This window comes from Rathayibacter sp. VKM Ac-2835 (genome assembly GCF_013266705.1).
GTDB lineage: Bacteria > Actinomycetota > Actinomycetes > Actinomycetales > Microbacteriaceae > Rathayibacter.
This window is the reverse complement of the sequence record NZ_JABSNQ010000003.1, coordinates 1-453,869: the sequence shown is the minus strand read 5'-3', so window position 1 is coordinate 453,869 and position 453,869 is coordinate 1. Positions and strand designations below refer to the sequence as shown.

Sequence of the window (453,869 nt, the reverse complement as noted above, 5' to 3'; positions counted from 1 at the left end):
GTGGTGTTCGTCCCACAGTACTTCCGGGTGGTCCGGGCCGAGGTGCTCCGGGTGGTCTCGGAGTCGTTCGTGGAGTCGGCCCGGGTGATGGGCGCGCGCGACCGGCGGATCCTGCTGCGGCACGTGCTCCGCAACTCCACCCGCACGCTGCCCGTCATCATCACGCTGAACGCCTCCGAGGCGATCATGACCCTCGCCGGGCTCGGCTTCCTCGGCTTCGGCATCGAGCCGACCTCGGCCGCCGAGTGGGGCTACGACCTCAACCGCTCGGTGCAGGACGTCACGAGCGGGGTCTGGTGGACCTGCGTCGCTCCCGGCGTCGCGATCATGATCGTCGTGCTCGGGATCACCCTCGTCGGCGAGAGCCTCAACGACCTGTCCGACCCCCGCCTGCGCGTCCGCCGCCGCAGCCAGAGAAAGGCCCGGCGATGACCGCCGTACTGAGCATCCGCGACCTCCGCGTCGTCTTCGACACCGATCACGGCCCCGTCGCGGCGCTCGAGGGCGTCGATCTCGACGTCGCGCCCGGGGAGATCGTCGCGCTCGTGGGCGAGTCGGGCTCGGGCAAGACCGTGACCGGCAAGGCGGTCCTCGGGCTGCTGCCGGAGTCGGCGATCGTCTCGGGCAGCATCCGGCTGCGGGACGGCGACGGCGACGTCGAGATCGTCGGCGCCCCCGAGAGGACGATGCGGCGGCTGCGAGGCGCGGCGGCCGCGATGGTGTTCCAGGAGCCGTCGACCGCCCTGAACCCCGTCTTCACCGTGGGCTGGCAGATCGTCGAGGGGATCCGCGCGCACACCTCGCTCGGCCGGCGGGCGGCGCGGGCCGAGGCGGTCCGCGTGCTCCGGACGGTCGGCATCCCCGACCCCGAGAAGCGGATCGACGACTACCCGCACCAGTTCTCCGGCGGCCAGAAGCAGCGCATCGTGATCGCGATGGCGCTGATCCAGGGCGCGCCGCTGATCGTCGCCGACGAGCCGACGACCGCGCTCGACGTGACCGTGCAGGCCGAGATCCTCCAGCTGCTGCGCACGCTGCGGCACGACCTCGGCGGCTCGATGCTGCTGATCACGCACAACATGGGCGTGGTGGCCGATCTCGCCGACCGGGTGATCGTCATGAACGGCGGCCGGATCGTCGAGAGCGCCGACGTGCAGTCGCTGTTCGCGGATCCGCAGCACGAGTACACCCGCTCGCTCCTGGCCGCGGTGCCGCGCATCGGGGCGGGCGACGCCGGGGAGCCGGCGGCCGTGCCGGAGCCCTCGGCCGAGGCGCCGCTCGTCGCCGCGGAGCACCTCGAGATCGTCTACCCCGGGCGGATGGGCCGCCCCTCCTTCACCGCGATCGCGGACCTGTCGCTGTCCCTCGCGTCCGGCGAGGTCCTGGGCCTGGTCGGCGAGTCCGGCTCGGGCAAGACGACGCTCGCCCGGGCCATCGCCGGGCTGGTCCCCGCCACCGGAGGATCGCTGTCGGTCCTCGGCGCGGAGCTCGTCGGCCGCCGCGCGGGTCTGGGCGCCGCGGCGCGCGCGGACCTCGGCTTCGTCTTCCAGGACCCGGCGACCAGCTTCAACCCGTTCCTGACCATCGGCGAGTGCATCGCCGAGCCGTTCGTCATCCACGGGCGCGCCGAGTCGACCGCCGCCGTGCGAGCCGAGGTGCACGAGCTGCTCGACGCCGTGCGCCTGCCCCGCGGCTTCGCCGATCGCTTCCCGCACGAGCTCTCGGGCGGTCAGCGGCAGCGCGCCTCGCTCGCCCGGGCGATCGCCCTCCGCCCGCGACTGCTCATCGCCGACGAGCCCACCAGCGCGCTCGACGTCTCGGTGCAGGCGACCGTGCTCGATCTGTTCGCCGAGCTGCAGAGCGCCCTCGGCTTCGGCTGCCTCTTCGTCAGCCACGACCTCGCCGTCGTCGATCGGATCGCCGGCCGGGTCGTCGTGCTGCGGCAGGGCGCGATCGTCGAGCAGGGCCCGACCCGCGAGGTGCTGCGCGCGCCCCGCGAGGCGTACACGCGGAAGCTGCTCGCGTCGCTCCCCGTGCCGGACCCGGTGCTGCAGCGGGCCGCCCGCGAGGCGCTGGCGGCCGCGGGCTGAGTCCGCGCGCGGCGGGCCAACTCCGCCGGCCGACTCCGCGCGCTGCGGCGCCGGGCCGCGCCCGCGGGCGGTGCGGCTCGGCGCGGCGCGGCGCGGCGCGGCGCGGCGCGGCGCGGCTCGGCTCAGGCCGCCGCGAACCGCCGCGGGGCCGCGATGCCCGCCGTCAGATCCGCGAGCACCCGGCCGATCGCCGGGGTGAACTTGAAGCCGTGGCCGGAGAAGCCGGCTCCCACGACGACCGGTCCGCTGCGGTCCAGGACGAAGTCCTCGTTCTCGGTCATCGTGTAGGTGCAGCTGATGACGTCGCAGACCTCGGCGTCCGCGCCGGGGATCCACTCCGCGACGTAGCGGCGCAGGGCGGCGAGCTGCTCGGGCACCGGCCGCCGGGTGCGGCGGTCCGGGTCGACGCTCGCGCCCACGCCGTGCCAGCCGACCTTGAGGCCCTCGCCGGGCGTGAGCATGCCGTAGACGGGGCTGAGGAAGAAGGAGTGGTCGGAGCGGTCCGGGTCCGGCGTGTGGTTGAAGCTCGGCCAGACCGCATCGGGGGTCCGCAGGCGGAAGTGCGCGGGGTGCTCCTCGGAGACCCGGAGCGGGCGCAGCGGCACGGTGCCGGCGAGCAGGGGCCGCGTCCAGGCGCCGGCCGTGACGACGACGCGGCGCGCGTGGTACTCGGTGTCGTCGGTGGTGACGACCACGGAGTCCGGGCCGACGACGTCCAGCCCGCGCACCGGCGAGTCGTAGCGGAACCGCGCACCGCGGCGCTCGGCGCCGGAGCGCAGCGCGGTCAGCGCATCGGCCGCGCGGATGCGCCCGCTGCTGGGGACGTGCAGCACCTCGCTCTCGAAGCGGAGCGCGGGCCAGCGGTCGCGGGCCTCGGCGGCGGAGAGGAAGTCGCTCGCGACGCCGTGGGCCTCGTGCGCACGGCGGACCGCGCGGAGCGGCTCGACGGCCCCGTGGTTCACGAGGCCCACCCGGTCCAGCAGCGTCACGCCCTCCTCCGCGCTCAGGCGCTCCCAGAGCTCGGACGCCTCGTCGAGCAGCGCGAGGTAGTCGTCGGAGGCGTAGGCCTGATTGAAGTTGCGGGTGCGACCGTGCGACGCCCCGTGGGAGTGCCCGGGGGCGAACTGCTCGAGCAGGACCACGTCCGTGCCGCGCTGAGCCAGCTGCCAGGCGGTGGCCGAGCCCATCGCGCCTCCTCCGATGACGACCGTGTCGACGTTCTCGCGCACCGTGACCTCTCTCTCCCGGACCGACCCGCGCGGAACGAGGAGACCTCCACTCTGGCGGCCGGCGCCGACCGCGGCCATGGACAGCTGGCGAGCCCGGGGGCCCCGCGACTCAGCAGACGTCGAACCCGGCCGGACGCGAGCGGGCGCCGGACGCGAGCGCGGTCCGACAGATGTCGCAACTCGGCCCCGCAGTCCCCGACGACTACTCGACGCCGGACGCACGCTCCCTCGCCACCATGGAGCCAGCGCCCCGACGCGCTCCTCCCTCCCCCGCCTCCCCGGCCGACCCGCAAGGAGTTCCCATGAGACCTCGACCACTGGCTCCCCTCGTCGTCGCCGGCGCGGCGGTGGCCCTCGCCCTCACCGCCTGCTCCCCCGGCACGAGCAGCCCGCAGGCCGCCCCCGGGATCCTGCTCGGCACCACCGACAAGGTGACCGCCCTGGACCCGGCCGCCTCCTGGGACCTCGGCTCGGCGACGCTGCAGAACCAGGTCTTCTCCTGGCTGCTGACCTCCGCCCCCGGCTCCACGGACCCCGTGCCGGACCTCGCGGCCTCCGCCGAGTTCACCGACTCCACCCACTACCGCGTGGTGCTGCGCCCGGACGCGACCTTCGCGAACGGCAACGCGATCACCGCCTCCGACGTCGTCTTCTCCTTCCAGCGCCAGCAGGCGATCGCCGCTCCGAACGGGCCCTCCTCGCTGCTCTCGGACCTGGTCTCGGTCGAGGCGGAGGACGACTCCACCGTCGTGTTCACGCTGGCCACGCCGGACAACGCGCTCTGGCCGCAGATCCTCACCAGCCCGGCCGGAGCGATCGTCGACGAGGACGTCTTCTCCGCCGACGCGGTCACCACCGACGACGACATCGTCGCCGGCGACGCCTTCAGCGGGCCCTACTCGATCACCAGCTACTCGCTGAACTCGCTCGTGCAGCTCACCCGCAACGACTCCTACGACGGCCTCCTCGGCGCCCCCGCCAACGAGTCCGTGATCGTCCGCTACTACGCCGACGAGAGCAACCTCAAGCTCGACATCCAGCGCGGCGAGATCGCGGTCGCCTACCGCACGCTCAACGCGACCGACATCGAGGACCTCCGCGGCGAGGACTCCCTGACGGTGCACTCCGGCCCCGGTGCCGAGATGCGCTTCCTGGTCTTCAACCCCGAGACCATGCCCTACGGCGCCGCGACCCCCGAGGCCGACGCCGACAAGGCGCTCGCCGTCCGCACCGCCGTCGCCGATCTGATCGACCGCGACGAGCTGTCCGAGCAGGTCTACCGCGGCACCTACGCGCCGGTCTACTCGATCGTCCCGAGCGCGCTGACCGGCTCGACCCCCGCCTACGAGCAGGCCTTCGGCGACGGGAGCGGCGGTCCCAGCCCCGACGAGGCGGCGTCCGTGCTGCAGGCGGCCGGCATCACCGGGCCCGTCGACCTCAAGCTGCAGTACAACACCGACCACTACGGCTCCAGCACCTCGGACGAGTACGCGCTGATCAAGAACCAGCTCGAGCGCACCGGGCTGTTCACGGTCGACCTGCAGTCGACGGAGTGGACGCAGTACGTGAAGGAGAAGGCGACGTCGTACCCGCTGTACCAGCAGGGCTGGTTCGCCGACTACCCGGACTCGGACAACTACCTCAACCTGCTCTACGGGACGGACGAGGCGCCCTCGATCCTCGGCGCGGCCGTCCAGGACGACGCGTACAACGAGGTCGTCCTGCGCGAGCGCAGCCTCGCCGCCGGCGACGAGCGCACCGCTGCCATCGAGGAGGCGCAGCGCCTGGCCGCCGAGAAGGCGATCACCGTGCCGCTGCTCGAGGGCACGGAGACGGTCATCGCCTCGAAGGAGATCTCGGGGATCGACGAGACGCTCGACGGCTCCGGGCGCTTCCGCTTCGGACTGCTGAAGAGCGAGTAGGCGCGCCGGTCCGCGGATCCTCGTCGAGCCGGCCGCCCTCGCCCGTGACCACCGTCACCGGGCGAGGGCGGCCAGCTCGGCCCGGTTGCGCGCGCCGGCCTTGCGCAGCAGGTTCGACACGTGGAACTTCGCGGTGTTGCCGCTGATGCCGAGGTCGTCCGCGATCCGCTGGTTCGATGCGCCGAGCGTGATCAGGTTCAGCACCTCGCGCTCGCGGGCGCTCAATTCGGCGAGGTCCAGTCCGTCCGGCTGAGCCGGCGGGTCCAGCGGCAGGCGGATCGACAGGGTCGAGCCCCAGCCCGCGGTCGACGCGATCGAGAGCTCGCCGTCGAGACCGCGGACGCGCTCGGCGATCGGGCGCAGCGCCTCGTCGCGGGTGGTCAGCTCGCCGCGGCCGTCGTCGCGGATCTCGACGAGCAGGTTCAGTCCGTCGCAGTCCCACTGGATCCGCACGCGACGCGTCTGCTCCGACTCCACGAACGCCAGCACGGCGCTGCGGACGATCGCACGGGCCGCGTGCGCGACCTCGCCGGGCAGGGCGCGGCCGGTGGCCGGCGGCTCGACGAACTGAACGTCGAGGTCGCCGAACCGCACGAGCGGGCGCAGATCGCGCCGCAGCCGGGCGAAGGCGCCGACGACCGGCTCGAGCATCGCGCTTCGCTGCTCGTCGGAGGCGGTGCGCAGCTCGACCAGCGCGTTCGCGGCGATGTCGATCGCGACGGTCCGGGCCGCCCGGTCGTCCAGGCGCTCGGCGCGCAGGGCGGCGAGCACCGACTCCAGCGCCACCGCGTGCCGGTCGGCCTGCTCGGCGACGGTGCGGGCGTGCTGCTGCAGCAGCGAGCGGGAGGCGGGGGTCTCGGCGGGCTCCATGCTCCGAACCTACCCGTCCTACCCGCGCGAGGCGCGACCCACCCGATCGGGTAGGCCGACCCGTCCCATCGGGTGGTGGGAGCCGCTCTCCCGTGAGCGCAGGCTGGCCGCATGCCCGCCACCACCGACGTCACCACCGACCCCGCCCAGGCCCTCGCCGCGATCGTCGCCGAGGTGTCGACAGCGACCGCCGCGCTCACGACCGACCGCCTCGAGCCGGTCGCCGAGCTGCTCGCGGGCGCCGAGCGCGTCTTCGTGCACGGCGCCGGCCGCTCCGGGCTCGCGCTGCGGATGACCGCCATGCGCCTGATGCACCTCGGTCTCGTCGTGCACGTGGTCGGCGACGTCACCACACCCGCGATCCGCGAGGGCGACGTGCTGCTCACCGCGAGCGGCTCCGGCACCACCGGCGGCATCGTCCGCGCGGCGCAGTCCGCCGTCGACGCCGGCGCGCGGGTCGCCGCGATCACCACCGCCGCCGGGTCCCCGCTGGCCGAGCTGGCCGCCGCCGTCGTGATCGTGCCGGCCGCCGACAAGCTCGACCGCTCGGGCGCCGCCTCGGCGCAGTACTCCGGCGGGCTCTTCGAGCAGGTCGTCGTGCTCACCGGCGACGCCCTGTTCCACGCCCTCTGGAAGCGCGGCGGCGCGAGCGCCGACGAGCTCTGGCCGCGCCACGCGAACCTCGAATGACGACCGGCCCCACCCTCCTCACCATCCCCACCTCGACAGGAAGAAGCACCCCGTGAAGCTCCAGTTCGCCATGGACACCCTCAGCACCGACGCCGCCCTCGAGCTCGCCGCCGCGGCCGCCCCGCACGTCGACATCCTCGAGCTCGGCACCCCGCTGATCAAGAGCGCCGGCCTCTCGGCCATCACCGCCGTCAAGGAGGCGCACCCCGACAAGACGGTCTTCGCCGACCTCAAGACGATGGACGCCGGCGAGCTCGAGGCCGACATGGCCTTCAAGGCCGGCGCCGACCTGGTGACCGTCCTCGGCGTCGCCGGCGACAGCACCATCGCCGGCGCGATCGCCGCCGGCAAGAAGCACGGCAAGGGCGTGGTCGTCGACCTCATCGGCGTCCCCGACAAGGCCGCCCGCGCCCGCGAGGTCGTCGCACTCGGCGCCGAGTTCGTCGAGATGCACGCCGGTCTCGACGAGCAGGCCGAGGAGGGCTTCACCTTCGAGACGCTCCTGCGCGACGGCGAGGCCTCGGGCGTCCCGTTCTCGGTCGCGGGCGGCGTGAGCACCGCCACCATCGAGTCCGTGCAGCGCGCGGGCGCCGTGGTCGCCGTCGCGGGCGGCGCGATCTACGGGGCGCCCGACGTGGGTGCGGCCGCCGCCGCGCTGCGCGCCGCGATCGTCTGATCGCCGCCATCGCCTGATCCCCCCGGGGCGGCGCCGCGCTCACGCGCAGCGCCGCCCTTCCTTCTGCCACCACTCCGACGCGATCCCGCCACCAGGGAGGCGGCCGGCCTCAGGTCGCAGATCCGGGACAATTGCGGGATGACTGGACGCGACGTCGAGCTGCCGACCGGCTACGAGCCGTTCTTGCGTTCGCTGGCGTCGCGCGTTCAGGATGCGCAGCTGCGCGCTCAGCGCACCGTGAACGCGCAGCTCGTCAGCCTGTACTGGGAGCTCGGCCGCGCGATCCTCGACCAGCAGGCCAAGGAGCCGTGGGGCACCCGGGTCCTCGACCGGCTCGCGGAAGACCTGCGCCGAGAGTTCCCGGCGATGACGGGTCTGTCTCGCAGCAACCTCTTCTACATGCGCGCCTTCGCCGCCGCCTGGCCCGATCGGGAGAAAGTCCCACAGGCTGTGGGACATCTGCCCTGGGGCCACGTCCGCCTGCTCCTCGACAAGCTCTCCACCCCTGACGTGCGCGCGGCGTACGCCGCCGCCGCGGCCGAGAACTCGTGGACGCGGTCGATGCTGCTCACCCACGTGAAGAACCAGACCCTGGAGCGGTCCGGTCGGGCACCGTCGAACTACGTCGACCGGCTCGCGCCCGCCGACTCGGCTCTCGCTCGGGAGATCGCCAAGGACCCCTACGTCTTCGACTTCCTGAACCTCAGCGCGGACGCTGCCGAGCGCACCATGGAGAACGCCCTCCTCGACCGCATCGCAGAGACGCTGCAGGAGCTCGGCACCGGGTTCACCTTCGCCGGCCGCCAGGTGCATTTCGAGGTCAGCGGCCGGGACTTCTCCCTCGACCTGCTCTTCTTCCACACCGAGCAGCTCCGGTACGTCGTCGTCGAACTCAAGAAGGGCGACTTCGAGCCCGCGTTCACCGGCCAGCTCGGGTTCTCCATCGCCCTCGTCGACGAACGACTCCGACGGCCGAGCCACGCTCCGACCATCGGCATCCTCATCTGCGGCGACAAGGACGAGCACATCGTCCGCTACGCCCTCAGCCAGGCAGCATCGCCCATCGCCGTCGCGACCTACACCTACGACGCGCTACCCGACGCCGAGCGTCTCGCGCTTCCCGACGAGCAGCGCATCATCGCCGCCATCGACGCCAGCGGGGTCGTCGACGAATAGTCCCACAGACCGTGGGAATATTGATGATTCCTCACTACATCGCCCTGGGTGCGGCCGACTCACTGGGACACCGTGCTTCTCCGCGGCGCCGAGACGAGCGGACTTCTTCGGCGCCTTCTCGCGAATCCTGGGCGCGAGGTCGCCGCCACCGCCGCGCTGCGAGCCGCCATCCTCTGATTCCGGCGCGGCGCCGGGCGCCTTTCTCCAGGGCCACTGCTCGCCATCGCGCCACGCCTCCGACTTGACCCCTCCCGCCTCAGCCCTCCATACTCGTCAAAACGAACTTTGAGTTCACCTAGTGAACTCCGCATCCCTCAACGACGAGCGGAAGGAACACCCCATGGGGTTGGCTGTCTGGGCCCTCATCGCGTACATCGCGGTCATCGTGATCTGGAGCGTCGCGCTCAAGCGCGGCATCGGCGAGGCCATGGTGGTCGGCTTCCTGGTCGTCTGCGCCTTCGGCGGCGGCGACTTCCTCCGCCTGGTCCTGGTCGGCATGCAGTCCGCCTTCGACCAGGAGATCGTGTTCGCCGCGCTGGCCTTCACCTTCATCGGCTTCCTGCTCGCCTCCACCGGGGTCATCGACCGGCAGGTCGACCTGCTGAACTCGCTGCTCGGCCGCCTCCGTGGCGGGGCGGGCTACGTCGCCACCGTCGGCTCGGCGCTGTTCGGCGCGGTCGCGCACTCCGGATCCGCCAACGCGGCGACCATGGGCTCGGTCGCGATCCCGTGGATGAAGCGCTCGAACTGGCCGCCGCACGTGGCCGCGACGCTGATCGCCGGGAACGCGGGCAACGGCACCGTCATCCCGCCGAGCGCCTCGTTCTTCATCCTGATCGGCACCGCCACCGTCGCGCCGTACATCTCGATCGACCAGCTGCTGCTCGCGATGTTCGCCGCCGCCGCCTGGTGCATCCTCTGGCGCCTCATCGTCGTCTTCTACTTCGTCCGCAAGTACAAGATCGGCCGCGTCGCCGCCGCCGACATCCTGCCGTTCGCGAAGTCGTTCCACCGCGGCTGGACCTCGCTGCTCGTCTTCCTCGGCATCGTCATCCCCGTGGTCGTCACTCTCGGCCCCACCGGCGAGGCACTGATCGGCGTGCTCGGCGCGGACGTCATGGACACGGTCAGCATCATCGTCTGGATCCCCGTGCTGCTCGGCCTCTTCGCCGCCGCGCTGGGCTGGCGCGGCCTGCCGAAGTCGGGCCGGGAGTGGTACGGCTTCGTCGCGAAGACGGCGCCCCGCTACCGCGACATCGGCGCCACCCTGGTCTTCGCCTTCGCCGGCGGTGCCGTGCTCACCGAGCTCGGCCTGGCCGAGCAGCTCTCCAGCGTGCTCAACGGGCTGAACGCCTCGCCCGTCGTGATGTCGGTGATCGTCGCCGTGATGGTCGTCCTGGTCGCCGGGCCGCTGAGCTCGACGGCGACCATCGCCACGATCGGCGGGATCGGCTTCAGCGTCCTCGTCGCCTCGGGCGTCGATCCGGTGCTCGCCGCGTGCGTCGTCCTCGTCGCCGCCTCGACCGAGGGCGCCTCCCCGCCCGGTGCCTCCGCGATCTACATCGCGACCGGCATCGCGCAGGTGAACCCGGTGAAGACGTTCGTCCCGCTGATCGTGCTCTACGTCCTCCCGATCCTGCTCATCGCCGCCCTCATCGGGCCGGGCTGGCTGCCGGTGCCGCACTGATGCGCGCCCGCCTCCGCTCCCGCGTCCGTCCCGCCGCCGTCCCGCCCTCGTCCTGGAGACACTGATGTCCGAAGAAACCGCCCCCCGCGACTCCCCGCACGGCCCCGGCCGTCAGCGCGTCATCTCCGTGATGACCACCGTCTTCGTGGTCCTCCTCGTCACGATGCTCGTGCTCGGCACGATCCTCGTCCTGCTGCAGATCGCCGGCCTGATCGTCGTGAACGGCGGGCTGATCTCCGGCGCCTCCGCCGCGCTCAGCCCGTGGACGTTCGGCGTCGCCGGCGTGCTCGGCATCTGGACGCTCCTCCTCTCCTACGCCCACGGCTGGAAGCCCGCCGACTAGGCGGCGCCCCCTCGACACGGAACGAGAACGACATGACCGACAGATCCCTCCTCGAGCGCTTCGCCGCCCTCCCCGTCGCCAACGTCGGCGACTCGATGGACCGCCTCGGCGTCGTCGACGCCGCGATCCGACCCGTCTGGCGCGGCGCCCGCCTCGCCGGCCCCGCCTTCACGGTGGAGGTCGCCGGCGGCGACAACGCCGGCATCCACGAGGCGATCGGCCGGCTCAGCCCCGGCGACGTCCTCGTCGTCAACGGCCACGGCGTGCAGGACCGCGCGCTCGTCGGCGAGCTGATCGGCGAGCGGCTGCGCAAGGTCGGCTGCATCGGCATCGTGATCGACGGGGCCCTGCGCGACGTCGACGACCTGGAGGAGATGGGCTTCCCCGCCTTCGCCCGCGCGGTCAGCCCGGCCGGCCCCTACAAGAACGGGCCGTTCCGGATAGGCGTGCCCGTCGCGATCGGCTCGGTCGTGGTCTCCCCCGGCGACCTCGTGCTCGGCGACTCCGACGGCCTCGCGGTCGTCCCGGCCGGCGAGGCCGAGGCCGTGCTGGAGCGGGCGGAGGCCAAGCACGCCACCGAGACCGCGACCCGGAAGAGCATCCTGGCGGGGCCGTGACCGGGGACAGCAGCGCCGCCCGTGACGGCGCCGCCCGGGACAATGGTGGCCATGGCCCAGACTCCCGCGGACGCGTCCGCCTCGACCGTGCGCAGCGTCGACCGCGCGCTCGACCTGCTCGAGCTCCTCGAGCGCAGCCACGCCCCGCTGCGGCTGGTGGAGCTCAGCCGCGGCTCCGGCCTGCAGAACGCGACCGTGCTGCGGATCCTCGGCTCGCTCCAGCACCGCGGCCTCGTCGCCACCGAGAACGGGCTCTACCGGCTGGGGCCGGCGGCGCTCGGGATGGGGCACAGCTACCTCGCCACCGACCCTCTGATCGCCCGGGCTCGACCGGTGCTGCAGCAGCTGGCCGGCAGCACCGGTCTGACCGCCTCGCTCTACGCGCGGATCGGCGACTCCCGGATCCTCACGGTCCGCGTCGACGGGCAGGACCCGCTGCGCTACCAGCTCCCGCTCGGCCGGCGACTCCCGCTGCACGTGGGCGCCGGGAAGAACATCCTGGCCGCCCTGCCGGAGGACGAGCGCGACCGGATCCTCGAGGGGCTCGGCGACACCGACACCGCGGCCGGCGAGCGGATCACGGCCCGGGAGCTGCGCGAGCAGCTCGAGCAGGTCCGCCGCGACGGCTTCCACATCTCCATCAACGAACGCGAGACCGGCGTCGCCGCCGTGAGCGTGCCCCTGCCGGGCGCCTCCGGTGACGTGATCGCCGCGATCTCGGCCTCGGGCCCCCTCGAGACCACCTCCCGCGCCCACCTCGAGGCGCAGGTGCCAGAACTGCGCCGAGCGGCGAACGCCCTCCAGCGCTGATCAGCCGGAGCGCACGAGCGTCCGGCGAAGGAAGGACGCGCGATGCGCATCGGATTCATCGGACTCGGCGAGGCCGGAGCCCTCTACGCGGCGGCCGCCGCGGCCCACGGCGACACGGTCTCGGGCTACGACCCGGCCGCCCCGACCACGCCCGAGGGGGTGGAGCGGACCGCGGACCTGGCGGGCGCCGTCTCCTCCGCCGACCTCGTCGTCGTGCTGACGGCGGCGTCGCTGAGCGAGCGGATCGCGGCCGACGCCGCCCCGCACCTGCGCACCGGCGCCGTCTACGCCGACTTCACCACCGCCTCCCCCGCCACGATGGAGGCGGTCGAGCGGGTGATCGACGCCGCGGGCGCCCGCTTCGCCGACGTCGCGATCCTCGGCCCGGTGCCCGCGAAGGGCGCGCGGACCGAGACCATCGTCAGCGGCGCCGCGGCGGCCGACGTCGAGGCCTGGCTGTCGGCGCTCGGCGCCGAGGTCGAGCGGATCGACGGCCCGGCCGGCGTCGCGACCTCGCGCAAGCTCCTGCGCAGCGTCCTGATGAAGAGCCTCGCGGCGGTCGTCGTCGAGGCCGTCACCGCCGGCCGCGCCGCCGGCTGCGAGCCGTGGGTGCGCGAGCAGATCGCCGCGCAGCTGTCGGGTGACGTCGAGGCGAAGATCGAGCGCTACGAGACCGGCAGCCGCAAGCACGCCGTCCGCCGCAGCCACGAGATGGCGTCCGTCGTCGAGTACCTCACCGCGCTCGACGTCCCGGCCGAGATGTCGTCGGCGTCGGAGCGCTTCCTGCAGCGGCTCGCGGACGAGGAGGCGGGCGGGCGCTGAGGCACGCGGGCGGGCCGACGGATTCCGGCGGTCAGACCCCGAGCCAGTCGAGCGCCCGCCTGAGCAGCCGCAGGTGTCCCGCCGAGGAGTAGGACGCCGCGTCGTGCCCGAGCGCGTCGTACACGGTGCGGCCGCCGCCCTCGCGCGCGAGGGCCCAGGCGATCGGGTGCCGCTCCCCCTCGTGCTCGTGCGTCGCGAGGATCCGCGCGGCCGGCGCGACCTCGAGCCAGGAGTAGCGCTCGTCGTCCACCTCGAAGTCGTCCAGACCCTCGGTGATCTCGTGCGCGTCCTCGGCGATCGCGATGCGCGCGGGCCCGTAGTCCGGATGCAGGGTCGTCCCGCGCACGCAGCGCCCGCCGAGGAGCGCCGCCCACTCCGACGAGTCGCCGAAGCTCGTCGCGCTGACGTGCACCCCGAGCACCGGCACCGCCGCCCGGTCGAGCAGCGCGAGCGCCGCCGCGCCCTCGGCGAGCGGGCTCGCCCCGCCGTCCCGCGGCTGCCCGACGTCGACGACGAGCAGCCCCGGCAGCGGGACCCGCCCGGCCCCGAGCTCGGCGAGCGCCCGGTCGACGTCGCCGCGCACCGCCACCTCGCACCCGCGCGCCGCGAGCAGCCCGGCGAGCGCCGCCGCCGTCTCCTCGAACGGATGCCACGGATCGGCGTACCGCCCGTCCCCCCGCAGCAGCAGGGCGGTCCCGGGCGCACCCCCGGTGCGCGTCGACTCCGTCACGGCTCCCCCTTCCTGCGATCCGCGCAGCGCGCGGGATCGTGCCTCCTCCGAGTCGACCACATCCCGCGCAGCGCATCGCGTCAGTCCGCTCCGTCCCCCTCCCGACATCCGGCGCCGACGCTCCCGCCTCGGGGCCGCCGAAGCCATGGGGCTGCCTAGGGTTGCGTGATGCCTGGGCGTCTCGATCGGATGATGTACGTGGACGACTCGGGCCATCCCGCCTCGGGGCTCGTCGTCTACGGCTGGATCGAGTTCGCTCCCGACCACTGGGCCGGAGTCCTCCGCACCTGGCTCGACCTGCGCAAGCGGCTGTGGCGGGAGTTCGGGATCCCCCACGTGCAGGAGCTGCACACGACCGAGTACGTCAACGGGCGGGGCCGCATCTCGAAGCGGATCCCGGAGAGGCACGTCCACTCGGGCGCGGAGTACTGGAAGGACTTCGGCCGCGAGGTCGCCGTCGAGTGCCTGCAGACCCTCCGATCGATCGAAGGACTCCGGGTCGGAGCCGTCTGGCGGAGAGGCCGGGCGCAGGACATCGCCCGCACGCGGCAGGACACCTACGCGGCACTCGTCACCCGGGTGGAACGAGAGCTCGCCGCCGAGCAGTCCCTCGGCATCATCGTGATGGACGGGAACGGCAGTGACCCGAGCTATCGGTCGACCCATCGGAGCCTGAAGCTCTCGGAACGCCGAGTCATCGAGGATGCGATCCATCTGGACTCCCGCGCGTCCCAGCTCGTTCAGATGGCGGACCTCGTCGCCTGGTCCGCGTACGCCCACATCGAGCGGCACCCCCGCAACCGGTTCGCGTGGAGCTGGTACAGCGATCACCTGAGCGAGCGTGATCCGTCGAGGGCGCCGTGCGAGGTGTAGCAGGTGCCGCGGGAGGCGGACTTAAACAGCGAGACCCCCTTATCCACGTGTGCGGGGGGGTCTGCACCGACGATCATAGATCGCCCGCCGACCACTGTCGAGCCGATGGCCAGGACGACGCCGCCCCTGGCGCGCCGTGCGCCCGGGGTCCCGGTTCGTTCCGGCGCCGGTGATCTCGATGCGCCCGCCGCGCGGGCTACTCGATCGGCACGGGCTGTCAACGCCCTGATGCCGGCGGGGCGGGGCGGCCTACCGTCGTCGGATCCGGGTGAGCGCCCGGGTGCGGACGAGCAGGAGGCGGCATGAGCGCGTACACGGGCGGACGGCGGCGCGGGGGCCCGAGCCTCCACCGGCACGAGGTGGAGGGGGTGCACCGGCTCGAGCACGCGTTCACCAACCTGTTCCTGCTGGAGGAGGGCGGGCGGCTGACCGTCGTCGACGCAGGGCTGCCCGGGACCTGGCCGCACCTCCTCCGGACGCTGCACGTCCTCGGCCGCGGGCTCGCCGACATCGACGCTCTGGTGCTCACGCACGCGCACTTCGACCACCTCGGCTTCGCGCGGCGGCTGCGCGAGCGCGGCGTGCCGGTGTGGCTGCACCCCGCCGACGCCCGGCTCGCCGCGCACCCCTACTCCTATCGCCGGCAGCGCACGCCGCTGCTGTACCCGCTGCGCCACCCGTCGGCCGTCCCGGTGCTGGGCGCGATGGCGCGGGCGGGCGCGCTGCGGGTCCCTCCGCTCACCGGCACGACCGCCCTCGAACCGGGTGCCGTCCTCGATGTGCCCGGCTCGCCGGTCGTGCTCGCGACGCCCGGGCACACCGACGGGCACGTCTCGCTGCACCTGCCCGAGCGCGGCGCGGTGATCGGCGGCGACGCCCTGGTGACGCTCGACCCGTACTCCGCCCGGACCGGTCCGCACCTCGTCGCCCGGGCGGCGACCGCGGACACGGCGGTCTCGCTCGCATCGCTCGACGTGCTGGCGGCGACCGGGGCGGCCGTGCTGCTGCCGGGGCACGGGGTGCCGTGGCGGTCCGGAGTCGCGCAGGCCGCGGACGTCGCCGCGCGCCGGCCGATCGCCTGAGCTCAGTCCTGCGCCCAGCTGGCGAGGTAGGGCAGCCGCCGCTCGAGCGCGAAGACCCGCGACGGCGTCCTGCTCAACGGCGGCGCGATGAGCATGGACCCGCGCGCGGTCACCGAGGACGGGCTGCCGCTGCTGCTCGGCACGCACGTCGCCGCCAGTGCGCGACTGGTCGCGCGGCTGCTGCCCGCACTCGCGGCCACCGCGGCCGAGCACGGCGGCCGGAGCCGGATCGTGCACACGTCGACGGGATTCGTCCAGCAGTTCCCGATGCGCGTCGACGACCTGCGCCGCGTGCCCCGGCTCGGCATCAGCGCCTACACGAAGGCCAAGACGGCGACGGAGATCTGGGCCTTCGAGCTCGACCGCCGGCTGCGGGCCGCGGGGATCCCCGTCGCGTCGATCGTCACCCGGCCGGGAGTGGGCGTCGACGCGAGGACGCCGGAGCGCCCGGGGATCCGCGACGCGACCACCCCCTCTCAGCGCAATCCGTACACGCCGTGGGCGCAGGGCAAGGACACCGCCGCGTGGTCCGCCGTCCGGGCGCTCACCGATCCGCAGCTGCAGGGCGGCGAGTACGTCTCCCCGCGGGGTCGGCTGCGGGGCGCGCCCGTCCTCGTCGCGCCGCCGACCCGGACCGCCGCTCCCCCGGCGGACGCGGCAGACCGCCTCTGGCGCCAGGTCGAGCAGCTCGCGGGGGTCGCGGTCGGCCTCTGAGGCGGCGCGACCCGCACGACCTCGGCTGAGCGTGACGAGCCGCTGCCCGAGCCGGGCCGGCGATCAGGCGGAGAGGCGCGGGTCGATCCCGTACTGGGGCGGGACGCCGAGGTTCTCCCGCAGCGTGGCTCCCGGGTACTCGGTCGGGTAGAGGCCGCGCTGCTGCAGCAGGGGCACCACCTCGTCGACGAAGGCGTCGACGCCGTCCTCGTAGACGTCGGGCGAGATCCAGAAGCCGTCGACCGCGCCGGCCTCCAGCCACTCCTGGATGTGGTCCGCGTGCAGGGCGCCCGGGCCGACGACGGTCGGGTGGTAGTCGATCACGCCGTGCGCGAGGACGTCGCGGGGGGACCAGCCCCGGCGGGCGACGTCGAGGGCGATGCCGGAGCGCGGATCGGCCGGCGACGGCCGGGCCGCCGCGAGCTCGCGCTCGGAGAGCGGCTCGTCGATCCGGTCGGGCGAGAGCGGCACGCCGATCATCGCGCCGAGGTGCGAGAGGCGCGCCTCGATCACGTCGCCGGCCAGCGCGATCCGCCGATCGAGTCCCTCGCGCACGGTCGGCGCGACGGTCGTCATGAGGCCCGCGAAGTACTTGATCTCGTCCGGGTCTCGGCCGGCGTCCTGCGCGGCCCGACGCACGAGCTCCCGCTGCGCGCGGGCCTCCTCGATCGTCCAGACCTCGGCGATGAAGCCGCTGGCGTAGCGGCCGGCGATCGACAGCAGGTGCGGGCTCGGGCCGCCCGAGGTGAACACCACGGGCTGGCCCTGCTCGGACGGCGGGATCGCGAGCGGCCCGCGGGAGGCGACGTGCCGCCCCTGCAGGTCGATCGGCCGCAGCTTGGCCGGGTCGAGGAAGCGGTTCCCGGGCTGGTCCTTCAGCCAGGCGTCCTGCTCCCAGCTGCCCCAGAGCGCCTGGGTGATCTGGATCGCCTCGTGCGCGCGCTCGTACCGCTCGTTGCGCTCCGCGACCGGACGGCCGTAGTTCGCCGCGACCGCCGGATCGCTCGTCGTCACCGCGTTCCAGCCGGCGCGGCCGTGGCTGATCACGTCGAGCGCCTTGAACTGCCGGGCCAGGTTGAACGGCTCCTGGAACGTGGTCGACCCCGTCGCGACGAAGCCGATGCGCTCGGTCGCCCGGGCGATCGCCGTGAGCGAGACGATCGGGTCGAGGACGTTGCTGATCGTCGAGTGCTCGAGGTCGCCGCGCACGGCCGGGAAGTCGGGCGTGAAGAGGAACGCGAAGAGGCCTCGCTCCGCGGACCGCGCGTACCGGATGCTCACGTCGATGTCGGCGTAGGCGCCCGGGTCGACCCCGGGCGCCCGCCACGCGCCGTGGAGGTTGCCGTAGCCGTCGGTCAGGGTCATCCCGAGGAGGACGTCGCGCCCCGTCAGGCGAGTGCTCGCGGAGAGGTCGGGGGTGGTCACTCCGACTCCGTTCCGGAGGGAAGAGAGGTCGCGGTGCGGGTGTGCCGCGGGAGGAGGAGCGCGAGCACGAGGGCGACGACCGCGAGAGCGGCGCCGACCGTGAACGCCGCTCGGGCGCCGGCGGCGATCGCGGCGGGATCGGCGCCACCGGCGGTCGCGCTGAGGACCCCGATGAGCACGGCGAGACCGGCCGCGCCACCGAGCTGCTGGATCGTGTTGAGCGCCGCGCTGCCGTGCCCGGCGAGGGAGCCGGGCAGCGCGCCGAGCGACATCGTGAAGATCGCGACCCAGGCGAACGCCTGCCCGGCGCAGATGATCACGAACGTGGCGAGGACCACCCAGACGGACGTGTCCTCGGTGAAGGTCGTCAGGAAGCACCATCCGGCGGCGACGACGAGCGCCCCGGGGATCGCGAGCCCGCGGGCTCCGAGCCGGTCGTAGCAGCGGCCGACCAGCACCGACACGATCCCGATCGTCGCGCCGCCCGGCACCATCAGCAGTCCCGTCTCCAGCGAGCCGAGGCCGAGGGACTCCTGCAGCACGAGCGGGAGCACGGTGGCGAGGCTGAACGCGCCCATCACCAGGAACACGAAGACGATCACGGGTCGGGTGAACGCGGCGTAGCGGAAGATGCGCAGGTCGAGGACCGCGGCGTCGCGGCGCTGCAGCCGCAGCTGCCGCCAGACGAACGCGGCGATGCCTGCCACGCCCAGGGGGAGGGCGATCCAGGTGGCCGCGGAGACGCCCTCGCCGGCGGACTCGCCCGCGCTCGCGAGTCCGTAGACGAGTGCGCCGAAGCCGATCGCGGAGAGCAGCAGCGACAGGGAGTCGAACCGGGTGCGCCGCGGCGTGGTGAGGTTCGGCATCGTGATCGCGCCGAGGACCAGGCCGAGGATCGACAGCGGCAGGATGAGGAGGAACAGCCACCGCCAGCCCAGCTGCGCCATCACCAGACCGGAGAACGCCGGGCCGAGGGCGGGCGCGACGGCGGTCACGGCGGTGACCAGCGCCATCATCCGCCCCCGCCGGGACGGCGCGACGAGGCCGATGGACGTCGTCATCAGCAGCGGGACCAGCACGGCCGTCCCGAGCGCCTGCACGATCCGCCCCGTGAGCAGCAGCTCGAAGCCGGGTGCGACGGCCGCGATCGCGGTGCCGAGGGTGAACAGGCCGACACTGACGAGGAAGATCGTCCGCAGGTGGAAGCGCTGCATGACCCAGCCGGAGGTCGGGATGAGCACCGCGAGGGTGAGCGCGTAGCCGGTGGTGAGCCACTGCCCCGTCGTCGCCGTGATCCCCAGGTCGACCATGATCTGCGGCAGCGCGACCCCGATGACCATCTCGGACAGGAACGCCACGAACGCGGAGAACACCAGGACGGAGATCGTCAGGATCTCGCCGCGGGACAGCCGCGTCGCCGGCTCCGCCCCGGTGCGGTCCGGAGGGACGGCGATCGAGTCCGTGTCGGGGGTGAAGTGGACGTCAGTGGTCATGAGGGGTCGGCTCCGGAGCAGTCGCGCGGACGTTCGGCGGGACGCCCTCCTGAGGACCTCCCGGATCGAGCACCGCTCCGTCGGAGCGCTCGTCAGCGACCAGTCTGAACCTTCACACTAGTGAGAAGGTCAAGCCGGGCGGCGGATCCGATTCAGCTCGCCTCGCGCTGCGACGACAGGACTCCGGCCGCCGTGAGGGCCTCGAGATAGCTCGTCAGGGCGTCGCGGTTGTGGGTGAGGAAGTCGATCTTCTCGCTCATCCGGTCGCGCTCGGTCTCGAGCAGCTCGACCAGGCCGGGCTCGGCGTTCTCCACGACGATCGTCTGCGGCTGCCCCAGGCAGGGGAGGATGCTCGTCACGATCCGGGTGGGGATGCCCGCGTCGATCAGGCCCCTGATCTTGCCGACGCGATCGATCAGGTAGTCGTCGTACTCCCGGTAGCCGTTGTCGAGTCGCCGCGGGGTGATCAGGCCCTGCTCCTCGTAGTAGCGGAGCATCCGGGACGGCACGCCCGTCCGCTTCGAGAGCTCTCCGATGCGCATGCACCCTCCTCCGTCGCCTTGACCTTCACACTAGTGCGAAGGTTCATCATGGAGAGCATGTCCATCGAACGAGAAGAAGAACGTCTGAAGATCGGGATCATCGGCGCCGGCTCCATCGGCTCCACCATCGCCCGCCGGCTCGCCCGGCGCGGGCACGACGTCGCCATCGCGAATTCGCGCGGCCCGGAGACCATCGGCGACGCGGCCCTCCGGACGGGAGCGCGAGCCGTCACCGCCGCCGAGGCCGCCAGGGGGGTCGACGTCCTGATCGTCTCGGTCCCGATGAACCGCAACGCCGACATCGCGGAGCACGTCCGCTCGGCACCGGAGCGTGCGGTGGTGATCGACACGTCGAACCACTACCCGGTGCGCGACGGCTCGGTGCGGGAGTTCGAGGAGGGCGTCCCCGAGAGCGTGTGGCTGTCGGAGCTGTTCGGCCGCCCGGTCACGAAGGCGTGGAACGCGATCACCTCGCAGTCCTTCGACGCGAAGGCGACCGAGGCCGGCGACCCTCGTCGTGTCGCGATCCCCGTGGCGGCCGACCGCGACGACGACCGCCGGCTCGCGATGCGGCTCGTGGAGGAGACCGGCTTCGACGCCGTCGACGCCGGGGTGCTCGCCGAGTCCTGGCGCCAGCAGCCCGGCTCCCCCGTCTACTGCACCGACCGCACGCGCGCCGAGATGCCGGACTGGCTGGCGGCGGCCGTGCAGGAGCGGGTCCCCCAGCGCCGCGACCTCGCGATGGCCGTCATCGGCGACTACATCGAGGCGGGCGGCGACGCCACGGACGGCAGGTTCCTGGTGGCCGTCAACCGCGCCAGCTACAGCTGAGGCTCCGGTAGCGGCTCTCGGAGGGGCCGCGGCTCTCGGAGGGCCCGCCTCAGAACGACGGCGTGCGGGCGATCCACCCCGTCGCCTCCTCCAGGGCGCGGGTCACCGCCAGCAGCTGAGCCTCGCGGCCGTGGCGGCCGACGACCTGGACGCCGACGGGGAGGCCGTCGGGGGTGAAGCCGGCCGAGGTGACGACGACCGGGTGGGCGGTCAGCGTCAGGCGGTTCGCGAGCATCTGCCAGGTGAAGTAGCGGTCGAAGGCGCGGCCGTCGACCGACGGCACCCACTCGAGCTCCGCGGGCGGCGCGACGACGGGGGTCGCCGGCAGGACCAGCACGTCGTGCGTCTCGAGGACGCGGGCGGTGTCGCGGAAGAGGCGGGTGCGGCGCTCGTAGGCGTCGGCGAGCTGGGTCGCGGTCGTCGCGCGGCCCTGCTCGACGTTGCGGACGTAGTCGGGGCGGAAGCCGGTGGCCCCCGCGTCGACGGCGTGCCGGCCGCCGAGGAAGAACTCGAAGGTCTCGATGGTCTCCCAGGCCTCGTCGGCGCCCGCGAAGTCGGGCTCGTCGGCCTCGAGCACGGCGCCGAGCCCGGCCAGCTGCGCGGCGAACGCGGCGTGCACGGCGCGCACCGCGGGGTCGATCGGCAGCCCGCCGGCGTCCTCGCTCCAGGCGATCCGCAGGCCGTCGACCGCGACCGGGCGCGCGGCGTGCACGGGCAGCGACGACAGCGGCCAGACGCCCTTCTCGACCGAGAGCGCATCGAGGAAGAGGGCGGCGTCGGCGGAGTCGCGGGCCATCGGCCCGGTCACGCCGTGCGGGGTCCAGGCGTTGCCGGTGCGCCCGCTCGCCACCCGGCCGGGGCTCGGCCGCACGCCGACGACGTTGCAGAACGCGGCCGGGTAGCGCAGGCTCCCGCCGCTGTCGGAGCCGTCGGCGATCGGCAGCATCCGCGCGGCGAGGGCGGCGGCCGCGCCTCCGCTCGACCCGCCGGCGTGGCGCGAGAGGTCCCACGGGTTCACGGTGGTGCCGAAGACCGGGTTGAAGGTCAGCACCCCCTGGCCCATCTCGGGGGTGTTGGTCTTGCCGATGATCAGGGCGCCGGACTCGCGGAGGAGCGTCGCCAGGACGCTGTCGTGCGCGGCGGGTGCGGCGTCGGCGAAGGCGGCCGAGCCGTTCGTCGTCGGGAAGCCGGCGACGTCCATCAGGTCCTTCACCGCGGTCGGCAGGCCGTGCAGCGGGGGCAGCGGCTCGCCGGCGGCGAGCGCCTCGGCGGTGCGCCGGTCGGCGGCCTCCGCGGCGGCGAGCGAGACCGAGTCGGGCTGCTGAGAGACGACGGCGCGGATCGACGGGTTGCGCTCCTCGATCCGCTCCAGGTGCGCGCGCATCACCTCGACGGCCGAGACCTCGCGGGAGGCGACGGCCGCCGCGAGCGCGACGGCGCTGCTGTCGGCCAGGTGCTCAGCCAGGCCCGCCATCAGCGCCCGCCCTCGTGCCCGTGCTGCTGCTCCGCGTGGTCGTGCCCGCCGTGGGCGTCGGAGGCGGCGTCCGTGTGGCACGCATGCGCCTCGCCGGAGCCCCCCGGCGCGCAGTGCGCCGACTCCGACGCCGGCACGTCCAGCGACGGGTTCCGGTCGAAGAAGCCGTCCGGCTCGAGCCGCAGGCTGATGCGGTCGACGGGCATGATCGGCCACTGCTCCGGCCGCGGGAAGTGGTGCACGCCGAGGACCGGCCAGAGCACGAGGCGCTCGTTCTCGAGCGAGCGGTCGGCCTGCTGCCAGATGTGCACGCCGTCGTCGCCGAGCTCGCCCTGGTTGGGGTACTCGCCGGCGATGAAGCGCTGCTCCGGATCGAACGCGCTCGCCCAGAGGTGCTGCCCGACGAAGGGCGCCTTCCGCTCGACGACGCTGCCCGGGCGGGCGTAGAGCTGCGCGGTGTTCTGCAGCGCCAGGCGGTAGGCGGTCGCCTCGCCGTAGCGGTTCTGCGCCGACTCGCTCTCGATCCGCCAGTGCAGCGCGCGCGACGGGTCGGCGCGGCGGGCGGCCACCGACTCCGAGGCCAGCGGCGTCTCGACGGCGAGGCAGGCGTTGCCGTACGGGTTGGTCGTCTCGTCGGGGTCGGCCTCGGCGTGCACCTCGACCAGGCGGTTGAGCGGGCCGTCGATCGCGGTGTCGAGGCGGACCGCGAAGTAGTGCTGGTGGATCGGCGCCTGCACGTTCGGCGCGACCATCCGGCCCGAGCGCGGCGACTCGCCGTCGGCGATGCCGCTCACCGACATCAGCCCGGTCAGCTTCACCTCGAGCTCCACCGAGCCGTCCTGGTAGAGGGACCAGTAGAAGCCGTAGTCGTAGTTCGCGACGGTCGCGAAGCTCGAGATCACCAGGCGGCGGCTGCGGCGCACCTCGGCGCTGCCGGTGCGGGTGTTGACGTGCTTCCAGAGGATCGAGTCGTCCTCCTCGTGCAGGCAGATGCCGTTGACGATGGTCTGCGGCTCGCCGTGGCCGTCGAGGTAGTCGACGTCGAAGTAGCGGATCTCGCCGAGGCAGTCGCAGCCCAGCTCGAGGCTCGCGGTGAGCGGGCCGGCGCCGTACTCGCCCCAGTCGAAGAAGTTCTTGCGGTAGGCGGTCGGGTCGCTGTCGAGATACGGCACGTACATCTCGTTGACGGCGGCGCGCGCCAGCACCGGGCGCTCGACGTCGCCGTCGCGGTAGGTCAGCTCGTGCAGCACGAGGCCCTCGCGGTGGCTGAAGCCGACGCGGAACGACCAGTTCTGCCACTCGACGCGGTGCCCCTCGATCGCGAAGCCGGGGCCGTCGGCCTGCACGATGTCGAGCTTCGACACCTCGCGGTCGGGGCCCCAGGTGCCCGCGGTGTAGACGCCGGTCTCGCTCGCCATCGGGATCACGCCGTGGTCCTCGATCCGGATCACCTCGAGCGTGTCGAGGTCGAGGATCGGCACGAGGCCGGCGACCGGGCGGGCGTAGCCGTTGTCCTCGGGGAACTCGCGGTACCAGACCGTGCCCCAGCTGAGCCGGCGGTCGGCGAGGTCGTCGGGGACGAAGCCGGTGATCGACTCCGGGTCGACCCAGACCAGCGAGGTGTCGGTGATGCCGCGGAGCGCGAGCGCCTCCTTCAGCAGGGGCGAGTTCCGGGCGGCCTGGGCGATCAGGCGCGCCTCGTCGCTGGAGACGCCGGGGCGGCGGTGGTCGACGTCGGTCCAGACCTCGACGATCGCCGGACTGTCGGGGCCGGCGGTCCAGCCGCGCACCTCCCAGGCCGCGCGGGCGTCGGGGTCGAGCACGACCAGTCGCACGGGTCGGGCGCCGCCGGGCGCGATGCCGCGGGCCTTCTCCTCGTCGAGGCTGATGCCCCAGAACCGCGGCCGGGCGCCGATGCGGTCGCTCGCGCGGACGGCGGCGACGAACGAAGCGATCTCGGCGGCGGCGAGGGGGTCGAGCACGTGGGAGTGGGTGGTGAGGGTGGCGGTGGTGCTCATGGCGGCGGCGGTCCTTCGGTTCGGGGCGTCAGGCGTGCGGAAGAAGAGGGGAGTTCAGAGGGAGGGGAAGACGAGGAAGAGCGGTCAGCCCGCCCCCGCGACGAGCGCGCGGCCGTCCGCCCGCGGATCGCTGGCGGAGTCGAGGCGCCCGTCGCGATGCAGCCGCACGAGCTGCACGTGCCCGGCCTCGTCGATCGGCCCGGAGGCTTCGGCGACCGGAAGCCCGAGCTCCCGTGCCGCCGCGACCGCAGCGGGCACCCCCGGCTCCGCGACCAGCGTCAGCTCCTCGTGCCCGAGGTCCCGCGCCCCGATGACGAAGCGCGGCCGCTCGAGCACGGCACCCGGATCCGCGACGGGATCGAGCAGCTCGCGCACGAGCTGGGCGAGGATCCACGGCTGGGCGCTGCCGCCCTGGCAGCCGAGACCGAGCAGGAGGTCGGCGCTCTCGGCGATCACCGGCAGCAGGGTGTGCGGCGGGCGCAGGCCCGGGCCGACCCGGCCGGGGTGTGCGGGGTCGGTGCTGAAGGCGGAGCCGCGGTTGTGCAGGACGATGCCGGTGCCGGGGTCGAGGATCCCGGAGCCGAAGAGCTGGTAGACGCTCTGGATCAGGGTGACGACGGTGCCGTCGGTGTCGGCCGCGGTGACCGCGACCGTGTCGCCGAGCGCCCGCCCGGCCCGCGGCAGGGAGCCGCGCGAGAGGGAGCGGGGGTCGAGCATCGCGGCGACGTCGATCGCTCCGCCGCGCGGGTCGCCGAGCGCGGACTGCCGCACGAGCGCCGCGTCGCGGACGGCCTCGACGAGCTGCGCGGTGTCTCCGGAGAGCGCCTCGGGCAGGACGCCGAGCAGCACCACGCCCTGGCTCGGCGGCGGGGCGACCCACCAGCGCACGCCGCCCTCGCGGGAAGCGACCGGCTCGACCAGCTCGGCCTCGTGCGCGGCGAAGTCGGCGGGGGTGTGCGCCCCGCCGAGCGCGGCCAGCCGCGCGGCGAGGGAGTCGGCGATCCGGCCGCGGTAGAGCGCTCCGGGGTCCTCGGCCAGCTCGGCCAGCGAGGCGGCGAGCGCGGGCTGCACCAGCGGGTCGCCCTCGCCGAGGAGCCCGCCGTCGCCGTCGCCGAAGACCCCGCGCATGCCCTCGTCGGCGAGCAGCTCGTCGCGGCGCAGGGCGATCGCGCGCCCGAGCCCCGCGGAGATCGGGAAGCCGTCGGCGGCGAGCGTCGCGGCCCGGCGGAGCGGCGTGTCGAGGCCGAGCCGCCCGCCGAGACCGGCGATCGCGCGCCAGCCGGCGACCGCTCCGGGGATCGTGACGGTCTGCGCGCCCTGGCGCGGCATCCGCTCCTCGCGGGAGAGCGCCGCGACGTCGATGCCGGCGGGCGCGGCTCCGGCCGAGAGCACCGCGACGACGTCCTCGCCGGGGCGGCGGACCAGCGCGATCAGGTCGCCGCCGAGTCCGCACTGGTGCGGGTAGACGACGGTGAGCGCGGTGGCCGCGGCGAGCGCGGCGTCGATCGCGTCGCCGCCGTCGGCGATGGCGCGGGCGGCCGCGTCGAGCGCGGCGGGATGCGGCGCCGCGACGGCGACGCGGGCGGGCGGAGGGAAGGAGGTCATGCGGTCACCGTCCGGTCCGGGCTGAGGAATGCGAGGTCGGGGCGGGCGACGCCGTCGACGAGGTCGGCGAGCGCCTCGCCGATCGCGGGGCCGAACTTGAAGCCGTGGCCGGAGCAGGCCGCGGCGACCAGCACCTCGGGCCGCCCGGGCAGCGCGCCGACGACGAAGCGCTTGTCGGGGGTCATCGTGTAGAGGCAGGCGACGGCCTCGCCGCCGGCGGTCTCGATCCCGGGGACGAAGCGCTCGAGGAGCGAGGCGAGGTGCGCGATCTCCGCCTCGGTCGGCGGGGCGACCGGCACGGCCGGGTCCCAGACGGGTCCCGCGTCGACGCCGATCTTGGCGCCGGAGCCGGCCGCCTCGGGCAGGCCGAAGACGAGCCCGTCCGGCAGATCGACGGAGAAGCAGCCGAGCGCCGGCGGCTGCGCGACGCTCTGGCCGGCCGGGACGGTGAGGGTGAGGATCCGCTGCACCTCGAAGAAGCCCGCGGTCTCGGGCAGCAGCCGCGCGACCCAGGCGCCACCGGAGACGACGAGCCGCCGGGCGCGCAGCTCGCCGGCGGAGGTGCGGACGGTGACAACGCCGGGGCTGTCGCCGGTGCCGACGCTCCAGTCGAGCACCTCCTCCTCGAAGCGCAGCTCGGCCCCGGCGGCCGTCGCGGCGGACTGCGCGAAGGCGAGCGCGCGGGCCGCCTCGACGACGCCGGCGTCCGGATCGTGGACGACGCCGTAGTCGGCGGGCGGAGCGAAGGCGGTGTCGGGCACCGGCACCGGCCGGCTGCGCCCGCCCTGCAGCGCCGCCTCGCCGCGGTGCGCGTAGAGGCCGCCGGTCGGGTGCACGAACGGCGCGCCGGCCGCGGCGGACCAGCGGTCCCAGCTGCGGAAGGCGCGGTCGACGAGGTCGTTCCAGACCGGGCTCGGGTAGGCGCGGCGGATCATCCGGGTCGCGCCGTGCGAGGAGCCGCGCACGTGACCGGGGCCGAACTGCTCGATCCCGACGACATCGCGCCCGCGCAGGGCGAGCTCGTAGGCGGTGGCGGAGCCGTGGATCCCGAGGCCGACGACGATCGCGTCGTGCACGGTGTCGTCGGAGACCGTCATGAGCTCACTCCCGCGACCGCCGTCAGCAGCGCCTCGACGTCCGACTCGTCCGTGTACACGTGCGGCGACACCCGGACGACGCTCGCGAGCCCGCGCGCACCGAGGTCCCACTGCGCGTGGGAGGCCGGGACGGCGAGCGAGTCGACGGCCGCCTCGCGCAGCCGCGCCGAGACGGTCCTTCCGGGGACGCCGTCGACGGTGAACGTGACGATCCCGGAGGGCGACACGGGCGGATCCGCCACCGTGACGCCGCCGATCGCGGACAGCTCGGTGCGCAGCCGGGCGCCGAGCGCGACCAGGTGCGCCTCGGTCGCCGCCGTGCCGCGCTCGTGCGCCTCGCGCAGCGCCTCGCCGAGTCCGAGCCGGAGGGCCACCGACGACTCCCAGGTCTCGAGGGCTCGCGCCGTCCCGTCCATCGTCCACTCCTGCTCGCTCGTCCACTGCGAGCCTCGCACGTCGGGCGCCCAGGCCCCGATGCCGTCGAGCAGACCGCGGCGGAGGAAGACCAGCCCGGTCCCGCGCGGCCCGCGGAGGAACTTGCGCCCGGTGGTGACCAGGGCGTCGCAGCCGATCGCGCGGACGTCGATGTCGAGCTGGCCGACCGACTGGGTCGCGTCGAGCACGGTGATCGCGCCGTAGCGGCGGGCCAGCGCGCCGATCGCGGCGACGGGCTCCACGAGTCCGGAGGAGGTGGGGACGTGCACGGCGCTGATCACGGTGCGGCCGCTGGAGGTGGCGAGGGCGCTCTCGAGCGCCTCGACGTCGAGGCCGCCGCTGGAGTCGTTGGGGAGGAGCGTCAGCCGGACGCCGTCGTAGCGCTCGAGCGCGAGCAGCCGCAGCGCCTGGCTGACGTAGCTCGAGCGCGGGGCCAGCACGGTGTCGCCGGGGCCGAGGCGCAGGGCGTCGAAGACGGCGCGGAGCCCGGTGGTCGCGCTGTCGAAGAAGGCGATCTCGTCGGCGTCCGCGCCGAGGAGGGCGGCGGCCGCCGTGTACGCGGCGTCGACCCGGTCCGCGACGTGGTTCGCGGCCTCGTAGCCGCCGATCCGCTGCTCGAGGCGGAGGTGCGCGATGACGGTCTCGAGGACGGAGTCGGTCATCAGGCCCGCGCCGGCCGCATTGAAGTAGTGCCGGCCGGTCGTCCCGGCGGTGCGCGCGCGCTCGGCGGCCACATCGATGGACGTCCGGGCGGGGGCGCCACCGGTGAGGCCGATCGTCATCTGCAGGTCCCTTCTCGCGGTCGCCGTACCGCCGACCCCTGAATGGATCCCATCGTACGCAGGTTGTATCCATTCTGGCTACCGCCGGATACGCTGGCTGTATGAGCCACTCCGCCGATGAGCACTCCCCCGAACGGCGGGCCCGCGAGCTCGGCCTCGCGATCCCCGACTACCTCGACCCTCCCTACGGCGGCCGCTACGGCGGGAGCACCTTGCGGGCGTTCCACCGCACCGGCGACCTGCTCGAGCTCAGCGGCATCACCCCGGAGTCGCGCGACGGCGCCCTGCTGCACCCCGGCGCGGTCGGCGTCGACATCACCCTCGAGCAGGCACGGGAGGCGGCCCGCTACACCGCGGTCAACGCGCTCGGCATGATCCGCGCAGCCCTCGGCTCGCTCGACGAGGTCGTCGCCCTCTCCCGCGGCCTCTGCTTCGTGCTCTGCCCGCCCGGCTTCGAGCGCCTCAACGAGGTCTCGAACGCCGCGAGCGACCTCCTCCTCGACGTCTTCGGCCCCGACGCCGGCCGCATGGGCCGCGCCTCGATCGGCGCCACCGCCCTCTCCCGCAGCGCCTGCTTCGAGCTCTGGCTCAGCCTGGAGTGCCGGCCCCGCTGACGCGGCGGGGTCTCTGCTTGCTGATCGAGTAGCCCGCGGAGCGGGCGTATCGAGATCCACCCGCTGCAGAACTCCGGCAGCCGCACCCCCCGATGGCGGCGGGTCTCGATACGCCCTGCGGGCTACTCGACCAGCATGGGCGGGCCCGCGCCGACACACCCCGCACTCCCTGCACGCCGGAACGCCCCGCACGCCGGCGGGCACACCGACGCACCCAGCGCGCCTCCCATGCTGATCGAGTAGCCCGCGGAGCGCGGCGTATCGAGATCCACCACCGTCAGAACGGCGGCGGCATGTCGACGAAGTGCGGTCGCCGGGGCGGATCCGGCGGCCGCCCCGGCAGCGGGGGCGGCCGGTTGCTGACACGGCGCCCGGTCGGCGTCGTCCACACGATCGTCCCGTCGTCGTCCTTCGTGTACGTCCACCGGTCGCCGTGACGGAGGTGGTGGTGGCTGGTGCAGAGCGAAACGAGGTTCTCGAGGGAGGTCTCGCCGCCGTTGCGCCACTCGAGCGTGTGATCCGCCTCGCTGCGGGCCGCGGTGCGCAGGCAGCCGGCGAAGCGGCAGGTCTGGTCCCGCAGCTGCACGTGCAGGCGCATCCGGGACGGCGGGAGGCGCTGGGTCCGACCGACGGACACGACGGCTCCCGTGTCCCGGTCGGTCAGCACGCGCGTGAAGGAGGCCGCCGTCCGGATCAGCTCCCGCGCGACAGCGGCAGGCACAGGACCGTAGCCGTCGAGCTCCGCGGGCTCGTCGCCGAGATCCACGGCCGTGGACGCCGCGAGCGTGAGCCGCACCTCCGCGCGGACACCGGGAACGAACGTCGGGTCGGGGCGGTCCTCGGCGTCGGGAGTGGTGCCGAAGATGTCGCCATCGCAGAGGAGATCCACGGCGACGTCCGCGCGTAACTGAGAGAGCGTGCGCACATCCCCGGCATCGCGCAGGGTGCGTGCCATCCGGTCGGCGCGGTCGTAGGCACCCATCACGGCAGGCGCGGGGCCGTAGACGCAGAGCGTCGCCATGCCGTCCACGTCAGGCGTCACCCAGACGGCCCGGTCCGCTCGGGCGCGGGCGTGCCGCGCCGCGAGGGACTCCTGATGCAGCTCCTCCCGCCAGCGGCGCAGGGAGCGGCGCAGCTGCGTGAGCGTCATCGACGGCGCCGCCTCCGCGGCGCGCTCGTCGAGGGCGGCACGGGAGGACTCGGGCAGGCTGCCTGCGGTGGCGCAGATCGCCTCCCCTTCCTCCCAGTGCAGGCGCGCCTGCGCGAGCAGGGCGCGGGTGAGAGGCAGGTGCTCGAAGAGGAGCTGCGCGTTCTCGAGACGGCGGGCGATCACCTGCTCCGACAAGCCCTCCGCGACCGCGAGCTCCGCGCGGATGGAGCGCTCAACGAGGTCGCGGGTCTCACCGGGGGTCGCGCCGCGGGCGAACGCGTCCGGGTGGGCGAGGGCGGTGCGGTGGAAGTCGTAGAGGTATCGGGCCTCGGCGAGACGCGGATGGGCGGCGGCGCGGGCGCTCGCGGCGGCGCGATCGCTGAGTGCGCGCAGGTGCGCGAGCACCTCTTCCGTCGATCCGAACTCTGTCATACGAGTATTGAAGCAGGGACCACCGACATCGGGGCGCGGTTCGGAGCGACTAAGGGACAGTGCGGTCGGATCGGAGGTTGTGGAGGAGGCTCGCTCCCGGACGTCCGGTGATGGTGGGTCTCGATACGCCGCCGGAGGCGGCTACTCGACCAGCATGAACGCGCCGCGGAAGGCGGAGATTCGACCTGCATGACGGGCCGCCGAAGGCGGTAGCTCGACCAGCATGCAGGGCCGCCGAAGGCGGTTGCTCGACCAGCATGGAGGGCCTGCGCTGATGCGTCGTGCGGGCGCCGGGCATGCTGATCGAGTAGCCCGCGGAGCGGGCGTATCGAGATCCACCCGAAGCAGAACCTCGGCAGCCGCACGCACGATCGTGGTGGGTCTCGATACGCCCTCCGGGCTACTCGACCAGCATGTGGCGACGCTGCGGGCTGCGCGACAAGCATGCGGCGACGCTGCGAGCCGCTCGGCCGGCATGCGGTGACGCTGCGAGCCGCTCGACCGGCATCTGGCGGCCGCTCGACCAGCAGGCCGCCCGTCCGCGGCGCCGCCCTAAGCTCGAGGGCGTCGGTGGTCGGTGCAGCCCAGCAGGAGGACGAGTCGTGGACGTGGTTCTCGGAGTCGACGTCGGCACGTCTAGCACCAAGGCGATCCTCGTCGGCCTCGACGGCCGGGTGGTCGCCGAGGCGGCCCGCGCGCACGTCGTCGACCGGCCGCGGCAGGGCTGGGTGGAGATGGACTCGGGCGTCTGGTGGTCCGAGTTCCGCAGCCTCGTCGCCGAGCTGACCGCCGCCGCGCCGCACGGGGTCGTCGTCGCGGTCAGCGTCAGCGGCATGGGCCCATGCGTGCTCCTCACCGACGCGGCCGGCGACGAGCTCCGCCCCGCGATCCTCTACGGCGTCGACACCCGCAGCGTCGGGATGCTCGACGAAGTGACCGCGCTGCTCGGCGGCGAGGAGGCGATGCGCGCCCGCACCGGCTCCGGGCTCTCGGCGCAGGCCGCGGGCGTCAAGCTCGCCTGGGTCGCCCGCCACGAGCCGGAGCTCTGGCGCCGCGCCGTCCGCTTCACCATGCCCTCCTCGCGGATCGTCGAGCTGCTCACCGGCGAGTACGTGCTCGACCACCACTCCGCCAGCCAGTGCACGCCGCTCTACGACGTCGCCCGCGAGGAGTGGATCGACGAGTGGGCCGCCCTGCTCGCCCCCGGCCTCGCGCTCCCCCGCCTCGGCTGGCCCGGCGAGACCGCCGGCCGCATCACTCCCGAGGCGGCCGCCGCGACCGGGCTGCCGGCCGGCGTTCCGGTGGTCTTCGGCACCATCGACGCCTGGGCCGAGAGCCTCAGCGCCGGGCGCCGCCGACCGGGCCGGGTGTTCCTCCAGTACGGCACGACCATGTTCCTGGTCGCGCCGATGGCCGCCCCGACCCCGCTCGGCGGGATGTGGACGACGGTCGGCGCCGCCCCGGGCGAGCCGACCGCGGCCGGCGGCATGGCCACCTCGGGCGCCGTGACCGACTGGCTGCGCCGGCTGACCGGCGCCTCCTGGGCCGAGCTGCTCGACGAGGCCGCGCGGTCCGGACCGGGCGCCGGCGGGCTGCTCGTGCTGCCCTACTTCGCGGGCGAGCGCTCGCCGTTCGCCGACTCCGACGCGCGCGGCGTGATCGCCGGGCTCGGCGTCGGCTCCAGCCGCGGCGACCTCTACCGCGCGGTCCTCGAGGCCACGGCCTTCGCCGTCCGGCACCACCTCGAGGTGCTCCGCGAGCACGGCGTCCGGGTCGAGGCGCTGGTCGGCGCGGGCGGCGGGGTCGCCGCCGAGCTCTGGCCGCAGATCGTCAGCGACGTCTGCGGCCTGGAGCAGGTGATCCCCACGGTCTCGGTCGGCGCGGCGTACGGCTCGGCCGTGCTCGCGGCGGGCCTCGTCACCGACGTCGACATCGAGGAGTGGAACCCCGCGGCGACGACCCTCGTGCCCGATCCGGCCGTCGCCGCGCTCTACGACGGGCTGTACGCGGACTTCCGCCGGCTCTACCCCGAGACCCGCGCCACCGTGCACCGCCTGGCGCAGCGGAGCCGGGATCTCGGGGCAGGCGGCTGATCTCTAGGCGTCCACGCCCGCCGGCGCGCTGCCGTCGTACCCGCAGATCGCCGCGACCTTGCCCGCCGACGCGCTCGACGGGTCGAACTCGTAGCCGAGCCACTCCCGCGCCATCCACCGCGCCACCTCGAGCCCGATCACGCGCTGGCCCAGGCAGAGCACCTGCGCGTTGTTCGACAGCACCGACCGCTCCACCGAGTAGGAGTCGTGCGCCGTCACGGCGCGCACCCCCGGCACCTTGTTCGCCGCGATCGCGACGCCCAGGCCCGTGCCGCAGACCAGGATCGCGCGGTCCGCGGACCCGTCGGCGATCATCCGCGCGGCCGTGACCGCGATGTCCGGGTAGTCGATGTGGCTGTCGGCGTCGACGCCGACGTCGGTGACCAGCGAGACGCGGTCGTCCTTCATCAGGTCGGCCTTCAGCGCCTCCTTGTAGTCGTGGCCCGCGTCGTCCGATCCGACGACGACCCGATAGGTGGTGGTCATTCCGCTCCTCCTTCTGTGGTGGCGTGCGCTTCTGTGGCTGCCTCCGCACCGGCGCGCTCCGCGAGGACGTCGCCAACCGCGGTCAGGATCATCCCCATCGACGTCGCGCCCGCGTCCGGTGTGCCCAGGCTCTTCTCGGCCAGGGGTCGCGCGCGGCCGACCTTCGGCCGCAGATCCGCCGTCGCCGCGGCGCGCTCGACGGCGACGCCCGCCGCCTCCCGCCACGCCTCGACCAGCGACGAGCCGCCCGCCACCCGCTCCCGCAGCACGCGGGCGAACGGCAGCAGCGCGTCGAGCATCGTCTTGTCGCCCTCGCTCGCGCGCCCGAGATCCACGATCGACTCCGCGAAGGCGTCGACCCCGGCCACGACGTCCGCCGCCGTGTACTCCTCGCGCCCGTCGGTGAGCGAGGCGCCGATCGCCTCGAGCGCCGCGCCCCAGAGCACCCCGGAGGTGCCGCCGGCCTGCTCCGCCCAGGACTGCCCCGCGCGCGACAGCAGCCAGGCGCCGCCCGCGCGCTCCTCGATCCGGTCGAGGCGCCGCGTCGCCGCGCCGATGCCCTTGAGCATCCCGCGGCCGTGGTCGCCGTCGCCGGCGACCGCGTCGATCCGCCCGAGGGTCTCCTCCTCGCGCTGCAGCAGCTCGTGCATCCGGGCGAGGGCCGCGCGCACGGTCTCGCCGAGCGCGACGGCCGCGTCCGTGGCGGTAGGAGCGGACTCCTCCTCACCCGCCGCCGCGTCCTCGCCCGAGGGCGCCAGCAGCGCCGCGACCGGCGCCGCGACCCGGCGGTAGGCCGGCGTATAGGCGTCGGCGCGCCAGAAGCGCTCGAGCTCGTCGTCGAGCCACTGCAGCGTCAGCGAGACGCCGCCCATGTCGAGGCTGGTGACCAGCTCGCCGACCTCGGGCTCGACCGTCTGAAGCCCGGCCTCCTCGAGCCGGCGCGCGACGTGGCGCCAGAGCAGGAAGAGCTCCTCGTACTTCGTGGTGCCGAGCCCGTTGAGGATCGGGGCGACGCGCGTCGTGCCGCCCTCCGCCCCGGCGCCCTCGGGGAGGTCCGCCAGCAGCCGGTCGACGAGCAGGTCCGCCAGCTCCGCCGCGCGCAGCAGCTCGACGTCCTGGATGCCGGGCTCGCCGTGGATCCCGAGCCCGAGACCCAGGTGACCCTCGGGCACGCTGAACAGCGGCTCCTCGGCACCGGGCATCGTGCAGCCCGAGAACGCGACGCCGAGCGTGCGGGTCGCCGCGTTGCTCGCGTTCCCGACCCGCTCGACCTCGTCGAGCGACAGCCCCTCGGCGGCAGCCGCTCCCATCGCCTTGAACACCGGGAAGTCGCCCGCGATCCCGCGGCGCTTCCCGATCTCCTCCGCCGAGGCGATGTCGTCCGTGACGACGACGATCCGGGTGTCGATCCCCTCCTTGCGCAGCCGCTCGGCCGCGATGCCGAAGTTCATCGTGTCGCCGGCGTAGTTGCCGAAGCTGAACACCACTCCGCGACCCTGATCGGCCGCCTTCGCGACCGAGTAGGCCTGCGCCGCCGAGGGCGAGGTGAAGATGTTGCCCACCACGGCCCCGGTCGCGAGGCCCGGGCCGACCGTGCCGCTGAACGCAGGATAGTGCCCGGAGCCGCCGCCGATGACGACCGCCACCTGCGGCTCCGCGCCGGCGGTGCGGTGCGACACCACTCCGCCCGGCACGCCGCGCAGGCGGTCCGCGTAGAGGGAGAGGAAGCCGGCGAGCTGGTCCTCGGCGAACTCGTCGGGGTCGTCGTAGATCGTCGTCATGCCGGTCAGCTCCGGGCGTCGGCCGCGACGACCGCCTCGGTCAGAGACGGCACGATCGAGACCTTGACCGACCCGCCCTGGCTGTCGGCGACGAGGTCGAGCGCCTCCTGGAACTGCTCGAGCGGGAACTGGTGCGTGCAGATCTCGTCCATCGGCAGGACGCCGCTCTCGAGCAGCTTGATCGCGGCCGGCCAGCAGTTCGGGCCGAGGTGGGCGCCGAGGACGTTGAGCTCCTTGTCGTCGCTGATGATCGACCAGTCGACCGACGCGTTCGAGCCGAAGACGGAGTACTCGACGTAGGTGCCGAGCTTGCGCAGGATGTTGAGGCCCTGCGAGACCGCGGACGGGTGGCCGGTGGCCTCGATGTAGACGTCGGCGCCGTAGCCGCCGGTGAGCTCCTTGACGACGGCGACCGCGTCCTGCTTCGTGATGTTGATGACGAGGTCGGCGCCGGCCTTGGTGGCGAGCGCGAGCTTCTCGTCGCTCATGTCGAGCGCGATGACCATCTTGGGGTTCTTCTGGCGGGTGCCCGCGATCGCGCCGAGGCCGATCGGGCCGGCGCCCGCGATGACCACGACGTCGTCGAACTGGATGCTCCCGCGCTCGACCGCGTGCATGGCGCAGGACAGCGGCTCGCTGAACGCGGCGACCTGCGGGGCGAGGTCGCGGCTGACGGGGTGGGTGAGCGCGCGGGTCGGGACCAGCACGTACTCGGCCATCGCACCGTCGAAGCCCTTGAAGCCGAACATGTCGTGCGGTCCGCACATCCAGTAGGCGCCCATCAGGCAGTAGCGGCACTCCCAGCACGGCACGATCTGCTCGCAGGCGATGCGGTCGCCCAGCGCGACGCCGCGCTTGGCGAGCGCCGCGTCGTCGCCGGCCACGACGGTGCCGACGAACTCGTGGCCCGCGATGCGGTCGCGCTCGGCCCAGGCGGGGCGGTTCTCGTCGCCCCAGAACTTGGCGGCGCCGTGGTAGCACTTCAGGTCGCTCGCGCAGACGCCGACCGCGTCGACGCGCAGCAGCAGCTCGCCGGCGGCGGGGACCGGCACGGGCACGGTCTCGAGGCGGTAGTCCTCCGGGCCGTGCACGACGACGGCGCGCATGGACTCGGGCACGTCGGAGCCGCCGGAGTGCCGCGACTGCGGGGCCGTCTGCGGGGAAGGAGTGGTGATGGTCATGGGGAGCCTCCGAGGGGTTCGCGGGGCCGCTTCGTCGCGGCCTTCCCGAACCTACCCCGTCCAGAACACTTGTCAAGAACGGAATTTCTGTTCTCCGCGGGGCGTGGCCGATCCGCCGCCAATTCCGTCGCAACCCTTGCGGAAATTCTGTGTTGAACATAATTTCTTCTCCGGAGGCGGTTCGCCCACCTCCCGCAGCGACGGTGCCGCCCCCGGGGGACGCCGTCACGAGCACCACCACGACCAGCACTCCCGACCAGCGAACGGACACCGCGATGACGCGTGCACTCCCTCCCACCACGAGCAGGCCCCCGATCGGCGCCTCCCGGAAGCGCCTGATCCTCGCCGCGGTCGTCGTGGTCGTCCTCGCCGCGATGGCGTTCAGCACCAAGGTCGTCGGCGCCGACTCCGACCTGGGCGCCGGACCCGCCGAGTTCTCGGCCGAGTCCTGGGCCGCCGAGAACTTCCCCGTGATCCAGGAGGGCATCGCCGACCGCGCGGTCGACGCCGCCACCCTCGCCACCGCGATCGCCGCCGACAGCGCGGGAGCCGCGACCGAGTACGGCGTCCCCGGCGGCACCGGCCCCGAGTTCGCCACCACCTTCACCGGCACGGTCGGCGCCGGCCAGAACGGCATCTACCCCGTGACCGTCGAGGGCGTCCCCGGCGACGTCCTGATCCGCGTGCAGACCGGCCCCGCGATCAACGGCACCGACCTCCGCGACGCCACCGGCACCGTCGAGTTCGGCCAGTTCACCAACCAGATCGACTACCAGGACGCGGCGAGCGCCCTCAACGAGCAGCTGAAGACCACCGTGCTCGGCGCGGTCGACACCACGGCGCTCGAGGGGAAGACGATCCAGGTCACCGGCGCGTTCCAGCTGATCAACCCGGCCGGCTGGCTCGTCACGCCGTCCGAGCTGGTGGTCCAGTGAGCACCGCCGAGGCCCCGGTCGCCGGCATCGGCGAGGTCGTCCTCGAGGCCGTCGACGTGGTCAAGACCTACGGCGCCACTCGCGCGCTCAAGGGTGTCGGCTTCTCGGTGCACCGCGGCCAGGTCACCACGCTCTTCGGCGAGAACGGCGCCGGCAAGTCGACGCTGATGAAGATCCTGTCCGGGGTCGAGCAGCCCACCTCGGGCGAGATCGTGCTGAACGGCACCGCGGTCGCCTTCGAGGACACCGTCGACGCCCGCGAGCACGGGATCTCGATCATCCACCAGGAGCTGAGCCTCGCCCCGAACCTCTCGGTGCGCGACAACATCTTCCTCGGCCGCGAGATCACCGGCCCGTCCGGCGTCGACTACGCCGAGGAGGCGCGCCAGGCCCGCGCGGTGCTCGAGGAGCTCGGCGAGGACATCGACCCGCTGACCCTCGTCGCCGACCTGCGGCTCGGCCAGCAGCAGCTGATCGAGATCGCCCGCGCCCTCTCCGTCGACGCGCGGATCCTGATCATGGACGAGCCGACCAGCGCGCTCAGCGCCGCCGAGGTCGAGGTGCTCTTCACCGTCATCCACGACCTCACCGCCCGCGGCGTCTCCATCGTCTACATCTCGCACCACCTGGAGGAGGCGCTGGAGATCACCGATCACGCCGTCGTCCTCCGCGACGGCTCGGTCACCGCGACCGCCGTCGCCGCCGACATCGACCTCGCCTGGGTCGTCCGCGCCATGGTCGGCGAGGGCTTCGACCTCGGCTCCCCGCCCACCGGCTACCCGTTCGGCGACGTCGCCCTCTCGGTGCGCGGCGTGAGCGTCGCGGATCCGTCGATCCCCGGCCGCGACGTGGTCGACCGCATCGACCTCGACGTCCGCGAGGGCGAGATCGTCTGCCTCTACGGGCTGATGGGCGCCGGCCGCACCGAGCTGCTCGAGGCGATCGCCGGCCGCACCGCCGTCACCGCCGGCACGATCTCGAAGAGCGGCCGCGACCTGGCCGGGATGTCGATCGCCGAGCGGATCGGCGCGGGCCTCGGCCTCGTCCCCGAGGACCGCCAGCGCGACGGCCTGGTGCAGACCATGACCGTCGGCCGGAACCTCTCGCTCGCGAGCATCGGCTCCTTCGTGAGGGGGCTGTTCCTCTCCCCCCGCCGCGAGGTCGACCTCGTCACCGACTCGATCCGCACGGTGCACGTGAAGACCGCCGGCGGCGAGGCGATGATCGGCTCGCTCTCCGGCGGCAATCAGCAGAAGGTCGTCATCGGCAAGATGCTGGCCACGCAGCCCGACGTGATCCTGCTCGACGAGCCGAGCCGCGGCATCGACATCGGCGCCAAGGCCGAGGTCTTCCGGCTGCTCTCCGAGCGCGCCCGCGACGGCCTGGCCGTCGTCTACACGACCTCCGAGGTCGGCGAGTGCCTCAGCATCGCCCACCGCATCATCGTGCTGAGCCGAGGCCGGATCGCGGCCGAGTTCGGCTCGGACGTCTCCAAAGAAGACATCATGGCCGCCTCCGGTGAGGCCGTGATCTCGTGACCACTACGGAACGGAAGCCCTCAATGACCTCCACCGCGACCGGGCAGCGACGCCCCGCGCTCTTCAAGGACGGTTTCGACCTCGGCCGCCTGCTGCTGCAGGGGCGCGCGTTCTTCGCGCTGATCGCGATCATCGTCGTGTTCTCGATCCTCTCGCCCAACTACTTCACCGTCGGCAACATCCTCACGATGTCCTCGCACGTGGCGGTCTACGCGATCCTCGCGATCGGCATGCTGCTGGTCATCCTCAACGGCGGCATCGACCTCTCGGTCGGCTCGACGCTGGGCTTCTCGGGAGTGATCGCCGGCTTCCTGATGCAGGGCGTGCAGATCGGCGGGAGCACCCTCTACCCCGCGCTCTGGGTCGTCGTCGTGCTCTCCTGCGGGGCCGGCGCGCTGATCGGCCTGATCAACGGGATCCTGGTCGCCCGGTTCAAGGTCGCCCCGTTCGTCGCGACCCTCGGGATGCTCTACGTCGTCCGCGGCGTCGGGCTGCTGATGACCGACGGCCTCACCTACAACGACCTCGCGGGGCAGCCCGAGCTCGGCAACACCGGCTTCGACTGGCTCGGCTTCAACCGGCTGCTCGGCCTGCCGATCGGCGTCGTGATCATGATCGTCGTCGCGATCGTGGTCAGCCTCCTGCTCAACCGCACGGTGTTCGGCCGCTGGCTCTACGCCTCGGGCGGCAACGAGCGCGCCTCGGAGCTCTCCGGCGTGCCGGTGAAGCGGGTCAAGGTCCGCGTCTACGTGCTCTCGGGCCTGTTCGCCTCGATCGCCGGGCTCATCCTCTCCTCCGAGCTCACCAGCGCCAGCCCCACCGCCGGCAGCTCCTACGAGCTCACCGCGATCGCCGCCGTCGTCATCGGCGGCGCGGCCCTCACCGGCGGAGTCGGCACCGTCCGCGGCACGCTGCTCGGTGCGTTCGTCATCGGCTTCCTCTCCGACGGCCTCGTCATCATCGGCGTCTCGTCGTACTGGCAGACCGTCTTCACCGGCGCGGTGATCGTCTTCGCGGTCCTGCTGAACGCGGTGCAGTACCGCGGGAAGCCGCGCAAGGGCGGCGGCTCCGGCCCGCGGCCCGCCTCCGAGGCGGGCGCTCCGGCGCCCGTCCCCCAGACATCGGGCGCCCCGGCCGCCTAGGCCGGCCTCCCGAGAGAAGACCTCGGTCGGCCACCGCCGATCGGACCACAGTGAAAGGAACAGACCAATGAACCGCAAGCTGGCAACGGTGCTCGCCGCGGGCGCGGGGCTCACCCTCGTCCTGTCCGGATGCTCCTCCGACGCGGGGACCGCGGGAGAGGCCGCCGGCACCCCGGGCGCCTCCGAGGGCGGCCTCATCTCGATCATCGTCAACGACCCGGCCAACCCCTACTGGCAGACCGAGGGCGACGTCGCGTCGGCCGAGGCCGAGGCGCTCGGCTACACCGCCAACGTGGGCGCCTCGAAGGGCGACACAAACACCGAGAGCACCCTGATCGACACCGCGATCACCAACAAGTCGGTCGCGATCATCCTCGACCCGGCCAACGCCTCCGGCTCGGTCGGCGCCGTGAAGAAGGCCGACGCGGCGGGCATCCCCGTGATCCTGGTGAACGCCGAGATCAACGAGACCGGCCTCGCGAAGGCGCAGCTCGTCTCCAACAACGCCCAGGGCGCGGCGCTCGGTGCGCAGCAGTGGGTCGCCGACGTCGGCGACACCGCGAACTACGCGGAGCTGTTCGGATCCCCCTCCGACAACAACGCGCAGACCCGCTCCAACGGCTACGCGACCGTCATCTCGCAGTACCCCGGCCTCGTCGAGGTCGCGAACCAGGTCGGCAACTGGGACCGCACGCAGGGCCACGACAAGATGCAGTCGATCCTGCAGGCCAACCCCGACGTCACCGGCGTCATCTCCGGCAACGACGAGATGGCGCTCGGCGCGATCGCGGCGCTGAAGGAGGCCGGCAAGCTCGACCAGGTCAAGGTCGGCGGCTTCGACGGCTCGCCCGACGCGGTCGACGCCATCAAGGCCGGCGAGCTGCAGTACACCGTGCTTCAGCCCGTCGCGACCTTCGCCAAGGAGGCCGTCCAGCAGGCCGACTCCTTCCTCCGCACCGGCGAGACCGGCGCGTCGGAGGAGAAGCAGGCCTTCGACTGCATCCTCATCACGAAGGACAACGTCGACAAGATGACGGCGCCCTTCACCCTCTCCGAGTAGCCCGCCCCGCCCCTCTCCCCTCTCCGCGAGATGCCACTTGTGAGCGCCTTCCACGGCGTGTCGCGCTCACAAGTGGCATCTCGCGGAGGGGGAGGGGACCTGCACGACGCCGAGGAAGAGGGCACAATGACGCACGTGACTCCGCCGCCCAGCGCCCCCCGGCGCGCCGAGACCGTCAGGTTCCCCCTCGACGTCGTCTACCAGGCGGCGCGGATGTACTACCTCGAGGACGCGACGCAGGTCGAGATCGCCGCGCGGCTCGACGTCTCCCGCCCCACGGTCAGCCGCCTCATCGCCGAGGCCCGGCGCCTGGGCCTCGTGCAGATCAGCGTGATCGACCCCTTCGTCGACGAGAACACCGGCCTCGCCGACGCCCTCCGCGAGGCACTGGGCCTGAACGCCGTGCACCTCGCCCCGGTGACGCACGCCTCCACCCTCGGCCGCGACCTCGCCGTCCCGGTCGCCGCCGCCCTCGCGGACATGCAGCTCGGCGTCGGCGACGCCCTGCTGATGTCCCTCGGCCGCACCGTGCACGACCTGGTGAGCTCGCGCCTGCTGCCCCCGCTGCCCGGCGTGACGATCGTCCCCGCCGTCGGCGGCCAGGCCGAGCCGCAGTCCTGGTTCCAGACCAACGAGATCACCCGGATGGCCGCCGCGGCCACCGGCGCCCGCTCCAGCTTCCTCTTCGCGCAGGCCCTGCCCAGCCCCGCGATGCGCTCCGGCCTCGAGGCCGACCCCGAGTTCCTCCAGGTGATGGACCTGTGGAGCAGCGCCAAGGGCGCCCTGCTCGGCATCGGCGCCCCGACCGCCACTCGCCACGAGCTCTCCGCCGGCCTCCCCAGCGATCGGCACCTCTTCGACGAGGCCGCCGGCGACGTCTGCCTCAACTTCTTCCGCGCCGACGGCTCGGCCGTCGAGTTCCCCGGCAGCGAGCGCATGGTCCGCGTCTCCCGCGCCGACCTCGCCGCCCTCCCCCACGCCGTGGGCGTCGCCGTCGGCGTCGACAAGGCCCCGAGCATCCTCGGCGCCGTCCGCGGCTCCCTGATCAACGCCCTCGTGACGGACGCGGTGACGGCCCGCGCGGTCCTCGCGGCGGTCTGACGCCCGGGATCGCACCCGACCCTCCGCCGCACTGACGACGGCGGGTCTCGAGACGCCGCTCCGCCGCTCCTCGACCAGCATGCGGAGTTCGGATCCACTCGCGGAAACCTGCTGACCGAGCAGAGCGCGCGTTCACGTCGCGCGCAGCCCACTGGTCCCGTCGCGGAATCATGCTGAACGAGTAGCGCGCACGACGCGCGTATCGAGATCCACCACCGCACGAACGCGTCGGGCTCGAGACGCCCCTCCGCCGCTACTCGAATGGCAACAGCCTGTCGCGGCGCTCGCACCGGCATCGACCCGCGCCCCTCCGCCCGAGGAGCCGGCCGCTGAATATGCGACCGCCGGCCGCATCGGTCGCCGGCCCAGTGAGTCTTTGTGAGAGACCTTGCCCTCTCTCTGCGGGGCAAGGGCCGAATACCCGCAGTGTTAACGTCAGCCGAACCGTCCCGCTCGTCGCAGTGCGAGGCCCGAAGCCAGGACAGCACCGGGGGCACCATGAGTTCTCCACGATCGTCTCACCGAGTCGGAACAGCAGGAGGGTTTCTGGCTTGCGTCCTGCTCCTGTTCCTTTCGGCTTGCGCCGGCGGAGAAGGCCCATCGGCTCCGAGCGGCGATACTCGATCAATGACGATGGGCGACGCGGACTTCCCGGCTCGCGCAGCCTCGTTCGTCGGGCGTGGGTCCGTGAACCCGGCCTCCCTGACGACGACCGCCGCTGAGGCCGATCACCCGGTGAGCATCGAGCTCCTGCAGCCCATCGCGGGCGACGCATCCTCCTATGCAGCTGCCGGAATCGACCTCGTCACCCTCGAGCTGGGGTGGGACGCCTACCAGCCCATCGCGACCTCGACCAATCGGGACTACGTCGCACGCCGTCTGGCCGAGGCCCGCGGCTACCGGAGTGCAGGCATCGAGGTCGTCCTGGACCTGGGCCTGCAGTACCCACCGGCCTGGGCGTGGAAGCTGCCCGGCAGCACCCGGTTCACGAATCAGTACGGAGAGCAGTGGCGCGGAGACATCGGCAGCGACGCACTCGACGCGGTCTGGAACCCGGCGGTCCGGAAAGCGCAGAGCAGCTACGTCTCGGCGGTCGCCAGGGACTTCGCCGGCGTCGTCGATCGAGTCCGCGTGGGCGGCCTGCTCTCGGGCGAGCTGCGACTTCCGCCGGCACACTCGGCCGCACGCGTCGACAGCCTGTGGGCGTTCAGCCCTGGGGCTCTCGCGGCGGCTCCGGACCCGAGATGGCGACCGGGGTCGGGGACGGCTACTCAGTCGCGCCAGTGGCTCGAGTTCTATCTCTCGTCGGTGAGCGGATACGGCACGTGGCTCACCCGGACAGTCGGCACCGCCTTCCCGCGTGCCCCGATCGACGTCCTGCTCCCGGGATGGGGCGTGCGTCCCGGCGACATCGATCGAGTGGCGAACGCGCGGGTCTCCAGCTCCGCGGTCGCGAGCACCGGCGATGATCTCGCCGGTGGGATCGACTGGCCCCGACAGCTCCGTGCGATCGACAAGCTCGGGCTGAACGTCACTGCCGTCACCACCTGGCTGGATGCGCCGTCCTACGGCACGGCCCCGCGGGACCTCGCGCCGGCCGACTACCTGGCGCCGCTCGTCCGCGAGCTCGGGATGCCGCTGAGCGGGGAGAACACGGGGGGCGGGGGCGACGCTGCAGTCGACCGAGTCGTCTCGCAGGTGAATCGTCTCGATCTCGACCGTGTCACCTGGATGCCGGACAGGGCGGGCGCCCTGCCGCCGCAGACTCTGTTCGCGGCGTTCCCGGACTAGAGCGCATCGGAACAGCGCCGCCCGGTTCCCGTCTCGGTCACCCGGCGATTCTTCCGGTCGACGCCGATCGCCCGAGCAGGACCCAGGCGCACAGCACGACGCCTCCCGTCGCCGCGACCCACCAGAGCCACCCGATCTCCCGGCCGACGGTGGCGAAGACGAGGACGAGGAGCACGGCCCCGACATCGACCCTGCGCACGAGCGACCACGGCTGCCACGAGCGCAGGTCGACAGCGAGAACGGCGACTGCGAGGACTCCGAACACTGCAGCGGTGGCTGCGAAGCCGACCGCCCCGGCGCCGTCTCCCACTGCGAAGAGCGCGAACGGCTGCACGGCCACCAGCGGAACGAGAAGCGCGAAGAGCCGTCCGTATCTCCTTCGAGCTTGGCGAGCGCAGGCCAGTACCGTCGCCACAGCGACGGAGAACCCCGTGATCGCCGTCAGCGGGAGCAGTCGGCCGACCTCGACGGACCGCTCCGGAGAGATGATCTCGAGCGCCCACGCCGGGGTGGTGGCGATCAGGATCGACACCGGAGCGGCGACGACGACGATCAGACGGACGACCCGGCGGAGATGACTCCTCGCCTCTTCTGCAGAGACCGCGCCGGCGATGATCGGGAAGTAGGTCATGGCGAGGGCAGTGCCGAGGTACAGCGGCACGCGTCCCAGCAGCGCGGCCACCTGGTAGTCGCGGGCGTCGATCGCCGACATGCCGGTCATCGCGATCACGACCGTGTCGGCCGTGCCGAGGGCCGCCAGAGCGAGCTGGGCGACTCCGAGCAGGACGCTGTGCCGGAGCAGTCCGCTGTAGGTCGTGAGCGCCGCACGGCGCAGAGGAAAAGCGACCCGGCATGCGATGAGTGCGGCGACGAAGAGGACGGCGTTGCCGGCGATGAAACCGACGACGGGAGACAGCGGATCCGCTGCCACGAGAAGGAGCAGCAGCAGGGAGAGCCCGATCCGCACCACCATCTCGACCAGACGGAGAGCGGAGATGGAGAGGAAGCGGCTCTGTCCCTGCAGGAGTCCGAGCGGCGCGGCGATGACGGACAGCGCGAAGGCGGCGGCTGCCGTCGCCGCTCCGAGTTCGACGCCCGAGGTCGGCGTGACGAGCGCGAAGGCCAGCCCCGCGAAGACGACGCCCTGCAGCACTGAGGCGACGAGGCCGAATCCCAGTGCTTCGCTCACCGCTCGGGTCGTCCGAGCAACAGCGACATGCCGGGCGACAGCCCAGGGGATCGCGGCCATGCCTCCCGAGCCGAGCACCAGGAGCAGGCTCTGCGCGGAGGCGTAGGCGACGTAGTCGGGCGCCGTCAGCAGGTGGATGAGGACGAGCGAGAAGGCGTAGTTCGCGATCGAGACGACCAGAGTCGTCGCGGACACCACCGCGGACTGCCGCCGGACCCTGTCGGCGTCGGCATCGACGGTCGTCGGCTCGTCAGCGCGCAGCTCCCGGTCGTGGGCGCCGTTCATCGTCTCTCTCACCGAGAGGCCTCCGCGGAGACTCGGTCGCGCACAGCAGCGCGGTAGAGGTCGCCCTGCTGCTCCGCCGCGTTGTCCCAAGTCAGGGATGCGACGTCCGCCGCACCGCCTCGACCGAGCGACGACCGCAGTTCAGGATCCGCGCCCAGCTCGAGGAGAGCGCGAGCGTAAGCCTCGACGTCGTACGCCGCCACCCGCCGTCCGGTGCCGTCGTGCACCAGGTTGCGCAGGCAGTCGATGTCGAAGGCGACGACCGGAGAGTGCACCGCCATCGACTCGGCGGCGACCATCCCGAACGTCTCGTAGCGGCTGGGCATCGCGACGATCTCGGCCGCGGCGAGCCACGCGAAGCGGTCCTGGTGTGCCACCGGCCCGACGAACTCGATCCGATCAGCGATCCCGAGGTCGGCGGCGAGCGCCTCGAGCGCGATGCGATCGGGTCCCTCGCCTGCGAGGAGGAGGTCCTGCTGGAGGCCGGCTCGCGCTGCGCTAGCGAAGGCGCGGAGCAGCAGGCTGATCCCCTTCTGCGCGTCCTCGAGCCGACCGAGGTACCGGATTCCGCGACGTCGACCGAGGGTCGGGGTGGCGAACGCCTGCGGCGGCAGGGCGTTCGGCACGACATGCACCGCAGCTCTGCTGTTGCGCTCGCGCAATCGCGCGCCGAGGTCGTCCGAGACGGCGATCAGGGTGCGGTGCGCCGCGAGACCGTACTGCTCGAGGCGATCGAACGGCAGGTGGTACTGCCGAGCCTTCTCCGCAGCGAACAACCACTGAACGACGCCGATGACGGGGACCGACGTCGTGCGCGGAAGTCCCCAGGTCGAGATGGGGGCGCCGAAGTCCTCGACGACGAGATCCGGCGCGTAGCGGCTCACCGCGCGGCGCTGCGAGGCGAAGTAGGTCGCAGCGGCGACGTCGCGGCCCGTTCCCGCACCGAGGTGCACGTAGCGGACTCCGTCCTCCTCGTACGGTTCGCAGCCGGCGAAACGCGCGCACGCGACGACGATCTCGAAGTCGTCGGCGAGACGCTTGTTCATCTCGAGGGTGCGCACCGATCCACCACCGGCGCCGGGCTTGCGAGGATCCTCGTAGCCGAGGTGCAGGATCCGCGGTCGAACGGTCGTCATGATTCATCTCCTGACGGTGCGGTCGAGTCGACGGCCGAACCGGTCCATTCGCGGACGTCGTAGAGCTGGAGGTCGTTCTCCCGACCCTGGATGGAGAGGACGCGCGTGCCGTTGGCGCGGACCTCGGCGGCGAAGTCACCGTCAGCGAGTCCGTACCCGTACTCGACGAGGCGGTCGGAGAGCAGCACGTAGTCGACCGCGTTCGCTTGGAGGTCAGGCACTGTCACCCACTGACCGAGGTCGTATCCGGTGAGGACGAATTGAGCGGTCTCCTCGGTCACCGCGATCGTGCTGTCGGGCGCCACGACTCGAGGGAGCTGCTCGAGCATCTGGGAGTACACGTCATCTCGTGCGGTGTGCACCGAGAACCAGGCGAACGCCTGCGCGAGGAGAATGAGGGCGATGCCGAAGGCCGCGATGCGGCGCACAGAGCGGCGAGCGATCGCGGATCGGATCATCAGCGCGGCGCCGCACGGCACGGCAGCGATGTAGAACATCTGCTCTTCGAGCGAGCCGAACACGACGGCGTAGCCGACGTAACCGCATGCGCAGACCGCCCAGATCGCGACGATCCGCGCGGCGGATCGGCCGGTGGGCGGGAGCGTCGTCACCGTCTCGTGCCGACGGAGGACTCTCCAGAGCAGGGAGAGGGCGCTCAGTCCTCCGAGGACGAGCACCGCGTAGGTGCCGCCGAGTTCAGCCCCGTTCGGGAGCACTCGCTCCCAGAACGAGTGCTCGACTCCCTCCGCCTTGAATCCCGTCGACTGCTGCAGACCGAGCAGCCGCATGAGGCCGTCGGTCCGCATGTGCCACCACAGCCCTAGTCCGGCCCAGTCGATCATGGCCACGTTGACGAGCCCGTACCCGAGCAGCGTTCCGCCGACGGCGGCCAGAGGCCATCGACGCTGTCCTCGCGTTGCGGTGAGAGCGACGAGGACGAGAGTGACGAGGACGACGATCCCGAAGGTCTCCTTCGTCGCGATCGTCGCCGCGCCTGCGACGGCGGTCAGGAGGGACCATCGTCCGCGTGAGGCCGGCGGAGCCGTGACCGCCCGGACGGCCGCGGCGATCGCGAGTACCGCGAACAGCTGCGCGAAAGCCTCCAGCATCACCCGGCTGTCGAAGCTGACGATCAGCGGGTCGAGTGCGACGACGGCCGCGCCGACCAGGGCGTACCGCCGGAATCCCGACTGACGCAGCACCAGATACACCAGTGCCGCGATCAGCGCCCCGGTGACCGCCACGAACGGCCGCAGTCCGTCCACCAGTGCGGCGGTGTCCTGCGTGGCGAGAAGTCGTGCCGGGCCCGCCAGCAGCAGGAGCGCCAGCGGAGGATGCAGAACGAACGGCATCCCGTGCAGCAGCGGGCCGGCACCTAGGGTCGTGTCCCTCGCGATCGCCGTGTAGGTCGTCTCGTCGATGAACAGGTCGTAGGAGGACGCGAGATGGAACAACCGGAGGAACAGCGCAACGGCGAGGACTCCGAAGGCGGTCGCGACGGTCGTGACCGGTCGTCGACGGGGACGCTCCTCCCGATGCCTCGCGACGTGCGCTGCAGCGGACACGGGGAGGCGGATGCCGGCGGCATCCGGGGCGATCGTCGTGCTCACTGGTCCGCCAGCGCGTTCCGGACATCCGCCCGCTTCAGGCTGAGGTAGTCGCGGGTGCGCGCGACCTCGATCGTCACTCGAGCTCGCTGAGGCGAACCGATCGCCAGACCGAGCGACTGGACGAGCTGCTCCGCTGCGACGACGTCCGTGTCGAGGCAGAGGATCCGGACGTCGTCGCCGTCCCGGATCCACAGATCGGAGCGGCGCAGACGCTGAGTCCACCCCGCCGGCAGCACCTCCGTCGGCAGCGTGAGCACCGTCGCCGCATCGGACAGCGTTCGCGCTCCCTCACCGGACGCGTTCAGCCGGTCCTCCTCGACGTCGAGCGCGAGCAGGATCCGGTCGGCCATCGCCTCCCAGGTGAAGGTCGCGGCCCAGTCGCGGGCCCGGCGAGCGTACTGCGCTGCCGTGCGAGCGTCGTCGAGTTCGTCGAGCCGGTCCGCCAGGGCGGCGGCGAGATCGCCGCCCTCGTCGATGAGCCAGCCGGTCTCACCGTCGACGATGGAGTCGCGCAGGCCCCGCCGACGGAACGCGAGCACCGGGACTCCCTGTGCGTTCGCCTCGACGACCGACAGGCCCCATCCCTCACCCTCCGAAGCATTGACCGACATCCAGGCGCCGGCGAGGGCACGGTCGCGGGCTTCGTCGTCCAGGTCTCCGCGGATGTCCACCGCATGTGCGACTCCGAGATCCTCCGCCAGGCGCAGGAGCCCCTCACGCTCCGATCCGCGCCCGATGAAGGTCACGGTGAGAGCGGGGTGCCGTTCGAGCACCGCCGGCAGCGCGGAGATGACCTGATTGACCTGCTTGTGCGGCACCAGGCGTCCGACGGAGACGACGGACGGATGCTCCGAGCGCGCGACACCTCGGGCACTGTCCACCGCCAAGCCGGGCGGCGCGACCCACAGGCTCCCGCGCAGGCCGAGCCTCCGGCGGGCATCCGTCCGCGTGGAGGGCGATACAGCGACCACCGCGCGCCGACCGTAGACACGTCGACTCGCGCTGCTCTCGAGCCAGCGGCCGAGTGCCGCCACGGGTGCAGAGAAGTACGCACCGAACTGGTCCTGGTGCACGTGATGCAGGAGCATGACGATGGGAGTGCGCGACGCGACCGCCAGCGGGGTGAAGAACGGGATGCCGTTCTGCGAATCGATGACCGCGCCCACCTCGCCGTGGTGCCGCAGCAACCACGCCAGGGCATGCGCGTAGACGGTGAACCGTCCCCCGCCGCGAACGATCCGGTAGCCGTCGCGTCGCTCGTGGCGCGGACGACCCGCCACCGAAGCGGCGAGGACGACGACGTTCTCGCCGCGCTCGGCGAACCGTGCGGCGAGCTCCTGACAGACGAGTTCGGCCCCACCCGCCTCCGGGTGGTCCAGGTCACGCCAGTTGGCAATGACGAGGAGACCCGTTCTGCGGTCGCGCCGGCCGTCACGCGACACGAGCGAGCTTCCTGGTCAGGCGGTGGACGCGAGCGATCTCGCGGAAGGACGCCGTCCCGTGCCTCATCAGGGAGAACGACGAGCCCGGGCTGTCCGTCCACGTCACCGGCAGCTCCATGAGCTTCATCCCCGCGGCACGAGCACGAGCGAGGATCTCCACATCGAACGCGAACCCGTCGACCCAGGCCTCGGCGAAAAGGTGCTCAGCCACCTCGCGTCGGAACATCTTCATTCCGCACTGGGTATCGCTGAGCGGCCCGACCACTGTGCGAGCTGCGACATTGAAAGCACGGCTCCCGAGCCTCCGGACCAGCGGCTGAGCGACGGCGTACTTGCCGCCGAACGCACGCCGCGACCCGATCACGCCGTCCCACCCGTGCTCGAGCAGGGACAGACCGGTCGCGAGGGCATGGGGCGGCACCGAGGTGTCCGCGTCGACGTAGGCGATGGAGCCCGCGGTCGCGTGCGCCACTCCGGCTCGGACCGCTGCGCCCTTCCCCGGCGTCCGGCAGTTGACGATGTCGATCCGCACGCCTGAGCGCCGCACGCTGTCGACGGCCTCGACCGTCGCATCGACGCTGCCGTTGTCGACGACCAGCACACGGATGCGCCCGGGCTGCGAGGAGAACTCTCGAGAGAGCGCCTCGAGTGCCTCGCCGATCCGGGACTCCTCGTTGAAAGCCGGAATGATCACGTCGAGGTCTGCGGGATCCTCGGGTGCCGCCGCGACCGGCTGCGGAGCCGCCACCCGTCTGAGGAGAGCGTCTCGGGGCGCTCGCGGAATCGGGACGGACCGTTCCTGCAAGGAGGCTTCGGTCAGTTTTCGGCGTCGATGAATCAGCGCTTCGGGCATAGCACTCTCCAGAAATTGATGGCGCGCTTTCGGGTCGCACCGTCATCAAAATGATCGAGCACGTCATCGGGCTCACTGCGCTCCCGCGCAGCTGCCAGCGGCGCCTCTCGGCCTCGCTGGATCGATGGAGCAGAGGAAGTTCCGGAATCCGGGTACTGATTCCGGGCTTCGCGTCGACCGGGTACGTCGCCGCCCTGCTCCGATGAGTCGCGCTCACGACGTTCCACGAGCGAGACGTCCCCGAGGAGCGCAATGGAACCGATCAGGGAATCGGGCGTTGCGCGCACACCTCATCGGCAGGGTGACCGGAGGGGGGAGTGCCCCACATCGGGTGAGGAGCACGCTCGGAACAGTATCCGACATATGTGTTTGTATCCACAGGGTCGCAAGAACGAAGCGGATCTGGAGACATTGCGTCTCATTCACAGGCGCTGCCGGCCGGTCCTCTCGGGTCGATGCCGTTGTCCTCCGCCGTCGCTTCACCAGCACGCAGGCCCGAGCACTGTCAGCTCGGCGGCCCCGTGAGCAGCGTGACGGCGCGCTCGAGCGGCGGCGGCTCCAGCACGCGCACCCCGGCCTGGGCGCAGGCGGCAGGGCCGTCCAGCTCGCGCGCCGCGTCGACGGCGAAGTCGTCGTTCCCGCCCTTCGGCGCGAACAGGGCCCAGGAGTTCGGCCCGGCGGCGCTCGTATACCGGGAGGAGTACCGGATCCCGTCGAAACCGGCGGTGTGCAGGGCCGTCGCCCACGCCTGAGTGACGTCGTAGTCGGTCATCGTCGTGAGCTCGCGCGTGACGCCGTGCTGGTCCGCGTCCCGGGACGTGACAGCGGCGTACGTGCACCCCGCCGGAGGAAGGACGGCCGACACGCGGAAGGCAGCGGCGGCGGCCGGCGTGATCACCTGGTCGGGGACGACCCGGTCTCCGAGGCTCTCCCGCACGGCGGTCCGGACGTCGTCCGCGACGTAGCAGGTGCCGTCCGCACCGCTGTCGGGCAGGTCGAACCGGCCGCGGCCGCTCGTGCTGAACCACCACGCCGAGAGCTCCGCCGAGTGCGCCCGCCACCGCCACTCGGGCTCCGGCTCCACCGCCGGGAACGCCGTGAGGTCCTGATCGGCCCCCGGGCGCCGCTGAGCGACCTCCGCGCGACTCATGACGTCCAGAGCGCGCCGGCGCTCCTCGCGTGCACGAGAACCTCCTCGATGCGACCCTGGCGCAGCGCCTGAGCGGGAGTCGCCCCGTCGAGGTACGGCATCGGGCTGTTCAACCAGAGCGCGTCACCCCACTCGTCGATCGATCGGGGGTCCAGTGCGGCGAGAACGGTGCGGAGCTGCGGCAGCAGCGCTCCGCCGGGACCCTCGAACTGGAACGCCGGGTACAGCCGATGACCGTCCGCCGTGCGGACGCAGAGGAGATCGCGTCGCTCGATCTGGCCGTCGATCGACTGCCGGGTCACCTTCCGCCACGCCCGCAGACCGGCCGTGTCGTAGAACGGCCCGATCTTGGCGTCGTAGTGGTTCGCGCCGGGAACGCTCGCGAACATCCTCGAGACGACGCCCTCCATCCCCCCGCTCCGACCGGCGACCAGATCGAGGTCCAGGCCGGTCGCGTGGCGACGCACCGCCTCCAGGAGAGCGCGCAGCTCCGGTTCCGCTTCGTCGATCGATTCGCCGGTCCGGTTCTGCCTGACGGTTCGATCACTCGAGGCATCGTCGGGCACGACGGACGCGGTCGGCACGGCTCGGTCCGAAGGGCCTCCGCCTCGCGCTCGCAGGACTCGCCCCGCTCGCGCGACACCGAAGACCCCGCCGACGCCTGCGGCCGCCCGGAGGCGATCCGCCCCGCTGAGCTTCCGCCCGCGCGCCCGACGGAACGCCGCACCGCCACCTCGAACCCGCCCGCCCATTTCTCGACCCTTCGTCAATCGCGTCAGGTCAGAATTCTACCGGCGTCAGTCACGTCAGGTCAGTGAGGAGGATCAGTGGCGCGGGACGTCGGGCAGGACACTCCGCATCAGCAGCCCGCCCACCGCACCGGCGGGCGGGTGCCCTGCTGGGGAACCCCTGGCGGCGCGGCCCCGACCTAGCGTGGTGGGCATGGAGCACCCCCGGCCCGCCGTTCCGGAGCAGCGTGTCCCCGAACAGCGCGTCCCGGGACAGCCCGCGTCCCCGCGGCGCACCCTGTTCCTCGCGTCGCTGGGGTTCTTCCTGATCACGCTCGACATCCTCATCGTCAACGTCGCCCTCACCCGCATCAGCGACGACCTCGGCGGCGGCACCACCGGGCAGCAGTGGATCATCGACGGCTACACGCTCCTGTTCGCCTCGCTGCTGCTCTTCGCCGGGAACCTCGCCGACCGGATCGGCGCCAAGCGCGCCCTCGGCACCGGGATCGCCCTGTTCCTGCTGTCGTCCATCGCCTGCGCCCTCGCGCCCACGGTCGGGGCCCTCATCGCCGCCCGGTTCGTGCAGGGCGCCGCGGCCGCCGCGATGCTGCCCTCCTCGATGGCGCTGATCCGCGAGGCGTTCCCCGACGCCCGCGAGCGCGCCCGCGCCCTCGGGATCTGGGCCGTCGGCGGCGCGGTCGCCGGCGCCGTCGGCCCGCTCCTCGGCGGCCTGCTGACCACGATCGACTGGCGGCTCGTCTTCCTCATCAACATCCCGGTCTGCGCGGTCATGCTCGCCCTGCTGCGCCGGGTCGCCCCCTCCCCCACCACCTCGCCGCCGTTCGACCGGGCCGGCCAGGCCCTCTCCCTCACCGGACTCGGCGCGCTGATGTACGGGCTGATCGAGGGCGGCGCGATCGGCTTCGACGACCCGCTCGTCCTCGGCTGCCTCGCCCTCGCCGTCGCCGCGCTGTCCGGCTTCCTGGTCGTGCAGCAGCGCGCCCGCCATCCGATGATGCCGCCCGACCTCTTCCGCGGCCGGAACATGCGCCTCGCCCTCCTCGTCGGCTTCGCGTTCATGGTCGGCAACTTCGGCTCGGTCTTCGTCGTCAGCCTCCACCTCCAGCAGCACCTCGGCCTCACCCCGCTGCTCGCCGGGCTCGCCTTCCTGCCCTCCGCCGTCTTCGCGGTCGTCGGGAACCTCGTCAGCGGCCGCCTCGCCAACCGCTTCGGACCGCGCCTGCCGATCGTCGGCGGACTCGCCACGATGGCCGCCGGTCTCGCGGGCCTGCTCGCCGCCGCACCGCTCGGCTCCCCGCTCCTCGTCAGCGGCCTGCTGGTGCTCACCGGCGTCGGCGGCTCGGTCGCCATGCCCCCGGCGACCGCCGTGGTCCTCGCGAGCGTCCCTCCGCACCGGGCGAGCACCGCCAGCGCCGTCTTCAACACCTTCCGCCAGGTCGGCGGCGCCGTCGCCATCGCCGTCTTCGGCGCGCTCCTCGCCGGCAGCGGCGACTTCGTCACCGGGATGCAGACCGGCATGCTGATCGCCGCCGCCGTCCTGCTCGCAGCAGCGACGGCGGCGGCCTTCCTCAGCACCCGCGAGGGGAGCGCCTAGCTCCCCTGCCGAGACCGCCCCTGCTCGCCCGCCTCGGCCTCGCGCGCCGCCCGCCCGCCGACCACGGCCCCGTGCACCACGAACCCGAGGATCGCGAGACACCCGACGAGCACCGAGACCAGCACCGCTCCGATCGGCACGGGCAGCACCGCGGGCACCGCGGAGACGATCGCGCACACGCCGGCCGCGAGGGTCGACCGCTCCGCGCGCCGATGCGCGGCGAGCCAGGCGGCGTCGCTCGCGAGCGTCGACGCCGTGCGGATGCCCGCGACCTGGTTGCGCCCCAGCCGCCCGCTCGCCGCTGCCCGCGCCGCCCACAGCACCAGCACCCCCGAGCCCAGCATGACCAGGCCCAGCACGATCCGACCGATCACGTCCTCGTTCATCCTCCGAGCCTAGGAAGGCCCGTCCGCCACCGCGTCGACCCGATGGCGCAAAACGACAGATGGCGGATATCGCCGCGGAAACCTACTGTGGAGGGGCGGCCGAGGAGTGGGGGCTCCGCCGACGCCGCGAGGCGGACCGACGAGGACGTCGGTGCCGAGGTGCTCTCGGCCGCATCGGGGGACTGCGGCCGAGAGCACCGGCCCCGATCAGTGCGCCGCGTCGTACGCGGCCTGCACGTCCGAGGGCACTCGGCCGGAGCGCGGGACCTCGTAGCCGTGCCGCCGCGCCCAGTGCCGGATCGCGGCGAGCATCTCGGGGCTCTTGCGCCCGGCGCTCGCGGCGATCGGCGTCACCCGGGACCGGGCCGGCGCCTCGGACAGCGGCCGGGCCGCGTCCACGAACGGCGCGAGCGCCCGGTGCAGGTGCCCGATGTTCGCCGCGGACAGGTCGATCTCGTACGCGTCGTCCCCGACCGAGAAGGACACCGTCCCGCCGCGTCCGGCGGCGATGGGCGCCCCGGTGAGATCGTCCACGAGTACGAGCTGGGAGACCACGGGTTCCGACGACCTTTCCTCGAGCGGCAGCGCGCCGCCGATCGGAGGCACGCGCACGTCCATCGAACCAGATGCGGCCGCGCAGGGCGCGCGGTCGTCCTCTCCGGATCAGGTCGAGGTGCCGCCGATCCGGGTCCACGTCGCGGTGCGGCCGGCCCCGTCGGACCGCACGACGCCGGCGACGCGGAGCTGGTCGAGGGCGAGGCGGATGGTCTGATCGCTGACGCCGGGCAGGGCGGCGCGGACGTCGGCGATGCGGAACGTCGGGGCGGCGTGATTCGTGACGTAGTCGCGGACGCGGTCCTGCTTGCTCCCGGAGGAGCGGTTCGCGGCAGTGACCGCGGCGAACCGCTCGTAGGAGTCCTTCAGGACGGCGACGAAGTAGCGCAGCCACGGCCAGGGGTCGTGCCGACCGTGAGGGCGGAGGAGCGGCACCCTCGACGCTCAGGGTCGGAAGACCGCGCGCACGCACCCGTCGGTCTTCTCCTTGAACATGGCGTAGCCGGCGGGGCCGTCCTCGAGCGGCAGGACGTGCGTGGCGAGGTGCTCGGTGACGATCTCGTCTCGCGCCATCCTCTCGAGGAGCATCGGGATGTACCGGTGCCCGTGCTGCTGAGCCGACCGGAGCGTGAGGCCCTTGTTCATCACCGCCCCCAGGGGGAACTTGTCGACGAAGCCGCCGAAGACGCCCAGCACGAAGACGCTGCCGCCCTTGCGCGCGGCGAAGATCGCCTCACGAACGGCGGTGGGTCTGTCCGTCTGCAGCCGCAGCTGCTGCTTCAGCTGGTCGTAGGCGAAGTCGGGACCGTCGCGGTGCGCCTCCATGCCGACCGCCTCGATGCACACGTCGGGGCCGCGTCCGCCCGTCAGCTCGCGGAGCTCTGCCGTCACCTCGCTGGTCTCGTAGTTCATGGTCTCCGCGCCGATGACCTGCTCGACCTGGGTCAGCCGCTCCTGGAAGCGGTCGATCACGATGACGCGCTCGGCGCCGAGCAGCAGCGACGCGCGCGCCGCCATCTGCCCGACACCGCCGGCGCCCCAGACCGCGACGGTGTCTCCGGGCCGGACGCCGCCGAGGTCCGCTCCCATCCATCCGGTCGGAGCGGCGTCGGAGGCGAAGAGCGCCCGCTGGTCGCTGATCCCGTCGGGAACGGGGAAGGCGCCCTGGTCGGCGTACGGCACGCGGATGTACTCGGCGTGGCTGCCGGCCCATCCGCCCAGCGCGTGGGAGTAGCCGTAGCAGCCGCCGGGCGCCTGGCCCCAGAGCATCTCGGGGATCCCCGCGTTCGGGTTGCCGTTGTCGCACAGGGAGTAGAGCTCGTTGCGGCAGTACCAGCACCTCCCGCAGCTGATGAACGAGCAGACCACGACACGGTCGCCGACCCGGTGCTTCGTGACGGCCGATCCGACCTCGACGATCTCGCCGATGAACTCGTGCCCGAGCACGTCGCCCGCTCGCATGGTCGGGACGTACCCGCCGAGGAGGTGGAGATCCGAGCCGCAGCTCGTGCTCAGGGTCACCTTGACGATCGCGTCCTGAGCATTGAGGATCCCGGGATCCTCGACGGTCTCGACCGAGAGCTCGTTCACTCCGGTCCAGCACAGAGCCTTCACAGCACACCTCCGCCTTTCGCCTCGTCCTCTGCTTCGTCGACCGCGCCACCGAGCAGGGTGCGCGGTCGTTCTCCGTGCGGTCTCGGGGTCGCCCGCAGGACCTCGCCCGTCTCGAAGATCTGCTTGGCGTCGCGCAGAGCCGCGCGCAGCGCCTTGCCCGGGTCGTCGTCCACCCCGGGATCGGCACCCTCGCGGACTCGGGCGTGCACCTCGAAGCCCTTGTCCCCGGGGGCCGGATCGATCCGGATCTCGAGCGACTCCGCCAGACGCGCCAGCGGCTCGGGATACCCGCCGCTCTCGAAGTCCCGGGCCTCGCCCAGGACGGTGACCGCCTTCCACCCTTCCGGGTGCGGCCCGTCCCCGTCGGACTCCCGTTCCTTCTTCACGAGGGAACGGGCGACGAGGCCCACCGCGACTCCTGCGATGCCGACTCCGACTGCCGCAGCCGCTCTGCCCGCCATGATCACGCCGCCTTTCCCGGCTTGAGGACGACCTTGGTCCAGCCGTCGTCCCGATTGTCGAAGTGCTCGTAGGCGTCCGGTGCCTGCTCGAGCGGCAGCTGGTGACTCACGATGAAGGACGGCGTCGCCTTGCCGGCGGCGATCAGATCGCGGAGCCGGCGGTTGTACTTCTTGACGGGCGCCTGCCCGGTTCCCATGGTCTGGCCCTTGAACCAGTGCAGTCCCGCATCGAACGCGATGCGCCCCTGCTTCGCGAGCTCGTCGGGGCCACCGGGGTCCTGCGGCACGAAGACGCCGACGGTGCCGATCCGCCCGGTGAAGCGCACCGACTGGACCAGGCGGTTCAGCGTGAGGTTCGGCTGCTCGTCGCCGCCGGGGTCGTGCGCCTGGTAGCCGACGCACTCGCAGCCGTTGTCGGCGCCGAGCCCCATGGTGTACTCCAGGACGGCCTCCACAGGATCGACCTTCGAGTCGTCGATGGCGATCGCGCCGAGGGACTCCGCCAGTCGAAGACGGTCCGGATGCCGATCCACGACCATGACCTTGCTCGCACCCTTGATGGTGGCGGACAGCGCGGCCATCAGTCCGACGGGGCCGGCACCGTAGATCACGGTCTGGTCCCCGGGCTTCACTCCCGCCATCTCCGTCGCGTGGTACCCGGTCGGGAAGATGTCGGCGAGCATCACGTAGTCGGCGGCCTTCTCCTCCGCGTCCTCTCCCAGCCGGAGGCAGTTGAAGTCGCCCCACGGCACCCGCAGCAGCTCGGCCTGGCCTCCGGCCCACGGTCCCATGTCGGCGAAGCCGTAGGCCGCGCCGGCCCATTCGGGGACGGGCTGAGCGGTGAGGCAGTAGTTGGTCAGCCCGCGCTCGCAGTTCTTGCAGTGCCCGCACGCCACGTTGAACGGCAGGACGACGTGATCCCCCACCGCGACCTTGTCGACGCCGTCGCCGACCTCGATCACCTCGCCCATGTTCTCGTGACCGAACCACCGCCCGGTCTCGAAGCTGGTGCGCCCCTCGTACATGTGCAGGTCGGACCCGCAGATGTTCGTGGTCGTGATGCGCACCAGCACGTCGGTGGAGCGCTCGATCCGCGCATCCGGGACGTCTCTCACCGCGACTGTGCGCGGCCCCTCGTACACCACTGCTCTCATGCTCGTTTCCCTCCCGTGCGTGACGTGCTCTCGAACGTTCCGCGGCCCGGGTCGACCGCGCGACACGCCCATGTCACGCCCTGCGGAGAGGGGAGCGCCATCGGCAGACCTGCCGATGCGATCTGCCGTCGAGGGGGTCCCCGTGAAGGGGCTCCTGGTGGTACCCCAGTAGCACCGGTCTTCGGACAATCCCTCCGTTTCCCCTGCCCCTGGTCCTGAGGTGGTCGAGTCCCGTGTCACGAACTGCTGCGCTCCAACTCGCCGAGACGGCCGCGCGCCCCGGCCCGGTCCGCGAGCGGGCTCAGGCGATGCTGGACGAGCTGCACCAGCACATCCCCTTCGACGGCGCGTGGCTGGCACTGGCCGAGCCGAACGGCACGGGGTACCGCTCGGTCGCGAGCACCGACCTCGACGAGTCCTGCGTCCGCTACCTGAGCGGTCCGCAGATGGCGCTCGACATCGAGAGGACCGGTGCGGATCGCGATCGGCCCCCCACCAGCCTGTCGGACGTGCCCTACTCCCCGAGGGACCTGCAGACCTGGGCGGAGTGCCTGCTCCCCGCGGGATTCCACGAGACCCTGTCCGTCGCTCTGTTCGAGGACGGGGGCCGGCACGTGGGCTTCATGACGGTGCTGTTCCGGAGCGCGGAACCGCCGTCGCCGGCGGTCCGCCGACGCCTCGCTCGACTCGTGCCGACGCTCACGTCGGGCATCGACCCCGTCCGCTCGCTCGCCGCGTCGGCCTCGGTCGTCAACGGAGCCGGAGCAGGCGTGGTCCTCCTGCCCGACCACGGCGTCGCCTCCCTTCCGGGCCTCTCCGCGGACGAGCTGCTCGCCGCCGATTCGGCTCTGATCGACGCTGCGAGGGACGCCCTCGCCGAGGGGCGGAACTACGCCTCGTTCCTGTGGCCCCGCGGACTCCGGCAGTCGCCGGACGGCTACGTGCGGGTGACGGTGCTGGCCTGCGAGAGAGACCTCGCCGCAGTGAGCCGCGGAGTCGTCGTGCTCTCCCCCGCGACACGCCTGCGCGGCCTGACAACGCGGGAGCTCGAGGTGCTGGGCCACGTGATCGAGGGGTGCTCCAATCTCGAGATCGCCCGGGCGCTGAGAGTCGCTCCCCGCACGGTCGCGGCCCACCTCGAGCACATCCTGGTCAAGCTGGACGCCACATCGCGCACGCTCGCCGCCGTCCGCGCCGAGCGCGCCGGCCTCTACGTCCCCCTCTCGCGAGCCCGGGCCCGATGAATCCGCCCCGGATGAGACCGCCCCGGATCAGCTCGGCGCGGAGCATCACGGCACTCCGCGACCGGACGACGAACCACCGATCGGAAAGGAACCGTCATGTCCCACCTGTCCGTCAAGGCCGGTGTCGCCGCACTCGTCGGCGCAGCCGTCGCGGCGATCGCCGCGCTCCTCGGTGTCCCCGATCTGTCGCCTCTGCTCGGCTGGGCGATCGCCGCGGCGGTCTTCCTCGTCTGGGCCTGGTCGACGGCGTGGCCGGCCGACCCGGAACGCACCCGCGACCTCGCCCGCCACGAGGACCGGTCCCGGAAGCTGGTCGACTCGCTCATCATCGCCGCCACCTTCCTCAGCCTCGTGCTCGTGGTCATCGCGCTCCTCCGCAGCCAACAGAAGGACCCGGTCGGATCCGCGGCCGCGATCCTCGCGGTCGTCGGGGTCGTCGCGGCCTGGGCGCTCATCAACACCGTCTACGCCTTCAAGTACGCGCGCATGTACTACCTCGACGACCACCACCGCTTCGACTTCGACCAGGACGAGGAGCCGTCCTACAGCGACTTCGCCTACACCGCGTTCTCGATCGGGATGGCGTACAGCGCGAGCAACATCACCCAGTCCTCCACCCCTTCACGCCGCATCGCCCTGGCCCACGCTCTGCTGTCCTACTTCTTCGGCACCTTCGTCGTCGCCGTCGCCATCAACCTGATCACCAGCCTCACCCAGGGAGGGTGAGGAGCGCGGCACATCGTCCGTCTCGGGCCGCGTCCGCGAACCTCGTCGGAAGCGAGCACCGGATCTCCACACTGCGGGAAGCATGCTGGGCGGTGCATCGCATCGGGCGGCGACCCTCAGCCCGCGGTGGCGCCCGGAGGGGTGGTGACGAGCAGGTAGCGGGCCGGACCGTCGGCGTCCGCCGGCACCGACCAGCGGTGCGGGCGCGTCGTCTCGATGGTGATCGATCCGCCGGCCGACACCGCGTGCGAGGCGCCGTCGGCGTAGGTCAGCACGGCGGTGCCCTCGGTGACGAAGACGAACTCCTCGCCCTGGTGCGCGAAGTCGACGTCGTCGGACTGGCCCGGCTGCGCGGTGAAGAGGTACGCCTCCGTCCGCCGGCCAGGTCCCCCCGCGACCAGCCGGGCGCGCGGGGCGTGCGGCGCGTCGCTCGCGCGCAGGTGCGCCTCCGGCGTCGTGTCGTCGGAGGAGGCGATCGCCGGCACCAGCTCGGCCGGCGGCACGTCGAACGCGGCGGCCAGCGCGTAGAGGGTGGAGAGGCTCGGCAGCAGGCGGCCGTTCTCGAGCTTGGAGAGGAACGGCTGCGAGACCCCGGCCTCCGCCGCGAGGGCGCGCATCGAGAGTCCGCGCGCGGTGCGCAGGGCGCGCACGAGCAGGCCGATCTCGGAGGCGAGGGCGGGGGCCTCCGCGGCGTCGTCGCTCATCGGTCCTCCCGGCGGTGCTCTTGCGGCAGGTGATTACTCCTGGTTATCATCGGCCACGGTGATAACGCCAGGTTATCAGCCCTCCGATCGGGAGCATCCGATCGCCGTCGAAGGGCAGCACCGTGACCAAGCAGATCTTCCTCGGCGCGTTCGAGGAGTTCACGCCGAACTTCATCAGCAACGCCTGGCACCACCCGCGCGGCGACACCCGCGACTTCGCCACCCTCGAGTACTGGCAGGACCTCTCCCGGAAGCTCGAGGACGCCGGCTTCGACTTCCTCTTCCTCGCCGAGGCGCTGGGCTACCCGATGAGCGGAGACGACGTCCCGGAGGTGGTGATCCGCGAGGCCGTGCAGGTCCCCGTCCACGATCCGCTCGCCCTCGTCGGCGCTCTCGCGGCGACCGTCGACCGCCTCGGCTTCGTCGTCACCGCCTCCACCACCGCGCAGCAGCCCTACCTCAACGCCCGCACCTTCACCACGCTCGACCACCTGACGAAGGGCCGCATCGCCTGGAACATCGTCACCTCCGACAACCAGGTCGCGCTCACCAAGCTCCTCGGGCACGACGGAGTCACGCCCCACGACGAGCGCTACCGCCGCGCGACCGAGTTCGTCGAGCTGTGCCTGAAGCTCTGGGAGGGCGCCTGGGAGGACGACGCGGTGATCTACGACAAGGCCACCCGCACCTACGCCGACCCCGCCAAGGTGCACCGCATCACCCACGAGGGCGAGTACTTCCGCTACGACGGCTACTTCCCGGCGATCCCGTCGGTGCAGCGCACCCCGCTGCTGCTGCAGGCGGGCACCTCCTCCGCCGGCCGCGCCTTCGCCGGCCGGTACGGCGAGTGCGTCTTCATCCAGGACCGCGACCTCGGCAAGGCCGCCGCCACCGTGGCCGACCTGCGGGCGAGGGCCGAGGCGAACGGCCGCGACCCGCGGCACATCACGGTCCTCCCCTCCGTCTCGATCATCGTCGGCGACACGGAGGAGGAGGCGGCCCGCCTGCGCGCCGAGCTCGACGCGACGCCCTCGCGCGAGGCCGCCGCCGCGCTGTTCATGGGGTGGAGCGGCGTCGACCTGATGTCGTTCCCGCTCGACGCGACCCTCGCCGAGGTGACGACCGAGGTCGGGCAGACCATGCTGGCGATGTTCCAGCAGCCCGAGTACAGCCCGACCGTCGCCGAGATCCTCGACGTGATCACGTCCTCGATCGGCGGCATGCGGGTCACCGGCACCGCGGAGTCCGTCGCCGATCAGCTGCAGGAGATCGTCGACCGGACCGACGTCGACGGCTTCCTGATCGAGTACACCTACGGCTCGTGGGAGACCTACCGGGACTTCGCCGAGCAGGTGATGCCGCTGCTGCGCGAGCGCGGAATGCTGCCCGGGACGCCCCGCTCCGGATCGATGCGCGAGCGGATCCTCGGCCGCGGCGTGCCCACGCTGCCGGCCGGGCACCCCGGCTCCGCGTTCCGCGCGGGCGAGGCGCGGTGACCCGCCTCGTCCGCCGCTGAGCCGGGTCCCGGCCGGCGGCCGGCGGACGCGCGCTCGGCTGGACCGTCACCGACGAGCGAGCCGCTCCCCTCCGGCGCGGGCCGGCGGCCGGACGGTCACGGTGCGGGTCCGAGCCCGGCCTGGAGGCGCAGCCCGTCGAGCAGCAGGTCGAGTCCGGAGCGGAACACGTCGAGGTCGTCGTGCGTCGCCATCTCGTCCGCGACCTGGTGGGTGAAGGGGAACTCCTCGGGGTCGAGGGCCCGCCAGCGGACGGCGAACAGGGCCAGGAACTCCAGCCGGTCCAGCCCGCTCTCGAGGAACTCCTTGGGCGGCGGCTGTGCGAGGTCGATCGCGACGCCGACGACGTAGCTCACGATCGACGACGCCGCGTGGAAGCGCTGCCGCGGCGTGAGGTCCAGCCTCATCAGCTGCTGGCCGATCCGCTCGTGCATCGCCATCGAGTTGGGCTGCAGGCCGTTGTTGCGGAGCATGAACTGGCCGAACCACGGCCGGCGGACGAACTCGTCGAACAGCGCGAGGGCCAGGGCGCGCAGGTTCGCCACGGGGTCGGCACCGTGCGTGAGCGGCTCGCTGTCCTCGAGGACCCGGCCCATCACCTCCTCGGTCGCCCGGTCGAGCAGCTCGTCGCGGCTCGAGACGTACCAGTAGATGCTCGCCACCCCGCCGCCGAGCCGTGCCGCCAGAGCCCGGAAGGTCAGCGCCGGCTCCCCCGCTTCGTCGAGGATCGCGATCGCCTCGGCGAGCACCGTGTCGAGCGAGTGCGACGCCCGCCGCCGACCCCGCGCACGGTCGGGCGGCGCACTGCCGCGCTCGGTCTCCTTCGATCGATCCGCAGGCATGTCTTGCATCTTATCGAACGTGGTTCTATGTTATCGAACGTCGTCCGATTCTCGTACGGCGTTCGATTGAAAGGTCCGCCATGAGCTCCCTCGTCGCCGTCTCCACCAAGCCCCCCGCCTACACCTCGCTGCGCGCCGCGGCGCTCCCCCTGGCCGCGCTCTGCCTGGCCTTCTTCGTCGAGATGGTCGACAACACGCTGCTCTCGATCGCGCTGCCTACGATCGGGCGATCGCTCGACAGCGGGACGGCCGGACTGCAGTGGGTGACGGGCGCCTACTCCCTCACCTTCGGCGGTCTGCTGCTGGTCGCCGGCTCGGCCGCCGACCGGTTCGGCCGGCGGCGCGTGCTGCTGACCGGCCTCGCGGCCTTCGGCCTGATCAGCCTGGCCGTCGTGTTCGTCACCGACATCGGCCACCTCATCGCGCTGCGGGCGCTGCTCGGAGCCGCCGCTGCGGCCATGGCGCCCGTCACGATGTCACTGATCTTCCGCCTCTTCGACGACGAGAAGCTGCGCATGCGCTCGATCACGATCGTGATGATCGTCGGCATGTCCGGATTCGTCCTCGGCCCGATCCTGGGCGGCACGGTCCTCAGCCACTTCAGCTGGCAGTGGCTCCTGGTCGTCAACGCGCCGATCGCGCTGATCGCCTGGATCGGCGTCCGCGCCGGCGTGCAGGCCGACCGGCGCGCCGATCTCACCTCCGAGCGGCTCGACCTCCCCGGCGCCGCCCTCGCCGTCACGGCGATCGGGCTCGGCTGCTACACCCTCACCAGCGGCGTGCAGGACGGCTGGCTCTCGCTCGTCACGATCGCCTGCGCCCTCGGCACGGTCGCCGCGATCGTCGGCTTCGTCCTCCGCGAGCGGCGCGCGGCCTCGCCGATGCTCGACCTCGCGCTCCTGCGCACCGGACCCGTCCGAGGCGCGGCGCTCACGCAGCTCGCCGCCTCGATCGCGTTCGCCAGCGTCCTGTTCGGTCTGATCCTGCACTTCCAGTACGCGTACGGCTGGAGCCCGATGCAGGCCGGCCTGGCGAACCTGCCGATCATCGTCACGATGATCGCCGCGACGCCGATCGCGGAACGGCTCGCCGCCCGCCTCGGCCACCGCCTCGCCTGCCTCGTCGGCACGGCACTGCTGGTGGGCTCGCTGCTCGGCCTGGCCTGGGCGGTGGACCACGGCTACCTCGCGATCGCCGCGATGATGGTCCTGCTGACGATCGGCCTGCGGACGATCATGACCATCTGCGCGGTCGCCCTGATCGAGGCGATGGACGAGAACCGCACCTCCCTCGGCGCCGCCCTCAACGACACCTCCCAGGAGCTCGGCACCAGCCTCGGCACCGCCGTCGTCGGCACCCTGGTCGCCGCTCTGGTCACCGAGGCCCTCCCGTCCGGCGCCTGGAGCTCCGACCTCGTCCAGTCCTTCTTCGCCGGCGAGCGGATCATCTACGCGGCCGTGGCCGTCCTCGTCGGCGTGATCGCGACGATCGGCTCGCTCTCCCTGACCGACTCGCGGGCCACGGAGGAGCCGGCGCCGTCCGAGACCGCCCGCACCGCGGACTGATCCCGGACCGCGGCGGCTCCCGACCGCTCGGACCGTCAGCCGCGCTGAGCCAGCGCCGCGGCCAGGGCGGAGCTCGAGGCCGCCGAGCTGCCGATGCGCCAGTCGACCTCCTTGTCGTGATCGAACCAGACCACGCCGGTGACGTCGGGCTGAGCGCCGAGGTAGGCCACGAGCGCCGAGTTCCAGGCGGCCTTCGAGCCGCCCGACTCCGCGGACGCCGTCTCCGCGATCAGGATCGGCACCCCGGGCGCCAGTGCTCGGAGCTGAGCGAGACCGTCGCCGAAGAGCGCGGACGGCTCGGTCCAGCTGCTCCAGGAGGCCGCGGTGCCCCAGTTGTACCCGTCGAGCGCCACCACGTCCACGTACGACGCCCCGGGGTAGAGACCCGGGAGCGCGGTCGAGCCGGCGTACGGGATGTTCGGGCTCCACACCCACGACACGTTCGAGGCGCCCTGCGCGGAGACCACGTCGTGCACGTGCCTCCAGGCGGCCGCGAAGGAGCCGGGCGCATTGCCGTTCACCCCCTCCGACCACGGGTACCAGTCGCCGTTCATCTCGTGCGCGTACCGCAGGAGCACCGGCTTCCCCCACGAGGCGAGCGCCGCACCCCACTCCCGGAGGAAGGGGTCGAAGTCGCCCGCCAGGATGCGGGCGTTGGAGTACGCGGGCTGCGCGACCCCGCCGCCCCAGCGCCAGGGCTCCCAGGTGACCAGGCTCGTGGCGCCCCGGCTGGCGACGCTGTCGAGCCCGGCGATCGGAGGCGCCTGGCCGAAGTCCTGATAGGAGAGGACGATCGACGGGCTCTCGCCCACGAGCCGGGCGACGGCGTCGAGCTCGCTGTTCGCCGCGGCACCTCCGGGGGTCGAGACGCCGAAGCGCAGGCGCGAGGTCCGCTGCGGAGGGACCGCCGTCGGCGTGCTCGTCGTCGCTCCCGGACCGGCCGTCGTCGAGGCCCCGCTCTCGGTCACTGTGAAGGGTGCCGAGGCGACGCGCCCCGCGACCGACGCGGACACGGTCAGCACTCCCGCGGTCGTCGCCGGGACGACGACGATCGCGGAGAACGAACCGGCGGCGGTCGTGCTGAAGACCGTCCTCGCGGATCCCGCGGACACCGCTCCCTGCGTCTTCTTCGCGAACCCGGTGCCGGAGACCGTCACCGAGGTGCCGACCGGTCCGCTCGAGGGCGACAGCGAGAGCGTCGCGGTCGCCGCCGAGGCGGGAGGGGCGGGGACCGTCAGCGCGCCGAGCAGCACGAGCAGGCCGAGGAGGAGAGCGGGAAGAGCGCGCGGAACGGCCATGACGTCTGGCTCCTTCGGGCAGCCGATGGTGGTCCTTCGAACCCTAGGGACGCAGCGCTCGCCCCCTCGGCGGCGAGCACCCCGCGTGCGGGGACCGGCGACCGGGAGCATTGCTCCGCCGCCGTCTGCGGCGCGGCGCCGCCGTCACAGGGCGGGCAGGGCGATCCGGGCGTCGTCCCTCCTCCCGGCGTGCAGGCGCTGCACGAGGGTGCGGAGGATCGTGGCCGTCACCAGCCGGTCGGCGACGCCGCGAGCGGCCAGTCCGAGGCGCGTGCGGGGGTAGGCGAAGCGGACGAGAGCCCGGGGCGTGCGTCCGACCCGGTCGGCGAGGGGCCGCATCCACTGCTCGTAGGCGGCGAACGCGGCCGCCGGGTCGGCTGCCGCGGTGGGCGCCGCGAGCGCGGCGGCGAGGGCGTAGCCGCCGATCAGCGCGAGGGAGGCGCCGCCGCCGCCCATCAGGGTCACGCACCAGGCCGCGTCGCCGACGAGGGCGACCCGGCCGCGGTGCCACCGGTCGACGCGGATCTGAGTGAGCTGGTCGAAGTAGAGGTCGTCGGCGTTCTCGAAGGCGTCGAGGACCCGGGGCGCCTGCCAGCCGACCCCCGCGTAGCGCGCCCGCACGCGGGCGAGGGCCTCCGCGCGGTCGACGCCGAGGAGGTCCTCCCCCGGCGCGTAGGCGAGGATCGCGCGGGTGGTGCCGTGGTTGTCGGGACGCAGGTGCACCGATCGGCCGCCGATCGCGTTGAACCAGCGCCACGTCCGATCGTCCGACGCGGTCCGGGGGATGGTCCCCACCGCCATCGTGATGCCGAGGTCGCGGCGGTGGATCGAGGCGGCGGGGAAGAGCCGGTCGCGCGTCGTCGACCGCGCGCCCTCCGCCACGACGAGGACGTCCGCCTCCAGGCGCCGCCCCGCCGTCGTGGCGATGCTCACCCCGGTGGCGTGCTCCTGGACGTCCGCGACCGTGTCCGCGTAGACCACCTCGACGTCCTGGACGGCGTCGAGGACGATCCTCGCGAGATCGCCGCGCAGCACCTCGAGCTCCGCCGTCGCGCCCTCCGGACCGTCGGAGGGGAGGGTCGCGCGCACAGCTCCGTCGGCGTCGACGACGACCGTGCCCGTCTCGGTCGTGGTGGCCGCTCGCACGGCGTCGAGGAGCCCCATCCGCTCCAGGACGTCCTTCGCGAGTCCGCGGACGTCGACGTTCTGCCCGCCGTCGCGGAACCGCGGCGCGCGCTCGAGGACGATGACGTCCCAGCCCGCCCGCCGGAGCCAGAACGCCGTGGACAGTCCGGCGATGCTCGCTCCGGACACGACCGCGCGGGGGCGGGTCTGCTGGTCCGTCATGGGGATCCTCTCGCTCGAGCCCGGCTACTCAAAGCGAACACCGGTGCTGTTTGCGACACTAACAGACCGGATACGCTGTTTGCATGCCTCGGCTCAAGGACAGCACCCGCCTGGAGCGGCGCCGCCGGATCGCGGCGGCCGCCCTGGACTGCTTCGCGGAGAACGGCATCGCCGGCACGACGATGGCGGACATCATCCGGGCGTCCGGCCTGTCCTCCGGAGCGATCTACTCCCACTTCGACAGCAAGGCCGATCTGCTGCGGTACGTGATGTCGACGATGCTCGAGGAGCGCTTCACCGCGATCGGCGACGCCCCGGAGGCCGCGCCCGCGCCCACGCCGGAGGCGCTCGTCGCGCGCCTGCTCGACGGGGCGGCCGCCGACCGCTCGCGGACGTCCGTGCTCGTGCAGGTCTGGGGCGAGATCGCGCGGGACGGCGACCTCGCCGCCGTGGCCGAGGAGAACCTGGCGCACCTGCGGACGCTCCTCGTCGGCGGCCTCCGGCCCTGGGCGGAGCAGCGCGACGGCGCGGAGCTCGGGCTCGCGACGGCGACGCGGACCGCCGACCTGGTGATCGCCGTCTCGTTCGGCTACGCGACGCTGCTCGCCCTGCGGCCCTCCGTCGACCCCGAGGAGCTGCGCGGCCACCTCCTCGGCGCCCTCCGCCTGTCCGGCTGATCCCCCGCCGGCGCGGCGTCCTGCCCGGCCGGCTCCCCGGCGGGCCAGGAGCGGCGGGCGAGGACGGCCCCGAGCAGGGCGAGGACCAGGAGCGCGGCGGCGGCGCCGGGGAGGCTGACGGCGCCGATCCAGCCGGCGAGGGGGTAGGTGATGAGGAAGCAGGCGTGGGAGAGGGAGAACTGCGCGGTGTAGATCGCGCTGCGGTTCTCCTCCGTCGCCGCCCGCATCAGCAGTCGCGAGGAGGGCGTGCCGATGAGGGAGTTCCCGGCGCCGAGGACCGCCCAGGTCGCCAGGAGCAGCCACCAGGCGCCCGGCCACGTTGCGGAGAGGAGGGTCATCGCGATCGCGAGGGCGAGGCCGGTGATCGCGAGGACGCTGCCGGCGAGCATGACCCGCCGGTCGCCGTACCGGTCGATCAGCCGCGGGACGTTCAGGGCGACGAGGAGGGAGCCGCCGCCGTAGCAGGCGAGCGCGAGGGCGAGGCTGGAGTCGCCGAGCGCGAACACGTCGCGGGCGTAGACGACGGTGTTGACGAGCACGAGCGCGGTCGCGGCGCCGACGGTGAGGTTCAGGCCCATCAGGAACCGCAGCGACGGGGTGCGGGCGAACACGCGGACGCCGGCGGTGGTCCGCTGCCAGAGGTTCCCGGGGGCGGCGACCTCGGGCCGGCCCGGCAGCCGTGTCGTCACGACGAGGATCGCGGAGCAGAGGAAGCCGATGACGGTGCCGAGGAAGAGGTTGCTGGAGCTGATCACCGTCAGCAGGACCGCCGCGAGGATCGGGCTGACCAGCGCCTCGAGGTCGTAGGCGAGTCGGGAGAGGGAGAGCGCCTTCGTGTACTCGCGCTCGTCCGGAAGCACCACCGGGATGAGGGACTGGAACGCGGGCGTGAACGTCGCGGACGCGGCCTGGAGGACGAACACCAGGACGTAGATCTGCCAGACGTCCGTCAGGAACGGCAGCGACAGCGCGACGGCGGCGCGGATCAGGTCGGCGCCGACGAGGACGACCTTCTTCGGCAGGCGGTGCACGAGCGCCGCGATGACGGGGGCGACGCCGACGTAGGCGACCATCTTGATCGTCAGCGCCGTTCCGAGGACGGCGCCCGCCTGCGCGCCGGCGAGGTCGTAGGCGAGCAGGCCGAGCGCGACGGTGAGCAGACCCGTCCCGATCAGCGCGATCACCTGAGCGGCGAACAGCGAGCGGTAGGCGCGGGAGCGCAGAACGGACAGCACGCGAGGACTCCTGACGTCGGGACGCCCCAGCCTATACCTGCACGATCGTGAAGGTATGCAGGTTCGCAGCATCATCCGCAGGCACCTCGGGAGAGGGCAGGATCCCCACCGGCACCCGTGACAGGATCGGCACATGAAGGACGACCGCGCCCCGGACGAGCAGGACAGCCAGTACGTCGAGCTCGCCGTCGAGGTCTTCGCGATGCTCGCGGACGCCACCCGCGTCCGCATCGTCCTCGCGCTGAGCGACGGCGAGCGCTCCGTCACCGAGCTCGCGACCCTCGTCGACAAGAGCCCCACCGCCGTCTCGCAGCACCTCGCGAAGCTCCGCCTCGCCCGCATGGTCACCACCCGCCACGACGGGACCCGCGTCTTCTACCGCCTCGTCGACGAGCACGCCCGCCGCCTCGTCACCGACGCGATCCACCAGGCGGAGCACTCCGTCGAGACCCTCCCCCGCCACCACCGCGCCGGCCCCGGTGCGAGCGCCGACGCCGACCGGCGCGCCGGGATCGCTCGACCCGTCTGAAGCCCCGCCGCTCGTCGACTCGCGGCGTCAGTCTCCGCGCACCAGTGCGTGCAGCGACCGCGTCATGCTCTCGACGAAGGCGTCTCGGGTGGCGTCGTCCACGAGGGCGAGCGAGAGGTACGGGTTGAGGTCCTCCAGTTCGACGAGCAGCAGCTCGCCCTCCCGGGTGCGGCAGGCGTCCACCCGCTGGACGCCGTGCTCGACGTCGTTCCAGTCGACGAAGCGCTGCGCGAAGTCCCAGTCGGCTCGGGTCGCGTCGTACGGCTCGAGTCGCCAGCGCGCGGCCGGATCCGGAGCGAAGAGCGCGTACTGCGGTGTCCGGTCCACGAAGCAGAACGAGATCTCGTGCGCGAAGTCGATGCGGGGCTGCAGGAGGCGGCCCTCGAGGTCGAGCCCCGGAAGGTCGTCGCGCGTCACGAACGCGAGGCCCAGGGAGTCGGCGCCGAACCGCGGCTTGACCACGAACTCCTGCACCGCCGGCAGCCGGTCCAGCTCGCTCAGGTCGTCGACCGTGGGGATGACCGGGTAGCCGGCGGTGAACAGGTCGAGCAGGTACTGCTTGCCGATCTGGTCGGCCTTGCCGCGGAGGTCGGTGAACACCGGGACTCCGCTCGCTCGGATCGCGGCCCGGAGCGCCTCGTACCCGGCCAGGTCGTGGATCACCGGACCGCTGTTGCGGACCACGACGAGGTCGAAGCGGTCCAGGAGGCGGCGGGCGGCCGAGGGGTGGCAGATCGCGACGTCGAAGTCCCCGCCGAGGCGCGCGGACAGGTCGATGTCCTCGTCGCAGTACCGGCGCCCCTCGGCCTGGTAGCCCAGGTCGCTGACGTAGAGGAGGCGGGGACGGGTCGCGTCGGTCACGAGCAGCAGCTTCCTCCGGCGGATCCGATGTCGGTGGAGCACACGCCGGTCTCGGGGAGCACGAGCTGCACCCGCCGAGCCGCGGCGTGGTCGCCCGCGAGCTCGTCCGCGATCGAGCGGACCTGCTCGTAGCCGGTGACGAGCAGGAACGTCGGCGCTCTGCCGTACGACTTCATCCCGGCGATGGAGAAGTTCGGCTCGGGGTGCGCGAGCTCGGCGACGCCGTGCGGGTCGACCGTGCCGCAGGAGTGCAGGTTCGGGTCGATCAGCGTCGCGAGCGCGCGCGGCGCCTCCACGATCTCGTCCAGGGAGACGCGGATCTCGCGCAGCATGCCGAGGTCGGGCCGGAACCCGGTGGCCTGCACGACGACGTCGGCCTCGATGCTCTCGCGCTCCTTCCGGCGCCGCCCCATCACGGTGACACCGCCGGAGGGCGCCTTCTCGAGGCGGTCGATCTCGAAGCGGTCCAGGAGGCTGATCGCACCGTCGCGGACGAGCCGGTGGAGCGGGTGCGGTCCATGCCCTCGCGGGTCACGGCGGTCACCCGGGAGCGGTAGCGGATGACCGGGGCGAGCTGCGGCGCTCGTCGGCGCGGGGTGGGACGGTCAGGAGCATCGCCATGGCGGGATCCTCGGCTCGTCGGGTCAGCGGCCGGCGGGCAGCAGCTCGGCCAGCAGCGCCTCGACGCGGGCCTTGATGTCGTCGCGGATCGGACGGACCTCGTCGAGCGACTTGCCCTTGGGGTCCGTGAGCGACCAGTCCTCGTAGCGCTTGCCGGGGAAGATCGGGCAGACGTCGCCGCAGCCCATGGTGATCACGGCGTCCGACTCGCGCACCTGCTCGGTGGTCATCAGCGTGGGCACGGCCTGCGAGATGTCGATGCCCTCCTCCGCCATCGCCGCGATCGCCATCGGGTTGATCTGGTCGCCGGGCTCGGACCCGCCGGAGAGCACCTCGACAGCGCCGTTCGAGAGGGCGCGCATGTAGCCGGCGGCCATCTGCGAGCGTCCCGCGTTGTGGATGCAGACGAAGAGGACGGTGGGGGCGGTCATCGGAACTCCTGGGCGTCGACGGAACGGGGCGGCCGCATCGATCTCCGTCGATGCAGGCACGGCCGACTATATCGACACGCGTCGATCCATGGGAAGATGGGGCATGGCCGTTCTCGAGATGCTCCCCCTGACGGACGTCGCCGCCTGCTGCGCACCGCTGACCCGCGAGGCGATGAGCACGGAGAACGCCGAGAAGCTCGCCCGCTCGCTGCGCGCGATCGCGGACCCCGCGCGGCTGCGACTGATCTCGATGATCGCCGCCCACGACGGCCAGGAAGCGTGCGTGTGCGACCTCACCGAGCCGCTCGGACTCGGCCAGTCCACCGTCTCGCACCACCTGAAGGTCCTCGTCGACGCCGGGATCCTGACCCGCGACAAGCGGGGGACCTGGGCCTACTACCGCCTCGTCCCCGGCGCCCTCGACTCCCTCGCGGCGCTCATCGCCGCCGCCTGACGTCGCGGCGATGCGACCCGGAGCGGCGTGAGAACGCCGCCCCCGCGCACCTCGATCCAAGGCGACCTCGTCGGGCTGGTGACGCTCGTCCCGCCTCCCCTGGTCGGGCTCCTGCCGCAGTGATCGCAGCGGCAGTGGTCCCGGCCGTCCGATTCCGGACATGACCGCTAGAGGGCATTGCCCCCGCGACCGGCACCTGTCACGGTCGCAGAGCGACCGACGACGGTCCACCGACGCGAACGACCGGAGTTCTGATGAGCGATCCCCTCCTGACCGACGACAGCACGAGCGAGATGACGCCCGAGGTGCTGGCCGCGTTCAGCGACGCCTGGAGCCGCCACGACCTCGAGGCGCTGATGAGCCACGTCACCGACGACTGCGTCTACGGCGCGTCCGTCGGTCCCGAGCCCGGCCGGACCTGGTCCGGCAAGGAGCAGGTCCGCGAGGGCTTCGCGCTCATGCTCGCCTTCGACACCGGGCAGGAGCGGCACGAGGAGGGCGAGCCCCTCATCTCCGGAACCCGCGGGGCCGCCACCTGGTCCTTCACCGGGACCGGACCGGACGGCGCACCCCAGGTCACGCGCGGCTGCGACATCTACGAGTTCCGCGGCGGGAAGATCGCCCGGAAGGACGCGTTCCGGAAGGTCTACCAGGCCGACGCGCCCTCCGACTGACGCAGGACGCGCCGTCCGGCTGACGCGTGCAGGGCGGAGGATGGCCGGGTGAACCGCACCGATCGTCTCTACGGCCTCGTCGAGGAGCTGCGGGCGGTCTCGCCCCGGCCGCGGAGCGCGCGTCGCCTCGCCGAGCGGTTCGAGGTGTCGGTGCGGACCATCGAGCGGGACCTCTCCGCGCTGCAGCAGTCGGGTCTGCCGATCTGGGCGGAGCCCGGCCGGACGGGCGGGTACGTCATCGACGCGTCCGCGACACTCGGCCCGGCGGGATTCACGCTGGACGAGGCCCTCGCGGTGCTGATCGGCCTCGGTGCGCTGCAGCGCAGTCCCTTCCGTCACGCCGCCCGGAGCGCCGCCCGCAAGGTGCTCGCGGTCATGCCGGAGGGGGACGCCGCACGCGCGGGTGCGGTCGCGTCGCGGGTGTACTTCCTCGAGGGCGGAGAGGACGCGGCCGTTCCCGCGGAGTTCGCGGCGGCTCTCCGAGCGGACCGGGTCGTGCGGCTGCGCTACCGGGACGGCAGCGGCGCGGAGTCCGTCCGCGACGTCGAACCGCTCGGCTCGATCGGGAAGGACGGCCAGTGGTACCTGATCGCGTGGTGCCGGCTGCGGGACGGGGTGCGGGCGTTCCGGGGTGACCGGATGCTGTCGGTCGAGGTGACCGGGGAGCGGCCTCCGCAGCGCGCCCTCCGCGTCGAGGACCTCGCGATCCAGGACGGGCGGCTGCGGTCCGTCCTCGGCGACTGACGCTGCGCCGGCGAGCTCCCGGAAACACCGACAGGACGGTGTCGCGACGACCGGCGAGGCTGGGGCCCTCCCGTCATCCGCTCCCGTCACCGGGCTCACCGAAGGAATCCCATGTCGTTCGCCTCCGTCCGCATCATCACCGACGACCTCGACGGCCTCGTCGCCTTCTACGAGCGGGTCACCGGCCGGCCCGCCGAGCGCCCGGCACCCGTCTTCGCGCAGTTCAGCGGACCGGGTGGAACCCTCGCGATCGCCGCCGCGGGGACCGTCGCGATGCTCGACGGAGCCCTCACCCCCGCGACGAACCGCTCCGTCCTCCTCGAGTTCGAGGTGGCCGACGTCGACGGCGCCTTCGCCGCGCTCGGACTCTCCGGCGAGGACGTGGTGCTCGAGCCGACCACCATGCCGTGGGGCAACCGCTCCGCCCTCGTCCGCGATCCGGACGGCACGGTCGTGAACCTGTTCAGCAGGCCCGCCCGGTCTTGACTCCGACGCTGCGTCAACCCGCGGCGCCTGATCGATCCTCCGCGCAGGAGGACCGGCGACCCGCGACGGGGATGATCGCCCGAAGCAGCCAGCGGAGTCGCGGGCGACCAGCGTGTCATCGCGCTCCAGACAGAGCCTGCCTCCGGCCGCTCCGATGGCGACGACGAGTTGCTCCAGGCAGCGTCGGCGACGGACGACCTCCCCGCCGAGACCGCGCGGAGCTCGGAAGATCGTCACCGTGAGCTCGAGCGTGCAGAACGTGTCGAGGAGGAGCCGCTTGCGCGACTCGTTCTCCTGCTTCATGTGGAGGCGATGCTGTCCAGGAAGGAGCAGGGAGCGGACCGCGCGTCGAGCTTCCACAGCACCTCGGGGGACGATCGCCGCCGCTCTGAGGAGGTAGTCCTTCGCCTTCGATCCGTCGACGAAGAAGGAGGCGGCGCTCACGCCCCGTCCTCGGCGGGAGACGGCCCGCCGCAGCACCTCAGCGAACGGCGATCACAGCCCCCGAACCTCGTCCCCGACACGAACGCACTCTCTCGCCCGCCCGAGCAGATCGGAGATCGCAGACACAGAAGCGACGAAACGGCACAGCAGAAACATCGACGTCACGCCCCGGACCACCGCAACCCGAGAAGAAACTCGCCGCCCCGATGAACGCCGACCCCGATGCGCCGGTACACCTCTGCGAGTCGCCGATCGCCGGCGACCGAGAGTCTCAAGGAGTACCCGATGAACAGGACGTTCAAGGTCGGCATCACCGCTGTCGCCGTCGCGAGTGTGATGGCCGTGGCCCCCGTGCTGGCCGGTGCGAGCAGTGTCGCTCCCGCCGTCGCGACCAGCGATTCCAGCAGCGCGCTGGTCAGCGCCGCCCGCTCGGTGGCCGCCAAGCTGCGCGTCGTCGGTCTCGCCGACGGCGGCACGACGCTCGTGCAGTTCAACCCCACCAAGCCCGGAACGGTCACCGGCAGGGTCGCCGTCACCGGTCTCACCGGCGGCGACACCTCGCTCGTCGGCATCGACTACCGCGTCCAGGACGGCAAGCTCTACGGCGTCGGGAACACCGCGGCGAGCGCCGGCGTCTACTCCATCGACACGTCCACGGGCGTGGCCACCCCGGTCACCCGGCTCACCGTCACGCTGAGCGGCTCGACCTTCGGCGTCGACTTCAACCCCGCCGCCAACGCGCTCCGCGTGATCAGCGACACCGGCCAGAACCTCCGCCAGCCGTTCGCCACCCCCGGTGCCGCGACGGTCGCCGACGGCGCGCTGAGCTACGCCGCGCCCGCCGTCGCCACCGGCGTCAACGGGGCCGCGTACACGAACAACGATCTCGACCCGAACACCGCGACGACCCTCTTCGTCCTCGACACGGCGCTCGACCAGATCGCGATCCAGTCCCCCGCCAACGCCGGCACGCTGGCGCCGACCGGGAAGCTCGGCGTCGATGCCGCGGGTGTCACCGGCTTCGACATCTACTCCGTCCTCCGCAACGGCGGCTCCATCGCCTCGATCGGCCTCGCCGCCGTCAACGGGTCGCTCTACGAGGTCGGCGTGCTCAACGGCACGGCCACCCGACTCGGCACCATCGGCGCGGACGTCACCGACATCGCGATCCCGCTCGTCCAGCGCTGACCCGGACCCGGCGGCGTCCTGATGATCGGCCTCGGCGGCACCCTCGCGCTCACGGGGTCCACGAGCTGACGGGGTCCACGAGCCGATCGCCGCGATCCTGCTCCCGCCCGGTCCGGGCAGCACGAAGGCCCGCTCCCGAGTCCGGGGGCGGGCCTTCGTGGTCGGGAGCGTCCCGGGGCGGTGGCTACACGCCGCGGCTGGCCCAGACGGCACGGCCGAGTGCGTCGTACTCGACGAGGTTGCCGTCGTTCTGCATGACGAGGCGGAAGGGGCCCCCGCCGAAGAACGCGGGCTCGGTGCCCCAGTGACCCTTCCCCTCGCCGGACTCGGGCGCGTAGATGGTCAGGTAGCCGTCGAGGTCGAGGCCGAGGACGCTGTCGGGAATCGAGGTGCCGGAGGACCAGTCGGCGCCGCGGGGTCCGTAGACGACGAAGTTGCCGTCGCGCTGCATGACGGCCCGCCAGGCGCCGCTCGTCGAGGTCAGCTGCTCATCGATGAGAAGGAAGCCCTCCGGCAGGGTGTCGCGCCGGAGCTGACCGTCACTGCTCCAGATCATCTGGCGGGGCGACGCGATGACGAGGTTCCCGCCCGGGTTCAGGTTGAGCGTGGCGCCGGGGTTGCCGGCGGTTCCGGAGGACCACTTCACCGAGCTGTCGCCGCCGTAGATCACGGCATTGCCGTCGGTCTGCATGACGAGGGTGTTGCCGACCCCGCTCGTTCCGGTCGACCACAGCACGGAGCCGCCGCTGTAGACGACGAAGTTGCCGTCGGCCTGCAGGATCGCGCGGCTCGGTCCGGCGGTGAGCTGCTCGTCGGCGAACAGGGTCTGACCGGATCCGAGGGTCGGCGCGTCGGGAGCGGCGATGCGGCCGTTCACGCTGCTCGCCCAAGCGGGGGAGCCGCTGTAGCGGTAGACGACGAGGTTGCCGTCGTCCTGGATCCACAGCGAAGAACTGAAGTCGTTCGTGCCGGTGAACCAGACGGGGCGGCCGGCGGCGTCGTAGATGACGAGGTTGCCGTCGGTCTGCATGACCAGGCGCTCACCGCGGCCCTGGGTGCCGGAGCTCCAGGTCGCGCGGCCGGCGCTGTAGACGACCGCGTTGCCGTCGTCCTGGAGGACGAAGCGGACGGCGCCGTTCGCGGAGAGGAGTCCCTGTCCCTTGACGAGCTCCGACCCGGGGCTGAGGCTGGCGGGCTCGTAGACGGCCGCCGAGACGGCGGCCTCCGTCGACAGCGGCGCGGTCGCCGCGAAGGCCGGGGCCGCGCCGGCGAACAGGCTGCCGGTCAGCGCCAGCGCGGCGAGTCCGGAGACGAGGGGACGGGAGAGGGAAGGCGTCATCGCGATGCTCTTTCGGTCGGTGGTGGGTGGTGGGAGACGGGCGATCGAGCGCCGATCCCCACCTGCCCCGGTCCGGCGGGGCCGGACGGAGGAGCGCGGTCCGCGGGCTCGCAGCACAACTGTCCGATGTCTATCAGCGCGGCGCCCGGGGGCGCATCCCCCGTCCGGCGGGCGCCGGTCTCAGGCGCGTCACGACCGCGGCACGGCGACGACCCCGAGACGACCGGTTCCGGCGCCCGGATCACTCGCGGTCGAGCCAGTCGGTGATCGCGCCGACCACCCGGTCGAGATCGGACTCGAGCAGGAAGTGCCCGCCGTCGACGAGCTCGACCCGTGCGTGGGGCGCGTCGCGCGTGAAGGCCTGAGCGCCGGCCGCGGCGAAGATCTCGTCGTTGCGCCCCCAGACGGCGAGGACGGGGACCCCGGATGTGCGGAGCCAGGCCTGCACGGCGGGGTACAGCTCGCGGTTGGCGGCGTAGTCGCGGAAGAGGGCCAGCTGCACATCGTCCTGCCCGGGGCGGGCGAGGAGCGCGAGGTCGTGCTCCCAGGCGTCCGGATCGACGGCGGTGGGGTCGGTGACCCCGTGGGTGTACTGCCACTCGACGGCCTCGCGGCCGAGGGCCGGCCTGAGGGCCTCGCGCGTCGCGTCGGTCCGCTCAGCGGCGTCCGCCCAGATCGGGTCCCAGAAGCCGGGGACGAAGCCCTCCTCGTAGGCGTTGCCGTTCTGCGAGATCACGCCGACGACCGCCGCGGAGTCGGCGAGGGCGAGGCGCCAGCCGACGGGGGCCCCGTAGTCCTGGACGTAGATCGTGTACCGGGAGACCCCGATGGTCTCGAGGAAGCGGCCGGTCGTCTCGGCCAGGGCCGCGAAGGTGTAGTCGAAGTCGTCGACGGAGGGCGCGGACGAGCGTCCGAAGCCGAGGTGGTCCGGCGCGATGACGCGGAAGCGCCCCGCGAGGGCGGGAATCAGGTGGCGGAACATGTGCGAGCTGCTCGGGTATCCGTGCAGCAGCAGGAGGACGGGGGCGTCGACGGGCCCGGCCTCCCGCCAGAAGACGTCGAGCCCTCCCACGGAGACGGTGCGGTGATGGACGGTGACCATGGCTAACCCTTTCAAGTAGATTTACTGGTTAGCAGGACGCTAGCATGGACGAACGGGCCACTCGGCGCGGGAGAGCGGGGAGCGATGGACCGGGACGAGGAGCTGCTCCTGGCGGTGCTGAACAGCGCGCCCGTGGTCGACGGCCGGCCGACGGACGACCTCGGTGACGCGTCCGGGCGGGAGCTCGCGCGACGGTGGGGCGGCGTCGGCACCGAGCACGAGCTCGAGCGGCTGCGCAGTGCCCGCGACGCGCTCCAGGCCGTCGTGCGCTCGGGCGCACCCACGGCCGTGGCGGAGCTCTCGGGCGTGATCGCCGAAGCCGTGCGCACCCCGCGCGTCACCGCTGAGGGTGTCGAGTGGGAGCTGAGCGCTCCCGAGGCCGATCGCCTCGCGGTGGAGGCGGTCCTCGCCTGGTCGACCGTCAGCGCCCGGTTCCCGGGGCGGCTCCGCGCGTGCGCGAACGACGAGTGCAACCTCTTCCTCCTCGACCGCAGCCGGCCCGGCACCGCGAAGTGGTGCTCGATGGCCACCTGCGGCAACCGGATGAAGGCCCGCGCGCACGCGAACCGGTCGCGGGGCTGACAGCGGCCGTCTGCACCGGCACCGGGCGCGGCGTCGGGCGAGGACGACCACCGGCCGCGCCCGAGGCGGACGGGGCTGCGTGATCGAGGGCTACCCCGACCTGGCCTTCGCCGACCAGAACAGCAGCACCGTCGACGTCGACCTCGTGCGCGGCGGCTCCTTCATGACCGAGGACGCCGGTCCGGTGCGGGTCGAGATCCCGGCGGGCGCGGAGGTGGCCGTGACCGGCTGGGCGCTGCGGCCGATCGGCGAGAACACGACGCCGTGAGCCGCCGCGCGGGCGGACGCCCGCGGCGGATCGCGCGGCCTCAGTCGTGCAGCGTCGCCCGGGGGTACTCGCCGAAGCGGCGCGCGTAGGAGGCGGAGAAGCGGCCCAGGTGCGCGAAGCCCCACCGGTGCGCGACCTCCGCGACGGAGAGGACTCCCGCCTGGCCGGCGCGGAGCTCCTCCCGGACGCGGTCGAGGCGGATGCGGCGCAGGTAGTCGAGCGGGCTGAGCTCCAGCTCGCGGCGGAAGAGGGCCTGCAGGCCGCGCAGGCTCAGCCCGGCGGCCGCGGCGACGTCCTCGACGTGCAGGGGCACGTGGGCGTGGGCGTGCAGGTACTCGATGGCGGCGCGCAGCTTGGCGGTCGAGGGCAGCGCGATCTCCGCGGGGACGGCGAGGGCGACGTGGGGGAAGGTCTCGAGCAGCGCGATCGCGGCGGTGCGGTTCGCCTCGCGGCGCAGCAGCTCCGGGCTGTCGGCGCTGTAGACGATGCGGGCGACGGTCGCGACGGTCGCTCCCCACCTCTGCAGGGCGTCGCCGGTGGGGCGGGCGCGGGTGTCGAACAGCAGCGGACCGGTGGCGCCCTCGTGCTCGGCGGCGACGCGCTCGAGGAAGGCGCCGTCGAAGTGCATCAGGTTCTGGCGGTAGTCGGTGAAGTCGAACTCCGCGGGCCGGTTGTTCACCAGCACGGCCGGCTGCCCGTGCGCGAGGAGCACCGCGTCGCGGCCGAGGTCGGTCGCGCCGGAGCCGGCGGTGAGCCAGGAGACGATGTACTCGCCCTCGGTGAGGATCGAGCCGTGGACCGAGCCTGCGAAGAGGCTCCCGCGCAGGGTCAGCTCGTCGTCGCCGATGGAGGAGTAGCGGTAGGAGAAGCTCGGCACCGTCGGCTCGACGCTGAATCCGGCGCCGTTGTACTCGCCCTGCAGCAGTGCGCGCGCCTGATCGACGTCGGTGCCGGTCACCTCGGAGCGCCGCACGCGCCCGCAATCCTCGTTCATCGGGGTCAGTTTTCCACGTCGGCCGACGCCGCCCGCCGCCCGTGCGTTTCTCGGACAGTCGGTCGGTCAGCGCTGCAGGGTACGGCTCGGATACTCGCCGAAGCGCGCGGCGTAGGCGCCGGAGAAGCGGCCGAGGTGGGTGAAGCCCCAGTCGCGGGCGATGTCGGCGACGGTGGCGTCCGCCGGGTCGGCGAGCAGCAGATCGGTGCGCGCCCGGTCGAGGCGCACGTCGCGGAGGTACTGCAGCGGCGTCGTGCCGAGGACCCGCTGGAAGGCGACCTGCAGTCCGCGCACGCTGAGGTGCGCGGCGGCGGCGATCTCGAGCGGACCGAGCGCGAGGTGCGCGTTCTCCTGGACGAACTCCGCGGCGGTGCGCACGCTCGCGTTCCGCGGGGCGAGCAGCACCTCGGGCAGCACCGCGGCCTCCGGCGGGTACAGCTCGAGGAAGGCGGCCGCCCCGCGGCGGGAGAGGCGGTCCCAGAGCAGCGGCGTCACGCGCCAGGAGCGGACGGCGGTGGAGATCTCGGTGATCGCGGCGTGCCAGCGGTCGGCGGCCGCCGGGTCGACCGGCCGGAGGTGGTCGAAGCGGAGCGGCCCGCGCAGGCCCCGCTCGCGGGCGATGCGGTCGACGTGGTCGCGGCCCAGGTGCACGAGCTTCTGGTCGTAGTCGGTGAACGAGAACTCGAACGACCGGTAGGCGGGGAACAGCAGGGGGACGCCGCGCCGCTGCGGGATCGCGTCGCGCTCGACGTCGACGACCGAGCTGCCGGCGACGAGCCACTGCACGATGTAGTCGTCGCCGACGGGGATGTCGCCGACGTTGGTGCCCTGCATCTGCGAGGTCCGCAGGGTCATCGCCGCGTCGCCGAGAGCGGCGTAGCGGTACGAGAACGGGGCCGCGGAGGGGGTCACCGTCCAGTCGGTGCCGGCGTAGAAGCCGCGGAGCACGCTCGGCGCGCGCTCGACGTCGCTGCCGACGGCCTCGATGCGGATGCCGCCCTGGTCCTCGAGCGGGGTCGTGGGCGTCGGCTCGGGTGTCACGACGCCGCCTCGAGCGCCGGTCGACGCCGCCGAGCCGTCGGCTCGCACCCGAGTCGCTGCGACATCCGATCTCCCCCTGCGCTGTCCCACCGGGAGAGCCGACCTCCCGAACGCGGGCGGCCGGCGGGGTGCGGCCGACGGACAGCCGGCCCGAGCAGGAGGGTGAGCGACGATTTTATCCCGTCCCGCCGACGAACGGCTCACCGGGGGGTGGGGGCGACGCCGGGCCCGGGCCCGATCTCGCAGGCCGAACCGCCCGGCGCCTAGGCTCGCGGAATGGCGAGGCGGAGGGTGTCGGAGCGCGCGCAGGCGCTCCTCCTCGCGCGGCCGTGGACGCTGGCCGTGCTCAGCGGGGTGTTCGTGGCGATGATCGTCGTCCTCGGCTCGGACGTCGGCTGGGATCCGACCGCGGTCGTCGGCGGCGGCCGGCGGCACGCGCCGCTCTGGCTGGTGGCGGGCATCGGGCTGCCGTTCTTCGGCGCCGGAGTCGTCGTCGGCGTCGGCGTCGTGAAGCAGATCGGTCTCGTGCGGAGGCGGCGCGCCGCACACCGCGCGCCGAGCCCCGACGCCGAGCGGCTGCGCCGGGACGGACCGGGCTGGCTGAGCCGCCGCGAGGACGAGGCGCGCGAGCGAGCGGAGGCCGCCCCTGCCCGCAGCCGGCGCGCGGGGCGAGCAGCCCGGCGCAGAGGCGCAGAGAGAGCAGGCAGCAGCCGGCGCTGATCGCGTCGCCCGCGACGGCGCCCCACGCGGAGTGGCCGTCTCGAGATCGACCCTCCGTCAGAACGGCGCGGGCGCGTCGTCGAAGCGCGGCCGCGGCGGCGGGTCGGGCGGCCGCCCGGGCAGTGGCGGCGGCCGGTTGCTGATGCGCCGTCCGGTCGGCGTCGTCCAGACGATCTCCCCGCCGTCGCCCTTCGCGTACGTCCACCGGTCGCCGTGCCGGAGGTGGTGGTGGCTGGTGCAGAGCGACACGAGGTTCTCCAGCGACGTCTCCCCGCCGTGGCGCCACTCGATCGTGTGATCGGCCTCACTGGTGCTGGCGGGACGGGTGCAGCCCGCGAACCGGCAGGTCTGATCCCGCAGCTGCAGGTGCAGGCGCATCTGCGGCGGCGGGACGCGCCACGTCCGCCCGACGGAGACGACGGCGCCGGTGTCCGGATCGGTGAGCACCCGGGTGAACGAGGCGGCGGTCCGGATCAGCTCGCGGGCGATGACCGCGGGGACGGGGCCGTAGCCGTCGAGGTCCGCGGGAGCGTCGTCGAGGCCGACGGCGGTGGACGCGGCGAGCGTCAGCCGCACCTCGGCGCGCACACCGGGGACGGACGTCGGATCGGGGCGGTGCTCGGCGTCGGGAGTGGTGCCGAGGATGTCGCCGTCGCAGAGGAGGTCGACCGCCGCGTCGGCGCTCAGCTGCTGCAGCGTGCGCGGGTCGCCGTCGTCTCGGAGCGTGCGGGCGATGCGCCGCAGCCGGTCGTACGCACCCGTCACTGCCGGTGCGGGAGCGTGGAGGCTGAGCGTCGCCATCCCGTCGACGTCCGGGGTCACCCAGACCGCGCGATCCTCCCGGGCTCGTGCGTACCGCTCGGCGAGCGGCTGCTCGTGCAGCTCCTCCCTCCAGCGGCGCAGGGCTCGGCGCAGCTGCGTGAGCGTCATCGACGGCGCCGCTTCGGCGGCGTACTCGTCGAGCGCGGCGCGGGAGGCTTCGGGGAGGCTGCTGGCGGTGGCGCAGATCGCCTCGCCCTCCTCCCAGTGCAGCCGTGCCTGGGCGAGCAGCGCGCGCGTGAGCGGCAGGTGCTCGATCAGCAGCTGCGCGTTCTCGAGGCGCCGGGCGATCACCTGCTCGGGCAGGCCCTCCGCGACCGCGAGCTCGGCGCGGATCGAGCGCTCGACGAGATCGCGGGTCTCGCTGCGGGTCGCGCCGCGCGCGTACGCGCCCGAGTCGGCGAGGGCCTCGAGGTGGCCGGCGTAGAGCTCTTCCGCCTCCGCCAGGCGCAGCGGCGCGGCGGCACGCGCGAATGCGGCGGCGCGGTCGCCTCGCCCGCGCACGCCGGCGGGTGCCGCGTCGTCCGATCCGCTGTCCGTCATACGAGTATTGAACCAGCGACCACTGACACCGGGGGCGGCGAGCGACTCCGGCGGGACGATCGGGGCCTGAAGTCGGCGTGTGGAGGAGCCCTGCGCTCGCGGGCGGGTCTCGAGACGCCCCTGTGGGGCTGCTCGACCAGCTCGCCCCCTCCACCCGGACCACGGGGAAGGGGTACGCGAGCAGATCGGCAGGCTGACGACCTGACGAGTTGAGAAGCGGAGGCCGACCGCTACCCCTGGAGCACCGTGAGATCGACCGCGTGCGCGGGGACGTGCCGGCCCCGCGGCTCGGCATCGACGAGCTCGCCCTCCTCCAGCACGATGCGGCCCCGCACGAGGACGGTGACCGGGCGGCCGACGACCTCGAGGCCCTCGTAGGGCGTGTAGTCCGTCGCCATGTGCAGGTCGTCCGTGGTGACCGTCCACCGGGCCTCCGGATCCCAGATCGCGATGTCCGCGTCCGAACCGGGCAGCAGCGCGCCCTTCTGCGGGTGGATCCCGTTCACTCGCGCAGGATTCGTGGCGGTGAGCTCCACGAAGCGGCTCGCGCTCAGTCCGCGCTTCGACACGAACTCGCTGAAGATCACGGGCAGGCGCGTCTCGACACCGGGCAGCCCGTTGGGCATGACCCGGACGTCCTCCGGGTGCTCCTCCTTCTGCGCGGTGTCGTAGCAGCAGTGGTCGCTGCCGATCGTGGTGATCTCGCCGTTGAAGAGGTAGCCGCCGAGCGCGTCGACCGTCGCTCGGTCGCGCAGCGGCGGGCAGCAGACGAAGCGCTCGGGGTGCTCCCCCTCGTAGCGGGAGTCGTCGAGCACCAGGTGGTGGGCGACCGACTCCGTGAACGCGGCGACTCCCCGGCGGCGCGCATCGGCCACGAGATCGACGGCCTCCGGGGTCGACTGGTGCACGAAGTAGACCGGAGCGCCGAGGGACTCCGCGAGCGAGAGCACCTCCGCCACGGCGGCCGTCTCGGCGAGGCTGCTGCGCGTGCCGTGCATGTGCCCGGCGTCGATCTCCCCGCGCTCGGCCGCCCGGCGCTGGTCCTCCTCGATGATCGGGTTCGACTCGCAGTGGACGACCACCATCCCGCCGACGCCGGCCAGCACCTGCATCGTCCGGAGGATCGTGTCGGCCTCCGCCATCGACTCGCCGCGGTAGGTGGTGAACATCTTGACCGTGACGACTCCCTCGGCGGCGAGCTCGGTCAGCTGACCGGGGACCGTGTCGTCCCACTCCACCACCGAGGCGTGCAGGGCGCTGTCGCAGAGCCCCTCCGCCGCCTTCGCCCGCTGCGCCCGCGCCACCTCGATCGGCACCTCGCCGGGTCGCGGGATCGCGAAATCGACGATCGTCGTCGTCCCGCCGTGGACGGCCGCGGTGGTGCACTCGCGGTAGTCGTCGAGCGACGTGAACTCGCCCGAGGTGAAGCCGACGTGGCAGTGCGGGTCGACGCCGCCGGGCAGGACGAGGCGGCCGGTCGCATCGACGACCCGCGGGTCCCCGCTTCCGGCGGGCAGCGGCGTGCCGGGGGCGACGACGGCCAGGACCCGCCCGTCGGCGACGAAGAGGTCCGCGGGTCCCTGCCAGGAGGACTCGACGAGGGTGCCCCCGCGGACGACGAGATCGACGGTGCCCACGGGATCGGCGGTGCTCGCGGATGCGACGGTGCTCACTGAGACTCTCCTCGGGCTGCGGCGGTGCTGTGGAACCGCGCGCGGCGGGCGCGCTCGGCGACGGGGTCGGGGACGGGGACCGCATCGAGCAGCTCCCGCGTGTAGGGGTGGCGCGGATCGCCGTAGATGCTCTCCCGGGAGCCCTGCTCGAGGATCCGGCCGCCGTTCATGACGGCGACGTGGTCGCAGAGGTAGCGCACGACGGCGAGATCGTGCGCGATGAAGAGCAGCGCGAGATCCAGCGTGCCCCGCAGATCGGCGAGCAGGTTGAGCACCTGCGCCTGCACCGAAACGTCGAGGGAGGAGACGGGCTCGTCGCAGATCAGGACCCGGGGGCGCACCGCGACCGCGCGCGCGATGGCAATCCGCTGCCGCTGCCCACCCGAGAACGAGCGCGGATAGCGCTGGAGGTGCTCGGCGCCGAGTCCCACGGACTCGAGGGTCTCGACGACCCGGTCGCGCCGTGCCCGCGCATCCGGCAGGACCCTGTGCACGATCAGTCCCTCCTCCACCAGCTCGCTCACGCGCATCCGCGGGTTCAGCGAGGCGAACGGATCCTGGAACACGAACTGCAGACTCCGCCGCGCCTCGCGGAGAGCGGCCCGGGACGCGCCGACGAGCTCGGTGCCGTCGAGCAGCACCGATCCGGCGTCGGGCTTCAGAAGGCCGGCGACCAGCCGGGCGGTCGTGGACTTGCCGGAGCCGGACTCCCCCACCAGTCCGAGCGCACTGCCGCGCTCGAGCCGGAACGACACGTCCGCGACGGCGGGTGCGTCGCGGCCCGGGAAGCGCTTGGTCAGTCCTTCGACCTCGATGATGCTCACGGGAGTCCTCCTCGGTCGGACGGTGCGGCAGGAGCGGTCGCGTCCTCCGCTTCCAGCGCGGCCACCGAGCGCAGCGGCACCCCGGGGTCGGAGTCGAGCCGCGGGATCGCGCCCAGCAGACCGCGGGTGTACGGGTGCTGCGGCGCGGCGTAGAGCGCGTCGACGGCGTTCGACTCGACGACCTCGCCCCGCCGCATCACCGTCACCTCGTCCGCGAAGCCCGCCACGATGCCGAGGTCGTGCGTGATGAGCAGGACGCCCATGCCCCGCTCGTCGGCGACCTCGTGCAGCAGCTCGAGCACCTGCGCCTGGACCCGGACGTCGAGCGCGGTGGTCGGCTCGTCGGCGATCAGGAGCTCGGGCTCGGCGATGACGGCGATCGCGATGACCACGCGCTGCCGCATCCCGCCCGAGAACTGGTGCGGGTAGTCGTCGAAGCGGTCCTCCGCCCCCTGGACGCCGAGGCGCTCGAGGAGCGCGATGCCGCGGCGGCGCGCCTCCTTCTTCGCCGTGCCGCGCAGGACGAGCGGCTGCATGATCTGCCAGCCGATCGTCATCACCGGGTTCAGCGAGGTCAGCGGGTCCTGGAACACGAGCCCGACCTGCGAACCGCGCACGGCACGGACGGCGCGCGCGGGAGCGCCGATCAGCTCCCGGCCGGACAGGCGGATGCCGCCCCCGAGGCGCGCGTCGGGGTCGAGCTGCAGCACGGCGCGCGCCGTGACGGACTTGCCGGAGCCGGACTCGCCGACGAGCGCCACCTTGCGGCCGCGCGGCACGGTCACGTCGACACCGTGCACCACCTCGACGTGGCCGTCGGGCGCCGGGTAGGACACCCGGAGGCCGCTGATCTCGAGCAGCTCGCTCATCGCGATGCTCCTTCCCGGAGAGTCGGATCGCGACGGACGCGGAGCCAGTCGCCGGCGAGGTTGAACGAGATCGCCGTCACGGCGATGGCGAGACCGGGGAAGAGCAGCGACCACCAGCCGTTCACGACGTTGTCGCTGGCGGCCGCGATCATCGCTCCCCACTCCGCCGACGGGACCTGGGCGCCGACGCCGATGAAGGAGAGCCCGCTGATCACGAGCATCACCGCCGCGACGTCGAGGGTGACCTGCACGTACATCGAGTCGAGCGAGTTCGGCAGGACGTGCTTCGTGACCAGTCGCCAGCGGCTGACCCCGAGGGCCGTCGCCGACTCGACGAAGTCGGCGTGACGCGTCTCGCGGACGACGCTGCGGACGAGCCGGGCGTAGCCGGGCCACCAGGTCGCGGCGATCGCCACGACGGCCGATTCGAGGCCGGGCCCGAGCGCCACCGCGAAGCCGAGCGCGAGGATCAGCGACGGGAGCGCGAGGCCGATGTCGGTGATCCGCATCAGGACCTCGTCGAGGACACGGCCGCCGAGAGCGGCGAGCGTCCCGACGACGACGCCGATGACGAGCGTGATCGCGAGGACGATCCCGGTCGCGGAGAGCGTGACGCGGGCGCCGACCAGGATGCGGCTGAGCACGTCGCGGCCGTTGACGTCGGTGCCGAGCCAGTGGGTGGCCGACGGCGGCTGGAGGGCGAGCGCGAGGTCGACGCGGTTCGGATCGAAGGGGGCGATCCACGGGCCGATCACGGCGAGGAGGATCATCACGGCGACGACGACGAGGGCGACGCGCTCGGCGATCGGGGAGCGGCGAGCGCGCCCGCGCGCGGTCGGGCCGCTGCGGCGAGCGCCGGTGAGGCTGCGGAGGGCGCTCATCGGACGCCCCCCGTGGTGCCGACCTGCCGGGCGACCGGGATCCCGGCGGTCGGTCGGCGGCGGACCCAGGCGGCGTCGCGCAGCCGAGGGTTGATCCAGAGCTGGACGAGGTCGACGGCGAAGTTCGTGACGATGAAGACCACTCCGATCACGATGATCGAGCCGATCACCGGGTAGAGGTCGGTCTGGAGGACCGCCGTGACCATGTACGCCCCGATGCCGGTGCGGTTGAACGTCGACTCGACGAGGACGGTGGCGCCGAGCATCCAGCCCAGCTGCATCCCGAGGATGGTGCTCATCGGGATCAGCGCGTTGCGGAGTCCGTGGCGCACGACCACCCGGAACTCGCTCGCCCCCGTCGCGCGGGCGAGGGCGACGTAGTCGGCGTCGAGCGAGGTGATCATGCTCGAGCGGACCGTCCGGGCGATGACGGCGATGAAGGACGCCGACAGGGTGACGGCCGGGAGGAGCAGGTAGAGGAGCGCGGAGCCGAACGCGGCCGCGTCGCCGGCGAGCAGCGCGTCGACCGTGGTCGCGCCGGTGACCGCGGGGACGGTGAAGCCGAAGCCGAGCTGCCCGTAGAGCGGAAGCCAGCCGAGGACCACCGAGAACAGCAGCTGGAGGAGCAGGCCGAGCCAGAAGACGGGGAGTGCCGCGCCGAGGAGCGCGATCAGGCGGGCGGCGGCGTCCGCGGCCCGCCCCCGCCGATAGGCCGCGAACACGCCGAGCGGGACCGCCACGACGACGTTGATGATCATCGCCGCGACGACGAGCTCGAGACTCGACGGGAGCACCAGGGCGATGTCCTCGAGGACCGGGCGGTGCGTGAAGACGGAGGTGCCGAGGTCGCCCTGCAGCACGCTCGCGAGGTAGCGCCCGAAGCGCACGGGCGCCGGCTCGTCCAGGCCCAGCGCCGTCCTCGCCGCCTCGACCTGCGAGGCGGTGGCGTTGCGGCCGGCCGCGGCGCGGGCGGGATCACCGGGGAGGACCTGGACCATGACGAAGGCCATGACGAGGAGTCCAGCGAGCACGACGACGGCCAGCGTCAGTCGTTGCGCGAGGTAGCGGAGCACGGGACGTCCTTCGATCGAGGCGCGGGGCGCGCACGGGAGTGGAGGGGGAGGCGTGCGGTGCGGGCCGGAGCCCGCACCGCACCGGAGATCACTCCAAGAGGGTGATCGCGTACACGTCGACCGTCTGGTGATGCGAGGGCTGGTAGGTGAAGCCCTGCACGCGGTCGCTCATCACCGCGACGGTGTTGGAGTTCGCCAGGTTCAGCGCCACGTCGTCCGCCACCACGAGCTTCTCGGCGTCCTGGTACTGCTGGCAGCGGGTCGCCTGGTCGGTCTCGACCTGCGCGGCCCGGACGAGCGTGTCGACCTCGGGGTTCGAGTAGGCCGCCCAGTTCTGCCCGGTGCCGATGAACTGCGAGTCGAACAGCTGGGACATGATCGCGCTCGTGTCCGGGAAGGCGGGGAACGCGTAGATCATGCCCATCTGCGGGCGGGTCTCGTCGCTCGCGTACAGCTCGACGAACTGCGGGTAGGTCACCGCCTGGAGCTCCAGGGTGATGCCGATCTGCGCGAGGTTCGACTGCAGGAGCGTGGCGGCCTGCTCCATCTCGGCGGTCGCCTGGAGGTAGACCATCGAGAGGGTCGTCCCGGCGAGGCCGTTCTCGTCGACGATGGCCTGCGCGGCGTCGAGGTCGAAGACCGGCTGGCCGATGTCGCCGGTGGCCGCGCACTGCATGCCGCCGGGCACGGGGCCGTTCACGGTGCTGCCGTCGCCGAGGAGGATCGAGTCGACGTGCTGCTCGTAGTCGTACGCGGCCGAGACCGCCTCACGCAGCGCCGGGTTCCCCGTCGTCTCGTCCTGCATGTCGAAGAAGCTGTAGAGGACGACGTTGGTGGGCGAGGAGTCGACGGCGAAGCCGTCGCGGTCGAAGCCCGCGCGGTCGGCGGGGGCCACGTCCATGGCGATGTCGACGTCTCCCGACGTCAGCGCCGAGGACTGCGTCGACGCCTCCGCGAGGTAGCGGAACTCGATCGACTCCGCCTGACCGTCGAAGCCGCCCCAGTAGTCGGCGTACTGGTCGAACGACGCCGCCTGGTTCGCGGTGTACCCGGTGACCTCGTACGGCCCGGAGCCCGCGTCGTTGGTCGCGAGCCAGGACTGCCCCTGGTCGTCGCCGGCGTTCTCCTCGACGAGCGCCGAGTTCAGGATGTAGACGCGGGACAGCGCCGCGAGGAACGGCGCGTCGGCCTGGCTGAGCGTGATGGTGAGGTGCGTGTCGTCCACGGCGGTCGCCGAGTCGTACGAGGTGATCAGCGAGGCGACGCCGATCCCGAGGGCCTTGAGGCGGTCGAGGGTGTAGACGACGTCGGCGGAGGTGAGCGCCGCACCGTCGTGGAAGGTGACGTCGTCGCGGAGGGTGACGTCGATCCGCGTTCCGGTCTCGTCGACGGACCACTCCGTCGCGAGCTCCCCGGTCAGCTGGGCGTCGGCGTCGTAGCTCACGAGCGTGTCGTAGGCCGGGATGACGACCTCGTCGACCGTCGAGTTGTCGGCCTGGGCCGGATCGAAGGTCGCCGGCGGCTCGTTCTCGGCGATCACCAGCGTGCTGCTGCGAGCGGACGAGCCGCCGCCGCCCGACGCGGGCGCGGTGCAGCCGGCCAGCAGGGCGGTGGCGCCCAGCAGGGCGACCGACGCCAGGAGGGTGCGGGTCCGGAGCCGGGAGGAGCCCGGCGCGTTCTGAGGAAGCATGTCGGTACCTATTCCTGTGAAGTGGAGCGGGTGGCACGGTCCGCGGTGGGGGTCCACGAACCGTCGGGGTGGACCTCGACGCCGTAGAGCTCGCGAGCGGCCTGGGCGCTCACGTAGCCGTCGAGGACGTCGTCGACGACGGAGCCGGGCTCGCGGTCGAGGGGATCGCCGTAGCCTCCGCCGCCGGCCGTGCGGTTGATGAAGCGCTCGCCCTCGGCCATCGATGCGCGGTACATGCCGACGCGCTGGGCGCGGTCGGTGTCCGGCCAGATCACCATCTCGCTCGGCTCGGGCTCGTGGCCGCCCTCGAGCGCCCACGGCCTCGTCTTGGTCTTCTTCTTCATCGAGAGCACCTCGCCCGGCGCGGTGTAGAGCACCTGGCGGAGCACCCCGACGCCGCCGCGGTGCCGGCCGGCGCCCGCGGAGTCCTGGATCAGCTCCAGCCGCTCGTGCAGGAGGGTCGCCTTGTGCTCGAGCACCTCGATCGGAGTGTTGCGGACCGTGGTCTGCGACGGGTGCTGCTGCGCGTTGCCGCCGTCGTGGTCCCTCGTCGCTCCCCAGCCGATGCCCTCGTTGTTGCTGACGACGAAGTCCTGACCGGTGCGCGGGTCGTGCCCGAGGGCCATGAACCCTGGCTCGTCCCCACCGGAGGAGGCGGGCATCTCGGCGATGACCTGGGCGAGGGCCTTGTGCATCAGCTCGGTCGCGACGATCGCGCTCCACTGGGTGAAGGTGGCGGAGGGGTAGACCGCGTTGAAGATGCTCCCCTCCTCGGCGATCACCTCGAGCGGGCGGAAGTGGCCGGCGTTCGAGGGCTCGTCCGGCGTGGTCAGGCTCTTGAAGCTGGCCTTCACGATGCCCTCGGTCGAGCCGATCGGCAGGTTCACCGGACCGAGCACGGCCGGCGAGGAGCCGGTGTAGTCGGCGGTCAGCCGGTCGCCCTCGATCGTGACCCGCACCGTGATCTCGATGAGGTCGTCCGTGATGTTGTCGTCGTCGATGTAGTCGGTCGCGCTCCAGCTGCCGTCCGGCAGGGCGAGCACGGCCTTGCGGGCGATCGCCTCGCCGTGCTCGATCACCTGGCGGATGGCCTGCTCGACCGTCTCGATGCCGAACTTGTCCCAGATCTGGTGCAGGCTCCGCTCGCCGACCCTGAGCGATGCGAGCTGCGCGTGGAAGTCGCCCAGCGTCAGGTCCGGGAGGCGGGAGTTGAAGCGGATCAGCTCGGTGATGTCCCGCACGACCTCGCCGGCCCGGACGATGCGGGTGCCCGGGAAGATCAGGCCCTCCTGGTGCATGTCGGTCGAGTCGAGGACGTAGCCGGGCGACTTCGCGCCGAGGTCCATCCAGTGCGCGCGGACCGCGAGGAACGCGGCGGGATCGCTGCGCCCCTCGGCGAACACCGGCGCGAACAGCATCGCGTCGTAGGCGTGCGCGCCGCTCCAGTAGGGGTAGTTGAGCAGGAACACGTCGCCGGGTCCCATGTTCTCGACGCCGACGTAGCGGCTCCCCTCGACGAGCGCGCGGTCGTTCGCGCCGAGGAAGTGGGTGATGCCGCTGGCCTCCGCCATCAGCTCCTGCTGCCCGTTGTAGATCGAGATGCCGAAGTCGAGGACGTCGTAGATGACGGGGTTGAAGGCGCTGCGCACGAGGGTGCGGCGCATCTGCTCCGCGGCCGAGACCACGTAGTTGCGGATGACCTCGACGGTGGCACCGTCGAGTCGCTCGGGTGCGCTCATCGGGCACCGCCTCCGTTCGGGATCGTGGCGTCCAGCCGGCTGATCGCCAGGTGGCCGTACTCGTCGACGGTCAGGGTCTGGTCGCCGAAGAAGACGGTGGTGGAGGTGCCCTCCTCGACGATCGCGGGACCGGCGATCACGTCGCCCGCCCGCAGCCGATCGCGCTCGTGCACCGCGAAGTCGCGCCACGAGTCTGTGGCGACGTCGAACGCCGAGCGCACGCCGACCGGCTCCGGAGCGGCGCCGTCGGTCGCGGCGATCCGGACCAGCGGCGGCTTCGGCTGCACGCCGACGGCCTTCAGCCGGAGCGAGAGGATCTGCCCGGGCTCCTCCATCGCGTGCCCGTGCAGAGTGACGTGGCGCTCGTTGAAGGCGGCGAGGACCTCGGCGGCGCTCGCTCCCTCCTGGTACTCGACGGGGAGCGCGTGCTCCTGGCCGCGGTAGCGGATGTCGAGGGTGCGGAGGTACTCGCGGGCCTCCTCGGGCACGCCCTGCTGCTCGAGCACGGCGACGGCCCGCTCGTGCAGCTCGGCGAAGACCTCGTCGAGGGTGCCGAGCACCTCGTCGGAGAGCGGCTTGAGCGCCGTGGCGGCGAACTCGAACTCGAGGTCGGACATCAGCATGCCGAAGGCCGAGAACGCGGCCGGCACCCGCGGGACCAGGGTCGTGCGGATCCCCATCTCCCGCGCGAGCATCGGCGCGAGCAGCGGCCCGGCGCCGCCGAACGCGAGGAGGGTGAACTCGCGAGGATCGAGGCCGCGCTCGATCGTGATCTCGCGGAGGGCGCCGACCGTGCGGGCGACGACGATCCGCAGGATGCTCGCGGCCGCCGTGGTGCCGTCGAGCCCGAGCGGCACCGCGACCTTCTCCTCGATGGCGGCGCGCGCCGCGTCGGCCGAGACGCTCATCCGCCCGCCGAGGAACGCGGACGGGTCGAGGTAGCCGAGGGCGAAGGAGGCGTCGGTGACGGTCGGCTCGGTGCCGCCGTTGCCGTAGGCGACCGGACCCGGGACGGAGCCGGCGCTGCGCGGGCCGACCTTCAGCAGCCCGGAGTCCATCCAGGCGATCGAGCCGCCACCCGCGCCGATGGTGCGGATGTCGAAGATCGGCAGCAGCAGCGGGAGCCCGTCGATCTCGGCCTCGTGCACCTCGGTGGGCTCGCCGTCGACGACCACGCAGGAGTCGACGCTCGTTCCGCCGACGTCGAAGGAGAGGACGTTGGCCAGGCCCAGCTCGCGGGCGAGGAAGGTCGTCCCGACGACTCCGCCGGCGGGACCCGAGAGGACCGTCATCAGCGGAGCGTCCTTGGCGAGCTGCGCCGTCATCGCGCCACCGCCGGAGCGCATGATGTGCAGCGGCGTCGCCAGCCCGCCCTCGTCGAGGCGGGACTCGAGCGAGCCGATGTAGTCGTTCAGGACGGGGCGGATGTACGCGTCGAGGGCGACCGTGCTCGTGCGCTCGTACTCGCGGTACTCGCGGGTGAGGTCGCTCGAGACCGACACGGCGACGCCGGGGAACGCCGCACGGAGGATCTCGCCCGCCCGCTGCTCGTGCCGGGTGTCGGCGTAGGAGTGCAGGAAGCAGACCGCGAGCGAGCGGAGCCCGCGCTCCTCGACGAGGACGCGGCCCGCCTCGAGGACCCCCGCCTCGTCCAGCGGAGTGACCTCGTCGCCCTGCGCGTCGAGCCGGCCGCGCACGCCGAGGCGATGCCGGCGCGGGACCAGCGGCGCGGGGCGCTGGAAGCTGAAGTCGTACATGTGCGAGGAGGGGATGGCGGCCCGCGCGATCTCGAGCAGGTCGCTGAAGCCCTCGTTCGTGATGATGCCGACGTCCGCGCCGTTGCGCTGCAGGATCGCGTTGAGGCCGAGCGTGGTGCCGTGCGCGAAGGACTCGATGTCGGAGATGTCCGCGCCCACCTCCGCGAGCAGGCCGGTGACGCCGCCGAGGACGCCGGCGGCCGGTTCGGCCGGGGTGGTCGAGACCTTGTGGACGGCGATCTCTCCGCTCGTCGTGTCGTACGAGATCGCGTCGACGAAGGTGCCGCCGATGTCGACCGCGACCTTGAGCCGTGGGGCGTTCACAGTGCTCCTCCCGAGGGGGTGAGGGTGGAGCGGACGAGTCGTCCGCCCTGGATGACGGTGCCGATGGTGCGCAGGGCCGAGACCGTGAGGGTCGGGTCCTCGTCGGTCACGACGAGGTCGGCGACCAGGCCGGGGGCGATGGAGCCGAGGCGGTCCTCGGCGCGGAGCAGCCGTGCCGCCTCCCAGGTGCCCGCGCGCAGAGCCGCGCCGACGGGCAGCCCGGCCTGCTCGAGGTACTCCATCTCCTTGACCGCGCAGGACGTGCCGTCGTGCGGCTCCCCCGGCAGGTAGTCGGTGCCGGCGACGATGCGGATGCCGGCGCCGTCGAGGTCCTCCGGCGCGGTGACTGCCCGGGAGAACGCGCGCCGGATGCTGGCGAGGTGCATCGGGTGGACGCGCTGCGCGAGCTCGATCTGCCACTCGGTGAAGGAGTGGTCGCGCATCCACTGCGGGCTCGAGGTGACGGAGAGGGTCGGCGTCAGGTAGGCGCGGGCCGCGGCCATCTCGTCGACGGTCGCGTCGTCGAGGTCGTAGCCGTGCTCGAACGCGGTGATGCCGACCGTGAGCGCCTCGCGGATCGCCTCGCCGCCGCCGGCGTGCGCGACGACGTAGGTGCCCTGCTCGCGCGTCGCGCGGACGACCGCCCGCATCTCGTCGGTGGTCATCTGGGCACCGCTGACCGACTCGTCGGCGTGCGCGATCCCTCCGGTGATGAAGACCTTGATGTGGTCCGCCCCGGCCTCGAGCTCGGTCCGCGCGGCCTTCAGGAACTCGTCGTGCCCGTCCGCGTAGACGCAGGCCATGCCCTTGCCGTGACCGCCGGTGATGCCGATGGCCCGGCCGGACGCGAAGATCCGCGGCGCCTCGAGCCAGCCGCCCGCGACCGCTCTGCGGATCTCGATGTCGGCCTGGTTCTGCTCGTCGAGGGTGCGGACCGTGGTCACGCCGGCGTGGAGGGCGTCCCTGGCCCGGCTCGCTCCGCGGAGCACGCTCTGGGCCGAGGACTCCAGGACGTCGGTGTCGTCGAACGGGTACACGATCGTCAGGTGGGTGTGCACCGACACGAGGCCGGGGACGAGGTAGCGGCCGCCGAGGTCGAGCGTGGGAGCACCTGCCGGCGGCGCTTCGGTGGTGACGGCGTGCAGGAGCCCGTCGCGCACCTCGACGTTCGTGTCGTGCAGGACGCGGGTGCCGACGACGTCGACGACGTGCCCGCCGATCAGCCAGAGCGGATCGGGACTGCCCGCCGTGCCCGGGGTGGGCGGCGGGACGTTGCTGTTGCGGATCATCGTGCTCCCTGAGCGGTCGGGTCGGTCGGGGCGGGCGAGAAGGCGGGAAGGGTCGGAGAGGCGGACCCGAGGAGGCGCGCGGGCCCGAGGTCGTCGACGTCGTGCAGCGGCGCGACCCCGGTGATCCGGTCGGCGACGGTGCGCGCCCAGAGCGGGGAGAAGGTGAAGGCGTAGGTGCCGCCCTCCACGTAGAGGCCCTCGAGACCGGGCACCTCGCCGACGACGGGCATCTCGTCGGGGGTCGCCGCGAGCGGACCGCTCCACGCGCGGGCCAGGCGGAGCCCGGCGATCTCGGGGACCACGCGGACCGCGTCGCCGAGGTTCCCGGCGACGCTCTCGTCGCGGACCGGCGTGATGCCGCCGAGCTGCAGCTCCGACGCCGGCCAGCCGCCGCCGATGACGACGCTCCCGGAGAGCACCTGCTTCACCGAGAGCCCGATGCCGATGTGCTGCACGAGGTGCGGCAGGAAGCGCGGGGCGCGCACGGTCTCGAGCATCTGGATCGCGAGCGGCGCCATCCGCAGGCCCACCCCGGCGAGAGCGGAGACCTGCTGGATCCACGGGCCGGCGGCGTTGACGACGACGGGTGCCGAGACGACTCCGAGAGGGCTCTCGACGCGCCAGGCCCCGGACTCGCGACGGAGGGCGGTGACAGGGGCGTCGGTGTAGATCCGGGCCCCGCGGGCGCGCGCCGCCGCCAGGTAGGCGGGCGTCGCGAGCAGCGAGTTCGCGTAGCCGTCCCACGGGCACCACGTCGCCCCGAGCACGCTCGCGCCCAGCTGCGGCAGCGCGGCGCGGGCCGCGTCGCCGTCGAGCACCTCGGTCGGGATCCCGGCGGCGGCCTCCCAGACGGCCTTCGCGTGCAGCTCCGCCAGGTCGTCCTCCGTCTCCGCGACGGTGAACCCGCCCGAGCGGACGATGCCGACGTCGCGGCCGAGGCGCTCGGCGACCGTGCCCCACAGCTCGCTCGCCGTCCGCTGGAGCGGCACGAGCCGGCCGGCGTCGACCGCGACGTCCTGGTCCGGCCGGCGGGAGTGGATCGCCTGGATGTGCAGGTTCCCCGCGGTGGTGCCCGAGCCCTGCCGACCGGGGAGCGCGCGCTCCAGGAGCACGACGTCGAGACCGCGCTCGACGAGCTCGAAGGCGGTCGCCGCGCCGAGGACGCCGCCGCCGACGATGACGACGTCGGCGGTCGCGATCACCACGTCGCCCGCTCGGCCGCGACCGCGGCCTCGTGCTCGGTCGAGACGGGCAGCTCGCCGTCGCGGAGGATCTGCGCGACGGCGGCGATCGCCGCGGGATCGGTGAGCTCGAGCAGCGGACGGCGGACGCGGCCGCCCGGCTGGTCGAGAAGGTGCATCGCGAGCTTCAGCTGCGCGATCGGCGAGGCGAAGCGGCCGCTGTAGTCGCCGGCGATCAGGCGACCGCTGATCGCCTGGTACTTGTCGACCCAGAACCGTGCCAGATCGAGGTCGCCGGCCTGCGCCGCCTCGTAGAAGGGCACGCCGTAGGGAGCGGCGACGCTGCCCCCGTCGATCGCCCCGTCGCCGCCGAGACCCGCCATGATCGCGAGCCCCTTGCGGTGGCTGAAGCTGCCGAAGACGCGCACCTCGGAGGCGACCTCCTGGGTCGTCGCGACCATCGCGTTCCAGTCGCCGGTGGAGTCCTTGATCGCCGCGACCTGGGGCAGCGCGGCCAGACGGGCCATCAGCCCGGGCACCTGCGCGAGGTCGACGGCGACGCCGCGCGGCCAGTTGTAGACCATGAACGGGAGCGCGGTCGCGCCGCTGACCTCGGCGTAGAACGCGACGGTCTCGTCGGGAGACGGGTGCACGTACGGCGGAACCGTCGCGAGCACGCCGTCCGCCCCCGAGGTCTCCGCGTGGCGGGCCAGATCGACCGCTTCGGCGGCGGTGCTCGCAGTGACCCCGACGACGACCGGGACCCGGCCCGCGACGGCCTCGACCGCGATCTCGGCGACGCGACGGCGCTCGGCGGGGCTCTGGCTGAACCACTCGCCCGTGCTCCCGTTGACGAGGATCCCGTGCACGCCCTGGCTCACCGAGAGCTCCATGAGGGCGGCCAGCATCGGCTCGTCCAGGGATCCGTCGGCGCGGAAGGGGGTGGAGGCGGCGGGCCAGTATCCGGCCCACTCGACGTCGTGGCGGTTCATCGTGTCCTTCGGTGCGGGTGCCCGACCGGCGAGGCCGGATCGGATGGGTCGTCGTGCGATCGTTTGCATCATCTTGCGGATGTCGACGGCGGGATGACGGGTCCGAAACGAGATCTTCATGCGCCGAAACATGCGGGTAACGGGTGCAGAATCGGTCGGTTCCCCGGGAATCCCCCGGTCACGCGGACGATCCTCGAGCCGGCCGTCGTGCAACCTTTCCGTGCGATCGATTGCACCCGGTTTGCAGGCCCCTAGGATCGGTCCAGACCCCACCGGAGGATGCGATGCCCGTCACTCTGCGCACGGTCGCCGAGGCGGCGAACGTGTCCCTGAGCACCGCGTCCCGCGCGCTCAGCGGCTCGCCCCTCATCTCCGAGGGCACCCGGACGGCTGTGGGAGAGGCCGCGGCCGCCCTGGGCTACCGCCCGAACCGGGCCGCCAGCACCCTGCGTTCCGGACGCTCGCGCCTCATCGGCCTGGTCCTGAACAACTTCGTCAACCAGACCTTCCACACCGTCGCCGACGTCGTGCAGCGCAAGCTCACCGCCGAGGGGTACCAGCTCATCCTCTCCACCACCGACGCCGATCCCCGCGCCGAGAAGAACCTGCTGCTGACACTCGCGGACCACGGGGTCGACGGCATCATCGTCATCGGCACCGGCCAGAACGCGAAGAGCACCAACGCCTTCCTGACGCAGGAGATCGCGGTGGTGAACCTGATCCGGTCCTCGGCCGACAGCATGGCGCCCACCGTCCTTGCGGCGGACCGCGACGGCGCCTACGAGGCCACTGAGCACCTCGCCGGGCTGGGCCACCGCCGCATCGGCTACATCGGCGGCGTGGACTCGGCCGACTCCGGCCGCGAGCGGCACGCGGGCTACGCCGACGCCCTCGCCCGCCACGGCATCCCCTACGACGAGGACCTCGTCCTCCGCGGGCCCTTCACGCAGGAGTTCGGGGCGGAGGCGGCCGCCGCCCTCCTCGACCGCAGGACCGGGATGACCGCCCTGTTCGCCGCGAACCACGAGGCCGTGTTCGGGATCCTGCCCGTCCTCGTCACCCGCGCGGTGCGGATCCCGGAGGAGCTGTCGCTGGTCTGCTTCGAGGACATGCCGCTGCTGCAGATGTGGAACCCGCCCGTGACCATCGTCGACAACGGCGCGGCCGCCCTCGCGGAGCTCTCCGTCGACCTCCTGCTCAACCAGATCCGCGCGATCGCGAACGAGGGGACCACCCCCGAGCGCCTGCGCCGCCTCACCCGCACCTACCGCGTGGGCGCGCAGCTCGTCCACCGCGCGTCCACCCAGCAGCTCCCGCCCAGGAAGGCCGCCCCGTGAGCCCCGTCGTCGTCACCATCGCCCGCCCCAGCCTCGACTCCCCCGCGGGGGACGGTCCCCTGCTGCGCGTCCACCCCTTCGACGAGCCGGTCGTCGACGCCATGAACCTCGGGATCACCCGCGGCGACGGCATCTTCGAGACCGTCGGGATCCACCGGGGCCGCGTCCACGCCGTGGAGGAGCACCTCGCTCGCTTCGCCCGCTCCGCGCAGATCATGGAGCTCCCCGCCCCGGACCTCGAGGCCTTCCGCGCGGCCGTCGACCTGGGCGTCCAGCACCTCGGCGACGTCGAGGACGCCTACTGCAAGTACGTCTACACCCGCGGGATCGAGAGCCGCTCCTGGGATCCGACCGGCTACGCGTTCCTCGACGCGAACCCGGACTGGACGCAGCAGCGGACGGCCGGCATCTCGGTCGTCACCCTGACCCGCGGCTACCCGCTCGACATCGCGCAGACCGCCCCGTGGCTCCTGCAGGGCGCGAAGACCCTCTCCTACGGCGTGAACCGCGCGGTCCTCCGCGAGGCGGCGCGCCGGAACGCGGACGACGTGGTGTTCACCACCACGGACGGCTTCGCCCTCGAGGGGCCGACCTCGACGCTCGTCCTGCGCTTCGGCGACCGGATCGTGACCCCGTCGCCGGAGCACGGCGTCCTGCTCGGGACCGCGCAGCTGGGCGCCTTCGACTTCTTCGCGAGCCGGGGCTTCCCGACCGAGTACCGGGACGTCCGCGTCGAGGAGCTCGCAGAGGCGGACGCGCTCTGGCTCACCAACAGCCAGCGGCTCGCCGCGCCGATCCACCACCTCGACGGCCGCTCGTACGCCATCGACGCCGCCCTCACGGCCGAGCTGAACACCGCGCTGCTCGAGCGCTGAGGCGCAGCCGGCGACTACCCTCGGGCGCATGACAGCGGAGCGGACCCACGGCATCGAGCGGACGGTCGAGGTCCCGGCATGAACGGCGTCGGCCCGCTCGACGTCGCCTTCACCGCGCCGATCGGCGTCACCGTGAAGGGCGACCTCTGGTCGTGCGTGGAGGTGCCGGACTCCGTCGCGCTGTTCGGCACCGGCAAGGCGGTGAAGGTCGTCGCGACCGTCGACGGCGAGCCGCTCACCGCAGGCCTGATGCCCACGGGCGCCGGCGGCCACATGCTCTCGATCAGCGCCAAGCTCCGCACGAAGCTCGGCAAGGACCTCGGCGACGAGGTCGCCGTCCATCTGACGGAGCGCCTGACCTGACGGCCGGCCTTCTGACCGGCGGCGGATCTCGATACGCCCGCTCCGCGGGCTACTCGATCAGCATGGGACGGCTACTCGATCAGCACGGGGATCACGGCAGGACGCCGTCCGGGCTCCGCCACTCCGGGTGGCGGGCCTCGACCGCGTCGGTGGTGGCGTACTGGGTGTCCGTCGTCAGGGCGAACGGGCTCTGGACGTCGAGCTGCACGTAGTCGAGGCGGTCCCGGACGGAGACGTGCCAGTCGCCGGGCGAGTCGCCGTCCCAGGTCGCGGTGCCCTCGGCGCCCGGCCGGGTGAACCACAGCTCGGCGCCCTCGCCGGTCTCCGCGGCGTCCCGCGTCAGCTCGTCCGCGACCCAGCCGTCGGCGAGCAGCTCGCTCTCGATCGCCTCCTGCATCTCCCCGCTCGCTCCAGGCCCCGCCCCCTGCGGCACCAGGCGCAGGAACAGCTCGACCCAGCGCTCGTCCTCGCGGCTCACCGAGGGCTTGCCACCGCGCACCGACACCCGGAGGTCCGCACCGATCAGCACCGGGTGGAGCGACTCCGCGGCGGTCACCGCCGTGTCGCCGAGCTCCTCCGCGGCGAGGATCTGCTCGTCGACGCCCGCCGTCGGCCCCGTCGCGCACCCGGTCAGCAGCCCGAGCAGCACGGCACCCGCGACCGCCGCCCGCCTCGATCTCATCCGCCCACCGTATCGACAGGTGCAGTCGGGCCCCGCGGGGGCTAAGGTTCGCGAGACGCGACCCGACGCGGATGGACGGATCCTGGCCGGCCACGATCGTCGGTGCGCCCGCATCCGGAGACCCCATGGACGCTCGACGACGCCTGCTGGTGGTGGCCGGGGCGGTCGCGCTGCTGCTGGTCGCGGGGGCTCTCGTGCTCGACGCGACCGCCGGCGGCCCCGGCGACGGCAGCCCGACCGGCGCGGGGGCGACCGGATCCGCGGGCACCTCGCCCCCCGGCGCCACCGCCTCCCCTGGCGCCTCCTCCCCGAACACCACCGCCTCCGCCACCCCGGGCGCGACCCCCGACGGCGCCACCGTCACCCCGCCCGACCCGTCGAACCCCGCCGCCGTCGCCGACCCCTCCGCCCCGCTCGAGGTCTCCGGCCCCGCCCCCGTCGACACGGGCCTACCCGACTCCACCCCGCGAGCCGCCCTCGTCTCCCTCCCGCTGCCCGCCGCCGCGAGCGCCACCCGCGCGCTGGTCGCCGGCTACCCCTCCGCCGTCGTCGCCCCGCTGCCCGATTCGGTCGTCGCCTCGAGCTCGGTCGAGCCCGCCGGCGACGCCCTGCGCTCGGGCCTCACCGCGACCGTCGCCCTCGACGCCGAGCAGATCGTCGAGAGCTACCGCCGCTCGCTCGCCGCGCAGGGCTTCGCCTCCGCCGCCGTCGACGCGCCCGCCGACGGCGCCGCGATGGTCTTCACCGCGGGCGAGGACACCGTGAGCCTCTCGGTCACGCCCACCGGCACCCCGCGGATGAGCTACTCGCTGATCGCCGTCCTGCACCCGAGCGGCGGCTAGACGTGTACATCTCCCTGTCCGACCGGCCCGAGGGCGCCGCGGAGCAGCCCGCGCGCGGCACCGGCCCGTCGCGCATCGCCCCCGCCGTCATCGCCCTCGGCATCGTCAGCCTCTTCACCGACATCTCCTCGGAGTCGACCGCCGCGATCCTCCCCTTCTACATCACCGCCGCGCTGGGCATGTCGACGCTCGCGTACGGCTTCCTCGACGGCCTCTACCAGGGCGTCAGCGCCTTCGTCCGCATCGGCGCCGGCTGGACCGCCGACCGCACCGACCGCCCCAAGCTCGTCGCCCTCGCCGGCTACGGGTTGTCTGCGATCGCGCGCCTGGGCCTGCTGGTCGGCAGCGGCCCCGCGGCCCTCACCGCGGTCGTCACCGTCGACCGCCTCGGCAAGGGGATCCGCACCGCGCCCCGCGACGCGATGATCTCCGCCTCCTCCGAGCCCGCGTCGCTCGCCCGCTCGTTCGGCGTGCACCGGATGCTCGACACCGTCGGCGCGACGATCGGTCCGCTCCTGGCCTTCGTCGTGCTGCTGCTCGTGCCGGACGGCTACTCCACGGTCTTCGTGCTGTCGGCCGCGTTCGCGACGCTCGGCGTGGTCGTGCTGCTGCTGTTCGTGCCGGACGTGCGGACGCGCATCGCGGGCGGCGCGGCGCGAACGAGGCTGCCGTGGCGCCGCCTCTGGGACCGGCGTCCGCGCCGCCTCCTGCTCGCCGCCGGCCTGCTCGGGCTGCTCACGGTCGGCGACGGCTTCGTGTACCTGGTGCTGCAGAGCCGCAGCGGCTTCGCGGCGCAGTGGTTCCCGCTGCTGTACGTCGGGACGAACGCCGCCTACCTCGCCCTCGCGATCCCTTTCGGCCGCCTCGCCGACCGCTGGGGCCGCGCGCAGATGTTCGCCGCCGGCCACGTGCTGCTGCTCGCCGTCTACGTGCTCGCGGCGTCGCCCGCCTCCGGGCTCGCGGTGACGATCGCCTGCCTGCTGCTGCTCGGCGCCTTCTACGCCGCGACCGACGGCGTGCTCGCGGCCGTCGCCGGGGCGAGCGTGCCCGCCGAGATCCGGGCGAGCGGGATCGCCGCGGCCCAGACGGTCGTCGCGGTCGCGCGGCTGTTCGCGTCGGTCGGCTTCGGAGCGCTGTGGCTGTGGCTCGGCCGGGAGGACGCGATGATCGCGGTCGCCGTGGGTCTCGCGGCGGCGCTCCCCGTCGCGGTGCTGCTGCTGCGCGAGCGCTTCGCGGAGAAGAAGGCATGACGGACTCGTCCCGCCGTCTTTCGGACCGCGCGCGCTGGATCATCGCCGTGGTGGCCGCCGTCGCCCTCCTCGGCGGCGCGGCTGTGTACGGGGCCGGCGCCTGGGCGCGGTACCAGGCGCGCGCCTCCGCCGACTCGGCTGTGGCGGTCTCGACAGGCGCCCCCGTGGACGGCGACCGGATCGTCTTCCGCAACACCGCGAGCGGCCAGGGCTACGGGCTGGTCGCCTCCGTGCCGCTGGCCGACCCGGGCGCCGCGCGCACCCTCACCGACCGCGCCTGCGACCGCGTCGCTGCGACCGAGTCGATGGAGCTCTGCCTGCGCACCGACCGCGGCGTGCTGACCACCTTCGAGGCCGTGCTGACCGGCGCCGACGGCGAGACCCTGCAGACGTGGCCGCTGCCCGGCATCCCCAGCCGCGCCCGCATCGGCGACGGGATGCTGAGCACCACCGCGTTCGTCACCGGGCACTCGTATGCGCCGACCACCTTCTCCACCCAGACCGTCATCCGCTCGCTCGACCCGGCCGTGCCGGACCCGGGCGATCTGGAGTCCTTCGCGCTCAGCGTCGCCGGGGCTCCGCTGACGGCCGCGGACCGGAATCTGTGGGGGGTCACCTTCGCGGACGACGGGGACACGTTCTACGCGACCGCGGCGTCGGGGTCGCGGACGTGGCTGGTGCGCGGGAGCATGTCGGCGCGGACGATGACGGCGATCCACGACACGGCGGAGTGCCCGTCGCTCTCGCCGGACGAGACGCGGGTCGCGTACAAGAAAGACGTCGGGGACGGGGTTCCGGACTGGCGGATCGCGGTGCTGGATCTGGCGTCGGGGGTGGAGACGGCGCTGCCGGAGGAGCGGAGTGTGGACGACCAGGTGATGTGGCTGGACGACGACACCCTGCTCTATGGGCTGACGCGGGAAGAGGCGGCGGGTGACACCGACGTCTGGGCGATCTCGGCCGACGGCGGGGGCGACCCGGCGGTCTTCCTCGAGCACGCTTGGTCACCGGCGGTCGTCCGGCGCTGACGCAAGGCCCGCGACGTCGACTTGTAAAGCCCATTCGAGCCCCCTTCTTGGACAGAGTGGGACGACAAGAAATGTTGAGACGGCAGGACCACCGTCGTCACGGCCAAGGCAGACTTCGGATGAACTATCAACAGCGGTCCCAGAAAGCGAATGTTCCTCACCGCCAACGGACGACGACCAGCGACCGCGAACATTTGCGACCAAGTCCCGGATGGTCCGCATGTGCACGCGAGCAGGAACGCTCGTGCGACGAATACGAAACCACACACATGGGTGATAACACCACGAAGCGAAGAAGGTTCCGACGCCGTCGCCATGGAATACTCGCCTCCATGGTCGATTTCACGCCAGATAGCCTCCCCGCCGCCATCGCAACGCTGTTCCGTCAGAACCACCACACGGTTGGCGGCCCTTTGAAAATCAACGGTGCTGAGATTGACCTTGTTGCGACACCAATCGGCAACCCGTTTGCTTCGAAGGTATATATCGAAGCAACGGTGCAGTATGTAGACAACACAAAGTACGGAAAAGATCTAACCAAACTATCGATGGTTCACATGATCGACCCGGGGGCCATTTGCCTAATCGTGAGTTCAAACGGGTTCACACCTGATGTCCGAGAGCGTGCGGCTAAGACGCGCATCGAAACGTTAACGTATTCCGAGTTATTCGAGAAATTCGAAAAGTTCCAGCCCTACGTGGAGCTGATTACGGGCGACACCCAAGTCGCCGACCAGATACGCGAGCTTTCTAGCGTATACGAACATCCGAAATTCGTGGATGCGCACGGCTCTGACAACGCTCTTGAATGGATGGACAAGTGGCTTCATGACCACGACGCCGCCAAATCTTGGCTGCTTGTGGTGGGTGAATACGGCACCGGTAAATCAGCGCTTACACGAATGCTGCAGAAGCGTTGGCTTGAGAGCTACAAGCAAGATCCAGGGGCTGCGATACCTGTTCGCATCGAACTTGGGGCTTTCACAAAGCAGTTCGATGCACAGGGCCTCCTACACCACTTCCTTGACCATAACGGTCTGAGCCATGTTCCTATAGAGTTCTTCTGGTCGCTTATACGTTCCGGGAGGGTTGTGCTGATTCTCGATGGCTACGACGAGATGGCACAGTACCTGAATCAGCGGGAACGGCGAGCGACGTTACAGGCCCTTGCGGAGCTATCGAGCGATGGAGTTCGCGGACTTCTAACTAGCCGGCCCAATTACTTTTCTGAGACTGAACAACTGGCGCTGTTTGATCACCTTTACAAGCAGATTTCACTGCGATCCAAGTACGCAATCATTGCGGGAGAAAAGATATCTCAGCACGAGTCCCAGATCGACGACCTGATCCAGAGGAGCATTCTCGACAAGTTCGAGCGGTCACTAATGGACCTTTCGCCGGATCAAGCCAAAAACCTTGTTCGAAGAATGTTGACCGCGACGCCGGAAGCGGCGGAAACTGTGATCGCAGTCCTCGACCGTGTATTTCGGGCCACCGGCGAAGGAACGGAGATTGCACTTTCTGGTAAACCAGTGATTATCAGCTACCTCATCGAGGTTGCAAATGAGCTGGACGAGACCACTGCGACTCGCCTGACGGAGTGGGAGGTTTATACATTGATTGTCGATAAGCTCGGGCTCCGAGACTTGGGCCAAGCCGCGCATGTCGGAACCGACGATCGCCGAGTCTTCCTACAGCAACTCGCGATCCACTTAACCACGACCGGCCAGACCCAGGTTGACGAGGACCAGTTCCGTTCGCTCATCGAGGTTGTCTTCAAGCGTCAACTGCGGAGGCATACTGGGAGCTCGCGCAGCAACGAGGTCGACTCGATGTTCGAAGACCTAAGACGGTCCGGCACTCTTACACGCGCGGGAAGCACCATTGGAGTGGGCTGGCGCTTCTCGCATAACTCGCTTCGCGAGTTCCTTGTGGCCGAGTCAATGGTGGACGACATCCTTCGCGGCCGTCCACTAAGGTCGGATCCTCCGATCTCTGACGCCATGCGGGCATTCACGGCCTCAGCCGGATACGATCCCCAGCTTCTCGTGTCAGCGCTAGTAAAAGCGAAGTCTGATATGAGTTCCAACCTAGCCCTCGGGAGCTACATCGCTCTGATTTGGGACGGCTTGCCTCCCGTAGTCAGCGGCGCTCCACGATTGCAGTCGATCGCGGGAGAGCCGCCGCGCGTCGATCGCGTGCACTTAGCCTCGATGGAACTGACCGTTACGTCAGATGAGCGCGGATACGAAGGTTCCTCATTTAGAGATTGTACACTTCTCGACATATCATTCCGCTCCGCGAACCTTCGCTCAGCCGATTTCAGCGGCAGTGCGCTTGAGGCAGTCATTCTGGATGAAGCGGACCTCTCAGCAGCAACGTTCCACGGTGCGTCTTTGGTGGACGTCTCTGTCACTGATGCCATTCTTGAGGGCGCCATCTTTACTAACCTCAACGAAGACATATCATTGATTTTGGACGTGGGACGCAGTCCCAAGCGAGTAGAAGGAAAGCAGGCGCTCGGGTACCTGGCGTACTGCGGAGCGGTTGTCGACCCTATAGATTCATATTTTTTCTGGATGAATCATCCGCGATTCTCGATTGTCGAGAAAGTGGCGAGCAAGCTAGTGGAGGGCTCTCGCCGTCAGCGTAGGGGCTTGGAGCAGCGCGGCGCGGCCGCGCTGGACCCCGCCTTTGCTCGCAGTTTCGTCGCTAAGTTGGAGTCGCTTGGTTACGTACAGACCCCACTCGGCCGGTCAGAGCTAGTCGAAATAACGGCTTCGGGTCGATCCGCCCTGGGATCGATGCAGTCCGGGAGGGAACTTCCGTCTGTGATCGCAGAGTTCCTCGCCGAGAGCTGAGTCCGCACGGGATGACAGTTCCAACTTCAAGTGTCGCGAACGGGTACCAGCGGAATTTTTTGCTGAACCGGGCGGCGTCCTTCGGCCGTCGCAACCACGCGCCACCGTCACCTCTTGGGACTGCTCGGAGCGAAGCCCGAGCTAAGGCAACGGAGACATCCTCGATGTATCTCCACGACCGGAGCGGCCTACCCGAGCGGAACGACTCGACACCTGACCATTGGACGCAGGGTGCACCTTGGAACAAGGGCGGCAAGAGTGTGCCAAATAATCTGCGAATGCTCTACCTGTTCAATTGGAACTCGAAAAGCAATAAACAAACACGCCTCCGGGCCAGCGAGGGATAAGCAATGACGCTAACCGACACCGAGTCCGCACCTGAGGACGGGATGTCCGACTACAGCATTACAATTTGCGACTGCAACAGCATAGATAAGGCGGTAATTGCGCTACGTCGCGGCGCCCTCAACATCAAGTACGGCCCTAACGGCATCGGAAAGAGCACTATTGCCCGCGCACTGACTCTGCGCGCAGAAGACAGCGACCAGCTCTCCGAGAAATTGACGCCGTTCAAGTACAAAGATAAAAAGAATGCTCCGCGTCCTTCAGTGCAAGGCGCAGAAGACATCGCAAAAGTGATGACGTTCAACGACGACTATGTCTCTACGTTCGTGTTCCGTCCTGACGAGGTCGTGGAGAACAGCTTCGAGATCTTCATCAATACCGAGGAATATCGCGCTGGAGTCGAGGAAATAGCTGCGCGCTTTGACTCGCTTAAACAGACCTTCACCGACGAGCCCGAGTTTGACGCCGCTCTGTCAAGTTTCGAGGAGCTTCGCGACGCATTCAATGTAACCAAGGGCGGCGCGCTCGCCAAAACGAGCAAGGCCTTCAAGGGCATCGGCGTCGGCGGCAAAATGTCTCAGATACCCGAATCGTTGCAGGGCTATAAAAGCTTCATCGAAAGTGACGACCCCGCCACCTGGATAAAGTGGCAAGCAACGGGCAAGACATACTTGGGCCTGTCAGACAATTGTCCCTTTTGTTCCACATCTGACGTTGACAAGACCGTGGCAGCGCAGCTCTCCGACGAATATGACTCCGCCGCGGTCCGTAACCTTAGCAACCTGCGTGCCGTCATTGATCGCGTGGGCCAGTACATCGCTCCCGATGATCTTCAAAAGCTTAGGGAGCTCACAAAATCCATCTCAGGACTGACGTCCGAGCAGGAGTCCTTTGTGGTGTCTCTGCGGGGCGCGGTCGTGACTCTACTCACGAAGCTTGCAGCTGCGAAGAGCCTGTCTTTTCAAGCCCTCAAAGACGAGAACAATATCGCACCCCTGCTTAACGATCTCAAGATTGATCTCAATTATCTCTCCGTACTCGACTCGGAGGCGACTCAATCAGTCGTTCAGCTCATCAATGAAAAGCTGTCTGCTGCAATCAGTGAAATCAACGAAATCAATGCGCAAATAGGGAAGCAGAACTCGCGCGTTAAGAAGCTCATCCGCGAGAATCAAGGCGCAATTAACTCATTCCTGACGTCGGCAGGCTATCGCTACGCAGTTCGCATCGCCCCGAGTGATGGAACCTACAGGATGTTGCTGGAACATGTTGACTTCTCTGGTCATATCAAGGCTGCTCACGAGCACTTAAGTTACGGCGAGAGAAACGCTTTCGCGTTAGTCCTCTTCATGCATGACGTTCAACACAGGAAGCCTGATCTTGTCGTACTGGATGACCCGGTGTCGAGCTTCGATAAGACAAAGAAGTTCGCGATCCTCCATCAGTTATTTCGCGGCGAAAATAGCCTTCGCGGCACGACTACTTTGCTTCTCACTCACGACATAGAGCCCGCCATTGACATGGTCCGGACAAGCACAGCCAAGAAGTTCCAAGCAGCCAAACCGGCGGTTCACTTCCTTAGTGGCAAAAAGGGAATCGTGACGGAAAGGCCCGTGGCACCAACCGACATCGCTACTTTCACCGAGGTGTGCGAAGCGAACATTTCGTCTGTCGAAGATACGATTATCAGGTGCATTTATTTACGGCGACTTTCTGAGGTCCATGGCTTGAAAGGCGTCGACTATGAACTCCTATCTAGCTTGCTTCATGCTCGTGAAATTCCCAGTCGGATTATTGCCCTGGATGAGTTTGAACCGCTCACAGCAGCGGAGGTTAGAGCGGCTACTGATAGAATCCGCAAGTACATTAGCGATTTCGAATACAGCACGGTACTAGGGGAGATGAAAGAGACGGGATCACTTCGGAATCGGTTTGACGCGACTTCCGTGGGCTACGAGAAAGTTCAGCTGTTCCGAATCATGCTTGCGCTCGACCCAGAGATGATGAAGGGTGATGAGGTCTTCGCGAAGTTTGTCAATGAGACTTACCACATCGAGAATGAGTACGTTATGCAACTAAACCCTCGCGACTTCGACGCCGTGCCAGAGTTCGTTATTGCCGCCTGCAGTGACCTCGTAGAGAAGGCCGCAACTGCGTAATTTGCCAGTTGTATCCTCTCGGTCCACCAAAAGCGATCGCGTGGATCGCTTGCCGATCGTGACCGTATCCCGCACAGCACAGCGTGCATCGCGGCCCTTTGCAGCGACTAACTGCCGGATCACCACGACGCTCCGAACACCCCACACAGCCTCGACACCCCGTAGCGACACCCACAGATTCGTCGCCAGTCGAGCCGTCCCTCAGAGCAGTTGAGCTCGCCGCTGCCCGGGGACGTCCTCACCCGTCCTGCGCCCGCCCCAGCACCAAACAAAAGGACCCCCACACATGAGCATGGAAGGCGTCGCCTGGAGCTCCCTCTACCGGATCTCCTCCGCCCAGAGCGGCAAGCACGGCATCTCCCGCGAGTCCGTGCGCCGCATCATGACCTTCGCGGTCCCCTACCGCGCCCGCCTCCTGCTCTTCATCGGGCTCAGCGTCGTCGGCGCGTTCCTCGCCGTCGCGACGCCGGTGCTCGCCGGACGGGTGGTCGACACCATCGTCGCCCGGGGTGCCGTCGGCACGATCGTGCAGCTCGCCGTGGTCATCGCCGTCGTGGCCGTGGCCGACGCCGGGGTCTCCCTCGTCACGCGCTGGTACTCCGCGCGGATCGGCGAGGGCGTCATCCTCGACCTGCGCACCGCCGTCTTCAACCACGTGCAGAAGATGCCGATCGCGTTCTTCACCCGCACCCGCACGGGCGCCCTCGTCAGCCGGCTCAACAACGACGTCATCGGCGCGCAACAGGCCTTCAGCGGCACGCTCTCCGGCGTCGTCACGAACGTCGTGGCGCTGGTCCTCACCCTGATCGTCATGCTCAGCACGTCCTGGCTGGTCACCGTCCTCGCGGTGATCATGCTCCCGATCTTCCTCATCCCCGCGCGCCGGATGGGCAGCCGCCTCGCCGCGCTCCGCCGCGAGGCCGCCGACCACAACTCCGCGATGAGCACGCAGATGACCGAGCGCTTCTCGGCCCCCGGCGCCACCCTGGTCAAGCTCTTCGGCCGGCCCGACGAGGAGGCGGAGGAGTTCCGCGTCCGGGCCGCCCGCGTCCGCGACATCGGGGTCCGGACGGCGATGCTGCAGCTCGTCTTCGTCACCGCGCTGACGCTCGTCTCCGCGCTCGCCCTCGCGCTCGTCTACGGGCTCGGCGGCGTCCTCGCGCTCGGCGGGCAGCTCGACACCGGCGCGGTCGTCACCCTGGCCCTCCTCCTCACCCGCCTCTACGCGCCGCTGACCAGCCTCGCGAACGCGCGCGTCGAAATCATGAGCGCGGTCGTCAGCTTCGAGCGCGTCTTCGAGGTGCTCGACCTCCAGCCGCTCATCCAGGAGAAGCCCGACGCGGGCACCGTGCCCGAGGGCCCGGTGTCCGTCGAGTTCGACGACGTCCGCTTCGCCTACCCGTCCGCGGACAAGGTGTCCCTCGCCTCCCTCGAGGAGGTCGCCGTCCTCGACACCCGCGGCGGCGAGGAGGTGCTGCACGGCCTGTCCTTCCGGATCGAGCCGGGGCAGACCGTCGCGCTCGTCGGCACGTCCGGGGCCGGCAAGTCGACGATCGCGCAGCTGCTCTCGCGCCTCTACGACGTCGACAGCGGCGCGGTGCGCCTGGCCGGCACCGACGTCCGCGACGTCACCTTCGCCTCCATGCGACACACGCTGGGCATGGTGACGCAGGACGGCCACCTCTTCCACGAGACGATCCTGTCCAACCTGCGCCTCGCCCGGCCGGAGTCGACCGACGACGAGGTGTGGGACGCCCTGCGCCGCGCGCGGCTCGAGCCGCTCATCCGCTCGCTGCCCGATCAGCTGGACACCCTCGTCGGCGAGCGCGGCTACCGGCTGTCCGGCGGCGAGCGCCAGCGGCTGACCATCGCGCGGCTCCTGCTCGCCCAGCCGCGCGTCGTCATCCTCGACGAGGCGACGGCCGCGCTCGACTCCACCTCGGAGGCCGCGGTGCAGGCGGCGCTCAGCGAGGCCCTCGAGGGCCGGACGGCGATGGTGATCGCCCACCGCCTCTCCACCATCCGCAGCGCCGACCTGATCCTCGTGATCGAGGACGGCAGGATCGTCGAGCGCGGCACGCACGAGGAGCTGCTGGCCGCGGCGGGTCGCTACGAGGAGCTGCACCGCACGCAGTTCGCGGTGCAGAAGGACGTGGCGGCGGAGGAGGAGGCGCTCAGCGGGGCCTAGTCCATGTTGGTCGAGTAGCCGCGCAGCGGCGTATCGAGACCCGCCGTCACCAGGAGGACGGGTCTGCAGACTCAGGTTCTGAGGGTGGTGGATCTCGATACGCCCGCTCCGCGGGCTACTCGATCAGCATGGGCATCGCCCTGCAGGCGAGGCGATGCTCGCCGGGCGCTGCGGCGGCCGATCCGCCCGCGGACCGATAGCCTAGATTCGAGGCATGGTGAGCGCAGCAGGGTCGGCACCCGGGCCGAGCCAGCTGCTCGTCCTCTCCAAGATCACGGACATCCTCGATGCGTTCACGCTCGAGGCCCCCGCCCTCACACTCACGCAGATCCGCGAGGCGACGGGGCTGCCCGTGTCGACCACGCAGCGGCTGGTCGTCAACCTGGTCGCGCAGGGCTTCCTCGACCGCGACGGCGACCGGTTCCGCATCGGGCTGCGGATGGCGTACTGGGCGGCGCCGGCCGTCCGCGGGATCCGCGCGGTCGACGTCGTCGCGCCCCTGCTGCAGGAGCTGCGCGACGCGACCGGCGAGACGGCCAGCCTCTTCCGCTCGGAGGAGGACTACCGCGTCTGCATCGGGCTCGAGGAGACGCACCACGAGCTGCGGCAGGACAGCTACGTGGGCAAGGTCGCCCCGCTGACCGTCGGCTCCGCGGGCCGCGTGCTGCTGGCGTGGAACGACGAGCTGCGCGCGCAGGTGCTGGGCCGGCCGATCCCGGACCTGGCGCACCGGACCATCACCGACCCGGCGGCCCTCGCCGAGGCGCTCGCGGAGACGGCGCGGCGGGGCTACGCGATCACCGGCAACGAGCGCGTGGACGGGCTCACCGGCGTCGCCGCCCCGGTCTTCGACCCCGACGGCCGCGTCCGGATGGCGATCAGCGTCAGCGGCCCGGTCGCCCGCATCTCGCCGGACGACCTCGACCGCTGGACGCCCCTCGTGCGCGAGGCCGCCGACCAGGCGACGCGGCGGCTCGGCGGGCGCGCGCCGGCCTCGGTCAGCTGACGTCGGCCGGGACGACCCCTTCAGCCGGGACGACCCACGGGAACGCCTCCGCCGTCGACCGCGCACCCTGGCGCGCCTTCGACCGGTTGGGCTCGCCGAGGTCCTCGAGCAGGCTCTCCGACTCGCGCACGAGCTGCGCGAACGCCGCGGTGTCGAGCCACTCCGGCCGCATCGCGAAGAGGAGGTCCTCGGACGCGGTGTTGCCGCTCGCTCCCGGCGCGAAGGGGCAGCCGCCCAGCCCGCCGAGGGCGCCGTCGACGACCGTCGCGCCGGCCTGCACGGCGGTGAGCGCGTTGACGACCCCGGCTCCCCAGGTGTCGTGGCCGTGAAAGACGATCTCGCGCGGGGGCGTCTCCGCGGCGACGCGCGAGACGAGCGACGCGACCTGACCGGGATGCGCCTGCCCGAGGGTGTCGCAGATGACGATGTCCTCCGCGCCCTCGGCCCGCGGGTCGTTCGCGATCGCGAGCACGCGCTCCTCCGGCACCATCCCCTCGAACGGGCAGGTGAAGGAGGTCGCGATGCACAGCTGGATCCGGCCGCCGACGCCGTGCGCCAGCGCGACCGCGTCGGGCATGGCGTCCAGGCTCGCCTCGGTGGGCCGGCCGATGTTCGCCCTGTTGTGGGAGTCGGACGCCGAGAAGCAGTACTGGAAGTTGCGCGCCCCGGCCGCCGCGGCCTTCTCGATGTGCCGCGGAGTGGCGACCCACACCCAGCTCTTCTCGAGCTCCTCGGGGGTCAGCGCCTCGATCACCTCGAGGGTGTTCGCCATCGGCGGCACCACGTCGCCGCGTGCCATCGAGCCGATCTCGAGCTCCGGCACTCCCGCGGCGAAGAGCGCGCGGGCGAGGCGCACCTTGCGCTCCGTGGAGAGCATCCGGCCGGTGAGCTGGAGGCCGTCGCGCAGGGTGACGTCGCGCAGCCGGGCTGCGGATATCGTCGCGACGGAGGCCGTCGGGGCCGCGGCGGTCATCGGGCGTCCGCCTCGGTGGCGCGGGTGGTCGGGGTACTGCTCTGGAGCATCGCCAGAACCTCCTCGGTGTCGTGCCCCAGTGCCGGGGCGAGGGTCTGGATGGGGAGGGATCGACCGCCGAGCACGGGGACGACGCCGGGGAAGCCGACGTCCTCGATCGTGCCGGCGCCGGTGTCGACGTCGAACTTCTGGATCATGTCGCGCGCGGCGTACTGCTCGCTGGAGCTGATGTCGGCGGCGGTGTAGATGGGGCCGGAGGGGACGCCGCACTCGTCGAGGATCGCGAGCGCCTCGGCGGACGTCCTCGTCGCGGTCCAGGCGCCGATCGCCGCGTCGAGCTCGTCGCGGCGCTTCCAGCGCAGGTCGTTCGTGGCCAGCCCCTCGTCGGCGGCGAGGTCCTCGCGCCCGATGATCCCCATGAAGCGCTGGAAGATGGCGTCGCCGTTGCCCGCGATGACGATGCTCGACCCGTCGGAGCAGGTGTAGGCGTTGGTGGGGGCGATGCCCTCCATCCGCCCGCCGACCCGCTCGCGGACGATGCCGTGCGCCTGGTAGTCGGGGATCAGCGACTCCATCATCGAGAACATCGCCTCGTTCAGCGCGACGTCGACGACGCGCTCCTCGAGCGGCGCCGGCCCCAGGCCCGCTGCGCGGCGCGTCTGCCGCTGGAAGAGCGCCATCATCACTCCGTAGCCGGCGTAGAGGCCCGCGATCGAGTCGCCGATCGAGACGCCGACGCGCACGGGCGGCCGGTCGGGGTCGCCGACGAGCTCGCGGAACCCGCCCATCGCCTCGGCGACGGCGGCGAAGCCCGGCCGCTCGGAGAGGGGCCCGGTCTGCCCGAACGCCGAGATGCGGCCGATGACGATGTCCGGGTTCGCCTCGTTCAGCACGTCGGGTCCGATCCCCCACTTCTCCAGGGTGCCCGGGCGGAAGTTCTCGAGCACGACGTCGCACTCCGCGGCGAGGCGGCGGACGGCGTCGCGCCCCTCCTCGGTGCGGAGGTCGAGCGTGATCGACTTCTTGTTGCGGTTGATCGTGTGGAAGAGCATCGAGGTGGTCGAGCCGGCGTGCAGGCGCCACTTCCGCAGCTCGTCGCCGGTGCCCGGGCGCTCGACCTTGATCACCTCGGCTCCGAAGTCGGCCAGCAGCCGGCCGGCGGTGGGCGCGGCGATGAAGTTGCCGAGCTCGAGCACGCGGAGCCCGTCGAGCGGGGCGATGCGGGGTGCTGCGGGCGGTGTGGTGGGAGGTGCGGTGGTCACGATCTGCCTTCCGATCGGGTCAGATGAAGATGCTGAGAACGAGGGTGACGCCCAGCGCCACGACCGAGGCCACCGAGACGCCGATGGTGCAGGTCTTGAGCGTGCCACGCGTGGTCTGGCCGAGGAGCGACTGGAGCAGCCAGAACGTGTTGCTGGTGACGTGGACCGCGAAGAGCGAGCCCGCACCGGCGGCGAGGGCGATCAGGATCGGGTCGAGTCCGATCACCGGCGCGATGGGGGCGAGGATGCCCGCCGCGGTGATCGCCGAGATCGTCACCGAGCCGACCGCCACGTGCAGCACGGCCGCGATCGCCCAGACGATCAGCAGCGGGGCGAAGCTGTTGGCGCTGAAAGCCTGCCCGAGGATGTCGCCGAGCCCGGTCGCGGCGACGACCGCGGCGAGGGAGCCGCCGACGCCGGTCAGGATGAGGATCTGCCCGCTCTCGCGGAATCCGGCGACCACCGACTTCTCCACCCGCGGACGTCCGACGGTGAAGCGGCCGACCGCGCTGGTCCCCAGCACGGCGAGGAGCAGCGCGACCACCGGGTCGGTCACCAGATCCAGCGGAGCGATCGACACCTCGGCGATCTGCAGGATCGCGCCGGTGGCGATGAGGGCCAGGCAGAGCAGGAGCGGGGCGAAGAGGAGGATCAGCCGGGGCTCGGTCCGCACGGCCTCGCGCTGCGCCACCGCGATCCCCCGCGGCACTCCGCCCACCTTGCTGAGCCGCTCGGAGACGGGCAGCGAGGACGTGTCGAGCGGCACGGGCTCGGAGGCGGTCTCCTCCTCGAAGGGCGCCTCGTCCTTCTCCGGGTTCCAGAACCCGAGTCGGAAGAGGGTGCTCATGATCAGGATCGAGATCAGGATGGTGGGCACGACGACGATCAGCCCGAAGAGCAGCATCGTCCCCAGCGGGACGCCGAGGACACCGGCGAGGGCGAGCGCGGCGACTCCGGGGACCATCAGCACGATGCCGCACTCGAGGCTGATGGCCATCGCCGTGGCGATCCGCGGGACTCCGTGCTTGCCGATCTGCGGCGCCATCCTCCGGGCCAGCGGCGCGGAGATGACCAGGAGCACGTCGAGGAAGATCGACTGCAGCAGCGTCCCGATCGTCAGGCCCATGGCGTAGGGCAGTCCCTTCGCGCCGAAGATCCGGAGCAGGTGGGACACCAGCCGCTGGATGGCGTTCATCTCGCTGAGCATCGAGCCCAGCAGCACGCCGAAGGTGATGAGCAGGCCCACCTCGGTCATGATCGAGCCGAAGCCCCCGGTGACGGTGCTGATCGTCTCGGCGGGGCCCAGGCCGATCGCGAGGCCCAGGAAGACCGAGCCGAGGACCAGCGCCACGACGGGGTTGAGGCGGAAGCGGGTGATCAGCACGACGACGCCGAGGATGGCGACCGCCGTGATCACGAGGGTGAAGGTGTCTGACGTCATCGTCGTCCCATCAGGTGAGTGCTCCCGGTCCTGCGCTGTCGCGCCGGGAAGCGATTCCTAGATTATGGACATGAACCCACGATGTAGGCAAGGGTGAGGGGCATGACGCGCTCTCCTCTCACGGTCTCGGTCCCGAGCCCCGCCCTGCTCGACGCCCTCCGACCGGGCGACGGCTCCTACGAGCTCGACCTCTGGGACCTGGCCGGCCCGCCTCCCCGTGCGGCCTACGACATGGTCGTCCTCCCCTATCAGGGCGACCCGGCGTTGCTCGACGCGCTGAGGACGGTCGACTGCCGGCTCGTGCAGGCGCAGACGATCGGCGTCGAGGGCGTCCTGGCCGCTCTTCCGCCCGGTGCGCTGCTCGCCAACGCGAGCTCCGTGCACGAGTCGTCCACCGCCGAGCTCGCCGTGGGTCTGGCGATCGCTTCGCTGCGAGGGATCGACACCTACGTGCGCGCGGCGGAGACGGCGACCTGGCGGCAGGTCCCCGGCGAGAGCCTCGCCGACCGGACGGTCGCGATCATCGGCTCCGGCGGGGTGGGGCGCGCGATCGAGCGGCGCCTGGCGGGCTTCGAGGTCGACGTCCTGCGCTTCGCCCGGACGGCGCGGGAGGACGCCGAGCGGCCGGTGCATCCGATCGCCGCGTTCGCGTCCTTCGCCGCCGAGGTCGAGGTCGAGGTCGTCTTCCTCGCCGTCCCCCTCGACGCGTCGACGCACCACCTGGTCGACGACGCCTTCCTCTCCGCGCTCCCGCCGGGCGCGCTGCTCGTGAACGTGTCGCGAGGGGCGGTCGTCGACACGGACGCCCTCGTCGGGCATCTCGAGCGGGGACGGGTGCGGGCGGCGCTGGACGTCGTCGACCCCGAGCCGCTCCCTCCCGCGCACCCGCTCTGGAGCACGCCGAACACGATCCTCACGCCGCACGTCGGCGGCGCCTCCTCAGCCATGACGCCGCGGATCCTCGCGCTGCTCCGCCGGCAGATCGAGGCGCTTCTGCGCTCGGAGCGGCCCGCGAACATCGTCGGGGAGGGGTGAGGGCGGTTTCGTCCGCGGTGCAGGAGGACTCGGCGGGGGAGGCGCTCAGCGGGTCGTGAGCGCTCCTCCCCCGCCGCGGCTCAGAACAGCCGGACCGCGTCGGCCGGTTCGTCCAGGCCGCGCACCAGCGTCGGGATCCGCTTCTTGAAGGCGAAGAACCCGCGCGAGGCCGACGGCCACGCGGAGCCGTCCCAGCGGCGGCGCGCCGTGACGAGCGCGATGCCCTCCTGAGCGAGGGCGGAGCGGAGCGCGTCCAACCGCTCCTGCACGGGGCCGACCGGCGCGTAGGGGACCACCACGGTGTCGAGCCGCTCGGAGGCCGCCCAGTCGACGACCGTCGCGGGCAGCGCATCGGCCAGCACCCGCGCCGGCCGCCCGCCCTTGTCCGACGTGTGCTCCGCGGCGTCGGCGATCGCCGCAGCCGTGAAGTCCTGCACCGCCTCGGAGACCGCGAACGGCGAGCGCTCCCCCGGGTCCGCGAAGACCGCGGTCGCGATCAGCCGCTCCGCGAGCCCGGGCTGCTCGGCGAGGAGGCTCCCCGCGTCGAGGTCCTCCTCGTGCAGCAGGAGTCCGGGCCGGGTGCCGATCGTGCCGTCGACGTCGTCCGGCTCGATCGGCGTCCGGGGCGGGAAGTGCTCCTCGCTGAGCGCGGGCGCCGAGGTGGCGAGGCCCTGCGGCGAGAAGCGGCCCTCGGTGTACTTGGCGATGTTCGACGCGGTCGCGAGGTAGGTCTTGCCCGGGGTCTGCAGGCCGGCGACCCAGCGCCAGGAGAGAGTGTTGGAGGCGGCGTCGCCGTCGAGCAGGTGCCGGTAGAAGAAGTCGGCGCCGAGCTGCCAGGGCAGGCCGAGGGTGAAGACCCAGATGCTCGCGAACCACATGCGCGTGTGATTGTGCAGGTAGCCGGTCTCGACGAGTTCGCGCACCCAGGCGTCCATCGCGTCGATGCCGCTCCGGCCCTCAATCGCGTCGCGGTAGCCGGTCGGGAGGTGACCCTCGAACTCGCTCACCTCGCGGCGGTAGCGGCGCCACACCTCGGGGTTCTGCTCGAGCCAGCCCTTCCAGTAGGTGCGCCAGAACACCTCCTGGACGAACTTCTCCGCGGCGGTCAGCGTGTGGCGGGAGAGAACCGCGGCGACGACCTCCCGCTCGGTGACGAGCCGGTGGCGGAGGTACGGGGAGAGCCCGGACACGTTGCTCCGGGACGGTCCGTGGTCGTGATTGCGCTCACGCGTGTAGGCGGAGCCGGCACGCGCGACGAAGTCGTCGAGCGCCTCGAGACCGGCGGCTCGGGTCGGGATGAACATCCCGCCATCATGCGACGCTCTCCGGGGCGGGGGCTGACAGCGGCGAGCTCAGAGAACTGAGACGCGGACGCGTTCCAGCCGCCGCAGCGGCAGGCCGTCCGTGGCCGATGCGCTGATCGCGGAGACCTCGGCCGGCGACGAGAGGCTCGGCCGAGGGCGGCGTCGGATGCTGATCTCGTCGAGAACAACGGCAGGCAGGATCTGCTCGTCACCAGTGTGAAAGCCCCACTTCATGTGGGGCTTCTGCAGTCTCCGGGGTAAGCGATGCCGCGGGGGAGAGGCTCGACGGGCGGCTGGGCCGGGGTGCCACTCCCACCCCTCCTGCCCCGCCCCTAGGAGACGGGCCCCTCCGCCGCTACGCTCACGACATCCGGGACGGACTCGAGACGGGGGTTCCGATGAGAAGCACGCGCGTAGCGCTGGGGGTCGCCGGCGTGCTGCTCGCGGCGGGCGCGGTCGCGGCCACGACGACGGCCACGACGACGACAGCGACGAGCGTCTCCGCTGCGAAGGCCGGCGAAGACGCCGTACTCGGTATCGAGCAGATCGCCCACCACGATGCCGCGGGCGGCGAGCCCACGATCTCCCCGGAGGAGGCCCTCGCGGAGCGGGTGGCGAACTTCCCCGCTCTGCAGCCGTACGACACGACCGAGCCCCTGGTGCCCGTCTCCGAGCTCGTCGGCTCCCTGCGAGCGGGCAGCGACGACGGCGCCGAGAAGATCCCCGTCTTCGCCGCCGCCCTGGCCTACGGGGATCTGCAGAGGATCAGTCCGCGCCTGGGCTCCGACGTGCAGATCGCCGCGGACCGCCCGGTCTGGGTCCTGACGGCGCACGACACCGTCCAGAACTACGGCGCGATCTCCGGCACGGTGGCGAAGACCTGGGACGTATACACGGTCGTCGTCGACGGCCCCTCGGGCGACATGATCGAGTCCGGGACCGGCCTGGACATCGAAGCGCTCGGCGTCGAGGGGGCGTACGTCGACTAGCGGCCCGGAGGAGGGTCTCGACGCACTGCTCCCGCGCCCCTACCCCTTCGCCTGGAAGTAGACGTCCACGAAGTAGTTCGTGGCGTTGTACGACGACGACGGCATGACCCCGCCGGATCCGTAGCGGTACACGCCGTTGTCGCCGGAGGCCGAGGTCAGCGGGCCGTTCGTGACCGGCGACGCCAGCCCGGCTCCCGTGGCGGCGTAGTAGCCCGCCGGCGCGAGGTACGACACCGTGTAGCGGGCGCCCGGCACGAGCTCGACCGGCGTCGCGAAGGCGGCGCTCTGCCAGCCGGTGGCGGTCTCGCCGGTGAAGGTCACCTGCGCGATCCGCGTGCCGGAGGCGTCCCACAGCGAGCCGACGTGGGTGCCGGTGTTGCGGGAGCCCTTGTAGAAGGCGATGCCCGTGGCGCTGCCCGCGGCGGAGGCGGTGAAGGCCATCCCCACCTCGACCGAGGACGAGTCCTCCACGGAGGCGGTCGCGGGCGTCGCGTCGGCGAACAGGCGCGTGCCCGCTGGGGTGGTCGGCGTCGGGGTCGGGGTCGGCGTGGGAGCCGCCGACGGCGTGAAGGAGACGTCGACCAGGTAGTTCGTGGTCGAGCGCTGCCCCGCGAAGCCGCCGGAGTAGGTGTAGGCGCCGGAGTCGCTCGCGGTGACCAGCGGACCGCGCGTGGATCCGGAGCCGAAGCCGTTGATCGTGGCGGAGTAGGTGCCGGTGGTCGACGTGTAGGCGGCGACGTAGTCGGTGCCGCCGGTCACGGCCACCGGAGTGGCGAAGACGACCTGCTGCCAGCCGGCCGTGCTCTCGGCGGTGAAGGTCGCGCGGCCGATCTCGGCGCCGGTGTCGGCGTTCGAGAGGGTGCCGATATGGGTGCCGGTGTTGCCGGGGCCCTTGTAGAAGCGGAGCGAGGTGACGGTGCCGTCGACGAGCGGGGCGAAGCGGACGCCGAGCGTGACCGGGGTGCCCTCGGCGACCTGGGCGATCCCGGGGGTCGTCGAGTCGTCGAAGAGCCGACACGGGCACGCTCCCGCGACGGTGTCGGGCGCCTGCGTGGTGAAGGTCCAGCTGCCGCCCGAGGTGACCGCTCCGCCGCCGGTCGCGGTGCCGGCGAGGGTCGCGGTGTAGCCGGTCGACGCGGCGAGCGGGGAGGTGGGCGTGAAGGTGGCGGTGCGGGTGGTGGCGTTGTACGCGGTGCTGCCCGCGACGCTCGCGCCGGCGGCGGTCTTCAGGGTCATCGCGACGGAGGTCGCCGTCACCGCCTTCGAGAAGACGGCCGAGACCTTCGTCGACGGCGCGACGCTCGAGGAGCCGGCGAGCGGCGTCTGCGAGGCGACGCTCAGGGGCGTGGCGTCGACCGTGCTGTAGACGGCGTCGACGTAGTAGTTGTTCGCGCGGTAGCTGTCGGTCGGGAAGCCGCCGGTGGTGCTGTAGACCCCGGCGGGCGTCGCTCCGAAGCCGCCGGCCACCTTCAGCGGGGCCGCGTCGTAGCCGGCGCTCGACCAGAACCAGTCCGCGGCCGAGTAGCGGCCGGTCGTGGTCGTGTACGAGACGACGTAGGTGGTGCCGGCGGTGACGGCGACGGGCGCGCCGAACGTGGCGGTCTGCCAGCCGCTCGCCGTCTCGTTCGCGAAGGCGACGGTGGCCAGCTGCCGGCCGTCGACGCTCCAGAGGGCGCCCGTGTGCGGGCCGGTGTTGCCCGCGCTCTTGTAGAAGCGCACGCCCTGGACGAAGCCGTCGGCGGTCGGGGTGAAGCGCAGGCCGAGGGTGGCCGGATCGACGTCGCCGGAATCGGCGGTCTTCGGCACCTCGGCGCCGAACACGGTGGCCGTGCCGGTGATGGTGACGGCGCGGCTGGTGACGGCGCCGATGTTCGCGCTGTCGTCGACGGCGCGCACCCGGATCGTGCCGGTGCCGGTCCCGTGCTGGACGTAGCTGTAGGTCCAGGAGGTGGTGCCGGAGGCGGGGTGCCAGGTGCTGCCGTCCGTCGAGACCTCGACGCCGGCGACCTTGCCCGCGGCGTCGGACGCGCTGCCCGAGACCGTGACGCTGCTGCCGTTGGCCTTGCTGGTGGCGCCCGAGGGGTTCGTCACCGAGACGGTCGGGCCCGCGGTATCGGTGCTCTTCGTCGCGGCGACCAGGCCGCTCATCAGCGTGGTGGGCTGCACGCCCATGTCGGCGAAGAGGTTCACCTGCGCCTGCTGCATCCGGAGGTCGGCGGCTGCGCCGTTGCCGTCGTGCTCCTGGTCGAGGCCCCAGGTCCACTGCACGGAGCCGGCGGAGAACACCAGCGCGCCGCTCGACGCCTTGTAGAGCGTGAGGTTGTGCCGGGTGGTGCCCGCCGCGACGGTGGTGCCGAAGTCCTGCAGGTACTCGGGGACGGCGCCGGTCGTCGTCGAGAGGCGGATCAGGCCGGACGGGCGGGCGCCGTTGTCGACGTCCTCGTTCGACTCGTAGCCGATGGTGTGCGGGGCCAGCGCGGCGCGGCTGCCGGTGGCGAGCCCGGTGAGCGAGGTGTTGCGCCAGAGCCGCAGCTTCCCCTCCGCGGCGCTGACCGTCACGGGCAGATCGGAGTAGTTGACCATGTAGAGCGTGCCGGCCAGGGAGTTCTCGGGCCGGCCGCCGCCGTTCGCCACGGAGGCGAAGCGCGGGTCGCGCCAGGTGCCGGTGGACTCGGCCGCCGGGTCGGTCTTCGCGTTCGCCCAGGTCTCCTTGTAGGTGACGACGGTACGGTAGTCGGCGCCGCCGGGGGTCTGCGACGGCTCGTAGCGGGTGCGCCAGTAGTTCTCGTTGCCGGAGAGGAACTGCAGGTTCACCCCGGCGTCGCGGGCGGCCGTGACGTTCGCACGCTGGGCGCCGGACCAGTACTCGTCGTGGCCGACCGAGAGGAAGGTGCGGTGCTGCTTCAGCGCCGAGCCGAAGCGGTCGGTGTCGATCCCGGAGAAGTAGCTGACGTCGTAGCCGTTGCGCTCGAGGAAGCGCACCAGCGGGTACTCGTTGGCGAAGTAGAAGTCGCGGCCCTGGTTGTCGCCGCGGGTGGTGACGGGGCGGTTGTAGCTGAGCTTGTAGGCGCGGCCGTTGGCGCCGCCGCTGTAGAAGTTCGAGCCGCCGTAGGTGTTGTAGGCCTGCCAGGTGGGGTCGGAGGTCTGGAAGAGCACGGCCGAGGTGCTGGCGGTGTCGCGCACGATGAAGGTGATCTGGCTCCGGCCGCCGGTGTCGGCACGGGTCAGCAGCGCGACGTAGACGCCGGAGACGGCGGTGCTCGGCACGTCCCAGCCCGCCGAGACGGCCCAGGTGCCGCAGTCGTAGAGCTCGGTGGTGACGTCCGAGAGGCACTCGGGCTGGATCTGCGGGAGGGCCGCGGTCGGGGTCACCGAGGTGATCAGGCGGGCGCCCTTCCCGGCGTACCAGCCGGTGCGGTAGACGTCGATGGAGTACGCCGCGGCGTCGGTGTCGATCTTGAAGTCGATCCGCTGGCCGACGTCGACGCTGATGTCGGTGGAGTAGCCCTGGATGGACGGGTCGCCGGCCCCGGAGACGTCCCAGACCGACGGGTCGGTGCCCGGCTTCGCGTTCTCGCAGACGATCGCGTTCTGCCCGGGTGCGCACGCGGTCTCGGCGCTCGCGGTGGGCACGACGACGCCGACGACGACGAGGGCGAGCACGGCGGCGACCGCGAGGAGCGAGGCGCGCAGCCGGCCGCGGCGCGCGGGTCTCGGAGGGACCTCCGCGGAGGAGCGGAGCGGGGGTCGCAGGGGCGTGCACGGGTCGATGTCGGGGTCCATGAGGACGCCTTTCGGGGGGTCGTCCCCGCGCCGGGTACGCGGGAGCCGGCGTCGCGGTGACGTCCGGGGACGCGCCGCACCCGGGTCCCGCGGGGGTCCGTGCGCTCCCCCGCCAGGATTCGGGGGAGAAGGGACGCCGGGCGGGTGGACCGGGAGAGCCGAGCGTCTCGAAACTACCGGAATCCCGGGGCGATCGGGGTCTCGATCCGGCGTCGGACCCGGTCTCAGCCGGCGGAGTCGGCGACGGCGACGTGCTGCGCGTCGTTCTCCGCGCGGCGGTAGTGCCGGTTGCGGACCGAGAGGATGCTGCCGCCGATGAGCGCGGCGAGGAACGAGCCCGCGAGCACGCCCACCTTCACGTGGTCGTCGGACTCGCTGCCGGCGCCGTAGGAGAGCTCGCCGACCAGGAGCGAGACGGTGAAGCCGATACCGGCGACGAAGGCCATGCCGAGGACGTCGATCCAGCGGATCGTCGGGTCGAGCGAGATGCCGCGGAAGCGGGTCAGGAGGAAGGTGCTGCCGGTGATGCCGATGGCCTTGCCGAGGACGAGTCCGGCGATGATGCCCACGGCGATGGAGTCCTGGAACGACGCGATCAGGCCCGAGACGCCGCCGACGGTGACTCCGGCGGAGAAGAAGGCGAAGACGGGGACGGCGAACGCGGTCGAGAGGACGCTCCACCGGTCGGCGAAGTGGGCGGCGAGGCCGTCGTAGAGCGGCTTCCCGGCCTGGTCGGTGCCGACCTGCACGCGCGCGCGCTTCGTGGCGACGACCGGGACGACGAAGCCCAGCAGCACTCCGGCGACCGTCGCGTGGATCCCGGAGGCGTGCACGAGCGCCCAGGTCGCGACACCCAGCGGGATGAGCACCCACCAGGCGCGGACGCCGCGCTGCACGCAGACGGCGAAGACCGCGAGCGGGATCAGGGCGAGCAGCAGCATCAGCACGTCGATGCCGGCGGTGTAGAAGACGGCGATGATCGTGATCGCGATCAGGTCGTCGACGACCGCGAGGGTCAGGAGGAACGTGCGCAGAGCGGGCGGCAGGAACTTCCCGACGACGGCGATGACGGCGACGGCGAAGGCGATGTCGGTCGCAGCCGGGATCGCCCAGCCGTCCAGCGCCGCTCCGCCGCGCGGGAGGTTGATCGCAACGAAGATCAGCGCGGGGACGACCACGCCGCCGGCCGCGGCGACGATCGGCACGACGGCGGTGCGCGGATCGCGCAGCTTGCCGGCGACGAACTCCTCCTTGAGCTCGAGGCCCACGACGAAGAAGAAGATCGCGAGCAGGCCGTCGGCGGCCCAGGAGCCGACGGAGAGGTCCAGGTGCAGCGCCTCCGGGCCGAAGCGGAAGTCGCGGACTGTCTCGTAGAGGCCGGAGGCGGGGCTGTTGGCGATGATCAGGGCGAGCAGGGTCGCGCTCAGGAGGAGGGCTCCGCCTGTCGTGTCCTTCTGCAGGGTCTGGCGGAGTCCGCGCCAGATCGAGTGCGGGGCCTGGTCGGCGGGCAGGGGGTGATGCGGCATGAGTGCTCCGGTCGGAGGAAGAGGGGACGCGGGGACGCGCGACCGCAGGCTCCTTCGGAGGGACGGTCGCGGGTCAGGCGCGCGGCGGCGGGCAGCCGGCGATCTCGCCGTGCGCGTTCGTGCCCCAGAGGCTCATCCAGCCGTTGGTCCCCGAGGTGCGCTTGGTCAGCAGCAGCCGCGTGGGGAACGCCGCCGGCACCGCGGCGCGGGCGCGCGCGGAGCGGACGACAGGAGGAATCACCCGGTCAGGGTAGCGGAGCCCGCTGGGCGGGGGCAGGGACGCCGACGACGGGCCGCCCCGTGATCGAGGCCGGATCGTTACCGAGAGAGCGCTCTCCTGAGACGTACGCTGGCCAGACGCAGCTGGGGGGCTCCTCCCCTCGTCGCACCATCACTCAACGAGGAGGAACCATGCGGTCATCCCTGCACCGTCGTCTCACCCTTCCGGTCGCCGTTCTCGCGGCCGCCGGTCTCGCGCTCGCGGGCTGCTCCAGCAGCAGCGACCCCAACGACCCGAACGCCGGCGGCGGCGCGAGCTCCGGCGGCGCCGCGGGCGACGGCTCGGTCACCGTCTACGGCACGATCAACGGCGACGAGGCGACCCTGCTCGAGGAGTCCTGGGCGGACTGGGAAGAGGAGTCGGGGATCGAGATCGACTACACCGGCGACAAGGGCTTCGAGCAGCAGATCGGCATCAAGGTCCAGGGCGGTGACGTCCCGGACCTCGCGATCTTCCCGCAGCCGGGACTCCTCGCCGACACGGTGGCGTCGGGCAAGGTGAAGGAGCTGCCCGAGGGCGCTCTGGCGAACGTGAAGCAGAACTGGTCGGAGGACTGGCAGAAGTACGGCCAGGTCGACGGCACCCAGTACGGCGCTCCGCTGATGGCGAGCGTCAAGGGCTACGTCTGGTACTCCCCGGCCAAGTTCGCGGAGTGGGGCGTCTCGGTCCCGACGACCTGGGACGAGATGGAGGCGCTGGGGACGACCATCGCCGAGAAGTCCGGCGGACCGTCCTGGTGCGCGGGCTTCGCCTCCGACGCCGCGTCGGGCTGGCCGGGCACGGACTGGATCGAGGACGCCGTCCTCCGCGAGGCCGGCCCGGACGTCTACGACTCCTGGGTCGCGGGCGACACCCCGTTCACCGACCCCGAGATCAAGGCCGCGTTCGACCGGGTCGGCTCGATCCTGCTCGACCCGACGCTCGTCAACGCGGGCTACGGCGACGTGTCCTCGATCAACTCCACGGCCTTCGGCGACGTCGCGCAGAACATCGCGAACGGCTCCTGCGCGCTGACCCACCAGGCGTCCTTCTTCGAGGGCTTCATCACCGGCGCCGACGCCACGGTGGCGGAGGACGGCGACGTCTGGGCGTTCCTCACCCCGCCGATCGCCGCGGACGACGACCAGGCCGTCACCGGTGGTGGCGAGTTCGTCGCCGCGTTCTCCGACGACGAGGACACCGCGAAGGTCCAGGAGTACCTGGCCAGCGCCGACTGGGCCAACAGCCGCGTCTCGCTCGGCGGCGTCATCTCGGCGAACACGGGTCTCGACCCGGAGAACGCGAGCAGTGACGTGCTGAAGGACTCGATCGCGATCCTGCAGGACCCGAACACGACCTTCCGCTTCGACGCCTCCGACCTGATGCCCAAGGCCGTCGGCTCCGACAGCTTCTTCAAGGGCATCGTGGACTGGATCGACGGCTCGAGCACCGACCAGGTCCTCGACACCATCCAGGCGGGTTACACCTCGTAGCGGCCGGGCCTGCATGCTGATCGAGCGGCTCGCGCAGCGGATGCTGATCGATACGCCCGCGCAGCGGGCGTATCGAGATCCACCGTCTCCAGCAGGGCGGGTCTCGATACGCCGCCTCCGATGGCTACTCGACCAGCATGGGGACCTCCACCCGCAGGGTGGTCGGCTTGCTCCTGCCGCAGCGTCATGTGGTCTGCTCGAAGCACACGCCGTCCCGCTTCGAGAGGTCCGCCATGCACCCGTTCCCGACCCCGCCCCGTGAGGTCCTGATCGGCGACGCCGCGGCGTTCGTCGGCGTCACCCCGCGGACGATCCGGCACTACCACCAGATCGGCCTGCTCCCCGAACGCGAGCGGGGCGGCGACGGGCGCCGCCGGTACGGGCACGCGGAGATCGTCCGGCTGCTCTGGATCCGCCGCACGGCCGACGCCGGGATCGCCCTCGACGACATCCGCGACGCCTTCGACGGCGCCGATGCCGCCACCGCGGACGGCGAGGACGGGGTCGCCGCCGTCCTCGCCAAGCTGGAGGACACTCTCGCCGCGCAGGAGGCCGAGCTGCAGCGGCAGCGGGTGTCGGTGCAGCGCATGCGCACCCTCGGCAGCCGGCTGGGCCTGCTCGACGACCTCGTGTCCGGCCGACTCGAGGGCGCCCCCGAGGGCTCGTTGCGCCAGGACGACCTGGGCGTCCTGCTGGTCACCGAGCGGGTGTTCGGCCCGCTCGGCGCCGCCATCCAGGCGGGCCGCTTCGCCGCTCTCGCCGCGCACCCCGACCTGCGCGCCGAGTCCGACCGCGTCGACGCGGCGGAGGAGGCCCTGGACGACACCGTCGCCGTCGACGATCCGCGGGTGGCGCAGGTGGCGGCCGAGCGGCACGCCTTCGAGACGGAGCTGCTGCGCGTCTGCGTGGAGTCCGGCCAGCTGGAGGAGGACGACGCCCTCGCCGAGGCCTGGGACGAGCGGCACCCGCCCGAGGACGACGAGACGCGCGCCCCCGCGGCCGGTCCGCGCGCGAGGAGCGCGGCGGACGTCATCCGCAGCCTTCCCTACGACTTCTCCCCGGCCCGCGTGCGCTGCATGGAGCTGGCGGTGCAGCTCGGCGCGGAGGAGCCGCCGGCGTCCTGACCGCTCGGTTCAGCCCGCGCGGATGCGGTCGACGAGATCCTGCGCGTCCTCGACGCCCGGGAGGATCTGCACCGAACCGCCCTCGATCGCCTGCAGGACCGCCACGGCCGAGACGACCACGTCTCGACCAGCATGAGGCGGACGCGCGAGTGGACCCGGAACGGGCTCCGGCCCAGGCGCAGAGCCCGACGCGCGTCCACTCGCGCGAGCCGGCCTCGCCGAGGGGGCGCGCACAGGGGCCTGCTCATGCCTCGAGGCCCGTCGCGGGTCCACTCGAGAAGTCATGCTGATCGAGGAGGCCGCCCAGCAGGCGGACGCCGGAGCAGTCCTCCGGTGGTCGAGCGCTTGCCGACGTTCGGCCAGGTCTGGTCGACTGGCGTCATGCCTGCCGACACGCTCCCCGCCAGCCGCATCGAGGCCGTCGTCTTCGACGTCATCGGGACGCTCGTGGACGAGGACTCGGCGTGGGCGAGCGCGGCGGAGCGCCTCTCCGCCGCGGCGGGGCTCGGCGATCCTGCGGCCCTGCACCGGCGCTGGGCGGGGCTGCTCGACGAGCGGATGAGCGAGGTCGTCGCCGGACGGGCGCCGTGGCGGCGCCATCGGCAGCTCGTCGTCGACGCGGCGCGCGACGCGATCACGAGCTGCGGCGGGACGCCGGACCCAAAGGCACTGGCGGAGGTCGCGGAGCTGGAGGACTCCTACCCGGCCTGGCCGGACGTCGCGGCAGCGACTGCAGCATTGCGCCAGGACAGGATCGTGGCCGGCGTCAGCAACGCCGACCTCGACGCCCTCGCCCGGCTCGCCAACCGCAACGGCATCGCCTGGGATCTCGCGCTCTCGACCGCGTCCGTGCGGACTTTCAAGCCGGCGCCCGCGGCGTACGAGTACGCGATCGTTGCACTGGGCAGCCCGCCCGAGCGGATGCTCTTCGTCGCCGCGCACCCGTGGGACCTCCGCGCCGCCCGCGAGCACGGCTTCCGCACCGCGTACGTCGCCCGGCCCGGCGCCGAGCGCCCTGCGGAGGACGACGGCTTCGACCTCGTGCTCGACGACCTCTCGACGCTGGCCGGACGCCTGGGCTGACGGGCGGGTCTCGATACGCCGCCTGCGGCGGCTACTCGACCAGCATGTGGCGGGCGCGCGAGTGGACCCGGAACGAGGCTCGACCGAGGGCCAGACCCCGACACGCGTCCCCTCGCGCACCTCAGCGCCTCCGACTGGACGCGCACCGGGGCCTGCTCCGAGCGCGAGACCCCTCACTGGTCCGTTCGCGAGTCATGCTGATCGAGCAGCCCGAGCAGCGGGCGTCTCGAGATCCCCGCACCCGGCACAGGCGCTCCACGGCCGCGCCGCTCAGGGGATCAGCCGCCGGTCGCGGAGGTCCTGGAAGAGGCGCAGGAACATCGCCTCGGTGTCGACGTACTCGTGGAAGCCCGCGCGCCGCGACTTGGAGGTGTCGGCGATGACGTCGTAGTCCCAGCCGAAGACGAAGTCGCCGAACCGCCAGGACGACACGTCCTCGTACGGGGTGGGCACGAGCCCGTGGCGCTCGATCATCGCCTGCCAGAGGGCGCCCTTGTCGGCCATCACCTCGGTCAGGCTCATCGGCAGCGGCGGGGCGACCTCGAGATCGAAGAACGCGGCGATCCTCGGCCACATCGACGACCACCGGAACAGGTCGCCGTTGGTGATGTTGTACGCCTGATCGCGGCTGCCCGGATCGGTCGCCGCCCAGACGGTGGCCTTCGCGAGGAGATCCGCGTCGGTCATCTCGATCAGGCTCGTGTACGCGCCGGGCGCCCCGGGGAAGCGCAGCGGGATCCCGAGCTCCCGGCTCATCGAGGCGTAGACGGCGATCACCATCGCGAGATTCATCGGGTTGCCGAGGCCGACGCCGGCGACGACCGACGGGCGCAGCGCGGACCAGGACCACCGGGCGCCCGCCGACCGGTTCTCGAGGAAGCGCTGCTGGTCGACGTTGAACTCCGGCGGCATGTGCGGCGGGTCGTCCTCCCTCGCGGGCGTGGCGAACGGCCCGAGGTGCGCTCCGTAGACCTTGTAGCCCTGCATCAGCGAGACGTGCTCGAGACCCGGGGCGACGGGCTCGATCGCGTCGACGACGTGGGTGAGCATCGCCAGGTTGGGCGCGACCAGCTCCGCCCAGGTCGGCCGGTCCTGATACGCGGCGTAGAAGACGTGCGTGACCGCCGTCTCCTCCGCGAGGGCCGCCGCCGTCGCCTCCCGGTCGAGCAGGTCGACCGCGATCTGCCGCACCCGAGCGGTGTCCGCGCCGCCGCGCCGCGAGACGCCGACGACGTCCCAGTCGCCCTCCTGCTCGAGGTGCCGGATCAGATTCCCCCCGATCACTCCTCGCGCTCCGATCACCAGTGCTGTCCTCGTCATGCGGCTCTCTCCTCACATCGTGTTTTCACGATGCCCTGTCTAGCAGACATCGGGATATCGCGATGTGGCGATAAGCTGGCGGCATGACGGAGCTGAGCGACGAGGAACTGGTGACGGCGTTCAAGGCGCTCGGGCATCCGACGCGTCTGGCGATCCTCGGCTGGCTGAAGGAGCCCGGCTCCTTCCCCCCGCAGGACAGGCCGGCCGAGGAGGTCGGCGTGTGCCTCAAGCACATCCAGGCCCGCGCCGACGTGTCGCAGTCCACGGCGTCGCAGTTCATGGCGACCCTGCAGCGGGCCGGCCTGGTCACCTGCACCCGGATCGGTCCGTGGTCGCACTACCGGCGCAACGAGGAGACCCTCGCCGCCCTCGGCCTGGCCGTGCTCGACGGCGTTCAGGCCTCCTGACGACGCTCGAGTCGCGTCGCCAGCGCGGCGGCGGCCGCCACGCCGACCGTGTCGACCGGCTCCCGGCCGAGGAGTGCGGCCAGGTCGCCGCCCGGCTCCCCGAGGAAGCCGTGGCGGACCGCCGTGTGGATCGACATCAGCATCGCGGGCTGGAACGGCTTCAGTCCCGCGGACCCGTACGACGCCCGGCGCTCCGCGAGGCCGAGGTCGTCGAGCGGGACGCCCAGCCGCTCGGCCACGTCGCCCGCGGTGATCGCCGGTCCGACCAGGTCGTAGGCGCGGTCCTCGTGCTCGCCCGGCGCTGCGGCCACCGTCGCGGCGACCTCCGCCAGGTCCTCGCGGGCGACGGCGGCGAGCGCTCCCTCGCCGAACGCCGAGACGAGCCGGGGCCCGGACCAGGTGAGGAGCGAGCCGAAGAGGTCGGCGTAGAGCCCGTTGCGGAGGACCGTCCAGCGGAGGGACCCGCGGGCGAGGCGGCGCTCGGTCCAGCGGTGCGCGAGGGCGAAGGCGAGGTGGTCGCCGGCCGCGGTGACGCTCGTGTAGACGACGTGCCGGACGCCGTCGCGCTCCGCCGCGGCGAGCGCCGTCTCGTGCCGCGCGACGACGACGTCGTCCTCCGCCTCGCCCGCCGAGACGAGGACGAGGGTGTCCACGCCCGCGAAGGAGACGGTCGACGGATCGTCGAGGTCGATCCTCCGCAGACCCGGCCTCTCCTGGCGGCTGCTGCCGATCGCGGGGACTCCGCGCCGGAGGAGGGTGTCGAGGATCGCGGAGCCGAGCTGCCCGGTCGCGCCGGTGACGAGGATCACGGTCTCACCTTTCGTGGTTCTGCGGTATGACTACGCTCTGATCGTGCTGCGCCCCGTCAGCCCCGACAAGGAGGCACTCTCGTGTCACTCACGCACACCGGAGTAACCGCCGACCTCGAGCCCTGCGGCCGGGAGGACCATCCCGACTGCGGGATCCGCGACGTCCTGACCCGGGTCGGCGACACCTGGTCGGTGCTCGTGATCGTCGAGCTCGCGAGCGGTGAGCGGCGCTTCCGCGAGCTCCAGCGCGCGATCGACGGGATCTCGCAGCGCATGCTGACGCTGACCCTCCGCCGCCTCGAGCGGGACGGCCTGGTCGCGCGGACCGTCTTCCCGACCGTGCCGGCGCAGGTGTCCTACGCCCTCACCGCCTCCGGCAGCAGCCTCACCCACCTCGTGAAGGCCCTCGCCGACTGGTCGCTCGAGCAGCGGCCGGCGATCGCCGCGGCCCGCGACCGCTACGACGAGCAGAACCCGGGGCACGCCCTCCGCTGACACGCTGCCCGGGGAGGAGAATGGCCCGGTGGACATGCGGACCGTCGAAGTGCTGAAGGCGCTGGGCAACCCCACCCGCCTGCAGATCATGGAGTGGCTGCGGACGCCCGAGGCCTCCTTCAGCGAGTACGAGCCCATCGCCGACCGCGCCTCGGGCCCCTTCATGCTGATCGAGTAGCCCGCGCAGCGGACGTATCGAGATCCACCGTCGCCAGGACGCCGGGTCTCGATACGCCGCCTCCGGCGCCTACTCGACCAACATGGAAGGCACCGCCGGAGGCGCCTACTCGACCAGCATGCGGGCACCGCCTGAGGCGGTTACTCCGCCGGCAGCAGCTCCGCCACCAGCGCCTGCACGCGGGCGCGGATGTCGTCGCGGATCGGGCGGACCTCCTCGAGGGGGCGGCCCTTGGGGTCGGCGAGGTCCCAGTCCTCGTAGCGCCTGCCCGGGAAGACCGGGCAGACGTCGCCGCAGCCCATCGTGATCACGACGTCCGAGGCCTGCACCTGCTCGGTCGTCATCAGCTGCGGGACCGCCTGCGAGATGTCGATGCCCTCCTCCGCCATCGCCGCGACCGCGACCGGGTTGATGCTCTCGCCCGGCTCGGAGCCGCCGGAGCGCACCTGGACGGCACCGCCCGAGAGCTCGCGCAGGTAGCCGGCGGCCATCTGCGAGCGGCCGGCGTTGTGGATGCAGACGAAGAGGACGGTGGGGGCGGTCATCCCGGGCTCCTGAAGGTGAGGGGGCTGCCCGCGTCGATCGACACCGGCGCGACCGAATCTACCGACAGCGCCCAACGTCTTCGCGTTCACCGGGGCCCCAGCGGTGACGCGCCGGCGGGCTCCGCCTCCTCGCCTTCGCAGAGTCGCCGGATCTCGAAACCTTATTTATTTAATTTCTTCATTTGGTCTCGATCCTCAGGCGGCATGGAGGGCACGGGACGACCTCGGGCGCCGCCGTGGACCAGCGCGCGCCCGCGCTTCTGGAGTCGCGCGCGCCCGCCCGCCCGGCGCACACTGGCCGGGCCCCCTCCCGCGACGACCCCTCGGACGGATCACCGTGCTCACCGGACTCAGCGCCTTCCCCCTCACCCCGCTCCGCGACGACGCCGTGGACGAGCCGGCGTTCGCCGCGCTCGTCGAGCGCCTCGCCGCGGCCGGCGTCGACTCGATCGGGGCGCTCGGCTCGACCGGCTCCGCCGCCTACCTCGATCGCGGGGAGCGGCGCCGGGTCGCCTCGCTCGCCGTCCGGCACGCGGGCGCGGTGCCGGTCGTCGTCGGGATCAGCGCGCTGCGCACCTCGCAGGTGCTCACCCTCGCGGAGGACGCGCAGGAGGCGGGTGCCGCCGCAGTGCTCCTCGCCTCGGTGAGCTACCAGCCGCTGACCGACGACGACGTCCTCGGCCTCTACGAGGACGTCACCGCGCAGCTGTCCGTGCCGCTCGTCGTCTACGACAACCCCACCACCACGCGAGTCGCGCTGACCGACGAGCTGTACGGCGCGATCGCCGACCTGCCCTGGGTCGCCTCGATCAAGATCCCCGGGGTCCCCGCCGATCCGGCCGCCGCGGCCGAGCGGGTGGCCGCGATCCGAGCGCAGGTCCCCGCCGGCGTCACGATCGGCGTCTCCGGTGACGCGTCCGCCGCCCGAGGCCTGCTCGCCGGCTGCGACGCCTGGTACTCGGTGATCGGCGGCACGCTCCCCGGCCCCGCTCGCACGATCCTCCGAGCCGCGCAGTCCGGCGACCACGCCGCCGCCCAGGCCGAGTCCGCTCGGCTCCAGCCCCTCTGGGACCTCTTCGCCGAGCACGGCGGCAGCTACCGGGTGATCGCGGCGATCGCCGAGCAGCTCGGCCTGGCCGCCCCGGACTGCCTGCCCCGCCCGATCCGCGGCCTCGACGCGCGAGCGCGCGCCCGGGTCGCCGAGGTCGTCGCCGCCCTCGACCTCGGCACCCCCGCCGGCTGAGCTCACGGCGCGTCCGTCACCTCCGGCGCATCCAGCACCACCCGCCCGTCCAGCGCCAGCCGATCCAGGAACGCGTCGTCGTGGCTGACGACGAGGAGTCCGCCGCGCCAGGCCCGCAGCACCTCGACCAGGTGGTCGGCCGTCGCCAGGTCGAGGTCGTTGGTCGGCTCGTCGAGCACGAGCAGCTGCGGCACCGGGCGCGCGAGGACGACCCCGGCGAGCGCCACCCGGAAGCGCTCCCCGCCCGAGAGCGTCGACGCGGGTCGGTCGACGATCGCGCCGCGCAGCAGCAGCCGCGCGAGCGCGTCGCGCAGGGCCGGGATCGGCAGGTCGGGTGCGGCTCGCGCGACGTGCTCGAGCACGGTGCGGTCGTCGTCGAGCATGTCCTCGCGGTGCTGAGCGAGGTAGCCGACGCGCTCGGTGAGCGCCCGCGCGTCCGTGCCGGGGACGGGATGCGGGCGCGGCGGCTCCGCGCCGACGAGCCGCTCGAGCAGCAGGGTCTTCCCGGTGCCGTTGGCGCCGATCAGGCCGAGGCGCTCCGGCCCCTGGAGCACCGTGGTCCGGCCGCGGACGGTCAGCTCGGCGAGCCGCCGGGTCGCGGGAACGCCCGGGTCGGGCAGGTCGAGCCGCACCGCGTCGTCGTCGCGGCGCCGCCCGGACGCCTCGTCGACCCGGTCCTTCGCGCGCGCCTCGGCCTCGGCGTGACCCGAGCGGAGCCGTCCGGCGGTCCCCTCCGCGCGGCCGCGGCGGAAGTCGGCGGCGCCCTTCGGCATCGACCGCCCCGACTTCTCCCCCGCCTTCGTGCGGCGGGCGATCGTGGTCTGCGCCTCGATCCGCTGGCGCTTCTCGGCGCGCAGCACCTGCTCGGCCGCCCGGACGTCGCGCTCGACGGCCGCGCGCTCGACGGCGAGCCGCTCCTCGAAGTCGGAGAACGTGCCCGCCGAGGTGCGCAGGTCGCCGTCGCGCAGCTCCGCGATCTCGTCGACGTGCTCGAGCAGCTCCCGGTCGTGGCTGACGACGACGAGGGTGCCGCGCCAGCCGTCGACCAGCGCGAGCAGCAGCTGCCGGGAGCGGCGGTCGAGGTCGTTCGTCGGCTCGTCGAGGACCGCGATCGGCCGGCCGCGCAGCACCACTCCCGTCACGGCCGCGAGGACCGCCTGCCCGCCGGAGAGCATCGAGACGGGGCGGAGCAGGTCGGCGGCGTCGAGGTCGAGGCCGGCCGTGCTCAGCGCAGCGACGGCCCGGGCCTCGACGTCCCAGTCGTCGGCGAGGGCCTCGAAGCGGTCGGCCCCGGCGTCGCCGGCCAGGATCGCGTGCAGGGCGTCGAGCCGGCCGCGGATCCCGAGCAGATCGGCGACCGTGTCGTCTGCGCCGCGCGGCAGGCGCTGCGGCAGCAGGTCGACTGCGCCGGTCGCGCTGACGGTTCCGGAGGTCGGCGCGAGGTCGCCGGCGACGAGCCGCACGAGCGTCGACTTGCCGGCGCCGTTGGCTCCCACGAGCGCGGTGCGGCCGCGGCCGAAGGCGGCGGTGACGCGGTCGAGGACGATCGAGCCGTCGGGCCAGGCGAACGAGCAGTCGGTGAGGACGAGGGACGGAGGGGTCGGTGAAGTGGAGAAGGGCACGGTGCTCCCGGTGGTCGCGTCGGCGCACGACGACCACCGCTCTCCGCCGGGGCGGGAGCGCGCGTCCGCCCGGTTCAGCGGGCGGGAGCAGGGGTCGTCAGTGCGAGGGCAGCTGCTGCGTCGTGGACGCAGTACCGGTGCTGGTGCGCACGAGACCGTCTTTCCTGCGGGGAGCCCCCGTGTCCGCGAGCCGATCGGCCGGCCGGTGAGGTGGCCGCCCCGACGTCGCGGCTCGCGACGAGGTACACGTCGACGCTACGCGCGGACCGGGGGCGGCCGCAAGGGTGGGGCGTGACGGCCGCCCTATCCGCCGACGACCAATCGGCCAACAGCCTGTTGGCCGATTGTCGCGTCGCGGATCTCCGCTACTGCACCAGCGCCAGCAGCGCGCGGATGTCCGCGGCGAGCAGGTCCGGCTCCTCGTGCGGGGCGAAGTGGCCGCCGCGGGGCATGGCCGTGTACCGGACGACGTCGTAGCTGCGCTCGGCCCAGCTGCGCGGCGGGTGCGTCAGGTCGAAGGGGAAGACGGCGAGCGCGGTGGGCACGGCGACCCGGCCGACCCGCGCCGTCCGCCCGGTCGCGTACTCCCAGTAGGGCCGGACCGACGTGGAGATCGAGTCGGTGAACCAGTAGAGCGAGGCGAGGGTGAGCAGGTACTCGTCGTCGAAGCGGGTCGAGAGATCGCCGCCGCAGTCGCTCCAGGCCCGGTGCTTCTCGAGGATCCAGGCGAGCAGGCCGACCGGCGAGTCGGACAGCGCGGGCGCGAGGGTGAGCGGCCGGGTCTGCTGCTGGTGCTCGTACGCGCCCTCGTCCGCGAACCAGGTGCGCTGCTCCTCGACGTGCGCGCGCTCCTCGGCGGTGAGGGAGTCCTCCTCGACGTGCCGCGGCGAGGCGACGGCGAGCAGGTGGATGCCCGCGACGGCCTCCGGGTGGCTCTCGGCCAGCCGCGAGGTGATGCCGGCACCCAGATCGCCCCCGTGCGCGGCGTAGCGGGCGAACCCGAGCTCCTCGGTCATCAGCCGGTGCCAGAGCTCGTGCGTCTGCTCGTCCAGCCCGGGCCGCTGCGGCGAGAAGGGGAAGCCCGGCAGGGCGGGCACGACGACGGTGGCCGCCTCCGCCGGGTCGCCGCCGAAGCGCGACGGCGTGGCGAGCCGCTCGGCGAGCGCCACCAGCTCGAGCGCGGTGCTGGGCCAGCCGTTCGTCAGGACGATCGGCAGGCGACCGGGTGTCTCGGCCTCGAAGCGGAGGTAGGCCACGGGCGTCCCGTCGAGGTCGGCCTGCGCCCAGGGCAGCGCGCGCATCCGCCGCTCCTGCGCCGGCCAGTCGAACCCCTCGGCCCAGCGCCGAGCCAGCCGCCGCAGCTCGGCCTGATCGGTCCCGGCCGCCCAGCCCTCGACCGGCCAGTCGGGCGACCAGCGGGTCCGGCGGACGCGCTCGCGGAGCTCGGCCCACTCCTCGGCGGTGACAGCGGGGACCGGAGAGGTGGGGCGGGACGGGGTCATCGCTCGACCGTAGCGGCGGCGGCCGACATCAGAACAGGTCGGGGCCCTCCTGCTCCTGCGCCGTCGACGACGCGACCTCGACGGCCTCGTGGCGCAGCGACGCGGTGACGTCGCGGGCGCCGGAGACGGACTCGACCCGGAGCGTCACGCGCTCGACGGGGACGACGGTCCGGACGACGTCGATCCGCTCCTCGTGCAGGACGACGACGATCGACTCCTGCGGGGCCGCCGTGATCGCGTCGGGCAGCGGCGGCCCGTCGAGGATCGGCTCGCGGGTGACGCGCAGCTCCTCGCGGCGGACGTCCACGGTGATCGTCCGCTGCTCGGTCACGACGACCCGCCGGACGCGGACGCGCTCGGTGGCGTGCCTGCGCGTGCCGACGAGGAGGCGCTCCTCGTGCAGGACCACCTCGGCGGTCGGCGCCGGTCCCGGCTCGGACGCGGTCGGCTCGGACGGTGTCGCGCTCATGGGGTCCCCTCGGTCTGACGCGGACGCGGCCGGCCCTGCTCGGAGCGAGCGGAGCCGGCCGCGGATGGTGCGGGTGGTGCGGTCGTGCGCCTAGCGGGGGCGGCGCGCGGTGGTCGCCGGGGCGGCCTGCTTCGCCTGGTCGGCGGCGCGCTTGGCCTGCTCGGTGACGGAGGGAGCGTTCTGCGCCTCCTGCTGGATCTTCGGCGCCTCCTCCTCGGCCTTCGTGAGGATCGCCTCCCAGCGCTGCTGCATCGGCTTGATCAGGCCGCCGCCCGCGCCGACGATGATGACGCCCGCGATGATCGCGAGGACGGCGATGAGGATCGGCGTGGTGACCGTGGTCGCGACCTCGATCTGGTTCAGAGCCGCGGTGACCCCGAGGAAGAGGATGAACACCGCGACGATGTTCCCGAGGACCTTGCCGTAGGAGAGGCCGCCCAGGGTGTTCTGGATCAGGCCCTTCGCGCCGGCGGCGATCGCGGCGGCGAGCACGACGATGATGATCGCGACGATGATCTTCGGCAGGAAGCCGATGATGCCCTGCAGCAGATCGCTGACCGGGTTGGGGCCGAAGACACCGAAGGCGAACTGCAGCACGAAGAGCACGAGCGTGTAGTAGATGATCTTCGACACGATGTCGGACGCGTCCAGCGTCGAGTTCGCGAGGGCCTTCTTGATGCCGCCGCGCTCGACGGCGCGGTCGAAGCCGACCTTGGTGAGCAGGCGCGAGAGGCCCTTCTCGATGAGCTTGGCGACGATCAGGCCGACGATGAGGATGAGCAGGAACAGCAGCGCGAGCGGGACGAACGCGATGACCGCGGCCAGTCCGTTCTGCAGAGCGGCGGGGAGATCCATGGGGGAGCCTTTCGGGCACGGTCCGGAGCAGGACGGGTGAGGGTGGTGCAGGGGGTCGTGCGGGGTGGTGCGGGTGCGGCGGCCGGCGAGCGGTGCTGCTCACCGGCCGCCGCGGGTCCCGCTAGGAGCGCGCGTCGCGGTCGGCGACGGTCTCCTCGGCGCCGGAGCGGGTGCCGGTGCGGGTGTCCTCGGGCTCGACGAGCTCGATCTCCTCGTGCGAGACGTCGGCGTCGACGGTGCGCTGCTCGGTCACGGTCTCGGTGCCGAGCGACACGCGCTCGACGGGGACCGTCTCCTTCGCGGTGACGACGCGCTCCTCGGTGAGGACCACCTCGTGCTCCTCCTCGCTGAGGTCGGGACCGGCGAGGGCGTCGCCGGCGTTCGCCTCGGTGATCGGCTCGCGGGTGAGGGTGACCTCGTCGTGGCTCACCGGGACCGTCTTCGAGACCTGCTCGGTGACGATGTGCTTGCGCAGGCGGGCGCGGCCGGCCTCGACGCGCTCGGTGCCGACGCGCAGGCGCTCCTCGGAGCGGGTCATCGCGTCGTCGGTCGTCGGGCCCGACGTGTCGTGGCCCTCGGTGCCGCGGTCGCGGTCGATGCCGGCACTGCGGTCGACGTCGCGGTCGGCGTCGGCGCCGCGGTCGGCGTCCTGGTCGTAGAGGGGCGCCTCGGTCGGCGCGGCAGCGGTGCCGCCCAGGCCGTAGTACGAGTAGAGGGCCTGCTCCTCGTCGGCGGAGAGCTGGCCGTCGTCCTCGATGCGCGGCGCGTCCTTGACGAAGGACTTCTCGTAGCCGACGCGGAGGACGCCGCCCTCGTAGCTCGCGTCCGCGAGGGGCGCGAACGACTCCGAGGAGCCGAACAGGCCGGTGCGGACGGTGACCCAGGTCGGGGTCTGCGTGCTGTCCTCGACGTAGACCTGGCCGACGGTGCCGATCTTGGCGTCGTCGCTGCCGTGCACGTCGGCGCCGATCAGGCTGTCGATGCTGCTGCTGTCGATCATGGTGCTCTCTCTTCTCTCCCGGGACGGTGCCGCGGGGATCGCTGGTGCGGGGGTCGCTGGTGCGGAGGCGAAGCGGAGCCGCGCCGCCTGCGCAGCGGGTTCTGCGGGGCGGCGGGTGCTCCTCGGGGAGGCGGACCGGCGCGGGATCCGCGAGGGGCACGGTCCGGCAGCGGCACACTTACAGCGTAAGCCTCGTCGGAGCTTACGGCGTAAGCGTTGTTACGGTGGAAGTGCTTGCCTTCGCGGCACCGCACCTGGTATCCGGGCGGGCGAGCACTGCAGGAAGGCGCGGTGCATGACCGACAGCGACACGGACTCCGGCGGCGACGGCGGCAGGACCGACGGCGGCAGGGCCCGCGGTGACAAGCCGAAGCGGAGCGGCTCCCCCGCCCGCAAGCTCAACCGCGACCTCATCGTCGAGACCGCTCTCGCGATGATCGACCGCACCGGCCCCGAGGCGCTCTCCATGCGCACCCTCGCGCAGGAGCTGGGCGTCGAGGCGATGTCGCTCTACCGCTACGTGCACGGCAAGGAGGACCTCCTCGAGGGCGTCATCGCGCTGCTCATGCGCGAGCTCACCGTGCGCCTCGACGAGGCCGAGAGCCGGCACTGGCAGGAGTTCCTGCAGACGGCCGCCCACGAGGTCCGGCGCATCGCGACCGATCACCCGAAGGCCTTCCCGCTGGTCGCGACCCGGCACCCGGCGGCGCCCTGGCTCCGCCCGCCGCTGCGCAGCATCGAGGCCGTGAACACCTTCCTCCGCTCGCTCACCGGCAGCGGGCTCACCGACGCGCAGGCCGTCGGCGCCTACCGCTCGTTCAGCAGCTTCCTGCTCGGCCAGCTGCTGCTGCAGGCCGTGGTGCAGGGCGCCGAGACCTCGCCGACCGACCTCCCGCTCGACGAGGGCGACGCGACCATCCCGCAGGGCGACGGGAACGTCTCCCTCGACGTCGCGCCCGAGGTCCGGCGGCTGCGCGGCCTGCTCAGCGAGGACCATAGCGACGAGGAGTTCGAGATCTCGCTCGAGGTGCTCCTCGACCGGCTCGACCGGGAGCTCTCGCAGTAGCCCTCGCTGCTCCGCGGGGTGCAGCGACCCCCAAAGAGCCGTTTGACGGTCCGCCGGGCGCCGCGTGACGATGGCCGCATGTCCACTCTCGAGGAGCTGCGCGCCACCGCCCACCCGATCCGGCTCCGACTGCTGTCCCTGGTGACCGGTGCCGCGGCGAGCGCAGCCGAGGCCGCGCGCGAGCTGGGCCTCTCGCAGGCGACCGCGAGCTACCACTTCCGCGTGCTCGAGCGGGCCGGGCTGGTGCGGGTGGTCGAGACGGTGCGGCTGCGCGGCGGCGAGGCGAAGCGCTACCGGCACGAGTCGTCGGGTCGGCCGTTCGACGTGACGGCGGCCGTCGAGGCCGGGCCGGCGGAGGACCGGCAGCTGCACCTGGAGGCGCTGATCGAGGAGCTGCGGCGCCGATCCGCGGCGCGCGCCGACGGTCCGCAGCTGTCGACGGACGCCGAGCTCTGGGTCGATCCGGAGACCTGGCGGCGGGTCGTCCGCCACGTCGGCGAGGCGTCGGCGCTGCTGCACGCCGCGGCCCGGCCGCCCCGGAGCCCGGGCACGGTGCCGGTGTCGATGACGACCGCGCTGTTCCCGCTGCGGCGGCCGTGACTCCGCCGCCCGCGGCCCGGGCGCCCAGCCCTCTCGCGCACCGTCCGTTCCGCCGGCTGCTCGCCGCCCGGACGACCGCGGTGCTCGGCAACGCCGTCGCGCCGATCGCCCTGGCCTTCGCGGTCCTCGACCTGACCGGCTCGGCGACCGACCTCGGCCTGGTCGTCGCCGCGCGCTCGCTCGCCAACGTCGCCGTGCTGCTGCTCGGCGGCGTCCTCGCCGATCGGCTGCCGCGCTCCGTGATCCTGGTCGGCACCTCCCTCGCCGCCGCCGGCACCCAGGCGGTCGTCGCCGCCCTGGTGATCAGCGGGACCGCGAGCATCCCCGCCCTCGTCGTGCTCGGCGTGCTGAACGGCGCCGTCGCGGCCGTGAGCCTTCCTGCCGCGTCCGCCCTCGTCCCGGAGACCGTCCCCGTGGGCGAGCTGCGCCCCGCGAACGCGCTGCTCCGCCTCGGCCTCACCGCCGGGACGATCGTGGGCGCGTCGGGCGGGGCGGCCGTCGTCGCGCTCGTCGGGCCGGGGTGGGGGCTCGCGATCGATGCCGCCGGCTTCGCACTCGCCGCGCTCCTCTACTCCGGACTGCGCCTGCCCGCGGCGACCCGGTCCGGCGCCCCCGGCTCCGTGCTCGGCGACCTCCGCGACGGCTGGCGGGAGTTCTCCGGCCGGCGCTGGGTCTGGATCGTCGTGGCCCAGTTCACGGTGCTGAACGCCGCGTTCGTCGGCGCGACCACGGTGCTCGGGCCGGTGATCGCCGACGGGTCCTTCGGCCGCGCGGCCTGGGGGCTGGTCGTCGCCGCGCAGACCGTCGGCCTCGCGCTCGGCGCCGTGATCGCCCTGCGCTGGCGGCCGCGGCGGGCGCTGGCCATCGGCGTCGCCCTGATGGCGGTCACGGCCGTCCCGGTCGCGGCCCTCGGACTCGTCCCCGCGCTCCCCGCACTGATCGTCGCCTTCGCGCTCGGCGGCGTCGCGCTCGAGGTGTTCGCCATCGCCTGGGACCAGTCGCTGCAGACCCACGTGCCGCGCGAGGCGCTGGCCCGGGTCTACTCGTACGACATGGTCGGCTCGTTCCTCGCCGTTCCGCTCGGCGAGGCGCTCGTCGGACCGCTCGCGGACCTCGTCGGCACGCGGGCCGTCCTGCTCGGCTGCGCGGCGGTGATCGTGGCGGCGTCGCTGCTCGCCTTCGCCAGCAGGAGCGTCCGCGGCGTGGGCAGCGCGCCGACGGACACAATGGCGGGCATGGACCCCGAGAACAGCCCGGCCGCGACCGAGACCAGCCCGACCGCCGCCGCCGCCGCGACCGGCCGCTACGCGCACGGCCACCACGAGAGCGTCCTCCGCTCGCACCGCTGGCGCACCGTCGAGAACTCCGCGGGATACCTGCTGCCGCACCTCGCGCCCGGCGTCTCGATCCTCGACGTGGGCTGCGGCCCGGGGACGATCACCGTCGACCTCGCCGAGCGGGTCGCCCCCGGCCGGGTGCTCGGCGTGGACGCGTCGGCCGAGGTGATCGCGCAGGCCGCGGCCCTCGACTCCCCCGCGGAGTTCGCGGTCGCCGACGCCTACGCGCTGCCGTTCGCGGACGACTCCTTCGACGTCGTGCACGCGCACCAGGTCCTGCAGCACTTGACCCGCCCGGTCGACGCGCTGCGCGAGTGGGGCCGGGTCGGCCGGCTCGTCGCCGCCCGCGACGTCGACTACGCCGGCGTGCTGATCCACCCCTTCACCGAGGGCCTGCAGGCCTGGGCCGCGCTCTACCAGCGGGTGCACCGCGCCTCGGCCGGTGAGCCCGACGCGGGCCGGCGCCTCAAGGCCTGGGCGCGGGAGGCCGGCTTCGAGAGCGTCGAGGTCACCGCGTCGCTCTGGGTGTTCGAGAACGCCGAGGACCGCGCCTGGTGGGGCGGCATGTGGGCGGACCGGGCGGTCTCCTCCTCCTTCGCCACCGTCGCCCTCGAGCGCGGCCTCGCCACCCGGGCCGAGCTCGAGGCGATCAGCGACGCCTGGCGCGCCTGGGCCGCCGACGAGGACGGTTGGCTCTCGATGCCCCACGGCGAGCTGCTCGCGCGCTGAGCCCTGTGCGCCGGTCGTTGCGCTCGCGGCGGACAGCGCTGCGGAGCGGAGCGGTGATCCGGTTCAGTGGGGGCATGCGCAGAGTCCTGGTCCTGGGTGGCAGCGGATGGCTGGGGCGCCGTGTCGCGGAACGGGCGATCAAGGCGGGGGACGAGGTCACCTGCGTGGCCCGCGGCGAGGCGGGAGCGGTGCCCGACGGTGCGCGACATCTGCGCGTCGACCGGCGCGATCCGAACGCCTACGACGGACTGCGCGGCGAGTGGGACGAGGTCGTCGAGCTCGCACACGCACCCGAGCTCGCCCGGCCGGCTCTCGACCGCCTCGCGCCCGCGGCCGCGCACTGGACGCTCGTCTCCTCCGTCTCCGTCTACGCCGACGTGGTGCGGCCCGACGCCGACGAGTCCGCCGCGCTGGTCGAGCCGGCCGACCCGGAGCAGTACGCGGACGCGAAGGTCCTGGCCGAGCGCGCCGCCGCCGACGCCCTCGGGGACCGGCTGCTGATCGCGCGTCCCGGGCTGATCGCCGGGCCCGGCGACCCGAGCGACCGGCTCGGCTACTGGCCGGCGCGCTTCGCCCGGGGCGGCACGGTCCTGGCGCCCGAGACCGACGGCCGGTTCGCGCAGGCGATCGACGTCGACGATCTCGCCGACTGGCTGCACGGGGCGGGCTCGGCGGGAGTGACCGGAGCCGTCGACGCCGTCGGCCCGGCCGTGCCCCTGGGCGACCTCCTCGCCACCGCCGCCGAGCTCGCGGGCTTCCGCGGCGACGTCGTGCACGCCGACGACTGGGCCCTGCTCGCGCACGGCGTCGGCTACTGGGCCGGCCCGCGCTCGCTCCCGCTGTGGCTGCCCGCCGAGGCCGTCGGCTTCAGCCGGCGCAGCACCGCCTCGTACCTCGGCGCCGGCGGCCGCCACCGCCCTCCGGCGGAGACCCTGCGCCGCGTCCTCGACGACGAGCGCGCCCGCGGACTGGACCGGCCCCGCAGGTCCGGCGTGGAGCCTCGGGACGAGCGGGCCGTCCTCGACGCACTGCGCTGAGCAGCGCCCTCGGCGGGCCCGTCCCCTCGCCGCCGCCGCACAACGTCGGCTGAGTCGGGTGGGCCTCGCCCCACAGAGGAGGCCCCCCTTCTCAGCTGACGTTGTGCGCGGACCCCGCCCGCCGCGACTCCCTTCGCCGACAGACGTCGGCGAGATCCAGCGGATTCGCGAGGATCGGGCGCCGCGAGCGCCTTCTGTTACGGCGAGCGTCGGCCGCCGTCGCGCCCGCCCGCCGCACCGCGCCATCATCATCAGCACACCGACGCGGACGCCGTCTCCGAGCACTCCGCGCTCCCTCTGCCCCTCAGCACCGGGCGCTCTCCGGCGCGCCCGCGAACCCTCCTGGAAGGACCGACGCCATGATCCGCCTCGAGCAGCTCACCAAGGTCTACGGGCAGGGCGCCGACGCCGTGACGGTGCTCGACCGCCTCGACTTCTCGGTCGGCACCGGCGAGATCTTCGCCGTCGTCGGACCGAGCGGCGCCGGCAAGAGCACCCTCGCCGCCTGCGTCAACCTGCTCGAGCGGCCCACCTCCGGCACCGTCGTCGTCAACGGTGACGCGCTCTCGCAGCTGTCGGAGCGGGAGCTGCGGGTCGCCCGCCGTCGCATCGGCACGGTCTTCCAGTCCGACGGCCTGTTCAGCCGCCGCACCGCGGAGCAGAACGTCGCGCTCCCGCTCGAGTACCTCGGCGTGACCGCGGCCGAGACGAAGCGCCGCGTCGCCGAGCTGCTCGAGCGCGTGGGCCTCGGCGACCGCGCCCGCTATTACCCGCACCAGCTCTCCGGCGGCCAGCGCCAGCGCGTCGGGATCGCCCGCGCGCTCGCGCTGCGCCCCTCCGTCCTGCTCTCCGACGAGGCGACCTCGGGTCTCGATCCCGCCTCGACCACCGCGATCACCACGCTCCTGAAGGAGCTGCGCGACGACCTCGGCCTGTCGATCCTCTTCATCACGCACGAGATGGAGACGGTCCGCCAGGTCGCCGACTCCGTCGCGCGCCTCGATCACGGCCGCATCGTGGAGTCGGGCCGCCTCGTCGACCTGCTGCGCGACGCGTCCTCGCCGCTCGGCCTGGCGCTGAACCCGGTGCGCCCCTCGGTGCTGCCGGGCGCGGGGCTCGACGAGTGGGTCGTCGGCTACGCCCGCGACGGAGTTCCGGCCGACTGGGTGACGCGGCTGTCCGACGCCGTCGGGCCGGTCGCGCTGCTCGGCGCGGCGATCGAGACGGTCGACGGGCGGGCCGTCGGGCACGCGACCATCGGCCTCGGACCGGTCGAGGAGCGCCGGCTCGCGCGGGCCGCCGACGCTCTCGGGCTGTCGGTGCGGCGGGGCGCGGTCCGCTCGGACGCACTCGTCGAGGAGGCGGCGGCATGAGCGCGCTCGCGGGTGCCGTGCACCTCCACGGTGCCCACGCCCTCGGTGCGCTGCACCTCGACACTGTGCTGGCCCTCGGTGCGCTGCACCTCGACAACAAGGTCCCGCTCGCCGACATCCCCGCGCTCGTGCTGCCCGCGCTCGGCGAGACGCTGATCATGGTCGGCATCGTGATGCTGATCGTCGTGCTCGTCGGCGTCCCGCTCGGCGCCGCCGTGCACAACCTCGCCCCCGGCGGCCTGTTCGAGAACCGCGCCGCGCACCAGAGCCTCAGCTGGATCATCAGCATCGGCCGGTCGCTGCCGTTCCTCATCCTGATGGCCTCGATCATGCCGTTCACCCGGCTGATCACAGGCACCAACATCGGCATCGCGGCCGCCGTGGTGCCGATGTCGATCGCCGGCATCGCCTTCTTCACCCGCATCGTCGAGAACGCGCTGCGCAGCGTGCCGCTCGCGCTGACCCGGGTCGCCCGCGCCTCCGGAGCGTCGCGGCTGCAGGTGATCCGCTCGGCGCAGCTCAGCGAGGCGGTGCCGCAGATCCTCGGCGGCCTCACCATCAACACCATCGCGATGATCGAGTACTCCGCCATCGCCGGCACGATCGGCGCGGGCGGCATCGGCTACGTCGCCGTCACCTACGGCTACCAGCGCTTCGACACCACCGTGATGCTCGCGACCATCGTCATCCTCGTCGCGACCGTCGCCCTCGTGCAGCTCACCGGCGACGCCCTGGTCCGCGGCACCACGCCGAGCGCCTCCCGGTCCCGGCGCGCCCCGCGCGTCGCGGTCACGGTCTAGCCGAACCTCCCCCTGATTCCGCCCCGGGCCCTCCGCCCGGGCGTCCCTCCCGCGCGCCGCCGTCCGGCCGCGACCGCTCGAAAGGCACTGCCATGTCCACTGAGAACCACGGCCCCGCGAAGTCCGGCCCTGAGAAGTCCGGCCCCGAGAACCTCGGCTTCGAACTGAAGAAGAAGCGCCGCTGGCCCTGGATCGCCGGAGCCGCGGTGGTCGTCGTCGGTGTCGGCGCGGTCGTCGCCGTGCCGCTGCTCTCGCCCGCCGTCTCGGCGAACGAGCAGGAGGGCGCGACCCTCTACGTCGCGACGGCCGAGGGCAACGCCTCGGAGCAGGCGCTCGTGGACTTCGTGGCGGAGGAGGTGGCGCCGCGCTACGGCATCACGGTCGCCTTCAAGGGCCTCTCGGACAGCAACACGATCAACCGCGCCGTCAGCGAGGGCGAGGTCGCCGCGACGGTCTACCAGCACAAGCTCTGGCTCGGCCAGGTGCTCGAGGCCAACCCCGACTTCGAGGAGGAGGCGGCGACCCCCGTCTTCCGCTGGGGCTTCGGCCTCTGGAGCGACAAGTACGCCGACGTCTCCGAGACCCCCGACGGCGGCACGATCTCGCTCTACTCCGACCCGGCGAACGAGGCCCAGGGCCTCTGGCTGCTGCAGTCGGCCGGCCTGATCACGCTGAAGGAGGGCACGGAGCCCGGCACCGCGACCCAGGACGACATCGCCTCGAACCCGAAGAACCTGCAGTTCACCCTGCTCGACTTCGCCGCCCAGTCCCGCGCCCTGCCCGACCTCGACGCGGCCGTCGGCTACACCGAGTACTACCTCGCCGCCGACATCCCGATCGAGAAGCAGATCTTCGCGCCCCAGGCTCCCGACGACTTCGCCGGCCAGCTCACCATCGGCTCGAAGTACAAGGACACCGCCAACATCGAGAAGCTCGTCGCCGCCTTCCAGGACCCGGCCGTGCAGGAGTTCCTCGCCACCGACGAGACCGTGAAGGGCATCCTGCTGCCGATCGAGGGCTGACCGCGCGGGTGCGGCGGGGGTGCGGCCGGGGTGCGGCCGCGTCCTCCGCACGACATCAGCTGAGAGCCGGTCTCATCGCTGAGGGGAGATGAGACCGTCGCCCAGCTGATGTTCTGCGCGAGCCCCGCGCCGCCGCCCCTGCCGCCTCCGCACCTCCGGCAGGCCCGCACACGCCCGATCCCGCCGCCGCGGGAACACGGAGGCCGCCGCCCGCGTTGGCTCTCTCATGACCGTTCCCCTCTCGATCCTCGACCTCGCCCCCATCGCACCCGGAGAGACCGCGCGCGACAGCTTCGCCGCCTCCGTCGCTCTGGCGCAGCAGGCCGAGCGGAGCGGGTACCGGCGGGTCTGGTACGCCGAGCACCACAACATGGCCTCGATCGCGTCGAGCGCCACCTCCGTGCTGATCGCGCACGTCGCCTCGCAGACCTCGACCATCCGCCTCGGCTCCGGCGGCGTCATGCTGCCCAACCACTCCCCGCTGACCATCGCGGAGCAGTTCGGCACCCTCGAGACGCTGCACCCGGGCCGCATCGACCTCGGTCTCGGCCGCGCCCCCGGCAGCGACCAGGCCACCTTCCGCGCCCTGCGCCGCGAGCACGACTCGTCGGAGCGCTTCCCGCAGGACGTCCTCGAGCTGCAAGGCTTCCTCGCCGGCGAGTCCCGCGTCCCGGGCGTCAGCGCGACCCCCGGCGCCGGTACCCGCGTCCCCCTCTACATCCTCGGCTCGTCGCTCTTCGGCGCCCAGCTCGCCGCTGCCCTCGGCCTGCCGTACGCCTTCGCCTCGCACTTCGCGCCGGATGCGCTGCACCAGGCCGTCGCCGAGTACCGCCGCGGCTTCCGCCCCTCGGAGCAGCTCGACGCCCCCTACGTGATCGCCGGAGTGAACGCCATCGCCGCCGACAGCGAGGAGGACGCGCAGGAGCAGTTCGCGCAGATGAAGCGCGCCCGCCTGATGATGCTGCTGCGCCAGAGCGGCCAGATCCCCGTCGACCAGCAGTTCTCCGAGGAGGAGCTCGACCACCTGCTGACCGCCCCGGTCGGCGCGCACGTCGCGAGCATGACCCACTACACCGGCGTCGGCACCGGCGAGCAGGTCGCCGACTACGTCGCCGAGTTCGCCCGCTCGGCCGAGGCCGACGAGGTCATCGTCGCCCACGCCTCGCTCGCGACGCCCGCCCGCCTGCGCTCGGTCGCCCTGCTGGCGGAGGCGCACTCGCTCGTCGCCGCGTAGCCGCAGGTCCTGCCTGCCGACGTCCGATCTGCAGGCGATCGCGCGCAGAACGTGCTGAGGCCCACTCGGCACGCGCTCCCCGTACCGGATCACCTGCACAACGGACAAGCGGCCGTCGAATCGGCGCCACGCGGAATGGCGGCGCCCCCGCCGCGGTTGCATGGGTGGGCTCCGACACGCCCGATGGAGGCTCCCCGTGCAGATCGTGGACTGGCTGTTCGACGCGCAGATCGTCATCGGCGACCAGACAGTGCTCTGGCGCGAGGTCATCGGCAACGTCTTCGGCCTGCTCAGCGCCCTCGGCGGCATGCGGCGCAAGGTCTGGGCGTGGCCGGTCGGCATCTTCGGCAACGCACTGCTCTTCACCGTCTTCATGGGCGCGCTGTTCGACACCCCGAACCCCGTGAACCTGCTCGGCCAGGCCGGCCGCCAGATCATGTTCATCATCGTGAGCATCTACGGCTGGTACCGCTGGACGCACCGCCCCAGCGACGCGACCACGCTGATCTCGCCGCGCTGGGCCTCCTGGCGCACCCGCGGACTGCTGGTGCTCGGCATGATCGGCGGCACTGCGATCCTTACTCCCGTCTTCCGCGCGCTCGGCTCCTACGAGCCGGTCTGGAGCGACGCCTGGATCTTCGTCGGCTCGCTGCTCGCCACCTACGGCATGGCCAAGGGCTGGGTCGAGTTCTGGCTGATCTGGGTCGCCGTCGACATCGTCGGCGTCCCGCTGCTCTTCTCGGCCGGCTACTACGCCTCCGGCCTGATGTACGTCTTCTACGGCGCCTTCACCCTGCTCGGCTTCTTCGTCTGGATGAAGGAGGGGCGCCGCCCGTCGGCCGCCCCGGTCACCGTCGGCTGACCCGCCGCCGCTTCTCGCCGATCGGCACGAACGGTCGCCCGACTCGCCGCCGCGCCCCGCGATACGTCACGAACGGCCGCCCGCATCCTGCGGACACCGCCGTTCCCGACGAATCGATGTCGCCGGACGTCGCGGATCCGGGACGGAGGGGGTTGGATCGACGGATGAGGACGACGACGACTCCCCCGACCGCCTTCGTCCTCGCCGCGCTGTGGGCGGCCCTCGCCGCCTGGGGCGCGGTGAGCGGCAGCACCCCGTTCCTGATCGGCGGCCTCGTCATGGCCGCCGCCTTCGCCGCGCTCGGCGCCGTGCTGCGCCGCCGGGCGCGCCGCGGAACGCGGAAGCACATGCTGGTCGAGTAGCCGCGGAACGCGGCGTATCGAGACCCACGCCGTTCGAAGGGTGGATCTCGATACGCCCGCTCCGCTGGCTACTCGATCAGGATGCGGGGGCCCGCGACGCCGGCTGCTCGATCAGCATGAACACGCGAGCGCCGGTCAGTGACCGCGCGCGATCCAGGCCTCGCGGTCGGGCTTCTCCGCACCGATGGTGGTCGTCGGGCCGTGGCCGGTGCGGACGACCGTGTCGTCCGGCAGCGTCAGCAGCCGGTCCGTGATCGAGTCGATGATCGTCGGGAAGGAGCTGTAGGAGCGGCCGGTCGCGCCCGGCCCGCCCTGGAAGAGCGTGTCACCGGTGAAGACCGTGCCCAGCTCGGCCGCCACGAAGCAGACGGCGCCCGGCGTGTGCCCCGGCGTGTGCCGCACCTCGAGGTCGGTGCCGCCGATGCTGATCACCTGGCCGTCCTCGAGCACGCCGCTCGGCGCGGAGTCGGGGTAGAACGCGTCCCAGAGCACGCGGTCGCCCTCGTGCAGCAGCACCGGCACGTCGACGGACTCCAGCAGCGCGGCGACCGCGTCGATGTGGTCGGTGTGCGCGTGCGTGAGCAGCACCGCGCGAAGCGTCCGGTCGCCGACGGCCGCGAGGATCGCCTCCGCGTCGTGCGCCGCGTCGATGACGACGCACTCGCTGTCGTCGCCGACGATCCAGACGTTGTTGTCCACGTCCCAGGTGCCGCCGTCGAGGGCGAAGGTGCCGCTGGTGACGAGCTGGTCGATCCGGGCGGCCATCAGAGCACCACCACCGAGCGGAGCACGTCGCCGCCGGCCATCGTGGTGAAGGCCTGCTCGATGTCGCGGATGCCGATCCGCTCGGTCACGAACTCGTCGAGCGGCAGCCGGCCCTGCAGATACAGGTCGGTGAGCATCGGGAAGTCGCGCTCGGGCAGGCAGTCGCCGTACCAGCTCGACTTCAGCGAGCCACCGCGGCCGAAGACGTCCAGCAGCGGGATCTCGAGGGTCATCTCGGGCGTCGGCACGCCGACGAGCACGACGATGCCGGCGAGGTCGCGGGCGTAGAACGCCTGGCGCCAGGTCTCGGGGCGGCCGACCGCGTCGATCACGACGTCCGCGCCGAAGCCGTCTGTCAGCGCCTGCACGGCGGCGACCACGCCGGCCTCGTCGAGTCCGCTGGAGTCGATCGCGTGGGTGGCGCCGAGCTCCTCGGCCTTGATGAGCTTCTTGGGGTCGCGGTCGATCGCGATGATCGTGCTCGCGCCGGCCAGCTTCGCGCCGACGACGGCGGCGGTGCCGACTCCGCCGCAGCCGATGACGGCCACGGAGTCGCCGCGGGTGACGTTGCCGGTGTTCATCGCGGCACCGAGGCCCGCCATGATGCCGCAGCCGAGCAGGCCGACGGCGGCGGGGTCGGCGGCCGGGTCGACCTTCGTGCACTGCTTGGCGTGCACGAGCGTCTTCTCCGCGAAGGCGCCGATGCCCAGCGCCGGGCTGAGCTCGGTGCCGTCCGTGAGGGTCATCTTCTGCGTCGCGTTGAAGGTGTTGAAGCAGTACCAGGGCTCGGCGCGGACGCAGGCACGGCACTCGCCGCAGACGGCCCGCCAGTTGAGCACGACGAAGTCGCCGACCGCGACGTGGGTGACGCCCTCGCCGATCGCGCTGACCCGCCCCGCGGCCTCGTGGCCGAGCAGGAACGGGAAGTCGTCGCTGATCCCGCCCTCGCGGTAGTGGTAGTCGGTGTGGCAGACACCGCAGGTCTCGATGTCGACGACGGCCTCGCCGGGTCCGGGATCGGGGACGACGATGTCGACGAGCTCGACGGGAGCCCCCTTCGACCGGGCGATGACGCCGCTCACAGTGGTGGGCATGGGGGCTCCTTCGGGCGGGGGCGGGTGGTGCAGGGAACCGTTCCACAGTACCGAGCGGCGGCTGCGCGCGGCCCGTCGGCGGGGCGTTGGCGAGCGTGCGGGCCCGCTGCCGGCGTCCCCTGTCCGAATGTCGTCGTACTCGAACGCCGACTACGACAACTCCTGCGCAGTGGATCGCGCGCATATCATCAATAATCGATGGAAGGGTTGACGAGGCCGCGCGGAGGGCTCAGGGTGACCGTGCGGGCGCTCACCGACGAGGGTCCGCGGAGAGGACCACCATGACTCGACGAGGAGTCACCACCCGCGCATCCCGCGTCCGCCGCAGCCCGCTGCGCCGCACCCTCCTGGCCGCCACCCTCGGGGCCGCGCTGCTCGCTCCGCTGGTCACGCCGTCGCCCGACGCGGCGCAGGCGTTCCCGGCGACGTCGAAGGCCGCCGTCCTGCAGTACCTGCAGTCGATCACCGGGACGAGCATCGTCTCGGGCCAGCACAACAAGGAGCCCGCGAGCTCCCCCGCCCAGTACACGCAGCAGGTGAAGGACATCACGGGGCAGTACCCGGGCCTCTGGGGCGGCGATCTGTTCTTCACCGCCGCCGACGCCGCGAACCGCCAGCGCGTCGTCGACCAGGCGAAGACGGAGTGGGCCAACGGCTCGCTCGTCACCCTCGCCTGGCACGCCTGCCCGCCGACCGGGCCGAGCACCTGCGCGTTCGACGGCGGCGTGAAGAGCAGCATCAGCGACGCGCAGTTCCAGCAGATCGTCACGGGCGGCACCGCGCTCAACACCACCTGGCGGCAGCGCATGGCCGAGGTCGTGCCGTACCTCCGGCAGCTGAAGGACGCGGGCGTCCCCGTGCTGTTCCGGCCGTTCCACGAGATGAACGAGACCTGGAACTGGTGGGGCGGCCGCTCCGGCGCGAACGGCGGCGCGAAGATCTACCAGCAGATGCGCGACTACTTCGACTCCCAGGGCCTGACCAACCTGATCTGGGTGTGGAACGTGCAGGACAACCCCGCGGGCGGCTGGGCGGGCTACTACCCGGGCGCGGACTACGTCGACGTCGTGTCGCTGGACGTCTGGTACAAGGGTTTCCCGAGCTCCGGGGACTACCAGCAGCTGCAGTCGATCGCCGGCTCCAAGCCGATCGCGATCGCCGAGATGGGGAAGGTGCCGGACGCGGCGCTGCTGCAGAGCCAGACCCGCTGGTCGTACTTCATGATCTGGTCGGAGCAGCTGCGCGGCAGCAACACGAACGCCGCCATCCAGAGCGCCTACTTCCACCCCCGCGTCCTCAACCAGGGCGAGCTCACGCTCCCCTGACCCCGCGGGACCCCTGCGGCGCCCGCCGATCCGTCACGAACGGCTGCCTCCCGCCCTCCCGGGCAGCCGTTCGTGACGGATCGATCGCGTCCGGGGCGCGAGCGGTCAGGTCGCCGCGGTCATGCGGGCGTAGCGGCCGCCGGCGGCCAGCAGCTCCTCGTGGGTGCCCTGCTCGAGGACGCGGCCGGCGTCGAGGACGACGATGCGGTCGGCGGAGCGGACGGTGCTGAGGCGGTGCGCGACGATCAGCGTCGTCCGGCCGGCGCGCAGCCGCTCCAGGGCGCCGCGCACCTCGGCCTCGGCGCGCGGGTCGAGGGCGGCGGTCGCCTCGTCGAGGATCAGCAACCGCGGGTCGCGGATCAGCGCGCGGGCGATCGCGAGCCGCTGGCGCTGGCCCCCGGACAGCTGGGCGCCCCGCTCGCCGACCGTCGTGTCCCAGCCGTCGGGCAGCTCGAGGACGAAGCCCGCGTTCGCCGCGCGCAGCGCCGCCTCGAGCCGGACGTCGTCCGGCTCCTCGGCGCCGTAGAGGATGTTGTCGCGGATGCTCCCGCGGAACAGCACCGACTCCTGCGGCACCACCGAGACGAAGCGCCGCACCGTGCGCATGTCGAGGGTCACGATGTCGCGGCCGTCGACCAGGACCCGGCCCGCCGAGGGGCGGAGGAAGCCGAGGGCGAGCCGGGTCAGCGTCGACTTCCCCGAGCCGGACGCGCCGACGAACGCCACCGTCTCACCCGCGGCGACGCGCAGGCTCACGTCCGAGAGCACCGGCCGCTCGCCGTAGGAGAAGGAGACCGCCTCGAACTCGACGCTCCCCTCCAGCGCGTCGACGGCGGCGCGGCCCTCGTTCCACTCCACGTCCGGGTCGGTGAGCACGCCGGCGATCGAGCGCTGCGAGGCGAGGCCGCGGGTGATCAGCGGCGCCGTCTGGAACGCGCTGGTGATCGCCCCGGTCAGCAGCGCGAAGTACGAGCTGAGCAGCACCACCTCGCCGACCGTGATCGGGAGGGCGCCGGTCGCACTCGCCCACGCCGCCGCGAAGAGCGAGCCCAGGGTGATCGCCTGGTAGCTGCTCCAGGACAGCGCGCCGAAGCGCCCGTTCAGCCGGTCGAGCCGGGTGCCCGCGCGCTCGACGCGGTGCGCGGCCTCGACCACCCGCCGCACCGAGACCTGCTCGAGTCCGTGCGCGCGGGTGACCTCCTGGAGCGAGGACATCTCGCCGACGGCCGAGGACATGGTCTCGACGTCGAGGCGGAAGGTCTCGTTGCTCGCGGCGGTGCGCGAGCGCAGCCAGAGGATGAGCCCGGCGGCGAGCGGCAGGGTCAGCGCCAGCACGGGCAGGAACTGCGGCACCCGCACCGCGGTCGCCACGCCGGCGCCGACGAGGATCACCAGGGCGTTGAGCAGCGGGCCGAACGCCTGCTGCAGCATCAGCTCCAGGTTCTCGACGTCGCGCACGATCTTGGTCTGCACCACCGACGCGCTGCCGCGGGAGTGGTAGCCGAAGGACAGCAGCTGCAGGCGCACCGCCAGCGCCTCGCGCAGCCGGGCGCCCATCGAGCGCACGGAGGAGGAGAACAGGCGGACGAAGACGCCGTTCGCGGCGATGTTGATCGCGATGGTGGCGGCGCCCGCGGCGGCGGGGGCGAGGAGCGCCTCGGGCGGATCGCCGGCGACGAGGGCGTCGACCACGGCCGCGGTGACGAGCGGGAGGATCCAGAGCGGGCTGTCCTTGACCGCGAACGCGAGCGCGGCGACGACCAGGCGGCCGCGCGAGGGGCGGAGGGCCGAGCGGAGCGGGTGCTCGGCGTCGATCGCGGGTGCGGCGGTCACCGGGAGCCGGGCCGGGAGTGCATGCGGGTGGATCTCGAGACGCCGGCGGAGCCGGCTACTCGATCAGCATGAAGGGGGCCGACGTGTCCCGCCGGCAGGTGCACCAGGGCCGCCGCGCCGATCAGCGGGCCGCCGCCGCCGAGGCCGGAGGCGCGGATCGACAGGCCGCGGGCGTAGTCGAAGACCGCGCGCTCGCGGGCCGCCTCGCACACCAGGTCGAGGTAGGACGCCGTCACCGCCGAGAAGCCGCCGCCGACCGCGAAGTCCCGCACGTCGAGCAGCGTCGCCACGTCGGCGATCGCCGTGCCGACGGCCGCCGCCGAGCGCGCCACCGCGGCGAGCGCCACCGGATCGCCCGCAGCGGCCGCCCGCGCCAGGTCCTCGCCGGTCGTCCCCGCGAAGCCGCGGCGCCGCGCCCAGGCGACACTGCTCGGCCCGGAGGCGATGCTCTCGAGCGTCCCGTCGCTCCCCTCCTCCGGGTCCGCGTCGCCGACGTGGATCTGCCCGATGTGCCCGGCGTTCCCGGAGCGCCCCGCGACCGCGCGGCCGTCGAGCACGATCCCGCCGCCGACCCCCGTCGACACCACGAGGCTCACCGACGAGCCGGCGCCCCGGTTGGCGCCGACCCAGTGCTCGGCCAGCGCGATGCAGGTGCCGTCGAGCCGCAGGGCGACCGGCCGACCGGGCAGCAGCCGCTCGACCGCCCCGCGCAGGGCGAACCCGTGCAGCAGCGGCAGGTTCTTCGGCCGGATGCGCCCCTCGGCGAGGTCGAGCGGGCCGGCGGAGCCGATGCCCGCGCCGATGACCGAGTCCGAACCTGCAGCGGCGAGCGCCTCCACGACGCACCCCTCCACGGCCGCGCCGAACTCCGCCGGGGTCAGCGCCGGCCCGGTCGGCCTCCGGCTGCGCGAGCCCGGCACGAGCACTCCGTCGGCGCGCACGAGCGCCGCCTCGATCTTGGTGCCGCCGACGTCGACGGCGAGCGCGAGCTGCGGGGTCATCTCTTCCTCCGGAAGGGTGTGGGCGACGAGGGTCGTGAGCGACGAGGGTCGTGGCGGCGCGGAGGAGCCGACCGGGAGGCGTGCGCCGGTCCCGGTCGGCTCCGTCGATCACCGCCGCGGGCGGGTCGTCAGCCCCAGTCGGCGACGAGCTGGTTGGCGGTGCGCAGGACGCTCGGCGAGACGAGCGCCGCAGGATCGAGCCCGGCTCCGCTCACCCGGAACGTCACCGACTCCCCCGGCAGCAGCGTGACCAGCTGGTCGTCGACGACCGCGGCCGGGTCGACCTTGTCGACGAGCAGCGTCAGGTCGCGCACGAGGTTCTCCGCGGTGACCGTCACCTCCGACCCTCCGTCGACGGCGCGCACCGAGGTGGTCAGCCGCGCCGCCTCGAGCGCCGACTCCCGGTACTCGGCGAAGAACCAGAACGCGCGCTCCCCCGCGAGCTCGGCGACGAGCAGCTCACCCGCGACATCGTCGGCGGCACCCACCCCGATCGGGACGGTGGAGACGGACCGCGCCTCGAGCGACACCCCCTGCCGCTCCTCCGCGAGCACCGTGCCGTCGAAGCGCAGCCGGCGCACGACGACCTCGCCCGCCCACGCGTCGGCACTGTCGTTCACCGCGACCACCGCGAGCCCGTCGCCGCGCGGCTGCACCGTGAGCAGCCGATCCGCGTAGACGTGCTTGAGCGCGTAGAGCAGCGGCTTCGCCGTCCCGTCGCCGTCGACCGCGGCCCAGGAGGTGACGGGCCAGCAGTCGTTCAGCTGCCAGACCACCGAGCCCATGCAGCGCGGGCTCTCGGAGCGCTGGTGCTCGATCGCCAGCGTGACGGCGAGCGCCTGGTTGAGCGACATCGCCCAGTGCCAGTCCTCCGTGTCGTCGGGCAGCGGGAGGTGCGCGACGAGTCCGTCGGTCAGCTTGTCGTTGCCGTCGGTCGCCTTCTGGTGGTGGATCATGCCGGGCGACTCGGGGGTCAGCGGCGAGTCCGAGATCGAGCGCTGGATCGTCGACCACGAGGCCGGGCCCTGCCAGCCGAACTCGGCGACGAACCGGGCGTGCACGTCGCGGTAGGCGGGGTAGTCGACCCGGTTCCACAGCTCCCACAGGTGCACGGAGCCGTGGTCGACGTCGTTCGCGAAGATCGCGGTGTCGCCCGACCAGGGGCTGCCCGGCGTGTACGAGCGCTCGGGGTCGAGCTCGGCGACCAGGCGCGGCAGCAGGTCGAGGTAGTAGCCCAGGCCCCAGGTGCGGCCCTGCAGGCGCTTCTCCCAGCCCCACTCCTCGTAGCCCCAGATGTTCTCGTTGTTGCCGTTCCAGAGCGCGAGGCTCGGGTGCGGCATGATCCGCGTCACGTTGTCGCGCACCTCCGCCTCGACCTCGCTCCAGAGCGGCTCCTCCTCGGCGTAGGAGGCGCAGGCGAAGAGGAAGTCCTGCCAGACGAGGATCCCGCGCTCGTCGCAGAGCTCGTAGAAGTCGTCCGACTCGAAGTAGCCGCCGCCCCAGATCCGCAGCAGGTTCATGTTCGCGAACTCGGCCTGGTCCATCCGGCGGGCGAGGCGCGCGCGGTCGACGCGGGTGATGAAGGCGTCGTCGGGGATCCAGTTGGCGCCGCGGATCCACACCGGCTCGCCGTTGACGACGAAGCGGAACGAGGTGCCCTCCTCGTCGCGGTCCAGCTGCACCTCGATCGTGCGGAAGCCGATCCGCAGCGTCCGGCCGTCGACGACCGCGCCGCCGACGCGCGCCTCGACGTCGAGCAGCGACAGCGGCTGCTCGCCGAAGCCGCGCGGCCACCACAGCGCCGCGTCCGCCACGGAGAGCTCGAGTACCGCCGAGCGCTCCCCGGCCGGCACGGTGACGGAAGCGGTCACGCCGTCGACGCTCGCCGTCAGCTCCACCTCGTCCTCCGTCGTCCGCTCGAGGTCCACGTGCACGGCGACGCGGCCGGTCGTGCCGTCGACCGTCACGACGGGCCGGACGGCGGCCAGCCGAGCCTCGCTCCAGGCGTGCAGCGTGACCGGCTTCCACATCCCGACCGAGGCCGCGTCGAGCCCCCAGTCCCAGCCGAAGTTGCAGGCGGCCTTCCGCAGCGCGTTGAAGGGGTGCGAGTAGGTGTGCGGGCGGTAGCCGATCTCGAGGCTGGCCCGGTCGGCCTCCGCGATCGGCGAGGCGAAGCGGACGACGAGCGCGTTGTCGCCCTCCACCAGCAGCCCGTCGACGGCGAAGCGGTAGCTGCGGTGCTGGTTGCGGGTGCTCGCGACGACGCTCCCGTTCAGCGTGATCGTCGCCACCGTGTCCAGGCCCTCGAAGACCAGCTCGTGCCGGTCGTGCCCGTCGGGCGACCAGGCGAAGACGGACGCGTACTCCCAGTCGGTCTCGCCGATCCAGGTGACCTTCTTCTCGTTCTGGTCGAGATACGGGTCCGGGATCAGGCCGGCGGCGAGGAGGTCGGTGTGCACGAGTCCGGGGACGGTCGCCGGGACCGTCGCGCCCGCGATCTCCGCGGGGATCGGGCCGCGGAGCGCGCGCACGCTCCAGCCGTCGTGCAGGGGGCGGAGGGTGGCCGAGAGGCGCTCGGTGCTGGTGTGGGTCACTTGGTGGCTCCTGAGGTCAGTCCGTTGTAGATGAAGCGCTGGAGGAAGAGGAAGGCGACGAGCGTCGGGACGATGACGAGGATCGTGCCGGCGGCGATGACCTCCCACTGTGCTCCGAAGGGGCCCATGAAGCGGAAGAGCGAGGTCGAGATGACCCCGAGATCCTGCGAGGGCATGTAGAGGAAGGGGATGTAGAACTCGTTGTAGACCGCGATCCCCTTGATGATCACGACCGTGGCGATCGCCGGCTTCAGCAGCGGCAGAACGATCCGCCAGTAGACGGTGAAGCGGCTGGCGCCGTCGAGCATCGCCGCCTCGTCGAGCGAGACCGGGATCGACTGCATGAACTGCAGGAAGATGTAGATCGCGACGATGTCGGTGCCGGTGAAGAGCAGGATCGCCGACCAGCGGGTGTTGAAGAGGTCGAGGGCGTTGATCACCTGAAAGGTCGCCACCTGGGTCGTCACCGACGGCACGAGGGTCGCCAGCAGGAACAGCCCCGTCACGAGTCGGCGCCCGCGGAAGCGGAAGCGGTCGATCGCGTAGGCGGCCATGGTGCCGATCAGGATCGTGCCCGCCACCGACACCAGCAGGATGATGCCGGTGTTGAGGAACCCGGTCACCATCCCGCCCTGGCTGAAGGCGATCGCGAAGTTCTCGAAGTTGAACCAGTTGCTCGGCGGGACGAGCGGACCGGTGCTGCGGTACTCCGTCGACGTCTTGAAGGCGAGCATGAAGATCGTGACGATCGGCACCAGCGCGAACAGGCAGGCGACGATCAGCGAGGTGTACTTGCCGATCGCACCGAGCATCGAGCCGCGCCGGGGCCGCCGGGAGCCGCGCGGGGCAGGGGTCACGGGCAGGCCGGTGACGGCCTCCGTGCGGGGCTGCGTGGTGGTCATTCCTGGCCCGCCTTCTCGTCGGGGAACACGCGGCGCTGCACCGCGGTGATGATCAGCACGATCGCGAGCAGGACGACGGCCATCGCCGAGGCGAGGCCGACCTTCGAGTAGCGGAACGCGGTGTCGACGGTCTGGATCACGAAGGTCTCCGACCCGTTGGCGCCGCCGGTCATGATGTACGGCATCTCGAACGCCGACAGGGCGCCCGCGATGGCGAGGATGAAGGACAGCCCGAGGATCCGGCGGATGCTGGGCACGATGATGTAGCGGAACTTGTCGAAGGACGTCGCGCCGTCGATGTCCGCGGCCTCGTACTGCTCCTCCGGCACCGACTGGATCGCGCCGAGGAACAGCACGAAGTTCAGCCCCATGTAGCGCCAGACCGAGGTCGCCGCGAGCGAGACGTTGACGACGGACGGGTCGCCGAGCCACTGCGGGGTGTCCTGCACGCCGAAGGCGCCGAGCACCGCGTCGAGGGTGCCGTCGGGCCGGAAGAAGTAGAGGAACATCAGCCCGATCGCGACGCCGTTGATCAGGTACGGGAAGAAGATGACGCCCTTGAAGAAGTTGCGGAACCGGGTCTGGAAGCTCAGCAGCGTCGCGAAGAACAGCGCGAGCCCGAGCTGCGCGACGGCGCCGGCCAGGTAGAAGAGGCTGACGAAGAAGACCTGGAAGATCTCGGGCCGGGTGAAGATCTCGACGTAGTTCTCCAGGCCGACGAACGTCTTGTCCTGGTCGAGGCCGTCCCAGTCGGTGACGCTGTACCAGAACATGTTCGCGACCGGGATGTAGGTCAGGACGACGAGGAACGCCAGCGGCACGGCGAGGAACAGCCAGGGCGTGCTGCGACGCCCGGTCAGCCGCTGGCGGCGGCCGGAGGGCCTGTCGCCGCGACGGCCGCCGCCGGCCCGCTTGCTCGCTCCGACCTCGAGGGGCGGAGCGTCGGTGATCGCCATGTCGATCCTTTCGGCATCCCGGGGAATGCGGTCGTGAGGGGGAGGGGAGGGGCGACCCGCGGGGTGGCGGGTCGCCCCCGGAGCGGAAGGCGGGGCTGCTACTCCGCGACGTCCGCGCGGGCCGCGGCCCAGCGCGAGTTGAGGTCGTCGAAGAGCGACTGCTTGTCGCCGTCACCGGCGCCGCGGGCCGCGTCGATCAGCTTCTGGCGGTAGGAGTTGCCGAAGAGGTCGATCTCGGCCTCGTTGGCGATGTCGTTGATGACGGCCTCCTTGCCGACCGGATCCGGAGCGAGCTCCAGGTAGGTCACGCCGAGCGCGTCGAAGTCGGCGAGGGTGTCGGGCGCCGGGTCCGAGATCACCGGGCTGATCGCGCCCTGGCTGGCGGCGAAGCCGGAGTCCTCGGTGAACCAGTCGATCCAGGCCCGGGCGGTCGCCTTGTTGTCGGAGTTCTTGTTGATCGCGAGGAACTTGTCCGAGGCGGTCACCGAGGTGAACGCGCCGTCCTGCGCCCACGGCATCGGCCAGAAGCCGATGGTGTCGCGGGGCTTGCCGGCCTTCTCGGCGGCATCCTGCATCTGCGAGACGGCCCAGGAGCCGAGGACCATCGAGCCGATCTCGCCCTGGGCGAGGAGGTCCTTCGACTCCTCCCAGTTGGTGGTGGTCGGGTCGTCCTCGCTGAGGCCGGCGGCGACCGTGTCGTAGAGCAGACCGTCGATGTTGTACTGGTCGTTGCCCTCGGTCCAGGGCGCGTCGTCGGCGATCATCTCGGTGCGGACGTCCTCGCCCTGCACCGTGCCGAGGTTGCCCTCGATGGTCGCGAGCGGCCAGCCGTCCTTGTAGTTCGTGTAATAGGGAGTGACGCCCGTCGCCTTGATCGCCTCGAGGTCGGCCAGGTACTCCTCCTCCGTCTGCGGCGGGTCGGTGACACCGGCCGCGCTCCAGACGTCGCGGTTGAAGACGTAGCCCATCGCGGAGCCGAAGGTCGAGATGCCGTAGGCGGTGCCGTCGAACGAGCCCTCGTTGGTGAAGCGGTACTTCTCGGAGAGCTCGTCGGTCGAGCCGAGCGGCTCGAAGTAGTTCGCGTAGTCGTCCTTGGTGACGTTCGAGCTCGGGATCAGCAGCACGTCGCCGTAGTCCTTCGAGTTCAGGCGGATCTTGGTGTCGCCCTCGTAGTCGGTGAGCGCCTCGAACTTCACGGTGGTGCCGGGGTACTGCTTCTCGAAGGTCGAGGCGTAGTCGGCGAACGTGGTGTCGACGAGGTCGGTGCGGTTGGTCAGCACGGTGATCTCGCCGGCGGGCTCGCCGGAGTCGTTGCTCGCGCCGGCGGAGCAGCCGGACAGGACGAGCGAGGCCGAGGCGGCGACGGCGGCGAGGCCGATCAGCGTGCTGCGGCGGGCGGGCGCCGGGCGGCGGGTGGTGGGTCGGTGCACAGGGTCTCTCCTCGGTGGGCCGTCGCCGCCTTCGGCGACGGGAGGTGGTGAGTGGTGAAGGGAACGGATGGAGGGTGCGGGGGGTGCTGCGGCTCGCGGCTAGTGGCGGCCGAGCCACCACTGCCAGAGGCTCGGCAGGTACTTCTTGACCAGCGACTCCAGCCACGAGGGGACGGAGGGCGCGGGGGTCGGCGTGGGCGACGGGGTCGCGGTGGGCGGGGTGGTGGGGGTGGCCGTGGGAGTCGCGGTCGGCGTGGCCGTCGGCGTCGCGGTCGGCGTCGGCGTCGCGGTCGGCGTCGCGGTCGGCGTCGGCGTCGCGGTGGGCGGAGCGGTCGGAGTGGGCGTCGGCGTCGGCGTGGTCGCCTCCGCCACGACGGTCTCCACGTCGTCGAGCACCAGCGAGCCCGCGCCCGAGCCGTTCACGTACAGCGCGTACTGCGTGACCGAGGTGAGGTCGAGGTCGGCCTGCGGCGCCCAGGCGGGCGGCGCGAAGTCCTCGAACGGGATCTCGATCCGCTGCACGCCGTCGGCGGACGGGGTGACCGTCGCCTCCCAGTACGCGCCGTTCGCGACGAACTGCACCGCGAGCGGCACCGCCCGGTCGGCGTCGACCGTGAGCGACAGTCCGGAGTAGCCCCACCAGTTCTGCGCGGCGTCGAAGGTCCGCACGGTGCCGGCGTAACCGGCCGTGCCGGTGTCGTAGTCGAAGCGGGCGGCGCTCGTGTCGTTCACGGGGCTCGGCACCAGCGTCGGCGTGATGGATCCGCCACCGGTGTTCCGGACGTACGCGGCCTGCAGCGCGGCGTCGTCGGCGTAGCCGTCGAAGTCCTCGACCACGACCGGCTCGGTCGGCAGCGCCGCCGTGCTGAAGGTCCGCGTCGCCGACGCCGTGGCGCCGAGCCCGTTCACCGCGGAGACCTGCCAGTAGTACGTCGTCTCCGGGTCGAGCTCGACCGGGGGCCGGTAGCTCGTGGCCGAGAGCCCGGTCGTCGAGACCAGCGGATCCGCGAGATCGCTCGAGCTGGAGAGGACGAAGCGGTAGTAGGCGGCGTCCGTGGCCGGCTCCCACGAGAAGGTCGGGGTGGCGGTGACGTCCGCCGTGCCGTCGGTGGGCGCCCCGAGCGCGGGGGCCGCGGGCAGACCGAACGGCGCGGCGTTCGGGGAGGAGAGGCTCACCGATCCGATCTGCGGCGTCCACACCTCGCCCGCGCCCTGCGGCCAGGAGATCCGGAGCCGGTTCACCCCGGTTAGGTCGCGGACGGCGTAGGTGTACTCGCGCCAGTTCCCGGTGCCGCCGCGCGTCTCGACGGCGAGCGGCGTCCAGGTGGTGCCGTCCGCCGATCCCTCGACCGTGAGCGGCACGACCGGCTGGTCGGGCCAGTACCAGGCGGTGATGTCGGCGCCGCTGATGTCGTCGAAGGCGTACTCGAGGCTCGCCGGGTCGGCGCTGTCGCGCTTGACGCGGGAGGCGTCGCCGCCGAAGAGCGCCGGGTTGCCGGTGTCGAAGGAGAGGCTGCCGGTGTGGGCCGCCGTCCGGGAGAAGTCGTCCAGCGGATCGACGAGCGCGACCTGTGCGGCGGCGCTCGTGATCGTCGCCCGCTGCAGCACGCCGGTGCTCCAGCTGACGCGCACCCGGTCGCCGGAGAGGCCGGTCGCGGCGACGACGCTCGCGCCGTCGCGCTCGGTGGTCGTCGTGGCGGCGTCGGTCCAGGTCGCGCCGTCGCTGCTCGTCGCCACGGTGACCGCGGACGGGTCCGAGACGACGAACTCCGCCGCGCCGATCCCGTCCCGCTGCCAGGTGACGCTCGCGTCGCCGGTCGCGGTGACGACGCCACCGGCGGGGGTCGGCGCGATCTCCGCGTTCTCGTGGCCGGCGGTCAGCAGCCAGCTCTGCAGCGGGTCGACCAGCACGGCACCGCCGGCGGAGGCGGCGACCGCGTCGGAGGCGGGGCCGCGGCGGTCGTCGTCGCCCACCGGCACGACGCGGTAGCGCGCGCCGGCCGGGGAGTCGTAGTCGGTGACGGGCGAGGCCGAGGCCGAGACGGCTCCGTCGGTCACGTCGCTCCAGTCGCCGCCGGTCGAGCGCTGCACCAGGTAGCCGACGGCGCCCGCGGTGCCGCGCCAGGAGACCTCGTTGATCCCGTAGTCCTGCTCGATCGCGGTGATCAGCGGGGCGCCGAGCTCGAGCTCGCCGGGCGTGCTGCCCGTCGCCGTGCCGTACTGCTCGATCGCGTCGACGCTCTCCTGCTCGCGCGGGGTCTCGCCCGGGTAGTGCAGGGTGAAGCCGTCGTCGTGCGGCACGAAGCCGCCGCGATCGTTGTTGCCGAAGAGCGACCAGAAGAAGGTGCCCGAGACGTTCGGGTCGGCCGCGGCCGCGCCCAGCAGGTCCTCGCTCGCGGCCGTCGAGGCGTACTCGCCGGCGATGTAGACCTTGTCCGCGCCGGCGACGGTCGCGGCGTCGGCCGAGACCCGCTCGGCGGTCGGCGGGTAGTAGTGCACGTCGACGATGTCGAGATCAGGCGCTGCGAGGGTGTCCGGGTCGATGTCGAAGCGGCGGCCGGCGGCGACGAGCTGCTCGGGCGCCCGCTCCTTGATGTAGGCGACCTGCGCGTCGATCCAGTCGCGGGTCATCCCCTCGAGCTCGTTGCCCAGCTCCCAGGCCATGATCGTCGGGTCGTCGACGAAGCGCGTCCCGGTGATCGTGTTGGTGTGGCCGAGGATCACGTCGACGTAATCCTGATACGCGGCGATCGCGGCCGGGTCGGTGTAGAAGTCGTCCGACTCCAGCCCGAGCGGGGTCGTGAAGTCGCGGTGACCGCCGTGGTAGTACGCCCACTCGTCGGTGAGGGGCAGAACCAGGCGGATGCCGAGGGTGCCCGCGTAGGCGACGGCGAAGTCGATGGTGCGGAACGCCTCCTCGTTGTACTCGCCGAGGCGCGGCATCAGGGCCAGCGGGTCCTCGTCGTTCTGGCCGGTCGAGGTCATCATGTGCGAGCGGACGACGGTGACGCCCATCTGCGCCGCGGTGTCGAGGGCGTCCTTGATCCGGAAGTAGGTGGGGTAGTCGACGCCGCCGACGTTCTCGTCGAGGCCGAGCCAGTAGATGTTGGTGCCGCTCGCGCGGAACCGCTCGCCGTCGAGGGTCAGGGCGCTGCCGTCGCGCTGGACGAACGCGGTGTTCTCGCTCGTCCAGTCGGCGGCGATCGCCGCTGCCGAGGCGGTCGGCGCCGCGGCCGGCGCGAGGACGACCAGCGAGCCGGCCGTGACGGCCAGCAGCGCGGCTCCGGCGAGGGAGCGGCGCAGGGGGACCCGCGAGAACGCGGAGGGGGTGGGGTGGGCACGTGTCATGGGTTAGCCAGGCTCCTTCGACCGGTGACGTGTCTCGCGCCGCAGCTGATCGGGAGTCGATCACCGCGGCGACGTGCCCAGAGTCGCTGATGCTCCTGCTCCGCGTCAAGTACAAAGATTAATAATTTATGTAAAGATCAGGCATGACGGATCAGCGACGACGCGGCTCCCCCGAGGCGTCAGTCCACGTGCCCGGCGGGCTGCGCAGGGGCGCTCGTCGTGCCGCGCGCCACCACCACGACCGGCGGGCTGGCGACGGATCCGCTCGCCGACTCGGCGATCTCGCTCAGGAGCTCCTGGCCGGTCAGCATGCCGATCACCTGCACGTCGTGCGAGACCGCCGAGAGCGGCGGCTCGCTCAGCTGGCACTGCGCGGAGTCGTCCCAGGCCAGCAGCGACATCGCGCCCGGCACGTCGAGGCCGAGCTGACGGGCCGCGTCGAGCGCGCCGATCGCCATCAGGTCGCTGTCCAGGATCACCGCGGTCGCCGGCTGCGACTCCGCCGCCAGCGAGCGCAGCGCGCGGCCGCCGGACTCGCGCGAGTAGTCGCCCGAGCGCTCGACCGCTTCGATCCCCCGGTCGGCGCACTCCAGGAGGAAGCACTCGCGCCGGATCCGCGTGTGCAGCAGCTCCTCCGGCCCGCCGACGTGCGCGATCCGCTCGTGGCCGAGATCGGCGAGGAACTGCACCGCGTCGCGCATCGCGTCGTCGTCGTTCGTCCAGACCGCCCGCAGCTCCCGCGCCGCGGAGGGCGGGCCGACGATCACCGCGGGCAGCCCGAGCTCGCGCACCAGCGCCGGCCGCGGGTCGTCCACCTCCAGGTCGACGAGCACGACGCCGTCGACCTCGCCGTCGCGGGCCCAGCGCCGGTAGGTCTCGATCTCCGCGTCGCGGTCGGGCAGCACGTTCAGCAGCACCGAGTGCCCGGCCGGGCGGACCGCGTGCTCCACCCCCGCGATGAACTCGTGGAAGTAGGGCTCGGCGCCCATGATCTCGGTGGCGCGGACGAGGGCGAGCCCGAGGGGCCGCGGCGGTCTCGGATCGGTCATGGCGGCTCTCTCTCGGACGGGCGGTACCAGCGTAGGCGCGGGCGCGGGCCGCGGCCCCCGGTCCCGTACGCTGGCGGTCGAGCGGTGAGGAGCAGGCATGGCGCGTCGTGAGGCGACCCCCGCGGCCCCGGGCAGCCGCGCCCTCGTCGTCGACCTGATCCGCTCCTCCGGGCCGATCAGCCGCGTCGAGCTCACCTCGGCGACCGGCCTGACCCAGCCGTCGATCTCGCTGATCGTGCGCAAGCTGCTCACCGACGGCATCGTCCGCGAGACGGGCTCCACCGCCAGCGGCGGCAAGCCGCGGCAGATGCTCGAGATCAACACCCGGGCGCGGATCGGCGTCGGCGTCCAGCTCGGCTTCGAGTCGATCACCTTCGTGGCGACGGACGCCGGCGGCGGCGTGCTCGCGCGCCAGCAGATCCGCGGCGCGGCCCTCGCGGCCCCGGAGGAGGTCACCCGGCGGATCGTCGACGGCTACGCCGCGTTCGTCCGCGGCACCGGCCTCGACCGCCGCACGATCGCCGGTGTCGCGGTCGTCGCCCCCGGCCCCATCGACCAGGCCGCCGGCCGTATCCTCGGCCCGCCCACCCTGCAGGGCTGGCGCGACTTCCCGCTGCGCGAGGAGCTCGGTGCCGGCTTCGGCATCCCGATCCTGCTCGACAACGACGCGGCGGCCGCCGCCATCGGCGAGTTCTGGAGCCGCGGCGTCTCGCGGCACGAGACCTTCGGCAGCATCTACGTCGGCACCGGGATCGGCGCGGGCATCGTCCTCGACGGCGCGCTCTTCCGCGGAGCCAGCTCCAACGCCGCCGAGATCGGCCACATCACCATCGCCCCGGGCGGCCGGGAGTGCTTCTGCGGCAACATCGGCTGCCTCGAGCGCTACGCGGCGCCCTCCGTCGTGGTCGACGACGCCGAGGCGGACCGGGCCGCCTTCGCGGACCTCGACCTCACCTTCGAGGTCGAGCAGAACGCCCGCGACTTCGACGTGCTGAGCCTCGCCGCGATCAACGGCCACCCCGCCGCGGAGGCGCTGCTCGGCCGATCGGCCGGCCACCTCGCCGACGGCGCCGTCACCCTCGCCAACCTCTTCGACCTCGACGCGCTCGTCCTCACCGGCCCCGGCGTCGCGATCGCCGGCTCGATCTACACGCGGGCGCTGCGCTCCCGGCTCGAGGGCCGCCGCTTCGCCCGCCGCGCGCACCCGATCAGCGTCGAGCTGTCCGCCAACCCGCGCGACGCCGCGGCGATCGGCGCCTCCTCCCTCGTGCTGCAGAGCACGCTCTCGCCCGGCCACGGGCCCGTGCTGCACCAGCCCGCATGACGGTCGTCGTCACTCCGGGCGGAGCCGTGCGCGGCCGGGTGCTCGAGACGCCGGACGGCGCGGTGCACGCCTTCCTCGGCGTGCCCTTCCTGCAGGTCGCGGAGCGCTTCCGGCCCGGCGTCGCGGCGGAGCGCTGGGCGGGCGTGCGCCCCGCGACCGCGCGCGGGCCGATCGCCCCGCAGCCGTTCGCCGACGCGCCCGTCTCCGAGCGGGACTCCCTGCACCTGAACATCTGGACGCCGGACCCCGCCGCCCGCGACCTGCCCGTCTTCGTCTGGGTGCACGGCGGCCTGCACATCGTCGGATCGAATGCGGAGCCGCTGTCCGACGGCGCGCGCCTCGCCGCCGCGGGCCGGATGGTCGTCGTCTCGGTGAATCACCGCCTCGGCGCCCTCGGCTTCCTGACCCTCGAGCACCTGCTCGGCGCCGAGTACGCCGACTCCGCGAACCTCGCGCTGCTCGACGTGATCGGCGCGCTCCGCTGGGTGCGCTCGGGCATCGCCGCGTTCGGCGGTGACCCGTCGCGGGTGACCCTCGCCGGGCAGTCCGCGGGCGCGGTGCTCGTCTCGGCGCTGCTCGCCGCGCCCGCTGCTGCCGGGCTCTTCCAGCGGGCGGTGCTGCAGAGCGGCAACCCGGAGCGGATGGGCTCGCGGGACTTCGGCGAGGGCGTCACCGCCGAGCTGCTCGCGCTCCTGGGCCTGCCGGACGATCCGTCGCGGCTGCTCACTCTGCCGTGGGAGGAGGTGGTCGCCGCCCAGCAGCGCCTGATCGAGCGGCGCTCGGCCGGCCACCCGAACCCGACGCCCGCCTTCCGGCCGAGCCTCGACGGCCGCGTGCTGCCCGCGGCGCCGGTCGACGCGGTCGCCGCCGGAGCCTCCTCGACGGTGGATCTGATCGTCGGCACGAACGTGAACGAGGGCTCCGGCTTCGTCGATCCCAGCGGTCCGGACCCGGCGCCGGAGCTCCTCGAGCGCGAACTGGCGCTGCTCCTGCCGCACTGGCCCGCGTCGCGCGGCCGCCGGACGGAGGCGTTCGCAACCGCCCTGCGCGCCGACCTCGGCCGCGAGACGTCCCCGGCCGAGCAGCTCGAGGCCTGCCTCGCCGAGACGATCTACCGGCAGCCCAGCCAGCGCCTCCTCGACGCCCGCGCCGACGCCACCGGCTCCACCCGCGCGTGCCTCTTCACCTGGGAGCAGCCCGCCGCCGCCGGCGCTCGGCGGTCCGGCCACTCCCTCGAGCTGCCCTTCCTCTTCCGTCACGTCGACGACTCGGACCTCGCCCGCGCCGAGGTCGGCGACGCCGCCCCCGCCTCCCTCCGCGACGCCCTCACCCGCCACTGGTCCGCCTTCGCCGCCACCGGCGCCCCCGGTCCCGACTGGCCCGAGTACGCCCCGACCCGCGCGACCCTCCTCCTCGCGGAGTCCCCCCGCGTCGCCCACGCCCCAGGAGACGCCGTCCGCCGCCTCACGGCGTCGTCCCGCCCGCCGACCCCCTGACTGCCCCCGCGCCCGCCGCCCCCACTCTCCAGAAGTCGTCGTACCGGACCACCTACTACGACGACTTCTGCGCAGTGCAGGGGTCGGCGCCGTCCGCCCGCCGCTACTCCACCGTGTCGATCACGTCGATCCGCCAGCGGCCGTCGAAGACGAGGCTGATCCGCACGCGGTGGATCAGATCCTTCTCCTCGGTGCTGCGGAACGTCTCCTTGCCGTTGGCGAGGACGCGGATGCCCGTCGTGTCGAGGAGCGCCCCGACGACGGCGTCGGTACCCGAATTCGACAGCAGCTCGACCTCGGAGACGACCATGCTCCCGACCTGCCTCACCTTGCCCCGCGAGTACCACCGAGCATCCGAGTCGAGACCCGGAAGCCCCTTCTCAGTCACCGCGCTCGCCAGCTCGTCAGGGATGCTCCGCGTGTAGCCCCGCTGGGCCCATTCGTCGTAGGCGTTCACGAAGGCCCACACGGCCTCGACCGGTCCGACGTCCTCGATGCACACAGCTCCGTCCCTCCTCTTCTCCTCCTCGACGAGGAGACGTGACGAGGGTGCCGGAATCGCCGCACGAGCTGCCGACCCAGGCGCGGAATCCTCGCCGAGGGCTCCGAGCAGAGATCACCTCGTGAGTGGGGAACTCCATGCTGACCAGGAGAGGCCACCTCGTCAGTGCGGGGAACTCCATGCTGATCGAGTAGCCCGCACAGCGGGCGTATCGAGATCCACCACCGTCAGAAGGACGAGTCTGCAGACCCGCCCTTCTGGTGACGGCGGGTCTCGATACGCCGCTGCGCGGCTACTCGACCAGCATGAGGCGGGCGGCTGACGGAAGGGCGACGTAGCCTCCGGCTGCTCCCCCTCTCATGTTGATCGAGTAGCCCTCGCAGAGGGCGTATCGAGATCCACCCGCGCCAGAAGAGGAGTCCGAGATCGCCGCCGACGCTCTCGCGACCACGCGCAGCCCGCTCACCGACCGCGAGCTCGACGTCCTGAGCGCCGGCTCCCGCGGCGAGACCACCGGCGAGATCGGCAGGGCGCTGCACCTCTCCGCGGGCACCGTGCGCAACCACGTCTCGTCGATCCTGCGCAAGCTCGACGTCGACACCCGTCAGCGCGCCGTGATCGAGGCCCACAAGATCGGCTGGATCTGACGCCTGAGCCCGGCACGACCCCGTCCGATCTGCAGGCGATCCGCCCCTCCTGCCCCCGCCCTCGCGCCGGTAAGCGGCTTCCGCGCCGAATCACCTGCACAACGGAGGAGCACCTGCACAACGCGCGCACACCTGCACACCGGACGCGCACCTGCACTGCGGAGGGCTGCTGTCCGATCTGCAGGCGATCCGCCCCTCCCGCCCTCGCGCCGGTGAGCGGCTTCCGCGCCGAATCACCTGCACAACGGAGGAGCACCTGCACAACGCGCGGGCACCTGCACAGCGGAGGAGCACCTGCACACCGGCCCGGCACCCTCCCGGAGGGGTGCTGTCCGATGTGCAGGCGATCACGCCGGCACGAGACGCACGGACGCGGCGGAAATGGCGTTCCCGCGCGGATCGCCGGCAGATCGAACCGGCGCCGGGCTCAGAGCGCGACGACCACGCTCTTCAGCTCGCAGAACGAGCGCAGCGCCTCCTCGCCCAGGTCGCGCCCCATCCCGGACTCCCCCACGCCGCCGAACGACAGCGCCGGGTCGAACAGGTTGTACGTGTTGACCCACACCGTGCCCGCGCGCAGCCGCCGCCCCATCCGGTGCGCCCGCGCCAGGTCGTTCGTCCACACCCCGGCGGCGAGCCCGTAGGTCTGGTCGTTGGCGAGGGCCACCGCCTCGTCCTCGTCCTCGAACGGGATGATGCCGACGACTGGGCCGAAGATCTCCTCGCGCGCGATGGTCATCGTGTTCGTGACGCCGGTGAACAGCGTCGGCTCGACGTAGTAGCCCGGCCGGTCCGGCACGCCGCCGCCCACCGCGACGACCGCGCCCTCCGCCTCGCCCTGCGCGATGTAGCCGAGCACCTGCTGCCGCTGCTCCTCGGACACCAGCGGCCCGACGGTCACGCCGCCGGCCAGCCCGTCGCCGAGCGCGACCTTCCGCACCGCCGCGGTCAGGCGCTCCGTCGCCTCCTCGAGGATCGAGCGCTGCACCAGCAGCCGGCTGCCCGCCGTGCACATCTGGCCGGAGTGGCCGAACGACGCCCGCATCGCGGTCAGCACCACGGCGTCCAGGTCCGCGTCCTCGAACACGATGTTCGGGCTCTTGCCGCCCAGTTCCAGAGTCAAGCGGGTGAAGTCCTCGCTCGCGGCGCGCATCACCTTCCGGCCGACCTCGGTGCTGCCGGTGAAGGAGACCTTGCTGACCAGCGGGTGCTCGGTGAGCGCCGCGCCGACCCGGCCGTCGCCGGTGAGCACGTTGACGACTCCCGCGGGAACGCCCGCCTCCTCGCAGAGGGCCGCGAGGCGCAGCATCGTCAGCGGAGTCTGCTCCGCCGGCTTCACCACCACGGTGCAGCCCGCGGCGAGCGCCGGCGCCAGCTTGAAGCTCGCCGTCATGATCGGGAAGTTCCACGGCAGGATCAGCGCCGCCACTCCCACCGGCTCGAGCGTCGTGTAGACGTGGTGCTGCGCGTCGACGGGCACGACTGTGCCGGTCAGCCGTGAGGGGGCGCCCGCGTAGTAGCGGAAGACGCGGGCCGAGGTCGCGGTGTCGGCGCGGGAGCGCTCGATCGGCTTGCCGTTGTCGCGGGTCTCGAGCACCGCGAGCTCCTCGAGGCGCTCCTCGATCAGGTCGGCCACGCGGTTCAGGATGCGGCTGCGGTCGTGCGGGCTCATCCCGCTCCAGCGCGCGTCGTCGTGTGCGCGGCGGGCGGCGGTGACGGCCGCCTCGATGTCGGCGGGGCCGGCCTGCGGGACGCGGGTGAGCAGCTCCTCCGTGGCGGGGTCGACGACGTCGAGCAGCTCGGCGCCCTCGGGAGCGAGCCACGCGCCGTCGACGAGGAAGGGCTCGATCGGCGCGAGGGGGGCGAGGGTGTCTCTCATGGGGTCTGCGTCTCTCTCGTCGGGGGGGGGGGCCGGGTCGGGGCCGGAGTCGTCGGGGCCGGAGGGGGCGGTGAGGGCCGGTCGGATCAGTGCCGGTCGGATCAGTGCCGGTCGAGCAGCCGGGCGGGCTCCTCGACGCTCATCCGCCGCAGCACGTCGTCGGCGACGCCGAGCGCGCGGAGCCCCGGCAGGACGCGCGCGCCGAGGTGGTCGAAGCCGTGCCCGCCGAAGCGGCGCAGCTGGCCCTTCGTCCAGGTGCTGTGGCCGAGCACCCAGCGCATGCCGGGGTCGGTGCCGAGCAGCTCCAGCAGCGCGTCCAGGCGCTGCGGGTCGCTCGCGTTGCGGATCCGGCCGACGTGCGCGCCCTCGTTGCCGAAGCAGAGCTCGAGCACGGCGCCGGCCTGACCGAGGTCGCGGAGGTAGGGCAGGTCGAGGAACTCGTCGACGGTGCTGAAGACCACGCGGTCGGGATCGACTCCCTCGGCGACGACGTGCGCGAGCACCTCGAGTCCGTTGCGGGCGTCGGCGGCGAGCCGGACGGTGATCGCCGAGCCGGTGGCGGCGGCCGCGCGGGCCGCGGCGGTGAGGCTGATCCGCTCCTGCTCCCCCTCGGGAGTCGCGAAGGCGCCGGTCGTGCCCATCAGGCCGAGCAGTCCGGCGCGGTAGGAGGTGCCGGGGACGCTCTCCGTCAGCGCCCGCGTGAACAGCGCGGTGCGGCCGTCGACGTCGAGCGCGAGGTACCACTCGGGCAGCAGGCGAGGGAGGTAGGCGCCGTAGCCGGCCACGAGCGCGACGCCGGCGCGCTCGGACAGCTCGGGGAACCGCGTGCGATCGGGGCCGAAGCCGAGCGAGCTGAGGTCGACGGCGAGGGCGAGTCCCGCGGCGGCTCCCGCGCGGAGCTCGTCGGCGAGCAGCTCGACGTCGTCGAGGCGGAGGTTGTCGGCGAGCGCGAGCTGGCTCCAGCGCAGGGCGGCGGCGAGCTCGGCGGTGACGGGGGCGTCGGGATCGAGCGCCTCGACGCCGGGCCGCTGCAGCGCGCTCGCGTCGGTCAGCAGGTGCTCGTGCATCGAGACGACGCCGAGCGACGCCGCCTCGATCGGGCCGAGGACCGTCTGGATCGCCATGCGCCGCCTCTCCGCGCGGCACGCTGCCGCTGGATCCAATATAGAGCGGTATGGATCCAGATGCGACGTGTCGGTACTCTCCCAGGGTTGCGCTCGCGATCCCTGAGTAGAATCGCAGACAGCAAGGGGAGTACTCCCGACTGCGGTGAGCCCGTCAAGACGGATGCGAATGAGCGTCCCGGGCCATCGGCTCCGCCACCACCTCCAAGAGGTCGCGGCCGGAGTGGAGGAGACCTTGGTCCCTCATCGACCGACCCTCTTGGAGCACCTCCGTGCAGATCACCCCCGTCATCTGGCTGATCACCATCGCCGTGACGATCGCCTTCTTCGTCTACGAGTTCTTCGCGCACGTGCGGAAGCCGCACGAGCCGACCATCGGCGAGTCCGCCCGCTGGTCGGCCTTCTACATCGGCCTCGCGCTGCTGTTCGGTGTCGGCATCGGCTTCGTCGCCGACTGGCGCTACGGCGGCGAGTACTTCGCCGGTTATCTCACCGAGAAGGCGCTGTCTCTCGACAACCTCTTCCTCTTCCTCATCATCATGACCGGCTTCGCGGTGCCGAAGATCTACCAGCAGAAGGTGCTGATGATCGGCATCGTCATCGCGCTGATCATGCGCGGCGGCTTCATCGCGGTCGGCGCGGCCCTGATCGAGAACTTCTCCTGGGTCTTCTACCTCTTCGGCGCCCTGCTCTTCGTGCTGGCCTACCAGCAGATCAAGGGCGACCACGGCGACCCGTCGAACAACGCCTTCATGCGCCTGGTGCGCCGCATCCTCCCCGTCACCGACGAGTACCACGGCGACAAGCTGACCGTGAAGAAGGACGGCCGCCGCTTCGTCACCCCGATGCTGCTGACCATCGTCGCCATCGGCTTCATCGACCTGGTCTTCGCGCTCGACTCGATCCCCGCCATCTACGGACTGACCAACGAGGCCTACATCGTCTTCACCGCGAACGCCTTCGCGCTGATGGGTCTGCGCCAGCTGTTCTTCCTGATCGGCGGACTGCTCGAGCGCCTCGTCTACCTCAGCCAGGGTCTGGCCGTCATCCTCGGCTTCATCGCCGTGAAGCTCGTCTTCCACGCCCTGCACGTCAACGAGGTCCCGTTCATCAACGGCGGCGAGCCCCTGCTCTGGGTCCCCGAGATCCCGATCTGGTTCTCGCTCACCTTCATCGGATCGACGATCGCCGTCGCCACGATCGCCAGCCTCCTGAAGACCCGCGGCGACCGCTCCAAGTCCGACCGCGCCACCGTCCAGGACGCCCCCCTGGAGACCCCGGCCGACGTCCCCTCCCGCCGCGAGCACTGACCCCCGCCGCGAGATGTCACTTGTGCACGCGACACGCCGCAGAAGGCGTACACAAGTGGCATCTCGCGGCGGCGCGTCAGAGGGTCGGCGTCCAGATGCGCATCGTGGAGGGGCCGCGGTTGGCCCAGCGGTAGTAGGGGTGGAACTCGGCGGTGAACTGCTCGCCGAGCTCCGCCGGCACGTCGTACGGCCAGGCGGAGGACGCGGCGTCGCGGCGCACGAGCGTCACACTCGCGCCGTCGCCGAGGGCCACCGGCTCCACCCCCGCGTCCACCGCGACGTGCTCGGTATCGACGCCGTCCGGCAGCTCGAGCGACTCCAGCGCCAGCACGAACGGCCCGCGCTCCACCGCCACCTGGCCGCGCACCGCGTCGATCCGCGGGTGCGGCGTCACGAAGCGCGCCGGCATCGGCAGCGACAGCCGCACCACATCGCCGGCCGCGAACGCCCGCCGCACCGTCACCGTCGACAGCCCCGCGTCCACCACCTGCCCGTCCAGCACCGCCGCCCCGCGCGCGAACGGCGGGACCCGCAGCGTCAGCGCGAACTCCGCGTCAGCGAGGATCCGCACGGCGATCTCCCCGTCCTCCGGGTACGCGGTCTCCACCTCGAGCGACACCCCGCCCGTCGTCACCCGGTAGGCGCCGTACTGGTGCAGCTGCACCCCGTCGTCCGTCGCCGTCGCGAAGCTCAGCTCGACGCTCGCGAGCGTCCGCGCCGTGTTCGTCGGGCAGCAGGACACCCAGAACCACGGCGCCCGCAGGCTCGACTGCGCCCGGTCGGTCTCGACGCTCTCGTCCGGCGCCACCCCGTCGACCCGCTGCTGCAGCGTGTTCGTGTAGAAGAAGGCGCGTCCGTCCTCCCGGGTCGCGGGCAGCACCGCGTTCAGCAGCGTCCGCTCCATCAGATCCGCGTAGGCCGCGTCGTCCGAGCGCAGCAGCAGCCGCCACGACAGCATGTTCGACGCGATCGCCGCGCAGGTCTCGGCGTAGGCGCGGTCCGGCGGCAGCTCGTAGTCGGCGCCGAACGCCTCGTCCTGGTGGTGCGAGCCCATCCCGCCGGTCAGATAGGTGCGGCGCGCGACCGTCGCCGCCCACTGCCGCCCCACGGCGGCCTCGAGCTCCGCGTCGCCCGTCTCCACGGCGACGTCGAGCGCCCCCGCCGAGAGGTACAGCGCCCGCACCGCATGCCCGCGCAGCACCTCGGCCGAGCGCACCGGCACGTCGTCCTGGAAGTACTCGGGCCCGAAGGCGATCGCCCCGAGCGTCCCCGTGCCCCGCCGCTCGACGAACAGCCGCGCCTGCTCCAGGTACCGCCCGTCGCCGGTGGCCCGCGCCAGCTCGGCGAGCGCCGGCTCGATCTCGGGGTGCCCGCAGACCGCGACGCGCCCCTCCGCCCCGAAGGCGTCGATCACGTGGTCGGCCAGCCGCCGCGCCACGGCCGGCAGCAGGTCGTCGTGCCCGGTGCGCAGCCGCGCCACGGCCGCCTGGATCAGGTGGCCGAAGCAGTACAGCTCGTGCCCCCACTCCAGATCGGAGTAGCGCGCCCGCTGCCCCGGTCGGCCGAAGCTCGTGTGCAGGTAGCCGTCCTCGTCCTGGGCCCCCGCGACCCGCAGCACCAGCGCCTCGTACTGCGCGGCGAGCTCCGGATCGTCGGAGCGGCCCAGCTCCCAGGCCATCGCCTCGAGCAGCTTGTAGACCTCCGAGTCGACGAACTCGATGCCCGCGTGAAGGTCGCCGCCGGCCGCCGAGGAGATCGTGCCGTTCGCCGCGCGGTCGAAGTTGCCGGCCCAGCCGACCCGCTCGATCCAGCTCAGGCAGTGGCCGATCACGGCCTCGGCGCCGAGCCGCTGGTAGTGCTGCCAGAAGCCGCCGGTCAGCCGGATCTCGTCCTGGCGCAGCGGCCGGAGCGCGCCGGCGGTCGGGGCGACGGGGCCGCCGAGGGCGACGGTGGTGGTCAGGGTCACGAGGATCTCCTAGGAGGAAGAGGGTCAGTCCTTGACGGCACCGGCGGTGACACCCGCCGAGACGTACCGCTGGGCGACGACGAGGAGGAGGGCGGCCGGGAGCGACGCGACCACGGCGGTCGCCATGATCGAGTTCCACTCCTGGTTGTTGTTGCCGATGTACTTGTAGATGCCGAGGGTGATCGGCTGGAGCTTCCCGCCGCTGTCGAGGGTCGACGCGAAGATGAAGTCCGACCAGGCCCAGAGGAACGCGAAGAGCGACACCGTGACGACGGAGTTGCGGCTGATCGGCATGATCACCGAGGTGAAGGTGCGCCACGCACTCGCGCCGTCCATCCGCGCGGCCTGGGTCAGCTCGTCCGGGATGCCCGACATGAACGCGGTGAAGATCAGCACGCCGAACGGCACCGCGATGGTCGAGTCGGCCACGATCAGGCCGGGGACCGAGTTCAGCAGCCCCAGGTTGAGGTAGATGGCGTAGAAGCCCATCGCCATGATGATCGCCGGGATCATCTGCGCGATCAGCAGGACGAACGAGAGCCCCTGCCCGCCGCGCGGCCGCAGCTTCGCGAGCGAGTACGCCGCCGGAGCGGCGATCGCCACGGTCAGCAGCACCGTGCCCAGGCCCACGATCAGGCTGGTGCCGAGGTAGGGCAGCTGCTCGCTCAGCACGGCCTGGTAGCCGGAGAAGGTGGGCGCGAACGGGAACCAGTCCGGCGGATCCTTCCGCATCGAGCCGGTCTGGGTGAGCGAGACGTTGATCATCCAGTAGACCGGGAACAGCATGATCGCGGTGAGCAGGACGCCCACGAGGGTCAGCCACCAGGGGCGCCGGGCGCTCATGCGTCGGCCTGCTTCCGCTGGACCCGGATGTAGATCAGGCCGAAGACCAGCGCGAGGATGATCAGCAGGTTGCCGACCGCTGCCGCCGGGCCGAAGTCGGGCAGCATCGAGCCGAAGCCGAGCTGGTAGGTCCAGGTCGCCAGGGTCGTCGACGCGTCGGCCGGCCCGCCCTTGGTCATGATCCAGATGATGTCGAACACCTTCAGCGTGTAGACGAGGCCGAGCAGGATCGTGATCGCCGAGACCGGGCGCAGCAGCGGCAAGGTGATCCGCCAGAACTGCTGGGCGCCGGTCGCGCCGTCGAGCGAGGCCGCCTCGTAGAGGTCCTGCGAGATGTTCTGCAGCCCGGAGTAGAGGATCACCAGGTTGAACGGGATGCCGATCCAGATGTTGGCGATCAGCACCGCGATCAGCGAGGTCGACGGCGAGGTCAGCCAGTTGATCTGCCCGATCCCGAACGACTCGAGGAACGCGTTCACGATCCCGGAGTCGCTGTTCAGCATCCACGACCAGGTCGACGCCGACACGATCAGCGGCAGCAGCCACGGCACGAGGAACAGCGCCCGGAGCGTGCTCGCCAGCGGGAAGCGCCGGTAGAAGAAGACCGCCAGCGCCAGCCCCAGCGTGAACTGGAAGACCAGCGACACCCCCGTGAACACCGCGGTGTGCAGCAGCGCGGGGCCGAAGGTCGGGTCGCGGAAGACCTGCACGTAGTTGTCGAACCAGACGAACGGGGCGTTGCCCTGCACGAAGGAGCGGACCGTGTAGTCCTTCAGGCTCAGCTCGAGGTTGCGGTAGAGCGGGAAGGCGTAGAAGACGAGCAGGTAGACGACGAGCGGAGCGAGGAACGCCCACGCTGCGAGCTGCCCGCCCGGCCGCCGCCGCCTCGGCGCTGGGGCTGCGACGGGCGCGACCCCGGGCTCGGCGTCCCGCCGCAGCAACCGCGCCGTCTCCGTGGCCGTCGTCATCGTTCCTCCCGAGTCTGGAGCGCCCCGGGGGCGCCCCACCTGCTGGTCGAGTAGCCCCGCAGGGGCGTATCGAGACCCACCGCCGCAAGACCGTCTGGTCTGCAGACCACCCCTCTGACGCCGGCGGATCTCGAGACGCCCGCAGAGCGGGCTCCTCGATCAGCAAGGGGCTCCACGACACTCATCACTGCGTCGCGGACTCGGCCGCCGACTGCGCCGCCTTCAGCGCGTCGGCCGGCGACTGCGAGCCGCTCAGCGCGGTCTGCACCGCGGACCAGAGCTGCTCGGAGATCTTCGGGTACTTCGTCCCGAGGTCGTCCGAGGTGCGCCCCTTCGCGGCCTGGACGGCCTCGACCCAGGGCTCGAGGTCGGCGTTCCCGGCGACCTGCGCCTCCTGCGCGGCGGCCGTCGGCGCGATGTACGACAGCGTGTCATCGGTCGTCACCAGGTTGTCCGTCGAGGTGAGGCACTCGGCGATCGCCGTCGACGTCTCGTAGCGCGCCTCGTCCTTCTGCACGGGCAGGGTGAGGAACTCGCCGCCGGTCGGCGCGGGGGCCGAGCCGCCGTCCTTCGCGGGGATGGTGAGGATGCCGTAGTCGATGCCGGAGGCCTTGGCGTTCGCGAGCTGCCAGGTGCCGTTCTCGCCGAAGGCGTACTCGCCGGTCTCGAACTCCTGCCAGCTGGTGGTCTGGGTGTTGCCGATCACGGAGTTGGGCGCGTAGCCCTTCTCCAGCCAGTCGGTCCAGAGCGAGACCGCGTCCACGGCGGCGTCCGAGTCGAGCTCGGTCAGCTCGGCGCCGGAGCCCCAGAACCAGGGCAGGAACTGGAAGGTGCCCTCCTCGGTGCCGATGCCGGAGAACGTGATGCCCTTGCCGCCCGAGGCGGTGACCTTCTCGAGCGCGGCGGTGAGGCTCGCCCAGTCGGTGATCGACGAGACGTCGACGCCGGCCGTCGCCAGCACGGTCTTGTTGTAGTAGAGCGCGAGGGTGTTCGCCCCGATCGGGACGCCGAAGGTGTCGCCGCCGGCCTCGCCCGCGGCCAGGATGTTGGCGTCGATGTCGCCGGTCTCCAGGCCGTTCTCGGCGGTGGTGGTCAGGATGCCTGACTCGGCGAGCGTGGAGACGACCGGGTTGTCGACGAGCAGGATGTCGGGCGAGCTGCCCTGCTGCCCGGCGAGGAGCGCCTTGTTGGTCAGGTCGGTGGTGTCGTAGCCGGTGCGCTCGACGGTGACGCCGGCCTCGGTGCCGCACGAGTCGATGAGCTTCGCCCAGTCGGACGACTCGTCGAACTGGGGATACGGGTCCCAGAACGTGTAGGTGCCGCCGGCGGCGGAGGTGGAGTCACCTCCCGAGCCTCCCGCGCAGCCGGTCAGTGCTGCCGCTGCGGTCCCGAGCAGGACGGCGGCGGCGAGGCCCCGAGTGTGCTTCCTCTTCATCGCGGATGTTCCCTTCGTCGTTGACGGGTGGTGGTGCGTGGGGGCCGGACGGTGCGCCGGACCGAAACTACTTTCTGCGGGTTCAAAGTAGACACGGCGGGAAGGCGGCGTCAAGAGATGGCGTGTTTTCGGTGTTTTCGGTTCGCGGGATCCTGTGCGAGGATCGTCCAGGGCGCACCGGCGTCCCGCGGGAGGAGGACGTCATCGCGCCGCGCAAGCCCACGGGCACCATCACGCTGACCGACGTCGCCCGCGAGGCCGGCGTCTCGATCGCCACCGCCTCCAAGGCGCTCAACGGCCGCGACCAGGTCCGCGCCGAGACCCGCCAGAAGGTGCTCGACGCCGCCGCCGCGCTCTCCTTCACGCCGAACCCGTTCGCGCAGGCCCTCAACTCGCGGCGCACCGGCACGATCGGCATGCTCACCAACGATCTCGACAACCGCTTCGTGCTGCCGGTGCTCCTCGGCGCCGAGGACGCGTTCGGCGCCGGCTCCACCTCGGTCTTCCTCTGCGACGCCCGCGGCGACTCGATCCGCGAGCAGCACCACATCAAGAACCTGCTGGCCAAGCGCGTCGACGGCATCGTCGTGCTCGGCCGGACGACCAACCCGCGGCCGTCGATCACCGCGACGATCCCCGTCCCCGTGGTCTACGCCTACGCGCCCTCCGAGGACGAGCGCGACTCGTCCTTCACTCCCGACAACACGCTCGCCGGCGTGCTCGCCGCCCGCCACCTGATCGAGCGCGGGCGCACCCGCATCGCGCTGATCAACGGCGAGCCCAGCTACACCGCCGCCCACGACCGGGCCCGCGGCGTCGAGCGGGCACTGACGGAGGCGGGCCTCCCGCTGGTCGGCGGCGACGTCCTCTACGGCCAGTGGTCGGAGAGCTGGGGCCGGCAGTGCGCCGAGTCGCTGCTCGCGGCGCACCCCGACCTCGACGCGATCATCTGCGCCAGCGACCAGATCGCCCGCGGCGCCCTCGACCACCTGCGCGAGAGCGGCCACCCGGTGCCGCGCGACGTCGCCGTCGTCGGCTTCGACAACTGGGACCTCCTCGTCGAGGCCGCCCGCCCCCCGCTCACCAGCATCGACATGCAGCTCGAGGCCCTCGGCCGCGCCGCCGCCGAGGAGCTCTCGCACGCCATCCACGGCCGAGCGACGCCGGGCGTCCGCTCGATGCCGGTGCGCCTCGTCCCCCGCGAGTCCTCCGGCTGACGCGGCGGGTTCCGCGGGCCCCTGCTGATCGAGTAGCCCGCGCAGCGGGCATATCGAGAGCCACCATCACCGAAGCGCTGGCGACAGCGGGTCTCGAAGCACCGCAGCGGGCACCTCGGACAGCAGGGTAGGCGGACGGGCGGGCGCCCCTTCTCCGACTACCGAACTAAGACATCGCCGGGTCTCCCTGGACTAAGCAGATGAACGCCGTCCCTAGCCGAGTACCGCCACCGGCCGTTGAGTAGACGGCCAGCGACCCACCGACTGGAAGAATTCGGTGGCGTCCGCCGTCTCGCGGAACTCAAGAAGGTTGCCGACTTTGCTTTCGAGCACGTCCCGCACCTCGGCTGGTGTCGCGAAGAAGAATTCCTTTCGGCTGTTCGCCTGATTGAGGGCGCGTCCCGCGAAGTGACGGTGCAACTCCGTTTCGAGCGTGACAGCGTCCTCGGAAAAGTAGATGGTGTGGATGTCGAAGCGGAACGGGACGGATGCGCCACCGAGTTCATGCACCCGATCGGCAGGCTCTAGCCGCCGGGTGAGACCAATCTTGACGACCCCCTCTCCGAAGGCTCCTCGATTGGAGATGACGTACACGAAGCCCGCTCGGATGTTCGCAGCCCTGTAATTGTTGTCGATGATGGCCTGGTCGATCGCCGCCAACCGCACCTCCAGGTCGGCGTCCGAGACTCCAGCGTTCCGCAGCTGATCGATGGTCTGAACAAGAAGAGTGCGCTCCTTGTCGAGCTGCGCTCTCTGCTCTCGGAGCTCCTTCTCGACGCGGGCCTCCTCCCGCAGACGCGCTCGCTCCTCGCGTTGCTCTTCTTTCTCTTCCTGCTTCTTCATCAGCCAGTCCGCCGTGAGCTCGATCTCCTCGAGTCGCAGACCGTGATACTGGTCACTGATGTGCATCGCCATCATGGCGCCGAGTTTGGCGATCGCCGCGCGGGAGGCTTCCAGGCGCTTCTTCGCGGTATGCACATTGCCCAGCTTCAACGTGCGCACGCTGTTCTCCGCCTCCGCGTTGTACGCACGAAGCATGAGCTTCGACAGATCGTCACTCATCTTGCGACCTTTGGCCAGCGAATTGTCGAAGGTGAAGAGATTCGATTTCTCGATGGCGTGTCCCTCTCGGACAAGCGCCGCCGACCTGGCTTCGACGTCTTTCAACCTCGGAAGATACGCCGCTGAATCCTCTAGAGGATGGTGGTAGCGGTAGATACCGACCTCTTGCAACACCTGCTGATCGTTGAGTTCGATCGTCCCCGGCACTGTCGCCGGAGCGAGCGATGTCGCCGACGCTTCCGCGACCGAGCCGTCCTCGAAGGCCCTCAACCGCCAACGGAGTGTCACGATCTCCGCCTCCAACTGCTCGGCGCGCGCCTCCGCTGTTGCGACGGGGGTCGGCAGTTCTCCAGCCGCCTCCTGACGATCCGCTTCCATGGCGCGAGCTTCGCGCCGGGTTCCGGCTCTCGCATCGACCGGATCGGCGGGCGTCGCTGCGTCCTCCTCGATCCACAGTTGCCACTCGTCCGGAACCGTCGGCCAGTCGGCCGGAGGAGTCCAACCTGCTGGTGGTTTCCACCCAGCCGGAACCGGGGGCCATCCGGGCGGTGGGTTGAACTTCCGTGATCCGCCCGTCATGACCGGCGAACGCCAGAGGTGTCGACCGCCGCCAAGGTCGACGGACTTTTCGCGACCGCCGCGCCGAGGTGCTGCAGCGTCGCCAGCGGTACCACCCCGCTGAGGTCGATCTCCATGAACATCTCGCGAGAAACAGCGACGGCAACGAGTGGAATGAAGGTTCGGCGCCCTGTAGCGGGGTCGTTGGTTTCTGGGCCGACCTCAGCCGAGATCGCCTGGATGAGTCCCCGGCGATCTGCCTCGAAGATCTCGTGGAGAGAACGAAGAGCGACCTGATGGAGCGCACTTGCGTATCGCTCGTTCGCAGCAGCCTTGGACAGCTGGGTCTCGACGACCTCGTCGGTCGCCTTCACGTATCGGAAAGACTTCACGGTCCGCAGGGTGTCCGGGGCGGGCACTGTCACGTGAAGCCGCAGCTCGGCTGTCTCTGCATCGAACTCGGCGTCGTGTTCGACCGGGAAGGAGTCTGGATAGACGGAGTTCGCCAGAACGATCCCCACGTACTCCTGCACCGCGTCGATGGCTCCATAGCCAAGGCCCGCGATGAGGTTGTCGATCGACGAGTTCTGCTCGGCGACTTCAGCCTCCCGCACCCGGCATGCGGCGTCGTACCGCTCCCGTTCCGCGGTGAGGAGGTCGATGCGCCCCCTCTCCAGCTCCGCATGCTCGTTCGCGAGCTGCGCATCGCGCGTCGGGATCCAGTCGCGGTACGCCTCCCATTGGCCGTAGGCATGGTCGAACTCCGCCCTTGCCTTCTGCTGCGCGTCTTCGAATTTCTTCCTCTTCCCGAACAACCCGGTCGGCGCCGGCGGGTCGATATAGACGGGGGCGGGGGGAACGGGCGTGAGCGACGGGGCCGGCGTGGGCGTCTCCAGGTCACGCCGCGGGAACGGCGGGTGATCAGCCCGAATCTTCAAGCTCTCGAGATCGACGAAGTCGTCGACTCGGAGCGTCTCGGCGAGCAATCCGTCGATCTCGGCGTACTCGACAGCCAGGTCGTCGTTCAACTCCTCGACTTCGGCCGCCCTCAGCTCCAGATAAGCCGCCTTCGCCTCCCGCTCGTACTGCTTACGCTCGGCCTCTGTAGCCCGGGCGGAGGCTGCCTTGGCCCGCTCTTGGGCGGCCCGTGCGCGCTGAGCCTGAGCTCGAGCCTGGCTCTGTGCTCGCGCTGCCGCATTCGCGCGTGCCTCTGAAAGGCGCTGTTGGTGCTGGATCTCGGCAAGGATGCCGCGTCGCCGTGCCATTTTTCTACCTCCACAGAGTGAACGGAGTCGACTCTACTGAAGGACAGGATTGAACTGCACGACACCTCTTCAAAGGTCGGCGGTCATCCGACGACTCGGTCATTTATTCGACGGCTTCCATCGGATGAGCTCCTGCCCGCCCAAGCTGCCGGATCGATCTTCGGGTGCGCCGGGTCTCGATACGCCGCGTCCCGCGGCTACTCGACCAGCATGCAGCGTCGCACCCTCATGCCAGCATGCAGCGCAGCAGGCACCCCTCATGCTGATCGAGTAGCCCGCGCAGCGGGCGTATCGAGATCCACCCCCGAGCGGACTCCCGCCGTCAGCGCTGCGACACCGGCGAGATCACGAGTTCGTCGATGCGGACGTGGGCCGGCGACTCGAGGACGAACTCGACCGCGCGGGCCACGTCGTCCGGCGAGAGCATCGCCGCGCGCGCGACGTCGTCCGGGACCTGCGGCCGGTGGCGGAGGAAGTCCGTCGCGACGTCGCCGGGGCAGAGGTGGCAGGCGCGGATCCCGGAGGCGGCCTCCTGCGCGTTCAGCGTGCGGGCGATCTCGGCCAGCGCCTTCTTGCTCGCGCTGTAGCCGACTCCCGCGATCGGCGCGAACGCCCAGGCCGAGTACGAGGAGACGAGCACGACCGCGCCGGCGTGCGCCCTCAGCTCGGACAGCGACGCATCGATCACGCTCACCGGCCCGAGCAGGTTCGTGCGCACGATCTCCTCGAGCTCGCTCACCCGCTGGTCCCCCCAGGTCCGCCGCGGGGAGTTGAGCCCGGCCGCCAGGACCAGCGCGTCGATGCGGCCGGCCGCCGCCAGCACCGCGTCCCGGGCGGCGGGCACCGCCTCCCCGTCGCTCACGTCGAGAGGGACGACGACAGCGTCCCCGCCGGCACTCCCGATCCGCTCGGCGACCGCGTCGAGGCGCTCGCGGGACCTGCCGCTGAGCACCACCGTCCAGCCGCGGGCCGCCGCGCGCTCGGCCGACGCCGCTCCGATCCCGGAGCCGGCTCCCGTGATCCAGACGACCTTGCGCGGGTCCTCGGCGTCCATCCGGTACTCCCTCGGTGCTACGGTGACGAAAGAATAATCATACTAATGGAGGTTTCCCGTGCTCATCGATCTCACCGGCCTGGTCGTCGTGGTCACCGGAGGCGGACGCGGCATCGGCCGCACGATCGTCGACCGCTTCACGGCGGAGGGCGCGCGGGTCGCCGCACTCGATCTGGCCTTCCCCTCCCCCGCCGCGGACGAGGTGCAGCAGCTGGTCTGCGACGTCACGGATCCCGCCTCGGTGCGGACGGCGATCGACGCGGTGGTGGAGCGCTTCGGTCACGTCGACGTCCTGGTGAACAACGCCGGCATCAACGTCGAGGGCAGCATCGAGACCCTCGACCCGTCGCGCTGGGACGCTGCGTTCGACGTGAACGTCCGCGGCACCTTCCTCGTGTCGCAGGCCGTCATCCCGGTGATGAAGGCGCGCGGCCGGGGTCGCATCATCAGCGCCGCCTCGTTCGCGGCGATCGTGCCGAGCATCGGCGCCGCCGCCTACGGAGCGTCGAAGGCGGCCGTCGTGCAGTTCACCCGGGTCCTCGCCGGCGAGCTCGGGCCGTGGGGCATCACCGTCAACGCCTACGCACCGGGGATGATCCCCACCGCGATGAACGGCTTCGCCGACATGCCGGAGGCGGCGAAGGCGCGGCTCCTCGACACGCTGAGCCTGCGCCGCTGGGGCACGCCCGACGACATCGCCGATCTGCTCTGCTTCCTGTCGAGCGACGCGGCGGGCTACATCACCGGCACCCTCGTCGACATCAGCGGCGGGAAGCTCGCCACGCAGATCCCCAGCCGCGCCTACGAGGGCCTCGCGCCCCCGGAGTGATCGAGTCCGGCGCCGATCTCCGGTGACCCTCAGCCGGTCGGCGTCGCCCGGATCTCCTCGGCGGTGTCTCGGACGAGCGTGCGTGCCTCGGCCTCCGCACGATCTGCGTCGCCGGCGGCGATCGCCTCCGCGAGCCGCCGATGCTGGTCGACCGCACGATCGGTGGCGGCGGTGAAGGTCGGCACGCCGCTGCCGTACCTGCTGTCGAGCGCGGCCGCGATGGTGCCGAGCAGCTGGGCGAGCACCGCGTTGCCCGACCCCTCGACCAGGATCCGGTGGAAGCTCTGATCGGCGCTCGTGAACCGGGGCAGCGATCGCGCCTCGGCCGCGAGAGCGAGCTCCGCCGCCGCGGCCGACAGCTCCTCGCGCCGAACCGTCCCGCCCCGCGACGCGAAGAGCCGGGCCGCGGCCGGCTCGACCGCCTCGCGCAGCAGGAGGAGCTCCTGCAGCTGCGTCTCCCCGGCCGGCCCTGTGGCCCGCCACTGGATCACGTCGGGATCGAGAAGGTTCCACGAGCTCTCCGGCTGGACCTGCGTCCCCGCGCGCGGCCTCGCTCGGATCATCCCCCGCGCCTCGAGAGCACGGAAGGCCTCGCGCACCACCGTCCGCGACACGTCGTAGCGGCGGCCGATCTCCTCGGGCACGATCTGCGAGTCCGCCGGTCGGACCCCCGACGCGATCTCCCGCCCGAGCCCCTCGGCGACCCGGCGCTGCAGGCGTCTGCCGGAGCCGGAGGCCTCGAGGGCGGAGTCGACGGGCATGATGCGGCTCACGATACCCGCCCGATCCACGCACCCCTGGCCCGCCGCAGCCTCCTCGATCACCGTGCAGCGCCCCCCGCCGACCGAACGATCCCGTCGCTCGACCCGGTGCTACGGAGAGCAGGTGATGATCGGCAGCGTGATGCGGATGTCGTCGTTCGCGTCGGTCGTCACGCCTTTCCGCCCCGGAACGACGAAGTGCCAGATGAGCTGCACGGTCCCGGTGGTCTTCGCCACCCACAGCGAGGAGTAGTCGACCAAGGAGAAGTCCGTGGTCAGCTGCACCTTGCCGTACTGGCTCGTGTCGGTGCTGTAGTCGGGCGAGACGGCAGCGCCGTCGATCTCGAGTCGGGCGTACTGAGGGCCGCGGGTCGCCGGGGTGAGGGTGTCCGCGTACCTGCCACCGGCTCGATAGAGGAAGGTGTAGGTGGTGCCCGCGACGACCGGCAGCTGCGCCACCCACCAGACGTCCAGGTTGAGCCCTTCGAAGGACCTCGAGTCGTCTTCTTCCTGGTAGTACAAGTAGCGGCCGCCTTCCTCCCTGATGGTGGACGCACCGTGGTCGCCGTAGCCGCTGCTGTAGCGCCGCCACTGCGAGGGGTCGGTGAGGACGGGGCACGCAGCGGGAGACGCCGCTGCAGCCGGAGCCGCCGTCGCCAGGGCGACGACGGGCAGCGTCCAGACCGCCCCGGCGACGAGCGTGCGCCGTTCCACTGCGCCGTGACCGTCGGAGGTCGTCGGGTGTTCGTCGTCGTGCGTCATGAGTGGGTCTCCCGAGGTGTCGAGGTACGACCGCTGTCGCGGCTGACGTCGGCGTACCTGCACACCAAGGTGGTGCCCTCGCACCGCACCAGGCGAATTCCGGGCAGCTGAAGCACAACGATGACGCGTTCACGTCACTGCTGACGGGATCCGTGCCTCCCGACGTCTCGAGCAGTCCAGCCGCCGCTGCGCACGTTCATGCTGGTCGAGTAGCCGCCTCCAGCGGCGTATCGAGACCCGCCAGCCCCTACTCCGGCATCGAGAAGTCGAACCCCGGCGACACCAGGCAGCTCACCACCGCGTCCTCCGCCGCCGGCAGCAGGAACACGATCAGCGTCGCCGCCGGCCGCTCCCGCACCGAGCCGTCGGCGCCTTCTCCGGCTGGACCTGCGTCCCCGCGCGCGGGCGAGCGCGGATCATCCCGCGGGCCTCGAGAGCGCGGAAGGCCTCGCGCACCGCGGTTCGCGACACGTCGCAGCGGAGGCCGATCTCCTCGGGCACGATCCGGGAGTCCGCCGGTCGGACCCGATCTCGCGCCCGAGCCCCTCGGCCACGCGGCGCTGGCGACGGGTCCCGGAGCCGGCGGCCTCGAGGGCGGAGTCGACGGGCATCGTGCGGCTCACGCTACCGGCGGCACGAGTCCGCGCGACGGCGGATCCACTGCGAGGAGCTCCACAGCCGGACCGGTCCCGCTACGAGCAGGTGACGACCGGCATCGTGACGCGGATGTCGTCGGCCGACACCCTTTGGCTGAATCGCTTCCCGGGCACGATGAAGCGCCAGCTGACGCTCACCGCTCCCGTTCTGTCCGCCACCCACGCGAAGGAGTAGTCGCCCCAGGAGAACTCCTTGCTCAGCTGCACGCCGGCGATCTCGCTCGTATCGGTGCTGTACACGGGTGAGACGACAGCCCCCTCGATCTCGAACTGAACGGACTGCGGCCCGCGAGCCAGGCGGGGCACGCCCCTCGATTTGTTCCCACCGGCCCGGAACGCGAAGGTGTAGGTGGTACCCCTGGTGACCGGCATGTAGCCCCCCAGTGTGACGACCAGGTCGTCGCCCAGGCCCACCTTCTCATTGTCCAACCCCTGGCGGAAGAACACGACCCCGTCGTCCTCCTCGAAGCCGGACGGCCCCCCGTACGGCCCCTCATAGCCGTTGCCGTTGTCCTGGCGTCCCCACTGGTAGGACTCGGCGATGCTCAGGCACACCGCAGGAGAGGGAGACGCCGCTGCGGCCGGCGCCGCCGTCGCGAGGGCGACCACGGGCACCGTCCAGGCCCCGGTGGCGATGAGCGAGCGCCGTCTGACCGCGCGGTCGTCCGCCGAGGTCGTTGCAGGTAGGTCGTCGTGCGTCATGAAGGTGTCTCCCGAGGATCGAGGTGCGTCCGCTGTCGCGGCTCGTCTCGGCGCCCGTCCGGGTCGAGATCGAGTCCGCATCGGCACGCCTGCCGACGAGCGTGCAGCCCTCGCACCGCGTCAGGCGATTTCCTGGCGGCCGAAGCACAGCGATGGCGCTTTCGCGTCACCCTCCGTCCCGATGACCACCGACCGCGGCTTCGCTCCTGACAGCACCTCGTCGGCACCGGACCCGCCGCCCACCTGCGGGAAGCGGAACGAGAGCCGCTCGGACCGGCGCTCCTACGAGCAGGCGATCAGCGGCAGCGTGATGCGGATGTCGTCGTTCGCGTCGGTCCGCACCCCCCTTCCGCCCGGGCACGATGAAGTGCCACATGATCGAGCATCGCGCACAGCTGCCCGTCCACGCCGACCGAGCAGCCCGCGCAGCGGCCCCTCCGTGCTGGTCGAGTAGCCCCGGAGGGGCGTATCGAGACCCGCCAGCCCCTACTCCGGCATCGAGAAGTCCGCGAAGTCGAAGCCCGGCGACACCAGGCAGCTCACCACCGCGTCCTCCGCCGCCGGCAGCGTCCGCTGCCACACATCGGCCGGCACCAGCGCCTGCACCGGCAACTCCTCGAACGCCGAGCCGAGCACCACCGTCTCCCCGTCCTCCGGCTCCTCGCCGAGTCCGCCGTACTGCAGGGCCACCCGGCCGGGCCCGTTCCAGATCCACGTCTCCGCCGACGACACCCGGTGCCAGGCCGACGCCTCGCCCGCCGGCAGCAGGAACACGATCAGCGTCGCCGCCGGCCGCTCCCGCACCGAGCCGTCGGCGCCCACGAGCGTCAGCCGCTCCGGCGACTCCCACGTCCGCCGGTACCAGCCGCCCTCGGGATGCGGCTCCAGCCCCAGCGACTCGGCGAGCGCCGGCCGCCGCACCCGCTCGAGCACCCGCCCGTCCACGCTGAGCCGGTCCACGAACCCGCTCACCTCCGCGCCTGCCATCGGACCTCCCCGGAGATGATCGTGGCGAGGGCCGTCCCCTCGCCGTCTTCCACGACCGCGGCGACCACGTCGTCGGACGAAGAACCGGACACGCCCAGCACCGCGAGATCGGCGAGGGCCCCGGGCACCAGCGTGCCGAACGACCCCGCCGCCCCCATCGCCACCGCACCGCCGAGCGTCGCCGCCGCCAGCAGCCGCGCGTGCAGATCCCGCCCCGCGTACCCCTGCGCCCGCGCGATCCGGCACAGCTCGGCGACGTCCCCGAGCAGGTCCAGCGACGGCGTCGACGACAGCGAGTCCGTCCCCACCGCGATCGCGTTCCCCTCGCGCAGATAGTCCGCGACCGGCGCCTCGTCGAGCCCGATCACCGCGTTCGAGCGCGGGCAGAGGGCCACGGAGGTGCCCGTGCGGCGCAGCGTCTCGCGATCGTCCGCATCGACGTAGATCCCGTGCGCGATGTGCACGTCCTCGCCGAGCGCGCCGATCGTCTCGGCGTACGCCACCGGGCGCAGCGCGCTGCCGCCGTTGCGCAGCAGGTGGAAGCCGTCGTAGCCCCAGCGGCGCCACTGCTCCGCGAGGTCGCCGCGGCCGTGCATCGTGTACTCCGCCTCCCAGGCCGACTCGGCCAGGTGCAGGTGCCGGCGCACGCCGAGCTCCTGCGAGAGCCCGGTCAGATCGCTCAGCACCGGGGTGTCCAGCGAGTACGGGGCGTGCGGCGAGAGCCCGATCCGCGTCACCCCGGAGGTGCGCACCAGCTCCGCGGTGATCGCGCGCCCGCTGCCGCGCCAGTCGTCCTCGAGGAGGCTCATCAGCTCCCAGTAGGCGATCCCGTGCACACGGCCGTCCTCGAGCACGCGCAGCGCGTCGAGGTCGGTCACGATGTCCGCGATCGCCGTCGTCCCGGTCGAGACCGCGATCTCGAGGCCCGCCGCGGCGGACGCACCCCAGTCGTGCGGCTGCTCGTAGACCTCCTGGAAGGCGCGCGACCAGTCCTCGAAGCCGGCGTACCGGCCGAGGCCGACCGCGGCCATGCAGGTGTACTGCAGGTGCGAGTGCGCGTTGACGAGCCCCGGGACGATCGCGCCCGGCCACTCCCGCACCGCGGGCGACTCGTCCCGGAGCGAGGCGAGCACCGCGTCGCGCGGGCCGACCGCGACGATCCGCTCGCCGCGCACGGCGACCGCCCCGTCGCGCTCCGGCTCGCCCGCGACCGGCAGCACCCACGGCGCGCTGTGCACGGTGAGCACCGATGTCGAGCTCCCGGCGCTCTCCCGCCCGAGCGGGACCGCGCCGCTCACGGGATCCACGCCGACGGCATCAGTCCCGCGAGACTCGCCGTGCTCGCCGCGACCGCCAGCAGCACCGCGACGCCCGTCACCGCCCAGTCGACCGGCGTGTACCGGATCTCGCGCAGCCAGGTCCGCTTGTGCGTCCCGAAGCCGCGCAGATCGAGCGCGTCGACGGTGTCCTCCGCGTCCACGAACGACGTGATGGTGACGGGCACCATCAGCGGCGCGATCTCGCGGAGCCGGCGGATCGGGTTGCGGGTCGCCGAGCGCTCGTAGCCGCGCAGGCGCTGCGCCGCCGCGGTCTCCTGCAGGTTCGAGGCCGCGCTGGGCAGGAACTTGAAGGTCAGGTCGATCCCGTAGGCGAAACGGGCGGGCAGGCCGAGGCGCGCGAACGCGACGGCGAGGTCGCCCGGACGGATCGCGAAGGCCAGCGGGAAGCCGACCGCGACCAGCGTGAGGAAGCGCAGCAGCAGGTTGACCGCGTACGAGACCGCCCCCTCCGTGATCGCCAGGCCGACGACCGGCACCGTGAACAGCGTCGCCCCGGACTCGGGCTCACCGCTGCTCGTCGCGCCGACGATGAGGCCGTTGATCCCCGCGAAGACGACGACGAACACGGCCACCACGGCCCAGTTCGCGCGCACCTCGCGGAACGGGATCCGCGCGCTGGCGTAGTACGCGAACGCCACGACGGCGAGCGCCGCCATCCAGCGCAGATCGCGCACCTGGCTGGCGGCGACGACGAACATCACCGGCACCAGGATCAGCACGCGCGGATCCCGGCGGCCGAGGAAGGAGTCCCCGCCGAGATAGCGAGGCGAGACCTCCATCTCGGGCGCCCGTCAGCGTCCGGCGAGGTTCTGCAGCGGCTTCCAGACCCGGTCGAGCACGGGCACCAGGATCACCGCGGTGATGCCGGTCGCGAGGATCGCCAGGAGGTAGGAGCCGAAGAACCAGTACTGGAAGGTCTGACCGAGGAAGAGGAAGTCGGTGGCGGTGAAGAGCAGTCCGACGACGACCGCGGCGACCGCGATCGCGGCGGCCCAGACGAGCTGGCGGCCGGTGGTGCGCGGCTCCTTGGCGTAGTAGCCGATCAGTCCGGCGAGCAGGCCGACCAGGCCGTTGGCGATGCTCCAGTTCCAGTAGGTGAGGAAGCCGTAGCCCATGATCTGGTCGACGATCGCGTTGCCGACGGCGCCGGTGAAGAAGCCGGCGACCGGGCCGAAGCGCAGACCCACGAAGGGGATGATCGCGATCGCGGGGCGGATCGAGATCATCGTCCCGGGGATCACGAAGCTGAGCGCCCCGAGCGCCCCGTAGAGCGCGGCGCCGACGGCGCCGAAGACGATCGTGCGGGAGGAGACGGCCCAGGGGCCGGTCTTCGCGGCGGTGGAGGTGGTGGCGGTCACGGGTGAGTCCTTTCGAGGGGGGCGGAGGAGCGGGGGTCGGACGTGCCGCCGGCGTCGGGGGTGCTGCCGGGGTCCTGCTGCGCGCGGCGGAGGCGCCGGGCGAGGTCGAGCGGGCGCGGGAGGCGGCCGCTCGCGGGTCCGTGGCGCCGAGCGGCGCGCACGAAGTCGGTCTCGCGCAGCACCGCGCGGGAGTGGCCGGGGTGGACGCCCGGACCGTGCCAGAGCGCCGTGTCGTGCACGACCTCGGCGGGGGTCGCGTCGGCGACGACCCCGCCGCCGTCGACGACGACCACTCGGTCGGCGCGGGCGAGGGCCATGTCGACGTCGTGGGTGATGAAGTAGACGCTGTCGATCCCGTCGATCCCCCAGACCGCGTCGAGGAAGTGGCGGGAGGAGCGCTCGTCCTGCCCGGCCGTCGGCTCGTCGAGGATCAGCGTCCGCGGCCGCAGGGTCAGGGCGAGCGCGACGGCCAGCCGGCGCTGCTGCCCGAAGGAGAGCGTGCGAGGCGGGCGCTGCAGGATGCCCGGCACGTCGTCGAGCGAGACGGCGCGCAGCGCGGCGTCGGCGATCGCGGGGATCTCCTCCGCCGGCACGCCGAGATTGCGCGGCCCGAAGGCCAGCTCGGCCTCGACCGTCTCGCTGAACAGCGCCTGGCCCGGGTTCTGGAAGAGGTAGCCGCAGGTCGAGACGAGCTCGGCCGCGGTCAGCTCGTGCACCGGCCGGTCGTCGAGCAGCACCCGGCCGCGCGTCGGCGCGACCAGGCCCACCGCCGCGCGCATCAGCGTCGACTTGCCGGCGCCGTTCCGCCCGAGGATCGCGACACGCTCGCCCGCGTGGAAGCGGCGGTCGACGGCCGCCACGATCGTCCGCGCGCCGTAGCCGAGCTCAGCGCCGTCGAAGTGCAGGCGAGCGGCACCGGCCGGAGCCGGCCGCGCCTCCTCCTCGGGCGACTCCTCCCCCGCGGCGCCGGCGAGCAGCGCCTCGAACGGCAGCTTCACCGACTCCGGCGACGCGACCTCGAGGAACCCGGCGACACCGCCCGAGTAGACCACCCGCCCCTCCTCCAGGTAGACGACGCGGTCCGGCTGCAGCGCGAGCACCTCGTCGACGCGGTGCTCGACGATCACGGCCGCCCCGCCGCCGTCCACGTAGGCGCGCACCGCCCGCAGCAGCACGTCGGCCGCGTCGGGGTCGAGGTTGGCCAGCGGCTCGTCGATGACGATCACCCGCGGGTCGAGCACGAGGATCCCGGCGAAGGCGACGAGCTGCAGCTGCCCGCCGGAGAGCTCGTGCGGCGGTGTCGAGAGCAGCGCGGTCAGCCCGAGCCGCTCGGCGACCCGGTGCGCGCGCTCGCGGATCTCGGCGGGCGGCGTCCCGCGGTTCTCCAGCCCGAACGCGATCTCGGCGAGCACGCTGTGCCCGACGACCTGCTTGCCCGGGTCCTGCAGCAGCGTGCCGACGACCTCCGAGATGTCGCGCAGGGCGAGCGGAACCGCGTCCCGCCCCTCGACCTCGATCCGCCCGGTCACCTCGGCGCGGTAGGAGCGCGGCACCAGGCCGTTCAGCACCCGCAGCAGCGTGCTCTTGCCGCAGCCGGACGGGCCCGCGACCAGCACGACCTCGCCGCTCGACACCGAGAAGCTCGCGTCCACCAGCGACGGCTGCTCAGCGTTGCGGTAGGTCACTCCGACGCCCTCGAGGCGCAGCAGCTCGGTCACGAGCGCGCTCCGTCCCGCTGCGGCGCGGCACGGCGGCCGGTCGAGGTCCAGCTGCCGAGGAAGTCGCGCTGGGCGCTGCTCGGCGCGTCGATCCGCAGCCCGAGCGAGTCGAGCTTGGCGCGCGCGACCCGGTCGTCGACCTCGGGCGGGAGCAGGTGCACGGCCGGAGCGAGGCTCCCCGCCTCCCGCGCGAGCAGGTCGACGGCGGCCACCTGGACGCCGAAGGACAGGTCCATGATCTCGATCGGGTTCCCCTCACCGGCGGTGCAGTTGATGCAGCCGCCGTCGTCGAGCACGACGATCGAGCGGCCGTTGGGCAGCGTGAAGCTCTCCAGCGCGTGCCCGATGCTCTGCCGGGTCGCGCCCGCGGCGAGCGCCGCGTCGATCGCGATCTCCTGCGCCACTCCGCCTGAGACGGCCACGGCCGCCCCCTCCGGCAGGGCGAGCAGGTGCTCGACGTCGACGGTGTGCGCGATGCCGGTCGCCGAGATCAGCAGGTCGGCGCTGCCGGCCGCCGACTCCAGGGCGTCGACGTCGTAGCCGGCGAAGACCGCCTCGAGCGCGCGGACCGGGTCGACCTCCGCGATCGTCACGCGGGCGCCGAGTGCGCGGGCGTGCTGGGCGACCCCGCGGCCGACCGGCCCGAAGCCCGCGACGACGACGTGCGCGCGATCGAGCGGAGTCGCGAGCAGGTCGAGCATGGTCAGCAGCGTCGACTGCCCCGTGCCGTGCCGGTTGTCGAAGAGCGTCTTGCAGCGCGCGTCGTTGACCGCCAGCACCGGGATCCGCAGCGCGCCCTGGCGCTCCATCACCCGCAGCGGGCGGAGGCCGCTGGTGGTCTCCTCGGTCGCCCCGCGCAGGGTCTCGAAGACCGCGGGCCGGTCGGTGTGCGCGAGCCGGGTCACCGACGAGCCGTCGTCGACCAGGATGTCCGGGCGCCGGTCGAGCAGCCCCAGCGCGAACGCCCGGTCATCGGCGGCGCTCGCGTCCGAGCGGGCGAAGACCGCGATCCCCGCGTGCTGCAGGGCGGCCGCGGTGTCGTCGTGGGTGTTGGAGGCGCCGCACATCACGCTGACGTCGGCGCCGGCCGCCGCCAGCTCGAGCGCCAGGGTCGCCGTCTTGGGCTCGAGCACGAGCACCAGCCCGATCCGCAGCCCCCGCACACTGCCGCTCTCGCGCAGCTGCCCGGCGATCCCGCGGGTCACCGGCATGAAGCGCGCGGCCCAGTCGATCTTGTCCTGCCCCTGCCCCCACAGCGAGGCGTCCCGGATCGGCGCGGTCATCGGAGCAGCTCCAGCGCGAGGGCGCGGTCGGCACGCTCGCGCAGGTCGTCGGGGGAGGGATCCTGTTCCCGGGCGGCCTCGACCGCCGCCGCGAAGCGCGCGGACAGCTCCTCGCGGGTGCGGCGGGCCGAGCCGTCGGCGACGTCGCGCGCCACCAGGAGGAAGAGCTCGCGCTCGGCGTCCACGATCCGGTCGATCCCGGGGCGGCCGGAGGAGGGGTCGGTGACCGCGGCCACGGCCGGGCGCTCCTCCGCCGCGTCGACGAGGAGCAGCGGACCGCCGCCTCCGAGCAGCGCCGCGGTGACCGGGCCCGTCAGCTCTCCCGTCGCGAAGGCGATCGTCGCATCCCCCAGATCGGCGGAGTCCGCCGTCTGCACCGTGATTCCGAGCTGGGTGATCTCGACCAGCGCGACCGGATCGTCGCCGACGACGACCACGCGGGCGCCGATGGCGGCGGTCCTGGTCGCCAGCTCGGCGGCGAGCGGTCCGCTGCCGAGCACGGCGACGCGGGTGTGCGCGAAGGAGAGGTTGGACGCCGCGGCGACCGCGCGGAGCACCGCCTGCGCCCAGGCGGTGCGAGTCAGCGCTCTGACGACCCGGGAGTCACCGGACGCGTCGGCCGCCGTCGCGGCCAGCGCGGCGCGGCGCAGCGGGGTGAGGGTGGCGTGCATGACGCTCCAGGGGAGTCGGCGGTTCTAAGCGGTTAGCGCGACCATAGTCGCGCCTCGTTTCCCCCACCCGCTCGTTTATTACGCCCATGTGAAACATTCCGCGCCGCCCGCGCCTCTCCGCCATCGAGCACCTGCGTGGCGGGCCCCCCTCCCCCTCGCCGATCACGCTCCCACCTGCGGGCGCCCCCTCCATGCTGATCGAGTAGCCCGCACAGCGGGCGTATCGAGATCCCCCCACCCCCCTCCCATAAGCTGACCGGATGTCAGCCCGCCCCCGGCGCCCCACCCTCGCCGACGTGGCGCGCTCGGCCGGCACCTCCGCGACGGTCGTCAGCTACGTCGTCAACAACGGCCCGCGCCCCGTCTCCCCCGAGCTCCGCGCCCGCGTCGAGACCGCCATCACCGAGCTCGGCTACCGCCGCAACTCCCTCGCCGAGGCGCTCAGCGTCGGCCGCTCCAATCTCGTCGGCCTCCTCGTCCCCGACTCCTCCAACGCCTTCTTCGGCGAGCTGGCGCGCGAGATCGAGCACGAGGCCCGTCGCCGCTCGCTGCTGACGCTCCTCGGCAACACCGAGTACGACCCGGAGGTGGAGCGCGGCTACGAGCGCACCTTCGCCGACCTCCGCACCGCCGGCATCCTCCTGATCACCATCGACCCCGCCAGCACCGCCGACACCGCCCCGCGCGTCTTCCTGCACTCCGCCGCCCCCACCGACGCCGAGCCGAGCGTCGTCTTCGACGACGAGCAGGGCGTCCGGGCCGCCGTCGAGCACCTGCTCGCCCACGGCCACGACGACGTGCACTGCGTCACCGGCCCCGACGACTTCGGCCCCTCCGGCCTCCGCGCCCGCTTCTGGGCCGAGGCGATCGGAGGCGCCGCCGGCCGACTGCACCGCGTGCCGATGGACCGCGTCTCGGCCGAGGCCGCCCTTCGCACCATCCTGCGCACCGAGCGCCCGCGCGCCGTCTTCGCCACCACCGACGAGCACGCCCTCGCCCTCCTCCGAGCCGCGTCGCAGGAGGGGATCCGCGTCCCGTCCGAGCTCGCGATCGTCGGCTTCGACGGCATCCGCGAGGCGCTCCTCGGCGGCGTCCGCGTCACCACCGTCGCCGTCCCCGTCCGCGAGATGGCCCGCATCGCCTTCGAGCTCCTCGACGAGACTCTGGCCGACGACCCCGTCCGCCACGTCCGCCTGCCGACGACCCTCGTCCTCGGCGAGACCTGCGGCTGCACCCCCACCCCCTGACGCCGGGTCTCCCTGGAAGAGACGCCCGCAGACATGCTGGTCGAGCAGCCCCGTACGGCCCCTCCATGCTGGTCGAGTAGCCCCGTATCGGCCCCTACATGCTGGTCGAGTAGCTCCGTATCGGCCCCTGCTTGCTGGTCGAGTAGCCGCGCCAGCGGCGTATCGAGACCCGCCCGCCCAGCCCCCTCAGCCGATCGCCGCCAGCCGCCCCACGACGCCCTCGCCCAGCCGCGCCACGTACCCCTCCGGGTCCGGCCCCTGCGGCGCGAGCTCGACCAGCGAGATCCCGAGCGCCGCGTACTCCTCCATCGCCCGCACGAACCCGTCGGGGTCGCCGACCGGATCCCCGCCGCCGATGATCGTCTTCGTGATCCCGTCGTAGTCGCGCCCCAGCTCGTCGCAGTGCCGGCGCAGCACATCGAGCTTGTGGGCGATTCCCTCCGCCCCGATCGCGAACAGGTTGCAGGCGTCGCCGTACTCCGCGACCAGCCGCAGCGTCTTCTTCTCGCCGCTGCCGCCGATCAGGATCGGCGGACCCGGCCGCTGGATCGGCTCCGGGTGGTTCAGCGTCTCGGCCAGCTGGAAGTGCTTCCCCGTGTACGGCCCGTCGTCCTCGCTCCACATCTGCTTGCAGATCTGCAGCGTCTCCTCGAGCCGCTCGAACCGCTCCTTCAGCGCCGGATACGGCACGCCGAGCCCGAGGTGCTCCCGCTCGTACCAGGCCGCGCCGATCCCGAGCATCGCCCGCCCGCCCGACAGCACGTCGAGCGTCGTCACGATCTTCGCCAGCAGCCCCGGGTGCCGGTAGGTCACTCCGGTCACCAGCAGCCCCAGCCGCAGCCGCTCCGTCCGCCCCGCGACGAACCCCAGCGAGGTGTACCCCTCGAGCATCGGATCCTCGCTCGTCGCGAACTGCTCCATCTGGAAGTAGTGGTCCATCAGCGTGAACCACTCGCAGCCGATGTCCTCCGCCGTCCGCGCCGTCGCCCCGAGGATCGGCGCGATCCCGGCACTGCCCCCCGGCAGCGTGAAGTTCATGAAATGAATGCCTACCTGCATGGCTGCGCTCCTGACTCCTCGGAGGCGGATGGCGTCCGGCGGGACTCCGCCGTCTCCACGCCCGCTCCCCTGCTGATGACTCGATCCGAGCCTCCCACGCGCCGCCGCCGGTCCGGCCCGCACTCCGCGGACTCCCATCCACGCAGTGGTCGGAACGCGCCAGCCGGCGATGACGACTGCTCCTCAGGGGATGTGGTCGTGCTGATCGTGAGTGGTCTGCGGCGCGCGGAGTCCCCGCCAGAAGGGCTCGTGTGGTGAGTGCTCGATGATGAGCGACGGAAGGATGGCTACGGCGCCTGCACCTCGAAGGAGGATGTCATCAAGCGACGCGACGACGTCGAGCACGGATCTCGGATCGAACTGCCCGGCCAGACGCTTCGCCTTCGTCCGGACGTTGTTCGGCGTCGGTCCGGCGTCGATGATCGAGTGGTTCCACAGCCGACTGTGGTGAGCACACCTGTTGCGCAGATACACGAGCGCCCGAACTCGGTATGCGAATCCCGCCTGAGCGATACCGAGGCTCGAGGCGACCGCGCCGGCCAGCGACCCGGAATCACCGCGTTCGATGCACTTCGACAGCGTGCCGAACGACCAAGCGTCGACTGCAGACCAGATCGGCATCGCATCGAAGCGTGCGGTCCCCACCTCGCGAGTGTTCGCTGTGGACCGCAGAATGTGCCTCTCCCGACTGCGTTCGATGTCTCGGAGGCACGCCTCCACGGTCGGCTCCGCAGAGGGAGCATTCGAGTAGAAGGCGGCCGAGAGATACGACCTGTAGGGGCCGTGTCGATCGGCGATGACATGAGCGGTGTGGCTGCGGAGGAGGATCTCGGCGTGCGCGAGCTGTGCGCTGAGCGACTGCCTCAGCTCTTCGTCTGCGTCGTAGATCCTCCGGATCCCTTCGAAGGAGGTGTCCTGGACGAACATGTCGTCGCCGTCCTGCGGGGCGCGCCGAAAATACCTGGCATAGCCGGAGAACCGGTAGTAGTTCTGCGCCGCTAGGAATTCTTCGCAGGCCGCCGGGTCACCGACGGCGAGGCCGCGCTGGCGGAGCAGCTGAACCTGCTGCGCCCACGAAAGGCTCGGCTTCAGAGCCACTGCAGTACCCCGATACCCATAAAAAAGGCCCCTCCCATTTGAGCTTCAAGGAGAGGCTTGGGAGGGGGTCGATTGGTTCGACTTTACCAGGTGCCCACGCGGCGCGGACTGTCGGACCGGTACCGGCGCGGAACATCGAGTCCTTGGCGTCCGACGCAGCAAGATGCTGCCGGCGCCCGTCACCGCGGCGCATACCGCGTCAGCACCGCGCCCTCCGGCAGCGGCTCGCTGCCGACGAAGCGCAGCTCCGGTCGGAACCCGGCGGCGAAGTACGGCGTTCCGCTGCCGAGGACGAACGGCTGCACGTGGAGCCGGTACTCGTCGATCAGCCCGGCCGCGCCGAGCGAGGCGGCCAGCGCCGGCCCGCTCACCTCGATCGCGCCGTCGGTCTCGGCCTTGATCCGGCGGAACGCGTCCACCGCGTCGGAGGCGATCAGCGTCACTCCCTCGGGCACCTCGGTCACCGTCGACGAGAAGACGACCTTCGGAGTCTCGACCCACGCCCGCGCGAAGTCCTCGGCGACCTCGTCCCACTCCGGATCCGGCCGGCCCCAGTACGCCATCATCCGCCACATCCGGCTGCCGTAGACCGACAGGGCGGCGGCCCGCTGCCCGTCGTTGAAGACCCGGTGCAGCGCAGGCCCGGGCGCGGGGAAACCGGAGAGGTCCCCGTCCGCCGCCGCGACGAACCCGTCGGTCGACACGAGCATCCCGTAGCTGACGAACCCCATCGGAGCCTCCTGATCGGCGCGACCACGGCGTCGCACGCCCGATGCTAGCCATGCACCCGCGGCGCCCGGAAGAGGAGACGTCCGGACGAGTCCTACGCCCCGACGCGGAACCGTCGCCCGCCGAACTCCACGACGTCGCCGACCACGAGCTGCCGCCCGCGCCGCCGGTCCACCTCGCCGTTCACGCTGACGAAGCCGTCCGCGACGGCCTCCTTCACCTCGCCCCCGGATTCGAGGATCCCCGCGAACTTGAGGAACTGCCCGAGCCGGATGCTCTCCCCGTCGAGCGCGACCTCCTCGACCGGATCCTGTGCAGCCACGAGCGTCAGACCGCCGGGATGTCCGCGAAGCGGGAGAAGTGGCCGTGGAAGCCGACGGTGACTGTACGGGTCGGGCCGTTGCGGTGCTTGGCGACGATGAGGTCGGCCTCGCCCGCGCGCGGGTTGTCCTTCTCGTAGGCGCTCTCGCGGTGGAGGAGGATCACCATGTCGGCGTCCTGCTCGATCGAGCCGGACTCGCGGAGGTCGGAGATCGCGGGCAGCTTGTCGGCGCGCTGCTCCGGTCCGCGGTTCAGCTGCGACAGCGCGATGACCGGCACCTGCAGCTCCTTCGCGAGCAGCTTGAGCGCGCGGGAGAACTCGGAGACCTCCTGCTGGCGGCTCTCGACCTTCTTGCCCGAGGTCATCAGCTGGAGGTAGTCGATGACGACCATCTTCAGGCCGATGCGCTGCTTGAGCCGGCGGCACTTCGCGCGGATCTCGACGAGGGTGAGGTTCGGCGAGTCGTCGATGTAGAGCGGCGCGTCGTTGATGCGGCCGCGGGTCGAGGCGATGGTCGTCCAGTCGCGCTGGTCGACGGTGCCCTTGCGCATGTGCTGCAGCGGCACCGACGCCTCGGCGGAGAGCAGGCGCATCGCGATCTCGCTGCGCCCCATCTCGAGGGAGAAGAAGATCGTCGCCATGTTGTGCTTGATCGCGGCGGCCCGGGCGAAGTCGAGCGCGAGCGTCGACTTTCCGAGCGCGGGGCGGGCCGCGACGATGATCATCTGGCCGGGGTGGAAGCCGTTCGTCAGGTCGTCCAGGTCGGCGAAGCCCGTCGGCACGCCGGTGAAGGCGCCGTCCTTGTGCGCGGCCGCCTCGATCTCGTCGATGGCGACAGTCACCGCGTCCGTCAGCGGGACGTAGTCCTCCGCCGTCTCGGACCCGGTGACGTTGTAGATCTCGGCCTGCGCCGTGTTGACGAGGTCGAGCACCTCGCCCTCGCCCTGGTAGCCCATCTGCGCGATTCGGGTGCCCGCCTCGACCAGCCGGCGCAGCAGCGCGCGCTCGGCCACGATCGACGCGTAGTAGCCCGCGTTCGCCGCGGTCGGCACCATCGCGGTGAGCGAGTGCAGGTAGTCGGCGCCGCCGGCGCGCTGCAGCTCGCCCTGCTTGGTCAGCTCGTCGGTGACGGCGATGACGTCGGTCGGCTCGCCGTGCGAGTAGAGCGCGAGGATCGCCTGGAAGACGATCTCGTGCTTGGGGATGTAGAAGTCGGTCGCCTTGACGCTCTCGACGACGTCGGCGACGGCGTCCTTGGAGAGCAGCATGCCGCCCAGTGCCGACTGCTCCGCGAGCAGGTCGTGCGGGGGAGTGCGCTCGTTGCTGCGCGGGGAGTCCCCTCGGGAGTCCCGTCCGTCTCGTCCGTCCGAGCCGGGAACCGCCAGGTGCGCGATCGTCATGCCTTCGCCTCCTCCTGTCGGGTGCCTCGCGGAACGGGTGGCGACACGGTCGAGCCGTCTGTCGCGAGTGCCGGACACAGGTCTACGCCCGACCTCCGACAGCGGACGCTCGGCGCCTGCCCCGCTCCCCTCGCGGGGCGCTGCGCCACACTACGGACCGGCCGCCGCCGGGGTCAAACCACCCTGTGGAGAGAACTGTGGAGAACGAGCGGGAAACGCCGCGCCCTCTGTGGGCAACGTGTGGACAACCCTGTGGGAACTCGACTGTCGGGCAAGTTTTTTCAGCGGCCTGACCAGGTCTTCCCCTGTTTCCACAGCTGTGTGGGGAAAAGAGTCTCCAGACCGCATTGAAGGTTGTCCCTCCGGGAGGGTGTATGTGGATGGAGCTGTGGACAACCGCAACGACGAAGGGCGGTGCGAGGGGACCGTGAAGTCCCGTCGCACCGCCCTCCGCGGCGTTCTCGCGGCCTTACTTGGCCGCGACCACCTGCAGCTTCACGGTGGCCTGGATGTCGTCGCGCAGACGCACCACGGCCTCGTGCTCGCCGATGTTCTTGATCGCGTTCGAGATCACGATCTTGCGCTTGTCGAGCTCGCCGTAGCCGGCCGCCGCCACCGCGGTCGCGATGTCGGAGGTCTTGACGGAGCCGAAGAGGCGCCCGTCCTTGCCGGCCTTGACGGTCAGCTTCACGCGGTTGGCCTCGAGGACCTGCTTCGTGTGCTGAGCCTCTTCGATGGTCTTGTGCTCACGAGCGGCTCGCGCCGACTTGATCTGCTCGACCTGCTTCTCGCCACCGCGGGTCCACGCGACGCCGAAGCCCTGCGGGATGAGGTAGTTGCGGGCGTACCCGTTCTTGACGTCGACGACGTCACCGGCGGAGCCGAGACCGTCGACCTCGTGGGTCAGGATGACCTTGGACATCTTCTACCTACCTTCCGCTGCCGGCGTAGGGCAGGAGTGCCATCTCGCGGGCGTTCTTGACGGCGCGGGCGATGAGGCGCTGCTCCTGGACGGAGACGCCGGTGATGCGACGGGCGCGGATCTTCCCGCGCTCCGAGATGAACTTGCGAAGGGTCGGGACGTCCTTGTAGTCGATGACGCCCACGCGGACCGACTTCGCGGGGGCCGCGTTCTTCGCGCCCTTGCCGCGGATCGGCTTGCGGCGGTCGCCGCTGCTCTTTCCAGCCATAGTGGTTTCCTTAGATTCTGGTTCGCGTCCGTCGGCACCCCTCTCGGGACGGGGACGCGTGATTCAGGTGAGGGCGCGCTCGAGCCCGAGGCTCAGAACGGCGTCTCGTCGTTGTAGCTGCCCGGCGTGCTCCACACGTCGCCACCGGCCGGAGCGCTGGGCGCCCACGGCTCCTCGGCCTGGCCGCCACCGCGGTTGCCGCCGCCGTTTCCGCCGGAGCCCCCCTGGTTGCCGCCGTTGCCGCCGCCGAAGCCGCCCTGGCTCGCGCCCTGGTTGCCTCCGCCGCCGCCGACCTGACCGCGTCCACCGCCGCCACCTGCTGCGCGCGTGACCTGAGCGGTCGCGTAGCGCAGCGAGGGGCCGATCTCGTCGATCTCGAGCTCGATGCTGGTGCGCTTCTCGCCTTCCTTCGTCTCGTAGGAGCGCTGCTTCAGGCGGCCGGTCGCGACGACACGGCTTCCCTTGGTCAGCGTCCCCGCGACGTTCTCGGCGAACTCGCGCCAGACGGAGGCCCGGAGGAACAGCGCTTCGCCGTCCTTCCAGTCGTTCGCCTGACGGTCGAAGGTGCGCGGCGTGGAGGCGATGGTGAAGTTCGCGACCGCGAGCCCGCCCTGCGTGTAGCGCAGCTCGGGGTCGGCGGTGAGGTTCCCCACCACGGTGATGATCGTCTCGCCGGCCATCAGCGTTACGCCTTGGGAGCGGCCGGAGCCTTGGCAGCCTTGCGGGCGGCCTTCTCGTCGGCGAGCTTCTTGGCGGCGGCGACCTGGGCGATGCCCTCTTCGGCGCGGAGCACCTTGGTGCGCATGACGGCCTCCGACAGCTTCAGCTGACGGTCGAGCTCGTTCGCGGCGGCCGAGGTCGACGTGAAGTCGACGATGGCGTAGATGCCCTCGGACTTCTTGTTGATCTCGTACGCCAGACGACGGCGGCCCCAGACGTCGACCTTGTCGATGGATCCACCATCGGTGCGGATGACGTTGAGGAACTTGTCGAGACTCGGAGCGACGGTGCGCTCATCGATCTCGGGATCCAGGATCACCATGAGTTCGTACTGATGCGTCACTAACCCACCTCCTTCGGACTGAACGGCCACGGTATTTCCGTGACAGGAGGGTATGTAGCATCTGTCCACTCCCGCGGACGCGAGTGCGTCTGGTCATGGACAACCTGACGACCCTACCATCCGCGCGGCTCCGCGCCCAGGGCCGATCTCAGTGCCGGCACCACCCGAGGCTCCTCAGCGCGCCGCCCACCACTCCTTCAGCCGCCGGGCGGCCTCCTCCTCGCCGAGCGGCCCCTCCTCGAGCCGCAGCTCCAGGAGGAACCTGTACGCCAGCCCCACCTCGCGCCCCGGCGGCAGCTCGAGGATCGCCATGATCTGCGTGCCGTCCAGGTCGGGCCGCTTCGACGCGAGCTCCTCCTTCTCGGCGAGCTCCGCGATCCGCTGCTCCAGGTCGTCGTAGGCGTGCGCCAGGCGGTCGGCCTTGCGGGTGTTGCGGGTGGTCACGTCGGCCCGGGTCAGGATGTGCAGCCGCTCCAGCAGCGGGCCGGCGTCGGTCACGTAGCGGCGGACGGCCGAGTCGGTCCAGGCGCCCTCGGTGTAGCCGAAGAAGCGCAGGTGCAGCTCGATCAGCCGGGCGACGTCGCTGATCGTCTGCTTGTCGAACTTCAGCGAGCGCAGCCGCTTGATCGCGAGCTTCGAGCCGACGAGGTCGTGGTGGTAGAAGCTGACCGCTCCGCCCGGCTCCAGACGCCGCGTGGCCGGCTTGCCGATGTCGTGCAGCAGCGCGGCGATGCGGAGGGTGACGTCGGGTGCCGCGCCGGGGTTCCGCTGCCCCTCGAGGGCGATCGCCTGCTCCAGCACGGTGAGGCTGTGCACGTAGACGTCCTTGTGGTGGTGGTGCTCGTCCTGCTCCAGGCGCAGCGCCGGCAGCTCGGGGAGGAAGTAACCCGCCAGACCGGTGTCGACGAGGAGCTCGAGTCCCGCCCGCGGCGAGGCGGTCGCGAGGAGCTTCCGCAGCTCCTCCTGCACCCGCTCCGCCGAGACGTCGTCGATGCGGGGGGCCAGCTCGGCCATCGCCCACTCGACCTCGTCGGTCGTGCGGAAGCCCAGCTGCGAGGTGAACCGCGCGGCGCGCAGCATCCGCAGCGGATCGTCGCCGAAGGAGAGATCGGCTGCAGCCGGCGTGCGCAGCCGGCCCGCGAGCAGGTCCTCCACTCCCCCGGCGGGGTCGACCAGCACGATCTCGGGGAGCCGCAGCGCCATCGCGTTGACGGTGAAGTCGCGGCGCACGAGGTCGCCCTCGAGGCTGTCGCCGAACTCGACCTCCGGCTTCCGGCTGACGCCGTCGTAGCTGTCGCTGCGGTAGGTCGTGATCTCGACCGTCTCGCCCGCGATGCGCGCGCCGATCGTGCCGAACGCCCGGCCGATGTCCCAGTGCGCCTCCGCGATAGGAGCGACGATCCGCACGATGTCGTCCGGCCGCGCCGAGGTCGTGAAGTCGAGGTCGTGCACGCCGTGCCCGAGGAAGGCGTCGCGGACCGGGCCGCCGACCAGCGCGAGCTCGTGGCCCTGGGCCGCGAACGCCTCCGCGAGCCGGGCCACCGTCGGCGTCGCCGCGAGAGCGCGGAGGGTCTCGAGTGCGGTCTGGACGCTGTGCATCCGGCAGATCCTACCGGGGAGGTGCGGCCGGGGCGGGGTGCGCGCCAGGGTGAGCGCCGGCCTGCAACCGCCTCGACCAGTTACGGCTCCTGAGCGACTCCGCAGTGCATCCCGCGGCCCGGCAGCCGGCCGCCCGGAGGCCTGCCCGTAGAATCACCCGCATGGAGGCCGAGTGAGTTCGATGCGTCGGCGCGACCTCACCCCCTCCGATCGTCCCCGCCCCCGGCGCGCGGTCCCGCAGCTGCTCCGCTCCGCCGGTGCAGCTGTGCTCTCGATCGCGCTCCTCGGCGGTGCGCTCCCCGTCGCGGCGAGCGCCGCTGAGCCCACGGCTCTCGAGTCCGGGCAGGCCACCGTCACCGCCACGGTGGGCGCGGCGAACGACGGCGTCCTCCTCCCCGGCGAGGACCTCCAATTGGCGGTCTCCGTGCGCAACGGCACCACCGAGTCCATCGACGGCGCGCGGGTCGAGGTCGCGATCGACGAGGACATCCTCGACTCGCGGGCCGAGCTCGCCGAGTGGCTCGACGGCGAGGCGGAGGACGAGGGCACGAGCACCGGCGACGGCGCCGACGTGCGACTGCTGCCCTCCAGCTCGGCCCAGGTCGGCGTGACCGTGCCCGCGGCCGACCTCCCCTTCTCGACCGACTCGATCCGCGATCCCGAGGCCTTCGGCACGCACACCGTCTCGGTGACCGTCACCAGCCCCGGCGGAACGGTCGCGACGGCCCGCGGCGTCGTCGAGCTCTCGACCGGCTTCCCGAGCGAGCAGGAGACCGGTGTCAGCGTCCTCGTGCCGCTCACCGTGCCCGACACCGCCGACGGCCTGCTCTCGGCCGAGACGCTGCAGGACTACACCCAGACCACCGGCACGCTCTCGCGCCAGCTCGACAGCGTCGACGGCCGCGCCGTGACCATCGGTGTGGATCCGCGCATCCTCGCGTCGATCCGCGTCCTCGGCGACTCGGCACCGGAGTCGGCGACCGCCTGGCTCGAGCGCCTCGAGGCGGTGCCCAACGAGGTCTTCGCCCTCCCCTACGCCGACGCGGACGTGGCCGCCCAGGCCCAGTCCGGCCTGTCCACCCTCCTGGCGCCGACCTCGTTCGAGTACGCGCTCGATCCTGCTCTCTTCGCACCGACGAGCACGGCGACGCCGACGCCGACGGCCGTTCCCGACGACACGACCGCCCTCCCCGACCGCCCGACGGCCGAGTCGCTCCTCGCGTTCGACTGGTCGCCGACGGTCGGCAGCATCGCCTGGCCCGACGACGGCACCGTCCGCGCCGCGGATCTCGGCGTCTATGCCACGACCGGCATGAACCGCACCGTCGTGTCCTCCGCCAACCTCGCACTGCCGGAGGACGTCACGACGACCACCCGGGCCGCCGTCGACGGCCACGACCTGATCATCGCCGACAGCGCCCTCTCGACCGCCTTCGACGCGGCCGTCAGCTCCGGCACCGACTCCGAGTGGCGCGCGCGCATGGCCGACCTCACCGCCGACCTCGCGCAGGTCCAGCGCGAGGACGAGTCGCCGTCCGTGATCCTGGCGCTCGACCGCGGCGCCGCCATCGACGGTGTCCGGCTCTCGCAGACCCTTCAGGCCGTCGACGCGCTGCCGTGGGCGGAGGGGACCTCGCTCGCCGCCGCCCTCACCGCGGCGCCGACCGAGGACGCGACCGTCGTCGACAGCCCGGAGTCGGAGCAGCGCCTCGAGGGCGTCTCGGACCTCCTCACCGCGGCCGCCCGCGTCGAGTCCTTCTCCGCCGTCCTCACCGACCCGCAGCTGCTCAGCGGCAAGCGCCGCAACGACCTCCTCGCCCTGCTCGCCGTCACCTGGCGCGAGGACCCGACCGGTTGGCAGGGAGCGGTCGCCGCGAGCCGCGAGCAGGCCGACACCACGCTCTCCTCCGTCGCGATCGAGAGCTCCGACAGCGTCACGCAGCTCTCCCGCGATTCGAGCATCCCGGTCTACGTCCGCAACGACCTGCCCTGGCCCGTGACGGTCCGGATCCAGGCCTCGACCTCCAACGCGGTCCTCGACATCGACGAGTCCTCGGTCGAGCCCACGGCGATCGACGCCCGCTCGCAGGGCCGCGTCCTCATCCCGGTGAAGGCCCGCGTCGGCAACGGCGAGACCGAGCTCCGCATGCAGCTGACGGCCCAGGACGGCACGCCCATCGGCGCTCCTACCGGCATCGTCACCAACGTCCGCGCCGACTGGGAGACCGTCGGCACCCTCGGCGTCGGCATCCTCCTGGTCCTCGTCTTCGGCGCGGGCATCCTCCGCAACATCCGCCGGCGCCGCCGCGGCGACACCCCCGAGGAGGACGAGGAGGACCCGAACGCCCCGCTCGCCGTCCAGCCGGGCCTCGACGACGACCGAACGGATCCCCGTGGCTAGCTTCTCCCTCGGTCGCGCGAGCGCCGTCCTCGCCTCCGGCACGATGGTCTCGCGGGTCCTCGGCTTCGTGATGTCGCTGGTCTTCACCCAGACCATCGGCCTCGTCGGCCAGGGCGCCGACGCCTTCACCGTCGCCAACGGCCTCCCGAACACGATCTACGCGATCATCGCGGGCGGTGCGCTCAACGCGGTGCTCGTCCCGCAGATCGTACGCGCCGGCCTCCAGGCCGACGGCGGCCAGCGCTACATCAACAAGCTGCTGACCCTCGCGCTGCTCGTCCTCCTCGGCGCCGCGGTGATCGCGACGCTCGCCGCACCCCTGCTGATCCAGCTGAACGCCTCGCAGTACGGGCCGGAGCAGACCCGCCTCGCCGTCACCTTCGCCTACTGGTGCCTGCCGCAGGTCTTCTTCTACGGGCTGTACACGATCCTCGGCGAGGTGCTCAATGCGCGCGGCTCCTTCGGGCCGTTCACCTGGACGCCGGTCGTCAACAACGTCGTCGCCATCGGCGGGCTCCTCGCCTTCCAGAACCTCTTCGGCTCGGACGGCCGCGGGGAGCGCCTCGCGACGCAGTGGACGCCCGAGATGATCGCGGTGCTGGCGGGCTCGGCGACCCTCGGAGTGGCGCTGCAGGCGAGCCTGCTCGTCTTCTTCTGGAAGCGGGTCGGCCTGCGCTACCGTCCCGACTTCAGCGTCCGCGGGGTCGGCCTCGGTCGCGCCGGGCGGATCGCGATCTGGACCTTCGCGACCCTGCTCCTGACCGTCGCCGCCGGCTTCATCGAGAACAACACGGTCAGCGGCCCCTCCGGCGAGGACGCCTCGGCGACGGCGCTGCAGAAGGCGTGGCTCGTCTTCATGCTCCCGCACTCGGTGATCGCCGTCTCGATCGCGACCGCGTACTACACGAAGATGAGCGGCCACGCCTCGCGCAACGAGATGAAGGACTTCCGGAGCGACATCTCGACCTCCGTCCGGGTCGTGGGGCTGTTCCTCTTCTTCGCCGCGGCGGCGCTCGTCGTCTGCGCCCGGTCGTTCGCGACGATCTTCGCCCCCTCGGATCCCGAAGCCGCTGCGCAGATGGCCTTCATCATCACCGCCTACGTGATCGTGCTGCCGCTGTTCTCGACACTCGCGATCGTCCAGCGCGGGTTCTACGCCCTGAACGACGGCCGCTCGCCGTTCCTGTACACGCTGGTGCAGACGGCGATCATCGTCATCGGCTGCGGGATCGCCTTCCTCCTGCCGAACTCGTCGACGGCGGTCTTCGTCGCGCTGTCGATCTCGGTCGGCGTCGCCGTGCAGGCGCTGATGGCCTGCGTCATGCTCCGCCGGAGACTGGGCGGCTCGGGTGGGAGGCGCGTGGTCCGCCGGTTCGCGATCTACGCCGTCACCACCCTGCCGGCCATGGGCGCCGGCGTCCTGGTGATGCTCGCCCTCTCCCGCGCGGACGGCTATCCGTCCGCGGGTGTGCTGGAGGCCCTGATCTCGATGGTGATCACCGGCGTCGTGATGGCGGTCGTCTACTTCGGCGTCCTCTGGGTCCTGCGCGTCCCCGAGCTGCGGGCGATGGCCGCGCCGTTCCTCCGCCGCCTCGGGCGCTGACGACCGCTGACGCACACTGACGGGCCCTGTGCGTCGATGAGACCCGCTGGGACCGGCTGAGGCCCCACGGCGTCCCTGAGAGCCCCCGTCCCGACACTGGGACGTCACCGAAGCGGTGGTGCGCCGGCGGGCGCGACGTGGAAGGGTGGGGGCGTCCTCCGGCAGAGCCGCCTCCCCCTCCTCCCTCCCGCCGACCCGGAAGGCGCGATGCGCTCCACCTTCGTCCTGCTCCGCGTGCTCGTCGCGGCCGCCGTCCTCACCGCGACCACGGTGAGCTTCCTCGACTCCCACGCGTTCTGGGTCGAGGCCCGCTTCCGCGACCGCGCGACGCTCACCGCCAACTTCTTCAGCTACATCACCGTCGAGATCTGCCTGCTCGCCGCCGTGGTCCTGCTGATCGGTGCCGTCGTCCTCGCCCGCGGCGCCCTGCCGGAACCCCGCTGGTTCGCCTGGCTGCGCGCCGGGGTCGTCACCTACATGGTCGTGATCGGCGTGGTCTACAACCTGCTGCTGCGCGGCACGGTGGTCACGGGCGCCGGGGCCGGCCAGGAGTGGACCAACGAGGTCATGCACGTCGTCGCGCCGCTCGCGCTCATCCTCGACTGGCTCTTCGCCCCCGGCCGTCGGCGGCTCTCCTGGGCGGTTGTCCCCGCACTGCTGGCCTTCCCCGTCGCCTGGTTCGTCTACACGAGCGTCCGGGCTCCGCTGGTCTACGACCAGATGAAGCACGAGCAGGTCTGGTACCCGTACCCGTTCCTCGATCCGCGCCTCGCCGACCCGCCGATCCTGCCGGGCGGCATGATCGCCGTCGTCTTCTACGTCGCCGCGATGACGGCCGTCTTCGCCTCCGCGGGCTGGCTGACGGTGATGATCTCGCGGCGGTCGATCGGTCAGCGCCGCAGCATCGACCAGGACGCGACGAAAGAGCCGGTCACCGCAGGTTTCTGAGGCTGCCGCCGCCGATCTGCCCCGCGACCCTGACCGCGCGCCGAGTGCCCCCGGCGCCGCGGAATAGGCCCCGCCTAGGATGTGTTGTAGCCCCTGGAGCCCGGGAACGACAGAGCGAGCGGGTCCGGCTCCACGGCCCGGCGATCACCACCGGGTTCGGGCAGTCCCCCCGCTCCGGCACTCCGCCGGAGCAGCCCCCGCTCAGCACAGACCTCGAGGAGTTGCCGTGCGCGACATCGTCATCATCGGATCCGGCCCTGCAGGCTGGACGGCCGCCATCTACGCGGCGCGCGCCGATCTGCACCCGGTGGTCGTCGCCTCGTCCGTCGAGATCGGCGGCGACCTGATGAACACCACCGACGTCGAGAACTTCCCCGGCTTCCCGGACGGCGTCCTCGGCCCGGAGCTGATGACGGCCATGCAGAAGCAGGCCGAAAAGTTCGGCGCGGACACCTTCTACGACGACGTCGTCTCCCTCGACCTCGAGGGCGAGACCAAGACGATCCACCTCGGCTCCGGCGAGAGCATCGAGGCCAAGACCGTCGTCGTCGCCACCGGCTCCGCCTACCGCAAGCTCGGCCTGCACGATGAGGACCGCCTGTCGGGACACGGTGTCTCATGGTGCGCCACCTGCGACGGCTTCTTCTTCAAGGGCAAGACCATCGCCGTCGTCGGCGGCGGCGACTCCGCGATGGAGGAGGCGACCTTCCTCACCAAGTTCGCCGAGAAGGTCTACGTCATCCACCGCAAGGACTCGCTCCGTGCCTCCAAGGTCATGCAGAAGCGCGCCCGCGACAACGAGAAGATCGAGTTCGTCTGGAACACCGAGGTCACCGGCATCACCGGTGAGAACCACGTGAACGGCGTCAAGCTGCGTGACACGGTCGACGGCACCGAGTCGAAGCTCGAGCTCGACGGCCTCTTCATCGCGATCGGCAACGACCCGCGCACCCACATCGTCCACGGCAAGCTCGACCTGACGACCGACGGCACCATCGCCGTCACCGGCCGCTCGTCGCAGACCTCCGTGGCGGGCGTCTTCGCCGCCGGCGACGTCATCGACCCGACCTACCGTCAGGCCGTCACCGCCGCCGCATCGGGCACTGTCGCCGCCCTCGACGCCGAGCACTACCTCGCCGCCCTCACCGATGGCATCGCCAGCACCGAGGGCACTCCGGCCGCCGAGCTCCTCACCCTCTAGCCCTCCCACCACCCGTACTCGAGTCGGCGCCGCCGGCTCACGAAGGAGAAAATCGTCATGTCCACCGCGAAGAGCGTCACCGACGCATCGTTCCAGGCCGATGTCCTCGACTCCGAGAAGACCGTCCTGGTCGACTTCTGGGCCGAGTGGTGCGGTCCCTGCCGCATGGTCGCCCCGATCCTCGACCAGATCTCGGCCGAGCACGGCGACAAGATCGAGATCGTCAAGCTGAACGTCGACGAGAACCCGCAGATCGCCGCGAAGTACCAGATCACCTCGATCCCGGCGATGAAGGTCTACCAGAAGGGCGAGGTCGTCAAGACCGTCATCGGCGCCAAGCCGAAGCCCGCCCTCGAGGCCGACCTGGCCGCGTTCCTCTGAGTTCAGGCCCGCTTTGAGCTCAGGTCCTCCTGAGCCAGGCCCCCCTGTCGAAGCCCCCGTGCCCCTGTGGCGCGGGGGTTTCGTCGTACCCGGTCAGTGTCCGTGTTTCACGTGAAACGGCCGCAGGAGGCAGTCCACGGGCTGCGCAGTGGCGCCCCTCTCCCCCGGCTCCGCTCCGGGCCGCCGAGTAGTCTGGACCGATCCGGCTGACGGTCGGAGACCCCTGTCCATCGAGCGGAGCGACACCACCGTGATCAACGCCGGCACCAATCTCGACCCCTGGTACGACTCCTACGCGGAGCGCACGGCCGGCCTCGCGGCCAGCGAGGTCCGAGCCCTGTTCGCCGTCGCCTCCCGCCCCGAGGTGGTCTCGCTCGCCGGTGGCATGCCGTTCGTCTCCGCCCTCCCCCAGGACCTCGTGACCGACGCCATGGCCACCGTCATGCGCGAGCAGGGCCCGGTCGCGCTGCAGTACGGCTCCGGTCAGGGCGTCCCGGTGCTGCGCGAGCAGATCCTCGAGGTGATGGCGCTCGAGGGCATCTCGGCCAGCGCCGACGACGTCGTCGTCACCACCGGCTCGCAGCACGCCCTCGAGCTGGTCTCGAAGCTGTTCCTCGATCCGGGCGACGTGGTCCTGTCCGAGGGCCCGAGCTACGTCACCGCGATGGTCATCTTCCGCTCCTACCAGGCCGAGATCGAGCACGTCGCGATGGACGAGCACGGCCTGATCCCCGAGGCGCTGCGCGAGCACATCGCGCACGTGCGGGCCGCAGGGAAGCGGATCAAGTTCCTCTACACGATCCCGACCTTCCACAACCCGGCCGGCGTCACGCTGAGCTGGGAGCGCCGCGTCGAGATCCTCGAGATCTGCAAGAGCGAGGGAATCCTCGTCCTCGAGGACAACCCGTACGGCCTGCTCTACTTCGAGGACGTGCCGCCGAAGGCGATGCGCTCCCTCGAGGAGGACGGCGTGATCTACCTCGGCACCTTCTCGAAGACGCTCGCCCCCGGCTTCCGAATCGGCTGGGCGCTGGCGCCGCACGCCATTCGCGAGCGACTGATCCTGGCGAACGAGGCGGCCGTGCTCAGCCCGTCGTCCTTCAGTCAGCTGGTGATCTCGCAGTACCTCTCGACTGCCGACTGGCGAGCGCAGATCGACACCTTCCGCGGTGTCTACCGCGAGCGGAAGGAGGCGATGATCCGCGGACTCGAGACGCACCTCCCCGGCCTGAGCTGGACGAATCCCAACGGCGGCTTCTACGTCTGGGTCACCCTGCCCGCGGAGCTGGACTCGAAGGCCATGCTCCCCCGCGCGGTGAAGGAGCTCGTCGCGTACACGCCGGGAACCGCATTCTTCGGCAACGGCGACGGCCGCCGGAACATCCGGCTGTCGTTCTGCTATCCGACTCCGGAGCGGATCGGCGACGGCATCCGTCGCCTCGCGACCGTCATCAACGGCGAGCTCGACCTGCTGTCCACCTTCGCCGGCACGGGGGCGCGCACGAGTGCCCCGGTCGAGCAGCGTGACGCCGCCCTGCCGCCGCAGATCCTCTGACGGCACGAACCACGAGCACAAAAGGCCAGGTCATGACCTCTTTCTCCAGCGCCGATCTCTCGAGCTCCGAGGAGCCCCTGGACATCGTCGTCATCAGCGGCGGCATCAGTCACGAGCGCGACGTCTCCCTGCGCTCCGGCCGCCGCGTCGCCGACCGCCTGTCCGCGATGGGGCACCGGGTCACGCACCGCGAGCCGGACGCCGGTCTGCTCGCAGCGCTGCTGAAGCAGCGCCCGGACGTCGTGTGGCCGGCCGTGCACGGCGCGAGCGGTGAGGACGGCGCGCTGCTCGGGCTGCTCGAGGCGGCGGGCTTCGCGTACGTCGGCTCGCAGACCGAGGCGGCGCGACTCGCCTGGTTCAAGCCGACGGCGAAGACACTGGTCGCGCGGGCCGGCTTCTCGACGCCCCGCTCGATCACCCTCCCCCGCGAGACGTTCCGCGAGCTCGGCGCCGCGGGCATCCTGGAGCAGGTGCAGTCGCACCTCCCCGGACCGCTCGTGGTGAAGCCCGCGCAGGGCGGGTCCGCACAGGGTGTCAGCATCGTCACCGAGCCCGGTCTGCTGTCCCGTGCGATGGTCGATGCCTACACCTATGGCGAGGTCGCACTGATCGAGCAGCAGGTCCTCGGCACAGAGGTCTCGGTCGGTGTCCTCGACCTCGGCGACGGCCCCTTCGCACTCCCCCCGGTGGAGATCGCGCCGGTCGCCGGCCGCTACACCTTCGAGGCCCGCTACACCGCGGGTGAGACCCGCTTTTACACGCCCGCGCGGCTGCCGGAGGAGACGCTCGCCGAGGTCTCCCGCGTCGCGGTCGCCATCCACAAACTGCTCGGCCTCCGCCACCTCTCCCGCATCGACGTCATCGTCGACCCCGACGGCCTCCCCTGGTTCTTCGACGCGAACGTCCTCCCCGGCATGACCGAGACCTCCCTCATTCCCCAGGCCATCGAGGCCTCCGGCCGCTACCTCGGCGACGTCTACTCGACCCTCGCCCGCCGCGCCCTCCGCCCCTGACCCGTTTCACGTGAAACGGCTCGACAGATCTCCATCGCGTTTCACGTGAAACATCTGCGACACCCCGCCCGCCCTCGTTTCACGTGAAACATCACCGTCTCCCACCCGACTCATGCTGGTCGAGTAACCGCCCCCGGCGGCGTATCGAGACCCACCCACCACCAGCGCCGGTCTCGAAACGGCGCCCCGCACCTACTCGACCAACAAGAGCGAGTTGCCGGCCTTCGAGACTCGTCCCTCCCCACATGCTGGTCGAGTTGCCGCCTCCGGCGGCCTATCGAGACCCACCCGCCACGAGCGTCGGTCTCGATACGGCGCTCCGCGCCTACTCGACTATCAAGAGCGCAGCCCACGCCGACGCCGCCACCAATCGCGTCCGCGATCATGCTGGTCGAGTAACCGCCCCCAGCGGCGCATCGAGACCCCTCGAACAGCCCACGCCCGACAGCGTCGGTCTCGATACGGCGCTCCGCGCCTACTCGACCAGCATGAATGAGATGTCGGCTTCTATGGCCGGCACGACACCATGCTGGTCGAGTAGCCGCCGCCGGCGGCGTATCGAGACCCACCCAAGGCCCTACCTCGGACAGCGTCGATCTCGATACGGCGCTCCGCGCCTACTCGAGCAGCAAGGAGGACGCGCACGACTAGATGATCGGCGCCCCACACCTTGTTGGTCGAGTAGCCGCCGTGGGCGGCGTATCGAGACCCCATACAGTCCCTGCCGTTTCATGTGAAACGGCTCACACCACTACGGCGCCAGCGACACCTCAGTCGGCTCGCCGATCTCGGCGAGGATGCGGTTCAGGTCCTGGATCGAGGCGAAGTCGATGACGACCTGGCCCTTCCGTGCCCCCAGCGTCACCTTGACCCGAGTGTTCAGACGGTCGCCGAGGTGGTCCGCCACCGTCGTGAGATGCCCGGCGTGTCCGCCCTGCTCCTCCTCCGGCTCGCGCGGGGCCGCTTTCGGAGCCTTCATCTGCCCCGCAGCAGCCTCGGCCGCACGGACCGACAGGTCCTCGTTCACGATCTTGTCGGCCAGGCGCCGCATCAGCTCCGGCGTCTCCACCGACAGCACCGCACGCGCGTGCCCCGCACTGAGCACACCCGCCGCGACGCGCGCTTGCACGTCGGCCGGCAGACGCAGCAGCCGGAGCGTGTTCGAGATCTGGGGACGCGACCGCCCGAGCCGGGTCGCCAGCGCCTCCTGCGTGATGCCGAAGTCGCTCAGCAGCTGCTGGTACGCCGACGCCTCCTCCAGCGGGTTGAGCTCAGCCCGGTGCAGGTTCTCCAGGAGCGCGTCCCGGAGCATGTTCTCATCGGCCGTGTCCTTGACCACCGCGGGGATGGTCTTCAGGCCGGCGGCCTTGGAGGCGCGGAAGCGCCGCTCCCCCATCACCAGCTCGTACTTCGCGCCCTTGCGCCCGGTGACCGGCCGCACCACGATCGGCTGCAGCACTCCGAACTCGCGGATGCTGTGCACCAGCTCCGCCAGCTCGTCCTGGTCGAAGACCGACCGGGGTTGCGCGGCGTTCGGCACGATCTCCGACAGCGAGAGCTGCGCGAGCCGCGCCCCGGGGACCTGCAGCAGGTCGTCCTCGGCGTTCGCCGCACCCACCTGATCCGGGAAGAAGACGTCGACGGGCCGCGAGCGGGTGTCGTCGCTGACCGGGATCAGGGCGCCGATGCCTCGGCCGAGTCCTGTGCGCTTGGTCGCCATCAGCGGTCCTCTCCATCGGTGGGTGCAGCAGCGGTCTTTGGAACGCCTCGGCGCGCGATCTCCGCGGCCGCCTCGAGGTAGGCGAGCGAGCCGGAGGACTGCGGGTCGTAGCTGATCACGCTCTGGCCGTACGACGGTGCCTCCGAGATCCGCACGTTGCGCGGGATCACCGCACGCAGCACCTCCTTCGGGAAATGCTCGCGCACATCGGCCGCCACCTGGTTGGACAGGTTCGTCCGGCCGTCGAACATCGTCAGCAGGATCGTCGACACCGCCAGGTTCGGATTCAGGTGCCGCTCGATGAGGTCGATGTTCTTCAGCAGCTGGCTGAGCCCCTCGAGCGCGTAGTACTCGCACTGGATCGGAATCAGCACCTCACGCGCGGCGACGAACGCATTGATCGTGAGGAGACCGAGCGAGGGCGGGCAGTCGATGAAGACGTAGTCGAACGGCTCCGCCATCCCCTTCAGCATCCGGTCCAGTGCTCGACGCAGACGCTGCTCCCGCGCCACGAGCGAGACCAGCTCGATCTCGGCGCCGGCGAGGTGGATCGTCGCGGGCACGCCGTACAGCGAGGCGAACTCCGGGCTCTTCTGCACGACGTCCGCCAGCGGGGTGTCGTTCACGATGACGTCGTAGACGCTCGCCGTCTCGGCGCGGTGCTCGATCCCGAGCGCCGTCGACGCATTCCCCTGCGGGTCGAGGTCGATGACGAGGACCTTCGCGTCGCCGCGTGCCAGGCCGGCCGCGAGGTTGACGGTCGTGGTCGTCTTGCCGACGCCGCCCTTCTGGTTCGAGATGGTGATGACGCGGGTCGTCTCCGGCTTCGGCAGCGGCTGCGCATTCAGCAGCGCCCGCCGACGCGTCATGTCCGCGATCTCGCGGGCGAGGGGAGTCGAGGCATCGAATCCTCCGGTCAGTCCGGCGGGGTCGGATCGTTTCACGTGAAACCTTCGCTCAGCGGGTGGAAGTGGGGCAGCACCGAGGGACCGACGATCGAGGATTCAGGGGATCACGTGCGACGTCGTGGCGATCATCCCACTGTAGCTCGGACGACCCGCGTCACCTCGGAGAGCACGCCGTCGCCGAGCACGACGACCTCGGGCGGAGACAGTCGGAACCGGCGGATCTGCTTCGACGCCGCCTCGATCTCCTTCTCGGCATTGATGCCCTTGAGCAGGACGAGCTCGCCGCCCCGACGCAGCAGCGGCGCTGTCAGCGGGATGAGCTTCGACAGCGCACTCACCGCCCGGGCCGTCACCTGGTCGAGCGGCTCGTCGAGCCGGACCTCCTCCGCGCGAGCCCGAAGAACCGAGACATTCTCGAGTCCGAGCTCCTCGACCTGCTCCTGCAGCCACAGCACGCGGCGCTCCATCGGCTCGATCAGCACGAACCGCACGTCCGGCCGCACGATGCCCAGGACGACGCCCGGAAGGCCGGCACCACTGCCGACATCACCCACGAGCCCCGGACGCAGCAGAGGGGCCACCAGGGCGCTGTTGAGCACGTGCCTCGTCCAGAGGCGCGGCAGCTCGAGCGGTCCGATCAGACCGCGCTCCTCACCCTCCCGGGCGAGTGCTTCGGTGAAGCGCCGGAGGAGCGGCAGCCGCTCCCCCGCGATCGCGACGGCGGCAGCGGGTTCCGGCTCGAGGGTCGGCTCCACGGCGCTCAGCCGCGGGTGATGACGGTGTGGCGCTCGCGGGCCTCGCCGCGGGACTCCGACACGAACCCGCGCTCGCCGACCATGTCGTGCACGAGCTTGCGCTCGTAGGAGGACATCGGGGGCAGCGACGCGGACGTCGCGCCCTCCTCGATGCGCTCGATCGCGCGGTCGACCAGCTGGGCCAGCTCGGCCTCACGGGCGTCGCGGGAGCCGCCGATGTCGAGGATGAGGCGCGAGAAGGCACCCGTCTTCGTCTGCACCGCGAGCCGGGTCAGCTCCTGCAGGGCCTGCACCGCATCCGGGCGCGAGAGCACGCGCAGGTTGGTGTCGCCCGACGCGGTGACCGACAGGTAGGCACGGCCGTTCCGGACCTCGATGTCGATGTCGCCGTCGAGGTCGCAGATGTCGAGGAACTCCTCGATGTAGTCCGCGGCGACGTCGCCCTCCTCCTCGAGCTGCGACAGCGTCGGCGCGGCGCCGTCGTCCGCCGACGGGGCGCGCTGAGCGAGCTCCTCCTCCGCGGGGGCCGCTCCGTCCGAGGGCACCGGGGCGCCGGCGAAGATCTGCGTCGAATCGGTCATGGCGGGCCCTACTTCTTTCCGGCTTGCTTCTTGGAGCGGTTCTTGCTGACAGGCTGCGCGCGCTGGACGGCCTTCTTCTCGACGAGCGTCACGGTGCCGGCCTCGGTCGTCTCCTCGACGAGCTTGCCCTTGCGGCGCAGGCGCTCCTCGCGGGCCTTGGCGGCCTCGCTGCCGGGGGTCGGCATGTTCCGGATGACGATGAACTGCTGGACCATCGTCCAGATGTTCGAGGTCAGCCAGTAGAACATCACGCCGAGCGGGAAGGCGAAGCCGGAGAACGCGAAGACCAGCGGGAGGATGTAGAGCAGGATCCGCTGCTGCTTGAACGTCGGCGAGGCCTTGGCCTCGGGCGACATGTTCTTCGAGACGATCTGCAGCTGAGTGATGAACTGCGAGGCGGTCATCAGGACGACCATGACGACGGCGATGACGACGACGAGCTCCTGGCCGCCCTCCGCGAGCGCACCCTGGATCGACTGGTGCAGCGGGGCGATGCCGAAGAGGTTGGCCTCGCCGAACTGGCGGGCGAGGACGTCGTCGAGCGGGCCTACGCCGCGCTGGCTGTGCTGCGCCGAGTTCAGCACCGAGAACAGGCTGAAGAAGATCGGCATCTGGATGAGCAGCGGGAGGCAGGAGGCCAGCGGGTTGGTGCCGGTCTTCTTGTAGAGCTCCATGGTCTCGCGGGACATCGCCTCGCGCGACAGCTGGTCGCGCTTGCCCTTGTACTTGTCCTGGATCTTCTTGAGCTGCGGTGCCACCTCCATCATGCGGCGCTGGCTCTTGATCTGCTTGACGAAGATCGGGATCAGCGCGGCGCGGATGACGAGGACCAGGCCCACGATCGACAGCACCCAGGTGATGCCGGCCGCCGCATCGAGGCCGGTGAAGGTCAGCAGCTGATGGAAGGCGACGAGGAGCAGCTCGACCACCCACTTGAGGGGCCAGAGGATCGTGCCGAGGAGGTCCATGGGAGGGGGTCAGTCCTTTCGAGGGCCCGCGACGAACCCGGATCGCGTCACGGCGAAGCGGGTCCGGCCGGGAGCCGGTCGGTGCAGGGGGATCGAGGTCGGCACGTCGTCGACCCCGCCGGCCGCCCACGGGTGGCAGCGGAGGAGTCGGCGGGCGCCGAGGACGGACCCGAGGACGAGCCCGTGGAGCTGGACCGCCTGGAGTGCGTAGGAGGAGCACGACGGGTAGTAGCGGCAGACGTCGCCGTACAGCGGCGAGATCACCGCCCGGTACACGACGAGCAGCAGGATGCCGATGTTGCGTGGCAGCAGGAAGAGGAACCAGCCCAGCCGGACGGCCCAGGAGGCCGCGGGTGTCGCCGCCGGAGTGGTGGCGATAGGAGCGGCCGTCACCGGAGCGCCTCGCCCGCGCGGACGACGCGCGCACGCGTCACCGCGGCCACGACGTCCTGCCGCAGCGCGAACCACGGAGCGTCGGCGCTGCCGGGCAGCGCCCGGACGACCACGTCGGTCCCGGACTCGATCTGCGGCACGAGCTCGAAGGCGACGGCCTTGAGCCGGCGCCGCACGGTGTTCCGCTTCACGGCCGTCCCGACGGTCTTGGCCACGATGAAGCCGAACCGCACCGGAGCGTCACCGGAGGACCTCCGGACATACGTGACGGTGTGCGGTCCCGTGGACCGCACACCGCGACGGACGACTGCCCGGTACTCGCCACCGAGGACGATGCGATGGGCTCTGGCCAGCACCGCTGGACGGAATCGCTTGGCGCTACGCCGAGAGCTCGGTGCGGCCCTTGGCGCGGCGTGCGCTCAGGATGCCGCGACCAGCGCGCGTGCGCATGCGCAGACGGAAGCCGTGCACCTTGGCGCGACGACGGTTGTTCGGCTGGAAGGTTCGCTTGCTCATAGTCAGATCTCCACGTACGTGTTCCGCGGTGCGAGCGGGGCGCCACGCCGGTGGCGAGGGCTCCGGATCGTCCGGGAAGAGGGGGTGCCCGGGTGCCGATCGGCCCGATCCGCGAGGACCGTGCTCCCGACGCCGGGCAGGCGTCAACTGACTTAAACTACGTCCTCCGCCGCCACCGGTCAAATGTGCACCGAGCGAAACCTCGATTCTGCACACGGGACCGCGTGTTCCGCGCATTGACACGCGGGTGTCGCTGTGGTGGATTTGTCTCCCATCGGCTCCGTTCGTTACGGTGTTGAGCCGCAGTTATCCACAGGCGCGAACCGTCTTGTCCCGCGTCATCGCCGGGATCGGCCGAGACCTGTGGACACGCCTGTGCAGGGATCGGGCCCCGGATCTCCGCTGGAACCGAGGGCCCGCCGACACGGACGACAGCCCAGGGCGGCGGCCAGGATTTCGAGAGCGACCGAGGACCGGAGACAGATGCCTGACGACACGTCGATGATCGACGCGTGGAACGTGATCCGCGGCGAGCTGTCGCGGGACGAGCGCATCACCGCGCCGATGTACGGCTTCGTCTCCCTGGTGGAACCCAAGGGCATCATGGCGGGCACCTTCTACCTGGAGGTCCCGAACGAGTTCACCCGCGGGATGCTCGAGCACCGCGTGCGCGTGCCGCTGCTGAGTGCGATCGGCGCCCTCGACGACTCCTTCGGCGTCTCGACCTTCGCCTTCGTGGTGAACCCCGACATCGAGCACGAGCCGATGAGCTCGCCGTCCTCGGAGTCGCTCAACCCGTTCGAGCCCGTCACCGGATCCTCCGCCACGGTCGCGCCGCCGGTCCGGGTCGTCGAGGAGCTGCGGACGGTGCCGGCCACCGACACCCGGCTGAACCCCAAGTACAGCTTCGACAACTTCGTCATCGGCGGTTCGAACCGCTTCGCGCACGCCGCCGCGGTCGCCGTGGCCGAGGCGCCGGCGAAGGCGTACAACCCGCTCTTCGTCTACGGCGACTCGGGCCTCGGCAAGACCCACCTCCTGCACGCCATCGGCCACTACGCGATGAGCCTCTACCCGGGGATCCGCGTGCGCTACGTGTCGAGCGAGGAGTTCACCAACGACTTCATCAACTCGATCGCGAACAACCGGGGCAACGCGTTCCACGGCCGGTATCGCAACGTCGACATCCTCCTCATCGACGACATCCAGTTCCTGCAGGGCAAGGCGGAGACGCAGGAGGCGTTCTTCCACACCTTCAACCAGCTGCACGACCACAACAAGCAGGTCGTCATCACCTCGGACCTGCCGCCCAAGGCGCTGACCGGCTTCGAGGACCGCATGCGGTCGCGGTTCGAGTGGGGCCTGATCACCGACGTGCAGGCGCCCGACCTCGAGACCCGCATCGCGATCCTCCGCAAGAAGGCCGTCAGCGAGAAGCTGCTCGTGCCCGACGACATCCTCGAGTTCATGGCGTCGAAGGTGTCCAGCAACATCCGCGAGCTGGAGGGGACGCTGATCCGCGTCACCGCGTTCGCGAGCCTCAACCGCACGCCGGTCGACATGGCGCTGGTGCAGACGGTCCTGAAGGACCTGATCACGCTGGACGAGGACAACGTCATCTCGCCGGTCGACATCATCAATCACACCGCGGACTACTTCAAGCTGACGGTCGACGATCTCTACGGCTCGTCGCGCTCCCAGGCGGTGGCCACGGCGCGCCAGATCGCGATGTACCTCTGCCGCGAGCTGACGAACCTCTCCCTGCCCAAGATCGGCCAGCTGTTCGGCAACCGCGACCACACCACCGTCATGTACGCGAACAAGAAGATCTCGGAGCTCATGAAGGAGCGCCGCAGCATCTACAACCAGGTCACCGAGCTGACCACCCGCATCAAGACCAACCGCTGACCCGCGGAGCGACTCCGCTCTCTCGTACTTCTGACGCTGGTGGGTCTCGATACGCCCGCTGCGCGGGCTGCTCGACCAGCATGGGCGTCCCCTCCCGGTGACGTCCGAGCACCTGCGAAGGCTCTCTCGCGACCCCTCGTGCAGGTTGAGCAGCCTCGCCACCCCTGCCGGTCGCACACATGCTGGTCGAGTAGCCGCGCAGCGGCGTCTCGAGACCCACTCTCCCGGTGCCCTCGTCTCCTTCGCCGCACCCCGCCACGCCCACCCGCGTTCGCCACATCGAACGATTCCGGTCGATTTCCACACGTGTGAGCAACCTGTGGATAACTGTGGACAACCGCCCTCGATCTGTGCGCTCCGAGCACCCGCCTGTGCACTCACGACCATCCGGGCGGATCCCTCCACAGGCCGTCCACGACCGCGCTCACACTCCGTCCACAGCTCGACCCCCTCCGCATCGCAGTCGTCAGTAGAGGTCCCGGACGTTTTCCACAGTTTCCACACGTGTTAACACTGTTAACGCAGTTCTCTCTTTAATCAGGGGCGGACCGGCAACCTCTCCACAGGGCTCGGCTGCCCCGGGAGGGCGTCGTGCTTCCGGGCACGCCGAAGCTGACGAGTACGATGGGCGTCGGTCTTCGTCCACGACTCGTCAGGGGTGTTCTCGTGAGGTTCCAAGCCAACCGCGATGTCTTCAGCGAGGCGGTGTCGTTCGCGGTCAAGCTGCTGCCGCAGCGCACGACCCTGCCGATCCTCTCGGGCATCCTCATCGAGGCGACCGCCGAGGGCCTCACGCTCTCCTCGTTCGACTACGAGGTCTCCGCGCAGACGCAGATCGCCGCCGACGTGGAGGAGACCGGCACGGTCCTCGTCTCGGGCCGACTGCTCGCCGACATCGCCAACCGCCTGCCCAACGCCCCCGTGCGCGTCGCGACGGAGGAGTCGCGCGTCTCGGTCTCGGCCGGCTCGGCGCACTTCACGCTGCTGCAGATGCCCGTGGAGGAGTACCCGAGCATCCCCGAGATCGACGCCTCCACGGGCCTCGTCCCCGCGGACGCCTTCTCCGCCGCGATCTCGCAGGTCGCCGTCGCCGCCTCCCGCGACGACGTCACCCCCGTCATCACGGGCGTCCAGCTCGAGATCACCGAGAACACCATCGGCCTCGTCGCCACCGACCGCTACCGCGTCGCCGTCCGCGAGATCGACTGGGACAACGGCGACAACGCCGCCCCCAGCCAGCCGCTGACCGCCCTGGTGCCGGCGCGCACCCTGCAGGAGGTCGGCAAGACCTTCAGCCACTCCGGCACCGTCTCCGTCGCGATCACCCAGCGCGACGAGCGCGAGCTGATCGCCTTCACCGCGGATCGCAAGACCGTCACCTCGCTCCTGATCAAGGGCAACTTCCCGCCCGTCAAGCGCCTCTTCCCCGCCTCCGTCGAGAACTACGCGGTGATGGCGACCAGCGACCTCATCGAGGCCACCCGCCGCGTCTCGCTCGTCCTCGAGCGCGAGGCCGCCCTGCGCTTCAGCTTCAGCAGCGACGGGCTCACCCTCGAGGCCATCGGCTCGGAGCAGGCGCAGGCCTCCGAGAGCATCGACGCCATCGTCACCGGCACCGACGTCGTCGTCTCGCTCAAGCCGCAGTTCCTGCTCGACGGCCTCGCCGCCGTGCACTCGGAGTTCGTGCGCATCGCGTTCACGAAGACCGAGAACCCCAACAAGCCCGGACCGGTCCTGATCACGGCGCAGACCTCGCGCGAGCAGCCCGGCAGCGACAGCTACCGCTACCTGCTGCAGCCGAACCTGCTCCTGCGCTGACCGCTCCTCCCCGATCGCAGCGCCGCGACCGTCTCTCCGCCGACGAGCGCCCGCCCGCCGGACATCGAATCCCAGGAAGGTTCACCATGCACATCGGACTCGTCGGACTCGGCAAGATGGGCGACAACATGCGCTCCCGCCTGCGGGAGAAGGGCGTCGAGGTCACCGGCTACGACCGCAACCCGGACGTCTCGGACGCCGCCTCGCTCGACGAGATGATCGCCGCCCTCCCGGCGCCGCGCATCGTCTGGGTCATGGTGCCCGCCGGTGCCATCACGGACGCGGTCGTCACCGACCTGTCCGAGAAGCTCAGCGAGGGCGACCTGGTCATCGACGGCGGCAACTCCCGCTTCACCGAAGACTTCAAGCACGACGCGCTCCTCAAGCCCAAGGGCATCCACTACATCGACGCCGGCGTCTCCGGCGGCGTCTGGGGCCTCGAGAACGGCTACGGCCTGATGGTCGGCGGCCCGAAGGAGCTCGTCGACTACGCGATGCCCGTCTTCGACGCGCTCCGCCCCGAGGGCCCCCGCGAGGAGGGCTTCGTCCACGTCGGCGAGGTCGGCGCCGGCCACTACGCGAAGATGGTGCACAACGGCATCGAGTACGCGCTGATGCAGGCGTTCGCCGAGGGCTACGAGCTCCTCGACACCCGCAAGGACATCATCAAGGACGTCACCGGCACCTTCAAGGCGTGGCAGCGCGGAACGGTCGTCCGCTCCTGGCTCCTCGAGCTGCTCGTCCGCGCGCTCGAGCAGGACCCGGAGTTCGAGCACATCGAGGGCTACGTCCAGGACTCCGGCGAGGGCCGCTGGACCATCGAGGAGGCCATCAACAACGCCGTCCCCGTCCCCACGATCAGCGCCTCGATCTTCGCCCGCTTCGTCTCCCGCCAGGAGGACTCCCCCGCGATGAAGGCGGTCGCGGCGCTCCGCAACCAGTTCGGCGGGCACTCCGTCAAAGCGGTCGACTGAGTCGACCGGTTCGGACTGCCTGCGGCAGTCCTCTCGGCGGTCGGCTTCTCGAAGCAGTCGCGTTCCGCAGAGCCGGTCGCGGACGGCGACCTGCGGCCCGCCGCAGCCATGACGCAGGGATGCTGTCATGGCCGCGGCGGGCCTCCGGCCGCCTTCACCTTGCGCGGAGAAGTCGGCCGCTTCTGCTGTGCTCGGAGGGAGAGGCGCGTCCTTCGGACGGCGCAGGGGTCTCGATCAGAGGCGGTCCCCCGCATGCTGGTCGAGTAGCTCCGGAGGGGCGTATCGAGACCCACCGTCGTCACCACGGCGGATCTGCAGACTCGTCGTCCAACGCGGGTGGATCTCGATACGCCCGCTGCGCGGGCTACTCGATCAACATGGTTCGGCAGCCGGCCCCCGTTCCATGCCGGTCGAGTAGCCGCGCAGCGGCGTATCGAGACCCCGCGTCGGCAGGTGCCGCAAAGGGCAGAGTGGAGACGGAGGAGGTGACCGCGTGCAGGTGACGCAGCTGGCGTTGAGCGACTTCCGCAACTACGCCTCCGTCGACGTCGCGCTCGCTCCCGGCCCGAACCTGTTCGTGGGCCGCAACGGCCAGGGCAAGACGAACCTGGTCGAGTCGCTCGGCTACCTCTCCACCCTCGGCTCGCACCGGGTGTCCACCGATCAGGCGCTGATCCGCGCGGGTCAGGACAGCGCGGTGATCCGGGCCCGCCTCCGCAACGGCGACCGCGATCTGCTCGCCGAGGTGCAGATCAACCGCTCCTCCGCCAACCGCGCGCAGATCAACCGGGGCGGCATCAAGCCGCGCGAGCTGCCCCGCTTCTTCTCGAGCGTCCTCTTCGCACCGGAGGACCTCCTCCTGATCCGCGGCGACCCGTCCGCTCGGCGCCGCTTCCTCGACCAGCTGATCGTCCTCCGGTCCCCCCGGATGAGCGCCATGCAGGCCGACTACGAGCGCGTGCTGCGCCAGCGCAACTCGCTGCTGAAGTCCGCGCGGGCGAGCGGCGTCCGCGATCCCGCCAAGCTCGGCACGCTCGACATCTGGGACGAGCGGCTCGTCGCGCTCGGCACCGAGATCATGCAGTCGCGGCTGACCCTGGTCGACGAGCTGAGCGGACCGGTCCGCGCCGCCTACGAGGCGGTCGCCGGGGCCGATCAGCGCCCGGTGCTGCGCTCGCGACTGAGCGTCCAGGGGGCGGTCGACGACGACGACGAGCCCGTCGCGACGTCCGAGGTCGCCGCCGCGCCGGCGGAGCTGGCCGAGACGTTCTCCGCCGCGCTGCTCTCCGTGCGCCGCCGCGAGCTCGACCGCGGGATCTCGCTGGTCGGACCGCACCGGGACGACGTCCAGTTCGAGCTCAACGACCTGCCGGCCAAGGGCTACGCCAGCCACGGCGAGAGCTGGTCGTTCGCGCTGGCGCTCAAGCTCGGCGCGGCCGAGCTGCTCCGTCGCGACTCCCCCATGGGCGACCCGGTGCTGATGCTCGACGACGTCTTCGCCGAGCTCGACGCGCGCCGGCGCGAGCGCCTCGCCTCGGTCGTCGCCGACTACGAGCAGGTGCTGATCACGGCGGCCGTCTTCGACGACGTGCCCGCGGAGCTGGCCGCGCACACGGTTCGCATCGAGGCGGGGCGCATCGTCGAGTCCGACGCCGTCGTGGTCCCGGAGGCACCCCTGACCGCTCCGGCCGAGGCCGCGTCCACGCCGACGGGTCCCGCCGAGACGCACGCGTCCCGCGAGCGCGACGACACCGTGGACGCAGCTGCGGACGACAGCGCGGACGGCACCGCGGAGCCCGACCCGGAGCCCGACCGTGGCTGACTCCCCCCGCCGCGGTGCTCCTGCCCCCGCTGCCGACTCCGAGGCGGCGCGCGTCTACCAGCACCTCAAGGAGGTCTTCGGCGGCGACGCTCCTCGTCGAGTGCGCAAGACCGTCGACCGCGCCGAGCCGAAGGGCGATGCGGCCCCGTTCGGGGGCGGCCGCGACCCGCACGACCTCGGCGACGTCCTCTCCTCCCTCACGGTGAAGCTCGGCTGGACCGCTCCCCTCGCCCAGGGGGACCTGATGTCGTCGTGGACGGCGATCGCCGGCGAGGAGACGGCCAAGCACTCCACCCCGGTGGGCGTCGTCGACGGCGTGCTCACGGTGGCGTGCGAGTCGACGGCCTGGTCGACGCAGCTGCGGCTGATGCGGATCGAGATCATGAACCACATCGCGGTGAACCACCCGGACGCGGGGATCACCGCGATCCGTTTCCAAGGGCCCGACGTCCCGAACTGGAAAAAGGGCCCCAGGTCGATTCCAGGGCGTGGTCCGCGCGATACCTACGGCTGAGGACGCATTTTCGGTCGACCCCGGAGAAATCGTTCGTCAGATCGCCACTGAGCGCCGCGCGACCGGCCGCCGCGCGGTAGAATGGAGGGCCGCCGAACCGCAGCGTCGACCCCGTGCGCGAGATCTCCAGATCCGCCTGCGCGCCGCGACGGACCGTCAGAGGAGAACTCCACAGCTATGACCCCCGAGCCGACCGACTCCACGTCAGCCCCCGCAGCGAACGACCTGGACGCGAACGGCTCCACCGGCCCCTCCGCCCCGGCCGAGGCCGCCCCGTCGGAGGCGGCGCACTCCGCCGGCATGTCGACGAAGTCCTCCGGCGACTACGGCGCGAACCAGATCCAGGTCCTCGAGGGCCTCGAGGCGGTCCGCAAGCGCCCCGGCATGTACATCGGCTCGACGGGGCCGCGCGGCCTGCACCACCTGGTCTACGAGATCGTCGACAACGCCGTCGACGAGGCGCTCGCGGGCTACTGCGACAACATCGAGGTCGTCATGCGCGCGGACGGCGGCCTGACCGTCGTCGACAACGGCCGCGGCATCCCGGTCGACATGCACCCCACCGAGGGCATCTCCACCGTCGAGCTCGTGCTCACCGTGCTGCACGCCGGCGGCAAGTTCGGCGGCGGCGGCTACGCGGTCTCCGGCGGACTGCACGGCGTCGGCTCCTCCGTCGTCAACGCCCTCTCCACCCGGCTCGAGGTCGAGGTGAAGCGCCAGGGCGCGTCCTACAGCATGACCTTCGCCGACGGCGTCCCGGAGGCGCCGCTCGCGAAGGGCGGGCCGAGCGACGAGACCGGCACCACGATCACCTTCTGGCCGAACGCGGAGATCTTCGAGACCGTCGAGTTCGACTACGAGACCCTCCGCGCCCGCTTCCAGCAGATGGCGTTCCTCAACAAGGGACTCCGGATCGCGCTGACGGACGAGAAGGAGATCGAGTTCGACGGCGAGGGGGAGAACGAGACCTCGGGTCCGCGCAGCGACGTCTTCCTCTACGAGAAGGGCCTCGTCGACTACGTCGAGTACATCAACTCGCTCAAGAAGTCCGATCTCGTGCACTCCGAGATCATCGACTTCGAGTCCGAGGACACCGAGCGCCGCATCTCGCTCGAGGTCGCCATGCAGTGGACGACGGCGTACACCGAGAGCGTGCACACCTACGCGAACACGATCAACACCCACGAGGGCGGCACGCACGAGGAGGGGTTCCGGGCGGCGCTGACGACGCTCGTCAACAAGTACGCGCGAGCCAACAACCTGCTCAAGGACAAGGACGAGAACCTCTCGGGCGACGACATCCGCGAGGGCCTCACCGCCGTCGTGTCGATCAAGCTCGGCGAGCCGCAGTTCGAGGGCCAGACCAAGACCAAGCTCGGCAACACCGAGGCCAAGGCCTTCGTGCAGCGGGTGGCCGGCGAGCAGCTCGCCGACTGGTTCGACCGCAACCCCAACCAGGCCAAGGACATCATCCGGAAGGCGATCCAGGCGGCGTCCGCGCGGATGGCCGCCCGCAAGGCCCGCGAGACCGCTCGCCGCAAGGGGCTCCTCGAGGGCGGCGGCATGCCGGGCAAGCTCAAGGACTGCCAGTCGAAGGACCCGTCGATCTCCGAGATCTTCATCGTCGAGGGCGACTCGGCCGGCGGCTCCGCCGTCCAGGGCCGCAACCCCGAGACTCAGGCGATCCTCCCCCTCCGCGGCAAGATCCTCAACGTCGAGAAGGCGCGCCTCGACCGCGCGCTCGGCAACAACGAGGTCCAGGCGATGATCACGGCCTTCGGAGCCGGCATCGGCGAGGACTTCAACCCCGACAAGGCGCGGTACCACAAGATCATCCTGATGGCCGACGCCGACGTCGACGGCCAGCACATCACGACGCTGCTGCTGACGCTGCTGTTCCGCTACATGCGCCCGCTGATCGACCTCGGCTACGTCTACCTCGCGCAGCCGCCGCTCTACCGCCTCAAGTGGTCGAACTCGCCGCACGAGTACGTGTACAGCGACCGCGAGCGCGACGCGCTGCTCGCGCACGGCGCGGCCTCGAACAAGCGCATGCCCAAGGACAACGGGATCCAGCGCTACAAGGGCCTCGGCGAGATGGACTACAAGGAGCTGTGGGAGACCACGATGGACCCCGCCACGCGGACCCTCCTCCAGGTCACCCTCGACGACGCGGCCGCCGCCGACGAGATCTTCTCGACCCTGATGGGCGAGGACGTCGAGTCCCGCCGCTCCTTCATTCAAAAAAACGCGAAGGACGTGAGGTTCCTCGACATCTGATCGGTCATCGCAGAGCGATGACCGACAGATGTCGAGATCGAGTAGGCCGAAGGCCGTATCGAGATCCGGACGTTCCCCCCGGCACGACCCAGCACCACCGCACTCACCTGACACCCAGCGCGACCCGCCCTCGTCACGACCCGGGGCCCGGACCCACCTGAGAAGACAGAGATCATGGCAGACGAATCAGACACCCCCACCGGACCGGACGACGGCGAGGACATCGTCACCGAGACCGGTGTCGTGATCCACGGGCACGACAAGATCGAGCCGGTCGACCTGCAGCTCGAGATGCAGCGCTCCTACCTCGACTACGCGATGAGCGTGATCGTGGGCCGCGCGCTGCCCGAGGTGCGGGACGGCCTCAAGCCCGTGCACCGCCGCGTGATCTACGCGATGTACGACGGCGGCTACCGCCCCGACAAGGCGTTCTCGAAGTGCTCCCGCGTCGTCGGCGACGTGATGGGCCAGTTCCACCCGCACGGCGACTCGGCCATCTACGACGCCCTCGTGCGACTCGTCCAGCCGTGGAGCCTCCGCTACCCGCTCGCGCTCGGCCAGGGCAACTTCGGCTCCCCCGGCAACGACGGCGCCGCGGCCCCCCGCTACACCGAGACCAAGATGGCCCCGCTGGCCCTCGAGATGGTCCGCGACATCGACAAGGACACGGTCGACTTCCAGGACAACTACGACGGCCGCGCCCGCGAGCCGGCGATCCTGCCCGCGCGCTTCCCGAACCTGCTGGTCAACGGCTCGGTCGGCATCGCGGTGGGCATGGCCACCAACATCCCGCCGCACAACCTGCGCGAGGTCGCGTCGGGTGCCAAGTGGGCGCTCGAGCACCCGGAGGCCAGCCGCGAGGAGCTGCTCGAGGCGCTGCTGCAGCGCATCAAGGGCCCCGACTTCCCCACGGGCGCGCAGATCCTCGGCGTCCGCGGCATCCAGGACGCCTACCGCACCGGCCGCGGCTCGATCACGATGCGCGCCGTCGTCTCGATCGAGGAGATCCAGGGCCGCACCTGCCTCGTCGTCACCGAGCTGCCGTACCAGGTGAACCCGGACAACCTCGCGATCAAGATCGCCGAGCTGGTCAAGGACGGCCGCGTCTCCGGCATCGCCGACATCCGCGACGAGACCTCGGGCCGCACCGGTCAGCGCCTCGTCGTCGTGCTCAAGCGCGACGCGGTCGCGAAGGTCGTGCTGAACAACCTCTACAAGCACACCCCGCTGCAGGAGAACTTCGGCGCGAACATGCTGGCGATCGTCGACGGCATCCCGCGCACGCTCTCGCTCGACGGCTTCATCCGCGCGTGGGTCGACCACCAGGTCGAGGTCATCGTCCGCCGCACGCAGTACCTGCTCGACGAGGCCGAGGCGCGGATTCACATCCTGCGCGGCTACCTCAAGGCGCTCGACGCGCTGGACGAGGTCATCGCCCTGATCCGCCGCTCCCCCACGGTGGAGGAGGCCCGCGACGGCCTGATGGAGCTCCTCGACATCGACGAGGTGCAGTCGCGCGCCATCCTCGACATGCAGCTGCGCCGGCTCGCCGCGCTCGAGCGCCAGAAGATCATCGACGAGCACGACCGGATCCAGGCCGAGATCGAGGACTACAAGTCGATCCTCGCGAGCCCGGAGCGCCAGCGGACGATCATCTCGGACGAGCTCGACGAGATCGTCGACCGCTTCGGCGACGACCGCCGCACCGAGATCCTCTTCGGCTTCGACGGCGACATGAGCGTCGAGGACCTGATCCCCGAGGAGGAGATGGTCGTCACCGTCACCCGCGGCGGCTACCTCAAGCGCACCCGGAGCGACTCCTACCGCGCCCAGCACCGCGGCGGCCGCGGCGTGCGCGGCGCCCAGCTCAAGGCCGACGACATCGTCGAGCACTTCTTCGTCACCACGACGCACCACTGGCTGCTGTTCTTCACGAACACCGGCCGCGTGTACCGCGCCAAGACGTACGAGCTGCAGGAGGTCAGCCGCGACGCCAAGGGCCAGCACATCGCGAACCTCCTCGCACTCGAGCCGGGCGAGCAGATCGCGCAGATCCTCGACGTCCGCGACTACGAGGCGGCCCGCTACCTCGTCCTCGCCACCCGCGACGGCCTCGTCAAGAAGACGGCCCTGGCCGAGTACGACACCAACCGCTCCGGCGGCATCATCGCGATCAAGCTGCGCGACGGCGACGAGCTCGTCTCGGCGCTCCTGGTGGACGAGGACAGCGACGTGCTGCTCGTCTCCCGCAAGGGCATGTCGATCCGCTTCACCGCCTCCGACGAGGCGCTGCGCCCCATGGGCCGCTCGACCTCGGGAGTGCGGGGCATGTCGTTCCGCGGCGACGACCGACTGCTGGACGCCAACGTCGTCAGCGACGAGGGCTACGTCTTCGTGGTGACCGAGGGCGGCTACGCGAAGCGCACCGCCGTCGACCAGTACCGGCTCCAGGGCCGCGGCGGACTGGGCATCAAGGTGGCCAAGCTCGAGGAGAAGCGCGGCGACCTGGTGGGCGCCATCATCACCGGGGAGGACGACGAGGTGCTCGTCGTGCTCGCCAGCGGCAAGGTGGTACGCTCTGCCGTGGCCGAGGTACCGGCCAAGGGTCGCGACACCATGGGAGTCGTCTTCGCACGATTCGCAGACGACGACCGCATCATCGCACTCGCCAAGAACACCGAACGCAATCTCGACGCCCAGGACGAGGATCCCGACGCCGCGGCGTCGGCCGAGTCCGACGCGGTGTCGGAGGAGGATGAGTCCGTCGATGAGTAGCACGGTCGCCGAGAAGCTCGCCAAGAAGTCCGCGAAGAGCCCGGCGGCGAAGCAGGTCAGACTCAAGCTGGTGTACGTCGACTTCTGGTCGGCCGTCAAGCTGTCCTTCCTGCTCGGTCTGACGCTGGCGATCATCACGATCGTCGTCGTCTACCTCGTCTACACGGTTCTCGCGCAGACCGGAGTCTTCAACGAGGTCAACGGCCTCGTCCAGGACATCGCCGGCGCGGAGGCGTTCGACCTCAACACGATCATCTCGCTGCCCCAGATCATGGGCTTCGCGATCGTCGTCGCGGTGCTGAACACCATCGTCACCACCGCCCTCGGGGCGATCGTGGCGCTGCTGTACAACCTCAGCGTCAAGATCACCGGCGGCCTGCTGGTCGGCTTCACCAACCAGTAGGGTCTGCGGCGGAGCGGCCGATTGGGATTCTGACCCGCTGTCGGGTAGAGTCACATCTGGCCATTTCGGGGGTATAGCTCAGGCGGTTAGAGCGCTTCACTGATAATGAAGAGGTCCCAGGTTCAAGTCCTGGTACCCCCACGTGCCGAACGGCCCGTCACCGCGAGGTGACGGGCCGTTCCACTCTCGCCGGTGTCACCACCGGCTCGGGGCCTTAGCTCAGTTGGTAGAGCGCCTGCTTTGCAAGCAGGATGTCAGGAGTTCGAATCTCCTAGGCTCCACACTCGCACCCCTCCGTGGGTCCTCCTCATCCGCTGTGCGTGCCGAACCGCGGTCGGCGCGCTCTGGCGGCGAAGTCGTCGAGGGCCGCCAGGACCTCCACGGCCTCGAACGATCGGTTCCTGCGTCCCTGCTGGTCGTGCCAGTGCCCGACGGTGTCGGGGGCCGTGCTCTCCAGCAGGACGCGCTGCATGGTGAGCAGGCATCGGTGTCCAGCTCCTCGGAGAGCGCGCCGACCTGATCATCGAGTCGCGCCAGCTCCAGCCACGCATGCCTGTTGGAGGCGAGACGTCGAGGGTCAGCGGGGCTGGCAGGCCAGGCCGAGGAAGTTCTCGACGGAGAGAGTCTCGGAGGTGCCGTGGCGGATGTCGCCGACGATGATCTCGCCGACGGACAGGGTGTCGAACTGCTCGGCGGTGAAGACGACCGGGCGCCCGACGACTGATCCGTCGACCGCGTAGGCGCCGAGGGTCAGGTCGACGCCCAGGGGGAAGCGCTCGATCTCGCGGTCGGCGGGCCAGACGGTCCGGCCGGCGAGGTCGGTCGCGCCGATGTCGTCGACGGGTTCCGGGGCCACCCAGCGGGTGATCCGACGCGCGCGGTCGCCGATCAGCAGGGGAGCGGTGTCCTCGACGGCCAGGTCGAGGCCGTCGACGGCGCCGGAGCAGACGACGACCACGCCCAGCACCTCGGCGCGCTGACCGCCGCGGCCGATGCCGACGGTCGCCTCCGAGACGGGCTCCGTGGCGCAGCCGGACAGCGTCAGCGAGGTCGTGGCCGCCAGCACGACCGCGACGCTGCCGACTCGACGACGATGCGGCACGAGGTCACCCTACGGCGAGGGCGAGCGCCGAGAGCGCCTGGGGGAGTGACGGCGCTCCTTCCGCCCGGAACACCGCGTGGCCGTCGGCGTCGCGGACGACGACCGTGGGGGTGGAGCGGATGTCCGCGGCCTCGGCCGCATCGGGCGCGAAGGCGACGTCGAACTCGCGGATCTCCGCAGCGGGGACGAGCTCGGCCGCGCGCTCGAGCACGCTGCGGGCCGCGTTGCAGGCGCCGCAGAACGCGGACGTGTAGAGCTCGACGATCACAGGGGAGACAACGCCGGGCGGCACCGCACGATTCCCGCGGGTGAATCTCGATACGCCCGCTGTGCGGGCTACTCGATCAGCATGGAGGCCGCTCCACATCGGACGTGACGCCGTGAGCCGCCCTCCATGCTGGTCGAGTAGCCGCTGGAGGCGGCGTATCGAGACCCGCCGGGGTCAGCGCAGCGTCCAGGCCTCGTTCATCGTCAGGGCCACGTCGATCAGCTCGACGCGCTCGAGGCCCTCGACCTCCGCGAGCGGGAACCACGCCGCGGCGTCCGTCGAGCCGTCGACCTCGTGGGTGAGCTCGCCACCGGTGACGCGGGCACGGTAGACGACACGGATCGCGTGCAGCGGGCCGGCCGCGGGGTCGCTGCGGCGGTGCGCGGGGATCACGTGCGAGTCGACGCCGATCAGGCCCTCGAGCTCGGCGTGGTAGCCGGTCTCCTCGAAGATCTCGCGGACGGCAGCGTCCGCGGGCGACTCGCCCTCGTCGATGCCGCCGCCGGGAAGCGTCCACGCCTCCCACGGTCCCTGGCTCCAGTGCGCGAGGAGCATGCGCTCGCCGTCGATGATCACGCCGTATGCGGCGACCCGGATGTCCACCTCAGCAGCCTAACCGCGGACCGGTTCGCCGCCGGACACGCGTGAGGCCCGGACCCGCAGTGCGGTGTCCGGGCCTCACGCGGCGAGTCAGGAAGCGGTCGACGCCGGCGACTGCGCGGCGCTGGCCGGCTCGTCCTCGGCGACCCACAGCTCGTCGTCGGCACGGAACGTCTGCCAGACGGCGTAGCCGATGCCGCCCACGGCGACGAGGGCGGCCCCGATCGCGAAGACCGTGCCGACCTTGTTCTTCTTCTTCGGGGGAGTGGTGAGCTCCTCCCAGCGCGCCTTCGAGATCTCGGCGAGCTTCGCGCGGTTCTTCGAGTCCTTGGCGGCCTCGAACGCGGCCGCCGCGGTCCCGCCGACAGCGGCGAAGGTCGGGAGGACCTTGTGCTTGTAGGCGTCGCGTGCGGAGGAGTACGTGCCCTCGACGGCGGAGACCCCGTTGTCGTAGACGGGCTTCACCCGGCTCGAGTAGGCGTCCTTGACGGCAGGCACGACCTCCTTCTTCGCGTACGTGGTCGCGTGGCGGCGGCTCTTCTCGAGAACGGAGGCGGCGTGCGCCAGCACCTCCTGCTGCTCACTCCAGACCGCCTCGGCGTTCTTGCGGAGGCGCTTGAGATCCTTCTTGTGCTTACGTGACAGACCCACTTGGTCCTCCATCGGCTACGAGCGGCGAACAACGGCTCAATACTGCCACTCATCACGCGGCCCGCGCATCGCGCACCCAGCGCATTGACACCCGGCGTTGCGGAGCCCTACAGAGCTGCTGTGCGAGAATCCACCCATGCCTTTGCACACCGCAGTCGCGACGTTCCACACGACCAAGGGCGACATCGTCGTCAACCTCTACGGCAACCACGCGCCGAAGACGGTCCGCAACTTCGTCGGTCTCGCGACCGGCGACATCGAATGGACCCACCCGGCGACGGGCGCGAAGACGAAGGAGCCGCTCTACAACGGCACCGTCTTCCACCGCATCATCCCCGACTTCATGCTCCAGGGCGGCGACCCGCTCGGCCAGGGCATCGGCGGCCCGGGCTACCAGTTCGACGACGAGATCAACTCCGAGCTCGACTTCACCCAGCCCTACATCCTCGCGATGGCCAACGCCGGCAAGCAGGCGGGCCGCGGCACCAACGGCTCGCAGTTCTTCATCACCGTCGCGCCGACCACCTGGCTCCAGGGCAAGCACACCATCTTCGGCGCCGTCGCCGACGACGAGTCCAAGAAGGTCGTCGACGCGCTGTCGGCCGTGGCGACCGACGGTCGCGACAAGCCCCTCGAGGACGTCGTCATCGAGAGCGTCGAGATCACCGAGGTCTGATCGCCTCACCACCACTCATCGAGGGTCGGGTCCGTCTGGGCCCGGCCCTCGTTCTCTCTCTCCCGGAGGAACGTCCGTGACCCAGGTCCCGCCGAGCAGCAGCACCTACACCTGCTACCGCCACCCCGATCGCCAGAGCTTCGTGCGCTGCCAGCGGTGCGGTCGCACGATCTGCGGCGAGTGCCAGACCCCGGCACCGGTCGGCGTCATCTGCCCCGACGACATGGCCCAGCAGCGCAGTGAGGCGCCGCGAGTGCGCGGGCCGCTCGTGTCGCGGGTGCGGGCCATGACGCGGGCGGACCAGCCGACGGTCACCTACGCGATCATCGCGCTCTGCGTCCTGGTCTGGATCCTCGAGGTGCTGCCGTTCGTCGGCGACACGGTGCTCAACGCGATCGCGTACTTCCCGGCCTACACGCTGCCCGGCTTCGGCGCCGGTTTCGAGCCGTGGCGGATGATCACCTCGATCTTCGCGCACAGCACCTCCCTCTTCTTCGTGGTGCCGTTCCACCTGCTTCTCAACATGTACACGCTGTGGGTCTTCGGCATGGCGCTCGAGCGGATGCTCGGCCGCGGACGCTACCTGACGCTGTTCCTCCTCAGCGGCTTCGCCGGCTCGGTCGGCGTCCTGCTCCTCTCCAGCCCGCTGACCCCGGTGATCGGCGCCTCGGGCGCCATCTTCGGGCTGATGGGCGCGTACCTCGTGATCCTCCGCCACCTCGGCGGTCAGGCCTCGCAGCTCCTGGTGCTGGTCGGCCTGAACCTGGTGATCGGCTTCCTGCCCGGCATGAACGTCGCGTGGCAGGCGCACGTGGGCGGCCTCGTCGCCGGCGCGCTGATCGGGCTGGTCTTCACCCGGACGCGGCAGCGCTCGCAGCGGCGCGTCCAGAACCTCCTCGTCGGTCTGATCGGCGCCGGTCTCGTCGCGATCACCGTCGGCGCGTACGTCCTGGCCTGAGCGCCCGGAGCGCGCCGAGCGACCGTCCACAGGACGCCGCGCACTGTCCACAGCTGCTCTCCACAGCTGGGGACGAAGTTATCCACAGAGTTGTTAACACTGGGGAGAACTACGCCGTTGTCATTCGGAGCCGTGACTCCGACGCCCTCGTGATCACCGATCCCGCCCCGGCCCGCCGCCGATGCGGGTCGGCACGGCCTCCGCATCCGCGGCCCCGCGCGGCCTGCGGAGTTCTCCACAGGAGTTTCAACACCTGGGGATAATTACACCCGTGTAGTTCGCCGGAGCGGGGCCGAGACGACCGTGGCGTCGCGGTCGTCGTCGAGGAGGATCGTCGGGTCGAATCCCGCGTCGGCGAAGAGCGCCGCCGTCCGCTCCGCCTGCTCGCGGCTGGTCTCGATCACGACCGCGCCGCCGTCGCCGAGCCAGGGGACGACCTCCGCCGCGATCCGCCGGTGCAGAGCGAGACCGTCGCTCCCGCCGTCGAGCGTCGACGCCGGCTCGTGCAGGCGCGCCTCGGGCGGCATCAGGGCGATCGCGGCGGTCGGCACGTAGGGCGCGTTGACGACGACGAGATCGATCCGGCCGCGCAGCTCCTCGGGCAGGGCCTCGAAGAGGTCGCCCTGGTGGACCTGGGCGAGCCCCGCCAGCGTGCGTCGCGCGCAGGCGACGGCGGCGGGGGAGAGATCGGCCGCGTGCAGTGCGAGGCCGTCGCGCTCCTCGGCCAGCGCCCGGGCGATCGCTCCGGCACCGCAGCACAGGTCGAGGACGGTCGCGGGCCCGCGTCCGTCGAGCAGCGCGAGGGCGGCGTCGACGACCGCCTCGGTGCGACGCCGGGGCACGAAGACTCCGGGGACCACCGGGATGCGCAACCCGCGGAAGGCGACCCAGCCGAGGATCTGCTCCAGCGGCTCGCCGCCCTCGCGGCGACGCAGCAGGGACTCGAGGCGATCGGCATCGGTGGCCGCACCGTGCAGGAGATCCGCCTCCTCCTCCGCGAACACGCACCCCGCCGCACGCAGGCGCGTCACGGTCGAGGCCGGGTCCGCCGACGACGGACGCCCCGTCGGCGGACCGGACGGGGCGTCGTTCATGCGCGGCTGGTCAGCGCCAGCGCGTGGTCATCAGGAAGCCGATGAAGGCGATGCCGAAGCCGATCAGGATGTTGGCGTTGCCGAGGTCCGGGACCGGGAGCGTGCCCTGGCTGACGTAGAAGACGATGATCCAGGCGAGGCCCAGCAGCATGAACCCGAACATGACGGGCTTGAACCACACCGGATTGGGTGCGTCCTCACCGGTCCGGGCCTCGTCGCGCTCGGGCTTCGGGCTCTTCGTCGCTCGTGCCATGCCTTCCACTGTACCGGGCGAGGACCGTCGACCGGGAGCGCGAGACCGGGGTGATGCCGCGGAGACGCCCGGGAGCGCCTGTGGAGAACGCGCCAGCGGGCGCCGGAGGGCCGTCTGCGGCGCGTGACCCGCGCCTAGACTCGTCGCATGACCGTCCCGTCGCACGCTGCCGCCCCGCTGCGCCCGCGCGACCGGCGACCGAGCCGCCGACCGCGCCGGCGACTGACGTTCTTCGGCGTCCTGGGCGAGCTGCTGATGACGGCGGGCGCGCTCGTCCTCCTCTATCTCGGCTGGCAGCTGTGGTGGAACGACGCGGTGATCGCCGGGCAGCAGACCTCCGAGGCCGCGGAGCTCCGTCAGAGCTGGGGCGACCCCGCTCCGGCTCCCGAGCCGTCGACGGCGCCGAGCGAGACCCCGGCCGGCTTCGGCGACCCGGTGATCGCACCGGTGTCGGCCCTCGACACCTCGTTCGGCAACCTCTACATCCCGCGCTACGGCGAGGGCTGGGTCCGCACGATCGCGGAGGGAGTGGATGCCGAGAACGTCCTCGACGAGGGCAGCATCGGCCACTACCCGGGCACGCAGATGCCCGGTGAGGCGGGGAACTTCGCCCTCGCGGCGCATCGCAGCGCCTACGGCGGAGGCATGCACCTGATCGACGAGCTCCAGCTGGGCGACGCGATCTACATCGAGACGGCGGACGGCTGGTACACCTACCGGTTCCGCAACCTCGAGTACGTGCAGCCCTCCGAGATCCAGGTGATCGATCCGGTGCCCTGGACCAGCGGCGCAACCGCCACGGACCGGCTCATCACGCTCACCAGCTGCAATCCGCTGTACTCGACCGCCGAGCGGATCATCGCCTACGGCGTCTTCGAGTCGTGGCAGCCGCGATCCGCCGGGGCGCCGGCGGAGATCGCCGGCTCACTCGCGCAGGAGGGCTGACCGTGTACGCAGCGCTGTGGCGGATCCTGCCCGGGCCCTGGTGGCTCCGGCTGCTCCTCGTGATCGTCCTGCTGGTGGCCGTGCTCGCCGCGCTGGCCGAGTGGGTCTTCCCCTGGGTGCAGTCGCTCGTGCTCGACCAGAACGTCACCGTCGGGTCGTGACGCCGGCGCGGACGCGGCCACCGCGATGACGCGCGTGCTGGTGGTCGACAACTACGACAGCTTCGTCTTCACCCTGGTCGCCTACCTCCGGGAGGCGGGAGCGGAGGTCGACGTCGTCGAGGGGGGAGAGCTGTCCCCTCGGGAGGCGATCGAGCGCGCGGCCGGGAGTGACGGGATCCTGCTGTCTCCCGGGCCGGGACGACCGGAGGACGCACCGACGTCGGCGGCGCTCGTGCGGCACGCGGTCGCCGTGGCGCAACCGCTGCTCGGGGTCTGCCTCGGCCACCAGGTGCTCGCCCACGCACTCGGCGCTCGCGTGGGCCGGGCTCCGGAGCTGCTGCACGGCCGGACCTCCTCGGTCGTGCACGACGGCGACCCGCTGTTCGCCGGGATCCCGTCGGGGTTCACGGCGATGCGCTACCACTCGCTCGCAGTCCAGCGCTCCACCCTGCCCCCGGAGCTCGCGGTCACGGCGGAGACGTCCGACGGTGTCGTGATGGCGCTGCGTCACCGCTCCGCACCCGCGGTCGGGGTCCAGTTCCACCCCGAGTCCGTCCTCACCGAGGGCGGCCGCCGGTTCCTGGCGAACTGGCTCGCCGAGGCGGAGCGGACTCCTCCGGCTCGGTGATCGGGAGACCGAGTGCGGCGGGGTGAGGACCCGTCGCAGCGACGCTTATCGCACCGTGCGGACAAACGAATTCGCGAGGTTATCGTCAGGCTATTCACGCCTGTCGGGCCGAGCAATCGCTCCGTCCGGTGGCCCCCTGATAGGGGGTGCCTCTCCCCGTCAGCGATGCTGCGATCCGCGCCACAGAAGCGCTATGAGAGCGCGTACTCCTGTCACGATCGGCGCCAGGACGGCGAACCACCCTCTGATCGATTCCGGGAGCCCCCCCAACCAGGTGGCGTGATTTGACGGAGCCCTGGCGGATGATGCGTGGCGCTCCCCAGGCATAATCGGAGGGCGCCGGTTAGGGGACCGGAGCCGTCGAATAGAGAATTCCGAGGCATCACATGGTGGAAGCGATTTCTTGGGCTTATTCCGGAATAAGGGAGCTCGAGACTCTCGGGCCGCGGATCGTGGTCAAGCCGGGAACCGTGCCGCGCATGGCCGGGTCCGGTTTCACTGCGGCGGGCATCAGCGTCGTGCTCCTGACGACCTCGCCGCTGCGCGTCCTCCGCGGCACCTGGGGTGCGGACGACACGTCCTACCTGAACTTCAGCTTCCTCATCGAGGGTGCGGTCAGGCTCGTGGGTCCGGACCGGACCGTCCTGCTCCGCCCGGGCTCGATCGCCTACCAGCCGGGCACGACCAGCTTCACCACCGAGTCGACGATGCCCGTCACCTCGCTCCAGGTCACCATCCGGGCGGACGAGATGCGCCGCTACGGCTTCGATCTCGGCGGGAACGTGCACGGGCTGGATCCGGACGCGCGGTCCACGCGTGCGGCCTTCGCCTTCACGACGGCGTTCGCGCTCGCGGCGGAGTCGGGCACCGGCCTCCCCTCCGACAGTGAGGTCGAGGGCTTCGGGCACGTCGTCAAGCAGCTGCTGGTGAGCGCGTTCCTCGCTTCGGCCGGTTCCCAGCCGGGGACGACGAGTGTTCGCGCGGCGACGCTCGGGCGGGCGCGGACCGTGATCGATCGGACCCACCGGACGCCGCGGTGCACGCCGGAGGCGGTGGCTGACGCCGTCAACGTGTCCACTCGCTCCCTGCAGCGACTGTTCGAGGACGCGGGGACGACGGTGGCGAGCGAGATCGAGCGCGCGCGCGTCGCGAGCGCGGTCGAGCTGCTGCGGCGGCGGCCGCGCGAGGTGCCGCTGGAGGCCATCGCCGCAGCGTCGGGCTTCTCCTCGGCCGATCACCTGCGCCGGGCGCTGAAGCGCCGGGAGGGGCTCACGCCCAGTGACATCCGCGGGCGGGTCGGGACACCGGTCGAGGCCGGCTCCCCGGACGACGGGATCCTGCACCTCGCGCTGCCGCTCGCGGACGCGGCGCGGCGGGCGTAGGGCGGACGGTGTCGTCCATGCGGATCGAGTAGCCCGCGCAGCGGGCGTATCGCGATCGACCAGCGGCAGAAGGACGAGTCTGCAGACCTGCCCTGCTGCCGACGGTGGGTCTCGATACGCCCCTGCGGGGCTACTCGACGAGCATGAGGGGGCGCAGCCGCGTCGCTTCCTCGACCATCGAGACGCGAAGCGGCTTCGCCGCCCGATGCGCCCCTTCGGGGGCGCGGGTCAGCCGGCGCAGAAGCCGAGCTCGATCGTCGAGCCCTGAGGGACGTCACCCGGAGCGACCGACTGTGTGGTGATCGGCGGGTTGGCCCGCACGGACTCGCAGGTCTCGTCGGGGGCCTCCTCGCCGATCAGCTGGAGCTGCTCGGAGGCGAGAGTGGCCAGGGCCGTGCTCAGCGTCTGGCCGACCAGGTCGGGCAGGGTGACCTGCCCGGAGGACACGACGAGGTCGACCTGCGTGCCCGGCTCGAGCTGCTGGCCGCCGTCCGGAGTGCTCGAGAGCACGACGTCGGCGGGAACGGTGGGGGAGTTCTGCCGGGTCTGCGATCCCTCGCTGAAGCCGGCCCCGGTGAGGGCGGCGATCGCCTCCTCGAGGGTCGACCCGGCCGTCTCGGGGACGGCGACCGGCTGCGGGCCCTGCGACACGTAGACCCGGATGACGGTCTCGGGAGCGACGATGGTGCCGGACCCGGGATCGGTGCGGATCACCTCGCCCGCCGGGACCGTGTCGTCGAACTCGGCGAGCTGGCTCGCCACCAGATCGAGCTCCGTCAGCGTCGACTGGGCGCTGTCGTAGCTGGTGCCCGTGAGCGCGGGGACCTCGCGGGACTGCGAGGGCAGCGTGGTCGTCGGCTGGAGCGTGAGCACCCAGATGACCAGCGCAGCGACGATGACGGCGAGCACGACGATCGACGACCAGATCCAGAGCACCGGCGGGCGGCGCTGCGTCCGGACGATCGAGTTGTCCTCCGCGAGCTGGCGCAGGGCGAGCTCGGAGTCGTTCATGCCGCCGCCACGCGCCGCGAAGAGCGACGTGGTCAGCTCGTCGATCGGACGGTGGTCGGGGAGGCGGCCGGCGGCGGCGTCGCGCAGGTCGTCGCGGAACTCGGCGGCGCCCTGGAAGCGCTCGTAGCGGTCCTTCGACAGCGCCCGGGCGACCACGCCGTCGAGGGCGGGAGAGACGGCGGGATTGATCGAGCTCGGGGCCGGCGGGGTCTCGCTGACGTGCTGGTAGGCGACCGCCACAGGGGTGTCGCCGCGGAACGGGGCGCGGCCGGTGAGCAGCTCGAAGAGGACGATGCCGGCGGAGTAGAGGTCGCTGCGCGCGTCGACCTGCTCGCCCTTCGCCTGCTCCGGCGAGAAGTAGGCGGCGGTGCCGAGGATCGCGGTCGTCTGCGCGACGGTCGCGGCGGAGTCGGAGACGGCGCGGGCGATCCCGAAGTCCATGACCTTCACCTGGCCCGAGGGGGTCAGCATGATGTTGCCGGGCTTGATGTCGCGGTGGACCACGCCCGCGCGGTGCGAGTACTCGAGCGCGGTGAGGATGCCCTCCGTGATGCGGACGGCCTCGTCGACGTCGACGGGACCCTCGGCGATGACGTCCTTGAGCAGGCGCCCCTCGATGTGCTCCATCACGATGAACGGACGGCGCGACTCCGCGCCGTTGTCGTCGAGGGAGACCTCCTCGCCGGCGTCGAAGACGCGGACGATGGTCGGGTGCGACATCCGCGAGGCGGACTGCGCCTCCTGTCGGAAGCGCAGGCGGAAGGCCGAGTCGGACGACAGCGAGAGCTTGAGCTCCTTGATCGCGACCGTGCGGCCCAGGCGGGTGTCGGTGCCGAGGTAGACCTCGGACATCCCGCCGCGACCGAGCCGGGGCCCGACCTGATACCGTCCTGCGATCAGGCGTCCCTCATCCGTCACGCGCACGCTCCCGCCCTGTACTTCCGTGTGGCACGGCCCCCGGGGAGCCACGGCAAGTGTACCCGGGCGCCTCCTGGCAGCCCGGCGCACAGCGTCGGGCACTCACCGCGTCGCTCGATGAGCCGCGCGCGCGGACCCTTCCGAGACCGACGTCGTGCGACAGCGCTTCGCGACACATTCGCTCATTCCGTTGACGAGGAGCTGCGGGGAGCAAATGGTGAGTCTCCCTCATGATGCGACGGGCTCGCCGAGCGGCTCGTCGTTCGTCAGACCGACATCGATCGAAGGAGTCCCATGTCCTCGTCCTCTCGTCTCTCCGCGGATCGCCTCGCAGTCGTCGCGCTACTGCTCGTGGTCCTCACCATCGGAGTGGTGCTCGCCGTAGGAACAGAGCTGCCCGCTCCGGCGCGGATCAGCATCGCTGCCGTCTCGGGGGTGATCGCTGCGGTGGTCACTCGTGCCCTGGTCCGCCGTCGGGACAGTCGCAGCCGCTGAAAGCGAGGAGCCCGCCCTCCGGTGCCGCGGTCGCGGTCGGAGGGCGGGCTCGTTCGAGCGGGGAGGGTCAGCGCTCGTCGGGCGCGTTCGTCGCCGGCGCCGACGAGGTCGGGCTCGACGTCGGCGTGGGGGTCTGCGTCGGGGTGGGGGCCACGACGGGGACCGAGAGGGTCGGCGAGGCGGGCGACTCGGGCTCGCCGCAGAGCACCGTGTAGGTGATGTCGATCTGGCCGGCGGACGCTCCGGCCTGGATCGTCGCGGTGGTCGAGGTCGACGGGTTGGTGCTCGTCACGGTCGCGCCCTCGCCGGCGACGGTCACCCGGTAACCGGTCACGGAGGTTCCGCTCGGGCACTGGTTGTAGTTGCTCCATGTGACGTTGAAGGTGTCTCCGGGCTCGACGCTCGACGCGGCGGGAGTGACCGTCGGGACGGCGGTCGGCGCACCCGGGACGGCGACCTCGGTGTAGGTCGTGACGACGATCGTGGTGCCCTTGATCACATTGGCGGTCGGGTTGACCTCCTCGACCGTGCCGACCTGGTCGGAGCTCGGAGCGCTCGAGCCCTCCTCGCGCTGGACACCCATGCCGAGGTCCGTGAGCTCGGCCTCGACCTCGTCGAACGGGCGGCCCACGTAGTCGGACGAGTTGATCACGACGATGTTCGAGCTCGGCGTGGCCGACGGGGTCTGCGACGGCGTCGGCGTCTGCGACGGGGTCTGGGATGGCGCAGTCGCGGTCGGCGTCGGGTCGGCCTGAGTGCTGCCGTTGGTGGTCAGGGCGAAGATCGTGCCGCCGATCACGACGGCGAGGATCACGATCAGGGCGACGAGCGGCCAGGTCCAGGGGCTGCGCTTGCGCGGCTCCTCGGCTGCGACGGGGGCGTCGACGGCACCGGTCGGCGGGTTCGCCGCGAAGGCGGTCGTCGCTCCGGCGCCGAGGATCGTCGTGGCCTGGGTCGCGTTGCCCGCCGCGGAGGGCAGGACGGTGGTGGCCTGCGTGCTCGGCAGGTCTGCGGCGACCGCGGGCACTGCGAGTGCGGCGCCGCGCACGTCGCCCGAGCGCAGCGCCTGCGCCGCACGGGCGAGATGGGCGGCGGTCGCCGGACGGTCGACCGGCTTCTTGGCGATGCAGGAGTAGACCAGATTGCGCACCGGCTCGGCGACCGTGACCGGCAGCTCGGGCGGGGTGTCGTTGATCTGGGCCATCGCGATGGCCACCTGCGACTCGCCGGTGAACGGGCGGCGGCCGGCCAGGCACTCGTACGCGACGATGCCCAGCGAGTAGATGTCCGTGGCGGGGGAGGCGGGCTGGCCGCTCGCCTGCTCCGGGGAGAGGTACTGCACCGTGCCCATGACCTGGCCGGTCGCGGTGAGCGGGACCTGGTCGGCGATGCGGGCGATGCCGAAGTCGGTGATCTTGACGCGGCCGTCCGGCGTGATCAGGAGATTGCCGGGCTTCACGTCGCGGTGCACCAGTCCGGCGGCGTGCGCTGCATGCAGGGCCAGCGCGGTCTGCGCGACGATGTCGAGCACCTTGTCGGTCGACAGCACCCGCTCGCGCTCGAGGACCGTGGAGAGCGCCTCGCCGGGCACCAGCTCCATCACGAGGTAGGCGGAGCCGTCCTCCTCGCCGTAGTCGTAGACGTTGGCGATGCCCTCGTGGTTGACGAGGGCGGCGTGCCGGGCCTCGGCGCGGAAGCGCTCGAGGAACCCGGGGTCGCCGAGGTACTCGTCCTTGAGGATCTTGATCGCGATGGTGCGGCCGATGACGAGATCCGTCGCCTGCCACACCTCTCCCATGCCGCCGATGGCGATCCGGGACTGCAGTTCGTAGCGTCCCCCGAAGGTGAGGCCTGATGTGGGTCTCATTTGTTCAGCACCGCCTCTAGTACCTGTTGTGCGATGGGTGCGGCGATCAGGTTGCCGTACCCGGTCTGGCCGAGCCCCCCGCCGTCCTCCACGAGGACGGTGATGGCGTACTGCGGATCGTCCGCAGGAGCGAATCCGGTGAACCAGAGGGTGTACGGGTCGTCCCCGCCGTTCTCAGCGGTGCCGGTCTTACCGGCCACCGTGACGCCACCTATTGTTGCATTCGTCGCCGCGCCGCCCTGGACGCTGGCGACCATCATGGCCTTCACGGCGTCCGCGGTCTCGGTGCTCACGGCCCGTCCGAGCGGCTTCTCCTCGAAGCGCTGCAGCACGCTGAGATCCTGCGACCGGATGACGTCGACGAGGTTCGGCTGCATCACCTCGCCGCCGTTCGCGATGGCAGCGGAGACCATCGCGATCTGCAGCGGGGTCGCCCGGACCTCGAACTGGCCGAAGGCGGTCAGCGCCGTCTGCGCGTCGTCCGTGGTCTGCGGATAGGTGCTCGCCTCGACCGACATCGGGATCTCGAGCTCGGTGTCGAAGCCGAACTTCTCGGCCTGCGCGCGGATCGCGGGAGCGCCGAGCTGCACGCCCATCTCGGCCATCGGCACGTTGCAGGAGAGCGAGACCGCCGTGGCGAGCGTCACCGTGTCTCCGGAGCCGCACAGGCCGCCGCCGGAGTTGGTCACCTGCGAGCTCGAGCCCGGCAGCGTGTACGCCTGGACGTTCGGGAAGCTGGAGTCGGGCGTGAACCGGCCGGACTCCAGGGCGGCGGAGGCGACGACGAGCTTGAAGACGGAGCCGGGCGGGTTGAGCGAGCCGCCGATGGCGCGGTTCACGAGCGGCTCGGCCGGGTCGTCGTTGAGCGCCCGGTACGCCGCGAGGACGTCGTCGGTGTCGTGCGAGGCGAGCGCGGTCGGGTCGAAGGTGGGCTTGGAGACCATGGCGAGGATGCGGCCGGTAGCGGGCTCGGTGACGACGACCGCTCCGGTGTAGTCGCCGAGCGCGTCGAACGCGGCCTGCTGCGCGACGGGGTCGATGGAGAGCTCGACCGAGGCGCCCTCGGGGTCCTGGCCGGTGACGAGGTTGTTGATCTCGTCGAAGAACTGCGAGTTCGAGGTGCCGGAGAGGTAGTCGTTGAGCGAGCGCTCGATGCCGGTCGTGCCCTGGTTGAGCGTGAAGTAGCCGGTGACGGCCGAGTAGAGCGGGCCGTTCGCGTACTGGCGCTGGAACTTGTAGATGTCGTCGGACGACGTCGACGAGGCGATCGGCTCCCCGTCGGCGAGGATGACGCCGCGCTCCGTCGAGAAGCTCTCGTAGAGCGTCCGGGTGTTCCGGGAGTCCTCGGAGAGGGTGTCGGCCTGGAGGACCTGGATGGTGGAGGTGGACACGAAGAGCGCCACGAACATCGCCAGGACGACGAAGCTCACGCGCTTGAGTTCTCGGTTCATCGGGGAGTCACACCACCAGACGCGGCTGATTGCGCACTGTGTCGGACAGGCGGAGGAGGACGGCGACGATCATCCAGTTCGCGACGAGCGACGAGCCGCCCGCGGCGAGGAACGGCGTGGTGAGGCCGGTCAGCGGGATGACGCGGGTGACGCCGCCGATGACGATGAAGCACTGCAGGGCGATCACGAAGGAGAGCCCGACGCCCAGGAGGCGGCCGAAGTCGTCCTGACCGGCGAAGCCGATCCGGAACCCGCGCGAGACGAGCAGGAGGTAGAGGCCGAAGATCGCGAACAGGCCGGCGAGGCCCAGCTCCTCGCCCAGGCTCGCGATGATGTAGTCCGACTGCGGGACGGGGGTGATGTCGGGCATCCCCTGACCGAGGCCGGTGCCGAGCAGGCCGCCGTGCGCGAGGCCGAACAGGCCCTGCACGAGCTGGTAGCTGCCGCCGGGGTCGGCGCCGTAGCGCTCCGAGCTGAAGGCGTCGAGCCAGTTCGCGAAGCGGTTGCCGACGTAGCCGAGGGTCTGGCTGGCGAGGATCGCGCCGCCGAGGAAGAGGCCGACGCCGATCAGCACCCAGCTGGTGCGGCCGGTCGCCACGTAGAGCATGACGAGGAAGAGGCCGAAGTAGAGCAGCGCTGTGCCGAGGTCGCGCTGGAAGACGATGACGCCCATCGTGACGGCCCAGACCACGAGGATCGGGCCGAGGTCGCGCAGCCGCGGGAAGCGCACCTTGAGGAACGTCCTGCCGACCATCGAGAGCGAGTCGCGGTTGCGGACGAGGTAGCCGGCGAAGAAGACCGCGAGCGCGATCTTGGCGATCTCGCCGGGCTGGAAGCTGAAGAAGTCGCCGATGCCGATCCAGACGCGCGCACCGCTGACCTCGCGGCCGATGAACGGCAGGAGGGGGAGCAGGAGCAGCACGATCGCCGCGAATCCGGCGACGTAGGTGTAGCGGAAGAGGATGCGGTGATTGCGGATCACCAGCAGGACGACGATCGCGGCGACGATCGCGAGGCCGCTCCAGATGATCTGCCGGACGGCCACCGACTCCCAGCCGGTCGCACCGTCGGCGATGTCGATCCGGTAGATCTCGGCCACGCCGAGCCCGTTGAGGACGGTGGCGATCGGGAGGAGGAACGGATCGGCCTCGGGCGCCGCGAAGCGCAGCACCACGTGCACGACCAGCACGAGACCGGAGAGGCCCGCGCCGAGGGACACGAGGGTGGTGTCGACCGCGCCGAGGGCGCCGAGCTGGACCAGCACGATCGCCGACGCGTCGATGAGGCATGCGCCGATGAGCAGGAGCAGCTCGAGGTTGCGCAGGCGCTGGCGGAGGAAGCGCGGGCGCTCGCGGGTCACGGGAGGAGTGGCGGTGACGGTCACGGTGCTCCGTTCGCGTCCGTCAGGCGCTCGACGATGTCGACCGCGCCGGCGTAGGAGTCGGCGCTGATCGTCTGCTCGAGCTGCTCGACGTCGTAGTCGCGGAGGGAGTCGAGGGGGATCCCCGTGTCCTCCTTCACTCCGGAGAGCGAGAGCGGGCCGACGGACTGCTGGATGCCCTGGTAGATGATCACGTTCTGGCCGTCGGTGCCGACGTAGAACCGGGACTGCGTCCAGTCGTAGGCGAGCAGGACGCCGAGGAAACCGGCGATCAGCACGAGCGAGAGGCCGACCAGCCAGGTGATCCGGCGGCGCAGGTGCCGGCGGCGGTCCTCCTCGATCAGCTCGTCGAGGTAGTCCTCGGACGCGGGCTCGAAGTGGGTCGGGCCCTGGGCGGCCGGGGCGCGGGTGTGCAGGCGGAGGCCGGGGATGCGGATCCGGTTCTGCGAGTCGTCGGTGCTGATCGGCGTGGGGGCCGCGGCGGAGCCGACGATCACGGGCTCGGCGGTGGGCGCGAGGATCTGCGCGGTGTCGCCGGCCCCCGGGACGTCGAGGATGACGACCGTCACGTTGTCCGGCGCGCCGTGGGAGAGGCTGTCGCGGATCAGGCGGTCGGCGACCTGCTGCGCCGTCTCGTCGCGGGACAGCTCCTTCTGGATCTCGTCGTGCGGGACGACGCCGGAGAGGCCGTCGGAGCAGATCAGCCAGCGGTCGTTCGGCTCGGTCTCGAGGGTGAGGGTGTCGATCTCGGGGTTCGTGTGCACGTCGCCGAGGACCCGCATGAGGACGGAGCGGCGCGGGTGCGTCATCGCCTCCTCCTCGGTGATGCGGCCGGAGTCGACGAGGCGCTGGACGAACGTGTGGTCGGTGGTGACCTGCTCGAGCTTGCCGTCGCGCAGCACGTAGATCCGGGAGTCGCCGATGTGCGCGATGGCCACCGACTCGCCCACGCGCACGATCGCGCTGACGGTGGTGCCCATGCCGGTCAGTTCGGGGTGGTCGACGACGGCGTCGGCCAGCATCGTGTTGGCGGCGAGGAGCGTGCGCTTGAGCTCGTCCTCCGCCTCGTAGGTGGAGGCGTAGGTGCGGTCGGCCTGCGCGATGCGCTTGATCGCGATGGAGGAGGCGACGTCGCCGCCCGCGTGCCCGCCCATCCCGTCGGCGACGACGAAGAGCTGCCGGCCCGCGTAGCCGGAGTCCTGGTTGTTGGAGCGGATGCGGCCGACGTGCGAGACGGCGGCGCTCTCGCGCGTGACGCCCGTCTCCGCGGCGCTGTCGGGTGTGACTGCCACGCGCTACGACCGCCGCAGCTCGAAGGTCGTCGTGCCGACCTTGACCGGGGTGTTCAGCGGCACCTTGGTGGGGGCGCCGACCCGGCGGCCGTCGAGGAAGGTGCCGTTCGTGGAGTCGAGGTCCTGGATCATCCACTCGTCGTTCCAGATCAGGAGGCGCGCGTGGTGGGTCGAGGTGTAGTCGTCGCGGATCACGAGCGCCGACTCCGAGGAGCGGCCGATCGTGAGCGGCTCGCCGTTGAGCTCGAGCTCGGTGCCGCGCTTGGGGCCCGAGGTGATGACGAGCCGCTGCGCGGTGTGCACTGTCGCGACGCCGCCGGAGTCGGTGCGCTCCTCGCGGGGGCGCCGCGCGGAGGGGGCGGACGGTGCCGGCGCGGCGGCAGGGGCGGCCGCGGCGGCCACGACGGGCTGGGCCGCGGTGACGAACGGCGCGGAGTCCTGCCCGGCGGCCGGCTGCTGGCCGGCGGGCAGCTTGCGCACCCGCTGGCCGAACAGGTCGGAGCGCAGCGCGTAGACGATGCCGAACACGAAGAACCACAGCAGCGCGAGGAACGCGATGCGCAGGAGGAAGAGAGTGAGCTCGCTCATAGCCGGTCGTCCCAGAATCCCTCGGAGGAGCGCCCGGACGGACCGGACGGCGAGCGGTCGGCGCGCGCGGGTGCGGCGCCCTGGACGACGCGGAAGACGATCCGCGTGCGTCCGATCGAGATGGTCTGCCCGGGCGAGAGCGGCGCCTGGGTGACGGGCTTGCCGTCGAGCTTCGATCCGTTGGTGGAGCCGAGGTCGTGGACCTGGGCGCGGACGCCGTCCCAGAGGATCTCGACGTGCTTGCGCGAGGTGCCGGAGTCGTCGACCGTGATGTCGGCGTCGCTGCCGCGCCCGATGACCGTCCTGGACTTCGTGATCGGGTAGCGCTTGCCGTCGATCTCGAGCGCGGGCGTGGAGGCGACGACGCCCTTGACGCTGCGGGAGTCGACCTCGACCATCCCGGCGCTGAGCGACTCGTCGGCCGCGAGCGAGATGTCGATCGGCCCGGAGAAGCGGAAGCCCTGCTTCTTGGCGTGCTCGGTGGCGACCGTGGTGAGCTCGTCGATGAGCGTCGGGCCCATCCGCTCCATCCGGTCGAGGTCGGCGGCGGACATGCGCAGGGTCAGCTGGTTGGGCACGAGGATGCGGTCGCGGGTGACCACCGCCGCCGTGGTGTCGAGCTCGCGGCGGAGAGCGGAGGCGAGCTCGACCGGCTGCAGACCCGACTTGAAGGTCCGAGCGAAAGCGCCGTTGACGACGCGCTCGAGTCCCTTCTCGAAGTTGTCCAGAATGCCCACAGTCTTCCGATCTTCCGTTTCTTCGCCTCTCGGCGGTCGCGTGCGGATCGAGGTGTCTGCGCGCCCGGTCCGCTTCCGATCTCCTGTCTGCGCCGCGCACGGCTACGGGCATGTTACTGGGATGCTCTGGATACGGCCTCCCCGAGGGGGATTCGGGGTGCTGACGACGCCGGACCGCGAGGTGGCCTCCGGCTCACGGAACCGCGTCCGGCACGCCCGGATCGGCCGATCCCGCGAGCCGGGGACGGTTCTGCGCGTCCGGGACGGCGTGCGACGACCGTCGTGGCCGGTCGCGGTTTCTGCTCTCGGCCGCGGGGTGCTAGTCTTTCTCGTCGGTGCTTCGGTGCCGTTGGTGAGCGCGAGTGGCGGAATAGGCAGACGCGCACGGTTCAGGTCCGTGTGCCCGAAAGGGCGTGGGGGTTCAACTCCCCCCTCGCGCACCAGAGAGACAGTCCCCGATCGGAATCCGATCGGGGGCTTCGTCGTTTCAACGCGCTGCGTCGTTCCGGAGCCCGGTTCTCTCCGGCCTCCTGAAGCTCACTCGATCGGGAACTGCAGCTGTTCGCCGGGGCCCGGATCCTGCGGCGCTCGGTGGTGGCGTGCCTTGACAGGGAACGCCGGTCCCGGCCCGTACGACACCGCCGGTCCGCGCTCGGGTCCTGGAGACTTCGCGAGCAGATCGCGTTTGATGAGGTCTGCGATGAGGCGCGATGTCGATTGGGAGTCGAGGTCGAGGAGAACGCGCACCATCCGTGCGTTGACGACCCCGGTCTCTCGGAGCAGATCGATGATCTTGCGGTCCAGCTGATCGGTCGTTCGCCGACGGTAGGTGACGGCAGCTCCCAGGGCGGCTAGGGGGCCCTCCCGAAGGCGATACCGCGGCAGGGTCTTCCTCGAGGTCTCCCGGGTCGGTTCGAGCAGCGGCACGCGCTCCGAGTCCAGTCGCTCCAGAACCGACTGCGCTTCCGAGACCCCTGACTTCTGCAGTACGGGCACGAGCTGCTCAGCGGTGACCGTGCGCTGAGTGAGGAGCGTGAGCAGGATCGTCATGGTGTCAGCGTCCTCGGTCTCCTCAGGCGGAAGTGTCGCCACGAAACGAGTGAGAGCGGAGTTCGGGGCACCTCCGATCAGAGTCACGCGCAGGTGATCGCCTTCGGAGAGGAACGACGGTGGCTGGTGCCCGAGTCGTGCCATCTCGGCGTACATCTTGTCGACACCCGATCCAGCCGTCTCGGCGTAGCCGAGTGTCCGGAGCGCGCCGGCAAGTTGGCCGTTCCTCGGACGCGATGACGTCGTCAGGACGTTGTCCGCCCGCACTCCGCTGACGAAGGCGCCTGGAGAGGTGACGACGAGCTGTGTCTGCGTGTGCTCGACCGTGACTCGACCACGACCCCGATAGTCGCGGTGCATCGCCGCATTGACCACCACTTCGCGGATGGCGGCTTCGGGCAGGTCGGCGACGTGAAGCTGCTGACCTTTTCCGATCGACAGAGGCGTCGTATCGATCCGGGCACTGATCAGCTGGAAGAGCTGCTCGAGCAGGAGCACGAGAGGGCCGGAGAGCTGCTCGTTCGCCGTCAGGGTTCCGGCGGGAGTCCTTCGGTGGACATAGGAGAAGGTCGCCGCCAGGGCGTACTCGTCCGTGACGAGCAGCGCGCCGGCGTTGGTGAGCCGACCGTCATCGGTCACCACGCCGAGGCCGCGGAGGACGTCGATCTCGTGCGCCTGCTGTGCCAGCCTCCGGCTCGTCGGTGACGCCGCCCGCTCCAGCAGTCGTCGCACAGCCGCCATTGCGAGCGGATCAGAGGCGGACGCCTTCGTTCCGGACGCGTCCGCCGACCAGTCCTGACCGCGTCGCTCGGCGATGACGGAAGCGATGCGATCCGTGGACATCGGAGTGCACGCATCTCCGATGCGCTCGGTGGGGATGCGGCTCTTCACACTGTGCACTGTGACGCTCGCCGGCACGTCGACCACGACGACCGGAGCACCGTCGAACATCCGAGTGGACACGTCGACGAGCAGGCTCGGCTCCGTCAGTTCGAAGATGCGGGATCGAGTCCGCTCGGGATCGAGGCGAGACCCCACGACGGCGTCCGGTCCCGTGACGCGGTCCTGCACGCCGACGATGACCAGGCCCCCCGACGCGTTCGCGAAACACGCCGCTGCCTCAGCGATGTTGAGGACGTCGTCGTCGGCGGATCGGCCGTCGGCTTTGAAGTCGAGGTTCTGGTTCTCGAGTGAGTGCGCGGTCGACCCCGCGTTCAGCCGCCGCATCGCCTCCTCGAAGACCACGATCGAAGTTTCTCGCAAGTTTTCACTGATCCTGACTGTGTAGGGCTTGATAAAACTACTGCGAAAGCCGGTCGGGAAGAGCTGTGGGCGCGAGAGCCGTGATCGCGGTGGCGAGCAGGGTCCGCGTGACACCCTGGAGAGGGCACTCGACCTGAGTCGGAGCGACCCGGATGCACGCAGCGCCCTCTTCATGACGGGCAGAGTGGACACCGGGGGAGGGGCGCGTGTTCACCGGGCGGACGCCGCGGGCGGGCACTGTCGGCGCATGATCGCTCTCCGCGCCGATGTCGGCGGCCTCGACTCGCGAGCCCTGCCCGAGCTGCTCCGCCGACTCCGCCGGCACCGGCACGTGCAGGTGGGCGGGCGCCAGTGGATCGCGGTGCTGCCGGAGGTGGGCTCGGTGCTCCTCACGGACGGTGCCGAGCTGGTGCTCGACGTGCTGGTGGAGCGGCGCGCGCTGCTGCCGATCGTCATCGACGCCCTCGAGGCGGAGCTGCGGCGCGACGGCTTCCGCGAGCGGCTCGCCCTCCGCTGGTCGACCCCCGACGCGGTCCCGGTCCCGTTCCGCTGACGCCCGGCGCCTCCCGCGAGATGCCACTTGTGCACGCTTTTCTCGGCGTGTCGCGTGCACAAGTGGCATCTCGCGCGGGGGAGGGACGGGGGTCAGCGGCGGGTGAGCTCCACGACCGGGATCGTGCGGGTGGTCTTCCGCTCGTAGCCCTTGAAGCCGTCGGAGGCGTCGGTGAAGCGCTTCCAGCCGGCGTCGCGCTCAGCGCCCTCGAGGACGCGGGCGCGGACGGGCACGGTGCCGTCGTCGGGGGTCTCGATCTCGGTGTCGGGGTGGGCCTCGAGGTTGTGGAACCAGGCCGGGTGCTTCGGGGCGCCGGCGGCGGAGGCGGCGATCAGCCAGACGTCGTCGGAGGGGTGCAGGCCCATCAGCGGGGCGATGCGCTCCTCGCCGGAGCGCGCGCCGGTGTGGTGCACGAGGACGAGGCTGCGGCCGAAGCCCGCGGTCGTCACCGTGCCGCCGTTCGCGCGGAACTCCGCGATGATCTGCTCGTTGAAGTCGGCCATGCTCGTGCTCCTCGACGTCGGTGTCAGGCGCGGGCGCCGAGGGCGTCCGTCCGCGTGCCGGGGCCGGTCGCGGGGGGCAGGTCCGAGCCGCCGACCGCGGCCGCGGGATCCGCGAGCGCGCGACGCCAGGGTAGCTCCGCCGCGCCGACGAGCTCCAGTCTCGAGCGCAGAGCCGCGCGCTCGATCCGGACACCGCGGGCGAGGTCGCTGAGGGCGCGCGCCGAGACGCGGGCCGCCAGGCGCTCGCGGTCGACCGTGAGCAGCGAGCCGAGGAAGCCTCCCAGCACGACCGCGGTCGGGTTGAAGAGGTTGATGTACGTCGAGAGGCCCTCGGCGAGCAGATCGACCTGCCGGGCGACCTCGGCGAGCACGGCGGGGTCGCGGGAGGTGCCGAGCGCGATGTCGAGCTCGTCCTGGTCGAGGACGCGCGCGCCGAGCACGTCGAGGAGCGACCGCATCCGGACCTCGGCCTCGAGGCAGCCGTGCCGCCCGCAGCCGCAGAGGCGGCCGTTCGCGGCGACGAGGGTGTGGCCGAGCTCGGCGGCGAACCCCGAGGAGCCCTGCAGGGGGACTCCGCCGATGATGACGCCGCCGCCGATGCCGCTGGCGCCGCCGCTGACGTAGACGACGTCGGCGACGCCCCGGGCGGCTCCGAAGAGCGACTCGCCGATCGCGCCGAGTGTGGCGTCGTTGCCGACGGAGACGGGGAACTCGAGCGCGCGGCTGAGCTGCGACGCGAGGTCGACGTCGCGCCAGCCCAGGTGCGGCGCGCGGTGCACGAAACCGGAGTCGGCCTGCACGAGGCCCGGCACGGCGACTCCCGCGCCGAGGAGGACGCGGTGGGTCTCCCGCTCGGCACGGAATCCGGCGACGATGCCGCTGACCACGCGGACGACGGTCGCCGGGCTCGCGGGCTTCGGGGTGTCGAAGCGGACGCGGCGGAGGAGGTCGCCGTGCAGGCCGACCAGCCCGACGATGATCGCGTCGGTGTCGAGGTGCACGCCGACCACCGCGAAGGTCCGGCCGGGGACGACCGTCGCGCTCGGCCGGCCGATGCGTCCGTCGGAGGCGGTGGTCTCCTCCTCCACCCAGCCGAGCTCGCTCAGCTCGCCGACCAGGTTGGCCACCGCCGAGCGGTTCAGGCCGGTCTCGCGGCCCAGCTCGGCCCGGCTGATCGGCCCGGAGCGGTGCACCAGGGTCGCGATGGCGGCGAGGTTGTGCCGACGGAGCAGAGCGTTGCTCGATGCTCCGACTGCTCCTGCCATGCTGCTCAGCCTCTCGTCGGCGCGGTGGGGCACCGGGTCCGGGGATGCGCTCGGGCGCGGGCCCTCCTCGGGGAGAGCGCGCGCCCGAGCACGGTGCAGGGAGGAGAGAAGGCTAGCGCCCGCCCGCCCTCCTCTTGTTGAAGATGTCGAACGCGACGGCGAGCAGCAGCACGAAGCCCTTGATCGCCATCTGCCAGGCGGCGTCGACGGAGAGGATCGACAGGCCCATGTTGAGCACGCCCATCACCAGACCGCCGATGACCGCTCCGACCACGGTGCCGACGCCGCCCTGGACGGCCGCGCCGCCGATGAAGACCGCGGCGATCGCGTCGAGCTCGTAGTTCTGACCGGCGGAGGCGACGGCGCCACCCGCACGGGCGGTGCTGACGATGCCCGCGACACCGGCGAGGGCGCCCATGTTCACGAAGATGAAGAAGTTGACCCACTTCGTCTTCACGCCGGACATCATCGCGGCGAACAGGTTGCCGCCCATCGCGTAGATGTGGCGGCCGAAGACCGTCCGCCCCAGCACGAAGCTGTAGGCGAGGATCAGCACGGCGAGCACGATCAGGATGATCGGGGTGCCGCTGTAGCCGGCGAGCAGCCAGGAGAGCGCCATGATCGCGACGACCGCGATGGCCGACTTGGCCCAGACCGAGGCGATCGGCTCGCGCGGGAGCTCGAGGCGGCGCAGCGTCGCCCGGGAGCGCAGTTGCTGGACGACGAACACGACGCAGACCAGCAGGCCCAGGACGAGGGTGAGCGCGTCGCGTCCGGCGATCCCGCCGAGCACGCCCGGCAGCCAGCCGGCGCCGATCGCGGTGAACTCGGTCGGCAGGCCGTTGATCGTGCCGCCGGTGAGCAGAACCAGGGTGAAGCCGCGGAAGATCAGCATGCCCGCGAGGGTCACGATGAACGCCGGTATGCCGACGAAGGCGACCCAGAACCCCTGCCAGGCGCCGACGGCGGCGCCGGTGACCAGGGCGACGACCACGGCGGCCCACCAGGGCAGGCCCCAGTTGTTCATCGCGATAGCGGAGATGGCGCCGACCATCGCGACGACCGAGCCGACCGAGAGGTCGATGTGGCCGGCGATGATCACCATCACCATGCCGATCGCGAGGATCAGGACGTAGGCGTTCTGCTGGATCAGGTTGTTGACGTTGCCCGGCAGCAGCAGGCGGCCGTTCGTCAGCACCTGGAAGAGCAGGATGATGATCGCGAGCGCGGCGAGGATGCCGTACTGGCGGAGGTTGATGTTGAGTCGGCGTGCGCGCTTCGGCGGCGTGGACGGCGTGCTCGCCGGCGTGCCGCTCGGGGCTGTCGTGGTCGTGGCGCTCATCGGGCCTGTTCCTTTCCGGCGGTCATGTAGTGCATGAGGTGCTCCTGGGTGGCGTCGGCACGGTCGATCTCGCCCGTGATGCGCCCCTCGGAGATGGTGTAGATCCGGTCGGCCAGCCCGATCAGCTCGGGCAGCTCGGACGAGATGACGACGACCGCCTTGCCCTGGGCCGCGAGCTCGTTGATGATGCCGTAGATCTCGTACTTGGCTCCCACGTCGATGCCGCGGGTGGGCTCGTCGAGGATCAGCACGTCGGGGCCCGAGAAGATCCACTTCGAGAGGACGACCTTCTGCTGGTTGCCGCCCGAGAGCTTGCCGGTGACGGCGGAGACGCTCGGGGCCTTGATGTTCATCTTCGAGCGGTACGAGTCGGCGACCTTGTACTCGCGGTGCTTGTCGATCACGCCGAGGCGGGCGAGCCGGGAGAGCGCGGCGGCCGACACGTTGACGGTGATGTCGCCGATCAGGTTGAGGCCGTAGCGCTTGCGGTCCTCGGTCGCGTAGGCGAGGCCGTTGCGGATCGCCTCCTCGACGGTGCGGGTCTGGATCTCCTTGCCGTCCTTGAAGACGCGGCCCGAGATGCCCGTGCCGTAGCTGCGGCCGAAGATGCTCATCGCGAGCTCGGTGCGCCCGGCGCCCATCAGTCCCGCGAAGCCGACGATCTCGCCGGCGCGCACGGTGAAGGAGGCGTCCTCGACGACGACGCGGTTCACGTCGACGGGGTGGTGCACGGTCCAGTTCTCGACGCGGAGCTTCTCCTCGCCGATCTGCGGGTCGCGCGGCGGGAACATGCTGTTGAGGTCGCGGCCGACCATCGCGCGGATGATCCGGCTCTCCGAGGCGTCCTCGCCGGCCATCGCGAAGCTCTCGATGGTGCGGCCGTCGCGGATGATCGTCACCGTGTCCGCGATGGCGCGGATCTCCTTCAGCTTGTGGCTGATGATGATGCAGGTGATGCCCTGGTTGCGCAGCTGGTCGATCAGGCCGAGCAGGTGGTCGCTGTCCTCGTCGTTGAGCGCGGCGGTGGGCTCGTCGAGGATGAGGAGCTTCACCTCCTTCGCGAGCGCCTTGGCGATCTCGACGAGCTGCTGCTTGCCGACGCCGAGCTCGAGGATCTTCGTGGCCGGGCTCTCGGCGAGGCCGACGCGGGCGAGCAGCTTGGCCGCCTCCGCGTTGGTGGCGTTCCAGTTGATGACGCCGCGGGTGGACTTCTCGTTGCCGAGGAAGATGTTCTCGGCGATGGAGAGGTAGGGGCTCAGCGCGAGCTCCTGGTGGATGATGACGATGCCGTCGGCCTCGCTGTCGTTGATCGAGCGGTACTGCGCCTGGCGGCCCTCGAACTCGATCGAGCCCTCGAAGCTGCCGACGGGGTAGACGCCCGAGAGGACCTTCATGAGCGTCGACTTGCCGGCGCCGTTCTCGCCGCAGATGGCGTGGACCTCGCCCGGCTGGACCGAGAGCGAGACGCCGTCGAGGGCGCGGACGCCGCCGCCGAACTCCTTGACGATGTCGCGCATGATGAGGATGGGACTGGCCAACAGGGCCTCACTTCGTTGTGCAGAGGATGGATGGGGACGCGGGGAAGAAGGGGGAGAAGGGCGGGGTGGGGAGGATCACTCCTCCCGCACCCCGCCCGACCGATCAGAGTCCGACGTCGCCGGCCGTGAGGAAGCCGGAGTCGATGAGGGTCGACTGCACGTCGTCCTTGACGACGACCTGCGGCTCGAGGAGGTAGGACGGGACGACCTTCTCGCCGTTGTCGTACGTCTCGGTGTCGTTCACCTCGGGCTCGTCGCCCGCGACGATCGACTGCACCATCTGGAAGACGCGGTCACCGAGGGTGCGGGTGTCCTTCCAGACCGTCATCGACTGCTCGTCGGCGAGGATCGCCTTGACGTTCGCCTTGTCGGCGTCCTGTCCGGTGATGATCGGGTAGTCGGCGCCGGGCGCGTAGCCCGCCGACTTGAGCGAGGCCTCGATGCCGATGGCCAGGCTGTCGTTCGGGGAGAGCACCACGTCGACCTTCTGGTCGCCGGTGTAGAAGGAGGAGAGGCGGTTGTCCATCTCGGACTGCGCCTTGTCCGAGGCCCAGCCCTGGATGCCGATCGAGGCCCAGTCGTCGTCCGAGGCGGGCGACTTACCGGACGGCACGACGAGCTTGCCGCTCTCGATGTAGGGCTGCAGGACGTCCCAGGCGCCGGAGAAGAAGAACTTGGCGTTGTTGTCGTCGGGGCTGCCGGCGAAGGGCTCGAGGGTGAAGGGACCCGCGGCGTTCGCGAGGTCGAGGGTCGATTCGATGTACTGGCCCTGGAGCTGGCCGACCTTGTAGTTGTCGAACGTCGCGTAGTAGTCGACGTCGGCGGTGCCGTTGATCAGGCGGTCGTAGGCGATGACGGTCGCGTTCTGCTTCTTCGCCTCGGCGAGGACGGGGGCGAGCGCCTCGCCGTCGATGGCCGCGACGACGAGGATCTTCGAGCCGCCGGCGATCTGGTTCTGGATCTGCGAGATCTGCTGGTCGGTCTTGTTGTCCGCGTACTGGAGGTCGACGGTGCAGCCGTCGCCCTCGAGCTGGGACTGGAGGCCTTCGCCGTCGTTGATCCAGCGCTCGAGGCTGCGGGTGGGCATCGAGATGCCGACGGTGCAGTCGCCCTCGGCGCCGGCGCCGGCAGCGGCGCCGCCGGAGTTGGCGGGGCTGGCCGAGCAGGCGGCGAGACCGAGGGAGATGATGCCGGCGGCGGCCAGCGTGGTGATGCTGCGGGAGAACTTCATGGAGTGCATTCCTCTCTGAAAGCAGTGTCCGAGGATGAGGACGGCGCGAGAGCGTGCAGGTGGGAGCACGTCGTCGTGTCGTCGCCCGGGAGGGCGGGAGAGCCCCGAGGGGCTTTGTCCACGGAGACAACATATTGCGCGCGCACCGGTCTGTAAAGCGCGAGAGGCGACGGATCGGCGGCGTTGCCGAACCGTGATCTTCCGCTGGTCGATCCCCGCCAGCATTGGGTGAGAACGCTCTCAGCAGGAGGGCGTGGAGCCGCGACGCGCAGCGCCGGTGCGCGCCGTCGCCGCCGAGGCGGGACTCCTCGCCCGCCTTCCGCGTGGCACGGAAGGGGGGCTCCTCCGCCCTGCCCCGGCGAGCATCCGGCTCCTAGGCTCGGGACTGCGACCGAGCACTGACCACGACGAAAGAGGAACCGCCATGCCCTTCGACTCCGAAAATGACAGCGCAACCACAATGGGTCTGACCCGCCGGGCCGGTCTCGCCGCCGCCTGGTCGGCCCCCGTGGTCGTCGCTGCTCTGAGCGCCCCGGGCGCCTCCGCTTCGACCGTGACCCCGAGCGGTGCGCCCTGGCTCGGCGTCTTCCTCGCACCGGATCGCGCGGTTCCCGGTGCATTCGCCCTCGTGGTGCGGGTCGGCGGGCCCGCGGCGGAGTTCGGGACGCCGCTGACGCTGCCCGTCGACTCCCGCGTCGACATCGTCTCGGAGCACGACGTCGCGTCCTGGGGCGACGGCATCGTCTCCGACGGTCCGCGCAACGCCCACGTTCCGATCGCCGCCGGCGTCTACCGGACCAACGTGGCGACGAATCTCCGCGACGGCTCGACCTTCGTCGTCGGCGACCTGATCAGGCAGCCCGCGGTCCCGAGCGTCTTCACCCCGCTCCCCTCCGGGACCTTCGCCGTGACGGCCACCGTGACGCAGGGCCCCGTCTACCCGGGGGCGGAGGAAGCGGTCTTCGCAGCGCTGGGCAGAACCAGCAGCAGCGCCCCGATCACGGTGTGACGCGGAAGGCGGGGACCCCGGAACAGGAGCTGAGCTCGTTCCGGGGTCCCCGCCTCCGTCTGCGCCTTCTGCGTCGTCAGAGCCAGCGGCGCAGCTCCGGCCGCTCCAGGACGGCGGCCGGCGTGCTGTGCCGGCCCCGCAGGGCGCGGATCACGGCGCTCGTCGCGGAGATCCGCGAGCAGGTGGTGGAGAAGCCGAGGACGACGCCCGAGAGCAGCGCCATCACCGGGTACTCCTCGATGAGCTGGTCGGCCGACCAGTACATCAGCAGCGTCGCGAGGGACGCGAGAGCGACGGGCGCGGTCAGGATCCCGGCGACCAGCGCGACGCCCAGCCCGATCTCGACGAACGGGGTGACGACGCCGAAGAGACCTGCCGCGTCGTGCAGGATCGTCGACGCGAACAGCTGGAAGTACTCGGGCACCCGCCCGTTCTCCGCGGCGCCGTCGGCGACGAGCAGGATGTCGGAGCCGCCGAATCCGGACCGGAGCTTGAGCAGGCCCTCGTCGATCCAGAGCAGGCCCAGGGCGACGCGGGCGGCGGCACCCAGGGCGGCGGCCGCCCAGCGCCACCCCGGTCGGCTCACGAGAGCTTCGCCGCGCCGAACACGGCCTTCGCCTTGTCGCAGTGCACCACGACGTAGCTGTAGTCGGCGGCGTCGGCGACGTCGAAGCTCTGGGTCTTCGTGTCGTAGGACACCGCGCCCAGCTCGACTCCGGCGCTCACGGCCTTCTCATCCGTGCCGTTCGTGAGGTAGAGGTGCAGGTCGGGGCCCTCGTCCGAGGAGAAGCCGCTGAGGTCCACGGTCGCGCCCGAGACCGTCGCGGTGCCGGCGACCTTCTTGCCGTTCAGGCCCTCGAACGCACCGGAGCGGCTCTCGCCGGACGGCGCGACGGTCGACGGGGCGGTCGTCCTCGCCTCGGCGCTGGAGCTCGTGGACGACGTCTCGGCCTTGTCGGCCGCAGGGGCGCAGCCGGTGAGCACGCCGGCGACGAGGACGACTCCGGCGATCGCCTTGGGGAGCAGGTGACGGGACATGGGGGTGTTCCTCTCGTTCTCTGGATCTCCGGGACGGGGCGCCACGGAGAAGGGGGAGGCGACCGGAGGGGATCCGGTCGGGACCTCGGGCGGGCCGCCGCGGAGTGCGGGGTGCAGGAACGGCGCCGCCCGCCCGAGGAGTGGGGAAGGGTCAGTTCACCTTCGAGATCGCGCAGGATCTGAAGCCCGAGTTCGCGTTGACCTGGACGTTGTAGGAGTGCCCGGCCTCGAAGGTGTAGCCCGAGCCGACGGGGCAGGCGTACTGCGCGCCCGGTGCGGCGACGTCCGTCTGCGCGGAGTACCCGTTGATCAGCACCTGCGAGGTGGTGAAGCTCTTCTTGCCGCCGCTGAAGATCGCATCGAGGTTGCTGCTGTCGATCACGTACGGCGTGGCCGGGTTCTCGGCCGACGCGGAGGTGCCGAAGGACTCGTTCGTGCCCGGGCTCAGGGCCGAGCCCCACCTGTTGCCGAAGATCCAGTACTGCCCGTCGACCACGAGCGTGGCCGAGGCGTAGGCGCCCGAGTCCGGGGTGTCGGGGCCGGTGTTGCTCACCTGGAGGATGAAGTACGGGGCCGGTGCCGGCGGGGTCGCCCCGAAGAGCGCGACGCTGAAGGCGCCGGCCGAGGCCGATGTGTCGCCCCAGGCCGACGGCGCGTAGTCGTTGTTGAGCGACCACTGCATGATGCCGTTGACGTGACCGTAGAGCTCGGGCTTCGCCGCCATCGCCGTCCACTGGGAGGCGAGGCTCGCGAGGACCGCGGCCTGGTCGTACGCGGCCGCACCCGATCCGCCGAAGACGTTGTTCGCGGTGCCGCTGGCGCCGGCGTTGCTGACCTGGCCGATCACGATCCTCGTGCGCTCGGCGATGCACAGCGAGGTGGCGGCGGAGCAGTCGGGACGGACCGCGCTGTTCAGCGCGCGGCTGATGGTGCTGAAGAAGCCGGGATCGCTCTCGGCGACGCCGCCGACCGTCCAGCCGCCCGTGTTGTAGGTCTGGGCCAGCAGGTAGTCGACCGTGCCGGTCCTCAGCAGCGGAGCGAACTGGTCGTTCGCGCCGTCGTGCACGCCGGAGGTGAGGGTCAGGTTGGTCGGCGCGGCCGGGTCGACCTCGGTCCCGCTGCTGAGGTGGACCTGCGGTGCGACGGCGAGGGAGAGGCCGGCGCCCTTCACCGCCGCGCCGAGGGCGCTGATCGTCTCGGCGTCGATGCCGTTCTCGAGGTCGAGGTCGACGCCCGTGATGCTCCCGCCGGAGAGCTTCGCGTTGCAGTCCTCGATCTGCGCGAGCAGCCGGGAGCCGACCGCGCCCGCCGTGGCGGTGTTCACGGTGTCGCGGGTGACGGTCTGCCCGCCCAGGCTGAGCAGGTTCACCGTGCCCGGCGCCTCGTGGTCGATGACCTTCTGCATCGCCGAGAGGGTCGCGGAATCGGCGGTGCTGCTCGCCGGGTCGGCGAACGCGAAGACGATCACGTTCGATGCGGCGATGCCGGCGGGATCGATCTGCGCCAGCGAGCCCGTCGCTCCGAGCTGGAGGTAGGAGACGCGGAGGTCGGGGACGGAGCGGGCGGTCTCGGCGACGGCCTGCGGCGCCGCACCTCCGGCGGCGATCGCGCTCGGAACGGCCACCGCGGCGGCCAGGGCGGCGGCGGCCAGGAGGCGGCGGCTCAGTCGGGTTCTCATCTCGGTGCCTTTCGAGGGGTGGTGGAGGCGGGCGACGGTCGCGGCGGGCGACGGTCCGAACCGGCCTCACGGGCGGCGGCACGGCTTCGCGGGTCGGATCGATGGTGAGTCGACCGCGCGGCTTCCGAAAACTTGTGGCACGGATGATCATGGTTGGCGGGAATGACTGATGAGGCTCGATGAACAATGGCTGATCCCTGAAAGTCCTCTTCGTCCATGAGGACGTATAGAAAGGTCGATACTCACGTATATGAATGCGATCATCGGCGGAATTGCGCGGCTTCTGTGATGGCGGAGATCGGCTGATTCGGCGGAGAAGCGCGGAAGTGGCGCCGGACTTGAATCCGAAGGCCTTTCTCCTGTTACACTCACCGCTCGGTCACCCTGCAGACGTCCCCGTTCATCGTGCGGACGAGCATTCGGCGGCTTTGAGAACTCACATGTTCTGCCCTCGCGGACGTGTGGAGAGCGGACCCCGTTCCCGGGCGCTCTGAGACGATCCTCGAGACAGATGAGAACCGATGAGAGACACCCTTCAACCGCTGGACTCCCCCCTCAGGCCGAGCCCTCCCTGCCGTATCGATCGGCAGCGATTCAGCGGTCCCGGCGCCGAGAAGGCGATCAGCGAGTGGATGGGAGTCGGTGAGGTCCACCCCCGCAGCCGAGAGGCGTTCGAGGCGGAGTGCGAGCGCCTGATCGTCGATCAGGTGAGTGCGCACCGGATGACCGCCCGCGCGAACTACTTCACCTCTCCGGATTCGAGTTCGACCGGATTCCCGAGAAGCGACCGGATCGAGATAGTGGCCCTCATCGAGGGCGAGTGCTTCGTCTCCGTCGGGACTCAGCGCTATCGCCTCACCCGGGGCTGCATCGCCATCGCCGGCGGCGGCGAGCCGGTGTCGTCGGAGACCTATGACGTGACCGAGTGCGTCTACATCAGCATTCTGTCCGATCAGCTGAGCGAGCGCTTTCAGGCCTCCGTCCCGCTCTACGGCATCGAGGTGATCTCGCCGCCGCGGCTGATGCGCCTCTTCCAGACCCTCTCGCACGAGCTCGCCTCGCAGGACTCGATGACGCCCGAGGCGTTCCGCGCGCATCTCGCTCAGCTGACCGGGCTGATCGAGGCGTCGCTGGCGAACCGGAGCCACTTCGCCGTCGGCGATCTCGAGCGGATCAAGCTCTCCCGCGAGCACGTCGAGGGCTACGTGCGCGACCACCTCGCTCAGCGCGAACTGACCGTGGCCACCCTCGCCGAGGTCTTCCACACGAGCCCGCGGACGATCCACCGGCTCTTCGCCAGCGACGGGCCCACCCTGTCCGAGTACATCCGCACGAGCCGGCTGACGGCGCTCGCGGCCGAGATCAGCGCGGCGGACAGCCCCGACGGCTTCGAGGTGCTGGCCGCCCGGTGCGGTCTGCACGAGTACGTCACCGCCGCGCGGCTGTTCCGCAAGGAGTACGGCCTGACGATGCGCCAGTTCTGGAAGGCGTACCGCCTGAGGAAGTGAGCGCCGGGGCGGCTCCGGCGCCGCTCCCGTGAGGAGAGCGTGAGGGTCGCCGCCGCCGCCGTAGGGAAGTCGTGAGGACCGGCGTCGGGACGCGTCGCCGGGTGTTGCATCGGGATCCGTGCCGGTGCTGCGCTCGTCGCGGTGCCGGCCGGGCGCCTCCGCACTCGGGGTGCCCTCGGCCCCCGAATGGAGTTCCCGTGCTTGACCTTCTCTTCGTGATCGGCGTCCTCGCCGTCTTCGCGCTCATCGGCGTCGTCGCCAGGGGGGTCGAGGCGCTCGCGCCGCGCTCCGCCGGCCCCCGCGCCGCGGCGGAGGACGGCACCGGCCCGCGGTCGGCTCGCGACGGAGCGGGCCGACGATGATCGTGGTCGACGTCCTCGCCGTGGTCCTCGCGATCGCCGCGATCGGCTACCTCGTCGTCGCTCTCGTGAAGCCGGAGCGGTTCTGATGAGCGCGCTGCCCGCGATCCTCCAGGTCGCCGCGGTCGCCCTCGTCCTGGTGCTGCTCTACCGCCCGCTGGGCGACTACACGGCGCACGTCTACTCCTCCTCCCGGGACCTCGCCGTCGAGCGCGGCTTCTACCGCCTCATCGGCGTCGACCCGCGCGGCGAGCAGAGCTGGCGGGCCTACCTCCGCGGCGTGCTCGCGTTCTCGCTGGTCGGCGTCCTGCTCGTCTACGCGCTGCAGCGGGCGCAGGCCCTGCTTCCGTACTCGCTCGGCTTCCCGGCGATCCCCGAGGGGCTGTCGTTCAACACGGCCGTCTCGTTCGTCACCAACACCAACTGGCAGTCGTACTCGCCGGACGTGACGATGGGCTACTCGGTGCAGCTGCTCGGCCTCGCCGTGCAGAACTTCGTCTCGGCCGGAGTCGGCATCGCGGTCGCGATCGCCCTGGTCCGCGGCTTCGCGCGCCGCGGCAGCGACTCGATCGGCAACTTCTGGGTCGATCTCACCCGCGGGACGCTCCGCCTGCTGCTCCCGCTGTCGGTGATCGCGGCGGTGCTGCTGCTGGCGGGCGGCGTGATCCAGAACCTCGCGGGCTTCACCGACGTGACGACGCTCACCGGCGGGACGCAGAGCATCCCGGGCGGGCCGGTCGCCTCGCAGGAGGCGATCAAGCTGCTCGGCACCAACGGCGGCGGCTTCTTCAACGCAAACTCCGCGCATCCGTTCGAGAACCCCTCGGCGGCGACCAGCGCGCTGCAGATCGTGCTGATGCTCGCGATCCCGTTCTCGCTCCCGCGCACCTTCGGCCGGATGGTCGGCAGCCCGAAGCAGGGCCTCGCGATCGTGGCGGCGATGGCGGCGATCTTCGTCGTCTCGCTGACGGCGCTGACCCTGCTCGAGCTCGCGGGCGGCGGGCCCGCCCCGCAGGCCGCGGGCGGCGCGATGGAGGGCAAGGAGGTGCGCTTCGGCATCGCCGGCTCGACGCTCTTCGGGGCGACCAGCACGCTCACCTCGACGGGCGCCGTCAACTCGATGCACGACTCCTACACCGCGCTCGGCGGGATGCTGCCGATGCTGAACATGATGCTCGGCGAGGTCGCTCCGGGCGGCGTCGGCTCCGGGCTCTACGGGATGCTCGTGCTCGCGGTGCTCGCCGTGTTCATCGGCGGGCTGCTCGTCGGGCGGACGCCCGAGTACCTGGGCAAGAAGCTCGGCCCGTACGAGATCACGCTGGCGAGCCTGTTCATCCTGATCACGCCGACGCTCGTGCTCGCCGGGACGGCGCTGAGCTTCGCGATCCCCGCGGTGCGGGCCGACGTGGAGAGCACGTCGATCTGGAACCCGGGGCTGCACGGCCTCTCGGAGGTGCTCTACGCCTTCACCTCGGCGGCCAACAACAACGGCTCGGCGTTCGCGGGGCTCACGGCGAACACGCCCTGGTTCAACGGGGCGCTCGGAGTGGCGATGCTGCTCGGCCGGTTCCTGCCGATCGTGATGGTGCTCGCCCTGGCCGGCTCGCTCGCCAGGCAGGGCGTCACTCCGTCGACCGCGGGAACCCTGCCGACCCACCGGCCGCAGTTCGTCGGCCTGCTCGTGGGCGTCACCGTCGTCGTGACCGCCCTCACCTACTTCCCCGTGCTCGCACTCGGACCCCTCGCAGAAGGACTCCAGTAACACCATGACCAGCACACTCGACACCTCCGCACGCCCCACCGCCGAGGAGGAGCGGCCGCGGCGCGGCGCCTCGGCCTTCAGCCTCGAGCAGGTCGGCGCGGCGCTCCCCGGGGCGCTGCGCAAGCTCGATCCGCGCCTGATGGTGCGCAACCCCGTGATGTTCCTCGTCGAGGTCGGCGCCGCGCTGACCACGGCGCTCGCCGTCGCCGAGCCGTTCCTCGGCGGCGCCCAGGCGTCGGGCGGGGTGCCGGTGCCGCCCTCGTTCACCGCGGGGATCGCGGTCTGGCTCTGGCTGACCGTGCTCTTCGCCAACCTGGCCGAGTCGGTGGCCGAGGGGCGGGGCAAGGCGCAGGCCGACAGCCTGCGGCAGACCCGCACCAGCACCGCCGCCCGCCGCCTCGCCGAGTACCGCGCCGGCGACGGCTCGGCCGCGCACAGCCGGATCGAGGAGATCTCCTCCGCCGATCTGCAGCTCGGCGACCACGTGGTGGTCGAGGCGGGCGAGCTCGTCCCCGGCGACGGCGACATCGTCTGGGGCATCGCCTCCGTCGACGAGTCGGCGATCACCGGGGAGTCGGCGCCGGTCGTCCGCGAGTCCGGCGGCGACCGCAGCGCCGTCACCGGCGGCACGCGCGTGCTCTCGGACCGCATCGTCGTGCGGATCACCTCGAAGCCCGGCGAGACCTTCGTGGACCGGATGATCGCGCTGGTCGAGGGGGCGTCGCGGCAGAAGACGCCGAACGAGATCGCGCTGAACATCCTGCTCGCGAGCCTCTCCATCGTCTTCCTCGTGGTGACGCTGACGCTGAACCCGATCGCCTCCTCCGTGGCGGCGCCGGTCAGCGTCCCCGTGCTGGTCGCCCTCCTGGTCTGCCTGATCCCGACCACGATCGGCGCGCTGCTCTCGGCGATCGGCATCGCGGGGATGGACCGGCTCGTGCAGCGCAACGTGCTCGCGATGTCGGGCCGTGCGGTCGAGGCCGCGGGCGACGTCACCACGCTGCTGCTCGACAAGACCGGCACCATCACCTACGGCAACCGGCGCGCCACGGAGTTCGTCGCGATCGACGGCACCGCCGCCGACGAGCTGATCCGCGCCGCCGCGTCGTCCTCGCTCAGCGACCCGACGCCGGAGGGGAAGTCGATCGTCGACCTCGCCGCGGCCCGGGGCGTGCACCCGGACGCCCTCGCGAGCGAGGCGCTCTCGGCCGAGATCGTGCCCTTCACCGCCCAGACCCGGATGAGCGGGCTCGACCTCGCCGACGGGTCGATGATCCGGAAGGGCGCCGGCTCGGCCGTGACCGCGTGGCTCGAGAGCGACGCGCGTCTGGCGAGCACGGTCGCCGCCGAGCTCGACGAGCAGGTGCACCGCGTCTCGGAGAGCGGGGGGACGCCGCTGGTGGTCGCGGTGAAGGACGCCGGCGGCACGGGTCGGATCCTGGGCGTCGTGCACCTGAAGGACGTGGTGAAGGAGGGGCTGAAGGAGCGCTTCGCCGATCTGCGGGCGATGGGCATCCGGACCGTGATGATCACCGGCGACAACCCGCTCACCGCGAAGGCGATCGCGGCGGAGGCCGGCGTCGACGACTACCTCGCCGAGGCCACGCCCGAGCAGAAGCTCGCCTACATCCGCCGCGAGCAGGAGGGCGGGAACCTGGTCGCGATGACCGGCGACGGCACCAACGACGCTCCGGCGCTCGCGCAGGCCGACGTCGGGGTGGCGATGAACACCGGCACGTCGGCCGCGAAGGAGGCCGGCAACATGGTCGACCTCGACTCCGACCCGACCAAGCTGATCGACATCGTGCGGATCGGCAAGCAGCTGCTGATCACCCGCGGGGCGCTCACGACGTTCTCGATCGCGAACGACCTCGCGAAGTACTTCGCGATCATCCCGGCGATGTTCGCCGGGGCCTTCCCGGGGCTCGCGGTGCTCAATGTGATGCAGCTGCACTCGCCCGCCTCGGCGATCCTCTCGGCGATCGTCTTCAACGCGCTGGTGATCGTGGTGCTCATCCCGCTCGCTCTGCGCGGAGTCGCCTACCGCGCGCTCAGCGCCTCGCGGATCCTCAGCCGCAACCTCCTCGTCTACGGGCTCGGCGGTGTGATCGCGCCGTTCGTCGGGATCAAGCTCGTCGACCTCGTCGTCTCCCTCCTCCCCGGCTTCTAGAAAGCAGACACCGATGAACTCCCCCCGCTCCGGTCTCCGGCAGTACGCCGTCGCGCTGCGCGCGCTGATCGTGCTCACCCTCGCCCTCGGCGTCGTCTACCCGCTCGTGGTCACCGGGATCGGGCAGCTCGCGCTGCCCCGGCAGGCGAACGGCTCGATGCTCGCGGTCGACGGCCGCGACGTCGGCTCGAGCCTGATCGGCCAGTCCTTCACCGACGCCGACGGGCAGCCGCTGCCCGAGTGGTTCCAGTCGCGGCCCTCCGCCGCCGGCGACGGCTACGACGCGAGCGCCTCCAGCGGCTCGAACCTCGGCCCCTCGAACGAGGACCTCGTCGCCTCGATCCAGGAGCGCCGCGCCGCGATCGCCGCGTTCGACGGCGTGGACCCGGCCGCGGTGCCGGCCGACGCGCTCACCGCCTCCGCCTCGGGGCTCGACCCGCAGATCAGCCCGGCCTACGCCGAGCTGCAGGTGGCTCGGGTCGCTGCCGCCCGGGGCCTGCCGGAGGAGAGCGTGCGCGCGCTCGTCGACGGGGCGGTGCAGGGGCGCGACCTCGGCGTCCTCGGCGAGGAGACGGTGAACGTGCTGGAGCTCAACCTCGCGCTCGCGCGGCTGTGACCGGGGCGGCTCCGGGCGCACCTCGGGCTCGTAGACTCACCCTCGGCTCGCCGGAACGCCGCGATCACGCGAGCCGGAGCCGATCTCGCGAGCCGAGGGTGGGGGCCGGAGCATGACGAAGGGCCGCCTGCGCGTGCTGCTCGGGGCCGCACCCGGCGTCGGCAAGACGTACACGATGCTCGAGGAGGGCCGCCGGCTCGCCGCCGAGGGCCGCGACGTCGTCGTCGCCGTCGTCGAGACGCACGGCCGCGCCGCCACCGCCGCGATGGTCGAGGGGCTCGAGGTGGTCCCCCGGCGCGCGGTCGAGCACCGCGGCGTGCGGCTCGAGGAGATGGATCTGGAGGCGGTGCTCGCCCGGCGGCCCGACGTCGCGCTGGTCGACGAGCTCGCGCACACCAATGCGCCCGGCTCGCGGCACGACAAGCGCTGGGAGGACGTGACGGCGCTCCTCGACGCCGGGATCACGGTCTTCTCCACGGTGAACATCCAGCACATCGCCTCGCTCAACGACGTCGTGCAGGCGATCACCGGAGCGCCGCAGCGCGAGACGATCCCCGACGCCGTGCTCCGCGCGGCCGACCAGATCGAGGTCGTCGACCTCGCTCCGCAGGCCCTGCGCGACCGCCTCGCCGACGGGCGGGTCTACCCGCCGGAGCGCATCGACGCGGCGCTCTCGAACTACTTCCGCCTCGGCAACCTCACCGCGCTGCGCGAGCTCGCCCTGCTCTGGCTCGCCGACGAGGTCGACAGCGCGCTGCGCGACTACCGCGGCGAGCACGGCATCGACAGCACCTGGGAGGCCCGCGAGCGGGTGGTCGTGACGCTCACCGGCGGCACGGAGGGGGAGACCCTGCTGCGCCGCGGCGCGCGGATCGCCGCGCGCGCCTCCGCCGGCGACCTGCTCGCCGTGCATGTGGTGACGCCCGACGGGCTGCGCACGCCGCGGCCGCAGGTGCTCGAGTCGCAGCGCGCGCTGGTCGAGTCGCTCGGCGGGAGCTACCACCAGGTCGTCGGCGAGGACGTGCCGCGGACGCTGGTCGAGTTCGCCCGCTCGGTGAACGCCACGCAGCTGGTGCTCGGCGTGAGCCGGCGCAGCCGCCTCGCCGCGGCGCTCACCCCGGGGATCGGCGCGACCGTGATCCGCGAGTCGGGCAACATCGACGTCCACATCGTCAACCACTCGGCGGCCGGGCGGACGGCGGTGCTGCCGCGGCTCGACGGCGCGCTCACCCTGCGGCGCAGGATCCTCGGCACGGCGCTCGCGCTCGTCGGCGGGCCGCTGGTGACCTGGCTGCTGTCGAGTCTGCGCAGCGACGAGTCGATCACGAGCGACGTGCTCTCGTACCAGCTGCTCGTGGTGCTCGTCGCGCTCGTCGGCGGGCTCTGGCCGGCGCTGTTCGCGGCCGTGCTCTCGGGGCTCACCCTCGACTACTTCTTCGTCGATCCGCTGTACACGATCACCGTCGACGAGCCGCTGCACGCGCTCGCGCTCGTGCTCTACGTGCTGAACGCGGCGCTGGTGAGCGCCGTGGTCGACCGCGCGGCGCGGCGCTCGCGGGCGGCGAAGCGCTCAGGGGCGGAGGCGGAGCTGCTGGCGACGATCGCGGGCGGGGTGATCCGCGGGCAGGGGGCGCTGCAGGCGATCCTCGAGCGCTCCCGCGAGGCATTCGGCCTGACCGGCGTGCGGCTGGTGCGGGACGGCGCGGTCGTCGCCGCGGACGGCGAGCCGCGGCCCGAAGGGGAGCCCGTGCGGATCCCGGTCGGCGCGCATGCGGAGCTGGAGCTGCACGGCCGCGAGCTCGAGGGCAGCGAGCGGCGGCTGCTGCAGGTGGTCGCCGCGCAGCTGGACTCCGTCCTGGAGAACGCGGCGCTGAGCGAGACGGCGAGCTCGCTGGCTCCGCTGGCCGAGACCGACCGGGTGCGCAGCGCGCTGCTCTCGGCGGTCAGCCACGACCTCCGCCGGCCGCTGGCGGCCGCGACCGCCGCCGTCTCGGGGCTGCGCTCGCGCGACGTCGAGTGGAGCGACCGCGACCGGGAGGAGCTGCTCGCGACCGCCGACGAGAGCCTCACCACCCTGGGCGCGCTGGTCACCGATCTGCTCGACGTGACCCGGCTCGAGGCGGGGGCGCTCGCCGTCTCGCTGGCCCCGCTCGACGCGGCCGACGTGGTGCTGCCCGCGCTCGACGAGCTGGGGCTCGGGCCGGGCGAGGTCGACCTCGACCTGGACCTGGACGGCCCGGAGCTCCTCGCCGACGGGGTGCTGCTGCAGCGGGTCGTGGTGAACCTGCTCGCGAACGCGGTGCGCTACGCGCCGTCCGGGACCCGGGTGCGCGTCTCGACGAGCGTCTTCGGCGGGACGGCGCAGATCCGGATCGTCGACCACGGGCCGGGGATCCCGCCCGAGCGCCGGGCGGAGGTCTTCGTTCCGTTCCAGCGCCTCGGCGACGACGACAACACGACCGGGCTGGGGCTGGGGCTCGCGCTGTCGAAGGGGTTCACCGAGGGGATGGGCGGGACGCTCGAGACCGAGGACACCCCGGGCGGCGGGCTGACGATGGTGGTGACGCTGCCGGTGGTGGCCGCCGCCGTGGCCGCCGAGAGCAGCACGGCCGCCGAGACCGACGCCTCCGGAGGAGCCGCATGAAGATCCTGATCGCCGACGACGACCCGCAGATCCTGCGGGCGCTGCGGATCACGCTGACCGCCCGCGGCTACGACGTGGTCACCGCGGGCGACGGGACCGAGGCGATCAACCGCGCGATCGACGAGCGGCCGGACCTCTACATGATCGACCTGGGCATGCCGCGGCTCGACGGGATCGAGGTGATCCACGCCCTGCGCGGCTGGACGAGCGCGCCGGTGCTCGTGGTGTCGGGGCGCACGGGCTCGGCGGACAAGGTGGGCGCGCTCGACGCCGGTGCGGACGACTACGTGACCAAGCCGTTCTCGATGGACGAGGTGCTCGCGCGCATCCGGGCGCTGTCGCGGCGCGTGCAGCCGGCCGAGGGCGAGCCGCTGGTGGTGATCGGCGACGTGACCGTGGACCTGGTCGCGAAGAGCGCGACCCGGGACGGCGCCTCGGTGCGGCTGACGCCGACGGAGTGGCAGGTGCTCGAGATCCTGGTGCGCAACGCGGGCAAGCTCGTCACCCGGCGCTCGCTGCTCGACGAGATCTGGGGACCGGCGCACGTGACCGACACCGGCTACCTCCGCCTCTACCTGGCGCAGCTGCGCAAGAAGCTCGAGCCCGACCCGGCGCACCCGCGGTTCCTGCTGACGGAGGCGGGGATGGGCTACCGCTTCGTCCCGGGCGAGGACGCGCCGACGCGCTAGTGGTGTCGGCGGAGCCGCCGGGTCAGGACGCCTCGACGTAGGCCGCAGCGGCCTCGCGGAGGATCTGCGACTTGCTGACGCCGCGGCTCTTCGCGAGCCGGCTCACCTCCTGGTCCAGCCCTCTGGTCGAGCGGACCTTCCACACCGGGCCGGCGGGCTCCCCGCCGTCGAGCCGCGGGCGGCCCCTGGCGATGATCACGGCGTCGTCGAGCGTGGCGGCGCCGGTGGCCGCCAGCAGTGCGGCCCGCGCGTCGTCCGCCGCGTCGGCGCCCTCAGCGTGCACTGCTCGGGCGCTGGAGGACCGCAGCCGAGGGCGGTCCCATGCTGGTCGAGCAGCCCCGCAGGGGCGTATCGAGACCCGCCCACCGTCAGCACGGCGGGGCTGCGGATCCCGATGCGACTGCGGCGCGGGAGGACAATGGAGAAACCCCAGGAGAAGGAGACCACCGTGGATCAGCCGCGCATGAACGTCGAGTCGTTCAACCTCGATCACCGCACCGTCGCCGCGCCCTACGTGCGCCTGGCCGACGCCAAGACCCTCCCGGCGGGGGACCACCTCGTCAAGTACGACGTGCGCTTCACCCAGCCCAACCGCGGACACCTCGAGATGCCGACCGTGCACTCGCTCGAGCACCTGTTCGCCGAGAAGTCGCGCAACCACTCCGACCGCGTCGTCGACTTCTCGCCGATGGGCTGCCAGACCGGCTTCTACCTGATCCTGCAGGGCCAGCCCGAGCTCGCCGAGGTGCTCGATCTGGTCGAGTCGACCCTCCGCGACATCACCGAGGCCACCGAGGTCCCCGCGGCGAACGAGACGCAGTGCGGCTGGGGCGCGAACCACTCGCTCGAGGGCGCTCAGGACGCGGCGCGCACCTTCCTCGCGCAGCGCGACCAGTGGGAGCAGGTCACCGCGTGAGCGCGGTCGAGGCGATCGTCCTCGTCGCGATGGACGAGGAGGCCGAGCCGTTCCTCGTCGCGGCCGGTGGTGCACCGGAGCCCGTCGCGGTGGGCAACGCCCTGCAGTGGTCGCTCGAGGTCGGCGGCCACCCGGTGCTGCTCGTGCGCACCGGCGTGGGACTCGTGAACGCGGCCGGCGGACTGACGGCGGCGATCCTCCGCGTCGGCGGGGCGCCGCTGGTGATCAGCGCGGGGTCGGCGGGCGGACTCGGGGCCGAGGTGCGCGTCGGCGACGTGGTCGTCGGCGACGAGTACGTGCAGACCGACGCGGACGCGCAGGCGTTCGGCTACGCGATGGGGCAGGTGCCGGGGATGCCGGCGCGCTACTCGGGGCACGGGCCGGCGCTCGCCGCGGAGCTCACGGCGTCGCTGCCGGACGGCGGCGGGATCACCGTGCGGCGCGGACTGATCGTGTCCGGGGACGTCTTCGTGTCCGGCGACCACGTCGCGCGGGTGCGCGGCCTCTACGACGGGGCACTGGCGACCGACATGGAGTCGGTCTCGCTCGCGCAGACCGCGTACGTGCACGGGCTGCCGTTCGTCTCGGTGCGCGGCATCTCGGACCTCTGCGAGCCGGGCTCGTTCGAGGCGCACGTGGACGACGCGGCGGACCGCTCGGCCGCGGTGGTGCGCGCGCTGCTCGACGCGGTGCCCGCCGGCGTGGCCGCGTGACGCCCGGCGAGGAGATCGACGGCCTGATCGCGAAGCATCCCGATTGGCGGGGGGAGCTGCTCGGTGAGGCGCGGCGGATCATCCTCGAAGTCGATCCGGGCATCGTCGAGGAGTGGAAGTGGAGGGGCGCGCCGGTCTGGGAGCTCGACGGCATCCTCGTGGTCGGCAACATCTTCCAGAAGAAGGTGAAGCTCGGCTTCATGTACGGGGCGTCGCTCGAGGATCCGGCGGGGATCTTCAACGGGGAGCTCGGCGGGAACCAGCGCCGCTCGGTGGAGTTCGCCGAGGGGGACGCGATCCAGGAGGAGGCGCTCGCGGGGCTCGTGCGCGCGGCGATCGCGTTCAACGCGGCGAAGCGGGCGGCGCGCGGGCGGAAGTAGGACGGCCGGGGCGGCGGGTCGGCGTGCTGGGTGGGTGGGTCTCCTGGGAACGATCACCTAGTTCGTATGGGGATAGCCATGCTGATCGAGTAGCCCGCGGAGCGGGCGTATCGAGATCCACCTGCGTCAGAAGTCGGGTCTGTAGACCCGCCCTGCTGGTGACGGCGGGTCTCGATACACCCCTTCGGGGCTACTCGACCAGCATGGACGGGCCGCCGCGGGTCCTTTCGCTCACCACCGAGACGCCGACCGGCATGATTCCGATTCTTCTCGGTGGAGGTGTCGATATCGGGGGGCGCCGTTCGACGCGATAGTAGGAGGGCGCAGACAGCGCCCGCGACTCTCGAGGAGAACACCGTGAAGTACATGCTGATCATGCGCGCGACCGACGCCGCCAAGGCCGCCTACGAGGCGATCCCGTTCGACGAGATCATCACCCGGATGGGGCAGTACAACGAGGCGATGATCACCGCGGGCGTCCTGCTCGCGGGCGAGGGCCTCTCCGACGACGTCGCGACCTCCGGGTTCGTGGTCGACTTCTCCTCCGAGCCGGCCGCGATCACCGACGGCCCCTACGGCGAGACGCACGAGCTGTTCAACGGCTTCTGGATCATCCAGGTCTCCTCGAAGGAGGAGGCGAAGGAGTGGGCGCTGCGCTGCCCGCTCGTCCCCGGCAACACGCTCGAGGTGCGCCGCGTCACCGACGAGAGCGACTTCGCGGACTTCGCCGACAACGAGTACCTGCAGAAGGAGGCCGGCTGGCGCGAGGACGAGAAGGCCCGCGCCGAGAACGGCTGACATGACGCCGACGGCTCCCGGGCAGGAGACCCGCGCACGGGTCGCCGCCGTCTGGCGCATCGAGAGCGCGCGCATCGTCGCGACGCTCGCCCGGGTCACCGGTGACGTCGGAGTGGCCGAGGACCTGGCGCAGGAGGCCCTCGTCGAGGCGCTCGAGCAGTGGCCGACGACCGGTGTCCCGCGCAACGCCGGGGCCTGGCTGACGGCGGTGGCCAAGCGCCGGGCGATCGACGGCTGGCGGCGCAGGACCGCGCTCGACGACCGCTACCGCCTGCTCGCGCGCACCCTCGAGGAAAGCATCGACGACGAGTGGCGGCCGATCGAGGACGACGTGCTCCGGCTGGTCTTCACCGCCTGCCACCCCGTCCTGTCACGGGAGGCGAGCATCGCGCTCACCCTGCGCCTCGTCGGCGGGCTCGGGACGGAGGCGATCGCGCGGCTGTTCCTGGTGCCGGTCGCGACCGTCCAGCAGCGCATCGTCCGGGCGAAGAAGTCGCTCGCGGCGTCGGGCGTGCCGTTCGAGGTCCCGGAGCCGGCGGAGTGGAAGGCGCGGCTCGACGCGGTGCTCGGGGTCGTCTATCTGGTCTTCACGGAGGGCTACGCGGCGACCTCGGGGGACCGCTGGCTGCGCACCGAGGTGGCGGGGGAGGCGCTGCGGCTCGGGCGGGTGCTCGCCGCGCTCCTGCCGCGCGAGCCCGAGGTGCTGGGGCTGCTCGCCCTGATGGAGCTGCAGGCCTCCCGGTTCGCGGCGCGGACGGCGCCCGACGGCTCTCCGGTCCTGCTCGAGGACCAGGACCGCACCCGCTGGGACCGCGGCCAGATCGAGCGCGGCCGGGAGGCGCTGCGGCGCGCCGATCGCGTCGGCAAGGGCCGCGGCTCCTACGGACTGCAGGCGGCGATCGCCGAGTGCCACGCGATCGCGCCGAGCGTGGCCGCGACCGACTGGGAGCGCATCGTGCTGCTGTACGAGATCCTCGGGCGGGTGTCGCCGAGTCCGGTCGTCGAGCTGAACCGCGCCGTCGCGCTGTCGATGGCGACCGGCCCCGCCTCCGCGCTGCTCGTCGTCGACCGGCTCGCGACCGAGGGCGCCCTGAGGGGATCGCACCTGCTGCCGAGTGTGCGCGGCGAGCTGCTCGCGCGCCTGGGCCGGCGGGAGGAGGCGCGGGCCGAGCTCGCGACGGCCGCCTCGCTGGCCGGCAACGAGCGCACCCGCGCGCTGCTGCTGGCGCGCGCCGCGTCGCTGTGAGGTCGAGCGCGCGGGTCAGCGCTCGGTGACGACGCCCGCCTCGACGTGCCAGTGGCGGGTCAGCTGCACGGTCTCGAGCATGCGGCGGTCGTGGGTGACCAGCAGCAGCGTGCCCTCGTAGGCCTCGAGCGCCTGCTCCAGCTGCTCGATCGCGGCGAGGTCGAGGTGGTTGGTCGGCTCGTCCAGCACGAGGAGGTTGGTGCCGCGCGCCTGCAGCAGCGCCAGGGCGGCGCGGGTCCGCTCGCCCGGTGAGAGCTCGCCGACGGGGCGGGAGACATGGTCGGCCTTGAGGCCGAACTTCGCCAGGAGGGTGCGCACCTCGGCGGTCGGCCACTCCGGCACCAGCGCCTCGAAGGCGTCGGCGAGCGGCACGTCGGAGGCGAGCATCGCGCGCGCCTGATCGATCTCGCCGATGGCGACGCTCGCGCCGAGCGACGCGCCGCCCTCCTCCGGAGCGGAGCGGCCCAGCAGCAGCGACAGGAGCGTCGACTTGCCGGCGCCGTTGGGGCCGGTGATGCCGATGCGGTCGCCGGCGTCGACCTGCAGCGAGACCGGGCCGAGGGTGAAGGTGCCGCGGCGGGCCACCGCGCCGTTCAGCGTCGAGACGACCGAGCTCGAGCGCGGGGCGCTGCCGATGGTGAAGGCGAGCTGCCACTCCTTGCGCGGCTCCTCCACCTCCTCGAGCCGGGCGATGCGGCTCTCCATCTGGCGGACCTTCTGGGCCTGCTTCTCGCTCGACTCGGCCGAGGCCTTGCGGCGGATCTTGTCGTTGTCGGGCGCCTTCTTCATCGCGTTGCGGACGCCCTGGCTCGACCACTCGCGCTGGGTGCGGGCGCGCGAGACGAGGTCGTCCTTCTTCTCGGCGAAGTCCTCGTACTTCTCGCGGCGCTGGCGGCGGGCGGTCTCGCGCTCCTCCAGGAACGCGTCGTAGCCGCCGCCGTAGACGGTGGTGGTGCCCTGCGCGAGGTCGAGCTCGAGCACGCGGGTGACGCTGCGGGCGAGGAACTCGCGGTCGTGGCTGACGAGCACCACTCCGCCGCGCAGTCCGCGGACGAACGCCTCGAGCCGCTCGAGGCCGTCGAGGTCGAGGTCGTTGGTGGGCTCGTCGAGCAGCACCACGTCGAAGCGCGAGAGCAGGAGGGCGGCGAGGCCGACGCGGGCCGCCTGCCCGCCGGAGAGCGAGGTCATCAGGGAGTCGGCGGCCACGCCGCTGGTGCGGCCGGTGGCGTCGAGGGCGAGGCCGAGGTCGGCGAGGACGACCGGGGTCCGCTCGTCGAGGTCGGCGGCGCCGCTCGCCAGCCAGCGGTCGAGGGCGAGCGCGTAGCGGTCGGCGATCCGCCCGTCGGGGTCGGGCTCGGCCAGCGCCGACGCAGCCTCGTCGAGCTCGGTCGAGGTCTCCGCGGCGCCGGTGCGCCGAGCGATGTAGCCGGCGACGGTCTCGCCCTCGCGGCGCTCGTGCTCCTGGGGCAGCCAGCCGACGAAGGCGTCGCCGGGCGCGAGCACGACGCCGCCCTCCAGCGGGGCGGTCTCGCCGGCGAGGATGCGCAGGAGCGTGGACTTGCCCGCTCCGTTCGCGCCGACGACGCCGACGACGTCGCCCGGGGCGACCGTGAGGTCGAGGCGGTCGAACAGGGTGCGGTGCGCGTAGCCTCCGGAGAGGCCCTTGGCGACGAGGGTGGCGGTCACCGGTCCAGCGTAGGCGGGTGCGCGGGGGCCCGATCTCGCTAGACGGCCTGATTGCACGCGCGTCTAGGATGGCCGGATGAGCGAGACGACGGTCCGGGGCGGCGCCGGCTACTGGTACCCGGACGAGTCGTCGACGCGTCGTGCCGTCGAGGTGCTGAGCGCGATGCGCGGCTACCGCGTCTCCGAGGTCGCGATGCGCCGCCGCACGCGCGAGAAGATGGCGATGGGCGAGACCGACCTCATCGCGATCCAGTTCCTGCTCCGCCGGCAGCGCGAGGGCGACCTCGTCAGCGCGAAGGACCTCGCCGCCCACCTCTCGATCTCCTCCGCCTCGACCACCGTGCTGATCGACCGCCTCGTCCGCAGCGGGCACCTGGTGCGGAAGCCGCACCCGAGCGACCGGCGCGGCATCGTCGTCGAGGCCACGGTCGACAGCGATCAGGAGGTCCGCGAGACGCTGCAGCAGATGCACCGCCGGATGCTCGAGATCGCCGAGGACCTCGACGCGGGTGAGGCCGAGGTGGTCGTCAACTTCCTCCGCCGGATGGGCGCCGCCGTCGACGAGATCGACGCGGACGAGGTCGAGACGGGCGCCGCCGCCCCTGCCGCCGCCTCCGACGAAGCCGAGAACTAGCTAGACCTTCTAGTAAAGAGTCGGACTAGGGATAGGCTGGCTCCATGGGTCAATTCCTCTACGGCACACCGCCGGCCGTGATCGAGATCGAGGACCGGACCCTCGCGCACCTGCAGATCGTCGTCTACGCGAAGTTCCGGCGCGACGAGCGCTTCAGCCTCACCCTCGACTCGATGCCCGAGGGGGCGCGCGGCCGCCACTCGTTCTGGATGAATCCGAACATCGCGCTGCAGTTCCACTTCGCCGGCAGTCGCCAGCCGACGATCAACCCGTCCTGGGTCGAGGTGCTGATGGATGCGGCGAACGGCGGCGGCGGGCTGCGGCTGCTGCCCGAGCCGAAAGCGTGACCGGCGCCCGGCGTCCGATCCGCCGCGCCGTCCGGTCACTCCGCTCCCCGTCCTTCTCCTAGGGTGGGACCGTGCGCCCGGGGGAGGGCGCGACGAGGGGGAGCAGATGCGCGCACGAGTACTCGGAGGCGCGCTCGCGCTCGTGGCGGCGGCGGCGCTCGCCGGCTGCTCCGCACCGGCTCCGGCCCCCACGGTCACGGTCTTCGCCACGGCGACGCCGACTCCCGATCCGACCGTCACGGCGGCGCTCCCGCAGTCGACCGCCACGGTCTTCGTGCCGGTTCCGGAGGCGACGGTCACCTTCACTCCGAACGACGTCCCGGTGATCCCGGAGACGGCGTTCGCCGTGGACAACGGCGCGGTCCCCGGTGCGTCCGGCGAGCCGACCAGGAACGCCGCGGGCGACATCGTGACCTACACCGTGGTCTCGGGCGACTCGTTCTTCGACATCGCCCAGCGCTTCGGGATCCCCGTGCAGCAGCTGCTGCGGATGAACCCCGGCGTCGCGGGGGCGGGCGAGGCGGTCTACATCGGCAACGTCATCAACCTCGACGCGAACTACCTGGGCTGAGAGCCCGCGCGGCGCCGGGCGGCCGCGGTGCGCGGGAGGCGCTGAGCGCTACTCCGACTTCGGCAGCAGGTGGAAGGCGAGCCCGAGCGACGCCGAGATCATCAGGATCCCGCCGAAGAAGAGGAAGCCGGCGAGGTCGGGCAGCAGGAACGAGTTGCCGAGCACCAGGATGCCGCCGAGGAAGAGCACGAAAGAGAGGACGACGCCCAGACCAGTCATGCCCTCATCGTACGGGGCCCGCGACGGGAAGGGCGCGCCGCAGGAGGAGCGCCCCGCCCGCGGGTGCGCGCCTCACGGCAGCAGCAGCGCCTGCAGCTCGTCGGCGCCCGAGACCACCGCGATCGTGCCGACCGCCTCGATCGGCGAGCCGTAGCCCCATTCGACCATGATCGTCGGAACCCCGTGGGCCGCGGCGCCGTGCACGTCGTGCTCGCGGTCGCCGACCATGACGGGCGTCGAGAGGTCGACCCCGATCTCGCGGAGGCGGCGCAGCGCCTCCTCCACCACGTCCGCCTTCGCGCTGCGGACCTCGTCCTCCGAGGCGCCGCAGATGATCGTGAAGTGCTGGGCGAGCCCGTAGTGCTCGAGGACGCGCCGCGCGGCGGACTCCGGCTTCGAGGTGGCGAGCGAGAGCGGGATGCCCGAGGCGGCGATGCCCGCCAGCAGCTCCGGCAGACCGGGGTAGACGCTGGAGTCGAAGAGCCCGCCGGCGTTGTAGCGGCGGCGGTAGACGACGAGGGCCGCCTGCGCCTCGTCGACGCTCATCCCGCCCAGCTCGCGGAACGCGTCGAGCAGCGGCGGGCCGACGTAGGCGAGCAGCTCCGCGGGGGTCGGGACCGGGCGGCCGAGCTCGACGAAGGTCTCGACCAGGGTGCCGGTGATGCCGGGCGCCGAGTCGGTGATCGTGCCGTCGAGATCGAAGAGGATGCAGCTCCAGGTCGCCTCGATGCCGGGCTGGGCGTCGGGCGCGAGGGTGGTGTCGGACATGGCGGGCTCCTGCCCTCGAGGGACGAAGGTGATCCCGGCGGCGTGCCCCGTCGGGGGGAACACTCTACGGTGCCGCGGCGTCGAGGGACTGCTCGATGAACGACCGGGCGACGACCTGGGCGATCGAGCCGGCGTCGAGCTGGACGGCCACGAAGTCGGCGGTGCGGATCAGCGCGAACGCCTCGCGGCCGGGCAGGACCAGCATCTGCACGCGCGGGTGCTGCTGCCGTGGGACCGCGGCGCGCAGCTCATCGGTGGAGGTGAAGAGCGGGAGCACCTGCTCGCCGGTGGTCGTCGCGACCACCCGCACGTGCGGCACTCCGCCGGGCTGCGAGCCGGTGACGTCCGCGACGAGCGAGCCCTCGAGGCAGGCGGTGAGGAGGCGCTCCACCCCCTCCGCGGTCGCGTCGGCGACCAGCGCCTCGAGCGCTTCGCGCGCCGCCGTGTTGCGGTAGGGGCCGGGTCGCGACGGGCGGGCAGGGGGTCCGTTCCTCCGGGGCATGTCTTCACGGTATCCGGGTTCGCGCCATCTCTCGAATCTGTCGCGACAATCGCGCTCATTCGACGACGAGATGCGATATACGACGGATGGCGGAGAGATGAGCCGATTCTCAGGCGGATTGCACCGGCTTATCCTGAGTATCGGCGCAGATCATGGCGATGATTCGCGCGAATGGCGCCGATAAGTACTCGTCGGACGGTGGAGAAGGGGTATCGTCTTCTCCTGTCAGTGACATCCAGGAGGAAAAGTGGCCCAGAAGATCACGCTTGTCGACGATATCGACGGAACGCCTATCGACTCCGGTGACGGCGGCACCGTCCGCTTCAGCATCGACGGAGCCAACTACGAGATCGACCTCGGACCGGACAACATCGCCGAGCTGCACTCCGCTCTGGAGAAGTTCGTCTCGAACGGCCGTCGCGTCGGATCGCGTCCGGCTGCCGCCACGTCGGTCGCCTCGGCGTCGAAGAGCGACCCCAAGCAGCTCAAGGCCGTCCGCGAGTGGGCGAACGCCAACGGACACCAGGTGTCCGACCGCGGCCGCATCCCCGCCGAGGTCCAGGCGGCCTACGCCGCCGCGCACAAGTAGAGTCGCGCCCGGCGCACCGAGAGGTCGCGCCACCCCGTCGAAAGGCCCCGTCGATCCGTCGACGGGGCCTTTCGCGTGCGGGTTTCTGCAGCCGCTCCCGGAATCCCGCAGCGGGACCCTGGAAAGGGGGACGCGGGCGCTAGAAGAGGCGCGTGTGCGAGTCGTCGACGCCGCGCATCGACTCGTAGTCGAGCACGACGCAGCGGATTCCGCGGTCCTGCGCGAGGGTCCTGGCCTGCGGCTTGATCTCCTGAGCGGCGAACACTCCCGTCACCGGCGAGAGGTGCGGATCGCGATTCATCAGCTCGAGATAGCGGGTCAGCTGCTCGACCCCGTCGATCTCTCCGCGGCGCTTGATCTCGACTGCGACAGCGGCGCCGGAGGAATCGCGGGCGAGGATGTCGACCGGCCCGATCGCCGTCATGTACTCGCGGCGGACGAGAGTGTGGCCCTCGCCCAGCAGATCGATCTGCTCCGCCAGCAGGCGCTGCAGGTGGGCCTCGACGCCGTCCTTGATCAGGCCGGGATCGACGCCGAGCTCGTGCGCCGAATCGTGCAGCACCTCGTGGATCGAGACCACGAGGGCGTCGCCGGTCTTCTTGTGCGTGACCGTCCACTGCTCGAGGACTCCGGCCGCGAGGGCGTCCTCGTCGGGCTCGCCGGTGCTGAGGGTGCACGGGGGGCTCATCCAGTTCAGCGGCTTGTAGGAGCCGCCGTCCGAGTGCACGAGGACGCTGCCGTCGGCCTTGACCAGCAGGAGTCGGGTGGCGAGGGGGAGGTGGGCGCTGAGACGGCCGGTGTAGTCGACGGAGCAGCGCGCGATGACGAGACGCACCCGTCGAGGATAGACGGCGACGGTCGGGGGCGGTCGGAGGGGTGGGTCTCGATACGCCCCTGCGGGGCTACTCGACCAGCATGCCGGGGCCCCTGCGGGGCTGGTCGGCCGGCATGGAGCGGGCCCCTCGCGGGGCTGGTCGGCCGGCATGGAGCGGGCCGCTGCGGGGGCGGCGGGTGTCAGGCCATGCGGAGGACGTTGCCGGTGACGCGGCGGCCGGCGGGGGAGACGAGGTAGGAGACGAGGTCGGCGACCTCGTCGGGGCGGGCGACGTCGAAGAAGGCGTCGTTCGCGGCGACGGCGGCGTGGACGTCGTCGGTGACCCAGCCGGTGTCGGTGACGGGCGGGTGGACCGCGTTGGCGGTCACGCCGAGCGGGCTGAGCTCGAGCGAGGCGGAGATCGTGTAGTTCACCAGGGCGGCCTTGGCGGCGCCGTAGGAGACCTCGCCGGGGAAGCCGCGCTCGCCGCCCGAGGTGAGCGTGACGATCCGCCCGCCGTGGCCGCCGCGGCGCTCCAGCCGCTCGGCGAGCTCGGCGATCAGCAGCGCGCCGGCGCGGGCGTCGATGTCGAGCACCCGGTCGATGCTCGCGGCGTCGACGCGGCGCTGGGGGCGGCCCATCCAGTCCCTCGCCCGGGCGCGGAAGGTGTCGACGATCGAGCCGGTGGCGTTGTGCACGAGGACGTCGACCGGGCCGAGCGACTCCTCCGCGGCGTCGAGCAGCAGGGCGGCGGAGGCGGCGTCGCGGAGGTCGGCGGAGACGGCGCGGGCGCGGCCGCCGGCGGCGCGGATCCGCTCGGCGACCTGCTCGCCGTCGGTGCGGTGGGCGAGGCGCTGGCGCTCCGGCTCGTGCTCCGGCAGCTCCTCGGCGAGGAAGGCGACCAGCACGGCGAGCCCGTCGGCGGCCAGGCGCTCCGCGATCGCGGCGCCGATGCCGTGGTTGGCGCCGGTGACGACGGCGACGCGGCAGGGCTCGAGGCCGGGGGCGCTCACGCGGACGCTCCGTCCTGCACGCGCTCCGACGGGGCCTTCTGCGACCGGGCGGCGGGCGAGGCGACTCCGGCGACGACGACGAGCGCGAGCACCAGGAACAGCGCGTTCAGCAGCCCGAAGTGCTCGCCGAGGAAGCCGATCGCGGGCGGGCCGACCAGGAAGGCGACGTAGCCGAGCATCGCGACGGCGCTGACCCGGGCCGCCGAGTGGGGGCCCTCGGCCGCGGCGGACATGCCGACCGGGAAGCCGAGCGAGCAGCCCAGACCCCAGGCGACCGCTCCCGCGATCACGAGCCCGTCGACCGGGGCGAGGATGAAGAGGAGGATGCCGACGATGGCCAGGCCGGCGGAGGCGCGCAGCACGGGCACCCGGCCGAAGCGGTCGAGCACGGGCCCGCCGAGCACGCGGCCGACGGTCATCGCCGCGACGAAGACGCCGAAGACGATCGCGGCGGTGGTCTTGTCGGTGCCGTGGCCGTCGACCATCGCGAGGGTCAGCCAGTCGTTGGCCGAGCCCTCCGCGAAGGCCATGCCCAGCATGATCAGACCGATCAGGACGAGGCGCCCGTCCCGCCAGACGCCGAGCGAGGCGGCGACGCGCTCGCGGACCGGCGCCTTCGCGACGGTGGCGACGCCCGCGGTGTCGAGCTCGTCGCGGACGGGGACGAAGCGGATCGCGGCCGAGACGGTGAGCACCACGACGACGGCGACGCCGCAGAGGTGCGCGGCGACGGGCACGGCGAGCGCGGAGGCGGCGGCGCCGAGGATCGCGCCGAGGACGGTGCCGAGGCTGAAGAAGGCGTGGAAGAGGGGGAGCAGGGTCTTGCCGAAGGCCTTCTCGTTCGCGGCGCCCTCGACGTTCATCATCACGTCGACCGCGCCGTTGCCGAAGCCGAGCAGCACCATGCCCGCGAAGGCGAGCGGGAGGGCTCCGAACGCGTCGGCCGCCAGACCGAGGAGCGCGAGACCGGAGGAGCAGACGACGAGCCCGGCGACCATGCCGCGGCGGGCGCCGAGCACCGACATGATCACGGTCGAGAGGCTGAGGCCGACGATGGCGCCGATCGACATCGAGAGGATCAGCAGGCCCACGCCCGAGGTGGAGAGCTGCAGCTCATCGCGGATGGCGGGAGTGCGCGAGACCCAGGTGGCGATCGAGAGGCCGCTCAGCACGAAGATCGTGAAGACGGCGTTCCGCCAGGCGACGAGCTGGGGGCGGCTGAGGGCGGAGGTCGAGGTCATGCGGGGTCCTGGCTGATCGCGGGGCGGTCGTGGGGCCGGATCGAACGGAATCGAATCGATTCGATGCGGGCCGGTCTAAGCTATCCGGAACGCCCGGACCGGTCAAGGACGAGTCGCCCGACGACGGCCTCCGGACCGGGGACGAGGAGCACCGTGGAGTCGAGCAGGGCCGTGGAGTCGAAGAGCGCCGGATCGCCGACGTCGCGACCGACCCTCGCGCGGGTCGCGAGCCGGGCAGGAGTGTCGCCGTCGACCGCCTCCCTCGTCTTCAGCGGCGCCGGGCCGGTCTCGGCCGGGACCCGCGAGCGGGTGCTGCAGGCCGCCGCCGAGCTCGACTACGCCGGACCGGATCCGCGGGCGCAGTCGCTCCGGCGCGGGCGCTCGGGGATCGTCGGGGTCGTCGTCGACGAGCGCGTGCTGCACGCCTTCCGCGACCCGATCAAGATCGCGATGCTCGACGGCATCGCGGACGTGCTGGGCGGGGCCGATGCGGGCATCCTGCTGCTCACCGAGACCGAGGGCGGCTCGGGACTGCTGGCGACGGCGCCGGTGGACGCGATGATCCTGGTCGGCTGCAGTCCCTCCGTCGACGACTCGGTGGCGGTGCTGCGGCGCCGCGGCGTGCCGGTCGTGGTGGTCGAGGGGGTCTCCGATCTCGGCGCTGCCGTCGTCTCGCTCGACAACCGGGAGGCGACCCGCACGCTGGCCGAGCATCTGCGGGAGCTCGGGCACGAGCGCGTCGCCGTCGTCTCGCTGCCCTTCGCGAAGGACCGGCGGCGCGGACCGCTCCCGGCGGACTGGCGCTCGAGTCCGAGCATCACGGCGGTCGAGCGGCTGCTCGGGGCGCAGGACGTGTTCGGCGACCTGGACGTGGTCACCGCGGGGGCGAGCACGGTGGACGAGGGCGTCGCGGCCGGGCAGGCGCTGCTCGGCGCGGACGAGCCGCCGACGGCCGTGATCGCGCAGAGCGACCTGCTGGCGGCCGGCGTGATCCTCGCCGCCGAGCGCCTCGGGCTGCGGGTGCCCGCGGACGTGTCCGTGGTCGGCTTCGACGGCGTGCAGGTGCCGGGGCTCGCCGCCGAGTACGACCTGACGACGATGGCGCAGCCCGCGGTCGAGAAGGGCCGGGCCGCCGCCCGCGCCGTGCTCGCGCTGATCGCCGGCGACGAGGCCGAGCCGGTCTGCTTCGAGGCCGTCTTCCACCGCGGCACGACGAGCGCTCCTCCGCGCTGACGCGCCCTGATCCCCTCCGCGAGATGCCACTTGTGACCGCGTTTCGCGGCGTGTCGCGTACTCAAGTGGCATCTCGCGGGGAGGGGTGGACGCGGGGGTCGCCGGGAGTTGTGCACAGGGTTGTCCACAGGGTGTTCGAAACTTCGTTCGAGGGTCAGCGGAGCCAGACGTCGCCGCGGAAGCGGAGGCCGAGGGTGAGCGCGCGGGCGCCGAGGAAGCCGACGGCGTAGGCGATCCAGAGGGCCAGGAGGCGCCAGTCCTCGGGCGCGAGGGGCGCGAGGAGGGCCAGCGGGGCGAGGACGGCGAGGTTCGCGAGGCCGCTCAGCGCGAGGTAGCGGCCGTCGCCGGCGCCGATCAGCACCCCGTCGAGGACGAAGACGTAGCCGCCGAGCGGGGCCGTCAGGCCGACCACGACGAGGGCCGCGGGGAGCAGGCGGAGCACCTCCGCGTCGCTCGAGAAGACGAACGGGAGCACTCCGCTGGTCGCGACGATGACCGCTCCGAGGGCGACTCCCGCGCCGATTCCCCAGGTCACACAGCGTTTCGCCACCGCTCGGGCCTGCGCGGGGTCGCCCTCGCCGAGGAGGCGGCCGAGCAGCGCCTGCGCCGCGATCGCGACGGCGTCGAGGGCGAAGGCGACGGTGGAGAACAGCGTCATCGCGACTTGGAACGCGCCGAGCTCCTCGGCGCCGAGCGAGCCGGCGACCGCGACGGCGATCAGGATGGCGGCGCGCAGCGAGGCGGTGCGCAGCAGGAGCCAGCCGCCCGACCCGGCGGAGGCGCGCAGTCCGGCGGAGTGCGGGCGCAGCGGTGCGCGGGTGCGCCGGGCGAGCCGCAGCGCGATCACCGCGTAGGCGCCGAACATCCCCCACTGCGCGACGACCGTCCCCAGGGCGGACCCGGTTATCCCCAGGCCGGCGGGGTAGATCAGCACGGCGTTCAGGGCCGCGTTCAGCGCGAATCCGCCGCCCGCGATGATCAGCGGGGTGCGGGTGTCCTGGAAGCCGCGGAGCAGCCCGGTGAGCGCGAAGACGCCCAGCATCGCGGGGATCCCGGCCATGCTCACCGAGAGGTAGCGGACCCCTGCATCGGCGACTGCGGGCTCCGCGCCGAAGAGTCCGATGAGGGCGGGGGCGGCGATGGCTCCGGCGACCGCGATGACCGCGCCGAGCGCGAGCGCGAGCCAGCCGCCGTCGATCCCGGCCGCCACCGCCCGGCGCTCGTCGCCCTCGCCGAGCGCGCGGCCGACCCGGGGAGTCGTGCTGTAGGCGAGGAACACCATCAGGCCGACGATCGTCTGCAGCACCGCGCCGCCGAGGGCGAGGCCGGCGAGCGGCACCGCACCGAGGTGGCCGACGAGGGCGGAGTCGGTGAGCAGGAACAGCGGCTCGGCGATCAGCGCCCCGAGCGCGGGCACGGCGAGCCGCAGGATGCTGCGGTCGAGGGTGCGGCGGTCGGCGGTGGTCACCGCTCGACGGTAGCGGGACGGGCGGGGCGCGCGGGCGGGCGGTGGCTACGGTGGAGGCACCCCCGGACGGAACGAGCACCATGGCATCCCGCACTCCCCGCCTCGGCCTCGGCCTGGCCGCCGTCGGGCGACCGGCCTACATCACCGCGGGGCGCGACGGCGACCTCGGGCCGCCGGAGGGGCGCAGCGTCGAGGCCCTCCGCGGGCGCACGCACGAGCTGCTCGACACGGCGTGGGATCTGGGCGTCCGCTTCTACGACGTGGCCCGGTCCTACGGGCGCGCCGAGGAGTTCCTCGGCGGCTGGCTCGCGGAGCATCCGGAGCGGCGCAGCGAGCTGACCGTCGAGTCGAAGTGGGGCTACGAGTACGTCGGCGAGTGGGCGATGGACGCGGCCGTGCACGAGCGCAAGGAGCACTCGGTCGCGATGCTCGAGCGCCAGTGGTCGGCGACGCTCGCGGCGCTGGGCAGCGCGCCGGACCGCTACCTCGTGCACTCGATCACTCCGGAGAGCCCGGCGCTCGTCGACCGGGCGCTGCTGGATCGGCTGCGCGGGCTCGCGGGATCCGGGGTCGCGGTCGGGCTCTCGACCAGCGGACCGGAGCAGGCGCGGACGATCCGGCTCGCCCTGGCGATCCCGGACTCGCCGTTCAGCACGGTGCAGACGACCTGGAACCTGCTGGAGCGCTCGGCGGGAGCGGCGCTCGCCGAAGCGCACGACGCCGGATGGACCGTGGTGGTCAAGGAGGCGCTCGCGAACGGGCGGCTCGTCGGTGACCGCGCGCCGGAGCTGCTGCGGCGGCTGCCCGCGGCGCCGGAGGACGTCGCGCTCGGTGCGGCGCTCGGGCAGCCGTGGGCCGACGTGGTGCTCAGCGGCGCGGCGACACCGGGGCAGCTGCGGGAGAACCTGCAGGCGCGGGCCGGCACGGTGCCGGAGGGGCTGCCGGCGCAGGATCCGGGGGAGTACTGGGCCGAGCGGTCGGCGCTGGCCTGGCGCTGACGCGCGGGGCGGGTGCGCGGCTCGGGAGGACCTCGGGCTCGCGGGATCGGGTTCGGCTCGCGGGACCGGGCGGTTCCGGCGTGCCGGAGGTGGTTCCGCGTGCCGGAGGTCGGGAGAGGGGCGAGCGGGTCAGTGCGGGGCGATGGCCGCCAGCCACTGTGCGACGAGACGGGTGAGCCAGGACGGGTCCTCGCCGGGGGCGAGTGCCAGGACGGCGCGGTCGGGGGCGCGCCAGTCGAGGCGGTGGTCGGGGTCGGACAGGGCGTCGGCGAGGCGACGGTCCGGGAGGGGCGCGGTGCCGCGGTGCAGGATCACCTCGACGCGGTCGCCGGGGCGGAGGCGGAGGGTCACCAGGTGCGCGCCGATCGCGTAGCTCGGGGCGTTCCACTTCACCGACTCGATGAGGCGCTCGTCGGCGGCGAGGACCGCCTCGCGCGTGCGCTCGATCTGGTCGCGGCGCGGGTGGTGCATCGCGTCGACGTGCGCGGTGACGGAGGCGTCGAGTCGGGGCATGCGGACAGGGTGGCACGGGTCGGGCGATGGGTGGGTCTCGATGCGCCCCTGCTCGACCAGCATGCAACGGGGCGGGGAGTGAGCGGGCGGCCCTTCCATGCTGATCGAGTAGGCCGCGGAGCGGGCGTATCGAGATCCGGCGTCACCGGGAGGCGGGTCTGCAGATCCGCCCTCCCGGGGGTGGGTGGGTCTCGATACGCCCCTTCGGGGCTGCTCGACCAGCATGGACGCGCCCCTGCGGGGCTGCTCGGCCGGCGGCCGACGGCTACGTGGTCTTCACCGCGTTGTCGCCGTGGTTGCCGATCACCTCGTAGGCCGTGCTGCCGACGGCGCGGACCGGCTTGGCGTTCACGTGGCCGGTCGCCCACTGGTTGCCGAGGACGGAGACGGCGCGGGCGTTCAGGGCCTCGACGCAGTGGGTCCAGCCGGAGCCGGCGTCCTCGCAGGCGAAGATGTTGCCGGTGATGCTGAAGCCGACGGTCCGGGCGGTCGGCGAGACGCCGAGGATCGCGATGGCGGGGTAGGTGTTCGCCGCGGCCTTGCCGCCGTTGCTGATCGCGTTGCCGACGATCTGGATCTGCGCGAGGTCCTCGGTCAGCCACGGCGGCATCGTGTAGACGAGGGACTGCTTGCGCGCCCCCTCCATGATGTTGTTCGCGATCGTGACGCGGCGGTTGCCGCGCAGCTCGATGTTGATCTGCGGCGAGCCGTCGAGGTGGTTGCCGAGGATGCGGATCGGACCGCCCTCGATCGAGAGGTCGGCGTAGCTCGCGCCGATGTTGTTCTCGACGATCCAGGAGTCGATCATCCGGTAGCCCGTCCAGATGCCGATGCCCGTGCACTGGTCGATGCTGCAGCGCTGGATGCGGTTGAGCAGGCCGAGGTCGCCGAAGGTGCCGTCGTTCAGGCGCATCCCGTAGCCGGTCCAGCCGTAGAGCTGCAGCGAGTCGAGCACGGTCTTGTCCAGGTGCGCCGAGACGCAGGGCGAGCCGAGGTCGTTCGCGTCGAGGATCAGGTTGTCGAAGCGGCAGGCGGAGAAGGCGCCGGTGACGACGGGGGCGTTCGTCAGCGAGCGGATCCGCGTGGACAGCTCGCCCGCGCCGCGGAAGGCGATGCTCGCGAGGCCCCCGGCGCGGCCGATCGAACCGGCGATGCGGTAGATGCCGCGCGGGAAGTACACGACACCGCCGTAGCTGGCGACGGCCGCGTCGATGGCGGCGTCGATGGCGGGGAGGTCGTCGGTGCTGCCGTCGCCGGTCGCGCCGTAGTCCTGGACGTTGTAGACGAGCTCGCCCTTCGCGACGGGGCGCTCACCGGAGACGGTGCGGACCGCCTCGGGCAGCTGGACGACGGGGACGGTGGCGGTGGAGTCGAGGCCGGCGACCCCGCCCGGTGCGGCGATCTCGGAGTGCAGGACGGGGTCGGAGGGGGCGGAATCGGCCAGAGCGACGCCCAGGGGGGAGGCGAAGAGGCTGCGACGGGTGAGGTCGGCAGTCAGAGCGGTGAGGGGAGGCATGGGCTCACAGTCCTGCGCCGCGCCACCGCGTGCAGACCTCCGAACTGGGGCGTTCGGACCGCAGGGATCGTCGACAGCCGGGCCCGGGTGCCCCGCGTCGGACCACCGCCTACCATGCCAGCATGCACCGTACGCGCGAGCTGGGCCTCCTCGACATCGCGATCGCGGGTGCGCTGACCGTCTTCGCGCTCGTCCTCGTGGCCCGGGCGACCGCGCTGCTGATCATCACTCCGCCGATCAGCTGGGCGTTCGTCGCCGCGTTCGGGGTCGCCGTCGCCCTCACCGCGTCGCTGCGGATGAACCTCGGCCGCCGCTCGGGGATGCCGATCGCCGGGCTGACGGTCACGCTCCTCGTGATCATGGCCCCGGAGGCCGACCCGTTCCGCCTGCTCGGCGTGTGGACGGCGGCGAGCCTCGTCACGCAGCTGCTGCAGACCCGGAGCCTCGCGGTGGCCGGCTACGTCACCGGTCTCGGCTCGCTCGCCGCCCTGCTCTTCGTGACCGTGTTCCAGGCGACGAGGGCCGCGCTGACGCCGCCGATCGCGCTGCTCGCGGCCAGTGCCCTCTTCCTCGCCGTGATCCTGCTCGTCGACCTGGTCCGCCAGCGCGGCCGCTGGGGGATGCAGTGGGAGCTCGGCTTCGGCGCCCTCGCGCCCAAGCGGGTCGGGGCCTATCTCCTCCTCGTCTGGGCGCTCAGCACGGTCGTCTGGGTCCTCGACGCGGTCGTCGTGCCGGCGATGGCGGGGGACCCCGCGATCGAGCAGAGCCCGATGGTCGTCCTCGTGGTCGGCGCGCTGGTCTTCAGCGTCGCGAAGCGGATCGAGGTCGGCCGGGTGCGGCGCCGGCTCTCCGGCGTCCTCGACGCGGCGCTCGGGCTGCCCTGGGGGACCGTGGCGCAGGCCGAGCGGAAGATCGTCGTGCATGCGCGGACCTCGATCGAGGCGGACGCCATCGAGGTGCGGGACGAGCCGGCCTCCGGGAGCGAGATCGCCTCGGCCATGGTCCTGCCCGACGGCCGGACCCGCTACGTCGTCGCGTCCAAGCGGGTCAGCGCGGTCCCGTTCGACGCCGAGGACGAGCAGATCCTCGACGCCCTCGCGCACATGGGCGCCGACACGCTCGCCACCCGCTACGACGTCGAGTCGCTGCGGCGCTCCGTCGACCACGACGCGCTGACCGGGCTGCCGAACCAGCGCGCGTTCCAGGGGGCGCTCGTCGCCGCCAACCGCGACCGGACGCCCTTCGAGGGCATCGCCGTGCTCTTCCTCGACCTCGACGACTTCAAGGAGCTCAACGACGGCCGCGGGCACCACGTGGGCGACAAGATGCTGCGCGTGGTCGGCGAGCGCCTCGCAGAGGTCACCGTCGAGGGCGGATTCGCCGCGCGGGTCGGCGGCGACGAGTTCGCGCTGATCCTGCGCGGACTCGACTCGGCCGAGGACGCGCGCGCCCGGGCGCAGGCCCTGGTCGAGCGGGTGAGCGAGCCCGCGACCGTCGACGGCGACACGCTCGCTCCGGTCGTGACCGTCGGCGTCGCCTTCTCGGCGCACGAGGAGCCGGACCCGACGACCATCGTGATCGAGGCCGACCGCAGCATGCTCGCGCTCAAGCGCGGCCGGGGCCGCTCGGGCCGCGGGCGCTCGAGCAGCCTGGACGTCACCTCGGTGCTGACCGACCCGGTCCGCCAGGCCGCGTCGCGCGCCCTCCGCGACCGCACCCTTGACCTCGCCTTCCAGCCCGTCGTCGACCTCCGCACCGACCGGATCTGGGCCTACGAGGCGCTCGTGCGGCTGGAGGACCCGGCGCTCGGGCGGATCGACCCGTCCCTGCTCATCCGGACCGTGCGCCACGCCGGCCTGCTCGACGAGCTGACCGTCCAGGTGGTGGAGAAGGCGATGTCCGCCGCCGCCTGCTTCCGCGACTCCGGGGCCGGGGTGGAGTGCATGAGCGTCAACGCGGACCTGGAGCAGCTCGCCGCCGACCGGCTCGGCCCGTTCTTCGCCGCCGTCCCCGCGCGGTTCCCGGGCGTGCAGTTCTGCATCGAGCTGAGCGAGGGCTCGCTCGCGGGAGCGACGGACACGCTGCGCGCGCAGGCGCAGGCCCTGCGCGACGGAGGCGTGCTGCTGGCGCTCGACGACTTCGGCACCGAGGGCTCCTCCGCGCTCGCCGTCGCGACCTTCCCGCTCGACATCGTGAAGCTCGACCGCGCCCTGATCGCCGAGCTGACGACCGAGATGCGCCAGCGCGAGATCGTCCGGGCGATGCAGTCGTTCGCCGTCGCCGTCGGGGTCCGGATGATCGTCGAGGGCGCGGAGGACGAGGACACGATCGTCGCCCTGCGCGAGCTCGGGGTGACCGATGTGCAGGGTTTCGTCTACGGCCGGCCTGACACTCGGACGGGGGCGGAGCAGCGGCTGCTGACCACCGGATCGGCCGTCGGCGACTGCCTAGACTGACGCGAGAACGGGGCTTCTCCTCCCGGACCTCCGCGGTTCTCCGCCCTCGTCCGTGCACGACCGTTCCACTCTCCATCCTCGAGCGCCGGACCTCCCGGGCTCCCGTATGCCGATCGGAACACCGCCCCATGGCTTCCTCGCTCCTGCCTCGACGCGCCCTCGTCCCGGTGCTCGTCCCGGTCCTCTGCCTCGGCCTCGCCTTCGGCGCCGCGTCTCCCGCGGCCGCGGCCGACCTCGTCGATCCGGCCACCGGCGGCACCGTCCAGGGCCTCGCGAGCGACGCCGTGCTCTCGGTCGCGGCCGGGTCCGAGCTGCAGTTCGTCACCGTCCCGGTCGCCGACGGCGTCGTGCCGACCCGCGTGGTCGCGTCGCTCACCCCGCTGGAGCCGCTGACCGGGCAGCTCTCGGTCGTCGTGTCGGGCCGCGTCGTGCAGACGCTCGACGCCGCCACCGCGACGGCGATCGACGCCCCGGTCCAGGCCTCCGACGTCGTCGACGGCGTGCTCGCGATCGGCGTCCGCCTCGGCGGGTCCGACGGCTCGGCCGGCGCGCTCTGCGAGGTCGGGACGGATCTGCTGACCGTCTCGGACCTGGGCGTCGTCGTCGACGGCACGCCGACCGCGCCGACCACGGTCGGCGACTTCTTCTCGGACGCGGTCACCGGCGTCTCGATCGTCGTGCCCGACGGCGCCGACGACGCCCTGCGCGCCGCGGGGCTCTCGGCCGCCGCCTCGCTCGCCTCGCGCTACTCCTCCGGCACCGCGATCACCGTGTCGGAGGAGAGCGCCACCGAGGGCCGCCCGGTCCTCGACGCCGCGCAGGGCCGCATCGTCCGCTTCACCGCGGGGGACGGCGACGTCGTCAGCGCGATCGGCGACGCCGGCGGCGTGCCCGAGCTGACCCTCACCGGCGCGGAGGCCGACCTGGCCGCGGCCGGAGCGGCCCTCGGCAGCGAGTACGCCGGCCTGGCCTCGAGCGCGACCACCACCGGCCTCGCGCAGAAGGTCGTCCCGTCGAGCTCGCTCGAGCACTCGCTGGCCGACTTCGGCACCGAGCGCATCGCCCTCGGCAGCACCGGGGCGTCGACGAGCTACACGACGATCACGCAGTCCGCGTTCGGCGGACCCGTCTCGAGCGTCGAGCTGAACCTCGTGGGCACGCACTCCGCCGTCCCCGAGGGGATCACCGCGACCGCCAACGTCTACTGGAACGACTTCCTGATCGGCTCGACCGTGCTCGGCGCCGACACCGACGTCGCGATGACGCTGCCGGTGCCGACCGGCCAGCTCAGCGCGTCGAACGGGCTCTCGGTGACGCTCTCGGCCGTGCGCGAGAGCGACGGCGCCTGCATCGGCTCGGCCGACTCCGTGCCGATCGAGTTCTTCGTCGACGGCGCCGGCTCGACCGTGACCGGTGTCCGCGGCGAGTCCGCGGCCCCGGGCTTCGGCCGCTTCCCGCAGGCGTTCGGCGGCGAGCTCGCCGTCGCGTTCGGCGGGTCCGCGACCGGCGCCGACGCCCTGCGCAGCGCCGGCGACCTCGTCACCGCGCTGCAGCGGGTCGACTCCGACCCCCTCGCCGTCTCGGTCGTCGGAGTCGACGAGTTCGTCGACTCGGACCGCTCCGGGGTCGTCGTGGGCGCCGGCACCGACGAGGCCGAGGCGCTGAAGACGCCGCTGCGCCTCGCCGCCTTCACGGCGATCGACGCCTCGCGCCTCAGCTACGGCGTCGGCACCGAGGCGCCGTACGCGGCGCTCGAGGCCTTCACGACGGACGGCCGCGAGATCGTGCTGCTGGGCGGCTGGAGCGCGGACGGCGACGCGACCGCGTCCTCCGGGCTGCAGTCCTCGATCGCCGGCTGGGCCGCCGACGAGGGCTGGACCTCGCTGTCCGGCAACCTCGCCGTCTCCGGATCGACGGAGAGCGACCCGGTCGCGATCGACAGCAACGAGATCACCCCGCAGGACGAGGTGAAGGACGACTACTCCTCCTACGCCATCTGGTTCGTGATCGCGATCGTGGTGATCGGGGCGCTCATCCTGCTCGGCTGGCTGGCGCGCCGCCGCCGGTCGCGGAAGGTCGCCGCCTACGTCGACGCGCAGGAGCGGGCGGCCGGCGAGTCCGCCGCCGCGCCGGGATCCGCGCCGATCTTGGAGGGCGACCAGCCCGCCGCGCGCCCCTCCTCGACCGACTGACCGAGCGCATGACCAGCACGATCGCCGCCCCGCCGCCGGTGGCCGGCGCGCCCGCCCGCCCGCCCTGGTGGCGGGAGGCGTGGGCCCGCCTCGGCCGGCCCGTCACCGGGCGGCAGGTGCCCGGCACGGTCGTGATCCTGGTGGTCTCGCTGCTGGTGGGCTTCGCGGCCTGCCTGGTGACCACCTCCTCCGGGATCAACCTCGCCTACGCGGACACCCAGAGCCACCTCTCGATCTCGCGGCGCATCTTCGACTCGAAGGCGCCCGGCTTCACCCAGCTCGGCACGGTCTGGCTGCCGGTGCCGAGCCTGATCCTGATCCCGTTCGTCCAGTCGCTCTGGCTGTGGCACACGGGCTGGGCGGCGGGGCTGCTCGGGATGATCTGCCTGGCCGGCACGGCCTGCGGCGTCTACCGGATCTCGGCGCGGGTGGGCCACCTGCGCGCCGGCCGGCTCACCGCGGTGCTGCTGGTGCTGGCGAACCCCGGCGTGCTCTACGCCTTCTCGACCGCGATGACGGAGCCGGTGCTGATCGTCACGATGGTCGGCTGCTTCTCCGGGCTCGCGCACTGGGTCACCAGCCGGCGCAACCTCAGCGCCGGCGAGATGATGGTCTTCTCCGGCCTGCCCGCCGCGGCCGCGACGCTCTCGCGCTACGAGGGCTGGGTGCTGGTCTTCGGCGGCACGTTCGTGGTGCTGATCGTCGCCTGGCGGAGGAAGCGGTCGTTCGTCTACGCGATCAAGATGGCGAGCGCCTTCGGGATCCTGCCGCTGATCGCCATCGTCTGGTGGCTGGTCTACAACTTCGCCGTCTACAGCAACCCGCTCGAGTTCATGAACGGCCAGTACTCGGCCGCGAACCTGCAGAAGGCGGTCGCCGACGCGGGGCTGCTCGCGTACCAGGGCAACGCGGGGCTGACGCTGTGGTCGTACAACTGGGCGGTCCTCGAGACCTCGGGCCTGCTCACGGTCGCGCTCGGCCTCGCCGGTGCGCTCGTGCTGGCCTGGCGGCGCGGGATCTCGGACGACGCGCTCGTGATCTGGCTGATGATCGTCTCCTACGCCTTCTCGCTGCTGAGCCTGTACCTCGGCCAGACGCACATGAACAACGACCAGACCCTGCCGACCAACTGGTGGAACAACCGCTACGCGCTGTCGGTGCTGCCGTTCCTCGCGGTGCTGGGCGCCGTGCTGGTCGACGCGCTGCGGCGGCTGCCGCGGATCGGCGCGGGCGCCCTCGGTCTCGTGCTCGTGCTGCTCGGCGCGCAGACCGCCTGGTGGGCGCAGGACCTGGACCGCAACGCCGTCATCGCGGAGGCGACCGGCTACGTCTCGATCAAGGAGGCGTCGGGCGCGACGGCCGCGGCCCGGTTCCTGAGCGAGCACTACGACGGCGGCGGCATCCTGATCGACGAGAGCGCGGCCGGCAACGCGCTGCTGCCCGAGATCGGCGTGCCGCTGGCCGAGTACTACAACCGCTCGGCCGGCGAGCTGTTCGACGAGGCGCTCGCCGCCCCGTACACGCACGCGAAGTGGGTCTTCGTGACCACCGCGGACGCCCCCGAGCTCAGCGAGACCGGCGTCGCCGACCTCGTCTACGACGCGATCACGCGCGACTCCTCCTTCGACACCCGCTACCGCCCGGTGTTCGCGCAGGGGATCTACGTCATCTACGAGCGGCTCGGAGGCTGACCATGGCGACCGCCACCGCCCGGGTGGGCGAGATCCTGCTCGCCCGCGGCCTGATCACGAGCGAGCAGCTCGACGAGGCCCTGCGCCGGCAGGCGCGCGAGGGTGGCCTGCTCGGCCGGCACCTCATCATCGACGGCGCCGTCACCCGGCGCGAGATGTACGCGGCGCTGGCGGAGCAGTGGGACGCGCCGATGATCGACCTGGTCGAGGAGCCGCCGGGAGCCGCGCTGCTGGCCCGCATCGGCGCCTCCACCCTGGTCGGCGCGGGCTGGCTGCCCTGGCGCGTGCTGTCCGACGGGACCGGCGTCATCGCCACCTCCGTCCCGCCGACCGAGGAGATGCTCGCCGAGGCCCGCGCGATGCTCGAGGTCGAGGTCGTCGCCGTGCGGACCACGACCGACTGGGACGTCTTCCAGGCCGTGGAGAACGCCTGCCGCGCCGCCCTGCTCTTCGGCGCGGCCGACTCGCTCGCGGTGCAGAGCGGCGACGAGTCGGCCAAGTCGGGGCTGCGCCGCTGGCAGGTGATCACTCCGCTCGTGGTCGCCGCGATCGTGATCGTCGGCGCGGTGCTGGCGCCGAGCCTCACCTTCGTGATCGTGCTCGCCTCGGCGAACCTGCTCTTCCTGATGAACATCGCCTTCAAGGCGCTGGCCGGCCTGCGCGCCCCGCTCAACCAGAGCTCGGTGAAGGCCTGGGAGGAGGAGGTGGCGATCGAGCGCGGCCGCCGCGGCCTCGACGTCTCGCCGCCGCGGATGACCGACGAGGAGCTGCCGATCTACACGATCCTCGTCCCCGCCTACAAGGAGGCCAACATCATCAGCAAGCTGCTGGTGAACCTCGGCGCCCTCGACTACCCCAAGGCCAAGCTCGAGGTGCTCGTGCTGCTCGAGGCCGACGACGACGAGACGATCGCGGCGGTGCGCCGGATGAGCCCGCCGGAGTACGTGCGGATGGTGATCGTGCCCCCGGGCGGCCCGCAGACCAAGCCGCGCGCCTGCAACTACGGGCTCAGCTTCGCCCGCGGCGAGTTCGTGGTGATCTACGACGCGGAGGACCGACCCGACCCCGACCAGCTGCGCAAGTGCGTGCGGCTGTTCCGCGAGGACGCCTTCGAGCGCGAGCACGTGGATCCGGAGCAGAAGCAGCTGGTCTGCCTGCAGGGGGCGCTGAGCTACTTCAACGCCGACTACAACGTGCTCACCCGGATGTTCGCGGTCGAGTACGCGCACTGGTTCGGCGCGATGCTGCCCGGCCTCGACCAGTCGCACCTGCCGATCCCGCTCGGCGGCACCTCGAACCACTTCGAGACCCGCGTGCTGCGCGAGCTCGGCGCCTGGGACCCGTACAACGTCACGGAGGACGCCGACCTCGGCCTGCGCGTGGCCGCGCACGGCTACCGCGTGGGCGTGGTCGACTCCAACACCTGGGAGGAGGCGTGCGCCGAGGTCCCCGCGTGGATCAAGCAGCGCACCCGCTGGATCAAGGGCTACATGATGACCGCGGGCGTGAACACGCGGCACCCGATCCGCTGGTTCAAGGTGAACGGGGTGCTGGGGTCGCTGAGCCTCGTGGCGCTGATCATGGGGACGCCGGTCGCGTTCCTCCTCTATCCGCTGGTGCTCGGCTTCACCGTCATCACCTACATCGGCGTGCAGTTCCTGGGGCTCGATCTGCCGGAGTGGCTGATCGTCGCGGGGACGACGAACATGCTCTTCTCGAACACGCTGATGATCGTCGTCTCGGGGATCGCGGCGTGGAAGCGCTACAACTGGCGGGTCGCGGCGTTCGCGATCCTGAACCCCGTCTACTGGGTGCTGCACTCCATCTCGGCCTGGCGCGCGGCCTGGCAGATCGTCTTCAGCCCGCACAAGTGGGAGAAGACGCCCCACGGCCTCACGGAGGACTACGAGGACTCCACGATCGGGGCGCCGGCGTAGGACTGCACCGCGCTGGTCGAGCCTCCTCGGAGGCCGCGGCTCCGCCGCGACGTGCCCTCCGGCCGCCCGCACGCGGCCTTCATGCTGGTCGAGTAGCCCCGCAGGGGCGTATCGAGACCCGCCGTCACCAGCCGGCGGGTCTGCAGACTCGCCTTCGGGCGACGGTGGATCTCGATACGCCCGCTGCGCGGGCTACTCGATCAGCATGGGGTGTCGCCCGCTCCGCAGGCTGCTCGATCGGCCGTTGCCGCGTATCCGCGGATCAGAGCGGCGGGGCCGACAGCAGCACGGCGCCGGCGGCGGCGCTGAGGGCGGCGACGAGGCACCAGCGGTCGGCGCGGACGCGGCAGCCGCCCGCGCGGGCGAGCGCGGCGAGGCCGGCGGCGAGCACCGCGGCGCCGATCTGCACCGTCGCCGACGTCCGCATCAGCGACCACGCCTCGAACGGCGGCACGCGGCCCCCGCCGGGCAGGAACGGCAGCCCCGCGACGCTCGCCGACGCCAGCAGCAGCAGCGCCGACCCGACCGCGAGAGCCACCACGACGTGCCCGAGCACCTCGGCCGCGGCCCGCTGTCGAGCGCTGGGCGCGGCGATCTGCGGAAGGACGGCTGGGGCGCTCGCAGCACTGCGGAGGGGCATGCGCCGAGCGTAGAACGCGGCCGTCTGCGGCGAACCCCCTTGCAGATCCCCCTTCCGGAGGTGATTCCACGGGGAGACACGAGTCTCGATGCGGCCGCCCTGCGGGCTACCCGATCAGCATGTGCCGGTCGAGTAGCCGCGGAGGGCTATCGAGCGGAGGTACCGCCCGGATGGAGGACGATCCTCTGCGGCGGCGTCTTCGTACCCTGGCTCGGACGCGGATCGTACGACCCCGACGTGGCTCGTGCGGCGCCGACTGCAGCGCCTTGACTCTGCGAACGGTAGACGTTGCTGTCCGGGAAGCTCTGACTGCTCATGTCGTCTCCTGCGGTGGATTGAGGTCGTGGTCGTAATAGTGCTTGCGGGCCACCCACTTGAAGCCCTCGTGCTTGGTGATGGTCGCGATGTCGATCGGACCGCCGACCGTCGGATTCCCCGGGGTGAACCGCACGAACTGGATCGTCGTGTACACGAGGAATTGTGCCAGTTCGACGGCGTCCTGGATCGGCATCGCAGGGGAGACGATGCGCGTCGCGAGCTGATCGCGCAACTGCGCGGCGACCGTCGGAGCCTGCGAAGGCTCGAGGCCGAGATTGATCAACGCGGGGCCGGTATCGAGGCTCACGCCGTTCAACAGGCGCGCGATGGCCTCGGGCTGCCCCCACCACATCGCGCCCGCTTCTCCGGTGAGCACCTCAGTGCTGGTCGCCCGACCGCCTTCGATCGAGAGGTGGAAGATCTGCGGATGGTCCGCACCGGCGGAGTAGCCCGCGGTGAGGAATCCGAGCGACGGCAGCTCGTGTGCGGCGACTCCGCGGTGAAGGGGCTCGTAGCGCTCGTCGAAGAGGAACTCCTCGACGAGACGCGAGACCTCCTGCATCGTGTACGACCCGGGCAGCACGCTCCAGCGGTCGTCGTCACTCGAGGTGAAGCGGTGCCGGAGGTCTTTCGCGAGGGTCGACATGGAAGCCGGGCCGATGTTCCCCAGCCCCCAGGTGATCGCGCCGATCGGGAGTGCCTTCTGCAGATTGAAGAGCTTGTCGGCGTTGTTGTAGATGTTGACGACATCGATCGAGCCGTCCGAGCGGGTCTGCGTCAGCGTCGTGGCACTGTCGGAGGCGAGGACCACCCCGTCGTGCACCTTGAGAACCAGAGCGATCGTCATCAGACCAGTGTGCCCCGACGGTGAACGAGGAACACGACTTCGCGGGCCGTGACGCCGAGATCGACGCGTTCCGTGCGTTGCCGCGGTGGACCGGACTTCTGACGACGGTGGATCTCGACACGCCCGCTCCGCGAGCTACTCGATCAGCATGAAGAAGGCCTGCCAGGGACTGCCTGATCAGCATGGGGGAGGCGTGCCAGGGACTGCATAGACAGCGCGGGCCGGTATGCCCCGCGCTGCATGCTGGTCGAGTAGCCCCGGAGGGGCGTATCGAGACCCGGCGTCAGATGTTCAGGCGGTTGAAGATCGGGGACGGCAGCAGGCGGATGACCGTCATGATGACGCGCCACTTGGCCGGGGCGTAGGCGACCGCGCGCCCGGAGGCCATCGCGGCGGCGACGTCCTTCGCGACGGAGTCGACCGGGGCCAGCGAGGCGCCGCTCTGCTTGAGCGAGGCGGTCATCGGGGTGTCGGTCGGGCCCGGCTTGATCAGCACGACCGAGAGCCGCGAGCCGGCCAGGCGGTGCTGCAGGCCCTGGGCGAAGCGCTCGACCAGGCCCTTGGCGGAGCCGTAGACGTAGTTGGTCTTCCGGCCGCGGTCGCCGGCGACGGAGCCGATCACGCCGATGCTCCCGGAGGTCAGCGCGTTCGCGTACGCCTCCATCCAGAGGGCCACCGAGACCCCGGTGACGACGAGGACGTCGCGGGCGACGGCGAGGTCGGCGGACGCCTCGTCCTGGGTCGTCATCGTGCCGTGGGCGATCAGCACGGTGTCGGGGGCGCCGCCCTCGAGCGAGGTCGCGACGACCGAGGAGATCGCGGCGGGATCGGTCAGGTCGACCGCGGCGACCGAGAGCGCGGCGGCGGGGAAGCGCACGCGCAGATCCGTCGCCAGCGCCTCCAGCCGGCCGGCGTCGCGGCCGACCAGCAGCGCCGAGCGCGCGCCCGTGCCCAGCCACAGCCGCAGCGTGTGCTCGGCGATGGCGGAGGTCGCTCCGACCACGACGATCTTGGAGGGGGTACCAGTGCTCACGTCAGCTCCCGAGGACTCGGCGCGAGAAGCCGGAGGAGATCCCCGGGTCGCGCTGGAGGGCGAATTCGGCGAGGCGCGGGAAGCCGGCCTCGAACATCTCGCGCGTCATGCGCGCGTCCTTCGCCGGGTAGAGCCGGCCGCCCGCGGCGAGCACCAGCGCGTCGAGGCGCTCGAACAGCGGCAGCGCGACGGGCGTGTTGGGGAAGTCGAGCGCGAAGCAGACCCCGGGCGCCGGGAAGCTCAGCAGGCCCGGCGACTCCAGCGCCCCGAAGGTCTTCAGCACGCCGAGGAAGGAGCCGGTGCCCGAGGCCGCGATCAGCGCGAGCATCTCGCGGGTCGTCTCGAGCGCCCCCTCCCACGGCACGGTGCTCTGGTACTGGTAGAAGCCGCGCGGGCCGTACATCGTGTTCCAGCCCTCGATCGCGTCGAGCGGGTAGTTGAACTGCTCGTAGTGCTGCACCGAGCGGCGGGCGCGGGTCGCCTTCAGGCGGTAGTAGGCGCGGTTGAGCAGCGGCAGCGTCGCGCGGTTGACGACCGACAGCGGGAAGGCGAAGGGCACCTTCAGCGAGCCCGGCCGCGTCTCGGGCAGCTCCGGGGCGGCCGTGCTGTCGGCGCGGGAGTAGACGCCGCGGCGCCCGCCGCCCGTGGTCACGTCGATCCAGGCCACGGTGTGCTCGAAGACGTCCATCGACTCGTGCACGAGGTCGAGGTACCCCTCGAGGGTCTGGAACGGCACGTCCTCACTGACGAGCCACGGACCGGGGACGCGCGCGAGCCCGAGCTCCACCTCGACGATCAGCCCGGTGAGCCCGAGGCCGCCGATCGTCGCCTCGAACAGCTCGACGTTCTCGGTCGGCGTGCAGCGCGAGGACGACCCGTCGCTGCGCAGCAGCGTGAAGGAGCGCACGTGCCGGCCGATCGTGCCGGCGGAGGCGTGGTTCTTGCCGTGCACGTCGTTCGCGATCGCGCCGGCGAGGGTCACGTTCTTGGTGCCGGGGGTGACCGGCAGCATCCAGCCGCGCGGGGAGAAGACGGCCTGCACGTCGCGCAGCAGCACGCCCGGCTCGGCCCGGAGCACGCCGGTCTCCTCGTCGAAGGCCAGGAGGCGGTCGAAGCCGCTGAAGTCCCAGATCCTGCCGCCGCCGTTGAGCGCGACGTCGCCGTAGCTGCGGCCGAGCCCGTACGCGATCCCGCTGTCGCCCACGGCCAGCGCGGCCTGCGCCTGCTCGACGCTCGTGATCCGGGTGACCCGGTGCTCGTCGCGCGAGAGCAGGCCCCAGGAGGAGACGGGGCTGGTCATGCGGGCTCCTCTCGCGGGCCGGAGAACGTGACGTTCTTGTCGAGGTGGTACTTGGCGACGTAGCCGATGGCCAGGCCGATGACGGCCCCGGTGTAGCGGGCGAGGTCCGTGCCGAAGAGGGCGTCGAAGCCGAACTCGAAGCCCCAGAAGATCAGGGTCGTCACGCCGCTCATCACGCCGTAGAGGAGGAACGTCTTCAGCCCGTGCGCCGCATTCATCGTCTCGTGCTTGAAGATGAAGCGCTTGTCGAGCACGTACTTGGCGATCACCCCCGTCAGGGTGCCCGCGAGCACCGCGGCGACGGTGGCCAACTCCGCGTCGACGGCGAGCTCGACGAGCATCTGCGTGCTCAGATTCACCGCCGTTGCAAGGATCGCGAAGACGACGTACAGCGCGGTCGTCCGCATGCGCTTCCCTCCGTGGTGCTCCGGTCGTGAGCGCTGCGGATCCGGGCGGATGGAGCGCGTTCACCCCCGATTGTAGGTTGGGCCCGCGTCACCCCGATCCCGCCCGATCCGGCCGTTCCAGGCCCTGTTCCCCGAGAGGGAGACGTCGTGAACACCGCCCGCGCACTCGTCGCCGCCATGCGCCCGCGCCAGTGGCTGAAGAACGTCCTGGTGCTGGCCGCTCCGGTCGCCGCCGCGCGCATCCTCGAGCCCGAGATCCTCGTCGCGACCGTCGTCGGCGTGATCGCGTTCAGCCTGGCCTCGTCCGGCGGCTACCTCCTCAACGACCTGCTCGACGTCGAGTCCGACCGCGTGCACCCGAAGAAGCGCTTCCGCGCGATCGCGTCCGGGGCGCTGCCGCTGAAGGTCGCCTGGCCGGCCGCGTTCGTGCTGATGATCGTGCCGGTGCTGGCGACCTTCCTGCTCGGCTTCACCTGGTTCGCGGCGACGCTCGCGGCCTATCTGGTGATGCAGATCTCGTACTGCCTCTGGCTCAAGCACGAGCCGGTCATCGACATCCTGATCGTGGCGGGCGGATTCGTCCTCCGCGCGATCTCGGGCGCGGCCATCGCGGACATCCCGCTGACGCAGTGGTTCCTGCTCGCGGTGTCCTCGGGCTCGCTGTTCATGGTCGCGGGCAAGCGCTACTCCGAGAAGCTGCAGAGCGAGGGCAAGGAGGAGAGCCACACCCGCTCGACCCTCAAGGTCTACACGCCGGGCTACCTGCGCTTCATCTGGTCGGTCGCCGCATCGCTGACGATGATCTCCTACGCGCTGTGGGCACTGTTCATCAACGGCGAGAACTCGCTCTGGTCGATGGCGTCGGTGGTGCCGTTCGGCGCGGCGCTCTTCCTCTACGCCCTCGACATCGAGCGCGGGCGGGCCTCGGCGCCGGAGGACATCGTGCTCGGCAACCTGCGGCTGCTGGTCTGCGGTGCGCTCTGGGCGGGGCTGTTCGTCGTCGCGATCATGACCCGGACGACCACGGGCTGAGGCCGATCCCCGGCCCCGGGCCCTCGTCCGGGTCCGCCGCTACGACGTCGATCCGCGCCGCAGTCGCAGCCGGGTCTCCTCGAGGTCGAGCAGCGCCTGCGCCTGGCCCAGGATCCGCTGCGGGTAGGCGCGGCGGGACCGCGCGTCGAGCAGGGCCTCGCGCTCGGCCGAGACGACGGCGAGCCGCAGCGCCCGGTAGAGCCGGTGCGGAGTGTCGGCCACGTCGCGCCGGGAGCCGCGCGCCCGCTCCCACGCCGCCTCCGAGCGCAGGAACGAGGTCTGGCGCACCCGCTCGAGCACGTCCGGGTCGACGTCGTCGACGCCCTCGACCACCTCGCCCGGCTTCTCGAGGACGGAGAGCCCCTTCTCGGTGATCTCGTCGAGCAGGCCCGCGAGCTCGCGCTGGTCCTCCGGCACGTCGACCCCGCGGATCCCGGTGGCGCGGATGAGCAGCGGCAGGGTGCTGCCCTGGATCAGCAGCGTCGACACCGCCACCGTGAAGGCGATCAGCACCAGCTGCGGGCGGTAGGGGATGTCCTCCGGCAGCGACTGCGCGGCGGCGAGGGTGACCACTCCGCGCATGCCCGACCAGCCCAGCACCAGGCCGCCGCGCCAGCCCAGGTCGTTCGTGCTGAAGTGGCGGTAGTCCGAGCGGCGCAGCTGGTACCGCCGCCGGGCCTTGCTGCGCTCCGCGCGCGGCAGCCGCACCCCGCCCGTCGACTCCAGCAGCTCCTTCTGCTCGCGCGCCCGCCGCTCGGCCCGGCGGGTCTGCCAGCGCTCGCCGAGCAGCACCGGGCCGACCCAGGCGAAGCGGACGACGATGAGCCCGGCCGTGGCGACGAGGCCGATGCCGACCGCCGCCGGGATGGTCAGGGCGGCGCTGTCGGCGTCCTCGATCAGGCTGCGGATCTCGAGTCCGATCAGCAGGAAGACGCCGTTCTCGAGGAGGAACTGCACGGTGCGCCAGTTGATGCGGTCGTTCACACGCGACTGCGCGGTGAAGGCGCGGGAGGAGGCGTGCCCGGTGTGCAGGCCGGCGACGACGACGGCGAGCACTCCCGAGGCCCCGAGGCTCTCGGCCGGGATGAACGCGACGAACGGCACGACGAAGGAGACGACGGTGTTGAGCACAGGGTCCTCGAGGCGGGAGCGGACGAAGACCGTCACGATGCTGGCGACCAGGCCGACGATCACGGCGACCACCACGGCGTAGAGGAAGTCGCCGACCGCCGCCCACGGGGTCGCGAGCGTGCCGGCCGCGGCGGCCAGGGCCGAGCGCAGGAGGACGAGCGCCGTCGCGTCGTTGATCAGGCCCTCGCCCTCGAGCAGGGTGAGCAGTCGCGGCGGCAGGCCGAGGCGCCGGCCGACGCTCGTGGCCGCGACCGCGTCGGGCGGGCTGATGATCGCGCCGACCGCGATGGCGAGCGGCAGGCCCAGCTCGGGCAGCAGGACGAAGAGCAGCGCTCCGATCCCGGCGGCCGAGATCAGCACGAGCACCACCGAGAGGCCGCTGATGGTGGCGATGTTCCGGCGGAAGTCCACGAACGGCACGCTGATCGCCGCGGCGTAGAGCAGGGGCGGCAGCACGCCGTCGAGCACCCACTCGTGCGGCACGACCACCTCGGGGACACCGGGGAGGAAGGAGAGGCCGACGCCGGCGAGCACCAGCGCGATGGGCGCGGCGACGCCGAGCCGGCGGGCGAACGCGGCGACGGCCACGAGGACGGCGACGCCGATGACGGCGGCGATGCTCAGCTCCATCGGCATGTCCTGCGGGCGGCGTGCGGCATCGGCGGTCTCGATTCGGGGAGGGGGAGGCGCCTGTCCGTGCGCGGGCGGAGGCTCGCGCGCGCGGTCGAGGCCGGACTGCGAGTCTGCGCTGGTGTCCGGCCTCGGCCTAGGGGGTTGCGGGTGGGTGCGCCGGTCGCTCCGGGCGCGGGGCGTGCACGGACATCAGCCAGGAGGCCGTCTCATCGCCGACGGGCGAAGAGGGGCACTCCTGGCTGATGTTGCGCGCTTCCGGGTGGTGGGCGCGGTCCTGCCGCTCGTCAGCGCCGATCGAGGACCCGGACGAGGCCGATCAGGAGGGCGATCGTGCCCAGCGCGGCGATCGCGATCGCGGCGGCTCCGGCCGGGCCGAGCGAGAGCGCCCAGTCGACGACGGCGGTCCGCAGCCCGGCGTCGGCGGCGACGAGGAGCAGGAGGACCGCCACGACGGCCTGGACGAGTCCCCAGACGACCGCGCCGGCGCGGATCCTGGGCCGCTGCGCGGTCTCGGGGGCGGTGCTGGTCTGCGTGGCGGTGGTGCTCTGCGCGGTCATCGTCCTGCCTCCGTCGGGGTCGTGCTGTCGGTTCCGGTCGTGCTGCCGGGGTCTGTCGGGGTGCCGGGGTCCGTCGTGGTGCCGGGGTCCGTCGTGGTGCCGGGGTCCGTCGGGGCGTCGGTGTCCGCCGGGGCCGGGAGGTCGATCGGTTCCGCGGTCGCAGGGCCGTCCGGGTCGAGTGCGGCGCCGCTGGTCGAGTCCTCGGCGGTCCGGTCGTAGACGGTGACCCCGCCGCGGCCCTGCGCGATCCGGACGACGACCGGCTCGGCGTCCGGGTCGCCGAAGGTCTGCGTCCAGGTGGCTCCGTCGCGGCTGTACTCGACGTCCACCGGGTCGGACCCCACGTCGCCGTCGGCGAAGGCGGTCGTCAGCCAGTAGTAGCCGTTCGCCGTGGTCGCCTCGAGGCGGACCGCCGCCCCCTCCATCGGCATGACGGTGATGTTCCCGGCGCCCTGCCAGACGTCGATCACCTCGCCCGGGTCACCCAGCGACGGGTCGATCGTGATCTGCAGGTCGCCCGCCACCATCGCGTAGCTGCCGGGAACCGCGTTCGAGAGGCCGTACGAGCTGAGCATCGGCAGCAGCCGGCGCTCGGGCGGGACGAGCGACGCCGTCGAGGCCGTCAGCACCGTGATCACCGAGACAGCGATCAGGAGGATCGCGCGCCGGCGGAGCAGCCCGGCCGCCACGATCGCGAGCCCGAGCACCAGGGTCGCGACGCTGAAGCCGACCACGGTCGCGGTCGAGCCGGAGACGGTGAGCGACGCGATCGCACCGGCGACGGCCGCCAGGCCGAGCACGAGCAGGGTGACGCTCCGCCGCAGCCGCGGGTTCGCCTCGCGGTGCTGTCGCCGCCGCTCGAGCCGAGCCGCGGTGATGGCGCCCGCTCGCTGGCGAGACTCCTCCGCTCGGGCGCGGGCCGTCTCGCGGGCGGTCGCGCTCTCCTGGGCGCGGAACGCCTCCCGCTCGGCCTTCCACTCCTCCTGGCGCTCGCGCCACAGCGCGAGGTCCTCCGGGGTGCTCGGGCGCGCCTCGGTGGGGCGCTGCGGGGGCAGGAGGGGAGCGCCCCTCGCGGGCTCTCCGCTGGGAGCGGGGTAGCCGGCGGTCGAGGCGCCGGGTCCTGCGGGGGTGCCGTCCGGCGGGGGCGTCCGGTCGGCTCGACCGGAGCGGCGGGCGATCCAGACCACGAAGAGCACGATGAGCACGAGGACGACGACGGTCCAGAGGGCGCGGCCGGTGGCGGGCGCCCAGGGCGCCGCGCCGGTGTACGCGCCGCCGAGCGACCAGAAGCCCTGCGCGACGGGGAGCATCGAGGCGAGGACGAGGGCCCCGATGGCGGCGTGCACGCGGGTCAGGCGGCCGCCGAGCAGCTCCTCGACCGGCAGCACGCCGTCCTCGTCGGGCAGCAGCAGCCAGGCTGCCGCGTAGAAGAGGAAGGCCGGGCCGCCCAGCACGGCGACGACGACGAAGATCCCGCGCACGATCAACGGGTCGATGCCGAGGCGGTCGGCGATGCCGGCGCAGACGCCGCCGACCCAGCCGGGCCGGCGGGCCAGGTCGAGCGAGCGCAGCCAGAGGAGGAAGCGGTTCTCGGAGGGGGCGTCGGGGCCGGAGGGGCCGGGGCCCGCGGCGCCCGGGCCGGGGTCGGAGGGGTCCGAGCCGGAGTAGCCCGGGCCGGGCTCGCCGGGTGCGGAGGGGCCGGGAGTCGGCGGGTCGCCCGCCGTGTCCTCCTGCGCCGGGTCCGGCGGGATCGTGCTCGCTGCTGTCATGGCTCGAGTGTGACGCTCCTCCACAGCCGCCGACCATCGGGGGAACCCCTGATCCGACCCCGACTCCCACCCCGTCGACCCCGACGACCTGTTTGGATGCAGGGGTGAGCACACCCACCCTCCCGAGCACCGCCGGGCGTCCGCCGCTGAGCGGGCCGCCGCCGGGCCGAGCGCCGTCGGCCCGGCCGCCGCTGCGCCGTCCGCGGAGGGTCGTCCTCGGCGGCGTGTGCGCGGCGCTCGCCGAGCACCTGGGCCTGCGCGTCGGGACGGTCCGCTTCCTCGCGATCGTCGCGACCCTGCTGGGCGGCGGCGGCGCACTGCTCTACCTGTGGCTCTGGGCGCTCGTGCCCCTGCGCGACGCCGGCGGGGAGGCGGCCGGCGTGCGCCGCTCCGTCCCGGTCGCCGCGCTGCTCGTCGGCGTCGCCGGCGCCGCGACGCTCTCGGTCCTCGTCGCGCTCCGCGGGGGCGACGACGCGGACGTCACCCGGGCGCTCGCCGCCGTCGCGCTGCTCTCGGGCGGCGCCGTCGCCTGGAGCCTGGGCTTCGACCGCGGCGACACCTCGCGCTCGGCGCGCTCCTCCACCGTCGTCCGCCTCGCCTCCTGCGCCGTCCTCGTCGTCGCCGGGGCCGTCGTGCTCACGGCGCGCCCCAGCGCGGTCAACGCGGTGCTGGCGGTCGGCGTCCTGCTCGTCGCCGCGGGCGTGCTCGCCGCCCCCCGAGTCGTCACGCTGTGGACCGAGCTGATGGGCGAGCGGGCGGCGCGGGTCCGCGAGGAGCAGCGCGCCGAGATCGCCGCGCACCTGCACGACTCCGTGCTGCAGACCCTGGCCCTGATCCAGAACCGCGCGGGCGCGTCGAGCGAGGTCGCCCGCATCGCCCGCGCGCAGGAGCGGGAGCTGCGCGACTGGCTGTTCGAGCGCGACGTGCCGGTGGCGAACGACCTGGCGGCCGAGATCCGCGCCATCGCCGCCGCGATCGAGCTCGACTGGCCGGCGACGCTCGAGGTGGTCGCGGTGGGGGCCTCGGTGCCGGGCGCCGCGCCCGTGCTGGCCGCGACCCGCGAGGCGATGCTCAACGCCGCTCGGCACGCGGGCGGCGACGTGTCGGTCTACGTCGAGTCCTCCGCCGCCGGGGTCGACGTGTTCGTCCGCGACCGCGGCCCCGGAGTCGACCTCGGCGCCCTCCCGGGCGACCGCCTCGGCATCCGGGAGTCGATCGTCGGGCGGATGGCGCGCGCGGGCGGCAGCGCGACCGTCCGGCCCGGAGCGGGCGGCGCGGGCACCGAGGTCCACCTGCGCCTGCCGGCGGGGGCCGAGCGGTGACCCGCGTCGTGCTGGTCGATGACCACTCCATCTTCCGCTCCGGTCTGCGCGCCGATCTCGCCCCCGAGCTCGACGTCGTCGGCGAGGCGGCCGACGTCGACTCCGCCGTCGCGCTGGTCGCGGCCGAGCGTCCGGACGTGGTGCTGCTCGACGTGCACCTGCCCGGCGGAGCGGGCGGCGGCGGCGCCGAGGTCCTGCGCCGCAGCGCCGCGCACCTCGAGGCGGTCCGCTTCCTCGCGCTCAGCGTCTCGGACGCGGCGGAGGACGTGGTCGGCGTCATCCGCGCCGGCGCTCGCGGCTACATCACCAAGACGACCTCCGGCGCCGAGGTCAGCCGGGCGGTCCTCGCGGTGGACGGCGGCGACGCCGTCTTCTCCCCGCGCCTGGCCGGCTTCGTCCTCGACGCGTTCGGCGCCCTCTCGGGCGAGCAGGCGGAGTCCGTGGACGAGCTCGACCGCCTCTCGGCCCGCGAGCGCGAGGTGATGCGGCTGATCGCCCGCGGCTACGCCTACAAGGAGGCCGCCGCCGAGCTCTTCATCTCGGTGAAGACCGTCGAGTCCCACGTGTCGGCGGTCCTGCGGAAGCTGCAGCTCTCCTCCCGCTACGAGCTCACCGCCTGGGCCTCGGCCCGCCGCCTCCTCTGACCGGCCACTCACCGCCTCCTCTCACCACCGCCTCGTCGGCCGCGGCCGCTCCGCCTTCCTGCCGGAAGGCTCCCGTCTGATCCGCAGGCGATCCGATGCGGAAGGCGCCTTCCACCGCGAGGCGCGGAAGACGGACGCGCGGATCGCCTGCAGATCGGACAACGGATGGCAGACGCCCCCGCGCCCGGAAGCTAGGCCGAGAGCAGCGGCAGGAACGGCAGCGCCGCCGACGCCGCGAGCGTGCCGAGCGCGGCGCCCGCGAGCACGTCGGTCGGGAAGTGCATCCCGAGCACGATCCGGGACAGCAGCATCACCAGCACCACGAGGACGGCGAGCGGCCAGAGCGCGGGCAGCATCACGGCGAACACGATCGCCGCCGCGGTGGTCGAGGACGCGTGCGAGCTCGGGAAGCTCAGCTTGCTCGGCGCCGTGCCCCGCACCTCGACACCCTCGCCGAGGGGCCGCGGCCGCCGGACGACGCGCTTGATCACGATCGACAGCCCGTGCGCGACGACGATCGCGACGTCGCAGAGCGCCCACGCCCAGAAGCGCGACGGATCGGCGAACGCACCGACCACGCCCAGCAGCAGCCAGCCCGCGGCGTGCTCGCCGAAGAAGCTCAGCCATCGGGCGATCGGGCGCAGGGGCGGTGCCAGCGGCGAGCGCTGCACGGCGACGATGACCGCGGACTCGCGGCTCCGGAGGGTCGACATCGCGCCCAACCTAGCGCACCCGCTGATCCGTCTCGGGACCGGCCCGTTCTGCAGGTGGCGGTCCGTTCTGCAGGCGATCGGCCCGCGGAGAACGCCTTCCGTCCCGGGAAGGGCGCTGCGGAGACCTCGATCGCCTGCAGATCGGACGCGCACCGTCGGCGCCGGATCAGGCCTCGGGCTCGGCCTCCGTGCCGGCCGCGCGGCGGCGCGCACCCAGACCCAGCGCGGCAGCCCCCGCGGTGAGCAGCGCCGCCGCTCCGGCGACGAGGCCGACGCTCTCGACACCGGTCGAGGCGAGTCCGCCGGTCGTGCCGCCGCCGACGGGCAGCGGAACGGGCGTGCCGGTCGGCGCGGCCGTCGGCACGGTGGGCCCGGCGGTCGGTCCGGCCGTCGGCATCGCGGTCGGCCCGGCGGTGGGTGCCGCCGTCGGCGCGGCGGTCGGTCCCGAGGTGGGCGCGGCCGTCGGAGTCGCCGTCGGCGCCGTGGTGGGCCCGGCGGTCGGCGTGGGCGTCGGGGCGACGAGCTGCGAGGCCGGCAGGATCTGCACGATCGTCGGGCGCGGCGCCGCCGCGGCGCCGGCCGCGAGGGCTCCGGCGGCCGCGAAGTCCGGGAAGTACGAGGTGGGCGCCTCGAAGGTGCCCTCCTCGCCCGGGTGCTGGACGGCCACGAACACGTGCTGGTCCTGGTCGTGCACGATCGGCCCGCAGGTCTCGGCGTCGCGCGGGACCGAGAGGAACTGCTCCACCCGGCCGCGCTCAGCGCCCTCGAGCGCCACCTTGAAGAGGCCGTCGTTGTAGCCGATGCCGCTCGGGGCGCCGTCGGTCGAGATCCAGAGGTTCCCGACCGAGTCGAAGGCGAGGTTGTCCGGGCAGGAGATCGGCGAGACCTGGTCGACCGGGAAGCCGGAGAAGTACACCGTGTCGCCCTGCGCGACGTCGCCGCACAGCATCAGCAGGTTCCAGGTGAAGGTGCGGCCGGTCTGGTCGCCGCCGTCCTCGATGATCTCGACGATGTGGCCGTCGCGGTTCTCGGTGCGCGGGTTGACCTCCGTCGGCCCCTCCTTGCCCTCGGTGCCGCGGTTGGAGTTGTTGGTGCAGGCGACGTAGATCCGGCCGCTGACGAGGCTCGGCTGCACGTCCTCGCAGCGGTCCATCTTGGTCGCGCCGGCGATGTCGGCGGCCATGCGGGTGTGCACGAGCACCTCCTCGACGCTCATGCCGGCGATCATCGACGCGCCGTCGACGACCAGGGGCAGCCAGGCGCCGATGCCGTCGAAGCCGCCGTCGGAGGGGACCGCGCCGGTGCCGGTGATCTCGGCGACGGGGGAGTCGCCGGTGAAGCTCGCGACGAAGAGGTCGCCCTCCTCCAGCAGCGTCTTGTTGTGCGCGCGGTCGCCCTCGATGTGGCGCTTCTTCGAGACGAACTTGTAGAGGTAGTCGAAGCGCTCGTCGTCGCCCTGGTAGGCGACCACGCGGCCGTCGGGGGCGACGATGACGTTCGCACCCTCGTGCTTCAGGCGGCCGAGCGCGGTGTGCTTCTTCGGGGTGGACTCCGGCTCGAAGGGGTCGAACTCGACGATCCAGCCGAAGCGGTTCGGCTCGTTCTCGTAGCCGGGCGTGCGGGCGTCGAAGCGGGGGTCGTCGAGCTCCCAGAGGCGCGCGGTCTCGGCGTCGGCGAGTCCGTAGCGCTTCTCGGCGTCGCTGGTCGCGGTCGCGCGGAAGTAGCCGTTGAAGTTCTCCTCGCCCGAGAGGATCGTGCCCCACGGCGTGGTGCCGCCGGAGCAGTTGCCGAGCGTGCCGAGGACGGAGCGCCCCGTCGGGTCGGCGACGGTCTTCAGCAGCGCCGAGCCGGCCGCGGCGCCGGTGACCTCGTAGGGGGTGTCGATCAGGTAGCGGCGGTTGTGCTCGCCACCGCGGACGTAGGCCCAGGGGCGGTCGACGGCGGTGCGCACCAGCTCGACGACGCTGAGGCCGTGGGCGGCGCGGCCGACGGCGCGCACGCGCTCGGGCTCCGCCTCGAGCTGAGCGGCCGGGAACATGATCGACTCGTTCGTGTACTCGTGGTTCACGACCAGCAGCGCGCGCAGGCGCTTCGAGCCGGGGATCTCGACGATGTCGGTGTAGTCGTTGTTGTAGCCGAACTGGGCGGCCTGGGCGGCCTCCGTCTGGTTCTCGATGTCGAAGGCGGGGCTGTCGGCGAAGAGCGGGTCGCCCCAGCGGATGATCGGCTGCCAGGCGAAGCCCTCGGGGACGGTGAACTCATCGACCGTGTACGGCACCGGGGCGATCGGGGTGAAGGCGAGCGGGGAGCCGCCGACCGCGGCGCCGGCGACGGCGGCCTCCGCGGTGGGGGCGCCGCCGGCCGAGGCGACGGCGACAGTGACCGCGCCGGCGAGGCCGAGGCCGAGGGCGCTGCGGCGCGAGATCTGCCGCGCGACGATGTCGCGGAACGAGCTGTTGTGCGAGGTGTTGCAGGTGGCGGTCGAGCACGCGTTGGCGCACTTCAGGGCGCAGGTGACAGGGCTGCGCTTGCCGCGCACGTGCCCCGCCATGGGGAGGAGGAGCGGGCGGCGGGCGGTGTCGGTCATGCGGTGTCCTTCGATCGGCAGCAGTGCGTCCGAGTCGACCAGGGCGAAGGGACGCGCACGCCGCTCAGTGGAGGCCTCTCCCTGAACGGAACATGAACGTTCTCACAAGAAGGTGAGGCTACCCTTCGTCGCTCCGGCGGGCGTCTCGGGCCGCCAGCACCGCGCCGACGTTGCCCGCGATCCACTCGACGACGGGCAGCAGCCGCTCGGCCAGCTCGGCTCCGAGCGGCGTCAGCGCGTAGTCGACCCGCGGCGGGATCACGGCGTGCGCCTCGCGGTGCACGAAGCCGTCCTCCTCGAGGGTCCGGAGGGTCTGCGCCAGCATCTTCTCGCTGATGCCGCCGATCCGGCGCCGCAGCTCGCCCCAGCGCAGGCTGCGCTCGGCCAGGGCAGCGAGGACGAGTACGCCCCACTTGCTCGTGACGTGCCCGAAGACCTCGCGGCTCGGGCAGTCGGCGGAGTAGACGTCTCCGGTGAGGAGGGGGCTCTCGGTGATGGTCACAGGAGTACTAACCAAATAGTGGGTACTGCATTCCGGGAAGTTCTCGCGTCGCGGCCCGGTTCCCCTCACCGACGGCGCCCCACCCGCCGTCTCCCGAACGGAAGGACCACCCCATGACCCTCGTCGTCACCGGAGCCACCGGCCACCTCGGCCGTCTCGCCGTCGAGCACCTGCTCGCCCGCGGCACCGCCGCCTCCGACATCGTCGCCACCGGCCGCGACGCCGCCAAGCTCGAGGCGCTCGCCGCCGACCTCGGCGTCCGCACCGCCGTCGCCGACTTCGAGGACCCGGCCTCGCTCGACGCCGCCTTCTCCGGCGCCGAGGCCGTGCTGCTCGTCTCCGGCTCGGAGGTGGGCAAGCGCGTCGCTCAGCACACCGCCGCGATCGAGGCCGCCGCCCGCGCCGGCGCGCGCCTGGTCTACACAAGCGCCCCGAAGGCGACCACCAGCCCGCTGATCCTGGCCCCCGAGCACAAGGCGACGGAGGAGGCGATCGTCGCCGCCGGCCTCCCCGCAGTGATCCTCCGCAACGGCTGGTACAACGAGAACTACGCGCAGACCGTCGCCGAGCTCGCCTCGACCGGCACCACCCTCTCCAGCGCCGGCGACGGCCGCGTCTCGAGCGCCGCCCGCGCCGACTACGCCGAGGCCGCCGCCGTCGCCCTGCTCGACGCCTCCCTCGTCGGGTCGGTGCACGAGCTCTCCGGCGACACCGCCTGGAGCTTCGACGAGCTCGCGACCCTCGTCGGCGAGGTCGCCCGCCGCGACGCCGCGATCACGCACGTCGACTCCGCCGAGCACGCCCGCATCCTCACCGAGGCCGGCGTCCCCGAGGGCGGCGTCGGTTTCGTCGTCGGCCTCGACGCCAACATCGCCGACGGCCTCCTCGGCGAGACCGACGGCTCGCTCGCCCGCCTGATCGGCCGCCCGACCACCCCGATCCGCACCTACGTCGAGGAGCAGCTCGCCCGCTGAGCCGCGGCCTGCTGCCGGTGGCTGACCTCCGGCTCGCGGACTCCGCTCCGGCTCGTGGGACTGGCCGGTTCCAGCGTGCCGGACGTGTTCTCGCGTGCCGGAGTTCCGACCGGTGCACCTCCGGCACGCAGAATCGGCTCCGGCTCGTCGGATCGGCCGGTTCTCGAGTGCCGGGAACGGTTCCGCGAGCCGGACTCGCGCCCCGGGGCCGCCGTGTCCGACCCCCGACGTAGGCTTACCGCCATGACCTCGACGACGCCTCGCTCCGGTATCGACCTCTCCGAACTCGACCCGGCGACGCGTCCGCAGGACGACCTCTACCGCCACGTGAACGGCCTGTGGATCGACCGCACCGAGATCCCGAGCGACAAGGCGCGCTACGGCTCCTTCCACGTGCTCCAGGAGGAGGCGGAGAAGGCGGTCCGCGACATCATCGTCGAGGCGCAGTCGGCCCCGAGCGGCACCGAGGCGCGCATGTTCGGCGACCTCTACACCTCCTTCCTCGACGAGGCGCGCGCCGAGGAGCTCGGCGCCCAGCCGATCGCCGACGACCTGGCCGCCGTGCAGCGCGTCGACTCGATCCCCGGGCTCCTGCGCGCGGTGGGCGAGTTCGAGCGCTCCGGTGTCCCCGGCCTCTTCGGCCTCTTCGTCGACAACGACCCGGGCGACCCCGAGCGCTACCTCGTCTTCGTCAATCAGGGGGGCCTCGGCCTTCCCGACGAGAGCTACTACCGCGAGGAGGAGTTCGCCTCCGTCCGCGAGGCCTACCTCCCCTTCGTCGCGCGGATGCTCGGGTTCGCCGGCATCGACGCCCCCGAGGCGCGCGCGGAGCGCATCGTCGCGCTCGAGACCGACCTCGCCGCCGTGCACTGGGACAAGGTGCGCAGCCGCGACAGCCAGGCCACCTACAACCTCCGCTCCTGGGCCGAGGTCACCGAGCTCGCCGCAGGCATCGACCTCGACGTCTGGCTGACCGCGATGGGCGCTCCGGAGGGTGCGCTCGCCGAGGTCGTCGTGCGCCAGCCGAGCTTCCTCGAGGGGCTCGCCGGCCTGCTGACCGACGACCGCCTCCCCGCCTGGCGCGACTGGCTGTCCTGGCAGGTGATCCGCGGCGCCGCGGCCTACCTCTCCAGCGACTTCGTCGACGCCAACTTCGATTTCTACGGCCGCACCCTCACGGGCACGCCGCAGAAGCGCGAGCGCTGGAAGCGCGCCGTCTCGCTCGTCGAGGGCTCGCTCGGCGAGGCCGTCGGCCGCATCTACGTCGAGCGGCACTTCCCCGAGACGGCGAAGGCCGCGATGGACGTCCTCGTCGCGAACCTGATCGAGGCCTACCGCCGCTCGATCGTCGACCTCGAGTGGATGGGCGCCGACACCCGCGAGCGCGCGCTGGAGAAGCTCGCGAAGTTCACCCCGAAGATCGGCTACCCGGTCCGCTGGCGCGACTACTCCGCCCTGACGATCGACCCCGCCGACCTGGTCGGCAACGCCCGCCGCGTCGCCGCCTTCGAGTTCGACCGCGAGCTCGGCAAGATCGGGAAGCCGCTCGACCGCGACGAGTGGTTCATGACGCCGCAGACCATCAACGCGTACTACAACCCCGGCTTCAACGAGATCGTCTTCCCCGCCGCGATCCTGCAGTTCCCCTTCTTCGACGAGTCCCGCGACTCCGCCGCCAACTACGGCGCGATCGGCGCGGTGATCGGGCACGAGATCGGGCACGGATTCGACGACCAGGGCTCGCGCTTCGACGGCGACGGCCGCCTCACCGACTGGTGGACCGAGGACGACCGGGCCGCGTTCGAGGAGCGGACGAAGGCGCTGATCGCGCAGTACGACGCGCTCGCCCCGGCCACCACGCCCGGTCACCACGTCAACGGCGCGCTCACCATCGGCGAGAACATCGGCGACCTCGGCGGGCTCGGCATCGCGTGGAAGGCGTACCTGCTCTCGCTGGACGGCGAGGAGCCGCCCGTGATCGACGGCCTGACGGGCGCCCAGCGCTTCTTCCTCTCCTGGGCGCAGGCCTGGCAGCAGAAGGCGCGCGACGAGGAGACGATCCGCCTGCTCGCGATCGATCCGCACTCGCCGTCGGAGTTCCGCTGCAACCAGATCGTCCGGAACCTCGACGAGTTCTACGCTACTTTTGACGTCACCGAGGGCGACGCCCTCTGGCTCCCGCCGAGCGAGCGCGTCGCGATCTGGTAGCCCTCGCCGGCTGCCGTCCCGCACCGCGGCCGGATCCCGGGGCATCGAGAGCCGACCGATGCCGCGGGTCCTCGGTCCTCCGATGCGTCCCCGCGGCGGATCGACGGACTCCCGTCCCGCCCCTCCGCATCGACCGTTCCACCGACCCCGGAGAGAGGCCGCCGCCGTGGTGATCCCCGCCCACGAGACCCGCCGCGCGAACCGCCGCGCCCGCCGCGGGCGCCACAAGGGCGAGTACGACCACGACGACTTCCAGCGCGGCTTCGACGCGCTCGGCCGGCTGGCGCTGGACGGAGTCGTGGTGTCGGCGCGCGCGGTCGACCTCGGCACCGGGCGCGCCCTCTTCGCGGTCGACGACTCCGTCTCGATGCCGACGGCGTCCGTCGGCACGATCGTGCTCCTGATCGAGGTCGCGGCGCGGCTCGCCACCGATCCCCAGGAGAACCTGCGCCTCGTCGACCGCACCGCCGCCGACGCGGTCACCGGCACGGGGATCTGGCAGCACCTGCAGATCCCGTCGATGCCGATCGCCGACCTGGCCGCCCTCGTCGGCGCGACGAGCGACAACCTGGCCACCAATGTGCTCCTGCGCCGAGTCGGCCTCGACGCGGTCCGCGAGCGGGCCGAGGCGCTCGGCCTCTCGCGCACCGCCCTGCTCGACGTCGTCCGCGACGAGCGCGGTCCGGACGACGCTCCGCAGCTCTCGATCGGCTCGGCCAGCGAGCTGACCTGGCTGCTCGCGACCCTCGCGAACGGCGAGATCGTCGACGCGGCGGTCAGCTCGCGCGTGATCGGCTGGCTCTCGCTCAACAGCGACCTGTCGATGGTCGCCTCCGCCTTCGGCCTCGACGCGCTCTCGCACCGCCAGCCCGACCACGGCGTGCTGCTGGTCAACAGGACCGGCACGGACACCGGCGTCCGCGCCGAGGTCGGCGTGCTCCGCGGCCCGCGCGCCGGCGTCGCCTACGCCGTGATCACGCAGTTCGACGACTCGAGCCTGCGCTACCGCCTCGCGGTGCTCGACGGCATGCGCACGCTGGGCGTCGACCTGCTGGAGTACGTGCACTGACGGGCGCAGCGGCCGCGTGCTTCCGCTCGCTCCCCTGCGGTCCAGGCTCGCCGACCTCCGGCTCGTGAAACGTCGTCCGGCTCGCCGGAATCGCGCGATCCCGCGTGCCGAGGTCGGATCCGCGTGCCGAAGATGCTCGCAAGGGGCGGCACCGTCAAGCCGGTGACTGCTCCCGGAGGCGCGACCTAGGCTGCCGGCAGCGGCGTCGCCTCCCGGTGCGCCGCGGAGAGGACACCATGAGCAGCTTCGGCTTCGACGCCCCCGAGGACGTCACCGACACCACCCGTCCCGACGCCGACTCCCTGCCGGTCCCCCCGGAGGACCCGGCGCAGATCGACGACACGCAGGTCGACGGCGCCGAGGCGACCGGCGAGACGGCCGACGAGGGCGCCGACTCCCGCCTCGACGACGACCAGGACCCGCCGGAGCACCCCTTCGTCCCTTCGCCGAGCTGAGCGAAGGAACGGGTTCCGGCCCGGCGCGTGCACGACTCAGGCTGTGAGGGCCGGATCGGCCCGAAAACGCTCGATCCGCTGCTTCCAGCCTCAGGTGTGCACGCCCTCCGCGGCTGACGACGCTGCGAGCGGCCGGTGACGAGGCGGTCGACCCCCGTCAGCCGCGGAACGCCCCGCGGTAGCGCGCCGCCGGGTGCCGCGGGTTCAGCCGCGCGGCTCCGGTCAGCCGCTCGCGCAGGCCGCCCGGCGCGTACTCCGAGCGGGCCAGCCCGCGATCGCGCAGCACCGGCATCACCTCGTCGACGAACTCGACGTAGCTGTCCGGCAGCGTCCAGTGGTTGAGGTTGACGCCGTCGACCCCCGCGTCGCGCAGCTCGGAGAGCCGGTCCGCGATCTGCTCGGGCGTGCCGACGACGCGCTGGTGACGACGCACCGCGAGGCGGGCCAGATCGGCGACGGTCGCGTCGCGGTCGGGCAGCAGCCGGATCATCGACTCGAGCGTGCTGCGGTTGCCGTTGGTCACGATGTCGCGCAGCTTCGTCTCGGGCGGGAAGGGCTTCCCGTCGGCCTGGTCGACGCTGAGGCCGGCGTGCAGCAGGTGGGCGTCGACGCTCGTGTACGCGTCGAGCTCGGCCTCGCGCTCCCGGGCCTCGCGCTCGGTGCTGCCCACGATCACCGACAGGGGTGAGAAGAACAGCACGTCGTCACCGCGGCGCCCGGCCGCCTCCGTGAGCGCGCGGGTCGAGGCGATCAGCTCGCGGGTCTGCTCCGTCGTCGAGCCGCCGACGAACTGCGCCTCCGCGTGCCGGGCCGCGAAGGCGCGGCCGGCGGGCGAGGAGCCGGCCTGGAAGAGGAACGGCGTGCGCTGCGGCGACGGCGCCGAGAGGTGCGGGCCCTCGACCCGGTAGCTCGCGCCGGCGTGGTCGATGCGGTGCACCGATTCCGGTCGGGAGTACGCGCCGGCCTGGTCGCGGACCGAGGCGTCGTCGTCCCACGACCCCTCCCACAGCTTGTAGACCACGTCGAGGTACTCCTCGGCCTGCGCGTAGCGGGCGTCGTGCTCGGTGAGGCGGTCGAGGCCGAAGTTGCGGGCCGCGTTCTCCTGGTAGCTGGTGACGATGTTCCAGGCGACCCGGCCCTTCGAGAGGTGGTCGAGGGTCGACATCCGCCGCGCGAACTCGAACGGGTGCGCCTGCAGGATCGAGCTCGTCATCGCGAGGCCCAGGTGCTCGGTCGAGCCGATCAGGGCGGCCAGCAGGATCGACGGGTCGTTGTTCGGCAGCTGCAGGCCCTCGCGCGCGTTCACCTCGAGCGAGGCGCCGACCGCGCCGTAGGTGCCCACGACGTCCGCGAAGAAGATCGCATCGAACACCCCGCGCTCGAGCGTCCTCGCCACCTCGATCCAGTGCCCCAGGTCCTCGAACGCGCCGGGCCGCGCCCCGGGCCGCCGCCACTGGCCGTGGTGGATGTGCGAGGGCGTGTTCATCACGAACGCGTTGAAGAGCAGCGGGCGGGGATCGGTCATGCGGGTGCTCCTGGGGGCGGGACGCTGGTGCGGACGTCGGTCTCGTGCGAGGCGATCGTACGGTGAGTGCGCCGTCCCGCCGACCGGAACGAGTCGAGCGACGTCGCCGGGTGTCGATACGCCGCCTGCAGCGGCTCCTCGACCAGCATGTTCCGGTGGCCCTCCGACCAGCGTGACCCGGCGGCTGCGAGTGCATGCTGATCGAGCAGCCCGGCGCGGCCGGGCGCATCGAGATCCGCCGCAGCGAACGCCACGTCGCCACGCCTGCTCGACAGGCGATGAGGAGTGCCTGCTAGCGTCGACGCCACCGGCGCGAGCGGGGGCTTCTGGAATCCGGCGGGCCCCGCATCGCGCCGGTTCCGTCTGCCTGGTCCCTCACGCGTCGTCGGCCTCACCCGTCGGGATCCGCGCGCTGCTCGGATACATCGAGAACCCGGCACCGAGGCGCAGTCCCGTCTTCTGGTGCAGTGCCGTGCACCGTCGGATCTGTTCCCAGAGGTAGCTCTGCTCCTCCGGCGCTCCGCCCTGCAGAAGGTAGGTGCCTGCCGAGTAAGCGACGATGTCCGCGAGTTGCAGGATCTCGCGATCCCAGTGGCTGAGCTCCGTGTCGACCCACAGCGGCTTGTCGAGCACCAGGTCGTACCCGGGCTTCCTCCGCAGCATCCTGTCCAGGGTCGCCCGCGCGTCCCGCAGGCCGCCGCTGCGGAAGAACTTCTCGTGCTGGGACTGCTGGTCGGCGACGAACATGGCGGCGTCCCCGGAGTAGTAGTCGCCCACAGTCGTCGCGACGCGCTGATGCAGGTATGCGTAGGCGACGCCCACCGGCATGAGGCCGCGTCCGGTCTCCACCATCTCGAGCTTGTCCACGGCCGCTGCGAAGACGAGCGGGCGGAAGGTGTCGAAGAGCAGCCCGACGTCCTTGAAGAGGGCGGCCGTCTGCTTCTCGGTGACGAGTGCCCGGTACGCAGCGGGCCTGTCCAGACGATGTCCTGATGCGACACTGCGTGCCACCCGACGGAGGTGGTGACCCTTGATCTCGGAATCACCCCACGGAAGATCGCATGCGGCGAGCACACCGAAGTGCTTCTCCTTGACGTCGACGATCCGCTCTGCCAGGGCACGCCGTGACGTGTCTCGGACTCCGACGGCGCCGAGCACGAAGTACTGGCTGGCGCCTTCCTTGAGGGTCGGAATTCCCGGTGCATCGTTCCGGTCGAGCGTGTGATTCCCGAATTCATCGACGTAGAAGATCCCATGCTGGTCGAGCAGCCCGCTAAGCGGGCGTATCGAGATCCGGGCGCCTACTCCCGCGGGGTCGACCCCGGCTTGATCCGCTGCGCCAGCCGCTTCAGCGGGTGCGCCGGCTCGCGCTCGAGCGGCTCCTCCACCTCGAGGCCGTAGAACGAGCCGATGTCGCCGACGAAGGCGGCCCGGCGGGCCCGGTCGTAGGCGCGGATCTCCCTCCGGAAGGCGATCACCGTCGCCACGCACATCAGGATCATCACCACGCTGAACGGCAGCGCCGAGAGGATCGCGGCCGTCTGCAGGGCGTCGAGCCCGCCGGCGATCAGCAGCGAGAGCGCCAGCAGGGCCGTCGCGAGCGCGAAGAAGACGCGGATGCCGTTGCGCGGCTCCGCGTCGCCTCCGGTCGCGATCATCGCCATCACCAGGGCGCCGGAGTCGGCGGAGGTGACGAAGAAGACGCCGATCAGGATGATCGCGCCGACGACCAGCACCGAGCCGGCCGGCAGGCCCTGCAGCATCGAGAAGAGCGCCGTGTCGGTGCTCACCGCGCCGTCCGCGCCGACGAGCCCGCCGTCGCCGTAGAGCTCGCGGAAGAGCGCCGTCCCGCCGAGCACGCTGAACCAGAGGAAGGTCATGATCGTCGGCACCAGCAGCACGCCCGCGACGAACTCGCGGACGGTGCGGCCCTTGGAGACCCGGGCGATGAAGATGCCGACGAACGGCGCCCACGACATCCACCAGCCCCAGTAGAACGTCGTCCAGGTCGCCTGCCAGGCCTCGCCCTCCCGGCCGGCGTAGGCGCTGACGGTGAAGGTGAGGCCGATGAAGTTCTGCAGGTAGTTGCCGAGCGACTGCACGAACTCGCGCAGCAGGAACTGCGTCGGGCCCGCGACGAGCACGAACACCAGCAGGGCGGCGGCGAGCAGCAGGTTGCCGGTCGAGAGCCACTTCATGCCCTTGCCGACGCCCGAGACGAGCGAGAAGACGGTCAGCGCCGTCACGACCGCGATGACGATGATCTGCACCGTGAGCGAGGAGTCGACGATGCCGCTCGACTCCAGGCCCGCCGAGATCTGGGTGACGCCGAGGCCGAGCGACGTCGCGACGCCGAACATCGTGCCGACCAGCGCGACGACGTCGATCGTGTTGCCCCAGCCGCCGCGCACCCGGCGGCCCAGCAGCGGTTCGAGCGCCCAGCGGATCGACACCGGGCGCTTGCGGCGGTGGATCGCGTAGGCGAGGGCGAGGCCGACGACCACGTAGATCGACCAGGCGTGCACGCCCCAGTGCAGGTAGGTCTGCGAGATGGCGCTCTGCGCGAGCTCCGTCTCCGTGCCGGTGACGCCGGGGCGCGGGGTGGCGAAGTGGGTGAGCGGCTCCGCGACGCCGTAGAAGACGAGGCCGATGCCCATCCCGGCCGCGAAGAGCAGCGAGATCCAGGAGAGCATCGAGAACTCGGGCTCGTCGTCGTCGGCGCCGAGCTTGATGTCGCCGAAGCGGCTGACGCCCATCCAGATCGCGAAGGCGACGAAGACCGCGGCGATCAGCACGTAGTACCAGCTGAAGGTGTTCACGACGGTGGTCTGCAGGGAGGCGAAGACCTCGGTGGCGACCTCGGGAGCGATGATCGCGAAAGCGGCGATGGAGAGCGTGATCACCGCCGCCGGCCAGAACACCCAGCGGGCGAGGCGCTGCGGGGGCCTCTCGGACGTCTTCTGCTCGAGCATGCGCGGGCCTCTCGTCGACGGCAAAAGCTCCACCGTACACGGGCGGCGTGTCGCGAGCGGGGGCGGCGAGGGCGCTCGGATCGGTGCGGCAGGCTGGACCCGTGCAGTTCAGAGTCTTCACCGAACCCCAGCAGGGCGCGAGCTACGAGGATCTCCTCGCGGTCGCGCAGGCCACCGAAGCCCTCGGCTACGACGGCTTCTTCCGCTCCGACCACTACCTCCGGATGGGCGACGGCGACCCCGGCCCCGGTCCGACCGACGCGTGGACGACCCTCGCAGGCCTCGCGCGCGAGACCGAGCGGATCGCACTCGGCACGCTCGTCTCCTCCGTCACCTACCGGCCGCCGGGGATCCTCGCGATCCAGGTCGCCCAGGTCGACGCGATGTCGGGCGGCCGTGTCGAGCTCGGCCTCGGCACCGGCTGGTTCGAGGAGGAGCACGCCGCCTACGGCATCGACTTCCCGCCGCGCCGATTCGATCTGCTCGAGGAGCAGCTCGAGATCGTCACCGGTCTCTGGTCGACCCCGGTCGGCGAGCGCTACTCGTTCGCCGGCGAGCACTACACGCTGACCGACTCGCCCGCGCTGCCCAAGCCCGCGCGGCTGCCGCTGCCGGTGATCGTCGGCGGAGGCGGGCCGAAGCGGACCCCGCGGCTCGCGGCCCGCTTCGCCAGCGAGTTCAACCTGCCCTTCCCCGAGTTCGACGCGATCCCCGGATCGTTCGAGCGCGTCGATGAGGCGTGCGCCGCGATCGGCCGCGAGCCGTCCTCGCTCGTGCACTCGGTCGCGCTGATCGCGGTCGGCGGAGCGGACGAGGCGGAGTTCGTCCGTCGCGCCGCCGCCATCGGCCGCGAGCCCGCCGAGCTGCGCGAGCACGGCGTCGCCGGCGGAGTCGACGAGACCGTCGACCGTCTCGAGTCCCTCCGCGAGGCCGGCGCCGAGCGCGTCTACCTCCAGTTCATGGACCTCCAGGACCTCGACCACCTCGACTTCTTCGCCCGGGAGGTCCTGCCGCGGCTGTCGGCCTGAGCACCCCCTGCTATCGAGCAGCCCGCGGAGCGGGCGCTGCATGCTGATCGAGCAGCCCGCGGAGCGGGCGTATCGAGATCCACCGTTCTGCAGAGGCCGGGTCTCGATACGCCGCCGGAGGTGGCTGCTCGACCGGCATGGGGGCCCTACCGCGCGACCTAGGCTGGAGGGATGGTGGACACGATCGAGCGCGCCGACGAGCGGCTGGCGACCCGCTCGGCCGCCGAGGTGCCGTGGGTCGTGCTCGTCTGGGACGACCCGGTGAACCTGATGTCGTACGTGTCCTACGTCTTCCGCAGCTATTTCGGCTTCGGTCGCGCTGAGGCCGAGCGCCTCATGCTCCAGGTGCACACGGAGGGGCGCGCCGTGGTCGCGACCGGCAACCGCGAGGAGATGGAGCGGCACGTGGAGGCGATGCACGGCTACGGCCTGTGGGCGACGCTGCAGAAGGCCGACGCATGACCCGCCGAGGCCCAGCCCTCCGACGCTCGACCCGCCGACGCACGGCCGGCGGCCGCTGATGCGCTCCTTCCGCCGCGACTCCTCCGGCGCCGCCGTGGCCCGCTTCGACCGCGAGGAGGCCGGGATCCTCCGCCACCTCGCCGGCGAGATGCTCGAGCTCCTCGATCGCGGCACGTCCGAGGACGCCCGCGACGACCCCGCCCTGGCGCGCCTGCTCCCCGACGCCTACCGCGACGACGACGAGGCCGCCGCCGAGTTCCGCCGCTTCACCGCCCCGGACCTGGCCGGCCGCAAGATGGACGACGCCCGCGCGATCACCGCCGCGCTCGACGCGGGCGAGGGCTCCGGGCACGCCCGCGTGTTCGCCGGGCTCGGCGAGGTCGCCGTCCGCCTCGAGCCGCCCCAGGCGCTGTCCTGGCTCCGCGGCCTCACCGACATGCGCCTCGCCCTCGCCGCGCGACTCGGCATCCTCGACTCCGACGACGTCGAGCCCGAAGACGAGACCGGGCAGGCGATCCGCGCGGTCTACGACTGGCTCGGCAGCGTGCAGGACGGCCTGGTCCACGCGATCGACGTGTGACCAGCCCCGCCCGCAACGTCACCAGCCGCTGACCACGACCTTGCCGGGACGCCCGCCGGCCTCGACCAGGCGGTGCGCCTGGGCCAGGGTCCCCGCGTTCAGGGGCGACAGTGCGCGGGTGAGCGTCGTGCGCAGCACCCCCTCGCCCAGCAGCCCGGACACCTCCTGCAGCAGGTCGTGCTGCGCACGCAGGTCCGGCGTCGCGGACATCGGACGCGTGAACATCACTCCCAGTGCACCGACACCGACGTGCGCTTGAGCGACCTCGCAGCGCTGGCGGACGAGCCGTGGGTGCACTTCACGCCGGAGCACGGTCCGCGCCTTCACCCGGGCCGCCCCCGACCCCCTCTCGTCGCCGCCTTCATCGAGACGATCGCCGCTCACGCCGACCTCGCCGGGTCGATCGGGCGCTGAGGGGGAGAGCGGCAGCAGGGGTGAGCGCCCACTCCAGCTCTCTCCCCAGGAGAGATCTCCACAGCTGTGGATAACTCTGTGGAGAGATGTGGAGAACGACCGTCCTCACAGGGTCCGCCCCGGAGTCGAGGCCGGTCCGACGCGGGATCCGCCGTCCACAGGCTGGGGAGAGCATGTGGAGAAGCGACGCGTGCCGCCGTCGGACTCCCGCCGGGAATCGGGGTCGGCGGGCTCCCCGGGCTGCCCGCGCCCACGGCCCGGGTTCGACGCGGCGGGCGGAGTCGCGTACCGTCCGGATCGTGAACACTCCCTCAGGCACCCAGGCCAAGCGCGCTGCCGACGACGCGCAGGACTCGACCGCGATCCGCACCCTCGCTCGCGGGGGCTACGCCGCGAACGGCCTCGTCCACATCCTCATCGGCGTGATCGCCCTGCAGGTCGCCCGAGGCGGTGGCGGCGAGGCCGACCAGACCGGAGCGCTCGGGCAGCTCGCCGCGCAGCCCGGGGGAGTGGTCGTGCTGTGGGTCTGCGCGATCGGCCTGTTCGGGCTCGCCCTGTGGGGTGTGCTCGAGGCCTTCCTGATCGCGGACGGCGACAGCGCGGCGTCGCGCTGGGGCAGCCGGCTGAAGGAGGCGGCGAAGGCCGTCGTCTACGCCGCGCTCGGAGCGACCACTCTGCGCTTCGCGACGGGCGGCAGCTCCGACTCGTCCGAGACGTCGCAGAGTGCGAGCGCGCAGGTCCTCGCCGCGCCGGGCGGCGTCGTCCTCCTCGTGATCGCGGGGCTCGCGGTCCTCGCCGTGGGCGGCGTCTTCGTCTACCGCGGCGCCTCGAAGAAGTTCCTGAAGAACATCGCCGTGCCCGGCGGGACCGCCGGCCGCGTCGTCACGGGCCTCGGCGTCGCCGGCTACGTCGCCAAGGGCATCGTGCTCGGTGCGCTCGGCGTCCTCCTGATCGTCGCCGCGGTCCGGCACGACCCCGAGCAGGCGGGCGGGCTGGACGAGGCGCTGAAGTCGCTGACCGAGCTGCCGTTCGGCGTGGCCCTGCTCGCCGCCGTGGCCGTCGGGCTCATCGCCTACGGCGTGTTCTGCTTCGCCCGCGCGCGCTGGCCCAAGCTCTGAGCCGGCCCGCCGGCGCTCCCGAGACGGGCGTCGGCACGATCGCCGACGCCGCGCCCGCCCATGCGCGCCGGACTCTGCTGCGCAACGGCGTCCGGTCCCTCGCCCCGGGGCGGCACGGGAACCGCGGAAGGACGCCACCGGCACCCGCGTGCGGGTGACCCGTCGGGGCGCCGCGGTGCCGTTACCCCCTGACGGGTGTGACCGCAACTGGTGCCACGACCCGGGTTGCGGTGCCAGTGTGTGCAGATGCATGAACGTAGCGACGACGCGCGCGCGGAGCGGATCCGCCCCGCCCTGGCCGAGGCCGCCGCGCGCCTCCTCGGGGCCGTCGCGACCGGCGACCGTGCCGCGTTCGCCGAGCTGTTCGACCGCTTCGGCGGGCTCTTCTCCGCGTCGATCGCGACCGTGCAGGCCGACGCCGCCGCTCGCGACCGGATCTGCACCGAGGCGTTCGCCTCCGTGTGGCGCCGCGCCCGCGAGGGTGCCCGCGCTCCGGAGCCGGTGCTGTGGCTGCTCGAGGTGCTCTGCGAGACGCTCGGCTCCTCCCGCGAGCCCTCGCGGCGCCCGCTCGCCGACGGGCTCCTCGCCCTGGCCTGCCCGGACCGCGAGCTGCTGCTGCTCGCCGTCGCGGGCCGCTACTCCCAGCCCGAGATCGCGGCGCTGACGGGAGTGCGCGAGTCGCGCCTGGGCGCGGTCCTCCGCGACGCGCTCGGCTCCCTCCGAGGCGGGCTGAGCGAGGGCCGTCTCACGGCCTGAGCTGCGAGTCGCCGCCGCAGAACTCGCCGTCCCCGCGGGAATGGTTCCGACGGGCGTAAAGTTGAGTCATTCGAACTCAACTTTCGAACCGCAAGGAGGAGATGCAGATGCAGGCCGGTCGGACACCCCAGCAGGACGAGTCGTCCGCTCTCGCGCAGTACGGCGTCGACCTGACCGCGATCGCGGCGAGCGGCAAGCTCGACCCGGTCATCGGACGGGACGCCGAGATCCGTCGCGTGAGCCAGGTGCTCACGCGCCGCACCAAGAACAACCCCGTGCTCATCGGCGAGCCCGGCGTCGGCAAGACGGCGGTCGTCGAGGGGCTCGCGCAGCGGATCGTCGCGGGCGACGTCGCCGACAGCCTCAAGGGCAAGCGACTCGTCAGCCTCGACCTCTCCGCGCTGATCGCGGGTGCGAAGTACCGCGGCGAGTTCGAGGAGCGGCTGAAGGCCGTCCTCGCCGAGATCAACGACTCCGGCGGCCGCATCATCACCTTCATCGACGAGCTGCACACCCTGATGGGCGCGGGCGGCGGCGAGGGCTCGGTGGCCGCCGCGAACATGCTGAAGCCCATGCTCGCCCGCGGCGAGCTGCGGATGATCGGCGCCACGACGCTCGACGAGTACCGCCAGTACATCGAGAAGGACGCGGCCCTCGAGCGCCGCTTCCAGCAGGTCTTCGTCGGCGAGCCGACCGTCGAGGACACGGTCGCGATCCTCCGCGGCCTCAAGGAGCGCTACGAGGCGCACCACAAGGTCGCCATCGCCGACTCCGCGCTGATCGCCGCCGCCTCGCTGTCCAACCGCTACATCACCGCCCGTCAGCTGCCCGACAAGGCCATCGACCTCATCGACGAGGCCGCCTCGCGCCTGCGGATGGAGATCGACTCCGCGCCGGTCGAGATCGACGAGCTGCGCCGCTCCGTCGACCGGCTGAAGCTCGAGGAGCTCGCGCTGAAGAAGGAGAAGGACGAGGCCTCGAAGGCGCGGCTGGAGAAGCTGCGCGAGGACCTCGCCCGCCGTGGTGCGCACCTCGCCGAGCTGCAGCAGCGCTGGGAGCGCGAGCGCGCCTCCCTCAACCGCATCGGCGATCTCAAGAACCGGCTCGACGCCCTGCGGATCGCGGCCGAGCGGGCCCAGCGTGAGGGCAACCTCGAGCGCGCCTCGCGCCTGCTCTACGGCGACATCCCGGCGGCCGAGAGCGAGCTCGCGGCGGCCGAGCAGGAGGAGCAGCCGGCCGAGGGCCGCATGGTCAACGAGCAGGTCACCTCGGACGACATCGCCGCGGTCATCGCCGCCTGGACGGGCATCCCCGTCGGCCGGCTGATGCAGGGCGAGACGGAGAAGCTGCTGCACCTCGAGACCGAGCTGCACCGGCGCCTGATCGGCCAGAACGAGGCCGTCTCGGCCGTCGCCGGCGCCGTCCGCCGCACCCGCGCGGGCGTCTCCGACCCCGACCGGCCCACCGGCTCCTTCCTCTTCCTCGGCCCGACCGGCGTCGGCAAGACCGAGCTCGCGAAGGCGCTGGCCGATCACCTCTTCGACGACGAGAAGGCGATGGTCCGCATCGACATGTCGGAGTACGGCGAGAAGTTCGCCGTCTCGCGGCTCGTCGGCGCCCCTCCCGGCTACATCGGCTACGAGCAGGGCGGCCAGCTGACCGAGGCCGTGCGCCGCCGGCCGTACTCGGTCGTGCTGCTGGACGAGATCGAGAAGGCGCACCCCGAGGTCTTCGACGTGCTGCTGCAGGTGCTCGACGACGGCCGGCTCACCGACGGCCAGGGGCGGACGGTCGACTTCCGCAACACGATCCTCATCCTCACCTCGAACCTCGGCTCGCAGTTCCTGATCGACCAGTCGCTGACCCGCCCGCAGAAGGTGGAGGCCGTGCAGCAGATGGTGCGGCAGGCCTTCAAGCCCGAGTTCGTGAACCGGCTCGACGACATCGTCGTGTTCGAGGCGCTCGACCGCACCGAGCTCGGCGAGATCGTCTCGCTCTACGTCGACCGGCTCTCGCGCCGGCTGGCGGAGCGGCGCCTCGACCTCGCGGTCACGCCCGCCGCCCGCGGCTGGCTGGCCGAGCGCGGCTACGACCCGCAGTACGGCGCCCGCCCGCTGCGCCGCCTCATGCAGCAGGAGATCGACGACCGGCTGGCGACGGCCCTCCTCGACGGCTCCATCCGCGACGGCGACGTCGTGCTCGTCGACGCGGGCCCGGACGGCCTCCAGGTCTCCGCGGGCCTCGCGACGCCGTAGCCCGGGCGCGCCCCGCGCCGCCCATTGCCCCGCCCCCGACCCTCCCCTCCCATTCCTCAAGAGTTGCGGTAGCCGCGCGCCACTACCGCAACTTTTGGAGGATGGAACGGGCCGTTCGGGGCGGGGGCTCCTCCACAGGGGGCGATCGCGGGCGGTCCGTCCACAGTCGCCGCCCGGGCGCCTCGCCGGGGTCGCGACGGCGGGTAGCGTCCCGCCCATGGACTCCCCGTCTCCCGCCGCCGGCGCGCGCATGGCCGACCTCGCGCCCGAGGAGCGGCCGCGCGAGCGGCTCCGCGCCCGCGGTCCGGAGGCGCTGACCGACGCGGAGACGCTCGCCGTGCTGATAGGCAGCGGGGTCCGCGGGGCGAACGCGACCGTCGTCGCGCAGCGCCTGCTCGCGCGCTTCGGCGGCATCGACGCGGTGTCGCGGGCGGGCGTCGCCGACCTGGTGCGCCAGCGCGGCGTCGGCGAGGTCGCCGCCTGCCGCATCGTCGCGTCCTTCGAGCTGCGGCGGAGGATGAACCGCGCCGGGCGGGCCGCGCGCGTCGTCGACGCGGCCGGCCTCGCTGAGCTGGTGACGCCGCTGCTCGCCGCACGTCCGACGGAGACCGTGCTCGCGGTCGCCCTGACCGCCGCGGGCGCCGTGCGCGACGTCATCGCGCTCGCGGACGGCCCGCCCGCCCACGCCGACCTGCCGGTGTCCGAGATCCTCGCCGAGGTGCTGGCGCGGGGTGCGGCCGCGGTCGGCCTCGCCCACAGCCACGCGGGTGCGGCGGAGGTCCTCCCCTCCGACCGCGCCGTGACGCGGTCGCTCGTCGAGGCGTGCGCGGCCTGCGGGCTGCGCTTCGTCGCGCACGTCGTCGTCGGCGCCGACGGCTGGCGGGAGGCACCGCCGTAGCGTCCGCGGACGTTCGTGCAAGCCCCTGTCCCGGCACCTGTCGCTCCGCGCGAGCGGCGTAGCGTGGTCGAGCCCCCACCCCCTCTCGAGCAGGAGTCCCCATGCGAGCAACGATCATCCACGGCGAGCGCGACGTCCGACTCGAGGAGGTGCCCGACCCCGTGCTCTCGACCGGCCGCGACGCGATCGTCCGCGTCACGGCCGCGTGCGTCTGCGGCTCCGACCTCTGGCCGTACCGCGGCGTCACCCCGACGAAGGAGGCGCACCGCATCGGCCACGAGTTCGTCGGCGTCGTCGAGGAGATCGGCGACGACGTGCACGACATCGCGGTCGGCGACTTCGTCATCGCCCCCTTCTACGTCTGCGACGGCACCTGCGCCAACTGCGCCAACGGCGTCTCGACCTCCTGCCTCACCGGCGGCTGGTGGGGCGCCGAGGTCGGCGAGCAGGGCTTCGCCGACGGCGCGCAGGGCGAGAAGGTCCGCGTCCCGCTCGCCGACGGCACGCTCTTCCCGGTCGGCACCGACGTCGACCCGACGCTGATCCCGAGCCTGCTCACCCTGGCCGACGTGATGGGCACCGGCCACCACGCCGCCGTCTCGGCCGGGGTCACCGCGGGCTCCACCGTCGCGGTCGTCGGCGACGGCGCGGTCGGCCTCTGCGCCGTGCTGGCGGCCAAGCGCCTCGGCGCGACGACGATCATCGCGATGTCCCGGCACGAGTCCCGCCAGGCGCTCGCCACCCGCTTCGGCGCGACCCACATCGTCGACACCCGCGGGGACGAGGGCGTCGCCCGGGTCCGCGAGCTCACCGACGGCATCGGCGCCGACTGCGTCCTCGAGTGCGTCGGCACCAAGGAGTCGATGCAGCAGGCCCTCGACTCGGCCCGCCCCGGCGGCATGGTCGGCTACGTCGGCGTCCCCAACGGCGGCCCCGAGCTGCCCGTGCGCCAGATGTTCGGCTCCAACGTCGGCGTCAACGGCGGCGTCGCCCCGGTCCGCGGCTACATGGCGGAGCTCCTCCCCGACGTGCTCAGCGGCGCGATCGAGCCCGGTCTCGTCTTCGACCTCGAGCTGCCGCTCGAGGAGATCGCGGAGGCGTACGCCGCGATGGACGAGCGCCGCGCGATCAAGACGCTGGTCCGGCCGTAGGTCCCGCCCACCGGAGGCCGGTCCCGCCCGCGAGCCGGGCCCGGCCTCCTCGGGGAGGGGCGTTCGCGCGGTGCGCAGGAGTAGCCTCCCGCGCATGACCGCGTCACCGCGCGGCGCCGCGACGGCGCCCCTCTTCCATCCGGACCTCGCGATCGGCCGCCTCCTCCCGCCGATCGTCCTCGGCCCGCGCCTGCTCCGCCTCGCCACCCGCCGCCAGGCCACCGGCGGGGAGGCACCGCCCGACCTCGTGGTCGAGGACCTCGAGATCCCGGGACCGGACGGCCACCCGGTCCCGGCCCGCAGCTACCGCCCGCGCACCCTCCGCGGTGCCGCACCCGCGCTGGTCTGGGTGCACGGCGGCGGCATGGTGCTCGGCAGCCGCTTCGACGACGAGGCGTCGAACATCGCCTTCGCCCGGACCCTCGGCATCACGGTCCTCTCGGTCGGCTACCGGCTCGCACCCGCCCACCCGGCGCCCGCCGCCCTCGAGGACGTGCTGGCCGCGTTCCACTGGCTCGCGGCGCACGCCGACGAGCGCGGCATCGACCCCGCGCGGATCGCGCTCGGCGGCGCGAGCGCGGGCGCCGGCCTGGCCGCGGGGGCGACCCTCCTCGCCCACGACCGCGGGGGAGCGCAGCCCGCCTTCCAGCTGCTGGTCTACCCGATGCTCGACGACCGCACCGTCACCCGCCCGGGCCCCCCGCCGCGCGGCGTCCGCGTGTGGACGCCGGGCAGCAACCGCTTCGGCTGGACGTCCTACCTCGGCGGCGAGCCCGGCGGCCCCGACGTCTCGCCCTACGCCGCGCCCGCCCGCCGCGACGACCTCTCGGGCCTTCCGCCCGCCTGGATCGGCGTCGGCACGCTCGATCTCTTCCACGACGAGGACGCCCGCTACGCCGAGCGGCTCCGCGCGGCCGGAGTTCCGTGCGAGCTCGAGATCGTCGAGGGCGCCTTCCACGGCTTCGACGCGCTCTTCTCCCGCACCGGGGTGGCGAAGCGCTTCTGGGCGGCGAAGGCGGCGGCCCTCCAGGCGGCCCTCTCGGTGTGACGTCCGGCTGCCGCCACCCCGGATGGGAGCATGGAGGCATGGACATCGACCGCCTCGCCACCCGCTACGAGATCGCCCTGCCCGCCTGGATCGAGGACGCCGTGCGCGACGTCCCCGAGTTCCTGCCCGAGCGCGAGGACCGCATGGCCCTCGTGCACGCTCTGGCCGACCGCAACTTCCGCGAGGGCAACGGCGGCCCCTTCGCGGCGATCGTCGTCGAGCGCGACTCCGGCCGCGTGGTCTCGGTCGGCGTCAACGTGGTCCTAGGCAGCGGGGTCTCCTCCGGACACGCGGAGGTCACCGCGCTCGGCCTGGCGCAGACCGCGGTCGGCAGCTGGGATCTCGGCGGCGAGGGCCTGCCCGCGCACGAGCTGGTCGTCAACTGGCGGCCCTGCGTGCAGTGCTACGGAGCGACGCTGTGGTCGGGCGTGCGCCGCCTGGTCGTCGCCGGGTCCGGCCCCGAGCTGGAGGAGATCTCCACCTTCGACGAGGGCCCGATGCGCGAGGACTGGGCCGCGCAGTTCGAGGCCCGCGGCATCGAGGTCGTCGACGGCGTGCTGCGTGACGAGGCGCTGGCCGTGTTCCGCGCCTACCGCGAGCACGTGGACGCGGGCGAGGTGCTCGTCTACAACGCGCGCGCCGCCGACTGAGCCCCGCGCCCTGAACGAGCGAGCCGCCCCGGAGGATCTCCGGGGCGGCTCGTACTGTCGGCGGGCTCGTTCCGTCGCTGTGCCTGTGAGCTCAGTGGTTGCCGGGCGTGTAGACGGCGGAGGCGCGCCACCAGTCGTCGAACATCGACAGCGGCACCTGGCGCTTGTGCTCGGTCGCCTGGTACCGGGCCTCGATCGCCTCGGCGACCTCGGTCGCGACGTCGCCGCCCTCGAGGTACTCGTCCAGGTCGGCGTAGACGAGGCCGAGGTTCGACTCGTCCGTCTGGCCGGGGTTCTCGTCGAGCAGGTCGGCCGTCGGCGCCTTCTCGTAGAGCCGGGCCGGGGCATCGAGGTGCTCGAGGAGCGAGCGGCCCTGGCGCTTGGTCAGGCCGGTGAGCGGGAGGACGTCGGCACCGCCGTCGCCGAACTTGGTGAAGAAGCCGGTCACCGCCTCCGCCGCGTGGTCCGTTCCGACGACGAGCATGCCCGCCTGGCCGGCGATCGCGTACTGCGCGACCATCCGGGCGCGCGCCTTGACGTTGCCTTTGACGAAGTCCGAGATCGGCTCGCCGACCGCATCGCCGAACGCCGAGGCGATGCCGTCGACGCCGGCGTGGATGTCGAAGGTGACCTGGCGGTCGGGCCGGATGAAGGTCAGCGCGAGCTGCGCGTCCTCCTCGTCCGCCTGCACCCTGTAGGGCAGCCGCACCGCGATGAAGGAGGCGTCGCCGCCGTCCGCGCGCACCTGCTCGACCGCGAGCTGGCAGAGCCGCCCGGCCAGGCTCGAGTCCTGCCCGCCGCTGATGCCGAGCACGAGGCCCTTGGCCCCGGTGTGCCGGAGGTAGTCGGCGAGGAAGCCGCTGCGCCGCTCGACCTCGGCGGCCGGGTCGACGGTGGGGGAGACGTGGAGCTCGGAGATGATTCGCTGCTGGACATCGCGCACGCGTCAACGCTACTCCCGATGCCCCCGCCCCGCCCCGCTTCGGAGGTGACCGGAAGCCTCGGGCGGCGCGCACCGTCATGCTGGGTCGAGCAGCCCCGCCCGCGCTCACACATGCTGGTCGAGCAGCCCCGCAGGGGCGTCTCGAGACCCACCCTGCTGGACGCGGGGCCCGTGCGTCTCAGCCGCGCGCGGCGACGATGCGGGCGATCCGCTCCGGGACGGTGTCGTCCTGGAGGCTCGTGACGTCGCCGAGGGCGCGGCCATCGCGGATGTCGCCGAGCAGGCGGCGCATGATCTTGCCCGAGCGGGTCTTGGGCAGATCCGGCACGACGACCACGTCGCGCGGCTTCGCGATCGGCCCGATCGCCGTCGCCACGTGCTCGCGCAGCAGCTGCGACAGATCGGCCTCGAGCGCCGTCCAGTAGGCGGGATCCTCCTCGGCGCGGTCGATCCCCTCGTCGGAGGGGATCACGAACGCCGCGATCGCCTGCCCGGTCGTCGCGTCCTCGACGCCCACCACCCCGGCCTCGCCCACCGCCGGGTGCGCGACGAGCGCCGACTCGATCTCGATGGTCGAGAGCCGGTGCCCCGAGACGTTGATGACGTCGTCGACCCGGCCGAGCACCCAGATGTCGCCGTCGGCGTCGTACTTCGCGCCGTCACCGGAGAAGAAGTAGCCGCGGTCGGCGTAGCGGGCCCAGTAGGAGTCGCGGTACCGCTCCGGGTTCCCCCAGACCGTCCGCGCGAGGGCCGGGCCGGTGCGGTCCACCACGAGGTAGCCGCCGGAGCCGTTCGGCACCCGCTCGCCGGCCTCGTCCACGACGAGGGCGCCGAGGCCGGGCAGGGCGCCGAGCGAGGAGCCGGGCTTCAGCGTCGAGACGCCGGGCAGCGGGCACATCACGGCCGCGCCCGTCTCGGACTGCCACCAGGTGTCGACGATCGGGCAGCGCCCGCCGCCGATCCGCTCGTGGAACCAGACCCAGGCCTCGGGGTTGATCGACTCGCCGACCGTGCCGAGCAGCCGGAGGCTGGAGAGGTCGTACTGCTGCGGCACGCCCTCCGGGAACCAGGTCATCAGCGTCCGGATCAGCGTCGGCGCCGTGTAGTAGACGGTGACGCCGTAGCGCTCGATGATCTCGAAGTGACGCGCGGTGTGCGGGGTGCTCGGGGTGCCCTCGTAGATCACCTGGGTGATTCCGTTCGAGAGCGGCCCGTAGATCTCGTAGGTGTGCGCCGTCACCCACGCCAGGTCGGCGGTGCACCAGTGCACGTCGTCCGGCTTCGCGTCGAAGACGGCCCAGTGCGTCCAGGAGGCCTGGGTGAGGTACCCGCCGCTGGTGTGCACGAGGCCCTTCGGCTTCCCGGTCGTGCCCGAGGTGTAGATGATGAACAGCGGCGTCTCGGCGTCGAAGGCCTCGGCCTCGTGCACGTCGGGCTGCGGGTCCACCACGTCGTGCCACCAGACGTCGCGGCCCTCGGTCCACGGGAGGTCCGGCGTCTCGTCGCCGGTGCGGCGGACGACGAGCACGTGCTCGATCGACTCGACGCCGGCGACGGCGTGGTCCGCGTTCGCCTTCACGGCGACGGCCTTCCCGCGCCGGAACTGGCCGTCGGTGGTGACGAGCAGCTTCGCTCCGGTGTCCTCGACGCGGAACCGCACCGCCTCCGCGGAGAAGCCGCCGAAGACGAGGGAGTGGATCGCGCCGATCCGCGCGATGGCGAGGGTGATGACGACGGTCTCGGGGATCACCGGCAGGTAGACGACGACGCGATCGCCCTTCCCGATGCCGAGCGCGGTGAGAGCGTGCGCGGCGCGGGCGACATCGCGCTGCAGCTCGGCGTAGCTGATCGAGCGACGGTCACCGCGCTCGCCCTCGAAGTGCAGGGCGGTCTTGTCGCCGCGGCCCGCATCGACGTGCCGATCGACGCAGTTGACGGCGACGTTGAGCGTGCCGCCCTCGAACCAGGTCGCGCGCGGGACCGACAGCGTGCCGTCCTCCTGCGGGACGGCCGGCTCCCAGCGGTGGGCGGTGTGCCAGGGCTCGACCCAGTCGAGGCGCCGGGCGGCCTCCTCCCAGAACGCCACGGGGTCGGCGGCGGCGCGCGCGTACTCGTCCGGGCCGACGTTCGCCTGCGCCGCGAACGCCTCGGGCGCCGGGAAGCGGCGGGACTCCTCGAGCAGGTTGGCGATCGTCTCGCTCATCGGCGTGCCTCCGTGATGGTCGTACCGGTCGTGGGACGCGTCCTGCCGGTCATCCTCACGCCCACTTCCTGATCGCGAAGCGCTGGAACACGCCCACGATCGAGTCGGTCAGCTTGCCCAGCACCGCCAGCAGGATGATCGCGAGGAAGACGCGGTCGATCCGACCGTTGCTCTGGCTGTCGGTCAGGCGGAAGCCCAGGCCCATCGACGAGGCGATCAGCTCGGCGGCGACCAGGAACAGCCACGACTGCGCGAGGGCCAGTCGCAGCCCGGCGATCACCGAGGGGATCACGGCGGGCAGCTGCACCGCCGTGAACAGCCGCACGCCCGAGAGCCCGAACGCCCGGCCCGCCTCGACGAGCTGACGGTCGACGTGGCCGAGGGCGGTCGCCACGGTGGTGAACACGGGGAAGAACGCGCCGATCGTGATCAGGGTGATCTTGGACTCCTCGCCGATCCCCATCCAGAGCAGCAGCAGCGGCACCCAGGCCAGCGACGGCACCGCGCGGATCGCGCCGAGCGTCGGCGCGAGCACGACCTCCCAGACCCGGGAGAGCCCGAAGAGCGCGCCGACCAGCAGCCCCAGCGCGGAGCCGAGGCCGAACCCGATCAGCACCCGCTGCGTCGAGATCGCCACGTCCTGCCCGAGGTCGCCGCGCTGCGCGAGATCGACCGCCGCCGCCCAGACCATCGCCGGCGACGGGAACACCGAGACCGACACCATCCCGGTGGTCGTGACGATCTGCCAGGCCGCGAGCAGCAGCACCGGCAGGATCGCCCCGCCGACGACCAGGAACCAGCGCCGCGAGGTGAGCGGCCGGGCGTGCACCGCCTCGTCGTCGCGGAGCCGCTTCTGCGACGCCTCGACGCTCGGACCGACCACGGCGGTGCCCACCGCGCCGGGCGCCTGCACGAGTCCGGTGCTCCGGCGCACGAGGTCGGCGTCGGTCACGGTCTCGTCGTCGCGTGTCGCCATCGTCGTCTCCTCGTTCATCGAGCGGTCGGTGCAGGGGGCCGGGTCCGGGTGGGCGTCAGGAGCGCCGTCAGGCGATCGCGGACGGGTCCGCCGCCGACGCGTAGGTGTCGTCGATCAGCGAGTCGAGGGCCGCGTCGACCTGGTCCTGCGAGGCGACGTCGCCGTTCGCGACGAAGATCGGGCCGATCACCGCGAGCACGTCGGTCTGCGCGGAGCCGGGGACGTTGTCGACGTCGAGGTTGCTGCGCTCGGTGATCACCGTGGTCGCCACGGCGACGTCGAGACCGGCGACCGACGCGAGGATGCTCGCCGTCTCCTCCTGGTTCTCCAGCGCCCAGGCACGGGCGTGCTCGTAGGCGTTCACCACGGTCTGCGCGAGGTCGGGCTTGGCCGCGAGGAAGCTCTCGGTGGCGTTGAGCAGCCCGTAGGAGTTGAAGTCGACGTTGCGGTAGAGCAGGGTCGCCCCGGCCGCCTCCGCCCCCGCCATGATCGGGTCGAGACCGGCCCAGGCATCGACCGAGCCGTTCTGCAGCGCCGCCCAGCCGTCGGCGTGCTGGAGGTTCTGCACGGTGACGTCGTCGATGCTCAGGCCGGCGGCCTCGAGCGCCTGCACGAGGAAGAAGTAGGGGTCGGTGCCGCTGGTCGCCGCGATCTGCTTGCCGGCGAGCTGCTCGACGCTCGTGATGGCGGAGCCGGCGGGCACGACGAGGGCGGACCACTCCGGCTGCGAGAAGATGTCGATCGTCCTGATGGGCGAGCCGTTCGAGCGGGCGAGCAGTGCGGCCGAGCCGGCGGTCGAGCCGACGTCGATCGCCCCGGCGCGCAGCGCCTCGTTGGCCTTGTTCGAGCCGGCCGACTGCACCCAGGTGACCGTGACCTCCTGCTCGGCGAGGGCGGTCTCGAGCCAGCCCTTCTCCTTGATGACGAGGCTGAGCGGGTTGTAGGTCGCGAAGTCGAGCGTCAGCGTGCCGCCCCGGGTCGTCGCGGTCGAGCCGTCGGAGGCGGCGGGTGCCGCGGCCGCGCCGCCGCTGCCCTCGCCCTGGACGCAGCCCGCGAGGAGCGGGACCGCGGCGGCGGTGAGCAGGCCGGCGAGCGCGGTGCGACGGGTGAGCGGGGAGGTGCTGAAGGACTGGAGCGACATGGGGGCCTCGACTTCGATGCGGTTCCGGGAGTGGAACGAGTGTGCGGGAGCAGGGGGGAGGGATGCCCGCGAGCGGCGGGATCCGTGGACGGACAGCGGGATCACCGCCTGGGGAGGAGCGGGGGAGCGGGTCCGGGACGGCCTAGTGCCGCTCGATCCCGAGACCCTCGAGCAGCTCGACCCGCCGCTCGGCGAGCTCGGCGGAGCCCCGGTCTCGGGGCCGGGCGCCGAGGACCGTCATGATCTGCCGGATGCGAGAGACGCCGCCCGGCTCGTCGCGGCCGAGCAGCACGATGCGGTCGGCCAGCTGCAGCGCCTCGTCCACGTCGTGGGTGACGAGCAGGATCGTCGCGGGAGCGGCGGCGTGCACCTCGAGCAGCAGGTCCTGCATCCGCAGGCGGGTCAGCGCGTCGAGCGCTCCGAACGGCTCGTCCAGCAGCAGCACACCGGGGTTGCGGGCGAGGGCGCGGGCGAGCGAGGCGCGCTGGGCCATGCCGCCGGACACCTCGCGCGGCCGGGAGCCGGCGTGCGCGGTCAGCCCGACGAGCGAGAGCAGCTCGTCGACCGCGGTGCGGCCCGCCTCGCGCGAGGTGCCGCGGGGCAGTCCGAGCGCCACGTTCGCCGCGAGGGAGCGCCAGGGCAGCAGCCGCGGCTCTTGGAACGCCACCGCGCAGCGCGGGTCGATGCCGGAGACGGGCGAGTCGTCGATCAGCACGCTGCCGGCGCTCGCCGTGTCGAGACCGGCCGCGATCCGGAGCAGCGTCGACTTGCCGCAGCCGCTCGGGCCGAGGATCGCGATCACCTCGCCGGCCCGCACATCGAGCGAGACGTCGGCGAGGACGGGGGCGCCCGGGGCGAAGGTGCGGCCGACCCCGTCGAAGCGCACCGGGAACGCCGACTGCCCGAGCGCGGCGTCGAAGGCGAGGCTCGTGCGGGCGGGCGTTCCGGTCATGAGGGCTCCGAGGCGGGGCGGGCGGGCGGACCCGTCCGATCGTACGGACGAGCGCCGACTCCTCCGATTCCATGACGAAACGCGGAGTAACACAGCGGGCGCCGCGCCACGGGCCCCGAACGACGAAGGCCCCGCCGGCACCGCGGAGCGGCGGCCGACGGGGCCTCGGGGGAGCGGACTACGCCTGGACGAGCACGAGCTCCTCGAGCGGGAGGCGCGTGCGGGGCGCGGTCTCGCGCTCGCGCAGCACGTCGTTCGAGAGCGCCTCGGGGCCGGCCAGCACGCCCACGGCGGCGACGGTCACGGGGTCGAAGCGCGCGTCGACGCCGAACGCCGTCCGGACGCCGTCCTTGTCGAAGCCGGCCATCTGGTGCACGTGCAGTCCCTCGTGGTGCGCCTGCACGCTGAGGTGGGCGACGGCCTGGCCGAGGTCGTAGACGGCCCACGGGCGCGCCTCGCCCTTCTCGTCGACGGTCTCGGCGAGCGCGACGATCAGCGCGGCGGCCGAGCCGGCCCACGTGGCGTTGAAGCCGACCAGGGTGCCGACGATGCTGTCGAACTCGGGCGTCCCGCGGCGCGCGACGATGAAGCGCGACGGCTGCGAGTTGCCGGCGGAGGGGGACCAGCGGGCGGCCTCGAGCAGCGAGGTCAGCGTCTCGTCCGCGATCACGGCGGTGGCGTCGTAGGAGCGGGGGCTCCAGCGCTCGGCCAGCACGTCGAGGATCGGGGCGCTGGTCGAGGCGGTGCGGGTGGCGGTGTCGGTCATGGGTGCTTCTCTCCGGGGATGGTGCCGAGCAGGGAGGGCCTCGTCGCCCCACGCAGTCAACCGCGGACCGCCCGCCGGCATTCCCGACGAGCGCGTTCGCCCACGGAGGAGCACGGGGTCCTGTCGGTGCGGAACGGTACCCTGGGAGACGGCGTGGCTCCCCGCGCGCGACAACTCATCACTCTGGAGGAACATCCATGGCCCAGCACTTCGACGTCGTCGTCCTGGGGGCAGGCCCCGGTGGATACGTGGCCGCGATCCGTGCCGCCCAGCTCGGCAAGTCCGTCGCCATCGTCGAGAAGAAGTACTGGGGCGGTGTCTGCCTCAACGTGGGCTGCATCCCCTCCAAGGCCCTCCTGCGCAACGCGGAGCTCGCCCACATCTTCCACGCGCAGGCGAAGCAGTTCGGCATCTCGGGCGACGTCTCCTTCGACTTCGGCGTGGCCTTCGACCGCAGCCGCACCGTCGCGGACGGACGCACCAAGGGCGTCCACTTCCTGATGAAGAAGAACAAGATCACCGAGTTCGACGGCACCGGCTCCTTCACCGGCCCGCAGGGCCTCGACGTGCAGCTCACCAAGGGCGGCTCCGAGTCGCTCACCTTCGACGACGCGATCATCGCGACCGGCGCGAGCGTCCGCCTCCTCCCCGGCGTCGAGCTCTCCGAGAACGTCGTCACCTACGAGACGCAGATCATGACCCGCGAGCTGCCCGACACGATGGCCATCGTGGGCGCCGGCGCGATCGGCATGGAGTTCGCCTACGTCCTCAAGAACTACGGCGTCGACGTGACGATCATCGAGTTCATGGACCGCGCCCTCCCCAACGAGGACCCGGACGTCTCCAAGGAGATCCAGAAGCAGTACAAGAAGCTCGGCGTCGAGATCCTCACCTCGACCAAGGTCGAGTCGGTCGTCGACAAGGACGGCTACGTCACCGTCACCTACACCGGCAAGGACGGCACGCAGTCGACCCTCGAGGTCGACAAGGTCCTCATGTCGATCGGCTGGGTCCCGCGCGTCGAGGGCTTCGGCCTCGAGAAGACGGGCGTCGAGGTCACCGAGCGCGGCGCCATCGGCATCGACGAGTACATGCGCACCAACGTCCCGCACATCTACGCGATCGGCGACGTCACCGCCAAGCTGCAGCTCGCGCACGTCGCGGAGGCGCAGGGCGTCGTCGCCGCGGAGACCATCGCCGGAGCCGAGACCCAGACCCTCGGCGACTACCGGATGATGCCGCGCGCCACCTTCTGCCAGCCGCAGATCGCCTCCTTCGGTCTCACCGAGAAGCAGGCGACCGACGAGGGCCACGAGATCACCGTCTCGACCTTCCCGTTCATGGCCAACGGCAAGGCCCACGGCCTCGGCGAGCCGACCGGCTTCGTCAAGCTCATCGCGAGCAAGCAGTACGGCGAGCTCCTCGGCGCCCACATGATCGGCCCGGACGTGTCCGAGCTGCTCCCCGAGCTCACGCTCGCGCAGAAGTGGGACCTCACGGCGACCGAGCTGGCCCGCAACGTGCACACCCACCCGACGCTGTCGGAGGCGCTCCAGGAGGGCTTCCACGGCCTCAAGGGCCACATGATCAACATGTAGCTCCCCGCACCACCTGCACCGCGTGCTCCGGCTCGCAGGATCCGCCTCGGCTCGTCCGATCGCAGTGATCCTGCGAGCCGGAGCCGTCTCCCCGAGCCGGAGGACCCGTCCCGAGTCGGTGGTCGCGTCCCGAGCCGGATCCTGTGTCGAGCCGGATGCTGTGTCGAGGAGCCCGGCTCGGGGCCGCCGCTAGCGTGGACGGATGGATCCGCGCCTCCTCGACCGCCTCGCCGCCGACGCCTGGCCACCCCTCGAGCGCCGAGCGCTCGCCGGCTGGTGGCTGCGCGCGGCCGGCGGCGTCACGAAGCGCGCCAACTCGGTGCTCACCTCCGGTCCCGTCGAGGACGTGGACCAGGCGATCACCGCAGCGGAGGAGTTCGCGCGCGAGCAGGGGATCCCGCCGCTCTTCCAGCTCGGCCCCGCGACGCTCCCCGCCGACCTGCCCGCGCGGCTCGCCCGCCGCGGCTACGCCGGGCATGAGCGCACCCTCGTCCTCACCGGCTCCGTGACGGAGGCGCTCGCCGCGCTCGGTCCCGCCGCCACGGAGGCCGCGGAGTCGGTCGAGACGACGGAGGCGCCCGGTGAGGAGTGGCTGTCGCTCTGGTGGTCGGTCGACGGCCGCGGCGGCGACGCCGAGCGCGGGATCGCCGAGCGGATCCTCGCGGGCTGCGACTCCGCCTACGCCCTGCTGCGCGACGCGAGCGGCCCCGCCGCCTGCGGCCGGCTCTCCTGGGCGACCGCCGAGGACGGCGAGCGCTGGTGCGGGTTGTTCGCCCTGGCCACCCGCCCGGACGCGCGCCGCCGCGGCCACGCCGCTACTCTCCTCCGCGCCCTGCTCGAGCAGGCCGCCGCACGAGGCGTCGACCGCCTGTGGATCCAGGTGCTCGCCGACAACGCCGCCGCCCGCCGCCTCTACGCGTCCCTCGGCTGCCGCGAGTCCTCGCACTACGAGTACTGGCGCCGCTGAACGTCCCCCTCTTTCCCGCGAGATGCCACTTGTGCACGCGACACGCCGGAGAAGGCGTGCACAAGTGGCATCTCGCGGCGGGGGATCAGCCGGCGATGACCGCTCGCGCCACGGACTCGGCTCGGGCCGCGTCGCCCGTCACGAGCACGCGCCACCACGTGTCATCGGCCAGCACGTCGACCTCGCACGAGCCGCCGCCGCAGCCCGAGAGCGCCCGGTCGCCGAGGCCGTCGAGCGGAGTGAGCGTGACGGCGAGCCCGGTCGTCAGGGAGAGGTTGCGCCAGCCGTCCTCGCCGTTCGGCAGCACGTCGACGCTCAGGCCCGCGTAGCTGCTGCTGGTCGCGTCGGTCCAGGTGCACGAGGCGTAGCCCGCGCGGGCGGCGGCCGCGGCGGAGGCCGTCGACGGCGTGACGCCCTCGGTCCCGGTGCCCGGAGTGGCCTCGACCAGCCCGGCCGTCGTCGCCAGCTGCTCGCCGGTCAGCACCTCGGCGCAGACCGGAGCGGTCGCGGTGACGGGCTCGTCGAGCCGGCCGTCGGCGGCCGCGGCGGTGGCCGTGGCGAGTGCGGTGAGATCGGCGTCGGCCGGCGAGCCGGTCAGCGCGAGCGTCACCCAGGTCGAGCCGGTGAGCAGATCGACGGAGCAGACCTCGACGGAGCAGGCGCTGTAGGCCTCGACATCGGTCGCGAGGCGCGTTCCGCCGGAGAGACCGGCCGCGGCGAAGGCGTCCGCCGCGTCCTCCGCCGCGGAGGCGACGATCGACGCGGTGCCGTCCTCCTCGTACCAGGCGCAGGTCAGCAGTCCGCCGTTCTCCTGCGCCGACTCGCGGATCAGCTCGGCCGAGGAGCGCACCGCCTCGTCCCGCGTCCCCTCGAGCGAGCCGGCTGCGATCCCGAGGGCGCTCGAGGCGCGCGCGACCGGCAGCAGGGCGTCGCAGTCGAGCCGGGCGGCCGAGGAGCGGCTCGGGGCGGGCGACGCGGAGGCCGTGGGAGGCGCCGACTCGGACGCCGTCCCGCCGGCCTCCGGCTCGGCCGCCGTGCAGCCCGCGAGCAGCCCGATCGCGACGAGCAGCGCCGCCCCCGCCCCGACGGCGCGCGTCCTCACGCCGCCAGCTCGCGCTCGATCGCCGCCGTGAACGCGTCGATGTCGTCCTCGCCGGTGTCGAACGAGCAGACCCAGCGCACCTCGCCCGTCGCCGGGTTCCAGTCGTAGAAGCGGTAGGCGGCGCGGAGGCGGTCCGCCACTCCCGCGGGCAGCGTCGCGAACACCGCGTTCGCCTGCGTCGGCTGGGTGAAGGCGAGCCCGGTGATCCGCCCCGCCGCCACGGCCTCGTCCAGCTGCGAGCGCAGCCGCGCGGCCATCGCGTTCGCGTGCCGTGCCGAGCGCAGCCAGAGCGGCTCCGCCTCGCCGTCCTCGCCGAGCATCGCGAGCAGCTGCGCCGAGAGGAAGCGCATCTTCGAGGACAGCTGCATGTTGGTCTTGCGGAGGAAGGTCAGCCCGCTGGACGCCTCGGGGTCGAGCACGACGATCGCCTCGCCGAGCAGCATCCCGTTCTTGGTGCCGCCGAAGGAGAGCACGTCGACTCCGGCGTCGCTGGTGAAGGCCCGGAGGGGCAGTCCGAGGGCCGCTCCGGCGTTCGCGATCCGCGCGCCGTCCATGTGGAGCCGCATCCCCCGTTCGTGGGCCTGGTCGGCGAGAGCGCGCACCTCCTCGGGTGTGTAGACGGTGCCGAGCTCGGTCGACTGCGTGATCGAGACGACCAGCGGCTGAGCGCGGTGCTCGTCGCCGAAGCCCCAGGCCTGCTCGTCCACCAGCGCGGGTGTGAGCTTCCCGTCGGGGCTGTCGACGGTGAGGATCTTGATCCCGCCGACCTTCTCGGGGGCCCCGCCCTCGTCCGAGTTGATGTGGGCGGTGCCGGCCGAGACGACCGCTCCCCAGCGGGGCAGCATCGACTGCAGACCGGTCACGTTCGCCCCGGTTCCGTTGAAGACGGGGAACGCCTCCGCCTGCTCGCCGAACTCGCGGCGGAAGACGCGCTGGAGCTCCGCGGTGTAGACGTCCTCGCCGTACGCGACCTGGTGAGCACCGTTCGCGGCCGCGATCGCAGCGAGCACCTCCTCGTGCACACCGGAGTAGTTGTCGGAGGCGAAACCGCGGAGGTCGGGATCGTGCAGAGCGCTCATCCCCCCATCCTCGCAGCCCGTCGCCGCTCGATCCTGGGGAGCGCGCGCCGCTGACGCCCGTGTTTCCATCGCGTGAACGCTCTCTCCCGCGAAAGCCGATTGCCGTCAAGAAGTTGGTATCGGGTGAGCGGCAGGCCACTCTTGTCCTATGCGCATGGACACTTCGGGGGCGGTCCGCGACATGCCCGCCCCTCCCGGGGTGGACGAGATCGCGGCTCGCTTCGGCGATCCCGTCCTCGCGTTCGCCCCGCAGCCCCGTCTCGAGGAGTTCGCGGCAGCCCAGACCATGGCGCTCGGACGCTTCGTCGAGATCTCCCTCTCCTACTCGTTCTACAAGAATCCGCGCAATCGCGCCGACCCGGTCAACCACGTCCCGCTCACCCCGGAGCAGAAGCGCGCGATCGAGCGCGCCGAGAACGATCACCTCCCGCCGTGGATGGTCGACCAGGTCACCCGGATGCGCTACCCCGTGCTGTGGGAGGCGGTCCGCACCTCCGTGCCGATCCCCGCCGAGCGCAGCCGGCCGCTGGAGTCGCGCCTCGCCGCGCACATGGGCGACGTGCTCCGCAACACCTTCCCCGGCCGCGTCCGCACCCGCCGCGGCGGCATGCCGGTGGTCGCCGCCGCCCTCCGCGACGAGGACGTCGTGCGCGGCGTCCCGGTCGTCGTCGACGGCGAGGCGCTGCGCGGCTACCGCGTCGACACCGACCCCGACGTGGTCGCCATCGGCGCCCGGGTCGACGGCCGCTACATGACCGTCGTGCTCGACCGGAAGATCGTCCCCGACATCCGCATGGAGTTCGTCCGTCGAATCCCGCCACGTCCGGCCCCGGCCCAGCCGCGGCGCTGACGCCCGAACGGGCACGCACGCGTCGCGTCGGGCACGATCGGACGCCGCCCGGACCGGATCGGTCAGGACCGCCCCGGCACCGCGATCCCGTGCTCGTAGGCGAAGACGACGGCCTGGATGCGGTCGCGGACGCGCAGCTTCATCAGGATCTTGGACACGTGCGTCTTCACGGTCGCCTCGCCGACGAAGAGCTCGGCGGCGATCTCGGCGTTGGACGAGCCGCGGGCCAGGTGCACCAGCACCTCGCGCTCGCGGTCGGTGAGCTCCTCGATGCCGGGGTGCACCTCGGCGGCCCGGGCCGGCGCCGTCGCGAAGCGCTCGAGCACGCGGCGGGTCACGTCGGGGGCGAGCATCGCGTCGCCGCGCGCCACGACCTGCACGGCCTCGACCAGCGCCTCCGGGGACGCGTTCTTGAGCAGGAAGCCGCTCGCTCCGGAGGACAGCGCCTCGAAGAGGTAGTCGTCGCGGTCGAAGGTGGTCAGGATGAGGACGCTGGAGCACAGGCGCGGATCCTTGACGATCTCGCGGGTCGCGGCGAGGCCGTCCATCCCGGGCATCTGCACGTCCATGCAGATGACGTCCGGGCACAGCTCGGAGGCGCGCTCGATCGCCTCGATCCCGGTGCGGGCCTCGCCGACGACGACGATCCCCGGCTCGGACTCGAGGATGGTGCGGAAGCCGGCGCGGACGAGCTCCTGGTCGTCGACGAGCAGCACCCGGACATCGGCCGTCATGCGCGCCCCCCGCTCGCTCGCTCCCGGCGCCCCCACGACACCTCGGACGACGCTACCTGCTCCCCGGCCCCCGCGCGGACGCTCGTCAGAGGGACGCGGGCGCGCACCAGGTAGCCCGAGCCGCTCGGCCCTGTCTCGACCGTGCCGCCGACGGCCGCCGCGCGCTCGATCATGCCGGTGTGCCCCAGGCCGCACGACGTCGCGGCCACGGGCTGCGCTCCCTCGCCCCCGTCGTCGGCGACCTCGAGCTCGACGGCGTCCTCGAGGTAGCGCAAGCGCACCTCGGCGGTCGCCCCGCGCCCCGCGTGCTTGCGGACGTTCGTGAGCGACTCCTGCGCGATCCGGTAGAGGCTGAGGCCCGCGGTCGCCGGGATGTCACGCGGCTCCCCGACGGTGAGGAACACGGCGGGCAGACCGGAGCCCGTCGCGGCGACGACGAGCTCCTCGAGCTGCGCCACTCCGCGGGTCGAGGCCGCATCGGTGTGCGGGTCGAGGGCCGTGTCCTCGGTGCGGAGGGCGATCAGGATGCGGTGGAGCTCCTCGATCGCCGAGCGCGCGTCGCTCTCGATCGCGCTCAGCGCCGTCGCCGCCCGCTCCGGATCGCGCGCGAGCACCCGCCGAGCCGCCCCCGCCTGCACGCCCATCACGCTGACGTGGTGGGCGACGACGTCGTGCAGTTCGCGGGCGATGCGCAGCCGCTCCGAGGAGACGGCCTGGCGGGAGGAGCGCTCCCGCTCGTCGTCGAGCTCGGCCGTGCGCGCCTCGAGCGCCTCCAGCCGCCGCGCCGACTGCCAGGACGCGTCGCCGAAGACGTAGGCGCTGCCGAAGTAGAGCAGGTTCGCGACGACGGCCAGCGCCGACTCCGCGATGTACGGCGGGAGCAGCCCCGCGGACTCCTCGGCCGGGAGCGGACTGCTCACCGGCGCGCCGGTGGCGAGGGTGACGATCAGCCAGCCGAGCATGCCGACCGCGATCACCGTGCGCACGACGAGCGCGAGACGCCGGTCGCGACTCCAGGCCCCGACCGTGTAGAGCGCGAGGTACAGGCAGATCTGGTTGAACAGCGACTCGGGCACCTGGAGGATCAGCCCGAGGGCGTAGACCGCGGTGAGCGCGACCGCCACGGTCGACGGGAACCGCCGGCGCAGGGCCAGCGGGAGGGTCATCGCGAGCGCCCAGAGCGTACTCACGGCGGGGTGCGCGGCGTCGGTGAAGCCCGCCGAGGTGTAGAGGGCGACCGAGAGGAGCGTCGCCGCCAGCAGGACGCCCGCGGCGACGGAGTCGCGGACGTACGCGGCGCGGGACGGCGCGCGCCGGGTCCAGCCCGCATCGAAGGGGTCGGCAGCGACGGCGCCAGAAGGCATGCGCCCCACGCTAACCGACGACGGTCGGGCAAGCCGACGCGCGAGTCGCCGCATGACGCTCCTCCCGCCCCGGTCGGGCCGGAGCGGAAGGAGTGCCGGCACGGTCAGTCCCGCCCGGTGATGCCCGCGGTCGACGCGATCACGTCGCCCATCTTCTTGCCGAGGGCCTCGTAGAACATGGACAGCGGGAACTCGTCGTCCAGCACCGCGTCGGTCAGCCCGCGCGGAGCGCCGAGGAGCACCTCGTCCGGCAGCCCGCGCGCCCAGGCGGAGGCGGGGTGCGGCGTCACCGTCGCCGCGACAAGCGCGTAGGCGGCGAGCCAGTGCGCGGTCTTCGGCCGGTCGATCGAGCGCCAGTAGAGCTCGTCGATGGCGTCCGAGAGCGCGACGACGACGTCGGCGACGCTGTCCCACTCGAAGGCGAGCCGGGTGTCGGTCCAGTGCAGGACGCCGTGCTGGTGCAGCCAGGCGAAGAGCAGCTGGCCGCCGAGCCCGTCGTAGTTGCGCACCCGCGAGCCGGTCAGCGGGAAGCGGAACAGCCGGTCGAAGAGGATCGCGTACTGGACCAAGCGCGCCCGCGCCGAGAGCGCCTCCTCCTCGCCGTCGCGGTGCTCCTGGCCGGCCAGGCGCCGCTCGATCGCGACGGACTCGCGGAACGCGGTCAGATCGCAGCGCAGCTCCTCGAGCGAGTAGAGGAAGAACGGCATCCGCTGCTTGATCATGAACGGGTCGAACGGCAGGTCGCCGCGCATGTGGGTGCGGTCGTGGATGAGGTCCCACATCACGAAGGCCTCCTCCGCGGTGTGCTGATCCTCGAGCATCCGGCGCGCGTCCGCCGGCAGCTCCAGCCGGGTGATCTCCGCCGCGGCCGAGACGACGCGGCGGAAGCGCGCGGCCTCGCGGTCCGCGAAGATCGCCCCCCAGGTGAAGGCGGGGACGGCGCGCATCGCGACGGTCTCGGGGAAGAGCACGGCGCTGTCCGTGTCGTAGCCGGCGGTGAAGTCGACGAAGCGCACCGGCACGAACAGCGCGTTCGAGTAGTCGCCCGCCTCGAGCTCGGCGACGAAGCGCGGCCAGACGACCTCGACGAGCACGGCCTCGACGTGCCGGTCGCGGCTGCCGTTCTGCGTGAGCATCGGGAAGACGACCAGGTGGCGCAGCCCGTCGACGCGGTCGAGCTGCGGCTGGAACGCCTGCAGCGAGTCGAGGAAGTCCGGGACGCCGAGGCCCTCGGCGCTCCAGCGCTCGAAGTCGACGACGAGCGCCTCGAGGTAGGCGGCGTCGTGCGGGAAGGCGGGCGCGAGGGCGCGGATCGCGTCGACGAGGTGCTCGATCTCGGCGCGGGCGTCGTCCAGGCGGTCCGGGTCGGCCAGCGAGCCGTCCTGCGTCTGGAGCGGCTGGAGCGCAGTGGCCGCGGCCTTGAGGCGGAGCCAGGCGCGGGAGGTCTCGATGCGGTCCTCGACGACCTCGGGTTCTCCGACGACGGTGCTCTGCACGAATTGCGACATGGTGATCCTCCTCACGCTCGTATAACCGGGTGGTTCGGGCCGGATCCGGCCCATCCCCGAGCGTATGGGCCGCGGCGCGCGCTTTTCTTGCGTGGGCCCGGAGCGAATCCGCGAGGTCGGCGACCGTGGCGCACGACTCCGCCGAAACGGACCCTTCTGCGCGGATCGACGGGCGAATCGGCGCCCGATATCAGCCCGCGACCAGCCTTTTCGCAGGTAGCACCCCCCTTCCGGGGCTAGATTCGCGAGGTTCCCGCCAAGGCTCCTCCCAGGGGTCGAAGATGGTGCGGACATCTCGGCTGCGCACACCCGGCGGCCATCCGATCGACCTGCGACTCCGAACACCTGGCGGAGCGGCAGGGCGTCGGTCCACCTTCAAGAGGAAGGATCGGATCGCGTGACGGGACCCGAACCCGGAAGCGACCACAGAACAGTCAGCATCGATCAGCAGTCCGAGACCCTCCGACTCCTGCCCTGGCCGCAGACGGACGTCACCGCGCTCCGCAGCGATCTCGCGGAGTCCGGGGAGCATCTCGAGACAGAAGGCGAGTTCCTCGACCGGCACGACCGCTACCTGCGCGGTTGGGCCGAGGGGAGCGGTTTCTTCTACGCGATCGAGCTCGACGGGCACTGCGTCGGCTCCATCGGCTATTGGTACGGCCACTCGCGTGGCACCCTCGCCTACGAGACGGGCTGGAGCATCGCTCCCACAGCCCGCGATCGCGGCGTCGTGACGCGCTCCGTGCGCCTGCTCCTCGAGGAGGCGGCGGCGTTCCCGCTGCCGCGCTTCGTGCACGCGTACGTCCCCGCGGACGACGCGGAGGACAGCGCGATCTGCGTCGAGGCCGGCTTCGACCGCGTCGACGTCGTGGAGGCGGGCGACCCGCCCGTCCTCTACGCCGACTGGGCGTTCGACCTCGCCGACGTGGCGTAGGAGCGGCGCGCTCGCGCCGGCGATGGGCCGATCATGCTGATCGAGTAGCCCGCGCAGCGGGCGTATCGAGATCCACCGTTCTGCAGTGCGTGGGGTCTCGATACGCGCTGCGCGCCACTCGACCAGCATGATGGCGCGCTGGCGCGCCCGTTCTCTGCGCGCTCCGCGCCCGAATCGCGCGCTGGCGCGCCCGGTCCTTGCGCGCTCCGCGACCAGCCGGGGTGCCGGGATGTTCACGCGTCTCGGCCGCGCTGGGCCCCGTCCATGCTGATCGAGTAGCCCGCGCAGCGGGCGTATCGAGATCGGCTCTCCTGCAGAACGCCGGCGCGACACGCGCTGCGCATTCCTCGAGCAGCAGGAGCGCCGGTCGTGACGCGCCACGGTCGACATCGCGACCCCATGTTCCTATCATCCATGTATGGGTACGACGCGGACGGCGAAATCGACGGGGCTGGCTGGGCTATGAGCGCCCAGGACGGGGATCTCCGACCGATCTCCTCGCTCGTCGTCGCAGCCGGCGATGGCGTCGTCGCCACCGGTCGGCTGAAGCGAGTGGCCGGGGGACTCCGCCTCGCCGCAGTGGGCGCCGGCCTCTACGACATCGTCGTCGAGCAGGCGGCGCCGAGCGTTCCGCTGACTCTCGAGTCCGCTCCCGCCTGCGTCGACGTCGTCACGGTCGAGGGCGTCTGGCGGGGCGAAGGAATCACCGAGGCCCGCATCGTCCCGTTCCGAGAGCCGGTGCGATTCCCGGACGCTCTCGGCGACCGTGCCGAGCCTCCTCTCGTCGCCGGCGGCCGGACGACGAGAGCGGAAGTCCTCGCGGTGGACGTGATGGCTGTCGTCGACGGTCTCCGCGAGTCCGGGCTCGTGTCCTACGTCGCCCACTGCGACGAACGCGGGTGGTTCGGGATCGCGAGTGCCACTGATCCGGAGCCGGTCCGCCGCGGTCTCCGCCGTGTCCTGGGCGACTCCTTTCTGGTGGTTCATTCCCCCTGGGGACTCCAGACGCTCGACGCCATCGACCGCATCTTCGAGAGCGACGGCGTCGGCCGGGAGACCCTCCACATCGGACGCTTCATCGATCCACGCGGCCGCCTCCGCTCCAGCGCACTGGTCCGCTTCGTCTCTCCCGCGCTGGCCCGCGCCCTCGGGGACACAGGCGCCAGCGCTGTAGACCTCGCCGCCTGGATCATTCCCTCGTCGCCAGACTTCTGATCTTCAGCATCCTCGTGCTGGGCGGTGACCGCCCTGCGCCGGGTCGAGCTCGCCTCCGCCTTGCACTCGCGCGTGCACCGGGTCGAGGTGCTGGCGGTCCTGCTGCTGGAGTCGCTCGCGTGGCTGATCCCGGTCGGGTCGGCGGGCCTCGCCGTCGCCCTGTTCTTCTCGAGCACCGGTCCGCCTGTCGACGCAGCGGCGACCCTGATCCAGGGCCTTCGGACGCCGGCCGTCGCCGTGCTGTGCGCGGGGACGGGCGTCGTTCTCGGCGTGTTGACGACGCGCGAGAAGCACCTGTTCCGCTACTTCAAGAACCGCTGACGGCGTCGCGGGTGCGTCACCCTTCTGTGGAAAGTGGGGTCTCGATACGCGCTGCGCGCTACTCGACCAGCATGACGGCGCGCTGTCGCACCCGTTCTCTGCACGCACCGCGACCACGTTGCGCGCTGGCGCGCCCGTTTCCCTGCGCGCTGCGCGACCAGCAGGGGTGCGGGGATGTCCACGCTTCTCCGCCGCGCTGGGCCCGCCCATGCTGATCGAGTAGACCGCGGAGCGGGCGTATCGAGATCCACCAGCGTCAGAAGTCGAGTCTGCAGAGTCCGCCTGCTGATGACGGTGGGTCTCGATACGCCCCTGCGGGGCTACTCGACCAGCATGACTGTGCGCCGTCGTGGGCGCGTCCGCCGCGGCGGACCGTTGGCGGCCCCGCGTCAGAGGCGGTGGGACGCCAGCCACGGGCGCAGGGCGGCGAGGAACTCCTCGGGTCGCTCGACGCTCGGCAGGTGGGCCGCGTCCTCGAAGACGTGGGCGTCGGCGCCCGGCACGGTCGCCGAGAGGAAGGCGTGCACGGGGAGCGACTCGGAGACGTCGTGGGCGCCGACCATCGCCAGCGTGGGCACCGCGATGTCGACGACGCGGTCGTAGGCGGGCGGCTCGATCGCGGTCGGCCGGGGCTTCTCGCCCTCGTGGCCGCTCCGGCCGCGGGCGAGCTCGCGCACGGTCTCGACGAAGGCGGGGTCCAGCGAGGCGGGATCGCGGTCGGGGCCGAACGCCCACAGCTCCGCCTCCATCCGCGCGACGCGCTCGTGGTCGCCGGCGGTCAGCACCGCGTCGATCTCGTCGAAGCGGCGGTCCTCCTCCTCGGTGAGGTCGGGGTAGGGGAAGCCGCCGACGCCGGGGGCGATCAGCACCAGGCCGGTGACGCGGTCCGGGTGCTCGAGCGTCAGGTCGAGGACGAGCGAGCCGCCGCGCGAGCAGCCGATCGCCGTCGCGCGCTCGACACCGAGGTGCTCGAGCACGTCGAGGGCGTCCTGCCGCGGGTCGAACTCGACGTCGTCCGTCCGGGTCTCGCCGAAGCCGCGGGTGTCGTAGCGGATCACGAGGTGGTCCTCCGCGAGCGCGGTGACGACCGGGTCCCACATCCGCAGGTCGGTGATGCCCGCGTGCACGAGCAGGAGGGCGGGGGCGGAGGCGTGGCCGTCCGCCTCCCAGTGCAGGGTCGCTCCGGGGACCTCGAGATGCGGCATGCGCCCACCGTAGGCCCGGCCCCGCGGAGGAGCAACGGGCGGCGCCTCCTAGGCTGGAGGCGGTGCGCCGACCCGCGCCGAGGATCCCAGCCCGCGAGCCGCCAGGCTCCGCCGACGAGACGGAGGACGCCGTGGAGGGAGTGCTCACCGGCTTCGCGATCATCGGGACCGTCATCGCGGTCGGCTACCTCATCGCCCGATTCGGGCTGGTCCCGCCCGAGGGCCGCGCCGTCCTCACCCGCATCGCGTTCTTCGTCACGACTCCGGCGCTGCTGTTCACGGTGCTCGCCCGGGCCGACGTGACGGTGCTGTTCTCCTCCTTCCTCCTGGTGTCGCTGATCACGGTCGCGATCGTCGCGGTGCTCTACCTGCTCGCCTCCCGGCTGTTCTTCCGCCGCCCGGTACCGGAGACGGTGATCGGCACCGCCGCCGCCTCCTACGTGAACGCCAACAACATCGGCCTGCCGGTCGCGATCTACGTGCTCGGCGACCCGCAGTGGGTCGCGCCGACCCTGCTCCTCCAGCTGCTGCTGCTCGCGCCGACGATCCTCACGGTGCTCGACGTCTCGACGAGCGGGCGCGCCTCCGTCACCGGGATCCTCACGCAGCCGCTGCGCAACCCGATGATCATCGCCTCGGCGCTCGGCCTGGTCGTCTCGGTCACCGGGGTGCAGCTGCCGGCGCCGCTGCTCGAGCCGTTCTCGATCATCGGCAACGCCTCGATCCCGCTGGTGCTGATGGCGTTCGGGATGTCGCTGCGCGGTCAGCGCCCGCTCGAGCCGGGGCCCGGGCGGATCGAGGTCGCCGTCGCCTCGCTCCTGAAGACCCTGGTGATGCCCGCGACCGCCTACCTGCTCGGCCGCTTCGCCTTCGCGCTCGACGCCGAGCACCTCTTCGCGGTGACCGTCACGGCCGCCCTGCCGACCGCGCAGAACATCTTCAACTTCGCCTCCCGCTACGACCGCGGCGTCGCCGTGGCGCGCGACACGGCCCTGGTGACCACCGTCACGGCGGTGCCCGTGCTCATCGCCGTGTCCCTCCTCCTGGGTTGACGACGGCGCGGATCGACCGCCGTCTGCGAGCAGGCGTCGCTTAGGCTCTCTCGAATGAGCACCACGACGACCTCCTCTCGCCGCGCCTCCGGCACCCCTCGCCGCAGCAGACGGGGCCTCTGGATCACCCTGACCGTCCTGCTGGTCCTCGTGATCGGCGCGGTCGTGGCCGTGCTCCTCGCGGTGCAGACCTACGACAAGGCCATGACGGTGCGCGCCAAGCTCACCTCCGCCATCCCGCTGGTCTCGCAGGTCGCCGACCAGCTCACCGGCTTCGACACGGCGGGCGCGGAGTCGACCGCCGGGCAGATCGCCACCCTCACCGGCGAGGCGCGCGACGAGACCGACGACCCGGTGTGGCGGGTGATGGAGATCGTGCCAATCCTCGGCCCGAACCTCTCCGCCGTGCGCGCCGCGACCGAGATCGCCGACGACGTCTCGGGCAAGATCGTCACCCCGCTCTCCTCCACCTCGCTCGACGTGCTCAAGCCGGTCGACGGCCGGGTCGACATCGCGGCGATCACCGCTCTCTCCGACAAGATCACCGTCGCCAAGGGCGTCGTCGACGAGGCGCAGTCCCGCGTCGAGGGGATCGACCGCGGCGCGCTCGTGCCGCAGGTCGCCTCCGCGCTCGACGCGTTCGCCCCGCAGCTCGAGACGGCGACCAGCGCGATGGACCAGGTCCAGCCGATCACCGCGATCCTCCCCGACGCCCTCGGCGCCAGTGGACCGCGCAGCTACCTCGTGCTCTTCCAGAACCTCGCCGAGGCGCAGGCCCTGGGCGGCGGCGCCTCCTCGGTGATGCAGCTGAACATCGACGGCGGCGCGATCACGGTCGGCACGCAGCAGTCGAGCCAGGACTTCCGCGGACTGCAGTCGGTCTCGGTCGACCAGAGCGCGCTCGACACCTTCGGCGGCAACCTCGCCACCACCTTCAACGTGTCGACGAGCCGCCCCGACTTCCCCACCGCGGCCTCGATCGCGACGCAGTTCTGGGGGCAGAAGTTCCCCGGGGAGAAGATCGACGGCGTGCTCGCGATCGACCCGATGGCGCTGCAGTACCTGCTCGCCTCGACCGGCCCGGTGACGCTCACCGACGGCACCGAGCTGACCAGCGAGAACACCGTCTCGACGCTGCTGAACAAGGTCTACTTCCGCTACTCGGACGCGACGGTCGCCGACGCGACCGACGCCTTCTTCTCGGAGGCCAGCGCCACCATCCTCGGCAAGATCCTCGGCGGCGACATGGAGCCGTCCAAGATGCTCCCGGCCGTCGTGAAGGCCGTCGGCGAGAGCCGGATCCTGGCCTACAGCACCGATCCGGACGAGCAGGCGCTGCTCGCCCCGACCCCGATCGCGGGGGTCCTGCCGACGGACAACGACGACACCTCGACCACCGGCGTGTTCTTCCAGGACGCGTCGGTCGGCTCGAAGATGGACTACTACCTCGACACCGCGGTCACCCAGTCGAGCACGAACCGCTGCGCCGCCGGCGGCACGAGCTTCTCCACCCAGGTGACGCTGACCAACACGATCACCGAGAAGGTCGCGCGCACGCTGCCCAAGTACGTGGCGGCGAACGGCGGGAACCGCTTCCCGCTCGGCGACTTCGTCACCAACGTCTACGTCTACGGCCCTCCCGGCACGACGACCTCGCAGGCGCAGGCCTCCTGGTCCGACCCGCTCGGCGAGGCGGCCCGGATCTTCGACCCGACCGACGACCTCGGCCGGCCGGTCGCGCGCGTCTCGGTGCAGCTGGCCCCCGGCGAGTCGACGACGGTGACGATCGGCTTCACCGCCGCCGACCCCGCCGCGACCTTCGGCGAGCAGGCCGTCCGGGTCACGCCGATGATCAACAAGACCGAGGTGACGCTCGCGGACGACCCGACCTGCGCCGGCTGAGCGCGGGGCGGCCGGACGACGGCCGCCCCGCTCAGGCCAGAGCGGATCCGGGGATCGAGCTGGTGACGAGCCAGGACGCGAGGAACGCGGTGCCGACGCAGAGCACGAAGGCGACGATCGGGATCCAGAACACCCGGCGGCCGACGAGGTAGCGGATGATCGTCACGCCCACGGCGATCAGCGTCAGGATCGGCGGGCCGATCAGAGCGAGCGAGACGCCCCAGTCGATCCGGTCGTAGTCGCAGGCGATGTTCTGCCCCTCGCACTGGCCGGGGAAGACGGCGAGGATCGCCGCGAGGTAGCCGAGCACCACGCAGAGCAGCCCGAGGGCCAGGCAGCCGAGGATCGAGAGCACCAGGTCCCAGCGGCGGCGCAGCGGCTTGCCGGCGGCGAACGTCTCGCGGACGGAGCGGTAGGCCTCGGTGCGGAACTCGTCGTGCGCCTGCGCCACGGCCGGGCGGCTCGCGGCGGCGCGCTGCGCGGTGGAGGGGTGCTGCGCGGTCGAGGGCTGGTCGGCGCGGGCGCGCTTCTTCTTCGAGGAGGCCACGGTCAGAAGATCATCGGGCGGTCGTCGTCGAGCGAGGTGTCGAGGTCGAGGTCGACGACCACGGGGACGTGGTCGCTCGGGGCGTCGCCCTTGCGCTCGTTCCGGTGGATCGCGGCGCCCGTCACCAGGTCGCCGAAGGCGCGGGAGCCGAGCACGAAGTCGATCCGCAGCCCCTCGTTGCGCGGGAAGCGCAGCTGCTTGTAGTCCCAGTAGGTGTAGCCCTCGGGCACGAGCGGGCGCACCACGTCGTGCAGGCCCGCGGCGGTGAAGGCCTCGAAGGCGGTGCGCTCCTCGGGGGAGACGTGCGTGGATCCGGGGCCCAGCGTCGGGTCGCCGACATCGCTGTCGAGCGGAGCGACGTTCCAATCGCCGACCAGCGCGAGCGGCAGGTCGGGCTCGGCCGCGAGCCAGGCGCGGGTGCTCGCCTCGAGGGCGGCGAACCACTCGAGCTTGTAGTGCCAGTGCGGGTCGCCGACTGCGCGGCCGTTGGGCACGTAGAGGCTCCAGACGCGCACGCCGTCGACCGTCGCACCGATCGCGCGGGCCTCGAGCGGGAGGGTTCCGTCGGCCGCGGGCTCCTTGGCGAAGCCGGGCATGCCGGGGAAGCCGACCTGGACGTCCTCCATCGGCAGGCGGGAGGCGATGCCGACGCCGTTCCACTGGCTGAGGCCGACCATCTCGACGTGGTAGCCCGCCTCGGCGAAGGCCTCGTGCGGGAACTGCTCGGGCTTGCACTTGAGCTCCTGCATGGCGAGCACGTCGACGTCCTCGCGCACGAGCCAGTCGACGACGCGGCCGGTGCGGGCCCGGATGGAGTTCACGTTCCAGGTGGCGATGCGCATTCAGGAAGTCTAGGAGCCGCCGCCGACAGGATCCCCGCACGGGGTCGGAGGGGGCGCGGTCTCCTCCTGTCGGCCGATTGCGGAACCGCTGTCGGTGGTCGATGGTTGTCTTGCGCCGTCCCTGCAGCGGCCGCTCCTCCGCGCCGCTCGGCCCGAGCCCCGAAGCTCCCGCCGTCCCCGTGCTCGGCCGATTCCGCCCCTCGCGGTCCCGGCCGCCCTCTCCCGCCCCGCCCCGACCGGAGGACCCATGATCCTGCTCCGTCTCGCGTCCTCGTACGCGAAGCCCTACTCCCGGTCGATCGCGGCGGTCGTGGTGCTCCAGCTGATCGCGACCCTCGCGGCGCTCTACCTGCCGAGCCTCAACGCCGAGATCATCGACCAGGGCATCGGCCAGGGCGACACCGACTTCATCTGGGCCACCGGCATGACGATGCTCACGGTCTGCCTCGTCCAGGTCGCCGCGGCGATCGGCGGCGTCTACTTCGGTGCCCGCACCGCGATGGCCGTCGGCCGCGACCTGCGCCGCGACGTCTACCGCCGGGTCGACTCGCTGAGCGGGCTCGAGGTCGGCCGCTTCGGCACCGCCACCCTGATCACCCGCGGCACGAACGACGTGCAGCAGGTGCAGATGCTCGTGCTGATGACGCTCAACTTCATGGTGTCGACGCCGATCATGTGCATCGGCGGGATCGTCTTCGCCCTGCGCGAGGACGCGGGGCTCTCCTGGCTGGTGTGGGTCTCGGTTCCGGTGCTGTTCGTCGTCGTCGGAGTGCTGGTGTTCCTGCTGCTGCCGCTGTTCCGCCTGATGCAGGACCGCATCGACGGGATCAACGGCGTGCTGCGCGAGCAGATCACCGGCATCCGCGTGGTCCGCGCGTTCGTCCGCGAGCCCTTCGAGTCCGAGCGCTACCGCCGCTCGAACGAGGCGATCACCGAGGTGTCGATCAAGGTCGGCAACATCTTCGTGCTGATGTTCCCGGCGATCATGATGATCCTGCACCTCGCCACGGCCGCGGTGCTGTGGTTCGGCGGGCACCGGGTCGACGCCGGTCAGATGCAGATCGGCTCGCTGACCGCGTTCCTGCAGTACCTGCTGCAGATCCTCACCGCGGTGATGATGGGCGTCTTCATGGTGATGATGATCCCGCGCGCCGTGGTCTGCTCCGAGCGCATCCAGGAGGTCCTCGACACGCGCACCAGCCTGACCACGCCGACCGGCGGCGTCGATGCGCCGGCCGTCGGCCGCGTCGAGTTCTCCGGGGTCGTCTTCGGCTACCCCGGCGCCGAGCGCCCCGTGCTCTCGCAGCTCGACCTCGTCGCCGAGCCCGGCCGGACGACCGCGATCGTCGGCTCCACCGGCGCGGGCAAGACGACCCTGCTCGGCCTCGTGCCGCGGCTGTTCGACCCGCAGGAGGGCTCGGTCGCCATCGACGGCGTGCCCGTCTCCTCGCTCGACCGCGCGCAGCTCGCGAAGGTCGTCGGGCTCGTCCCGCAGCGGCCCTACCTCTTCTCGGGCACCATCGCCTCCAACCTCCGCTTCGGCCGCCCGGACGCGACCGACGCCGAGCTGTGGGAGGCGCTGCGCATCGCCCAGGGCGAGGACTTCGTCCGGGCGAAGGAGCGCGGGCTCGACGAGCCCGTCTCGCAGGGCGGTACCAACGTCTCGGGCGGGCAGCGGCAGCGGCTCTGCATCGCGCGGGCGCTCGTCGCGAAGCCGCGCGTCTACCTCTTCGACGACTCGTTCTCGGCGCTCGACGTCGCGACCGACGCGCGCCTGCGCGAGTCCCTCGCCGAGGCGACCACCGACGCGACCGTGATCATCGTCGCCCAGCGCGTGTCGACCATCCGGAACGCCGACCAGATCGTCGTGCTCGACGCGGGCCGCATCGTCGGCCGCGGCACGCACGACGAGCTCCTCGAGACGAACGCGACCTACCGCGAGATCGTCGAATCCCAGCTGAGCGTGGAAGGGGTGGCCTGAGATGGCCCGCGCACGCGACACCGAGGCCCAGGCGGCGCCGGTCGCCGAGACCTCCGAGCTCGAGCCCGAGTTCGAGCCCGGCGAGGGCGACGGCGGCATGTTCGGCGACGGCCCTCCCGCCCGGAAGGCGCAGGACTTCTGGCCCTCCGCGAAGCGGCTGTTCGGCCTGCTCGGCCCCGAGCGCGCCCGGATGATCCTCGTCGTCACCCTCGTGTCGGCGTCGGTCGTCCTCACCGTCATCGCGCCGAAGATCCTCGGCCAGGCGATGGACACCATCTTCAACGGCGTGATCGGCTCGCAGCTGCCCGCCGGCGTGCCGCTCGAGCAGATCATCGAGCAGCAGCGGGCCGAGGGCAACGGCACCTTCGCCGACATGCTCTCGAAGACCGCGATCGTGCCCGGGGAGGGCATCGACTTCACGGTGCTCGGCCGCCTGATCATCATCGTGCTGCTGATGTACGTCGTCGCGTCGGTGCTGATGTGGGCCCAGGGCTACATCCTCAACGGCCTGGTCATGCGGGTCGTCTTCGGGCTCCGCCAGGACATCGAGGCGAAGCTCAACCGCCTGCCGCTGCGCTTCTTCGACACCCGGCAGCGCGGCGACGTGATGTCGCGCGTGACCAACGACGTGGACAACATCCAGACGGCCCTGCAGCAGGCGTTCTCGCAGCTCGTCCAGTCGGTGCTGACGATCATCGGCATCGCCGTGATGATGTTCATCGTCTCCTGGCAGCTCGCGCTGATCGCGCTCGTCTCCATCCCGCTGTCCGGAGTGATCGCGGGCGTCATCGGTGCCCGCTCGCAAAAGCTCTTCGCCGCGCAGTGGAAGAACACCGGCGCGCTGAACGGCCACATCGAGGAGACCTTCTCGGGCCTCGAGATCGTCCGCACCTTCGGCCGCGACCGGGAGATGCTCGAGGAGTTCGACCGCCGGAACGATGCGCTCTACTCGGCCTCGTTCGGCGCCCAGTTCGTCTCGGGCATGATCATGCCGGCGATGACCTTCGTGTCCTACCTGTCGTACGTGCTGATCGCCGTGGTCGGCGGCCTGCGGGTCGCCTCCGGTCAGCTCACCCTCGGCGACGCGACCGCGTTCATCCAGTACTCCCGCGAGTTCACCCAGCCTGTGACGCAGCTCGCGAGCATGGCGAACATGCTCCAGTCGGGTGTCGCCTCGGCCGAGCGCACCTTCGAGCTGCTCGACGCGGACGAGCAGGAGCCCGAGACCGCGGTCGACTCGCTCCCGGAGCGCACCGACGGCCACGTCGAGTTCGAGGACGTCTCCTTCTCCTACGACCCGGAGCAGCCGCTGATCGAGGGCCTGACCTTCTCGGCCCAGCCGGGCCAGACGGTCGCGATCGTCGGCCCGACCGGCGCCGGCAAGACCACGCTGGTCAACCTGGTGATGCGCTTCTACGAGCTCACCGGCGGGCGCATCCTGCTCGACGGCGTCGACATCACCCGGATCGGCCGCGGCGACCTCCGCTCGCGCGTGGGCATGGTGCTCCAGGACGCCTGGCTCTTCCAGGGCACGATCCGCGAGAACATCCGGTACGGGCGCCTCGACGCCACCGACGAGGAGATCGCCGACGCCGCCCGGGCGACGATGGTCGACCGCTTCGTGCAGCAGCTGCCCGACGGCTACGACACGGTGCTCGACGCCGACGGCGGCAGTGTCTCGGCCGGTGAGCGCCAGCTGATCACGATCGCCCGCGCGTTCCTCGCCAATCCGTCGCTGCTCATCCTCGACGAGGCGACCTCCTCGGTCGACACCCGGACCGAGCTGCTCGTGCAGCACGCCATGGCGGCGCTGCGCACCGACCGCACCTCGTTCGTCATCGCGCACCGCCTCTCCACGATCCGCGACGCCGACACCATCCTGGTGATGGAGGCCGGCCGCATCGTGGAGCAGGGCGCCCACGAGGAGCTCCTTCGGCGACGCGGCGCCTACTACGACCTCTACATGACGCAGTTCCGCGGCGGAGCCGAGGAGGGGCAGGGCGAGAAGGCCGGAGCGACGCGCGCGGGCGGTGCCGAGTCCGCGCCGTAGGCGTGCACCGTAGAGTAGGCGCGTGAACGACGCACGCCAGCAGCTCATCGAGTACATCGGCTCCGACGCCGTCTTCCACGGGGACTTCACCCTGACGAGCGGCAAGAAGGCGAGCTACTACGTCGACCTGCGCCGCGTCAGCCTCGACCACCGGGTCGCGCCGCTCATCGGCGACGTGATGCTCGACCTCATCGCCCCGATCGAGCGGGTCGACGCCGTCGGCGGTCTCACGATGGGCGCCGACCCCATCGCCTCCGCGATCCTGCACCGCGGCGTCCTCCGCGGCGTCGAGTACGACGCCTTCGTCGTGCGCAAGGCGCCCAAGGACCACGGCCGCGGCCGCCAGGTCGAGGGCCCGGACCTCGCCGGCAAGCGCGTCGTCGTCGTCGAGGACACCTCCACCACCGGCGGCTCCCCGCTCGCCGCCATCGAGGCCCTGCTGAAGGTCGGCGCCGAGATCGCCGGAGTAGCGGTCGTCGTCGACCGCGCGACCGGAGCCCGCGAGATCATCGAGGACGCCGGCTACCCCTACTTCGCCGCGATCGGGCTGGCCGACCTCGGTCTGAGCTGATGGTGGACGACGGCCGCGAGCGCGGTGACCAGAACGGCGGGCGGCCCGACGGCGAGAAGCCCGAGGCCGCGGAGGCCGAGGCCGTGGCGCCCGAGGCAGCGGAGTCGCGCGAGGGCGAGGACCGCCCCGAGCCGGAGCGCCGCCCCGGCGGCAGCGAGTGGCTCCTCGAGCAGCTGAGCGGCGGGCGCCTGAAGAGCATCTTCGAGGCGCCGCGGACCCCGGCTCCTGCGAGCGAGGCCGCACCCGTCGCCGAGCCCGAGCAGGAGCGTCACGAGGACCTCGTCGACGCCGCGGTCCCCGTCGAGCCCGAGCACGACGGCGAGCGGCCCGGCGCGCCCGCGCCCGTCGCGCCCGAGCAGCCCGTCGCGCCCGAGCAGCCCGCCGAGCCGGGGCAGTCCACCGCACCGGAGCAGGTCGCCGAGCCCGAGCAGCCCGCTGAGCCGGCGCAGGTCGCCGAGCCGGCGGAGGTCGCTGAGCCGGCGCAGGTCGCCGAGCCGGAGCAGGTCGTCGAGCCCGAGCGGCCGGTCGAGTCCGGATCCTCCGTCGAGTCCGAGCAGTCGGTCGAGACCGAGCGCCCCGTCGAATCGGAGCGATTCATCGCGTCGGAGGCGTCCGTCGGGTCCGAGGCGTCCGCCGGATCCGAGCAGCCCGCCGACGCCGAGCAGCCCGCCGACGCGGAGCAGCCCGCCGACGCCGAGCAGCCCGTCGAGGCCGAGCGACCCGCCGAGTCCGCGCCCGCCCCCGCGTCCCAGGACGGCACCGAGACGACCGCCGATCCTGAGCCCGCGCCCACCGGCGAGCCCGCGGCAGCGCCTCCGGCGTCGGACGCGCCGGCTGCCGACGCCGACACGTCTTCGGACACGCAGTCCGACGCGCAGGCCGCCGCCGAGCGCGACTCCGCTCGCCGCGGCATCTGGGCCGCCTTCACCGCACCCCGCTCGAAGCCCGCCGCGGAGGATCCCCGCTCCCCGGAGTCCGTCGCCGAGGCGCCGACGGAGGCGGATCCCGACCGTCCGGTCACGCCCTCCCCCCGCTTCCCGCTCGGCCCGGTGCTCCCGCAGACGCCCCGGCCGCCCGCCGCGGCCCCCCGGTCCTCCGCTCCGAGCGCGCCGTCGTCCGCTCCCACGCCGCCCGCCCCCGCCGCGCCCGTGCTGCCCGTCGCCCCGGTCCTGCCCCCCGCGCCCCCGACCGCCGACCTGCCCACCGCGCCGTCCGCCCTCCGCGAGCCCCGCCACGAGCAGCGCCCGGAGCCCCGCGGCGACCGCCCCGAGGGCGCGACCGCCCCCGAGCCCCGCGAGCCCGCGGAACCGAGCGTCTACCAGTGGCCGGATCCCCGCGGCGGCTGGGACGCGCCGCCGGTCTGGGAGGACGTCGTCGCCCCGCGCGACGAGTCCGCCGACGACGACGGCGGCGACGAGGAGCTCTGGCGCGAGACCGCCGGCGCGTACGCCTGGAACCTCGAGCCCGAGGACGACGCCGCCGGAGCCGACGGGTCGACGGCCGACGCGGCGACCGGAGTGGACGACTCGTCCCGCGGGGACGCGCCCGACGCTGCCGCCGCGCCGCCCGTCGCGCCGTCCAGCACCCCCGCCCGCGCGCACGTGAACGCCGCCAAGCGTGCGCCGCGCGCGTCCCGGAAGCCCCGCGCCGAGAAGCCCCGCGCCGAGAAGCCCCGCGCGGAGAAGCCGCGGGCGGAGAAGCCCGCGAAGACCCCTCCGGCCGAGCCGGTCCCGTCTCTCACGAGCGTCGGTGCCCCGACCCCGGCTCGCCTCCGGAGCCGTCGCCGCCTGCTGATCGGCCTGATCGCCGTCGGCGTCGTGCTCCTGCTCGGCGCGATCCTCGCCATCGGGATCGCCGTGGGCGCGAACGGCGACCGCGACGACCAGGCCGCCGCGCCCGCGCCGGCCGCGACGACCGCCGCGCCGGCCCAGCCCAGCGCGACAGCCAGCGCGGCGCCCACCACCGCTCCCACCGCCGCTCCCACCGCCGCTCCGCCCACCGTCGGCCCGCTGCCCGCCGGCAGCTACGCCTGGACGGCGCTGCTCGGCGGCGAGTGCCTGCAGCCGTTCGACACGGTCTGGGCCGAGACCTTCACGGTCGTCGACTGCGCCAGCGCCCACACCGGCGAGATGATCGCCACCGGCGAGCTGACCGACGCGACGTTCCCCGGACAGGACGCCCTGGCCGTCTCGGTCTCCTCGCTCTGCCAGGCGCAGGGCGTCGTCGACGTCACGGGCGCGGAGGCGTACGGCGACGTGCAGGTGTCCGCCTCCTTCCCAGTGACGCAGGAGCAGTGGGACGCCGGCGAGCGCAGCTACTACTGCTTCGTCGACCGCGCCGGCGGCGGCGACATGCTCGGCTCGGTCGACGGCACCCCGTCGGCCTGAGCCGGAGGACGCGACCCGTGGACGAGGCCGGACCCTCCGCCTCCCTCGAGGCGACGACGAACGGCGTCGGGCCGTGGGTCGGCCCGCACCCCGACGACGACCGGCTCGACCCCGAGCTGCTCGAGCACGGCGACTCGCGCAACGTGGTCGACCGCTTCCGCTACTGGCGGATGGAGGCGATCGTCGCCGAGCTCGACGCGACGCGGCACCCCTTCCACGTCGCCATCGAGAACTGGCAGCACGACATGAACATCGGCTCGATCGTGCGCAGCGCCAACGCCTTCGGCGCCGAGAGCGTGCACATCGTCGGGCGCCGGCGCTGGAACAAGCGCGGCGCGATGGTCACCGACCGCTACCAGCACGTGCAGCACCACGAGACGGTCGCGGACCTCGCCCGCTGGGCCGCCGCCGAGGACGTGCCGCTGCTCGCGATCGACAACGTGCCCGGCTGCGTGCCGATCGAGACGTTCGCGCTGCCGGAGCGCTGCGTGCTGCTCTTCGGGCAGGAGGGGCCGGGCCTCTCGGAGGAGGCGATCGCCGCCTCCGTCGCCGTGCTCGAGATCTCGCAGTTCGGCTCGACCCGCTCGATCAACGCCTCCGCCGCGGCGGCCGTCGCGATGCACGCCTGGATCCTCCAGCACGTGCGCTTCTGACCGGCCGGGCGCCCCCTCCCCCTCCCCCGCCCCCTCTCCAAAAGTTGCGGTAGTCGCGCTCGACTACCGCAACTTCCGAGGAGTCGGGGCGCGGTCCGTCGGCTGGTCGGCCGCGAGTACGGAGAAGTTGCGGTAGTCGCGCGCCACTACCGCAACTTTCGAGGAGTCGAAGCGTGGTCTGCTGGTGCGCGGCGGGTATGCGGAAGTCGCGGTACTCACGACCGACTACCGCGACTTTCGAGGAGTGAGAGCGCGGCTGCCGGCCGATCCCCGCCCGAGTACGCAGTAGTTGCGGTAGTCGCGCGCCACTACCGCAACTACTGAGGAGTGGGAGTGCCGTCTCCCGGCTGGTCCGCGGCGGGTACGCAGAAGTTGCGGTACTCGCGCGCGACTACCGCAACTTCTGGAGTGTCGGCAGGCCGGGTGTGAGGAGCGGCGGGGCGGGGCGGCTCGTCAGAGGATCTGGTCGTCCGGCGGGAACTCCGACTCGTACGGGTCGGCCGAGAGCAGCTCGTGCACGCCGGTCAGGACCTCGTCGGGGCGGAACGGGTAGCGGTCCATCTCGGCCCGGTCGCTGATGCCGGTGAGGACGAGGACGGTGTGCAGTCCCGCCTCGATGCCGGCGACGATGTCGGTGTCCATCCGGTCGCCGATCATGCCGGTGTTCTCGCTGTGCGCGCCGATCTTGTTCATCGCCGAGCGGAACATCATCGGGTTCGGCTTGCCGACCACGTACGGGTCCTTGCCGGTGGCCTTCGTGATCAGCGCGGCGATCGCGCCCGTCGCGGGCATGACGCCCTCGGCGCTCGGGCCGGTCGCGTCGGGGTTCGTCACGATGAAGCGGGCGCCGCCGACGATGAGGCGGATCGCCTTCGTGATCGCCTCGAAGCTGTAGTTGCGGGTCTCGCCGACGACGACGTAGTCCGGCGCCGTCTCGGTCATGATGAAGCCGGCCTCGTGCAGGGCCGTGGTGATGCCGGCCTCGCCGATCACGAAGGCGCTGCCGCCCGGCATCTGCGACGCGCAGAAGTCGGCGGTCGCGAGGGCGCTCGTCCAGATCCGCTCCTCGGGCACGTGCAGCCCCGACGCCCGCAGCCGCGCCGCGAGATCGCGCGGCGTGAAGATCGAGTTGTTCGTGAGCACCAGGAACGGCGTCCCGGCATCGGTCCACTCCTGGATCAGCTCGGGCGCGCCGGGGAGCGCCTGGTTCTCGTGCACCAGCACGCCGTCCATGTCCGTGAGCCAGGCCTCGACCTCGCTGCGCTTCGTCGCCATGGGGTCGATGCTATCGGCGGCGGCCCGGTGGCGGAGCCCGGACGGGGGGAGCGCAGAGGCTCCCCGGGGCGGCACAGCGCGAGCGGGTTACCCTGAGGACATGAATGGCGAGAACCTGCTGGGCCCCGAACCGACCCTCCTCCCGGACGAGCCCGCGGTCACCGCGGCCCTCGCCAAGCACGCGAACCCGGGAGCCGTCGAGTTCGCCGCGCTCGCCGCCGCGTACCCGCGCTCCCCGCTCGCGTGGGCGCTCCTCGCCGACAGCGTCTGGGGGATCGACGCCGCGCTGCCGTCCTACGCCTACGCGCGCGTCGGCTACCACCGCGGCCTCGACCTCCTGCGCACGGCCGGCTGGCGCGGACAGGGCCCGATCCCGTGGCGCCACGGACCCAACCGCGGCTTCCTGCTCGCCCTCTACGCCCTCCGCCGTGCCGCCGAGTCCATCGGCGAGACCGACGAGGTCGCGCGCCTCACCGGCTTCCTCGAGCAGGCCGACCCGGCCGCCATCCCGGAGATCGAGCGCTATCACGAGGACGCGCTGCCTCCCACGGCCGCCATCGTCATCTTGGGCGCGGACTGATCGCCGCCCGGTCGCGGCGCTCGCGGCGTTGTCGTCGGTCGCCGTAGCTCCGCTACGCCTCCCTCCTCCGCCTTGCGATCACCGCGACCGGACGACGATCAGGCTGAGGCGGTGCAGGGTTGCCACCCCCGCCGCATGCTGGTCGAGTAGTCCCGGAGGGGCGTATCGAGACCCACCCTTCTGAGGACGGTGGATCTCGATACGCCCGTTGCGCGGGCTACTCGATCAGCATAAAAGGGATCCGCTTCGCGGGCTGTTCGATCAGCATGGTCAGGCGCGGCGGCGCAGGAGCAGGACCGTCGCGAGGGTCAGCAGCGCGCCGAGGGTGGCCGAGCCGGCGGTGACCAGGAAGCCGGACTGCGGGCCGAGGGCCTCGACGGCGAGGCCGCTCAGGGTGGAGCCGCCGGTGGCGCCGAGGGCGACGCCCGTCGGCGGCCAGGCGAGCGCCTCCGTGAGGCGGCTGCGCGGGGCGATCGACTCGACGAGGCTGGAGCCGGTGATCAGCAGCGGCGACGTCGCGAGTCCGGCGACGAAGGCCAGCGCGATCAGCGCGGGCAGCGAGCCGGCGAGCACGAGCACCGGCACGACCGCTCCGAAGACGGCGCCCGCCACCAGGAACCTCGAGCGCGGACCGCCGGGCAGGCGCGCCGCGCCCACGACCACCCCGGTCAGCACGCTGCCGATGCTGTAAGCGGAGAGCAGCAGTCCCGACGCGGCACCCGCACCGGACGCCTCCGCCGTCGCGATCGCCGCGACGTTGAACGAGCCGAAGACCCCGCCGATGGTCGCGAACACCGCCACGATGCCGACGAGCCCGAGCGGAAGCCGCTCCCGCGCGGGGGACGCGGCCGAGCGGACGGGAGCGAGCGCCGGCTGCGTCCCCGTCTGCACGAGCAGCGCGACGCCGCCGGCCACGCCGATCCCGAGCCCGACCAGGACGCCGGCCGCCGGGTGCACGAGCGAGGCGAGCAGCGTGACGATCGGGGGTGCGACGACGAAGGCCGCCTCGTCCGCCACGGACTCGACCGAGTAGGCGGTGTGGCGGAGAGCCGGGTCCGTCGTCGCGGCGCTCCAGCGCGAGCGGACCGCCGAGCCGACGTCGAGGACGGCCGCACCGGCGAGGATCCCGAGCGCGAACCAGGTCCAGACGGGGGCGCCCAGCAGCACGGCGGCGACGAGCCCGAGCGAGGCGGCGACGAGCACGGGGAGCGACAGCGCGAGCGCGCGGCGCTGCCCCCAGCGGTCCATCACCCGCGACCAGAGCGGCCCTGTCACGGCGAGAGCGAGGGTCAGCGCACCCGACACCGCGCCGCCGAGCGCGTAGCTGCCCGACTGCGCGGACACGAGGACGAGGACCCCGATCGCGAGGCTGCCCTTGGGGAAGCGGCCGAGCCAGCCGGCCGAGGAGAAGGCGAGCGACCCCGGGAGGGCGAACGCCCGCGCGTACCTCCCGGTCGCACGGCTCAGAGCGGAGGTCGAGGTGGTCGTGGGGTCTGGCATGGTCGGATCCGATTCCGGTCGTTCCGACGGCGGAGGCTGCTCCACTGGCTGGACGGACGACAGGACGAGCCTACGCGTGCGGTCCCTCTGCGGGCATGATGGGGGCGTGGACACCGCCGCGCTCGAGTCCTTCCTCGCCGACCTGCCGGGAGCGGGCGCGAGCTTCCCCTTCGGCCCGGAGACCCGGGTGTGGAAGGTCGAGGGCAAGGTCTTCGCGCTCGAGATGGAGCGGTTCGGCCGGCCTGTCGTCAGCGTCAAGGCGCTGCCCGAGAACGTCGTGCACCTCGTCGCGGGCGTCGACGGCATCGAGCCCGGCTACCACCTCAACAAGAAGCACTGGGTGACCGTCGACGCCGGCGGCCGGGTCGAGGAGGGCCTCGTGCAGGAGCTGCTCGCGGAGTCGCACGCGATCATCGTCGCCAAGCTGCCCCGCCGCCTCCGCCTCGCCCTCGACGGCACCGCCACCGGCTCCCTCACCGAGGACGACTGACCCGCCTCACGCCCGGCGCCCTCCGCGAGATGCCACTTGTGACGGACTTCTGCGGCGTGTCGCGCTCACAAGTGGCATCTCGCGGAGCGCGACGCCGCGCGCGACCTACAGGCCGTAGGAGCGGAGGTACGCGGCGGTGTCGTGCCAGCCCTCGACGGCGAAGGTCTCGACGCCCATCGCCTTGACGGGGTAGTCGTTTCCGTCGGGGTCGAGGCGGTCGCCGACGAAGATCATCTCGTCGAGGGGGATGCCGGTGAGCTCGGTGAGCTTGTTCATCCCGTAGGCCTTGTCGATGCCCTTGCGGGTGATGTCGACCGAGGTGGAGCCGCCGGAGCGGACCTCGAGGTCGGGCAGCACGGCCTGGACGGCCTCGCGGAGGGTGTTCTTCTTCTCGCCGGTGGGGTCCCAGGCCTGCTTGACCGGCACGGGAGCGGCCTGGCCGAGGGCGGAGAAGGTGATCTGCGAGTCGCGGTCCTCGAGGATCGGGCCCCAGGTCTCGGACTCCCAGTAGCCGAGCTCCTTGGCCTTCTCCTCGACGGCGGCGAGCGCGCGCGACTTCTCGTCGTCGGTGAGGTTCTCGGCGTAGATCTGCGCCCAGTCGCCGTTCTCGTAGCGGTAGTACTGCGTGCCGCAGGTGGGCATCAGGTGCAGCTTCGCCAGCACGGCGGGGTCGGCGCCCTCGAGGCGGTCGAGCACCTGCATCCGGAACTGGCCGATCTGGCCGCCGGAGATGATGCACACCTCGGTCGCCTGCAGCAGCTTGACGAAGAGGTCGGCCATCACCGGGTCCACGGGGGACTTCGAGGCGGCGAGGGTGTCGTCGAGGTCGAAGGCCATCAGGCGGGGCAGGGTGCTCATGGAACTCGTTTCACGGTCTGCGGACAGGGCGGTAGGGAGGGGTGGCGCGGCGCGCGCGGTATCGAGGATACGGGGCGGTGCAGCCGGAGCGCGGGAACCGCGGGCGCAGACTGGGGCGATGACCCTCCCGCGCACGATCGCCCGCGTCCTCCTGGGCCTCGTGCTCGTGCTCACGGGGACGGGGCACCTGACCTTCGCGCGGCAGTCCTTCCAGGCGCAGGTGCCGCCGTGGCTGCCGTTCGACCCGGACGTCGTCGTCCTGGCGTCCGGTGTCGTCGAGATCGCGCTCGGGCTCGCGCTGCTGCTGGTGCGGCGCCGGCGGGTGCTGGTGGGGATCGTGGTCGCCGCGTTCTTCGTGGCGGTGTTCCCGGGCAACGTCGCGCAGCTCGTCACCCGGACCCCGGCCTTCGGCCTCGAGACCGATGCGGCGCGCGCGATCCGGCTGGTCTTCCAGCCGCTGCTCGTGCTCTGGGCGCTGTGGTGCACGGGCGTGCTCGCGGCCTGGAACGCGAGACGGCGCCGCCCTCGGGAGTGAGGGCGGCGCCGTCCGGTCGTGCGGGTGGTGCGGGTGGCTACTCCGAGTGCGAGGCGGAGCGGCGGCGGCGCAGCACCGTCAGCGCGATGCCGGCGAGCAGCAGCAGGGCCGCGCCTCCTGCGTAGGAGGCCGCGTCGACGCCGGTGTCCGCGAGCGGTCCGGAGTGCGAGCCCCCGGCGACGGGGACGGGCGTGGCGGAGGGCAGCGGCACCGGGGTGGCCGTCGGCTGCTCGGTCGGCTCCGGCTGGTCGGGCTCGGGCGTGCCGGGCTGGCCGGGCGTCCCGGGCTCGGCCGGGACCTCGGCCGCGACCGACGTCAGCGACCAGTTCTCGTCGGAGAAGTCCGCCTGGTCGATCACGCCGCGCGCGCTCGCCCAGTCGATCAGCAGCTGCCGGATCTCGAGCCGCTCGTCGTAGACGAGGGGCGCCGCGGCGACGGCCGGGTAGGCCCCGCCGCCGCTCTGCCGGTAGTTGTTGACGGCCATCACGAAGCGGTCGTCGTCCGCGACGGGGGTGCCGTCGAGCTGCGCCAGGTCGCGGATCCGCGAGCCGGCCGGCTGCGAGATGTCGATCACGTAGTCGAGGCCCGAGAGCGCGTCGTAGTTGTAGTCCGGGATGCCCGTGGGGCGGTCCGCGGTGATCGCGTTGGTGCCCGTGGCCGGGTCGAACGGAGCGCCCGGGGCGACCTGGTTGAAGTAGCGGGCCGAGTACTCGAGGTACGCGCGCACCTCCGCGCCCGTCATCTCGACGCCCCGGAGGGTGTTCTCGTAGATGTAGAGACCGGCGATGTCGCGGATCGTGACCTGCCCCTTCGGGAAGACCGCGGTGCGCGAGAACGGCGACGCCTGCGAGATGACCGGGACGTCGGCCCACTCCGTGCCCTCGAGGGCCGCATCGACCGTCTCGGCCTGGACGTTGTTGATGAAGTCGATGATCGGGGTGTCCTCGTAGCGCGAGGTCTCGGCCGAGAGCTCCTCGAGCGACTTCGCCACCGGGGTGTTCACGTACTCGATCGTGGTCGCGTGCGGCTCGGCGAGGGCGTCGACCACGGCGGCCGACTCCTCGGCGATGTCGCGCGCGTAGACCGGGGTGACGACGGGCGCGCGGCCCTCGGTCCAGTCGACCTGCAGGTCGCCCGCGGCGTCCTTCACCAGGTTCAGGGTCACCTCGGTGAGCCCCTGCGCCCAGAAGTACGGCTGGGTGACGAGGACCTGCTCGCCGGCGACGTTCGTGTAGAGCGTCTCGGGGACGTCCTGGTGGCTGTGGCCGGCGACGACCACGTCGATGCCGGGGACCTGCGTCGCGATGTTGTTGACGACGTCCTCGTTGAGGTCGGCCGGGTCGTACTCGGCGTCCGGGACGGTGCCCTGGCCGGTGTGCGCGAGGACGACGACCACGTCGGCCTCGGCCTGGACCTTCGGGACCCACTCCTTCGCGGTCTCGACCATGTCGCGGAACTCGAGCACGCCGTCGACGTACTGCTTGTCCCAGACGCGGACGCCGGGCGTGACCAGGCCGAGCACGCCGACCCGCACGGTCTGGCCGTCGATCTCGCGCTCGATGACGGTGTACGGCTTCTGATACGGCTCGCCGGTGGCGACGTCGACGACGTTGGCGCCGAGCAGCGGGGCGTTCAGATCGCCCTCGTAGGCGCTCAGCATGTCGAGGCCGTAGTTGAACTCGTGGTTGCCGACGACCTGCGCGTCGTAGCCGATGGTGTTGAACGCGGTGGCCATCGGGTGCGTCGTCTCGCCCGAGAGGACGCCCGCGGCGCCGTCGCCGAGGCCGTAGTAGTAGGTGAGGGGCGTGCCCTGGATCGCGTCGCCGTTGTCGAAGACGAGGACGGAGTCGTCGCCCTTCTCGGCGCGGAGGCGGTCGACCTCGGTCGCGACGCGGGTGAGGCCCAGCGTGTCCTCGCCCTCGTAGGGCGCGTTCGCGAAGTAGTCCCAGTTGTAGACGTGCCCGTGCGTGTCGGTCGTCGACACCAGGGTGAGCTCGACGCCGTCGTCGAGGGGGGCCGCGCTCGCGAGGGGAGCGGCGGTGGCCGCCCCGAGCGCGACGACGGCGAGGAGGCTTGCGGCGCGGAGTGTGCGCATCGGTTTCCTGTTCGCGTGATCGGTGGAGTGTGAACGAGTTCGAACCTATGCGCCGGTTGTGAACGCGTCGTTACGGGTTCGAGAGCATCGCTCGGCTCTCGGTCGGGCGGGGCGGATCGCGTCGATCTGAACCTCTGTTCAGGCTCGCCGTCCGTGACCGTTCCGTGACCTTCAGACGGGCCCTTCACTGCAAAGGTGAGCATCGCTCCTTAAAGCTGAGGGGAATTCATCGAAGGTTCGGAGAAACCATGGCTCGACATCGTCTGAAGAAGGCCGTGGTTCCTGCCCTCGCTGCAGTGCTCGGCGTCGTTCTGTCGGTCTCCGTCATCGACGCCGGCTCGGCCTCGGCGATGACGGCGACCCTCGCCGCCGAGCATGCCGCCCGTCACAAGGAAGCACAGGCGCTGGGCACTGCGGATCCGGGAGTGATCCCGCAGGAGGAGTCGGTGCCGGCGCCGCTTCCACCGCTGACGCCGCTGGGAACGACCGACGGCGAGATCCCCGTCGGCGACGTGGCTCCGGTGCGCACGCCGTCCCCGCCCGCGACGGCGGCTCCGTCCCCTTCCAGTGCCCTGAGCATCCCGTTCGGCTTCGACCCGGACACAGCAACGGTCCTCGAACGGGATGAGTTCTCGACGACGTACGACGGGGGCGACGGCTCAGAGGTGACGAAGGTGTCGCTCGTCCCCAGCTCGATCGAGGACCGCTCGGGCGCCTGGGTGCCCATCGAGACCGAGCTGGCGACGACCGGTCCGGCGGCCTGGCTCGGTCGGGGCGGTGCGGAGGTGGACCTCCATCCGTTGAAGCCGGAATTCGCCGAGCACGCCGACGATGCACCGCTCCTCTCGTTGACCAACGACGACCATTCGCTCGGGTTCGCGCTGCGCGGCGCTGCATCGAGCGTGCTCGAGCGGGATCTCGCTCCCTGGGCGGACAGCGAGGCGAAGAGCCACCTCGAGTACCGCGAGGTGCTCGCCGGCGTGGATCTCGTCTACGACGTCACGGAGGGTGCTGTGAAGGAGAACCTACGGCTGAACCGGGTGCCCGCCGTAGGGGAGTCGTCGTGGACCTGGGCGATCGATGCTCCGGGCCTGACGGCGAGCCGGGATGCGCTCGGGAACGTGCTCTTCGCTGACGCGAGCGGCTCCACGATCTTCTCGATGCCGGCTCCTGTCCTGTGGGACTCGTCGGGGACCAGCAGGAACGCCGACGCCGAAGCCCGCGGTTCGTTCGGATCTCTAAGGTCGCGAAATCTCCCAAATTCGTTCGCGGGAAGCCCAATCGGCCAGCTTACAATAAAGCTAGAAAGGCATCGCATAACAGTTTGATGGCACGATCGAGCAGGGCCTACCGCAAGCCCGAGGCGTTATATGGTGCATATGACTCGTTCAGATTCGTTTCTGATCATTACTCGAGGTACTGGACTCGAAAGAAAGGGCGTCGCTGAATGATGTCGCGTGAGGGTCGGACCGGAGGTGGCGTTAAGGGCTTGCTTTTTCCGGCGCTGGTATCCGTCCCAATCTTCGGGCTTTTGGTGGCAGCCCATGCTTGGATCGAATTGTCGATCTTCGCAGCTGTGGCCATATTTACCGTGATCGCCCGCGCGTACCTCGCCCGTGGTGAAGTGACCTATGACTGGAATTCTTTTCGCGGGAGAGGTCGCAAATCTGTTCCGATCGACCTGCCAAGAGGAAGGAGGGCGATCGCGGTCATCGAGAGCGGCCCTCATGGTCAGACGCTAGCTATCCTAAGTAAGACGGGCAACGGCTGGCAACTGACTATCCCAATGACCAAACAGTCGCAACGCGCGGTGCTGAACGATATGTCGCTCGAAATTCTCGAGTCTCTTCGAGACGAATGGCAGATGCGTTTCTTGATGAAAGGCCGGGCGTTCGATAAGGCTTCAGATCTGGTGGCATCCGGTGAGGCGGGCAGCACTGACGCATCAACGCCCCGACGTTGAGCGGATTAGCGCGCGCGGGGCAAATTCAGTCGAAGCGACGTCCGGTCTATTTTGGTCTGATCGGCGATCAATACGAAGATGTCGCACTTACTACGTTTGGCGAGGGAAGAAGCTTTGACAGCAGAGCGGTCGCGCAAGACATGCTATTTTGTGCATCCTGCTTTTTCGGTACCCGTCCCTGCCGAAGGCAGGTTTCGCTTCGATGTCGAAGAGCGAGACCTGCCGGGTGAGTGGTCGCTGCTCTCCGACCACGATCAGATTGAAGCTTTGCGTCGGAGCTGGCGGGCGGTATCGCGATGGGCTGCGGTCGGCGGTGGATCTCTCATGGTTTCCGAATACCCTCGGTCCCATCGAAACATGCTTGAGCGCTTGGGACTGCGTCCAGATCACCCACTCGAAACTGCAAGAAGTGACCGCCTGGTGCGAGGATGGAATGAGCCGACCGCTGAAATCGTCCACATGTTGGAGGCGCTGTTCGAGGTGCCCTACCTCTGTTTGGTTATTATCCGTGACAGTGGTCCTCGAGTCGAGGTGCGTGATCTCTCGTGGGACGCGGTCTACGTCTGGGCTGACCGTATTGGGTTGGAATCTCTGTCCAATGCCATCCGGCCGTAAGTGCGCATATGAATCAAGCCTTTCCCGATTATGAAGATATTGATTTCTGAGGGCGGCGATGGCGGACCTGTTCGAACTCCGGAAATCGCCGAGACACCTTCTCGCGTCTTCGGTTCACGAGGCGGTCTCCGTTCAGAGCGGAGAACTCTGCTGGGTCTCACGGGGACATCGGAGTCTCTGTCAGATCTGGGACCAGGACGACTATTGGGAGATCTCCTTCGACGAGAAGGCGACGGGTCGGGTTCTCGACATCCTCGGCGATCTCGATCGCAGGCGGTTCCGCCTGGTCGGCCTCCGGGTGGCGGGAGTCACGATCGGATCCTGGGTCGAGACCGAGGAGGGGCTGCCGCTGGTCTACGAGCTCGCGAGGCCGGGCGTGAGAGAGCGACGCGGGCTCGGCCGGTGCGTCGTGCTCTCGACGTTCGGCTGACTGACGATCGCGAAGGCACGGCTGACCCATGGACTCGGTGACTCGGCTCGGAACGCTGCTGGCGCGTGAGGGTCGCCTCGTCGCGGTGGAGCGGGACGGGCGGCTGCTGCGGGTGGCCTCCCTCAGCGGAGGCGGACTGTCGGCCGCCGTCGTCGCGTCGGCGAGTCGGTCGATGCACGTCGCGGCGATCTCCGGAGTGCACCGCACGGCGTTCTGCCTCCTTCGCGACGACGTCCCTGAAGCGTCGGTCGCCGAGCCGGTGGTGTGGGCGGTCCGTCGCCGGCGCGGGCTCGTCCGCGATCCGATCCTCGGCGCGGAGCGGAGGCTGCGGGTGCTCGGAAGGGTCTTCGTGCTCGAATCCGATCCCCCGCCGGATCTCACCGTGATGGTGGAGAAGGTTCTCGCTGCACGGGAGGTGCTGTGGGAGGCCGATCTCGCGTTCGTCGCCTCGGAACGAGCGGACCTCCGCGACGAGTATGACGACGTCATCGCCTGTGCCTTCTGGGCGAGTGCGCGCGGGAGGGCAGAGGAGGTGCTGTCGGCCCACATCGAGGGCAGGTACTTCGCCGAGCCCCTCGACCGAGAGGAGAAGGCCTGCCTCCGTGCGCTCGCCGAACGGGTGCTGCGGGTCGTGACGGCGGAGGGCCCGGAGTGATCGGGGGAGTGGCGGCGGCCCTCCCGTAAACTGGCTCGGGCTGGTCGCCCTGTCGCGACTCCTCCGTCGCACGGCCGGCCCCGCACCCGGCGTCTCCGGGTACTGCCGTTTCGCACAGCGAAGGACACGCCATGCCAGCAATCGTCATCACCGGCGCCCAGTGGGGCGACGAGGGCAAGGGACGCGCGACCGACCTGCTCGGCAGCCGCGTCGACTACGTCGTCAAGTTCAACGGCGGCAACAACGCCGGCCACACGGTCGTCGTCGGCGACGAGAAGTACGCGCTGCACCTGTTGCCCTCGGGCATCCTGACGCCGGGCGTCGTCCCCGTCATCGCGAACGGCGTCGTCGTCGACATCGAGGTGCTCTTCCACGAGCTCGAGGCGCTCAGCGCCCGCGGCGTCGACGTCTCGAAGCTGCTGGTCAGCGCCAACGCGCACGTCATCACCAGCTACCACCGCACCCTCGACAAGGTGACGGAGCGCTTCCTCGGCAAGCGCCAGATCGGCACCACCGGCCGCGGCATCGGCCCGGCCTACGCCGACAAGATCAACCGCGTCGGCATCCGGATCCAGGACCTCTTCGACGAGAACATCCTCCGGCAGAAGATCGAGGGCGCCCTCGACCAGAAGAACCACCTGCTGGTGAAGGTGTACAACCGCCGCGCGATCCTGGTCGAGCAGGTCATGGAGGACCTGCTGCAGTACACGGAGCGCCTGCGCCCGATGGTCGCGGACACCTCGCTCGTCCTCGCCCGGGCCCTCGACGCCGGCAAGACCGTGCTCTTCGAGGCCGGCCAGGCCACGATGCTCGACGTCGACCACGGCACCTACCCGTTCGTCACCTCCTCCAACGCGACCTCGGGCGGCGCGGCCACCGGCTCAGGAGTGGCGCCCAACCGCATCGAGCGCGTCATCGCGGTCATCAAGGCGTACACGACCCGAGTCGGCGCCGGCCCGTTCCCGACCGAGCTGTTCGACGAGTGGGGCGAGTACCTGCGCAAGCAGGGCTTCGAGTTCGGCACCACCACCGGCCGCCCGCGCCGCTGCGGCTGGTACGACGCCCCGATCGCCCGCTACTCCGCGCGGATCAACGGCGTCACCGACTTCGTGCTGACCAAGCTCGACGTGCTCTCGGGCCTGGAGACCATCCCCGTCTGCGTCGCCTACGAGGTCGACGGCGTGCGTCACGACGAGGTCCCCGTCTCGCAGAGCGACTTCCACCACGCGAAGCCGATCTACGAGGAGTTCCCCGGCTGGCAGGAGGACATCACCGGCTGCCGCGAGTTCGCCGACCTGCCGCAGGCCGCGCAGGACTACGTCCGCGCCCTCGAGGCGATGAGCGGCGCCCGATTCTCCGCGATCGGCGTCGGGCCGGAGCGCGAGCAGGTCGTCGTCCTGCACGACCTCCTCGACTGAGGCTTCCGGGACCGACGCGCGCGAGGGCCGCAGGCGGGGGATGATCGGCTGGTGCAGATCTACGCCGACCTCCCCGCCGTCCGCGCCCGTCAGATCACGGCCGACGCCCTCGCGCTCGCCGTCGCGGTGATCGCGATCGCGGCCGGGATCGCCGTCGGCTCGCTGATCGCGGGCCTCGCCGAGATCGGCCGCCGCCTCGAGAGCGCCGGCAGCGGCTTCGGGTCGACCATGAGCGACGCCGGCTCGACGCTCGGCGGCATCCCGCTGCTCGGCGACGCCGTGCGCGCGCCGTTCGACGAGGCCAGCGGCGCCGGAGCGGTGCTCGCCGCGGCCGGGCGCGACCAGCAGCAGCTCGCGAGCGCGCTGGCGATCGTGGCCGGCCTCGCGATCGCCGGCCTGCCGCTGCTCCTGCTCGCCGTGGTCTGGCTCCGCCCGCGCCTGCGCTTCGCCCGCCGCACCGCCGAGCTGCGCGCGCTCGGCGCGACCCCCGGCGGCTCCGAGCTGCTGGCCCTCCGCGCCCTCACCGAGGCGACCCCGCGCGAGATCCTCGCCGCGCACCCGCAGGCCGTCCCCGCCTGGCGCGCCGGCGACCCCGCCGCGACCGCCGCCCTCTCCGCCCTCACCCTCCGCCGAGCAGGCCTCCGCTGAGCCCTGCCCTGACGCACGTGCTGATCCCCGCCGCGAGATGCCACTTGAGTACGCGACACGCCGTGGAAGCTGTACCGAACTGGCATCTCGCGGGGGTCGGAGGGACCAGGGCGGGTCCCCCGGCAGGATGACGGCGGGGGCCACCCGGGGCGACGACCGCGACGGACCCAGCTCCGTAGCGTCGGAGGCATGCAGAACCAGACCTCCTCCGTCGTGGCGCGCGTCGAGGGCGTGCGCAAGCTCTACGGCAGCACGCCGCCCGTCGTCGCCCTCGACGACGTCACCCTCTCGATCGAGCGCGGCGAGTTCACCGCGGTGATGGGCCCCAGCGGCTCCGGCAAGTCGACGCTGATGCACGTCCTGGCCGGCCTCGACACCGCCTCGGCCGGCCGCGTCTTCCTCGGCGACGTCGAGATCACCGCGATGGGCGACGCCGAGCTCACCGTCCTCCGCCGGCGCAGCGTCGGCTTCGTCTTCCAGGCCTTCAACCTCGTGCCCACGCTCGACGTGCGGGGCAACATCCGCCTCCCGTTCGAGCTCGACGGCCGCCGCGTGACGGCCGAGGAGGAGGAGTGGATCGCCCGCCTGATCGAGTCGCTCGGGCTCCGCGAGCGCCTCACCCACCGCCCGCACGAGCTCTCCGGCGGCCAGCAGCAGCGCGTCGCGATCGCCCGCGCGCTGGCCACCCGCCCGCAGCTGATCTTCGCCGACGAGCCGACGGGCAACCTCGACTCGCGCACCGGCCGCGAAGTGCTCAGCCTCCTCCGCGCCTCGACCCGCGAGTACGGCCAGTCGATCGCGATGGTCACCCACGACCCGATCGCGGCGGCCTTCGCCGACCGCATCGTCTTCCTCCGCGACGGGGCCGTCGTCGACGACCGCCGCGGGATGAGCGCCGAGGAGATCTCGCGCGCGATGCTCTCGATGGAGGGGGCGTCGTGAGCGCCACCCGCACCGGCCTGCGCGCCGCCTCGGGCCAGGGCGGCGGCGCGATCATCACCGTCGCCGCGCTCTCCGCAGCGTTCGGCGGCGTCCTGGTGATGGTCATCGCCGACCTCGTGGCGGCGTTCGACGCCGCTGGTCTCGACGGCATCGCGCAGGCCGCGACGACGCTGGGCGTGGTCGGCGGCGTCTTCTTCGGCATCGCCGTCTTCGTCGGCGCGATCGTCACCTCGAACGCGGTGTCGACGGTGATCGCGGGCCGCACCCGCGAGATCGCCCTGCTGCGCCTGCTGGGCGCCTCCGGCCGCTCGCTCCGCGCCGAGGTGGTGCGGACCGGTCTCGTGCAGGGACTGATCGGCGCGGCCCTCGGCCTCGTCGCCGCCGTCGTCCTGGTGGCCGTGGGCGCCGAGATCGCCTTCAGCACCGGGACCTTCACGCGCATCGCCGTGCCGCTGGCCTCGCCCGGTCTGCTGCTGCCGGCCCTCGCCGTGATCGCGTCGACTGTCGTCGCCTCCTGGGCCGGCTCCCGCCGGGTGCTCTCGGTGGCGCCGTCCCAGGCCGCCGGGTCCGCCGCGGAGCCCCGCTACGACGAGCTCCGCGGGCGCACGGGCCGGAACGTCCTGGCGGTCGTCCTCCTCGTGGTCGGCGTCCTGCTCCTGGTGATCGGCGTCGTGGTCGGGCTGGTCAGCCCGTTCGGCGTCCTGATCGGGCTGGCCGGCGGCATGCTCTCCTTCACCGGCGTCGTCCTCGGCGCGCCGGTGCTGCTCCCGCCCCTGATCGCGCTGGTCGGCCGGGCCTTCGGCGGCGGTCCCGTCGCCCGCCTCGCCTCGGCGAACGCCACCCGCAACCCGGCCAGGAGCGCGCGCGCCGTCATCGGCCTCGTGATCGGAGTGACGCTCGTCACGATGTTCGCGGTCGCCGCCGCGACCTTCGCCTCGATCATGCGCGCCTCGAGCGAGATGAGCCCGGAGATCTTCGCGGCGCTCGACCAGTTCGTCTCGGTCAGCACGGCGATCATGAGCGTGCTGCTCGGCTTCTCGGTGCTGCTCGCGGCCGTCGGCATGGTCAACACGCTCTCGCTGAGCGTCCTGCAGCGCCGCCGCGAGCTGGGGCTGCTCCGGGCGCTCGGCTTCACGGGCGTCCAGGTGCGCTGGATGGTCGTCGTCGAGGCCGCCCAGATGGTGATCGCCGCGGCGGTCCTCGGCCTCGTGCTCGGCGCCTTCTACGGCTGGGCCGGCGCGGTCGCGATCTTCGGCTCGCTGCCCGGCATCGGCCTGGTGCCGCCGACGATCCCGGTCGGGATCCTGATCGCCGTCCTCGCGGTGAGCATCGTCCTCACCGCGGTCTCGGCGCTGCTGCCGGCCCGCCGCGCGACCCGGGTGTCGCCGGTGGAGGCGCTCGCCGTGGCGTGAGCACCCGACCCGGCTGCTCCCGCCACCGAACCGCTCACACCACGGAGAAGCCCTCCGCGAGGCGCTCGCGCCCGCTCAGCGCGAGCAGGAGCTCGTCGCCCCGTCCCGCCCGAGCGGCGAGCGCCCCCGCCATCGCGGAGCAGGCCTCGACCGCTTCGGGCGGGATCGCGTGCGCGAGGCCCGTCGCCCGGGACAGGTCGAGCGTGTGCACGACCAGCTCGAGCACACGCGTCCGCAGGTACTCGTCCAGGGCCAGGGCGTGCTCGCCGATCGCGACGAGGCGCCCGGGCGGCTGCTGCGCGAGCAGCGCGAGCGTCCGCCGCAGCGACTCGGCGATCGGCTCCGCCGGGCGCTCGCCCAGCAGCACCCCGGTCTCGACGCCCCGGCGCGCCACGGCCGCGGGGTCGGCGCGGCCGCCGGCCAGGGCCGCGTAGTAGCCGAGCGCGTCGGACACGGTCGCGGCGGCCGGCTCGTCGGCGAGCAGGTACGTCTCGACCGTCGTGATCGCCCTGGAGGCGTGGCCGGTCAGGCCGCGGACGTCCCAGACGCCCAGTCCCGGGCGCTCCCACTGCTCGTCGCCGATCCGCTCGACGAGGTGGAGCAGGGCGCCGGCGGAGGCGGCGAACATCGCGGAGCTGTCCATGGACCTCATGCTGGCACGCGTGCTGGACTCCTCGGCGGGCGCCGGGACCACCAGACTGTCCGGATGAGCAGCCCCGCCTCCTCCGCCCGCCCGGGCCGCGCCGTCCGTCCGCTCCCGGCCGTGCTCACCGGCCGCCTCGTCGTCCTCGAGCCGCTCACCGAGGAGCATCTGGAGCCGCTCCGCGCCGCGATCGGCCGCCCCGAGGTGTTCGCCGCGGGCTACGGCGGCGGGCCCGCCGGCCTCCCGGACGGCGCCGAGGCGTTCCGCGCCTTCGCCCGCCGCTACTACCCGTGGGAGACCGGCAACCCGTACGCGGTGCTCGTCGACGGCCGGGTCGTCGGCACCTCCTCGCTGACCGACTTCGACGAGCGGCGGGAGGGGACGCACCTCGGCTGGACCGCGTACGCCCCCGAGGTCTGGGGCACGGCCGTGAATCCGGAGACCAAGCTCCTCCTGCTCGATCTCGCCTTCGGCAGCGGCTTCTCGCGGGTGAAGCTGCAGGCGGACGCCGCGAACGCGCGCTCCCGCGCGGCGATCCTCCGCCTCGGCGCGGTCTTCGAGGGCGTGCTGCGGCACGACCAGCGCCGGGCGGACGGCTCGTGGCGCGACACGGCGGTGCACTCGATCCTGGTCGAGGAGTGGCCGGCGGTCCGCGAGGGGCTCGAGCGCAGGATCGAGGCGCTATCAAGCCCGCTCCCGCCGCGCAACCCGGATGCTCCCGGTGGGCGCTGAGCGGTAGGAAGGACCCATGGAACGCATCCACTACGCCGGCAGCTCGGTGCTCACCGGAAGCCGGATCGCGCACTCGCTCGTGGGCTACGCCGAGGCGCTCGCGCTGCGGAAGGGCGCGATGTCGGTCGACATCCCGATCCGGCGCGCGTCCGGCGAGCTCGGCCGGGCGACCCTGCTGATCGGTCCGGCCAGCCAGCTCTTCTCGGAGACCGAGGACGACGGCGGCGAGGAGATCGTGGACGCCGCCCTCGTGGAGAGGCTCACGAACGAGGCGGCACGGCTCGGCGTGTCCCAGCCGCTGACCGAGGAGGGCGGCTCGACCGTCCCGCAGCTGTCCGATCTCGAGATCCCGCGCTTCGACTCCGACGACGATCGCTCCTGAGCGACACCTCCGGGGCGGATAGAATCGCCCCGTACCGTCCGGCCGTGCCCCCGCCGGCTGGACTGCACTGCGAACGGAGACCGCCCTCATGGGCCGATTGATCTACGACTCGACTCTCGAAGCCGACTTCGACGACCGCCTGCTCGCCCACCTGCAGATCGTCATCGGATCGAAGCTGTCGCGCAACGAGTCCTTCTACCTCTCGTGGAAGGACTCGCAGTCCGTCGGCGACGGACGGACGTCGATCTGGCTGCACCCGGCGATCCCGCTGCGCTTCAAGTACCACGGCGGTCGCGCCCCGGCGATCAACCCCGACTGGATCCGTCAGCTCCTGGCCGATTCGCACAGCGCGCACGGTCTGCGCATCAGCGAGGAGCCGCACGGCGGTGCTCGCCAGACCGAGGAGGGCCTGCTGTGAAGCGCGTCGAGCTGATCTACGGCGGAACCCCCTACAGCCTGCACGACACGACGGCCGCGGACGTCCGCGCGAGCGTCGAGAAGGCGCTCGACGGCGCCGCGTCGCGCTGGCTGACCGTCAACCAGGGCGAGGGCCAGCCTCGCGAGACCTCGATCCTGATCACTCCGGGAGTGGCGTTCTCCGTCGCCGACGTCGCCCAGTGACCCTCCGGCAGTGACCCTCCTGGGCTGAGTCGCGCCTCCCGGCCGACCGGGCGCGTCAGCCCGTGAGCAGCGCCGGGAACTCGCCCGGGATCTCACGGGCGAGGTAGCCGGCCGGGCCGAGCCGCCGCACCAGCACCGAGTCGGCCTCGGTGTGCAGGAACGCTCCCCACGCCGCCGCTCCCTGCGGGTCGAGACCGCGGGCCCGGAGGCCTGCCGTCGCACCCGCGAGGACGTCGCCGCTGCCCGCCGTCGCGAGGCCGGGGTGCTCGCCCTCGATGCGCACGGCGTCGCCGTCGGGTGCCGCGATGACGTTGAAGAGGCTGACGACCGCTCTGTAGCGCCGCGCGACGGCGATCGCGGCGGCCTCGACGTCGTCCACCTCGGAGCCGAGCAGCCGCGCGGCCTCCTCCGTGTTCGGCGTGAGCAGCAGGCGGCCGGCGAGCGCGCGGGCGACCCGGCGCTGCCCGGGGAGGACCCCGAGCGGGAAGGCGTCGAGATGGACGGCGGGGACGCCGGCGAGCAGCGGCGCGAGGGCGCGCAGCGTCGCCGTGGTCGCCTTCGGGTCGTCGAGTCCGGGGCCGACCAGCGCGACGTCGGCGCTGCCCAGCTCGCCCTCGAGCGCGGAGAGCCCACGACCCGAGATCGAGCCGCCGCGCGTCTCCTCGAGCGACACGACGCCGCACTCGGGGAGCGCCACGGCGGTCGCGGCGGCGACGGACTCGGCGACGCAGAGGGTGATCCGCCCGGCGCCGACCCGCAGGGCCGAGATCCCCGCGAGGATCGCCGCTCCGGGTGTCTTGCGGGCTCCGCCGATCACGACCACGTCGCCGCGGGCGTGCTTCGAGCTCGCGGGATCGGGCAGCGGCCAGCGCCGTTCGAGCAGGGCGCGGTCGACGACGGCGCTCCTGTGCGCGGTCTCGCTCCTGTGCCTGGTCTCGCTCATGAGTCGGTCCTTCCTCGCGAGTCGTCGCCGCTGTCGACGGCGGTGTCGACGGGGGTGTCCTCGCCGGTGTCGTGGCGGGTGACCGGCGCGCTCGACTCCTCGAGGTGCGCGGTCTCGTTGAAGCGCTCGAGCGTCCAGGCGTCGCCGTCGCGGACGAGCCGGGTGACGGAGGCGTTCGCGACCGGGGTCGCCCTGCCGATGTCGAGCAGCTCGCGCTCGGTGAGGCCCTCGCAGACGGAGCGGATGATCAGGACGACGGCGTCGTGGCAGAACAGCGCGACCGGCCCGGCCGGCGCGACGACATCGAGGTGGTCGAGGAACGAGCGCACGCGCTGGGCGAGGTCGGTCCAGGACTCGCCGCCCGGCGGCCGGTAGTAGAACTTGCCGAGCCAGTCGCGCCGCGCCGCCTCCTCGGGGAAGCGCGCGCGGAAGCCCGCCGTGGTCAGACGGTCGGCGATGCCCAGGTCGCGGTCGCGGAGCCGCTCGTCGAGGCGCGGCGCGAGGTCGAGGCCCGCCTCCTCGAAGGCGAGCTGCGCGGTCGAGGACGCGCGGAGGTACGGCGAGGACCAGGCGGCGACGGGCGCGTTGCCGTCGGCGAGCCAGCGGCCGAGGGCGCGGGCCTGCTCCCGGCCGGCCGGGGAGAGCTCGACGTCGGGATCGCGCCGGTCGACGGCGATGTCGTGGGCGCCCTCCGCCTCGGCCGCGCTCGCGGCGATGTTGGCGACGCTCTCGCCGTGGCGCACGAGGAGGAGCTCGGTCGGTCCGGTGCTGCGGGGTCCGGTGCCGGACGGGCGCGTGCTGTTCGGTGAGCGCATTCCTCCATCGTCCGCTCCGCCGCCCTCGCCGCCGAGGGGCTTCCGCCGGGCGAGGAGCAGTTGCTACGGGCGGCGCCGGCCGCTCCGGCAGCGGCTAGGGTCGGTCGCGTGAAGCTGACGCGGACCCGACCGGCCCTGACCCTCTCTCCGCGTCGGGCGATCTCTCCGGCCCCGGCGATCGCCGCGGCCCTGGCGGTGCTCGCGCTCGCGGGCTGCACCGCCCCCGCCCCCGAGGTGGTCGCGTCGAACGACGTGGCGGCCCGCGAGGAGTCCCGCGACCGCGTGCTCGCGCTGGTCTCCGCCCTCGCCGGCCCGCAGGACGACGCCTTCGGCTACGCGCGGCTCGCGAGCGACCAGGCCGTCGAGGGCGTCGACCTGATCGGCATCGAGTCGTACGACGCCCTCAGCGAGGGCGGCGAGTTCGGGGCGCTGTCGTTCCGCACGCCGGTCGACGCCGCGGCCTTCCCGGACGTCGCGGATCTGCCGGAGGCCTACTGCTTCCGCGCGCCGTTCGCCGCAGCCGGGGCCGTGGTCGACGACGCCGACGGCGGCGGGGTCTCGGTCATCGACTGCCCGGCCGACGCCGAGACGATCACGCCGCCGGCCCCGTAGGAGCGTCGACCGCCGCGACGACGGCCGCGAGCGTCTCCGGGTCGCTGAGGATCCGGAAGTGGCCGCCGGTCTCGATCCGCACGTTGACGGCGCCCTCGAGCATGCTGCCCTCGGGGATGTGCGGGTCGAAGAGGCCGAAGACCGAGGTGATCCGCGCGTTCGCACCCGCCCGGCTCGAGAGCAGCAGGGTCGTCGCGTCGCGGGGCGAGAACGAGCGGAGGCTCTTCAGCAGCAGGTAGGGCGCGTAGCGCGAGCCGCCGAACGGCGTGGCCACCGCGACCATCCGGTCGACGCGGCCGTCGGGGTCGAGCTCGGTCATCACGTACTTGCCGATCAGCCCGCCCTTGCTGTGCGCGACGATCACCACGTCGCGGAGGTCGTGCTCTGCGAGGTAGGCGGCCACGTCCTCGGCGGTGCGGGCGACCGGGCGGCCGTTCCAGCCGAGGCTGGTCAGCACGTGCATCGGGTGGCCGCGGCGGTGCAGCGGGTCGATGATCGGGCGGAGGAAGGCCCAGGTCTCCCAGATCCCGGGCAGCACCACGATCGGCCGCTCGGTGCCGTCGAGGTAGTAGTCGGGCGCGCGGCGCGAGACGAAGGCGCGGACCTGCCAGGCGACGGCGTAGGCGTAGTCGCGGATCCACCAGACGGCGTCGCGGACGAGGTGCGTCATGCGGGGACCGCGGCGGGGACGGGAGCGGGAGAGGCGTCGGCGGCGAAGGAGGCCAGGGCGAGGGCGAGGGACTCCGGCTGCGTGCGGGGGACCACGTGGCGGGAGCCGGCGAACTCGAGCAGGCGCCCGTCGGCGGCGTGCGCGAGGAGGCGCTCGCACCAGTCCCGGGTGGCGATCGGATCGTCCTTCCCGCGCACGATCAGCACGGGCCGGGTCACCGCCGCCAGCCGCCGCTGGATCGGGTAGTGCAGCATCTCGGGCAGCTGGCGCAGGTACCAGGCGAGACCGCCGCGGACGTAGTCGGCGAAGAGCAGGGCGTCGACTCCGAGCGGCTCACCGAGGCAGTCGCGGGCGAGCGCGAGGCCCTGCCGCGTCGCCCCGGGGCGCTGCGGGTCGACGACCGGGCCGATCAGGACCGCTCCCTCGACGAGGCCGGGTGCGCGGGCGGCCAGCTCGACGGCCACCTGAGCGCCCATCGAGTGGCCGACGACGATCGCGCGGGTGACGCCGCGCTCCGCCAGCACCCGCTCGACGAGGCGGGCGTGGTCGGCGATGCCGACGCGCCGGCGGGGCGAGCGGTTGGCGCCGAAGCCCGCGAGGTCGACGGCGACGACGCGGCCGTGCGCGCGGAGGGCGACGGCGAGCGTCGAGAAGGTGTGGTGCGACATCCCGATGCCGTGGATCAGGACGAAGGTGCGGCCGGAGCCTGCGCGACCGGTCGCCAGGGTGCGCAGCTCGATGCCGTCGATCTCGTGGCGCAGGGCGGACGAGCGGGGGCGGCGGGGCATGCCTTCAAGGCTAGGCAGGTGCCGGGCTCGACGCGCGGGGGTGCGCGGCGCCGGTCGGGTGGGCTAGGCGGTCGAGCCGGCCACGGGTGTCAAGCGGCTGCTGCGGTGGGGAGGCGGTGCCTAGCGTGGGACCAGGACGGCGGACGCCGCCCGCGGAGGGACATCATGCGGATCGCGATCGTCGGAGCGACGGGCAACCTGGGCACGGCCCTGCTGAGGCGCCTCCGGCGGGAGGCGTCGGTGGAGGAGATCGTCGGGATCGCCCGGCGCGAGCCGCGACCCGGAGCGGACGAGTACCGCGACGTGCGCTGGCACGAGGTCGACGTGGCCTCGAGCGACGCCGTGCGTCAGCTGCGGGAGGCGTTCGCCGGCGTGAACGCTGTCGTGCACCTGGCCTGGGCGCTGCAGCCGAGCCACGACGAGCCGCTCCAGCGCCTCGTCGACGTCGGCGGCACCGCGGCGGTGCTGGCGGCCGCGGCGGCGAGCGGGGTCGGGCAGGTCGCGGTGGCGTCGTCCGTCGGCGCGTACAGCGCGGCGCCGAAGAGCCTGCGCGTGGACGAGAGCTGGCCGACCGGCGGGCTGCACACCTCGACGTACAGCCGGCACAAGGCGGCGAACGAGCGCGCGATGGACGCGTTCGAGACGGAGCACCCGGAGGTCGTGCTCACTCGGCTGCGCCCGGGACTGGTCTTCCAGCGCGGCGCGGCGACCGAGATCGCGGGGCTGTTCGCCGGGCCGCGATACCCCACACGCTGGCTGCGGGCGGTCCGGCCCCCGATCCTGCCGCTGCCGCGGACGCTGATCTTCCAGGGCGTGCACGCGGACGACGTCGCGGACGCGTTCTGGCGGGCGCTCGATCGCCGGGCGGGCGGGGCGTTCAACATCGCCGCGGAGCCGGTGCTCACGCCGCAGCGGATCGCGGACGTCGTCGGCGCGCGGCTCGTGACGGTGCCGGCGGGGCTGCTCCGCTCGATCGTCACGGCGACGTGGCGCCTGCGGCTCCAGCGCACCGATGCGGGCTGGCTCGACATCGCCACGAACACGCCGGTGATGTCGACGGAGAGGGCGCGGACCGTGCTCGACTGGGAGCCGACGACGACGGCCGAGGAGGCGCTGCGCGAGCTGCTCGACGGGCTCGCCGATCGCGCGACGGTCGCGGGCTCTCCGCCGCTGCGCGGCTGACCGCACCGGCGCTGTCGGGTCCATGCTGGTCGAGTAGCGCGCAGCGCGTATCGAGACCCACCACCGGACGACGGCGGATCTCGATACGCACTCTGCGAGGGCTACTCGATCAGCATGGATCGCGCGGGGGGCTGCCCGCTCGGCATCGCCCCGCCCCTACTCCGCGGCGACGCGGATGAGCACCTTGCCCGTCACATTGCTCTCGACGGCGTCGTGGGCGGCGGCGGTCTCCTCGAGCGGGAACCAGGTCAGCGGCAGGCCGGCCTCCTCGCCGACGGGGAGGGCTCCGTCGCGCAGGGCCGCGGTGATGTCCTCCGCCGCGGCCTGGAGCGGGGCCTCGCCGACCGTGTAGAGCAGCAGGCCCTGCCAGCGGGCGTTCTTGGCGAAGCTCGGCACGATCGGGATCGAGAAGTCGTCGCCGTTGTTGTTCGCGTAGTAGCCGATGCTGCCGTGGTTCGCGAGCACCTCGACGTCGAGCGCGGCGTTCTGCGTCGGCGCGACCTCGACGATCTGCTGGACGCCGTCGGGGGCGATCTCCAGGATCTTCGCCGCGAGCTGCTCGTCCGGGTACTGCAGGACGTGCTGCGCGCCGGCGGCCGTCGCGAGCCGCGCCTTCGCGTCGCTGCTCACCGTGGCGATGACGGTCGCTCCGGCCCAGACGGCGAGCTGGATCGCGGCGTGGCCGACCGCTCCCGCACCGCCCTGCACCAGGACGGTGCGGCCGGCGAGCGCACCGGGAGCCAGGCGGGCGGGCCCCTCCTCGTGCACGGTCAGGGCGCGGTGCGCGGTCATCGCGGGAACGCCGAGGCTCGCTCCGAGCTCGGCGTCGACGCCCTCGGGCAGCCGCACGACGTGCTCGGCGGCGAGGACGGTCGACTCCTGCGCGGAGCCGGTCGGCCGCTGGTGGGCCGCCAGATAGAACCAGACGCGGTCGCCCACGGCGAGGCCCTCGACGCCCTCGCCGACGGCGTCGATCACGCCGGAGCCGTCCTGGTTCGGCACGACCTCGGCGAAGGGCGGCTCGCCACCGGCGCGCGCCTTCCAGTCGGTCGGATTGACGCCGGAGACGAGGACGCGCACGCGCACCTCGCCGGCGCCCGGCGTGCCGGCCTCCCGGTCGACGAGCGAGAGGACGGAGGAGGAACCGGAGCGGGAGTAGACGATGGATCGCATACGACCCAGAAGCGCCCGAGCCCGCTCCCTATTCCCGCCCGCCCTCGCGCAGACAGCGAGATGCCACTTGTGTACGCGACACGCCGTGACAGGCGTACACAAGTGGCATCTCGCGGGAGGGGGAGTTACGCGCGGTCGCTGTCCTGCGTCACGTTCTCCTGCACCGCGTGCTTGGCCTCGCGGGCGGAGTCCTTCACGTCCTCGGCGGCGGATCCCCCCGCCTCCTTGACGTTCTGCGCGGCGTCGGTCGCGGTGTCCTTCACCGAGGCGAAGGCCTGCTGCGCCGGCTCGCGCAGCTCGCTCGCGACGTCCTTGGCGGCGCCGGTCACGGAGTCGACGACGGGCTGCGCCTGCTCCTTGACCTTGCCGGCCGCGTCCTTCTCGGCGTCCGAGGCGGGGATGAGCGAGGCGATCAGGAGCCCGGCGCCGAAGGCCATCAGGCCCACCGCGAAGGGGTTTCCGTTCGCCTCGCTCTTCACCGATCCGGCCGTGCCGGAGAGCGAGTCGCCGGCGTCGTGCGCCGAGCCCATCACCCGGTCGCGGACGGAGCCGACGGCGGCCTTGACCTTGTCGGTCTGCCGGTCGACGATCGCGCTCGGGCTGACCTTCTCGGCCAGCGCGTCCACGTCGCCGCCGAGCTCGAGGCGCGTGCGCTCGATGTCGGCCCGGATCTCCTCCGGTGTCTTGTTCTGTCCTGCGTCGTACGTCATCGTCCTGCCCCGTTCGGCTTGAGGGTTTCGGGAATCTGCTTGAGGGAGTCGACCGTCTCGGGCGCTCCGTCGACCTGCTTGAGGCTCTTGCGGCCGACGGCGAACAGGATCGCCGCGATGACGCCCCAGATCACGGCGACGATCACGCCCGACCAGCCGTTGCCGATCAGCGTTCCGAGCGCCCACCAGAGGGCGATCGAGAGGAAGAGCACCGCCATCAGCGCCGCGTAGCCCGCGCCGCCGAGGAGTCCGGCACCCTTCCCGGCCTTGCCGGCCGACTCCTTGAGCTCGGCCTTGGCGAGCGCCATCTCCTGGCGGATCAGCGTCGAGAGGTCGCGGGAGACCTCGCCGAGCAGATCGCCGAGGGAGGTCGAGCCCGCGCGCTCTCCGGGCGTCGGCTCTGCGGCGGCGCGATGCGCGCCCAGCGGATCGGTCACGGCCGGGTCCCGTTCGGGAAGCCGTCGTAGCCCGGCGTGATCGGCGTGCTCAGCGGGTCGGCGACGGGCTCGGTCGGCGCGAAATCGCCGCGCTCGTCGAACGAGGTCGTCGTCGTGCCGCCACCGGAGTAGTCGGCGGCTGCGGGAGCGGCGAACTCGGGTCCGGAGGTGTCCGCGGTCGCGGCCTTCTCGTCCTTCGCCTCGGCGGTCAGCGCACGCACGAGGCGTCCCGCGACGAGGCCGGTGGCGGCGGCGATGAGGATGAACGCACCCGGACGGCGGCGCGCGAACGAGCGGACGTCGTCGAGCAGCTCGGACGGGTCGCGGCTCTCGAGCCACGACGCCACGCCCTGGGCGCGCTCGGCGGCCTGCGAGACGAGCTTCGCGGCGGCGTTGCCCTCGCCGCCCTCGCCGTTAGCGAGTGCGGTGAGGTCGTCGCTGAAGGCGCGGGCGCCCTTCGCGGCGTTCTCCTTCTGGGCGTGCGCCTGCTCCGTGAGCTGGGTGCGGCTCTGGTCGAGGAGGTCCTTGACCTGCACCTTCGCCTCCTGGGCGACGTTGGCGGCCTCCTCCTTGCCGGTGGCGAGCACGTCGCCCGCGGCCTGCTTGGCATCGCCGGCGACGGCGCCGGCCTGCTCCTTGGCGGCGCCCGCGGTCTCAGCAGCCTTCTCCTTGGCGGAGCCGGCGGCGTCCGAGACGCTGCCCGAGGTGCCCCCGGCCACGCTGTGCGCGCCGGAGGTCGAGTCGGTGGTCGTCGTGTCCGACGAGAACGGCTCGGAGGTGAGCGGTGCGTCGTAGGTGCTGTCGTACGAGGGGTCGGCGGCGCGGGCGTTCGCCGCGCCGTCTCCGAACGGAGGTGAAGCGGGATCGATGTTCGACATCGTCTGTCCCTTCCAGGATCGAGGTGTGGTGGTCTGCGTGCCGGCGTCGCCAGTCTGGGCAGTGCGCCGTGCGCCGAGATAGGGCGTAGCGGACGGACGGCGCGAGGGCGTACGATCACGCGCATCCGTGCCCGGGGCCCGGTCGACGCTTCCTGGACGTCGGCTCCCGATGCGGTGGACCGGGGCGTCAAGCCCTTACCGGCCCTCGCAGCGCTGCCTAGCGTCGAGGGGGACGGGGGCACGACCGCCCCGTCTCCGCTCACGGAAAGGCATCCCATGCTCCGCACTCGACCGTCCGCCACCGTGCGCGTCCTCGGCGCGCTCGGCGCCTCCGCCCTCACCATCGGCCTGCTCGCCGGCTGCACCGGTGACGCGCAGACCCCGAACCAGTCGGGGAGCGCCGTGCCGACCAGCGCCGACGACGGCTCGACCCCCACGCCCACGATGGAGCCCACGCAGACGGCGCCGTCGGACACCGCGACGCCCGCCACCTGATCCCTCGCCGGACGCTCCGAGCGCGGGCAACCGACGATCGTGGCATCTCGGCGAGCGGTCGGGCAAGCCCCTTCCGGCTCCCAGCCGACGAGCAGAAAGCGCTCCTACCTTCGGGTGACAGTTCAGCGCACGACGATCACGAAGGAGGCACCACCATGGGGCTCGATGACAAGATCAAGAACGCCGCTCAGGACATCGCCGGCAAGGCGAAGGAAGCCCTGGGCGACCACAAGAACGACGACAGCCTGAAGGCCGAGGGCCAGAAGGACCAGGCCTCGGCCTCCGCGAAGCAGACCGGCGAGGACATCAAGGACGTCTTCAAGTAGGTCTTCCCGCACCACGACTCAGGCGGCGCCCCCTCGGGGGCGCCGCCTTCGTCGTGTCCGGGGCGGGAGGCGTGTACCGAGACCCGCCCGCCGGACGCGGGATCTCGATACGCCGCGTGCCGCGGCTACTCGATCAGCATGAGTCGTCGCCCGCTACGGCTGCAGGACGACCTTGATGCAGCCGTCCTCCTTCTTCTGGAAGGTCTCGTAGAGGCCGGGGGCGTCCTCGAGCGGGGCGCGGTGGGTGACGAGGTCGTTCACGCCGAGCGGGTCGCTCGAGTCCTCGACCAGCGGCAGCAGCTCGTCGATCCAGCGCTTCACGTTGCACTGGCCCATGGTCAGGGTGATCTGCTTGTCGAACATCGACTTCAGCGGCAGCGGGTCGGCCTCGCCGCCGTAGACGCCGCTCAGCGAGACCGTGCCGCCGCGGCGCACCAGGTCGAGCGAGGAGACGACCGCGGCGAGCCGGTCGACTCCGACCGTGTCCATCGCCTTCCGGGCGATCGGGTCGGGCAGCAGCCCGGCCACCGTCTGGGCGAACGAGCCCATCGGCGAGCCGTGCGCCTCCATGCCGACCGCGTCGACGACGGAGTCGGGGCCGCGGCCGTCGGTGAGGTCGCGCAGCTGGTCGTTGATGTCGTCGGTGAAGTCGAAGACCTCGATCCCGTGGCGGGCGGCCATCGCGCGGCGCTCGGCGACCGGGTCGACCGCCAGCACGCGGTAGCCCTTGTGCGCGCCGATGCGGGCCGCGAACTGGCCGACCGGGCCGAGGCCGAAGACGACGAGCGAGCCGCCGTCGGGCACGTTCGCGTACTCGACGCCCTGCCAGGCCGTCGGCACGATGTCGCTGAGGAACAGGTAGTTCTCGTCGGGCAGGTCGGTGCCGACGACGACGGTGTTGTAGTCGGCGAGCGGCACGCGGAGGAACTCCGCCTGGCCGCCGGGGACCTGGCCGTACATCTTCGTGTAGCCGAAGAGCGAGGCCCCGGAGCCGTACTCGGTCACCTGGGTGGTCTCGCACTGCGACTGCAGTCCGCGGCGGCACATGAAGCACTCACCGCAGGAGATGTTAAACGGGACGACGACGCGGTCGCCGACCTTGAGCTTCGTGATGCCCGCGCCGACCTCCTCGACGATGCCCATCGGCTCGTGGCCGAGGATGTCGCCCTTGTCGAGGTACGGGCCGAGCAGGCGGTACAGGTGCAGGTCCGAGCCGCAGATGGCGGTCGAGGTGATCCGGACGATGGCGTCCGTCGGCTGCTGGATGCGGGGATCGGGGACGGTCTCGACCGAGACCTTCTCGACGCCCTGCCACGTGAGTGCGCGCATGCTTCCTCCTTCTGCCGGCGATGTCGCCGGTGGTCCTCCGGCTCTCACCGGGTGCGTGCCTCCAGGCCACACCCGGGGGGAGGGAGCCGGGAGGGGGTTGACGGCCGGACGGGGCGGTTCGGAGGCGATTCCCGGGGCCGGAGCGTCCCGGCGCCGTTCCCTCCCGGCGCGCGCAGGCGATGTCGGGAGGACGTGCATCCGACGCTCACCCCGCTCCCGGCCGCGCAGTGGTGTGATGGGGGGATGGATGCTCTCTACACCGCCATCGCCCACGCCTCCGGTGGAGGACGCGACGGCCACGTCCGCACCGAGGACGACCGACTCGACCTCGACACCCGCCCGCCCCAGGAGCTCGGCGGCTCCGGCGAGGGCACGAACCCCGAGCAGCTCTTCGCCGCCGGCTTCGCGGCCTGCTTCCTCAGCGCGCTGCACGGCTCCGGCAAGGCGCTCTCGATCGACACCACCGACGCGCAGGTGTCGGCGAGCGTCTCGATCGGCAAGAACGACGACGGCGGCTTCGGCCTCGCGGTCGAGCTCGACATCTATGTCCCCAAGGCGAGCTCGGAGGACGCGCACGCCGTCGCCGAGAAGGCGCACACCATGTGCCCGTACTCGAACGCCACCCGCGGCAACGTCGACGTCGTGCTCAACATCGTCGACTGACACTCCTTCTCCTCGAAGGCCCCTGCCCCGTGACGGGCGGGGGCCTTCGTCGTGCCGCCGTGGGTCGTCCGGTGCCGGTCCGTTAGGGTCGGAGGCATGATCGAGGAACCGTCGCGCGAGGGGTCGGACGCCGAGGCGCTGGCCGAGCTCGAGCAGATCCGTCAGAGCATCGACAACATCGACGCGGCGCTGATCCACCTGCTCGCCGAACGCTTCAAGTTCACCCAGAAGGTCGGGCGGTTGAAGGCGGCGCACGGGCTGCCGCCCGCCGACCTCGAGCGCGAGTCGCGCCAGATCGCGCGCCTGCGGGCGCTCGCCGAGGACGCGCACCTCGATCCGGCCTTCGCGGAGAAGTTCCTCGGCTTCATCGTCGCCGAGGTCATCCACCACCACGAGCAGATCGCGAGCGGCGCGGCGGACTGACGCTCGCGGCGGGTTCGCTCGGGTGGGTCTCCTACGCCCCTTCGGGGCTGCTCGACCAGCATGGGAGGGTGCCCGCCCGACAGGGTGGGGGGCCGCTCACCGAGCGGCCCCCACTTCATGCTGATCGAGTAGCCCGCGGAGCGGGCGTATCGAGATCCACCGGTGTCAGACGTGGAGTCTGCAGACCCGGCCTGCTGGCGATGGCGGGTCTCGATACGCCGCCTCCGGTGGCTGCTCGACCAGCATGGGGGCGCCTGCGGGGCTACTCGACCAGCATGTCTGCGGGCGTCTCTTCCGAGGAGATCCGGTGGTCAGCGGAAGTCGAGGAGCACCTTGCTGGAGCGCTCGGGGTCGCGGGCGATCTCGAAGGCCTCGAGTGCGCGCGACGCCGGCAGGACGTGCGTCACGACGGCGTCGACCGCCAGGCTCCCGTCCGCCAGCGCCGCCAGCACGTCGCTCATCTCCTCGACGAAGCGGAACGAGCCGATCAGCCGCAGCTCGCGGGTGATCACGAGCGACAGCAGCGCCGGCTGCTCGCCCGAGGGCAGCAGCCCCACCATGACGACGGTGCCGCCGCGGGCGGCGCCGCGCACCGCCGAGGCGAGCCCGTGCGGGTTGCCCGACGACTCGAAGACGACGTCGGCGGCCACCGCGGCGATCGCCTCGGCGTCGGTCGCCAGGAGCGTGCGGGTCGCTCCGGCGGCGCGCGCCACCGCGAGCGGAGCCTCCGCGAGGTCGACGGCGATGATCTCCCGCGCGCCCGCCCTCTTCAGCACCGCGATGATCAGGGCGCCGATCGGCCCGCTGCCGAGGACGAGCGCTCGCGTCCCGGCGACCTCGCCGGCGCGGGAGACGGCGTGCCAGGCGACCGCCGCGGGCTCGGCCAGCGCCGCCCGCCGCAGACTCAGGCCGGCGGGCAGCCGGCGCAGCATCCGCGCGGGGAGGACGGCGTGCTGCGCGAAGGCCCCCTGCGTGTGCGGCAGCCGTGCCGCGCTGCCGAGGTAGGTGCCCTCGGCGGCGAGGTTCGGACGGCCGGGCGGGTGCTCGCCGTGCGCGGTCCCGGGATGGACGGCGACCTCCGCGCCCACCGGCGGTCCGGACCCGTCGGCCGCCGCCTCGACGACCGTGCCGACCACTTCGTGCCCGAGCACCAGCGGCTCGCGCAGGATCGATTCGCCGGCGGCACCGTGCGTCCAGTAGTGCAGATCGGAGCCGCAGACGCCCCCGTACGCGACCGCTACCACGGCGTCCGAGGCGGCGCGCGCGGGCAGCGGCGCCTCCTCGATCCGGAGGTCGCCGGCGGCGTGCACGACGACCCGGGTCGTGGTGGCGGGGACGGCGGCGGGCGCTGCGCTCATGCTGTTCTGCTCCTGGTGAGGGGGTCGGCGCTCAGACGACGACCGTCATGCCGCCGTCGACGAAGACGACCTGGCCGTTGACGTAGTCGGAGCCGTCGGAGGCCAGCCAGACCGCCGGGCCGATGAGGTCCTCGACGCGACCCCAGCGCGCGGCGGGCGTGCGGCCGAGGATCCAGGCATTGAAAGCCTCGTCGTCGACGAGTCCCTGCGTCATCTCGGTGTGGATGTAGCCCGGGGCGATCGCGTTGACCTGGATGCCGTGCTGCGCCCACTCCGCGGTCATCGCGCGGGTGAGGTTGCGCACCCCGCCCTTGGCCGCGGTGTAGGCCGCGATGGTGGGACGGGCGAGGTCGGCCTGCACCGAGGCGACGTTGACGATCTTGCCGGCGCCGCGCGGAATCATCCGGCGGGCGGCGGCCCGGCCGACGACGAACGCGCTGGTCAGATTGGTGCGCAGCACCCGCTCCCAGTCGGCGACCTCGAGGTCGAGAAGGGGCACCCGGTGCTGCACGCCGGCGTTGTTGACGAGGATGCGCAGCGGACCGACGGCCTCCTCGATCCAGGCGACTCCCTCCTCCGCCCGGGCGTCGTCGGTGACGTCGAACGCGCGGGCTCGGATGCGGGGCCGGCCCGACGCGTCGTCGCCGAAGCGCTCCGCGAGCTCGGCCCGCGTCCGCTCGAGGCGCACGGGGTCGAGGCCGTTGAGCACCACGGTGGCGCCGGCCTCGGCCAGGCCGACGGCGACGGCGCGGCCGATGCCCCGGCTCGAACCGGTGACGAGGGCGATGCGCCCGGTGAGGTCGAAGAGCAAGGGGTCCTCCAGGAGGGGCTCGGCGGGGGAGTGTGCGGGCGTCGGGGCCGTCAGGGTGCCGGCGGAGCGCCCCGCGCAGGACCCGCGACCGTGCGGTTGACGAGCTCGCCGAGGCCGGCGACGCCGATCCGCACCTCCTGCCCCGGCTGCACCGGGACCGCCGTGCCCGGCGAGCCGGTCAGCACGACGTCGCCGGGCCGCAGCGTCAGGTGCGCGGACAGGTGGACGAGGATCTCGCGGGCCTTCCAGCCGAGCGCCGCCGTCGAGGAGCTCGCGCGGAGGACGCCGTCGACGTGGACGGTGAGGGCGGCGGCGTCGAGGTCGAGGGTCGTCTCGATCCAGGGTCCGAGCGGAGTCCAGCCGTCGCCGTTCTTGCCCTGGAGGAAGAGGCTGTCCGCGGCGATCTGCGCGGGAGCCGTGACGTCGTTCGCGATCGTCGCTCCGAGGACGTGGTCGAGCGCGTTCTCCGCGGTGAGCCGCCGGGCGGTGCGCCCGATCACGAGGGCGAGCTCGCCCTCGGCGTCGATCGGCCCGATGCCCTCGTCGAGCACGATCGCGTCGCCGGGGCCGGCGAGGGTGTGCGCGGTCTTGTGGAAGGCCTGCGGGGGGCGGGACCGGTCGGACGCCGAGGCGTTGTGCGCCATCCCGAGGATCACCCGGGGGAGGACGGGGGCGAGCAGGCGTGCACCGTCGAGCGGCCAGGAGCCGCCGGTCTCGTGCGGTGCCGCGGCGAACGGGTCGTCGATGGCCCGCCACGCGCCGTCGCGCTCGAGGACGGCGACCGGGCCGGAGGACGTGTCCAGGCGGGAGATCCTCATCGGGTGGCCCGTGTCTCGTCGCGCATCCGCAGCCCTCGCTCGCCTCACCGCCCGCGCCGGCGGGATGCCCCGAAGCTATCAGTACTCTGAACCGGGTTCAATCCTGTGAACGCCCACCAAGGGCTCAGGCCGAGGGCTCCGGTCCCAGCCGGGGGCGTCCCAGGGTCCGAGCGGCCTGACGCAGTGCCTCGACGACGGGGGCGCGGTCCTCCTCCCCGGTCCGCGGTCGCACCAGCGAGACACCGATGGCGAGGGACAGGTCCGCGCGCTCGGGGGATGGGATCGCGACGGCGAGGCCGACGACGCTGGGGTGCAGCTCCCCGTCGTCGACGGCGTAGCCGCGCTCGCGCGCTCGGTGCACCTTCTCGAGGAGACCGGCGAGAGAGGACGTCGACCGGTCGGTGAAGACGACGAGGTCGCGGTCGTCCGCGAAGCGCGCCTCCAGCTCGGCGTCGGTCAGGCCGGTGAGCAGGGCGGTGCCGACCGCGGTCGCGGAGGCAGGGTAGCGGTCGCCGACGCTCGCCGAGAGGGCGAAGCGCTCCCGCCCCTCGTGCACCGCGAGGTAGAGCACCCGGGTGCCGTCGAGGAGCGCGATCTGCACGAGCCGGCGCGAGAGGACGGGCGAGTCCTCGCAGAGCCGGTAGAACTCGCGCACGGAGTCGAACCCGGCGAGGTAGGAGCTGCCCAGCTCGACCGTCCGGCGTCCGAGCAGGTAGCCCGAGCCGACCCGGCGGACGAGCCGGCCGTCCTCGAGCGCCGCGCACAGGTTCGAGGTCGACGACTTCGCGATCCCCAGCTCGCGGGCGATGTCGGTCAGCGTCCGGGGCTGCCCGCCCGCCTCGGCGAGGTAGTCGAGGATCCGCACCGAGCGCTCGACGGCGGGCGCGCCCGAGCCCTTCTCCGCGTCGGCGGGGCCGTCCGCGCTCGTGCCGGAGCGTGCCATGTCGTCCTCTCGCCGGAGCGGTGTCCGCGGTGTCAGTAGAACTCCACCGTATCGACCCGGTTGATCAGCTCCTCGCCGTCGAGGAAGCGGGTGGCGTTGCGGGCGAAGAGCTCGGCGATCAGGCGGTCCTCGGCCGCGTTCAGCGCGGCGGTGTGCGGGCTGAGCAGCACGCTCGGGTGGCTCCAGAGCGGGCTGTCCTGGGTGAGCGGCTCCTCGGCGACGACGTCGAGGGCGGCGAAGCCGACCCGGCCGTCCTCGAGCGCGGCGAGCAGCGCGTCCTCGTCGATCACGGTGCCGCGGCCGACGCTGACCAGCGTCGCTCCGGGGCGCAGCGCGGCGAAGAAGTCGGCGCCGACGAGCTTCTCGGTCTGCTCGGTGCCGGGGAGGGTGACGACGACGCCGTCGATCCGCCCGGCGACGTCGGCGATCGCCGACGGCTGGACGATCTCGTCGACGTGCTCGACGGCGCTCTCGTGTCGGCTGGTGCCGATCACCCGGGCGCCGAGGGCCGACAGCTTCTGCGCGGTCGCGCGGCCGATGGTGCCGAGCCCGACGATCAGGATGGTCTGCTCGGACAGCAGCGCCATCGTCCAGCGCGACCCCCACTCGCGAGCGCCCTGCAGCGCCTGCAGCTTGGGCAGCGTCTTCGCGCCCGCCAGCAGGCCGAACAGGGAGAACTCGGCCAGCGGATCGGAGTGCACGCCCGCCGAGGTGGAGAACGCGACCCGCGCGAGCTGCTCCTCGCTCAGGCCGGCCTTCTTCACCTGCGCGCCGCCGCCCGCGGGCATCGTCTGCACCCAGCGCAGCCCCGGGTTCGCGGCGACCGTGCGAGCCAGCGCAGCCGGGTCCTCGCCGGGGATCCCGTAGAGCACCTCGGCCGAGTCGACCAGCTCCTCGAACGCGGCCTGCTGCTCCGCCGTGCGCTCGAAGGCCGGGTCGCCGCCGTGATCGCCCGGGTGCCGCATCGGCGGCAGCAGGCTCTGATCCGCGACGAAGTCGATCCGCGGCTCCAGCTCCATCACCCGTGCGATCAGCTCGTCGCTGATCGGCGTGGCGGCCACCACGCGCAGGCGTCCGGGCGCGGGGTCGAGGCGATCGATCACGGGGTGTCCTTCCGCGGACCGAGTGCGATGCTGCGAATGGCTCCGCTCGGTTCGGCCCGTGGCTACTGTAGCCGCCTTCCACTCCACTGAACCGCGTTCGGTACGCTGGCCGCATGACCTCGACGGCCTCAGCCTCCTCTCCGACGCCCCTGCGAGTCGGCCTCATCGGCCTCGGCAGCATGGGTGCTCCGATGGCGCGTCGCGTGCTCGCCGCGGGCTTCGCGCTGGGCATCACGGCGCGCCCCGCCTCGGCCGATCGCGCCAGGGCGGCGGTCCCGGGGGCGGTGTGGCACGACTCGCCCCGCGCGCTCGCCCTGGCGTCCGACGTGCTCCTGCTGATGGTGCCCGACCTCCCGCAGATCGAGGAGCTGCTGTCCGGGGACGAGAGCGTGCCGGTCGACGGCACCGGCCCCCTGCTCGTCGTGTGCTCCAGCGTCTCACCGGAGGGGCTGCGCGCCCTCGCCCGGCAGCACCCGCGGCTGCGGCTGATCGACGCGCCCGTCAGCGGCGGGACCGAGGGCGCCGAGGCGGGGACGCTCTCGATCATGGTCGGCGGCGAGGAGGACGACGTCGCCCGCGCGCTCCCCGTGCTCGCCGCCTGCGGGACGGCGCTGCACCTCGGCCCGCTCGGAGCCGGGGAGGTGGCCAAGGCCTGCAACCAGCTGATCGTCGCGGCGACGATGACGGCGATCGCCGAGGCCGCGGTGATCGCGGAGCGCTCGGGTCTCAACCTCGGCGCGCTGCTGGAGCTGCTGCAGGGCGGCTACGCGGGCAGCCGCGTCCTCGAGACCAAGCGGGCCGCGCTGGTCGCCCGCGACTACCGGCCGACCGGGGTCGCCTCCTACATGGTGAAGGACCTCCACGCGGCCGCCGACGAGGCGGAGGCGACCGGCACCCCGGCGCCCGTGCTGGCGACGGTGGCCGACGTCTTCCGTGAGCTCACCGAGGCCGGTCTCGGCGACCAGGACCTCTCGGTGGTGCACCGCTTCGTCGCCGAGCGTCCCTGACCTGCGGCGACGGCGGCGGCGGGGTCAGTCCGCCGTCGCCTCGGTGGCGCGGAGGACGCGCATCGTGTTGCGGCCGGCGAGGTCGAGGAGGTCGTCCGGCGACCAGCCGCGCGCCGAGAGCTCGGCGAGCAGGAGCGGATAGCCCGCGACGTCGCCGAGCCCGTCCGGCAGGTCGGCGACGCCGTCGAAGTCGCTGCCGAGGCCGACGTGCGCGACGCCCATCGTGTCGCGGGCGGCCTCGACGTGGTCCGCGACGTGCCCCACGGTGACCCGCGGTGCCGGATGCGCCAGCGCCCAGCGCGAGAACGCCTCCAGGGCCGACGGGTCCTGGGCGGGCATCGCGCTCCTGTTCGCGGCGCGGGCCGCGTCGGCCGTCTCCGCCGGTCGCGGAGCGCGCGGCCACGGCAGGGAGGTGTCGATCCCGAGCCGGCCGCGCTCGCCGTCCGCCTCGGCCGACCAGTCGGCGAACTCGCGCGAGAGGAACTGCGCGACGAAGGCGACCTGGAGGACGCCGCCCTGACCGGCGAGCCGGTGGAGGACGTCCTCGCCGACGTTCCGCGGGTGCTCGGCGACGGCGGCGACGCCCGAGTGCGAGAAGAGCAGGGGCGCGCGGGCGACGGTCAGCACCGCCCGCTGCGTGCGCTCGGAGGTGTGCGACAGGTCGACGACGACGCCCAGGCGCTCGAGCTCGCCGACGATCGCGACGCCGTCCGCGGTCAGCCCGCCGGCGCGGGCGGTGTCGGTGGCGGAGTCCGCCCAGTCGAGCGAGGTGGTGTGCGTGAGCGAGAACAGGCGCACGCCGAGCCGGGCCAGCATCCGGAGCACGCCCAGCGACCCCGCGATCGACTGCCCGCCCTCGACGCCCAGGAAGGAGGCGATCCGGCCCTGGGCGATCGCGCGCTCGGCCTCGTCGGCCGTGCGGACGATCGCCAGGTCGCGGGGGTGGGCCGCCGCGAACCGGTGGGCGGCGTCGATCTGCTCCAGGGTGCCGACCACGGCCTCCGCCTCCGGCTGCCGCGACGAGGCGAACACCGACCAGACCTGGGCCGAGACCGCGCCGGCGCGCAGCCGCGGGAGGTCGGTGTGGAAGGAGGGGCGGGCGCCGTCGAAGCCGCCGACGGCGTAGCCCTCCCATCGGCGGAGGCCGCAGAGCAGGTCGTTGTGAGTGTCGATCAGCACGCGGCCCTCGAGGAGCCGCCGGATCTGCGCCGGGGAGAGCGGAGCGTCCGTCACTCCGACGGCCCGTCCGGCAGGGGGCCCCTGCCGCGCCAGCGAGAGAAGACGAGTGTCGTGTAGGTGTCGGCGACGACCGGATCCGAGGTGACGCAGTCGAGGACGAAGTCGCTGAGGTCGTCGGGGCTGCTCGCGACGACCTCGATCAGGTAGTCGTCCTCGCCGGCGACGAGCCAGAGGTTCACGACCTGCGGGAGCTGAGCCATGGCCGCGGCGAACCGGGCGTTCTCCGCCCGCGAGTGCTCCTTGAGCTGCACGCGGAGGATGGCGCGGATCCCCTTGCCGAGGAGCCGGGCGTCCACCTCGGCGTGGAAGCCCGAGATGACGCCGCTCTCGATCAGTGCGCGCACCCGGGCCAGCGAGGAGGACGGCGCGAGGCCGACCTTGTCGGCGAGGTCCTTGTTCGGGATGCGGCCGTCCGTGACCAGCACATCGATGATCGCGCGGTCGATGTCGTCGAGTCGGACGGACCTAATAATGTTCGGCAAGTGGGGCGCCTTTCCCGGTCGCGGTGCGGTTCCGTGCAGAGTGTGGAGCTTTAGCAGCACAGGATACAGAGTGTTTGCCTCCAAGTGCATGAGAGTGCAGACTTTCGGGGTATCGACCGAATGCGGTGCAGCACCTCCCCCACCGGCACCGCGTCCTCCGCACCCCCACCCGACTCAGCCGAGTCCTCCGATGCATCTCCCGAAAGGGCACCTCCTCCCATGAAAAAGCTCTCGAAGCTCCTGACCGCCGCGGTCGCCCTGACCGCGGCCGTCGGTCTGCTCTCCGCCTGCAGCACCGATCCGGCGACCAGCGCCTCCGGCGGCACCTCGTCGCACGTGCTGACCGTCGGCAAGCTCCTCCCCCTCCAGGCCGTCGATCCGCACAAGGTGAACGACGGCATGTCGAACGAGGTCCTCACAGCCGTGTTCGACGGGCTCTACACGCTCGATGCGGACGGCGAGATCGACCCGCTGATGGCCGAGAGCTTCGAGAAGTCGGAGGACGGGCTCACCTACACGTTCACCATCCGCGACGCGACCTGGAGCAACGGGACGCCGGTCACCGCGCAGGACTTCGAGTTCTCCTGGAAGCGCCTGGTGAACCCCGCCACCGCCGCACCGAACAGCAACGAGGCGGTGGCCGCGGGCATCAAGAACGCCAACGAGATCGTCAACCAGGGCATGGACTACGACCAGCTCGGCGTCACGGCGCTCGACGACAAGACCCTGCAGGTCGAGCTCGCCGCCGACGTGCCCTACTTCCAGGCGCTGCTCGTGCGCCCCGCCTTCCTGCCGGTCAACGAGGCCTACCTCGCCGAGGTCGGCGACAAGTACGGCCAGACGCCGGAGACCACCATCTACAACGGCCCGTTCACCTGGGACTCGTGGGACTTCGCCAACAACTTCTCGGTCGCGAAGAACGCCGACTACTGGAACGCGGACGGCATCGACCTGGACGAGATCAAGTGGCAGGTCGTGAAGGACTCGCAGACCGCTGCCCTGCTGCAGGAGAGCGGCGACCTCGACTTCACCGAGATCTCCGGGAGCCTCATCGACCGCTACGCGGACTCCGCCGAGCTGACCACCGCGCTCGAGGTGCACATGTGGTACATGTACCCGAACCTCGACAATCCGGCCCTCGCGAACAAGGACGTCCGCACCGCTCTGGCCACCTCGTTCGACAAGGACGCGCTCGCGAACAGCGTGCTCAAGAACGGCGCGGAGCCGGCCGACTACTTCGTCGGCAAGAACCTGGCGATCGGGCCCGACGGCGAGCAGTTCCGCGACACCGGCGACACCTACCTCCCCTACGACGTCGACGCCGCGCAGGCCGCGTGGACCTCCGGACTCGCCGCCCTCGGCACCGACTCCGTGACGCTGCGCCTGTCCTACTGGGACGACGAGGCCTCGATCGCGCAGGCCGAGTTCATCGCCTCGCAGTGGGAGGCGAACCTCCCCGGCCTCTCGATCGAGCTGACGAGCCAGCCCAAGGCCACGGCCAACGAGCAGGCCACCGCCGGCGACTTCGACCTCTACCTGTTCCGCTGGGGCCCCGACTACAAGGACCCGATGGCGTTCCTCGAGCTGCTCTCCTCGACGTCGATCCGCGACTTCGGCGGCTACGCGAACCCCGAGTACGACTCGATCATCGCCGCGGCCCGCACGGCCGACATGCTCAGCCAGCCGCAGGCGCGCTGGGACAGCCTGCACCAGGCGGAGGACGTCCTCCTCGGGGACGTGGCCGTGCTCCCGACCGTGCAGAACGGCATCGCGATGCTGATCAACCCCGACGTGCACGGCATGGAGGTCAGGAACGTCAGCCTGACCTGGAACTACCGCATCGTCACGAAGGACGACTGATGACCACCCGTCGAGAGGACAGCGCACGATGACCGCGAAGAGGACCCTGCTCGAGCTGATGCAGTCGGGGAGCGTGCTGGCCCCCTGCGTCTTCGACTGCTCGTCGGCGCGCGCGGTCGAGCTGGCCGGCTTCGAGGCCATGCTGCTCAGCGGGTCGGAGGTGTCGATGTCGATGAAGGGCATCCCCGACCTCGGCCTGCTCTCCCTCGAGGAGCTGCTCTGGGCCGTCGAGCGGATCGTCGACATGTCGCCGCTGCCGCTGGCGGTCGACATCGAGGACGGCTTCGGCGCCAGCCCGCTCCAGGTCTACGAGACCTGCCGCCGGGTCGCCAAGGCCGGCGCGATGGCCGTGCTGATGGAGGACGAGTTCGAGCCCGGCTACGCCCGGGACGTCTCGACCGACAACCTGATCCCGCGGGAGGAGTACTACGCGAAGGTCCGCGCGGCGGTGAAGGCCGTCGAGGGCACGGACTGCATGGTGATCGCCCGCAGCAACTACGGCAGTGCGAACCTGGAGGAGGGCATCCAGCGGATGATCGACTGCGTGGCCCTGGGGGCGCACGCGACGGTCGTGGTCAACGTGACGACGCTGGAGGACGCCGCCGAGGTCGCCCGGCGCGTGCCGGGGCTCAAGATGTTCGCCGACATCAACGCCAAGCGCGGACTCCAGCAGATGTCTTTCGCGCAGCTGGCGGAGCTCGGATTCCAGCTCGTGACGATGCACTTCACCATGAAGGCGGCGATGGCCGGCATGATCGAGGCCGGCCGGGCGAACCTCGAGGAGATGGGCAACACCTACTCGAACGAGCTGATGCCGGACGAGTACCCGGGGCACAGCGGGATGGCGTTCTTCGCCGCCCAGGAGCTCCTGGATCTCGAGTCCGAGTTCTCGGGCCGCGCGCAGTCGTTCAACGACCCGCGCACGGTGCACGCCGCTCCTCCGAGCTGACGCCGTCCACCGCCAGAAGGGCCGTCTCCGCGCTGAGCGCGGGGGCGGCCCTTCCTGTCGTCCGCCGGCGGTCCGCGACCGCCGAATCCTGTGCGGCGGCGGCCGTCCTTCGCGGGCGACAGCCGAATCCTCTGCGCCACACCGGGCGGTTGCACGACTCTGTTCGGTCGACTTGAAGGATCGAGCCTGTCTCTGCAGACTTGAGGCAGAAAGACCGAACAGCCGAGGCGTCGAAGCCGGATCAACGAAAGAGACTCTCCCCATGACTGAACTGGCCCAGGCCGTCGTCGACACTGCCGCTGCCGACACCGCCGTCGTCGAGATCGACGGCTTCACCCTCACGATCGAGGACGTCGCGCTCGTCGCCCGAGGCCTCCCGGACGGATCGTTCCCCCACGTCGTGCTGAGCGACGAGGCCCGCCGCGTCACGAACGAGGCCCGCGCCTACGTCGACGAGCACTTCCTCGCCCCCGACGCGCCCGCCATCTACGGCATCAACACCGGGCTCGGCCGGCTGATGGACGTCCGCGTCCCCGCTGCCGACCAGGCGCGCTTCCAGCGGCTGGTCATCAACTCGCACTCGGCCGGCGTCGGCGAGCCCCTCCCGCTCGACGAGACCCGCGCTCTCCTGCTGCTGCGCACGAACGCGATCGCGAAGGGCATGTCCGGCGTCCGCATCGAGTGCATCGACCGCCTCATCGCGATGCTCAACGCCGACGTCCTCCCCGTCATCCCCGGGCAGGGCTCGGTCGGCGCCTCCGGCGACCTCGCCCCGCTCGCGCACATGGTGAGCGTGATGGTCGGCCACGAGAAGGCCGAGGCGTACCACCGCGGCGTGCGCATGCCGGCCGTCGAGGCGCTCGCCGCCGCCGGGCTGGAGATCGAGTTCGACCTCAAGCCCAAGGACGTCCTCGCCCTCATCAACGGCTCGACGATCTCGCTCGCGACCGCCTGCCTCGCCCTGCACGACGCCTGGAGCCTCACTCGCCAGGCGGACGTGGCCCTCGCGCTCTCGCTCGAGGCGGTGCGCGGCGAGCTCGACGCGTTCGACGAGCGCATCCACCTCGCCCGCAACGCTCCCGGCCAGGTCGACGTCGCCGCCAACGTGCGCGCGCTGACCGCCGGCAGCGAGCGCACCGTCGAGGACGCCCGCCGCATCCAGCTCCCCGACGAGCACCGCGCGGGCCCCTACAAGCCGCGGGTGCAGGACGCCTACTCGCTGCGCTGCGCGCCGCAGGTGCACGGCACGACGCGTGAGTCCCTCCTGTTCGCCGAGACGCTGCTCGTGCGCGAGGCCAACGCCGCGACCGACAACCCGCTCGTGCTGCCGGACGGCCAGGGCGGCTACGACGTTCTCTCGGGCGGCAACTTCCACGGCGAGCCGATCGGCGTGGCCGCCGACCTGATCTCGATCGCGGTCGCCGAGATCGGCGCGATCTCCGAGCGCCGCTCGTTCCGGCTCACCGACCCGAACCTCAGCTACGGCCTGCCGCTGAACCTCGTCGGCGGTCAGCTCGGCCTGAACACCGGCTTCTCGATCGTGCACTGCGCCGCCGCGGCGATCGCCTCCGAGAACAAGGTGCTCTGCTTCCCCTCGGTCGTCGACTCGATCCCGACGAAGGCGAACCAGGAGGACCACGTCTCGATGTGCACCTTCTCTTCGCGCAAGGCGCGGAGCATCATCAAGAACACGCAGGTCATCCTGGGCGTCGAGTTCATCCTCGCCACGCAGGGCATCGATCTGGCCGCCCCGCACCTCGACGGACGCGCTCTCGGCGAGGGCAGCGCCGCCGCCTACGAGGCGGTCCGCTCGATCGTGCCGATGACCCGCGAGGACATCTACCAGTCGGAGCAGATGATGAACGCGCAGGCGATGGTCGTGCTCGGCACGGTGCTCTCGGCCGTCGAGTCGCGCATCGGAGTCGTGCGGTGACCCGAGGAGGATCGGTGGTCCGCGGGCGCATCGTCACGCCCGGCGCCGTGATCGACGACGGCGCCGTCCTCGTCGAGGGCGGCCGCATCACCGCGGTGCTCGAGGGGCGCGCGGCGGCCGAGGCCGTCGCGGGTGCCGAGCAGGTCCTCGGCGGCGAGGGCCTCCTCGTGCTGCCCGGGGCCGTCGACGCGCACGTCCACGCGTTCTCCGAGCCGGCCGAGACCTTCGTCGGAGCGACGTCGGCGGCCGCGGCGGGGGGTGTCACCACGATCCTCGACATGCCCTACGACGCCGGCAGCCCCGTCAACACGGCGGCCGCGGTCGTCGCCAAGCGCGAGCGCCTCGAGCGCGAGGCCGTCGTCGACGTCGCGCTGCACGGCACGGTCCGCCCCGGCGACGGGGCGCGCGACGTGGCCGGGATGATCGACGAGGGCGTCTGCGGCTTCAAGGTGTCACTGTTCGAGACCGACCCGATCCGCTTCCCGCGCCTCCCCTCGGACGAGCTGCTCGAGGCCTTCGCGATCATGGCCGAGCGCGGCGTCCGCGTGGGCGTGCACGCCGAGGACGGCGAGATCATCGGCGCGCTCGTCGCCGCGGCGAAGGCGGCCGGCCGCACCGCGCCGATCGACCACGTGCGCAGCCGCCCGCCCGTCTCCGAGACGTCGTCCGTGGCGCTCGGGCTGGAGCTGGCGTCCGCTGCGGGCGCGCGCTTCCACATCTTCCACGCGAGCCTGCCCGCCACCGTCGACCTGGTCGAGGCGAGCGCCGGCCGCGGCCTCGATGCCACCCTCGAGACCTGCCCGCACTACCTCGTCCTCACCGATGACGACATGGAGCGCCTGGGCGCGCGGGGCAAGATCAACCCGCCGCTGCGCACCGCCGAGCACGCCCGCGGGATGTGGGCGGCGCTGGCCGACGGCCGCATCGACATGGTGACGTCCGACCACGCTCCCTGGCCGCTCTCGAAGAAGAGCTCCGAGGTGATCTTCGACAACGCCTCCGGGGCCCCCGGGGTGCAGACCCTGCTGCCGATCGTGCTCGGGGCCGGCTACTTCGGCGGCCGCCTCTCGCTGCTCCGGGCCGCCGAGGTGCTCGCCGGGAACCCGGCGCGCGCGTTCGGGATCGACCACCGGAAGGGCGCGATCGCCGTCGGCCTCGACGCCGACTTCGCGATCGTTGACCCCACCGGCTCGACCGTCGTCGACGAGACCCCGATGCTCTCCACCGCCACCTGGAGCCCCTACGCGGGCATGACCTTCCCCGGCGAGCTCGTCCTGACGGTCGTGCGGGGGACCCCGGTCTTCTCGAGGGCGGAGGGCCTCCTCGCCCGCCCGGGCGACGGCCGCTTCGTCGCGAGGGCCGCCTGATGGGCGAGCAGTCACTGCGGGCCTACGTCGACGCCCTGCCTGCGGACGAGCTCGTGGTGATCGACCGCGCGGTCGACGCGCGCTTCGAGCTCGCCAGCGTGCTGGCGCTGCTCGACCGCGGTCCGGCCGTGCGCCTGAGCGCGGTCACCGGATCGGCGCACCCCGTCGTCGGCAACGTCCTGTCGAGCCGCAGCCGCCTCGCCCGCGCGGTGGGCTGCGACGTCGACCAGCTGCTCGACACGCTGACGGCCGCCGTGGCCGACCGGCAGCCGGTGCTCCTCGTCGACGACGCCCCGGTGCAGGAGGTCCGCCTCCCCGCGTCGGCGGTCTGGGACGAGGTCGTCGCCCCCACCTGGTTCGAGAAGGACTCCGGCGGCTACGTGACGGCCGGCATGATCGTCGCCTTCGATCCCGTCACCGGGCACCGCAACGCCTCCTACGCGCGGATCAAGCCGCTGGGCGAGACGACCGGCTTCGTCGGCATCGCACCGAACCACCACCTCACGGCGATGTCGCGCTCGGCCGCCGCGGCGGGCGGGCTCCCGGTCGCCGTCGTGCTCGGCGCGCACCCCGCGATCCAGATGGCGGCCTGCTGCTACCTCGCGCTCGGCGACGACGAGCTCGAGCACGCCGCGCACCTGCTCGGCGAGCCCGTCCGCGTGGCCCGCGCCACCACGAGCGACGTGCTCGTGCCGGCCGACGCGGAGATCGTCGTCGAGGGGCTGCTGCACGCCGACCGCCCGGTGCACGAGGGGCTCGTCAACGAGTACCACGGCATGTACGAGGACTACGGCGACGGCGTCACCCTCGAGGTCACCGCGGTCACCCGGCGCTCGGCGCCCGAGGTGCAGGTCATCCTGCCGGGGCTCTCCTCCGAGCACAGCTACATCGCGGCGCTGCCGATCGCCGCGGGGATCAAGCACGCGCTGCGGAACGTCGGCTGCGACATCGTCGACGTCGCCGTCACGCATTCCGGCGGCGGGCGGGTCGACGTCGTCGTCTCGATCGCGAACGGGCGGCCCGGCGCGGCCAAGCGGGTGATGTTCGGGGCCTTCGCCGCCGTCAGCATGGTCAAGCAGGTGACGGTGGTCGACGCGGACGTCAACGCCTGGGACCAGGAGCACGTGCACTGGGCGCGGACCAGCCGTCTGCGCTGGGACCGCGACCTCGTCCTCGTCGACGGGGTCGCCACCGACCGCAACGTGCCGATGCAGATCGGCGGGACGGTCACCAAGGTGGGCATGGACGCGACCCGCAAGGAGGGCGACCGCGCGATCGGCGCCGACCTCGCCGTCCCGCCGCCCGCGATCCTCCGGAGCGTCCGCGACGCGCTCGTCGCCGACGGGCTCGGCGGCGCGCTGCGTCCCGCGATCGTCGTGCACGGCTCGCTGACCGAGGGGGAGGGCGCCCGATGACCGCCGAGGTGGCCTTCCCCGACGTCGCGCGGCTGACGCGCGACCTCGACGAGATCTCCGGACTCGTCGACACCTCCCGACCCGGCTGGAGCCGGGTGGCGATGACCGAGGTCGACACCGATTCGCGCCACTGGGTCGCCGAGCGCATGCGCGCGGCCGGCCTCGAGGTCCGGATAGACGGCATCGGCAACGTCATCGGCACCCTCGCCGGCACGGGCGCCGCCCGCCGCGCCATCGTGATCGGCTCCCACACCGACACGGTCGACGGCGGCGGGCGCTACGACGGGATCGTCGGAGTGATGGGGGCGATCGAGGTCGCGCGGCTCCTGCAGGAGTCCGGCATCCGGCTGCACCACGATCTGCGCGTCGTCGACTTCTACAACGAGGAGGCGAACCGCTTCGAGCTCTCCTGTCTCGGCAGCCGCGCGCTGGCCGGCTCGCTGACCGTGGAGCACCTCTCGGCCACCGACGAGACCGGCCGCACCCTGGGAGCCGCGCTCGAGGCGGCCGGATGGGCGGATCCGCTCACCGGCACCCGCTGGAGCAGCGACGAGGTGCTCGGCTTCCTGGAGCTGCACATCGAGCAGGGGCCGATCCTCGAGCGCGAGGGGCTGCCGCTCGGCGTCGTCACCTCGATCGCCGGCATCTCGCGGTTCCGCACGCTGTTCACCGGCCGCCGCGACCACGCCGGCACCATGCCGATGTCCCTCCGCCACGACGCCGGCTGCGCCGCCGCCGGCGTCGTGCTCGCGGTCGAGCGCATCGCCTCCACCGCCGCCCAGGCGGTCGGCACGGTCGGCAGCGTCACCTTCACCCCGGAGGCGACCAGCGTCATCACCGAGAGCGCCCTGGTCACCGCCGAGTTCCGCAGCCCGGACCTCGACTGGTTCACCCTCGCCCGCGAGGAGATCGCCGAGATCACCGCGATCGAGGCGGGCAAGCGCGGACTGCGCCACGAGGTCACCTGGCTGCCGTGGGAGCGGCCGACCGCGATCGACCCGCGCCTCGCCGGGAGCATCGGCCGGTCAATCGACCGCCTCGGGCACCCCGCCGCCCAGCTCTACAGCGGAGCGGGGCACGACGGGGTGCAGATGGCCCGGCTCGGCCCGATCGGCATGATCTTCATCCCCTCCCGCGACGGGCGCAGCCACTGCCCGGAGGAGTTCACCGAGACGACGGACATCGCCCTCGGCGTGCACGCGCTCGCCCAGTCCGTCGTCACCCTCGACAAGGAAGGCCTCGCATGAACCGCACCCGTCAGGAACCGCCCGGTCGCGTGATCGTCGCCATCACCGGGGCCTCCGGCGTCGGCATCGGCGTCCGCATCCTCGAGCTGCTGCGCATGGACCCGGGCCTGCACAGCGACGTCATCGTGTCGAAGGCGGGCGCGATGACCCTCGACCAGGAGTGCGGGATGACGCAGAAGCAGGTGGAGGCGCTCGCCGACGTCGCGCACCGGCCCGCCCACATCGGGGCGTCGATCGCGTCGGGCTCGACCCCGGCGACCGCCATGATCATCGCGCCGTGCACCATCAAGACCCTCAGCGGCATCGCGTACGGCCTCGCCGACAACCTGATCACCCGGGCCGCCGACGTCTGCCTCAAGGAGGGCGTGCCCACGCTGCTGATGGTGCGCGAGTCGCCACTGCACCGCGGCCACCTCGCCGCGATGGACGCCGTGGCACGCTCGGGCGGCATCATCGCGCCGCCGGTGCCGGCCTTCTACACCCGTCCCGCGTCGGTCGAGGAGATCATCGACTCCCTCGCCCGCCGCGCGCTCGTGCGGGTCGGGCTCACCCAGTTCCACGCGCGGTCCTGGGCCGGGATCCCCGAGGACGGCGAGCGCGTCCGCGACGAAGCCCTCGGGCGCACCCCGTGACGAAGTACATCGCGACGAGGCTCGTCACCTCGGTCTTCACGATCGTCGCCATCGCGATCGTGATGTTCGCGCTGCTGCAGCTGCTCCCCGGCTCGCCGTTCAACAGCGAGAAGCTGGACGCGGTGCAGAAGGAGCTGCTCACACAGAAGTACGGGCTCGACGAGCCGGTCCTGCTGCGGCTGGGCACCTACCTGGTCAACCTCGCGCGCGGCGACTTCGGCATCTCCTACAACCTCATCCCCGACTTCCCCGTGTCCGAGATGCTGGGCTCGCGGCTGCCGGTGACGATCCGCATCGGACTGCAGGCGCTCGCCCTGGGCGTCGTGCTCGGGCTGCTGATCGGCATCGTCTCGGCCATCCGCAAGCGCGGCTGGTTCGACAACCTCTCCACCTTCGTCTCGGTGATCGCCTTCAGCGTCCCGTCGTTCGTGATCGCGCTGCTGCTGGTCTACTTCGTGGGCTTCGAGTGGAAGCTCCTCCCGATCCGCTACTCGGAGGACGACCCCTTCACCTCGAGCGTGCTGCCGACGATCTCGCTCGCCGCCTACGTGATGGCCGTGACCGCGCGGTACGCGCGCTCGGAGATGCTCGACTGCCTCGAGAGCGACTACATCCTGCTGGCGAAGGCCAAGGGCATCAGCCCGGCGAAGGTCATCGGCCGGCACGCCCTGCGCAACACGATGGTCTCGATCATCACCGTGCTCTCGCCGCTGCTGATCGGCCTGATCACCGGCTCCGTCGTGATCGAGCAGATCTTCGGCGCCCCCGGCCTCGGGCAGCTGCTGCTGACCGCGATCCAGAACGTCGACTACAACATCGTCATCGCGATCAGCCTCGTCTACAGCATCATCTACATCGTCGTGATGCTCGTGGTCGACGTGCTCTACGGACTGATCGACCCCCGCATCCGACTGGCAGGACAGGCACGATGAGCGACCCGGCAGTGCACCGCACCCCGATCTCCCCGACCGCGGGCCTCGACGCCGGTGTCGCGCCCGAGGGCCTGCGCCTCGTCACGCCGGGCAACCGGCCGGCCGGCCCGCCCACCACGTCGACCCGCGTCGTGCGCGGCGGCGGGACCGACATCGCCCGCCGCTTCCGCCGCAACTGGCCGGCGATGGCCGGGCTCGTGATCCTGGCCGTGATCGTGGTGCTGAGCCTGGTGGTCCCGTTCTTCCCGGCGACCGGCGGCGGACCGGAGATCGCCTCGCGCTTCCTCCCGCCGCGCGTGCCGCTGCTCGAGTCCTTCGGGATCCTCGACGGGAGCCGCGACGGCGTCGACGCCTACGCGGCGGCGGACCTGCCGCCGGGCACCTACTTCCTGTTCGGCACCGACGAGCTCGGCCGCGACGTCTGGTCGCGGGTCTGGAGCGGCACCCGGGTCTCGCTGCTGATCGCCGTCATCGCCTTCGCGATCGACGTCGTCATCGGCATGACCTACGGCCTGGTGTCCGGCTACTTCGGCGGCCGCACCGACTCGCTGATGCAGCGCGTGGTCGAGGTGCTGTCCGGGATCCCGCAGCTGGTGATCGTCACCCTCTTCGTCGTCGCGGTCGGTCCCGGCATCGGCGCGATCGTGTTCGGGCTGCTCCTCAGCAACTGGCTCGCCATGAGCCGGGTCAGCCGCGCGCAGGCGCTGCGGCAGAAGACCGAGGAGTACGTGCTCGCCTCCCGGACCCTGGGCGCGCGGGACGCGCGGATCGTCTTCGTCGAGATCCTGCCGAACATCATCGGCCCGATCGTCACGATGAGTATGTTCTCGATCCCCTCGGCGATCTTCACCGAGTCCTACCTGTCGTTCGTCGGCCTCGGCGTGCAGGCGCCGATGGCCTCGCTCGGCTCGCTGGTGAGCGTCGGCTACAAGTCGTTCCTCGCCTACCCGTTCCTGGTGATCATCCCGGTCGTGGTCCTCGGTCTGCTGATGGTGGCGTTCACGCTCGTCGCCGACGGGCTGAAGGAAGCGACCGATCCCCGACTGACGACCTCGAGAGGCCACTGAGATGAGCACGAGCGTCACCACGAGCGGGTCGACCGCCGCCGGCGAGCGCGTCCGCCGGCCCCTGCTGTCGGTCCGCGACCTCGCGATCTCGTTCGAGAACGACGACGGAGCGGTCGAGGCGATCCGCGGGCTGAGCTTCGACCTCCACGCCGGCGAGGTCGTCGCGATCGTCGGGGAGTCGGGCAGCGGCAAGTCCGTGACCGCCCGCGCGATCCTCGGCCTGATGGGTCCGAGCCAGCGGATCACCGGGGGCTCGATCGAGTTCTCGCGCATCGCCGAGGACGGCTCCGCGGTGGTCAGCGACATCGCGGCGATGAGCGAGAGGGCGATCCGCCGCGAGATCTGCGGCCGGCGGATCGCGATGGTCTTCCAGGACGCGCTGACCTGCCTCGACCCGACGATGTCGGTCGGCAAGCAGGTGATGGAGGGAATCCAGGAGCACTTCGGCCTCGGCAGGCGCGAGGCGAGGGCGCGGGCGATCGAGCTGCTCGCCGAGGTCGGCATCGACCAGCCGGAGCGCCGCTTCAAGCAGTTCCCGCACCAGCTGTCCGGCGGGATGTGCCAGCGGGTGAACATCGCCATCGCGCTCTCCTGCAATCCCGACGTCCTGATCTGCGACGAGCCGACGACCGCCCTGGACGTCACCATCCAGCTGCGGATCCTCGAGCTGCTGAAGCGCCTGCAGGCCGACCGCGGTCTGTCGGTGATCTTCATCACGCACGACCTCGGCGTCGTCGCGACGGTCGCCGACCACGTCAACGTGATGTACGCGGGCCGCATCATCGAGCAGGGCACCGCGGAGGAGGTCTTCTACGACCCCCGCCACCCCTACACCTGGGGGCTGCTCTCGGCGATGCCGGATCTCACCACCGACTCCCCCGAGCTGTTCGCGATCCCGGGCAGCCCGGCGAGCCTGGTGAACCGGCCGGCCGGCGATCCGTTCGCGCAGCGCAACCCGTTCGCGCTCGAGATCGACTTCGTCCAGGAGCCGCCCCTCTTCGATGTCGGCGGCGGCCACCGCGTCGCCTCGTGGCTTTGCCATCCCGATGCGCCGCCGGTCGAGATGCCGGCACCGCTGCGCGCCAAGATCGACGCGATGCTCGCCCTCAGCGAAGGAGGCCGGTCGTGACCGCCCTGCAGAACGACACCCCCCTGCTCTCGGTCCGCGGGCTGACGCAGGTCTTCGCTCTCGGGCGCCGCCACCGCGTGACGGCGATCGGCGGCGTCGACTTCGAGATCCGCCGGGGAGAGACCTTCGGGCTGGTCGGCGAGTCGGGCAGCGGCAAGTCGACCATCGGCCGCTCGATCATCCGGCTGATCGATCCCACCGCCGGGGAGGTCGTGCTGTCGGGCCGCAGCCTCAGCGGGCGGCTCGGCGCGGCGGAGCGCGACCACCTCCGCTCCAGCATTCAGATGATCTTCCAGAACCCGATGTCGAGCCTCAATCCGCGCAAGAAGGTGTTCGACATCGTCGCGCAGGGCCTGATGACGCAGCGCCGGTTCGCCTCCGTCGCCGAGCGCGACGAGAAGGTCTACGCGATCCTCGAGAAGGTGGGCCTGGACCGCGCCTACGCCGACCGCTACCCGCACCAGTTCTCCGGCGGGCAGCGCCAGCGGATCGGGATCGCGCGGGCCCTGGTGATGCAGCCCGACCTCGTGATCGCCGACGAGTGCGTCTCGGCGCTCGACGTCTCGATCCAGGCGCAGGTCGTCAACCTGATGCGCTCGCTGCAGAAGGAGCTCGGCACCGCCTACCTCTTCATCGCGCACGACCTGGCGATGGTGAAGTACATCTCGGACCGCATCGGAGTCATGCACAAGGGGCACCTCGTCGAGACGGGCACGACGGGCGAGATCTTCTCGAGCCCGGTCCACCCCTACACGAAGTCGCTCCTGCGGGCCGTGCTGTCCGCGGACCCGCGCGCCATGCGCAACCGGCCGCCGTCGGAGGCCTACGACCCCGTCGCCCTCGGCATCGACTACGCCGCGGGGACGGTGCACACGCTCTCGCCCACCCACCACGTCCTGGCGACCCCCGAGCAGCTGACCGCCTGGACGTCCTGACCCCTCCCGCGAGATGCCACTTGTGCACGCTCGACACGGCGTGTCGCGTGCACAAGTGGCATCTCGCGGAGGGGAGGGGTTACGCCTCGACCGGGCGGGTCAGGGCGCGGACCGAGGTGACGCGGCGGCGGGCGATGGCGGCGACCGTCAGCAGGAGGCCGAAGAGCAGCCAGATCAGCAGGCCGACCACCGCGGCGCCGACGCCGCCGGTGCCCTCGACCACGCCGGCCAGCGCGTTCTGCGCGGCGGAGAGCGGCAGGAAGGCGAGGGCGTCGTCGAAGACGCCAGGGACGGTCGAGATGATGCCGGCGCCCAGGCCGATCACCGCGGCGACCATCGAGACGAAGCGGCCGAGCCCGCCGAGCAGGGCGACCAGGCCCTGGTTCACGGCGGCGAAGGATGCCCCCGCGAGCATCGCCAGCGCGGCGAAGCCGAACCAGGTCACCAGGTCGAGGCCCGCGACGGCGCTCATCACGATCGCGACGGCGAGGCCCTGCACGAGTCCGATCACGAGGGCCGGAACGTAGGAGGACAGCGCCAGCGCCGCGGAGGAGCGGGTCGACGACAGCGCGCGGTGCGAGAACGCGGCGAGCACGAGGAACGTCGCGAGGGCGCCCAGCCAGAGCGCGATCGTCGCGAAGAACGGCACGCTCGACGCTCCGAACAGGTCCGTGCTGGTGCCGCTCGAGTTCTCGACCGGGTCGGAGACGACGTCGGCGAGGTTCTGCGACTCCGACTCCGTGTAGGTCGGCAGCTGGGCGACGGCCGCGTCGAGGCCGGTGGCGAGCGAGCGGGTGCCGTCGGCGAGCTGGAGGGCCCCGTCCGAGACTCCGCCCGCGCCGTCGGCGAGCTGTCGCGCGCCGTCGGCCGCCGAGGAGGCGCCGGTGGCGAGCTGCGTGGCGCCGTCCGCGGCCGAGGTCGCCCCGGTCGCCAGCTGGCGCGCGCCGTCGGCGGCGGAGGAGGCGCCGGTGGCGAGCTGCGAGGCTCCACCGGCGGCGGTGGCGGCTCCGGTCGAGAGCTGGGCGAGGCCGCCGGCGAGCGAGGTCGCCCCGTCGGCGAGGCCGCGCGCTCCGGCGGCCGACTGCGCGGTCCCCGCGACGAGGGACGGCTGCCCGTTCGCCCCGTCGTTGATGCCGGCGGAGATGCCCGCGGCGTACTGCGCGGTCGCACCGGCCTGGTAGAGCGCGCCGGCCTGGTTGGTGGTGTCGAGCTGGCTGCCCGCCTCGGCGAGGATGGCTGCGCAGACGGGGTCCGTCGCGGCGCAGGACTGGGCGAGGGCGGCGATCGTTCCGAGCGAGGTGCCCGTGGTGGTCGCCGACTGCGCGGCGAGACCGGAGGCGGTCGCGGCGGTGCCGCCGAGCGTCGACACTCCGGCCGCGAGACCGTCGAGCCCGTCCGCGAGCGAGCCCGCGCCGGTCGCGAGCTGCGTCGCTCCGTCGGCCGACTGCTGCGCGCCGGTCGCGAGCTGCGAGACGCCGCCCGAGAGGTCGGACGCACCGGTGCCGAGCTGGGCGACGCCGTCCGCCAGCGAGGACGCACCGGTGCCGAGCTGCGACACTCCGCCGGAGAGGCCGGACGCGCCGGTCGCGAGGTCGTCGATGCCGTCCGCGAGGGTGCTGGTGCCGTCGGCGAGCGTCGAGGCGCCGGTGCCGAGCTGGTCGGCGCCGTCCGCGAGCGTGCCCGCGCCGTCGGCGGCCTGGCCGATCTGCTGGTTCAGGGTGTTGAAGCCGACGTAGACGTTCTCGAGGTAGGCGGTGGTCAGCTGCGTGTTCAGCAGCGCGGTCGCGGTGCTGGTGACCGTCGCCGAGATGGCGTCGTCGACGAGCTTCGCCTTCTCGCTGGTCGCGATGTCGATCGTGGCCTTGGTCGCGGCGGCGGCGTCTCCGGAGTAGGAGGTCGCGGCGGCGGAGAACGAGGACGGGATCGTGACGACGGTCGCGTAGCTGCCGTCGGCGAGGCCCTCCGCCGCGTCGTCCTTGTCGGTGAGGACCCAGGTGAAGTTGCCGGTGGAGTCGGAGCCCGAGACGTTCGCCGCGGGGCTCGCGGACGGCGAGGGAGTGCCGGACGCCGAGGGCGAGGGCGTCGCCGCGTCCGTCTCGCCTCCGGTGACGAGCCCGGCCGCGAGCTGGCGGCCGAGCGGCACGGTCTGCCCGTTGATCTCGACGGGGGTGTCCTCGTTCACGACCGCCGCCGTGATGGTGTCCAGGCGCTCGGTCGGGTTCCACAGCGCCCAGACGAGCAGGCCGCCGATGACCAGGGGGACGAGGACGATGCCGAGAAGGGTCACCCAGGACACCTTCTTGACGCCGCGGGGGCGTTCGAGGGAGAAGAGAGCCATCTGTCAGCCGACCTTCGCGATAGCGCGGCGCTCGGCCGCGGGGGAGACCGCGAGCTGGCCGCGATCGGAGGGGAGGAGGTCGTCGAGCGCATCCGCGTTGACGGAGGAGGCGATCACCGTGAAGGAGTGCTCCTTCTGCGCGGCCTTCGCGCGGGCCCGGTCGAGCTCGGCGCGGATCCCGTCGCGCAGCTGCGGGTCGGTGACGGTGTCGAGGTCGTCGAGCACGAGCAGCGGCGGGGCCGTCTCGAGCGCCGCGCGCACCTCGGCCACCGGATCGGCCGCGCCGGCGAGCCGGACGAGTCCGACGCGCCCGCGGACCGCGGAGGAGCGGATCGGCACGACGAGCCCGTCGACCTTGAGGCGTCCGGAGTCGGGGGCGAGGCGCCCCGCGATCGTGAGCAGCAGAGCGGAGCGGCCCGAGCGGTGCGGGCCGTGCACGACCAGCGCGCCGCCGGCGGGCACCCGCACGTCGACGTCGCGGTAGACCGGGCCGTCGGGACCGTCGAGGCACAGCCCCTCGGCGGCGACCGCGTCGGTGGCGCCGGGCTCGGGCCAGTCGGCGAGCGCGAGCTCCTTGGTCAGGCCCTCGCCCTCCACGTCGAAGGAGGGGAGCACGCGGTCGAGCCAGCGCGGCATGTGCCAGGCGCGGTCGCCGAGCAGGTGCAGCACCGCGGGCACGAGCGTCATCCGGACGATGAAGGCGTCGACGAACACGCCCACCGCCAGACCGAGCGCGATCGGCTTGATGTTGGTGTCGCCCTCCGGCACGAACGCCGCGAAGACGGAGAACATGATGATCGCGGCCGCGGTGACGACCTTCGCCGAGCCGACGAAGCCCGACTCGACCGCCGCGCGGGCCGGGCGGCCGTGCACGTAGTCCTCGCGCATCCGCGAGACGAGGAACACCTCGTAGTCCATCGCCAGCCCGAAGAGCACGCCCATCAGGATGATCGGCATGAAGCTGATGATCGGGCCGGTCTTGTCCACGTGCAGGGCGTCGGCGAACCAGCCCCACTCGAAGACCGCCGCGACGGCGCCGAAGGACGCGCCGACCGAGAGCAGGTAGCCGAGCGTCGCCTTAAGCGGCACCCAGAGCGAGCGGAAGACCATCGTCAGCAGCACCAGCGAGAGGCCCACCACCAGCAGGCCGAACGGCAGCAGCGCGTTCGCGAGGGTGTCCGAGATGTCGATGCCGACCGCGGTCTGGCCGGTGACCGCGAGGTCGACCCCGTAGGTCTCCTCGAAGTAGTCGTGCCTGTCGCGGATCTCGGCGACGAGCGCCTTGGTGGCCTCGGAGTCCGGGCCGCCCTCGGGGATCACCTGGATGATGCCGGTGTCGGCGGTCTCGTTCGGGGTGGCGAGCGGCACGGAGGCGACGCCGTCCAGGCCCTCGATCTCGGTCTTGAGGTCGGCCATCAGGCCGAGCGGATCGGTGGAGCCGATGATCGTGCCGGTGACGATGAGGGGGCCGTTGTACCCGGGGCCGAAGTTCTCGGCGAGCAGATCGTAGGTGTCGCGAGCGGGCGTGCCCTCGGCCTGGTAGCCGGCGTCGGGGAGGGCGAGGCGGAGGCTGAGCGCCGGGATCGACGCCATGCCGAGCACGCCGACGACGGCGATGATCGTGAGGATCGGGAAGCGCGTGACGACGCGGACCCAGCCGCGGAAGAAGCCGCGCGGGACCTCGGCGTGCACGTGCGAGCCGGGGGAGGGGGCGGTGGAGTCCGCGGCGGCGTCGGGGTCGGCGTGGGCGCCGGTGGTGACGGCCGCCTTCTCGGCGCCCGCCTTCGCGGCGGCCTTCTTCGCCTTGCGCTCCTTCGGCCGGAGGCGCTCGCCGGCGAAGCCGAGCAGCGCGGGGGTGAGCGTGAGTGCGATGACCACGGCGATCGCGACTCCGCCCGCCGCCGCGATGCCCATCGTGGTGAGGAACGGGATGCCGGCGACCGACAGGCCGGCCAGCGCGATGATGACGGTCAGACCGGCGAAGACGACCGCGGAGCCGGCGGTCGCGGTCGCGCGGGCGGCCGACTCCTCCGGGGCCATGCCCTGCTTCAGCTGGTCCTGGTGCCGGCTGATGATGAAGAGCGCGTAGTCGATCCCGACCGCGAGGCCGAGCATCAGTGCCAGCAGCGGCGTGGTGGAGGAGATCGAGGCGAAGCGGGTCGCGATGAAGATCGCGGACATCGAGAGCGCGACGCCGAGCAGCGCGGTCACCAGGGGCATGCCGGCGGCGAGGAACGAGCCGAAGGTGAGCACGAGGACCACCAGGGCGACGACGAGGCCGATCGCCTCGGTGACGGTCACGCCCGGCAGGCTCTGCGAGAAGAGGTCGCCGCCGAGCGAGACCACGGAGCCCGCGGGCAGTGCGTCCTGGAGGGTCGTCGCCTCGGCCTGGAGCGCGTCGCGGGAGGCCTCGGAGGTGGTGGTGGCGGAGCCGTCCATCTGCGTGGTGATGACCAGCGCGTTGCCGGCCTCGGAGATCGTGCCCTCGACGGTGTCGGAGTAGGGGTCGGTGACGGCGGCGACGCCGTCGATCGCCTCGAGGGCCGTGACGGCCTCGCCGACGGGGCCGCTGATGTCCGCGTCCTCGACGCTGCCGCCGTCCGGCGCGACGACGACGTAGCGCGCCGACGTGCCGCTGACCTGGGGGAAGGTGCGCTCGAGCTGGTCCAGCGCGGTCTGCGACTGGGTGCCGGGGATCGAGAAGGTGTTGTCCGTGCCCTTGTTGAGCAGCAGCGCGCCACCGCCCGCGAGGACGACGACGGCGAGCCAGAGGACGGCGACCAGCCGGTGGGCGCGGAACACCCAGCGGCCGAGTCGGTAGAGCATCGACGACACGCGTGTCTCCTGACGACGGGGGAGCGGAAAGGGACACGACTCTGTGCGGGGAGGGAACGGTCGTGCCGGCTGCACGGACGCGCCGGCGGCGACGTCCTGCTCGATACACGAACGTATCCGATACGCGAATGTATCCGATACAGTGATGTATCTCAACACCGCCGACGCCCGCCCGGGAAGGACTCAGGATGACCGACTCCGTCGAGACCTCGCGCCGCGGCCGGACGCGCGAGCGGCTCCTCGACGCCGCGTACGACGTCTTCGCCGAGACCGGCGTGCACACGGCCTCGGTCGAGCAGATCTGCGAGCGCGCGGGCTTCAGCCGCGGTGCCTTCTACTCCAACTTCTCCACGAAGGAGGAGCTGTTCTTCGCGCTCATGGAACGGGAGAACGGCGCCCGCCTGGACGGTCTGGTCGAGCAGATGGGGCGGACGATCCCGAAGATCGCGGAGTCCGACGAGCCGCTGACTCCCGAGACTCTCGCGGTCGTCATCCTCGACTTCCTGCAGGGGCCGTTCACCGACAGCCGGCGCTGGTGCGTCGTGCAGTCCGAGTTCGAGCTGCTGGCGCTGCGCGACGCGGCGATCGCCCCGCAGTACAGCGCCTTCCGGTCCGGATTCGACGCCACCCTGGTGGACATCGTGCGGGGGGCGCTGCAGCAGGTGCAGCGCGACTTCTCGCTGGCGCCGACCACGGCCGTCCGCCTGCTGATCGCGAGCTACGACGACGCGGTGAAGACGTCGATCCTCGAGGGCGACTCGGAGGAGGCCGCGCTCGAGCGGCTCCGGACGACGCTCACCGACGTGGTGCTGGCGATCTCGGCCGAGCGCTGAGCCGGCGGGGCTGAGCCGTCCGGGCGGACCGAGCGGGGCGGATCGGGCGGCGCTGATCCGTCGGCGCTGAACCGGCGGCGCTGGACCCGACCTGCGCAACGGGTCCCCGGTGGTGCCCGCGCGCGACGAGGATGGACCCATGGAACTGCGCCAGCTCGAACACTTCCTCGCCGTCGCGAAGGAGCAGCACTTCACCCGCGCGGCGAGCGCGCTGCAGATCTCGCAGTCGGGCCTGTCGGCGTCGATCCGCGCGCTCGAGAGCGAGCTGGGCAGCCCGCTGTTCACGCGGAGCACCCGCCGGGTCGAGCTGACGCCGGCCGGGCGGGCGATGCTGGCGGAGTCGGAGCAGTCGGTCGCCAGCGCGCTCGCGGCGCGCGACGCGGTGCTGGCGGTGCAGGGCGTGCTGCGGGGGAGTCTCGCGGTCGGCACCGAGGAGTGCCTGGGCGGCGTGCACCTGCCGCGCGAGCTGGCGACCTTCCGTGAGCAGCACCCGGGCGTCGGGCTGCGGCTGACCCACGACGGGTCCGGCACGCTGCTGGACGCGGTGGGCAGTGGCCGGCTCGATCTCGCGCTGGTCGCCGACATCGGCGCGGTGCCGACGGGAGTGGTCACGCGGCCGCTCGCGAGCGAGGGCTTCGCGGTGCTCGCGCATCCGGAGCATCCGCTGGCCGACCGGCCGGTCTGCCGCATCCCGGACCTCGAGGGGCAGACGATCGTCGGCCTGCAGGAGCACTGGGGTGCGAGCCACCTCGCGGCGCAGGCGTTCGCGGCGCACGGACTGGCCTTCGAGGTGGAGCTCGAGGTGAACGACGTGCACACCCTGCTCGACCTCGTCGAGTACGGCATGGGCGTGGCGGTGGTGCCGGCGCACTTCGCCGAGAAGCGGCCGAGCGGGCTGCGCGCGGTGCCGCTGGAGGACCCGCTGCTGGTCTGGCGCACCATGGTCGCGCTGCCGGAGCGGCCGACGGCGGCGGCGCGCGCCTTCGTCGCGGCGCTGCCGGGCGGTTCCGCCCCCGCCCGCTGATCGAGCGGCCCGCGCGGTGGCCCTGCATGCTGATCGAGCAGCCCACGGAGCGGGCCGTTCATGCTGATCGAGCAGCCCTCGCAGAGGGCGTATCGAGATCCACCGTCGTCCGGTGGATAGGTCTCGATACGCGCTGCGCGCTGCTCGACCAGCATGAGGCGATCGCTGATGGGGCAGCCCGCGCAGCGGGCGTATCGAGATCCAGCGCGCTCAGTCGAGCGAGGCGAGCTCCTCCGGGGTCAGCTCCAGGTCGGCCGCCGTGGCCGAGTCGCGGATGCTCTCCGGGCGCGAGGAGCCGGGGATGGGGATGACGGTCGGCGCCTTGGCCAGCTCCCATGCCAGGCAGACCACCTGCGGCGAGACGTCGTGCGCCTCGGCGACGGTGGCGAACGCGGCGAAGGACGTGCCCAGCTCGGCGGCCGAGGTGATGCCGCCCAGCGGGCTCCACGGCAGGAAGGCGAGGCCCAGCTCCGCGCAGAGCTCGAGCTCCGGCTCGCTGGAGCGGAACTTCGGCGAGAACTGGTTCTGCACCGAGACCAGGCGGTCGCCGAGGATCCCGTGCGCCTCGCGGATCTGGTCCGGGTCGGCGTTCGAGATCCCGGCGCGGAGGATCACTCCCTCGTCGAGCAGCTCGGCGAGCGCGCCGATCGAGTCGGCGTAGGGCACCTCGGGGTCGGGGCGGTGGTACTGGTAGAGGCCGATCGCGTCGACGCCGAGGCGCTGCGCGGAGGCGCGAGCCGCCTCCTTCAGGTGTTCGGGGCGGCCGTCCTGCGTCCAGACGCCCGGCTCGGGGCGGAGGTGCCCGCCCTTGGTGGCGACGAGCACCCCCGAGGTGTCGCCGCCGTAGCCGCGGAGCGCCTCGGCGATGAGCAGCTCGTTGTGGCCGAGGTCGGCGTCGCCGCCCTGGTGGTAGGCGTCCGCCGTGTCGATGAGGGTGACGCCGGCGTCGAGGGCGGCGTGGATCGTGGCGATCGACCGCTCGCGGTCGGGGCGGCCCTCGATCGACATCGGCATGCCGCCGAGTCCGATGCTGCCGACGCTGACGTCGCCGATGCTGCGCTGCTTCATGGGTTCTCTTTCCGGGTAGTGGGATGTCCGGGTGATGGACATGCTGGTCGAGTAGCCCCGGAGGGGCGTATCGAGACCCGCCGTCGTCCGAAGGGCCGGTCTGCAGACTCGACTTGGGACGGTGGTGGATCTCGATACGCCCGCTGCGCGGGCTGCTCGATCGGGATGGACGGGGAGCGTGCCGCCGGATCAGCGGCGGACGCGGGTCACCAGGCGTAGTCCTCCGGCGCCGTGCGGTGGCCGGGGAAGATCTCGTCGAGGCGGGCGAGGTCGGCGGGCTCGAGCGCGATGTCGACGGCCGCGACGGCGCTCTCGAGCTGCTCCATGGTCCGCGGCCCGGTGATCGGGCCGGTGACGCCCGGCTGGTGGAGCAGCCAGGCGAGCGCGAGCTCGCCCGGGGCGATGCCGCGCTCGCGGGCGAAGGCCTCGTACTGCTCCAACGCGGGGCGGTTCTTCTCGATCGCCTCGAGCGAGCGGGCGGAGGCGCGGCGGCTGCCCGACTCCGTCTTCTCGATCACGCCGCCCAGCAGGCCGCCCTGCAGCGGCGACCAGGGGATGACGCCGAGCCCGTAGTGCTGCGCGGCGGGCAGGACCTCGCGCTCGATGTCGCGCACGAGCAGGTTGTAGATCGACTGCTCGGAGGAGAGGCCGGTGAAGCGGCGGTCGCGCGCCGCCTCCTGCGCCTGCGCGATGTGCCAGCCGGCGAAGTTGCTCGAGCCGACGTAGAGGACCTTGCCCTGCTGAACGGCGACCTCCATCGCCTGCCAGATCTCGTCCCAGGGCGTCGTGCGGTCGACGTGGTGGAACTGGTACAGGTCGATGTGGTCGGTCTGCAGGCGGCGGAGGCTGTCGTCGAGCGCGCGGCGGATGTTCAGCGCCGAGAGCCGCCCGCCGTTGGGCCAGGAGTCGCGCCCGCGCTCGGCGCCGGGCGCGGCGTGCTGCTCCATGTCGCCGTAGAGCTTGGTCGCGAGGACGGTGCGCTCGCGGCGCTCGCCGCCCTGGGCGAACCAGCGGCCGACGATCTCCTCCGTCGCGCCGCGGCCGCCCTCGCCGCCGTAGACGTTCGCGGTGTCGAAGAAGTTGACGCCGAGCTCGTGCGCGCGGTCCATGATCGCGAACGAGTCGGGCTCGCTCGTCTCCGGGCCGAAGTTCATGGTTCCGAGGACGGCGCGGGAGACGGACAGACCGGTGCGGCCGAGATTCGTGTACTGCATGCCTCCAGTCCACGCCGTCGCGGGCTCGGTGTCCAACAGGCGTCGGCGATGGGATTCAGCGGGGGAGGAGGTCAATCGCCGTGCGGGTTAGAGTCTGGGAGTGGCATCGAAGACGACTCAGCGCATCGTGATCGTGCTCGCGAGCACCCTCCTGCTCGCCGGCTGCACATCGGCGGCGGACATCCCGGACGCGACGACGACCGCCGACTCCGGCGCGGCGGGCTCCGCGACCGCCTCGAGCACCCCGACCGCCGATGCCGATGTCGCGTCCGGTCCGCGCCCCGTGCCGAGCGTCTCGCTCGCGCCGGCGCCCGTCGCCGCGAGTGGCGAGTGCGTGATCTCCGCCCTCGACACCGCCGACGGCTCGATCGGCGACGTGGACCTCGAGGTCGTGCGCGACCGCGGGACCCGCGAGGGCGCGGCGGGGACGGTGCGCACCGCCACGGCCGGCACGCCCGCCGCCTACGTCGTCGCCGCCGGTGACAACCCGGCCCGGATCGCCGACCGCTTCTGCGTGAGCCCCGACTACCTCGACGCCCTCAACTCCGTGCGCCGCGACGGCGTCACACTGACCAGCCTCTACGGCGGCGACACCCTCAACCTCGACCCGTCGACGGTCCTGACCGTCGGCGACCAGAACGGCCGCGTCCTCGACAACGCGGAGCCGGAGCCGCTGCCCGCCCAGGCCGGCTGAGCCGGCGCTGCCGCCGACCGTCGGTCTCGATACGCCCCTGCGGGGCTGCTCGACCAGCATGCAACGGCGAGGCGCCGGGGTACGGCGTCTTCAGATTCCGATCACGCCGACGAACACGGCCGAGAGGGCGACGGTGCCGATGAAGCCGGTGGTCCGGGCGCGGCGCTTCGCCGGGTCCTCGAGCCAGGGGAGGGCGCGCCAGCGGACGACGGCGCCGGCCGCCCCGGCCGCCGCCAGCGCGACGAGCGCGAACCACGGCACGAGCGTGACGAGCGTCCAGTCGGCGAAGACCCGCGCCAGCAGCAGAACGAGCGCCGACTCGACGCCGCGGGTGAGCACGCGCAGGCGGTCGCGGTCGAGGTGCTGCGCGGTCCGGCGCCAGGGGATGCTCCCGAGCGCGAAGCGGCCGACGGTGAACACCGAGACGGCGAGGGCGATCAGCGTGGCGAGGATCATGCCTCCTCCTCCAAGACGTGGGCGAGCAGGTCGAGGCCGAGCCCGTCGACCGAGGTCGCGGTGCTGGAGTTGACGAAGACGGCGACGCCGCGCTCCCGGTCCATCGCGAGCATGGTCGCGTAGCCGGCGGTGCCGCCGTTGTGCCAGGTCGTCTCTGCGCCGCCGTCCGCCGCGGAGGTGAACCAGCCGAGGCCGATCCGGTCGCCGTCGCCGGCGTCGAAGCGCGGATCGAGCACGGTCGCGGCCGGGACGCCGAGCGCCGGGTCGTCGGTGAGGAGGGCGCGGGCGTAGCGCGCCATGTCCTCGGCGGTGGAGCGGACGCCGCCCGCCGGCGCGTAGCCCTCGAGCGTCCACGGGCCGACCGCGCGGCCGCTCTCGGAGTAGCCGGTGCGCGCGTCCGGCGCGAGCGCGTCCGCCGAGACGGGCACCGAGCTGCCGGTCATGCCGAGCGGCGCGAAGACCCGCTCGCGGACGAGGTCGGCGTAGTCGGCTCCCTCCGCGCGGGCGAGGATCTGCCCCAAGGCGGCGACGCCCAGGTTGGAGTACGCGACCTCGTCCGCCCCGCCGCCGCCGGCGCTCGCCGCCTGGCGCAGGACGTCCTCCGGCGAGAACGTGGCGTACGGATCGACGCCGCGCAGCTGCGCCACGAGCGTCGCCGCCAGATCGAGCGGGTTCGGCGAGAGCCGCGGGAGCCCGGAGCGGTGGCTCGCCAGCTCCTCCAGCGTGGCGTCGAAACCGCTCAGGCCGGCGTGGTCGCCGGCCCGGTCGGCCAGCGCGACCGTCCCCGCGGCGTCGCTCTGCGCGAGGAGCAGTGCCGTCATCGTCTTGGTCACCGAGCCGATCTCGACCTCGGTGCTCTCGTCGGCGCCCAGACCGGCGAAGCGGACGCCGTCGGGGGTGACCACCGCGGCGACGAGCCGGTCGCGGGTGCCGCCCGCCTGCTCGGACAGCCACTGGGCGATCGCGGCGTCACCGGTGCGCTCGTCCGAGAGCCGGGGCGCGGGCGGGCGCAGCAGCACCCCGCCGGCGAGCACGGCGACGGCCGCGGCGGCGGCGATCAGGCGGGTGCGGGTTCTCATCGGGGACCTCCTGCGGCGAGCAGGATCGTCAGCAGGGGTACGAAGCGCGCGGGTGGGATGCCGTAGCGCCCGCGCCCGCGCGCCTCGAGCCAGCCCGCCGCGACCAGCTGGTTGACGTGGTGGTAGATCTGGCCGGTCGTGCCGGCGCCCTCGCTCTCGGCGAGCTGCGCGACCGTCTCGACTCCGCCCGCGACCGCCTGCAGGAAGCGCAGGCGCACCGGGCTGCCCAGCGCGGCCAGCGCCGCCGGGCCCGGGCTCGACCCCCAGTCGCGCTCGAAGAACGCGTCGGTGCTGAGGCCGTACTGCCACTCGACCGGGCCGGCGGGAGTGGCGACGGCGCCCGCGAAGACGACCCCGCCGGGCGCGGGCAGCCGCTCCTTGAGCGCGCTGAGCGCCCAGAACGGGTCGTCCTGCGCCTGGGCGGCCACGGAGCCACCGGCCGTCGCGACGAGCGCGGCTCCCTCGAGCCGCTCGAGCCTTTCCCGCAGCTCGTCGAGCTCGACGGCGAGATCACGTTCGGAGGTCATACCTCCACTATTGCAAACATTCCGTAATCCCGGAACTCGGACTCCGGATCCAGCACCCACTCCTCAAGAGTTGTCGTACGCGCTTCCCGGGTACGACAACTTCTGCGCACCCGAGACGCACCCGCGGGGCCTCGTCCGCCCCACTCCTCAAAAGTTGCGGTAGCGGCGCGCGACTACCGCAACTTCTGGAGTGTGGGGCGGGCTCTACGGCGTGTGCAGGCATGCGCGGGCACCCGCCGCAGGGCGCTGGCGAACGCGCGCGTCGAGTCGTCGAGAGTTGCGGTAGTCGAGCGCGACTACCGCAACTCTGGAAGGTGGGGCGGGCTCCGGAGCGGAGCCGCCCGGCGTCAGGCGAAGCGGGAGGGCAGCACGGCGCCGTTCACGGCGCGGAGCTCCTCGAGCGGCACGGTGAAGAGGCCCTGGACCTCGACGACGGGGGACTCGGCGTCGGTCACGCCGATCCGGAGCACCGGGTAGCCGCGGCCCTCGCAGAGGCCGCGGAACTTCACGTCGTCCTCGCGCGGCACCGACACGAGCACGCGGCCGGTCGACTCCGAGAAGAGGGCGGCGGTCGCGTCGACGCCGTCGCGCTCCATCAGCTCGTCCAGCCAGATCCGCACGCCGACGCCGAAGCGCATCGCGGACTCGGCCAGCGCGACGACGAGGCCGCCGTCGGCGAGGTCGTGCGCGGAGGCGATCAGCGACTCCGTCGACCCGGCCGCGATCAGCTCGGCCAGCGCCTTCTCGGCCGCGAGGTCGAGCTGCGGGGGACGCCCGCCGAGGTGGTCGTGCACGGTGCCGGCCCAGGCGGAGCCGTCGAGCTCGTCGCGGGTGACGCCGAGGAGGTAGACGTTGTCGCCCTCGTCCTGCCAGCCGGAGGGGATGCGGCGGCCGACGTCGTCGATGACGCCGAGGACGCCGACGACGGGGGTCGGGAAGATCGGCACGTCGCCGGTCTGGTTGTAGAACGAGACGTTGCCGCCGGTGACGGGGATCTCGAGCTCGAGGCAGGCGTCGGCGAGGGCGCCGACGGCCTCGCGGAACTGCCACATCACCTCGGGGTTCTCGGGGCTGCCGAAGTTGAGGCAGTCCGAGACGGCGACCGGGGTCGCTCCGGTGACGGCGACGTTGCGGAACGCCTCGGCGAGGGCCAGGCGGGCGCCCTGCGCGGGGTCGAGCTGGCACCAGCGGCCGTTGGCGTCGGTGGCGACCGCGAAGCCCAGTCCGGACTCCTCGTCGACGCGGATCATGCCGCCGTCGTCGGGGTAGCTGAGCGCGGTGTTGCCGAGCACGTAGCGGTCGTACTGCGAGGTGATCCAGCTCTTGTCGGCGAGGTTCGCCGAGCCGAGCAGCGCGAGGGTCTCGGCGCGGAGGGCGTCGCCGTCGCTCGAGCGCGGCAGGCGCGAGGAGGAGTCGGCCTGCAGCGCGTCGAGCCAGGCGGGGTAGGCGATCGGGCGCTCGTAGACCGGGCCGTCGACGGCGACGGTGCGCGGGTCGACGTTGACGATCTCCTCGCCGTGCCAGTTGATGATCAGGCGGCCGGAGTCGGTGACCTCGCCGAGCACGCTCGTCTCGACGTCCCACTTGCGGACGACCTCGAGGAACGCGTCGAGCTTCTCGGGGCGGACGACCGCCATCATCCGCTCCTGCGACTCCGACATCAGGATCTCCTCGGCCGTGAGCGAGGGATCGCGCAGCAGCACCGAGTCGAGCTCGATGAACATGCCGCCGTCGCCGTTGGAGGCCAGCTCGGAGGTGGCGCAGGAGATGCCGGCGGCGCCGAGGTCCTGGATGCCCTCGACCAGGTCGTCGCGGAACAGCTCGAGGCAGCACTCGATGAGCACCTTCTCGGCGAACGGGTCGCCGACCTGCACGGCCGGGCGCTTGGTCGGGCCGCCGTCGGCGAAGCTGTCGGAGGCGAGGATCGACGCGCCGCCGATGCCGTCGCCGCCGGTGCGCGCCCCGAAGAGCACGACCTTGTTGCCGACGCCGCGGGCATTGGCGAGGTGCAGGTCCTCGTGGCGGAGGACGCCGACCGCGAGCGCGTTGACGAGCGGGTTGCCCTGGTAGACGGAGTCGAAGTACGTCTCGCCGCCGATGTTCGGCAGGCCGAGGCAGTTCGCGTAGAAGGAGATGCCGGCGACCACGCCGTGCACGACGCGGGCGGTGTCCGGGTCGTCGATGTCGCCGAAGCGCAGGGCGTCCATCACGGCGACGGGACGGGCGCCCATCGAGATGATGTCGCGGACGATGCCGCCGACGCCGGTGGCCGCGCCCTGGAACGGCTCGATGTAGCTCGGGTGGTTGTGGCTCTCGATCTTGAAGGTGACGGCCCAGCCCTCGCCGACGTCGACGACTCCGGCGTTCTCGCCCATGCCGACCATGAGGTTCTTCTTCATGGCGGGCGAGACCTTCTGCCCGAACTGGCGGAGGTACATCTTCGACGACTTGTAGGAGCAGTGCTCGCTCCACATCACCGAGTACATCGCCAGCTCGCCGCTCGTGGGGCGCCGGCCGAGGATCTCGCGGATGCTCGCGTACTCGTCGGGCTTCAGCCCCAGCGCCGCGTAGGGCTGCTCCTTCTCGGGAGTGACGGCCGCGTTCGCGGTGGTGTCGGGAACGGCGATGCGGGCGTCTGCGGTGCGGCTGTCTGCCATGTGCTGGAGGCTCCAGGAGAGAGGGTGGGGATGCGCGACGATCCTACCGGGGTGGGCGCTCGCGCCTCGGGGGCGCCCTCCGGGCCGACCCGCCCGTCGTTCTGGCACCGCCTAGGATCGGCCGGGTGGAGCGGGTGATCGGCACAGCGCGGGGGATCGGCACGGCTCGGGCCGGCGGCACGACACGCGGGACCGGCACGGCGAGGGCCGCGGCCGTCCTCGCGACCCTCCTCTGGGCGCTCTACCAGTGCTTCGGCAACCTGGGCGCCGCCAACATCTCCTCGGACGAGCCGGTCTACCTCTCCGCCGGCTGGAGCTATCTGCACGGCGACATGACGCCGAACCTCGAGCACCCGCCGACCGCGAAGTACCTGATCGGACTCGCGCAGGTCGTGCTCGGCGAGGGCCTGCTCGCGGGGCGCATCGCCGCCGGTGCCGCGACCCTCCTCACCGGCGTGATCCTCTGGTTCTGGCTGAAGCGCGAGCTCGGCACGGTCCTGGCGCTGATCCCGGCCGGGCTGTTCCTCCTCTTCCCCCGGACGACCGCGACCGGCGGCACCCGGATCGACCGGCTCGCGCTCCTGGAGCCGTTCATGGTGCTCTTCGCGGTCGCTGCGATGGCCGCGGCCTGGGCCTGGGCGCGACGCGGGGCGGCGGGGGAGCGCGGCGGCTGGCTGATCGGGTTCGCGGGCGTGCTCTTCGCGCTGTCCGTCACCTCGAAGCTGACGACGCTGGCGCTCGCGCCGGTCTTCCTCCTGCCGCTGCTGATGGTCCGCGACCGCCGCCGCGCGCTCCGCGGCTTCGCGGCCTTCGCGCTCGCGTTCCTGGTGGCAGCCGTGCTCGCCTATCTGCCGGTGCACCCGGTCGAGGCGATCCGCTACCTGCTCGACTTCCAGAGCGAGCACAACGCCAGCGGGCACATGATCGACGTCGCGGGGGCGCCGTACCGCTTCCCGCCGTGGTGGGCGAACCTCTGGTTCATGCTGTCGGGCACGGGTCCGGCGGCGCTCGCCGTGCTCGTGCTGGGCGGGCTGCTGGCGCTGCTCGCGCCGCGGCGGCGGGCGCTGGTGCTGTACCTGGCGGGGGCGACGCTGCTCCTGCTGGTGTTCCACCTGCTGATCAGCGCCGTCGCGCTGCCGCACTACTACGTGGCGTGGGCATGGCTGCTCTGCGTGCTCGCGGGGATCGGGATCGCCGAGGCTCTGCGAGACGGGCTCGCGCTGCCGCGGCGGATCGCGCGGCCGGTCGGCGTCGTGCTGCTGGCGGCCTCGCTGGTGATCGCGGCGGCGACGTCCGTCGGGGTCGCGCAGGAGCGGCCGACCGGCATCGCGCGGGTGGCGGGCGCGCTGCACGAGCGCGGGCTCGACGGCGGGCTGGTGCTGGTGCAGGGGATGTCGTCGGGGGTCTACGTGCCCTACATCGGCGATCGGTACACGACGGATCCGGCGTCGGACGGGATCGTCGCGATCGCGATCGAGGAGTCGGCGCGCTTCCCGCTGGATCCTCGGGTCGAGGAGTATCTGGCCACTGACCCGACCGTGGTGCAGCTCGACGAGCTGTGGCTGGTGCTGACGGACGGGCCGCTGCCGGCCGAGTGACGGGGTGTGCGCGGATGACGCGCACACCATCAGCTGAGAGCGGGGTTCATCGCCGATGAGCGATGAACACGGCTCTCGACTGATGTTCTGCGCCGGTCGGCGAGGCGAGCCGGATCAGGCCTCGCGGCAGGGCCCGGAGTCGACGGTGTCGGTCAGCGACGGCGCCTCGGCGGCCACCGGGCCGAGCACCGCGAGCGGGATCGCATAGCCGACGTTGTCGACCGACGCGGCCTTGCCGAAGACCACGCCCGAGACGGTGCCGTCGAGCGAGAGCAGCGGGCCGCCCGAGTTGCCCTGGTTGACGAGGGCCGCGAGCGTCAGCACCTCGCGCGAGGTCGGCGCGCCGTCGACCATCAGCGAGACGGTGGCGTCGGAGGAGATCTGCGCGGCGCCGAGGGTCAGCGGGCCGCCGAACGGGTAGCCCGCCACGACGGCGTCGTCGCCCGCGGTCACGGCGTCGTCGAGGGCGAGCGGTGCCGCGGAGAGTCCGTCGACCGCGATCACCGCGAGGTCGGCGGCGGCGTCGAGGTAGACGACGCGGCCGGTGCGCGGCGGCTCGTTCGGCGCCTCGACCACGGGCTGCGAGACTCCGGCCACGACGTGGGCGTTGGTGACGACGCGGTCGTCCGAGACGACGAAGCCGCTGCCCGTGACTCCGACGTCGCAGGCCCAGGCGGTGCCGGAGACGCGCACGACCGAGTCGGTGGCGGTCGCGACCTCGGGGTCGTCCGTCGCGACGCTCGGGATGACCGGCGCCTCGGTCGGGGCGTCGAGGGCCTCGACGATCCAGGAGGTGCCCTCGTCCACGACGGTCGACTGCAGCTGCGCGAGGAAGCCGCGGACGGGGTCCGGCGTGAGGTCGTCGATCGTGCGGATGACGGTGGAGCCGGCGACGGAGGTGGTCACGAGCGGGACGCCCAGCAGGGAGACGGCGGAGGTGACGGCGATCCAGACGAGCCCGGTGATGGCGACGCCGGCGACTCCTCCGGCGAGGCGGTCGAGCAGGCCGAGCTTCACCTTGTCGGCGCCGCGGCCGAACACGGCGCCGATGGTCGCGCCGATCGCGTAGCCGACGCCGAGCAGCAGCACGGCGGTGCCGATCACGGCGAGGAGCCGCCACTCGCTGCCGGCCGCCCACGCCGAGACGGCGGGGACGGCGAAGGAGGCGGCGATCGCGCCGGCGACGACGCCCGCCAGCCCGCCGAGCGTGCGGAGGAAGCCGCGGCGCAGACCGTCGACGAGCGCGCCGATGAGGCTCAGCACGACGATGGCGTCGACGATCACGGATGCGCCCATGCGGAACTCCTCGCGGTCGGGATCCTCCAGCATGACCGACGGCGGATGCGGGGACACCCGGAGGAGCCTGCGAGTCCAGGGCTCGACATGCTGGTCGAGCAGCCCCGTAGGGGCGTATCGAGACCCGCCGTCCCCACGAGGGCGGGTCTGCAGACCGCCGTTCCGGCGCTGGTGGATCTCGATGCGCCCGCTTCGCGGTCTACTCGATCAGCATGGCTTCCCCGAAGACGCGCCTTACCCGAGGGCACTCGCGCGGCTTAGAAGAAGGAGATGCAGTACGGCGCGGCGATCGGCGCGAAGAAGCGGTCGACGCTCTCGTGGTCCGCTTCCGCCAGCGTCACCGCGCCGGCCCGCGCCAGCGTGGACGGGCGGGCGGAGCCGAGCAGCAGGGTGCCGAGGTCGGCGACGTCGAGCTGGAGGGTCGGCGCGTCGTCGCTGCGCTCGACCCGGCCCTCACCGCCCTCGACCGTGATCCGGTACGTGCCGTCGACGAGGCCGAGCTCGTCGCGCACCGCGAGGACGAGCGTGCCGTCGCTCGTCCAGGGGCGGGCGGAGAAGGCCGTCGCTACGTCGAGCACGCGCGTCCAGATCAGGTCGGAGACGGTGGTCACCTGGACGACGCGCGCGTCGCGCAGGGCCCAGGTCAGCGGGTCGTCGAGGGGGGCCATGTGCCAGGTGACGGTGGAGGCGAGGTCGACGGCGCCGAGGAAGCCCCAGAGTCCGAGGTAGGCGTCGGCGGTCGCGGCGACCAGGTCGACGACCTCGAGGGTGCGGTCGTCCTCGTCCGGCCCGACGGCCTTGTAGGTGACGTAGCCGTCGAGTCGTCCGTCGGCGTCGAGGTGCACGGCCGAGCGGACGGCGCGGCCCGGCGCGGTCTCGCCGGGCTCGGTGCCGACGGCGTTCGCCGCGTAGCGCGACTGCCGGGTCAGTGAGCCGGGGGTGCGCGCGTGGAAGGCGCGGAAGACCTCCTCCACCCGCGACTGCAGCCAGGTCGTCGCGACGACCTCGACGCGGCCGGCCGGCTCGACCTGCAGGGCGAAGCGCGGGCCGGTGTCGACGCGGATCGAGCGGGTGAACGCCGAGCGGCCGAAGCCGAACCGGCGGTAGATCGAGGCCTCGCTCGCGGTGAGCACGGCGACCGCGGCGCCGGACTCGCGGGCCAGGCGCAGGTCGTCGGTGATCATGGCGCGGAGGATCCCGCGGCGGCGGTGCGTGGCCCGGACGGTGACCTGCGAGACGAGGTGAGCGGCGAGCTCGCGCCCGCGCCCGACCTGCAGCGACCCGGGGAACGCGGCGTAGGTGGCGACGGGGACGGACTCGCCGTCGATGCCCTCCGGGGAGGCGGAGTCGTGCACCGCGGTCAGCTCGCGCTGGTCGGCGACCATGTGCTCGGCCCAGTCGCGCCACTGCTCCGGCGTGTACTCCGTCTCGTGGAAGCCCGCGTTGATCGCGGTGCCCCAGGCGGCCGTGGCGGCGTCGGGCCCGCCCTCGGCGGTCAGGGCGGCGGGGAAGCGACGGAATTCGAGACCGGGAAGAGACATCCGTCCAGCTTAGGCAACCGGCCTGCGCGGGTGCTCCGGGGGTCGGAGCGGCGGTCGCCCGGTGGACTCCCGGAGGAGGGTCAGAGGGCGCGCCAGCGCTTCTCCAGCGCGTCGTCGACGGCCTCCGCCAGTGCGGCGAGCGCCCCGGGGTCCGGCGCCGCCGCCACGACCCGCGCACAGGCCGCCGTGATCACCGCGCGCCGTCGGGGCAGCGTCGCCGTGAAGGCGCAGTCGCGCAGCAGCAGGAGCACCCGCTCGGCCGGCGCCTCGACCGCCAGCGCCAGCAGCAGCCGGCGCTCGAACGGCGCCTCCGGCACCATCAGCCGCCAGAACCCCGCCGCGTCCTGGAACGCGGCCGGCGGATCCGGCACTCGGGCCAGCAGCGCGAGCGCCGCGGTCAGCCCGTCGACGTCCGCCGCCGCGACCAGCCCGCGCAGCCCCGACTCCACATCCGTCCCGGGACCCGGCCCGAGCGTCACCGCGGCGAGCGCGCGCGCGTCGAGCCGTCGCTCCGTCTCCTCGTCGGGCACCGTCTCGTCGGCCGACCACCACGAGAGCAGCGGAGTCGCCGCCACGGCGACGTCGCCGGGCCGCCGCTCCAGCGCGATCAGCAGATCCTCCGCGGCGGCGAGCGCCACCAGCGCGTCGACGTCGACCGCCAGGATCGTCCCCGAGGTCGAGGGCAGCACGAGGTGCCGCCCCGACGGCGGCACGATCTCCGCCCGGGTCCGCGCGCCGGGCCCGCGGGTGCTCGCGCGCAGGATCGCCGCCTCGAGCGTGTCCGAGCCCGCCCGCGCCGCATCGCCTCCGAAGATCCGTCCACCGCGCGCCATCCCGCCACGCTACCGTCGGCGGCATGACCCGCCTCGTCGCCCTCCTCCGCGGAGTGAACGTCAACGGCCGCACCGTCCGCAGCGCGGACCTCGCCGCCACCGTCGAGGGCGTCGGCGGCACGGCCGTCCGCACCGTGCTCGCCAGCGGCAACGCCGCCTTCGACTCCGACCGCGACCCGTCCGAGCTGAAGCCCGCCCTCGAGGCCGCCCTCGGCGAGCGCTTCGGCTACGACGCCTGGATCGTCCTCGTCACGCAGGAGGCGCTCGCCGCGGCCGCCGCCGCCTACCCGTTCGAGCGGATCGACGAGACCGCGCACCCCTACGTCGTCTTCGGCTCCGACCCCGCCGCCCTCGACGCCGCCGAGTCCGCGATCGGCGCGACCGACCCGGACGTCGAGCTGCTCGCCCGCGGCGACGGCGTCCTCTACTGGCGCTGCCCGAAGGGCTCCTCCACCGACACTCCCGCCGCGAAGATCCTGGCGCGCGCCGTCTTCCGCTCGACGACGACGACCCGCAACCTCCGCACCGTGGAGAAGCTCGTCACGGCCTGAGGTACGGACACCGCAGCCCTTTCCGGCTGAGAAGTCGCACATTCTTTGGTTAGGCTGTCCTTAGTGCTCGGCGTCCGCCGCCTGACGCGCCCTCACGACCACAGCCTTCCGAAAGGGAACAATGCCCCGCGCCACCAAGCCGCTCGCCCTCGTCGCGACCGCCCTGCTCACCGTCGGCCTCGCCGGCTGCTCGTCCGCCGCGGCCGGCTCCGACACCGCGGACAGCGGCTTCGAGCCGATCACCATCGAGCACGCGCTCGGCACCACGACCATCGAGTCGCAGCCGGAGCGCGTCGCGACCGTCAACTGGGCCAACCACGAGGTCCCGCTCGCGCTCGGCGTGGTCCCGGTCGGCATGGCCGCCGCGAACTTCGGCGACGACGACGGCGACGGACTGCTCCCCTGGGTGTCCGAGAAGCTCGAGGAGCTCGGCGGCGAGACCCCCGTCCTCTTCGACGAGACCGACGGCATCGACTTCGAGGCCGTGGCCGACACCCAGCCCGACGTGATCCTCGCCGCCTACTCCGGCCTCACGCAGGAGGACTACGACACGCTGACCGAGATCGCGCCCGTCGTCGCGTACCCCGAGACCGCCTGGGGCACCTCCTGGCGCGACACCATCACCTTCAACAGCGAGGCGATGGGCATGGCAGACGAGGGCGCCGCGCTGATCGGCGAGCTCGAGACCGAGATCGAGGAGAAGGTCGCCGCGCACCCGCAGCTCGCCGGCGCCTCGGCGATGTTCCTCACCCACGTCGACCCGACCGACCTCAGCCAGGTCAGCTTCTACACGACGCACGACACCCGCCCGGCCTTCTTCGAGGACCTCGGCCTGACCACGCCGGACAGCATCGCGACCGCCTCGGCCACCACCGACGCGTTCTCGCTCACCCAGAGCGCCGAGCAGGCCGACGCGTTCAACGACGTCGACGTCATCGTCACCTACGGCGACGACGAGCTCGTCAACACTCTCAAGGCCGACCCGCTGCTCTCGCAGATCCCGGCCGTGCAGAACGACGCCATCGTCCGCCTCCCCTCCACCCCGCTCGGCACCGCCGCGAACCCGACCCCGCTGTCGATCTCGTACGTGCTCGACGACTACCTCGCCATGCTGGCCGAGGCCGCCGACAAGGCGGAGTGATCCACTCCCGCCCGCTCGCGTGACCCTCACCGCACCTCCCGTCTCGGGTGTCGCCGCCGTGCGGCGCCCGAGGCGTCTGCGCGCCCTCTGGCTGCTCGTGTCGCTCCTGGTGCTGGCCGGCGTCGCGGTGCTCTCGGTGCTGATCGGCTCGCGCGACGTGGCGTGGAGCGACGTGGTCGCCGCGCTCGGCGGCTCGACCGACGGCTTCGCGCAGGCCGCGGTCGCCAAGCGCATCCCGCGCACCGCCCTCGCGGCCGTCGCCGGCGCCGCGCTCGGGGTCTCCGGCGTGCTGATGCAGGGCGTCACCCGCAACCCGCTCGCCGACCCCGGCATCCTCGGCGTCAACACCGGCGCCTCGCTCGCCGTCGTCACCGGCATCGTCTTCTTCGGCCTGTCCACCGCGACCGGCTTCATCTGGGTCGCGATCGGCGGTGCGGCCGTCGCGGCCGTCTTCGTCTATGTCGTCGGGTCGCTCGGCCGCGGGGGAGCGACGCCGCTCAAGCTCGCGCTCGCCGGCGCCGCCACCTCCGCCGCGCTGGTCTCGGTGATCAGCGCGATCGTGCTGCCCCGCGCCGACCTCTCCGGCGGCATCCGCTCCTGGCAGATCGGCGGAGTCGGCGGCGGCACCGTCGCGAGCATCGGGCAGGTGCTGCCCTTCCTCGCCGTCGGACTCGCGCTCTGCGTGCTCTCGGCGAAGAGCCTCAACACCCTCGCGCTGGGCGACGAGCTGGCGGCCGGCCTCGGCGAGCGCGTGGCCCTCGCCCGTGGAGCGGCAGCCCTCGGCGCTGTCGTCCTCTGCGGAGCGACCACCGCGGTCACCGGGCCGATCGGCTTCGTCGGCCTGGTCGTCCCGCACGCCTGCCGGCTGATCGTCGGCGTCGACCACCGCTGGCTGCTCCCCTTCTCCGCGGTCGCGGGCGCGGTCCTGCTGATCGGCGCGGACGTCGTCGGCCGCATCGTCGCCCGCCCGAGCGAGATCGACGTCGGCATCATCACGGCGCTGATCGGCGCCCCCGTCTTCATCGCGATCGTCCGCCGGCAGAAGGTGCGCGAGCTGTGACCGCCGTGCAGTCCCGGCCCGCCGCCCGCGCCGCCGTACCCTCCGCCACCGCCCTCGCCGTCGCGGCCGGCCGCCGTCGTCGCGGTGGTCGTCGCCGCGCCGTGGTCGCCGTGCTGGTCGCGCTCCTCGTCGTCGTCTTCGCCGTCTCGCTGATCGTCGGGCAGACGATCTACTCGCCGGCCGAGGTCGTCCGGGTGATCCTCGGCGAGCAGGTGCCGGGCGCCTCCTTCACGGTCGGGCGCCTGCGCCTGCCGCGCGCGATCCTCGGCGTGCTCGTCGGCCTCTGCTTCGGCCTCGGCGGCGTCGCCTTCCAGACCATGCTGCGCAATCCGCTGGCCAGCCCCGACATCATCGGCATCAGCGCCGGAGCGAGCGCCGCCGCCGCTTTCGCCATCGTCACGCTCTCACTCGGAGCGACGCAGGTCTCGGTCCTCGCCATCGCCGCCGGCCTCCTGGTCGCGCTCGTCGTCTACGCCCTCTCCTATCGCAGCGGCGTCGCCGGCACCCGGCTGATCCTGATCGGCATCGGCGTCGCCGCGATGCTCGACAGCGTCACCGCCTACGTGCTCTCCCGCGCCGCCGCCTTCGACTTCCAGGAGGCCAGCCGCTGGCTGACCGGCAGCCTCAACGGCGCCCGCTGGAGCGAGGTCGTGCCGGTGCTGATCGCCGTGGTCGTCCTCACCCCGGTGCTGCTCGCCTGCTCGCGCGACCTCTCCGGCACCCAGCTCGGCGACGACACCGCCTCCGCGCTGGGCATCCGGGTGAACCGCACGCGCCTCGTCGTCATCGTCGCCGCCGTCGGCCTGATCGCCTTCGCGACCGCGGCGGCCGGCCCGATCGCGTTCGTCGCCTTCCTCTCCGGCCCGATCGCCGCGCGGCTGGTCGGCCCCGGCCGCTCGCTGCTGATCCCGTCGGCCCTGGTCGGCGCGCTGCTCGTGCTGGTCGCCGACCTCGTCGGGCAGTACGCCCTGGGCCTGCGCTACCCGGTCGGCGTCGTCACCGGCGTGCTCGGCGCGCCGTACCTGATCTACCTCATCGTCCGCAGCAACCGATCGGGAGGCTCCCTGTGACCGCCGAGCACACCCTCACCGTCGACGCGCTCACCCTGGGCTACGGCGACCGCACCGTCGTCGAGGGCCTCGACCTCGTCGTCCCGCCCGGCCGCATCACCGCGATCGTCGGCGCGAACGCCTGCGGCAAGTCGACCCTCCTGCGCTCGATGTCGCGGCTGCTCGCCCCGCGCGCCGGCACCGTGCTGCTCGACGGCAAGGCGGTGCACAGGACTCCGGCCAAGCAGCTCGCGCGCACCCTGGGCCTGCTGCCGCAGTCGCCGATCGCTCCGGAGGGGATCACCGTCGCGGATCTCGTCGGCCGCGGCCGCCACCCGCACCAGGGCATCCTCAGCCGCTGGAACGCGCACGACGACGAGGCCGTCGCGACGGCCCTCGACGCGACCGACACCGCCGCCCTCGCCGATCGCGCCGTCGACGAGCTCAGCGGCGGCCAGCGCCAGCGGGTCTGGATCGCGATGGCCCTCGCCCAGGAGACCGACCTGCTGCTGCTGGACGAGCCGACCACCTTCCTCGACGTCAGTCACCAGGTCGAGGTGCTCGATCTCCTCGTCGACCTCAACCGCAACCGCGGCACGACCGTGGTGATGGTGCTGCACGACCTCAACCTCGCGGCCCGCTACGCCGACCACCTCGTCGCGCTCGCCGGGGGCACCGTGCACGCCGCCGGCACCCCCGCCGACGTCCTGACCGAGGACACCGTCCGCGCCGTCTTCGGCCTGGACAGCCGGATCATCACCGACCCCACCTCCGGCACCCCGCTGATGCTCCCGCTCGGCCGCCACCGCCTGACCACCGGCCCGGGCGAGGCCGACCTGCAGCCGCTCGGCTGACCGCCCGGCGCGAGTCTCCTCCCAGCTGACGCGGCGCTGATCCGCCGATTCGACGCGCAGTGGGGCCTGCTGCCCGGCCAGCGCCCATCCCGGGTCCGCTCGCGGACTGCACGGCGACCGAGTGGACGCGAATCGGGGTTCGCGACCGAGCCAGGGCCCGGTCCGCGTCGGTTCGGGGGCGCGGCGCCTGGACAGCTGCGAGACACGGGGCCGAGGCCGACCTGCAGCCCCTGGGCTGACCGCCCGCCGCGGGTCTCCTCCCCAGGCGCGCAATCTTCGCGCTCTCCACGAAGTTCAAGCCCACCCTTACCCTTGAGCAGCAGGGTGGGCTGGAATACCCTGATGACCAGGCCGCAGAAGTACCGCGACGTCACGAGGTTCCTCCGCTCGCGGGGGTGGGAGCGCACCCGGCAGCGAGGGAGCCACGAGACGTGGAGCCCGGCCGAGGGCGGCGCGACCGTCACCCTCGTGCAGCACCGGGGCGAGGTCTCGCCCGGCGTCGTCCGCCAGCTGCAGGCGGTCTTCGAGGACACCCCGAGCGATTGGAACCGACCATGACGAGCGGACCCCGGGTCCTCGCGGCCCGCGCCTACCGGGACGGCACCCCCTGGTGGACCATCGAGATCCCCGAGCTGACCTCGACCGCGCCGAACGGAGTCGAGATCGTCGCGACCGGGGGCGCGGTCTCGACCCGCGGCATCCCGACCGCCGCCCGCGAGCTCGCCGCGGTCCACCTCGACGTCGGCGTCGACGAGGTGGACGTGCGGGTGACCGTCGAGGCGCCGCCGGAGGTCCTCGCGGTCTGGAACGAGGGCGCCCGCGCCGAGGAGGAGGCCCGCGCCGCCCTCCGGCATGCCGGTGCACTCCGCCGCGAGGCCGTCCGCGCCCTCCGCGCCGACGGCTACACCGTGGAGGCCGTCGCGGCCGCCCTGCGGATCAGCCCCGCGCGCGTCTCGCAGCTCGCGGCCACCCCCGATGCGGGGGACGCCCTCGCGGACACCGCCTGACGGGCCGCACGACGAAGGCCGAGCGCCCGGAATCGCCCTGGAATCCGCGGATCCGGTCGTGCAGCCGTCGTTCTGCGGACGACTCCGCGGCCACCGGCGCGCACCCGCCGCGCAGACCCGCCGCGGCGCGCGGATGTCGGACGTGTAAACGGTTCCAGGCGGCGACCGGGGGGCGTATACGATACCCGGTGTCCGCGCGGACGGCCTGTCGCCGGCGGAGCCCGCCGCACTCGTGCCCCGACAAGAGGTCTTCCCGCTGTGACTGCTTCACCGACGCGCCCCGACGCCTCCGCCCTCGGCCGGGCGAAGGCACTGCTCTTCGACCTCGACGGGGTGCTCACCCCGACCGCCGACGTGCACATGCAGGCCTGGGCCCGCCTTTTCACGCCGTACCTCGAGTCGCGCGGCATCGCCGACGGCTACACCGACGCCGACTACTTCCGGTACATCGACGGACGCCCCCGCTACGACGGCGTCCGCGCCCTGCTCGCCTCCCGCGGCATCACCCTCCCCGAGGGCACGCCGAGCGACGACCCCGCGCTCGAGACCGTCTGCGGGCTCGGCAACCGCAAGAACGACGCCTTCAACGCGACCCTCGCCGAGAACGGCGTCGCCCCGTACCCCGGCTCGCTCGCCCTGGTCGACGCCGCGATCGCCGCGGGCGTCGAGGTCGCCGTCGTCACCTCCTCCCGCAACGGCGTGCCGGTGCTCGAGGCCGCGGGGATCCGCGACCGCTTCGAGGTCGTCGTCGACGGACTCCTCGCCGCCCGCGACTCGATCGCCGGCAAGCCCGCCCCCGACACCTACCTGCACGCCGCGCAGCTGCTCGGCCTCACCGCCGCCGAGTGCGTCGTCGTCGAGGACGCGCACTCCGGAGTCGCGGCCGGCCGCGCGGGCGCCTTCGGCCTCGTCGTCGGCGTCGACCGCGGCGTCGGCCGCGACACCCTGCTCGAGCACGGCGCCGACATCGTCGTGGACGACCTGGCCGAGCTGCTCCCCTTCCTCCCCTCCGCCCCCGCCCCCGAGGACGCCGCATGAACCCCATCACCTCCGACCCGCTCGACCGCAACCGCTTCCCGGTCGACGAGTGGTCCCTGATCGAGACCGAGTTCGCCACCGAGCTGCAGGGGCGCACCGAGACCCTCTTCGCCACCGGCAACGGCTATCTGGGCCTGCGCGGCAACGTCGAGGAGGGCCGCGACGGCTACGCCTACGGCACCTTCATCAACGGCTTCCACGAGACCTGGCCCATCCGGCACGCGGAGGAGGCGTTCGGCTTCGCCCGCGTCGGCCAGACCATCGTCAACGTGCCGGACGCGAAGATCATCCGCCTCTACGTCGACGACGAGCCGTTCGTGCTGAGCGAGGCCGACGTCCTCGCCTACACGCGCCGCCTCGACTTCGCCAACGGCGTGCTCACCCGCGAGCTGGAGTGGCGCACCCCGTCGGGCAAGCGGGTGCTGATCCGCTCGCGCCGCCTGGTCTCCTTCACCGATCGGCACCTCGCGATCCTCGACTACGAGGTCGAGATGCTCGACCACGACGCCTCGGTGCTGATCTCGAGCCAGATCCTCAACCGCCAGGACGGCGTCGACGAGTACCACGCTCCCTCGGGCAGCGAGGCCGCCGGCTTCGACCCGCGCAAGGCCGAGTCCTTCGAGGACCGGGTGCTGCAGCCGAGCCTCAAGCGGGTCAGCGGCACGCGCTACCTGCTCGGCTACCGCACCACGAACTCCCGGATGACCGTCGCCTGCGGTGCCGAGCACGTGCTCGAGACCGAGAACGAGTGGGACCAGACCTCCCAGATCGACGACGACCTCGCCAAGCACGTCTACCGCGTGAAGGCGAAGGCCGGCGTGCCGGTGCGCCTGGTGAAGACGCTGACCTACCACACCTCCCGCGGCGTCCCCGTGCGCGAGCTCGCCGACCGCTGCGACCGCACGCTCGACCGCGCCCGCGAGACGCCTGTCGAGGAGCAGTTCACCAAGCAGCGCGAGTGGCTCGACGACTTCTGGCTCCGCTCCGACGTGCAGATCGACGGCCAGCCGGCGATCCAGCAGGCCACCCGCTGGAACCTCTTCCAGCTCGCGCAGTCGACCGCCCGCACGGACGGCGGCGGCGTCGCGGCGAAGGGCGTGTCGGGCTCCGGCTACGGCGGCCACTACTTCTGGGACACCGAGGTCTACGTCCTCCCGTTCCTCAGCTACACGGCCCCGCTCGTGGCGCGGAACGCCCTGCGCTTCCGCCAGAACATGCTCGAGGCGGCCCGCTCGCGCGCGGCCGAGCTCAACCAGCGCGGCGCGCTCTTCCCCTGGCGCACCATCAACGGCCAGGAGTCGTCGGCGTACTACGCGGCCGGCACCGCGCAGTACCACATCGACGCCGACATCTCGTACGCGCTGATGCAGTACGTGGGCGCGACCGGCGACGACGACTTCCTCGCCCGCGGCGCGATCGACATCCTGGTCGAGACCGCCCGGATGTGGGCCGACCTGGGCTTCTGGCGCAGCAACGGCGACGACCACTTCCACATCCACGGCGTCACCGGGCCGGACGAGTACACGACCGTCGTCAACGACAACCTGTACACGAACGTGATGGCCCGCTCGAACCTGCGCGCGGCCGCCCGCGCCGTCGAGCTGCTGAAGGCCGTCGAGCCGTCGGCCTACGAGCGGATGGTCGCCCGGCTGCTGCTGGACGAGGACGAGGTCATCGAGTGGGCCCGCGCGGCCGACAAGATGCACATCCCCTTCGACGCGCGCGCCGGCATCCACCCGCAGGACGCGGCGTTCCTCGAGAAGGAGCTGTGGGACCTCGAGAACACCCCGGCGACGAAGCGCCCGCTGCTGCTGCACTTCCACCCGCTGGTGATCTACCGCTTCCAGGTGCTCAAGCAGGCCGACGTCGTGCTCGCGCTGCTGCTGCAGGGAAACGAGTTCACCGCGGAGCAGAAGCGCGCCGACTTCGAGTACTACGACGCGCTGACCACCGGCGACTCGACGCTGTCCGCGGTCGTGCAGTCGATCATCGCGGCCGAGGTCGGCTACAGCGAGCTGTCGCGGCACTACTTCCTCTCGGCGCTGTTCGTCGACCTCGCCGACCTGCACCGCAACACGGCCGACGGCATCCACGTCGCCTCGACCGGCGGTGTCTGGAGCGCGCTGGTCTACGGCTTCGGCGGGATGCGCGACCACGGCGGGCGGATCACGCTCGACCCGCGCCTCCCCGACGACTGGGACCGCCTGACCTTCCGCATCTCGCTGCACGGCACGCGCGTGCGCGTCGAGGTGACCCAGGGCGAGGTGCTGCTGACCGTCGAGGACGGCGACGCGGCGGCGATCACCGTCCGCGGCGAGCGCGTGCACGTCGAGTCCGGCAACCCGGTCCGCGTCGGCCTCGGCCATCAGGGCCCGCGCCTGATCGGCGCGCCGACCACCTCCGACATCGAGGGCACCCGCCGCTCGGACGGCACGGTCATCACCGCCTCCATCCCCACCATCTCGATGACCCCGGAGCCCGAGGTGCTGACGGGCCCGTAGCCGCTCCGCCGCTCGAGCGGCCGCGCCGCATCCTTCTGCTGGTCGGACGGCTGCGCGCCGTCGTTTCATGCTGATCGAGTAGCCCGCGCGGCGGGCGTCTCGAGATCCCCCACCGTCTGGAGGAGGGGTCTCGATGCGCCCCTCCGGGGCTGCTCGACCAGCATGCACAGCAGCAGCGCCCGCCCCCGAGCGTGCCGGAGGCGGGTGACGCTTCGCGGCGTCAGGCCGTGGCGACCAGCGCGCGCACCGCGGAGGTGAAGAACGCGAGCCCGTCCACACCGGAGCGCATCGCGAGCGCGGTGTCCGGGCCGAAGCCCGGCTCGACCGCGTGCTCGGGGTGCGGCATCAGGCCGACGACGTTGCCGCGCGCGTTCGCGACTCCGGCGATGTCGTTCATCGAGCCGTTCGGGTTGGCGCCGAGGTAGCGGAAGACCACGCGGCCCTCGCCCTCGAGCTCCGCGAGCGTCTCGGCGGAGGCGATGTAGCCGCCCTCGCCGTTCTTCAGCGGGATGGTGATCTCCTGGCCGGCCTCGAAGTCGCTGGTCCACACGGTGGAGGCGTTCTCGACGACGAGACGCTGGTCGCGGCAGACGAAGGAGCCGACGTCGTTGCGGATCAGACCGCCGGGCAGCAGGTGCGCCTCGGTCAGCATCTGGAAGCCGTTGCAGATTCCGAGAACGGGGGTGCCGGCGTTCGCCGCGTCGATCACCTCGCGCATGATCGGCGAGTGCGAGGCGATGGCGCCGCAGCGCAGGTAGTCGCCGTAGGAGAAGCCGCCGGGCAGCACGATCGCGTCGACGCCGCCGAGGTCGTGGTCGCCGTGCCAGAGGGCGACCGGCTCCGCGCCGGCGAAGCGGACCGCGCGCTGGGCGTCGCGGTCGTCGAGCGAGCCGGGGAAGGTGATGACGCCGATGCGCATGCTCACGCCTCCGGGTAGTGGATGCCGACGACGTCCTCGATCACCGAGTTCGACAGCATCTCGTCCGCGAGCGCGGCGATGGAGGCGCGGACCTCGTCGGTCACCTCGTCGACGGTGATCTCGAAGCGCTTGCCCACCCGCACGCCCGTGACGGCGGAGTGGCCGAGGCGCGAGAGCGCGCCGGCGACGGCCTTCCCCTGCGGATCGAGCAGCTCGGCCTTGGGCATGACTTCAACGACGATCGTGGGCACCGTGTTCTCCGGAGTCTCGAGGGGCTGTGCGGATCTCCGCCCGCCCATCGTACCCGCCCGGCTTTCCGGCGATCCGTCCCGGGATCGCGGGTGCTCCGTGGATCGGAGCCCGTCGGCCGCCGCCCGTCGGCCGCCGCCGCTCAGGCCGCCGCGGTCACCCGCAGCGTGTTCGCCCACGGGTCCTCGAAGGACAGCGTCCGGCCGTCGTCCGCCGTGGCGACCTTCGCGCTGCGCAGGCGCTCGCCGAGGGCACCGAGATCGTCCGTCGCGGGCACCACGATCTCGACCTGCCCGAGTCCGAGCGCGAGCTGCCGCCGCCCGGCGCCGAGCGAGTTCCAGGTGTTCATCGCCATGTGGTGGTGGTAGCCGCCGGCCGAGACGAACAGCGCCTGCCCGCCGTAGGCGATCGTCGTCTCGAAGCCGAGCCGGTCGACGTAGAACTCCTTCGCCGTCGCGACGTCGCCCACGCTGAGGTGCACGTGGCCGACCGAGGCTCCGCCGAGCCGCGGCTGCGCGATCGCCTCCTCGGTGAGGTGCTCCTGGAGGAACGCGTTCGGATCGAGGAAGAGCGTCGACATCTCGATCCGGCCGTGCGTCCAGGACCACTGGCTGCGGTCGCGGTCCCAGTAGAGCTCGACGCCGTTGTGCTCGGGGTCGTCGAAGTAGAACGCCTTGCTCACCAGGTGGTCGGAGCTGCCGGTGAAGGAGCCGGGGTGCCGGGTCGCGACGCTGTGCACGGCGGCGGCGAGCGCCGCCTCGGACTCGAAGAGGATCGCGGTGTGGAACAGCCCGGCGCTGCGCGGGGCCGCGTGCCGCAGCTCGGGGGCGTGCTGGAGGATCACCGCCGGGACGCCGCCGCGGCCGAGCACCGCGACGGAGCCGTCCTGCGAGAGCAGGTCGAGCAGGACGGCGTCGCGGTAGTAGGCGATCATCCCGTCGAGGTCGGCGACGCGCAGCGTGACCGCCCCCATCGCGGTGTCGGGGGCGAGCAGGTCGGGAGAGGGGGTGGTCATGCCGGTCATGCTAGGTCCAACTCAGTTGTAGCCACAACTATTTCCTTCGAGGGCGGATCGGCGCACCGGCCCTGCGGAGGCGGATCCTGCGTTCATAGGATCGGCATAGGCATCACCCAGCCCGCCCTGGGCGGGAGGTCGTCGAATGGACTCCGGTCGCCGTCAGGGGCGGCCCCGGCCACGAGGACGCATCATGAACGAGTCACCCGAATCCCACGGCGCCGAGCGCGAGCCCGGTGCCGCCGCCACCGCGACGGACCCCACCGGCGCCGAGGAGCGCCAGGCGCTCCGGACCGACGACCGTCGCCGTCGTCGCCGCGCCCTGATCGCCGGCGGCGCCGGCCTCGCGCTGCTGATCGGCGTCACCGCGGGCGGCGTCTCGATCGCCGGCAGCGCGGAGTCGACCTCGTCCGCCTCGTCGAGCACCGCGTCCACGACCGTCTACCCCGGCGGATCCCGCGGCTCCTTCGGCGGCGGCATCGTCGTGCTGCCGTACTCGGGCGGGTCCTCGTCGACCTACGGCTCCGGTGGCGGGTCGGTCTCCGGGTACGGCTCCGGCTCGGGGACCTCCGGCTCCACCTCGACGTCCGCGGCGACCGACGCCGTCGCCGCGAGCGCCGCGCAGACCGCCGGCGTCGTCACGATCACCTCCGACCTCACCTACGAGGGCGCGACCTCCGCCGGCACCGGCGTCATCCTCACCTCCGACGGCATGATCCTCACCAACAACCACGTCGTCGAGGGCTCCACCAGCATCACCGTCACCGTCGAGAGCACCGGGCGGAGCTACACCGCCCGCGTCGTCGGCACCGACAAGACGAACGACATCGCCGTGCTCCAGCTCGAGGACGCCTCGGGCCTCACTCCGGCGACGCTCGACACCGACGGAGTCGCGGTCGGCGACGCGGTCACGGCGGTCGGCAACGCGAAGGGCACCGGCAACCTCGTCGCCGCGGCCGGCACGATCGAGGCCCTCGGGCAGAGCATCACGACGCAGTCCGAGACCGGCATCACCGGCGAGGAGCTCACCGGTCTGATCCAGGTCGACGCCGACATCGTCGCGGGCGACTCCGGCGGCCCGCTGGTCGACGCCACCGGCGCGGTCGTCGGCATCGACACCGCCGCCTCCAGCGGGACCGCGGACATCACCGGCTTCGCCATCCCGATCTCGACCGCACTCGACATCGTCGCGACGATCGAGGCGGGCGCCGACACGTCGACCGTCGCGATCGGCTACCCGGCCTTCCTCGGCGTCTCGCTGCCGTCCGGCACGACGGGGGGCACCGCCTCCGGAACGGTCTCGGGCGCGAGCACCGCGGCCGGCGCCCTCCTCGCCGGCGTGATCGAGGGCACGCCCGCTGCCGCCGCCGGCCTCGCCGCCGGTGACGTCGTCACCGCGGTCGACGGCACCGCCGTCGCCTCGGGCGACGCGCTCTCCGCGGACCTCGCCCAGCGCGAGCCCGGCGAGTCGGTCACCCTCACCTGGACCACCGCCGCCGGCACCGTCCAGTCGGCCACTGTCACCCTCGTCGAGGGCCCGGTCGCCTGACCTCGCATGCCGATCGAGCAGCCCGCTGCGCTGGCTGCTCGATCAGCAGGAAAGGTCCGCTGCGCGGGCTGCTCCCTCAGCGGCGGACGTGCTGGTCGAGCAGCCGCGGAGCGGCGTATCGAGACCCGCCCCGCCCGCACGCCCATCCGGCGCCAGCACACCCACCGCGACGCGCCGTTGTTTTGAACTATTCAACACAACTCGGTAGCCTTGTCCCCATGACGATGACGGACGACACGCTGCGAGCCTCCGGGCTCAAGGCCACCGCCACCCGGCGGGCCGTTCTCGTGGCGCTCGAGGGGCACCCGCATTCCGACGTCGATCAGATCCTCGCGCGGGTGCGCGTCGATCTGCCCGACGCCTCGGCCCAGGCCGTGTACGGGGTCCTCGCCGCCTTCACCGAGGCCGGCCTCACCCGCCGCATCGAGCCGGAGGGCCATGCCCGCCGCTTCGAGCTCCGGGTCGGCGACAATCACCACCACGTCGTCTGCCGCAGCTGCGGCGCCGTCGCCGACGTCGACTGCGTCGTCGGCCAGGCGCCCTGCCTGCATCCGTCGTCGTCGAGCGGCTTCGCCATCGACACGGCCGACATCACGTTCTGGGGCACCTGCCCCGACTGCCTCGCGCAGGCCGAGACCCGGCCGGCGCCCGCCATCACCGCCGCGGAGGGCCTCCCCGCTCCCCGCCGACAGGAGGATTCATGACCGAGGAACGATTCACGACGACCGATGCCGGAGCCCCCGTCGCCAGCGACGAGCACTCGCTGAGCGTCGGAGCCGACGGCCCCATCGCGCTCCACGACCACTACCTCCTCGAGAAGCTCGCGCAGTTCAACCGCGAGCGCATCCCGGAGCGCGTCGTCCACGCCAAGGGCGGCGGCGCCTTCGGCCGCTTCGTCACCACCGGCGACGTCAGCGCCTACACCCGCGCCGCGCTCTTCCAGCCCGGCGTCGAGACCGAGATGCTCGCGCGCTTCTCCACCGTGGCCGGCGAGCAGGGCTCGCCCGACACCTGGCGCGACCCGCGCGGCTTCGCGCTGAAGTTCTACACGAGCGAGGGCAACTACGACCTCGTCGGCAACAACACCCCGGTGTTCTTCCTCCGCGACGGCATCAAGTTCCCCGACTTCATCCGCTCGCAGAAGCGCCTGCCCGGCACGCACCTGCGCGACCACGACATGCAGTGGGACTTCTGGACCCTCTCGCCCGAGTCGGCGCACCAGGTCACCTGGCTGATGGGCGACCGCGGCCTGCCGAGCTCGTGGCGGCACATGGACGGCTTCGGCTCGCACACCTACCAGTGGGTCAACGCCGCCGGTGAGCGCTTCTGGGTGAAGTACCACTTCAAGACGAACCAGGGCATCGAGATCCTCAGCCAGGAGCAGGCCGACCAGATCGCGGGCGAGGACGCCGACTTCCACATCCGCGACCTGTCCGCCGCGATCGACCGCGGCGACCACCCCTCGTGGACCCTCTCGGTCCAGGTCATGCCGTATGCGGACGCCGAGTCCTACCGGTTCAACCCGTTCGACCTCACCAAGGTCTGGCCGCACGCGGACTACCCGCTGATCGAGGTCGGCACGATGACGCTCGACCGCAACCCGGAGAACTACTTCGCGCAGATCGAGCAGGCGACCTTCGCCCCCTCGAACTTCGTGCCCGGGATCGAGGCCAGCCCCGACAAGATGCTGCTCGCCCGCATCTTCAGCTATGCCGATGCGCACCGCTACCGCGTGGGCACCAACCACGCGCAGCTGCCGGTCAACGCCGCGAAGTCGCCCGTGCACTCGTACTCGAAGGACGGCGCGATGCGCTTCGACTTCCAGCGCTCCGAGCTGCCCGTCTACGCGCCCAACACGACCGGAGGCGCGCACGCCGACCCCACCCGTGCGGCGGAGGGACCCGGCTGGGAGACCGACGGGGCGCTCACGCGGGCCGCGGCGACCCTGCACCCGGAGGACGACGACTTCGGCCAGGCCGGCACGCTCTACCGCGACGTCCTCGACGACGACGCGAAGGCGCGACTGGTCGCGAACATCGCCGGTCACGTCTCCAAGGTGACCCGCCCGGAGCTGCGCCAGCGCGTGCTCCAGTACTGGGCGAACGTGGACAGCTCGCTGTCGCAGCGCGTCGCCGAGGCCCTCGAGCCCTCCGCTCCCGGTGCGGACGTCTCGCCGGAAGAGGTCGGCATCAACGCCTGACCCCCTGGTGCGCGGTACCTGCTGATCCGGGTACCGCGCACCTCCGCCCGGTCCCTCGGACCGAGCGCCCCCGAGCAGCGGGCGGCGCGGGCTGTCGCATGCGGCCCCGCGTCGTCCGCTTCCCCGTTCCAGAAGGCCGGCCCCGCCCGGGCGCCGGCGGATCAGCCGGGGAAGCCGAGGCGCCGCTGCCACTCGGCGAGCACCTCCCCGTCGACGTCGAAGAGCTCCGCACCCCGGTGCGGGGCGTCGATCTCGGTGCTCGTCACGCGCACCCCGGTCGGCAGGATCTCGACGATCGCGGCTCCCGACGCGGCGACCGACCGCTCGTGCTCCGGCCCGGCGAGGACGTCGGTCCGATTCGCGGAACCGGGAGCCACCACCACCGGGGCCGCCTGCGTCGTGTCGACGAAGGCGTGGTGCCAGTGCCCGGCGAGCACCGCGAGGAGGCTCGACCCCGCAGCCGCCTCCCAGAAGTCGTGCGGATTCGCCAGTCCCATCCGCCGGTGCAGCGGGGTCACCGCCTCGATCGGCGGGTGGTGCAGCACCACGACGGTCGGCACCGCCGGGTCCTCCGCCACTCGCGACCGCAGCCAGGCCAGCGTCGGCTCGGTGAGCAGTCCCCACGACGCCCCGCCCGGAACGGACGAGTCGAGCACCAGGATCCGCACCCCGCGCACCACGACCTCCGCGTTCCACGGTCCGTCCGAGCCGAACCCCTCGCGGTCGTCGTGATTGCCGAGGGCGAGCACCGCGTCGGCGTCCCGTTCGGCGCACCACTCCTCGAGCCTGGTGCGCAGAACCCGGTACGACTCCGGATCGCCGTCGTCCGCGAGATCGCCCGACACCACGACGGCGTCGAGATCGGCGACGGAGGAGTGCGCCGCGAGCACCGCGTCGAGCGACGCTCGGGGATCGACGATGCGGTTGTAGCGCGCCCCTCGGTCCGCGAGCAGATGCGTGTCCGAGAGGTGCAGGATCCGCAAGGCGCGGGGAGGGTGCTCCTCGAGGATCACGTCGGCCCGCGCTCCGGCCGCCTCGATCCGCCCGGCGTTCCGCTCGTCGGGACCGTCGGTCCAGGCGATCGCCTCCTCGACGGTCTTGCCGAAGCGGAGGTGCCGGGCCAGCAGTCGCCGCCGCCGGAGGGCCGGCTCGATGCGGAGGTGCAGCGTCAGATCCAGGAGCTCGGCGACCTCGCTCCAGCCGTCGTCCTCGAGCAGCAGGTAGTTGCCCTCGACCAGGACGATGGTCCGCTCAGCCAGGGGGAGAGCGAGGGAGTCGGGCACCGGCTCCTCGATCGAGCGGTCGAAGGAGGCGACCCGGACGGTGTCGCCGGGCTGCGCGACCCGGAGTCTGCGCACCGCGTCGACGAAGCCGTCGACGTCGAAGGTGTCCGGGGCCCCCATCCGCTCGCGCCGGCCGAGTTCGCGCAGGCGCTGCTGGGGCAGGTGGTATCCGTCGAGCGGGAGGACGAGCGAACCGGGCAGCTCCGCGCGCAGCCGCTCGGCGATCGTCGACTTGCCGGCGCCGGGGGAGCCGGTGAGTCCCACGAGGAGGAGCGGGGTGTCGGCCGCCGCCAGGCGGATCGCCGCGACCGCGTCGCCGATCGAGTGCAGGACGGGAGGCGCGTCGGACCGGGAGTGCTCGAGCCGGGGCTGGTCGGGGAGAGGCATGCGCCCATTGTGCTCAGCGGGGTCGGGGCCGCCGCGGTGCAGCCCGAGATCAGTGGACACAGCGCGCGTTCTCGCGCTGGGGAGGAGCCGTGTGCCAGGAGGTGGCTGATCACGACACGCCCGGGATGAGCGCTTCCGGGGGTCCGGTTTGACAGCACCAGGATCGGGCCGTAACTTATTCCAAGTCGCCACACAGGCCGCAGGGAAACGGAACAACAGGGCTCCTCAGGAGCACGGTTCGACGTCCCGGCCTCATTCGGCACCATCCACTCGGCAAGACAGTCCTTCGGGTCACGTCTGCCGCACGGATGTAAAGCCTCCGCAGGATCCATCGGGTCCGGCACCTTCGCCGCCCGGCGACGGACTCAGGTCCGGAACCGAGCAACGTCGGAGCGCCTACGGGTGTTTCGACAAGGTGAAAAAGCCGGATTTGACACGGCCTGCGGATGTGCTAAGTTAGTCAAGTTGCCACGGCGGCTGAGAGAACAACTTCCTCAGCTTAGCGAAGTCTTCCGACTAAGGCAATATCTTTCGGTAGCAACATCTTCGATCACTTCCGTTGTGAAGCACCTCTTGAGGTGTGGAGGCGGGATGTGTCCGATTCTTGAGAACTCA

Annotated in this window: 417 protein-coding genes, 3 tRNA genes and 3 pseudogenes (1 of these 423 running past the window's edge); 205 read left to right on the top strand and 218 right to left on the bottom strand. The window is 72.1% G+C overall.

What is annotated here, in order from left to right; genetic code table 11:
• On the top strand, positions 1–432 hold the 3' end of the coding sequence (locus HRK28_RS15870; protein WP_173252307.1) for an ABC transporter permease. It extends 522 nt beyond the left edge of the window; only the last 432 of its 954 coding nucleotides appear in the window; the start codon falls outside the window, past its left edge; the stop codon is at positions 430–432.
• Positions 429–2,090 carry an ABC transporter ATP-binding protein gene (locus HRK28_RS15865; RefSeq protein WP_173252306.1) on the top strand — a complete coding sequence of 554 codons (1,662 nt, stop codon included), beginning with the start codon at positions 429–431 and terminating at the stop codon, positions 2,088–2,090. Before HRK28_RS15870 ends, HRK28_RS15865 begins: the two co-directional genes overlap by 4 nt.
• A gap of 122 nt (positions 2,091–2,212) precedes the next feature.
• On the opposite strand, the gene HRK28_RS15860 is transcribed toward HRK28_RS15865, so the two are convergent.
• Positions 2,213–3,319 carry an FAD-dependent oxidoreductase gene (locus tag HRK28_RS15860; protein ID WP_367948446.1) on the bottom strand — a complete coding sequence of 369 codons (1,107 nt, stop codon included), beginning with the start codon at positions 3,317–3,319 and terminating at the stop codon, positions 2,213–2,215.
• 302 nt (positions 3,320–3,621) lie between these two features.
• Here HRK28_RS15860 and HRK28_RS15855 point away from each other — a divergent pair, with 302 nt between their 5' ends.
• Positions 3,622–5,241 carry an ABC transporter substrate-binding protein gene (locus tag HRK28_RS15855; protein ID WP_173252304.1) on the top strand — a complete coding sequence of 540 codons (1,620 nt, stop codon included), beginning with the start codon at positions 3,622–3,624 and terminating at the stop codon, positions 5,239–5,241.
• Positions 5,242–5,295: 54 nt separating this feature from the next.
• On the opposite strand, the gene HRK28_RS15850 is transcribed toward HRK28_RS15855, so the two are convergent.
• The gene (locus HRK28_RS15850) at positions 5,296–6,111 is read right to left on the bottom strand and encodes a response regulator transcription factor family protein (protein ID WP_173252303.1); all 816 of its coding nucleotides are present in this window, start codon (positions 6,109–6,111) and stop codon (positions 5,296–5,298) included.
• 111 nt (positions 6,112–6,222) lie between these two features.
• Between HRK28_RS15850 and hxlB the strand changes: the two genes are divergently transcribed.
• The 8 genes from hxlB (at position 6,223) to HRK28_RS15810 (ending at position 12,932) form a co-directional block, all read left to right on the top strand.
• Positions 6,223–6,801 (top strand): 6-phospho-3-hexuloisomerase, encoded by a 579-nt coding sequence (gene hxlB / locus HRK28_RS15845; RefSeq protein WP_173252302.1) that lies wholly within the window; start codon positions 6,223–6,225, stop codon positions 6,799–6,801.
• A gap of 52 nt (positions 6,802–6,853) precedes the next feature.
• Positions 6,854–7,477, top strand: a complete 624-nt coding sequence (gene hxlA / locus HRK28_RS15840) for a 3-hexulose-6-phosphate synthase (RefSeq protein ID WP_160086493.1) — start codon at positions 6,854–6,856, stop codon at positions 7,475–7,477.
• A 138-nt stretch (positions 7,478–7,615) separates the two neighbouring features.
• Positions 7,616–8,653 carry a YhcG family protein gene (locus HRK28_RS15835; RefSeq protein WP_173252301.1) on the top strand — a complete coding sequence of 346 codons (1,038 nt, stop codon included), beginning with the start codon at positions 7,616–7,618 and terminating at the stop codon, positions 8,651–8,653.
• A 340-nt stretch (positions 8,654–8,993) separates the two neighbouring features.
• Entirely contained in the window at positions 8,994–10,340 is a 1,347-nt protein-coding gene (locus HRK28_RS15830; RefSeq protein WP_173252300.1) for a TRAP transporter large permease subunit, read from the top strand.
• 64 nt (positions 10,341–10,404) lie between these two features.
• The gene (locus HRK28_RS15825; RefSeq protein ID WP_173252299.1) at positions 10,405–10,683 is read left to right on the top strand and encodes a hypothetical protein; all 279 of its coding nucleotides are present in this window, start codon (positions 10,405–10,407) and stop codon (positions 10,681–10,683) included.
• 32 nt (positions 10,684–10,715) lie between these two features.
• Positions 10,716–11,300: a methyltransferase gene (locus HRK28_RS15820; protein ID WP_173252298.1), complete on the top strand. Its 585-nt coding sequence runs from the start codon at positions 10,716–10,718 to the stop codon at positions 11,298–11,300.
• Between the two features lie 51 nt (positions 11,301–11,351).
• Positions 11,352–12,110 carry an IclR family transcriptional regulator gene (locus tag HRK28_RS15815; RefSeq protein WP_173252297.1) on the top strand — a complete coding sequence of 253 codons (759 nt, stop codon included), beginning with the start codon at positions 11,352–11,354 and terminating at the stop codon, positions 12,108–12,110.
• A gap of 42 nt (positions 12,111–12,152) precedes the next feature.
• Positions 12,153–12,932: an NAD(P)-dependent oxidoreductase gene (locus HRK28_RS15810; RefSeq protein ID WP_173252296.1), complete on the top strand. Its 780-nt coding sequence runs from the start codon at positions 12,153–12,155 to the stop codon at positions 12,930–12,932.
• Between the two features lie 31 nt (positions 12,933–12,963).
• Here the strand turns inward: HRK28_RS15810 and HRK28_RS15805 are convergent, their stop codons facing one another.
• Positions 12,964–13,662, bottom strand: a complete 699-nt coding sequence (locus HRK28_RS15805) for a ThuA domain-containing protein (protein WP_367948445.1) — start codon at positions 13,660–13,662, stop codon at positions 12,964–12,966.
• A gap of 168 nt (positions 13,663–13,830) precedes the next feature.
• On the opposite strand from HRK28_RS15805, the gene HRK28_RS15800 reads away from it, so the two are divergent.
• The 3 genes from HRK28_RS15800 (at position 13,831) to HRK28_RS15790 (ending at position 16,331) form a co-directional block, all read left to right on the top strand.
• The gene (locus tag HRK28_RS15800) at positions 13,831–14,535 is read left to right on the top strand and encodes a DUF3800 domain-containing protein (protein WP_173252294.1); all 705 of its coding nucleotides are present in this window, start codon (positions 13,831–13,833) and stop codon (positions 14,533–14,535) included.
• Positions 14,536–14,837: 302 nt separating this feature from the next.
• Positions 14,838–15,617, top strand: coding sequence for an MBL fold metallo-hydrolase (locus HRK28_RS15795; protein WP_173252293.1), 780 nt, complete (start codon positions 14,838–14,840; stop codon positions 15,615–15,617).
• An 87-nt stretch (positions 15,618–15,704) separates the two neighbouring features.
• On the top strand, positions 15,705–16,331 hold the full coding sequence (locus HRK28_RS15790; RefSeq protein ID WP_173252292.1) for a hypothetical protein: 627 nt from the start codon (positions 15,705–15,707) through the stop codon (positions 16,329–16,331).
• A 63-nt stretch (positions 16,332–16,394) separates the two neighbouring features.
• On the opposite strand, the gene HRK28_RS15785 is transcribed toward HRK28_RS15790, so the two are convergent.
• From HRK28_RS15785 to HRK28_RS15775, 3 genes are all read right to left on the bottom strand, one after another.
• On the bottom strand, positions 16,395–17,756 hold the full coding sequence (locus HRK28_RS15785; RefSeq protein ID WP_367948444.1) for an NtaA/DmoA family FMN-dependent monooxygenase: 1,362 nt from the start codon (positions 17,754–17,756) through the stop codon (positions 16,395–16,397).
• Entirely contained in the window at positions 17,753–19,249 is a 1,497-nt protein-coding gene (locus HRK28_RS15780) for a DHA2 family efflux MFS transporter permease subunit (RefSeq protein WP_173252291.1), read from the bottom strand. The genes HRK28_RS15785 and HRK28_RS15780 overlap by 4 nt, the downstream gene beginning before the upstream one ends.
• 152 nt (positions 19,250–19,401) lie before the next feature.
• Positions 19,402–19,791, bottom strand: a complete 390-nt coding sequence (locus tag HRK28_RS15775; RefSeq protein WP_160086437.1) for a MerR family transcriptional regulator — start codon at positions 19,789–19,791, stop codon at positions 19,402–19,404.
• A 57-nt stretch (positions 19,792–19,848) separates the two neighbouring features.
• Between HRK28_RS15775 and HRK28_RS15770 the strand changes: the two genes are divergently transcribed.
• Positions 19,849–20,622 (top strand): NADPH-dependent F420 reductase, encoded by a 774-nt coding sequence (locus HRK28_RS15770; protein WP_160086435.1) that lies wholly within the window; start codon positions 19,849–19,851, stop codon positions 20,620–20,622.
• A 49-nt stretch (positions 20,623–20,671) separates the two neighbouring features.
• Here the strand turns inward: HRK28_RS15770 and HRK28_RS15765 are convergent, their stop codons facing one another.
• The 5 genes from HRK28_RS15765 to HRK28_RS19800 all read right to left on the bottom strand — a co-directional run bounded on the left by HRK28_RS15765 (position 20,672) and on the right by HRK28_RS19800 (position 28,033).
• Positions 20,672–22,096: an amidase gene (locus HRK28_RS15765; RefSeq protein WP_173252290.1), complete on the bottom strand. Its 1,425-nt coding sequence runs from the start codon at positions 22,094–22,096 to the stop codon at positions 20,672–20,674.
• On the bottom strand, positions 22,096–24,114 hold the full coding sequence (locus tag HRK28_RS15760) for a primary-amine oxidase (RefSeq protein ID WP_173252289.1): 2,019 nt from the start codon (positions 24,112–24,114) through the stop codon (positions 22,096–22,098). Before HRK28_RS15760 ends, HRK28_RS15765 begins: the two co-directional genes overlap by 1 nt.
• Before the next feature lie 84 nt (positions 24,115–24,198).
• Positions 24,199–25,719, bottom strand: a complete 1,521-nt coding sequence (locus HRK28_RS15755; protein ID WP_173252288.1) for a gamma-glutamyltransferase — start codon at positions 25,717–25,719, stop codon at positions 24,199–24,201.
• The gene (locus tag HRK28_RS19805) at positions 25,716–26,816 is read right to left on the bottom strand and encodes an FAD-dependent oxidoreductase (protein ID WP_217274807.1); all 1,101 of its coding nucleotides are present in this window, start codon (positions 26,814–26,816) and stop codon (positions 25,716–25,718) included. Before HRK28_RS19805 ends, HRK28_RS15755 begins: the two co-directional genes overlap by 4 nt.
• On the bottom strand, positions 26,813–28,033 hold the full coding sequence (locus tag HRK28_RS19800) for an aminotransferase class V-fold PLP-dependent enzyme (RefSeq protein WP_217274806.1): 1,221 nt from the start codon (positions 28,031–28,033) through the stop codon (positions 26,813–26,815). Before HRK28_RS19800 ends, HRK28_RS19805 begins: the two co-directional genes overlap by 4 nt.
• Positions 28,034–28,134: 101 nt before the next feature.
• Here HRK28_RS19800 and HRK28_RS15745 point away from each other — a divergent pair, with 101 nt between their 5' ends.
• The gene (locus tag HRK28_RS15745) at positions 28,135–28,647 is read left to right on the top strand and encodes a RidA family protein (RefSeq protein ID WP_160086429.1); all 513 of its coding nucleotides are present in this window, start codon (positions 28,135–28,137) and stop codon (positions 28,645–28,647) included.
• A gap of 277 nt (positions 28,648–28,924) precedes the next feature.
• On the opposite strand, the gene HRK28_RS15740 is transcribed toward HRK28_RS15745, so the two are convergent.
• Complete coding sequence (locus HRK28_RS15740; RefSeq protein ID WP_173252287.1) at positions 28,925–30,229, bottom strand: HNH endonuclease signature motif containing protein; 1,305 nt, start codon at positions 30,227–30,229, stop codon at positions 28,925–28,927.
• Positions 30,230–30,831: 602 nt separating this feature from the next.
• On the opposite strand from HRK28_RS15740, the gene HRK28_RS15735 reads away from it, so the two are divergent.
• Entirely contained in the window at positions 30,832–32,322 is a 1,491-nt protein-coding gene (locus HRK28_RS15735) for an FGGY-family carbohydrate kinase (RefSeq protein WP_367948443.1), read from the top strand.
• Positions 32,323–32,325: 3 nt separating this feature from the next.
• Here the strand turns inward: HRK28_RS15735 and HRK28_RS15730 are convergent, their stop codons facing one another.
• From HRK28_RS15730 to HRK28_RS15720, 3 genes are read right to left on the bottom strand one after another with little or no spacing between them, the layout of a single operon-like run.
• Positions 32,326–32,808 carry a ribose-5-phosphate isomerase gene (locus HRK28_RS15730; RefSeq protein WP_173252285.1) on the bottom strand — a complete coding sequence of 161 codons (483 nt, stop codon included), beginning with the start codon at positions 32,806–32,808 and terminating at the stop codon, positions 32,326–32,328.
• Positions 32,805–34,589: a dihydroxyacetone kinase family protein gene (locus HRK28_RS15725; RefSeq protein ID WP_173252284.1), complete on the bottom strand. Its 1,785-nt coding sequence runs from the start codon at positions 34,587–34,589 to the stop codon at positions 32,805–32,807. Before HRK28_RS15725 ends, HRK28_RS15730 begins: the two co-directional genes overlap by 4 nt.
• 5 nt (positions 34,590–34,594) lie before the next feature.
• The gene (locus HRK28_RS15720; RefSeq protein ID WP_173252283.1) at positions 34,595–35,770 is read right to left on the bottom strand and encodes a zinc-binding dehydrogenase; all 1,176 of its coding nucleotides are present in this window, start codon (positions 35,768–35,770) and stop codon (positions 34,595–34,597) included.
• A gap of 275 nt (positions 35,771–36,045) precedes the next feature.
• On the opposite strand from HRK28_RS15720, the gene HRK28_RS15715 reads away from it, so the two are divergent.
• The 6 genes from HRK28_RS15715 (at position 36,046) to HRK28_RS15690 (ending at position 43,337) form a co-directional block, all read left to right on the top strand.
• On the top strand, positions 36,046–36,705 hold the full coding sequence (locus HRK28_RS15715; RefSeq protein ID WP_123705917.1) for a DUF2291 family protein: 660 nt from the start codon (positions 36,046–36,048) through the stop codon (positions 36,703–36,705).
• Entirely contained in the window at positions 36,702–38,243 is a 1,542-nt protein-coding gene (locus HRK28_RS15710) for a sugar ABC transporter ATP-binding protein (RefSeq protein WP_173252282.1), read from the top strand. Before HRK28_RS15715 ends, HRK28_RS15710 begins: the two co-directional genes overlap by 4 nt.
• A 23-nt stretch (positions 38,244–38,266) precedes the next feature.
• Positions 38,267–39,385 carry an ABC transporter permease gene (locus HRK28_RS15705; RefSeq protein WP_173252281.1) on the top strand — a complete coding sequence of 373 codons (1,119 nt, stop codon included), beginning with the start codon at positions 38,267–38,269 and terminating at the stop codon, positions 39,383–39,385.
• Positions 39,386–39,452: 67 nt separating this feature from the next.
• Positions 39,453–40,445 carry a D-ribose ABC transporter substrate-binding protein gene (locus HRK28_RS15700; protein WP_132435498.1) on the top strand — a complete coding sequence of 331 codons (993 nt, stop codon included), beginning with the start codon at positions 39,453–39,455 and terminating at the stop codon, positions 40,443–40,445.
• 135 nt (positions 40,446–40,580) lie between these two features.
• Positions 40,581–41,546 carry a sugar-binding domain-containing protein gene (locus HRK28_RS15695; RefSeq protein ID WP_216845560.1) on the top strand — a complete coding sequence of 322 codons (966 nt, stop codon included), beginning with the start codon at positions 40,581–40,583 and terminating at the stop codon, positions 41,544–41,546.
• Between the two features lie 498 nt (positions 41,547–42,044).
• Positions 42,045–43,337, top strand: a complete 1,293-nt coding sequence (locus HRK28_RS15690; RefSeq protein WP_173252279.1) for a hypothetical protein — start codon at positions 42,045–42,047, stop codon at positions 43,335–43,337.
• Between the two features lie 37 nt (positions 43,338–43,374).
• On the opposite strand, the gene HRK28_RS15685 is transcribed toward HRK28_RS15690, so the two are convergent.
• The 7 genes from HRK28_RS15685 to HRK28_RS15655 form a co-directional block, all read right to left on the bottom strand.
• Positions 43,375–44,823: a lipopolysaccharide biosynthesis protein gene (locus HRK28_RS15685; protein ID WP_173252278.1), complete on the bottom strand. Its 1,449-nt coding sequence runs from the start codon at positions 44,821–44,823 to the stop codon at positions 43,375–43,377.
• Positions 44,820–45,947 (bottom strand): glycosyltransferase family 4 protein, encoded by a 1,128-nt coding sequence (locus HRK28_RS15680; RefSeq protein WP_123731581.1) that lies wholly within the window; start codon positions 45,945–45,947, stop codon positions 44,820–44,822. Before HRK28_RS15680 ends, HRK28_RS15685 begins: the two co-directional genes overlap by 4 nt.
• On the bottom strand, positions 45,944–47,557 hold the full coding sequence (locus tag HRK28_RS15675; RefSeq protein WP_173252277.1) for a phospholipid carrier-dependent glycosyltransferase: 1,614 nt from the start codon (positions 47,555–47,557) through the stop codon (positions 45,944–45,946). The genes HRK28_RS15680 and HRK28_RS15675 overlap by 4 nt, the downstream gene beginning before the upstream one ends.
• Positions 47,554–48,999 carry a glycosyltransferase family 4 protein gene (locus tag HRK28_RS15670; RefSeq protein WP_173252276.1) on the bottom strand — a complete coding sequence of 482 codons (1,446 nt, stop codon included), beginning with the start codon at positions 48,997–48,999 and terminating at the stop codon, positions 47,554–47,556. The genes HRK28_RS15675 and HRK28_RS15670 overlap by 4 nt, the downstream gene beginning before the upstream one ends.
• Positions 48,989–49,852, bottom strand: coding sequence for a glycosyltransferase (locus HRK28_RS15665; RefSeq protein ID WP_173252275.1), 864 nt, complete (start codon positions 49,850–49,852; stop codon positions 48,989–48,991). Before HRK28_RS15665 ends, HRK28_RS15670 begins: the two co-directional genes overlap by 11 nt.
• A gap of 505 nt (positions 49,853–50,357) precedes the next feature.
• Positions 50,358–51,002, bottom strand: coding sequence for an RES family NAD+ phosphorylase (locus tag HRK28_RS15660; RefSeq protein ID WP_173252274.1), 645 nt, complete (start codon positions 51,000–51,002; stop codon positions 50,358–50,360).
• On the bottom strand, positions 50,999–51,469 hold the full coding sequence (locus HRK28_RS15655) for a hypothetical protein (protein ID WP_173252273.1): 471 nt from the start codon (positions 51,467–51,469) through the stop codon (positions 50,999–51,001). The genes HRK28_RS15660 and HRK28_RS15655 overlap by 4 nt, the downstream gene beginning before the upstream one ends.
• Positions 51,470–51,944: 475 nt before the next feature.
• Here HRK28_RS15655 and HRK28_RS15650 point away from each other — a divergent pair, with 475 nt between their 5' ends.
• Positions 51,945–53,348: an MFS transporter gene (locus HRK28_RS15650; RefSeq protein WP_173252272.1), complete on the top strand. Its 1,404-nt coding sequence runs from the start codon at positions 51,945–51,947 to the stop codon at positions 53,346–53,348.
• On the opposite strand, the gene HRK28_RS15645 is transcribed toward HRK28_RS15650, so the two are convergent.
• The 6 genes from HRK28_RS15645 to HRK28_RS15620 form a co-directional block, all read right to left on the bottom strand.
• On the bottom strand, positions 53,345–53,734 hold the full coding sequence (locus tag HRK28_RS15645) for an SdpI family protein (RefSeq protein ID WP_160086425.1): 390 nt from the start codon (positions 53,732–53,734) through the stop codon (positions 53,345–53,347). The two genes, HRK28_RS15650 and HRK28_RS15645, sit on opposite strands and share 4 nt — an antisense overlap.
• A gap of 207 nt (positions 53,735–53,941) precedes the next feature.
• On the bottom strand, positions 53,942–54,289 hold the full coding sequence (locus tag HRK28_RS15640; RefSeq protein ID WP_320528449.1) for an Lsr2 family protein: 348 nt from the start codon (positions 54,287–54,289) through the stop codon (positions 53,942–53,944).
• 108 nt (positions 54,290–54,397) lie between these two features.
• Positions 54,398–54,724 carry a hypothetical protein gene (locus HRK28_RS15635; RefSeq protein ID WP_173252270.1) on the bottom strand — a complete coding sequence of 109 codons (327 nt, stop codon included), beginning with the start codon at positions 54,722–54,724 and terminating at the stop codon, positions 54,398–54,400.
• A 9-nt stretch (positions 54,725–54,733) separates the two neighbouring features.
• Complete coding sequence (locus HRK28_RS15630) at positions 54,734–55,903, bottom strand: zinc-dependent alcohol dehydrogenase (RefSeq protein WP_160086419.1); 1,170 nt, start codon at positions 55,901–55,903, stop codon at positions 54,734–54,736.
• Entirely contained in the window at positions 55,900–56,364 is a 465-nt protein-coding gene (locus HRK28_RS15625; RefSeq protein WP_173252269.1) for a hypothetical protein, read from the bottom strand. The genes HRK28_RS15630 and HRK28_RS15625 overlap by 4 nt, the downstream gene beginning before the upstream one ends.
• A 2-nt stretch (positions 56,365–56,366) precedes the next feature.
• Positions 56,367–57,518, bottom strand: a complete 1,152-nt coding sequence (locus HRK28_RS15620) for a glutathione-independent formaldehyde dehydrogenase (RefSeq protein ID WP_173252268.1) — start codon at positions 57,516–57,518, stop codon at positions 56,367–56,369.
• 233 nt (positions 57,519–57,751) lie between these two features.
• On the opposite strand from HRK28_RS15620, the gene HRK28_RS20890 reads away from it, so the two are divergent.
• A complete protein-coding gene (locus tag HRK28_RS20890) occupies positions 57,752–58,762 on the top strand; it encodes a LuxR C-terminal-related transcriptional regulator (RefSeq protein WP_173252267.1) in 1,011 nt (336 codons plus the stop codon).
• A 96-nt stretch (positions 58,763–58,858) separates the two neighbouring features.
• The gene (locus tag HRK28_RS15610) at positions 58,859–59,488 is read left to right on the top strand and encodes a DUF1345 domain-containing protein (protein ID WP_173252266.1); all 630 of its coding nucleotides are present in this window, start codon (positions 58,859–58,861) and stop codon (positions 59,486–59,488) included.
• Positions 59,489–59,604: 116 nt separating this feature from the next.
• Here HRK28_RS15610 and HRK28_RS15605 read toward each other — a convergent pair whose 3' ends face one another.
• Positions 59,605–60,192, bottom strand: coding sequence for a helix-turn-helix domain-containing protein (locus HRK28_RS15605; protein WP_173252265.1), 588 nt, complete (start codon positions 60,190–60,192; stop codon positions 59,605–59,607).
• A 122-nt stretch (positions 60,193–60,314) separates the two neighbouring features.
• On the opposite strand from HRK28_RS15605, the gene HRK28_RS15600 reads away from it, so the two are divergent.
• Positions 60,315–61,688: an NtaA/DmoA family FMN-dependent monooxygenase gene (locus HRK28_RS15600; protein WP_173252264.1), complete on the top strand. Its 1,374-nt coding sequence runs from the start codon at positions 60,315–60,317 to the stop codon at positions 61,686–61,688.
• A gap of 116 nt (positions 61,689–61,804) precedes the next feature.
• Here the strand turns inward: HRK28_RS15600 and HRK28_RS15595 are convergent, their stop codons facing one another.
• On the bottom strand, positions 61,805–62,548 hold the full coding sequence (locus tag HRK28_RS15595) for a TetR/AcrR family transcriptional regulator (RefSeq protein ID WP_173252263.1): 744 nt from the start codon (positions 62,546–62,548) through the stop codon (positions 61,805–61,807).
• An 80-nt stretch (positions 62,549–62,628) separates the two neighbouring features.
• Here HRK28_RS15595 and HRK28_RS15590 point away from each other — a divergent pair, with 80 nt between their 5' ends.
• A complete protein-coding gene (locus tag HRK28_RS15590; protein WP_173252262.1) occupies positions 62,629–64,113 on the top strand; it encodes an MFS transporter in 1,485 nt (494 codons plus the stop codon).
• 35 nt (positions 64,114–64,148) lie between these two features.
• Here HRK28_RS15590 and HRK28_RS15585 read toward each other — a convergent pair whose 3' ends face one another.
• Positions 64,149–65,411, bottom strand: a complete 1,263-nt coding sequence (locus HRK28_RS15585) for a glycosyl hydrolase (protein WP_173252261.1) — start codon at positions 65,409–65,411, stop codon at positions 64,149–64,151.
• A gap of 144 nt (positions 65,412–65,555) precedes the next feature.
• Positions 65,556–66,758: an FAD-dependent monooxygenase gene (locus tag HRK28_RS15580; RefSeq protein ID WP_173252260.1), complete on the bottom strand. Its 1,203-nt coding sequence runs from the start codon at positions 66,756–66,758 to the stop codon at positions 65,556–65,558.
• A gap of 83 nt (positions 66,759–66,841) precedes the next feature.
• Here HRK28_RS15580 and HRK28_RS15575 point away from each other — a divergent pair, with 83 nt between their 5' ends.
• Positions 66,842–67,435, top strand: a complete 594-nt coding sequence (locus HRK28_RS15575; RefSeq protein ID WP_160086399.1) for a TetR/AcrR family transcriptional regulator — start codon at positions 66,842–66,844, stop codon at positions 67,433–67,435.
• Here HRK28_RS15575 and HRK28_RS15570 read toward each other — a convergent pair.
• Positions 67,348–68,670, bottom strand: coding sequence for an MFS transporter (locus tag HRK28_RS15570; protein WP_173252259.1), 1,323 nt, complete (start codon positions 68,668–68,670; stop codon positions 67,348–67,350). The genes HRK28_RS15575 and HRK28_RS15570 overlap by 88 nt on opposite strands.
• A 133-nt stretch (positions 68,671–68,803) precedes the next feature.
• On the opposite strand from HRK28_RS15570, the gene HRK28_RS15565 reads away from it, so the two are divergent.
• Positions 68,804–69,199: a metalloregulator ArsR/SmtB family transcription factor gene (locus HRK28_RS15565; protein WP_173252258.1), complete on the top strand. Its 396-nt coding sequence runs from the start codon at positions 68,804–68,806 to the stop codon at positions 69,197–69,199.
• 27 nt (positions 69,200–69,226) lie between these two features.
• On the opposite strand, the gene HRK28_RS15560 is transcribed toward HRK28_RS15565, so the two are convergent.
• From HRK28_RS15560 to HRK28_RS15550, 3 genes and pseudogenes are all read right to left on the bottom strand, one after another.
• Positions 69,227–70,060, bottom strand: coding sequence for a hypothetical protein (locus tag HRK28_RS15560; protein WP_173252257.1), 834 nt, complete (start codon positions 70,058–70,060; stop codon positions 69,227–69,229).
• Positions 70,057–70,446 (bottom strand): annotated as a pseudogene (locus HRK28_RS15555) (flavoprotein); the annotation flags it as partial. The pseudogene HRK28_RS15555 and the gene HRK28_RS15560, both read right to left, overlap by 4 nt.
• A 258-nt stretch (positions 70,447–70,704) precedes the next feature.
• Positions 70,705–71,112: an arsenate reductase ArsC gene (locus HRK28_RS15550; RefSeq protein ID WP_160086391.1), complete on the bottom strand. Its 408-nt coding sequence runs from the start codon at positions 71,110–71,112 to the stop codon at positions 70,705–70,707.
• Between the two features lie 103 nt (positions 71,113–71,215).
• Here HRK28_RS15550 and HRK28_RS15545 point away from each other — a divergent pair, with 103 nt between their 5' ends.
• The 5 genes from HRK28_RS15545 (at position 71,216) to HRK28_RS15525 (ending at position 75,102) form a co-directional block, all read left to right on the top strand.
• Positions 71,216–71,566: a metalloregulator ArsR/SmtB family transcription factor gene (locus HRK28_RS15545; protein ID WP_173252256.1), complete on the top strand. Its 351-nt coding sequence runs from the start codon at positions 71,216–71,218 to the stop codon at positions 71,564–71,566.
• A gap of 254 nt (positions 71,567–71,820) precedes the next feature.
• Positions 71,821–72,240 carry a nuclear transport factor 2 family protein gene (locus HRK28_RS15540; RefSeq protein WP_160086387.1) on the top strand — a complete coding sequence of 140 codons (420 nt, stop codon included), beginning with the start codon at positions 71,821–71,823 and terminating at the stop codon, positions 72,238–72,240.
• 48 nt (positions 72,241–72,288) lie between these two features.
• Positions 72,289–72,984 (top strand): YafY family protein, encoded by a 696-nt coding sequence (locus HRK28_RS15535; RefSeq protein ID WP_160086385.1) that lies wholly within the window; start codon positions 72,289–72,291, stop codon positions 72,982–72,984.
• 111 nt (positions 72,985–73,095) lie between these two features.
• A complete protein-coding gene (locus HRK28_RS15530; protein ID WP_160086383.1) occupies positions 73,096–73,470 on the top strand; it encodes a VOC family protein in 375 nt (124 codons plus the stop codon).
• A gap of 729 nt (positions 73,471–74,199) precedes the next feature.
• The gene (locus tag HRK28_RS15525; RefSeq protein ID WP_217274805.1) at positions 74,200–75,102 is read left to right on the top strand and encodes a DUF4394 domain-containing protein; all 903 of its coding nucleotides are present in this window, start codon (positions 74,200–74,202) and stop codon (positions 75,100–75,102) included.
• 184 nt (positions 75,103–75,286) lie between these two features.
• Here HRK28_RS15525 and HRK28_RS15520 read toward each other — a convergent pair whose 3' ends face one another.
• Both HRK28_RS15520 and HRK28_RS15515 read right to left on the bottom strand, forming a co-directional pair.
• Positions 75,287–76,441: a hypothetical protein gene (locus HRK28_RS15520; protein ID WP_173252255.1), complete on the bottom strand. Its 1,155-nt coding sequence runs from the start codon at positions 76,439–76,441 to the stop codon at positions 75,287–75,289.
• Between the two features lie 241 nt (positions 76,442–76,682).
• Complete coding sequence (locus tag HRK28_RS15515) at positions 76,683–77,543, bottom strand: alpha/beta fold hydrolase (protein WP_173252254.1); 861 nt, start codon at positions 77,541–77,543, stop codon at positions 76,683–76,685.
• Between the two features lie 84 nt (positions 77,544–77,627).
• Here HRK28_RS15515 and HRK28_RS15510 point away from each other — a divergent pair, with 84 nt between their 5' ends.
• Positions 77,628–78,125: a CGNR zinc finger domain-containing protein gene (locus HRK28_RS15510; RefSeq protein ID WP_173252253.1), complete on the top strand. Its 498-nt coding sequence runs from the start codon at positions 77,628–77,630 to the stop codon at positions 78,123–78,125.
• A 79-nt stretch (positions 78,126–78,204) separates the two neighbouring features.
• On the top strand, positions 78,205–78,393 hold the full coding sequence (locus HRK28_RS15505; RefSeq protein WP_173252252.1) for a hypothetical protein: 189 nt from the start codon (positions 78,205–78,207) through the stop codon (positions 78,391–78,393).
• 40 nt (positions 78,394–78,433) lie between these two features.
• On the opposite strand, the gene HRK28_RS15500 is transcribed toward HRK28_RS15505, so the two are convergent.
• Positions 78,434–79,387 (bottom strand): helix-turn-helix transcriptional regulator, encoded by a 954-nt coding sequence (locus HRK28_RS15500; protein ID WP_173252251.1) that lies wholly within the window; start codon positions 79,385–79,387, stop codon positions 78,434–78,436.
• Between the two features lie 66 nt (positions 79,388–79,453).
• Positions 79,454–80,428 carry a helix-turn-helix domain-containing protein gene (locus HRK28_RS15495; protein WP_173252250.1) on the bottom strand — a complete coding sequence of 325 codons (975 nt, stop codon included), beginning with the start codon at positions 80,426–80,428 and terminating at the stop codon, positions 79,454–79,456.
• A 276-nt stretch (positions 80,429–80,704) separates the two neighbouring features.
• On the opposite strand from HRK28_RS15495, the gene HRK28_RS15490 reads away from it, so the two are divergent.
• On the top strand, positions 80,705–81,148 hold the full coding sequence (locus tag HRK28_RS15490; RefSeq protein ID WP_173252249.1) for a hypothetical protein: 444 nt from the start codon (positions 80,705–80,707) through the stop codon (positions 81,146–81,148).
• A gap of 57 nt (positions 81,149–81,205) precedes the next feature.
• Here the strand turns inward: HRK28_RS15490 and HRK28_RS15485 are convergent, their stop codons facing one another.
• From HRK28_RS15485 to HRK28_RS15430, 12 genes are all read right to left on the bottom strand, one after another.
• On the bottom strand, positions 81,206–82,510 hold the full coding sequence (locus tag HRK28_RS15485; RefSeq protein WP_173252248.1) for an HNH endonuclease signature motif containing protein: 1,305 nt from the start codon (positions 82,508–82,510) through the stop codon (positions 81,206–81,208).
• 230 nt (positions 82,511–82,740) lie between these two features.
• Positions 82,741–84,183: a dihydropyrimidinase gene (gene hydA / locus HRK28_RS15480; RefSeq protein WP_217274804.1), complete on the bottom strand. Its 1,443-nt coding sequence runs from the start codon at positions 84,181–84,183 to the stop codon at positions 82,741–82,743.
• Complete coding sequence (locus HRK28_RS15475) at positions 84,180–85,007, bottom strand: ATP-binding cassette domain-containing protein (protein ID WP_173252247.1); 828 nt, start codon at positions 85,005–85,007, stop codon at positions 84,180–84,182. Before HRK28_RS15475 ends, hydA begins: the two co-directional genes overlap by 4 nt.
• Positions 85,004–85,876 (bottom strand): ABC transporter ATP-binding protein, encoded by an 873-nt coding sequence (locus tag HRK28_RS15470; protein WP_173252246.1) that lies wholly within the window; start codon positions 85,874–85,876, stop codon positions 85,004–85,006. The genes HRK28_RS15475 and HRK28_RS15470 overlap by 4 nt, the downstream gene beginning before the upstream one ends.
• Positions 85,873–86,757, bottom strand: a complete 885-nt coding sequence (locus HRK28_RS15465) for an ABC transporter permease (RefSeq protein ID WP_173252245.1) — start codon at positions 86,755–86,757, stop codon at positions 85,873–85,875. The genes HRK28_RS15470 and HRK28_RS15465 overlap by 4 nt, the downstream gene beginning before the upstream one ends.
• The gene (locus HRK28_RS15460; RefSeq protein WP_173252244.1) at positions 86,754–87,830 is read right to left on the bottom strand and encodes an ABC transporter permease; all 1,077 of its coding nucleotides are present in this window, start codon (positions 87,828–87,830) and stop codon (positions 86,754–86,756) included. Before HRK28_RS15460 ends, HRK28_RS15465 begins: the two co-directional genes overlap by 4 nt.
• Before the next feature lie 88 nt (positions 87,831–87,918).
• The gene (locus HRK28_RS15455; protein WP_173252243.1) at positions 87,919–89,520 is read right to left on the bottom strand and encodes an ABC transporter substrate-binding protein; all 1,602 of its coding nucleotides are present in this window, start codon (positions 89,518–89,520) and stop codon (positions 87,919–87,921) included.
• Between the two features lie 8 nt (positions 89,521–89,528).
• Positions 89,529–91,259, bottom strand: coding sequence for a hydantoinase B/oxoprolinase family protein (locus HRK28_RS15450; RefSeq protein ID WP_173252242.1), 1,731 nt, complete (start codon positions 91,257–91,259; stop codon positions 89,529–89,531).
• Entirely contained in the window at positions 91,256–93,340 is a 2,085-nt protein-coding gene (locus HRK28_RS20215; RefSeq protein WP_173252241.1) for a hydantoinase/oxoprolinase family protein, read from the bottom strand. Before HRK28_RS20215 ends, HRK28_RS15450 begins: the two co-directional genes overlap by 4 nt.
• Positions 93,337–94,629, bottom strand: coding sequence for an amidohydrolase family protein (locus tag HRK28_RS15440; RefSeq protein WP_173252240.1), 1,293 nt, complete (start codon positions 94,627–94,629; stop codon positions 93,337–93,339). The genes HRK28_RS20215 and HRK28_RS15440 overlap by 4 nt, the downstream gene beginning before the upstream one ends.
• Positions 94,626–95,834 carry an FAD-binding oxidoreductase gene (locus tag HRK28_RS15435; protein ID WP_217274803.1) on the bottom strand — a complete coding sequence of 403 codons (1,209 nt, stop codon included), beginning with the start codon at positions 95,832–95,834 and terminating at the stop codon, positions 94,626–94,628. The genes HRK28_RS15440 and HRK28_RS15435 overlap by 4 nt, the downstream gene beginning before the upstream one ends.
• Positions 95,828–96,802 carry a dihydrodipicolinate synthase family protein gene (locus HRK28_RS15430; RefSeq protein WP_173252239.1) on the bottom strand — a complete coding sequence of 325 codons (975 nt, stop codon included), beginning with the start codon at positions 96,800–96,802 and terminating at the stop codon, positions 95,828–95,830. The genes HRK28_RS15435 and HRK28_RS15430 overlap by 7 nt, the downstream gene beginning before the upstream one ends.
• 284 nt (positions 96,803–97,086) lie before the next feature.
• Here HRK28_RS15430 and HRK28_RS15425 point away from each other — a divergent pair, with 284 nt between their 5' ends.
• The 3 genes from HRK28_RS15425 (at position 97,087) to HRK28_RS15415 (ending at position 99,377) form a co-directional block, all read left to right on the top strand.
• Positions 97,087–98,139, top strand: a complete 1,053-nt coding sequence (locus HRK28_RS15425) for a LacI family DNA-binding transcriptional regulator (protein WP_173252238.1) — start codon at positions 97,087–97,089, stop codon at positions 98,137–98,139.
• A complete protein-coding gene (locus tag HRK28_RS15420; protein ID WP_367948442.1) occupies positions 98,136–99,014 on the top strand; it encodes an aminodeoxychorismate lyase in 879 nt (292 codons plus the stop codon). The genes HRK28_RS15425 and HRK28_RS15420 overlap by 4 nt, the downstream gene beginning before the upstream one ends.
• 78 nt (positions 99,015–99,092) lie before the next feature.
• Positions 99,093–99,377 carry a DUF1905 domain-containing protein gene (locus HRK28_RS15415; RefSeq protein WP_173252237.1) on the top strand — a complete coding sequence of 95 codons (285 nt, stop codon included), beginning with the start codon at positions 99,093–99,095 and terminating at the stop codon, positions 99,375–99,377.
• A 91-nt stretch (positions 99,378–99,468) separates the two neighbouring features.
• Here HRK28_RS15415 and HRK28_RS15410 read toward each other — a convergent pair whose 3' ends face one another.
• Positions 99,469–100,059 (bottom strand): hypothetical protein, encoded by a 591-nt coding sequence (locus HRK28_RS15410; protein WP_173252236.1) that lies wholly within the window; start codon positions 100,057–100,059, stop codon positions 99,469–99,471.
• 125 nt (positions 100,060–100,184) lie between these two features.
• On the opposite strand from HRK28_RS15410, the gene HRK28_RS15405 reads away from it, so the two are divergent.
• From HRK28_RS15405 to HRK28_RS15375, 7 genes are all read left to right on the top strand, one after another.
• Positions 100,185–100,901 carry a hypothetical protein gene (locus HRK28_RS15405; RefSeq protein WP_173252235.1) on the top strand — a complete coding sequence of 239 codons (717 nt, stop codon included), beginning with the start codon at positions 100,185–100,187 and terminating at the stop codon, positions 100,899–100,901.
• Between the two features lie 2 nt (positions 100,902–100,903).
• The gene (locus tag HRK28_RS15400) at positions 100,904–102,151 is read left to right on the top strand and encodes an MFS transporter (RefSeq protein WP_173252234.1); all 1,248 of its coding nucleotides are present in this window, start codon (positions 100,904–100,906) and stop codon (positions 102,149–102,151) included.
• On the top strand, positions 102,148–103,179 hold the full coding sequence (locus tag HRK28_RS15395) for a hypothetical protein (protein WP_217274802.1): 1,032 nt from the start codon (positions 102,148–102,150) through the stop codon (positions 103,177–103,179). Before HRK28_RS15400 ends, HRK28_RS15395 begins: the two co-directional genes overlap by 4 nt.
• Positions 103,180–103,511: 332 nt before the next feature.
• Complete coding sequence (locus tag HRK28_RS15390; RefSeq protein WP_173252233.1) at positions 103,512–106,040, top strand: pentapeptide repeat-containing protein; 2,529 nt, start codon at positions 103,512–103,514, stop codon at positions 106,038–106,040.
• A gap of 350 nt (positions 106,041–106,390) precedes the next feature.
• The gene (locus HRK28_RS15385) at positions 106,391–108,544 is read left to right on the top strand and encodes an AAA family ATPase (protein WP_217274801.1); all 2,154 of its coding nucleotides are present in this window, start codon (positions 106,391–106,393) and stop codon (positions 108,542–108,544) included.
• 286 nt (positions 108,545–108,830) lie between these two features.
• Positions 108,831–110,732 carry an ABC transporter ATP-binding protein gene (locus tag HRK28_RS15380; RefSeq protein WP_173252231.1) on the top strand — a complete coding sequence of 634 codons (1,902 nt, stop codon included), beginning with the start codon at positions 108,831–108,833 and terminating at the stop codon, positions 110,730–110,732.
• A 214-nt stretch (positions 110,733–110,946) separates the two neighbouring features.
• Positions 110,947–111,738, top strand: a complete 792-nt coding sequence (locus HRK28_RS15375) for an IclR family transcriptional regulator (protein WP_173252230.1) — start codon at positions 110,947–110,949, stop codon at positions 111,736–111,738.
• Here the strand turns inward: HRK28_RS15375 and HRK28_RS15370 are convergent.
• From HRK28_RS15370 to HRK28_RS15360, 3 genes are read right to left on the bottom strand one after another with little or no spacing between them, the layout of a single operon-like run.
• Complete coding sequence (locus HRK28_RS15370; RefSeq protein ID WP_173252229.1) at positions 111,731–112,711, bottom strand: hydroxymethylglutaryl-CoA lyase; 981 nt, start codon at positions 112,709–112,711, stop codon at positions 111,731–111,733. The two genes, HRK28_RS15375 and HRK28_RS15370, sit on opposite strands and share 8 nt — an antisense overlap.
• Entirely contained in the window at positions 112,708–113,973 is a 1,266-nt protein-coding gene (locus HRK28_RS15365; RefSeq protein ID WP_367948441.1) for a CaiB/BaiF CoA transferase family protein, read from the bottom strand. The genes HRK28_RS15370 and HRK28_RS15365 overlap by 4 nt, the downstream gene beginning before the upstream one ends.
• A 19-nt stretch (positions 113,974–113,992) precedes the next feature.
• A complete protein-coding gene (locus tag HRK28_RS15360; RefSeq protein ID WP_173252228.1) occupies positions 113,993–115,414 on the bottom strand; it encodes a GntP family permease in 1,422 nt (473 codons plus the stop codon).
• A gap of 102 nt (positions 115,415–115,516) precedes the next feature.
• Between HRK28_RS15360 and HRK28_RS15355 the strand changes: the two genes are divergently transcribed.
• Positions 115,517–116,449, top strand: coding sequence for a 2-hydroxyacid dehydrogenase (locus HRK28_RS15355; RefSeq protein ID WP_173252227.1), 933 nt, complete (start codon positions 115,517–115,519; stop codon positions 116,447–116,449).
• A gap of 80 nt (positions 116,450–116,529) precedes the next feature.
• On the opposite strand, the gene HRK28_RS15350 is transcribed toward HRK28_RS15355, so the two are convergent.
• Both HRK28_RS15350 and HRK28_RS15345 read right to left on the bottom strand, forming a co-directional pair.
• Positions 116,530–117,753, bottom strand: a complete 1,224-nt coding sequence (locus tag HRK28_RS15350; RefSeq protein ID WP_173252226.1) for an FAD-binding domain-containing protein — start codon at positions 117,751–117,753, stop codon at positions 116,530–116,532.
• Positions 117,754–117,801: 48 nt separating this feature from the next.
• Positions 117,802–117,987, bottom strand: a complete 186-nt coding sequence (locus tag HRK28_RS15345; protein WP_173252225.1) for a hypothetical protein — start codon at positions 117,985–117,987, stop codon at positions 117,802–117,804.
• A 164-nt stretch (positions 117,988–118,151) separates the two neighbouring features.
• Here HRK28_RS15345 and HRK28_RS15340 point away from each other — a divergent pair, with 164 nt between their 5' ends.
• Positions 118,152–118,742 (top strand): hypothetical protein, encoded by a 591-nt coding sequence (locus tag HRK28_RS15340; protein WP_173252224.1) that lies wholly within the window; start codon positions 118,152–118,154, stop codon positions 118,740–118,742.
• A 39-nt stretch (positions 118,743–118,781) separates the two neighbouring features.
• On the opposite strand, the gene HRK28_RS15335 is transcribed toward HRK28_RS15340, so the two are convergent.
• The 3 genes from HRK28_RS15335 to HRK28_RS15325 all read right to left on the bottom strand — a co-directional run bounded on the left by HRK28_RS15335 (position 118,782) and on the right by HRK28_RS15325 (position 124,292).
• Positions 118,782–122,525, bottom strand: a complete 3,744-nt coding sequence (locus HRK28_RS15335; RefSeq protein ID WP_173252223.1) for a DUF4082 domain-containing protein — start codon at positions 122,523–122,525, stop codon at positions 118,782–118,784.
• A 224-nt stretch (positions 122,526–122,749) separates the two neighbouring features.
• Positions 122,750–124,051 (bottom strand): Na+/H+ antiporter NhaA, encoded by a 1,302-nt coding sequence (nhaA, locus tag HRK28_RS15330; RefSeq protein WP_160086325.1) that lies wholly within the window; start codon positions 124,049–124,051, stop codon positions 122,750–122,752.
• Positions 124,052–124,124: 73 nt separating this feature from the next.
• A complete protein-coding gene (locus HRK28_RS15325; protein ID WP_160086323.1) occupies positions 124,125–124,292 on the bottom strand; it encodes a hypothetical protein in 168 nt (55 codons plus the stop codon).
• A gap of 170 nt (positions 124,293–124,462) precedes the next feature.
• Between HRK28_RS15325 and HRK28_RS15320 the strand changes: the two genes are divergently transcribed.
• The 3 genes from HRK28_RS15320 to HRK28_RS15310 all read left to right on the top strand — a co-directional run bounded on the left by HRK28_RS15320 (position 124,463) and on the right by HRK28_RS15310 (position 128,010).
• Positions 124,463–125,803, top strand: a complete 1,341-nt coding sequence (locus tag HRK28_RS15320) for an ABC transporter substrate-binding protein (RefSeq protein WP_173252222.1) — start codon at positions 124,463–124,465, stop codon at positions 125,801–125,803.
• A gap of 233 nt (positions 125,804–126,036) precedes the next feature.
• Complete coding sequence (locus HRK28_RS15315) at positions 126,037–126,927, top strand: MerR family transcriptional regulator (protein ID WP_173252221.1); 891 nt, start codon at positions 126,037–126,039, stop codon at positions 126,925–126,927.
• Between the two features lie 381 nt (positions 126,928–127,308).
• Positions 127,309–128,010, top strand: a complete 702-nt coding sequence (locus HRK28_RS15310; protein ID WP_173252220.1) for a haloacid dehalogenase type II — start codon at positions 127,309–127,311, stop codon at positions 128,008–128,010.
• Positions 128,011–128,280: 270 nt separating this feature from the next.
• Here HRK28_RS15310 and HRK28_RS15305 read toward each other — a convergent pair whose 3' ends face one another.
• Positions 128,281–129,330, bottom strand: coding sequence for an SDR family oxidoreductase (locus tag HRK28_RS15305; protein WP_173252219.1), 1,050 nt, complete (start codon positions 129,328–129,330; stop codon positions 128,281–128,283).
• 83 nt (positions 129,331–129,413) lie between these two features.
• Between HRK28_RS15305 and HRK28_RS15300 the strand changes: the two genes are divergently transcribed.
• Positions 129,414–129,737, top strand: a complete 324-nt coding sequence (locus tag HRK28_RS15300) for a helix-turn-helix transcriptional regulator (protein ID WP_173252218.1) — start codon at positions 129,414–129,416, stop codon at positions 129,735–129,737.
• Here HRK28_RS15300 and HRK28_RS15295 read toward each other — a convergent pair.
• The gene (locus HRK28_RS15295) at positions 129,725–130,546 is read right to left on the bottom strand and encodes an NAD(P)H-binding protein (RefSeq protein ID WP_173252217.1); all 822 of its coding nucleotides are present in this window, start codon (positions 130,544–130,546) and stop codon (positions 129,725–129,727) included. The genes HRK28_RS15300 and HRK28_RS15295 overlap by 13 nt on opposite strands.
• Before the next feature lie 81 nt (positions 130,547–130,627).
• Between HRK28_RS15295 and HRK28_RS15290 the strand changes: the two genes are divergently transcribed.
• Complete coding sequence (locus HRK28_RS15290) at positions 130,628–131,041, top strand: helix-turn-helix domain-containing protein (protein WP_160086273.1); 414 nt, start codon at positions 130,628–130,630, stop codon at positions 131,039–131,041.
• 28 nt (positions 131,042–131,069) lie between these two features.
• Positions 131,070–131,219, top strand: coding sequence for a helix-turn-helix transcriptional regulator (locus HRK28_RS15285; RefSeq protein ID WP_208543711.1), 150 nt, complete (start codon positions 131,070–131,072; stop codon positions 131,217–131,219).
• Between the two features lie 140 nt (positions 131,220–131,359).
• Here HRK28_RS15285 and HRK28_RS15280 read toward each other — a convergent pair whose 3' ends face one another.
• Positions 131,360–131,764, bottom strand: coding sequence for an arsenate reductase ArsC (locus HRK28_RS15280; protein WP_173252216.1), 405 nt, complete (start codon positions 131,762–131,764; stop codon positions 131,360–131,362).
• 337 nt (positions 131,765–132,101) lie between these two features.
• Between HRK28_RS15280 and HRK28_RS15275 the strand changes: the two genes are divergently transcribed.
• Positions 132,102–133,007 (top strand): dihydrodipicolinate synthase family protein, encoded by a 906-nt coding sequence (locus tag HRK28_RS15275; protein WP_173252215.1) that lies wholly within the window; start codon positions 132,102–132,104, stop codon positions 133,005–133,007.
• Between the two features lie 2 nt (positions 133,008–133,009).
• Here the strand turns inward: HRK28_RS15275 and HRK28_RS15270 are convergent, their stop codons facing one another.
• The 5 genes from HRK28_RS15270 to HRK28_RS15250 form a co-directional block, all read right to left on the bottom strand.
• A complete protein-coding gene (locus tag HRK28_RS15270; protein ID WP_173252214.1) occupies positions 133,010–134,629 on the bottom strand; it encodes an ATP-binding cassette domain-containing protein in 1,620 nt (539 codons plus the stop codon).
• Positions 134,630–134,994: 365 nt separating this feature from the next.
• Positions 134,995–136,131, bottom strand: coding sequence for an epoxide hydrolase family protein (locus tag HRK28_RS15265; RefSeq protein ID WP_173252213.1), 1,137 nt, complete (start codon positions 136,129–136,131; stop codon positions 134,995–134,997).
• A 28-nt stretch (positions 136,132–136,159) separates the two neighbouring features.
• The gene (locus HRK28_RS15260) at positions 136,160–136,600 is read right to left on the bottom strand and encodes a YsnF/AvaK domain-containing protein (RefSeq protein ID WP_173252212.1); all 441 of its coding nucleotides are present in this window, start codon (positions 136,598–136,600) and stop codon (positions 136,160–136,162) included.
• Positions 136,601–136,690: 90 nt separating this feature from the next.
• Positions 136,691–137,455: a hypothetical protein gene (locus HRK28_RS15255; RefSeq protein ID WP_123706183.1), complete on the bottom strand. Its 765-nt coding sequence runs from the start codon at positions 137,453–137,455 to the stop codon at positions 136,691–136,693.
• Positions 137,456–137,576: 121 nt separating this feature from the next.
• On the bottom strand, positions 137,577–138,455 hold the full coding sequence (locus HRK28_RS15250; RefSeq protein ID WP_173252211.1) for a DUF2382 domain-containing protein: 879 nt from the start codon (positions 138,453–138,455) through the stop codon (positions 137,577–137,579).
• A 295-nt stretch (positions 138,456–138,750) separates the two neighbouring features.
• Between HRK28_RS15250 and HRK28_RS15245 the strand changes: the two genes are divergently transcribed.
• The 11 genes and pseudogenes from HRK28_RS15245 (at position 138,751) to HRK28_RS15195 (ending at position 148,877) form a co-directional block, all read left to right on the top strand.
• Complete coding sequence (locus tag HRK28_RS15245) at positions 138,751–139,521, top strand: TetR/AcrR family transcriptional regulator C-terminal domain-containing protein (RefSeq protein ID WP_173252210.1); 771 nt, start codon at positions 138,751–138,753, stop codon at positions 139,519–139,521.
• Positions 139,522–139,599: 78 nt separating this feature from the next.
• Positions 139,600–140,121, top strand: a complete 522-nt coding sequence (locus HRK28_RS15240) for a helix-turn-helix domain-containing protein (RefSeq protein WP_173252209.1) — start codon at positions 139,600–139,602, stop codon at positions 140,119–140,121.
• Positions 140,118–141,299, top strand: a pseudogene (locus HRK28_RS15235) (MFS transporter); the annotation flags it as partial. The gene HRK28_RS15240 and the pseudogene HRK28_RS15235, both read left to right, overlap by 4 nt.
• A gap of 57 nt (positions 141,300–141,356) precedes the next feature.
• Positions 141,357–142,187 (top strand): methyltransferase domain-containing protein, encoded by an 831-nt coding sequence (locus HRK28_RS15230; protein WP_173252400.1) that lies wholly within the window; start codon positions 141,357–141,359, stop codon positions 142,185–142,187.
• A 74-nt stretch (positions 142,188–142,261) separates the two neighbouring features.
• Entirely contained in the window at positions 142,262–143,224 is a 963-nt protein-coding gene (locus HRK28_RS15225; protein ID WP_173252208.1) for an NAD-dependent epimerase/dehydratase family protein, read from the top strand.
• 359 nt (positions 143,225–143,583) lie between these two features.
• Positions 143,584–144,597 carry a methionine ABC transporter ATP-binding protein gene (locus tag HRK28_RS15220; RefSeq protein ID WP_173252207.1) on the top strand — a complete coding sequence of 338 codons (1,014 nt, stop codon included), beginning with the start codon at positions 143,584–143,586 and terminating at the stop codon, positions 144,595–144,597.
• Positions 144,594–145,397, top strand: coding sequence for a methionine ABC transporter permease (locus HRK28_RS15215; protein ID WP_173252206.1), 804 nt, complete (start codon positions 144,594–144,596; stop codon positions 145,395–145,397). The genes HRK28_RS15220 and HRK28_RS15215 overlap by 4 nt, the downstream gene beginning before the upstream one ends.
• Before the next feature lie 92 nt (positions 145,398–145,489).
• Entirely contained in the window at positions 145,490–146,419 is a 930-nt protein-coding gene (locus HRK28_RS15210; RefSeq protein WP_173252205.1) for a MetQ/NlpA family ABC transporter substrate-binding protein, read from the top strand.
• A gap of 226 nt (positions 146,420–146,645) precedes the next feature.
• Positions 146,646–147,653 carry an LLM class flavin-dependent oxidoreductase gene (locus tag HRK28_RS15205; protein WP_160086249.1) on the top strand — a complete coding sequence of 336 codons (1,008 nt, stop codon included), beginning with the start codon at positions 146,646–146,648 and terminating at the stop codon, positions 147,651–147,653.
• Positions 147,654–147,849: 196 nt separating this feature from the next.
• Entirely contained in the window at positions 147,850–148,515 is a 666-nt protein-coding gene (gene pnuC, locus HRK28_RS15200; RefSeq protein ID WP_160086247.1) for a nicotinamide riboside transporter PnuC, read from the top strand.
• Between the two features lie 164 nt (positions 148,516–148,679).
• Positions 148,680–148,877 carry a hypothetical protein gene (locus HRK28_RS15195; protein WP_173252204.1) on the top strand — a complete coding sequence of 66 codons (198 nt, stop codon included), beginning with the start codon at positions 148,680–148,682 and terminating at the stop codon, positions 148,875–148,877.
• Positions 148,878–149,012: 135 nt separating this feature from the next.
• Here HRK28_RS15195 and HRK28_RS15190 read toward each other — a convergent pair whose 3' ends face one another.
• Both HRK28_RS15190 and HRK28_RS15185 read right to left on the bottom strand, forming a co-directional pair.
• Positions 149,013–149,642: an MBL fold metallo-hydrolase gene (locus HRK28_RS15190; protein ID WP_173252203.1), complete on the bottom strand. Its 630-nt coding sequence runs from the start codon at positions 149,640–149,642 to the stop codon at positions 149,013–149,015.
• Entirely contained in the window at positions 149,642–150,736 is a 1,095-nt protein-coding gene (locus tag HRK28_RS15185) for an S-(hydroxymethyl)mycothiol dehydrogenase (RefSeq protein WP_173252202.1), read from the bottom strand. The genes HRK28_RS15190 and HRK28_RS15185 overlap by 1 nt, the downstream gene beginning before the upstream one ends.
• 281 nt (positions 150,737–151,017) lie before the next feature.
• Here HRK28_RS15185 and HRK28_RS15180 point away from each other — a divergent pair, with 281 nt between their 5' ends.
• On the top strand, positions 151,018–152,061 hold the full coding sequence (locus HRK28_RS15180; RefSeq protein ID WP_173252201.1) for a glycoside hydrolase family 26 protein: 1,044 nt from the start codon (positions 151,018–151,020) through the stop codon (positions 152,059–152,061).
• A gap of 105 nt (positions 152,062–152,166) precedes the next feature.
• Here HRK28_RS15180 and HRK28_RS15175 read toward each other — a convergent pair whose 3' ends face one another.
• From HRK28_RS15175 to HRK28_RS15140, 8 genes are all read right to left on the bottom strand, one after another.
• Complete coding sequence (locus HRK28_RS15175; RefSeq protein WP_173252200.1) at positions 152,167–153,894, bottom strand: ABC transporter ATP-binding protein; 1,728 nt, start codon at positions 153,892–153,894, stop codon at positions 152,167–152,169.
• A complete protein-coding gene (locus HRK28_RS15170; protein WP_173252199.1) occupies positions 153,891–154,895 on the bottom strand; it encodes an ROK family protein in 1,005 nt (334 codons plus the stop codon). The genes HRK28_RS15175 and HRK28_RS15170 overlap by 4 nt, the downstream gene beginning before the upstream one ends.
• A 128-nt stretch (positions 154,896–155,023) precedes the next feature.
• Entirely contained in the window at positions 155,024–157,489 is a 2,466-nt protein-coding gene (locus HRK28_RS15165; protein ID WP_173252198.1) for a glycoside hydrolase family 2 protein, read from the bottom strand.
• On the bottom strand, positions 157,486–158,301 hold the full coding sequence (locus tag HRK28_RS15160; protein ID WP_217274846.1) for a carbohydrate ABC transporter permease: 816 nt from the start codon (positions 158,299–158,301) through the stop codon (positions 157,486–157,488). Before HRK28_RS15160 ends, HRK28_RS15165 begins: the two co-directional genes overlap by 4 nt.
• Positions 158,302–158,387: 86 nt before the next feature.
• Entirely contained in the window at positions 158,388–159,347 is a 960-nt protein-coding gene (locus tag HRK28_RS15155) for a carbohydrate ABC transporter permease (protein WP_173252196.1), read from the bottom strand.
• Positions 159,348–159,445: 98 nt separating this feature from the next.
• Positions 159,446–160,777, bottom strand: coding sequence for an ABC transporter substrate-binding protein (locus tag HRK28_RS15150; RefSeq protein WP_367948440.1), 1,332 nt, complete (start codon positions 160,775–160,777; stop codon positions 159,446–159,448).
• Positions 160,778–160,876: 99 nt separating this feature from the next.
• Complete coding sequence (locus HRK28_RS15145) at positions 160,877–164,125, bottom strand: carbohydrate binding domain-containing protein (RefSeq protein ID WP_173252195.1); 3,249 nt, start codon at positions 164,123–164,125, stop codon at positions 160,877–160,879.
• 179 nt (positions 164,126–164,304) lie between these two features.
• On the bottom strand, positions 164,305–165,174 hold the full coding sequence (locus HRK28_RS15140) for a LacI family DNA-binding transcriptional regulator (RefSeq protein ID WP_173252194.1): 870 nt from the start codon (positions 165,172–165,174) through the stop codon (positions 164,305–164,307).
• A 97-nt stretch (positions 165,175–165,271) separates the two neighbouring features.
• Between HRK28_RS15140 and HRK28_RS15135 the strand changes: the two genes are divergently transcribed.
• On the top strand, positions 165,272–166,498 hold the full coding sequence (locus tag HRK28_RS15135) for an ROK family transcriptional regulator (RefSeq protein WP_173252193.1): 1,227 nt from the start codon (positions 165,272–165,274) through the stop codon (positions 166,496–166,498).
• Positions 166,495–167,994 carry a carboxylesterase family protein gene (locus tag HRK28_RS15130; protein ID WP_173252192.1) on the top strand — a complete coding sequence of 500 codons (1,500 nt, stop codon included), beginning with the start codon at positions 166,495–166,497 and terminating at the stop codon, positions 167,992–167,994. Before HRK28_RS15135 ends, HRK28_RS15130 begins: the two co-directional genes overlap by 4 nt.
• A 103-nt stretch (positions 167,995–168,097) precedes the next feature.
• Here HRK28_RS15130 and HRK28_RS15125 read toward each other — a convergent pair whose 3' ends face one another.
• Positions 168,098–168,304, bottom strand: a complete 207-nt coding sequence (locus HRK28_RS15125; RefSeq protein ID WP_173252191.1) for a hypothetical protein — start codon at positions 168,302–168,304, stop codon at positions 168,098–168,100.
• A 617-nt stretch (positions 168,305–168,921) separates the two neighbouring features.
• On the opposite strand from HRK28_RS15125, the gene HRK28_RS15120 reads away from it, so the two are divergent.
• Positions 168,922–169,143 carry a LuxR C-terminal-related transcriptional regulator gene (locus HRK28_RS15120; RefSeq protein ID WP_173252398.1) on the top strand — a complete coding sequence of 74 codons (222 nt, stop codon included), beginning with the start codon at positions 168,922–168,924 and terminating at the stop codon, positions 169,141–169,143.
• Between the two features lie 427 nt (positions 169,144–169,570).
• Here HRK28_RS15120 and HRK28_RS15115 read toward each other — a convergent pair whose 3' ends face one another.
• Complete coding sequence (locus HRK28_RS15115; protein ID WP_173252190.1) at positions 169,571–171,022, bottom strand: aldehyde dehydrogenase; 1,452 nt, start codon at positions 171,020–171,022, stop codon at positions 169,571–169,573.
• Positions 171,023–171,123: 101 nt separating this feature from the next.
• Positions 171,124–172,146, bottom strand: coding sequence for a phosphotriesterase (locus tag HRK28_RS15110; protein WP_173252189.1), 1,023 nt, complete (start codon positions 172,144–172,146; stop codon positions 171,124–171,126).
• Positions 172,147–172,418: 272 nt separating this feature from the next.
• On the opposite strand from HRK28_RS15110, the gene HRK28_RS15105 reads away from it, so the two are divergent.
• Positions 172,419–173,456, top strand: a complete 1,038-nt coding sequence (locus HRK28_RS15105) for a TerC family protein (RefSeq protein WP_173252188.1) — start codon at positions 172,419–172,421, stop codon at positions 173,454–173,456.
• A gap of 76 nt (positions 173,457–173,532) precedes the next feature.
• Here HRK28_RS15105 and HRK28_RS15100 read toward each other — a convergent pair whose 3' ends face one another.
• From HRK28_RS15100 to HRK28_RS15085, 4 genes are all read right to left on the bottom strand, one after another.
• Positions 173,533–175,422 (bottom strand): beta-L-arabinofuranosidase domain-containing protein, encoded by a 1,890-nt coding sequence (locus tag HRK28_RS15100; protein ID WP_173252187.1) that lies wholly within the window; start codon positions 175,420–175,422, stop codon positions 173,533–173,535.
• 24 nt (positions 175,423–175,446) lie between these two features.
• Positions 175,447–176,265, bottom strand: coding sequence for a carbohydrate ABC transporter permease (locus HRK28_RS15095; protein WP_160086209.1), 819 nt, complete (start codon positions 176,263–176,265; stop codon positions 175,447–175,449).
• On the bottom strand, positions 176,262–177,233 hold the full coding sequence (locus HRK28_RS15090; RefSeq protein WP_173252186.1) for a carbohydrate ABC transporter permease: 972 nt from the start codon (positions 177,231–177,233) through the stop codon (positions 176,262–176,264). The genes HRK28_RS15095 and HRK28_RS15090 overlap by 4 nt, the downstream gene beginning before the upstream one ends.
• Before the next feature lie 184 nt (positions 177,234–177,417).
• On the bottom strand, positions 177,418–178,668 hold the full coding sequence (locus HRK28_RS15085) for an extracellular solute-binding protein (protein WP_160086205.1): 1,251 nt from the start codon (positions 178,666–178,668) through the stop codon (positions 177,418–177,420).
• Between the two features lie 131 nt (positions 178,669–178,799).
• On the opposite strand from HRK28_RS15085, the gene HRK28_RS15080 reads away from it, so the two are divergent.
• A complete protein-coding gene (locus HRK28_RS15080) occupies positions 178,800–179,885 on the top strand; it encodes a LacI family DNA-binding transcriptional regulator (protein ID WP_347877743.1) in 1,086 nt (361 codons plus the stop codon).
• Between the two features lie 213 nt (positions 179,886–180,098).
• Here the strand turns inward: HRK28_RS15080 and HRK28_RS15075 are convergent, their stop codons facing one another.
• The 3 genes from HRK28_RS15075 to HRK28_RS15065 form a co-directional block, all read right to left on the bottom strand.
• Complete coding sequence (locus HRK28_RS15075; RefSeq protein WP_254304936.1) at positions 180,099–181,325, bottom strand: DUF4041 domain-containing protein; 1,227 nt, start codon at positions 181,323–181,325, stop codon at positions 180,099–180,101.
• 197 nt (positions 181,326–181,522) lie between these two features.
• Entirely contained in the window at positions 181,523–182,770 is a 1,248-nt protein-coding gene (locus HRK28_RS15070; protein ID WP_173252183.1) for a hypothetical protein, read from the bottom strand.
• Positions 182,771–183,092: 322 nt separating this feature from the next.
• Complete coding sequence (locus HRK28_RS15065) at positions 183,093–183,824, bottom strand: SDR family oxidoreductase (protein ID WP_173252182.1); 732 nt, start codon at positions 183,822–183,824, stop codon at positions 183,093–183,095.
• 58 nt (positions 183,825–183,882) lie between these two features.
• Between HRK28_RS15065 and HRK28_RS15060 the strand changes: the two genes are divergently transcribed.
• Entirely contained in the window at positions 183,883–184,653 is a 771-nt protein-coding gene (locus tag HRK28_RS15060) for an SDR family NAD(P)-dependent oxidoreductase (RefSeq protein ID WP_173252181.1), read from the top strand.
• Positions 184,654–184,682: 29 nt separating this feature from the next.
• Here HRK28_RS15060 and HRK28_RS15055 read toward each other — a convergent pair whose 3' ends face one another.
• From HRK28_RS15055 to HRK28_RS15005, 12 genes are all read right to left on the bottom strand, one after another.
• A complete protein-coding gene (locus HRK28_RS15055) occupies positions 184,683–185,414 on the bottom strand; it encodes a FadR/GntR family transcriptional regulator (RefSeq protein ID WP_160086197.1) in 732 nt (243 codons plus the stop codon).
• 111 nt (positions 185,415–185,525) lie between these two features.
• Positions 185,526–186,176, bottom strand: coding sequence for a hypothetical protein (locus HRK28_RS15050; protein WP_173252180.1), 651 nt, complete (start codon positions 186,174–186,176; stop codon positions 185,526–185,528).
• 247 nt (positions 186,177–186,423) lie between these two features.
• Entirely contained in the window at positions 186,424–186,534 is a 111-nt protein-coding gene (locus HRK28_RS19790; protein WP_217274799.1) for a cupin domain-containing protein, read from the bottom strand.
• Positions 186,507–186,677 carry a GntR family transcriptional regulator gene (locus HRK28_RS20885; RefSeq protein ID WP_367948439.1) on the bottom strand — a complete coding sequence of 57 codons (171 nt, stop codon included), beginning with the start codon at positions 186,675–186,677 and terminating at the stop codon, positions 186,507–186,509. Before HRK28_RS20885 ends, HRK28_RS19790 begins: the two co-directional genes overlap by 28 nt.
• A 191-nt stretch (positions 186,678–186,868) precedes the next feature.
• Positions 186,869–187,534, bottom strand: coding sequence for a hypothetical protein (locus HRK28_RS15040; RefSeq protein ID WP_173252179.1), 666 nt, complete (start codon positions 187,532–187,534; stop codon positions 186,869–186,871).
• Between the two features lie 486 nt (positions 187,535–188,020).
• Positions 188,021–188,506 (bottom strand): cupin domain-containing protein, encoded by a 486-nt coding sequence (locus tag HRK28_RS15035; protein WP_244231722.1) that lies wholly within the window; start codon positions 188,504–188,506, stop codon positions 188,021–188,023.
• Positions 188,503–189,828, bottom strand: a complete 1,326-nt coding sequence (locus HRK28_RS15030) for an amidohydrolase family protein (protein WP_367948438.1) — start codon at positions 189,826–189,828, stop codon at positions 188,503–188,505. Before HRK28_RS15030 ends, HRK28_RS15035 begins: the two co-directional genes overlap by 4 nt.
• Complete coding sequence (locus HRK28_RS15025; protein ID WP_173252178.1) at positions 189,816–190,640, bottom strand: energy-coupling factor transporter transmembrane protein EcfT; 825 nt, start codon at positions 190,638–190,640, stop codon at positions 189,816–189,818. Before HRK28_RS15025 ends, HRK28_RS15030 begins: the two co-directional genes overlap by 13 nt.
• A gap of 12 nt (positions 190,641–190,652) precedes the next feature.
• Complete coding sequence (locus HRK28_RS15020) at positions 190,653–191,219, bottom strand: ECF transporter S component (RefSeq protein ID WP_123447291.1); 567 nt, start codon at positions 191,217–191,219, stop codon at positions 190,653–190,655.
• A complete protein-coding gene (locus HRK28_RS15015) occupies positions 191,216–192,937 on the bottom strand; it encodes an ABC transporter ATP-binding protein (protein ID WP_173252177.1) in 1,722 nt (573 codons plus the stop codon). The genes HRK28_RS15020 and HRK28_RS15015 overlap by 4 nt, the downstream gene beginning before the upstream one ends.
• Entirely contained in the window at positions 192,934–194,220 is a 1,287-nt protein-coding gene (locus HRK28_RS15010) for an adenosylhomocysteinase (protein ID WP_173252176.1), read from the bottom strand. The genes HRK28_RS15015 and HRK28_RS15010 overlap by 4 nt, the downstream gene beginning before the upstream one ends.
• Positions 194,217–194,891, bottom strand: coding sequence for a hypothetical protein (locus HRK28_RS15005; protein ID WP_173252175.1), 675 nt, complete (start codon positions 194,889–194,891; stop codon positions 194,217–194,219). Before HRK28_RS15005 ends, HRK28_RS15010 begins: the two co-directional genes overlap by 4 nt.
• 260 nt (positions 194,892–195,151) lie before the next feature.
• On the opposite strand from HRK28_RS15005, the gene HRK28_RS15000 reads away from it, so the two are divergent.
• Positions 195,152–196,138: a LacI family DNA-binding transcriptional regulator gene (locus tag HRK28_RS15000; RefSeq protein WP_160086169.1), complete on the top strand. Its 987-nt coding sequence runs from the start codon at positions 195,152–195,154 to the stop codon at positions 196,136–196,138.
• Between the two features lie 186 nt (positions 196,139–196,324).
• Here HRK28_RS15000 and HRK28_RS14995 read toward each other — a convergent pair whose 3' ends face one another.
• The 10 genes from HRK28_RS14995 to HRK28_RS14950 form a co-directional block, all read right to left on the bottom strand.
• The gene (locus HRK28_RS14995; protein WP_254304935.1) at positions 196,325–197,176 is read right to left on the bottom strand and encodes an LLM class F420-dependent oxidoreductase; all 852 of its coding nucleotides are present in this window, start codon (positions 197,174–197,176) and stop codon (positions 196,325–196,327) included.
• A gap of 204 nt (positions 197,177–197,380) precedes the next feature.
• Positions 197,381–198,295, bottom strand: a complete 915-nt coding sequence (locus HRK28_RS14990; RefSeq protein ID WP_367948437.1) for an Abi family protein — start codon at positions 198,293–198,295, stop codon at positions 197,381–197,383.
• A 179-nt stretch (positions 198,296–198,474) separates the two neighbouring features.
• The gene (locus HRK28_RS14985) at positions 198,475–199,026 is read right to left on the bottom strand and encodes a dihydrofolate reductase family protein (protein WP_173252173.1); all 552 of its coding nucleotides are present in this window, start codon (positions 199,024–199,026) and stop codon (positions 198,475–198,477) included.
• Positions 199,027–199,118: 92 nt separating this feature from the next.
• Positions 199,119–199,346 carry an RNA-binding S4 domain-containing protein gene (locus HRK28_RS14980; protein WP_160086163.1) on the bottom strand — a complete coding sequence of 76 codons (228 nt, stop codon included), beginning with the start codon at positions 199,344–199,346 and terminating at the stop codon, positions 199,119–199,121.
• Positions 199,347–199,351: 5 nt separating this feature from the next.
• Positions 199,352–200,746 carry a replicative DNA helicase gene (gene dnaB, locus HRK28_RS14975; RefSeq protein ID WP_173252172.1) on the bottom strand — a complete coding sequence of 465 codons (1,395 nt, stop codon included), beginning with the start codon at positions 200,744–200,746 and terminating at the stop codon, positions 199,352–199,354.
• Between the two features lie 469 nt (positions 200,747–201,215).
• Positions 201,216–201,668, bottom strand: a complete 453-nt coding sequence (rplI, locus tag HRK28_RS14970) for a 50S ribosomal protein L9 (RefSeq protein WP_160086161.1) — start codon at positions 201,666–201,668, stop codon at positions 201,216–201,218.
• Positions 201,669–201,675: 7 nt separating this feature from the next.
• Positions 201,676–201,936: a 30S ribosomal protein S18 gene (rpsR, locus tag HRK28_RS14965; protein WP_056039813.1), complete on the bottom strand. Its 261-nt coding sequence runs from the start codon at positions 201,934–201,936 to the stop codon at positions 201,676–201,678.
• Positions 201,937–202,028: 92 nt separating this feature from the next.
• Entirely contained in the window at positions 202,029–202,616 is a 588-nt protein-coding gene (locus HRK28_RS14960) for a single-stranded DNA-binding protein (RefSeq protein WP_123706126.1), read from the bottom strand.
• Between the two features lie 5 nt (positions 202,617–202,621).
• Positions 202,622–202,999 carry a 30S ribosomal protein S6 gene (gene rpsF, locus HRK28_RS14955; RefSeq protein WP_123447279.1) on the bottom strand — a complete coding sequence of 126 codons (378 nt, stop codon included), beginning with the start codon at positions 202,997–202,999 and terminating at the stop codon, positions 202,622–202,624.
• A gap of 174 nt (positions 203,000–203,173) precedes the next feature.
• Positions 203,174–204,598, bottom strand: a complete 1,425-nt coding sequence (locus HRK28_RS14950) for a CCA tRNA nucleotidyltransferase (protein WP_173252171.1) — start codon at positions 204,596–204,598, stop codon at positions 203,174–203,176.
• Between the two features lie 181 nt (positions 204,599–204,779).
• Here HRK28_RS14950 and HRK28_RS14945 point away from each other — a divergent pair, with 181 nt between their 5' ends.
• The 7 genes from HRK28_RS14945 to HRK28_RS14915 all read left to right on the top strand — a co-directional run bounded on the left by HRK28_RS14945 (position 204,780) and on the right by HRK28_RS14915 (position 213,700).
• Positions 204,780–206,999 carry a DUF6049 family protein gene (locus tag HRK28_RS14945; RefSeq protein ID WP_254304961.1) on the top strand — a complete coding sequence of 740 codons (2,220 nt, stop codon included), beginning with the start codon at positions 204,780–204,782 and terminating at the stop codon, positions 206,997–206,999.
• Positions 206,992–208,602 (top strand): murein biosynthesis integral membrane protein MurJ, encoded by a 1,611-nt coding sequence (murJ, locus tag HRK28_RS14940; RefSeq protein WP_367948436.1) that lies wholly within the window; start codon positions 206,992–206,994, stop codon positions 208,600–208,602. Before HRK28_RS14945 ends, murJ begins: the two co-directional genes overlap by 8 nt.
• A 207-nt stretch (positions 208,603–208,809) precedes the next feature.
• Positions 208,810–209,550: a Pr6Pr family membrane protein gene (locus HRK28_RS14935; protein ID WP_173252169.1), complete on the top strand. Its 741-nt coding sequence runs from the start codon at positions 208,810–208,812 to the stop codon at positions 209,548–209,550.
• Between the two features lie 226 nt (positions 209,551–209,776).
• Complete coding sequence (gene trxB / locus HRK28_RS14930; protein ID WP_123447268.1) at positions 209,777–210,751, top strand: thioredoxin-disulfide reductase; 975 nt, start codon at positions 209,777–209,779, stop codon at positions 210,749–210,751.
• A 57-nt stretch (positions 210,752–210,808) separates the two neighbouring features.
• Positions 210,809–211,132, top strand: coding sequence for a thioredoxin (trxA, locus tag HRK28_RS14925; RefSeq protein ID WP_123447267.1), 324 nt, complete (start codon positions 210,809–210,811; stop codon positions 211,130–211,132).
• A gap of 253 nt (positions 211,133–211,385) precedes the next feature.
• A complete protein-coding gene (locus HRK28_RS14920; protein ID WP_173252393.1) occupies positions 211,386–212,687 on the top strand; it encodes a PLP-dependent aminotransferase family protein in 1,302 nt (433 codons plus the stop codon).
• 32 nt (positions 212,688–212,719) lie between these two features.
• The gene (locus tag HRK28_RS14915; RefSeq protein WP_173252168.1) at positions 212,720–213,700 is read left to right on the top strand and encodes a D-alanine--D-alanine ligase; all 981 of its coding nucleotides are present in this window, start codon (positions 212,720–212,722) and stop codon (positions 213,698–213,700) included.
• 751 nt (positions 213,701–214,451) lie between these two features.
• Here HRK28_RS14915 and HRK28_RS14910 read toward each other — a convergent pair.
• From HRK28_RS14910 to rpmH, 8 genes are all read right to left on the bottom strand, one after another.
• Positions 214,452–215,420, bottom strand: a complete 969-nt coding sequence (locus HRK28_RS14910; RefSeq protein ID WP_173252167.1) for a ParB/RepB/Spo0J family partition protein — start codon at positions 215,418–215,420, stop codon at positions 214,452–214,454.
• Positions 215,420–216,289 carry a ParA family protein gene (locus tag HRK28_RS14905; RefSeq protein ID WP_160091152.1) on the bottom strand — a complete coding sequence of 290 codons (870 nt, stop codon included), beginning with the start codon at positions 216,287–216,289 and terminating at the stop codon, positions 215,420–215,422. The genes HRK28_RS14910 and HRK28_RS14905 overlap by 1 nt, the downstream gene beginning before the upstream one ends.
• 164 nt (positions 216,290–216,453) lie before the next feature.
• Positions 216,454–217,083 (bottom strand): 16S rRNA (guanine(527)-N(7))-methyltransferase RsmG, encoded by a 630-nt coding sequence (gene rsmG, locus HRK28_RS14900; protein ID WP_173252166.1) that lies wholly within the window; start codon positions 217,081–217,083, stop codon positions 216,454–216,456.
• Positions 217,084–217,088: 5 nt separating this feature from the next.
• Positions 217,089–217,664, bottom strand: coding sequence for a R3H domain-containing nucleic acid-binding protein (locus HRK28_RS14895; protein WP_173252165.1), 576 nt, complete (start codon positions 217,662–217,664; stop codon positions 217,089–217,091).
• A gap of 8 nt (positions 217,665–217,672) precedes the next feature.
• A complete protein-coding gene (yidC, locus tag HRK28_RS14890) occupies positions 217,673–218,632 on the bottom strand; it encodes a membrane protein insertase YidC (protein ID WP_160086143.1) in 960 nt (319 codons plus the stop codon).
• Between the two features lie 9 nt (positions 218,633–218,641).
• Entirely contained in the window at positions 218,642–218,962 is a 321-nt protein-coding gene (gene yidD / locus HRK28_RS14885; protein WP_173252392.1) for a membrane protein insertion efficiency factor YidD, read from the bottom strand.
• 59 nt (positions 218,963–219,021) lie between these two features.
• On the bottom strand, positions 219,022–219,381 hold the full coding sequence (rnpA, locus tag HRK28_RS14880) for a ribonuclease P protein component (RefSeq protein ID WP_173252164.1): 360 nt from the start codon (positions 219,379–219,381) through the stop codon (positions 219,022–219,024).
• A 22-nt stretch (positions 219,382–219,403) separates the two neighbouring features.
• Positions 219,404–219,541 carry a 50S ribosomal protein L34 gene (gene rpmH / locus HRK28_RS14875; protein ID WP_055784512.1) on the bottom strand — a complete coding sequence of 46 codons (138 nt, stop codon included), beginning with the start codon at positions 219,539–219,541 and terminating at the stop codon, positions 219,404–219,406.
• Between the two features lie 483 nt (positions 219,542–220,024).
• On the opposite strand from rpmH, the gene dnaA reads away from it, so the two are divergent.
• The 10 genes from dnaA to HRK28_RS14825 all read left to right on the top strand — a co-directional run bounded on the left by dnaA (position 220,025) and on the right by HRK28_RS14825 (position 232,316).
• Positions 220,025–221,449: a chromosomal replication initiator protein DnaA gene (gene dnaA, locus HRK28_RS14870; protein WP_160086139.1), complete on the top strand. Its 1,425-nt coding sequence runs from the start codon at positions 220,025–220,027 to the stop codon at positions 221,447–221,449.
• 666 nt (positions 221,450–222,115) lie between these two features.
• The gene (dnaN, locus tag HRK28_RS14865; protein WP_160086137.1) at positions 222,116–223,267 is read left to right on the top strand and encodes a DNA polymerase III subunit beta; all 1,152 of its coding nucleotides are present in this window, start codon (positions 222,116–222,118) and stop codon (positions 223,265–223,267) included.
• Between the two features lie 86 nt (positions 223,268–223,353).
• Positions 223,354–224,241 carry a phosphogluconate dehydrogenase (NAD(+)-dependent, decarboxylating) gene (gene gnd, locus HRK28_RS14860; RefSeq protein ID WP_159982639.1) on the top strand — a complete coding sequence of 296 codons (888 nt, stop codon included), beginning with the start codon at positions 223,354–223,356 and terminating at the stop codon, positions 224,239–224,241.
• Positions 224,242–224,734: 493 nt separating this feature from the next.
• On the top strand, positions 224,735–226,063 hold the full coding sequence (gene recF / locus HRK28_RS14855) for a DNA replication/repair protein RecF (RefSeq protein WP_173252163.1): 1,329 nt from the start codon (positions 224,735–224,737) through the stop codon (positions 226,061–226,063).
• Positions 226,056–226,577: a DciA family protein gene (locus HRK28_RS14850; protein ID WP_173252162.1), complete on the top strand. Its 522-nt coding sequence runs from the start codon at positions 226,056–226,058 to the stop codon at positions 226,575–226,577. The genes recF and HRK28_RS14850 overlap by 8 nt, the downstream gene beginning before the upstream one ends.
• 300 nt (positions 226,578–226,877) lie before the next feature.
• A complete protein-coding gene (gyrB, locus tag HRK28_RS14845) occupies positions 226,878–228,857 on the top strand; it encodes a DNA topoisomerase (ATP-hydrolyzing) subunit B (protein ID WP_160091150.1) in 1,980 nt (659 codons plus the stop codon).
• A 174-nt stretch (positions 228,858–229,031) separates the two neighbouring features.
• Complete coding sequence (gyrA, locus tag HRK28_RS14840) at positions 229,032–231,632, top strand: DNA gyrase subunit A (protein WP_173252161.1); 2,601 nt, start codon at positions 229,032–229,034, stop codon at positions 231,630–231,632.
• Positions 231,625–232,035, top strand: a complete 411-nt coding sequence (locus tag HRK28_RS14835; RefSeq protein ID WP_160086129.1) for a DUF3566 domain-containing protein — start codon at positions 231,625–231,627, stop codon at positions 232,033–232,035. Before gyrA ends, HRK28_RS14835 begins: the two co-directional genes overlap by 8 nt.
• Before the next feature lie 67 nt (positions 232,036–232,102).
• Positions 232,103–232,176 (top strand) — tRNA-Ile (locus tag HRK28_RS14830).
• A 67-nt stretch (positions 232,177–232,243) separates the two neighbouring features.
• Positions 232,244–232,316 (top strand) — tRNA-Ala (locus HRK28_RS14825).
• A gap of 26 nt (positions 232,317–232,342) precedes the next feature.
• Here the strand turns inward: HRK28_RS14825 and HRK28_RS14820 are convergent.
• The 5 genes from HRK28_RS14820 to HRK28_RS14800 all read right to left on the bottom strand — a co-directional run bounded on the left by HRK28_RS14820 (position 232,343) and on the right by HRK28_RS14800 (position 234,656).
• Entirely contained in the window at positions 232,343–232,507 is a 165-nt protein-coding gene (locus HRK28_RS14820) for a hypothetical protein (protein WP_173252160.1), read from the bottom strand.
• Between the two features lie 105 nt (positions 232,508–232,612).
• Complete coding sequence (locus tag HRK28_RS14815) at positions 232,613–233,137, bottom strand: hypothetical protein (protein WP_173252159.1); 525 nt, start codon at positions 233,135–233,137, stop codon at positions 232,613–232,615.
• 4 nt (positions 233,138–233,141) lie between these two features.
• Positions 233,142–233,429: a thioredoxin family protein gene (locus tag HRK28_RS14810; protein WP_244231715.1), complete on the bottom strand. Its 288-nt coding sequence runs from the start codon at positions 233,427–233,429 to the stop codon at positions 233,142–233,144.
• A 150-nt stretch (positions 233,430–233,579) separates the two neighbouring features.
• Positions 233,580–234,008: an NUDIX hydrolase gene (locus HRK28_RS14805; RefSeq protein ID WP_160086125.1), complete on the bottom strand. Its 429-nt coding sequence runs from the start codon at positions 234,006–234,008 to the stop codon at positions 233,580–233,582.
• 87 nt (positions 234,009–234,095) lie between these two features.
• Positions 234,096–234,656, bottom strand: a complete 561-nt coding sequence (locus tag HRK28_RS14800; protein WP_160086123.1) for a hypothetical protein — start codon at positions 234,654–234,656, stop codon at positions 234,096–234,098.
• A 136-nt stretch (positions 234,657–234,792) separates the two neighbouring features.
• On the opposite strand from HRK28_RS14800, the gene HRK28_RS14795 reads away from it, so the two are divergent.
• Together HRK28_RS14795 and HRK28_RS14790 are read left to right on the top strand one after the other, a co-directional pair.
• Positions 234,793–235,332: a peptidylprolyl isomerase gene (locus HRK28_RS14795; protein ID WP_123447250.1), complete on the top strand. Its 540-nt coding sequence runs from the start codon at positions 234,793–234,795 to the stop codon at positions 235,330–235,332.
• Between the two features lie 76 nt (positions 235,333–235,408).
• Positions 235,409–236,290: a rhomboid family intramembrane serine protease gene (locus HRK28_RS14790; RefSeq protein WP_173252158.1), complete on the top strand. Its 882-nt coding sequence runs from the start codon at positions 235,409–235,411 to the stop codon at positions 236,288–236,290.
• 263 nt (positions 236,291–236,553) lie between these two features.
• Here the strand turns inward: HRK28_RS14790 and HRK28_RS14785 are convergent, their stop codons facing one another.
• Together HRK28_RS14785 and HRK28_RS14780 are read right to left on the bottom strand one after the other, a co-directional pair.
• The gene (locus tag HRK28_RS14785; protein WP_173252157.1) at positions 236,554–237,384 is read right to left on the bottom strand and encodes a putative protein N(5)-glutamine methyltransferase; all 831 of its coding nucleotides are present in this window, start codon (positions 237,382–237,384) and stop codon (positions 236,554–236,556) included.
• Between the two features lie 10 nt (positions 237,385–237,394).
• Positions 237,395–237,637, bottom strand: coding sequence for a cell division protein CrgA (locus HRK28_RS14780; RefSeq protein WP_123447247.1), 243 nt, complete (start codon positions 237,635–237,637; stop codon positions 237,395–237,397).
• A 147-nt stretch (positions 237,638–237,784) separates the two neighbouring features.
• On the opposite strand from HRK28_RS14780, the gene HRK28_RS14775 reads away from it, so the two are divergent.
• The 4 genes from HRK28_RS14775 to HRK28_RS14760 all read left to right on the top strand — a co-directional run bounded on the left by HRK28_RS14775 (position 237,785) and on the right by HRK28_RS14760 (position 240,753).
• Positions 237,785–238,582: a class E sortase gene (locus tag HRK28_RS14775; protein WP_173252156.1), complete on the top strand. Its 798-nt coding sequence runs from the start codon at positions 237,785–237,787 to the stop codon at positions 238,580–238,582.
• Positions 238,583–238,584: 2 nt separating this feature from the next.
• Positions 238,585–238,743 (top strand): hypothetical protein, encoded by a 159-nt coding sequence (locus tag HRK28_RS14770; RefSeq protein WP_167306035.1) that lies wholly within the window; start codon positions 238,585–238,587, stop codon positions 238,741–238,743.
• Between the two features lie 25 nt (positions 238,744–238,768).
• Entirely contained in the window at positions 238,769–239,371 is a 603-nt protein-coding gene (locus HRK28_RS14765; RefSeq protein ID WP_173252155.1) for an aminodeoxychorismate/anthranilate synthase component II, read from the top strand.
• A gap of 479 nt (positions 239,372–239,850) precedes the next feature.
• Positions 239,851–240,753, top strand: coding sequence for a helix-turn-helix domain-containing protein (locus HRK28_RS14760; RefSeq protein ID WP_173252154.1), 903 nt, complete (start codon positions 239,851–239,853; stop codon positions 240,751–240,753).
• Positions 240,754–240,981: 228 nt separating this feature from the next.
• On the opposite strand, the gene pknB is transcribed toward HRK28_RS14760, so the two are convergent.
• The 7 genes from pknB to HRK28_RS14720 form a co-directional block, all read right to left on the bottom strand.
• Complete coding sequence (pknB, locus tag HRK28_RS14755; RefSeq protein WP_173252391.1) at positions 240,982–242,682, bottom strand: Stk1 family PASTA domain-containing Ser/Thr kinase; 1,701 nt, start codon at positions 242,680–242,682, stop codon at positions 240,982–240,984.
• A 562-nt stretch (positions 242,683–243,244) separates the two neighbouring features.
• A complete protein-coding gene (locus HRK28_RS14745; protein ID WP_173252152.1) occupies positions 243,245–245,044 on the bottom strand; it encodes a protein kinase in 1,800 nt (599 codons plus the stop codon).
• Entirely contained in the window at positions 245,041–246,495 is a 1,455-nt protein-coding gene (locus HRK28_RS14740) for a penicillin-binding protein 2 (RefSeq protein ID WP_160086109.1), read from the bottom strand. The genes HRK28_RS14745 and HRK28_RS14740 overlap by 4 nt, the downstream gene beginning before the upstream one ends.
• A gap of 7 nt (positions 246,496–246,502) precedes the next feature.
• On the bottom strand, positions 246,503–247,879 hold the full coding sequence (locus HRK28_RS14735; protein WP_173252151.1) for an FtsW/RodA/SpoVE family cell cycle protein: 1,377 nt from the start codon (positions 247,877–247,879) through the stop codon (positions 246,503–246,505).
• On the bottom strand, positions 247,876–249,168 hold the full coding sequence (locus HRK28_RS14730) for a Stp1/IreP family PP2C-type Ser/Thr phosphatase (protein WP_160086105.1): 1,293 nt from the start codon (positions 249,166–249,168) through the stop codon (positions 247,876–247,878). Before HRK28_RS14730 ends, HRK28_RS14735 begins: the two co-directional genes overlap by 4 nt.
• 3 nt (positions 249,169–249,171) lie before the next feature.
• Entirely contained in the window at positions 249,172–249,756 is a 585-nt protein-coding gene (locus HRK28_RS14725) for an FHA domain-containing protein (RefSeq protein WP_160086103.1), read from the bottom strand.
• On the bottom strand, positions 249,753–250,493 hold the full coding sequence (locus HRK28_RS14720; protein ID WP_123447236.1) for a DUF3662 and FHA domain-containing protein: 741 nt from the start codon (positions 250,491–250,493) through the stop codon (positions 249,753–249,755). The genes HRK28_RS14725 and HRK28_RS14720 overlap by 4 nt, the downstream gene beginning before the upstream one ends.
• A gap of 356 nt (positions 250,494–250,849) precedes the next feature.
• Here HRK28_RS14720 and HRK28_RS14715 point away from each other — a divergent pair.
• Positions 250,850–250,936 (top strand) — tRNA-Leu (locus HRK28_RS14715).
• A 94-nt stretch (positions 250,937–251,030) separates the two neighbouring features.
• Here the strand turns inward: HRK28_RS14715 and HRK28_RS14710 are convergent.
• Positions 251,031–252,788: an ATP-binding protein gene (locus tag HRK28_RS14710; protein ID WP_173252150.1), complete on the bottom strand. Its 1,758-nt coding sequence runs from the start codon at positions 252,786–252,788 to the stop codon at positions 251,031–251,033.
• 265 nt (positions 252,789–253,053) lie between these two features.
• Here HRK28_RS14710 and HRK28_RS14705 point away from each other — a divergent pair, with 265 nt between their 5' ends.
• On the top strand, positions 253,054–253,359 hold the full coding sequence (locus HRK28_RS14705; protein WP_123706100.1) for a hypothetical protein: 306 nt from the start codon (positions 253,054–253,056) through the stop codon (positions 253,357–253,359).
• A gap of 92 nt (positions 253,360–253,451) precedes the next feature.
• On the opposite strand, the gene HRK28_RS14700 is transcribed toward HRK28_RS14705, so the two are convergent.
• The 5 genes from HRK28_RS14700 to chvE all read right to left on the bottom strand — a co-directional run bounded on the left by HRK28_RS14700 (position 253,452) and on the right by chvE (position 259,247).
• A complete protein-coding gene (locus HRK28_RS14700) occupies positions 253,452–253,862 on the bottom strand; it encodes a nitroreductase/quinone reductase family protein (RefSeq protein WP_173252149.1) in 411 nt (136 codons plus the stop codon).
• 23 nt (positions 253,863–253,885) lie between these two features.
• A complete protein-coding gene (locus HRK28_RS14695; protein ID WP_173252148.1) occupies positions 253,886–255,127 on the bottom strand; it encodes an ROK family transcriptional regulator in 1,242 nt (413 codons plus the stop codon).
• A gap of 112 nt (positions 255,128–255,239) precedes the next feature.
• Positions 255,240–256,469: a multiple monosaccharide ABC transporter permease gene (gene mmsB, locus HRK28_RS14690; protein ID WP_160086095.1), complete on the bottom strand. Its 1,230-nt coding sequence runs from the start codon at positions 256,467–256,469 to the stop codon at positions 255,240–255,242.
• The gene (mmsA, locus tag HRK28_RS14685) at positions 256,466–257,986 is read right to left on the bottom strand and encodes a multiple monosaccharide ABC transporter ATP-binding protein (protein ID WP_160086093.1); all 1,521 of its coding nucleotides are present in this window, start codon (positions 257,984–257,986) and stop codon (positions 256,466–256,468) included. Before mmsA ends, mmsB begins: the two co-directional genes overlap by 4 nt.
• 124 nt (positions 257,987–258,110) lie before the next feature.
• A complete protein-coding gene (gene chvE / locus HRK28_RS14680; protein ID WP_173252147.1) occupies positions 258,111–259,247 on the bottom strand; it encodes a multiple monosaccharide ABC transporter substrate-binding protein in 1,137 nt (378 codons plus the stop codon).
• Between the two features lie 415 nt (positions 259,248–259,662).
• Here chvE and HRK28_RS14675 point away from each other — a divergent pair, with 415 nt between their 5' ends.
• Positions 259,663–260,247: a hypothetical protein gene (locus tag HRK28_RS14675; RefSeq protein ID WP_173252146.1), complete on the top strand. Its 585-nt coding sequence runs from the start codon at positions 259,663–259,665 to the stop codon at positions 260,245–260,247.
• A gap of 76 nt (positions 260,248–260,323) precedes the next feature.
• Here the strand turns inward: HRK28_RS14675 and HRK28_RS14670 are convergent, their stop codons facing one another.
• From HRK28_RS14670 to HRK28_RS14660, 3 genes are all read right to left on the bottom strand, one after another.
• The gene (locus tag HRK28_RS14670; protein WP_244231713.1) at positions 260,324–260,833 is read right to left on the bottom strand and encodes a DoxX family membrane protein; all 510 of its coding nucleotides are present in this window, start codon (positions 260,831–260,833) and stop codon (positions 260,324–260,326) included.
• Positions 260,830–261,285, bottom strand: a complete 456-nt coding sequence (locus tag HRK28_RS14665; protein WP_173252145.1) for a DM13 domain-containing protein — start codon at positions 261,283–261,285, stop codon at positions 260,830–260,832. Before HRK28_RS14665 ends, HRK28_RS14670 begins: the two co-directional genes overlap by 4 nt.
• Positions 261,286–261,436: 151 nt before the next feature.
• The gene (locus HRK28_RS14660; protein WP_173252144.1) at positions 261,437–262,963 is read right to left on the bottom strand and encodes a hypothetical protein; all 1,527 of its coding nucleotides are present in this window, start codon (positions 262,961–262,963) and stop codon (positions 261,437–261,439) included.
• A 632-nt stretch (positions 262,964–263,595) separates the two neighbouring features.
• On the opposite strand from HRK28_RS14660, the gene HRK28_RS14655 reads away from it, so the two are divergent.
• From HRK28_RS14655 to HRK28_RS14620, 8 genes are all read left to right on the top strand, one after another.
• A complete protein-coding gene (locus HRK28_RS14655; RefSeq protein WP_173252143.1) occupies positions 263,596–264,471 on the top strand; it encodes a helix-turn-helix domain-containing protein in 876 nt (291 codons plus the stop codon).
• 197 nt (positions 264,472–264,668) lie between these two features.
• Complete coding sequence (locus tag HRK28_RS14650; RefSeq protein WP_173252142.1) at positions 264,669–264,833, top strand: hypothetical protein; 165 nt, start codon at positions 264,669–264,671, stop codon at positions 264,831–264,833.
• Positions 264,830–264,919 carry a potassium-transporting ATPase subunit F gene (locus tag HRK28_RS14645; protein WP_173252141.1) on the top strand — a complete coding sequence of 30 codons (90 nt, stop codon included), beginning with the start codon at positions 264,830–264,832 and terminating at the stop codon, positions 264,917–264,919. Before HRK28_RS14650 ends, HRK28_RS14645 begins: the two co-directional genes overlap by 4 nt.
• Entirely contained in the window at positions 264,919–266,592 is a 1,674-nt protein-coding gene (gene kdpA, locus HRK28_RS14640) for a potassium-transporting ATPase subunit KdpA (RefSeq protein ID WP_173252140.1), read from the top strand. Before HRK28_RS14645 ends, kdpA begins: the two co-directional genes overlap by 1 nt.
• Before the next feature lie 4 nt (positions 266,593–266,596).
• On the top strand, positions 266,597–268,762 hold the full coding sequence (kdpB, locus tag HRK28_RS14635) for a potassium-transporting ATPase subunit KdpB (RefSeq protein WP_173252139.1): 2,166 nt from the start codon (positions 266,597–266,599) through the stop codon (positions 268,760–268,762).
• A gap of 13 nt (positions 268,763–268,775) precedes the next feature.
• Positions 268,776–269,378, top strand: a complete 603-nt coding sequence (gene kdpC, locus HRK28_RS14630; protein WP_160086073.1) for a potassium-transporting ATPase subunit KdpC — start codon at positions 268,776–268,778, stop codon at positions 269,376–269,378.
• Positions 269,379–269,490: 112 nt separating this feature from the next.
• Positions 269,491–272,022, top strand: coding sequence for an ATP-binding protein (locus tag HRK28_RS14625; RefSeq protein WP_173252138.1), 2,532 nt, complete (start codon positions 269,491–269,493; stop codon positions 272,020–272,022).
• A complete protein-coding gene (locus HRK28_RS14620; protein WP_173252137.1) occupies positions 272,019–272,711 on the top strand; it encodes a response regulator in 693 nt (230 codons plus the stop codon). The genes HRK28_RS14625 and HRK28_RS14620 overlap by 4 nt, the downstream gene beginning before the upstream one ends.
• A 22-nt stretch (positions 272,712–272,733) precedes the next feature.
• Here HRK28_RS14620 and HRK28_RS20880 read toward each other — a convergent pair whose 3' ends face one another.
• The gene (locus tag HRK28_RS20880) at positions 272,734–272,994 is read right to left on the bottom strand and encodes a CopG family transcriptional regulator (protein ID WP_160086067.1); all 261 of its coding nucleotides are present in this window, start codon (positions 272,992–272,994) and stop codon (positions 272,734–272,736) included.
• A gap of 135 nt (positions 272,995–273,129) precedes the next feature.
• On the opposite strand from HRK28_RS20880, the gene HRK28_RS14610 reads away from it, so the two are divergent.
• The 5 genes from HRK28_RS14610 to HRK28_RS14590 all read left to right on the top strand — a co-directional run bounded on the left by HRK28_RS14610 (position 273,130) and on the right by HRK28_RS14590 (position 276,764).
• Entirely contained in the window at positions 273,130–273,627 is a 498-nt protein-coding gene (locus tag HRK28_RS14610; RefSeq protein ID WP_254304933.1) for an S-ribosylhomocysteine lyase, read from the top strand.
• A complete protein-coding gene (gene mtnN, locus HRK28_RS14605) occupies positions 273,624–274,340 on the top strand; it encodes a 5'-methylthioadenosine/S-adenosylhomocysteine nucleosidase (RefSeq protein WP_244231711.1) in 717 nt (238 codons plus the stop codon). The genes HRK28_RS14610 and mtnN overlap by 4 nt, the downstream gene beginning before the upstream one ends.
• The gene (locus HRK28_RS14600) at positions 274,337–274,720 is read left to right on the top strand and encodes a DUF1801 domain-containing protein (RefSeq protein ID WP_160086065.1); all 384 of its coding nucleotides are present in this window, start codon (positions 274,337–274,339) and stop codon (positions 274,718–274,720) included. The genes mtnN and HRK28_RS14600 overlap by 4 nt, the downstream gene beginning before the upstream one ends.
• A gap of 357 nt (positions 274,721–275,077) precedes the next feature.
• Positions 275,078–275,518 (top strand): YciI family protein, encoded by a 441-nt coding sequence (locus tag HRK28_RS14595; protein WP_173252136.1) that lies wholly within the window; start codon positions 275,078–275,080, stop codon positions 275,516–275,518.
• 1 nt (position 275,519) lies between these two features.
• Positions 275,520–276,764 carry an RNA polymerase sigma factor gene (locus HRK28_RS14590; RefSeq protein WP_173252135.1) on the top strand — a complete coding sequence of 415 codons (1,245 nt, stop codon included), beginning with the start codon at positions 275,520–275,522 and terminating at the stop codon, positions 276,762–276,764.
• Between the two features lie 15 nt (positions 276,765–276,779).
• Here the strand turns inward: HRK28_RS14590 and HRK28_RS14585 are convergent, their stop codons facing one another.
• On the bottom strand, positions 276,780–278,450 hold the full coding sequence (locus HRK28_RS14585) for an ABC-F family ATP-binding cassette domain-containing protein (protein ID WP_173252134.1): 1,671 nt from the start codon (positions 278,448–278,450) through the stop codon (positions 276,780–276,782).
• A gap of 76 nt (positions 278,451–278,526) precedes the next feature.
• On the opposite strand from HRK28_RS14585, the gene HRK28_RS14580 reads away from it, so the two are divergent.
• The 3 genes from HRK28_RS14580 (at position 278,527) to HRK28_RS14570 (ending at position 280,002) form a co-directional block, all read left to right on the top strand.
• Positions 278,527–279,084 (top strand): MarR family winged helix-turn-helix transcriptional regulator, encoded by a 558-nt coding sequence (locus HRK28_RS14580; protein ID WP_160086057.1) that lies wholly within the window; start codon positions 278,527–278,529, stop codon positions 279,082–279,084.
• A gap of 44 nt (positions 279,085–279,128) precedes the next feature.
• A complete protein-coding gene (locus tag HRK28_RS14575) occupies positions 279,129–279,431 on the top strand; it encodes an ATP-dependent DNA ligase (RefSeq protein ID WP_160086055.1) in 303 nt (100 codons plus the stop codon).
• Positions 279,432–279,537: 106 nt separating this feature from the next.
• On the top strand, positions 279,538–280,002 hold the full coding sequence (locus tag HRK28_RS14570; RefSeq protein WP_160086053.1) for a LysM domain-containing protein: 465 nt from the start codon (positions 279,538–279,540) through the stop codon (positions 280,000–280,002).
• A 48-nt stretch (positions 280,003–280,050) separates the two neighbouring features.
• Here HRK28_RS14570 and HRK28_RS14565 read toward each other — a convergent pair whose 3' ends face one another.
• The 3 genes from HRK28_RS14565 to HRK28_RS14555 all read right to left on the bottom strand — a co-directional run bounded on the left by HRK28_RS14565 (position 280,051) and on the right by HRK28_RS14555 (position 281,491).
• Positions 280,051–280,221: a hypothetical protein gene (locus HRK28_RS14565; RefSeq protein ID WP_160086051.1), complete on the bottom strand. Its 171-nt coding sequence runs from the start codon at positions 280,219–280,221 to the stop codon at positions 280,051–280,053.
• 72 nt (positions 280,222–280,293) lie between these two features.
• Positions 280,294–280,989, bottom strand: a complete 696-nt coding sequence (locus tag HRK28_RS14560; protein ID WP_173252133.1) for an HAD hydrolase-like protein — start codon at positions 280,987–280,989, stop codon at positions 280,294–280,296.
• 64 nt (positions 280,990–281,053) lie between these two features.
• Complete coding sequence (locus HRK28_RS14555) at positions 281,054–281,491, bottom strand: SseB family protein (RefSeq protein WP_173252132.1); 438 nt, start codon at positions 281,489–281,491, stop codon at positions 281,054–281,056.
• A 247-nt stretch (positions 281,492–281,738) separates the two neighbouring features.
• Here HRK28_RS14555 and HRK28_RS14550 point away from each other — a divergent pair, with 247 nt between their 5' ends.
• A complete protein-coding gene (locus HRK28_RS14550) occupies positions 281,739–282,080 on the top strand; it encodes an Lsr2 family protein (protein ID WP_160086045.1) in 342 nt (113 codons plus the stop codon).
• Positions 282,081–282,219: 139 nt separating this feature from the next.
• Here the strand turns inward: HRK28_RS14550 and nucS are convergent, their stop codons facing one another.
• The 3 genes from nucS to HRK28_RS14535 all read right to left on the bottom strand — a co-directional run bounded on the left by nucS (position 282,220) and on the right by HRK28_RS14535 (position 285,148).
• A complete protein-coding gene (nucS, locus tag HRK28_RS14545) occupies positions 282,220–282,915 on the bottom strand; it encodes an endonuclease NucS (RefSeq protein WP_160086043.1) in 696 nt (231 codons plus the stop codon).
• Between the two features lie 179 nt (positions 282,916–283,094).
• Positions 283,095–283,907, bottom strand: coding sequence for an SDR family NAD(P)-dependent oxidoreductase (locus HRK28_RS14540; RefSeq protein ID WP_173252131.1), 813 nt, complete (start codon positions 283,905–283,907; stop codon positions 283,095–283,097).
• Positions 283,904–285,148, bottom strand: a complete 1,245-nt coding sequence (locus tag HRK28_RS14535; RefSeq protein ID WP_173252130.1) for an MFS transporter — start codon at positions 285,146–285,148, stop codon at positions 283,904–283,906. Before HRK28_RS14535 ends, HRK28_RS14540 begins: the two co-directional genes overlap by 4 nt.
• Before the next feature lie 153 nt (positions 285,149–285,301).
• Here HRK28_RS14535 and HRK28_RS14530 point away from each other — a divergent pair, with 153 nt between their 5' ends.
• Positions 285,302–286,381, top strand: coding sequence for a LacI family DNA-binding transcriptional regulator (locus HRK28_RS14530; protein ID WP_244231710.1), 1,080 nt, complete (start codon positions 285,302–285,304; stop codon positions 286,379–286,381).
• Between the two features lie 154 nt (positions 286,382–286,535).
• Here HRK28_RS14530 and HRK28_RS14525 read toward each other — a convergent pair whose 3' ends face one another.
• The gene (locus HRK28_RS14525; protein WP_367948435.1) at positions 286,536–287,849 is read right to left on the bottom strand and encodes an MATE family efflux transporter; all 1,314 of its coding nucleotides are present in this window, start codon (positions 287,847–287,849) and stop codon (positions 286,536–286,538) included.
• Between the two features lie 80 nt (positions 287,850–287,929).
• Between HRK28_RS14525 and HRK28_RS14520 the strand changes: the two genes are divergently transcribed.
• Positions 287,930–288,847: an aldo/keto reductase gene (locus HRK28_RS14520; protein ID WP_173252129.1), complete on the top strand. Its 918-nt coding sequence runs from the start codon at positions 287,930–287,932 to the stop codon at positions 288,845–288,847.
• A gap of 129 nt (positions 288,848–288,976) precedes the next feature.
• Here the strand turns inward: HRK28_RS14520 and HRK28_RS14515 are convergent, their stop codons facing one another.
• Both HRK28_RS14515 and HRK28_RS14510 read right to left on the bottom strand, forming a co-directional pair.
• On the bottom strand, positions 288,977–289,360 hold the full coding sequence (locus HRK28_RS14515) for a DUF1801 domain-containing protein (RefSeq protein WP_173252128.1): 384 nt from the start codon (positions 289,358–289,360) through the stop codon (positions 288,977–288,979).
• A 265-nt stretch (positions 289,361–289,625) separates the two neighbouring features.
• The gene (locus HRK28_RS14510; RefSeq protein WP_173252127.1) at positions 289,626–290,876 is read right to left on the bottom strand and encodes a glycosyl hydrolase family 28-related protein; all 1,251 of its coding nucleotides are present in this window, start codon (positions 290,874–290,876) and stop codon (positions 289,626–289,628) included.
• A gap of 122 nt (positions 290,877–290,998) precedes the next feature.
• On the opposite strand from HRK28_RS14510, the gene HRK28_RS14505 reads away from it, so the two are divergent.
• From HRK28_RS14505 to HRK28_RS14490, 4 genes are all read left to right on the top strand, one after another.
• Entirely contained in the window at positions 290,999–293,332 is a 2,334-nt protein-coding gene (locus HRK28_RS14505) for a bifunctional diguanylate cyclase/phosphodiesterase (RefSeq protein ID WP_173252126.1), read from the top strand.
• Between the two features lie 128 nt (positions 293,333–293,460).
• Positions 293,461–295,524 carry a hypothetical protein gene (locus tag HRK28_RS14500; protein WP_173252125.1) on the top strand — a complete coding sequence of 688 codons (2,064 nt, stop codon included), beginning with the start codon at positions 293,461–293,463 and terminating at the stop codon, positions 295,522–295,524.
• An 8-nt stretch (positions 295,525–295,532) separates the two neighbouring features.
• Positions 295,533–297,215, top strand: a complete 1,683-nt coding sequence (locus tag HRK28_RS14495; RefSeq protein ID WP_173252124.1) for a glycosyltransferase family 39 protein — start codon at positions 295,533–295,535, stop codon at positions 297,213–297,215.
• 2 nt (positions 297,216–297,217) lie between these two features.
• Entirely contained in the window at positions 297,218–299,152 is a 1,935-nt protein-coding gene (locus HRK28_RS14490; RefSeq protein ID WP_160086022.1) for a glycosyltransferase, read from the top strand.
• A 262-nt stretch (positions 299,153–299,414) separates the two neighbouring features.
• Here the strand turns inward: HRK28_RS14490 and HRK28_RS14485 are convergent, their stop codons facing one another.
• The 5 genes from HRK28_RS14485 to HRK28_RS14465 form a co-directional block, all read right to left on the bottom strand.
• Entirely contained in the window at positions 299,415–299,792 is a 378-nt protein-coding gene (locus HRK28_RS14485; RefSeq protein ID WP_173252123.1) for a hypothetical protein, read from the bottom strand.
• A gap of 313 nt (positions 299,793–300,105) precedes the next feature.
• Positions 300,106–300,957 (bottom strand): hypothetical protein, encoded by an 852-nt coding sequence (locus tag HRK28_RS14480; protein ID WP_173252122.1) that lies wholly within the window; start codon positions 300,955–300,957, stop codon positions 300,106–300,108.
• Positions 300,958–301,240: 283 nt separating this feature from the next.
• On the bottom strand, positions 301,241–301,990 hold the full coding sequence (locus HRK28_RS14475) for an SDR family NAD(P)-dependent oxidoreductase (protein ID WP_173252121.1): 750 nt from the start codon (positions 301,988–301,990) through the stop codon (positions 301,241–301,243).
• A gap of 1 nt (position 301,991) precedes the next feature.
• Positions 301,992–303,290: an FAD-binding oxidoreductase gene (locus HRK28_RS14470; RefSeq protein WP_173252120.1), complete on the bottom strand. Its 1,299-nt coding sequence runs from the start codon at positions 303,288–303,290 to the stop codon at positions 301,992–301,994.
• Positions 303,287–303,697, bottom strand: a complete 411-nt coding sequence (locus HRK28_RS14465; protein WP_173252119.1) for a GtrA family protein — start codon at positions 303,695–303,697, stop codon at positions 303,287–303,289. Before HRK28_RS14465 ends, HRK28_RS14470 begins: the two co-directional genes overlap by 4 nt.
• A gap of 147 nt (positions 303,698–303,844) precedes the next feature.
• On the opposite strand from HRK28_RS14465, the gene HRK28_RS14460 reads away from it, so the two are divergent.
• Complete coding sequence (locus HRK28_RS14460) at positions 303,845–304,729, top strand: decaprenyl-phosphate phosphoribosyltransferase (protein ID WP_173252118.1); 885 nt, start codon at positions 303,845–303,847, stop codon at positions 304,727–304,729.
• Positions 304,730–304,768: 39 nt separating this feature from the next.
• Here HRK28_RS14460 and HRK28_RS14455 read toward each other — a convergent pair whose 3' ends face one another.
• The 3 genes from HRK28_RS14455 to HRK28_RS14445 form a co-directional block, all read right to left on the bottom strand.
• The gene (locus HRK28_RS14455) at positions 304,769–306,490 is read right to left on the bottom strand and encodes a sodium:proton antiporter (RefSeq protein ID WP_173252117.1); all 1,722 of its coding nucleotides are present in this window, start codon (positions 306,488–306,490) and stop codon (positions 304,769–304,771) included.
• Between the two features lie 287 nt (positions 306,491–306,777).
• Positions 306,778–307,050, bottom strand: a complete 273-nt coding sequence (locus tag HRK28_RS14450) for a hypothetical protein (RefSeq protein ID WP_127887872.1) — start codon at positions 307,048–307,050, stop codon at positions 306,778–306,780.
• Entirely contained in the window at positions 307,047–308,819 is a 1,773-nt protein-coding gene (locus tag HRK28_RS14445) for a PspC domain-containing protein (protein WP_173252116.1), read from the bottom strand. Before HRK28_RS14445 ends, HRK28_RS14450 begins: the two co-directional genes overlap by 4 nt.
• 104 nt (positions 308,820–308,923) lie before the next feature.
• Between HRK28_RS14445 and HRK28_RS14440 the strand changes: the two genes are divergently transcribed.
• The gene (locus HRK28_RS14440) at positions 308,924–310,141 is read left to right on the top strand and encodes an ATP-binding protein (RefSeq protein WP_173252115.1); all 1,218 of its coding nucleotides are present in this window, start codon (positions 308,924–308,926) and stop codon (positions 310,139–310,141) included.
• Positions 310,138–310,785, top strand: a complete 648-nt coding sequence (locus tag HRK28_RS14435) for a response regulator transcription factor (protein ID WP_173252114.1) — start codon at positions 310,138–310,140, stop codon at positions 310,783–310,785. The genes HRK28_RS14440 and HRK28_RS14435 overlap by 4 nt, the downstream gene beginning before the upstream one ends.
• Before the next feature lie 191 nt (positions 310,786–310,976).
• Here HRK28_RS14435 and HRK28_RS14430 read toward each other — a convergent pair whose 3' ends face one another.
• The 3 genes and pseudogenes from HRK28_RS14430 to HRK28_RS14420 all read right to left on the bottom strand — a co-directional run bounded on the left by HRK28_RS14430 (position 310,977) and on the right by HRK28_RS14420 (position 314,587).
• A complete protein-coding gene (locus HRK28_RS14430; protein ID WP_160086002.1) occupies positions 310,977–311,498 on the bottom strand; it encodes a phosphatase PAP2 family protein in 522 nt (173 codons plus the stop codon).
• A gap of 538 nt (positions 311,499–312,036) precedes the next feature.
• A pseudogene (locus HRK28_RS14425) lies at positions 312,037–314,085 on the bottom strand (PhoX family phosphatase); the annotation flags it as partial.
• 118 nt (positions 314,086–314,203) lie between these two features.
• Positions 314,204–314,587, bottom strand: coding sequence for a helix-turn-helix domain-containing protein (locus tag HRK28_RS14420; RefSeq protein ID WP_160085998.1), 384 nt, complete (start codon positions 314,585–314,587; stop codon positions 314,204–314,206).
• A gap of 113 nt (positions 314,588–314,700) precedes the next feature.
• Between HRK28_RS14420 and HRK28_RS14415 the strand changes: the two genes are divergently transcribed.
• From HRK28_RS14415 to HRK28_RS14400, 4 genes are all read left to right on the top strand, one after another.
• The gene (locus HRK28_RS14415) at positions 314,701–315,561 is read left to right on the top strand and encodes an NAD(P)H-binding protein (RefSeq protein WP_173252111.1); all 861 of its coding nucleotides are present in this window, start codon (positions 314,701–314,703) and stop codon (positions 315,559–315,561) included.
• Between the two features lie 243 nt (positions 315,562–315,804).
• Positions 315,805–317,769 carry a M13 family metallopeptidase gene (locus HRK28_RS14410; protein ID WP_160085994.1) on the top strand — a complete coding sequence of 655 codons (1,965 nt, stop codon included), beginning with the start codon at positions 315,805–315,807 and terminating at the stop codon, positions 317,767–317,769.
• A gap of 166 nt (positions 317,770–317,935) precedes the next feature.
• Positions 317,936–318,838 carry a serine hydrolase gene (locus HRK28_RS14405; RefSeq protein ID WP_244231708.1) on the top strand — a complete coding sequence of 301 codons (903 nt, stop codon included), beginning with the start codon at positions 317,936–317,938 and terminating at the stop codon, positions 318,836–318,838.
• 236 nt (positions 318,839–319,074) lie between these two features.
• Positions 319,075–319,293, top strand: coding sequence for a hypothetical protein (locus tag HRK28_RS14400; RefSeq protein WP_173252110.1), 219 nt, complete (start codon positions 319,075–319,077; stop codon positions 319,291–319,293).
• Positions 319,294–319,450: 157 nt separating this feature from the next.
• Here the strand turns inward: HRK28_RS14400 and HRK28_RS14395 are convergent, their stop codons facing one another.
• From HRK28_RS14395 to HRK28_RS14385, 3 genes are all read right to left on the bottom strand, one after another.
• The gene (locus tag HRK28_RS14395) at positions 319,451–320,818 is read right to left on the bottom strand and encodes an NtaA/DmoA family FMN-dependent monooxygenase (RefSeq protein WP_173252109.1); all 1,368 of its coding nucleotides are present in this window, start codon (positions 320,816–320,818) and stop codon (positions 319,451–319,453) included.
• Positions 320,819–321,193: 375 nt separating this feature from the next.
• Positions 321,194–322,069: a DUF3800 domain-containing protein gene (locus HRK28_RS14390; protein WP_367948454.1), complete on the bottom strand. Its 876-nt coding sequence runs from the start codon at positions 322,067–322,069 to the stop codon at positions 321,194–321,196.
• Positions 322,070–322,119: 50 nt separating this feature from the next.
• A complete protein-coding gene (locus HRK28_RS14385; RefSeq protein ID WP_160085984.1) occupies positions 322,120–323,790 on the bottom strand; it encodes a BCCT family transporter in 1,671 nt (556 codons plus the stop codon).
• A gap of 101 nt (positions 323,791–323,891) precedes the next feature.
• Between HRK28_RS14385 and HRK28_RS14380 the strand changes: the two genes are divergently transcribed.
• From HRK28_RS14380 to HRK28_RS14370, 3 genes are all read left to right on the top strand, one after another.
• Positions 323,892–324,818, top strand: coding sequence for an LLM class F420-dependent oxidoreductase (locus tag HRK28_RS14380; RefSeq protein WP_160085982.1), 927 nt, complete (start codon positions 323,892–323,894; stop codon positions 324,816–324,818).
• A 171-nt stretch (positions 324,819–324,989) separates the two neighbouring features.
• Positions 324,990–325,280 carry an ATP-dependent Clp protease adapter ClpS gene (gene clpS, locus HRK28_RS14375; protein ID WP_123706048.1) on the top strand — a complete coding sequence of 97 codons (291 nt, stop codon included), beginning with the start codon at positions 324,990–324,992 and terminating at the stop codon, positions 325,278–325,280.
• Positions 325,281–325,338: 58 nt separating this feature from the next.
• Positions 325,339–325,860, top strand: coding sequence for a DUF2017 domain-containing protein (locus HRK28_RS14370; RefSeq protein WP_173252108.1), 522 nt, complete (start codon positions 325,339–325,341; stop codon positions 325,858–325,860).
• Between the two features lie 18 nt (positions 325,861–325,878).
• Here HRK28_RS14370 and HRK28_RS14365 read toward each other — a convergent pair whose 3' ends face one another.
• Positions 325,879–326,070 (bottom strand): zinc-binding dehydrogenase, encoded by a 192-nt coding sequence (locus tag HRK28_RS14365; protein WP_173252107.1) that lies wholly within the window; start codon positions 326,068–326,070, stop codon positions 325,879–325,881.
• Positions 326,071–326,115: 45 nt separating this feature from the next.
• Between HRK28_RS14365 and HRK28_RS14360 the strand changes: the two genes are divergently transcribed.
• The 8 genes from HRK28_RS14360 to HRK28_RS14325 all read left to right on the top strand — a co-directional run bounded on the left by HRK28_RS14360 (position 326,116) and on the right by HRK28_RS14325 (position 334,150).
• Complete coding sequence (locus tag HRK28_RS14360) at positions 326,116–326,274, top strand: hypothetical protein (RefSeq protein ID WP_173252106.1); 159 nt, start codon at positions 326,116–326,118, stop codon at positions 326,272–326,274.
• 299 nt (positions 326,275–326,573) lie between these two features.
• Entirely contained in the window at positions 326,574–327,392 is an 819-nt protein-coding gene (locus HRK28_RS14355) for a DUF1206 domain-containing protein (RefSeq protein ID WP_367948434.1), read from the top strand.
• A gap of 246 nt (positions 327,393–327,638) precedes the next feature.
• Positions 327,639–328,148 (top strand): hypothetical protein, encoded by a 510-nt coding sequence (locus tag HRK28_RS14350; RefSeq protein WP_160085974.1) that lies wholly within the window; start codon positions 327,639–327,641, stop codon positions 328,146–328,148.
• Between the two features lie 107 nt (positions 328,149–328,255).
• Positions 328,256–330,403, top strand: a complete 2,148-nt coding sequence (locus HRK28_RS14345; RefSeq protein WP_173252388.1) for an ATP-dependent Clp protease ATP-binding subunit — start codon at positions 328,256–328,258, stop codon at positions 330,401–330,403.
• Positions 330,404–330,620: 217 nt separating this feature from the next.
• On the top strand, positions 330,621–331,301 hold the full coding sequence (locus HRK28_RS14340) for a RadC family protein (protein WP_173252104.1): 681 nt from the start codon (positions 330,621–330,623) through the stop codon (positions 331,299–331,301).
• Between the two features lie 101 nt (positions 331,302–331,402).
• A complete protein-coding gene (locus HRK28_RS14335; protein ID WP_127887857.1) occupies positions 331,403–332,452 on the top strand; it encodes a zinc-dependent alcohol dehydrogenase family protein in 1,050 nt (349 codons plus the stop codon).
• A gap of 94 nt (positions 332,453–332,546) precedes the next feature.
• The gene (locus HRK28_RS14330) at positions 332,547–333,500 is read left to right on the top strand and encodes an alpha/beta hydrolase (protein WP_173252103.1); all 954 of its coding nucleotides are present in this window, start codon (positions 332,547–332,549) and stop codon (positions 333,498–333,500) included.
• A gap of 38 nt (positions 333,501–333,538) precedes the next feature.
• Positions 333,539–334,150, top strand: a complete 612-nt coding sequence (locus tag HRK28_RS14325) for a nucleoside deaminase (RefSeq protein ID WP_173252102.1) — start codon at positions 333,539–333,541, stop codon at positions 334,148–334,150.
• A gap of 91 nt (positions 334,151–334,241) precedes the next feature.
• Here HRK28_RS14325 and nadE read toward each other — a convergent pair whose 3' ends face one another.
• The 6 genes from nadE to HRK28_RS14295 all read right to left on the bottom strand — a co-directional run bounded on the left by nadE (position 334,242) and on the right by HRK28_RS14295 (position 341,131).
• Positions 334,242–335,093, bottom strand: a complete 852-nt coding sequence (nadE, locus tag HRK28_RS14320; RefSeq protein WP_173252101.1) for an ammonia-dependent NAD(+) synthetase — start codon at positions 335,091–335,093, stop codon at positions 334,242–334,244.
• Between the two features lie 178 nt (positions 335,094–335,271).
• Entirely contained in the window at positions 335,272–337,296 is a 2,025-nt protein-coding gene (gene acs / locus HRK28_RS14315) for an acetate--CoA ligase (protein WP_173252100.1), read from the bottom strand.
• Between the two features lie 55 nt (positions 337,297–337,351).
• Positions 337,352–338,272 carry an ABC transporter permease gene (locus HRK28_RS14310; protein WP_160085962.1) on the bottom strand — a complete coding sequence of 307 codons (921 nt, stop codon included), beginning with the start codon at positions 338,270–338,272 and terminating at the stop codon, positions 337,352–337,354.
• A 67-nt stretch (positions 338,273–338,339) separates the two neighbouring features.
• Entirely contained in the window at positions 338,340–339,413 is a 1,074-nt protein-coding gene (locus HRK28_RS14305; protein ID WP_160085960.1) for an aliphatic sulfonate ABC transporter substrate-binding protein, read from the bottom strand.
• 142 nt (positions 339,414–339,555) lie between these two features.
• Complete coding sequence (locus tag HRK28_RS14300; protein ID WP_173252099.1) at positions 339,556–340,365, bottom strand: ABC transporter ATP-binding protein; 810 nt, start codon at positions 340,363–340,365, stop codon at positions 339,556–339,558.
• A gap of 178 nt (positions 340,366–340,543) precedes the next feature.
• Entirely contained in the window at positions 340,544–341,131 is a 588-nt protein-coding gene (locus tag HRK28_RS14295; protein WP_173252098.1) for a nitroreductase family protein, read from the bottom strand.
• Between the two features lie 197 nt (positions 341,132–341,328).
• On the opposite strand from HRK28_RS14295, the gene lpdA reads away from it, so the two are divergent.
• The gene (gene lpdA, locus HRK28_RS14290) at positions 341,329–342,729 is read left to right on the top strand and encodes a dihydrolipoyl dehydrogenase (RefSeq protein ID WP_123706034.1); all 1,401 of its coding nucleotides are present in this window, start codon (positions 341,329–341,331) and stop codon (positions 342,727–342,729) included.
• Between the two features lie 202 nt (positions 342,730–342,931).
• Entirely contained in the window at positions 342,932–343,696 is a 765-nt protein-coding gene (locus HRK28_RS14285) for an N-acetyltransferase (RefSeq protein WP_173252097.1), read from the top strand.
• Positions 343,697–343,781: 85 nt separating this feature from the next.
• On the opposite strand, the gene HRK28_RS14280 is transcribed toward HRK28_RS14285, so the two are convergent.
• On the bottom strand, positions 343,782–344,798 hold the full coding sequence (locus HRK28_RS14280) for a hypothetical protein (protein ID WP_160085952.1): 1,017 nt from the start codon (positions 344,796–344,798) through the stop codon (positions 343,782–343,784).
• Entirely contained in the window at positions 344,795–345,877 is a 1,083-nt protein-coding gene (locus tag HRK28_RS14275; protein ID WP_160085950.1) for a low specificity L-threonine aldolase, read from the bottom strand. Before HRK28_RS14275 ends, HRK28_RS14280 begins: the two co-directional genes overlap by 4 nt.
• A 154-nt stretch (positions 345,878–346,031) precedes the next feature.
• Between HRK28_RS14275 and HRK28_RS14270 the strand changes: the two genes are divergently transcribed.
• Positions 346,032–346,727, top strand: coding sequence for a hypothetical protein (locus HRK28_RS14270; protein ID WP_159421748.1), 696 nt, complete (start codon positions 346,032–346,034; stop codon positions 346,725–346,727).
• A gap of 62 nt (positions 346,728–346,789) precedes the next feature.
• Here HRK28_RS14270 and HRK28_RS14265 read toward each other — a convergent pair whose 3' ends face one another.
• The 3 genes from HRK28_RS14265 to HRK28_RS14255 form a co-directional block, all read right to left on the bottom strand.
• Positions 346,790–347,461, bottom strand: coding sequence for a response regulator transcription factor (locus HRK28_RS14265; protein ID WP_160085948.1), 672 nt, complete (start codon positions 347,459–347,461; stop codon positions 346,790–346,792).
• Positions 347,458–348,825: a sensor histidine kinase gene (locus tag HRK28_RS14260; RefSeq protein ID WP_173252096.1), complete on the bottom strand. Its 1,368-nt coding sequence runs from the start codon at positions 348,823–348,825 to the stop codon at positions 347,458–347,460. Before HRK28_RS14260 ends, HRK28_RS14265 begins: the two co-directional genes overlap by 4 nt.
• Before the next feature lie 104 nt (positions 348,826–348,929).
• Complete coding sequence (locus tag HRK28_RS14255) at positions 348,930–350,333, bottom strand: DUF6421 family protein (RefSeq protein ID WP_173252095.1); 1,404 nt, start codon at positions 350,331–350,333, stop codon at positions 348,930–348,932.
• A gap of 397 nt (positions 350,334–350,730) precedes the next feature.
• Between HRK28_RS14255 and HRK28_RS14250 the strand changes: the two genes are divergently transcribed.
• The 3 genes from HRK28_RS14250 (at position 350,731) to HRK28_RS14240 (ending at position 352,803) form a co-directional block, all read left to right on the top strand.
• On the top strand, positions 350,731–351,267 hold the full coding sequence (locus HRK28_RS14250) for a GNAT family N-acetyltransferase (RefSeq protein WP_160085941.1): 537 nt from the start codon (positions 350,731–350,733) through the stop codon (positions 351,265–351,267).
• Between the two features lie 369 nt (positions 351,268–351,636).
• Positions 351,637–352,482: a hypothetical protein gene (locus HRK28_RS14245; protein WP_173252094.1), complete on the top strand. Its 846-nt coding sequence runs from the start codon at positions 351,637–351,639 to the stop codon at positions 352,480–352,482.
• 24 nt (positions 352,483–352,506) lie between these two features.
• Positions 352,507–352,803 carry a hypothetical protein gene (locus HRK28_RS14240; protein WP_173252093.1) on the top strand — a complete coding sequence of 99 codons (297 nt, stop codon included), beginning with the start codon at positions 352,507–352,509 and terminating at the stop codon, positions 352,801–352,803.
• Between the two features lie 389 nt (positions 352,804–353,192).
• Here HRK28_RS14240 and HRK28_RS14235 read toward each other — a convergent pair whose 3' ends face one another.
• Positions 353,193–354,008, bottom strand: a complete 816-nt coding sequence (locus HRK28_RS14235; protein WP_173252092.1) for an alpha/beta fold hydrolase — start codon at positions 354,006–354,008, stop codon at positions 353,193–353,195.
• Between the two features lie 131 nt (positions 354,009–354,139).
• Here HRK28_RS14235 and HRK28_RS14230 point away from each other — a divergent pair, with 131 nt between their 5' ends.
• Positions 354,140–355,060, top strand: a complete 921-nt coding sequence (locus tag HRK28_RS14230) for an AEC family transporter (RefSeq protein ID WP_173252091.1) — start codon at positions 354,140–354,142, stop codon at positions 355,058–355,060.
• A 54-nt stretch (positions 355,061–355,114) separates the two neighbouring features.
• Positions 355,115–356,962 (top strand): DUF4012 domain-containing protein, encoded by a 1,848-nt coding sequence (locus HRK28_RS14225; RefSeq protein ID WP_173252090.1) that lies wholly within the window; start codon positions 355,115–355,117, stop codon positions 356,960–356,962.
• A gap of 31 nt (positions 356,963–356,993) precedes the next feature.
• On the opposite strand, the gene HRK28_RS14220 is transcribed toward HRK28_RS14225, so the two are convergent.
• Positions 356,994–357,509: a DUF6264 family protein gene (locus tag HRK28_RS14220; RefSeq protein ID WP_173252089.1), complete on the bottom strand. Its 516-nt coding sequence runs from the start codon at positions 357,507–357,509 to the stop codon at positions 356,994–356,996.
• 2 nt (positions 357,510–357,511) lie between these two features.
• A complete protein-coding gene (locus HRK28_RS14215) occupies positions 357,512–358,351 on the bottom strand; it encodes an exodeoxyribonuclease III (protein ID WP_160085929.1) in 840 nt (279 codons plus the stop codon).
• A gap of 247 nt (positions 358,352–358,598) precedes the next feature.
• On the opposite strand from HRK28_RS14215, the gene HRK28_RS14210 reads away from it, so the two are divergent.
• Genes HRK28_RS14210 through HRK28_RS14190 form a run of 5 tightly spaced genes read left to right on the top strand, consistent with a single transcriptional unit; the run spans position 358,599 to position 365,993 of the window.
• Entirely contained in the window at positions 358,599–360,332 is a 1,734-nt protein-coding gene (locus HRK28_RS14210; protein WP_160085927.1) for an ABC transporter ATP-binding protein, read from the top strand.
• A 1-nt stretch (position 360,333) separates the two neighbouring features.
• Positions 360,334–362,382 carry an ABC transporter ATP-binding protein gene (locus HRK28_RS14205; RefSeq protein WP_173252088.1) on the top strand — a complete coding sequence of 683 codons (2,049 nt, stop codon included), beginning with the start codon at positions 360,334–360,336 and terminating at the stop codon, positions 362,380–362,382.
• Between the two features lie 22 nt (positions 362,383–362,404).
• Positions 362,405–362,953, top strand: coding sequence for an orotate phosphoribosyltransferase (gene pyrE / locus HRK28_RS14200; protein ID WP_160085923.1), 549 nt, complete (start codon positions 362,405–362,407; stop codon positions 362,951–362,953).
• Positions 362,953–365,340 carry a septum formation family protein gene (locus HRK28_RS14195; RefSeq protein ID WP_173252087.1) on the top strand — a complete coding sequence of 796 codons (2,388 nt, stop codon included), beginning with the start codon at positions 362,953–362,955 and terminating at the stop codon, positions 365,338–365,340. The genes pyrE and HRK28_RS14195 overlap by 1 nt, the downstream gene beginning before the upstream one ends.
• 17 nt (positions 365,341–365,357) lie before the next feature.
• Positions 365,358–365,993, top strand: a complete 636-nt coding sequence (locus HRK28_RS14190) for a TrmH family RNA methyltransferase (RefSeq protein WP_160085919.1) — start codon at positions 365,358–365,360, stop codon at positions 365,991–365,993.
• A 453-nt stretch (positions 365,994–366,446) separates the two neighbouring features.
• On the opposite strand, the gene HRK28_RS14185 is transcribed toward HRK28_RS14190, so the two are convergent.
• On the bottom strand, positions 366,447–367,268 hold the full coding sequence (locus tag HRK28_RS14185; protein ID WP_173252086.1) for an HAD-IIA family hydrolase: 822 nt from the start codon (positions 367,266–367,268) through the stop codon (positions 366,447–366,449).
• A gap of 100 nt (positions 367,269–367,368) precedes the next feature.
• Between HRK28_RS14185 and HRK28_RS14180 the strand changes: the two genes are divergently transcribed.
• Entirely contained in the window at positions 367,369–367,848 is a 480-nt protein-coding gene (locus tag HRK28_RS14180) for a DUF3151 domain-containing protein (protein ID WP_160085915.1), read from the top strand.
• 270 nt (positions 367,849–368,118) lie between these two features.
• On the opposite strand, the gene HRK28_RS14175 is transcribed toward HRK28_RS14180, so the two are convergent.
• Positions 368,119–369,348, bottom strand: a complete 1,230-nt coding sequence (locus tag HRK28_RS14175) for an MFS transporter (protein WP_173252085.1) — start codon at positions 369,346–369,348, stop codon at positions 368,119–368,121.
• 106 nt (positions 369,349–369,454) lie between these two features.
• Here HRK28_RS14175 and HRK28_RS14170 point away from each other — a divergent pair, with 106 nt between their 5' ends.
• Positions 369,455–369,838: an MmcQ/YjbR family DNA-binding protein gene (locus HRK28_RS14170; RefSeq protein ID WP_217274794.1), complete on the top strand. Its 384-nt coding sequence runs from the start codon at positions 369,455–369,457 to the stop codon at positions 369,836–369,838.
• Between the two features lie 105 nt (positions 369,839–369,943).
• Here HRK28_RS14170 and HRK28_RS14165 read toward each other — a convergent pair whose 3' ends face one another.
• A complete protein-coding gene (locus HRK28_RS14165; RefSeq protein ID WP_123447127.1) occupies positions 369,944–370,696 on the bottom strand; it encodes an HAD-IIB family hydrolase in 753 nt (250 codons plus the stop codon).
• Between the two features lie 118 nt (positions 370,697–370,814).
• On the opposite strand from HRK28_RS14165, the gene HRK28_RS14160 reads away from it, so the two are divergent.
• A complete protein-coding gene (locus tag HRK28_RS14160) occupies positions 370,815–371,231 on the top strand; it encodes a DoxX family membrane protein (RefSeq protein WP_173252083.1) in 417 nt (138 codons plus the stop codon).
• A 37-nt stretch (positions 371,232–371,268) separates the two neighbouring features.
• Here the strand turns inward: HRK28_RS14160 and HRK28_RS14155 are convergent, their stop codons facing one another.
• Complete coding sequence (locus HRK28_RS14155; protein ID WP_173252082.1) at positions 371,269–373,326, bottom strand: bifunctional UDP-sugar hydrolase/5'-nucleotidase; 2,058 nt, start codon at positions 373,324–373,326, stop codon at positions 371,269–371,271.
• Between the two features lie 248 nt (positions 373,327–373,574).
• Here HRK28_RS14155 and HRK28_RS14150 point away from each other — a divergent pair, with 248 nt between their 5' ends.
• The 8 genes from HRK28_RS14150 to HRK28_RS14115 all read left to right on the top strand — a co-directional run bounded on the left by HRK28_RS14150 (position 373,575) and on the right by HRK28_RS14115 (position 381,409).
• Positions 373,575–374,654 carry a hypothetical protein gene (locus HRK28_RS14150; RefSeq protein ID WP_173252081.1) on the top strand — a complete coding sequence of 360 codons (1,080 nt, stop codon included), beginning with the start codon at positions 373,575–373,577 and terminating at the stop codon, positions 374,652–374,654.
• Between the two features lie 119 nt (positions 374,655–374,773).
• A complete protein-coding gene (locus tag HRK28_RS14145; RefSeq protein WP_173252080.1) occupies positions 374,774–375,289 on the top strand; it encodes a hypothetical protein in 516 nt (171 codons plus the stop codon).
• A gap of 673 nt (positions 375,290–375,962) precedes the next feature.
• Entirely contained in the window at positions 375,963–376,334 is a 372-nt protein-coding gene (locus HRK28_RS14140; protein WP_173252079.1) for a hypothetical protein, read from the top strand.
• 172 nt (positions 376,335–376,506) lie between these two features.
• Positions 376,507–376,989, top strand: a complete 483-nt coding sequence (locus tag HRK28_RS14135) for a hypothetical protein (RefSeq protein WP_173252078.1) — start codon at positions 376,507–376,509, stop codon at positions 376,987–376,989.
• Positions 376,990–377,120: 131 nt separating this feature from the next.
• Positions 377,121–378,407 carry an adenylosuccinate synthase gene (locus tag HRK28_RS14130; RefSeq protein WP_123736253.1) on the top strand — a complete coding sequence of 429 codons (1,287 nt, stop codon included), beginning with the start codon at positions 377,121–377,123 and terminating at the stop codon, positions 378,405–378,407.
• Positions 378,408–378,458: 51 nt separating this feature from the next.
• Positions 378,459–379,055: a hypothetical protein gene (locus tag HRK28_RS14125; RefSeq protein ID WP_173252077.1), complete on the top strand. Its 597-nt coding sequence runs from the start codon at positions 378,459–378,461 to the stop codon at positions 379,053–379,055.
• A 189-nt stretch (positions 379,056–379,244) separates the two neighbouring features.
• Positions 379,245–379,997 carry an ABC transporter ATP-binding protein gene (locus HRK28_RS14120; RefSeq protein WP_123447122.1) on the top strand — a complete coding sequence of 251 codons (753 nt, stop codon included), beginning with the start codon at positions 379,245–379,247 and terminating at the stop codon, positions 379,995–379,997.
• A complete protein-coding gene (locus HRK28_RS14115) occupies positions 379,994–381,409 on the top strand; it encodes an FtsX-like permease family protein (RefSeq protein WP_244231706.1) in 1,416 nt (471 codons plus the stop codon). Before HRK28_RS14120 ends, HRK28_RS14115 begins: the two co-directional genes overlap by 4 nt.
• A 34-nt stretch (positions 381,410–381,443) precedes the next feature.
• Here the strand turns inward: HRK28_RS14115 and HRK28_RS14110 are convergent, their stop codons facing one another.
• On the bottom strand, positions 381,444–382,052 hold the full coding sequence (locus HRK28_RS14110; RefSeq protein ID WP_173252076.1) for a maleylpyruvate isomerase N-terminal domain-containing protein: 609 nt from the start codon (positions 382,050–382,052) through the stop codon (positions 381,444–381,446).
• 63 nt (positions 382,053–382,115) lie between these two features.
• Between HRK28_RS14110 and HRK28_RS14105 the strand changes: the two genes are divergently transcribed.
• The 4 genes from HRK28_RS14105 (at position 382,116) to HRK28_RS14090 (ending at position 383,787) form a co-directional block, all read left to right on the top strand.
• Entirely contained in the window at positions 382,116–382,784 is a 669-nt protein-coding gene (locus HRK28_RS14105; protein ID WP_173252075.1) for a GNAT family N-acetyltransferase, read from the top strand.
• Positions 382,785–382,800: 16 nt separating this feature from the next.
• Positions 382,801–383,166, top strand: a complete 366-nt coding sequence (locus HRK28_RS14100) for a hypothetical protein (protein WP_173252074.1) — start codon at positions 382,801–382,803, stop codon at positions 383,164–383,166.
• An 88-nt stretch (positions 383,167–383,254) separates the two neighbouring features.
• The gene (locus HRK28_RS14095; RefSeq protein ID WP_160085894.1) at positions 383,255–383,584 is read left to right on the top strand and encodes an ATP-dependent DNA ligase; all 330 of its coding nucleotides are present in this window, start codon (positions 383,255–383,257) and stop codon (positions 383,582–383,584) included.
• A complete protein-coding gene (locus HRK28_RS14090; RefSeq protein ID WP_160085891.1) occupies positions 383,581–383,787 on the top strand; it encodes a hypothetical protein in 207 nt (68 codons plus the stop codon). Before HRK28_RS14095 ends, HRK28_RS14090 begins: the two co-directional genes overlap by 4 nt.
• Positions 383,788–383,842: 55 nt before the next feature.
• Here the strand turns inward: HRK28_RS14090 and HRK28_RS14085 are convergent, their stop codons facing one another.
• Positions 383,843–384,730 carry an ADP/ATP-dependent (S)-NAD(P)H-hydrate dehydratase gene (locus tag HRK28_RS14085; protein ID WP_160085889.1) on the bottom strand — a complete coding sequence of 296 codons (888 nt, stop codon included), beginning with the start codon at positions 384,728–384,730 and terminating at the stop codon, positions 383,843–383,845.
• Complete coding sequence (locus HRK28_RS14080) at positions 384,727–385,545, bottom strand: histidine phosphatase family protein (protein ID WP_173252073.1); 819 nt, start codon at positions 385,543–385,545, stop codon at positions 384,727–384,729. Before HRK28_RS14080 ends, HRK28_RS14085 begins: the two co-directional genes overlap by 4 nt.
• A 108-nt stretch (positions 385,546–385,653) precedes the next feature.
• Between HRK28_RS14080 and HRK28_RS14075 the strand changes: the two genes are divergently transcribed.
• A complete protein-coding gene (locus tag HRK28_RS14075) occupies positions 385,654–386,157 on the top strand; it encodes a hypothetical protein (RefSeq protein WP_160085885.1) in 504 nt (167 codons plus the stop codon).
• On the opposite strand, the gene HRK28_RS14070 is transcribed toward HRK28_RS14075, so the two are convergent.
• Complete coding sequence (locus HRK28_RS14070) at positions 386,138–386,827, bottom strand: triacylglycerol lipase (protein ID WP_173252072.1); 690 nt, start codon at positions 386,825–386,827, stop codon at positions 386,138–386,140. The genes HRK28_RS14075 and HRK28_RS14070 overlap by 20 nt on opposite strands.
• The gene (locus HRK28_RS14065; protein WP_173252071.1) at positions 386,824–387,615 is read right to left on the bottom strand and encodes an alpha/beta fold hydrolase; all 792 of its coding nucleotides are present in this window, start codon (positions 387,613–387,615) and stop codon (positions 386,824–386,826) included. The genes HRK28_RS14070 and HRK28_RS14065 overlap by 4 nt, the downstream gene beginning before the upstream one ends.
• A gap of 165 nt (positions 387,616–387,780) precedes the next feature.
• Here HRK28_RS14065 and HRK28_RS14060 point away from each other — a divergent pair, with 165 nt between their 5' ends.
• Positions 387,781–388,797 carry an NAD-dependent epimerase/dehydratase family protein gene (locus HRK28_RS14060; RefSeq protein ID WP_173252070.1) on the top strand — a complete coding sequence of 339 codons (1,017 nt, stop codon included), beginning with the start codon at positions 387,781–387,783 and terminating at the stop codon, positions 388,795–388,797.
• 156 nt (positions 388,798–388,953) lie between these two features.
• Here HRK28_RS14060 and HRK28_RS14055 read toward each other — a convergent pair whose 3' ends face one another.
• The 4 genes from HRK28_RS14055 to HRK28_RS14040 all read right to left on the bottom strand — a co-directional run bounded on the left by HRK28_RS14055 (position 388,954) and on the right by HRK28_RS14040 (position 391,995).
• Positions 388,954–389,970, bottom strand: a complete 1,017-nt coding sequence (locus HRK28_RS14055; protein WP_173252069.1) for an NADPH:quinone reductase — start codon at positions 389,968–389,970, stop codon at positions 388,954–388,956.
• Positions 389,971–390,095: 125 nt separating this feature from the next.
• Positions 390,096–390,680 carry a DUF3618 domain-containing protein gene (locus HRK28_RS14050; protein ID WP_173252068.1) on the bottom strand — a complete coding sequence of 195 codons (585 nt, stop codon included), beginning with the start codon at positions 390,678–390,680 and terminating at the stop codon, positions 390,096–390,098.
• On the bottom strand, positions 390,677–391,105 hold the full coding sequence (locus HRK28_RS14045; protein WP_160091143.1) for a phage holin family protein: 429 nt from the start codon (positions 391,103–391,105) through the stop codon (positions 390,677–390,679). The genes HRK28_RS14050 and HRK28_RS14045 overlap by 4 nt, the downstream gene beginning before the upstream one ends.
• An 8-nt stretch (positions 391,106–391,113) precedes the next feature.
• Positions 391,114–391,995, bottom strand: a complete 882-nt coding sequence (locus HRK28_RS14040; RefSeq protein ID WP_160085873.1) for a hypothetical protein — start codon at positions 391,993–391,995, stop codon at positions 391,114–391,116.
• Positions 391,996–392,271: 276 nt separating this feature from the next.
• Here HRK28_RS14040 and HRK28_RS14035 point away from each other — a divergent pair, with 276 nt between their 5' ends.
• Positions 392,272–392,490, top strand: a complete 219-nt coding sequence (locus tag HRK28_RS14035; RefSeq protein WP_173252067.1) for a hypothetical protein — start codon at positions 392,272–392,274, stop codon at positions 392,488–392,490.
• A 155-nt stretch (positions 392,491–392,645) separates the two neighbouring features.
• Positions 392,646–392,816: a CsbD family protein gene (locus tag HRK28_RS14030; RefSeq protein ID WP_123447107.1), complete on the top strand. Its 171-nt coding sequence runs from the start codon at positions 392,646–392,648 to the stop codon at positions 392,814–392,816.
• 153 nt (positions 392,817–392,969) lie between these two features.
• Here the strand turns inward: HRK28_RS14030 and HRK28_RS14025 are convergent, their stop codons facing one another.
• Positions 392,970–394,145 carry a zinc-dependent alcohol dehydrogenase gene (locus tag HRK28_RS14025; RefSeq protein ID WP_173252066.1) on the bottom strand — a complete coding sequence of 392 codons (1,176 nt, stop codon included), beginning with the start codon at positions 394,143–394,145 and terminating at the stop codon, positions 392,970–392,972.
• Between the two features lie 243 nt (positions 394,146–394,388).
• On the opposite strand from HRK28_RS14025, the gene HRK28_RS14020 reads away from it, so the two are divergent.
• Entirely contained in the window at positions 394,389–394,808 is a 420-nt protein-coding gene (locus tag HRK28_RS14020; RefSeq protein WP_123736270.1) for an organic hydroperoxide resistance protein, read from the top strand.
• 96 nt (positions 394,809–394,904) lie between these two features.
• A complete protein-coding gene (locus tag HRK28_RS14015; RefSeq protein WP_123447104.1) occupies positions 394,905–395,231 on the top strand; it encodes a chorismate mutase in 327 nt (108 codons plus the stop codon).
• A gap of 311 nt (positions 395,232–395,542) precedes the next feature.
• On the opposite strand, the gene HRK28_RS14010 is transcribed toward HRK28_RS14015, so the two are convergent.
• The 5 genes from HRK28_RS14010 to HRK28_RS13990 all read right to left on the bottom strand — a co-directional run bounded on the left by HRK28_RS14010 (position 395,543) and on the right by HRK28_RS13990 (position 400,264).
• A complete protein-coding gene (locus HRK28_RS14010) occupies positions 395,543–396,589 on the bottom strand; it encodes a zinc-binding dehydrogenase (protein WP_173252065.1) in 1,047 nt (348 codons plus the stop codon).
• A gap of 31 nt (positions 396,590–396,620) precedes the next feature.
• Positions 396,621–397,400: an SDR family oxidoreductase gene (locus HRK28_RS14005; protein ID WP_173252064.1), complete on the bottom strand. Its 780-nt coding sequence runs from the start codon at positions 397,398–397,400 to the stop codon at positions 396,621–396,623.
• 50 nt (positions 397,401–397,450) lie between these two features.
• Positions 397,451–398,218, bottom strand: coding sequence for a fumarylacetoacetate hydrolase family protein (locus HRK28_RS14000; RefSeq protein ID WP_173252063.1), 768 nt, complete (start codon positions 398,216–398,218; stop codon positions 397,451–397,453).
• A 124-nt stretch (positions 398,219–398,342) separates the two neighbouring features.
• On the bottom strand, positions 398,343–399,161 hold the full coding sequence (locus HRK28_RS13995; RefSeq protein ID WP_173252062.1) for an IclR family transcriptional regulator: 819 nt from the start codon (positions 399,159–399,161) through the stop codon (positions 398,343–398,345).
• Between the two features lie 32 nt (positions 399,162–399,193).
• Positions 399,194–400,264: a D-2-hydroxyacid dehydrogenase gene (locus HRK28_RS13990; protein WP_367948433.1), complete on the bottom strand. Its 1,071-nt coding sequence runs from the start codon at positions 400,262–400,264 to the stop codon at positions 399,194–399,196.
• A gap of 113 nt (positions 400,265–400,377) precedes the next feature.
• On the opposite strand from HRK28_RS13990, the gene HRK28_RS13985 reads away from it, so the two are divergent.
• Positions 400,378–401,271 (top strand): NAD(P)-dependent oxidoreductase, encoded by an 894-nt coding sequence (locus HRK28_RS13985; RefSeq protein WP_173252061.1) that lies wholly within the window; start codon positions 400,378–400,380, stop codon positions 401,269–401,271.
• A 24-nt stretch (positions 401,272–401,295) separates the two neighbouring features.
• Here the strand turns inward: HRK28_RS13985 and HRK28_RS13980 are convergent, their stop codons facing one another.
• Both HRK28_RS13980 and HRK28_RS13975 read right to left on the bottom strand, forming a co-directional pair.
• Positions 401,296–402,504, bottom strand: coding sequence for a dipeptidase (locus HRK28_RS13980; RefSeq protein ID WP_367948432.1), 1,209 nt, complete (start codon positions 402,502–402,504; stop codon positions 401,296–401,298).
• Positions 402,501–402,992 (bottom strand): Lrp/AsnC family transcriptional regulator, encoded by a 492-nt coding sequence (locus tag HRK28_RS13975; protein ID WP_207901756.1) that lies wholly within the window; start codon positions 402,990–402,992, stop codon positions 402,501–402,503. Before HRK28_RS13975 ends, HRK28_RS13980 begins: the two co-directional genes overlap by 4 nt.
• Positions 402,993–403,211: 219 nt before the next feature.
• Between HRK28_RS13975 and HRK28_RS13970 the strand changes: the two genes are divergently transcribed.
• The 11 genes from HRK28_RS13970 (at position 403,212) to HRK28_RS13920 (ending at position 416,458) form a co-directional block, all read left to right on the top strand.
• Positions 403,212–404,852, top strand: a complete 1,641-nt coding sequence (locus HRK28_RS13970; protein ID WP_173252060.1) for a peptide ABC transporter substrate-binding protein — start codon at positions 403,212–403,214, stop codon at positions 404,850–404,852.
• A gap of 28 nt (positions 404,853–404,880) precedes the next feature.
• Positions 404,881–405,801, top strand: coding sequence for an oxaloacetate decarboxylase (locus tag HRK28_RS13965; RefSeq protein ID WP_173252059.1), 921 nt, complete (start codon positions 404,881–404,883; stop codon positions 405,799–405,801).
• Between the two features lie 262 nt (positions 405,802–406,063).
• On the top strand, positions 406,064–407,734 hold the full coding sequence (hutH, locus tag HRK28_RS13960; RefSeq protein ID WP_127887811.1) for a histidine ammonia-lyase: 1,671 nt from the start codon (positions 406,064–406,066) through the stop codon (positions 407,732–407,734).
• A gap of 14 nt (positions 407,735–407,748) precedes the next feature.
• Entirely contained in the window at positions 407,749–409,101 is a 1,353-nt protein-coding gene (locus tag HRK28_RS13955; RefSeq protein ID WP_173252058.1) for a dihydroorotase family protein, read from the top strand.
• Entirely contained in the window at positions 409,101–410,516 is a 1,416-nt protein-coding gene (locus HRK28_RS13950) for a UbiD family decarboxylase (RefSeq protein WP_173252057.1), read from the top strand. Before HRK28_RS13955 ends, HRK28_RS13950 begins: the two co-directional genes overlap by 1 nt.
• Positions 410,513–411,763 carry a M20 family metallo-hydrolase gene (locus tag HRK28_RS13945; protein ID WP_173252056.1) on the top strand — a complete coding sequence of 417 codons (1,251 nt, stop codon included), beginning with the start codon at positions 410,513–410,515 and terminating at the stop codon, positions 411,761–411,763. Before HRK28_RS13950 ends, HRK28_RS13945 begins: the two co-directional genes overlap by 4 nt.
• Positions 411,760–412,395, top strand: coding sequence for a UbiX family flavin prenyltransferase (locus HRK28_RS13940; RefSeq protein WP_127887807.1), 636 nt, complete (start codon positions 411,760–411,762; stop codon positions 412,393–412,395). Before HRK28_RS13945 ends, HRK28_RS13940 begins: the two co-directional genes overlap by 4 nt.
• Positions 412,392–413,327: an ABC transporter permease gene (locus tag HRK28_RS13935; protein WP_127887806.1), complete on the top strand. Its 936-nt coding sequence runs from the start codon at positions 412,392–412,394 to the stop codon at positions 413,325–413,327. Before HRK28_RS13940 ends, HRK28_RS13935 begins: the two co-directional genes overlap by 4 nt.
• Positions 413,324–414,394, top strand: a complete 1,071-nt coding sequence (locus HRK28_RS13930) for an ABC transporter permease (RefSeq protein ID WP_127887805.1) — start codon at positions 413,324–413,326, stop codon at positions 414,392–414,394. The genes HRK28_RS13935 and HRK28_RS13930 overlap by 4 nt, the downstream gene beginning before the upstream one ends.
• Position 414,395: 1 nt before the next feature.
• A complete protein-coding gene (locus tag HRK28_RS13925; RefSeq protein ID WP_127887804.1) occupies positions 414,396–415,523 on the top strand; it encodes an ABC transporter ATP-binding protein in 1,128 nt (375 codons plus the stop codon).
• Positions 415,520–416,458, top strand: a complete 939-nt coding sequence (locus tag HRK28_RS13920; protein WP_173252055.1) for an ATP-binding cassette domain-containing protein — start codon at positions 415,520–415,522, stop codon at positions 416,456–416,458. Before HRK28_RS13925 ends, HRK28_RS13920 begins: the two co-directional genes overlap by 4 nt.
• A 79-nt stretch (positions 416,459–416,537) precedes the next feature.
• On the opposite strand, the gene HRK28_RS13915 is transcribed toward HRK28_RS13920, so the two are convergent.
• Complete coding sequence (locus tag HRK28_RS13915) at positions 416,538–418,796, bottom strand: YhgE/Pip domain-containing protein (protein WP_173252054.1); 2,259 nt, start codon at positions 418,794–418,796, stop codon at positions 416,538–416,540.
• Between the two features lie 3 nt (positions 418,797–418,799).
• Entirely contained in the window at positions 418,800–421,622 is a 2,823-nt protein-coding gene (locus HRK28_RS13910; protein ID WP_217274819.1) for an MMPL family transporter, read from the bottom strand.
• Positions 421,623–421,819: 197 nt separating this feature from the next.
• Between HRK28_RS13910 and HRK28_RS13905 the strand changes: the two genes are divergently transcribed.
• Together HRK28_RS13905 and HRK28_RS13900 are read left to right on the top strand one after the other, a co-directional pair.
• A complete protein-coding gene (locus tag HRK28_RS13905; RefSeq protein WP_173252052.1) occupies positions 421,820–422,464 on the top strand; it encodes a TetR/AcrR family transcriptional regulator in 645 nt (214 codons plus the stop codon).
• Between the two features lie 139 nt (positions 422,465–422,603).
• Positions 422,604–423,488, top strand: coding sequence for a LysR family transcriptional regulator (locus tag HRK28_RS13900; protein ID WP_173252051.1), 885 nt, complete (start codon positions 422,604–422,606; stop codon positions 423,486–423,488).
• A 210-nt stretch (positions 423,489–423,698) separates the two neighbouring features.
• Here the strand turns inward: HRK28_RS13900 and HRK28_RS13895 are convergent, their stop codons facing one another.
• The gene (locus tag HRK28_RS13895) at positions 423,699–424,556 is read right to left on the bottom strand and encodes an aldo/keto reductase (protein WP_173252050.1); all 858 of its coding nucleotides are present in this window, start codon (positions 424,554–424,556) and stop codon (positions 423,699–423,701) included.
• 206 nt (positions 424,557–424,762) lie between these two features.
• A complete protein-coding gene (locus HRK28_RS13890) occupies positions 424,763–425,770 on the bottom strand; it encodes an aldo/keto reductase (protein WP_123705988.1) in 1,008 nt (335 codons plus the stop codon).
• A gap of 100 nt (positions 425,771–425,870) precedes the next feature.
• Between HRK28_RS13890 and HRK28_RS13885 the strand changes: the two genes are divergently transcribed.
• On the top strand, positions 425,871–426,464 hold the full coding sequence (locus tag HRK28_RS13885; protein ID WP_173252049.1) for a hypothetical protein: 594 nt from the start codon (positions 425,871–425,873) through the stop codon (positions 426,462–426,464).
• A gap of 90 nt (positions 426,465–426,554) precedes the next feature.
• Here the strand turns inward: HRK28_RS13885 and HRK28_RS13880 are convergent, their stop codons facing one another.
• From HRK28_RS13880 to purL, 4 genes are all read right to left on the bottom strand, one after another.
• Positions 426,555–426,920, bottom strand: coding sequence for a hypothetical protein (locus HRK28_RS13880; RefSeq protein ID WP_173252048.1), 366 nt, complete (start codon positions 426,918–426,920; stop codon positions 426,555–426,557).
• Entirely contained in the window at positions 426,917–427,999 is a 1,083-nt protein-coding gene (locus HRK28_RS13875) for a serine hydrolase (protein ID WP_173252047.1), read from the bottom strand. Before HRK28_RS13875 ends, HRK28_RS13880 begins: the two co-directional genes overlap by 4 nt.
• Positions 427,996–428,526, bottom strand: coding sequence for a winged helix-turn-helix domain-containing protein (locus HRK28_RS13870; RefSeq protein ID WP_173252046.1), 531 nt, complete (start codon positions 428,524–428,526; stop codon positions 427,996–427,998). The genes HRK28_RS13875 and HRK28_RS13870 overlap by 4 nt, the downstream gene beginning before the upstream one ends.
• Before the next feature lie 347 nt (positions 428,527–428,873).
• Positions 428,874–431,183 (bottom strand): phosphoribosylformylglycinamidine synthase subunit PurL, encoded by a 2,310-nt coding sequence (purL, locus tag HRK28_RS13865; RefSeq protein WP_173252045.1) that lies wholly within the window; start codon positions 431,181–431,183, stop codon positions 428,874–428,876.
• A gap of 125 nt (positions 431,184–431,308) precedes the next feature.
• On the opposite strand from purL, the gene HRK28_RS13860 reads away from it, so the two are divergent.
• Positions 431,309–432,781 carry a glycosyltransferase family 39 protein gene (locus HRK28_RS13860; RefSeq protein WP_173252044.1) on the top strand — a complete coding sequence of 491 codons (1,473 nt, stop codon included), beginning with the start codon at positions 431,309–431,311 and terminating at the stop codon, positions 432,779–432,781.
• A gap of 114 nt (positions 432,782–432,895) precedes the next feature.
• Here the strand turns inward: HRK28_RS13860 and HRK28_RS13855 are convergent, their stop codons facing one another.
• The 3 genes from HRK28_RS13855 to HRK28_RS13845 form a co-directional block, all read right to left on the bottom strand.
• On the bottom strand, positions 432,896–434,077 hold the full coding sequence (locus HRK28_RS13855; protein ID WP_173252043.1) for a MarP family serine protease: 1,182 nt from the start codon (positions 434,075–434,077) through the stop codon (positions 432,896–432,898).
• A 257-nt stretch (positions 434,078–434,334) separates the two neighbouring features.
• Positions 434,335–435,618, bottom strand: coding sequence for a GNAT family N-acetyltransferase (locus tag HRK28_RS13850; RefSeq protein WP_173252042.1), 1,284 nt, complete (start codon positions 435,616–435,618; stop codon positions 434,335–434,337).
• A gap of 80 nt (positions 435,619–435,698) precedes the next feature.
• On the bottom strand, positions 435,699–436,451 hold the full coding sequence (locus tag HRK28_RS13845) for a DUF2254 family protein (protein ID WP_173252041.1): 753 nt from the start codon (positions 436,449–436,451) through the stop codon (positions 435,699–435,701).
• Positions 436,452–436,474: 23 nt separating this feature from the next.
• Here HRK28_RS13845 and HRK28_RS13840 point away from each other — a divergent pair, with 23 nt between their 5' ends.
• From HRK28_RS13840 to HRK28_RS13800, 9 genes are all read left to right on the top strand, one after another.
• Positions 436,475–437,002: a DUF1697 domain-containing protein gene (locus HRK28_RS13840; RefSeq protein WP_173252040.1), complete on the top strand. Its 528-nt coding sequence runs from the start codon at positions 436,475–436,477 to the stop codon at positions 437,000–437,002.
• 121 nt (positions 437,003–437,123) lie between these two features.
• On the top strand, positions 437,124–438,143 hold the full coding sequence (locus HRK28_RS13835) for an iron-siderophore ABC transporter substrate-binding protein (protein ID WP_173252039.1): 1,020 nt from the start codon (positions 437,124–437,126) through the stop codon (positions 438,141–438,143).
• 19 nt (positions 438,144–438,162) lie between these two features.
• Complete coding sequence (locus HRK28_RS13830; RefSeq protein WP_173252038.1) at positions 438,163–439,203, top strand: iron ABC transporter permease; 1,041 nt, start codon at positions 438,163–438,165, stop codon at positions 439,201–439,203.
• A 5-nt stretch (positions 439,204–439,208) separates the two neighbouring features.
• Positions 439,209–440,273, top strand: coding sequence for an iron ABC transporter permease (locus HRK28_RS13825; RefSeq protein WP_173252385.1), 1,065 nt, complete (start codon positions 439,209–439,211; stop codon positions 440,271–440,273).
• Entirely contained in the window at positions 440,270–441,106 is an 837-nt protein-coding gene (locus HRK28_RS13820; RefSeq protein ID WP_173252037.1) for an ABC transporter ATP-binding protein, read from the top strand. The genes HRK28_RS13825 and HRK28_RS13820 overlap by 4 nt, the downstream gene beginning before the upstream one ends.
• Positions 441,107–441,448: 342 nt before the next feature.
• A complete protein-coding gene (locus HRK28_RS13815; RefSeq protein ID WP_173252036.1) occupies positions 441,449–441,664 on the top strand; it encodes a type II toxin-antitoxin system HicA family toxin in 216 nt (71 codons plus the stop codon).
• Positions 441,661–442,113: a hypothetical protein gene (locus HRK28_RS13810; RefSeq protein ID WP_173252035.1), complete on the top strand. Its 453-nt coding sequence runs from the start codon at positions 441,661–441,663 to the stop codon at positions 442,111–442,113. Before HRK28_RS13815 ends, HRK28_RS13810 begins: the two co-directional genes overlap by 4 nt.
• A 258-nt stretch (positions 442,114–442,371) precedes the next feature.
• Complete coding sequence (locus tag HRK28_RS13805) at positions 442,372–443,151, top strand: beta-phosphoglucomutase family hydrolase (protein WP_173252034.1); 780 nt, start codon at positions 442,372–442,374, stop codon at positions 443,149–443,151.
• Positions 443,148–445,652: a glycoside hydrolase family 65 protein gene (locus HRK28_RS13800; RefSeq protein ID WP_173252033.1), complete on the top strand. Its 2,505-nt coding sequence runs from the start codon at positions 443,148–443,150 to the stop codon at positions 445,650–445,652. Before HRK28_RS13805 ends, HRK28_RS13800 begins: the two co-directional genes overlap by 4 nt.
• Positions 445,653–445,872: 220 nt before the next feature.
• Here HRK28_RS13800 and purQ read toward each other — a convergent pair whose 3' ends face one another.
• The 3 genes from purQ to HRK28_RS13785 form a co-directional block, all read right to left on the bottom strand.
• On the bottom strand, positions 445,873–446,571 hold the full coding sequence (purQ, locus tag HRK28_RS13795; RefSeq protein WP_173252032.1) for a phosphoribosylformylglycinamidine synthase subunit PurQ: 699 nt from the start codon (positions 446,569–446,571) through the stop codon (positions 445,873–445,875).
• Between the two features lie 2 nt (positions 446,572–446,573).
• Entirely contained in the window at positions 446,574–446,822 is a 249-nt protein-coding gene (gene purS, locus HRK28_RS13790) for a phosphoribosylformylglycinamidine synthase subunit PurS (RefSeq protein WP_173252031.1), read from the bottom strand.
• A gap of 140 nt (positions 446,823–446,962) precedes the next feature.
• Complete coding sequence (locus tag HRK28_RS13785) at positions 446,963–447,835, bottom strand: VOC family protein (RefSeq protein WP_173252030.1); 873 nt, start codon at positions 447,833–447,835, stop codon at positions 446,963–446,965.
• A 193-nt stretch (positions 447,836–448,028) separates the two neighbouring features.
• Here HRK28_RS13785 and HRK28_RS13780 point away from each other — a divergent pair, with 193 nt between their 5' ends.
• From HRK28_RS13780 to HRK28_RS13770, 3 genes are all read left to right on the top strand, one after another.
• Entirely contained in the window at positions 448,029–449,384 is a 1,356-nt protein-coding gene (locus tag HRK28_RS13780) for a S1C family serine protease (RefSeq protein WP_217274793.1), read from the top strand.
• 218 nt (positions 449,385–449,602) lie between these two features.
• Entirely contained in the window at positions 449,603–450,088 is a 486-nt protein-coding gene (locus tag HRK28_RS13775) for a Fur family transcriptional regulator (protein ID WP_173252029.1), read from the top strand.
• Entirely contained in the window at positions 450,085–451,584 is a 1,500-nt protein-coding gene (locus HRK28_RS13770) for a catalase (RefSeq protein ID WP_173252028.1), read from the top strand. Before HRK28_RS13775 ends, HRK28_RS13770 begins: the two co-directional genes overlap by 4 nt.
• A gap of 161 nt (positions 451,585–451,745) precedes the next feature.
• Here HRK28_RS13770 and HRK28_RS13765 read toward each other — a convergent pair whose 3' ends face one another.
• Positions 451,746–453,254: a metallophosphoesterase gene (locus tag HRK28_RS13765; protein ID WP_173252027.1), complete on the bottom strand. Its 1,509-nt coding sequence runs from the start codon at positions 453,252–453,254 to the stop codon at positions 451,746–451,748.
• Positions 453,255–453,869 lie beyond the last annotated feature (615 nt).

Coding starts and splice junctions, on each gene's coding strand:
- HRK28_RS15865 (WP_173252306.1), top strand. CDS start 429: ATGACCGCCGTACTGAGCATCCGCGACCTCCGCGTCGTCTTCGACACC.
- HRK28_RS15855 (WP_173252304.1), top strand. CDS start 3,622: ATGAGACCTCGACCACTGGCTCCCCTCGTCGTCGCCGGCGCGGCGGTG.
- HRK28_RS15850 (WP_173252303.1), bottom strand. CDS start 6,111: ATGGAGCCCGCCGAGACCCCCGCCTCCCGCTCGCTGCTGCAGCAGCAC.
- hxlB (WP_173252302.1), top strand. CDS start 6,223: ATGCCCGCCACCACCGACGTCACCACCGACCCCGCCCAGGCCCTCGCC.
- HRK28_RS15835 (WP_173252301.1), top strand. CDS start 7,616: ATGACTGGACGCGACGTCGAGCTGCCGACCGGCTACGAGCCGTTCTTG.
- HRK28_RS15830 (WP_173252300.1), top strand. CDS start 8,994: ATGGGGTTGGCTGTCTGGGCCCTCATCGCGTACATCGCGGTCATCGTG.
- HRK28_RS15825 (WP_173252299.1), top strand. CDS start 10,405: ATGTCCGAAGAAACCGCCCCCCGCGACTCCCCGCACGGCCCCGGCCGT.
- HRK28_RS15820 (WP_173252298.1), top strand. CDS start 10,716: ATGACCGACAGATCCCTCCTCGAGCGCTTCGCCGCCCTCCCCGTCGCC.
- HRK28_RS15815 (WP_173252297.1), top strand. CDS start 11,352: ATGGCCCAGACTCCCGCGGACGCGTCCGCCTCGACCGTGCGCAGCGTC.
- HRK28_RS15810 (WP_173252296.1), top strand. CDS start 12,153: ATGCGCATCGGATTCATCGGACTCGGCGAGGCCGGAGCCCTCTACGCG.
- HRK28_RS15800 (WP_173252294.1), top strand. CDS start 13,831: ATGCCTGGGCGTCTCGATCGGATGATGTACGTGGACGACTCGGGCCAT.
- HRK28_RS15795 (WP_173252293.1), top strand. CDS start 14,838: ATGAGCGCGTACACGGGCGGACGGCGGCGCGGGGGCCCGAGCCTCCAC.
- HRK28_RS15790 (WP_173252292.1), top strand. CDS start 15,705: ATGAGCATGGACCCGCGCGCGGTCACCGAGGACGGGCTGCCGCTGCTG.
- HRK28_RS15780 (WP_173252291.1), bottom strand. CDS start 19,249: ATGACCACTGACGTCCACTTCACCCCCGACACGGACTCGATCGCCGTC.
- HRK28_RS15775 (WP_160086437.1), bottom strand. CDS start 19,791: ATGCGCATCGGAGAGCTCTCGAAGCGGACGGGCGTGCCGTCCCGGATG.
- HRK28_RS15770 (WP_160086435.1), top strand. CDS start 19,849: ATGTCCATCGAACGAGAAGAAGAACGTCTGAAGATCGGGATCATCGGC.
- HRK28_RS15765 (WP_173252290.1), bottom strand. CDS start 22,096: ATGGCGGGCCTGGCTGAGCACCTGGCCGACAGCAGCGCCGTCGCGCTC.
- HRK28_RS15760 (WP_173252289.1), bottom strand. CDS start 24,114: ATGAGCACCACCGCCACCCTCACCACCCACTCCCACGTGCTCGACCCC.
- HRK28_RS15755 (WP_173252288.1), bottom strand. CDS start 25,719: ATGACCTCCTTCCCTCCGCCCGCCCGCGTCGCCGTCGCGGCGCCGCAT.
- HRK28_RS19805 (WP_217274807.1), bottom strand. CDS start 26,816: ATGACGGTCTCCGACGACACCGTGCACGACGCGATCGTCGTCGGCCTC.
- HRK28_RS19800 (WP_217274806.1), bottom strand. CDS start 28,033: ATGACGATCGGCCTCACCGGTGGCGCCCCCGCCCGGACGTCCATCGAT.
- HRK28_RS15745 (WP_160086429.1), top strand. CDS start 28,135: ATGAGCCACTCCGCCGATGAGCACTCCCCCGAACGGCGGGCCCGCGAG.
- HRK28_RS15740 (WP_173252287.1), bottom strand. CDS start 30,229: ATGACAGAGTTCGGATCGACGGAAGAGGTGCTCGCGCACCTGCGCGCA.
- HRK28_RS15730 (WP_173252285.1), bottom strand. CDS start 32,808: ATGACCACCACCTATCGGGTCGTCGTCGGATCGGACGACGCGGGCCAC.
- HRK28_RS15725 (WP_173252284.1), bottom strand. CDS start 34,589: ATGACGACGATCTACGACGACCCCGACGAGTTCGCCGAGGACCAGCTC.
- HRK28_RS15720 (WP_173252283.1), bottom strand. CDS start 35,770: ATGACCATCACCACTCCTTCCCCGCAGACGGCCCCGCAGTCGCGGCAC.
- HRK28_RS15715 (WP_123705917.1), top strand. CDS start 36,046: ATGACGCGTGCACTCCCTCCCACCACGAGCAGGCCCCCGATCGGCGCC.
- HRK28_RS15705 (WP_173252281.1), top strand. CDS start 38,267: ATGACCTCCACCGCGACCGGGCAGCGACGCCCCGCGCTCTTCAAGGAC.
- HRK28_RS15700 (WP_132435498.1), top strand. CDS start 39,453: ATGAACCGCAAGCTGGCAACGGTGCTCGCCGCGGGCGCGGGGCTCACC.
- HRK28_RS15690 (WP_173252279.1), top strand. CDS start 42,045: ATGAGTTCTCCACGATCGTCTCACCGAGTCGGAACAGCAGGAGGGTTT.
- HRK28_RS15680 (WP_123731581.1), bottom strand. CDS start 45,947: ATGACGACCGTTCGACCGCGGATCCTGCACCTCGGCTACGAGGATCCT.
- HRK28_RS15665 (WP_173252275.1), bottom strand. CDS start 49,852: ATGCCCGAAGCGCTGATTCATCGACGCCGAAAACTGACCGAAGCCTCC.
- HRK28_RS15660 (WP_173252274.1), bottom strand. CDS start 51,002: ATGAGTCGCGCGGAGGTCGCTCAGCGGCGCCCGGGGGCCGATCAGGAC.
- HRK28_RS15650 (WP_173252272.1), top strand. CDS start 51,945: ATGGAGCACCCCCGGCCCGCCGTTCCGGAGCAGCGTGTCCCCGAACAG.
- HRK28_RS15645 (WP_160086425.1), bottom strand. CDS start 53,734: ATGAACGAGGACGTGATCGGTCGGATCGTGCTGGGCCTGGTCATGCTG.
- HRK28_RS15625 (WP_173252269.1), bottom strand. CDS start 56,364: ATGGCGGGCAGAGCGGCTGCGGCAGTCGGAGTCGGCATCGCAGGAGTC.
- HRK28_RS15620 (WP_173252268.1), bottom strand. CDS start 57,518: ATGAGAGCAGTGGTGTACGAGGGGCCGCGCACAGTCGCGGTGAGAGAC.
- HRK28_RS15610 (WP_173252266.1), top strand. CDS start 58,859: ATGTCCCACCTGTCCGTCAAGGCCGGTGTCGCCGCACTCGTCGGCGCA.
- HRK28_RS15605 (WP_173252265.1), bottom strand. CDS start 60,192: ATGAGCGACGACGCCGCGGAGGCCCCCGCCCTCGCCTCCGAGATCGGC.
- HRK28_RS15595 (WP_173252263.1), bottom strand. CDS start 62,548: ATGCCTGCGGATCGATCGAAGGAGACCGAGCGCGGCAGTGCGCCGCCC.
- HRK28_RS15590 (WP_173252262.1), top strand. CDS start 62,629: ATGAGCTCCCTCGTCGCCGTCTCCACCAAGCCCCCCGCCTACACCTCG.
- HRK28_RS15585 (WP_173252261.1), bottom strand. CDS start 65,411: ATGGCCGTTCCGCGCGCTCTTCCCGCTCTCCTCCTCGGCCTGCTCGTG.
- HRK28_RS15580 (WP_173252260.1), bottom strand. CDS start 66,758: ATGACGGACCAGCAGACCCGCCCCCGCGCGGTCGTGTCCGGAGCGAGC.
- HRK28_RS15575 (WP_160086399.1), top strand. CDS start 66,842: ATGCCTCGGCTCAAGGACAGCACCCGCCTGGAGCGGCGCCGCCGGATC.
- HRK28_RS15565 (WP_173252258.1), top strand. CDS start 68,804: ATGAAGGACGACCGCGCCCCGGACGAGCAGGACAGCCAGTACGTCGAG.
- HRK28_RS15550 (WP_160086391.1), bottom strand. CDS start 71,112: ATGACCGCCCCCACCGTCCTCTTCGTCTGCATCCACAACGCGGGACGC.
- HRK28_RS15545 (WP_173252256.1), top strand. CDS start 71,216: ATGGCCGTTCTCGAGATGCTCCCCCTGACGGACGTCGCCGCCTGCTGC.
- HRK28_RS15540 (WP_160086387.1), top strand. CDS start 71,821: ATGAGCGATCCCCTCCTGACCGACGACAGCACGAGCGAGATGACGCCC.
- HRK28_RS15530 (WP_160086383.1), top strand. CDS start 73,096: ATGTCGTTCGCCTCCGTCCGCATCATCACCGACGACCTCGACGGCCTC.
- HRK28_RS15525 (WP_217274805.1), top strand. CDS start 74,200: ATGAACAGGACGTTCAAGGTCGGCATCACCGCTGTCGCCGTCGCGAGT.
- HRK28_RS15520 (WP_173252255.1), bottom strand. CDS start 76,441: ATGACGCCTTCCCTCTCCCGTCCCCTCGTCTCCGGACTCGCCGCGCTG.
- HRK28_RS15515 (WP_173252254.1), bottom strand. CDS start 77,543: ATGGTCACCGTCCATCACCGCACCGTCTCCGTGGGAGGGCTCGACGTC.
- HRK28_RS15510 (WP_173252253.1), top strand. CDS start 77,628: ATGGACCGGGACGAGGAGCTGCTCCTGGCGGTGCTGAACAGCGCGCCC.
- HRK28_RS15500 (WP_173252251.1), bottom strand. CDS start 79,387: ATGAACGAGGATTGCGGGCGCGTGCGGCGCTCCGAGGTGACCGGCACC.
- HRK28_RS15490 (WP_173252249.1), top strand. CDS start 80,705: ATGGCGAGGCGGAGGGTGTCGGAGCGCGCGCAGGCGCTCCTCCTCGCG.
- HRK28_RS15485 (WP_173252248.1), bottom strand. CDS start 82,510: ATGACGGACAGCGGATCGGACGACGCGGCACCCGCCGGCGTGCGCGGG.
- HRK28_RS15470 (WP_173252246.1), bottom strand. CDS start 85,876: ATGAGCGAGCTGCTCGAGATCAGCGGCCTCCGGGTGTCCTACCCGGCG.
- HRK28_RS15465 (WP_173252245.1), bottom strand. CDS start 86,757: ATGAGCGCCCTCCGCAGCCTCACCGGCGCTCGCCGCAGCGGCCCGACC.
- HRK28_RS15455 (WP_173252243.1), bottom strand. CDS start 89,520: ATGCTTCCTCAGAACGCGCCGGGCTCCTCCCGGCTCCGGACCCGCACC.
- HRK28_RS15450 (WP_173252242.1), bottom strand. CDS start 91,259: ATGAGCGCACCCGAGCGACTCGACGGTGCCACCGTCGAGGTCATCCGC.
- HRK28_RS15440 (WP_173252240.1), bottom strand. CDS start 94,629: ATGATCCGCAACAGCAACGTCCCGCCGCCCACCCCGGGCACGGCGGGC.
- HRK28_RS15430 (WP_173252239.1), bottom strand. CDS start 96,802: ATGAACCGCCACGACGTCGAGTGGGCCGGATACTGGCCCGCCGCCTCC.
- HRK28_RS15425 (WP_173252238.1), top strand. CDS start 97,087: ATGCCCGTCACTCTGCGCACGGTCGCCGAGGCGGCGAACGTGTCCCTG.
- HRK28_RS15415 (WP_173252237.1), top strand. CDS start 99,093: ATGAACGGCGTCGGCCCGCTCGACGTCGCCTTCACCGCGCCGATCGGC.
- HRK28_RS15410 (WP_173252236.1), bottom strand. CDS start 100,059: ATGAGATCGAGGCGGGCGGCGGTCGCGGGTGCCGTGCTGCTCGGGCTG.
- HRK28_RS15405 (WP_173252235.1), top strand. CDS start 100,185: ATGGACGCTCGACGACGCCTGCTGGTGGTGGCCGGGGCGGTCGCGCTG.
- HRK28_RS15395 (WP_217274802.1), top strand. CDS start 102,148: ATGACGGACTCGTCCCGCCGTCTTTCGGACCGCGCGCGCTGGATCATC.
- HRK28_RS15390 (WP_173252233.1), top strand. CDS start 103,512: ATGGTCGATTTCACGCCAGATAGCCTCCCCGCCGCCATCGCAACGCTG.
- HRK28_RS15385 (WP_217274801.1), top strand. CDS start 106,391: ATGACGCTAACCGACACCGAGTCCGCACCTGAGGACGGGATGTCCGAC.
- HRK28_RS15380 (WP_173252231.1), top strand. CDS start 108,831: ATGAGCATGGAAGGCGTCGCCTGGAGCTCCCTCTACCGGATCTCCTCC.
- HRK28_RS15375 (WP_173252230.1), top strand. CDS start 110,947: ATGGTGAGCGCAGCAGGGTCGGCACCCGGGCCGAGCCAGCTGCTCGTC.
- HRK28_RS15370 (WP_173252229.1), bottom strand. CDS start 112,711: ATGACCGCCGCGGCCCCGACGGCCTCCGTCGCGACGATATCCGCAGCC.
- HRK28_RS15360 (WP_173252228.1), bottom strand. CDS start 115,414: ATGACGTCAGACACCTTCACCCTCGTGATCACGGCGGTCGCCATCCTC.
- HRK28_RS15355 (WP_173252227.1), top strand. CDS start 115,517: ATGACGCGCTCTCCTCTCACGGTCTCGGTCCCGAGCCCCGCCCTGCTC.
- HRK28_RS15350 (WP_173252226.1), bottom strand. CDS start 117,753: ATGTTCATCCCGACCCGAGCCGCCGGTCTCGAGGCGCTCGACGACTTC.
- HRK28_RS15345 (WP_173252225.1), bottom strand. CDS start 117,987: ATGAAGTGGGGCTTTCACACTGGTGACGAGCAGATCCTGCCTGCCGTT.
- HRK28_RS15340 (WP_173252224.1), top strand. CDS start 118,152: ATGAGAAGCACGCGCGTAGCGCTGGGGGTCGCCGGCGTGCTGCTCGCG.
- HRK28_RS15335 (WP_173252223.1), bottom strand. CDS start 122,525: ATGGACCCCGACATCGACCCGTGCACGCCCCTGCGACCCCCGCTCCGC.
- nhaA (WP_160086325.1), bottom strand. CDS start 124,051: ATGCCGCATCACCCCCTGCCCGCCGACCAGGCCCCGCACTCGATCTGG.
- HRK28_RS15320 (WP_173252222.1), top strand. CDS start 124,463: ATGCGGTCATCCCTGCACCGTCGTCTCACCCTTCCGGTCGCCGTTCTC.
- HRK28_RS15315 (WP_173252221.1), top strand. CDS start 126,037: ATGCACCCGTTCCCGACCCCGCCCCGTGAGGTCCTGATCGGCGACGCC.
- HRK28_RS15310 (WP_173252220.1), top strand. CDS start 127,309: ATGCCTGCCGACACGCTCCCCGCCAGCCGCATCGAGGCCGTCGTCTTC.
- HRK28_RS15305 (WP_173252219.1), bottom strand. CDS start 129,330: ATGACGAGGACAGCACTGGTGATCGGAGCGCGAGGAGTGATCGGGGGG.
- HRK28_RS15300 (WP_173252218.1), top strand. CDS start 129,414: ATGACGGAGCTGAGCGACGAGGAACTGGTGACGGCGTTCAAGGCGCTC.
- HRK28_RS15280 (WP_173252216.1), bottom strand. CDS start 131,764: ATGACCGCCCCCACCGTCCTCTTCGTCTGCATCCACAACGCCGGCCGC.
- HRK28_RS15265 (WP_173252213.1), bottom strand. CDS start 136,131: ATGACCCCGTCCCGCCCCACCTCTCCGGTCCCCGCTGTCACCGCCGAG.
- HRK28_RS15260 (WP_173252212.1), bottom strand. CDS start 136,600: ATGAGCGCGACACCGTCCGAGCCGACCGCGTCCGAGCCGGGACCGGCG.
- HRK28_RS15255 (WP_123706183.1), bottom strand. CDS start 137,455: ATGGATCTCCCCGCCGCTCTGCAGAACGGACTGGCCGCGGTCATCGCG.
- HRK28_RS15250 (WP_173252211.1), bottom strand. CDS start 138,455: ATGATCGACAGCAGCAGCATCGACAGCCTGATCGGCGCCGACGTGCAC.
- HRK28_RS15245 (WP_173252210.1), top strand. CDS start 138,751: ATGACCGACAGCGACACGGACTCCGGCGGCGACGGCGGCAGGACCGAC.
- HRK28_RS15240 (WP_173252209.1), top strand. CDS start 139,600: ATGTCCACTCTCGAGGAGCTGCGCGCCACCGCCCACCCGATCCGGCTC.
- HRK28_RS15230 (WP_173252400.1), top strand. CDS start 141,357: ATGGACCCCGAGAACAGCCCGGCCGCGACCGAGACCAGCCCGACCGCC.
- HRK28_RS15225 (WP_173252208.1), top strand. CDS start 142,262: ATGCGCAGAGTCCTGGTCCTGGGTGGCAGCGGATGGCTGGGGCGCCGT.
- HRK28_RS15220 (WP_173252207.1), top strand. CDS start 143,584: ATGATCCGCCTCGAGCAGCTCACCAAGGTCTACGGGCAGGGCGCCGAC.
- HRK28_RS15215 (WP_173252206.1), top strand. CDS start 144,594: ATGAGCGCGCTCGCGGGTGCCGTGCACCTCCACGGTGCCCACGCCCTC.
- HRK28_RS15210 (WP_173252205.1), top strand. CDS start 145,490: ATGTCCACTGAGAACCACGGCCCCGCGAAGTCCGGCCCTGAGAAGTCC.
- HRK28_RS15205 (WP_160086249.1), top strand. CDS start 146,646: ATGACCGTTCCCCTCTCGATCCTCGACCTCGCCCCCATCGCACCCGGA.
- HRK28_RS15195 (WP_173252204.1), top strand. CDS start 148,680: ATGAGGACGACGACGACTCCCCCGACCGCCTTCGTCCTCGCCGCGCTG.
- HRK28_RS15190 (WP_173252203.1), bottom strand. CDS start 149,642: ATGGCCGCCCGGATCGACCAGCTCGTCACCAGCGGCACCTTCGCCCTC.
- HRK28_RS15185 (WP_173252202.1), bottom strand. CDS start 150,736: ATGCCCACCACTGTGAGCGGCGTCATCGCCCGGTCGAAGGGGGCTCCC.
- HRK28_RS15180 (WP_173252201.1), top strand. CDS start 151,018: ATGACTCGACGAGGAGTCACCACCCGCGCATCCCGCGTCCGCCGCAGC.
- HRK28_RS15170 (WP_173252199.1), bottom strand. CDS start 154,895: ATGACCCCGCAGCTCGCGCTCGCCGTCGACGTCGGCGGCACCAAGATC.
- HRK28_RS15160 (WP_217274846.1), bottom strand. CDS start 158,301: ATGCTCGGTGCGATCGGCAAGTACACCTCGCTGATCGTCGCCTGCCTG.
- HRK28_RS15155 (WP_173252196.1), bottom strand. CDS start 159,347: ATGGCGATCACCGACGCTCCGCCCCTCGAGGTCGGAGCGAGCAAGCGG.
- HRK28_RS15145 (WP_173252195.1), bottom strand. CDS start 164,125: ATGACACGTGCCCACCCCACCCCCTCCGCGTTCTCGCGGGTCCCCCTG.
- HRK28_RS15140 (WP_173252194.1), bottom strand. CDS start 165,174: ATGACCGATCCGAGACCGCCGCGGCCCCTCGGGCTCGCCCTCGTCCGC.
- HRK28_RS15135 (WP_173252193.1), top strand. CDS start 165,272: ATGGCGCGTCGTGAGGCGACCCCCGCGGCCCCGGGCAGCCGCGCCCTC.
- HRK28_RS15130 (WP_173252192.1), top strand. CDS start 166,495: ATGACGGTCGTCGTCACTCCGGGCGGAGCCGTGCGCGGCCGGGTGCTC.
- HRK28_RS15125 (WP_173252191.1), bottom strand. CDS start 168,304: ATGGTCGTCTCCGAGGTCGAGCTGCTGTCGAATTCGGGTACCGACGCC.
- HRK28_RS15115 (WP_173252190.1), bottom strand. CDS start 171,022: ATGAGAGACACCCTCGCCCCCCTCGCGCCGATCGAGCCCTTCCTCGTC.
- HRK28_RS15110 (WP_173252189.1), bottom strand. CDS start 172,146: ATGGCGATCCAGACGGTCCTCGGCCCGATCGAGGCGGCGTCGCTCGGC.
- HRK28_RS15095 (WP_160086209.1), bottom strand. CDS start 176,265: ATGAGCGCCCGGCGCCCCTGGTGGCTGACCCTCGTGGGCGTCCTGCTC.
- HRK28_RS15090 (WP_173252186.1), bottom strand. CDS start 177,233: ATGACGACGGCCACGGAGACGGCGCGGTTGCTGCGGCGGGACGCCGAG.
- HRK28_RS15085 (WP_160086205.1), bottom strand. CDS start 178,668: ATGAAGAGGAAGCACACTCGGGGCCTCGCCGCCGCCGTCCTGCTCGGG.
- HRK28_RS15075 (WP_254304936.1), bottom strand. CDS start 181,325: ATGGAAGCGGATCGTCAGGAGGCGGCTGGAGAACTGCCGACCCCCGTC.
- HRK28_RS15070 (WP_173252183.1), bottom strand. CDS start 182,770: ATGGCACGGCGACGCGGCATCCTTGCCGAGATCCAGCACCAACAGCGC.
- HRK28_RS15065 (WP_173252182.1), bottom strand. CDS start 183,824: ATGGACGCCGAGGACCCGCGCAAGGTCGTCTGGATCACGGGAGCCGGC.
- HRK28_RS15055 (WP_160086197.1), bottom strand. CDS start 185,414: ATGCCCGTCGACTCCGCCCTCGAGGCCTCCGGCTCCGGCAGACGCCTG.
- HRK28_RS15050 (WP_173252180.1), bottom strand. CDS start 186,176: ATGACGCACGACGACGAACACCCGACGACCTCCGACGGTCACGGCGCA.
- HRK28_RS15040 (WP_173252179.1), bottom strand. CDS start 187,534: ATGACGCACGACGACCTACCTGCAACGACCTCGGCGGACGACCGCGCG.
- HRK28_RS15025 (WP_173252178.1), bottom strand. CDS start 190,640: ATGGAGGTCTCGCCTCGCTATCTCGGCGGGGACTCCTTCCTCGGCCGC.
- HRK28_RS15010 (WP_173252176.1), bottom strand. CDS start 194,220: ATGACCGCGCCGATCCGGGACGCCTCGCTGTGGGGGCAGGGGCAGGAC.
- HRK28_RS15005 (WP_173252175.1), bottom strand. CDS start 194,891: ATGCACGCCACCCTCACCCCGCTGCGCCGCGCCGCGCTGGCCGCGACG.
- HRK28_RS15000 (WP_160086169.1), top strand. CDS start 195,152: ATGTCAGCCCGCCCCCGGCGCCCCACCCTCGCCGACGTGGCGCGCTCG.
- HRK28_RS14995 (WP_254304935.1), bottom strand. CDS start 197,176: ATGAACTTCACGCTGCCGGGGGGCAGTGCCGGGATCGCGCCGATCCTC.
- HRK28_RS14985 (WP_173252173.1), bottom strand. CDS start 199,026: ATGGGGTTCGTCAGCTACGGGATGCTCGTGTCGACCGACGGGTTCGTC.
- dnaB (WP_173252172.1), bottom strand. CDS start 200,746: ATGACGATCGCGCACCTGGCGGTTCCCGGCTCGGACGGACGAGACGGA.
- rplI (WP_160086161.1), bottom strand. CDS start 201,668: ATGTCCAAGGTCATCCTGACCCACGAGGTCGACGGTCTCGGCTCCGCC.
- rpsR (WP_056039813.1), bottom strand. CDS start 201,936: ATGGCTGGAAAGAGCAGCGGCGACCGCCGCAAGCCGATCCGCGGCAAG.
- HRK28_RS14960 (WP_123706126.1), bottom strand. CDS start 202,616: ATGGCCGGCGAGACGATCATCACCGTGGTGGGGAACCTCACCGCCGAC.
- HRK28_RS14950 (WP_173252171.1), bottom strand. CDS start 204,598: ATGCACAGCGTCCAGACCGCACTCGAGACCCTCCGCGCTCTCGCGGCG.
- HRK28_RS14945 (WP_254304961.1), top strand. CDS start 204,780: ATGCGTCGGCGCGACCTCACCCCCTCCGATCGTCCCCGCCCCCGGCGC.
- HRK28_RS14935 (WP_173252169.1), top strand. CDS start 208,810: ATGCGCTCCACCTTCGTCCTGCTCCGCGTGCTCGTCGCGGCCGCCGTC.
- trxA (WP_123447267.1), top strand. CDS start 210,809: ATGTCCACCGCGAAGAGCGTCACCGACGCATCGTTCCAGGCCGATGTC.
- HRK28_RS14915 (WP_173252168.1), top strand. CDS start 212,720: ATGACCTCTTTCTCCAGCGCCGATCTCTCGAGCTCCGAGGAGCCCCTG.
- HRK28_RS14910 (WP_173252167.1), bottom strand. CDS start 215,420: ATGGCGACCAAGCGCACAGGACTCGGCCGAGGCATCGGCGCCCTGATC.
- HRK28_RS14905 (WP_160091152.1), bottom strand. CDS start 216,289: ATGACGCGTCGGCGGGCGCTGCTGAATGCGCAGCCGCTGCCGAAGCCG.
- HRK28_RS14895 (WP_173252165.1), bottom strand. CDS start 217,664: ATGACCGATTCGACGCAGATCTTCGCCGGCGCCCCGGTGCCCTCGGAC.
- yidC (WP_160086143.1), bottom strand. CDS start 218,632: ATGGACCTCCTCGGCACGATCCTCTGGCCCCTCAAGTGGGTGGTCGAG.
- rpmH (WP_055784512.1), bottom strand. CDS start 219,541: ATGAGCAAGCGAACCTTCCAGCCGAACAACCGTCGTCGCGCCAAGGTG.
- dnaA (WP_160086139.1), top strand. CDS start 220,025: ATGCCTGACGACACGTCGATGATCGACGCGTGGAACGTGATCCGCGGC.
- gnd (WP_159982639.1), top strand. CDS start 223,354: ATGCACATCGGACTCGTCGGACTCGGCAAGATGGGCGACAACATGCGC.
- gyrB (WP_160091150.1), top strand. CDS start 226,878: ATGTCGACGAAGTCCTCCGGCGACTACGGCGCGAACCAGATCCAGGTC.
- gyrA (WP_173252161.1), top strand. CDS start 229,032: ATGGCAGACGAATCAGACACCCCCACCGGACCGGACGACGGCGAGGAC.
- HRK28_RS14835 (WP_160086129.1), top strand. CDS start 231,625: ATGAGTAGCACGGTCGCCGAGAAGCTCGCCAAGAAGTCCGCGAAGAGC.
- HRK28_RS14820 (WP_173252160.1), bottom strand. CDS start 232,507: ATGCAGCGCGTCCTGCTGGAGAGCACGGCCCCCGACACCGTCGGGCAC.
- HRK28_RS14795 (WP_123447250.1), top strand. CDS start 234,793: ATGCCTTTGCACACCGCAGTCGCGACGTTCCACACGACCAAGGGCGAC.
- HRK28_RS14785 (WP_173252157.1), bottom strand. CDS start 237,384: ATGAACGACGCCCCGTCCGGTCCGCCGACGGGGCGTCCGTCGTCGGCG.
- HRK28_RS14780 (WP_123447247.1), bottom strand. CDS start 237,637: ATGGCACGAGCGACGAAGAGCCCGAAGCCCGAGCGCGACGAGGCCCGG.
- HRK28_RS14775 (WP_173252156.1), top strand. CDS start 237,785: ATGACCGTCCCGTCGCACGCTGCCGCCCCGCTGCGCCCGCGCGACCGG.
- HRK28_RS14765 (WP_173252155.1), top strand. CDS start 238,769: ATGACGCGCGTGCTGGTGGTCGACAACTACGACAGCTTCGTCTTCACC.
- HRK28_RS14760 (WP_173252154.1), top strand. CDS start 239,851: ATGGCCGGGTCCGGTTTCACTGCGGCGGGCATCAGCGTCGTGCTCCTG.
- HRK28_RS14745 (WP_173252152.1), bottom strand. CDS start 245,044: ATGAGACCCACATCAGGCCTCACCTTCGGGGGACGCTACGAACTGCAG.
- HRK28_RS14740 (WP_160086109.1), bottom strand. CDS start 246,495: ATGAACCGAGAACTCAAGCGCGTGAGCTTCGTCGTCCTGGCGATGTTC.
- HRK28_RS14725 (WP_160086103.1), bottom strand. CDS start 249,756: ATGAGCGAGCTCACTCTCTTCCTCCTGCGCATCGCGTTCCTCGCGCTG.
- HRK28_RS14705 (WP_123706100.1), top strand. CDS start 253,054: ATGATCGCTCTCCGCGCCGATGTCGGCGGCCTCGACTCGCGAGCCCTG.
- HRK28_RS14700 (WP_173252149.1), bottom strand. CDS start 253,862: ATGGCCGACTTCAACGAGCAGATCATCGCGGAGTTCCGCGCGAACGGC.
- HRK28_RS14695 (WP_173252148.1), bottom strand. CDS start 255,127: ATGGCAGGAGCAGTCGGAGCATCGAGCAACGCTCTGCTCCGTCGGCAC.
- mmsB (WP_160086095.1), bottom strand. CDS start 256,469: ATGAGCGCCACGACCACGACAGCCCCGAGCGGCACGCCGGCGAGCACG.
- mmsA (WP_160086093.1), bottom strand. CDS start 257,986: ATGCGCGACATCGTCAAGGAGTTCGGCGGCGGCGTCCGCGCCCTCGAC.
- chvE (WP_173252147.1), bottom strand. CDS start 259,247: ATGCACTCCATGAAGTTCTCCCGCAGCATCACCACGCTGGCCGCCGCC.
- HRK28_RS14675 (WP_173252146.1), top strand. CDS start 259,663: ATGCCCTTCGACTCCGAAAATGACAGCGCAACCACAATGGGTCTGACC.
- HRK28_RS14665 (WP_173252145.1), bottom strand. CDS start 261,285: ATGTCCCGTCACCTGCTCCCCAAGGCGATCGCCGGAGTCGTCCTCGTC.
- HRK28_RS14660 (WP_173252144.1), bottom strand. CDS start 262,963: ATGAGAACCCGACTGAGCCGCCGCCTCCTGGCCGCCGCCGCCCTGGCC.
- HRK28_RS14655 (WP_173252143.1), top strand. CDS start 263,596: ATGGGAGTCGGTGAGGTCCACCCCCGCAGCCGAGAGGCGTTCGAGGCG.
- HRK28_RS14645 (WP_173252141.1), top strand. CDS start 264,830: ATGATCGTGGTCGACGTCCTCGCCGTGGTCCTCGCGATCGCCGCGATC.
- kdpA (WP_173252140.1), top strand. CDS start 264,919: ATGAGCGCGCTGCCCGCGATCCTCCAGGTCGCCGCGGTCGCCCTCGTC.
- kdpB (WP_173252139.1), top strand. CDS start 266,597: ATGACCAGCACACTCGACACCTCCGCACGCCCCACCGCCGAGGAGGAG.
- kdpC (WP_160086073.1), top strand. CDS start 268,776: ATGAACTCCCCCCGCTCCGGTCTCCGGCAGTACGCCGTCGCGCTGCGC.
- HRK28_RS14625 (WP_173252138.1), top strand. CDS start 269,491: ATGACGAAGGGCCGCCTGCGCGTGCTGCTCGGGGCCGCACCCGGCGTC.
- HRK28_RS14620 (WP_173252137.1), top strand. CDS start 272,019: ATGAAGATCCTGATCGCCGACGACGACCCGCAGATCCTGCGGGCGCTG.
- HRK28_RS14610 (WP_254304933.1), top strand. CDS start 273,130: ATGGAGAAACCCCAGGAGAAGGAGACCACCGTGGATCAGCCGCGCATG.
- HRK28_RS14590 (WP_173252135.1), top strand. CDS start 275,520: ATGACGCCGACGGCTCCCGGGCAGGAGACCCGCGCACGGGTCGCCGCC.
- HRK28_RS14580 (WP_160086057.1), top strand. CDS start 278,527: ATGAGCGAGACGACGGTCCGGGGCGGCGCCGGCTACTGGTACCCGGAC.
- HRK28_RS14575 (WP_160086055.1), top strand. CDS start 279,129: ATGGGTCAATTCCTCTACGGCACACCGCCGGCCGTGATCGAGATCGAG.
- HRK28_RS14570 (WP_160086053.1), top strand. CDS start 279,538: ATGCGCGCACGAGTACTCGGAGGCGCGCTCGCGCTCGTGGCGGCGGCG.
- HRK28_RS14565 (WP_160086051.1), bottom strand. CDS start 280,221: ATGACTGGTCTGGGCGTCGTCCTCTCTTTCGTGCTCTTCCTCGGCGGC.
- HRK28_RS14560 (WP_173252133.1), bottom strand. CDS start 280,989: ATGTCCGACACCACCCTCGCGCCCGACGCCCAGCCCGGCATCGAGGCG.
- HRK28_RS14555 (WP_173252132.1), bottom strand. CDS start 281,491: ATGCCCCGGAGGAACGGACCCCCTGCCCGCCCGTCGCGACCCGGCCCC.
- HRK28_RS14535 (WP_173252130.1), bottom strand. CDS start 285,148: ATGACCTCGACCTCCGCCCTCAGCCGCCCCCAGCTCGTCGCCTGGCGG.
- HRK28_RS14520 (WP_173252129.1), top strand. CDS start 287,930: ATGGCATCCCGCACTCCCCGCCTCGGCCTCGGCCTGGCCGCCGTCGGG.
- HRK28_RS14515 (WP_173252128.1), bottom strand. CDS start 289,360: ATGCCCCGACTCGACGCCTCCGTCACCGCGCACGTCGACGCGATGCAC.
- HRK28_RS14510 (WP_173252127.1), bottom strand. CDS start 290,876: ATGCCTCCCCTCACCGCTCTGACTGCCGACCTCACCCGTCGCAGCCTC.
- HRK28_RS14505 (WP_173252126.1), top strand. CDS start 290,999: ATGCACCGTACGCGCGAGCTGGGCCTCCTCGACATCGCGATCGCGGGT.
- HRK28_RS14500 (WP_173252125.1), top strand. CDS start 293,461: ATGGCTTCCTCGCTCCTGCCTCGACGCGCCCTCGTCCCGGTGCTCGTC.
- HRK28_RS14495 (WP_173252124.1), top strand. CDS start 295,533: ATGACCAGCACGATCGCCGCCCCGCCGCCGGTGGCCGGCGCGCCCGCC.
- HRK28_RS14490 (WP_160086022.1), top strand. CDS start 297,218: ATGGCGACCGCCACCGCCCGGGTGGGCGAGATCCTGCTCGCCCGCGGC.
- HRK28_RS14485 (WP_173252123.1), bottom strand. CDS start 299,792: ATGCCCCTCCGCAGTGCTGCGAGCGCCCCAGCCGTCCTTCCGCAGATC.
- HRK28_RS14480 (WP_173252122.1), bottom strand. CDS start 300,957: ATGACGATCGCTCTGGTTCTCAAGGTGCACGACGGGGTGGTCCTCGCC.
- HRK28_RS14470 (WP_173252120.1), bottom strand. CDS start 303,290: ATGACCAGCCCCGTCTCCTCCTGGGGCCTGCTCTCGCGCGACGAGCAC.
- HRK28_RS14465 (WP_173252119.1), bottom strand. CDS start 303,697: ATGCGGACGACCGCGCTGTACGTCGTCTTCGCGATCCTTGCAACGGCG.
- HRK28_RS14455 (WP_173252117.1), bottom strand. CDS start 306,490: ATGGAGCTGAGCATCGCCGCCGTCATCGGCGTCGCCGTCCTCGTGGCC.
- HRK28_RS14450 (WP_127887872.1), bottom strand. CDS start 307,050: ATGACCGCGCAGAGCACCACCGCCACGCAGACCAGCACCGCCCCCGAG.
- HRK28_RS14445 (WP_173252116.1), bottom strand. CDS start 308,819: ATGACAGCAGCGAGCACGATCCCGCCGGACCCGGCGCAGGAGGACACG.
- HRK28_RS14430 (WP_160086002.1), bottom strand. CDS start 311,498: ATGTCGACCCTCCGGAGCCGCGAGTCCGCGGTCATCGTCGCCGTGCAG.
- HRK28_RS14415 (WP_173252111.1), top strand. CDS start 314,701: ATGACCCTCGTCGTCACCGGAGCCACCGGCCACCTCGGCCGTCTCGCC.
- HRK28_RS14410 (WP_160085994.1), top strand. CDS start 315,805: ATGACCTCGACGACGCCTCGCTCCGGTATCGACCTCTCCGAACTCGAC.
- HRK28_RS14400 (WP_173252110.1), top strand. CDS start 319,075: ATGAGCAGCTTCGGCTTCGACGCCCCCGAGGACGTCACCGACACCACC.
- HRK28_RS14395 (WP_173252109.1), bottom strand. CDS start 320,818: ATGACCGATCCCCGCCCGCTGCTCTTCAACGCGTTCGTGATGAACACG.
- HRK28_RS14385 (WP_160085984.1), bottom strand. CDS start 323,790: ATGCTCGAGCAGAAGACGTCCGAGAGGCCCCCGCAGCGCCTCGCCCGC.
- clpS (WP_123706048.1), top strand. CDS start 324,990: ATGGTGGACACGATCGAGCGCGCCGACGAGCGGCTGGCGACCCGCTCG.
- HRK28_RS14370 (WP_173252108.1), top strand. CDS start 325,339: ATGCGCTCCTTCCGCCGCGACTCCTCCGGCGCCGCCGTGGCCCGCTTC.
- HRK28_RS14365 (WP_173252107.1), bottom strand. CDS start 326,070: ATGTCCGCGACGCCGGACCTGCGTGCGCAGCACGACCTGCTGCAGGAG.
- HRK28_RS14350 (WP_160085974.1), top strand. CDS start 327,639: ATGCATGAACGTAGCGACGACGCGCGCGCGGAGCGGATCCGCCCCGCC.
- HRK28_RS14345 (WP_173252388.1), top strand. CDS start 328,256: ATGCAGGCCGGTCGGACACCCCAGCAGGACGAGTCGTCCGCTCTCGCG.
- HRK28_RS14340 (WP_173252104.1), top strand. CDS start 330,621: ATGGACTCCCCGTCTCCCGCCGCCGGCGCGCGCATGGCCGACCTCGCG.
- HRK28_RS14335 (WP_127887857.1), top strand. CDS start 331,403: ATGCGAGCAACGATCATCCACGGCGAGCGCGACGTCCGACTCGAGGAG.
- HRK28_RS14330 (WP_173252103.1), top strand. CDS start 332,547: ATGACCGCGTCACCGCGCGGCGCCGCGACGGCGCCCCTCTTCCATCCG.
- HRK28_RS14325 (WP_173252102.1), top strand. CDS start 333,539: ATGGACATCGACCGCCTCGCCACCCGCTACGAGATCGCCCTGCCCGCC.
- acs (WP_173252100.1), bottom strand. CDS start 337,296: ATGAGCGAGACGATCGCCAACCTGCTCGAGGAGTCCCGCCGCTTCCCG.
- HRK28_RS14310 (WP_160085962.1), bottom strand. CDS start 338,272: ATGGCGACACGCGACGACGAGACCGTGACCGACGCCGACCTCGTGCGC.
- HRK28_RS14305 (WP_160085960.1), bottom strand. CDS start 339,413: ATGTCGCTCCAGTCCTTCAGCACCTCCCCGCTCACCCGTCGCACCGCG.
- HRK28_RS14300 (WP_173252099.1), bottom strand. CDS start 340,365: ATGACCGGAACGCCCGCCCGCACGAGCCTCGCCTTCGACGCCGCGCTC.
- HRK28_RS14295 (WP_173252098.1), bottom strand. CDS start 341,131: ATGACCGACACCGCCACCCGCACCGCCTCGACCAGCGCCCCGATCCTC.
- lpdA (WP_123706034.1), top strand. CDS start 341,329: ATGGCCCAGCACTTCGACGTCGTCGTCCTGGGGGCAGGCCCCGGTGGA.
- HRK28_RS14285 (WP_173252097.1), top strand. CDS start 342,932: ATGGATCCGCGCCTCCTCGACCGCCTCGCCGCCGACGCCTGGCCACCC.
- HRK28_RS14275 (WP_160085950.1), bottom strand. CDS start 345,877: ATGAGCGCTCTGCACGATCCCGACCTCCGCGGTTTCGCCTCCGACAAC.
- HRK28_RS14270 (WP_159421748.1), top strand. CDS start 346,032: ATGGACACTTCGGGGGCGGTCCGCGACATGCCCGCCCCTCCCGGGGTG.
- HRK28_RS14265 (WP_160085948.1), bottom strand. CDS start 347,461: ATGACGGCCGATGTCCGGGTGCTGCTCGTCGACGACCAGGAGCTCGTC.
- HRK28_RS14260 (WP_173252096.1), bottom strand. CDS start 348,825: ATGCCTTCTGGCGCCGTCGCTGCCGACCCCTTCGATGCGGGCTGGACC.
- HRK28_RS14255 (WP_173252095.1), bottom strand. CDS start 350,333: ATGTCGCAATTCGTGCAGAGCACCGTCGTCGGAGAACCCGAGGTCGTC.
- HRK28_RS14235 (WP_173252092.1), bottom strand. CDS start 354,008: ATGCCGCATCTCGAGGTCCCCGGAGCGACCCTGCACTGGGAGGCGGAC.
- HRK28_RS14225 (WP_173252090.1), top strand. CDS start 355,115: ATGAGCACCACGACGACCTCCTCTCGCCGCGCCTCCGGCACCCCTCGC.
- HRK28_RS14215 (WP_160085929.1), bottom strand. CDS start 358,351: ATGCGCATCGCCACCTGGAACGTGAACTCCATCCGGGCCCGCACCGGC.
- HRK28_RS14210 (WP_160085927.1), top strand. CDS start 358,599: ATGATCCTGCTCCGTCTCGCGTCCTCGTACGCGAAGCCCTACTCCCGG.
- HRK28_RS14205 (WP_173252088.1), top strand. CDS start 360,334: ATGGCCCGCGCACGCGACACCGAGGCCCAGGCGGCGCCGGTCGCCGAG.
- HRK28_RS14195 (WP_173252087.1), top strand. CDS start 362,953: ATGGTGGACGACGGCCGCGAGCGCGGTGACCAGAACGGCGGGCGGCCC.
- HRK28_RS14185 (WP_173252086.1), bottom strand. CDS start 367,268: ATGGCGACGAAGCGCAGCGAGGTCGAGGCCTGGCTCACGGACATGGAC.
- HRK28_RS14180 (WP_160085915.1), top strand. CDS start 367,369: ATGAATGGCGAGAACCTGCTGGGCCCCGAACCGACCCTCCTCCCGGAC.
- HRK28_RS14175 (WP_173252085.1), bottom strand. CDS start 369,348: ATGCCAGACCCCACGACCACCTCGACCTCCGCTCTGAGCCGTGCGACC.
- HRK28_RS14165 (WP_123447127.1), bottom strand. CDS start 370,696: ATGAGCACCCTGCCCCGCCTGATGGCCTTCGACCTCGACGACACCCTC.
- HRK28_RS14160 (WP_173252083.1), top strand. CDS start 370,815: ATGACCCTCCCGCGCACGATCGCCCGCGTCCTCCTGGGCCTCGTGCTC.
- HRK28_RS14155 (WP_173252082.1), bottom strand. CDS start 373,326: ATGCGCACACTCCGCGCCGCAAGCCTCCTCGCCGTCGTCGCGCTCGGG.
- HRK28_RS14150 (WP_173252081.1), top strand. CDS start 373,575: ATGGCTCGACATCGTCTGAAGAAGGCCGTGGTTCCTGCCCTCGCTGCA.
- HRK28_RS14145 (WP_173252080.1), top strand. CDS start 374,774: ATGATGTCGCGTGAGGGTCGGACCGGAGGTGGCGTTAAGGGCTTGCTT.
- HRK28_RS14140 (WP_173252079.1), top strand. CDS start 375,963: ATGGCGGACCTGTTCGAACTCCGGAAATCGCCGAGACACCTTCTCGCG.
- HRK28_RS14135 (WP_173252078.1), top strand. CDS start 376,507: ATGCACGTCGCGGCGATCTCCGGAGTGCACCGCACGGCGTTCTGCCTC.
- HRK28_RS14130 (WP_123736253.1), top strand. CDS start 377,121: ATGCCAGCAATCGTCATCACCGGCGCCCAGTGGGGCGACGAGGGCAAG.
- HRK28_RS14120 (WP_123447122.1), top strand. CDS start 379,245: ATGCAGAACCAGACCTCCTCCGTCGTGGCGCGCGTCGAGGGCGTGCGC.
- HRK28_RS14110 (WP_173252076.1), bottom strand. CDS start 382,052: ATGGACAGCTCCGCGATGTTCGCCGCCTCCGCCGGCGCCCTGCTCCAC.
- HRK28_RS14105 (WP_173252075.1), top strand. CDS start 382,116: ATGAGCAGCCCCGCCTCCTCCGCCCGCCCGGGCCGCGCCGTCCGTCCG.
- HRK28_RS14100 (WP_173252074.1), top strand. CDS start 382,801: ATGGAACGCATCCACTACGCCGGCAGCTCGGTGCTCACCGGAAGCCGG.
- HRK28_RS14095 (WP_160085894.1), top strand. CDS start 383,255: ATGGGCCGATTGATCTACGACTCGACTCTCGAAGCCGACTTCGACGAC.
- HRK28_RS14085 (WP_160085889.1), bottom strand. CDS start 384,730: ATGAGCGAGACCAGGCACAGGAGCGAGACCGCGCACAGGAGCGCCGTC.
- HRK28_RS14080 (WP_173252073.1), bottom strand. CDS start 385,545: ATGCGCTCACCGAACAGCACGCGCCCGTCCGGCACCGGACCCCGCAGC.
- HRK28_RS14070 (WP_173252072.1), bottom strand. CDS start 386,827: ATGACGCACCTCGTCCGCGACGCCGTCTGGTGGATCCGCGACTACGCC.
- HRK28_RS14065 (WP_173252071.1), bottom strand. CDS start 387,615: ATGCCCCGCCGCCCCCGCTCGTCCGCCCTGCGCCACGAGATCGACGGC.
- HRK28_RS14060 (WP_173252070.1), top strand. CDS start 387,781: ATGCGGATCGCGATCGTCGGAGCGACGGGCAACCTGGGCACGGCCCTG.
- HRK28_RS14055 (WP_173252069.1), bottom strand. CDS start 389,970: ATGCGATCCATCGTCTACTCCCGCTCCGGTTCCTCCTCCGTCCTCTCG.
- HRK28_RS14050 (WP_173252068.1), bottom strand. CDS start 390,680: ATGACGTACGACGCAGGACAGAACAAGACACCGGAGGAGATCCGGGCC.
- HRK28_RS14040 (WP_160085873.1), bottom strand. CDS start 391,995: ATGTCGAACATCGATCCCGCTTCACCTCCGTTCGGAGACGGCGCGGCG.
- HRK28_RS14035 (WP_173252067.1), top strand. CDS start 392,272: ATGCTCCGCACTCGACCGTCCGCCACCGTGCGCGTCCTCGGCGCGCTC.
- HRK28_RS14030 (WP_123447107.1), top strand. CDS start 392,646: ATGGGGCTCGATGACAAGATCAAGAACGCCGCTCAGGACATCGCCGGC.
- HRK28_RS14025 (WP_173252066.1), bottom strand. CDS start 394,145: ATGCGCGCACTCACGTGGCAGGGCGTCGAGAAGGTCTCGGTCGAGACC.
- HRK28_RS14020 (WP_123736270.1), top strand. CDS start 394,389: ATGGATGCTCTCTACACCGCCATCGCCCACGCCTCCGGTGGAGGACGC.
- HRK28_RS14015 (WP_123447104.1), top strand. CDS start 394,905: ATGATCGAGGAACCGTCGCGCGAGGGGTCGGACGCCGAGGCGCTGGCC.
- HRK28_RS14010 (WP_173252065.1), bottom strand. CDS start 396,589: ATGAGCGCAGCGCCCGCCGCCGTCCCCGCCACCACGACCCGGGTCGTC.
- HRK28_RS14000 (WP_173252063.1), bottom strand. CDS start 398,218: ATGAGGATCTCCCGCCTGGACACGTCCTCCGGCCCGGTCGCCGTCCTC.
- HRK28_RS13995 (WP_173252062.1), bottom strand. CDS start 399,161: ATGGCACGCTCCGGCACGAGCGCGGACGGCCCCGCCGACGCGGAGAAG.
- HRK28_RS13985 (WP_173252061.1), top strand. CDS start 400,378: ATGACCTCGACGGCCTCAGCCTCCTCTCCGACGCCCCTGCGAGTCGGC.
- HRK28_RS13970 (WP_173252060.1), top strand. CDS start 403,212: ATGAAAAAGCTCTCGAAGCTCCTGACCGCCGCGGTCGCCCTGACCGCG.
- HRK28_RS13965 (WP_173252059.1), top strand. CDS start 404,881: ATGACCGCGAAGAGGACCCTGCTCGAGCTGATGCAGTCGGGGAGCGTG.
- hutH (WP_127887811.1), top strand. CDS start 406,064: ATGACTGAACTGGCCCAGGCCGTCGTCGACACTGCCGCTGCCGACACC.
- HRK28_RS13950 (WP_173252057.1), top strand. CDS start 409,101: ATGGGCGAGCAGTCACTGCGGGCCTACGTCGACGCCCTGCCTGCGGAC.
- HRK28_RS13945 (WP_173252056.1), top strand. CDS start 410,513: ATGACCGCCGAGGTGGCCTTCCCCGACGTCGCGCGGCTGACGCGCGAC.
- HRK28_RS13940 (WP_127887807.1), top strand. CDS start 411,760: ATGAACCGCACCCGTCAGGAACCGCCCGGTCGCGTGATCGTCGCCATC.
- HRK28_RS13930 (WP_127887805.1), top strand. CDS start 413,324: ATGAGCGACCCGGCAGTGCACCGCACCCCGATCTCCCCGACCGCGGGC.
- HRK28_RS13925 (WP_127887804.1), top strand. CDS start 414,396: ATGAGCACGAGCGTCACCACGAGCGGGTCGACCGCCGCCGGCGAGCGC.
- HRK28_RS13915 (WP_173252054.1), bottom strand. CDS start 418,796: ATGGCTCTCTTCTCCCTCGAACGCCCCCGCGGCGTCAAGAAGGTGTCC.
- HRK28_RS13910 (WP_217274819.1), bottom strand. CDS start 421,622: ATGCTCTACCGACTCGGCCGCTGGGTGTTCCGCGCCCACCGGCTGGTC.
- HRK28_RS13905 (WP_173252052.1), top strand. CDS start 421,820: ATGACCGACTCCGTCGAGACCTCGCGCCGCGGCCGGACGCGCGAGCGG.
- HRK28_RS13900 (WP_173252051.1), top strand. CDS start 422,604: ATGGAACTGCGCCAGCTCGAACACTTCCTCGCCGTCGCGAAGGAGCAG.
- HRK28_RS13895 (WP_173252050.1), bottom strand. CDS start 424,556: ATGAAGCAGCGCAGCATCGGCGACGTCAGCGTCGGCAGCATCGGACTC.
- HRK28_RS13890 (WP_123705988.1), bottom strand. CDS start 425,770: ATGCAGTACACGAATCTCGGCCGCACCGGTCTGTCCGTCTCCCGCGCC.
- HRK28_RS13880 (WP_173252048.1), bottom strand. CDS start 426,920: ATGATCCTCGCCACGCTGATCGCCCTCGCCGTCTCGGTGTTCACCGTC.
- HRK28_RS13875 (WP_173252047.1), bottom strand. CDS start 427,999: ATGAGAACCCGCACCCGCCTGATCGCCGCCGCCGCGGCCGTCGCCGTG.
- HRK28_RS13870 (WP_173252046.1), bottom strand. CDS start 428,526: ATGACCTCCGAACGTGATCTCGCCGTCGAGCTCGACGAGCTGCGGGAA.
- purL (WP_173252045.1), bottom strand. CDS start 431,183: ATGGCAGACAGCCGCACCGCAGACGCCCGCATCGCCGTTCCCGACACC.
- HRK28_RS13855 (WP_173252043.1), bottom strand. CDS start 434,077: ATGGGCGCATCCGTGATCGTCGACGCCATCGTCGTGCTGAGCCTCATC.
- HRK28_RS13850 (WP_173252042.1), bottom strand. CDS start 435,618: ATGTCTCTTCCCGGTCTCGAATTCCGTCGCTTCCCCGCCGCCCTGACC.
- HRK28_RS13845 (WP_173252041.1), bottom strand. CDS start 436,451: ATGGCGCGCGGTGGACGGATCTTCGGAGGCGATGCGGCGCGGGCGGGC.
- HRK28_RS13840 (WP_173252040.1), top strand. CDS start 436,475: ATGACCCGCCTCGTCGCCCTCCTCCGCGGAGTGAACGTCAACGGCCGC.
- HRK28_RS13835 (WP_173252039.1), top strand. CDS start 437,124: ATGCCCCGCGCCACCAAGCCGCTCGCCCTCGTCGCGACCGCCCTGCTC.
- HRK28_RS13815 (WP_173252036.1), top strand. CDS start 441,449: ATGACCAGGCCGCAGAAGTACCGCGACGTCACGAGGTTCCTCCGCTCG.
- HRK28_RS13810 (WP_173252035.1), top strand. CDS start 441,661: ATGACGAGCGGACCCCGGGTCCTCGCGGCCCGCGCCTACCGGGACGGC.
- HRK28_RS13800 (WP_173252033.1), top strand. CDS start 443,148: ATGAACCCCATCACCTCCGACCCGCTCGACCGCAACCGCTTCCCGGTC.
- purQ (WP_173252032.1), bottom strand. CDS start 446,571: ATGCGCATCGGCGTCATCACCTTCCCCGGCTCGCTCGACGACCGCGAC.
- HRK28_RS13785 (WP_173252030.1), bottom strand. CDS start 447,835: ATGACCACCCCCTCTCCCGACCTGCTCGCCCCCGACACCGCGATGGGG.
- HRK28_RS13780 (WP_217274793.1), top strand. CDS start 448,029: ATGAACGAGTCACCCGAATCCCACGGCGCCGAGCGCGAGCCCGGTGCC.
- HRK28_RS13775 (WP_173252029.1), top strand. CDS start 449,603: ATGACGATGACGGACGACACGCTGCGAGCCTCCGGGCTCAAGGCCACC.
- HRK28_RS13770 (WP_173252028.1), top strand. CDS start 450,085: ATGACCGAGGAACGATTCACGACGACCGATGCCGGAGCCCCCGTCGCC.
- HRK28_RS13765 (WP_173252027.1), bottom strand. CDS start 453,254: ATGCCTCTCCCCGACCAGCCCCGGCTCGAGCACTCCCGGTCCGACGCG.